The sequence below is a fragment of the Rheinheimera sp. B2H12 genome (genome assembly GCF_059620065.1).
Window position 1 is genome coordinate 4,149,497 of the sequence record NZ_CM184363.1, and the last position, 461,373, is coordinate 4,610,869.

The window sequence follows — 461,373 nt, forward strand, 5'->3', positions numbered from 1 at the left end:
GCGCACCAGCCAGCAACTCCACCAGCCAGTGTTGGTATTGCCGGATCCGCCAGCGACCTCCGACAGCCACTGTCTCGCCCAGATAGGGGCTGCTCTGACTGACTTGCTGATGGTAGGCGGCAGGATCCAAAGTACTGCTGCGTAACTTCAAACCAGCATCGCCCAAGTCGCGCCAGACCAGCTCAACCGCCCATTGCGGACTGAACTGATAACCGGCGCCCAGTGCCAGACTCAGGTCGCGTTTATCCAGCATCAGTAACTCGCCACTGGCTAACTCAGCCTGTAATGCCGCGGTGCTGCGCTGCGCCTGGCTCTGCCCTATCTCTGCAACAGCATACCAGTTCGCTTGCGAGCTCAGGGGTAATAACGCCAGTAACCAACTGCGGCGACAGCGGCGCAGCAGCGCCAGTGGCAACAACAGCGCCAGCCACCAGCCAGAGCTGGCACCGCCTTTGGCCTTGTTAATCACCATCACTTCCTGATACGCCTGCAAACTCACTGTCACTTTGCCACTGCTGCGGGCACCATAACTGTCTTCTACCAGATAAGTCAGCGTATCAGTGCCGGCAAATCCCGCTTTTGGCTGATAACGGATAGTGCTGCCATTCACCACTGCGGCAGTTCCTTGAGTGGCTGTGACACTCAAAAGCTTCAAGCTATCACCGTCCGGATCCGTGTCATTTTTCAAAACATCCAGAATGATGGCGGTTCTGTCATCGGTGGCAGCCTGATCGTCGACGGTCAGCGGCGCTTTATTGGGTTGCACTGTCACTGTCACTTCACTGCTGGCTGTCCCTCCTTTGCCATCTGTCACACTGTAAATCACCGTATCCTGACCAAAGAAGCCTGCGGCCGGCGTATATTGCAACTTCTGACTGGTCAGGATCTGTACCTGACCAAACTGACTGCTGGCCTGACTGATCGTCAATAGATCGCTGTCGGCATCTGTGTCATTTTGCAGCACATCAATCTCCACCGCAAAACCGGTTCTGGTGCTGGCCGTATCCGCCTTGGCTTCCGGCAAGCTATTGCTGGTCAATTGCACCGCAACGCCACCCGGATCGACAATCGCATTGTTGGCAATCCCATCGGCATCATTTGGCCCCCCATCTGTCAGGGTGATTTGCACACACCAATCCCCTTCGGTCAGCCCTGGTGTCCAGTCTGTGGCGCCTGGTGGCGGACAGAAACCACGTTCACCTTGGCTACTGGAAATGAAGTTGTTGTCATCACTGACAAAGTCAGTCCAGCCGCGGTCGCTATAGAATTTACGATACACGGCATTGGCAGGCACCGGCCTTTGTTGTGGTAACACCAACTGATAAGTCTGACCCGCCAGCGGTAAGCCATAAGCGATAAAGTCAAACACGCCCCCGACATTTAACGCACTTGGGTCGGTATCCAACTCATCCAGCTCCAGTTGCAGACCACCGGAGTCAGCGACTGCAGATACCTGACCACGACGCAGACAAATACCAGCTTCACCTTCAGCCAGGAAACGCACTTGCTGAGAACCAATTTCAGGCACAACGTTACAGTCGCTGATCGCATCCAGATAATCGGCAATACCATCGCCATCACTGTCGGCAAAACCTTCTTCATCGTCCGGGATCAAGTCGCCATCAGTGTCCACTTTGCTCAGTACCGGTAAGCCTGGCTGCACCAGAATATAGACCTCCGCTGTTTGACTCAGCGCCGGAGTGCCATTATCAGTCACCGTCAGTTGCACCGGATAGACTCCAGGCGCCTGGCTTGCTGCTGCAAAACGCAGTTGCTGACCGTCAATACTGACATCCGTCAGTTGACCTGTGCTCCAGCTCAGTTGTAACTGATCCTGTGGATTGGCATCTGACACAGTGGCAGTCACTGTCACCTGGCCTTGATCTTGCGCCACCGTCAAGCGGTTTTCATTTTGCTGACGCACCGCGATCGCGGCTTGCGGCGCTACATTCTGCTCACTAATGGTCAGTACTGTTACAGCTTTGGCACCGCGATTGAGGCTAGCATCCAGCTCGATGACAATAGTTTCACTGCCTTCGTTCTGATTATCCGGATAAATCTGCAGCGGCAGTTCGATCATGCTGCCACTTTGCAGCACCACTTCACCCGATACCAAATCATGGTCCTGACCGTTACTGCTTCCAGACACTGTATAAGGGATCGTCAGCGGATAAACCGGCGCCGGACCATTGAGCAAGATCTGCACTTTGGTCGAGCTGCCTTCCGTCACTGTGGCATCTTTACTCAAAGACACCAACGGATTCACTTTCACCTTCTGCGCTTTAGTGACAGACAAACCTGCACTATCGGTCGCCTGCCAGTAAGCTAAGTGTTCGCCCGGCGCAAAGAAGGTGGTACCGGTCAATAAGGAAACAGGCAATGGCTGGCCACGGCTATCTACTGCGGTCGCAACTCCCAGTGCCACGCGGGTGAACAGTGCAGTGGCATTGACCTCAATATCGGCCGGTAATGTCAGCACTGGTAACTCAGCTTCGGTGGAACCAGTGATCAGCACTTTCACTTGGGCACTGGCACGACCTTTTTGGCCGTCGGTGATGGTATAACGCAGGTTAATTTCACCGATGTAGCGCGCCGGTGCCTGCAACTGCAAGCCGTTGGCCGTGCTGGTGACAGACCCGACACTGCTGCTGGCGCCATCAATCAACAAACTATCCCCATCCGGATCTGAGTCATTGGCCAGCACATTCAGGCTGTAACTGTCAGTGTTGCTTCTGACCAGACTAAACTGATCCGCCACTGCCAATGGCAGATCATTGACTGCATTGATGGTCAGCCGCACTGTCGCAGGCTCTGAACTCAGCGCTTGATCGCTGGCGATATAACGGAAGCTGTCGGTGCCATGAAAATCTTTTAATGGCATATACCGCAGCGCCGTGCCTTCAATCAGCAACGAACCATGCTCAGGGACCTGCACAATTTCCAGACTGAGCTCGTTATTTTCAGCATCACTTAATTGCGGTTGGATCAACAGGCTTTCATCTTCATTCAGGCTCAGATCCGCATCTGCCGCCACTGGCGCCGTATTATCGGTCAGTACCTGCAACTCAAAAGCCGGCAATGTAGCCGTCAGTATTTCATCACTGACACTGATAGTCACAGCTGCAGTGACGCCAATGTCGCTGCGCAGCGGCGTGCCACTGAGCCGGCCTGTGGTCGGGTCAAATTGCGCCCATGCCGGTTTATTACTGATACTGAAAGTCAGACTATCGTTGTCCGGATCTGTAGCGACCGGCACAAAGCTATAAGCACTGTTGGCAATCACAGTCAAAGCAGGCACACCAGAGAGCAATGGCACATCGTTGACATTACTGACGCTGAGACTAAAGGCCGGTAACGAAACTATGGCTGTGCCATCGCTGACGCTCAGCACAATATTGTTGTAATTGCCGACATCGCTATTGCCTGGGGTACCACTGAGCTCGCCGGTTTGCGTATTGAACGTCAGCCAGGCCGGTTTATTGCTAATGCTGTAGCTAAGGGTGGTATTGGCATCGACATCCACTACTGTGGGGATGAAGCTATAGAGCGCCCCTTGCGCCACTGTGGTTGGCGCACTGCCGCTGATCACCGGTGCATCATTGACATTCGTCACAGTGAGACTAAAGGCCGGTAACGACACCGTCTCGATACCATCACTAACGCTGAGGATAATATTGCTGTAATCCCCGACATCGCTGTTGCCAGGTGTACCGCTCAGCTCACCGGTTTGCGCATTGAACGTCAGCCAGGCCGGTTTATTACTGATGCTGTAACTCAGCGTGGTATTGGCATCGACATCCAGCACTGTCGGGGTGAAGCTATACAGCACCCCTTGCGCTATTGTGGTTGGGGCACTGCCACTGATCACCGGTGCATCATTGACATTCGTTACACTGAGACTAAAGGCCGGTAACGACACCGTTTCCACACCATCGCTGACGCTCAGCACAATATTGCTGTAATTGCCGACATCACTGTTGCCTGGTGTACCACTGAGCTCGCCGGTTTGTGGATTCAATGTCAGCCAGGCCGGTTTATTGCTCATGCTGTAACTCAGCGTGGTGTTGACATCAACATCGACGACGGTCGGGGTGAAGCTATACAGCACCCCTTGCGCCACTGTGGTTGGCGCACTACCGCTGATCACCGGCGCATCATTGACGTTACTGACATTGATACTAAAGGCCGGTAACGACACCGTTGCAACACCATCACTGACGCTCAGGATAATATTGCTGTAATCCCCGACCTCGCCATTGCCCGGCGTGCCACTCAGCTCACCAGTTTGTGCATTCAGCGTCAGCCAGGCCGGTTTGTTGCTGATGCTGTAGCTCAGCGTGGTATTGACATCCACATCCAGCACTGTGGGGGTAAAGCTATACAGCACGCCCTGTGCTACTGTGGTCGGTGCACTGCCGCTGATCACCGGCGCATCATTGACATTACTGACATTGATACTAAAGGCCGGTAACGACACCGTTTCAACACCATCACTGACGCTCAGGATAATATTGCTGTAATCCCCGACATCGCTGTTGCCCGGCGTGCCACTGAGCTCGCCAGTTTGCGCATTCAGCGTCAGCCAAGCCGGTTTATTGCTGATGCTAAAATTGAAGCTGCTATTGGCATCCACATCCACCACTGTAGGGGTAAAGCTATAAAGCACACCCTGTGCCACTGTGGTTGGCGCGCTGCCGCTGATCACCGGCGCATCATTGACGTTACTGACATTGATACTAAAGGCCGGTAACGACACCGTCTCAATACCATCACTAACACTCAGGATAATATTGCTGTAATCCCCGACATCGCTGTTGCCAGGGGTACCGCTCAGTTCACCGGTTTGCGCATTCAGCGTCAGCCAAGCCGGTTTATTGCTAATACTGTAACTCAGCGTGGTATTGGCATCCACATCCACCACTGTGGGTGAAAAGCTGTAGAGCCCCCCTTGCGCTACTGTGGTTGGGGCACTGCCGCTGATCACCGGTGCATCGTTGACATTACTGACATGAATACTAAAGGCCGGTAACGACACCATCTCAATACCATCACTGACGCTCAGGATAATATTGCTGTAATCACCGACATCGCCATTGCCCGGTGTACCACTGAGCTCGCCGGTTTGTGCATTCAGGGTCAGCCAGGCTGGTTTATTGCTGATGCTATAACTGAAGCTGCTATTGGCATCGACATCCTGCACTGTGGGGGTGAAGCTATAGAGTACCCCTTGTGCCACTGTGGTTGGCGCACTGCCGCTGATCACTGGTGCATCGTTGACATTACTGACATTAATGCTAAAGGCAGGTAGCGATACAGTGGCAACCCCATCGCTGACACTCAGGACGATATTGCTGTAATCACCGACCTCGCTATTGCCTGGTGTACCGCTCAGTTCACCGGTTTGCGCATTGAACGTCAGCCAGGCCGGTTTATTGCTGATACTGAAAATTAACGGATCCCCATCAATGTCGCTGGCGCTGGCACTAAAGCTAAATAACACCCCTTGCGCCACAGTGCTGGCGGCACTGCCACTGATGGCCGGTGCCGAATTATTCACCGCCAGCCAATCCGAACTGGCAGCGATACTGCCACCCTGACCATCATTGGCGGTCACAATTACTTTCAGATACTGATGGGCATCAGCACTGCTGATGGTGTAAGTACTGGCGGTCGCATTGGTGATCAGCGTCAGGCCCTGGCCATTGGCATCCAAAGCCCGGTACCACTGGTAACTATAGGTCAGACTGTCAGCATCGGCATCGCTGAAAGTGCCGGTATTGCTGCTGAGCGTGCCATTGACCAGTGACAACCCCGTCAACACCGGCGCCGTAACACTTAAAGGCGCACTATTTTGCACCAAAGCCCAGCCTGAAGCGGCTGTGGTGCTGCTGTTGCCCTGCCCATCATCCACAGTGACCACCAGTTGAATAAACTGATGGGCATCCGCACTGGTCAGGGTGTAACTGCTGGCGGTGGCCTGACTGATAGGGCTGGCTGCGCTGCCATTGGCATCTGTGGCCCGGTACCACTGATAACTGTAACTCAGGCTATCATTTTCGCCATCAGTCCAACTGCCTGTGCTGCCACTAAGCATGCCACTGACCACAGCAGAACCTGTCACCACCGGCAACCCGGTATTGACCGGTGCGGCGTTATAACTGACAGTAAAACTAGCCAGACTGGCATTGGCGGCAACAAAATTACCGGCCACATCTGCCACCTGCGAAGCCTGCAAACTGATGCTGTAACTACCAGCGTCGGTTTGGTCCCAACTGCCGCCAGGCGGCGTCATGGCATAGGTCACCACATTACCACTGCTGCTGCTGACACTGGCGCTGGCCTGATAACTGTTAGGTCCTGTCACCACAATATCACTGCCATCAATGGAGCTGCTGTCAACCCCTGAACTGTTATCGCTGTAACTGACGGTAAAGCTGTAACTGCTTTGCCCATCCTGCAGCGCTGTCACGCCACTGGCGCTGGCACTGGCGGTTGGCACCACAGTATCAATCAACACTTCCAACGCGGCAGCAGTGCCGGATAAGTTACCCGCTTCATCCACGGCCACTGCAGTAAGCTGATGCACACCGTCGGTCAGTTGACTGCTGGTGATCCCCCAGGCACCACAATCAAGCAGGTTGGTGGTCCCCACCTGAATATTACCAGCCCGATATAAATTGACCTGTGTCACGCCGCTGATGCTGGTTTTACCGAGCACTGTTGGCGTGTTGTCATTGGTTTTGCGATCACTGCTGCTGACCCCACAATCGGAGGCAAGCTCCAGTCCTAAATCAAAAGGCGTCAGCGGTGCTTCATTATCAAGCTGGTAACTTTGGGCGCCACCAATAAACTGGCCGCCAGTTGGCGTTTGCATCGCATTGCCGGCGTTATCGCTGATGCTATAACCCACCACCAGCTGTAAAGCGACAAAACCGGTGTAACTGGCAAAATCGCCACCACTGGCGTGCACCAGCCACTGAGCATTATCAGTGCTGCTGACATTGCTGATGGTGGCGGTACTGGTCGTGAACAACTGAAAATCAGCGGCAGTGAGGCCGCTGACCGCTTCACTAAAGGTCACCAGCCAACTGACTGTGTCCGCGTTGGTGACTTCGGCAGTGGGATTTGATCTGACCACACTCAGAATGCTGGGCCTGGTGCCATCGATTCTGTCAGCATTTTGGCTGATTGCGGTATCAAACAAAGCGGAACTATTGTCCAGGCTGTCTTTGAGTAACAGGCTGACCGCCAAATCTGTGCCAGCTGCAATATCGGTACCGGCGGTGACGGTAAAACTGGCCGTGTAAGTGCTGTCATTCACTTTCGTCAGGCCACTCAGCGTGAACCCAGCAACAGTTCCGGACGTTAGGCTGTAACTATCGCTATCTGCAGCAACTGTGATGGTCACAGTGACCTGATCACCAATTTTCAGCGGAGTATTCGGCATTGAGACCGCCGTGATCACCGGCCCCGTGTTATCCAGCACAAAACTATCTTCATTACTGCCGCCGACACTGGTATCAGTCAACGCATTCTGGGCGCTGTCCTGAATATTATGCCCAGCCGCCAGTGCCAGCGTCACTGTGCCAGTGACACTGGCCAGGTCACCGCCTGAAACAGTCACCTCATAGACAGAACCGCTGACAGCTGTGACGGCAGACACCACTGCGCTGCTACCGCTGATGGTAAAATCATCAGCACTGACCTGGGTGACGTTCTCACTGAAGGTAATACGCCACACCAGGCTGTCACTGGCGGTGGTTGCTGTTGCCGGTGACTGGCGCACAAGGCTGCTGATGGTCGGCGCCGTGACATCGGCTGCGCTTTGTAAAAAAGTCAAATCATCCAATACCCCCCAGAAATAAGGGTAGATGGTGGTTGGATCTATCGGATCGTAATAGCGCATCCTGACTTCATCCACTTCATCAAACTCACTGTTCAGTAATATCCGCGCAGGGCCCAATAAGCTGATAGCGACAATTTGTTCGGCAACTTTCACCTCGTCACGAAAGCCCAGAATACTCAGTTGCGCATAATAAGGAGCGCCATTCAGGATGCCGTCATCCCAGATCGCAAAACTGTCAAAATCAAAATTGCCACCATTGGCACTGGCAAAGGCTATCGAAGCTGGCGAGGTGTAATTTGAAATGACCCTGATACTATCCACGCCACCGTATTGCTGATCATTCCAGACAAAACCATGCACGCCATCCGTGCTGCCATCCACCGTAGTCAGATCACCAAGACTGGTGGTTAGCGGATCATTAGTGGCAATAAAGTTGATACTGCCAAGCGCCCCTGCGGTAATAGCAAAAGTACCGGCCCCTGTGGCCGGACTATCACTGTCTTTGTCTAATCCGACAGGTTGAGTGTTAAAATCGGCGCTAATCAGGGTTTTATCAGTCACTCTGATGGTAAAAGAGGCGGCTGCCGAATTCAGCGCACCGACATTGCCATCGGCATCGATCAACCTGGCAACTAACACTCTGTCAGCGCTGACCAAACTACTGCTATTAAAAGTAACAGCCGCTAACGCGGTCTGGTAATTGGCGATGCTGGCGGTGCCACTGAGCGTTAACAGTCCGTTGTTACTGTCATAACTGCCCGTGATCCCAAGCTGATTGGTGAAACTCAACACATCGCCACTCAGGTGGTTCTGCAACTGCAACTGAGCCCCTTCAATATTGCCATCACCATCAATATCGCTGATCAGCGCTTGCTGCAGCGGCGTCATCACAGCACCACCGACCATAAAATAGCCGGCATGCTGCGCCAGCGTGACCACAGGTGCCAGTTCAACTGGCATCACCTGCATGTTGTAGGTCGGCAAGCTATCACCAGCGGTATTGAAGTTGGTTAACTCCGACACTGTATTGTCAGTCAACTCAAGTTTTGCCAGCTCGCGGCCATTGCCCAAATTAATATTAAAATACAGATCGCCATCATAACCAACCAGCGAACTCACTGTAGTGGTGGCTGGACTAAAAGTGGTCAGCACCGAAACATTACCGGTCGAGTTATAGCGAATAATTTCCCGATTGGTGGTCGTCACCACCGACTGAAAATACAGCTTATTGTCCAGCACCAGCAGATCTGCCGGCTGGTTCGAGTTGGATGCCAGCGGCGGATTATATTCCACAGTGACATTGTTGCTGCTGTCGACCGAATACAAGCGGCCATCCAGAAAATCATAGGAGACAGAAAAGAATAACTTATTGTCAAATAAGGTAAAAAAACTGATGGTTGAAGAACCATTATTATTGCCAGAGGGGGTTAACTCGGCCACTTTGGCCACTGAACCACCGGCGCTGTCGGTATAACGATATAACTCGGTATCCAACACGGCATTGGCAGGCGACGCACTCAAATACAGATAATTGTTATAGCTTTTCATCAATCTTGGCGTCGCGGCACCAGTGGCAAAACCAGGCGCTTCGGTAATGGTCGAGCCATCCCAGTAAAACAGTTTGGAAGGATCGTTGATGGTATTCGTGTAAGAACCGCCAAAATAAAGTTTGTCGTTGTAGACTTCAACAGCGGTTGAATTGACATAATTCAGCGCGGCAGAAATCTTCGTCACGCTTTGATCCTGCGGGTTATAACGCCACAAATGATAATTTGTGCCGCTATCGTCCGTCGCAGTAAAATACAGACTGCCCTGATAAGGTGTGAAACTTTGCAGGCGCGGTTCGACCAGTGAATCCAGTTGCGCTAACACTGTCAAACTGCTGCCATCAAAATAACCAAAACCACCGGCACCATTGGCTGGTGAGAAAAAACCAAACAATTTATTATCAAACAGATAGGTTTGGCCTTTTGGACCAGCGGCACCAAATTTATTCGCCGCCATCACTAAGCCTGCGCTGTTACGGGCACTGTTGTAACCATAGAGCTGATGGATGCCAGCCGCAGTGTTGCTGGCGGCAAACACCAATGAACCGGCAGGCGCTGTGTTCACCACATTATTGGTCACGGCAAAGTTAGTGAAACCCGGCGACTGATTGCCGGAGTAATCATACACTTCAGAATTGGCCGGCAAGCTGATGGTGACGGTCTGGCCTGCGGTAATGGCAGGTGAGACAGTGAAGGTAAAAGTGCTGTCATAGTCAAAATCGCCAGCACTGATGGTCAGCGGATTGCCATCCACTTTAATCACAAATTCGTTGTAGCTGCCGTAGTAGTCGGTGGTTTCATCAAACACCAGCGTGACGGTCTGGCCATCCGCCGATGTCGCCGCACTGCTTGGGGCTGGTGCCGTGGTATCTGGCATGGTGCAAGTGACCGCGATATCAATAGTGGCACCATCGGCGTAATACACATGCTGGTAACTGTTCAGCGGTGATGTATCACAGCCGATGGCTTGCGCTGAATCATCATGATAAGCCACCACAGTGTAATAACCTGCAGTCAGCGTGGTTCTGGACTGGGTGCCGTTCGCAGTAAACTGCGGAGTATAAGCATTGGTTCTGGTGTTTAGATGGTCTGTTGTATCAGATCGCATTAATAACACCAGCAGATGCGAATTTTTGCCCGGATTTCTCACCTGGAAAGCCGAAAAATCATTCAGGGTAATATTGGCAGTGACAGCTGCCAGGCTTATTGGGCTGAATAACAAACCGAAAAAAACCAACCCCAATCTGAAAACAAACCACCATGGACTCATCTGTGTCAGCATACAAAAACTCCGTCGGACTGGTAACTCAGTGAAATAAGCTATTTTCCTTCATGAGGTCATCATCCGGCACCACACTTTAAAAACCCAATTCCGCCAGACTTAACGCCTCGCTGAAGACCACAGTGCCAGCCCCTGCTTTATATTAATTTGGGGACAAAACACAGTGCGCTGTTCGTTTAAAGTGCGGGGATTTGCCAAATAACCTAGGGCCGGACTGTCCCTCGTTCAGCCTGTATATCTAAACTCCGAAATTTCATACAAATTTGGATGGATCTGCTGTTCTTGCTATTTGTCTGAAGTATAGATTGATTCTCAAAATTACCTATTTTTGTAAGATAATTTTTCTGCAGGACGATAAATTCCCGGAAATATCGGCATCTGCCCGCTGTGGAGCCCCCCTGGGCGCGGCCCGAACATCTTGCGTCACACTGTTGATTTTGCCAGACTGCAACACTGTTTAGCGTCAGTGATGTTTTGATGTCTCTTATCATTCAGCAGTTCCGACTTAAGCGCGGTCAGCGACCGTTATTTGCCGATTATTGCTTAGAGTTTCAGCAGCAGCGTAATTGCCTGCTGGCGCCCAATGGCGCTGGTAAATCCAGTTTGCTGGCGGCTATTGCAGGTTTGCTGCCACACCAGGGCGGCGATATTTTTTGGCATCAGCGGCGTTTAACCCAAGCAGATCGGGCTGTGGCGCTAGCTTCCGACAGTGTGCCACTGCCAGATTTTCTGACTGGCCGCGCTTTATTGCAGTTACAGCAACAGATGTGGCAATTGCCGGCGCCGACAGCGTTGCTGGCGGATTTTGATTTTTTACCGCAACTGGATTGTCTGATCGCCGATTTATCCGCCGGAAACCGGAAAAAACTGACGCTGATTGCCGCCTTGATGCGTCAAGCTGAGTTGTTGTTGCTGGATGAGCCTAATATTGCGCTGGATGAACAGGCCCAACAAGCTTTATGGCATTATGTCGATCAATATCCGGGCATGATCATCGCCGCCAGCCATGATGGCGACTTATTCCAGCAACATCAGTTTAGCTTGGTGCCCCTGCATGCGATTTAATGCCTATCTGCAATTTCGCTGCGGCTGTCTGCATTATGAACTGCAATTGCTGTGGCAACAGTTGCAACAGCTCTTGCTTGGCGCCATGCTGATATTAGGTCCGGCCATCCCGGCCCTGCTGATGATGTTATTGCTCGCTTATGGCCTGTTTTACCGCGCGGATTTGCCGGCATCCCAGGCCATTTTATTAGGCTGGGCCTTGCTTTGTGCCCAAAGTCTGTTGCTGTGGTTATATCGTGATGCTTTGTTAGGGCGACGTTATCAGCTGTTTCTGGCCAGTTTGGCCATGCCACGTGCAGCAAGGTTGCTGGTCGATCAACTGCTGTTATTGCTTTGCCATCCTCTACTATGGTTGCATTTGCTGATTATCGGCAGTGCCAATTTCAGTCAGTGGCAGCAAGTCTGGCCCCAGCTTGGCTTTGCCGCACTGCAATATGCTTTTGCCGTCGCACTGCTGTATCGTGGTGTGGCACTGTTATGGCTGTTAGTGCTGAGTCTGCCGTTGTTATGGCTACCCACATTAGCACTGGCCCTGCTGGGTTGGAGCTTGTTGCTCGCTCTGCTGTGCTGCTGGCCACTGGACTGGTCTTTGCAGCGCAACAGTACCGCAGCACGGCCTTCGTTAATTCAGGCGCAGGCAACCAGCGTACCTCCATCACACCGGCCACAATGGATGCCTGCGGCATTGCAATTCTGGTGGCAGCAAACAGCACAACAACCGGCGGCTCTCCTCAGCCGCTTGTTATTGATGGCATTAGTGCTGGCACTGGGACAGGTCAGCCAAACCGAAAGACCGGATCTGGCCCCCTGGATTGGGTTGCTGGCAGCAGCCTTTTTAGTGCTGAACAGCGCAGGCTGGCAAGTCAGTCAATCGCATTTTTGTCAGCACTATGCGCTGTTTCTGGCCCAATTTCCGCCGCAGCTACGCCAGCTACAGTATGCCGGTCCGCTGTTACTGCTGCTGCTGTCTATTGCCGCCAGCAGCTTTTGTTTTGCTGATGCACTGCCAGTACAGGTGTTCTTGCCTATGGCAGTGCTGAGTTTTGCCGCTGCTTGCAGGCGACCCAATTGGCTGGTGCCAGTCTGGGTTGTCGGCACGCTACTTTCCGGGCTCTGGCTGAGTCATTGACGCTGAGATGACCGCAATTGCCGGGTTGCGACAACGCAAACGGCAGCAGCCATGTCAGGCCAGCTCAATTAACGTTCAATACAGGGTCTGGTACCGATGCTGAGTAAATGAATGGTATTTTCCGACTCAATATCCGGAACCGCCGTTTTACCAACCAGACCGATATATTTAGTCCCATTCAGTATTCTGCGCGCATAGTTGTAATGACCGTGCAGGCTGGTCGAATTACACCCCAGATAAATCGCCCAGTTTGTACCAATATCCCGCATCACCACCAGATTACCGCCGCTATATTGCTCAAATCCAGAGCTGCGGTCCGGCAAAACAGCAAAGGTTTCACCTAAGCGCTGGAACAGGAATCCAACGTTATAGTTGTGATTGGTTGGTCTGAGCACTTGGCGGCTATAAGCTCCAGCCGGAGTAATTTTATAGACCACATGTTCACGGCTGCCCAGCACCGGACTATAGTGGGAGGAATCGACCGCCAGCACAACCACACTGCCATCAGCTTGCACATCCAAATCCTGCAGATAGATAAAAGGTTTGCCAGAGGCAACGGAATTATAGATTTGAGTCGGCGCAGCTTGCGGGTTCACAGGCAAACTGACCACCTGACCCTGAATATTCTTCCATTGGCAGCCACCATCATCACTGTACATATAATACAGATTACTCCTTAAATCCGGGTGCGAAGCGCCATATTCGGTATATTGACTCCCTGGTATGGTTGGATGGTCAAAAGTGACCTCACCGGCACGATGAAAGTTATGCACCACATGCAGTCTGTTATTTTTATAAAGGGATATCGCGTAACCGCCGGCATCAAATAATCTGGCTCCGGCGGCACTGTGACAAGACGGGTTGTAGACGCTTGGATGACGGACCTTTGGCCCATTTAATTCCCCGGCATATTGGGTAAATATCTGCACCTGTTGACCGGCAATTTGCCACGGCTGCAGATAAGCCCTGTTATGACCAGCCCCTAACAGATGACTGGCTGTGGGTAAGGTATAAGGGGTCACCGATTTCCAAATCAGGCCTTGCATACTGGGAGCTGGATCATTGTTACGCGCTGACTGATAGACATAAACATAACCGGCATCATCAATCGATAAAGTCACATTCTGGTGCGGGTCCCGACTGGCCATCTCAGTACGTAATATCTGCACACTGGTCTGAGCCGTACTTCCCCTCAGTACCGCAACCCCAACCTGCATCGTCCCTGCCGGGCCATCCTGCGCAAAGGTATAATACACATCACCATTTCGCTCTATCGCCATCGGGGTATGGTTGGCAGTATAAGTGGCAAAACCACCACTATATTTTGGAATGCCGTTAAACTTTTGTGCCAGCGCATACCAGATCCCTTTGACCGGGGTTGGTGTCTGGTTGAGTATCATTTGAGTATTAGCTGCCATCAGCGTCGTGCTGGTCAGCACAGCCATGGCGGATAAAGTCAGAGACAGAGCAATCTTACGCAAAATAACCTCCTGTAATTCATCAGATAGCACTATGCTACTTAGTCACCCTAACGGATGCACCAGCCAGAAAATAAATAGAAAAAATATAAATTAATAATAAAAAACCAATGATATTAACATTTAATAATATCTTTGCTGCAGCAAACTTGCCTGACGACTCCGCCTGCAGGACAATAGCTAACTGAAACAGACTCTGGACACCCCTTATGATCGACTTTAACGATGCTGGAGACTGGGCCTGGTGTGATAACCAGTTTGCCGCCATTGAATCTTATGTCACCGCACAACAAATCCCGCATGGGGTGATTTGCGACAGCCCGGAATGGTTTACCGCGCCTTATGTTGGCCTTTGGGCAGTGGAAGATCCGGCCGATCCGGGTTTTGTCGGTTATTGGGTCCTGGCGGGTGACAGCACGGGAGTCCAACCACAGCCCGTGCCTTTTGACCATCTGAGCGCCGCCGATTTGACCGAACCACGTGAGGTACTGGCGGCATTTGCCAGTCGCTGGCGCACACTTGCGGCTGCCGCGGCGAAAGGACAACGCTGGCAAGGCAGTCCAGCCGTACCGGGTGAATTGGCGATGGCAGCAAAACAATTGGCGCGCCAAGCACAATTGCTGGCGCTGTGGGCCGCAGATGACGAACTGTGGGATAGTGAGGAATAAACCACAGCAGCCAAACCACCACAGCAGACCGCCCCTGTCTGCGACGCACAACGCCATCCATTCTCTGTCAGATGGACAGAGCAAGCCGGTCAGCGCATGCGCCGGTTTTGTTTTTACTCTCATCAAAAATTTATCAGCTTTTCCCTGCTGCAAATTGCTGGTTGCTTTCTATACTTTGGGCGTCATGTAGCCGGCCAGGCCGGGTGCTGACCTTTGCACGGATCAGGCAGCGCGTGCGCCAGCACGCCGCCAATGCAACTTGCTTCCGGATTGACGTCTGTTGGTAATCGGCTGAAGCAACACTTTGTTCATACGAGGAATCCAACATGAGTTATGCCAACCGCATTTTAGGCAGTATCCCTTATGGCACGTTGATCGGCGCTCCAATGACTGCAGCTGTGCAGGCACAGGCGCTGGCCGCTCAATCTTCAATTGATTTTATCCGCTCGGTCGGTTTTACCGGCAACAGCGATAATGAAGAATTTGGCGACGTGCGGATGGTGGTGTTTAAGTACAAAAGACGCAGTAATGAAAATACGCTGGAAGATGTCACCCTGACAGTACCGATCCTGACCATAGTGCCGATCCCCTATTTACGGATCGACGATATGACCATCGACTTTACCAGTAAAATTACCGAAGAAATGGTCAGGGAACAAAAACGTGATAGCTCAGTGGACACCAATGCTGAACTCACAGTCGGTTATAAAAGCTTTTTGTCGCCGGTGAAGGTCGATTTTAAAGCCTCGGTTTCCACCAAACACTCCTCTTCCTCTGCCAGCAGTAATAGATACAAAACTGAACACACCATCAATATCAATGTCCGGGCAGTGCAGGATGATATTCCGGGTGGTATGGGCCGGATGCTGGAAATTTTTGAATCCGCCATTGAGCAACAATCTGCTTAAGCTGAACGTTAACAACCAGCGGCAGCTTCCGGCTGCCGCCGCATGGAGCCCGTTATGGCCGAATTACAACAAGTGATTAAGACCATTATGCTGGACTTGCTGGACGCCCGGCAACAAGCCCAGCGTCTGAGCCGTGACATTGGCGAGCAACAGTTGAAGGATCCGATCCTGAGTCTGATGCCGGTGCCTGGTATCCGGATTGATGCCATTGATTTAAATCTAAAATTTGTGGTGCAAACTGACGAAAGCGATAACAGTGCCAGCCCGGAATTCAGCAAACAGCGCCAGACCACGATCACGGAACTGAGCAGTAAAACCGCGACGGCTTTGCTCAGCGATCCACAACTGAAAAAGCTGCTGCCGGCAGCACCGCCGGAACTGAGCAAAACGCTCCAGCAACAATTGCGCAGCAGTATTGATGAAAAAACCTTCCGGCTACAAAGCGACACCCTAAGCAAAAGTCTGGCCAGCAGTCTGGCTCCCCACCTGCAAAACAAACTCAACCCCGACAAACTGATCAGCGGTCAGTTAGCTTTGTTAGAAAAGGAGCTGCAGCAACAGGCAGCCAGGCAGTTACCGCCAGCAGGCAGTAAGTTACTGGTCGACAGCACAACACTGAGCAAAGTGAACGCTGATCATATCTCCAGTGTCAGCCTGAAATTATCACTGGATGACTATGAATGGAAATCAATGGATGAACAGGACCGGCTGACGCCAGTGCGCTGATAAAGGAAATTTTATGAGACAAATACATGATTTTTCAGGGATCCTTGCAGCCCATGTCCGGGCACTCATTGAAGCTGAAGCAGAAAGCGCCGCCACTACTGCCGAATTTATCCAGCAGGTTGGTTTTGAACAGGACAGTAAAAATCCGAACCGGCGTCAGGTGCGGATGATGAGTTTTCAGTTGCCAAGGCGCAATAACGAAGGAGGCGTCAGCTTACATCAGATTGAGATCCCGTTGCTGTCACTATTGCCAGTGCCGCTGTTAACCATTGAAAAAGCTGAGCTGAATTTTGATCTGACCATTGAAGATATTATTCAGACCGACAACAGCAAAGATCCGAACTCAGTCGCGCCGAAAAAAAGCCCGCGTTTGCTCACTTCAATTGCCCGTAAAACGCCAGTCAAAGCAGACCAAAGCACGGGGAGCAATAAAAGTAATGTTGATCTGACGGTAAAAATCACCTTAAGCCAGGGCGATTTCCCGCTCGGACTGGAAAAACTATTACAACTGGCCGATTTAAGTAGTCTGGACCAGTTAGTCGATAAAAAAGCCTGATGGCCACAGGCCTGGAGTCGATGTTATGCCTATAGCCCCTGGATTTCCCTGTCCGCAATGTCAGCACCAGATCCCTGTCAGCCTGCCGGATCTGCTGAGCCGTCAGGCTTTACAATGTCCATTCTGCGGTTTGCAACTGCAACTGGTGGCGGAACAAAGCAGCGCGGCGCTGGAACTGGCCAGCACCGCGCTGAACCAAATCCAGCACACCGGGCAGAACTGGCAACAACAACATGCCGCAGTGCTCACCCCGACCCCGACCCGACACAGCCGCCGCGCCAGAACAAGTAGGCGCGGCAATTCAGCAACAAAAACAAGGAGCAATTCAGATGACAACGAGCAGCACTAGCAGCGCCTATCATCCGGCACAGCATCCTACTTTACGCCGTTTTGCCCAGGGTGAAGCCGTCGCGCGTTTACAGCGCCGGTTAGCCGCTCACCTGCCCAACTTGCCTGCCAGCACTTTTGTCGATGCTCAGTTTGGTCCTGAGACTGAAAAGCAGTTGAAAAAATTTCAGCAACAAGCCGGTTTGCAAGTGGATGGCGTGGCCGGCGAACGCAGCTGGCGTGCATTGTTAGCAGCCCCAGGTCAGACCGCGACACCGCAGAGCGCCAGCAACACAGATCGGGCTGTGGCAGCAGCGCAGCCCGGCACTGAACTCAATCAGCTCCAGCGTTGCCTGAAACGGCTTGGCCATCAATATCTGGATGATGGTCAAGCATTTCATCTGAATCTGGTTGGTATTCGCAGTCCGTCAGCCCATATCGACAGCTTTGACGATGAGCTCTGGCTCAGTTACCGCGACGAACAACAACAACCACGATTTCACCGTTTTGCCCTGACCACAGATCCAGGTAAAACCTATACCCAGCAGCAACTGCTTAACCCTGCCGGGGCGGCCATTTTACAACCAGGTCAGTATCTGAATGTGTATCAGATCGGTCGCCATAACAATAAATATCAGGCGCTTTGTCAGTTAGGCGGGGAAGTTCGGGTCTGGCGCGATGCCAATCGCGATGCTGTGCTGGACCGGGGTGGTAAAACCTATCAGGGCTATTTTGGTATTAATATCCACCGCGCCAGCAGTAGTGCTTCGAGTAAAGTCGGCGCTTATTCGGCCGGTTGCCAGGTGCTGCAAAAAGCCAGCGATTTTGACTTGCTGATGGCGCTGGCGAATAAATCCCGTCAACTGCGCGGCAACCATTTTAGTTACACCTTGCTTAATCAGACTGATTTATAGCGGCATCAACCAGTTGTTGCCCGCTCGTCAGTTGGGGTAAGCTTTGGATCAGCAGCTGTAATAAAGGCTCCTGTTGCCGCTCCGGCCGGTAGCCAAAGTGCAACTGCACTTGTTGCAGCGCGGGTCCGAGCAACACTACTTCGCCACTGGCACAGGCCTGTTGCGCTGTGCCTGCATGCAATAAACCAATCCCCACGCCACTGGCGATTAAAGTGCGGGTCACATGCTCCTGATCGACCTGGATCAGTTTGCGTGGCCGAAACTGCTGCTGCTCAAACACTTGTTCGGCGGTATAGCCGCAACAGCTGGTCGGCGCCGGGCAAATCCAGGGCAGAGTCGCCAGTTGCTGCCATTGCGCGCTACTCAGCATTGCGGTAGTCAGCGGCAATTCGATCCCGCTTTGCTGCCAGGCTGCCGGCGCCGCCAGAAAAATACCGAACTGCTGCAACACAATACTCTGTAACTGTGAAGTCGCAGGCAGCGGCAGTGGCGCAAACTCGGTATAAAAACCGGCATCAAGACTGCCATCCGCAATTTGCTCAGCGATTTCCAGCGTAGAGCCATAACGCAATACGATCTCTAGCTCAGGCGCACTATCGCTCAGTTGGCTCAGTAACTGCCCCAACAGCTGCGCGCTGGGACTGCGGTTTGAACCCAGTCGCAACGTCGCGGGCAATTCAGCCTTCAGCCGGCGCGCATCAGCCAATAGCTGCCGCTGTAATTGCAACATCTGTTCGGCTTGCCCCAGCAGTGCCAGTGCTGACGGCGTCAACTGCATGCCCTTAGCATTGCGTTCGAATAACCGCAGCCCCAACTGTTCTTCCAACCCCTTAATATGCGCACTGACCGCCGGCTGACTCAGGTATAACAATGCAGCCGCTTTGGTAATGCTGCCGTGTTTAGCGACGGTGACAAAGGTTTTTAACTGATAAATTTCCATCACAGTCCTCACATTCAACAGGCAAAGGCGGCCGCGTGGCCGCCCCTTTATTTAAGCAAAAGGCCACAACCAGCCGCTGAGGTAGATGCCAACACCAAACATCAGATGATTCGCCAGACTTCTTAGCCTGGCCCGCCACGGACTTGCAGTGTTCGCGGCGGCAATGCCGAGGCCAAAAGCCGGTTGCATCAGCAAAAATGGCAATAACACAGTGCTGCCGCCCAACCACAAGGCTGGGCCGATTTCAGGCTGACGTAACCATTGGCCTTGTTGCCACCATAACAAAGGCAACACAAAACTGATACCTATCAGATAATGCAGCAGCCAACCGAGCACACATTCGGCCTGTTGTGGTGCTGCTTTGCTGATGCTCTGGTGGCAGAACTGACCCTTTGGCATCAGACTGAACCAACGACCGACCAAACAATAATTTGGCGCCGGCACCGCGAACAGCCTTGTGAGCAACCAACTCCAGCAGTCCAGCACTAAAGTTGCACCTATGCCAAGCCACAGTGCCGCCAGTAATAATTCCGTCAAGCTCATGGCTGCTCCGCTGCCGTCGGTTGCTGCATCAATGCATTGGTTAGTCGCCCGACGATCGGATTGAGCAGCACAATCACCACAAAAGCCAGTGGAAAAGCCAGACTCCAGGCTGCCAACCATTGCTGAAAAAACAGCGCAGACCAACCGAGGTTGAAGCTGGTCACTAACGCTGACATCAATAACGACATCAGGCACGACATCAGTAAACTAAACACATAAGGCCGATATTTCATTGCAAACATCTTTTTTCTCCACAGTAGGACAGTCAGAGGTTTTAGTCTGACGCAGTAGTTGCATGGAGGCTAATTGCAAATTTAACGGTCAGCCCTCAGCTTTACTGAGGTCCTGTTCCGGCTGATGGTGCTGCTGGTTGTGATTGGTACTGGTATGAGCAGACTAGCGGCAGTTTGCATTTCAATCTAAAACGATTAAGCTTGAATTTTAACCAGCAGGAGCAACCAAGCTTTGGCCAACTTTAGTCACTTTTGCCGCAATGCCCCGCTCTGCCTGTTATTGATGTGCTACAGCCAGACACTGTCAGCCAACACGCCAGAACCTGAGTTATATCAGGAGCAATACCGGCCCCAACTGCATTTCAGTCCGGCCCGGCAATGGATGAACGATCCCAATGGGCTGGTCTATTTCGATGGCGAATATCATCTGTTTTATCAGTATCACCCCTATAGCAATGTCTGGGGCCCAATGCACTGGGGTCATGCCGTCAGCCGGAATTTATTGCATTGGCAGGAATTCGCACCAGCTTTATACCCGGATCAACTGGGCACCATTTTTTCCGGCAGCATCGTGATTGATCACCACAATAGCAGCGGCCTCGGGCAACAAGGCATCGCACCTATGGTGGCCATTTTTACCTATCATGACCAAATGGCGGCCAACAGCGGCAGTCAGAATTTTCAAAGTCAGGGACTGGCCTATAGCCTGGACCGTGGCCGCAGCTGGCAGAAATACCACGCCAATCCAGTGCTCGCCAATCCGGGCAAGCTGGATTTTCGTGATCCCAAAATCAGCTGGCACGCCGCCAGCAAACGCTGGATCATGACACTCGCAGTGAAAAATCAGCTGAGCTTTTACAGCTCCAGCAATTTATTGCAATGGCAACATCTCAGTGATTTTGGCACTGAACTACAGCTAGGAGGTGTGTGGGAATGCCCGGACCTGTTGCCAATGACGATTGCTGGCAGCAACAACCGCAAATATGTGTTGCTGGCCAGTATCAATCCAGGTGCCCCCAATGGGGGCTCTGGCACTTTTTATCTGGTCGGTCAGTTTGACGGCCAGCAATTTCTGCCGGACCGCCAGCCCAATGGCGAGCTACAACTGCAGTGGCTGGATTATGGCACCGACAATTATGCCGGTGTCACTTTTGCCAATCTGCCGGCCGGACGGTCCGATCCGCTGCTGATTGGCTGGATGAGCAACTGGAACTACGCCACCACAGTGCCAACGCAACGCTGGCGAAGTAGTATGACGCTGCCGCGCCAGCTGCAACTACAGCAAATTGGCAGTAAGGTGTTGCTCACCTCAACCCCGCTGGCAGAATTGCAAAGCCATCAGCAGTTAGTCCAGGAATGGCCAGGCCGCACTTTGGCAGCCGGCGCGGTCTGGCAACAACAATGGCCGTTACAACCCGGTGACAGCAGCAGACTGCAACTGGAATTGCAGCCTGCTACCGCCGGAAAATTCACGCTGCAACTTGGCAATGGTAAGCAGCAACTGCAGTTACGCTTTGACTTGGCCAAGCGGCAACTGATCCTCGATCGTTCGGCAGCGGGCGAAGTCAGTTTCAGTAATACGTTCGCCGCCTTGCAACAAGCGCCGCTTTTTCTGCCAGCGACGGCAGCCAGCCTGAAGTTAGATCTGATCCTGGATCAAAGCTCGCTGGAGCTTTTTATCAACGATGGCAGCACAGTGCTGACCAGTCTGTTTTTCCCAAGCTCAACTTTTCGGCAGTTCAGCCTGCACACAGAACAAGCGCTGAGGATCAAAAGCGGCCAGGTTTACCGGTTGCCCTCGGTGTGGCCAAAGGCTGCAGCAGTGACGCCTTTACAGCCATAGCAGCATCAGCCAGTTCTTCATCCTCAAAACAAAGGCCGCTATAAAGCGGCCTTGCTTGTAACAAGAGTCAGCGTCAGAACTGATAGCGTAACAATAGCTGCCAGTGACTGACAGCGTTCGGCGCTAGGTCCAACTGCTGCACCGCCACCCCCAGTTGCCAGTCGGCTGCTAACTGATAATTCAGCTGCAGACCGTAAAACAGATCTGTGCCTTCGGCTGTGGTTTTTTTCACGCTGTCTCCCATCTGACTGCGGATACTGCTATCCCAGCGCATCAGCCCGACTGGAAGTTCCAGTTGGAAACTGTCGTTTTGCCACAAGGTCCAGCGTGCTGCCAGCGTCCAGCCATCGACCAGCACCGGACTGACCGCTTTGACCAATTCATGGTATTGCGCCGGTGTCAGACTGTCACTTTTGATATTGACGCCGGCTTTACCCAAGTCAAGGTAACCCAGTTCCAGCCCCAGCCGCGGCAGCAACTGATAACCAAGATTCAGGCTGTACGACTGGCTCTTTTTATCAAAATCCAGCAACACCCCGGCTGGTGCCTGCGTTGCCAGCCGGCTTTCGACCACATCGGCCCGGCTCAGCCCAACACCAGCCTGGCCATACCAATCACTAGCTGCCTGGCTGGCTGGTGCCAGCAACACCAAGGCGCTGGCCAGCAGCCGTTGTTTGCGCCGCAACACCACAGCTGCCGCTAATCCCAGTACCAGCCACAGCGTCAGACTGCCGCCGCTCGACTTGTTGCTAATCATCACATCCACATAAGCCTGCACTGTAACTTTGACCTCGGCACTGGCTTCGCCACCCACACCATCCTGTACGGTATAGCGGATGGTATCGACGCCGTTAAAACCACGTTTTGGCGTATACAGCAGCTTTTGGTCAGCACTAATAGTCACAGTGCCTTGCACCGCAGTGGCTGCACTGATAGTCAACCGCTGGCCATCATCGTCTTTATCGTTGGCAAGCACCGCAATGCTGATCGCGGTTTTATCATCCGTCGACGCCGTATCGTTCAACGCCACCGGCGCCGTATTGGCAACCACGCTGATGCTCAGTTCAGCACTGGCAGTACCGCCTTTGCCGTCGGTGACACTGTAAACCAGCACATCAGTGCCGATAAAATCTGCATTGGGCAGATAACTCAGCTGTTGATCCGCCAACACTGTCACCACACCAAAACCGGCCACCGCCTGACTAACCGTCAAGGCATCTCCATCTGCATCACTATCATTGGCTAATACATTCACCACCACAGCAACATCGCCGAAGGTGCTGGCTGCATCGGCCTTCGCGACCGGCAGTTGATTGCCATCCAGTGCCACAGCCACCCCACCCGGGTCGACAATAGCCCCGTTGGCGATACCATCGGCATCATTCGGTCCACCATCCTGCACTGTCACTTGCACACACCAGTGCCCTTCGGTTAAACCGGCACTCCAGCTGGCATCACCCGGCGGTGGACAATAACCACGTTCGCCCTGGCTACTGGCCACCGAGTTACGGCTATTGCTGACAAAATCGACCCAACCCGTCATCTCAGAGAACTTGCGATACACCGCATTGGCCGGCACCGGTAACCGTTGTGGTAACACCAGGCTGTAACTTTGACCCTGCTCTGGCAAGCCATAAGCAATAAAGTCAAAGATCCCGCCGATATTGACGGCAGCCGTATCCGTATTCACCGCGTCTTTACTGATTTGCAGACCCCCGGCATCGGTTGTCGCAGCGATAGTACCCAGACGTAAACAAACGCCCGGATCCCCTTCAGCGACAAACTCGGTTTGACCCAGCAATTCAGTTGGCATCACGTTACATTCACTTAACGCATCCAGATAATCCGGAATACCATCATTATCGCTATCAGCAAAACCTTCCTGTTCGTCCGGGATTAAATCACCATCGGAATCGGCAGTTGTGAGTGTCGGTAAGGCCGGCCGGATCACCACAAAGACCCGGTTGCTGGCCGAAAGTGTGGGCGTGCCATTGTCAGTGGCGGTATAGCTGATTTCATACAAGCCTGGCGCTTGTTCAGCCGGATCAAACCGCAGTTCGCTGGTCGTGCTGGTGACATTGGTCAGTTTTTCAACACGCCACTCACCGCTGACTTGATCATTGCTATTAGCATCCGTCACAGTGGCATTGATCGTAACTTCACCCGCATCCTGACTCACCGTCAGCCGGTTTTCGCCTTGTTGCTGCACAGCCAACGCCACCACAGGCGCAATATTGCTATCACTAATCACAATCCGGCTACTGCGCTGACTACCACGGTTGAGGCTATCATCCAGCGTCACCATGATATCTTCATTGCCTTCAACCTGACTGTCTTCCAGCACAGTAAAGCGCAGTTGCGTACTGGTACCGCTGCTAATTTCAGCCACACCAGCCACCAGGGTATGGTCGTTGCCATCGGCACTGCCCGTGACGGTATAAGGCACCTGCACCGGATACACTGGCGCCGGTCCATTGAGGATAATATCGACCACCACCTCATTGCCTTCGCTGACCAGCTGATCTTTGCTCAGCGACACCAGCGGACTGACATTCACTTTCTGCGCTTTGGTGGCGGTATTGCCCGCCGCATCCGTCGCTTGCCAGTACACCAGATGGGCGCCTGGCGCAAAGAACAAGCTACCATTGATCAAGCTCACCCGCAGCCGCCGGCCGTTACTATCCACAGCAGTGGCTGTGCCTAGCGGCACCCGGGTAAACAAGGCCGTGGCATTGGTGTTGATATCCGCTGGCACTGTGATCACCGGCAAGTTGTTCGCATCGCCACCTGTAATAATCAGACTGACCTCAGCCTTGGCCCGGCCGCCCTTCCCATCAATCAGGGTATAACTCAGGCTGACTGGTCCAACGTACAACTCAGGCACGGTCAAGGTTAAGCCCTGAGCATTCAATACCACAGTGCCAACACTGCTGGAGGCGCCGTCAATCGTCAGCGTATCGCCATCCACATCCGAGTCATTCGCCAGCACATTGAGTCCATACTGATGATTGGCGCTACGTGCCAAGGTATAGCTGTCATTGACTGCCACTGGCGCATCATTGACTGGCGTCACCTGGAAGCTGATGCTGGCAGGTTCAGACGCGGCGACCGCATCCTTCGCCACATAGCTCAGGCTATCGGTGCCTTGGTAATCTGCCGCAGGTGTGTACACCAGGGTATTGCCTGACAGTGTGGCCGTGCCATGTTCAGGCTGACTGACAATGTCAAAACTCAGTACATCGGCATCCTGATCTTCCCCGATGAGCGTCAAGGTCACCGAACTATCTTCTGCCAGCGTCACTTCCCTGCCAGTCACCACCGGCACATCGTTGACGTTGTTGACAGTAAGAGTAAAGGCGGGCAGTGCCGCCGAGAATTCGCCATCACTGACACTGATCACAATACCTGTGGTGACACCGACATCAGCGTTCGCCGGAGTACCGGTTAAGGCCCCGGTGGCAGCATTGAACGTTGCCCAGCCTGGTTTATTGACAATACTAAAAGTTAGCGTTGTGCCGGTATCTGCATCTGTCGCGGTTGGCGTGAAGCTATACAGACTATCTTCCTGCACTGAGGTCTGTGCAGTCCCGCTAATGTCCGGGCTGACATTGTAACGTTTCAGCACAGTGGCAGTGGCCGCAGCGCCGGTATTGCCAACGCTATCCATCAGAGTCACATTCAGCTGCAAGGTGCCTTCAGCCAGCGCACTGACATTGATACCACCCACCTGCTGATTGGCAGCAGTAATCAGTGCAGTCCCGGTCACAGTGTTGCTGCCATCAGAAATCACATAGTTGTAGCTTGCACCCACTTCAGCACCAGCGAAGACAAAACTCAGTGCATTGTGGTTGCTGGCATCAATCCGGTTTTGCTGAATTGCCACGCTATAACCAGACGGTGGTAATAAATCAATTGTCAGTTCATTGCTGGATACATCAGTACCGACATTGCCTTGGGTATCGGTCGCGCTGACCGCCACCTCGTAGACACCATGCGCCAGCGCTGCCAGTTGATTATCCGCCAGGGTCCAGCCACCATTGCCGTTATTGACCGGCACATAGCTATTGCCGCCTACGACCAGGCTTAACACCGCGGTCGTGTCATCGACAGTCCCTGTCAGCGCTGGCGTCGAGTCGGCAGTTGCCAGCGTACTGACGGTCACCACAGGCGCCACAGCATCCTGAGTGATAGTAGCGACATCCACAGCCCCAGAGACGTTTCCTGCTTTGTCTTTGACAATTATCACAAAGTTATTCTCAGCATCCTGCGTTAATGCTGCACTTAGCGACCAACTACCGCTTGTTTCTGCACCAACGAGCCCAGTTGCCAACACCGTATTGTTATCCGGCACTCCGTTATTGTCGGCATCCGCGAACAACTCGACACTAACCCCATCTTCGGCATGACTACCGCTGATTAATTGCGTGCTGGTATTCACTGCAATGGCGCTCACCGGCGTGGTGATCACCGCAACCGCAGGCGCAATAGAGTCTTCAGTAATGGTCGGCACATCCACAGCCGGTGACAAATTACCCGCGGCATCTTCTGCCACCACCACAAAGTTGTGGGCGGAATCAGCCGTTAATGGCTGCAACAGCGTCCAGTTGCCATCTGCATCCACCACTACAGTTGCCAGCTCAGTGCCATCGGCACTGCCATCATTGCCTGTGTCATTGTATAAATGAATTTTCAGGCCAATTTCAGCATGGGTACCGCTAATTTGATAATTCGGCGCGTTGACAAACAACGCTTGCGCCGGATCTGTCACCACCGCCAGCACCGGCGCTGTGGTATCTACCTGAGCCGCACTGTTCTGAACGCCACTGAAGTTCAGGTTGGCGGCATTGTTGCCGGTATCTTTGATGCTGGCACCGTTTTGCAGTGACAAGCCATTGCTGGCAACAGCGACCCCAGTGCTGCTGGTATTTTCACCCGGCTGCACTGTATAGCTAAAGGTTAACACGCCGGCGTTATTGCCGGTCAGCACTGCCTGACGGCTGACGCCACCAATCTCAATGCTCAGACTGTAATCTGCGTTCGTCCCCGATAACACCAGGTTTTCACTAAAGGTCAGGCTAAAGCTGATGCTGCTGCCGGCTTTATAATCCCCGTCAACAATGCTCAGCGTATTAAGCTGCGGAATTTCGGCATCTTTTGCCACCGTGGCTATCGCCACCGGATTGTTACTGTTACCGGCGGCATCGGTCAGCAACAGACTGGCCGTTAACTGCCCATCGTTTAAGCCGCTGACATTCAGACCACTGATTTGTTGATTGGCAGCGGATACCACAAAAGAATCCTGCACCGGACTGCCGCCATTGTTACTGCTGATGCTGTATTCGGCCGTGGCGCCCACTTCAGCACCACTGAGGCTGAAACTAACCGCCGCCTGATTGGCATCTGTCACTGAAGCTTGATCAAAGGCAAAACCACCAAGCGCTGGTGCCGTGATATCAATCACCACCGCCAGTGGTGCTGAGTCGACACTCTGGTTGCCAGCGATATCTGTGGCTATCGCCACCAGGTTGTGATTTCCAGCCGTTAAGCCAGTCACAGCCAAGCTGTAAGCACCATTATTATCCGCCGCGACTGAGGTTAAGCCGCCATCCAGACTTGAACGGATCCTGACACTGGCACCGTTTTCTACCGCACCTGAGCCACCTTGCAGGCTGATATTCTGCAATTTAGTCAGATTATCAGTCGTGCTGCTACCGCTATCTGAGGCTTCGGCTAAATCCGGTGCTGCGGGTTGAGACGGCGCTGTGGTATCAATGGTGATAGCTAAGGCCCCTGATGGCGCCAGTGCTGGGTTACCGGCCGAGTCTGTCGCCGTTGCCGTGATGGCATAACTGCCATCCACCAAGGCTGAACCACCAGCGATAGTCAAACTCCATACACCGCTGCCATTGGCCTGCACTGTGCCCAGACTGGTCGCGCCAGCAAACACTTCTACCGTGCTGTTTGCTTCCGCTGTACCACTGAAGGTCGGTGTAGTGACGTTGGTGATGTTATCGCTATTGCTGGAACCACTGTCAGCCGCAGCAACTAAATCTGGCTGTGCAGGTGCCGCTGGCGCTTCCGTATCGACCGCATAGTTATTGGAGGTGGTGCTGCCAGTGCCGCTATTACCAGACGTATCTGCTAGGCCGCTATTGTCTAATGTCAGCACATTACTGGCAGCCGTGGCGCTGGCCACTGGCGTCAGGGTGGCAGTCCAGGTGATGCCACCATCACTGCTGCTCAGGGCGGATAAACTGCCATTGTCGACACTCACATCCGCGACAGTAAAACCAGTCACAGCTTCACTGAAACTGAAGGTCACTGTCGTCGTTTCGCCGATACGCAGCGCTGTATCCGCCACCACTATGGTCGCTGTCGGTCTGGCCGTATCAATACTGTAATTATTGGAGTCTGTTGTCCCTGTACCCGCATTACCAGCCAAATCTGCCACGCCGCTATTATTTAGCGTAATCAGATTGCTGGTATCGGTCATATCGGCTGTTGGCGTAAAAGTCGCTGTCCAGCTGATGCCACCATCACCACTGCTGACGGCAGTTAAAGTGCCATTGGCTATCGTCAGATCGGCATTGGTAAAACCGGTCACTGCTTCACTGAAATTAAAGGTCACCAGCGAGGTTTCGCCTGCAGTCAATGAAATCTCAGCCACCACTATTGAGGCGGTTGGCCGGACAGAATCTATCGCATAGTTATGCGAATCCGTGGTACCAGTACCAGCATTACCTGCTGCATCCGTCACCCCCGTGTTATCCAGGGTAATCACATTGCTGGCATCAGTGATATTGGCGTTTGGCGTCAAGGTCGCGGTCCAGGTGATACCACCGTTGCTGCTACTGACTGCGCTTAAAGTACCGTTTGCTATCGTGAGATCCGCATTGGTAAAACCTGTCACTGCTTCGCTGAAAGTAAAGGTTACCGCAGAGGTTTCACCGATAGCTAAAGAACGATCAGCCAGCACTATGCTGGCTGTTGGCCTTGCTGTCTCTATGCTGTAATTGGCAGAGTTGCTAGAACCTACACCGGCGACGCCGGAAACCACGCCAATGACGCCTGTATTGTCGACACTGAGCAAATTCGTCGCTGCTTCAACATTGACAGCGGGTGTAAAGGTCGCAGTCCAGGTCAAACCACCATCGTTACTGCTCAGGCCGCTTAAACTGCCATTTGCCACACTGATATCATCACTGGTAAAGCCAGTAACGGCCTCCGTAAATGTCACAGTCACTAATGAGGTTTCGCCAGCCACTAAAGCCGTATCGCTTAGGGTGACACTGGCCACTGGCCCTTGTGTCTGCACATTAAACAGATTTGATAACACCAGCCCCGAACCGGCATTGCCGGCTAAATCTCTGATAGCTCCGGCATTAAATCCCATCTGGTTGCCGTTACTGAGGGTATTGCCCGGCGGTGTCAACAAACCAGTCCAGGTTTTTCCGCCATCGGCTGAACTTAGCGTGCCGAGGGAGCCGATGCTCAAACTCATACTAGCACTACTGAAATTAGTCACTTCTTCGCTAAACGTAATCGTCACTAACGAGGTTTCACCAGCAGTAAGCGTGGTATCGGCGATCACTATAGTCGCCGTTGGCCGGACTAAATCTATGACAAAATTGCTCGAATTAGTGGTGCCAGTACCGGCATTCCCTGCTACATCCGTCACACCCGTGTTATCCAGGGTAATCAGGTTGGTGGTGTCCGTCGTACTGGCGGTTGGCGTAAATGTCGCTGTCCAAGTGATGCCGTTACTACTGCTGACACTACTCAAAGTACCGTTGTCTATCGTGAGATCCGCATTGCTAAAACCTGTCACAGCTTCGCTGAAGGTAAAAGTCACCGCAGTGGTTTCACCTATCGTCAGAGAATTATCTGCCAGCACTATGCTGGCTGTTGGCCTTGCTGTCTCTATGCTGTAATTGGCAGAGTTGCTTGCACCCACACCAGCGATGCCGGAAACCACACCAATGACGCCTGTATTGTCGACACTGAGCAAATTCGTCGCTACTTCAACATTGACAGTGGGTGTAAAGGTCGCAGTCCAGGTCAAACCACCATCGTTACTGCTCAGCCCGCTTAAACTGCCATTTGCCACACTGATATCATCACTGGTAAAACCGGTAACGGCTTCTGTAAATGTCACAGTCACTAATGAGGTTTCGCCAGCCAATAAAGCCGTATCGCTTAGGGTGACACTGGCCGCTGGTCCTTGTGTCTGCACATTAAACAGATTTGATAACACCAGCCCCGAACCGGCATTGCCGGCTAAATCTCTGATAGCTCCAGCATTAAACCCCATCTGGTTGCCGTTACTGAGGGTATTGCCCGGCGGTGTCAGCAAACCAGTCCAGGTTTTTCCACCATCGGCTGAACTTAGCGTGCCGAGGGAGCCGATGCTCAAACTCATACTAGCACTGCTGAAATTAGTCACTTCTTCGCTAAACGTAATCGTCACTAACGAGGTTTCACCAGCAGTAAGCGTGGTATCGGCGATCACTATAGTCGCCGTTGGCCGAACTAAATCTATGACAAAGTTGCTCGAATTAGTGGTGCCAGTACCGGCATTACCTGCTACATCCGTCACACCCGTGTTATCCAGGGTAATCAGGTTGGTGGTGTCAGTCGTACTGGCGGTTGGCCTAAATGTCGCTGTCCAGCTGATGCCGTTACTACTGCTGACACTACTCAAAGTACCGTTGTCTGTCGTCAAATCCGCATTGGTAAAACCTGTCACTGCTTCGCTGAAGGTAAAAGTCACCGCAGTGGTTTCACCTATAGTCAGAGAATTATCTGCCAGCACTATGGTGGCTGTAGGACGCACTGTATCTATGGTGTAATTGTTCGAGTCTGTAGTGCCGACACCAGGATTACCAGCCAGATCGGCAACACCGGCTTTATTCAGCGTAATAAAATTGCTGGTATCAGTCATATCGACGGTTGGCGTCAAAGTTGCCGTCCAGGTGGTGCCACCATCCACGCTGCTGACGTTGCTTAATGTACCATTGGCTATGGTCAGATCGGCATTAGTAAAACCAGTGACAGTTTCACTAAAAGTGAAAGTCACCAGCGAGGTTTCGCCAATCCGTAGCGCGGTATCCGCCACGACTATCGTAACAGTTGGCGGATTGGTGTCGCCCCCTCCGCCACCTCCTAAGCATTGATTATATAAAGCCTCGCACTCAGCAAAGGTATTCCCCTCGACAACTTTAGTTCTATAGTTCAAACCACAAGGAGTCCCACTCGGATGAAGAGTGAGATAAGAAGCCGAGTCGCTAGCATTGGGGCAACTTACGTAACTCGCATTTGGAGGAAAGTCGCTTGAGAACTCTTTTCTAAAACTTAATCTGTCACCGGAGCCCGAAGCCTGCTTCAATTGCCCAACTTTAAATAAGCCCTGTGCTTTTAGTTGCGCCAACAGCTCAGTGGCTGGCTCTACCACCTGTTGCTGCTCTGCCTGCTGCGGCTGACCAAAAGCGGCAAAAGGATTGCTTTGTTGCTCAGTGCTGCGGCTCTGGCTGGACGCCTGAGGCGCTGCTATCACTGTGCGTTTTTGCATAGCGCGGGACACTGAACTGCTGCGCACTGAAGCCTGCACAGGTTGCGCCAACAGTAAGGCTGGCCACAAGGCTTTAAGACCTGCTTTGAGGGCTAAGGTATGGGGTTTGGACTTCATGGGTACATCCTTGGATTAATCACTGTCTGTGTTTCATTCTGTTGCGGCCAGAGGCGGAAAACAGAAGTGGTTGCGCATGCGGGGGTGTTCAGGCTCAATCAGCTCCGGAAAACTGCAATTGGGCAATACCGCCACATCATAAATCTGGTCCACATTTCCGGTGAACTTAAGATTGGCGATGGTTTCGGAGCTGTCAAGGTCAAATAACCAGATACCGGAATAAGTTTCGGTATATTTTTCAGCCAAAGGAGCGGGGACTGTCACATCGCTTTGCCGCACCTTTGACAAACCTAATATTAAAATGGGGCCATAAAAGTCCATGCCCCTGGTAAAACCTGGCACTTCAGCCAACACTGTATTCTGGCCTGTCGCTGGATCATAACAACACAACTGGCCTTCACCTGAGTTACAGTAATACACTTTGCCGCGGTAATAACGCGGCGAATGTGGCATGGCCAGGCCCCGCAGCAAAATTTTGTTTTGCTGCACATCTATTAAAGTGCCGTCTAATTTATTGCCTTTGCGCCATAAATCAAGTTTGTTGAAAGTAGAAAAGGTTGTGACATAAGCAGGTTTGCCGTCTTTTAATGTCATGCCATTTAAATGGCAGCGATCTTCTGGCACTAACTCAGAAATAAAATAGGGCTTCCAGCGTGGAATAAAACTGGCATCAGGGCTTAAAGTGCATAAACAGGAAAAACTGGCGTTCACAGCCCACAAGCCTTCTGTTCCCCAATCGATGTCATGAATATTGATCATGCCCGTGTAATGCGCGCTGCGGGCTATAAAGCAGCTATCTACCCGTTCATCTAAGGGTGCCATCAACTGCTCGTCAAACGCTGCAAGTTGTTGTTGCTGCACTTTCATTTGCGCTTGTTGCTCGGCACTGAGTTGTTGTTCTTCCACACCTTCCGCCAGCTCAGGGGCAACTGCTTTGGGTTCTGCTGCAGCAGGCGTTTTCGGTTTTATTCGGGGGGCGGTAATATCTTGCTCTATCGGCACTAACGGCTGTTTAATTTGCTGCAGCAAACCATCTTCGCGCTGAAATTTAATCACCTGGGTAAAGGTGCCCAGTGTCAGGCTGTTCTCTGTAACACTCAAGCCCATAGGGCGAGGAAAGCTTTTGTAGTTTATATCCAACCGCTCGCCATCACTGCGAACCAGCATTAAACGGCCTGCCTGATAAGAGGTAAAGGCCAAAGCTATGTTCAGTTGCTTGAGTAAAGCAGGCAAATTAGCACTGTATTCAGCGTTGTAATCCATCACCTGATACAGGTCCTGAGGCTGGTCCTTGGTTGCGTTTTCATTTTCAAGCATGACGACATTCCATTATTCAGGAAAACATGAGGATTTTTTTTTCATAATCCCACAATTTTAGTTATGCCGTATACAGTTAGCGCTTTTAATTCATCGCGATAGTTCCCGCAGTTTTTTCTGTAAAGTGATTAAATCCGGTTTTTGATTCTGCTTAAGCAAACCTAACAACTGACCACTGACATAGGCAGCAGCAGCCGAAGTGCCATTAAATCTCTGTCCCACTTGTGTTGGAAAGTGCAACTGATGTGTTCCTGGAGCCATTAAGTCGACGCATGGTCCATAGTTAGAAGCGACCATTAAACGTTGTGCAGAATCCAATGCGGCCACAATAATTGCGGCAGGCAGTTGGCTAAATGCATTATCTTTACATGCATCCAGCCGATTATTGCCTGCAGCAAACACCAAATAAGGTTGCTCTTGTTCAGACCAGTCGTGTAGCAAATCAAATAAAGGTTCAGGTAAAAAAGCCAATATCCAACTGCTGTTGACTAGATCCGCTTGCATCATTCGGGCGACAGCAAAAGCCAATACGATATCCGAAGTCCAGCTTGATACCTGCCGAATGCTGATAAGCTCAATAGGCTGCTGTGCCTTTGGGTCTAAGCCACCAGACTGCGCCACTAAGCTCAGTACTTTGTCGCCATGTTTATCTTGTGCTGTTTTAGGGCTGGCGTCGGCAAGTTTTAGGTCTGCGTCATACTGCACAAGTTGGCGAAAACCACTCTGGTCCACGACATGCGGTGAAAAACCATCATCGATCACTGCGAATCTGATTGGGCGTTGCGGTTTTTGCGCTGTCTCTGGGGTGAGCGTCTGGTATTCTGACAGGTCTGACGCCAACTCGGCTTTTTGCCGCTGTTGCTGCAGATCTGGCTGAGCATAGAGCACGCCTTTTTGCTGCTGCAATAACAATAGCAAGGCCGGTAATTCGTGCTCCGAAGTCAGATGCACCAACCACAATACTGTGTTATCCAGCACCGCCAGTTGCTGTACCTGCTGTATCGCAGGGTGCAAACCTTGAATCGATGCAGCAGTCATCACTGGTTCAGTTTTCAGGATCAGTCTGTTCGTGAGTTCGATCGCAAGTCGCTGTCCTTGATGACTAAAGCTATAGCCTTGTGCTGCCGGCTGAAGCAGTAAGTTCTGCCCAAAATGCAAAAACTGAATCGGGTCTTTCGCTGTCGCAGTAAAAGACAGCAACAAAAAGAGCCAACCTGACTGAATAAGCCTTTTGACTGCGGAAATGAAACAATTTTCACTATCAGCCAGTTTCCGGTCATAAATCATCAATTATCTATATCCAGAAGCTGACGACAGCTAAAAATACCCATATGCCTCAGACGTTAATCTGCCTGACAAAGCCAATACTTTTACATACCGGCTTTCAATTTTGGCTTCTTTTTCATCCTAAACCTGAATAGCCATTTAAACATAAACAAAAGTTCAGCACAAAAATAGTCGCCTGATATTACAAAATTCAGCAAGCCGCCGATTTTGGGGGTTGCAAAGACTTATGGTGTAGGGCGACTGTGGCTTAGCATGGTTATTTATACTCAATGCGGGCGATATTTTGGGCTGTATTTAGCGACAGCGCTGAACACACACACCGCATTGAGTTTTTTCAAGCAAGGCTCTATTCGTTCACACAGAGCTGTGATTGCCCACCCTATCTGGACAAGCGCTTTAGCGCCGGCGCAACAACAACAGCATAGCGGGTAACCATAACCAAAAAACTGCCGGTGCCGGCACTGTCGAAGCCGGTCGCCAGACCGCCCAGGTGAATGCCGGAAATTGATTTAACTGCAGCGCTGGGGCTAAAAATGTCTGGTCCAGAATTTCATCGTCAAAACTATCCACCACATAGTTAATAAAAGAATGCGCCACCACTGTATTGCCGTTTAGATACATCGGCGTCAGTACCGAACATTCGGTGACATCGCTGCAGCCTTCAGTCAATTCAGGAAAACTGTCAAAGCGGCCCAGCGCCGGTATATCCCGAAATACCTGTTCCATCAGCGCAGTGCTGGCCAGCCGGTTTTTATTCAGATCATTGCCAAAGATAAAATCTGACGCCTCGTCACAACCTGCAAACAACAACTGACAGGTTCCATCCAGAAATTCGACGTCATAACTGAGTCCATCCACCACCACCCCTTTGGCGGCAGTGAGCTTTTGACTGGCGGCATCAATCACCAGGATCGGGCCTGCCAGTAACGGTGCCGAAAACAGCAGACTCACGAGCATGGTGAGTACAACACGGGTTATATCCTTCATTAGGTATTTCTCCATTATTCAGTTGCAGCGACCTATTCGCTGAAACCGGCACAAAGCAAAGATGACGCCAAAATTTAGCTGCGCAAAAACAACTGACGATTCAATCTGATAGCCAGATTGCTGTGCTACAGTCAAAGCAGGGTGTAAAAATTACCGACGTTTTAATACTTGGACTAGAGCAGCGTAGCTGCGCTTGCCTTCTTACCTGCCATCCACCTGGCCTGCATCATTCAGATTGGCAGATTTGCTGCCTGACCGCGAGCCTGCGCGCCCACGTCTGAGCTGCTGAAAAATTAGTCTCATTTGTTGCAAGTGTCTCATTTGTCCTATATAGTCAGCAACAGAATCGGTGCATTGTCAGTCCGGGTCATCGCGCCCAACAGTGCATCTGCTCTATACAGCAAGATGGCAAGCCCTGGCATTGCGCCAGCCTTGACAGATTAAAGTTCGGTGATCATCAGAGTGCACTGTTATGAAACTACAGAATATCAAGATCGGACCCCGTTTAATCACAGGTTTTGCTTTTGTCGGTTTGCTGCTGCTGCTGCAAAGCTTATTTGCACTGTCGACCATGTCGGGCATGCATAAAATCAGTGTCAGCATAGAAAAAAACACAATTCCCAGCCTGGAAAATCTCGCCGAACTGAATCTGAATGTGATGAATTTAAGAGGCTTGACGCTGCGTATCCTGATTACTGAAACTGCCGCCGATGCACAGTCCATTCGCGATGACTTAGCCAACATAGAACAGAGTGTGGCGCGCATTCGCCAGCAGTATGAACCGCTGATTTCCATCCAGGGTGAACAGGCGCTCTACCAGGATTTCAGCAACAGCTATTTGCACTACAACACATTAAAAAGCCAATTACTGCAGTTAGTGGCACAACAACAACTGCCTGCTGCCAAACATCTGGCGAACACCGAACTGGCGAACACTGCCAACAACATGGCCAAAGCCTTGATTGCGCTGACGGCACTGAATAAAACCTTTGCCACCGAGCAGGCGAGCCAGTCCGAACAACATTACCAGCAAGGCTGGGCTGCAGTGGTTGCAGTGGTACTGGTCAGTTTGCTGGCTGCAGCCATAGCGGCATTTATGATCAGCCGCAGCATCACCAGACCGGTACAGCAGGCGCTGCAACTGGCCAATAGCATTGCTGGTGGTGATTTAACCCGACGTATTGAAGTCACAGGCCGAGACGAGGTGGCGGCACTTGCCACCGCCCTTGGCAGCATGCAACAACAACTGCATGACACCATTGCATTAATTGCCAATTCATCAACCCAACTGGCTTCTGCCGCAGAAGAACTGAATTCTGTCACCGAAGATGCCGCCCGCGGCATCCAGCAACAAAATGATGAAATCCAGCAAGCTGCTACTGCCATCACACAAATGAGCAGTGCAGTAGATGAAGTCGCCAAAACAGCGCTGGCGACTTCCGAAGCCTCAGGTGCTTCAGCGCAAAGCACTCAGCTTGGCAAACAACAAGTGGTGCAAACCGTCGCCGCCATCGCCGAAATTGATCGCGATGTGCAAACCAGTGCTGAACTGGTCGGCGAACTGGCACTGCAATCACAGGACATTGGCAAGGTGCTGGATGTGATCCGGGCTATTGCCGAACAAACCAATTTATTGGCACTGAATGCCGCCATTGAAGCAGCCAGAGCTGGTGATGCCGGCCGTGGTTTTGCGGTGGTCGCCGATGAAGTCAGGGCACTGGCCCATCGTACCCAACTATCGACCAAAGAAATTGAAACTATGGTCGCGAAAATCCGCCAGGGCACCAGTGCAGCAGTAACGTCGATGCAGCACAGCAAAGAAAAATCGCTGCAGGCGCTGCAGCAGGCCCATCTAGCCGGTACTGCACTGGAAACCATAGCGCAGGAAATAAGCCGCATCAGCGATAGCAATCATATCGTCGCCAGTGCAGCGGAACAACAATCCAAGGTCTCACGCGAAATTGACCGTAATATCGTCAACATCAGCGATTTAGCCACTCAAACTGCGGCCGGAGCCAGCCAGACCAGCGCTGCAGCGCATTCACTGTCGAAGCTGGCGGTTGATCTAAATACGCTGGTGGTTCGTTTCATCGTGTAACATAGCGCTAATGTAGTAAATAATAAAACAAAAAGGCATCTGGCATGTTTAAGCATTTTTTCCGCTCGGCCGCAATCCAGCAACAGACTGAATCTTTCGCCAATAGCATGGAAGCTTTGTTTTATCAGGCAGTACAACAACAAATTCCGCTGATTGAATTCAGCCCGCAAGGCGATATTTTACAAGCCAATGCGTTATTTTTGCAGGCGGTTGGTTATAGCAGTGCTGAATTGATCGGCAACCATCACCGCTTATTCTGCCCGCCAGCTTATGCCCGCAGCCGTGAGTATCAGCAATTCTGGCAACAACTGGCGATGGGTGTACCGCAAGCCGGTACCTTTTTGCGCCAGCAGAAAAATGGCGCAGCGCTGTGGCTGGAAGCGACTTATTTTCCGGTCCGTCAGCAAGGTCAGGTGGTGCGGGTGCTGAAATTCGCCACCGACGTCACCGCCAAAACCCTGCAACTGCAGGAACAACAAGCCATTCTGACGGCACTGGACAGCTCACAGGCGGTGATCGAGTTTTTACCGGATGGCACTATTCTCAAAGCCAACAGCAATTTTTTGCAGACCGTCGGTTACAGTGCCAGCCAAATTGTTGGTCAGCACCATCGCATGTTCTGTAAAGCTGATTTTTATCAGCAACATGCTGATTTTTGGCCACAACTGGCCAAGGGCCAGTTTAAACGTGGTTTATTTGAACGGCTGGATGCGCGTGGTCAGGCCATCTGGCTGGAAGCGACCTACAACCCAATCCGCGATGAACAAGGCCAGGTGGTGAAGGTGATTAAATTTGCCAGCAATGTCACAGCCCATATTCAACAAGCCCAGGCGGTAGAACAAGGCGCTGCACTGGCACTGACATCCTCAGAGCACACGGTAAGATTGGCGGCAGACAGCAAAAATTTACTGCAATCTGCCGTGCAAAATTCCGGCGCTATCGCCACTGAAGTCAATCAGTCGTTTGCGCAAATTACCCAGTTGACCGAAGAATCCAAGCAAATATCCGCCATTGTCACTACTATCCGGGCTATTGCCGATCAGACCAATTTGCTGGCACTGAATGCTGCCATTGAAGCGGCCCGTGCCGGTGAACAAGGCCGTGGTTTTGCCGTGGTGGCGGATGAAGTGCGCAGCCTGGCAGCACGCACCAGCAGCTCCACCCAGGAGATCCAACAAGTGGTCAGTCGCAATACCAGCTTAACCCAGGCCGCGATGCAAGGCATGACCAACGCCAGCAGTCTGGCCAGTCAGGGCTTGACGCTGGTGCAACAGGCATTTCAGTCGCAAGAACAGATCCAGACCGTTGCGCATCAGGCCAGCGACACCATCGCCAAATTAACCAGTCAGGGTCATGCCGCCGGGTATTAACTAAGGCCAATCACACAATTTGCAACAGTAAAAAGCACCTGCAACGGCAGACGCCTTTAGAAGGAATGCTACATATTCCCACTAAAGGCCTTGCATGACATGAATATGCAACAATAAATGTCTTAGCTATCTCAATGGCTTCGATTACTTGTAAATGTACTCGAGCTTTTGACGATACAAAAACTTTTTAACCTTACCAAGGTTAGTTGCGAAACTTCGTCTGGTTACAGCTATTTTTTAGCGGATGTCTGCCAGGGCAGCTGTTAATTTTTTTTGTACAGACCAATTAACGCATTATCAGATTCACCATCAGAGCAGCGAATATCCCCGCTCACTTTGTTCTCAAGCACCAGCAGATAAATATCATTTTGCTGACCGCCTTGTTTGGCGATTAAAGCTGGCCCTAATAAATGGGACTGCGGCTGATAAATAATAACAGGCTCCATATCACGTCCCCGCCAATCCCGATATGCAACTTCAAATGCATTATTATCAATAGCATAAACATCTGTGACCACACCTTCGCAAGTAAACACCACAGCTTGCGACATACTGGAAAACAGGCAAAATAAAGCGCCTGCGCCAAGGGTTAAGAAATTCATTTTCATTTGTCACTCCCAGATTAAATGATTGTTGTCATCGACCCCGTTTTGGGCCCAACCAAATGCTATCGGAATTGACTTGAAAGAAAATGAATGAATCATTAAAGTTTAGTTAAAGTATTTTACACAAAAACCTTACCTGAGCTATCTAAAAAAACCATCAGATATCGACAACTCCCACATCGCTTATTACCTATTGCATATCGCTTATTAATAGTGCAGAACGACCATCACAGCAAATGGCGGCCAGCTGTCAGGTCAACACACAATTGGCCGGTACTGCCGGTGCCGGCCCAACAGCTTCGCCGAGCATTTCGCGAAGCGCTGACTCAATCATTTCAGTCATCGCATCCAGGGCTAAATCATAGGGTTCTGTGCCAAAAGGATCCTGCAACTCTTCCGCCAGCGCTTCCAGCGCCAAAAAGGTATAAGCGACAAAAGCTACAATCAATGGCGTCATCAGGCCGAGCGTACTGACCAGCCCCAGCGGCAGTAAAAAACAATAACAATACACAGTGCGATGTAAAATCACCGAATAAGCAAAAGGCACTGGCGTGCCGGCAATCCGCTCACAGCCGCCTAAACAGGCATTTAGTCTGGACAATTGCTGATCCATGGCAGCAAATAACATACTATCGAGTTGCTGCTGACGTCGCATTTGACCCAACTGCTGTCCAAGCTCCAGCACCACCAGCGCTGGCTTAAAACGCCCCGCCGTGACCCGGGCTGCAGCGGCTGGACTGAGCAATTGTTGCAGCGCCGCAGTGCAATCGGTCTGTCGCAATTGCCCCCGCAGCGCATGCACAAATGCAATCAAGCCATAAACAAATTGCTGGCGCTGTAGCTGACTGACATCCACAGCGGTCAACTGCTGCCGGGTCAAAGTCCGGCTTTCATTGAGCACTGCGCCCCAGAGTTTACGTGCTTCCCAAAACCGGTCGTAACTGACCGAATTACGAAAGCTGAGGAAAATTGCCAGCGCAATGCCTAATAAGGTAAAAGGCAGTGGCGTCAGATCAGGCACCAAGGCCGGATAAAACCACTTTGCCGCCAGCACCAGCACGGCCAGCGCAATAATGGTAAAAAGTTGCGGTAAAATACGCGTCAGCACTGAACCGCGCCAGACAAACAACATACGAAACCAGTGTAATTTAGCGCGGATAATCATGGCGTCAGACTCAGCTCTGATGGCAGGCAAAAAACAGCGGCTATGATAAAAGCTGCTGCCGCCAATGCCCAGTGCTGTCACGCACCGCTGCGACCAACAGCGTAAAATCGCCACAGAATGAACTTTTTTTGCCGACACCCAGCTAGCTTTCTCGCCTGCCAACACCACACTAAGACGTCATTAATCTGCCATACAGCTGTCACATTCAGCCCCTATGCTGTGCACAAATTCCACAGATCAGTATCCCGCTGGTCGTAAATACTCAGGGTTTGACAGTATGAGGCTTTTAAAATTAGTCCCGCAGGCCATGCTTGCTTCCTCACTGGCAGTCGTCATGCCTGCCATGGCGCAACAACAACAGGCGCTGGAGCCTGTGGTGAAAGAAGCGGCCAAAATCAACAGTTCTGCTGCCGCATCGCAGCAGAAAATTGATCAGATGACCGACAAAATTGACAGCAAACTGCAGCAGTTTCAGACCATCCAAAAGGAAATTGATGGCCTGAAAGTGTACAACGATCAGATGCGCAAGCAAATGTCGAACCTGGATCAGGAAGTGGCGGATCTGAATGCAGCGATCAATAACGTCAGCGTGATTGAGCGTCAAATCACGCCACTGATGATCCGGATGATTGAAGGCCTGAAACAGTTTGTGGCGCTGGATGTGCCTTTTCTGGCTGAAGAGCGGCAAAAGCGCTTAGCCGAGCTGGAAAGCCTGATGGACAGATCAGATATCGCTTCGTCAGAAAAATTCCGCCGCGTGATGGAAGCCTACCAGATTGAAATGGACTACGGCCGCACGCTGGAAGCTTACAGTGGTTTACATGAAGTAGCAGGCCAACAGCGTGATGTGGACTTCCTGCGGGTCGGTCGTACTGCGCTGATTTTTGCCACCCGCGATGGCAGCGAACTCGGTATTTGGCACAAACAAAGCCGGCAATGGCAACCGCTGCCTGACAGCTACCGCGCCGAAGTAAGCAAAGGCCTGCGGATGGCGAAAAAACAACTGGCCCCTGACCTGTTATCTCTGCCGGTCGCTTTGACTGAAGTAAGTGAGTAATCCGATGAAATTGATCACCAAACTACTGACCACTACCCTGCTGGCTTGCTGCACACTGACATCTGCGATGGCGCAGGAAACCAAAGCCCAACCGCTGAATCTGGATCAGTTGTTAAAGCAACTGGAACAAGGTCAGGTTGCACAGAACCAGGATAACCAAAAACGCGAGCAGGAATTTATCAGCAAAGTGGCTGAGCAGGATCAGATGCTGCAACAAGCGACGACTGAACGGAATCGTCAACTGCAACTAAGTGAAAGTCTGGAACAACAATTCCAGCAAAATGAAGTCAAGCTGACTGAGTTAAATCAGGCGCTGGAAACCCGGATGGGCTCATTAAAAGAGTTGTTTGGCGTACTGCAGCAAGTCTCTGGCGATACCAAAGGTAAATTCCAAAACTCAGTGGTATCAGCCCAGTTACCAGGCCGCACTGAATTTTTAGACCAACTGGCACAGTCAATGGGCTCTAGTTCCAAACTGGCTTCGATTGAAGAAATTGAACGGGTCTGGTTTGAGATCCAGCGCGAAATGACCGAATCCGGCAAAGTGGTCAAGTTCAGCACTGACGTGGTTGAAGCCGGTGGCCAGAAAGTGGCAAAAGAAGTAGTCCGCGTCGGCAGTTTTGCTCTGGTCGCTGATGGTAAATATCTGGAAATGAATCCAGTCACCGGCACTGTCGCTGAACTGTTACGCCAGCCAGCCAGCCGTTATGCGGATGGCATCAACGCGCTGCAACAATCCAAGGGCGACATCGTTGAGTTCGGCCTGGATCCAACCGGTGGTTCCATCCTGAGTCTGTTAGTGCAGGCACCAAACTTCGAAGAGCGGTTGGATCAAGGTGGTCTGGTTGGTTACATCATTATGGCGGTAGGTGCTGTTGGTCTGTTACTGGCGCTGGAACGTCTGATTAGCCTGACGCTGATTAAGTTACGGGTAGACCGTCAGTTGAAATCATCTGAAGTGCGCAATGACAACCCACTGGGCCGTCTGCTGCAAGTGCGGGCACAGTTCCCGAATGCTGATACTGAAACACTGGAACTGAAACTGACCGAAGCCATTCTGGGTGAAGTACCAAAACTGGGCCGCAACCTGACCATTATCAAGATCATTTCAGTCGTCGCACCGCTGATGGGCCTGCTGGGTACGGTAACCGGTATGATCGTGACCTTCCAGGCCATTACGCTGTTTGGTACCGGTGACCCGAAACTGATGGCGGGTGGTATCTCCACCGCATTGGTCACCACAGTGCAAGGTCTGGTGGTGGCAATTCCGATGACATTGCTGTACGCCATGCTCAACACCCGCAGCAAGAATATTGTTTACATCCTGCAGGAACAGGCCTCTGGTGTGATTGCTGAGCGCGCTGAGCGGAGCTGAATCTCATGATGGAAATATTTCAGGCAATTCGTGATTTTACCGAAACCGGCGGCAACGTGCTGCTGGTGATCGGCCTGCTGATCTTCGTGATGTGGCTGCTGATCCTGGAACGCGCGCTGTACATCTTTGTCGGGCACAAAGCCTACAAACAACAAAGTGTGGCGGCCTGGCTGGCCAGAACGGATCGGGCTTCCTGGAATGCTGAACAAATCCGTCAGGCGATGATTTCGCGGGTCAGCCTTAAGCTCAATGGCAGTATCCCGATTATTCAGGCACTGGTGGCGTTATGCCCGCTGATGGGTCTGATGGGTACTGTCACCGGCATGATTGAAGTCTTTGATGTAATGGCGATTTCTGGTTCTGGTAATGCCCGCTCTATGGCGTCTGGGGTGTCCAAAGCGACCATCCCGACGATGGCTGGCATGGTCGGCGCTTTATCCGGAGTGTTCGCCTCAACCTGGCTGACCCGGATTTGCAAAACCGAAAAAGCCCATCTGGAAAGTGAAATGACGCTGCAGCACTAAGCTGCAGCCCCTGAATACAGTGCAAGTGCGGCGTCAGCCGCCTCTACAAGAGAATATTATGAAACAGCATTTTCAGAATCTGGTCGATGAAGAAGAAGTTGCCATCGACTTAACCCCGATGTTAGACGTGGTCTTTATCATGCTGATTTTCTTTATCGTCACCGCCTCTTTTGTCAAAGAAGCCGGTATCGACGTCAACAGACCTGAAGCCTCGACTGCGGTGAATAAAGATCGCGCCAATATCCTGGTCGCCATCAGCGACACCAATGAAATCTGGATCAATAAACGCCGGGTTGATGAACGTGCCGTACAAGCCAACATCGAACGGCTGTATGCCGAAAACCCACAAGGCAGTGTGGTGATCCAGGCCGATAAAAAAGCCACCACTGAGACCCTGATTAAAGTGATGGACGCCTCCCGCGCCGCTGGCGTGTTTGATGTGTCGATCGCAACCCAGGAATAATCAGCCAGGCTCTGGTTTGGCTGATGCCAGCAGAGCTGTTTTATATTGAGAGCAAACGCATGAGCAACGCAACTTTACAGGCACCAGGTTCGGCTTCAGCAGCTGGCCGGCTGCTAATCGCGCTGACCTTATCCGCTGTGGTGACGCTGGGGCTGTTTTTTCTGATGCAGTCGCTGATTGTCAACAGTGGCACGGCGCTGACCGATGCGCCAGTCGGCTCTGTGCTGGATTTTGTCCGGGTAAAAGAAGAAGAACAAGTCGAGCGCAAAGAACGTAAACCGGAAAAACCACCAAAACCAGAAACACCACCCCCACAAATGCAACAACCGCAACTGGATGCAGCGACACCCAATGCTGAAGGTGCAGCCGCCATGGACTTCTCGGCCGATGTCAGTTCTGACCTGACGTTGGAAGGAGGCTTAGCGTTGGAAGGCGGTGATGGTGAGTATCTGCCGATTGTCAAAGTCGCGCCTGTGTATCCAAGACGTGCGTTGCAACGTGGTATCGAAGGTTTTGTCATTGTGCAGTTTGTTGTAACTAAAACTGGCACTGTGCGTGATCCGGTGGTGGTTAAAGCCAACCCGGCCGGCATCTTTGAACAAGCTGCGATGGATGCGGCACTGAAATTTAAATACAAACCGCGGGTTGTGAATGGCGAAGCCACTGAAGTCGCCGGGGTGCAAAACCGCATCACATTCCAGATGGAAGGTAAGGGGGAATAAATGCTGAAGAAAAAATCACTCAGCAGCCTGCTGGCACTGAGCCTGTATGGTTGCAGCACTTTGATGTTCGCAGGTCTGAGCCCGCTGACGATGCTGAAGGCCCAGGCGGCAGAACCAACCACAACCAGTGCGAACACTCGCAAAACCCCTGCCCTGCGCGCCAAAGTCTATGAACAGCTGGCACGGGCCCAGGCCTTAGCCGACGCAGGTAAGACCGACGAAGCTTTGGCAGCGCTGGATAAAGTGCGCGATAAAAGCAGTTCGATGAACAGCTATGAACTGGCGATGATGCACAATTTCTACGGTTTTATTGCTTACAACGCCGAGCAGTACGATAAAGCCATCAAAGCTTTTGAGCAGGTGGTGGCTCAGGATGGCATCCCGGAGACGCTGGAACTGTCGACGTTATTTAGTCTGGCGCAACTGCATATGATGCAGGGCAACTATGACAAAACGCTAACCTTTATCGACCGCTGGGAAAAACTGAATAAAGCGCCGGTGAAAGCCAGCACCTTTTTATTAAAAGCGCAGGCGATGTATCAGTTAAAAGATTATCAACGTGCCTCTGGTTTTATTAATCAGGCGGTAGCGATGGTCGAGCAGGAAGGCAAAGTGCCGGAAGAAAACTGGCTGGTGTTGCAACGCGCGGTCTATTACGAGCTGAAACAACCGACACAAGTGACTGCCGTGTTGGAAAAAATGGTCCAGCATTACAATCAGGGCAAGTATTGGATCCAGCTTGGCGGCATGTACGGCGAAATTGGCGAAGAGAAGAAGCAACTGGCCGTACTGGAAGCTGCTTATCAGCAAGGTTTTATCAGCACTGGTGCCGACTTGTACAACCTGGCTCAACTGTATTATTACCACCAGGCGCCGGTCAAAGGTGCCCGTCTGATGGAACAGGCGATGACGAAAAAACTGCTGGCGGCGGATTTACGTAACCTGAAGTTTACTGCCAACTGCTGGACACTGGCGAAGGAAGATGACAAAGCGATTCCGATGCTGCTGGCCGCCAGTAAATTAAGCGAGGATGGTGAATTAGATGCGCAACTGGCCCAGCTGTATCTGAACCGCTCTGAGTTTGATAAAGCCATTGAACTGGCAGAAAAAGCGTTGCAAAAAGGCAAGTTACGTAATCCTGGTGTCACGCATCTGGTGATGGGCATGGCCTACTTTAACCTGCAAAACTTTAATGATGCGCTGAGCCAACTGGCCAAAGCCGAACAGTTTGACGGTGCCAAACGGATGGCCCAGCAATGGACACGTTACGTTGAAGCCGAAAAAACCGGTCAGCAAAAATTGCAGGCCGCACTCTCGTCTTAACGATAACAACCAGACTCAGTGAGCAGCATCTTTGCTGAGTCTGGCTTCACTACCTCAGTCTTTAATCCGCCAGCTCAACACCAACTGCAATAATGCCGGTAAAAAGGTCAGACTGAGCCAGGTTGCGCACACTAAGCCAGATAACACCACCACCCCAATACCACGATACAATTCACTGCCCTCACCCGGTATCAGCACCAGCGGTAACAAGCCAAAGATGGTGGTCGCCGTCGTCATCATAATTGGCCGGTAGCGACTGGCCACGGCCAGCTGGATCGCAGCTGCCACCGGCTGTCCGGCCTGCAATTGTTGCCGGCATTGCTCGACAATCAAAATCGGGTTATTCACCACAGTGCCGAGTAAAATTAAAAAACCCAGCATGGTGATCATATCCAGCGGCTGCTGCACTGCTGCAACACCAACCAGCGGTAAGCCACTGCCAAGCTGATTAAATAGCACCAGTCCCAAGACACCGCCGGCCAGTCCAAGCGGGATTGTCAGCAGCACCAGCAAGGGGTAACCCCAGTGGTTAAAAATGGCCACCAGTAATAGATAGATCAGCAACACTGCGATGATAAAATTCTGCCAAAGCGCCTGCTGTGTGGCTGCCAGTTGATCAGCCGCGCCGGAAATATCTATCTGCACACCCGCAGGCAACATGCCTTGTTGTTGTAATTTCGGCAGCAATTGTTGCCGCACCTGCGCCACTGCAGTTTCCAGCGCCAGGCTGCGCGGTGGAATAATATACAAAGTCACAGTACGGCGACCATCAACCCGGCGGATACTGTCACTGTCCTGTTGCTCCTGCAATGCCGCCAGCGCCTGCAAAGGCATCACATGACCGGCAGGCGTGACCAGCGGCAGTTGTCCGATACTGGCCAGATCCGGCTGAGTCCCCTGCTGACCATAGAGAAAAATATCCACTTTGCGATCATCCAGAATAAACTCGTCAACAAAAGCACCGTCTGTCAGCGCCGACACCGCATAACCAAATTCAGCGGCGTTATAACCCTGCTCCGCTAACCGGCTCCAATGCGGCCGAAGTTGCCACAAGGGTTGCTCCAACGCCAGCGCTGCCGGTTCTGAATACAGCTGTGGCTCGGCAAATAACTGCTCTGCCAGTTGGTAAGCCGCTTTGGCTGTTTGATAAATTTGCTTTAAATCACTGCCGGAGATATCAAGCGCCACAGCTCTGGAGCCGCCATCATTACTGGAAATAATAGAACCACGGGCCGAATAAGCCTGCATGGCCGGATAACGCTGAAATAATGCCACCAGCGCGTCCATCATCGGCTGTAAATCCTGATAACGCACAGGCTCACTCAGTACACTGATAGCACCGGGTGCCACATCCAGACTGTAATATTTCAGCGCTGGCACAGAGCGCTCGCCACGCTCAAACAACTGTGGATCGGCATTGACCTGTGCCGATAACAGCGGTCGTAACTCGGCGGCAATCAACTCCATTTCCGCCAGGTTATATCCAGCCGGTGCCACCATCGAGGTAAAGGCTTTTGGCTCTTCGCCTTCTGGCAGATATTCCGCCGGTGGCAACCAGTACCAGGCCAGCCCTAACATCAACACTGCAGAAACGACCACTGTCGCCAGCGGCCAGATGGTGCTGGCTGGCATCGCACTGAGCCAGGTTTGCAACCAACGGGGCGGCAACTGCTCTGGCGAGGCGGTGGTGGCTGGCGACAATCTCGCGGGCTTCAATCTCGCAACTGCGGCCGGTAACACAAAAACCGCGACCAGCATCGAAGCCACAATAGCGGCAGCTATGGCAATGGCGATATCGGAATACAACTGACCTGCTTCCTGTTCAATCAACAGCACAGGTACAAACACCAGCACTGTGGTCAGGGTCGACGCCAGCACAGCCGGCCAGACGTCATACACTCCCCGGATCGCCGCCGCCATCCGGTCCAGACCACGCCGGCGGGCCTGATCAATACTTTCCAGCACCACAATACTGTTATCCACTGTCATGCCAATTGCAAAAGCAATGCCCGCCAGTGAAATCACATTAATAGTACGGCCAAATAACATCAGCGCCGCCAAGGCCGCCAGCGTACAAAGCGGGATCCCCATCACGCCGACCAGCGTGATGCGGCTACTGCGCAAAAATAAATACAGCACCAGGGTGGCCAGCGCAGCACCAAACATTAAATTCACCCAGGCGTTTTGCACCGACGCCTGCACATAACGCACATCATCGCCATACAGCTCCAACTGCAGCCCCTGGCTCGCCAGCAGGTGCTGATTCAGCTCTGCCACCAGCGGCAGCATCTGTTGTTTAATGGCTATCACATTCGACCCGGCTTCACGCCGCACTGACAACGTCAAAGTACGACCGGTTTCGCTGTAAGACAATTCACGATTTTCGGCGTGATCCAAACTCACTGTGGCCACATCCTGCAGGCGGATTTCGGTCTGGTCCTGTCGTTTTAGGATCAACTGCTGCAGTTGGCTCAAGTCTTCAAACCGCCCTTTCATCCTGAGCAAATAACGTTTTTTACCACTGTCGATATCGCCACCGGACGCATCACGGTTGCGCTCCCGAATGGCCTGCCGCACTTGCTGTAAACTGATGCCACGCTGGGCCAGCCGGGCTGGATCCAGTTGGATCTGAATTTGCCGCTCCGGCACCCCACTGACATTCACCGCTGACACGCCCGGCACTTTCTCCAGCCGTGGCCGGATTTGTTCTTCGGCAAAATCACGCAGCATATCCATATCCAGTTGCAATGGATCGCGCTGCAGTGGCATCAGCCGGAAATACATAAAGGCATTATCGGAATAAGAACTGCTGTACAATCTGGGTTGATCGACGTTTTCCGGATAGGCTGGCACCTGACTGAGCGCATTGCTGACCCGGATCAGCGCATCACTGATCGAAACATGCTGCGGAAACTGCAGATCAATCCAGCCAGTGCCACTGTCGGCGCCGGATAGCATCTTTTGCAGGTTTGGCAACCGGCGCAAATAACGTTCTTGCTCTAATAAAATTTCCGCTTCGATATCCTGCGGCGTGGCGCCAGGCCAGCCGGTCACCACCGAAATGGTGCGGACATCCAGATCCGGGATCATTTGCACCGGAATGCGAAAAGACACTGCCAGCGCCAGAATAGTGGTGATCAATACCGTTACCAGCACTAAGGTCCCGCGCTGCACCGCCTGCGCAATCATTATTGTGCTCCTGTCGGCGTTGGAGCCTCGCCAGTAGTCACCAGCACCACCGGCTGCTGATGTTGCAGTTGCTCATTCCCCCGCACCACAATATGGGCAGCTACCGGCAATGACGGCAGAATTTCCACCCCTGCGGCCGTGCTGCGACCGGGTTGTACTTTATGCCGCAGTGCCTGATTGTTTTCGACAACAAACACACTGGCACTGCCATCCGGATGCCTGACCAGTGCATCGGCCGGCACCAGACTGCCCTGCTGCTGAGTTGGCAGATATAACATCGCCTGGGCTGAAGTACCGGCCTGCACCACTGCAGCTGGGTCGGTAAAAGCCAGTCTTAATAAAAAGCTACGGGCGCTGGCATCACTGACCGGTACCAAGGCAGCAATCTGCCCGGCTAAGGTCAGATCGGGCTGCATATCGGTTGTGATCTCGATGCGGCTGGCGGCGGCCACCTGACTGAATTTCTCCTGCGGGACCTGCACTTCCAGCCACAGTTTTTTCGGTTCAATCAGCTCCAGCACTGCTTGCCCCGGTTGTAGCCATTCGCCACTTTCACACCAGCGTGTTTTAATTACACCGGCAAAAGGTGCTCGCAACAGATGTTGGCGCAGTAGCACTTGCTGCTCTGCCAGTTGCGCTTTTGCCAAAGCAAGCTCAGCTTGCGCCCGTTGTAAGCCGGACTGCCGCTCTGCCACTGCTGTCAGCGGAAACAGCTGCTGTGAACTCAGTTGCCGGGCTTCTGTCACTAACCGCTGTTGCTCTGCCGCTGCCGCCGTCGCCACTTGCACTGCAGCTTCAGCCTGCGCCAGTTGCTGCCGGCTCAGTGCATCATCCAGTTGCAATAATGGCTGACCTGCTTGTACTGTGGCGCCGGCATCCACCAAGACTGTGGCCACTAAACCGCCGGTTGCCACCGATAATCGGGCCTGACGCACCGCCTTGACAGTCCCACTGAGCTGTAAAGGTTCCGTTAACCGTTGCTGCTGTAACTGCACCACCTGCACCGGCACCGCCGGTTCGGCCGACCAGGCCGGCGCAGCCAGGCAACAACCCAAGCCCATCGCACCAGACAATAACCGGCCAGACAATAACCGGCCAGACCACAGCGCACAGGTGCGCCCAACAACATTTTCCAGCCCCTTCACAGCCACTCCCTGTTCAGTCAAACCAACCAAAACAATCCTCCCAATGCAGCCAGCGCCAGCAGTGACATCAGCCCGGCTGCCGCTTTAAACCAGCCTGGCCGGAAATTCAGCAGTAACACCAGCAGAAAAATACTGAGCCCGGCGGCCCCCAGATACAGCAAACTGCCGTAACCGGCCTGCATCTGTACCGCCAGCCCAAGACTCAGCAGACTCAGCAGCCAGCCCGTCCACTGCAGCCGGTCACTTTGTACCTCCGTTGGCCGCTGCCCAATCACATCGCGGTAATGACTGAATTTGGCCAGCGCAAAAGCACTGAAGCTTAAATAACATAACGCCAGGATCAACAGATTGCTCATTTGGCCAGCTCCTGCAGTGGCGGCCGCACCCGCTGCGCTTGGCGCTGAGCACCACTCTGAGGGCTCGCCAACTGGCTTAAACCACGCGCCAGCAGCAGAAACAACAGCGCAAACAGCAGGCAAGTTAATTCAAGCCCGGCCAAGGCCCATTGCCCTTGTTGCAGATAACTAAACAAGCTGTGATCTGTGGTCAGCGCATTCAGCAGCGGTACCCCAGCCAAGGCTGCAGCAACCAGCATGCTGCCAAAGCGCCAGCTTTGTTGATCACGCCGCCAGCACGCCAGCAGTAACAACGCCAGCCAGCACAGGAAAAAGATGTGGATTTCCCACTGCGCCCGGCCCGGCAAATCCACTGGTAATAAACGGTTGGCATAAAAATAACCGGCGCTGGCCAGGGGTAAGCCCAGCACTGTGCCCAGATTTAATGTTTCGACCAACCGCAAACCAAACGAAGCGGGTTGCTTTAAGCGTTCACGGATGCGTTTAGCCCACATCATGCAACCCGAAGCGATCATCACACAGCCGGCGACACCACAGAAAAAGTACAACCAGCGCAGCAGCGGTTGTGCCAGCCGGCCGGTATGCAGCGCTGTCATGCTGTCAAAAAAAGTTTCACTGGCACTGAGCTCAACCGGGCTTTGCGCCATCAAAGCTGCGGTCTGGCCATTGAACAGAAAACGCAGTTGCTGGTCCCGCACCGCAGTGCCATTGCTGGCACTAAATAACAGGGTCGCCGTGCTGTCATACGGATGTTCCACCGTCACCCGACTGATGCGGATATCTGGCTTTTGCTGCTGGATTTGTTGCAACATCAGGCTGATATCTGCCATCGCGACTTTTTGGCCGGTGGCTTCCACATGCTGCTGGGTCGGATCAATTTGCTGATAAAACTTGCTGAAATCACCATCAAACGTCGTCAGCATCGCATAAGGAAAATACATAAAAATCAAAGTGATAATACCGGTATAGGTGATCATCAGATGAAAAGGTAACGCCAGCACTGAACTGACATTATGCAAATCCAGGCAGCTGCGGCTGCCTTTATTGGCGCGAAAACTGAACAAATCAGCGAAAATGCGTTTGTGGATCACCACACCGGAGATCAGCGCAATCAACATAAACAAACTGGCAAAACCGACCAGCCAGCGCGCCGTCAGTACATCCAGATAATGCAGGTCAAAATGCAGCCGGTAGAAAAAGTCACCGCCGCGGGTTTGGCGCTGACCGTCAATTTTTTCCATAGTGGCTGGATCATAATAATCGTGCTGGAACCTGTCGCGTCGCGACAAACCTGGCTCTGTTTTTTCATAACTCAGTCCGAGCAAAGGTGTGCGTTCATCCGGCAGCTCGATAAACCAATGACCAGAGGCTGGCGCTTGTTGCGCTAGCTTCGCCACCCCCTGTTCAATCAACTGATATTGCTGAGCTTGCAACCCGACAGCCGTTGACGGCTTCACCTGATGAAAAGCCGGTTCCATCCATAAACTGATTTCCGGCCGGAAAAAGCTCAAGGTACCGGCAAAAAAAATCAGCAACAATAACCAGCACACTGTTAGTCCAACCCAGGTATGTAACCAGGTCATGGAACGAAAAAATGTCTCTTTCATAACCAACCTTTTAACAACAGCAACAATAAGCTAAGCCCGGCGCTAGGGGCCAACATGCCAAGCCAGGCGGTGCGCAGTTTTTTCACCCAAAACACCCATAAAAAAGCCAGTGCATAAAACAACACCGACAAGGCCAGTGTCAGTAACACGGCATCGGTCAGGCGCAGCGGTAGCAACAACGGCAAGACCGCGGTCAATGCCGCTGTTAACAAATAACCGCCCAGCACCGCAGCACTAAACCGGCTCAATACATCCAGCCGATAGCGCAGCTCCGGGCTTTGCCACCAGCAGTGCGATAGCTTAGGTTGGGTTGAAGGGATCATCTTGTCTTCCTGCCAGCAACTGAAACGAGTGAAATCACAAACTTATCAAGGCTGCAGATGATACAACACTCACGCCTAAAAGGTAATCATTATCATTTGCAAATCATCTCATTTTGCCGGCAGTCAGCGTGACCTGGCCATTGGTTGCAATCTGTTACATTTTCATAGCGTCAATCCTGACGGCGACTTTGTTATTCTGCGGTAACAATAAATAAGACAAGGTTGTTTCATATGTTAAGCATCAGCGTGCAGCAGGTTGAAAAATCCTATGGCAACGTCAAGGCAGTGCAAAACCTCAGTTTTACGCTGCAGGCAGGACAGATTTTTGCTTTGCTTGGGCCAAATGGTGCCGGTAAATCCTCGTTAATTCGCATGCTGGTCGGCCTGACCAGACCTGACAGTGGTGAAATTCGCGTACACTGGCAACAGCAAGAGTTCAGCAGTTTGCCGGAAGGCTGTTTTGGTTATCTGCCGGAAGACCGCGGTTTATATCTGGATAAATCTGTCACGGACAACCTGAGCTATATTGGCCGGCTACGTGGCCTGACCACAACTCAGATCCAACAGCAACTGGATTATTGGCTGACCAGGCTCGATTTGCTGGATAAACGCAAAGACAATCTGAATAAACTATCCAAAGGCAATCAGCAAAAAGTGCAGCTCATTAGTTGCTTGTTGCATCAACCGGCGCTATTGATCCTGGATGAGCCTTTTTCCGGCTTAGATCCGATTAATCAGGAACATGTGCTGACCATACTGCAAGAACTCAGGGCGCAAGGCTGCACGGTCTTATTAAGTGCTCATCAGATGGCACTGATAGAGCGGCTGGCTGATCAAATGCTGTTATTAAACAAAGGTCAGGTGGTGGCCCAGGGCAATTTAGCGCAAGTGCGCCAGCAACTGGCGCCGCAGCAACAATATCAACTCAGTTTCAGCCAGGCTGTGAGCATTGAAGCACTCTGCCGCTGTCAAAGCATTAGCGCCCTGCAGGCGCTTTCTGCGCAGCAAGTGCAACTGACATTGGCGGCGGGGGTAACCTTACAACAACTGCTCAATGACATCAGTCCGCTCGGCACTTTAACCGATATCAGCAAACAGCAAGCCAGCCTGCACGAACTCTATCTGAATGCCGTGGCGCAGCATAATCAACAACCACAACAGGGAGCTGGCGGATGAAAATCTGGACTATCGCCTTATTTGAATTTAAACGTTATTTCAAATGGAAGCAGGAACTGATTGGCCTTGGCCTGATGGCACTGATTTTTATCCTGACCAGCTTATGGCCGGTGCTGAAAAATGCGCTGGATAAAGATTATCAGGTGGCGGTGGTGACCAGTGCCGCCAAATTGCCACAGCTGCCAGGTTTTCAATTTCAACAGCTGGAACTGGCGCATCAGGCTGATGCAGTCAAAGGCTTAGGTGAAGTCTGGCATGCCGTGGTGCTGGCCGATGCCACCAGCCTGCAAGTGACTTACCATGAAAAAGCCAGTTGGCAAGCCCGCCTCAACACTAGCCTGCAAAGCTGGCAGCAACAACAACAAATCACCGCGCTGCCGCTGACTGCGGAGCAAAAAACCTTGATTAGTCGGTTGCCGCAGATCAAACAAAACTTTATCAATGCCGACAGCGGCGCCAAAGATGACAAAGGCCAGCAAATGGTGAGTGGTGGTTTATTGTTTTTACTGTCGATTGGTATTTTTTCCGGCTTTGGGTTTATGTTTACCGCCATTACCACTGAAAAACAAAATCGCGTCACCGAACAGTTACTGACGCTGTTAACACCACAACAATGGATTGACGGCAAAATTCTTGGTATTTCACTGTTTTGCTTAAAGAGTATGTTAACCAGCGGCTTATTATTTTTTCTGGTGCTGCAGGCAGTACGTTTTGCCGGCGACAAAGCCCCCCTCAGCATTCAGATGACGCCGTTTGAAATTGGCAGTGCCTTGTTGTATGTCGGGCTGGGCTTGTTGCTGGTCAATAGTTTTATGGCTGGTTTTGCTGCCACTATTGACGATCCGAACCATTCCAGCCGCAGCATTGTGATGTTTTTACCCTCGGTGCCGCTGGCGCTGGCTTTTAGTGTGATGGATAACGCCGAAGGCATGATGATGCAAATTCTCAGCATTTTCCCGCTGACGTCCTTTGCCGCCATGCCGCTGCGGATGGCCAACGCTGAAGTGCCGCTCTGGCAATGGAGTTTGTCAGTTTTACTGCTGCTAGCCGCGCTATTCTGGCTAAAAAGCGCTGCCAGTCGCGTTTTTGCGCTCGGGATCCGGATGTATGGCAAAGAACCATCCTGGTCCGATATTTTTGCCGCTTTTGCTGGTCGTAAAGTTTAAGGACGGCTTTATTGCCATCAACGTCACCTGAAGGTGGCGTTGATGGCAGCAGGCTTAACTCAGAAAAATAATCTTCAGCACAAACAACAAGGTTAACAACCAGATACTCAGACTCACTTCACGATGTTTGCCACACATGGCTTTGGTCAGGGTGTAAGTGATAAACGCCAGCGCAATACCATGTGCAATCGAAAAGGTCAGCGGCGTCAGTAACAACACCACAGTGACAGGCGCTGCTTCGGTAATATCGTGCCAGTCGATCTCCTGCAGATTAAACAACATCAGCACCGCGACATAAAAAATGGCACCTGTGGTGGCATACACCGGTACCATAGCCGCTAAAGGCGCAATAAAAATACAGAGTGCAAACAGCACCCCCACCACCACAGCTGTCAAGCCAGTGCGGCCGCCAGCGGCCACCCCGGCGGCGCTTTCCACATAGCTGGTGGTGGTTGAAGTACCAAGCGCTGCACCAGCCACAGCCGCCAGACTGTCGGCTGCTAAAGCGCCACCCAGCCGTTCGACATTGCCATCTTGATCAGCCAGACCGGCTTTTTGCGTCACCGCCAGCAAAGTGCCGGAATTATCAAAAATATCGACAAATAACAGCGCAAAAATCACACTGATAAAAGCGGCATCAAATGCCGCCACAATATCCATTTGCAAGAAAGTCGGCGCCAATGAAGGTGGTGCTGACACTAAGCCCTGATACACCGTATCCCCCCGCAGCACCGCCACTGCAGTCAGCGTCAACACAACCACCAGCACAGCGCCCTGAAAACCACGGGCACTGAGCGCTGCGATCAGGAAAAAACCAACAATGGATAGCAGCGGTGTGGCGCTGGTTAAATCACCAAGGGTCACTAAAGTGGCAGGATGCGCCACAATAATGCCAGCGTTTTTCAGCGCTATCATCGCCAGAAAAGCGCCAATACCAGTGGCGATGCCCAGCTTCAGCGTGCGTGGGATCACCTGAATAATCCACTCCCGCACTTTAAACAGACTGAGCAATAAAAACAGCACACCCGCAATAAAGACGGCCCCCAGCGCCGTCTGCCAGCTATGCCCCATCCCGAGCACAATGCCATAGGTGAAAAATGCATTCAGTCCCATCCCAGGCGCCAGCGCTATCGGGTAATTGGCAATGACCCCCATCAGGATGGAGCCAACAGCAGCCGCCAGACAAGTGGCAACAAACACGGCACCTTTATCCATGCCAGCCTCAGCCAGCATCGCCGGATTGACAAAAATGATATAAGCCATGGTAAAAAAGGTGGTCAGGCCCGCCAGCATTTCGCGCCGCACATTACTGCCATGTGCTTTGAGTTGAAACAGTTTTTCCAGCATAGATCCATCCTCAGACGGGGGTTGTTGTCATACCTTTATTGGCCTGCAGTTACAGCGGCGGTAAATCTGTCATCGGCCAACGCGGTGTCACGCCAATCGTCAGATCCTGCTGCTGACCTGCCGCCAGCCGTTGATAACCGGCCAGCGCAATCATGGCGCCATTATCTGTGCAGAACTCTTTGCGCGGGTAATAGACCTGACCTTTCATCTTTTGCAGTAACTGCTCCAGTTGCAGGCGTAACGAGGTATTAGCACTGACGCCACCAGCCACCACCAGCCGTTTCAGACCGGTTTCATTCAGCGCACGCTGGCATTTAAACACCAGGGTATCGACCACTGCCTGTTGAAATGAGGCGGCGATATCGGCCTGCACCTGCGGACCTTTGCCTTCTGCAGCTATCACATTGGCAGCTGCAGTTTTTAACCCACTGAAACTAAAATCCAGTCCGGGTCTGTCGGTCATCGGCCGCGGAAATTTGTACTTTTTAGCATCGCCAGAGGTGGCGAGCTTCGCCAATAAAGGCCCACCCGGATAATCCAGTCCCATCAGTTTGGCGGTTTTATCAAAGGCTTCACCGGCGGCATCATCCACCGATTCACCGAGTAACTGATATTGACCAATGCCATCAACCCGCACCAACTGTGTATGACCACCCGAGACCAGCAAGGCGATAAAAGGAAATTGCGGCGGATCGGCTTCCAGCATAGGAGCCAGCAAGTGGCCTTCCATATGATGCACCGCCAGCGCTGGTTTGCCCCAGGCAAAAGCCAGACTGCGGCCAATGGCAGCACCAACCAGCAAGGCACCCGCCAGTCCTGGCCCGGCAGTATAAGCCACGCCATCAATACTATCGGCGGTGCAACCTGCTTCCGCCAGCGCCTGCTGGATTAACGGCAAGGTTTTACGGATATGATCACGGGATGCCAGTTCCGGCACCACACCGCCATATTCGGCATGAATGGCAATCTGACTGTACAGGACATGACTCAGCAGCCCCTTCTGACCATCATAAATAGCAATTCCGGTCTCATCACAGGATGTTTCGATGCCTAAAACCCGCATTTTCTTACCTCAAGAGTCACAGCCAAGCCGCGAATTGTAACGGGATCTGTGCGCCAGAGCCAGCAAAGCATATAATTGCTTTACTTTAGTGCCGGCTTTTGAGTAAAATGCCGCACCAAATTTAAACGTATTGGTTAGCCGCTGACCAGAACGCGGTGTCCAGATTAACCGAGGTGAGATTTTAATGCCTGTAGTGAAAGTAAAAGAAAACGAACCATTTGACGTGGCTTTACGTCGTTTCAAACGCTCTTGCGAAAAAGCTGGCGTTTTAGCTGACGTACGCGCGAAAGAATTCTTCGAGAAGCCGACTTGGGTTCGTAAACGTAAGAAAGCTGCTGCTGTTAAGCGCCACATGAAAAAGCTTTCTCGCGAAAACGCACGTCGCATCAAGCTTTACTAAGTTAGGTTCCGGACTATGGCTCTGTTAGAGCAGCTTCAGGAAGCACAAAAAGACGCAATGCGGTCGAAAGATAAATTGCGTCTTAATACTATTCGGATGGCTTTGGCGGAAGTGAAACAACGTCAAATCGATCTGCAGTTGCAACCTGACGATGCCAATATTCTTGCGGTGCTGACCAAGATGTCAAAGCAACGTAAAGAATCAGCCGCTCAGTATACTGCCGGTGGCAGAACTGATTTAGCTGACATTGAGCTGTCCGAAATCACGATCATTGAACAGTTTTTACCGCAAGCCTTAACACAGGCTGAGCTTGATGATTTGCTGTCAGAAGCAATCACCGCCACAGGCGCAAGTTCAATGCAGGACATGGCCAAGGTCATGACATGGTTAAAACCTCAGGTTCAGGGCCGCACAGATATGGGCGCGCTGAGTGGGCTGGTTAAAGCTCGTCTGAACTGAACGCTGAATATCCGGTAATGGCTGTTAAACTGCACACCGTGCCTTAGCGCACGGTTTGTCTTTTTCTGCAATAAGCATTTTATAGCAAAGGAAAAAGGTGGCAGGACAAATACCCAGACCCTTTATCGACGACCTGTTGGCGCGTACCGATATTGTTGAGTTGATAGACTTACGGGTCCCGCTGAAAAAAGCCGGTAAAAATTACTCGGCATGCTGCCCTTTTCATAACGAAAAATCACCTTCTTTTACGGTGAGTGCTGACAAACAGTTTTACCATTGTTTTGGTTGTGGCGCTCACGGCAATGCCATCAGTTTTATGATGGCGTTTGAACAGCTCGAATTTGTTGAAGCCATTGAAGAACTGGCCAAACTGCATCATCTGGACGTGCCGCGCGAAGCTGGCTACAAGCCTTATATTCAGGGCAGCGCCGATGATTACAGCCAGATGCAAAAAGCGGCACAAATTTATCAGCAACAGCTGAACAGTCAGCCACAGGCTGCCGCTTATCTGCAAAAACGCGGTTTATCGGCGGCAACCATTGCCAGTTATGGCATAGGTTATGCGCCTGACAGCTGGGATTTGTTGTTAAAACAGCTTGGCAATAGCAGACCAGCCCGCGACCAGTTATTTGAACTGAAGCTGATCAACCGCAACGACAGTGGCCGCGAGTATGATTTTTTCCGCGATCGGATTATGTTTCCGATCCGCGACAAACGCGGCAGAGTGATTGGCTTTGGTGGCCGCGTGCTGGGTGAAGGTACACCTAAATACCTGAATTCACCGGAAACCCGGTTATTCCATAAAGGTCGTGAACTTTATGGTTTGTATGAAGCCAGACAACAACAGGAACGGCTGGAACGTTTGCTGGTGGTCGAAGGCTATATGGATGTAGTGGCACTGGCTGAACAAGGGATTTCCTTTGCCGTTGCCTGCCTTGGTACGGCCACCACAGCTGATCATATGCAAACCATGTTCAGATTTTGCAGCAAAGTGATTTGTTGTTATGACGGTGACAGAGCTGGTCGGGATGCCGCCTGGCGTGCGCTGCAAAGTGCACTGCCGCATTTAAAAGACGGTGTCGAACTGAATTTTGTGTTTTTACCAGACGGGGAAGATCCGGACTCACTGGTACAAAAAGAAGGTAAAACCGACTTTCTGCAACGGCTGGATCAGGCGATGCCGCTCAGTCATTACCTGTTTGAGCATCTGCTCAAAGAACATGATGTGTCCGGTGACGGCGGTAAATCGGCGCTCTGGGTCAAAGCCAATGAAATGATTGGTCAGATCCCCAGTGAGTTTTATCGCGAAACACTCAGCGAACGGCTGAGTCAACTGGTCGGCCGTAGCCGTGAAAACGTCAAAACCGCCAGCAGTAAACGCAGCCAGCCGGTCACAGTGCAAGGCAGCAAAATTACCCCGATGCGGCGGGCTGTGGCCTTGTTGTTGCAGAATCCAGCGTTGGCCAAAGTGATGCCTTACGCGCCTGAACTGGCGCAGGCCAATTTACCAGGCGCAGCTTTGTTGCTGGCCATTCAGCAACATCTGCTGGAAAAACCCGGGCTGACCACAGCTCAGCTGCTGGAATACTGGCGGCAGTTACCGGAGTACAACATTCTGAGTAAATTAGCGTTATGGGACCATCAGGTTGCTGACGAACAATTAACTCAGGAGTTTTTAGATACGTTTCGTTCGATCGAAGACCAATATTTACAACAGCGCCTTGAATCCTTACAACGCAAGGACCAATTAAGTAAATTATCCGTCGCCGAAAGACACGAATACGCCATGCTGTTGAAAGCTTTCAAGAGCAAATGACTGCGGATGAGATGACTGCGCTGGCTAGAAAAGCTGCGCTTTGTTATACTCGTTCATTCGCATTTTTGAAATTTAACATATTTGGGTGGAAGAGCAGCCTCTATGGAGCATAATCCTCAGTCGCAATTAAAACTCCTTATCTTAAAAGGTAAAGAGCAAGGTTATTTAACTTTTGCCGAAGTAAACGATCACCTTCCACAAGATATCATCGACTCGGATCAGATCGAAGATATCATCCGCATGATTAATGACATGGGTATCCAGGTGTTCGAAACCGCACCAGATGCCGATGACCTGATTATGTCCGACGCAGCGCCGGACGAAGATGCCGCGGAAGAAGCCGCGCAGGCGCTGGTCAGTGTGGACAAAGAACTGGGCCGCACCACAGATCCGGTCCGGATGTATATGCGCGAAATGGGCACAGTGGAACTGTTGACCCGTGAAGGCGAAATTGACATCGCTAAGCGTATCGAAGAAGGCATCAATCAGGTTCAGACCTCAGTGGCTGAATACCCTGAAGCCATCACTTACCTGCTGGAACAGTGGGATAAATTCGAAGCAGAAGAAATCCGCTTAAGCGATATCGTGTCGGCTTTTATCGATCCGAACGAAATCGACGATGTCGCGCCTTCAGCCACCCATATTGGTTCTGACGTGCCGGAAGAAGAACTGGCCGATGAAGATGCCGATTTGACCGGCGACGAAGACGACGAAGACAGCGATGAAGAAGCGGATACAGGTCCGGATCCTGAACTGGCCAAAATCAAATTCGGTGAACTGCGTACCCAGTATGAAGTAACCCGGTTGTCTATCACGCAAAATGGCCGTGAACACGCCACCACCAAAACAGAAATTGAAAAACTTTCTGAGGTGTTCCGTTGTTTCCGCTTAGTGCCAAAACAATTTGACCGCTTAGTCAAAAACATGCGTGAAATGATGGATCGCGTCCGCGTGCAAGAACGCATCGTGATGAAAAACTGCGTTGAATACGCCAAAATGCCAAAGAAAAACTTCTTGAAAGCATTTACTGGCAATGAAAACAGCAGTGCCTGGATTGACGCTGAGATCGCCGCCAACAAGCCATATTCGCCAAAACTGGCTGAATTGCGCGAAGAGCTGGTGCGTTCGACTGATAAGTTGCGCAAAATCGAAGAAGAAACCGGTCTGTCGATCTTTAAAATTAAAGATATCAACCGCCGGATGTCGATTGGTGAAGCCAAAGCCCGCCGTGCCAAAAAAGAGATGGTGGAAGCCAACTTACGTCTGGTGATCTCGATTGCAAAAAAATACACCAACCGTGGTTTGCAATTCCTTGATTTAATTCAGGAAGGCAATATCGGTCTGATGAAAGCTGTCGATAAATTCGAATACCGTCGTGGTTATAAGTTTTCAACTTATGCCACCTGGTGGATCCGTCAGGCCATCACCCGTTCCATCGCCGACCAGGCGCGCACCATCCGTATTCCGGTGCATATGATTGAAACCATCAACAAGCTGAACCGGATTTCCCGGCAGATGCTGCAGGAGATGGGGCGTGAACCGTCGCCGGAAGAACTATCTGAGCGGATGGGCATGCCGGAAGATAAGATCCGCAAAGTGCTGAAAATCGCCAAAGAACCTATTTCGATGGAAACACCGATTGGTGACGACGAAGATTCGCATCTGGGCGATTTTATCGAAGACAGCGGTTCAGAATCACCGCTGGATTCGGCCACGATGGAAAGCTTAAAAGCAGCCACCAACGAAGTGCTGGCAGGCCTGACCGCCCGTGAAGCCAAGGTACTGCGGATGCGTTTTGGTATCGACATGAACACCGACCATACGCTGGAAGAAGTGGGTAAACAATTCGACGTGACGCGCGAGCGGATCCGTCAGATTGAAGCCAAAGCGCTGCGTAAGCTGCGCCACCCTTCCCGTTCAGAAGTATTAAAAAGCTTCCTGGACGAGTAGTCGCAGCCTGTAGACAACAAAAAAGCGCCGATAGGCGCTTTTTTGTTGTCTGTGCGTTACTGCCAATGCTACAGCGAGCTGTTAACTGCAGGCTTTTATCGGCTGTTGCCAGGATGTTGCGACCAGCTTTTTACTGCACGAGCCTAAACCGCTGAAAAAACCAGCAATCGACTTACCAGAAGCCACAACAACAAGTGACAACGGCGTAAAAAATTCATATACTGCCAGCGTTTTATCGTCAGGCAGTTCTGCCCGGCATCAGACAAGGCCCTATAGCTCAGTTGGTTAGAGCATCCGACTCATAATCGGCAGGTCCCTGGTTCAAGTCCAGGTGGGGCCACCATTTTTCAAGCACTTACGTTACGTCTTCTACTTCACTTTAACTCTGTGCTATTTATTTCGTCACTCTGCAGCATCAAATCATGCATGCTGCTGGCAACGGATTTATCTGCAGCTTTTCCATTCTATCGGGACTGCAGCGGCTTTCCAGCAAGCCCCCTCATTGATTCAATGCTAACAATCTGAAAACAAAGGCAGTTGATGGCTTTTACCTTTAAATTTATCTAGCTATGTTGCAATAATCGGTTTTTTATCTTGCAGGATTTTTGATGAAACCGACTCTTTTGCTAACACCACTGGCATTGTCGTTGCTGTGGTTGCCGCTGCTGACCATTGCAGCGACTGACACTGGCTATCAATTGCCGCTGCAGGCAATGGCTGAATTGGTGGATGCGCCGCGCCAGCCGCAGGCACTGGTATCACCGGATAAACAGTATGTGCTGTTTGCCAGCAGCCCGACCGTGCAGACGCTGGCCGATGTGGCCAAAGCTGAACTGAAACTGGCCGGCACCCGTATTAACCCGGCCAATCACACCCCCAGCCGGGCCTGGCCATTGCAGCAGTTGCGGCTGAAGCATTTGACCAGCCTGGCCGAAATCAGCCTGCCATTGCCGGCGCGGAATTTACATCAGCCGCAGTGGTCACCGGATGCCGCTAAAATTGCCGTGCTGGTGGAAGAAAGTGACGCCTTATATCCCTATATTTATGAGCTTAAAAGCAAAAAGCTGACCCGGCTTAGTGTGGCAGTGAATGCGGCTTTGGGTTTACAGTATCAATGGTCTGGTCAAAGTGATGCTTTATTGTTGCCAACTGTGCTGCCGGCACCACAGACACAAGCCCTCAATCAGAACAGTGCAATCAAACCTGCGATCCAGCAAAGCAGTGGCCAGAAAGCCGCAGTCCGCACTTATCAGGACTTGCTGCAAAACAGCGCCGACGAAGCAAGTTTTAGCCGCTATACCACAGCCCAACTGCAGTTAGTGCCAATCACAGCGGACAAGTCCAGCAGCGGCCGCTTGCTGGGCCAACCAGGCATGTTCACCAAATTTAGCTTGTCGCCGGACGGTCAATGGCTGCTGGTGAAAAAGTTACAGCAGCCGTTTTCATATCAGGTGCCTTATAACGCCTTTCCAACCAGCGTTGAAGTTTGGGACTTAAATGGCAAGTTGCTGAAAAAACTAGCGCAAATTCCGCTACAGGATAAATTGCCACCCGGCTTTGATGCCGTGATCACCGGACCCAGAGAGCACAGCTGGCGAGCTGATGCGCCAGCGACTGTGGTTTATGCCGAGGCGCAGGATGGCGGCGATATGGCTGCCAAAGTGCAGATCCATGACAAAGTATACAGCTGGCCCGCACCTTTTAACGCAGCGCCACAGCAACTGCTGGCATTGCAGATGCGTTATCAGGGCATTTACTGGGGCAACGAGCAACTGGCGTTATCGGTAGAAATGCGTTTTGCCGATCGGATGCTGCAAATCAGCCGTTTTGCGCCAGCCCAGGCAGCAAAAGGCACAACTGTGTTTAAGCTGCGATCTTATAATGATGCTTATCAGGATCCGGGCACGCCGCTGCTAAAAATCGGCAGTTACGGCACCGAAGTGCTAGATGTCCGCGCCGGTGACAGTATTTTACTCAGTGGTGCCGGAGCCTCACCGCAAGGCAACCGGCCATTTTTAGATCAATATTCCTTCCAGACCGGCCAGACCGAGCGGTTATGGCAATCGGCCGAGCAATGGTATGACCGCTTGATCGCGGTGCTGGATCAGGATCTGCAACAATTGCTGATCCTGCGCGAAGCTCCGACTGTGCAACCCAACTTTCAACGGCTGAATCGTCGCGATGGTACTATCACCGCGGTCTCTGATTTCCCGCATCCAACCCCCTCATTTGCCAAAGTGCAGAAACAGCTGGTGAAATATCAGCGTAATGACGGCGTGGAGCTCAGCGGGAATCTCTATCTGCCAGCCGATTATGACGCCAGCAAAGGCCCGCTGCCAGTGCTGATCTGGGCTTATCCGCGCGAATTTAAAGATGCTGCCACCGCCGGTCAGTTAAAAGAATCCCCCTTTCAATTTAATCGCATCAGCTTCCAGGGACCCTTGCCACATCTGGCGCAGGGTTTTGCCGTGTTTGATGACGCGAAAATGCCGATTATCGGCACTGCCGACCAACTGCCTAATGATAGCTTCCGCAGTCAGCTGATTGCCGGTGCGCAAGCTGCGGTGGATAAACTGGTCAGCATGGGGATTGCCGATCCGAAACGGGTCGCGGTGGGTGGCCACTCTTATGGCGCTTTTATGACGGCTAATCTGTTAGCGCACTCTGACATCTTTGCCGCTGGTATTGCCCGCTCCGGTGCTTATAACCGCAGTCTGACCCCTTTTGGTTTCCAGGGTGAAGAACGCAATTTCTGGCAGGCGCAGCAGGTATATCAGCAGATGTCGCCGTTTAACTATGCCGATCAAATCAATGAACCGCTGTTAATCATCCACGGTGCCGAAGACAATAACTCCGGTACTTTCCCCATCCAGTCGCAGCGGTTATATGCGGCGCTGGCTGGTTTGGGTGGTCAGGCCCGCTTAGTGATGCTACCGCATGAGCAACATGGTTACCGTGCCCGCGAATCTATTTTGCATATGCTGTGGGAACAGCAGCAATGGCTGGAACAGCATGTAAAAAACCGGCCTTAAACTCATTAAATAAAAAGGGCTGAACTCTGTTCAGCCCTTTTTATTTTGCGCCTTGACGATTTCAAACACCAGCAACCACCACTGCACTGCCCTTTTCGTCAACCATCATGACCTTCAGTTGCAGTATCAGCCCGACAAAGTTGTGGCGGCTAAACAGCGGCCCTCTCCACGGCTATTTCGCCAGCCTGCTGCAGTCGCGCTCAGGCTGTTTTTGTTACTTTTTAACAAAAAAAGCAATAGAGTCTGTCTCTTTCTTTTAGCTTTTTCACGCATAAATGCATTTTTTTTCACCACAATATGTTTAATTAAAAAAAATCATGGTACAAAGTAACATCAGGGCTTGGCATATTGGGTGGTAATGAAAGCTTTGAGCAGGAACAGCAGCGCCAAGTGTTATTGCTGGATCAGCAAAACATCACTGCCGGCTAATCAATCAAAACAAAAACAACAGAGACTTAAACAATGCCAGAATCACATAGCTCTCATGATCATCGTCACAACACGCCAAGGGCCAGACTTGCTCTGGCTGTTTCTGCAGCACTGCTGGGCCTGCATCCAGGCTGGCTGGCTGCACAAGATTTGCCGCAAAATGACAGCGGTGTCATTGACCAGACCGATGCCTCACAGGTTGAAGTGATTGAGGTCAAAGGCATCCGTGGCAGCATCATGTCGGCGCAGGACCTGAAACGTTATGCCGACACCGTCAAAGACGTCATTACCGCGACCGATATTGGCGCCTTGCCGGATAAATCCGTCACTGAAGCGCTGCAAAGGGTACCTGGCGTTACTATTGAACGTTTTGCATCTTCGGACGACCCGAAACATTATGCCGATGAGGGCACCGGGGTATTAGTCCGTGGCCTGGACCGGGTGCGCTCGGAAGTGAATGGCCGCGGTGCCTTTAGCGCCAATCCAGCCGGCGGTTTAAGTTATGAAGATTTCCCGGCTGAGTTATTAGGCTCAGTCGAAGTAGTAAAAAATCAGACCGCCGATCTGATTTCAGGCGGTATTGCCGGCACCGTCAATCTGGTCACCCGTAAACCTTTTGACACTGATAAACGGCTGATTGCCTTTAGCAGCAAAGCCAACTATGGCGATTTCCGTGATGAAATCACGCCATCATTTTCCGGCTTATTCGCTGACAACTGGCAAAGCAAAGCCGGTAAATTCGGTTTTCTGCTCGCGGCTTCTAAATCAGAATATCAATCCCGCGGTGACGGTATTGGTTTAGGTAATTTTCATTCCCGCGGCAGTGCCTTTATTCCGGTGCTGGATCCATGGGGTGGGCTGCTGGATGTAGACCCGAAATCACCGTTAGAAGGCCCTGCCCTGCCTGGTCAGCCTGTTGGCTCGGTCTGGCATGTGCCAGCTGCTATCCATCTCAGTACTGCTGATAACGATCGAAAACGCACCGGTTTTACCAGTTCTTTGCAATGGGCCAATCTCGATGAAACTGTGATCGCTACCCTGGAACATATCAATTCCGAGGCGTCCTTGGTGTGGAATGAACGGCAAATGGGTCAGGCGGCACAGGGTTTTAAAAGTTATATGGGCTTTTCCCAAAACTGGAAAGGCGATGAAGCGAACAATCACCCGCTGACCACCGACAATAACGGTTATGTCAGCTCGGGGATTGCCTTAGGTGCCAGTGCTGAAACGCCATTCTTTTACCGCAGTCGCTGGAACTACAATGAAAATACCGTACAGGACAGCTCACTGAATCTGAAGATTAAAGCCACAGATAAACTGCAGCTGGAGTTTGATTATCAGCATATTGATTCAGAAAAAGTGGTGCATAACTACAGCATGTCAGGCCAGACCCGCGGTTTGAGTGTCGGCACTGTGTCGCCTTATTTCCTCGATATGCGGGGCGAACGCCCGACCGTACAATTCCTCAGTGATAACATTCAAACGCCGGGCTGGTCGCCTAAACCTGAGTGGGACGGCCCGGTACCTAATTTATTCCTCGGTAGCGGGATGGAACAGGAAGAACACAACACCGCCAAAGCAGATAGCTTTAAACTGAATGCCAGTTACCAGCTCGATGGCACCTTCACCAGTGTTAAAACCGGTTTATACCATACCAAAAAAGATTTAACTGTGCGTGACACTGCCTATGAAGGCTGGACAGCCATTGGTACGCCGTGGAATCAAAAGGATCGCAATGCGGCCGCAGCAGTGAATCGGCCGGAGTTATTTGAGCAAGTTGATTTCTCAGATTATTACCATGGCAATGTCCTGCTTGGTAACGTCAACAACTTTTATTTCCCGAAAATGGATCTGGTGAAAAATTTTGCCCAGTCCTTACGCCAGGGTTGTAAAGATGGCTGGCATAACGCCACCAGCAGCGCCGCCAATAATGGTGTTTGTACCGGTGTTTATGTGCCTTATGCCGACAAACCGAACCGGGTCGAAGGACCTTATGCCGCCCACAACATCAGTTCCTCAGAAGAAAAACGGACTGAATTCTATCTGCGTACTGATTTTGAACTACCAGAGCTGGACATCCCGCTCAAAGGGAATGTTGGCTTGCGTTATGTCAGCTATCAACTGGCCTCGACCGGCGCCTTTGTGCAGCCATTAGCAGCCAAACGTGGGGCGGCCGGTACATCACTGAATACCGTGATGCAAAAACCTGAATATAAACGTTATTACGATCTGGCTGCCGGTCAATCTGAACTCAGTACCGTCGATGGTACCGACTACAACACAGTGTTACCCAGTCTGAACCTGAGTTTTGAACTGGCAGATGATTTGGTGACCCGTGTTGGTGCTTCCAAGGGCTTATATTATCCAAGCCTGGTCGATGCCCGTAATATCAGTCTGCTTGATCTGGATTTTACCCGTCGGTTAAAAAACCCTGGCATGGATCAGGATGAAGTGAACAACCCGGTGGTGGCGCTGGACAACATCGAAGTGACTGCATTAGCCGGTAATCCTTATCTGGAACCAGAAGAGTCAATCAATCTGGATGTCACGGCCGAGTGGTATTTTGCCGATGGCGGTTTTGTTAACCTGGGTCTGTTCCATAAAAAACTCGATAACATTATCCGCAACCGGCAATTTGATATGGCGGTGACTTATGGCAGCGAAAAATATGACGTTTCGGCCTACGGCCCTGCCAACACAGGTTCTGGCACTATTCGCGGCCTGGAGTTTTCATACTCGCAGTTTTACGACATGCTGCCAGGATTATGGCGGGGTTTAGGTTTGCAATTTAACTATACCTACATTGATCAAAGTGGGCTGGAAGATCCGAACCAAATCGCCAAGGGCACGCTGGGCTTTAAGGAAGACGGCAGCCGTATTGAAGACAATCGCAATACTTTCCGTGTATTCAGTGGTTTACCTTTGCAAGGTTATTCCGATCGCAATATGAATATCGTCGGTATGTATGAATACGAAGCGGTGTCTTTCCGACTGGCGTATACCTGGCGCTCTGAGTATTTACTGACCCTGCGGGAGTCGGAAGAATTTGCCCCTGCCTTTGCTAAAGCGGCGGGTATGCTGGATGCCAGCCTGTATTACAGCATTAACGACAACTGGAAAGTTGGGATTGAAGGCAGCAACTTGCTGAACACAGAAACCAGAACCCAGTATCAGATGAATCAGGCAGGAGACAAAACGGATGCACTGAGCTTTATTACAGACCGCCGTTATGCCCTGAGTGTGCGCGCTACCTTCTGATTTGGGCGCCGACATTCTGGCATAGATCGGATCCCAGTCGTCGCTGGGGTCTGGTCTATGCCCCCCTTCGACGACAAACTGGCCATCCTGACTTGCCAGCCGCCAGCACACTGGTTACCATAGCCGCAATCTTTTCTGCATTCGGGCTGTTATGCCGTTACGCCAACTGAAATTATGGGTGCTTCTATTGCTGATGCTCAGCCATGCCGTCGCGTCTTGCGATAGTCTGGTCGTGCATTTGCCTGCCGAAGCCCATCCGCTCAGTCTGGCCGTCGACAGTTGTCATACCGATGCTGCAACCGCCGACAGCGCGGATCATCATTATCATGCCAATCCGGCCAGTCACCAGAGCGGAGACAGCGGCGAGCAACAGCCGCATTCTGTCCATGCCCATGTCAGTTGTTTTGTGCCTTACCAAGCTCCGGTTGCTGCTATTGCGGCCCCAGCCGCAGTCATCGTCAACGCTGCGCGAAATTTACCAAGCCTGACGCTGGCTCCGCCGGTACCACCGCCAACCTTAGTTAGTTGAGTTGATGTTTTAGTGCTGTCGCCTGTGGCGGCAGTGTCAACTTTACGATCCTAAGGAAGAATTCTGATGTTAAGCCATTTGATGGCTGGCGATGGCCGTTTTGTCGGCCAGTCGCGGCCCCGTTATATCCGGCTGGCACTGACCAGTTGGCTGCTGCTGCAAAGCAGTACCACGCTGGCGACAACTACGCCACCAGCCTTATTGTCACTGCAGGATGCCCTCAACCGCACCCTGCAATACAGCCCACAACTGCAGCAGCAACCACTGGCAGTGCGCCAGCAAGCACTGCTCAGATTGCAGGCTGCCGCCACGCCAGTGCCCGAACTGACGCTGAGCGCCGAAAATATCAGCGGCAGCAGCAGTCAAAGCCGTGGTCTGCAACAAGGCGAATACAGTCTAGCTTTCAGCCAGTTACTGGAAGATAGCGCCAAACAACAGGCCAGGCTGCAGCTGAATACTGCCGGCAGCCATTTACTGCAACAACAGCAGCGCCAACAGCAACTGACAGTGCTGGCAGACACAGTCCGGGCTTATCAGCAACTGCAACGACTGCAATTACTGACCCGCTGGACTGAGCATCGCCGCCAGACTGAACAACAAATCCTGCAGATAGCCAAACAACGTCAGGCGGCAGCATTAATGCTGGCAGCGGAAGTCAGTCGTTTACAGCTGCGTTTGCTACAAACCGAGTTGCAGCAACAACAACTGACTGCAGCCACTTTACAAGCCAAAGCTGAGTTGGCGGCGTTATGGGGTGCCAGCGCCGATTTCGACCAGGTTGAACCTTTACCGGCCGCTTTGCCGCAATTACCGGACTGGACACTGTTGCAACAACAATTGCAACAAGCACCGCAGTTGCAAAGCTGGTTATCGGTTGTCCGGCTGGCCCAGGCAGAGATCCGGCTGGCACAAGTCAATCAGCAGAACGACTGGCGACTGGGAATTGGGCTGAAACGAGACCAAGCCACTCAGGATACCTCATTGCAACTGTCATTATCGCTGCCACTGGGAGTGAGCCAACCGCAACAACTGGCGCTGAGTCAGTTACAGGCCGAGCAACAGCAACTCAGTCAGCAATTGGATCAACAGCAGTTGCAACTGCGCCTGCAATGGCATTACCAACAACTCCAGCAACAAGCCAGCCAGCTGCAGCAACTGCAACAACAGTTGCTGCCGCAGGCGCAACTGCTGGTTCGCCAGAGTCAACAAGCCTGGCAACAAGGTGTACTCAGCACCGCCGATTGGCTCAGTAACAGACAAGAATTGCTACAAACCGAGCTGGAACAAATTGAGCTGCGCGCCGCCTTCGCCAGCCGGTTGCTGGAACTGCAGTTACTGACAGGTCAGCCGCTGCTGCAACAAGCCAGCCATCCGTTCACCACCAGAGCCCCTAGTCAGCGCTACCGGGCTTTACCCGCCAGTATGCAGGCCGCTTCAGACCAGACTTCAACAGGACATCAGCCATGAACCAACCCTTTTTGCTATTTTTATTGTTTTGCTTTTTGACCAACAGTTGTTGGGCAACAGTTTCATCACAACCAGCGCAGACGCAACTGGTTGCCGCCACCACTGAGCTGGAGCAAGAGAACGAGCATGAACATGAACACGGCGATGAAACCAGCCCGCCTGACAGCGAAGGCCATCAGGAAAAGCTGCAACTGAGCCCACAACAAATCAGCAATGCCGGTTTAGTGCTCAGTACGGCCGGGCCAGCGTTGCTACAGCAGAAGCTGCCGTTGTTTGGGGTACTGAGTATTCCAAGCAATAAACAGTACCGCTTGAATGCCCCTTATGTTGGCTTAATTGAACAAGTACTGGTGGAAGTGGGCGACCAAGTCAGTGCTGGCCAACCACTTGCCAGAGTTCGCAACAGCAATACCCTGCAAAGTTATCCGCTACTGGCGCCTGCCAGTGGGGTCATCAGTCAGCGCTGGCTCAATCCGGGCGATCTGGCCAGCAGTCCGCTGCTGGAAATCAGCGACGATAGCCAACTCTGGTTTGACATGTCGGTGTTTCCAACCGACGCCAGTCAATTGCGACTGGAGCAACCACTGCAACTGCAGGATCTGGATCAACCGCAAGCTGCCACAGTACAAACGCAGGTAAATTATATCGCGCCACAGCTCAGCATGGGCCATATCACCCGGGCCCGTGCCACTTTGCCCAGTACCGGGCTACCGAAACATTGGCGTGCCGGCATGCATTTGCAGGCCTGGCTGACAGTGGCGCAGCAAGAGGTGGCCGTGGCAGTACCGCAATCGGCATTACAGCAATTAGCAGGTAAAACCGTGCTCTTTGTGCAGCAAGGTCAGGAGTTTATTGCCACTGAGGTTGAACTGGGTCTGGTCGCGCCGCCTTTGGTGGAAATCCGTCATGGTTTGGCTGCTGGCAGTCGTTATGTCAGCCAGCAAAGTTTTGTCCTTAAAGCCGAACTGGGTAAAGCCAGTGCTGGCCATAGCCATTAATACCGGGAGCAGAAGATGATCAACTGGTTATTACAAAAGGCAATTGACCGGCCCGGCCTGATATTGTTGCTGACCTTGTTACTGGCGGGGATTGGCAGCTGGCAAGCCACGCAACTGCCGGTCGATGCAGTGCCTGATATTACCAATGTGCAGGTCCAACTGAATACCGCTGCGCCAGGTTTTTCGCCGCTGGAAACTGAACAACGGATCAGTACATTGATTGAAACCGGCATGGCCGGTCTGCCGCAGTTGGAATACAGCCGCTCTTTGTCCAGGTACGCTTTGTCACAGGTGACGCTGGTGTTTACCGACGGTACTGACTTGTACTGGGCCAGGCAACAAGTCAGCGAACGCTTACAAACCTTACGCACTCAGTTACCGGCAGGTGTGGAGACTGAGTTGGGGCCTTTAACTTCGGGGCTTGGCGAAATTCTGGCATATCGGCTGCAAGCTGAGCCAGGGGCACGTAAAGCCGATGGTTCCTTGTATTCAGCCCAGGATTTACGCACCTTACAAGATTGGACGGTGCGGCCACAATTGTTACAAGTGCCTGGTGTCACCGAAGTGAATACCATGGGAGGTTTAGTGCTGGAATATCAGGTCGCGCCGGATCCGGCCAGACTGATGGCACTGAAGATCACGCTTAGCGAGCTTGCTACGGCACTGGAGCGCAATAACAGCAATATTGGTGCCGGTTATATTGAGCGCAATGGGGAACAATGGTTGATCCGCTCACCGGGCCAGCTTAGTTCAGGGCAGGATATTGCCGAACTTATTATCGCTAAACGGGATCTGGGGCCGGTGCGGGTAAAAGATGTTGCCACAGTCCAACTGGGTAGTGCCCTGCGAACAGGGGCCGCCACCCAAAATGGTGCAGAAGTGGTGCTCGGCACTGTGATGATGCTGCAAGGCGCCAATAGTCGCACTGTCGCCTTGGCCGTCGCAGCAAAGCTCAACGCCATCCGGCTGCCAACTGGCGTCAGTGCTGATATCAGCTACAACAGAACCGGATTGGTGGATGCCACCATCGCCACTGTCAGCAAAAACCTGCTGGAAGGCGCGGTGTTGGTGATCGTGATCCTGCTGCTGTTTTTGCGGCAGTTAAAAGCGGCGTTGATCACAGCCGCCGTGATCCCGCTGAGTATGCTGTTTGCCATCAGCGGCATGGCCGCCAATAAAGTCAGTGCCAATCTGATGAGCCTTGGCGCTATTGATTTTGGTTTGATGGTTGATTGCGCAGTCATCGTGGTCGAAAACTGCTTAAAACGACTGGCACAAGCACAACAGCAGCAGGGGCGCTTGTTAACCTTTGACGAGCGACGGCAACTGGTGCTGGCTGCCAGCCGGGAAGTCTTGACCCCGGCCTGGTCTGGGGTGCTGATTATTATGCTGGTCTATCTGCCGCTGTTTGCGCTCAGTGGCGTTGAAGGCAAAATGTTCCATCCAATGGCATTTACCGTGATGACAGCACTGGCTGGCGCTATGCTACTGGCGTTCAGTTTTGTGCCTGCCGCTTTGGTCTGGTGGCTACGCGGTCCGGTGTCAGAACAACCAGGCTGGTTATTTAGCCGGTTACAACACGGCTATCAACCCTTGCTCCGGCGGATTTTACGAAAGCCCGCGCCATGGTTGACGCTGGCACTGCTGCTGCTTGGCGCTAGCGCTGTGCTCGGCAGCCGGCTTGGGACTGAATTTATGCCGCAGTTGGATGAAGGTGACGTTGCTTTACACGCCATGCGGATCACCGGCACCAGTCTTAGTCAGTCGGTGCTAATGCAACAGCAACTGGAAAAAGCACTACTGCAACAACCGGAAGTATTGCGGGTATTTTCAAAAATAGGCACTCCGGAAATAGCGACAGATCCAATGCCGCCGAATGTCGCAGACACTTTTGTTATCCTCAAAGCCAGAGCCGATTGGCCGGAACCAGCCAAAAGTAAAACTGCGCTGGTGCAGGAAATGCGTCAGCGCCTCAGTGCCTTTCCCGGTAATAATTATGAGTTTACTCAGCCGATCGAAATGCGCTTTAACGAATTGATCGCCGGTGTCAGAGCGGATGTAGCAATCCGGCTTTACGGTGATGATCTGCCCACTTTGACCGAACTTGGCCAACAACTTTTGCAGATAGTCAGCAAAGTGCCAGGAGCCGCCGATGCCAGACTGGAACAACAGGATGGTCTGCCGTTATTATCGATCGAACCTGAACGCGAACATTTGGCCTTGCTTGGGCTTGATGTCGCAGCGCTGCAACAACTGCTACAGACCGCCGTTGGTGGTCAGCAACTGGGATTGATTTATCAAGGCGATCAAAGATTTGCTTTGATGCTGCGGCTACCGGAATCGTTACGGCAGGATCCTACGGCGCTCGGCCGGATCCCGATCGCTTTACCGACAGAGCAAAGCGGCAATAATACCGGGCAAGAGCTGAATTATGTCCCCTTAGCCGATATTGCCACCTTGCGTGAATCAACAGGTCCCAGTCAGATCAATCGATATCAGGGCAAGCGCCATCTGGTGATAAGCGCCAATATCGAAGAGCGGGATTTGGGCTCCTTTGTCGCTGAATTACAGCAACAAATGGCACAAGTCACACTACCTGCCGGTTATTGGCTGGATTATGCCGGCAGTTATCAGCAGTTAGTTTCAGCACAACAGCGACTGCAACTGGTGATCCCCTTAACCTTATTGCTAATTTTTTTGCTGTTATATCAAGCGTTAAATTCAGTCTGGCAAGCAATGCTGGTGTTGCTGGTGATCCCTTTTGCGCTGGCTGGTGGTGTACTGGCGTTATGGCTGCGAGAAATGCCACTGTCGATTTCAGCACTGGTTGGTTTTATTGCCTTGTCCGGTATCGCGGTACTGAATGGGATTGTGCTGTTAAGCGCGGTGGCCACCTTGCGGGCACAGGGAATGGCGCTCTATCAGGCAGTGTGGCAAGGCGCCCAGCAACGACTCAGACCTGTGCTGATGACAGCCTTAGTCGCTAGCCTTGGTTTTGTGCCGATGGCCTTTAACCTGGGGATTGGCGCTGAAGTGCAACGCCCACTGGCGACAGTGGTGATTGGTGGCATTCTGTCAGCCACCATGCTGACATTACTGGTATTGCCGGCGCTCTATCTGCTGCTGGCCAGTAAAATGAAGTTCAGCCAGCGTTAACTGCGTTTCAGCCACGACGGATACATATCGGCGTGGCTGAGCCCGGATCACAGTCTGGTGCGGCAGCACAGTACTGCTGCCGCACCCCATGTTCAGATCAGAATCTGACTTTCACGCCCAGCGTATAACTGCGCCCCACGCCATCATAAATCAGCGTCCCCTGGTTAATACCCGGCAGATACTGTGGTTTTTTATCACCAATATTATCAACATTCAGATAACCAAGGATGTCATCGCTGACGCTATAGCTGGCAAACAGATTATGTCTGGCATAGGTCGCCACTTTGTTATCAAACCAGGCTGGATAGGCATCGGCGGCAGTATTGATTTTACTGAACGTGGTGCTGCCAGCATAGTTGATGGTCCAGCCAATACTGTATTGATCAGTGCGATAAGCCGCTCGCAGTAAGCCACGCAGATGCGGATAACGTGGTGTCCCTGCGTCATTGGCGGCCTCTGTTGCCACAGCTGGGTTCTGCCAGAATTCACGTTTATCCAGATAGGTCAGCACCAGACTGGTTTCCAGACTACCAGTATCCAGTGGCAGGGCATAACTCAGATCCAAATCGGTGCCGTTGGCAACAAATTTGGAAGCGTTAATATTTTGCACCGACACCAGATTGATATTGCCATCGGCTAACCGACTGACTGCACCACAGAATTCAGCATCCAGACTGCTGCCATCGACACAGTTGCTCAGCACATCACTGGCAGCAAAACTGGTGATGGCGTCTTCTATTTCGATGTTCCAGTAGTCCAGAGCGATATTCAGCCGCTCCAGCGGTGTCCACACCAGCCCCAGCGTATAGGTAGTGGCTTCTTCCGGTTTTAATTGTTCATTGCCGCGCGTCTGTACTTTTCGGGTCCCAAAAGAGGCTTCGGATTTAAAGCCGTCTTTAATCCCTAACGCTTTGCAATTTGCCAGCCGGTTGGCTGGATTGCGGCCCTGATTGATACTGCCGACATCACAGGGATCGGTCATCCGGGTACCGCTGATCGAATCTGGTGCAAATAATTCGGCAATATTAGGCGCCCGCACTGCCAGTGAATAAGTACCACGGCTGCGCACAGTTTCAGTCAGCGCCCAGTTCAGCGCAACTTTATAAGTTGCATCGGTACCAGTCACACTATGGTTCGATAGCCGGCCTGCCACTTCCAGTTCCAGGTTATGCAGCAGAAACTGATCATTCAGCAATGGTACTATCATTTCGCCAAACACTTCCTTGACGTCATAATGACCTTTGGTTGGTTTGACGTAACTGTTTTCCGGCGGTGTGCGGCCAACGCGGCTACCAACCAGACCTGCACCAACACCATCAGCACCAATGGCCTGAGCGAGCAGATCCGGCGTATTTTCTGAGGTTTCTCTGCGATACTCCAGACCGGCAGCAAAAGCAACAATCCCGGCGTCAAATTCGGCCACATCGCCACTGACGCTGAAAGAGGCCAGCGATTGGGTCATTTTTTCGGTATTCAGTAAGTCGATGCCAGCATAAGCGTAAGCTTCAGCAGATGCCTGATTAAAGATGGGATTCCAGGCGACACAATCAGCTTTACCACTGCGACACACCGCTTTACCTGCTACATCCGTGGTTGCATCCAGCGCCTCATAATAGCGGCTCATCAACACATCCTGGCTTTGCAGTTTTGCATCCACCACTCCATGCTGCAGATAAGTGTCATAACTATAATCCCCGAGTAAACCTTTACTGCCCAGCGTCAGTTGCATGGTTTCACGAGTGTTATCATTGCGCAGTGGCCTGCCAACAACGGCCAGTGCGGCCACTTTCTGGTTGCGGGCCACCATCAAGGTTTTCAGTTCAGCGGGTAGGAACGGATTATCCAGTTTCAGTGCAATTAACGGCCCAAAATTATCATCATGAAACACAGTTGCCTGGCCGGCAGCACCAGCTTCGACCTTGCCATACTTACTGTCCAGATACAGCGAGTGCAAGTCACTCAACTGATAACTTCCACTCAGATTCAGCAGGTAACGCGTACTTGGGGTAATCATCGAGTTCATTTCAGCGGTGCGGAAGCCATCGCCGCCATCACATGGTACAGTCAAACAGTTGCTGCCCGCAATAAATGGCCGGAATCGACCGTCCTGCCGATCAATGGTAAAGGTGTCATAACCCAGCGCAAAAGGATCACCAGCAAAGGTCGGCGGCAAAGGATTGCTAATAATGTCAAATGGTTGCCCTGGTAATACCCATTTGTCATTTGGTAAATAAATCAGGCCCTCCCGGCTGAGAGCCTGAAAGCGCTGGTCCTGATGCCAAGTGTGGTCGATGACACCATCGCCTGGCTTCGCGCCAGGTAAGGCTGCAAATGTCGGCGTGGCATTGGCATAATCGCGGGCAGACATCGGCAACTCATCCCGATCTGAATAGTTCAGGTGTAAGGTCAGGTTTGCTTTATCATTGGCAAAATTGTCACCCAGTGTCAGCCGTAAATCTTGTTTTTTAGCATCGTTTTTACTGCTCTGACCGGCCGATGCATCAACTTCGACCCCGGTAAAGTTATTTTTCATAATGAAATTGACCACACCCGTAACGGCATCGGCACCATAAATCGCCGAAGCCCCTCCTGTCACAATTTCCACTCGTTCGACCAATGACGCCGGGATCATACTTAAATCTACTGCCGACTCCGCAGAGGACCCAGGCACATGGCGGCGGCCATTCACCAGCACCAGCGTCCGGACTGTACCCAAACCACGTAAATTGGCTTGTTCCAGACCTGCTTTATCTTTTTGTCCGCCATTGCTATCGCTGGATGAAACGGCACCAATACCACCAGCCAGCGCCGGTAACTGATGCATCAGATCGCCGATATTTTTGGCTCCGGACATTTCGATCATAGCACTGTCAACAATGGTGGTTGGTGTGCTCATTTGTGCACTGGAACGATTGATCCTCGACCCCGTAACAGAAATGGTTTCAATTGGCTCTGCCTGCGGCTTTGTTGTCGCTTGCGCCATGACAGCGGACGCGGCGAATAACTGAGCTAATGTAACTGCAACTATGGTTTTTTTATGATTCATGCTTTTCCCTCGACTGCTATTTCTTATGGACTCAGCGTTGTGCCGCAAAACACTTACATCTGAGATAAATCCAGATTAATTGAAATCAGAGCAGTCGGGTATTTTTATGTTACTTAATAATTAAGACATGAAAATATTTTGTACCCTAGTTGACGATATTCTAAGCACTAACTGTCAAAAAATCATGCCAGTGTTTGTCGTAATGGCTGGCGTATTGCTGCAATTTCTTGGATTAAAATCATTTTTAAACAAATAGAATCAATATGTTAAAAACAACAACTCAGCACAGATCCAGCGACCTTCGCCAGGTTCGCACGTGTAAACAATTTGATTCAATACAGGTGATATAAATTTACATTTAAGTGGCTTTTACGCTGCATTTTTTTCTGCCAGCAGCTGCTCATGCTACAGGTAGCACAGGCAATATAGCGAAATACTCAGCTCAACTGGGGGTGAACTTGACGCAGAGCGGCAGTCCAACAGTGGATGGCTGAGTCACGGTAAATCAAAAAGCCTGGGGAATTTGGAGCCTTGATGCCCTTCACAGAGCGAAGGATTGCTCAGCCAGCACAAGAATCACGATAAATAAAACTGCCACCGTATTCACCTGAACTCAATCCGATAGAGCAAGTATGGAGCTGGCTACGTCAACACCACATAGCCAATCGTTGTTTTGAGAGCTACGAAGCGATTGTGGATGCCTGTAGCGATGCCTGGAATGACTTTATCAGCGATAAAGTACGGGTGAGCAAGCTGTGCTCAAGAAACTGGGCGGTACTGAACAGACTTTAAGATGGAATGGTATTATACCATTCCATCTAATTTTCTGTTCTAATTGAGCTATTAGCATCAATACGGCATTCGCATGATGGATCTTACTCCTGAAGACTTACTGAAGCGCTCTCGAGCCGAAAAAAATGCCCGCAAGCGTATGCGCTTGCTGGCGCTGTCTCTGTTTCTTCAATGTAAAAACCGTACATCAGTTGCTGAGCAGCTTAAAATCAGTCGCACCAGTGTGAATACTTGGGTGAGCAACTACCTTGCTTCTGGCCTCGAGGGTTTAGAAGCACGTAAAGCAAAAGGACGTACGCCATTTTTGACTGCCCAGCAGCAAAAACAATTGGGCGACTTTATTACATGCCAAAGCCAGAATGAACATGGTGGCAGGCTGACCGGTGAAAAAATCCTCAACTATATCAAAGCCGAGTTTGGTGTACATTATCACCATAACGCCATTTATAAGTTACTGAAACAACTTGGATTTAGCTGGATAACCAGTCGCTCGCGGCACCCGAAGCAACAACAAGGCGTCCAGGACGCATATATAAAACTTCCAATTGGAAACGATCCTTAACATTCCTGGCACGGTGCGGCTGGAAGATGTCGATGTCTGGTTCCAGGATGAAGCTCGTATCGGCCAGCAGAATACAACCACGCGCTTATGGGCTAGCACAGGCTCTCGGCCACGTGCGGTTAAACAGCAGCAATTTGAATACGCTCATCTTTTCGGCGCCATCTGCCCGGCCAATGGCGCAACAGAAGCATTGATAGTTCCTTTTCTGAGTAAAGAGGTGATGAAAATGCACTTAGCGCAAATTTCAGCCACAACAGCCAAGGGCCGCTATGCAGTGGTCGTGATGGATGGCGCGGGTTGGCATACTGATGATATTGCAGATGATTTTCATAACCTGTCGATATTAAAACTGCCACCGTATTCACCTGAACTCAATCCGATAGAGCAAGTATGGAGCTGGCTACGTCAACACCACATAGCCAATCGTTGTTTCGAGAGCTACGAAGCGATTGTGGATGCCTGTAGCGATGCCTGGAATGACTTTATCAGCGATAAAGTACGGGTGAGCAAGATGTGCTCAAGAAACTGGGCGGTACTGAACAGACTTTAAGATGGAATGGTATAAAAAAAGCCTAGCGAGTTTGGGAGCCTTCATGCCCTTCGCAGAGCTCAGGGCGTTCAATCGGCAAAAAGCCAAATTGTTGGCTTTTTGAAACCCCGATTTCACTGTACTACCTCGCATGGGAATGCCAAGCTCGACCAATATTCCGCCTAGATCCCATAAAGCAAAAAGGCCCAGTCGTTAGACTGGGCCTTTTTGGCTTTATGAGGAGCCTTCATGCCCTTCGCAGAGCTCAGGGCCGTTCAGCCCGGACAACGCCAAATGGTTGGCGTTGTCTGTTTCGGGCTTCACTGTACTACTCTCCAAGTACTCCAGCGCCAGAATCACGATAAATAAAAAAGCCCCAGTCTTTCGACTGGGGCTTTTTCATTTATTGGGAGCCTGGCGGTGTACTACTCTCGCATGGCATCTGCCACACTACCATCGTCGCAGCTGCGTTTCACTTCTGAGTTCGGAATGGATTCAGGTGGTTCCACAGCGCTATTGCCACCAGGCAAAAACTGTTTAGCTTCTTTAACTTAGACAAGCTTTGATTTTTAATCTTTGATAGTAGCTCAGCACAATCTCACTTCAAAACAACTTGGGCGTTGTATGGTTAAGCCTCTCGGGCAATTAGTATGAGTTAGCTTAACGTATCACTACGCTTCCACACCTCACCTATCAACGTTGTGGTCTCCAACAACCCTTATGTGTACTCAAGGTACAAGGGATGACTCATCTCTTGGCCGGCTTCCCGCTTAGATGCTTTCAGCGGTTATCCGTTCCGAACGTAGCTACCGGGCAGTGCCATTGGCATGACAACCCGAACACCAGCGGTTCGTTCACTCCGGTCCTCTCGTACTAGGAGCAACTCCAATCAATCATCCAACGCCCACGGCAGATAGGGACCGAACTGTCTCACGACGTTCTAAACCCAGCTCGCGTACCACTTTAAATGGCGAACAGCCATACCCTTGGGACCGACTTCAGCCCCAGGATGTGATGAGCCGACATCGAGGTGCCAAACACCGCCGTCGATATGAACTCTTGGGCGGTATCAGCCTGTTATCCCCGGAGTACCTTTTATCCGTTGAGCGATGGCCCTTCCATACAGAACCACCGGATCACTAAGACCTACTTTCGTACCTGCTCGACGTGTCTGTCTCGCAGTTAAGCTGGCTTCTGCCTTTGCACTAACCGTACGATGTCCGACCGTACTTAGCCAACCTTCGTGCTCCTCCGTTACTCTTTAGGAGGAGACCGCCCCAGTCAAACTACCCACCAGACACTGTCCGCAACCCCGATTAGGGGCCCACGTTAGAACATCAAACATGCAAGGGTGGTATTTCAAGGACGGCTCCATCGTGACTAGCGTCACAACTTCAAAGCCTCCCACCTATCCTACACATACAGGGTCAATGTTCAGTGCCAAGCTATAGTAAAGGTTCACGGGGTCTTTCCGTCTAGCCGCGGGTATACGGCATCTTCACCGCAATTTCAATTTCACTGAGTCTCTGGTGGAGACAGCCTGGCCATCATTACACCATTCGTGCAGGTCGGAACTTACCCGACAAGGAATTTCGCTACCTTAGGACCGTTATAGTTACGGCCGCCGTTTACCGGGGCTTCGATCAAGAGCTTCGCTTGCGCTAACCCCATCAATTAACCTTCCGGCACCGGGCAGGTGTCACACCCTATACGTCCTCTCTCGAGTTTGCAGAGTGCTGTGTTTTTAATAAACAGTTGCAGCCAGCTGGTCACTGCGACTCTCAGATGCTTACGGAGCAAGTCCTTCACACCCAAGAGCGTACCTTCTCCCGAAGTTACGGTACTATTTTGCCTAGTTCCTTCACCAGAGTTCTCTCAAGCGCCTTGGTATTCTCTACCTGACCACCTGTGTCGGTTTCGAGTACGGTCGACAAGTACCTGAAGCTTAGAGGCTTTTCCTGGAAGCGTGGCATCAACAGCTTCACCACCTTAGTGGCTCGTCTCGTATCTCAGTCTTAGGCGTCCGGATTTTCCTAAACACCCAACCTACATACTTTCACATGGACTACCAACGCCATGCCTGCCTAGCCTTCTCCGTCCCCCCATCGCAGTACTGTCGGTACGGGAATATTAACCCGTTTCCCATCGACTACGGCTTTCGCCCTCGCCTTAGGGGCCGACTTACCCTACCCTGATTAGCATGGGATAGGAACCCTTGGTCTTCCGGCGGGGAAGTTTTTCACTCCCCTTATCGTTACTTATGTCAGCATTCGCACTTCTGATACCTCCAGCATCCTTCACAAGACACCTTCTACGGCTTACAGAACGCTCCTCTACCACTTGCACATAGTGCAAGTCCACAGCTTCGGTGCATGGTTTAGCCCCGTTACATCTTCCGCGCAGACCGACTCGACTAGTGAGCTATTACGCTTTCTTTAAAGGGTGGCTGCTTCTAAGCCAACCTCCTAGCTGTCTATGCCTTTCCACATCGTTTTCCACTTAACCATGACTTTGGGACCTTAGCTGGTGGTCTGGGTTGTTTCCCTTTTCACGGCGGACGTTAGCACCCGTCGTGTGTCTCCCGAGTAGTACTCATTGGTATTCGGAGTTTGCAAAGGGTTGGTAAGTCGGGATGACCCCCTAGCCTTAACAGTGCTCTACCCCCAATGGTATTCGCTCGAGGCGCTACCTAAATAGCTTTCGAGGAGAACCAGATATCTCCGAGCTTGATTAGCCTTTCACTCCGACCCACAAGTCATCCCCTAATTTTTCAACATTAGTGGGTTCGGTCCTCCAGTTAGTGTTACCCAACCTTCAACCTGCTCATGGGTAGATTGCCCGGTTTCGGGTCTACACCCTGCAACTATTCGCCCAGTTAAGACTCGGTTTCCCTACGGCTCCCCTATTCGGTTAACCTCGCTACAGAATGTAAGTCGCTGACCCATTATACAAAAGGTACGCAGTCACCCCACAAAGGAGGCTCCCACTGCTTGTACGTACACGGTTTCAGGTTCTATTTCACTCCCCTAACAGGGGTTCTTTTCGCCTTTCCCTCACGGTACTGGTTCACTATCGGTCAGTCAGGAGTATTTAGCCTTGGAGGATGGTCCCCCCATATTCAAACAGGATGTCTCGTGTCCCGTCCTACTCGTTTTCACTGATGAAGACTTTTCGTGTACGGGGCTATCACCCTGTATCGCGGCACTTTCCAGAGCCTTCCACTAATTCTTCACCAACTTAAGGGCTAGCCCCCTTTCGCTCGCCGCTACTAAGGGGATCTCGGTTGATTTCTTTTCCTCGGGGTACTTAGATGTTTCAGTTCTCCCGGTTCGCCTCGTATGACTATGTATTCATCATACGATACCAGATAAATCTGGTGGGTTTCCCCATTCGGACATCTGTGAGTCTAACGTCTCTTACCGACTTCTCACAGCTTTTCGCAGGTTAGCACGTCCTTCATCGCCTCTGACTGCCAAGGCATCCACCGTGTACGCTTAGTCACTTAACCATACAACCCCAAATTGTCTTGGAAATCGTAAGTTTGTGCTTAAGGTTCACAATAAAATTGTTGACCTTTATTTTTACTACTATCAGCTTGCCTAATTGTTAAAGAGCATTTTGAGATAAACTCAAATCAAACCACACCAACAAGTGCGCTTTGATTTGAATTTTGCGAGCAATTAATCAGGTATTCTTTAGAATCTTCTAAGGAATGGTGGAGTTAAGCGGGATCGAACCGCTGACCTCCTGCGTGCAAGGCAGGCGCTCTCCCAGCTGAGCTATAACCCCAAATATAAAATTTGGTTGGTCTGAGTAGACTCGAACTACCGACCTCACCCTTATCAGGGGTGCGCTCTAACCACCTGAGCTACAGACCAATTCTAACTTGCCTGTTCGTCTTATTGCTGCGTTGCATTCTTTGCTCACTCAGTCATGTACTACAGTACACTCCTTCGCTCGCTCAGCCTGCGCCTTGCACTAAGCCAAACATTCTTCGTTATAAGCCTGATGGCCTCTAACTGTTTTGCTCTATCTCTGCAATCAATCATCTGTGTGGACACTTCGAAACATCAGTTCGCTATAGGTAAGGAGGTGATCCAACCCCAGGTTCCCCTAGGGTTACCTTGTTACGACTTCACCCCAGTCATGAATCACAAAGTGGTAAGCGCCCTCCCGAAGGTTAAGCTACCTACTTCTTTTGCAACCCACTCCCATGGTGTGACGGGCGGTGTGTACAAGGCCCGGGAACGTATTCACCGCAACATTCTGATTTGCGATTACTAGCGATTCCGACTTCACGCAGTCGAGTTGCAGACTGCGATCCGGACTACGATACGCTTTAAGAGATCCGCTCACTGTCGCCAGCTTGCCTCCCTCTGTACGTACCATTGTAGCACGTGTGTAGCCCTACTCGTAAGGGCCATGATGACTTGACGTCGTCCCCACCTTCCTCCGGTTTATCACCGGCAGTCTCCCTAGAGTTCCCACCATTACGTGCTGGCAACTAAGGATAAGGGTTGCGCTCGTTGCGGGACTTAACCCAACATTTCACAACACGAGCTGACGACAGCCATGCAGCACCTGTCTTAGCGTTCCCGAAGGCACAATCGTATCTCTACAATCTTCGCTAGATGTCAAGAGTAGGTAAGGTTCTTCGCGTTGCGTCGAATTAAACCACATGCTCCACCGCTTGTGCGGGCCCCCGTCAATTCATTTGAGTTTTAATCTTGCGACCGTACTCCCCAGGCGGTCTACTTAGTGCGTTAGCTGCGCTACTCACAGTACAAGACCACGAACAGCTAGTAGACATCGTTTACGGCGTGGACTACCAGGGTATCTAATCCTGTTTGCTCCCCACGCTTTCGCACCTGAGCGTCAGTATCGTGCCAGGGGGCCGCCTTCGCCACTGGTATTCCTCCAAATCTCTACGCATTTCACCGCTACACTTGGAATTCTACCCCCCTCTCACGTACTCTAGTTGGCCAGTTTCAAATGCAATTCCCAGGTTGAGCCCGGGGCTTTCACATCTGACTTAACCAACCGCCTGCGTGCGCTTTACGCCCAGTAATTCCGATTAACGCTTGCACCCTCTGTATTACCGCGGCTGCTGGCACAGAGTTAGCCGGTGCTTCTTCTGCGAGTAACGTCAAAGTTAGCCGCTATTAACGACCAACCCTTCCTCCTCGCTGAAAGTGCTTTACAACCCGAAGGCCTTCTTCACACACGCGGCATGGCTGGATCAGGCTTGCGCCCATTGTCCAATATTCCCCACTGCTGCCTCCCGTAGGAGTCTGGACCGTGTCTCAGTTCCAGTGTGGCTGATCATCCTCTCAAACCAGCTAGGGATCGTCGCCTTGGTGAGCCATTACCTCACCAACTAGCTAATCCCACGTAGGCGCATCCGACAGCATGTGGCCCGAAGGTCCCACACTTTGGTCCGTAGACATTATGCGGTATTAACAGTCGTTTCCAACTGGTATCCCCCTCTGTCGGGTAGCTTCCTACGCATTACTCACCCGTCCGCCGCTAGGTCCGAAAACCCCGCTCGACTTGCATGTGTTAGGCCTGCCGCCAGCGTTCAATCTGAGCCATGATCAAACTCTTCAATTAAAAGTTTTTTCGCTACCTAAGTAGCTGCTCAGTATTACTGACTAAATATTTTACTATCTGGTCACTCATACTCAGTTAATTCGTTTTGCGAATCTCATGAATCGAGTGCCCACACAGATGATTGATTGCTAATTGTTAAAGAGCGTGTCGTTTTACTTAACGACGAAAGCCGTTGATATTCAACCACTTTCAGAATCTTTGGCGTTTGACTTTTTCGTTTTCGAATCCGTCGTCGCTGTCGATGAGGCGCATTATAGAGACTTCCAAACAGACCACAAGATCTTTTTGACAGAAAGATGATCGTTCGGACATATTTTGCACAAAACACGCTTTTTTGCTGAATTAATCAACAAAAATAAGCTGTTCAAGCCGGTTTTAATCGGGCTGATGCTGTTCCACAGCGGTTTGAGTATGACAGGCTGCAGCAATATCTGGTTTAAACCAGAGTTCTGCTCTGCTAAGAGGGGTGGCAACCGGCAATAACGGATTGTGTAACTCAAGTATCTGCCGTCGCCCCAAACAGGAGCTCGCCAGTGCACTGGCAAAAAAACGCTGAAACAGGGCTTCAAACTCGCCACTCTTGATAAGTGCATTTAAACCAGCCTCCAATTGCTCGGCCAATTGTTTATTATCTTTATGCAGAAAGAAGTATAAAGCGGTTGGATAATGCAATACGACATCAGGTTCGACCTGAAATAGGGTGGCTTGCTTCGACTGCTCCTGCCAGATTTCCAGCACTGAGCGCGGGAATGCATCACCACGATGTTTCGCCAGCATGGCAAATAACGACTGATACTGGCTGGAGGTCAGCACTTTCAGCTCATTCTTTTGTAAAATAGTGGTATCAGGCCAATCATGACCCTGTAACAGTGTTAGATGCTGCAAACCACGCAAGTCATGTAATTTGGGTAATGGTAAGGGTCGGTGTTTGGCAATCAACAATAACCGCCAGCCATACAAGCCTTTATCAATCGGGATCCGGACCGGTAACAGCTGCTGTTCGCGCTCTATACTGGTCATACTCCAGAACACATCGACTTCTTGCGCAGCGGCAATGGCTTTTAATGAACGCTGTTGCACCATACCGGTACTGGCTCGTTGCAAATCGACTTGCACGCCGACTTTGGCAAAAGCCGCCTTTAATAGTTCCAGCGGATATTGTTGCGTCGGATCATCTGACTGAATTGATTGGCCGTAAATCAACCGGACAGGCTCAGCCGTTGTTGCGGCGGGTAACCACAACAGCAATAAAAGCAGCCTGCAGGTACGGCCATATCGACGACGCTCAAGTTGCCACCACGTCAAACCCTGACTCCCCTGTCCCTGCTCCATCTGAACTTGACTATAGCAGAGCAGTCCGCGGCACTTCATGTTTTCCGGTACAAATTTCAGCCATACCAGCCCATCTGGATCAACAAAGTGGCCACTTCAGTCCGGCTTTGCGTTATTTCACCAGCGGGCAAAGTTGAATCACTCTCAAATAGCTTGAAAATTCAGCAGCAAGAACTTAGAATGATCGTTCATTCTATATTTTGGAGTTTATTATGCTGCGACCAGCACCTCGTTACAGCCTGCGTCGGCTCGTTTTAATACCGGCCCTGTTATCCTCATTACTTGTGCTGACCGCTTGTGGCCAGTCTACAGCGCAGACAGCACCAGCAGCTGTTGCTGTTGAAGTCGGTGTCGTCACGCTCGGCACCCAGGACGTAACATTGCACACCGAATTACCAGGACGGACAGTGGCTTTTCAGACTGCTGAAATCCGGCCACAGGTCGGCGGCATCATTCTTCAACGCCAGTTCACTGAAGGTGGTGCCGTCAACGCTGGGGATGCGCTGTATCAAATAGATCCGGCCAGTTTTGCCGCGACAGTACAAAGTGCCAAAGCCAGTGTCGCCAAAGCCGAAGCCGACTTGCAGCAAGCCAAAGCGAAAGCCAGCCGTTATCAGCAATTAATTCAACAACGACTGGTCAGTCAGCAGGATTTTGACGAAATACAGGCCAACTTCCAGCAACGTCAGGCTGAAGTCGCCGCCGCCAAAGCCCAGTTAACCAGTGCGCAAATTCAGCTCGATTACAGCAGCATCAAAGCACCGATCAGCGGCCAGATCAGCAAATCCAGTGTCACCGCCGGTGCGCTGGTCAGTGCCGGTCAAGCTACAGCGCTGGCGACTATTGCGCAGCTTGACCCTATTTATGTCGAAGTCACCCAATCCAGTGCTGAATTACTGAAATTGAAAAAATCTTTAGCCAGCGGCGCTTTAGGCCAGGGCAGCACCAACGTGAGCTTAACACTGGAAGATGGCAGCCAGTATCCGCTGCCAGGTCAGTTGCAATTTGCCGAAGTCACAGTCGATGCCAGTACCGGGTCTGTGGTATTAAGAGCCCAATTTGCCAACCCACAGCATTTATTACTGCCTGGTATGTATGTACGCGCCACTATTGATAGCGCGGTTAAATCTGCGGCGGTGTTAGCACCACAACGTGGCATTAGTCGCAACGCCAAAGGTGAAGCGACGGCGATGGTGGTTAATAAAGAAGGTGTGGCTGAATTACGACTGGTCAATGCCAGTCGTACCGTCGGCGATCAGTGGTTGATTGAAGCCGGTCTGAATGCCGGAGAGCAACTGATTGTCGAAGGTTTACAAAAAATCCGCCCGGGCAGCCCGGTTAAAGCAGTACCTTTTCAACCGGCAACGACCCCTGCAGCCCAGGTTGCCAGCAAAAACGGAGCTTAAGTCATGAGCCGATTTTTTATCGACAGGCCGATTTTTGCCTGGGTCATTGCCCTGGTGATCATGCTGGCCGGGGTGCTGGCCATTTCTGCCTTACCCGTAGCGCAATACCCATCTATCGCACCACCTGCTATCAGTATCACCGCCAGTTATCCAGGTGCTTCGGCCCGGACGCTGGAAGATAGTGTGACCCAAATTATTGAACAGAAGATGAAAGGTTTAGATGGCCTGCTTTATATGTCATCGACCAGTGAATCCAGCGGCAGTGCCACTTTGACACTGACCTTCAGCGCTGATACCAATCCGGACATTGCTCAGGTGCAAGTACAGAACAAACTGGCCCTGGCGACACCGTTATTACCACAGGAAGTCCAGCGTCAGGGCGTACAAGTCGCCAAATCGGCGCGTAACTTTTTGCTGGTGATGGGCTTTGTGTCGGAAGATGGCAGTATGAGCAATATTGACATCGGCGATTATGTCACTGCCAATGTGCAGGACGTGCTGGCCCGGGTCGATGGTGTCGGTGAAGTCCAGATGTTTGGTACTCAATATGCGATGCGCATTTGGCTGGATCCGGCCAAACTGGCCAATTACAAATTGCAACCTGCCGATATCAACAATGCCATCCTGGCGCAAAATGCCCAAATTTCAGCAGGTCAGCTGGGCGGTTTACCTGCCATCAGCGGCCAGCAGATGAATGCTTCTGTTACAGCGCAAAGCCGGCTGCAAACGCCGGAACAATTTGGCAATATTCTGCTGCGGATCAATAGTGATGGCTCAGTGGTACGACTGGCCGATGTAGCCCGGATTGAGCTTGGCGGTGAAACTTATGAAGTCTCTGCCCGCTACAATGGTAAACCGGCCATTGGTCTTGGCATTAAACTGGCGAGCGGAGCCAACGCACTGGATACTGCCGATGGTGTCAAAGCCGCTATTGCCGAGATGCAGCCTTATTTCCCAACCGGTTTACAGGCCGTGGTGCCTTTTGATACCACCCCATTTGTCAAAATCTCGATTGAAAAAGTGGTCAAAACCCTGCTTGAAGCGGTACTGCTGGTTTTCCTGGTGATGTATCTGTTCTTACAGAATTTCCGCGCCACGCTGATCCCAACGATTGCAGTGCCGGTGGTGTTGCTCGGTACTTTTGCCGTGTTATCTGCTTTTGGTTATTCCATTAATACCCTGACCATGTTTGCCATGGTACTGGCCATCGGCTTGCTGGTGGATGATGCTATTGTGGTGGTCGAAAACGTCGAGCGGGTGATGACGGAAGAAGGCTTGTCGCCCAAAGAAGCGACCCGCAAATCGATGGATGAAATCACCGGTGCTTTGGTCGGTATTGCGCTGGTGCTATCGGCGGTCTTTGTGCCAATGGCGTTTTTTGGCGGCTCAACCGGGGTGATTTACCGCCAGTTTTCCATCACGCTGGTTTCTGCCATGGCACTCTCAGTGCTGGTGGCGCTCATTCTGACACCGGCGTTATGTGCGACCTTACTAAAACCTTCCGGCCATCAGGGCGGCGGCGTGCTGGCTCGGTTCTTCAGTGGCTTTAACCGCGGTTTTGATCGCAGCAACAACGCCACCCAGTCGCTGGCCAGACGGATGGTACAACAGCCAAAACGTTATTTACTGGTCTACAGCTTAATTGTGGGTGGTCTGGTGCTGCTGATGCTGCGGTTACCTTCGGCCTTTTTACCGGATGAAGACCAAGGCATATTGTTTAACCAGATTGTGTTACCAGCCGGTGCCACCAGTGAGCGGACCCTGGAAGTGGTGAAACAGGTAGAACAGCATTTCCTGGAAGATCAGAAAGAAGCGGTGAAATCTGTGTTTTCGGTGTCAGGCTTCAGTTTTGCCGGCCGTGGCCAGAATGCCGCTATTGGTTTTGTGAACCTGAAACACTGGGATGAACGGCAAAGACCGGATCTGACCGTCAAAGCAGTCAGTGGTAAAGCAATGGCAAGGTTTAGTCAGATTAAAGATGCCATGGTGTTCGCCTTTGCGCCGCCTGCAGTAGTTGAACTCGGTACAGCCAATGGCTTTAACCTGTTTTTGCAAGACCGCAGCAACTTAGGTCACGAAGGTTTGCTGGCCGCCCGCAATCAACTGCTGGGGATGGCAGCGCAGGATAAACGCCTGATGGCGGTCAGGCCTAACGGTCAGGAAGATACCCCAGAGCTGAAACTGAACATTGATTTGGCCAAAGCCGGTGCGCTTGGCGTCAGTCAGGCCGATATCAACCAGACAGTACAAACCGGCTGGGGTGCCAGCTATGTCAATGACTTTATCGACAAAGGCCGGGTGAAAAAAGTCTTTGTACAAGGTGACGCCAGCAGCCGGATGGTGCCGGAAGATCTGCAACAATGGTATGTCCGCAATCAGCAAGGTGAGATGGTGCCGTTTTCAGCCTTTGCCAGCGCGCACTGGAGTTATGCTTCACCGAGACTGGAGCGTTATAACGGCATGCCTGCCATGGAAATTCAGGGCATGGCGGCACCAGGCTTCAGCACCGGCGAAGCCATGTTGATCATGGAACAACTGATCAAACAGCTACCAGCCGGGGTTGGTTTTGAATGGACGGGCATGTCTTATCAGGAACGGATGACGGGTGATCAGGCGCCGATGTTGTATGCGCTGTCGTTGCTGGTGGTATTCCTCTGCCTGGCGGCCTTATATGAAAGCTGGTCAGTGCCCGCCGCTGTGATGGCGGTAGTCCCGCTGGGTATTTTTGGTGCCCTGGTGGCTTCAACCTTGCTGGGATTATCCAACGACATCTACTTCCAGGTCGGTTTATTGACCACCATGGGTCTGGCGGCGAAAAACGCCATTTTAATTGTCGAATTTGCCAAAGGCCGGCTGGAACAAGGGATGAACCTGGCAGATGCAGCCATTGAAGCGGTCCGGCTGCGGTTAAGACCGATTTTAATGACCTCGCTCGCCTTTATTTTTGGCGTATTACCACTGGCCATTGCCTCGGGCGCGGGCTCAGGGGCACAAAATGCACTTGGCAGCAGCGTGATTGGCGGTATGATTGCGTCCGCCGTGCTGGCGGTGCTGTTTGTACCGTTATTTTATGTGTTGATTGGCAAAATATTTGTCCAGGTCAATCCCACCGACGGCAATCGCTGAACACTGTTCCCGTAACATCAGCCGGCAAGGGAGCTGCCGGCTTCGGAGTTTGTGATGACAATACTTAAAGCAAAAAAACATCAGGATCCAATCCAGGCTGAAGCGCGGCGGCAACAAGTATTGCAGGCTGCAGCAGATTGTTTTCGTCGCCGTGGTTATCATGGCGCCGGCATGGCGGAAATATCCAAAACCGCCGGCATGAGTCCGGGGCATATTTATAATTATTTCGCCAGTAAAGAAGCCATTATTGAGGCGATCATCGCCCAGAATATGGCGGAAATGTTTTCCCTGATCGAAGGTTTTGCCAATGCCGAAGGCCAGGTGGTCGATGCCATGGTTGACGGCGCAGCACACGGCATTGATAAAAATCTGGCGCCGGCCTACGCCGCGCTGCAATTGGAAATGTTATCGGAAGCCGCCCGCAACGATAAAGTAGCAGCACTGTTGCGCCATGTTGATGCCACTGCGCGCAGCCAGCTTAGTGCCCTACTGACCGGTGAGCAAGGCAGTATGCAGCATTTAGCTGCCGACGAAGTCGCTGCCCGCATTGAGTTATTATGCGCCGTTTTTAATGGTTTTCTGGTCAGGGCGGTTTTACACCCCCAGCTCGATCAGGGTCAGTTATTGCGCATGCTGCAACCCTGGCTCAGACAATTACTGGCCCCCTAGCGCAACCAGTCGCCCAGGCAAACCCCTGACTGCAGCGTTATTGCTGCAGTAATTCCAGTTGCAAGCGCTGCGTGCCGGTCAGCTCACCTTGCTCGGAGAATACCGCCAATTGTTGCCATATCTGACCCAAGTCCAGTTCGCGGTAACTGCTTAGTTTTAACTGCGTCATCAGTTCGGCCAGTAACAGTGCAGCCGCTGCAGATGGCTGCCACTGTAATGCCAGATAAGCCATTTTCAATGCCCGATACCACAATTTTTGCTGCTGATATCGACCAGCCCACCGCAAATATTCAGCAGCCACCTGTGACGCTTGTGGATTGGCCAAGCGAAATAACTGCTGATGAAAAAAACCTACCCCCAGCCGCTCTGGCGCCATCGGCATCTGCATAATCCGCAGATCCGCCTGCCACAACAGCTGATTGGCGGACGCTGGCTGTTGCAGCTGCAAAAAAATATAAGCCAACAGCACACACTGAAACACATCTAACTGGTCGCTATGCTGTTGCATCAGGTTTAAATCTGCCGTCCAGTCATCCAACTCGGGTGTGATGGTAACGACAATGGCTAAATCCACCAAAGTTGCAAAACGTTTAAAATCGACAGCACCCTGTTGCCAAGCTAATTTGTTGGCCAGCTCGCGCGCCGTCACAGCCAATTGCGGCCGTGATGGCAGGCTTGATTCAGCGTCCACCGGCAGCAGCGTCTGCACCAGCGCCAGACCAATCCAGGTGATCAGCAATAAATTTTGCTGATAATGATCACCTCTGGCACGGTTCAGTTTATCTTGCAGATAGGCCGCTGCGGTTTGATAATCCTGATGCTGGAACATTAAAATGGCCGACAGGTTCATTTCATGCGGCGTCAGTTCAGCACCTTTGGCCACGAAAAACAGCTGCTGTGGCACCTGACCTTGCTCTGCATCAGCCTGCATCCGCCAGCGATACAGATCGAGCTGGCGCGGTAACCAGTGTTTATCCTGCATTTGTTGCAACAATTGCTGCACTGTATTGGTTTTACCGAGTAAATAGGCCAACTCCAGCCGGATCTCCAACGCCGTCAGTTCAGCTTTGATCCGGCCTGACAATTGCCAGGCCTCCTGGGCATAACCCCAGTCCAGTAAAATTCTGCTTTGCACGATCCGAATAGTATCCCGGCTGGCCTTGGGCATCTTGCCTGCTTGTAACCGCAATAATTGCCGCAGTTTTAACCAGCAGGGTTTTTCCGCCAGTGCCTGTAGTAAAGGTTTGACGTGCTCTTGCAATAACAAGGTTTCGCGCAGTTGTTGCAACAGTATTTTCAGCGACACCGGTTTGGCGATGACCCGGGTTGGTAATAACCGGCCAGGTAATTCAGCTTGCGCTGCTTGCACCTGATTGGTAATAAACACCACCTGAGTCCATGGTGTCAGCCGTTGCTGCCGCATTAAATGCCGTAATAAATCAGGTCCACGCAGTTGATCACCCAGGTCATAGCCCAAGATCAGTAAACCAGCATCCACCACTGGATATTGTTTTAGCAAAGCCTGACCGTTGGCCAGACAGTCCACCTGTCTGACACCGGCATGACGAAACAAATTTTTCAGAATGTGTCTGCTGCCGACTTCGTCTTCGACCACAACCACTTTGAGCTGGCCAGGCTGCACCAAAGATTTACCTTGTTACTGCGGATATTGATATCTGCTCAGCATAGGCTATTTCTGTCAAAGCGTGTAACAAGGCTAATCAAGTGCCAAATAAAGCAGCCAACCGCGGTCGAAGTCTGAGCGCTAGCCGGTAACCCAACTCCAGCAGAATGGCAAAACCGGGGATCCGGCCTAAGCTTGCCAGCCAACGCCAGCCGGGTAAGGCTTGCCATAACCGGATAAAAGCTCTGGCACCGTGCCAGATCTGCTGTTGTTCATCTACCAGATGAAAACGGCGCAGCGCGTCACAACGATTCAGCTGCGCCGGTAAAGGTTGCTCAATGGTCAGATCCAGCCACTGGATTGGCTCCAGCGCTGTTAACTGGCGATAATAGGCAATTTCACGCCGGCAAAGCGGACAACCGCCATCGTATAATACCGTCAGCATACTGGTTTCCTCTGTTTACAGCACATGGCTTAAACGTCAGCCAGAGGACAATGGATCTGCCGCTGCTGCGGCATTATTCACGGCTTGCTTTATTCGGTACTCGCTTTATTCAGTCCTTGCTGGCTGAGCCGGCGCAGTGGCAGCATCAGCCGCCACGACGGGCCATGACCAGCGGTAAATATCGCCTTGTTGTTCAGTCGCGCCGACCCACCAGATGGCAGACGGCGTGTATTGATATTGATGAATAAAACCTTTGCTGACCGGCATTAATAGCTTGCTGGCACTGGCCTGAATATCAGTCTGGCCAGTTGTACGGCTGAGCCTGATTTGCATAATGCCCTGCCCCGGCTGGAAATAACTGATGTCATCCCCCGTCAATTGCCAGTTCAGCCAGTTGATCCGGTCAAACGCCGCTAACAGCAGTTGTTCGGCGGCAGCTGGGTTGGTTAAATCCAATTGGAACAAACCATCCTGATGATATTTACTGTACAGCAACTGGTTTTGATAGACATAACCACTGTAGCCGCCTTGCCTGGTTAATTGCGTCAGTGCGCTCTCGTGCCTGGGCTGGCTGGTGATCGCAGGGCTGGTCAGTGCAGGACATTGTGCTGTCGCAGCAGTTGCCGGTGGCTGCAAAGGTTGCGGCAATTGATAACGCCACAGCTGCCAATCGCCACTGCGCTCACTGCTGAAAATGAGTTGTTGTTGCTGCCAGTTGACCACGCCAACCTGATACTCAGGACCCAGTAACTGCCAGCAACTGGCCGTATTGAGCTGTAACAGATATAACGCACCTTGCTGACTAAACGCCAGATAGTTGCCATCATCCGAGCGACTGAGCCGGACAAAGCCAGCCGGTGGTGGCAACTCAGCCAATAATGCCGGCGCTTTATCGGCCTGACGGCGCCAGATTTGATGCCGACCATGTCGGGTCGACAAAAACACCAAGTCCTGTTGCCAGACGCGTGGCATCAGTTCCAGCCTGGCACTGCTTAACTCTAATTCGGCTTTCCCCGCTGCAGTCACTGGCAGAGACTGACGCCAAATCTGACTGCGTTGCTGCACACTGCTCAACCACAGTTCAGGCCCGGCCGCCACCAGTCCCAGCACAGTGCCCGGCACCGTCAACTGCGGACTATAACTGTGACTCTGTGGCGGCCAACGACATAACAACAGGCTGATGCCATCCGGACAGTCAAACCAGAGGGCTTGGCCGGCATCAAAGACCAGACTGGTCGCGGCCACCGGCAAGGCTTGTTGCCTGAGCAGCGTCAGTTGCGGTAACTGGTACCAGAGGATCTGTCGTTGTTGCTGCTGTAAATAACGCAGCACGGCCAATTGCTGACCATCGGCTGACAGCGCCAGTGCAATATCACTCTGTCCGGCCTCAGGTAAGGTTAGTTGTTGTAACTGGCGGGTGGCGAGCTGATACCGATAGATTTGATAAGGCTGGCTTTTATCCTGCCGCATGCGAAAAAAAACCGCCTGACCATCCGGCTGCCACTGCAACTGTAGCTGGCTGTCAGCCGGGTAAGCCAGCAGCGCCTGCGCGGCTTTAGCGTCGGATGTGACAGAACGCAACCATAACTGACAGGATGGCCGGGCGCCGTCCTGCTGACAGCCCTGATACAAAACTTGCTGCGCATCCGGACTCAGCACCGCCTGTGGCACCTGTTGCTGACTAAATTGCAGTTGCTGGCGCTGTCCTGTGCGCTGTTGTAACCACCAGGCAGATAACGCCGACTGGCTTTGCTGCAGATACAAAAACTGCTTGCCATCCGCACTGACACTGAGCTGATATTCCAGCCCATCTTCGGCCGTCATCGACTGTAAAGCGGGCATCACCAAGGGTGTCTCTGCTGGCCGGTCGGTCTGCTCAGTGGTGAGCAGCCAGCCAGTCAGCGCAGCAGCCGCTAATAACGCAGTGACCAGCCAAGCTTGATGCCGTGGGCTTGGTTGCTGCGGCACTGGCTGTTCTGCAGCCACAGTGGGCTGCAAGCTGGCAGACTCCACTGCTGCGAGTGCCTGAACTGGCACTATCAGCCGATAACCCACTTTGGCCAGAGTTTCCAGATAAGGCTGGCTTGGATCCAACTCAGCAAAAGCTTTACGCAGTAATGAACTGGCGCGATGAATAGCACTGTCACTAACGACCCGGCCTTGCCAGACTTGCTGCAACATTTGCTGGTGATCTAACAACTGATGCTCAGCGGCCAGCAACGCCTGTAACAGCAGAAAAACTTTCGGCTCCAGATAAACCTGCTGTTCAGCACGACATAACAACCGTTGTTGCGGTAAAAACACCACAGCTCCGAGCTGCCAGCCTGATTCAGTCGACATGTGATCTTGATCCTGCGCTGTTGCCTGATGCGCTACTTGTGATTGGGAATGGCTATTTTGCCCCTTTCGCGGCCGGTTAGAACCAGCCTCAGCATTTCATCAGGAAATAATCAGCCATTGTGAGCTGCTAATTTTGTTGCTGCAGCCTAGCATGCTCTGTATCACAGCAACAACAGGACGACAGGACCAAGTGACAGTAAATAGATTCAACTTCAAGGCGCTGCTGCTGGCTGGCAGCTGTTTACTCAGCTGCAGCCCAGGGCATGCCGCAGCGGGGAGTACCGCAACCCACGGCAGCACCTTTGCTGCAACCAGCACCAGCTTGCCGCCTTTTAGTCGCCGGGTGGAAAGCCAGGGGCAGTTTTTTCATGTGCGAACAATGCAACCTGCATCAGCAGATCAACCCAGTACGCAACCTGTGTTAATCCTGCTATCTGGCCCCAACCAGAATTATCATGCCGACAGCGCCTGGTTTGCCTTATTGCAACCTTTGCTGGCGCAGCATTATCAGGTCCATGCCATAGACCGGCTTGGCAATGGCTTCAGTGATGACAGCACCGATCTGTCGTACCGGCGTTTTGCCGATGATTTAGCCCAGTTGCTCCCCAAACTGACTCAACAGCCGATGATCATCATCAGTTTTGCCAGCGGCAGTATCAGCAGTCAGTTGTTGTATCAACGCCATCGACAGCAACTTAACCTCAAAGCGATGATTTGGCTGGATCCAGATGTGGCGACCACAGCAACAGTCGCCTTATATCAAGGTTATCCGGTTGACTGGTATCAGCAAAACCTGACGGCCTTATTACCAAAACTGGCCGCAGGCAGCTGGCAGCAGCGCACCGCTGATAAACTGGCAGCCGAACGACAACAAGTACAAGCTTTAGTACCAGCGCATTATCAGACATTGATGGATTGGGACTATTTTACTGCCGTCTTAGCGCAACGGCAGTCAGTGGTGCGACAACAGGCCAGAGCCCGCGAAATTGCCGCTTATGCGGCGGATTTGCAACTCTATCTGCAACAACCGCTGATCAAGACAGTGCCGGTCACTGTGATTGACAGCGATTTTGAAACGGCCGAAGCGGCGGTTGATCCGGCCGAACAGGAAAAATTACTGCACTTCCAGCAACAAAGTACCGCCTGGAATCGCCAGGTCGCTGCCGTTTCTGGCGGCCAGTACATCGCAACCGGCCAGTCGCAACACCTGCTGATGTTGCAACAGCCTGAACTGGTGCTGCAGGCGGTGCAAGCACTGGCCAAACCCCATTAGACGCAGTCTAGGGTCAAGCTCAGACGCTAGAGGTTTGCTTGGCCTGGCGTAATGCCAGAATAGCGGCACCCCGTTCGCCACTGGCTGCGCCAAATTCGGCGCGCCGGATGGCTGGCACTTTAGCGCCGCTGAATAAATGCCGGCTGATAGCTGCCGGCAACGCCTGGACTATTTCATCAATGTCAGATAAACCGCCGCCGAGGATCAGCACATCCGGATCATAAGCCAGCACCTGGCTGGCCATGGCTGAGCCGAGTGCATCCATATAACAAGCAAAGGTCTGTCGCGCCGCGGGCTCCCCCTGGCGCAACGCCGTCAGCCACTGGTAGGTGCTTTGCTGTTGCTGACTGAAATGCTGGTACAACCTCGCCAGTCCAGTACCGGAAATATAAGTTTCAGCACAACCTGCCAGACCACAGCCGCACTCAAACAACGGCAATTGATACTGCTGCAATACCCGGCCGGCAATACACTGATGACCAAATTCCCCCGCCAGTTGCTGCCGGCCCTGATACAGCTGACCATCCACACATAAACCGCCGCCGGCGCCAGTGCCGAGAATGGCGCCAAACACCCGCCGCAAACCCCGACCCGCCCCTAACATCGCTTCTGATAACACAAATAACCGGCAGTCATTGCCGATGGCAACTGGTCTTTGCAGCAACGCGACCAAATCGGTTTCCACCTGTTGCCGGTTCAGGCAAGCGACATTGGAAGAAATCACCAGGCCCTGGTTTTCCACCACGCCGGGTAACGCAATGCCGACCGGAGCTTGCTGTCCGAAATGTTGATCCGCCAACAGCACCTGCTGCTGCACTGCCTGTAAAAACTGCACATAATCGGCGGTCGGGGTGGCCACACGCCAGCGCTCCAATAACTCAAACTCATCAGTGAACACAGCAATTTCTATTTTGGTGCCACCAATATCCAGACCGTACAACATGCTCAGTCACCTCTGTCTGGCTGCAGCTGACTGGCAGCAGCCGCAAATGGATAAATATGGACTCCCTGCACCACCCGATTCACTTCGCCACCCGGGCAAGGATTATCTGGTGAGATGCCCAGTTGTAACGCTTTATAAAAGGCCAGCGTCTGCGCAAATACAATGTAAGGCAGCGCCTGCCATACATCCTGTTGCGGTGCGCCTTTTGGTAACTGCAACAGCGTGGTCAATAATGCTTTGTTGTCTTGTTGCAGTTCATGCCACAAATCAACCTCATAGCGCCGGGTGTAGGGATCGGCCGAAGGCAACAGCAGCAGTTGGGTGCTGGCATCCACCAGTGACTTGGGGCCATGCCGAAAACCCAACGGGCTTTCGAAACAACTGAGCACCTGGCCAGCGGTCAGTTCCAGATATTTCAGCGCAGCTTCCTGCGCAATACCTTTCAGGCAACCGGATCCGAGAAACACCATTCGTTGACAAGGTTGCTCCGCCAGTTGCCGCAACGGCCGTACATCCGCTAACAACGCCTGAGTCGCCTCGATGGCGGCTTGTAATTCTGCCTCATCCGGTGACAACAACAATAACGTACTGAGCAACATGCCGGTAAAACTGCTGGTCATGGCAAAACTGCGATCATGACAAGCTTCAGGTAATAACCACAATTTGCTATTGGCTTGTTGCTGCGCCAATTGCGCCAGTTGCCCCTTGGCATTGCAACTAATCACCAGATGATAACACTGTGGGATCAATTGTTCTGCCAGTTGTACTGCTGCCACACTTTCCGGGCTATTACCAGAACGGCCATAACTGATTAATAACGTAGGTAGCGCCGCAGATAGGTATTGCGCCGGATTACTGACAATATCGGTGGTGCTGATGGCTTCAATCCGTTGACTGGCAACCCTGCTGTTTTGTAGTAAATGCGGCAACAACGTCTGGCCAATATAAGCCGAAGTACCGGCGCCGGTCAGAATGATCCTAAGCTGTGGTATCGCCAATAATGACCGCAGCCAATCCTGCAGCTGTGGTTGTTGCGACTGGGTGGCCAGTTGGCGCCAAATAGCCGGTTGCTGGGCAATTTCGGCGGCAGTCCAGACTGCACCTTGTTGCTGTAACTGGGATTGACTCAATGCTGGAAATGACAAAGATGATGATGTTGCTGACACTGGAAACTCCTGCAGAAAAACTCCGACTCCAAGTTACGACTGACACGCCGCGGCGTAACGCTGCAACACCTGAGCTATTTTGTGCTGGATCAGCAGCAAAGGTGAGGCGGTCAAATGACCATTCAGTACAGCTTCGTATTGCACCGGCAAAAACTGACTCAATAATGGCAACGGGATCGAGACTTGCTGCAGGTTCTGACACAAAGTGGCCACAGCTATCGCTAGTTCAGGTTGCTGCCAGTAATAGCGGATCCTGTCACTGTAACTGAAACTTCTGAGCAACTGTTGCTGCTGAAAATCGCCCGGATAAAAACCTTGCCAACTACCCGGCTGTTGCAGCATCAGCCGCTCCGATACTGCCCGCAGATGCGAGCGCAGCTCCACCGGGATCAGTTGTTCTTCAATCAGACTGAGGGCAAATAAAGCTTCCCGCAGCGCAAAAGTCAGTTGGGGACCCACTTTTAAAATAGCAAAGTGTTGCTGGATCAATTGCCGGTACACGGCGGCTGGCTGGAAATCGGTGGAATGGGCTTCATACACCAAATTTGGATAATCACGAATAAACTCAGAAAGTGGCTGCGTTTGGGCCGGCTGATATAAATGCACCTGGCTGTTATCGAACTCGACACCGGGTTGCACCACCACAGCGATCACCCGCTGCCAGACCTCAGCGTCAAGCCCAAGACTGGCAAAAGCCTGCCGGTGCGCAGTTAGAGTTTGCGCCACATCAGCCACAGCCGTCACAGTCAGTTCTGCATCCAACGCCGACACGCCACCTGGTGCCGGCACTTCAGTACCAATCACATAACAAAGTTCAGCTTTGCCAAAGCTATCGTGGGCGCTTTGTTCTGCCACCTGACACAAACGCGCGGCGCGCTGTGCGATCAGCACATCCGACAGCGGTAGGCTGTCATCGGCACAGGCCATGCTGGTATCTAAATGAATTTTTTGAAAACCTGCCGCCACAAAAACCCGGATCAATTGCTCCGCTTCAGCCATCGCAGCGGCGGCTGGCAGATGTTTCCAGCACACTGGGCCTAAATGATCACCACCAAACAACAACTGACTGCGTTGCACACCGGCCTCAACCGCCAGCTCTTCAACAAATTTAATAAAATCAGCAGGTAACATACCGGTATAACCGCCATACTGATTCACCTGATTGGCGGTGGCTTCAATTAACAGCAGACTCTGATCCTGCTTTGCCTGCGCCAGTGCGGCGGTTAACACCAGCGGGTGCGCCGAACAAACCGAATAAATACCACTACCTTTATCTTGTTTATTGGCGCGGATTAACGCGAGCAAAGCTTCCATAAGTCTCCTTTAACTGATGATATGCACCTGCACCCCCATCCGGGTCAGTTCATCAACATACCCGGCCGGGATCCCGGCATCTGTTACTAAGGTATGCACCTGATTGGCACCGCAAATCAGGTGAAAACCCCGACGTTCAAATTTGGATGAATCTGTCACCACAATGATCTGGTGCGCCACTTCACACATCAGCCGGTTCAGGGTGGCCTCAGCTTCAAAATGGGTGGATAAACCGGTCCGCAAGTCAAAACCGTCCACCCCGAGGATCACTTTGTCGAACTGATAATGTTTCAGCGCTTGTTCTGCCTGCGAGCCGTAAAACGACATCGACTTTTTCCGCAGCAAACCACCCGTCATCATCACATCAACTTTTTCAAAAGCCGCCAGTTCGGCCGCGATGTTCAGACCATTGGTCATCACAATCAGATTTTTATGCTCAGCCAGATTGGCAGCAACTTCTTCGGTGGTGGTGCCTGAATCCAGAATGATGCGTTCATCATCTTTAATCAGACTGGCCGCCGCCCGGCCCAGCTTCTGCTTTAAATCAGAATGCTTTTGCCGTTTTTCTTTTAATGACAACTCCCGACTGAGCTCATCATTGACCATGGCGCCACCGCGGGAACGCACCACCAGTCTTTTACTGTCCAGACTGGCTAAGTCACTGCGGATGGTCACTTCAGATACGCCAAACCGCTGTGATAATTCAGCCACTGAGACTTTGCCCTGTAGCTGCGTCAGCCGGACAATCTCCTGCTGCCGTTCAATGGTATTTAAATTCTCCACTTATGCTCCCTGCCCTGCCGGGCATCTTGAGTTGTACCTTACCAGCAAATTTGGAACTTTCAATAGCTTTCGAAACATAAAAATCAAAAGCAAAGCTTGCAAACAGCGGCCTGAAAATTAAATAAAACAGAAAGTAAAACCAATAAACCAATGAAATAAAACACAAAAAAATCAAAGTTAACATTTGACCCTAATTTTACTCATAAGTTTCAGTTTGCTTTGACCAAAATAAAAGCGCAAAAACATCTAAATAAAAAGCAAATTAAACTTGCGAAAACTTTCAATTAGACGGTATAACTTTAGTTCGAAGGTTTTGATTGCTGAAAAATAACCAACAGCTGGCCAATATAGGCTTATTCTGCCAGTTTACGCCAGCTAAGCGTAACTACGATATCAGCAATCCGGAATTTCATAAGAAAAAATAACAGACCGGAGGGGAGCATGTCAGATCGTAAATTTAACCGTCACCAGTTGGGGATCTTGGTACTGCTGGCGATGAGCGGCCAGCAAAGCGCTTTTGCCCAGCAAACTGCCAGCAGCAACCAAGCCAGTGCTGATGAGCAGGTCGAAAAATTAGAAGTCAAAGGCATTCGCAGCAGTATCAAAGAATCCTTGTTCTTAAAACAAAATGCCACCAGTGTGGTGGATGTGGTGGTGGCTGAAGATATTGGCAAGTTCCCGGATGAAAACCTGGCTGAAGCCTTACAGCGCATTCCGGGCATTACCATCACCCGCAATGGCGGTGAAGGTCAGAACATTCTGGTGCGTGGTATGGGTTCAGGCTACAACGTGACGACCTTAAATGGGCGTAAACTGGCCTCCGAAAACTCCGGCCGTGATTTTAACTACGATACCATTGCTTCTGAACTGGTGAATGTGCTGGCGGTGTATAAATCACCGGAGGCACGCTTGCTGGAAGGCGGTATTGGCGCCGTGGTCGACGTGCAAACCCGAAAGCCACTGGAGTTAGGTGGTTTTACCCTGACAGGCTCGGCCAAGGGCATTTATGAATCCCGAACCAAAGATGTCCACCCGCACGCCTCTATGCTGGTGGGCGATGTGTTTCAGGATGGCAGTTTAGGCGTGTTGTTATCGGCCGCCTATTCGAAAAAAACCTTACGCAATGACACTTACTCTGCTGCTGGCTTTTACGACAAAGCCGAAGGAGTAACAGACGAAGCCACTGTGGCTATTGATCAGAATAAAGATGGGGTCATTAGTGAGCAAGAACGCTTCCCATCAAAAATTCCCGGTTACATGTATTACGCTAACGAGCAGGATGTCAGGCAGCGCCTGGGCACCACCTTGGCGGTCCAATGGCAACCCAATGACAGCTTTGAGCTGCTGACCGATGCCTTATACAGCCGTTATAACACCGATGGCGCTAAATATCAGATTGGCTTTGTCAACTATGACGAATCCTGGACGCCGGGCACGCCAGTGTTTACCAATCCAAAGTTTGGTGAAGATGGCCGGGTGGTGTCCATGCAGCAACTGAATAACCCCATGGTTGAACTGCTGAACTTGTCCACCCCACGCAAAACGGATACCTGGATGCTGGGCACCAATGCCAAATGGCAAATCAACACCGAATGGCAGTTAATGTTTGATGTCGCGCATTCCGCCGCCAAAGAAGGTAATAGCGGCGACAACAGATTTATGGTGGCGCGCGGTTTTGTTGACTCCATCAGTATTGATTACAGCCAGGGCAATAAGCTGCCTGACGTGGTACTGGCACCTGGTTTAACAGAGTCGCAGAATTATGGCGCTCACTACAGCCGTAATACCGGCACAGGCGTTGAAGATAAGATTAATGATGCCAAGCTGCAGTTTAAATTTACTCCGGAAAAATCCTTGTTCAGCCAGATTGAAGGTGGCGTGCATTATGTCAAACAAAGCAAATCTCAGACCGCCTTCGAATCAACCAATCCCAGCATGTTCAGCCGTGGTGGCCATTATCTGACCACCAATAAATTTGCCTTCGACAACAGTACTGTGTTTAAACAAGGTGAATTTGAACTGTTTAAAATTCCACAGAATGTGTTCCGCCAAGCTAATTTTGATAATTTCCTCGATGGCGAAAATGGTGTCCACCCGCAGCCATGGCCGAGCTTCGATTACGATGCGCTGTTGGGCTACTACCGTTCGCTGAACGCCGATGCCGCCAATAAATATATAGTGCCGAGCGTACAACAGTCTGGCGCTTTTACCATTGAAGAAGCGGTAACTTCGGCTTTTGTCCAGTTCCGGATTGAACAGGAACTGGCCGGACTGCCTTATATGCTGGACTTTGGCTTGCGTGGCAGTAAAACCGAAGTCGCCAGTTTAGGTTTTCTGCAGGATCTGGCGTCGATTAAACTGGACGACAAAGGTCAGCCGATCGGCAACGCCTGGCGCGTCACCCGGCCTGTCACCTTTGAAGGCGATTACAGTAAAGTGCTGCCGAGCCTGAACTTTAAACTGAATTTGCAGGATGATCTGATCTTCCGCTTCTCGGCCGCCAAAGTAATGAGCCGGCCAGCACTGGATTACCTGAAACCCTGGATTGCGGTCAACTTTAATACGCTCAAAGAAGGCCTCCCCACCATGGCAATGGGCAATCCTGCCCTGCCACCGGAGCTGGCCAATCAGGCCGATATCACACTGGAATGGTATCTGGCGGACAGCAGTCAGCTGAGCGGGGGTCTGTTTGTGAAAGATATTCAGTCCTTTATTGAAAGAGACAGCACCCCGGGTCAGGCCTATGGCGGCAAGTACCATGTCGATATGCCCACTTCAGGTCAATATGGTGCCATGGTACGCGGTGCCGAAATCGCCTGGCAACAATCGATGGAACACTGGCTGCCAGCACCTTTTGACGGCCTGGGTATCCAACTGAACTATACCTATGTTGACAGTGAATATGATGATCCGAAGCGTAAGTCTTTGCCCTTTAAAGATATGTCGAAAAACTCTTACAATGCGGTGGTCTATTACGAGAAAGATGGTTTACAGGCTCGGCTGGCCTATAACTGGCGTAGCAAGTTCCTGCAGGATCCGGAAGCCTGGGGTGGCGCAGGCTGGATCAGTGACTATGGTCAGTTAGACGCCAGCCTGAGCTATGACCTGAATGAACATCTGACCTTCTTTACTGAAGCCTCTAACCTGAGTAATGAAAGATACTGGGGTTATATCAAACAGCCGGATCAGGTCAGTTGGCTGGAGCGTTTTGGTACCCAGCTGGCGCTGGGGGTGCGTGGCACTTTCTGATCTGGCAGCTCAGACTGCAAGCGGCATAACATGATGGGGTCGCATCCAACCGCACCCCATCGGCCAATCGACACCGGGGCCTTGACAGGTTGCCCGGTGATTTTTTTCAGTGAGAAGAGGTTACAACATGGGTGTTCGTTTTTCGCAAGCGGTGTTGGCACTGGCCATCAGCCAGCTTTTTTCCAGCCCTGGCTATGCCGCGGCGGTTGGCAATCTGCAACAGCTCAACAGCAGTCAAAACCAGCTGCAAATCCAGACTGACAACCAGATGCAGTTGCAGATTGAACTGCTCAAACCCGATGTATTCCGGCTGCAGGCATCCGATAGCAGCACCTTTAGCCCGGCCGGTGATAAAGCAGCCCCTATTGTGCTGCCACACAACTACCCAGCGGTGCAGTATCAGCTCACCGATCAGGGCGACCATCAATTGCTGCAAACCAGCGCCCTGGCGCTGCGGATTTATAAAAAACCACTGACGTTGTCTTTGTATAAAGCAGACAATAAAACACTGTTATTTAAAGAATTGCAGCCGGTCGAAATTTCGAAAACCAATAGCTTCCAGACGCTGAGCAGCAGCCCGGAAGAACGTTTTTTTGGTGGCGGTCAACAAAATGGTGCCTTTGAATTTAAAGGCAAAACCATGGAAATCTCTTATTCCGGCGGTTGGGAAGAAGGCGACAGACCAAGTCCGGCACCGTTTTTTATGTCGTCCAAAGGTTATGGCGTGCTCAGAAACAGCTGGGCCAATGGCAGTTATGATTTTCGTTCCAACGACTACATCAGCCTGAGTCATCAGGAGCAGCGCTTTGACAGCTATTATTTTGTCGGGGAAAGTATTCACCAAGTGCTGGCCAGCTACACCGAGCTGACTGGCCGGGCCAGGCTGATACCGCGCTGGGCTTTTGAGTATGGCGATGCCGATTGCTACAACGATGGCGATAATGTGAAAAAACCCGGCACAGTGCCGCCAGGCTGGAGCGATGGCCCGACCGGCACCACGCCGGATGTGATAAACAGCGTGGCGAAAAAGTACCGTGAACATGATATGCCAGGCGGCTGGATTTTACCCAATGACGGCTATGGCTGTGGTTACACCGATTTACCAAAAGTGGTGGCTGGGCTGGCTAAATATGGCTTTCGCACCGGTCTCTGGACTGAAAATGGCGTCGATAAAATTGCCTGGGAAGTCGGCACTGCCGGTTCCCGCGCGCAAAAACTGGATGTAGCCTGGACAGGTCAGGGTTATCAGTTTGCGCTGGATGCCAATAAAGCGGCCGCTGACGGTATTTTAAATAACTCAGATTCCAGGCCGTTTTTATGGACTGTGATGGGCTGGGCCGGTATTCAGCGTTATGCCGTGACCTGGACCGGCGATCAATCCGCCAGCTGGGATTATATCCGCTGGCATATTCCAACGCTGATTGGTTCGGGCTTATCCGGTCAGGCTTACGCCACCGGCGATGTTGACGCTATATTTGGCGGCAGCCCGGAAACTTTTACCCGCGATTTACAATGGAAAGCCTTTACCCCGGTGCTGATGGGGATGTCGGGCTGGGCCAATGCGGCGCGTAAACATCCGTGGTGGTATGACGAACCTTACCGCAGTATCAACCGCGATTACCTGAAGCTGAAAATGCGGCTGACGCCTTATATGTACAGCACCGCCTATCAGGCCGAACAAACCGGTGCGCCGATAGTGCGGGGTTTGATGTGGGATTATCCGCAAGATCCGACCGCTTTTACCGAAGCGCATAAATACCAGTTCCTGCTCGGCAAAGACCTGCTGGTGGCCCCCGTGTACCAGTCGATGGCAGCCAGTAAAGGCTGGCGGAAAAATGTCTATCTGCCGCAAGGGCAATGGATTGATTACTGGGATGGCCGGGTGGTGAATGCGCCGGCTAAAGGCCAGTTACTGGATTATCAGGTCAATTTAGCCACCATCCCGCTGTTTGTCCGTGCTGGAGCCATTATCCCGATGTACCCAGTAGCGCTTTATGATGGTGAAAAGCCTAAAGATGTGCTGACGCTGGATATTTATCCTTATGGCGACAGCAGTTACAGTATGTATGAAGATGATGGCAATAGCCGGCAATACCAGCAGGGCCAATTCAGTACCCAGCAGTTTGTGGTAAAAGCTCCCACAGACAGCGCCGGTGATATCAGCGTTCATATCGCTCCGGTGCAGGGCGACTATCAGGGCCAGCAACAGCAGCGGGTCTATCAGTTGCAACTGCACAGCAGAGTCAAGCCTGAAGCCATCACTCTGGACGGCAACAAGCTGCCAGAACTGGCAGATGCCAGCGCTTTTGCCAAAGCCAGCCAGGGCTGGTATTTCAGTGCCGAAAAATACGGTCTGATCTATGCCAAGAGCGGCAACACCTCGATTCGGCAGGCGCTGCAATTTGCAGTACAAATCAATCCGGCCCTGGCTCTTGCCAGCACGGCGGGTTATCCAACAGCGCCGGACCTTGGCAACGCCATTGCCGCCGACAGCTTATTGGTGCTGAACAGGCCGGCAGAAGAGTCAGGTCATGTGCTGGAAAATGCTTTTGACGACAACCCAACCACCTGGTTCAGAACCAAACGCGATCAGGCGCTGAAAACCGGCGCCCATGAGTTTACGTTGGCACTTGGCGAGCGGCGGATGGTGAACGGTTTTGAAATTGCCCCCCGTAATGATCAGCACTGGAAATATGGTCAGGTACGGGATTTTGAAGTCTATATCGCCGATAACAATGGTGAATGGGGTGCTGCGGTTTATCGCGGTCAACTGGCACAAAAGCAGCAGCTGCAAAAAGTTGAATTTCCGGCCAAAGCTGGCACCTTGTTCCGTTTTCGGGTGTTAAGCACCCAGGATCAAGCCGCTGACGGTACGGCGCTGGATCCGATGGTGACAGCGGCCGATCCAACCTCGGCGCCAACAGTGGCCAAAGCCTTTAACGCGCTGCTGCCCAAAGTGGTGACACCAATCACCATTTCGGAATTTCGCGTGCTGCAACAGCCATTGCCAGAGAAGCCCAGACAACAGCTGTATTTGTCGGACGTCAAAGCCAGGCTGAGTCAGAACAGTCTGGGCCCGGTCGAGCTCAATAGTGCCAATGGCGGTCGCAGTGCCAAAGATGGTGGACCGCTGCAAATGAACGGGCTGAAATTCCGTCAGGGCTTAGGGGTCGCTGGCCAAAGCCGGCTGGATTACGCTTTGAGCGGCCATTGGCAGTTATTCCGCGCCGATGTCGGCATTGATGACAGCTGCCGTCAGCATGGCAGTGTGCAGTTCCAGATCTATGGCGATGATCAGCTGTTGTTTGATTCCGGCACGCTGCAGGCACCAGCCGTGGTGAAACCCGAATTGGATATCCGCGGTATCAAACTGTTGAGCTTGCGCACAGTCGCTGGCAACAACAAGGTCTGCGCCAACTGGGCCAATGCAACACTGCTTGGTTTCGCTGGGGATCAGGCCGGTCAGTAACAGCCGAAGACGGCGGCGCTGCAAGCGCCGCCGTCATCTTTAAGGTAAATACCCCAGCCGGACTATTTCCAGTTGGCGGTGCTGCAACGGGTCCTGTAATTTACATAAGTTGCCAGTACCCGTCATGTCATAACTGCAAGCTGCGGGTGTCAGTGCAGTTTTTAGCTCAGCAATCAAAGCATCTGACCAGGCCACGGCAGCATAACGCGACTGCTGCAATTGAATAAGCCGCGATACCACCAAGGGTGCCGCCCAAGAACTTTGTTGGCTACATAATGCCTGGTAGCTTAGCCCCAGCAACGAAGGTGTTTTATAGCTAAACTGACCGGGCTGACATGAAGACCCCAAGCCGCTGAACGAGAAGTTCACCAACACATCAATCACCGCCAGTGAATTTTGCTGATAGTCAGGTACTGTCGGCACCACGCCAGTCGGCTTGCCAGTTGGATCCAGCGCACTGCGACTAGTGCCGGTATTAAAAAACCCCGCTCTTAACCGGTGTGGCAGTACCAGCGCATCCAATGGCTGCTGCTCGGGCTGAAAATTAGCCGTTGCCGCTTGCACTCCCAACAGTTTTGGGCTGTGAAACAGCATCTGATAAAACGGCTGATAAGCCAATAACAACCCAGATTGCTGCTCGCTGCTGAGTGGCGCTGCACAAAGGCGCTTGATGGATACCGCCACAGTGCGCGGCAAATCAAAGCCCCCCGACCAATTGAGGTATTCGACATCCTGCGCCTGGATCACTTGCTGATAAAACTGCTGACTGGCTTGTTCAATCCGCTGACGAAAAGCCGCTGCATCGCCTTTACAAAAATCATCCCTAAATAACATCGCAAAATCAGGAGTTTGTGCAACCACCAACTCAGCTTGCGGATTATGCTCTGCCAGATAACTCAGGGCCACCGAACCATGACCGGTATAAGGCTGCGCCAGATTGGGATTGAGTTGTGCGATGCGTTGCTCCAGTACCGACCATTGCTGGGCAGGCACAAAACCTGGGCCATTTTTCTCCCGATGCAACTGCCTTAAACGCTGATACAAAGTCGGCAGATATTTCGGAACTGTCACAGTGATGGCTTTAGCCACAGGTTCTGCTTGCTCATTCCAGTGCCAGACCGATTTAAGCCGATGCCGATAAGTCAGAGTACTGAGTAAATCCATGCCATCGGTATCCAGCACTAACACTGTCTGTTGCGGCAACAAATAGTCGGGTTCAAACTTACCTTCGGCAAAACTCAAGCTCACGGTGTCGCAATCACTGGAAGGGCATTGGATCGACTGCAACCAACTTTGCTGTTGTTGCAACCAATCTGATACATGCTGATCCCAGCCAACTACTGGTGGTGGTGGTGGCGGTGGCGGTGGCGGTGGCGGTGATGGCGACGTGGTGGAGTCCCCACCACCACAGCCATACAAGCTGATATTGAGCAGTACGACTGCCAGCATCTGTTTGTTCAATAGCGTCATGGTTACATCCTTGTATCACTGTGCCTGTAAAGCAGTCTGAACAACCACATTCAATGACACAATAGCAACAAACAATTAATCACAAAAAAATCAACTCTGGCTGCCTGCTCAGCTCACCGGCCATTAGTGACAAGGTCGCAACTGGCAACAATCAAATGAACTTGGGTATTGCAGTTGTTCGCTCACTGCGACATTTTGTCGCAGTCACTGGTATGTCTGCCTGGACGGCATTACTCTTGGCCGTTTGATTTGATGAGGTGCAATTTTCTGTGTTAAAGCAACTGCGTTCCCAGCGCTTCTGGCGTACCTTACATCTGTGGCTGAGTCTGTTGTTATCGTTACAAATTATCGCCTGGTTTGGCAGTGGATTATTGATGGCATGGCTGCCGATTGACCAGGTCCGTGGCAGTCATCTGACCACCGAGCTTGCCAGTGCCGATTGGCGTCAGATCCAGCTCAGTCCGGCCCAGGCGCTGGCAAAGCTGCAAGCTGAAACCGCCGATGCAGCTGTATCACCTTCTGCCAGCCCGGCCCAACTGAGTCTGACCCAACGTGGCTCGCAGCCGGTCTATCAATGGCAGTCTGGCCAGCACATTTATTATCTGGATGCCCACAGCGGTCAGTTGTTGTCCCCCCTGACAGCGACAGAAGCCCGCTTATTGGCATTGAAGCGTTACCATGGCGATGCTAAGTTACCCCAGGCTGAGCTGTTGCAACACATTCCGGCCGAGGCGCGTGGTTTGACTGCGCCAGTCTGGCAACTGCGGTTTGAGGATCAGGAAAATACTGTGTTTTATCTGCATGCCAGCACCGGCCAGCTGTTAAAAGTTCGCACCGATCGCTGGCGGTTATTTGATTTTGTCTGGATGTTGCACATTATGGATTATCAAGAACGCGAGGACTTTAACCACGGCTTATTAATTGCCAGTTCGGCTTTGGCGTTGCTGTTCAGTATCAGTGGCGTGGTGCTGCTGTGCTTTTCCCGCAAAAGGCTGCGGCCGGGCAGATGATGAAATCACTGTTATACTTGCAGCCAGGCAGCAGATAAGTGCGCAACCCGGGAGCAACAAGATGGACCACAGTTATCATTCACTGAGTCAGTTATTTGCCCAGTTAGGCTTACCCCATGATGATCCCAGCATCGAGCAGTTTATCAGCCGGCATAAAATTCCGGCTGAGCTGCCACTGGCGCAGGCCAGTTGTTGGCAGCCGGCTCAGGCGGCGTTTTTACGCGAAGCACTGCAACAGGATGCGGACTGGATTGATGCCATTGATCATTTAAATCAAAGGATGCGCTGACAGCAATGCAGCCGAGGCTGATCAGTTGACGACAATTTGATACAAAGGTAACTGTTGCAGTCGCCGGTCTATTTCCTGCACCATCTGACGATAAATAGCCGAATCAATCGACTGATAAGTTTGTTCAAACAGGTGCTGAGGAATGCCTTCCGGTAATCTGGCTTTGCTTGGAAACAACTCAGCTTCAGTGCGATCCTGCGCAAAAAACTGCTGTAATGCTGTTGCTGATGCCGGGGTCGCTGTCGCAATACGGGCAAACTGCATCCCCGCCCGATCGGCCAGTAAGTCAACAAAACTAAAACCACTGCCGCCTTTGACTGAATCCAATAATTCTTTGGCCTCACCGACAGAACCACTGACGGATGAAGTGGTGAGCAACTGGATCGCCGCTGAATACAAAAAATGCTGTTGCAAGTCCGGTCTTCTGGCCAAAGTGACCCGTGGCGGTTTGACACCGGCGGGCCTTTTTACTTCATTTACCAGCATCTGTAAGTTTTTACCACCAAGTAACTGCGCCATAGCCAGTAACACCGCCTGGTTTTCCTGCTGGGCCCGTTTCAAGTCATCCGGATAAATGGCGGTGCGATCTTTGGCCTGTCGGAATAACAACTGTAAATATTCCACTAAACTGGCATCTGGTTTGCCGACAGCGAATTCGCTGGCAATCCGATAATAAAACTCGATATCTGCGCGTTGCTGCTCAGAGCTGAACAACTGTCGGTAAGCGGATAAACCAGATTCTTTCAGTTGCTGTAAACTCCAGCCGGGTGGTTTTGCCAGCTCAACTTTTACCGCATCCTGCTCAAACTGGACAGAACGGACCATCGCCAGTAATTGCGCGCCCTGGCCCTGCCCCCAAACCTGATCAGCCACCCAGCCGACTGCCATCAGCGCCATGCCACCGGGCAAACTGAGACGACCAAGCCGTACTTGTTCGATTTGCAGTTGCCCACTGGACGGCAGGATCAGCATACTGGCATTCAGATAATAGGTGCCGAATGGCGAAGTCAGTGGCATGGTTAATAAGGTTGTCAAGCCCACAGTGCTGACTTCAGAGCGGCCATGAAAACCAGGCCAGGTCCGGCTGGCAAGCCGGAAGGCTGAGTTCAATTCTTCGGTATTGGCTGCAAACACCCACTGTGGGCTGCTTTGATCCCGAATACTCTGATTCAGATTGCTCAGCAATTGTTTACTGTGGCGGACTGATTCAGCATTCAGTTGGCCTTGGGCTGTTAATAATGGCTGCTTGTCCAGCAACAACCACAGCACCAGACCGCAGACTGTGACCAGCACTAACAGCAACGTAATTAATTGCCGGAATAAATGATGCACCGCCTGCATAACAACCTGAGGTCCAAAATCGCTGAAAAGCTTATCTTACCAGAAGCCATCTGCAGTGCAGCAAGCTTTTCACCGAATCAGACAGAATGAGTGCAAAATGAAAGTGTGCTGCTGTGACAGAGTACGACCGATTTTTTTGAAAGAATGCTGAACTTCAGGTAGTTTATTTTCAAGAAGCCCAATCACTTGGGCAAAGATGTGGTTACAGCAACCAGCAGACCCAGTGCACAGCCGTAACCAACACCGACTTTTTCCAGTTACAGGTATTGTTATGTCTGCAGGTTTCACACCACCACTGTGGTCAGGTTTTTATCGGTCGGTGCTGGCCATGTTACTGTTATGCTGTGAATCGCTCAGTGCCCAGACGCTTGCGGCTAACCCGGAACATCCCCTGGAACAGCAACTGGAACAATATCTGCAACTAAGCACGCAACAGCCGGCGCAAGCGGCACAACTGTTACAGCAACTGGAACAACAAGCTGGTGCCGATACCCCGTTGCGACTGCAAGTCAGGCTGATGATTTATCGTGCCGGCGAACTGGCACTGCAACAGCAGTTTAATGCTGCCGAGCAAAAACTGGCACAACTGCTGGAGATTGCGAACAACACTGAAGATGCCGATATCAAAGCGGAAGTCATGGCAGAGCATCTGCAACAGTATTGGGACCGCAGTGACATCAGCAAAGCGATCAGCTTTTTGGCTCCCACTGAAGAGTTTGCCGCCAAAGCCAGTCAAAGTCGGGTGCGTTATTTTGCCTACCATACCGCAGGTCGTTTTCAGCTGTGGCAAGGCCGTTTTGCCGAAGCGCTGAATTCGTTTTATCAGGCGCAGGAAAGTATCAGGTTAGACCCAAGCCCCAGAACCCCGTTTCGACAGATGTTTCTGACCAGCACCATTGCACAGTTGCAGGGTAACTTACGCAATTACGATGCAGCTCTTGCCACCATCAGTAGCAGCATTGACCAGGCACTGGAAAATCCGGCCTTACAAAGTTATTTACCAGGCTTTTATATGCAACAAGCATTTACTCTGGTAGAAAAACAGCAACTGGATGAAGCCATTATCGCCAACCAAAAAGGTCTGGAATGGGCGGCAAAACGCAAAGACTATGACACTGAGGCGACAATCCGCAACAACCTGGGCGACATTTACCTCAGGCAGCGCAAACCCGATCTGGCAGAGCCGCATTTTCAACATTTTCTGCGGTTGAGCGAACAACATCAGCATTTACCAAGTCAGGCCCTGGCCAAGTTTAATTTAGGTTACGTGAAAGTATTACAAGGTAACAGCCATGAAGGCTTACAGCAGATGCGCCGGATGCTGGAGGAACAAAAAAATATTGCCTCCCAGACTGAAGTGCTTGGTTATTTAGAAGAAATGGCCGACGCCAGTCGTTTTGCCGGAGATTTTCAGTCTGAAGCCGATTTATTACGCCAATATAATGAGTTATCAAAACAACTGTTTCAGACCGAACGGGACAAACAACTGAATCAGTTGCAAGAAGAGTTTTCCGCCAAACAGAAAAACCGTGAAATAGCGACACTGACCCAACAAAACCAGCTCAAAGCAGTCGAGATCCAAAAACGCCAGCTACAACAACATGTCACACAACTGATTGGGGTGGTGGTGCTGCTGGTGTCGTTATTGCTTTATCTGTTATATCGTAAAGTCCGTTCGGCCAATTTAAAACTCAAAGCGGTGAATGACCAACTGGCTTATCAGTCACAACATGATGTACTGACCGGGTTACTGAACCGGCGCTGTCTGTTGGAACTGATGGAGAAACGTCAGTTCAGCCAGGACAGACGCAACCAGATGGCCGAACAAACGGATGCATTTATCCTGTTGGATGTCGATTTTTTTAAACATGTGAATGATCATTACGGCCACGCTGCCGGCGATGCTGTGCTGGTTGAAATCGCCCGTCGTCTGAAGGCCCTGACCAGGAACGAAGATTTGGTGTTGCGCTGGGGCGGTGAAGAGTTTCTGATCATGCTGCGCCGGGTAGATATGACAGCCACCACTTTATTCACCCAGCGGGTACTGGATGACATCGCAGCCCGTCCGGTCAATGTTGCCGATCAACAGATCAACATCACAGTGTCGGCCGGATTTTTAACTTATCCTTTTGCCGGCCAGGATGAAGCCAGCTTAGGTTGGAGTAAAACGCTGCAGTTAGCTGATATGGCGCTCTATCTGAGCAAAGTGCATGGCCGCAATCGTGGTTATGGCCTGGTACAACTTAATCAACCTTACGCTGACGTGGCGCGGCAACTGGAAACAGATTTATCGCAGGCGATAGAACAAGGTCAGGTCGAGGTTGTGCTGGTACAAGGCCCGGCGAACGATAAAAACAGCTGATGAAAGTCCGGCACGGAGGCAGCGCGATGCAAGGCGCAAACCCAGCTATACTGATGACCTAGTCTGCCATAACGATGAGATGACGAAGATGAGCGCTTCCACTTTGTTTAGCGCACTGGCCACAGCCCAGTGTGGTGCTATTCATACCGATGGCCGTTTGATCCTGACAGAGCAAGCCCTGAGCTTTGAACCTTTTCAGCATAGTCTGGCGACGGCACCTTACCATTGGCCGCGCTCGGCGATCAGTAGTGCCAGCCTGTGCCAGTTAAAAGGCGGCGGTTTTATCCCGTTAGGTGCACCCGGCATTCGTATCACACTGGCCAACCAGAGCAGTTATCAGTTTATTCTGGCCAATCCTGAGCACTGGTGTGAACTATTGATGACGGCAACACACTAGAGCACCGAATATTTGCCGCCTTGCTTGCCCACCGCCGGCAACAATACAACGGACACAGCAGCATGGATATGTTTCGTTTGCTACAGCTTGATCATATCGTGTTACGGATCAGTGATATGGCGGCGGCGCTGCATTTCTATCAGCAAATATTGGGCTGTTCGCTGGAAAAAGTGCAACCTGAACTTGGTTTATATCAACTCAGAGCTGGTCAGCAACTGATTGATTTAGTGCAGATAAAGCACCAACTTGCCGCCGAGCAACAGAATCTGGCGCATTTTTGTCTGCGGATTGAACCTTACATGCCAGACATGTTATTGGCTTATTTTAACGGTTTGGCAATACCAGTATCCGGCAGTGAATTACGCTTTGGCGCCGATGGTTATGGCTGGTCCTGTTATGTCACAGATCCGGCTGGCAACATCATTGAATTAAAAGGCCCGCCACAAGCTGCAGCAGACCCTTGAGGATCGACAGTCTATCGCAACGATGGCCATCCCTTGTTGGACATCGCAAACAATAGCGCTAGTCCCAGTTCAACACCACTTTGCCCGACTGACCTGAGCACATAATGTCAAAGCCTTGCTGGAAATCCGCCACTGGCATTTCATGGGTGATGATTGGGGATAAATCCAGCCCGGATTGGATCAGACTGGCCATTTTGTACCAGGTCTCAAACATTTCCCGGCCATAAATACCTTTAATCACCAGGCCTTTAAAAATGACTTTGTTCCAGTCTACCGCCATATCTGATGGCGGAATACCGAGCATAGCAATTTTGCCACCATGATTCATGGTATCCAGCATTAAACGAAAAGCGGAAGGTACACCTGACATCTCCAGACCGACATCAAACCCTTCCGTCATACCAAGCTCGTTCATCACGGTTTTTAAATCTTCTTTGCTGACGTCCACAGCGCGGGTTGCGCCCATTTTTTTCGCCAGCTCCAGCCGGAATGGGTTTACATCTGTGATCACCACATGGCGGGCACCGACATGACGTGCTACAGCAGCCGCCATAATACCAATAGGACCGGCACCGCTAATCAGCACGTCTTCACCCACTAAATCAAACGACAGTGCCGTGTGGACAGCGTTGCCAAACGGGTCAAAAATTGACGCTATGCTATCCGGGATATTGTCCGGAATTTTAAACACGTTAAAAGCCGGGATCACCAGATATTCGGCAAAACTGCCCTGACGATTCACGCCGACACCAATAGTATTACGGCATAAATGCACCCGGCCAGCACGGCAATTACGGCAATGACCACAAACTAAATGGCCTTCACCCGATACCCGGTCACCCAGCACAAAACCGCGCACTTCCGAACCCATGCCGACCACTTCGCCGACATATTCATGACCCACCACCATGCCATGCGGAATGGTATTTTGCGCCCACTCATCCCACTTATAGATATGCACATCAGTGCCACAAATGGCGGTTTTTTTAATTTTAATCAGCACATCGTTGGGGCCAACTTCCGGCATTGGCACTTCAGTTTGCCAGATGCCTGGTTCTGCTTTTAATTTTGCTAAAGCTTTCATGTGGTTACCTCAGGAAATTACACCCATGTCTTTACCAGTACGGATAAAAGCAGCAATAGCTTTATCCAGTTGTTCTTTGCTATGCGCGGCAGAAATCTGCGTTCTGATCCGGGCCTGGCCTTTTGGCACCACCGGGAATGAAAAGCCGACCACATAAATGCCCTGCTCCAGCATGCGACGAGCAAACTCAGCAGCAACTTTGGCATCGCCCAGCATCACCGGGATAATGGCATGATCTTTACCCGCCAGCGTGAAACCGGCCGCCATCATTTGGGCGCGGAAATAGGCAGCGTTATCCCACAGCTTAGCCCGTAATTCATCCCCCCGCGCCAGCATCTCCAGCACTTTAATTGATGCCGTGACAATAGATGGCGCCAGACTGTTGGAAAACAGATAAGGCCGTGAACGCTGTCTGAGCCATTCAATAACCTCTTTTTTACCTGAAGTGTAACCACCAGATGCCCCACCCAGGGCTTTACCTAAAGTACCGGTGATAATATCGACCCGCTCTAACACATCACAATATTCGTGGGTGCCACGGCCATTTTTGCCAACAAAACCAACGGCATGACTGTCATCGACCATCACCAGCGCGTTGTATTTATCAGCTAAATCACAGATAGATTTTAAGTCAGCAATCACACCATCCATGGAAAACACCCCATCGGTGGCAATCAATTTATAACGGGCGCCATCCGCGTCAGCCTGCTGCAACTGTGCTTCTAATTCGGCCATATTGTTGTTGGCATAACGATAGCGCTTGGCTTTACATAACCGCACTCCATCAATGATCGAAGCGTGGTTTAGCGCATCAGAAATAACGGCATCTTCAGCACCTAAAATGGTTTCAAATAAACCACCATTGGCGTCAAAGCAACTGGAGTACAAAATTGTCGCTTCGGTCCCTAAGAATTCACTGATTTTCTGTTCGAGTTGTTGGTGAATATCTTGAGTGCCGCAAATAAAGCGCACAGACGCCACACCAAAACCGTGACTGTCGAGACCTTGTTGGGCCGCTTTAATCAACTCTGGCGAATTAGCCAGACCTAAATAATTGTTCGCACAAAAGTTAAGGACTTGCTGGCCGCCAACAGTCACGTCGGAAAATTGTTGAGAGGTGATAATACGCTCGGCTTTGTATAAACCTTCAGCTTTAACATCATCGATTTGTTGCTGAATGTGAGTAAGGAAAGAGTTAGTACGCATGAGCCCTCCTGTAGGGGGTTAAGGCTATTTGTTAAAAGCGTCGCCATTGTAATAGTGAAAGCTTATGAAAGCAGCGTTTTTTTGCTGCGATGGGCAAATTCAGCCAATGGTCGGAGCTGCGTCGCTGTCAGGCCGCGACAGGGTCGCTTTAGCTCAGGACCGGCTGGCCAGCCAGCGCCTGATAATGCTGCTGTAGTTTATCAATCCGTGGTAAAGCCTGGGCTGTGGCATAGGGTTTAAATAACAACAGTATTTTGAGCACCCCTTGATACGCCTGCTGCTGATCGATAGCCGCATGGGGCGCCTGGGTTTTTAAATAGCTGATCCAGAAGGTCACCACCAGTTTAATGGTGTGAGCAAAATTGGCAATATCCTGCTCGTCAATCTTGATCACTTCGGCTGCTTTGAGCGCCTGCAACACAGAGACGACTTTAGTTTGCACGCCTTTTTGCACCAACAGATAATCTTGTTGCAATGCGGCATCGCGGGCCAGAATATCCGGCAAATTGGCGTAGAAAAAGTGAAAGCGCCACATCAGCTCAAATACCGCATCCAGATATTGCGCCAGCGCATCCAATGCTTCTGACGGCCGGCTTGGCGGCTGGATCCGTTGATCCAGCAATTTGGCGTATTCCTTAAAAATATGCCGGACAATATCTTCTTTGTTACGAAAATGGTAATACAGATTACCCGGACTGATCCCCAGATGCGCAGCAATATGATTGGTAGTGATCTGACGCTCACCTTGCTGATTAAACAGTTCTATACTGGCTTGTAAAATTTTATCTTTTGTTCTGAGCTTTTTGTCCATATCCAGCATGGGCTTATTCTTATGATGAGTTATTTTGGTATAGTAACGCCAAATAGATCAAAAACTCTAGAGTTTGCCGTTATGGCACAGGCAACGTAGCAAGGAAAATATATAACCATATGAAAACTATTGCAATTTACCCTGGAACTTTTGATCCCCTGACCAATGGCCATGCCGATTTAGTGATCCGGGCCGCCCGGATCTTTGATCAAGTCATAGTCGCTGTGGCCGCCAATCCCAGCAAACAACCGATGTTTAGTCTGTCAGAACGGGTTGAGCTGGCAAACCAGGCATTTAGCGATCATAGCAATGTGCGGGTACAAGGCTTCTCCGGCCTACTGGCAGAGTTTGCCAAAGCGCAGCAGGCACAAATTTTATTACGTGGCGTCAGGGCTGTGGCGGACTTCGAATACGAATTCCAACTCGCCAGTATGAACCGGCAACTGAATCCGGATCTGGATAGCCTGTTTATGACACCGTCAGAAAAAAATACCTTTATTTCCTCGACCTTGGTGAAAGAAGTAGCCAAGCATGGCGGTGATGTGTCACGTTTTGTGCCAGCGCATGTCGAAGCTGCGCTGTTGCATAAACTTGGTTTGGTGCGCTCGCAAAACCAGTTGACGGGATCCGTAGTGCCAGCAGCAAAAGCCTAACTGCCGTTGACGGATTTGAAGAGGTTGGCATGCAGATGAGGCATTTATCAGCGTTCATTCATTGTGGCGTCAAGCTGTCAATCTGCTTGCCGCTGTTGCTAAGTGCTAATGTGACACAAGCAAAAGACGCTGGTTTGCATCAGCCTGCATTGACTGAAATCCGTATTCAACGTCCGCCGGCTGCTGACGATGTGGCACAAAGTTATTATGTTGGTTTGTTGCAAAAAGCGCTGCAGAAAGGCGCTCGTGGCCGGCCAGTTCCCAACATCGTTGCTGTGCATATCATGGAGCAAGGCCGCGCCAACAGGGAGTTATTAAAGGGCAATTTGATCGACTTATTCTGGGTCGGTACTGCGCTGGACAAAGAACAGCAACTCAGGGCCATTCGGATCCCGCTGGAACGGGGCCTGACAGGATTTCGCAAATTTACCATTGTAAAACAGCGCCAGGCTGAGTTTGATCGTTTGCAGGGGCTGATGCAACTGCAGCGGCTGACGGCGTGCCAGGGGAGCCACTGGCCAGATACCGAAATTTTGCAGGCTGCGCAGTTGCCTGTGATGGCTTCACCGGTGTTTGATAATTTATTCCCACAACTGGTCGCTGGTCGTTGCGATTATTTTCCACGCGGCGTCCACGAAGGCGAGGCTGAAATCCGCCAACGCAGCGCACAATTGCCAGCACTGAGCCGCTATCAGGACATCATGCTGCATTACCCATTTGCTGTGTATTTTTTTACCACCAAACAGCATGAAGTGCTGGCGCAATGGCTGGAACAGGGCTTAGAAACGATGATTGATGATGGTGAGTTACTGACCTATATGCAGCAACATCCATTTACCGCCAAAGTATTTCCACTGACTGCAGAAAACGCCAGTCGCTGGATTGAACTGCAGAATCCATTATTACCGGCAGACACCAACTACCAGAACCGCCGTTACTGGTTTGTGCCGGCCGATTTTACTCAGCCGGCTGTCACGCCTTAAAGCTTGATAAAAATTTGCCGCCGGTACAACCAATAAGACAACAGCCAGAATAACAGCACATGCGCCACGGCAAACAGCAAAGACGCCAGTTTGTCAGGCATCAGCGCTGCCAGCAATTCAAAAGCATATTGATAAGCCGACATCAGCTGACCGTCCTGTTGCCAGACCAACAAACTGCCAAGCACCACAGCCCAAATCCAGGATAGCATATAGATAAATAATGGATTGGTGCCATAGATCCGCAATGGCTCCGCCAGGTGACTGGCACCACGGATATCAATCAGCCAGACCATCAGCGCCAGCAACCATACCAGTAAGCCGCCACTGAACAACACGTAACTACCGGTCCATAATGCTTTATTGATAGGCCAGCTCAGGCTGAGCAAGAGCGCCAGCACCACCAGCACCGCACCTGTTGCCCACAACCAGCGCACACCGGCGGCAGGTTTACGCAACGATAATTCCGCCGCAATCCAATAACCCAGCAACAGATTAACGATAGCAGGCAGCGTACTGAGCAAGCCTTCCGGGTCAAATGCCATGCCAAAGCCCTGATACAGGTGGGCTGCGCCAAAAATCATCAGGTCCAGTTGCCGTACCACATTATGTTCGACACTGTATGGATCTGCGCTCTGTTGTAACAAGCCCCAATAGCCGCACAGCAGCAACAACGCCAGCAAGGGCAACTGCCGCCGGATCCGCCGCTGCCGTTGTTCCGCATCGACCTTCTGCCCCAGCGAGCCTAACAGCAAAATCAGTACAGCAGCCAGGCCATAACATAAAGCGATGCGCTGTAGCACCCCCATGATGCGTAAAGTGGCCAAATCGTGCAGCCAGAACCAGTTCAGCAGCAAGCCACACAAAAACATCAACGCCGTTCTTTTGCCAATTTTCAGTAACCAAGCAGTATCCAGAGTTGCCTGCTTCAGCGCAAAAAACATCGCAGCACCGACCACAAACAAAAACCCCGGAAAGACCAGATCTGCAAAGGTAAAACCATGCCAGGGCGCATGTAACAATGGGCTGTAAACGGCAGACCAGGATCCAGGGGTATTCACCAGGATCATTAGCGCGATCGCCAGACCCCTGAGCGCGTCGAGCGCCTGAAAACGAACAGCTTTTGACATACAAACTCCGCAATAACACAACGACACAGCACAGTGAGCTGATCCAGCCATGACATAGCACAACGCCAGCACAAGGCTGGCGTTGGCTGGCGGTAACAGCTACATTACCACTTGGTCATTTTATGACCCTTCAGCGCATAAAACAGGATGAAGCCGTAACAAGGCAGCATCACCAGGTAAGCGCCTTGTTGGCCAAGCGCGGTGCCACTGAGCAGACCCCAACTGAGCGGACCAAAAGCGCCACCGGCAATGCCCATAATCAATAACGCTGAACCAATACTGGTTAAGGCACCAAGTCCAGATAACGCCAATGGCCAGACCGCTGGCCAGACCATGGCATTGGCCAGACCCAGCAGCGCAATAAACAACAGTGTATCCGGTAACGCTACGCCGCCAAAAGGCACCAGCAGCGTATTGGCAATGCTATAAGACTGCGCATCACCAAAAGCAATCACCAGCGACAGCATCAGCCCCAGCACTGCCGATATGACCAGCGCATGTTGCTGCGAGATAAAACGCGGGATCAACACAATCCCCAGAATATAACCCAGCACCATACAACTCATCGTGTACGAGGTCATGACTGTGTATCTTTCCACCCCAAGCGACAACGCGAACAAGCCAATAGTATCACCGGCAATGACTTCCACCGCCACATAGACAAACAGTGCGACCACGCCCAGTACCAGCGATGGTTTCGCCAGCACCGCTTTTAACTGAGCCCGACCTCTGGTGCTGGTATCTTCTTTGGCCAGTTCAGGTAATGGTGAAAATTTCACTGCCAGCGCGAGCAAGCCTAAAAATGCCGCCAGGCCCATATAGGGAAAGACCAGACTGGCGGCCATCTCATCAATCTGCACTTGCGTCAGCACTGCATCTGCCGGTGTGCTGAAACCACTGACGATCAGCGCGGTAAACACCATAGGCGCCACCACTCCAGCAGATTTATTCAGGATCCCCATAATACTGATCCTGACTGCGGCGGTTTCCTCTGGCCCAATTTTTACCACATATGGATTGACTGCGGTTTGTAACAACGTCTGACCAGTACCAATGACCAGTTGCGCCAGCAAAAACAGCACAAAAGTCTGAGTCTGCGCCGCCGGAATATACAGCAAGCCAGCCAGCATCATCACCGCCATACCAATCGCCATGCCATTTTTATAACCAACCCGTCGGATCAGCCAGGCTGAAGGCAGTGCGGTAAAGGTCACGGCAATATAAAAAGAAAACAGCACCAAGGACGCCTGAAACGGGCTGAGCTGTAACATCTGTTTTAGATAGGGCATCAGTGAGCCATTGAGCCAGGTAGCAAAACCCAGAATAAAAAACAGCATCGCCACTATCACCATTGGCATGGTGTTGCGGCTAACCTTGCTGGTTGCGACTGTCATTTCCATAATTCCTTCCTGTTGATTTAATTATTATTGTGTCGAAAACATTTGTTAAATCAGACTTAAATAAAACTTTGTCCTGCCAGCCAGCATTGCACCACTTGCCCTTGCGGATCCAGCAATACCAAATCGGCGGTAGCACCAGCCACGATTTGACCGCGCTGGTGGCTGATCCCTAAAAATTGTGCCGGATACAAAGACGCCATCCGCAGCGCTTCCGCTTCCGTCACGCCCAACTGCGTGATGGCATATTGCACAGCGCCTGCCATATCAAGCACAGAACCCGCTAACTGACCACTTTCAGCGGTCAGTTTATTGCCGTCGCGGCGCACCTTACCATCAAAAAAGTCAAACTCAGTCTCGCTGGTACCCACGGGCGACATGGCATCGGTCACGATCAGCATCTTGCCACGTGGTTTGGCCGCAATCGCTAACCGGGCGGCAGTTGGGTGCACATGATGGCCATCCAGAATGATGCCACACCAGGTAGCAGTATCGGCCAATGCCACACCAACCATACCGGGTTCGCGCGATGTCAGTGGCGACATTGCGTTGTACAAATGAGTAAATCCGCTGGCTCCGGCCGCAATAGCAGCTTCAACTGTGGCACCATCGGCATTGGAATGACCCAAACAGACAATCACGCCTGCCGCCACCAAATCCCGGATTTGGTCTGGGCTGATATTTTCCGGCGCCACTGTAACCAGTTTTATGCCAAGATCTGTCCGGCGATAAATTGCCATTTCTGCTGCTGACAATTGCCGGATATGCTGGACCGGATGCACCCCTTTTTTCGGCACCGACAAATGCGGCCCTTCAAAATGTACACCCAACACACCGGGTTCTTGCCGGGCAATGGCACTGGCAATCACATCCGCGGTTTGTTGCATAATGGCGACAGAATCAGTGATCACCGTCGGTAATAAGGCGGTACTACCAAAGCCAGCATGCGCTTTAACCATAGTCCGCAGTGTTTGCAGTGTCGGCGCTGTATTAAATAGCGCCCCACCGCCACCATTCACCTGCACATCAATAAAGCCAGGCACCAGGCTGTAAGGTAACACTGTGGACGGTTCGGCAGGGCTCAGTTGCTGGATCCGCCCCTCTGCAATAGTCAATTGCACATTGTGTTGCCAATTTTCGCCATCAAACAACCGGGCGACTGAAATCTGTTGTTGCATCCGCAAAAAATCCTGAAAGTTGACTAGCAGCAAAACTTATATTCATAAGCATTCGAAACCACAAATTACACTTTTCAAAAGAATTTGAAAAGCTAGTTGGCGGTTTTAAACTGTTTTCGTCACTTTATTTAAGCCCGGTGGCGCATCAGGATTGACACCCCGGCTGCGCGCCACAGCTTCCACATCCAGATAAAACCGCTGTAGCACCAGTAATGGCAATACCCGTGGATGACTGGTCAGTCCGCCATGATTTAAATGCACCAGACTGGCGCCCCGACTATGCACTTCCTGAATTTGTGCTTTGTGGGCGGCAAATGCTTCATCGGCCACACTGACATCGATAATGGCAAACTGGTCTTTCACCAAAGTCACAGGGCCATGCAAAAATTCGGCACTGGAAAAAGCTTCAGCATGAATACCGCAGACTTCTTTTAACTTCAGCGCAATTTCGCGGGCAATTGCATAACCCGGGCCACGGCCTAACACAACACCATGTTTCACATCTGCCACCAGTTCAGGTGTCAGTTGAGCAGGTAATTGTTGCGCCTGCAATAAGGCTTCCGGCAACGCTGCCACGGCCGCTTCTAATTCAGCATTGCCAGACCAAACCGAGACCAGTTGTAATAAAGCGCTCAGCGTTGCCAGATAACTTTTCGTTGCCGCCACCGCTTTCTCCGGACCGACAAATAATGGCACCACGTAATCTGCCTGTGCTGCCAGCGGCGAGCTGGTGTCATTGACCAGCGCAACCACCATAGCGCCAGCTTTTTTCGCCATCTCTACCTGGGCCAGAATATCCGGGCTACGGCCTGACTGCGAAATACACAGCACCAACGCGTCGGTGAGTTGCAGTTGTTTGTTATAGACACTAGCAATGGAAGGTGCTGCGGCGACGACCGGCAATCCTACTTCAATTTCAATCAGATATTTGGCAAATACACCGGCATGGTCGGAAGAGCCACGGCCAACCATATAGACATATTTTGGCGCGCGTTGTTGGATCTGCGCCACAATAGTAGCAATCATGTCACGGTTGGCGGCTAACTGTTCACGGATACGAGCCGGCGCTTCAGCGGCTTCTTGCGCCATAATAGTGGAGGTCATGTTCTGTTACTCACTTCTTTGGTTAACGGTGGCCACTTGGGCTGAATGATAGAAAGCATGTTGCTGCCTGGCATACCAGACAGCACCAAATTCTGGTGCAGCCTGCGCCGGTGTCAGTCGTTGCTGCAATAGCGGATCTAAATAAGGCACCAGCTTATAAGCCAAACCACCAATCATCGAAAATCTTGGAGGTTGTAACTCAAACAGCTTATGGGCGATTTGATTAATAAAAGCGGCGCCTTGTTGCACAACCTGTAAGGCCACCGCATCGCCCTGTTCAGCAGCAGTAAACACCAGCGGCGCATAACGGGCGAAAATGGTTGGCGTCGCATGCATAAAATGGTTCACCAGATCCAAAGTGGCGCTGACCCCAACTGCTTCAGCCAGCAACTCCGTCATTAAGGTGGCTGGCGCCAGTTGATCTTTTGCCAGCAACACATGATGCAGCAGTTGCATGCCAAACCAGGCACCGCTGCCATTATCTCCGTATGGGAAACCGTGACCACCGATATCCAGAATTTTGCCTTTCACATCGGCCAGGCCACAGGACCCGGTACCAGCAATAATCACGGCACCTTCGCCGCCATTATGCGCTCCGATACAAGCAATATGCAGATCACTGGTCAAATGAAATTCGGCAAACGGATGCTGCCAGCTGGAAAATAACTGATAATAATGCGGCATATTTACGCCAGCCAAACCCGCGCCCACAATCAACTGACTGATAGCGGCAGCAGGCAAGCCCGCAGCCTGTAATGCTTGTGTGGTGGCCGTCAAAATCGATTCAGTGGCCACAGACATGCCACGTAACGGATTGGCCGGCCCACCCAACCCCTCGCCTAATAGCCGGTTATCTGCGGTGACCAGCACGACCCGGCATTTGCTGCCGCCGCCGTCAATCCCAAGAAATAAAGGCCCCTGCAGCCCTGAACTTATACTCATCCGCCACCCTCGTTGCATCACCGGCACTATCGACTCAATGTTATAATTTTTATCTTGCGGAAGCCCGCTGAAAAAATGTACATTAGGAAATTGACAGCGTTGTCATTTTTTCAGTTCAGCATATAATAATTTTGACAAATAACAAGACCCTTGTTTAAAAATCAAACTGAAATTTGTAATAAAACAACGTTAGCAAAAAAATAACCGACTGACTTCAGTGGTTTAACCTGGCAATTTCTTTAAAGTGTTGCTGGTCAAACAAGATGAAATCAGCACAACCAGCGTTGTTGCGGTGCTGTCACCAACCAATCCGGCTGGCCACTCTGTCTGTCATACCAGTGGCTTTGTGCTCTGGTGTTGACCGATAGCAACGGCCAGCCTTGTTGGAAGGTACAGTCACCAATAGCAATGGGCGCACTCTTTCGCAACAGGGGAAATCAGCATGCATAAAAAACTACTTCAGCTCAGCGTGACGCTGGCTGTACTGCAGAGTGCACCAGCATTGGCGCAAAACTTTCAGCAACAAACGCAGTTACAAGCATTTGCCACTGACAGCAGTCTGCAATTTGCCGTTGAAAGCAACTTTATGCCAGCCATGGGTTATCAGGGCCGGCTCAAATTGTCGAATCAGTCTACTGTGGCGCTGGCCGCTGGCAAAGGCAACTGGCAGATCTATCTGCATTCAGTTCGCTTGCTGCAACCGACCGAACAAGCCGGGTTAAAACTGGAACATGTGCAAGGCGATTTACACCGGTTAACCCCCACTGCCGCTTTTGCCGGTTTAGCGAAAGGTCAGCAAGTTGAGCTGCGCTATCAAGGCTCTTCTGCTGTGGTCAGTTATACCGATTTTATGCCAAGAGCATTTATCGTGGCCGGCAAGTTGCAACCCGAAATATTCCGTAATACCGATACCGAGCAACTGAGCCAGTTCGTGGCGTCATTTAACAAACCAGCGCAATTATTGCGGTATAACCAGCCCAAAGCGGATTTATTTCCGGTCGCCACTGCCGCCAGTCGTTATCAGGACAATCTGCTGCTGAGCAAAAATCCGTTGCCGGAAAATCTGCAGGATCAAATCATTCCAACGCCAAAACAACTGAGTTATGGCCGCGGTCGTACCGAAATAAACAACGATTGGAACATTGTTTATCAGGGCCGGTTAAGCAGTGAAGCCAGTTATTTACAACAGCAACTGCAACAGGCTGGGCTCACCCTGACCAGCAAAAGTGGTGTCACTGAACAACATCAGCAAAAGATTGTGTTGCTGGTGGATAGCACACTGCAAAGTGCAGAGCGTTATCAGTTGAATATTAATGCCGACAGCATTTTGATCCGTGGCGCCGACAACGCCGGGGTGTTTTATGGCTTGCAGTCATTGCTGAGTTTATTCCCGGCACAGTTGCAGACCGCTGCCGTCAGCCTGCCGCGTTTAACCGTCGATGACCAGCCGCGCTTTAGCTGGCGTGGCATGCATTATGATATGGGCCGTAATTTCCACGGCAAAGCGGTGACGCTGCGCCTCATCGAACAAATGGGGCGTTATAAACTGAATAAACTGCATCTGCACCTGAGCGAAGATGAAGGCTGGCGGCTGGAAATCCCGGGTTTACCTGAACTGACCGACATCGGCGCCCAGCGCTGTTTTGATTTAACCGAACAACAATGTCTGCTGACCCAACTTGGCACTGGCCCGCATAAATCCGGCTCGGGGAACGGCTATTACAGCAAAGAAGATTTTGTCGAAATTCTGAAGTTTGCCGCCGCCCGCCACATCGAAGTGATCCCGGAAATTGATATGCCAGGCCACGCCAGAGCCGCCATAAAATCGATGGAAGCCCGTTACCAGAAACTGAAAAAACAGGGCGATGAAGCTGCCGCAAGGCAGTATTTACTCAGTGATCCGGCCGATCAGTCCCGTTATATCACAGTTCAGAATTACACCGATAACTCGGTCAACGTCTGTCTGGATTCCAGTTACGCCTTTATTGATAAAGTGGTGTACGAATTACAGCAAATGTATCGTCAGGCCGGGCTGAAACTCAATACCTATCATATGGGTGGCGATGAAGTTGGCGTCGGCTCCTGGGCCGGCTCGCCAGCCTGTCAGGCTTTGTTTGCCAAAGGTTTACCGGCGGTTGCAGGTGTCGCCGATTTAAAACCTTATTTCGTCAGCCGGATGTCCGCGCTGCTCAGTAGCCGCGAACTGTCGCTGGCTGGCTGGGAAGACGGCCTGATGTATGATCCGGTCAACACCTTTAACCGCAACCAGTTTGCCAATAAAAACGTCATCGCCAATGTCTGGGATAACATCTGGGAATTTGGCGTCGCCGATCGGGCTTACCGGCTGGCGAATAACGGTTATCAGGTGGTGTTATCCCACGGCACTCATCTGTATTTTGACCATCCTTATGAAACCCATCCGGAGGAGCGTGGTTATTACTGGGCGACCCGTTTTACCGATGCCCGTCGCGTGTTCAGCTATATGCCGGATGATGTCTATGCCAACGCTGATACCACCCGCTCCGGCGAAGTGATCTCTGATTTGGAAGCTTTGGTAGGCCGTGCTTTACCGGCACTGGAAAAACCGGAAAACATTCTGGGGATCCAGGGGCAGGTCTGGTCCGAAACCATCCGTACGGCTGAGCAACTGGAACAAATGGTATACCCAAGATTATTGCCGCTGGCAGAACGTGCCTGGCATAAAGCGCATTGGGAAGGTGCCCAACCTGATGTCAGCCGCCGGGAAGCGCAATGGCAACAGTTTGCGACTTTACTCAGTCAACGAGAATTACCGAAACTGGCCAAAGCCGGCGTCCAGTTCTATTTGCCACCACCAGGAGCGGTGTTGCAGGATGGCGAATTAACAGCCAATGTTGCTTATCCGGGCTTGCGCATCGAATATAGTCTGGATCAGGGCCAAAGCTGGCTTAGTTATCCGGCTGAGGGTGTGAAAGTGCAGGTTTCGGGTCTGTCCGGTGGCAAAGTTCTGCTGCGGACCAAAGGTCCGGCCGGTAATACCAGCCGGGTGACCAGCACTGATTAACGGGTGACACGACCACTATCTCAGCTTTGTCATCCGCAAAGCTGAGATAGAAGGCCAGCAGAGGCTTGGTTGTTTGCCGTGCCAATGGCAGCAATTTTATCCTCAGCGCGACTGGTAGCCAGCCAATATTTGTTCCATCACAGTGGTCGCTCGGATTGCCTTGGTACCGGTGGAGGGATGTTCGATATCGCCAGTCAGATGTGCGGCGATATTGGCAGCATGATACTGCTGAATATGCTTCGGGTTGGCGATGCTGAGTTGTTCTTCGCCGCTGGCAGTGATCAACCGCAGCGGTTGCTCGTCAAACACCGAAAAACAAATTTTGCCAAGCTTACCAATGATTTCTACCTGATCGCGCCGTTCAAAAGCAGCAAAATTCCAGTATCCGGCGCCAGTCGCCTGACTACCATCCGCTTGGGCTGCAAACAACCAGTGGGCAGTCACCGCATCTTCGGCCGGGTATAACCCTTGCTGATTCACTGCAGTACCTTGCACTGCACTGATATCCCCTAACAAATACATCAGCAGATCCAGGCCATGGCTGGCTAAATCAACAAAATAACCGCCCCCCGCCAGCACAGGATCAAGCCGCCAATTCGGCTGACCATCGGCATCGGCCGGATTCAGCGTCCGGCTAAAATTCCATTGCACATGCCGCACCGGACCAATTCGACCTTGTTGCAACCATTGCTGCACCTGGCGAAATCTGGGTAAGGAGCGACGGTAATAAGCAACAAATAACGGCAAGTTAGCCGCCTGAAAAGCATCAATCATCTGCTGACATTGTAAAGTATTGAGTGCCATCGGTTTTTCTACGCAGCAAATTTTACCGGCAGCCGCAACTTTTAACGCGTACGCCAGATGGCTGTCTGGCGGCGTGGCAATATAAATGGCATCAATGGCTGGATCATCAATCAGCGCCTGCGCATCGGTCGTCCAGCGGGCAATCTGATGACGGGCAGCATAATCAGCGGCTTTGGCAGCATCACGTCGCATTACCATGTCGACCACAAAGCCTTCAGTCTGCTGATACGCGGGCCCGCTTTTGACTTCAGTGACAGCACCACAGCCAATAATGCCCCAGCGGATCACAGGTGCAGCATTCATATTCACTCCTTTGTTAACAAGGTTTCATGCTGGTTTGGCTCCAGACTCCGACCTGCAGGCCAGCACTTGGCCACAGAAAATAACAGAAAACAGCGGATAAAGGCAGCAAGCCAAATCGCACAACTGTCACCAGCTATTGCCGCCATCCATCGGGTTCAGATGGATGCGCCAGACGTCGTTGCCGGGTAGATAAAAAAACAGGACACTGTGAAACACAGTATCCTGCAAAAGACCCTTGGATTAAGGATTGGCAAATAAAACACAACGTCCCTGTTAACTGGTCAGTCTCAGGCACCAACTACAATACGCTGAGTCTGAGCGGGCAACCTATGCACAAAGCCAGTAATCCTTATGCATAGTTGCAGCAAATCGACAGCCAGGACGGGTTCGTCACCAAGCCCGCATTGATATGTTGCTTGCACCCTGTACAGAATACTAACAATTAATGACAACGCTGTCACTAGCCAAACACAGATTTTATCCGCTGTTTTTTTGTGCTGCGCTGAACGCAACTGCAAGAGTTTTTTATTGTTACAAGAATGGTTCTCAGTATGTTGTCAAGCACGTCATGCTGATGATTTGCCTATTGACTCAATTGCCACAGCAGCCATCTTTTTGTTGACTTCACTGTACTGAAGCGCCCTTTCGCAGGTGCGCAATTGCTGAACAATTTCTTGCCAGTTGCGGTGGCATCACTGCGCGATGGCAGCGCCAGGTTGCTGTGGCAACATTTCAAATTCACAACCATATTGCTGCAGTCTGCCGCCTAACTCGACATCTTCACCACCCAACTGCAAAACCACTCAGCAAATCCGCCGCACTGACGAAACACCTCAATCCAGCAAGAAACATGCCCAGAGCAGCAGCGCTCTCGCCGCAATGATCAGCGAGCTATGTTGTAAAATTACTTAAGTAACGCAGTTTCAGGTAAATTTTCGACAATGTAATTTTTTTATTAAATAACCAAAAGATTTTCATTCGGATTCGTAAAAAATTCTGCATAACAATGAAATTAAAGTAGTTTTACATGGAGGTTTGCAGTGAGCAGAAGCTTCAAAACTGGTATTTCGGTAGTAATTCCAACCTACAACCGTCGTGATTTGATCAAAAAAACTTTACAGCAACTTTGCCAACAAACACTGGCTTCGCAGCTGTTCGAAGTCATAGTGGCGGATGATGGTTCAACGGATAACAGTAAAGAGGTGATTCTGTCTTTCCAGCACCTTATAGCGCTTAAATATGTGTATCAGCCGGATCGCGGTTTTAGAGTTGCACAGGCACGAAATCTGGCGTTGAAACAGGCCGAGTTCGAGTGCGTACTTTTTATTGACGCAGGCGTATTAATCGCCGCAGATTGCCTGGAGCAGCATTTTCAGGCTCATCAGCGACAACAAGCTGAAGTCTTCATCGGTTTTTGTTATGGTTTTCAGGAATATCCACCCGTCAGTCAGCAACAAAAACAGGCCCTGTTTGACCAACCCGATGTGTTTGCGGATGTAACCCAGCTGCAGCCTTATATAGATTGTCGGCAACCCTACTTCGCCAGTCGCAATTTTAGCTGCAAAGGTTTGCGCGAACCCTGGTTACTGTTTTGGACCTGTCATGCCTCCTGTCGGACTGCCCAACTGTTTCAGATTGGCGGTTTTGACGAGCACTTTACCAGTTGGGGTGGCGAAGATGTTGAACTGGCACTGCGTCTGCAACAAGTTGGAGCCAGATTTGAAGTGCTGCCAACGGCTCATGCGATCCATTACCCGCACGATAAAGATGCCGAAGCAACCAGCAAGAGTTCCAGTCAGAACATCCGGTATATCCACCAAAAACATTGCACTCTGGCAACTTATCTATTGTTACAGGAAGTGCACTGGCAGCAAATCCTGCAGATCTGCACGCAGCCTGAAGTAGCCCCCGGCAATTACTTGCTTTGTCAGTCATAAAGCAACTCATCAACATCACTTTTGATCCCTGCATTTAATTTTATGGAGTAGTCGTAATGTCTGACCACGTCAAAGCCACAGCTTGCAACAAAAATGACATCGCTGTCATTGGTATGTCCTGCCGACTACCGGGCGCAGTTGCGTCCCCAGCACAACTGCACCAGTTTTTGCTCGCTGGTGGGAATGGCATTACTGATATCCCGCCGGAACGCTGGGATATATCGGCATTTTATTCTGCCGACCGCGATGCCCCGGGCAAAATGTATGTCCGCCGCGGCGGCTTCCTGCAAAATTTAACTGGCTTTGATGCCGCTTTTTTTGGCATTTCCCCCAAAGAGGCGCCCTATATCGACCCACAACATCGCTGGTTACTGGAAACCAGTTATGAGGCATTACAAGATGCCGGTTTGGATGTATTAGCGCTAAAAGGCTCGGACACTTCAGTGTATATCGGCCAGTTTATGCATGATTTTGAACAGATCCAGTTGGATGCACTGGCGCATGACAATATTTCTTCCCATTCTTCCACCGGTTCTTCGATGACCCTGACGGCGAACCGCATTTCCTACAGTTTCGATTTTAAAGGTGCGAGTCTGACGCTGGATACTGCTTGTTCATCATCACTGGTGGCGCTGGATTTGGCTTGTAAAAGTATTCTGAATGGCGACAGCCAACTGGCACTGGCCGGTGGCGTCAATCTGTTATTAAGGCCGGAACTAACGGTGTCGATTTGCAAAGCATCGATGTTGTCACCCGATGGTTATTGCAAAAGCTTTGATGCTTCTGCCAACGGTTATGTCCGCAGTGAAGGGGTGGCCGTGGTGGTGCTGAAACGGCTCGCTGACGCAATCAGCGATGGAGACAAAATACAGGCCGTGATCAAAGCCAGTGGCGTCAACCAGGATGGCCAGACCAGCGGGATCACAGTCCCAAATGGCAAAGCACAACAGGCTTTACTGGAGAAAACCCTGGCACAGGCCGGTTTGAGCGGCGCCGATATCGATTATGCCGAAGCGCATGGCACTGGCACTGCAGTTGGCGATCCGATTGAAGTGAATGCGCTGGGTCAGGCATTAGGCCGGGCTGGTGGTCGCTCGAAGGATAGGCCCTGTCTGATCGGTTCAGTGAAAAGCAATATTGGCCATACGGAACCCACTGCAGGTTTAGCCGGCTTGATTAAAACCATTCAGGCCATGAACGATGGCATGATCCCTGCCAATTTGCATTGCCAGCAATTGAACCCGGCGATCCAGCCAGAGTTGCTGAATATCCAGATTGTCACAACCAATACCGCTTGGCCGTCTCAGCCAGGTCAGCCACGGCGGGCTGTGGTCAATTCTTTTGGTTTTGGTGGCACCAACGCCAATGTTGTATTGGAGCAAGCCCCAGAGCAAGTGTTTGCCAGCGCGCCAGTTCAGCCTATGCTGCAGCTTTATCTGACGGCACGGCAGGAGTCGGCGTTGCCAGCACTCTGTCAGGCTTATCTGCAGCGACTGGAAACCGTCAGTGCCGAACAACTGGCGGACTTTTGTGTCAATAGCGCCCGACGCCGCAGCCACTACCGCCATCGACTGGTGGTCTGTGGGTATAATAAACAGGAACTGCAACAAGGGCTGGCTGCGGCATTGCAGCAAAGCCCTCATCCTGCGCTGGTGAAAGGCCAAAGTCGCTGGCACAGCAAGGAGCCTGTGGCCTTGGTATTTTCTGGCATGGGCACGACCTGGCCGGGGATGGCGCGCCAGCTCTATCAGCATGAACCGGTATTCCGCCACGAAATTGACCGGGTCGAACAGGCGTTATTCCCACTAACCGGCTGGTCACTGACGGCGGTTATGTTTGCGACCGAGCAACCAGAACTGATTATGGAAACAGAATACGCCCAACCGGCAATATTTGCTGTCCAGATAGGTCTGGTTGCCCTGTTACAACAGCGTGGCGTCCGGGCCGCTGCCATGACAGGACATAGCGCCGGTGAAGTGGCGGCCAGCTATTGTGCGGGCTTATACAGTTTCGCTGATGCCATCCAGATCTTGTATCACCGCAGTCATTTGCAACAACAAACATCAGGCCTGGGTACGATGTTAGCGGTCGCCATGTCCGAAGCTGAAGCCAATGCTTTATGTCAGCAGTACAGCGGCCTGATTTCAATTGCAGCCATTAACAGTGCACAAGCGATCACCTTGTCAGGAGATAGTGAAATCTTAGCGCAAATTGCTGTCACTCTTGATCAACAAGGCCAGTTTGCCCGGTTACTACCGGTTGCTGTGCCATATCACAGCCCAGTGATGGACAGACTGACGGCACCACTACTCGACGCACTGGCAGGACTGACGCCTCAGGCTCCACATACGGCATTGTATTCCACGGTCACCACAGCCCAGGCGGTCTGGCAAGAATGGCAAGCCGGCTATTGGGTGAAAAACGTCCGCGATCCGGTGTATTTCAGTCAGACCATTCGCAATATTCTCAATGACGGTATCAGTTGCTTTATCGAAGTTTCACCACACACAGTGCTCAGTCACGCCATCCGGGAAATTGCTGGCAGCGAAGAATGTCAGATCATCCCTCTGCAAAAACGCAATGAAGACAGCTTGTTGCGGTTTAACTGCGGCATAGCAGAATTATATTGTGCCGGCCTCACAACTCCGCACCAGCAACAGCTGGCTTCGGATCCGGGGGTCAGTTTGCCTGGTCAGCCATGGCAGCATCAGCCTTACTGGATAGAGCAAGCCGAAGTGCAGCAGGCTCGTATTTTCAACAAGCTGCCACAAGACGCTTTTTACCCGGAAAGCTTCCCACTGCTGGGTTGTCAGCTCATCAGTCAGCAACAGGTCTGGCAGCATAAAATCAATCTGCAACAGCACAGTTATTTACGCGGCCATCAAATCCATGGCGATTTGGTCTATCCGGGCGCAGCTTATATTGAAGCCGGCTGCCAATTGATACAACAACAGCAATCCTGGCCAATATGGATACAACACATTGAATTTAATAAGGCTTTATATCTGGGTGACTCTACACAAAAATTGGAAACCCGCTATGATCCGGACAGTCGGCACATCCGGATTTTTGCCCTGCATAACACAGAATGGCAGTTACACAGCCAGATGCATGTGCAGACGGGACACCACACGCCGCTTGCTGCCGTGATAGATTTAGCGACGTTAAAACAGCAGGCCAACCGGCACTGGCAAGCTGATGAATTTTACCAGCACTGTCATCAATTAGGCATGCAATATCAGCATCAGTTTCAAACCGTTCGCCAGATCTGGCAACGGGATAACCAGATCCTGGCAGAGTTGCAACTGCATCAACCCACTGACGATATGCTGATGCCACCAACCTTACTGGATGGCGTATTCCAGAGCTTCTTTTGCACTGTGCAGCAGGCTTACCTGCCTGTTGGGATCGGTGAAATTATTCTGTTCCGGCCCCTGCCGTCTCACTGCTACAGCCTGATGCAGGTTGTTTACGATCAGACCGGGCAGCCCTGTGGAGAAATCAGTATTATCGACGATGCTGGGGTGCAACTGGCACAACTTCGCCGTATCCGGCTGACCGCATACCATGCCGACAGGGTACAACAGCAACCTGAGCTGAGTTATCGTTATCAGTGGCAAGCGGTGACGGACTTGGCACTGAGCAGCGCCGAACCGCTGGCCAGTCTGTTGTTGCACCATGGCACCGCAGCTGAGCTGCAGCTTCTCAAGGCATTGCAACAAAGCGGTGCTGAAATCAACGCGATCAATATGGCAACGGCACAGGCCAGCGCGGCCGCCACTGTACTGCAGCCTTATGTAAGTTCGACCCAGCGTTTAATTTTCAGCCAACTGGGTAACACAGTATTGCCACCTGAACACAGCATAGGCGTTACTGCTTTATCGGCCATCTTCGTCCCCACAGTGCAGTGGTTGCAGGCGATCCAACAGTTAGCCTGGACCAGTGTGCCGGAACTGTTGTTACTGACGACGCAGGCCTGGCAACTGGCAGAAAACGCCGAAGTACAACCTGTCCAAACCGCCTGGTGGGGCCTGGGTCGGGTGTTTGCTGCGGAAAATCCGCAATTTCGCAGCAGTTTACTCGATGTTGCCGATTGCTCTGCCGCTGCGATACCGGCATTGGCACAGCTGCTGCAACAACCACTGCCGGCTGCTGAACTGGCATGGCAACAGGGACAACTCTACAGCCACCACCTGGAGGTGTTTAGGCCTCAAACGGTACAACAGGACAAGTTACTGTTGTTACCGGCCACAACGGCCACTGTGCCTTACCGCTATCAACCAGTGGCCGATCGCTGGCTGGCAATCCAATGTCCTGCGCAGACAGAGCCGCAATCACTGCAAGTCAGTCGCATCGGTGGCCGCGGCGCAGCATTGACAGCGCACAACGGTCGTTTATTGTATCTGGCTTCTGATCCGCAGGCTCAGCCACATCTGGTCATCGCCAGTGCCGGCATTTGCAGTCAGTTGCCTGCTCAACAATTACAGTGTGCCCTCAGCGCAACACAACTATGTACAGTGCAACAACAATTTGCTGCCATCCAGACGGCACTGCAACTGGTCGCTCCTGTCATCCAACAACAGCCAGCCCATCTGCTGTTTTATGCTCCGGGCTCAGCCGGTGAACTGGTTGCGCTGCATTATGCCGCCAGCATAGTGCCACATGTCACAGTCATCACGAACACAGATCTGCCAACTGGACAACTGCCCGCTCACTGCTGTGTCCTGCCCATGGATCAGATAATGCCGGCCAGCGTTGACTTGCTGATTTGTGGGGCGGGCAGCAGTCTGCCATCATCACTCTTGCTGGCTGTCCAGCCAGAAGGCGCCATCTTGCATAACAGCGGGTTGTCCTTGCCTGCCAATGCAGTCAGCGTATTACACCCGTCCTTGCAGCCATTAAAAGCATTGGACAGTAACCACTATTGCAGCTTGATCGCGGACTTAATACAAAGACTGCAAACCCAGCACGCAGATGACACAGCCAATAATATCAGTCCAATCTCAGCAGATCTGCCACCAGCGCAACTGCCACGCAGCTTACAGCTGCAGCAGGATTATCAACTCTGTTTGGGCGACACCGGCCCGCTTTATCAGCAGTTGCCAGCCGAAACCAATTATCGCGCAGGCAGTTACTTAATTACTGGCGGACAGGGCGGCATCGGGCTGGCAGTCGTCGATTTTCTGCTGCAACAACAGGCTGCCGTTATCTTCGTCAGTGGCCGTGGCGAGATCCAGCCGGCACTGGCCAGCAGAATAGCCCAGGCGGCACCAGGCCAAATTCGCTATCTGCAGGCTGATATCAGTCAATCAGCTCAAGTCAGCACCATGTTCCAGCAGATCCAGCAACAACAACTGCCGCTACGCGGGGTTTATCATTCGGCCGGAGTGCTGGCAGATACCCTGTTTGACCAGTTGGATGAACCACGATTATTGCAAGTTCTGGCCCCCAAAGTGCTCGGCAGCTGGCATCTGCATCTGGCCACCCGCCATCTGGCGCTGGATTTCTTTATCTGCTTTTCTTCGATAGCTGCGGTACTGGGCTGGCCCGGCCAGGCGAACTATGCCATGGCCAATGCCTTTATGGATGGCTTATGCAACTGGCGTCGGCAACAAGGCTTGCCAGCGCTGTCCATTAACTGGGGGCCATGGGCTGAAGCCGGGATGGCAGCCGGTTTGGCGCAGCAGGAATTAACCCGGATGGCGCAAGCCGGAATGACACCATTGCAGACCGCCACTGCCATTCAGCAGCTGCATGCTGTCAGCCAGATTGCCACTGCACAAGTGGGTATTTTTGCACAGAACTGGGATCAACTGAGCACATTTGTGCCGACACCGAGTAAAACCCCGGTTTATCAAACACTGCTCAGCCACCCCCAGCAGACCCAAGAGCAGGATATCTGCCTGCAACTAAGTCAGGCCAGCACTGAAGAACGTCAGCTCATCCTGCAGCAACAAATTGCGCAAGGCCTGGCGACGGTATTAGGGATGACGGACAGCAGTGGACTGGATCCCGACTGTAGCGTCTTTGATTTTGGCCTGAATTCGCTGATGGCGATGGAACTGAAAAACCGCTTACAACCTTTATCTGCAGTGCAACTGCCAGCTTCACTGGTGATGAAACACAACACCATCCGCAAACTAACTAGCTTCATCAATGATTTATACCTGAATGCGCTGCAAAGTCTGGATACGGTGTCAGCTGAGCAACAGATTAAGGTGAGCTTATGAGCATCGAAGCACTGATCCAGGATTGCCGGTTGCAAGGCATTTCACTGACGCTGGGCCCGGATGATCAACTGGATTTACACGCCAAAACCACGCCAGCGGCCGCATTGCTTAGCAGATTAAAACAGCATAAACCGCAGTTGATCCGCTATCTGCAGGAACTGAAAATTGTCCAACTGGAACAAGCACTGGCCGAGCCAGTGCCGAAACTGGACCCATGGCAACAAGCTGTACTGTCGTTCCAGCAAGAACGAATGTGGCTGCTGGAACAACTGCAAGCGGGTGCGACTGAATACAATCTGAGCCGCGCTTTTCTGCTGCAAGGTTCGCTGCACCATACAGCTTTGGCGCAGGCACTGACTTATCTGGCTCATTTTCACCCGATATTTCGGACCCGTTACCACCTGCACCACGACTTACCCAGCCAGCAGTTGGCTGAGCACAGCCATTTTCAGTTACGTCAGCTGGATTTGTCGATGGCAGGTGCCGACCAACAGCAACAATGCCAGCGCTTGTTGCAAACTGAAGCTGAACAGCCATTTATGCTTGGCGTAGATAGTTGCTTTCGAGCCTTATTAATCCGACTGGCTGCGGATCAGTATATCTTCAGTATCACCTTGCACCACATCAGTGCTGATGGCTGGTCGGTTGCCATCCTTTGCCAGCAAATAACTGAATTATATCGACAATTTATCAACGGGCAATGCCCCCAATTGACACCGCCCTCCTGCGATTATGCTGATTTTGCCAGTTGGCAACGGCAGCGGCTTAGCACAGAGCGGGTGGCCCCCTTGGTGCGCCGCTGGCAGCAACGACTGGCTGATGCGATACCCAATCTGACCTTTCCGCCCGATCAGCCAAGATCACAGCAGCCAGATCGGCAAGCAGCAGTATTCCAGCAACAATTTTCGACCGAACAATGGCGACACATCAGCGAGTTTGCCCGTCGCTGTGCAGTCTCCCCTTTTGTGGTGCTGTATAGTGCTTTTAGTCTGCTGTTGGCGCGTTATAGTGGCTGTGACGATGTATTAACCGGCACTACCCTGGCGAACCGGGACCACCCACAATTGCAAACGCTGGTTGGTTATGTTGCGAACACTGTCGTGCTACGCAGCCGGATCGATCCACTGCAAAATTTCCGCCAGTTACTGACTCAGGCGAGCGAAGTGGTCAGCAGCGCTTTTAGTGACGGTCACCTGCCTTTTGAGCAGTTACTGGACCACCTGGCAGTGACCAGACAACAGCATCAACCGCCGTTGTTTAATGTGATGCTGGTACTGCATAACATGAAACCAGTGTTACCGGAACTGGCGCACATCGCTATCACGCCAGTAGCACAGCAGTACCGGCAAGCCCGTTATGATCTGGCGCTGGATATCTGGCAGCAAGCCGATCATCTGCAGTTGGAATGGGAATATGCGACTGCCTTGTATCAACCAGAGCGCATCGCTCAGATCGCCAGCGATTTTCAGTATTTGCTGCAGCAACTGCTTAAGCACGATCAGCAGCCATTGGCCACAATACCTCTGCTTGATGCGACTGCGGTTGCTCAGTACCAGCGCAACTGGCAGGGACCACAGGCCGCTGTTTTTGCGCAAGGAAGTGTTGTGAGCCAGTGTTTAAGCCAAGCTCTGCGCGCACCTCAACAGATTGCAATCCAGGCTGGCGACATCCGGCTGAGTTATCAGGAGTTGGCACAACAAGTCAACAATTATGCCGCCGCACTGGCAGCTTTGTTACCACAGCCTGGTCAAATTATCGGCGTTTATTGTCAGCGCCATGCCCAGTTGCCTATCCTTTTGCTGGCCATCTGGCAAAGTGGCCATGCCTACCTGCCACTGGACCCGGCCTACCCGACGGCCAGGCTGGCGCATATGGTCAACGATAGTCAGGCAGCGCTGTTATTAACTGACGACGATTTGTTGGCGCAAGCGGCATTACTGACGTCGAAGGTGCTGAGTTGGTGTCAGTTATCACAGCTGCCAAAAGCAGCATGCCCGGCAATCAATGCTGACGCTCTGGCTTATGTTATCTACACTTCAGGTTCAACCGGACTGCCAAAAGGGGTCCAACTTAGCCAGGCTGCAGTGGCGAATTTCTTACAAGCCATGGCCAGTCGATTACAGCTCACAGCGACCGATCATTTGCTGGCCGTCACGTCGATTTCTTTTGATATTCATGTGTTAGAACTGTTTTTACCTTTATTATCAGGTGCCCGTTTAACCCTGGCTTCGCAGGATCCACAGCAATTGCTGCGCTTGCTGCAACAGGATGTCAGCATAATGCAGGCCACCCCGACCAGTTGGCAAATGCTGCGCGATTTTGGCTGGCAGCCGGCGGCAGATTTACAAGTGTTGTCAGGCGGAGAAGCACTCCACGCCGCATTACTGGCTTTTTTTCTGCAGCATCAGGTGCGGATCTGGAATATGTACGGCCCGACGGAAACCTGTGTCTGGTCTGCAATGGCTCTTTTAACACCAGACAGCCAAATCCATCTTGGTCAACCTATTGACAATACAGGATTATATCTGCTGGATCGGCACCAGCAATTAGTGCCGGCGGGGGTTTGCGGCGAACTTGCTATCACGGGTGCCGGCCTGGCAATCGGCTATCTGAATCAGCCCGCCCTGACAGCAAAGAAATTTATTCAGTTGCAACTGCCAGGGCAGCAACAATGCCGCGCTTATCTGACGGGTGATTTAGCGAGAATCGATGCTCAGGGCAAGCTGTGTTACCTCGGCCGCGCTGACAACCAAATTAAATTACATGGTCACCGCATCGAAACCGGCGAAATTGAAAACTTATTGTGCGAAATGGCAATGGTCAGTGCCGCCGCAGTGTTGTTTAATGCTGCCGAGCAACGGCTGTATGCTTTCGTCCAGACAGCGGCGGCTGGATCCGCAGAGTTGCCGGCACAACTGCTGCACTATTTGCAACAACGGCTGCCTGCATTTATGCTGCCTGCTCAGATCCAACTGCTGGCTGCATTTCCGCAGACACCGAACGGCAAAACCGACAGAAAGGTACTGCAACAACTGCTCAGTCAGTTGCCTGCACCTGCAGTTGCATCAAATCATGATCTGAGCGCCTATCCGGCAGTTTTAGTCGGGTTGTGGCAAGAACAACTGGGATTAACCCAGTTTGATCCCAGTCAGTCATTTTTTGCCCTGGGTGGGAACTCCATTCGTTTTGTCACCCTTATTGCCAAGTTAAAACAACAGACTGGGCTGGATTTGCCCATCCGTCAGTTGCTGGCCGATCCATCCCTGAGCAACCTCGCCGCCGCCCTGCACAATGCGGAGGCTGACGTCAGGGTGGAGCTGACCCTGGCTGCGGATCTGCCACAACAGCCCAACTGGCAGCATGCGCCTATTGCAGTGCCAAGCCTGCCGAACAGACGCAGTCTGCTGCAACGTGGCGGCAGTCAGCACTTTTGGGTCGTCAATCAGACGATAGTGCTGGAAGATCCTGCGCAGAACATCAGTTTTGCCCTGATCTGTCAGACGATCCAGACCCTGTGCGCTCATCACCCGGCACTGCGCAGCCGTTTCAGCGCTGACTTCAACACGGAACAGATCGTCGACCTGCGCACTTTATTCAGTGCTGAGCTTTGTTTTGATCTATCTGGCAGCGACAGTCTGGCTACAGCGGAACAGGTGCTGCGGCAAACCCTGGCCCAGATGGCTGGCAGTCCGCAACTGTTCCGGTTGTTTTATCTGCGGCAGCAGCAACAGGTATTGCTGGTGCTGAGTTTGCATCATGCAATTTTTGATGGTTTTAGCATGGAGGTGCTGGCCAGAAACTTTCAGCAGGTGCTGGCCGCCAGACTGGCGCAGCAAAACAGCGTTTGGTTAGCCGCTGATCCTTATCTGCAATTTGTTCAGCAGTATCAAGATTATTTCAGCAATCTGGACAGTACGCAGCTACAAAACTCGGCTGAACTGCAATTCTGGCTCAGCCTTGGCCGGATCCCGGTTCGCCGGTTATTCAGTGAATCTGCGATCCTGCGTGCCAATATTCCTCGCCATCACCGCAACCAGAGCCGGTTCCTGGCGCCAGCCCTGACCGAGCGCTTGCAAGCGGTCGCGGCGGCCCGGCAACTGCCTGAAGACTGTCTGCATACAGGCGCCCTGGTGCATGCACTGGCGCGGGTCTTTGCGCTGGATGCCGTCAGCCTGGAACTGTCCAACTTTAACCGGCTGCAGAGTTTTATTCATTGTCCGACGGATGGCATCTTTGGCTATCTGGTATCGCCTGTGCCGCTGGTGATCAACGCCACCGACAGCCAGCATAGTCTGAGTGCTGCCACAGCCTGCCAGCGCTTTTTGCAACAAGCCCCCCATCATGGGGTGGGTTATGCCGGCTTACGGCAGTACTGCCAGGATCCGCTGATCCAGCAACAACTGGCCACCCTGCCAACGCCGGAATTTATTTTTAACTTCCAGGCACAACTGAACCGCCAGCAACATACCGGGATGTCAACTACAGCGACAGATCCGGCACTGGAACAACTGCGGCAGTCGATCCCCCTAGTACTGACAGATGCCGACATGAGCAGTGCGCACGCCATCTACATTTCGACGTCTTATGAACAGCAACAACAACAAGTATTTGTGGGTTACAGCGGGCAGTTATTCAGTGAGCCGCAAATCACCCAGCTAATTGACCACTATCTGAAAAATCTGGAGGAAATGCTTCAATGAAAAAAACCTTATTCGCACTGCTGTTGAGCTGCAGCCTGCCACTGCTGGCCAGCCCGCAAGCGTATTTTGCTGCCGATGGTTATCAGCAGCAGGATTTTTATGCGCAGACGCTGCAATTGCCTGCGCCAGCATACACAGCATTGGTGCAACTGGAACAACAGCTGCGACAGCAGCAACAACAGCGGCAGACAGCGCAGTTGTTCAGCATCGCCTATCTGGAACAGAGTCAGCAGACGCCAGTGATTATGTTAAACGCCTTGTTCCATTTGCAACAATCGTTGCTGGCAACACGCGGCAATCCGGCTGAGCAACTGGAACACAGTATCCTAGCACTGTATTTTCTGGAGCGCGCGATACAACTGGGAGAAACAAGTGCCTGGTTGCAACATAGCCGCCAGCAGTTGGCGCGTTTACTCAATCAGCGTTTGCATTATCAGCAGTTGCATGCCAGCGAAACTTCGTCTGCGCATCGTTTTTTTCATGATGCATTTAATCGCAATCCACAGCATGCGGCGCTGGCCACTCGCAAACTGACTGAATACTTTTTAGTCGACCCCGCCAATGTGATGACACTCACCCTGCTGTCGGCCGCTCAGCTCTGGTTGGGTGGTGAAGCTGCAGCAGACGATCCGTCCACCCATCAGCATTTTGTGCTGGCCGCCTTTTACAGCAGCCGGGCTATTTTACTCGCCGAGGAATTGGAAAAAGCGGCTGTGGCAACACCAGCGCAGGTCAAACCAATGCGACTGGCGTCCATTCTGGGGAGTTGGTCTTATTTACCTCGCCGCTGGCTCAGTCAGCTGCATCAACAGCCGACTGGCAACGAGGTTCTGGAAACAGAACAACAGCAATGGTTTGGCATTAATCCAGGCTTTCATTCGGTTGTGATGGCCTCAAGCTATTTCGCCGAGCCTGCGAACTTTATGCGCGGTTTTGCTTATTTAATGCAAGGCATGCAGCAGTGTAATCAGAACATAAACTTCCACAGTTGCAATGATCATCCGAGATTTTCATTTAACCGGCTGGTGTTTGTGCAAAATGTCATCGATTACGCGATCAAAGCTGGCGACTTTAACACTGCCGGTATGTTACTGAATGCCAGATACTGGCCAGACTTTCATTTTGACGAGTGGACCTCTGGCCATCAGCAGTGGGCGCTGCGTGAAACCAACATGGCTGAATTACATCACAGCTGGAACACGCCACAGCGCAGTGATGACGCCGATTATGCAATCAACCGGCAAAGACGATGGGGGCTGGATACGATGACCTGTCAGACCTGCCACCAGCAGCAACAACGGCAGTGGAGCGACGAACAGCAACAGGCACAACCGCAGCCTTCGGTCGCAATTTTACCCTACTGGCCAGCGATCAGCACAGGCTGGATTGGCAGCAAACCAGCGGTCAATTGCAGCAAGATCCCGCTCTGGCGCAGCAACATGGTGTATCGCCAGGATGATAGGGTGATCTATCAGCATGCGATATACCAGGCAAAATGGTGGACCCAAGCCGAAAAACCGGTGCGCTCAGTCCAATATGATGTCTGGAATTTTGTCGATTTCTGCCAGCAAGGCAGTGTGCGCTAACCTACAGGAACCCATAACATGACTATGTTGCAGCAACCGGCGCTGATGTCGCACTGGCTTGGCACTTTACTGGCGCAAATCGGCAGTTATTTTACCTTAATTGCCTTACCCTGGCTGGTGTTGAGCAGTCAGCACAACAATGCTTTCAGTTTAGCGCTGGTGATGGCTTGTTATGGTATCCCGCACAGTCTGTTGCTGTTGTTAGGCGGTGCTCTGACGGACAGGTACGGACCAGCACGACTGATCCTGTATAGCCGGGCAGCTTTTGTGCTCTTGATGTTACTGTTTGCGGCTGCGTTATGGCTGGGACTGGCGTCACTGCCACTGATATGTCTGTTTGCGTTGTCCGTGGGATGTTGCTCTGCCCTCGGCATTCCGGCAAGTCAGTCTATTTTACCGGCGCTGGTACCGACCGGGCAGTTATTAAGCGCAAATGCCAGCATGATGGCAACTGGCTTTGTCGCGCAGGCGGCAGGGCCGGTGCTGATTGGTGCTTTGATAGGCTGGTTTGCCAGTCAATTCAGCTCCCCCGGCGACTCACAACCCTGGCAATATCTGACACTCGCTTTTGCTGCCGATGCAGCACTGGTCGCACTGAGCCTCTGTTTTGCCTGGCACACCGCTCACTATTTACCACAGCATCAGACGCCAGCTAGCCGTGCCGGTCTGTGGCGGCAATTACAACAAAGCCTGGCGTATTGCTGGCAGCATCCGAATTTAAGAGTGATCTTATCTTACTTGTTACTGCTGTCATTATTGCTCTATGGTCCACTGCTCACGTTAATCCCGCTGCTGGCAAAAATCCAGCTGGCACTGGATGCTCAGGGCATGGCTCTGCTGTATGGCTGCCAGGGGTTGGGGACTTTAACCGGTGCTTTGCTGGTGCTACAACTGAAACCAACTATGCCCAAACTTGGACTCTATATTCTGCTGCTGGATTTAGCCGCCGCCATCAGTTTTTGCCTGCTCGGTTATAGTCATTCTGCCATCCTGAGTGGCGCCTTATTACTGCTGATTGGCATTACAGCCGGTTTTGTCATGGTCGCTGGCACCACCTGGTTTCAGCTGCATATCCCGTTTAATCAAATAGGTACCGTGTTAGGGCTGGTGATGTTTGCCATCCACGGTCTGGTCCCGCTGGCGTCCTTGTATACCGGGAGCCTGGCCAGTATATGGCCCTTGTCAACGCTGACACAGATCTGCGGCAGTCTGGTGATACTGATTTGCATTACAGGCCTGCTGACACCAACCATTCGTCAGATGGGGAAAATCCATGTCACACCCTGAGCCGGTATTACTGACCACAGTGTCAGGCCGAACGACACAACCGCAATTACGTTGCATCTGCTTTCCTTACGCCGGGGGCAATCGCAGCAGTTTTATCCGGTTCGCGGCGTTAGTTCCCCATTGGCTGGAAGTCGTGGTACTGGATTTGCCGGGTCGTGCTGAACGGCAGGCAGAACCTGCTTTTCGGCAACTGACACCGATCATGCAGCTGTTACTCGCACAATATCAGCGCTTAACGCCACTGCCGACCTTGTTCTACGGCCATAGTTTTGGTGCCAGAATGGGTTATGAATTCCTGCATTGTCTGCAAAACGCAGGTTTACCCTTACCGCAATTGATGGTGGCTGCGGCCGCCCGAGCCCCCCATTTAACCACGCTGACCGAGCGCTATAGTGAATTATCGGATGCAGAATTTATCCGGCATCTGGCAAAACTCGGGGATGGTACCAAGGGCTGGTTCGACGATCCTGAACTGCTCAGCCAAGTGTTACCGGCATTAAGGGCCGACTTTTGCATGGTCGACGACTATCAGCCAACCATCCGGGCCCCGTTGCCCGTTCGAGGCCTCGCCCTGTCCGCAGAACGGGATCCGGCGGTTTCCGCCGAGCAAAGTCAGGGTTGGGAAATGTATTTTACTGAATTTAATCAACAGGTGCTGCCGCAGCGCGGTCACTTTTTTATCGACACTCACCCGGAAGAGGTTGCCGCACTGCTGCTGCCAAGCTTGCGGCAAATGCGTCGTGGTACCGGAGAATTACATGCCCAGATTTATTAATTTTGTGCTGACTCAGCCAGAACCAAGTCCACAGCAGTCAGCGCTGGCAGAGCCACTGTCCCAACTAAGCCAGCAAGGCGTCCACTTTGCCGGACCACCACAATTACTGGGTTGTCCGCGCGTGGTTTATACAGAAATTTATGACAATGATGCGCAGTTAGAACCACAGCAAGCACTGAAAATATCTGCCTTTCGTGAACGGATCCGTTTCGGCCAAAATGCCTATCTGGATTCCAGTTCTGCCGCAGCCTTCCCGAATGATGTGGTCAAACTGACCCTGATTAAAAGGCCTGGTTTACCTGCCGGCCAGATCCAGATTGGTGATAACTGCTGTCTGCAGGGCACTGCGATTGTGGCCTATCAATCCGTCCAGATTGGCGATTACGCCTTATTTGGACCTCAGGTGGTGATTATGGATTGTGATGGCCACAGTTTATACCAACGCAACAGCAACACTGAAGTTGCCGAGCTTATCGTCAAGCCGGTCACTATCGGTCATCATGTCTGGATTGGTTACGGTTGTATTATTCTCAAAGGGGTCAGTATCGGCGACGGCGCTGTGATAGGGGCTGGCAGTGTTGTCAGTTGCGATGTACCGCCTTATACCCTGTACGCTGGCAATCCGGCGGTGTTTCGCCGCCACCTGGATAAAAACGACGTGGACAGATGACTGCCAGTCCGGGGTGGACGGCACCTTTGCAGCAGCCATGGCACTGGATTGAACACTCATACAGTGCCAGCGAAATGCTGCATTCATCGTTTTATTCCATCGGGTCGCCAGTCGCATTGATTATTGACTGACACATTGCGCCGCACTGATCGCCAAGCTCTGACACACTTGTTCCTGTGGTACGTTCAAGGTACCAAACCAACTGGTACGGATGGCTGGCCAGCGCCCTATGGTTGCGACTGCTTCAGTCGGCTGTGTCACGGTATTTATTTCTTCAGTGGTCCAACTACGTTGCTGCCGCTGATGACAAGCCTGGCAGGTGATGGTATCCGGTCCCCACTGCCGTTTTTGCAGCAGAAAATTGGTTGGATCATCCGTCGGATCATCGTTCTGATAAAGTGCCACGCGCTCGGCCAGTTCAGTTTCACGTTGCTGCCAGGCCTGTTGGCCCAAGGTCCATTGCTCAAAGTGAAAAATTGGCGCGTATTTGCCATACAACATTTGTTGCGCCTGCTCTGGTCGGCCAGCTTTTAACTGAAAATCGACCCCACTTAACCAGAAGCTGGCCATATTAAAGGAAAAATAAGGCCCATCGCCACAGGCACGATTGGCACGAATATCCATACAACCATTCACCCCGGATTGCCAGGCGGCCAGTCCTTCACTGAACAATTGCTGATCATTAAACAGCACCAGCCCAAGCGTAATACTGTGGAAAGGGGCATTATGCGCCAGCCATTCCCGATGCTCCTGATGCAGCGCATTGACGACATCCTGCTGCTGGTGTAATTGCGCCAGCCACAGCCGAGCCGGAATTGCCAACCCGCCCAGGATTGGAGCCAGCCGGAAACGACTGGCTGCAACCGGGTCTTGCTGCCAGGCTTGTTCCATGCTTTTCGCCTGCTGCAAGGCACGCACACCAAAATGACTGGCCAGAATAAAATGATTCAGCACCAGCGGATCATCCACGGCAGCTTCACCGCCACGCCAGATCGACAATGCCAGCAGATAAGTGCTGGTCAGCACGTTATCTGGATCATCCACCACCGCCTGCAATAACTGAGCGCTGACATCAGCACGCAACTCAGGCTGCAGATTAAAAGTCTGAATAAACGCCTGATGCACAGCCCCTGCCATCGCATGTTGCGCTTTTTTACTGCGCAACAACGGTGTACTGACAGCTATCGCCAGTTGCAAACCATGAGCTGCCCAGGCATTGTCCCCGTCCTGCAACAAGCGCCGGAAAAAATACTGCGATAATATACTGTGTCGCAGCGCTGCCCCCGCTTGCTGTCGCGGCAAACCAAGTGCCTGATGTAAATGATATACCGCCAGATATTGCGCAATAGCAGCGACGCCGGGTTGTTGTAAATACAGTCGCAACATCGCCAGTTCAGCCGCCGGCGCAGATTGCTCTGTCAGCTGCGCCGCAACGGCCGGCGGTATGGCAAAATCTGAGGTTGCCACACTGGCAGCCGGTAGTCGGCTGCACGTCAGCAATAACAGCAGACAGGCCGGGAACATCGTTATTTTATTCATCTTGTTTCACCTCAGCTTGCTGGCAACTGCGCTCTGATACCAGACTTGATTGACAAAATTCAGCGGCGGTTGCCGCTGGCATGAACACAGTGGCGGTCCAGCTCGTGGTCATTTTTGGCCAGTGACCGATGGTCGCCACTTGCTCGGAAGGTAATGTCAGCACGTTTTTTTCTGCGACAGTCCAGTAGCGTTGTTGCTGTTGATGGCAAGACTGGCAATTGATGGTGTCCGGCCCCCAGCGATGACGGTTTAACAGGAAATTGGTTGGATCGTCACCCGGATCATTGTTTTGATACTGCGCCGCCAGTTGTTCCAGTTGTTGTTCGCGCAATAACCAGGCCTGCTGACCCAGAGTCCAGTGTTCAAACTGGAAAAATGGCGCATAACGGGCCTGTAGCATGCCTCTGGCACGTTCGGTCTGCCCTGCTTTTAGATAAAAATCCACGCCACTGAGCCAGTAACTGACCATATTAAACGAGAAATATGGACTATCACCGCAAGCACGGTTGGCGCTGACATCGGCACAGGACCAGATGCCGCTTTCCCAGGCAGCGAGCGCTTCGCCATACAAGGCCGGTTCGTTAAATAACATCAGACTGACGCTGGCGCTATGAAATGGCGCATTGTGCGCTAACCAGGCCCGATGTTCCTCATTCAATAAGGTTTTAGCCTGTTGATCCTGATGCAGACTGGCCAGCCAAAGCCGGGCCGGTACTGTCCAGCCTCCCAGAATCGGTGCCAGCCGGAATCTGGCGTTGTCTGCAGGATGAGCAAGCCAGGCCAATTCCATTTGTTCGGCCATCCGCACTGTCCGGCTGGAGAAATAACTGGCCAGGACAAAGTGGTATAAAATGGCTGGATCCGCCGCCGCCGCTTCACCGCCAGCCCATAAATTGACGGCGGTCAGATAGGCGTTGGATAAGGTATTATCCGGTGCCTGGATGACGGCATGCAACAAAGCCGCTAACGCTTGTGGTCTGGCACTGACATTTTCGGTAAAAGCCTGCAAAAACTGCTGATGGGCAGCCCCGGCACTGCTAAACGCGGGCCGCACCGATTGCAGCAGACGCTCGCTGATCGGTGCAGCCAGACTCAGGCCATGTTGTGCCCAGGACGGTTCCAAATCCAGCACTGCAGAACGGCTAAAAAAATACTGTGCCAGAATACTGTGCCACAACGCGGCGACAGGCTGACGCTGCTGCGTGCCCATGGCCTGATGCAGGTGGAACACCGCCAGATACTGCGCCAGCGCAAGATTGTCCGGCTCATCCAGATACCGGGTTAACACAGCCGCCTCCACCAGCGGCACAGGTGCCGCTGAGGCTGCCGCCGGTAATTCAGCCGCCTCCACCAGCGGCACAGGTGCCGCTGAGGCTGCCGCCGGTAATTCAGCCGCGGCGTTGCGCGCCCCTGGCCATGGTGGTGTTGCCATCTCAGTCTGGCGCGATAACGCCAGCCGGCTGCTCTGCCGCGCAGGCTCTGCCGTGATAGGGTATTGCCGCAATAAATCCCGCAATTCGGCCCGAAACGCGGCCAGCTCAATCGCGTCTGCCGGTTGTTGCACCATGACCTGGTGTTGCACCATGGCCGCTTGCCCTGGTAAGGCAACCGTTGACCAGCCCAGACTCAGGGCTATGGCTACTAAGGTTTTGTTTGTCATCATATTGTTCCTTCTGCTGCCGCTCGCAGCAACTGCTGCTGTAGTTGTTGTAATATTTGCTGCACCCTGGCCTGATCATATTCGTCGCGCCAATACGACAAACTCAGCCGGATCTCAGCACCTACCGCCATGGCTTTCAGGTGCAGGCTGTAACTGTGTTCCTGTTCCACTACCAGTGTGGCGCTGTCGCCACAATCTTCCGCCGCCAGTTGCCACCAGTTTTCCGCCCGGCCCTGATAATTAGCCAAATCAAAATTGATCAGCACTTTGGGTTGTCTGCTACTGTCAAATCCGGCGTGATCGCCCGCCAGATAATGTAAAGCTTTTAAACCAATTCCAGCGTTTGGCGCAGCCCGGCGCAATGCAGCACAAGACTGCACCGCAGCACTGGCCAAGGCTTTGCCATCCCAATGCAGGTAAACTGAACCGTACTCAGAGATCTGGCCAAACAGGTCGGGGATTTCCACTTCAGGAAACAGCTGATGCCGACCATGTAACACCAGATCAACCCACAGGCAGTGACTGTGGCTGAGCGGCGACAGCGCCTGCCCCAGCGCATAACAGCCAAGGTCTGTCATCTCGACCTGATGACGCTGACAGAACTTTTGCAGTTGCTGCACCAGCGGTTCAGTCAGCCACATCACCTCTGCGGTTAAATCGCTGGCAGTCCGCTGAGCATTGCGCTGCACTGTAGGTGGCAACACAAATTCGGCCGCCAACTGCAGTTGCCGCCGCCAGTACGGCAGTTGGGCCGGTAATTCATTAGCCACAAAATGCGCGATCCGCTGATGCCAGTCCTGCAAGCGGTAACTTTGATGCGGTAACACCACCTCCGCTTGCTGGAAACGCAACCGGTAAATCCGTTCAAAATCTTCCAGTAACACCGCCAGCGCCCGACCATCTGCAATAAAGTGATGAAAACAGATGAATAAACGATAAGGCTCGGACTCAGCCAGTTTGAAACAGGCCAGCCGGTACAACGGTTGTTCTAAGCTGAAACTGAAACTTTGTTGCAACGTCTGACAGACTTGCCGTAGTGCCTGCCTCGCATCTGCTGCTGTCAACTGGCTGAAATCGTGATAATCAGGACTAAACAGCGCTGGCATTGGCGCAATTTGTTGTTGCCAGTCCGGAGCTCCAGACAGTCGAACGCGACAACCATCATGTCGGCACCATAACATCTGCAGACTGTCAGTCAGCACTTGCCAATCAAAGTGGGCCGCGTCGATCTGTAACAAGCCGGCAATATTAAAATGACTGGACTGACCCTGCCTGATCATATTGGCAACAGTTGCTGTCAGACCGATCTCACCGCTCCAGTGCGAGTCCAGATGGACCCAAGGTTCAGCCGGCGACCAGTACAATACACCGGCAGGCGGAGCGACAGGCGCTGCCACAGCCTGCGCCAGTTGCTCTGCCAGATAAGCCGTTAGCAGGTGAATTGTCGGATATTTCATCACCAGCGTGGCCGGTAATTTCAATCCGGTCAGTTGTTGCAATTTGTTTTTAAAATCAAGCGCCATCAGCGAGTTCAGCCCAAACTCAAACATGCTGCGGCTTGCATCCGGCGTTTCATCGCTGGCCAGTCCCAGTACTTCTGCCAGCACAGACCCGACCTGAACTGTGAGTATGCTGTGCCGCTGGACTGTGCTGGCTTGCTGATAAAGACTGAGGAAACAACTGTCGTTGCTGGCTTGCTGCTCTGGCACTAATGCGCTGAATAAAGTCCGAACCTGTTGACTGCCATAAACTTGCGGCAAGGCCCGCCAATCCAGCCTGAAAATGCCAGCCTGACTGATCTGATATTGCAACAGCAATTGCATCAGCCGCACCGAATCTGCATTGTTCATTGCGGTCATGCCTGCTTTTTCCATCCGGCGCTGATCCTGCAGCGTCAATTCCGCCGCCATCCCGGCTTCAGCCCATGGACCCCAGTTGATGCTAAGTCCGGGTAAGCCCTGAACTCGGCGCATTTGCATCAGTTGATCCATAAAACTGTTTGCCGCAGCATAATTGGCCTGACCGGCCCAGCCCACCACAGCAGCAATCGAAGAGAAACACACCATAAAATCTAGTGGCAGTGCCAGGCTATGCTGATGCAATAACCAACTGCCCTGCACTTTGGCTGCCAGCACTGTGGCAAATTTCGCTGTATCCTGCTGTTGTAACGTACCGTCTGACAGCACCCCGGCGGCATGAAAAATACCTGCCAGCGGTTTAAAATCAGCGTTCAGTTGCTCGAACAAGGCGGCAACTGTGGTGGCATCTGCGATATCACCCTGGAAACAATGCACCCGGATCCCCGCACTGGCCAGACTGGCAAAACGTTGAACCAGGGCCGGCGCTGGTGGCCGCCGACTGGTGAGTACCAGCTCGGTGGCACCTTGTGCTAATAACCAGTCCAGCATCGCCAGACCCAGACCGCCCAGACCACCGCTGATTAAATAACTGCGATCTGATCGCACCAGCGGTTGCGATGGCAGTTGCACCTGACTGAGCAGCGGCAATTCCAGTTGCAGCAACGGATGGCGGCTACTGCCGGGATTGTGCAAGATTGAATCGAGCGGCGGGCAAGCCTGCGCCGGTAACAACGGCAAGTCGCCACTGGCCAACAGTTGCAGCAGCTCGGGCAAGGTCTGCCCGCACTGAGTAATAGCCCGTGACAGCACCGCTGCACTGCTGACGTTATGCAGTGATAACTGGGCCAGAGCAGCCTGCTGTAATGTTGCGCTATCAGCCTGAGTATCAAGCAGCACTAACGGACTGAGCGGTGCCAGCAAGGGCAGCAGCAACGCCAGCTCAGTGGCTTGCCCCTGACTGACTATCGCATCCGGCAGCGTCCCGCTGCTTTGTAGCTGCTGTCGCAGTTGAAAAACAGCACTGGCTGTCATCAGCGGTAAATCCAGCGACTGACAGTGCGCCCGCCAGTCAACCGACTGACACTGCACCAGCAGATGGATCTGGCGGCTTCTGGCCAGCAGCAATAACGCCAGACCGACTTCATCCTGCAACTGATGGATCAATAAAGTTTGACCGGGTGCCAGTTGCAACTTGTGTCGCAGCAGATCGTCAGCCAGCAGATAAGCCGTCAGGCTGGGCAGTAATAACGGCTGTTGTATCAGCGTAGCCGGAATTGACCACTGCTGACAGGACGTTGCCGGCTGCCAGCTTGCCAGTACATTCTGGCATGCCAGCAGTACTCCAGCGCCTGTGGCATCGACTCCCTGCGCCAGCTGCGGTAATAGCCTTTGCTCTGCCCGACAAAATTGCCGGAAGTGCTGGCTTGCCAGCACGGTTTTTTCCAGTCGGAAACTATGCTCAGCTAACGGCTGAGATTGCAGTTGCAATAACTGTCCAGCCTGACTTTGTGCTGGCTGCAACTGATAATGACCAGGTTCCGTCTGCTGCCAGCTTCTTTCCTGCTGTCGCAACAATTCGGCAGAGGTCAGCGCCTGATAACGCTGTTGGTATAGCTGGCCTTGCCGAATCGCCAATTCCTGTTCTGGCGCCCCCTGCTGACAGAGTGCCGCAGCCAGTTGCCAGTCTGCCGCTGTTGGCTGGGCAGGCAGATCAAGCAGCGCCAGTTGATGACCCGCTTGTTCTGTCTGCCAGACCCTGGTAAAACCCCAAACGGCCGCCTGCACCGGATCAGATGAACTATCCACCAGTTCCGGCCATAAACTGGCCGCCGCCGTGGTCAGTACCAGACACTGTAACCGCTGGTCCAGTACCGCACTCTGTTGCGCCAGCGTTAATAATGGCAGCAACAGGTCCATGCACTGCTGCTGCACCGCTGCGGCAGAGAGCTCAGCATGCAGTACAGTGGCCGGCAACTGCACCACTAGTCGGCAATTGGCATGCTGCTGCAACCTGGCCAGCAAGCTATCCGCCTGCAGTAACACTGACCAGGGTAACAGCTCAATCTGGCAATCCGGCAGTGCTGCCAGCGCAGCAGCCAGTAAAGCCGGTTCAGCACTGCACAATAATATCTGACTGCTGCCGCTGACAGCTGGCTGCCAGTGACTGCGTTGCCAACAGAACTGATACAAATCTGACCAGGCTGATGATGCTTGCGGCAGCTCAGTGCGACTGGCCTTCAGCTCAACACCCAATAACTCAACCAGCACCCCACCGGCCGGATCCAGCAAATATAAATCACCATGGATCTGCTGTGCATCGGCAAAACGGGTATGGAGATAAGCATAAAAATGTGCACCGGGTGACTGATAAAAATTCAACTGGCCGATCGCAACCGGCAAATAACCAGCTTCAATGGTACAGAACAAGGTTTGAAAGGCACTATCGAGTGCTATCGGATGCAATAAGTACCCGGTCGCAGCCTGCTGCACCGGTAAACGTATCTCAGCCAGCGCATCACCACCATCGGACCAGGCCTGATGGACCCCCTGAAAACTCTGTTGATAATCTAATCCAAGCCGCTGACAATGCTGATAAAACTCTTCGGCCTGCCAGTGTCGCTGCAGCCGGGCTTGCAAAGCAGCCAGTGCCATCACCGCTGGCGCATCACCGCTGCCAGACTGTAAGCGCCCGGCACTGAATAACTGCCATGGTTGTTCTGGTAACTGGCTCCAGATCTGATAACTGCCGCTGTCCGCGTCCAACCGGGTTTCAAACTGGCATTGCTGCGCCGCCGGTAAAAACAATGCCCGGAAAAACTCAACCTGCGTCAGCGCAATCTGCGTATAGCCAAGCTGATGCCGCGCCAGCGCCAGCGCCGTTTCGACATAAGCAGCCCCCGGATAAACCACTTGTCCTTCCACCTGATGATCGGCCAGATAGGCAGGTTCGACCGGACTTAATTGCTGTTGCCATAAAATCTGGCTGCCAGCAACACTGGCTCCCAGCAGTGGGTGCTGTGGCTTCCCGGCAGCAGAGCCGGATTGCAAATTATACAAACGCGCCTGTTGCACTGCTGGCGCTTCATGCCAGTAACTTTGTTGCTGCCAGGCATAATTAGGTAAAGAATAGATGGCCTTGGCAGCTGGATATAAAGCTGCGGCAGGTAATTCAGCACCGCCCAGATAAAGTTGCACCAGTAATTGCTGCAGCAGTGCTGCACCATCCTGATCCCGCTTTAACGTACTGCAGATCAACGTCGGTGCCGTGACATTTTTCTGGATGGAACTGGCCAGTACACTATGTGGGGCAACCTCAATAAAGCACTGCCAGCCATCCTGCTCAATCTGCTGGATCGCCTGTTGAAATAATACCGGTTCTCTGACATTGTCAGGCCAATACTCTGCCCCCCACTCAGCAGTCGTGCTGAGCGCGCCGGTCACGGTAGAATACAGCGGGATCTGTGGCTCTTGTACCTGAATCCCCTGCAATGCCTGCCAAAGTGGCTGTTTCAGTGGATCCATTAACGGGCTGTGATAAGGCACTGCGACATTCAAAAAACGGGCAAATAAGCCTTGCTGCTCCAGTTGTCCCGCAATAGTCGCCAGGGCAGATGCATCCCCTGAGAGCGTAATCGCCTCTGCACTGTTGACTGCTGCGATGGCCACCAGTTGCTGGTAGGGTGCCAGATACGGTTCGAGTTCTGCTAAGGACAAGCCAACCGCGAGCATTCTGCCGCTTCCTTCGGTGCTGTATTGCAATTGACTACGGTGATAAATCACCCGGATCGCATCATCAAAACTTAAGGCTCCAGCCACATAAGCTGCCGCCACCTCACCTGCACTGTGACCGACAATACATCCTGGCTGCAGCCCCCAGGCTTGTAAAGTTGCCGCCAGTGCCGCCTGGATCGCAAAAATAGCTGGCTGCGCCCGATCAGTGCGATGGATCAGTTCGGCATCGTCTTGCTGTAACAATGTATCCAGTAATGACCAGCCGCTGTATTGCTGCAGCGCCTGATCAATTCGCTGCAACGTCTGGCGAAACACGGCGTTGTGCTGGTATAAATCGCGCCCCATGCCGGGCCAGGTAGTGCCCATCCCGGAAAAAACCCAACAAGCGGATGGGTAACGGGTTGTACTTTCACCAAGCTGCACAGCGGTATTGGCGGTACCTGCCGCCACATCAGCCAGGACAGCAGCGGCAGTGGCCGCGGTCGCGCTGACACAGAGCCGATAGCGGAAATGTTCACGCAGCTTCAAGCTGCTGTAACAAATATCCAGATAAGCCTTGTCATCCGGCGCCACTGCCAGCAGATAATCCGCCATACGGCCGGCTTGTTGTTTCAGGCCTTGCCGACTCTGACTGCTCAGGCATAACAAAGGCCTAGTCAGTTCTGTATGGCCAACCTGTGTCACGGCCACATCCAACGCCTGCTCTAGCACCACATTTGCGTTGGTACCGCCAAAACCAAATGAATTGACCAGCGCCCGGCGCGGTTCACCAGGCTGATCCGGCCAAGGCATCTGTTGTTGCGCCAGCCGGACTTTTAACAACTCTAGAGCAATTGCCGGGTTCACCTGCTGTAGATGCAAATTGGCCGGGATCAGACCAGCGCGCATCGCCATCACGGTTTTGATCACACCGGCCACTCCAGCCGCTGCTTCGGTATGACCGATGTTGCTTTTCACCGAGCCGATCACACATTGCTGCTCTGGCAACTCGCGACCGCCAAAAACTGCGGCCAGCGCATTCACTTCAATTGGATCGCCGACCGCAGTGCCAGTGCCATGCGCTTCTACATACTGAATTTGTGCTGCTGTTAAACCAGCACGCTGTAATGACTGCCGCACCAATCGCTGTTGAGCGCTGCCATTTGGTACTGTGATCCCATTGGTCTGACCGTCCTGATTCACGCCCGTAGCTTTGATCACAGCCAGTACTGGATCGCCATCCGCTCTGGCCTGCGCCAGATCCTTCAGCAGTAATAATCCCACGCCCTCGCTGCGGACATAACCATTGGCGCTGGCATCAAAAGATTTACAGCGCCCGTCCGGCGATAGCATGGATGCCTTGCAAATCGCCATGGTCAGTTCAGGCCTCAGCAGAATATTCACCCCACCAGCTACTGCCATCTGGCAATCGCCGGATTGGAGTGCCTTCACAGCCAGATCAAGCGCCACTAACGATGATGAGCAGGCAGTATCCAATGTGACACTGGGGCCATGCCAGTCAAAACAGTAGGATAAACGGTTTGCCGTCAGAGTCATCGACGGTCCGGTGGCGGAGTGAGATGTCATCAGTGTTTTGGCGGCGGAGTCCAGTTGCAGCTGTTCATAGTCATGCATAAACTGGCCAATAAATACTGCGGTGTCCGAACCACGCAACTGCTGAGCACTCAGGCCGGCGTTTTGCAGTAACTCATAATTCAGTTCCAGTAACCAGCGGTGCTGGGGATCAATATGCGGGGCTTCTTTGGGTGAGATGCCAAAAAAAACCGGATCAAACTGAGCAATATTTGTTAAAAAACCGCCTCTGTTGACATACATCTTACCGTCACGGTTTTTATCGGCATCAAAATAGGCGGCTTTATCCCAGCGGTCGGCAGGTATATCGCTAATGCCATCACCCTGCGCCAGTAAAAACTGATAAAACTGTTCAGGCGTCTGGTTCTCGCCCGGATAGCGGCAGGCCATGGCAATGATGGCTATATCGTTGTGTCGTGCTGTTGTCATGTTACACCTGTAGGAAAAGCAAAACTGGCGCACTGGCGCCGGAAAACACGGATATCAGCTGCATTGAAGTTCTGCTGGCTGCGTGGCTAACAAGCGGGCAATCTCGAGCCAGCTATGCTGACGCAGTAATGCAACCCCGGGATCGGCGTGTTTTTGGCAGATATATTCAATATTGCCTCTGGCATCCTGTTGTTTTTTAGCGGGATCTTTAAAATGCGGGTAATGCAGCGACCATTGCTCCGGCAACAGTTCAAACCGGCTGCCGTGCTGAAACAGCCGAATGCCAAACTCAACATCTTCGCCGCCCCAACTTTGAAACCATTCGTCAAAGCCACCCAGTTGACGAAATACTCTGGTCCGGCAAGAAACATGGCCAGTCCAGAACACAACCCAGGGATAGCGAAGCGCCGCCAATTCAAACTGCAGTGACTGCAGATAGTCATACCGGCAATCAGCGAGCGCCGGATAACGCGGTAATTGCTGAAATAAGTCAGTCAGACTGAAAGCATCCACCAGCTGTAACAACAACTCAGGGTAATCCAGACTGAATTCATTGACGCCATAAGACAAACCAATCAGCGCCAAATCAGCATGCTGCTGATGGCGCTGATAATGCTGGTTCAGCATATCGGGGGCGGCGATCATGCCGGCATCAAAAAACAGCAATAAATGAAAACGAGCCAGGCTAGCCCCCAGATTGCGGGCTTTACTTACTCTGAAGCCAGCATCTTCCTGATAAATATAACGAATATTGAGTAATTGCTGATAACTGGCGACCAGTTGCTCGGTTCCATCAGTGGAACCGTCGTCTGCCACTATGACTTCAAACCGGTTGGCGGCAAACTGTTGCTGGCAAAGTGAATCTAAGGTTCGTCGCAAGTTATCACGATAATTGTAAGTTGGCACGACCACGGAGATCCCATCGAAGATTCCATCGAAGACCCCATCGAAGATTTTATCTTTGATCTCATCAAGGCTCCCATCATCAAGATGCAGCATGTTTTTTCCTTTTTATAAACATAAATTCAGTATGATCTGAATCAATGCTATGAAATAAAAGGTGATAAAAACCTTACATAGTCATCTTAAAAAAATGATATAAATTTGATATGAGCAAAAATAGCAGAATAAGGCAGGAGTGATATGATAAAACACTATTCAACAAGCAAAAACAAAACGAACAATACCCAACACAAAAAACGAAGTCAACCATATAAAACCCAGGCTGCATCTAGCATGTAAAAAAAGCCAACAGATAGCCACACAATTAGCGCCCCCTAATAAAGAAACAATGATAGCCGCAACAAGACTGGCTTTAAAAAATGATAAAACAACTGATAAATATGACTTAATTTAATCTAAGCCTCAACCACAATAACAGTAACTGACCACATAAAAACCAACAATAATTATACTTTAATGGCATGACCAAACCATGCCTCAGGCTATGCCTCCCCATCAACCACAGCGAAAACACCAAAGAGAGCAGCAGGCTCGAGAAAACATACAATAAAAAAACAATCACGACGCCAGAAAATGAATCTGGCCTGCATGACACCAAAACAATAATTAAGGCATGAGAAATAAGAAATAAGGAATAAGGAATAAGGAATAAGGAATAAGGAATAAGGAATAAGGAATAAAACAATAACCCTATTGACGTCGCATGAAAACAGGGTTACTTCATCAGATAGTCGCTAAGCCAAACTGGCGGATTTTATTAATCAAAGCACGGTGCTGCGGTAATTGTTGACTCATCAGCTGGGTGGTCTGGGCTACTTGCTGAAATAATTGCCTGGCCTTGACTTGCTCAACAAAAGCACTGCGATTAGCAGACACATCAGTGTTAAATTTTAAGCCGTATAACACAAACAAATAACTATCCAGCACAAAAGGCTCAAAAGCATAGTCAAAGTCATAACGGGTGGGCAGATGATGCCGCCAATGTTGCAATTTATCCTGTAATGAAGTTGGGATCGTCCGTGGATCACAATTATCCCGCCAGTATGCAGTGTCGCGACGCTGACTGATACAGTAATGTAACTTAATAAAATCAATACTTTTGTCCCAGCGCAGCCGGAACGTCTGATTAAACTGACGGGCGACGTAAGGTAAATCAGTTTTATAGCGTGGGAACTGCTCAGCAATCATATTGGCAGCAGCTTCAATCAAAAAAATAGCGGACGCTTCCAGCGGTTCAATAAAAGCGGCCGACATGCCGACAGCCACACAATTATGCCGCCAGAACTCAGTGCGATAGCCTAGATTTAACGGTATTTTGCGGGCTTCCAGTTGTGCAGCTGCCGGACCAATATAATCGCGTAAACATTGTTCCGCCTGATCCAGACTGCTGTGCTGGCTGGAAAAGACATAACCAACACCCCGCCGTTGTTGCAAACCGATATCCCAGGTCCAGCCGGCTGCATGGGCGGTGGCAATGGTATGACTGGCAATAGGGCTGTCAGGATCCGGATAAGGCACTTGCATCGCCAGCGCCGTATCATTCAGGATCACATCATGCACTGATTTCCAGCCAACCTGCAGCGTTTGTCCCAGCAACAAGGCGCGGGAACCGGAACAATCAATAAATAAATCACCGACAATTTCGCCGGCACTGTCGGTCTGTACACTGGCAATAGCCCCGTCAGCAGATTGCTTCACAGCACTGACATTGGCACTGACAAAACGCACCCCCAGCTTACTGACACAGTGCTGACGTAAAAAATCAGCAAATTTGCCAGCATTCAGATGATACGAATAATTTTGCAATGCTTCGTACGCTGGCGTGGTGATTTTTTTCGGCGCCAGCCCTAACTGACAAATTCGGCTCTGGCTGGCCACTGCCAGATCATAAGGCAAGTCGGACAGACCCTGTAACCAGTAAGGTGCCAGGTTAAAGTTATAAGCGGAATGAAACACCGCACTGAGCGGATGAAAATAACTGTGCCGGCCAACAACGGCCGGATCATCATACCAATTGACAAACTCGGCCCCTTGTTTAAAGGTGGCATCACATTGGCGGATAAACTCGGCTTCATCAATGCCAATGGTTTGCAAAGTGGTCCGCATGGTTGGCCAGGTGCCTTCACCGACACCAATGATCGGGATATCCGGTGACTCCACCAGCGTCACCTGCACTGCATCAGCGGCCACTGAATTCAGTTTTTTCGCCAGTAAGGCTGCCGTCAACCAGCCGGCAGTACCGCCACCGACAATAACAACCTGTTCAATCGTTTGCGAAATAGTCATCATGCAACCTGCGTCTGTAATCTGGCAATCAGTACATCAACCCGACTTAATGATGCCAGTGCAGCATAGATTGCTGGCAAATATCCCTGTTGACGCAGCCACAAAAAATCAGCATCTGACAAACGGGCCAGTTGCTGACCATTGATCAGGTAGCAGCCAGTCACATCAAAAGCACCAGCCGGTCCCTGCACCGTCAGGGTCTGTGACTGTAGCAAGGACAATTTCAGCAGCGTTGCAATAAAAGCCTGTGTTGGTTCCAGTTCGGCCTGCCATTCGATCGCCAACTGACTCAGTTGCTGCAGATAAGGGCTGGCTTGCTGTTGCGAAAACAACGGCAGGCCGATGCTCTCACTCAGTTGCGGATGTGGTTGTTCCACCGCAATGGCATAACCGCCTTTGCGCTGCGCGACCGCCAATAACGGCTGATGCCACATCACTTTAGGCTCATAATCAAACCAGTTGTCGCCATCGGTGCATAAATTCTGCCCCGGCGTTAACCCGGTCAGCACACAACTGCGGAACACCCCCGTATCAGCATCTTTGATAAACACCAGCGGCAGACTGGCACCGGCAGCAACAAACTCACTGAGCACCACCGGCAAACAGTGTCGTTGCTGATTGACCTGATACCGGGCCTGATGCTGATGTTTTAACTGCTGATGCAAAGTTGCATCTAAAAATACCAGAGCTGCCATCTTGCGTCCTTAAATCTGCTGAAAACCGTATTGATGAATTTTTTCCAGCAGCTCACGTTGTGCTGGTAATTGCTGGCGCAACAATGCTGTCGCCTGCTGGACACGCATAAAACATTCACGGGCCTGTGCCTGCTGCCCGAAACGGTGTTGATCGGGCAACTGTTGCGCAAACCCCATGCCGTACAGGACATACTGATAACTTTCCATCGGGAATGGCTCATAGACATGGGCAAAATCATAAGCACTGACCGGCTGTTGCTGCCAGAACAACAACTGTTGCTGCAAACTGTCCGGGATCACCGAGTTCTGCCGGTTATCCTGCCAGAATTCCCCCTGGCGTTTTGATAACACGTAATGCATCTTGATAAAATCTATCGTCTTTTTCCAGCGGAAACCGAAAGACTGATTAAACTTCTGTTCTGCTTGTGGCAAGGCAGTTTTAAAGGTAGGTAATTGATCTGCCAGCATATTGGCAGCAGCCTCCACCAAAAAAATGGCGGATGCTTCTAAGGGTTCGACAAAGGCGGCTGATAAACCAATCGCAACACAGTTTTTATGCCAGAACTTGTTACGGTAGCCTACTCGCATCGACAACCGCCGGGCAGTCAACCCTTCCGCGGCAGGACCTATGTAGTCGCGTAAGGTTTGTTCTGCGGCATCATGTGACTGATGCTGACTGGAATAGACATGGCCGACGCCACGGCGATTGGTCAGACCAATATCCCAAATCCAGCCAGCTTGCTGCGCGGTTGAATGGGTACAGGCATTAATTGGCGCATCAGCAGCAGGATAAGGCACCTGGATAGTGACCGCATGATCGGTTAACAGAATATCTGACACCGGCGTAAAACCTATACCCAGAGCTTCTCCCAGCAACATACTTTGAAAACCACTGCAATCAACAAAAAAATCAGCCTGCAGCTCACGACCATCAGCGGTAACCACTGCTGCGATAGCGCCATCCGGGCTGAGTTTGACCTGGCTGACATGGGCACTGATATGGTTCACGCCTAATTTTGCGGTGGCATGTTGCTGCAAAAAAACGGAAAACTTCCCTGCATCCAGATGGTACGAATAATTCAGAATACCTTCATAAGGTTTTGAGGTGATTTTTTTCGGTGCCAGACCCGCCTGGGCTATCACAGCCTGGGCACTTACGGCCTCGGCATAAGGCACTGTCCCGGCCAGACCTGATAACCAATAGGGCGCCAGATTAAAATCGGTCGGGTCATACAACGAGGTAAATAAATGATGATAATGGTTGGGCGTTTGATCCTGTTGCCAGTTGATAAAACAAGTGCCTTGCTTAAACGTCGCCTGACAGTTGATTAAAAACTCGGCTTCATTGATCCCAAGCTTTTGTAAAGTCCGCCGCATGGTCGGCCAGGTGCCTTCACCCACACCAATAATCGGCACATCCGGTGATTCTACCAGCGTGACCTGAATGGCTCCGGGTTGTTGACTGCCAAAAGTACGGGCCAGATTCGCGGCCGTTAACCAGCCGGCAGTGCCACCACCGACCACAAGCACAGAACGGATAAGCTGTTCAGACATAACACACCTCAGCAAGCCCGGCAGCAAAACCAGACTTTATACGACCTGATTGCGGGTAACAACGTTACTTTGATCGCAACAGATAAAGAAGGAAGGTAATACCTTCCTTCTTTATCAATTTTCTAACTGCTGCTATCGGCTTAGAACCGGTAAGAAGCTTTCACCGTGAAACGACGACCGTTTTCAGTGATAACCCGGATTGTTTCCATCCCAGTGCTGTGGCGCTGATAAGTGATTTCGTTGCCAAGGTTCACACCTTCCAGCGATACATCCAGATTTTCTGTGGCATGCACCACCACTGAAGCATCCAGGAATGACTGACCATCGAATACGTCACTACCGTTCCCCAGCGCTGTACCTTCGGCATTAAACTCTGAACGGGTGGTATAAGCTAACCGGGTGGTGAACCACTCGTGCTCGTAATAACCGGTCAGGTTGTACGAGGTGCGTGATGAACCTGGCAGGCGGATTTTCACACCGCTGTCTGTTTCGCCGGAAGCATCTACATAAGTAGCGTTGGCTAACACACCAAAACCATTACCAAAGTTGGTTTGCCACTGGAATTCCATCCCTTTGATTTTACCGCCTTTACCCTGATCCGGGATCGACACTTCATACAGACCTGGAACTGGCGCAGTCGTCAGGTTCTCAAACACATTTTTTGAGCTGATGAAAGAAGCAATGTCTTTGTTAAACAGCGACATTGACAGTAAAGATGAAGGGTTGTAGTACCACTCCAGACCTACATCCATTTGATTGGCGCGGAACGGATCTAATGCGGGGTTGCCACGAGATGCCTGTAAACGACCACTTTCTGGTGGCGTTTCAGGTAAACCACGGTAGCCTGGTGTCAACTGACTATAGCCGGCACGTGTCATCACTTTGGCTGCTGAAGTCCGCAGAATTAAGTCATCTGCCAGGTCAATCGACAAGTTGAAACTTGGCAGGAAATCGCCGTAGTTACCATCAAAAGACTCAATAGCAGTGCGCAGACCGTTATAAGCCAGACCTTCAGATTCAGTACTGACATAACGGACACCGATGTTACCGCGGTAGCCTTCACCAGAGAAATTACCCTGCGTATAAGCAGCAAAAACGTCTTCTTTGATCACACCATAGTTAGCTTTACTTTCGGCCCATGCAGTGGCGTTTTTATACAGGAAATCCGAATACTTTTTGCCGTCAATCTTGACGTAAGAAGTCATGGAACCTGGTGCCATCACATTGCCAAAGTCATCCAGCGTACCATCGGAGAAATCAGCTGCAGATACAGTACCGAGCAACAGCACGTTACCCTTGGCGTCGGTTGCAAACGAAGCGTCAAAACGACGGTTGCTGAACTCATGTGAACGGACTTTGATACCTGCATCAATGCTGGTAAAAATACCGGCATCAATTTCTTTATTCAGGTCCAGTTGGGCGTAAGTTTCTTTATCTTCCAGCACTGAACGTCTTAATTCAAGACCTTGCAGTTTTTGCCAGGCAGCATTGGTTGGACTCACACCTTTGGGTGCAATCAACATCCGATCCGACAGATCCATATCCACGTCGACGGAAATACCGTTGTTACCGTTAATTGGTAAGCCCCACAAACCGTTGGCATTACCACCATCACCACCGTCGGCAGAAGTCGTCCCAATCACACCCGTCACTTTAAAGCCATCGCCTTTAAAGCTGGTGGTTAAATCCAGCACATCACTGGTCATCTTGGCTGCACGAGTGTTGGTATCCTGGGCAAACCAGGCGCCTTTATTGACCGTGCCTTTTAATGGCAGTGGCACTTTTCTATCACCAGCAGGAGGAACCAGACGTGAACCCGCAGTATTGGTCATACTGGCAGCATCGGCACCAATCACCAGGAAGTTCTGGTTGGTATTGGCAGCATCTAATTCAGTACGGAAACCATGTAACGTCATTTCAAGTTGTTCTGTCACCACAAACTGTGCTGTGATATCAAAAGCCTGACGTTCACGATCCTGGTCAAAACCAGCCACACCAGCTGCAGACCAGCCTTCTTCCCAGTAGTTTTCAGCTTTACGGCCACGACCGATAGTTTCCAGCGTAGAAACCATTGCCAGCACACCAAAGCTTTCGTTGTCGTTTTTCCAACTGCCTAACACAGAAGCGCCGTAACCATTGTCATCAGCCAGTGAGTTGGTATTGCCTTCAACTGAAGCATACACAGTACCCGCATCCAGCTCTAAAGGTTTGCGCGTCCGCAGAATAACAGTACCACCGACACCACCTTCATCCAGCGAAGCGACTGGCGACTTGTAAACTTCCAGACCTTTGATCATTTCTGATGGCATCAGGTCCATGTTAAAGCTGCGACGGTTGGCACCTTGTGAGAACCAGGCGGTAGAAGCAACAAACTGGCCATTCATCTGGACCTGGGTCAATGTCGGGTCAACACCACGAATTGACACTTCAGCACCTTCACCAACAAAACCACGGTTGATCGATACACCGGCAATCCGCTGCAGTGATTCAGCAATGTTTTTATCCGGGAACTTACCGATATCTTCCGCAGATACGGCATCAACAACTGCATCGGCAAAACGCTTGGTATTCATTGCACTTTCCAGTGAACGACGGATACCACGAACTTCCATGACTTCAACTTGTTTTTCAGCAGCTGTCTGCTGCGTAGCAGATTGCGTTTGCGCAGTTTGCTGAGCCAGTGCTGGCATTGCAAAAGCTGCAGCACCAACCACTAAACCTAACTTTACTGCCAGTGCACATTTATTCATTTTATTGTGCGACATGAGCTTCTCCCATTCCTGATTATTTTTATCTTGTGTGTGTTGTTTTCGTCTTGCGATGACAGCGTTGTCATTAAAAATCAACATACACAAAATATTTCTGATTTGCAAATGCCCGCAGTTGAAAATTTAGCCGCTTTTTTAGTACCGAATATGGAATTTTTTTTAATGGTTAAGTTTTTCCTGATATATTTTTGCCGCTAAAAAAATAAAAATTAAACACAATTAATTGATAATTAAGAATTAATTATTCTCACCTCTGTTTGAAAGGTACTGGCTAGCAATTTTTTAATAAAGAAACAATTGCCGTTTAGACAAAAAAGATGTATCCCTTAACTTAAAATTTCTTACAAATTGACCATCGCTGTCATTTGTTGTCTCAGCTGATGCAAAAAGCCAAGTAACACAAGAAAAATCCTGCCACTGATGCGCGGGACAATTGTCATATTTTTAGGGTCACAGCATGAAAGTAACCATTAATGACGTCGCTGAAATGGCGGGCGTTTCGATTAAGACAGTGTCCAGAGTGATGAATAATGAACCCTCAGTCAAAAAGGCAACTTTCGATAAGGTCGCGGCAGCGATCAGCCAGCTGAATTATCAGCCTAATGCGGCCGCACGTAATCTGGCCAGCGCACGCTCTTATAGTATTGGTTATATCTATGACAACCCAAACGCCTACTATGTTATTGATATGCAGAAAGGTTTATTGGAGGCTTGCCGCAAACATGGTTATGAATTGCTGATCCATCCCACCAATGCCAAATCCAAAGATATTGTGCAGGAAGTGATAGAGTTGGTGCAGCATGCCAGACTGGCGGGTCTGGTGCTGACCCCGCCCTTTTCAGAAATGCCGGAAATTGCCGAAGCACTGGAAAGCATCGGGGTAGATTTTGTCCGGATCATTTCCGGTTCGACCCCTTCGCCAAAACTGACCAACTGTGTGTTGGTGGATGACTTTACCGCCGCTTTTAAAATTACCAATCACCTGCTCGAGCTTGGCCACACTGAGATTGCATTTTTATGCGGTGACGAAGAGCACAGCTCCAGCGGCGAGCGACTGGCAGGTTTTCAGGCCGCTCTGACCAAACGGCATATTCAGGCCAACAGCAAATTTATTGTGGCAGGCAGCTATTCTTTTGAATCCGGGGTGAAAGGCGCTAAATATCTGCTGGACTTACCGCAACCGCCAACGGCTATTTTTGCCTGTAACGATGAAATCGCCGCTGGCGCTTTGTTCAGTGCCAGGCTGGCCAATATTGAGATCCCGCAGCAACTGTCGATTGTCGGTTTTGAAAACAGTCCGTTTTCCCGTCAGACCTGGCCGCCATTAACCACGGCCCATCAGCCAAACAGTACTATTGCGCTGCAAGCGGCAGAATTGTTATTCCGCCATGCCAGACCAGGCAACAGAACGACCCACAATGACCAACAACCGGTTTTTATTCCGGAATTGCTGGTACGGGAATCAACCGGTACTTGTCCAATTTAATCTGGTCATGCTTGTAAACAAAAACGCCGCATCGAGCGGCGTTTTTTTCGTTGCCAGTCTGCACTGACTAAGGGGCGACAGCCTGCATTAAAATAGCAGCCAGATAACCACCATAAGTGCCAAGTGCATACCCCAATACTGCAAGCAGGACGCCAACAGGCGCTAACGCCGGATGGAACGCTGCTGCAACCACTGGTGCTGAAGCTGCACCGCCAATATTGGCCTGGCTGCCAACCGCCATAAAAAACACCGGCGCTTTTAACAGTTTTAGCATGCCAAACATCAGTAAGCCATGGAATGAAATCCAAACCAGACCTGCCAGGAACATAACCGGATAGTCCATCACTGCGGTGACATCCATGTGCATGCCAATAGTCGCAACCAGCACGTACACCAGCACTGAACCCAGTTTTGAAGCACCGACCGATTCCAACTCACGGGCTTTGGTGAATGACAACAGTAAACCGAATGTCGTTGCCAGCACCACGATCCAGAAGAAGCTACTGGTCAGACTATACATCGCCAATTGCGGCGCATGGGTCTTCACAAAAGGAACGATATAATCTGACAACCAATGAGCCAAACCGGCCAGACCAAAACCAACGGCCAGTAACTTGATTAAATCGGCTGTGGATGGGTTACGTGAGTTCTCCGCCTGATACTTTTCAATTTTGTCTTTCAGACTTTCCAGTGCTGTCGTATCTGCGCCGTTAGCCATATCAATACGTTTGGCATTCGCCGCCATCCACAACAAAATCGCCATCCAGCAGTTGGCGACCAATACATCCACCGTAATCATCACTGAAAAAATACTGCCACTCGGTTGAAAGACTTCTTTCATCGCAGCTTGGTTAGCACTGCCGCCAATCCAACTGCCAGCGATAGTCGCCATCCCACGCCAGGTGGCATCAGCCCCTTCACCGCCCATTTGTTCCGGAAAGAATGTCCCGACAGCGGCCAGTGCAATAGGCCCACCCAGTACCACACCAGTAGTACCAGTTAGAAACAAAATCAACGCCTTAGGGCCAAGGCCGACAATAGCTTTGAAATCGATGCTCAAGGTAAATAAAATCAGGCAGACCGGAAGTAAATAGCTCGAGGCCATACCATATAATTGAGATTTACTTCCATCGACAATACCAAAAGTATTGAGCAGCGAAGGTAAGAAATAACACAACAACACCGAAGGCACATAACGATAAAATTTCTGCCAGCCAGGGTGAGCGCTATGACTGGTATGAAACACAAAACCAAGGATCAGCGCCAGTAAGCCCAGCACGACCGCATCATTGGTAATTAAAGCAGCAGATTCTTGCATTAAGAGTCCCCAAAAGTTTGACGTAATCTTCGTGCTGTTTAAGCTCGTGATAACAGCGAGTGTGATATACAGCTCAGTTAAACTGATTTAATTCCGCCAACCGGCAAATCATACAATCTTCCTTGAGTCGCCATGCTGTGGAATACGAAGATGATGTATTTTCTATTTTTCGCAAAATAGCATAGTTATTGGCTTTGGAAAATGCAAAGCCGGCAGAATGCCAATCTGACGCTTTATTTTTCGGCTAACTGACAAAATACATGGCTAAATCAGCCAAATAATGCAGACGTCCTGCCATCTGAGTTGCCTGATGTTGTTTTTTCCAACAGTGGCAATTGCCCGATTGCGACTGATTTAATGCCTCAATAAAACAGTTTCCTCTGATGCGACTTTGTTTTATGGTGTCAATTCTGGTCGCTAAGGGGGTTCAGATGTCCGCCTGGAATCACACACTACAGCAACATAGTCCCTGGTTTGCCGCCTTAACTCAGGTGCAGCAGCAACAACTGCTGGCAGGGGCCAAAATGATCCAACTCGCCCAGGGCTGCCGCTTATTTGCCCGCGGTGACAGCTTCGATGGCATTTACGTGGTGCTCGGCGGGGCGGTGCTGATCTCCGGTTTACATGCTGGTGGCAAAGAAGCGCTGCTGACGATCGTCAACTGCGGCGATTGGTTTGGTGAAATTGCGTTATTTGACCAGCAAAGCCGGACTCATGATGCCATTGCCAGCTGTGCGACCACCTTATTTCATTTACCTGCGCCTTTTCTGCAAACATTACTGGCCCAACAGCCATGCTGGTGGCAATTGTTTGGCCGGCTGTTGACCGAAAAAGTCCGCTTGGTGTTTCGCGCAATGGAAGATATCAGCCTGCAACCGGCGAAGGTACGTTTGGCGCGCCGGTTATTAATGTTATGTCGCTTACAGGGTCAGCAACCTCAGTATCAAATTCTGATCCAGCAGGAGCAATTGGGTCAGTTATTATCGTTATCCCGCCAAACCACCAATCAGTTGTTACAACAATTAGCGCAGCAAGGCGTGGTGAAGCTGGCTTATGCCAGTATTGAAGTGACAGATCCAGAGTTATTACAACAACTGGCTGCCTCAGACTAAAACTGGCGGGCGGCTGGTCTCAACTGAGCTGCTGCTATATCCACAGAACCGGGGTTAAATGTCAGCCAGTTGACAGAGTTATGCTCCGTGAAGGTGCAGAGTAAGCTATCAGTCACTCAGCAGTGGAGCTTACGATGAAAACTCTGGCCGAACATTTAATTCAGTACAGCCATTACCACAGAGTTAAACAAAACATCCTGACCCATTTTGCCGGGATTCCGCTTATCCTGATTGCTTTGCTCAGTTTATTATCAGTGCCACTGTTTCAGCAGTCGCAGCTAACACCCGCCTTGATGCTTTGGTTAGTCAGCTCAGTATTTTATTGCAGGCTGGATTGGCGTTTTGGTCTGACGATGTTACTACTCCACGGACTCTGTCTGGCTCTGGCACAGCAATTGGCGCAGTTAGCTACAGCGGCCTGGTTAGGCTGGTCGGTCGCTCTATTCATGTTCGGCTGGCTGCTGCAGTTTATTGGCCATTATTTTGAAGGACGCAAACCGGCTTTTGTCGATGACATCACAGGTTTGCTGATTGGACCTTTGTTCGTCGTCGCTGAACTGGCTTTTAAACTCGGATTACGACCAGAGTTGGCGGCCCAAATTATCGCAGCTGCGGGTCCGGAGCGGTCATGGCGGCAGTAAGCACGACCACCAGCTAGGCTCATGGTCTGGTCGTGCCTTTACTCTTCGCTGGCTGAGCGGAATTTCAGCTGTACGCCTTTGATAAAGTTGCGCAATACCTGATCCTGACAGGCGCGGTAATGGTGATGATCCGGCCGGCGGAAAAAAGCGCTCAATTCATGTTTGCTCAAACGGAAATCGGCCAGCTGCAATAAAGCCAGAATGTCGTCGTCTTTCAAATCCAGCGCAATTTTTAATTTGCGAAACACAATATTGTGATTCAGTTTGCTTTCCGCTTCTGGTTGCGGACCTTCTTTACGACCACGTTTTTCGATAATCAAGCCATTCAGAAACTGCGCTAAGGCCAGATCAGTGATAGCAACAAAAGCGGTATCATCATCTTTTTTCAACCAGTCGCTAACCTCAGCCCGGCTCACTTCAAGCCCGCTATGCGCAAAAATCTTGATCATGGTGCTGTCATTAAAATCAAAAGCGTAACGCAGGCGACGTAAAATCTGGTTATTGGTCACAACATATTCCTACAGGCGGTTTGCCGCCAGACAATCAACTAAACCCAAAACAATGGCTACTTTAGCAGATCTGACGGCAAAAAGCCGCAGTCGCAGCGGACCAACGCCGTGTTATAGTCGAGTTTTCAGCTTGCTTGGATCCACCTGTGAATTCCATCGCCGTATTTATCGACGTGCAAAATATTTATTACACCTGCCGGCAGAGTTATGGCCGGCAATTTAATTACCGGCTGTTATGGCAGCAACTGACAACCCTTGGCAACATCAAATACGCCAGAGCTTATGCCATTGAAGCTGTTGATGATCAACAACATAAGTTTCAGGACGCACTGCGTCATATCGGTTTTGAAGTGAAATTAAAACCCTATATTCAGCGCCGGGATGGCAGCAGTAAAGCTGACTGGGACGTTGGGATAACCATTGATGTGTTGACGCTGGCCAGTGAAGTTGACCAATTAGTGCTGCTGTCCGGTGACGGCGATTTTGCTTTGTTGCTTGATGCGGTGCGGCAAAGAACCACTTGCCGCAGCCTGGTCTATGGCGTGCCAGCGTTAACGGCGCATGCACTGATCAACAGTGCCGACGAATTCAGGCCCATTTTGCCTGAACTGTTACGTTAATCCTGCCACCACCAATTGGTTCCGCCCTTGTTGTTTCGCCAGATACAAGGCCTGGTCGGCGCGTTGAAACAATTGGTTATATTGTTCACCCGGTTGCCACTCGGCCACCCCAAAGCTGGCGGTTAAAGGCATGTCATCGGCAATCCGCTGTGACTGCAACTGCGTCAGGATCCGGCTGGCAATAGCACGACTTTCGGCCAGCCTTGTGTCCGGCAATAACACCACAAATTCATCACCACCATAACGTGCCAATACATCGGTTGGCCGCAACGACTGCTGGGCTATCAGGCATAACTGCTGTAATGCCAGATCACCGGTCTGATGGCCATAACTGTCGTTGATTTTTTTCAGTAAATCGATATCAAACACGATCAGCGACAAGGGTAATTGCTGATGCTGACTGCGTAACAATGCCATTTTTGCTTGCTGTTCCAGCAACTCGCGATTAGCGACCTGAGTGACAGCATCGGTAAAAGCCACTTGCTGCAAGCGTTGGTTGTCAGCAATCAGCGTCGGTAAGGTCAAACCAAACAGCGTATTGGCAGCCAGCACATTCAGCGCAAACTGGTAAACCATCACATGATCCATCAGGGCAAATACATGCACCCAGAGCGCAATAAAAAAACTGCTGAGAGTCAGACCTAGCAAGTTAACCAGCACCGACTCAGTACAAGCCAGCCACATATGCGGGATCACCAAAAAAAACACCACAAAAGCGCTATATCTGGATTCTGTCACTGCCGCCAGCCACATCATCAAGGTCAGCAAGGCGATATTCAGCAACAGTTTCAGCCAACTGTACCGGCTGATTTGTTGCTGGATGCCAACAAATTCGGTCAGACGATACAACAAACCAGGCTTCAACTGGCTAGCCAACAGACAGAACAGCGGCGTCATCACCAGCACACCCGCCATATCACCAATCCAGAAAGGTAACCAGGTTTGACTGATATCCGCGACCGGTAACATCTGGCAAAACACCAACTGTGCGATCACCGCGACAGCCGCTAATAAGGTGGTCAGGCAGCCAATCAGTAAAAATGCGATGGTTAGTTTTGGTAGCTGTAACTTGGGTTGTTGTACCAGATGGCGTAATAACAACGCGCCAGCGGCGTAAGGTGTAATATGCGCCACCGCAAATAACAAGCCCGCTTGCAAGGTTTGCCAGCCGTTCAGCGGTAATTGATAATGTTGTACTGTCCAACTGGTGACGGTGACGGCCACCAGCACTAAGGCCGGCACAGCCGCGAAGCCAAGCAATAACAAAGCGGCAAAAGTTAAACCTGCGGCGGGGAACCAGACACTGGCATGATGGGTATATTCAACCAGATAACCGGCTTGCCACACCGCTAACCAAAGCAAAAACAAACAGAGTTGCTGACGCCAGCCACCTGTTGCCACCAGAGTCAGATACTGCGCCAGATACTGCGCCAGTGTGCGGGCGCAGTTTGAAGGTGGTTGTTTTGTCATACCAGCAGAAACCCATCACTGCGTCATCAAGGTTGATCAGTATCACGATAGACGCTTTACTGCATGCAAAATCAGCAGTGAGCATACCAGTTTTGCCAGCACTGGCGAATATTTTGGCAGCGCCTTGACAAAAAAAAAACGCCAGTGCAACTGCACTGACACCGGCGTCTGATTACATCTGTTTCGACTATAGGGTAAAGCGCGCCACTGCCTGATTCAGCTGACCAGACAACGCCTTCAGATCATGCGCCACTTTACTGCTATGGCCGGTCGCTTCGGTATTTTGTGCCGACATCGTTGCAATACGCTCGATATGACCCGCCACCTCCTGGCTGGCGGCATTCTGCTCGCTCAGATTCAGCGAGATTTGCTCTATCACTGTCAGCACTTGCTGGAAACTGCGCTGAATTTCAGTGATGGCGGTACCGGCCTGGGCCGCCAGTTCTACCCCTTGGTTGACCTGGGTCACACCGCTGCCCATTTGACCTACGGCATCTGAAGTACCGGATAAAATCAGTCCAATCATGGTAGAAATTTCACTGGTCGATTGCGTGGTCCTCTGTGCCAACATCCGGACTTCGTCGGCGACCACGGCAAAACCGCGACCTTGTTCGCCGGCCCGTGCCGCTTCAATAGCCGCATTCAGGGCCAGCAGATTGGTCTGATCGGCAATGCCTTTGATGACACTGACAATACTGGAAATTTGTTCCGACTGTTTCCCCAACTCTTCAATGCGGTTGGAGGCAGACCTGACGACTTGGGCAATCCGTTCCATACTGCTGACGGTATTACTGATCACCTGACTGCTTTGCTCGGCCTGCCGGCCTGAATCACTGGCAATTTGCCGCGCTTCTGCTGAACTGCCTGAGACATGATTGATACTCACACTGAGTTCTTCCACTGCAGCGGCAATAGAAGAGGAAGCCCGTGATTGCTCGTTGGCGGAAGCATTCAGTTGCTCGGCTGTAGCGGCGACCACAGCACTGGCACTGCCGAGTTCACCAGAGGCCTGTTTGATATCCCCTAATAACTGCCGTAACTGATCTTGCATCACATCAATACCAGCCAGCAACTCACTGATTTCATCACCACCACTGCTATCAATCCGATTATTCAGCCGGCCTGATGCCACTGCAGAGACTAAATTTTTCGCCGTGTTCAGCCGGTTTTGCAAGGTATTTTTCAGGTAGATGGCCATCACTACGGACACGACTAATACCGCCAGTCCACCCAGTAGCAGACTGGCAAACGCCATAGTGCGGGCCGAAGCCACTGAAGCTGTGCGTTCTGCCAGCAAGCTGCGCTCTGTTTCAATAAAACGGCTCAGTTCCAACCGGATAGTATCCATAAACACTTTACCTTTACCACTTCGCACCGAAGCCAGCACCTCGCTGATTTTGGCTGGCTCACCCTCCGCCGCACGCATTTGGGCAATTTCCGGTTCGATCACCTGACTGAGCCAGTTTTGCATCTGCTGTTCGATTTTATGCAGCACCGCCTGTTGAGCCGGATTATCCTGAGTTAATTGCAGTAATTTCGCCAGATCCTCAGCCGCGCCTTTTTTGCCGATATGGTATGGCTGCAAAAAGTCCTCGCTGCCCGTGACAATGAAACCCCGCTCGGCTGTTTCAATGTTTAAAAGATCTTCCGCCAGCGTATTGGCTGTACGGATCACATTAAAGGTGTGGTCATTCAGCGCCACCGCCTGTTGCATATTTTGCATCTGAGTCAGCGATATCAGTGTTGAAATTACCACTAGCGTGACAATTACCACAAAAGCAGAAACCAGTTTTTTGATTAACGTCATGCCAGATCCTTATTTGCAGGCCACAGGTTAAATTCAAGTCAGAGCAGATAATGACCAGCCAAGTCATAGGCTTGGCTGCGACACCTCAGTAGCCAGCTTAGTACAACAACAGCCAATGTCTAACATCAGGCTGGCACATTCGATACATCTACAGCAGCAAAGCATAGTTGGATCAGTTTTTTTATCTGTTCTGCTCCCTCAAGTCAGCACCAGATGCTGCCACTCGTATCCCCGATCAGGCTATGGCATAATTGCCAGATGGTTTTTTATCTGCGCTGCAATCTATGCTGAAAATGGTTTTGCCTTTGCTTTGTGCACTGCCCTGTCTGGCGTTAGCTGCCAGCGATATCGCTGGCCAGCCCATCACGCCATTGCAGTTTTGTTACGAAGATAAAGCTTTACCGCCTTATTATCTGGGCAATAATGCCACCATTCCTGAAGGCAGGCCTGGTGCCAGCATCGAACATTTACGCCGGCTCAGCGCCGCTATCCCCAATCTGCAACTACAGCTGACGCGTTTACCATGGAAACGTTGTCTGGCAGCGTTAGAGGCAGGTCAGGTCGATGCGGTCATCGCGAGTTTCCAGCCTGAGCGGTTGGCGATAGCTCAGTACCCGATGCAAGGCCAACAACCGGATCCAGAGCGCGGCTTTGGCGCCCATCAGACTTGTCTGGTCAGCCGGCAGGATGCGCGCTGGCATTGGGATGGCGCGCGCTTTTATGGTGTAGATGAGTTGATTGTGGCCAGACCGCTGGGTTATGCGCCACTGAAAAGTCCAAGCCAGCAAAAAATGACTATGCATTACACGTTATCCGGCACTATGGATCTGGCGTTGCTGGCCAAAGGACGTATCCATGCCGTCACGACCTTATGCCAGATTGCTGGTCAAGCAAGCGCTTCAGCAGCAATCACGGCAAAAGGTTTAAAAGTGTTACAACCGCCGCTTTACAGCAATACCGGTTATCTGGTGTTTAGCAAACAGTTTTACCAGCGTCAGCCACAAGTGGCCGCCGCTTTATGGCAACAGTTGGCGATAGACAAAGGCACAGATATTTATTTGCGTTATCTGGCCGAATAACAGCTCAAACGCCGGCCCGGGCAAACAGCACCAGGTCCGCCAGATCGGGTCTGATGCCAATAGTTTCACCCAACTGATGCTGATGATGACTAGGGGCCAGACAACTGAGGCGCTGGCCCGCCAATTCCAACTGATACAACATATGGGCACCACGAAAAGCCCGGTTCAGCACCCTTGCCTGCAAGGGGCTGGCCGGATCCGGTACAATATCATCCGGCCGGATCAGCACATCGACCAAAGAACCAACAGCAAAACTATGCAGCTCAGTACTGAACACACCAAGACAAGTGTTCACCTGGCCTGTGGCCAGCACCTGACCTGCCACTAAATCACCCTGACCAATAAAATCGGCCACAAACCGATTGGCAGGTTGATGATACAACTGATAAGGGCTACCCCACTGCTGCAACATGCCGTGTGACATCACGCCAATCCAGTCAGCCATGGCAAAGGCTTCATGCTGGTCATGGGTCACCATCACAGCGGTGATCTGTAACTGACGTAAAATAGCCCGGATATCCCGTGCCAGACTATCGCGTAAATCGGCGTCCAAGCCGGAGAAAGGCTCATCCAGCAGCAAGAGTCTGGGAGCCGGCGCCAGCGCTCTGGCCAATGCCACCCGTTGTTGCTGGCCACCAGATAACTGATGAATATACCGATCGCCCATCCCCGCCAGGCCAACCAGTTGTAGCATCTGCTGCACTTTTTGCTGCCGGGCTGATTTTGACTGCCGGAACAGACCAAAAGCGATATTCTCTGCCACAGTTAAGTGCGGAAATAACGCATAATCCTGAAACACCACGCCAACCTGCCGTTGTTCGGCTGGCAACAACCAACCAGGCTGACTGACCAGACTGCCATCCAGCAACACCTGACCAGCCGCCACAGCTTCAAAGCCAGCGATAGCCCTCAAGATACTGGTTTTGCCAGAACCTGACGGGCCAACCAGACAACCAATTTCGGCTTTTTGCAGACTAAAACTGACATCTTTCACCACCAGACAAGATTGATAAGCGACGGCAATTTGGTGCAAGGTTAACATCAGCAACTTCTCCGTTCTGAGCGGTCCAATGCCCGCGCCAGCAGCATGACAGGCCCCAGGCTAATCAGCACTATGGTCAGCGCCGGCAATGCAGCGTCTGCCAGCCGCTCATCAGAGGCCAGTTCAAAACTGCGCACCGCCAGCGTATTAAAATTAAAAGGTCTGAGTAGCAAAGTGGCGGGTAATTCTTTCAGCACATCGACAAACACCAATAATAAAGCCGTCAGCACTGAAGCACGCAACAACGGCAGATGGACCCGCCATAACACCAGTCGGCCGGATAACCCCAGCGAGCGGGCAGCCTGATCCATACTGGGTTTTATCTGCCCCAGGCCAGCTTCAATTCCCTGCAGCGCCACCGCTAAAAACCGCACTGTATAGGCCAGTAATAAGGCAAATAAAGTCCCGGATAATAATAAACCGCTGCGCAGACCAAACTGCTGCTCCAGCCACAGATCCAGTTGATTATCCAGATAGCCCAGCGGCCACATCACACCAATGGCAATCACAGTGCCTGGCACCGCATAGCCCATGCCGGCCAGGCGGATCAGCAGTTGTGACGGCCATTGTTTATAAAGTCTTAAGCCATAGGCCAGCAACAGGGCCACCGCCACCACCAGCACTGCTGCCATGATCGCCAAGCTGAAACTATGCCATAACAACTGTAAATAAACCGGGCTCAACAGTTGCTGCCAGTCTTGTAAGGCCCAGCTCAGTAATACCGCGGCAGGCCATAAAAAACCCAAGGTCAGCGGCAACAACGCCAGCAGCAGCGCCAGCACGGCTTTGCCGCCACGCAATTGCCGTCCTGCCACCGCCTGATGCGCCTGCCCCTGATAAAAAAAGTGCAGTTGACGACGCGAGGCCAACTCCAGATAAATCAGCACCAATACCAGCGAACAGAGCAGCGCCGCTAACTGAGCCGCGCCGCTTTGTTGGCCCATGCCAAACCAGGTGCGGAAAATGCCCGTGGTCAGGGTCGGCACGCCAAAATATTGCACGGTACCGTAATCGGCAAAAGCTTCCATCATCGCCAGCGCCATACCGGTCACCAGCGCCGGTCTGGCCATAGGTAAAGTGACTTTGAAAAAATGCTGACGCCGCGACAGGCCGAGACTCAAACTGGCTTCGGCCAGCCGTGCCGACTGGGCAGCAAAGGCTGTGCGCGCCAGTAAATAAACATAAGGGTACAACACCAGTGACAGCAACAAGATAGCGCCGCCTAAGGAGCGAATTTGCGGGAAATAATAATCGCCATAACGCCAGCCAAAGCTGTCACGTAAGGCGGTTTGCAACGGACCGGCAAAATCCAGCATGCCGGTATAGGTATAAGCAATGATATAAGCCGGCATCGCCAGCGGCAGCAACACCAACCATTGCAGCAGATCGCGGCCAGGAAAGCGGTAAAACACCAGCAACCAGGCCAGACTGGTGCCAATCAGCAAAGCACCGACGCCGACCCCGGCCGCCAGCAATAACGAATTTTGCAGATAATCGGCCAGCACTGTGCTGCGCAGATGCTGCCACAGCGGCCAATCAGGCTGCAACCAGCTGCTAAATACCACCAGCAACGGCAATAATAACAACAAAGCCAGCGCCAACACCGGTAGCTGTGGCAACCAGGCGCGCCAGCGCTCAGCACGCAATAGCAGTGATTTCTGCCGATCCAGCACAACCGGCTCCGACAGCTTCATAGCGCAACAGGCCAGCTGATTAGCTGACCTGTGACCACAACAACAACTCTCAATCCAGCCCCACCTTGGTAGCGGGACTCTGCGTTTTTATTTCCAACCGGCTTTATCCATCAATTGCAATGCCTGGGCGTTCAGTTCGCCTAATTTGACCAGCGGCAGCTGCTCAGCTTTAAATGCACCAAAGCTTTTGAGCACAGCGCTTTGACTGACCGATTTTAACACTGGATATTCATGGTTGGTACTGGCATACCAGTTTTGTGCTTCCGGTTGCACCATATATTCGATAAGTTGCTGTGCCTGCGCTTTATTTTTGGCGTATTTGGCCACTGCGGCACCAGAAATATTGATATGAGCCCCCCGATCAGCCTGATTTGGCCAGAACACTTTGACTTGTTTAGCGGCAGGTGCATCTTTGGCATCATCAAACATGCCGGCTAAATAATAGGTATTGGCGATGGCGATATCACAAACGCCAGCTGCCGCCGCTTTAATTTGGTCGCGATCGCCACCTTTCGGCGGCTGGGCGAAATTGGCCACTAAACCTTTGGCAAATTGCAGCGTTTTTTCTTCGCCGATGCTGGCAATCATGGCCGCAATCATCGACTGGTTATAAATATTGTCAGAAGAACGGATACAAATCCGACCGCGCCATTTCGGCTCTGCCAGCGCTTCCAGCGTGGATAACTCGGCCGGATCCACTTTACCTGGTACATACACAATAGGCCGCGCCCGCACTGTCAAACCAAACCAATGCGCCGCTGGGTCGCGCAAGTGCGCCGGAATACTGTCATCAAGCAGCTTGGATTGGATGGGTTGCAATAAGTCTTGTTGCTGCGCCCGGTATAACCGGCCAACATCGGTACTGATGAGCACGTCGGCCGGGCTGTTACGGCCTTCACTCGCCATCCGGCTAATCAGTTCATCCGGTTTGCCGGTGATTAGATTGACTTTGATACCAGTGCTGGCGGTAAATTTATCCAGCACTGGTTTGATCAGTTCTTCCTGACGGGCGGAATACACATTCACTTCGCTGGCCTGTGCCAGGGTGCTGCAACCAGCCAGCAGCAGCGCTACTGCCGGTCGGCTGAATAAAGTACGGATCATCAAAGTTTCCTCTTGCTGAAAGTGAAATAAATGTCAGATGACGGCAAGGCGCTTGTCATAGTGGCAGCGCCTTGCTGTTGCAAGTATACATAAACAAGAATAATTCTCAACAAAACTACGATAACCGCGCCAAATCAACGCCAGACAGGGGGTAACAGGTTGCCAGCTGACAGACGCTTGGCCTATGCTAACGCCAGTTTTGCTTGTTTTTGGATGATTTACTATGAAATTACTGTTTTCGATCAGTTTGTTAGCTGCTTTTTTCGCTCCGCTGAGCCTGGCGGCTGAAAAACTGACAGCCCCCATGCTCTGGCAAGTGGCCCGACCCAGTGGTTTACAGGTATCTCCGGATGGTCAGCGTGCCGTATTTAGTCTGACCCGCTACGATCTGAGCAGCGACAAAGGCAATGCCGACATTCAACTGCTGGAACTGGCGTCCGGTAAACAAATCACACTCACCAGCCATAGCGCCAGTGATACCCATCCGATCTGGAGTCCGGATGGTCGCCGTATCGCATTTTTATCCAAGCGGGACCAGCAACATCCGCAATTGTATGTGATGCCGGTGTTTGGCGGCGAAGCCAAAGCCATCACCAAATTACCGGTCGCTGTCACTGCTCCGCATTGGTTTAATGACGGTAAAAAATTGCTGTTTGTGGCCAAGGTGCCTGCCGGCTTTAATGGTGATTTTGCTGCTCTGGCACAAGCCCAACAACAAAAAGCGGCAGCCAAAGGCAGTGACAATATCAGTGCCAAAGTCAGTGAAAACCGGGTTTATCGCTTTTGGGACCAATGGTTGACTGACAATTGGTACCCGCAGTTTTTCAGTGTTGACATCGACAGCGGCGAAATCCGCTCGCTGACCCCGAACTGGCAACGCTGGTTCAGCCTGGATGGGGCTGCTGAATACGATTTGTCGCCGGATGATAAAACCATTGCCGTCAGTGCTGTCACCAGCCCTGCCCCCTACCAGCAATTAAACCGGGATATTTTGCTGGTAGATACCGATGGCAGTGGCAGTTTTGTCAATATCACTGCAGCCAATAAGGCCGACGACAGCAAACCGTTGTTTAGCCCGGATGGCAGAACCCTGGTGTATGGCGCGCAAAAACGGTTGGACTTTACTGACGATGCGGTTCGGCTGATGAACTTTAACCTGGCGAAAAAAACCGCCAGCCCGCTGGCCGCCAATGTCGATTTATCCGCCGCCCAATGGCATTTTTCCAAAGACAGTAAAATGTTGTACTTCACTGCGGCCGATAAAGCGCGCGAATCGGTGTTTTCAGTGCCAGTGCAGGGTGGCGCGGTGAAACAAGTGTTGCGCCAGGGCAGCAACGAGCAATTCCAGGTTGCCAATGCCCAGCAATTTGTGTTGGTGCAACATGGCATCAGTCAGTTGCCGGAAGTGTTTTTACTGGATAATCAAAGCCGCACCCTGAAACAAGTCAGCCAGTTTAACCAACAGCTGCAACAACAGGTGCAATGGGGCAAAGTTGAAGAAGCCTCTTTTGCCGGCGCCGATGGCAAGCCCATCCAGATGTTTATTGTGTATCCACCCAATTTTAATCCCAGCCAGCGTTGGCCTTTGCTGAATCTGCTGCATGGCGGCCCGCACAGTTATTTTGGTGACAGTTTCAGTTATCGCTGGAATCCGCAGGTGTTTGCCGCCGCCGGTTATGTCACTATTTTGCCAAACTTTCATGGTTCGACCGGCTTTGGTGAGGCTTTTACCGCCTCTATCCATGGCGATCATGCCAGTAAACCTTTCTTCGACTCGGAAGCGGCGGTCGATTACATGGTGTCACGCGGTTTTATCGATGAAAGCAGGGTGGCCGCTGCCGGTGGCAGTTATGGCGGTTATCTGGTGAACTGGATAGCAGGTCATAGCAGCAAATATAAAGCGCTGATTTCACACGCTGGTGTTTACAACCTGCTGAGTCAGTTCGCCTCCGACAGCACCCTGCACCGGCCTGCCGCTTACGGTGGCTCGCCCTGGCAAGACAAGGATAAACTACAGCAGGTGAATCCGGCGATGTTTGCCGAAAACTTCAGTATCCCGATGCTGGTCACGCATGGTGAGCTGGACTACCGGGTGCCGGTAACGCAAGGGCTGGAACTCTATGGAGTCCTCAAGGGCAAAAATATCGAAGCGCGATTGGTGTATTTCCCGGATGAAAACCATTGGATCCTAAAACCAAACAATGCCATTTTCTGGTATCAGGAATTTATCGATTGGCTGAACCGTCATCTGGGCGCCAGCCCAGACGCTTAACACCACAGCTGGCAGCGTGCTGACGAATAGCACGCCCTGCCTTGCTTCACAGGACCTTCTATGCTGCAGCAGTATCAACAGCAAGTCGAGCAAGGGCTCTTGCAATTCGACCCGGTACAATGGTTTTGTTTGCAACAACTGGCAACTCTGGCCGGACAATTGCACATGACCCAGCCATCAGCAGTTGCAGCACAACGTGGCATTTATCTGCATGGCCCTGTGGGTCGCGGCAAAACCATGCTGATGGACAGTTTTTATCAGCATTTAGCCACGAAGCGCAAAATTCGGCTGCATTTTCATCACTTTATGGCTCGCGTGCATCAGGAATTATACCAACTGAATGGCCAGCCGGAACCGCTGCGTCAGATTGCCGCCCAATGGGCACGGCAGTATCAGGTGCTCTGTTTTGATGAGTTTTTTGTCACGGATATTGGTGATGCCATGCTGCTGGGCACCTTATGGCGCGAGCTGTTTACCTTGGGTGTCGTGCTGGTCACCACCTCCAATGCGCCGCCGGATGAGCTGTACCGCAATGGCCTGCAGCGCAGCCGATTTTTACCCACCATTGCGTTATTACAACAGCATTGTCAGGTGTTGCCGCTTGATCATGGGCTGGATTACCGCCGCTTAAGCGCTGCCGATTTTCGTTATTATCAGTTAACCTCGACCGACCCGCACAGCCTGCGCTGGTTGCAGCAACAAACCGAGCAACTGACAGGCCCGCTGCAGTTCATCAGCGAATTGCGCCTGCTGCAAAGAACTGTGCCTTGTTTATGGCGCAATGAACGTGCTATCGGTTTTGATTTTATGGCCTTATGCTCGGGCCCGCGCAGTCAGCTCGATTATATGGCGCTGACCAGCGACTATCGGCTGATTGCCGTTGCCAATGTACCGCAATTTACCCGCGTCTCGGACACTGCTATTTTGCATGGGGTGGAAGAAAATTATCAGCGTGAAGCGCAGGAACTGTTTGTCAGCAAACTCGACAACGAAGCGCGCCGTTTTATCGCATTAGTGGACGAATGTTACGATCGCCGCTGTTTATTACTGCTGACCGCGCAAGTACCGGTGGCTGAACTCTACCAGGCCAGCCAGCTAAGTTTTGCTTTTGAACGCACTGTATCAAGGTTGTACGAGATGCAGAGCTGGCAACTGGACGCTGTGAGCTCGTGATGCAGCACCTGATGCATGAGACCCTGCGGTACTGCAGGCTGGCGGTGTTGGCTTTGGTTGCCAATCCAGGTTAGCTGCTGCCGCTATCGGGGATTGATTCTGATTTTAATAGGATTTTTTGTATGAAACTCTGGTTTAGGTTCCTACTGCTGGCGAGCTGCTGGCAACTGAGTGGCGCTGCCACCGCCTCCTCTGAACTCAAAGCCGCCACTTTAACGCTGGCCGTTGATCAGGCGCCTGTCTGCGCAAGTTTCTTGACGGTGATGCAACAGCGTTACGCCTCGAAATTACCATTTCGCGACAGACAACAGTTACAACCCGCCGTGACTGAAGACATCCGCCTTGAGCCGATGCAATCCCCCAGGCCTGTGCTGACTTTCCAGCAAGATATCTCAGATCCAGCCTGGCAATGGCTACAGTGGACGCCTTTATTACAGCGCGCCGCCTTTTTTAATGGCGCGCTGGGTTTCAGCGACCACAATACCTTGTTAATGTCACCGCAAGCGCCAGCGGAAGTGGCAGACCGCTTGCTGTTAAGGATCAATATGCTGGGCTGGCGCGGACCTTTCGCCGAATATTTTCTGCTACCTCCTGAGCAAGCACAAGTTTTACTGCAGCCTGAGCTTATTGAGGATGAACTCAGCGCATTTTTACAGCCTTATCGGCTGGCTGTGGAAAATCAGCCGGCCGGCATGTTAGCAAGCCCGAATAATTTGTTTTTATTTCAACAACATTTGTACTACCTAGGGAGTGAACAGACAGTTTGGCGGCTTTGGCCGCAGCCACAGCAAGTGTGCAAAATTGCTCAAACCAAGTTGCCGGATCTGGCAGCTGTGCGTGCTTTGCATCTGGTGGTGATGGATACTTATGTCACCGCTGGTGAAAATCAGCACCATGGCAGCATGGGCTTTCGACCGCCAATAGGCGACGGCGTCTGGTATCAGTTGTTGACCAGACCCTGGTTACTCAAACCAATCACCGCCAACTGTCAGGACTCAGCCTGTATTGGCACTACAGCAGTGGCGCAATGGCTGCAGTATTTTGGCGCAGCGGATGCCTGGAGCCAGCGTGAAGCCAATGCTTTGCGCGAATTGATGCTGTTGGCTGCCCCGGCACTGAGCAATTTCTACCGCCAGCAGTTTAGGCTGTCTGCCGAAGTGGCAGCACAACTGGCAGCGCGGGCACTGCAGAATTACCTGTATCAGGCCAGTGGTAACAAAAACCTGCCGCCTGAGCTGGCCGTCAGTCCTTGTGGCGAGGATGGAGCAGCCAACAACATCGCGCCTCCTTGTGCCTGGCAAGCAGATTACCCGCTCGACCAACTGGACAAACTGCCACCAGCGGCACTGCAGCAACTGCTGACCACAAAAAACTGGTATGGCAAAACGGCCTTGATGTGGGCGGCGCATTTCAACGATTACGATGCGATAGTGCAATTGCTGGCATTCAACACTCAGCTCAATGACCAGACCTCAGTGCAATCTCAGTGGCAACAACTGCAGCAAGACCAGCGCAGCGCACTGATGTATGCAGCCGAAAATGGCTCTGCTGCCACCATCGCCTTACTGCTAAATGCCGGAGCTGATGCCACAGCAAAAGATAGCGCTGGCCATGATTTAGCATTTTATCTAAATAAAAACAGAAGTTTACAGTTGTCTGGTTTAGGAGATTCGTCACTGGCGCAATTACAGAAACACAAAGCCCCGGCAGCAACTTTCTCTTGTACTGATGTGAAACGCGCTCATGAGCAACAATTGTGTGCCTCGGCTGGGCTTAGAATTTACGATACAGAATTAACTTTACGCTACCAGGCCCTTCAGCACACCGCGATAGCGCCGGACTTAAAACAGCAGCAACGACAATGGCTGAAAAACTTATGGACAGCGTGTAAGCGCACCGACAACACAGAGCAGTTGACCTGTTATAAAACACAGTACCGGGCGCGGATCCGGATGCTGGACATGCTCCTCTCACAGCTGCAACCTCAACTGGGTGCTGACGCCAGGGCAATCGCCTACTAGCGTATAAAGAATCTAAAAATCAATCATTTGAAAGTTGGATCTCAGAGTGATGTCAGCCGGGCTCTGAGAAGTCCTTGAGCCGGCGCGCAGCATTGCCTACAATAGCGCTCTTTTTTCTTCAACACAGATCAACAGCATGAACGATACTACAGCTCGCCCGGCCTTACCGGATCGCCTTTGCGTCCATCCTCGCAGCCCATTCTATGCGGCGGAAATTTTCGAATTTGACATTGGCATCCGCCTCAATGGCAAAGAACGGTTTGATGTCGAAGAATATTGCATCAGCGAAGGCTGGGTCAGAGTACCAGCTGGCAAAGCGGTTGATCGCCGTGGCCAAGCGTTGTTAATCACCATCAAAGGTACAGTCGAAGCTTTTTATCGTTAAGTTTGCTACCCGGCCTGCTGCTTTGGTTGGCAGCAGGCGTAAGCTGAGCAGCAACAAGCTGTTCGCATTCATCGACCGCGGTACTCCCCAAGTCACCCCAACCTCCACGATGATTTTCAAACCGGCCAATTGGCAGCATGGCTCACAACACAGATCCCGCTGTACACGCCCCTCTCGACAACAAGTAAAAGCAAAGTTACACTAGTTACAATTTTTAACATAATTCCCTAAAAGGATTTTCATGGACACTCAAACTAACCATGCGGCGCAGGCTCGCAGCGGTCGTATCCACTTTAGTGGGCGCGGCAGCGAATTTTTTGGCATCTGGATTGTGAATATTTTGCTCAGTATTCTGACGCTTGGTATTTACAGCGCATGGGCAAAGGTCAGAACCATGCAGTATTTTTATGGCCATACCCAAATTGATGGCCATGCTTTCCGTTATCTGGCGACCCCGATGCAAATTCTGAAAGGCCGTTTGCTGGCGGTCGGGCTATTTTTAGTGATTTCACTGCTGACCAATCTGTTCCCGTTAGTGGCCATTATCGCCGCCATTGCCTTTTTATTTATCATGCCTTGGCTGCTGATCATGAGCGTGCGCTTTAACCTGCGGATGACCAGTTACCGCAATGTCCGCTTTGGTTTTCAGGGTGGCTATGGTGATGCGATGATTAATTTTATGCTGTTGCCATTTCTTAGTATTTTCACCTTATACCTGGCGTTGCCATGGGTATTAAAACGGCTGGATCAGTATGTATTTGGCAATATCAGTTATGGCGGTAAAACCTTTGTCGTCAACACCAGCACCAGCAGTTATTACCGGGCCGCGCTGATGGCGTTACTGGTGTGTGTTGGCTTAGTGGGGTTAGCGATTGTGATTGCCGTGGCCCTGCAATTCAACGCACAGGATAACGATCTGAAAGCGGCGCCTTGGTTGTTTGTGCCCTTGATGCTGGCTTATCTGGCATTATTAACCCTGACAGGTGCTGTCTATCAAGCCATCATCCGCAATCATTTATTTAATGCCACCACTTTACCTGAACTGGCCAGTTTCAAATCTGATGTACCAGTACTGAAGTTATTTCTGGTCAGCCTGACCAACCTGTTATTGATTGCCGTTTCACTTGGTTTAGCTTATCCCTTCGCGAAAATCCGCATCAGCCGACTACTCGCTGCACATACCGAAGTGACAGTCCAGCCGGCGCTGGATCAACTGCGGGATCAACTGGCTGCTGAATCTTCCGCCTTTGCCGATGATGCCGCAGGTTTGTATGACGCCGACTTTTCGTTAACCTGATATGCAGCCAGTCGCAGGGACTTTTTATTTTGCCGCCAGCAGCCAGTGCTGTGCGGCGCAGCTGCAGATCACGGCCAGCGTATTGCAGATTTATCAGTCCGCCGATCAACAGCTGGTGTGGCAAGGCACTGACTTCAGTCAGGGTGCCGATTTGCCTGGCCTGGCACAAGAACTGCGGTTTAGTGATGGCAGTTATTTTATTCCGGCCGACCTCAGTTTCAGGCTCAGCCGGCGGCTGCTCGCAACACAAAACGCCAGTCTGGCCACCCGATTGGAACAGCATAAAGGTGTGATTCTGTTGTCGGTGCTGTTGGTGCCACTGCTGTTGTGGTGGCTGACCATGGTGGGGATGCCAAAACTGGCTGTCGCGCTGCTGCCGTGGCTACCGCAAGCGGCAGTGCAGGCGGTTGATAAACAAACGCTGCAACTGTTGGATCAAACCCTGTTAGATCCATCCAAACTGCCAGCGCAGGAGCAACAACAATGGCAACAACAATGGGTGCAGGCGATGCAAGCGTTACCGGCCAATGCCAGAGTCAAGGTGGATATCCAGTTTCGTGATGCCGCCAAACTGGGGCCCAATGCTTTTGCGTTACCGGCTGGTACGCTGGTATTTACCGACCAGTTGGTGCAATTATTGCGCGATAAACCTGATGCTTTACTGGCGGTATTTCTGCATGAAGCCGGCCATGTCCGTCACCAGCATGGCTTGACCTTACTGGTCCAATCAACGGCAACCACTGTAATGTTTGCCATCTTATTCAGCGACTTGGAAGGTCTGACTGAAACTCTGCTCGGCACCGGCAGTAGTTTGTTGCAACATAGCTTCTCACGCCAAATGGAAAGTCAGGCCGACGATTTTGCCACCAGTCAGTTATTGCTGCTAGGCAAAGCGACCACAGGTTTTATCGACGCCATGCAAGCTATCCAGCAAGCGGCAGCCGGTCAGGATGCTGAGACCATCGAAAGCTGGACTCGCTATCTCAGCAGCCACCCCAGCAGCAGTGAACGGATTGAGCAAGCGAAAGCAAAACAGCAGCCAACAAGCAAATAGCATTCAAGGCTTAACGCTCAACCGCTGCTGATGCGCGCTAAAGTCCGGTACTGCGCGCTGATAAGCCTGCTGTAACAAAGTGGAATGCACAATAAAATCTGCGGTGGCGCTATTACAGGCCACCGGGATATTCCAGACCACTGCAAGTCGGATCAGGGCTTTGACATCCGGATCATGCGGTTGTGATGACAGTGGATCCCAGAAAAAAATCAACCAATCAATTTTTTGCTCGGCGATCAGGGCGCCAATTTGTTGATCGCCGCCTAAGGGACCACTGGCAAAACAGTGGACCGGCTGCGCCAATGCGCAACTGAGCAAACGGCCTGTGGTGCCGGTGGCGTATAAGGTTTTATCTTGGAAAAAGCCGGCATGTCGCTCCACCCATTGGATCAGTTCGGCTTTTTTTCCATCATGGGCCACCAGTGCTATTGATTTCATTCAGTATCCCTCTTTTGGCTGCGACAATAAGTTCGGATGGCAGAAGGTAGCAATCCAGCCACGGCAGCATAAGATCGATTCGTGCGCAGCGCACCAAAAAAAAGCCCGGCAAAGCCGGGCAAACAACCAAGGTCCACGTAAAACTCAGTTATTGGTTCACGATGCGTTTCATCGCCGTCATGTAACCACGTAATTTTTTACCCACGATTTCCACCGGGTGCTGGCGGATAGCCTCATTGACTGCAATCAAGCGGATATTATCCACGCCAGTGTGAGCGGCATTGAGTCCGCGGCCAAGCAATTCTGGACTGATGGTATTGACCAGTTCGCGCAGCAGTGGCACTGCAGCGTTGGCAAACAGGTAGTTACCATATTCAGCGGTATCGCTAATCACCACATTCATTTCATACAAGCGTTTGCGCGCAATGGTATTGGCGATCAGCGGTGTTTCATGTAATGACTCATAATAAGCTGATTCTTCGACAATACCGGCTTCCACCATGGTTTCAAACGCCAGTTCTACCCCAGCTTTCACCATCGCCACCAATAATAGTGCGCGGTCAAAATAATCTTGTTCGGCAATCTGTTCGGCTGAAACTGGCGCATTTTCAAAGCCACTTTGTCGGGTTTCTTCCCGCCAGCCTAACAGCTGTTGGTCGTCATTGGCCCAGTCTGCCATCATGGTGGCTGAGAACTGACCCGAAATAATGTCATCCATATGCTTGGCAAACAGCGGTCTTAACAGACCTTTTAACTGCTCAGCCAACTCAAAGGTTTTGATTTTGGCCGGATTTGACAGTCGGTCCATCATGTTGGTGATGCCACCGTGCTTCAGCGCTTCGGTGATAGTTTCCCAACCGTATTGGATCAATTTGGCGGCATAACCTGCTTCATAACCATCAGCCACTAATTTGTCATAAGCTAAAATAGCGCCGGTTTGTAACATGCCACACAAAATGGTTTGTTCACCCATTAAATCTGATTTCACTTCAGCGACAAAACTTGATTCCAACACGCCAGCACGGTCACCACCTGTCGCCGAAGCATAAGCTTTGGCAATCGCCAGACCACGGCCTTGCGGGTCGTTTTCCGGATGCACTGCAATCAGGGTTGGCACGCCAAAACCACGTTTATATTCTTCCCGCACCTCAGTGCCCGGACATTTCGGCGCCACCATAATCACCGTGATATCAGGCCGGATTTGGGTGCCTTCTTCGACAATATTAAAGCCATGCGAATAAGCCAAGGTCGCACCTTGTTTCATCAAAGGCATCACAGCGTTCACCACAGAGGTATGCTGCTTATCCGGCGTCAGGTTTAACACTAAATCAGCGGTTGGGATCAACTGCTCATAAGTCCCCACCACAAAACCATTCTGGCTGGCCTGAACAAAAGATTTGCGTTGCTGCGCAATGGCATCAGCCCGCAATGCATAAGAGATATCCAGCCCGGAATCACGCATATTCAGGCCCTGATTTAAGCCTTGCGCACCACAACCGACAATGACAACTTTCCAGCCTTGCAGTAAGGTACAACCGTCAGCAAATTCTTCTTTTTGCATGAAACGGCATTTGCCCAGCTGGGTTAACTGCTGACGCAGATTCAGTGTGTTGAAATAATTTGCCATAATGCTGTACCTGAATAAGTTAGTTGCCGGTGGCTGAGGTCGCAACACGACCGTCCAAGCTCTGGGCCGAACAACGCGTGTGGCTGCGTTGTTTTGATGGACAGAGCATAGGCCAGTGTTCATGTTGCGTGAAGTGATATATTATCAAGACAGCATTTCATTTTTTGCAATATTGATTGCGGCATTGGGGCTAAGCCTAGCCCCAACTAGCCAACAGACACAGGATTTTTGATGGATATTCGCAGCGCCCAGCTGTTTTTGCATCTAGCCAGCAGCTTAAATTTCAGTAAAACCAGCGAGCAGTTGTATGTCAGTCCCTCGACTTTGACCCGGATCATTCAGCGGATGGAAGAAGACTTAGGGGTGCAATTATTCAGCCGGGACAATCGTTCGGTCCGACTGACGCCAGCAGGCAGTCGCTTTGTGCAGTTTGTGAAGAAATATCTGGAAGACTGGCATCAGCTCCAGGTCGATTTGGCGCTGACCAGTACTGAACTGCAAGGCCAATTGCGGCTGTTTTGTACCGTCACCGCCAGTTATAGCCATTTACCCGCCATTCTGGATAAATTCCGGCTGTTGTGCCCCAAGGCGGAAATCCAACTGACCACCGGTGATGCCGCCGCCGCCCTGGAAAAAGTCCGGCAGGATGAAGCCGATGTGGCATTGGCAGTCTATCCGCCGAACCTACCATTGAATATTGCCTTCAGTCGCATCGCCCAACTGCCATTACAATTAATAGCACCGGTGATCCCATGTAAAACCAATGACTTATTGGCGCAAAACCCGATACCCTGGCAAGAGATCCCGATGATAGTCCCAGATCATGGTCCGGCCCGCAGCCGCTTGGATCAATGGCTGAAACACGCCGGCATCACCCCGAGTATCGTCGCCAAAGTCGAAGGACATGAAGCCATGGTCAGTATGGTCGCGCTTGGCACCGGCGTTGCCATAGCTCCAGATGCCGTGGTGGTGCACAGCCCGGTAAGGGATCGGGTACGGGCGTTGTCGCTGGATTATCAGTTTGAGCCTTTTGAACTGGGTATTTGTATGCAGTCCAAGCGTTTGCACGAACCGCTGATGCGGACTTTCTGGCAAGTGGCATCGGGTTGAACCTGAATGATGGGGCTAGGTCTGGCGCCGTGTCTTGTTCCAACAGGAACAATAGGGTCAGCGTGAGGACCTGCCCCCTTAGTTCAAACTTATTTAATCACCCGCAAATGCGAGGTCTTTTTGTCGCCTGCCGGCTTGGTCGCTTCGGTCTTGGCAGATTCAGTCGCAACGTTTCCAGCTACTGTTGGCTCAGGTGCTGCGGTATCAGCCACCAGTCCCAGTGCCGGCGCTGCCGGTTCATCCTCAAGTTCTAATTCCGCCAGGTCTTCCGCGGTCAGCTCTTCATCCTCTTCTTCGGCGGTAAACATAGTGCCGGCACCGTTTTCACGGGCATAAATCGCCAGTACGGCGCGCTGCGGAATATTCAGTGCAAAAGGACTGCCGCCAAAGCGGGCATTAAAAGTGACCGCATCATTGCCAAGCACTAAATTACCCACAGCTGACGGGTTAATATTCAGCACAATCTGGCCATTCTGCACATGTTGTAACGGCACCCGCACACCAGGCAGGGTGGCGTCTACCACCAGATAAGGGGTTAGATTGTTATCGACAATCCATTCATAAAAGGCTCTTAACAAATAAGGCCGGTTTGGGGTCATTTTCATCATGCTGTTACCTGCTATAGCTGCTGCCGCGACGGATATCCCGTTCGGCTTCGGTCAGCGACTGTTGGAAGCCGTCACGTTCAAACAACCGGATCATATAATTTTTCAGCTCTTTACTGCCAGGGCCTGACAACTCAATACCCAACAGCGGTAAACGCCATAATAACGCCGCCATATAACAATCGAGGAAACTGTATTCTTCACTCATAAAATAAGCGGTTTCCTGAAATAACGGCGCTATCGATAATAAACTTTCGCGTAAATCACGTCTGGCCTCGGCGGCATCATCAGTGTCTTGCAGAATTTTTTCTGCCATGCCGTACCAGTCATGTTTGATCCGATACAACATCAAGCGGGTTTTTCCCCGTTCAACCGGATAAACCGGTAATAACGGTGGATGCGGGAATCGTTCGTCCAGATACTCCATAATGATATCGGCCTGGTATAACGCCAGGTCCCGATCGAGCAAGGTTGGCAAGGAGCCATATGGATTTACTTCGTACACATCTTCCGGCAAATTATCCCGGCTGACCAGCAGAATATCGGCACTAATCCCTTTTTCTGCCAGTACCATTCTGACCTGATGGCTGTACATATCGTTGGCAGCCGTAAACAACGTCATCGCAGCACGTCTGTTGGCAGATATTGCCATGAATTCCTCCGGATAATTTGAAACGGCAAAGGGGCCCACAGGCCCCTTCACGAATAGTCAGTCACTGACTCAGTGGACGTCTTTCCAGTATTCTTTCTTCAGCAGGAAAGCCAGCACGAAGAAGATTAATAAGAAAATCATCACTTTAATCCCAAGACTGCGGGATTCCAGTTTAGAAGGTTCACCGGTATATTCCAGGTAATTCACCAGATCTGCCACAGCGCGGTCATACTCTTCCGGGCTCAGCTCACCTGATTCATCCGCCACAATACCGACGTACACTTCTTTCGATTCCCCATCAACCAGGCGGGTTTCATACTTCTTGCTTGGCACACCCTGTAGTTCCTGCAGCACGTGCGGCATACCGACCAGCGGGAACACTTCGTTGTTGACGCCAAAAGGACGGCTTGGGTCGACGTAGAAGGAACGCAGATAGGTATAGATCCAGTCCGGACCCCGTACCCGTGCCACGTTGGTTAAATCTGGTGGTGGAGCACCAAACCAGCGTGCCAAATCAGCTTTTGGTGCCGAGTTTTTAATAAAGTCACCGACTTTATTGGCGGTAAAAGCCAGTTCTTGCATACCCACTTCATCTGGAATACCCAAATCACGGAAAGTCCGTGAATAACGTTGGTATTCCATCTGGTGACAGCCCAGACAGTAGTTCTGGAACATCTTGGCGCCACGCTGCAGCGACTCTTTGTCGTGCAGGTCAATCGGCGCTTTGTCCAGATGTACCACGTGCCCTCCTGCTGCCAACGCAGCAGAAGAAGCTACCAGAGCCAGTACTGAGAATAACTGTTTCAGCATTATGATAACCTCACAGGCAGTGGCTTGGTTTTTTCATTTTTACTGTATAACCACAGCAAACCAAAGAACGCGAAATAAGTGAAAGAGAAAATTTGTGCCAGCAGCGTGTAAGTTGGCGTCGCAGGTAACACACCGAGCACCCCCAGCACCACGAAGCTGATACAGAAGTTCACCAGGTTCCATTTGTGAAAGTTGCTGCGGTAACGAACTGAACGAACCGGACAACGATCTAACCATGGCAATAACGCCAGGAAAATAATCGCCAGGAACATAAAGATAGCGCCAAATAACTGATCAGGCACAGCCCGTAAAATGGCATAGAACGGCGTAAAGTACCAAACCGGAGCAATGTGATCAGGTGTTTTCATCGGGTTAGCCGGTTCAAAGTTTGGTGGCTCTAAGAAGAAACCACCACCTTCTGGTGCGAAGAAAATCACCGCACAGAACACCAACAGGAAACCGACCACACCAACAATATCCTTCACCGTGTAATAAGGGTGGAAAGGAATGGCATCGACGATAATTTTCTTACCGCCTTTGGTGAAATACTCATGGAAAGTAAATTTATCCGACACGTTATTTTCAATCTTGCTGCCATCATTTGGCCGCTTCACATCAATACCGTCCGGGTTATTTGAGCCCACTTCGTGCAGAGCAATAATATGCAGGAACACTAAGATCACCAGCACTAATGGCAGTGCAATCACGTGTAAAGCAAAGAAACGGTTTAAGGTGGCGCCAGAAATAACATAGTCACCCCGGATCCACAGCGTTAAATCATCACCAATGCCCGGAATAACACCGAAAATAGAGATAATAACCTGAGCACCCCAGAATGACATTTGGCCCCATGGCAGTAAATAACCCATGAAAGCTTCAGCCATCAGCACCAGGAAAATCAACATCCCGAAGATCCACAGTAATTCGCGTGGTTTCTGGTAAGAACCGTACATCATGCCGCGCAGCATGTGCAGGTAAACAACGACGAAGAAGGCAGATGCACCGGTACTGTGCATATAACGCAGCAGCCAGCCGTAGTCGACGTCACGCATAATGTATTCAACTGAGGCAAAAGCGCGTTCAGCAGAAGGTTCGAAGTTCATGGTTAACCAGATGCCTGTAACAATCTGGTTGACCAGTACTAACATCGCCAGCGAACCGAAGAAGTACCAGAAGTTGAAGTTTTTTGGCGCCGGGTACTGCATGACGTGGAGGTTCATTTTCTCCATAAACGGCATGCGGTATTCGATCCAGCTCATCAGATTTTTAAACATCAGGCAGTCCCCTCGTCAGCACCGATCAATAACATAGTGTCATTATCGGTAAACATATATGGTGGGATCATCAGGTTTTTCGGGGCCGGCACGCCAGAGAACACCCGACCAGCCATATCATAGGTTGAACCATGGCATGGACAGAAGAAACCTGAAGGTAAACCTTCAACATGGGCATCAAAATCACTGAGTTTATAGGTTGGAGAACATCCGAGGTGAGTACAGATCCCCACGGCCACAAAAATCTCCGGTTTAATAGACCGATGCTGATTTTTGGCGTAAGCCGGTTGTTGTTCTTCGTCAGATGCCGGGTCACGCAATTGACCTTCAACTTTGGCAAGCTGTTCTAACATCTCAGGCGTACGTTTTACGACCCAAACCGGTTTGCCACGCCATTCTACCCGAATTAACTGACCTGGCTCGAGTTTGCTGATATTGGCGGTCACAGCTGCACCAGCTTGTTTGGCCTTCTCACTCGGATTCCAGGACGCAATAAAGGGAACAGCAGCTCCAACAGCACCAACGCCACCTACCACTGAGGTTGCGATAGTGAGGAAGCGACGGCGACCATGATCGACTGGCGCATTGCTCATCCACTCATCTCCACGTTTACGCTTAATTTGTGACCAATTTAAGCGGCTGAATTACAGCGATTATTATAAGTTGAAAAATACGGCGGATCATAATGAAAAGCCCTGCCTGATACAAGGATTTAGGCAGATTCTCTTGGGTTCTCAGGAGTATTTTTTTGGCTTTTGTTTGATCCGGCACAAGTCGGTGCCGCCGGGGTCAGATTTTTACAAAATACTAACGCCATGACACCGAGTTGCGTTCTTTATACGCAGAAACTATAGCAGTAGCTTATAAAAAACGCTTGTTACTGATCGCGTCACTGTCAAGCAAAATAACCAGCAGCGGGCGCTGTCAGCTAAAAAACACAAAGGCCGCTAGGCGGCCTTTGTTAACTGTCAAATCAGCAGCTTATTTCTTTTTCGCTTTTGGATTTGGCAAGTCAGTGATTGAACCTTCGTAAATTTCAGCCGCTAAGCCGATGGATTCATTCAGTGTCGGGTGAGCATGGATAGTCAGCGCGATATCTTCGGCATCAGCGCCCATTTCTACCGCTAAACAGATTTCACCCAGCATTTCACCGGCATTGATACCAACAATAGCGCCACCCAGAATACGGTGGGTTTCTTTGTCGAAAATCAGCTTGGTGAAACCTTCAGTCCGGGCTGAAGCGATAGCACGACCAGAAGCGGCCCACGGGAAAGTTGCAGTATCAACAGCGATACCTTTTTCCTTGGCTTCTTTCTCCGTCAGACCCACCCAGGCCATTTCCGGATCTGTGTAAGCCACAGATGGAATGCAACGTGGGTCGAAGAAGTGTTTCAGACCAGAGATAACTTCAGCCGCCACATGACCTTCATGCACAGCTTTGTGTGCCAGCATTGGCTGACCAATCACATCACCGATAGCAAAAATATGCGGCACGTTGGTCCGTAATTGTTTGTCAACATTGATAAAACCACGTTCATCAACATTGACACCTGCTTTGGTTGCATCCAGCAGATTGCCGTTTGGACGACGACCAACTGCCACTAAAATTTTGTCAAAACGAACCGGTGCAGCTGGGGCGTTTTTGCCTTCAAAGGTCACATACAGACCATCCGCTTTGGCTTCAACAGCCACCACTTTGGTCGACAGCATGATGTTAAAATTGTCTTTGTTGTACTTGGTGTACACTTTGACCAGGTCAGTATCGGCTGCTGGCACTAACTGATCAGCAAACTCAACCACTGATACTTTAGAACCCAGTGCACGATACACAGTCCCCATTTCCAAACCGATGATACCGCCGCCTAACACCAGCATTTCACCAGGGATGTCTTTTAATTCCAGTGCGCCGGTTGAATCGATGATGCGTGGATCATCTTTTGGCATAAATGGCAGCGCGACTGGCTCAGAACCGGCAGCGATAATGGCTTGATCAAAAGTAATAGTGGTATCGCCAACCTGCAGGGTGTTGGCACCGGTGAATTTACCGTAGCCAGTAACCACTTTCACTTTGCGCATTTTTGACATGCCCGCCAGACCATTGGTCAGCTGGCCAACCACTTTGTCTTTCCAGGCGCGGATCTTATCCAGATCAATTTGTGGTGTACCAAAAGTCACACCGTGAGAAGCCATGTCGCGGGCATCATCAATCACTTTGGCAACATGTAATAAAGCTTTGGACGGGATACAGCCAACATTTAAACAAACACCACCAAGTGTGCTGCGTGCTTCAACTAAAGTGACTTCCAGACCTAAGTCAGCTGCACGGAAAGCAGCAGAGTATCCACCAGGGCCTGCGCCCAACACCACAACTTGCGTTTTGATTTCGTTGCTCATCGTTGTACCTTTTTATCTTTTGCTCAGATAGCCGTCTAAAACAGGCGGCCAGGAAATAAAGTGGCGGAATTTTATCACCCTGCCTGAAAGATGTCCCGTAACTTTTCAGCTCAAACATCAGGCTGGTCATGAAAACGGCCAGCCTTACAGGCAAAGTGCGACCAATCACATAATGATTTGGCGGATATCCGCTAAATAAGATGCCAGCGTCGCAGTAAAGCGTGCTGCCAGCGCACCATCGATCACGCGGTGATCATAGGACACTGACAACGGCACCATCAGCCGCGGCTCAAACTCTTTACCATTCCATTTTGGTTTGATGTCAGATTTTGACACGCCCAGAATGGCCACTTCAGGCGCGTTGACGATTGGCGTAAAGGCCGTACCGCCAATACCACCCAGGCTGGAAATGGTGAAACACCCACCTTGCATATCCGCTGCTGTCAGCTTGCCTTCACGCGCTTTGACAGAAATCTCCTGCAACTCGCGCGACAGTTCGATAATGCCTTTTTTATTGACATCACGCACCACCGGCACCACCAGGCCATTCGGTGTATCCACCGCAATGCCTAAGTGCACGTATTTCTTCAGGATGAGGCTGGCACCATCGTCTGACAGTGAGCTGTTAAAGGTTGGGAATTCTTCCAGTGCCTTGGCCACCGCTTTCATGATAAAGACCAATGGGGTGTACTTGACGCCCATTTTCTTTTTGTCCGCCAGCGCATTTTGTTCTTTGCGGAATTCTTCCAAGCTGGTGATATCCGCTTCATCAAACTGCGTCACATGCGGAATGCGCACCCAATTCCGATGTAAGTTGGCGCCAGAGAGTTTCTGAATACGAGACAGTGGTTTTTCTTCCACCGCACCGAACTTGCTGAAATCTACTTTTGGCCACGGGATCAGATCAAAACCAACACTGTTACCGCTGCTACTAACCGCACCTTTACCGGCGGCGACCTGCGCAATAATGTTTTTCACGTAGTTTTGCACGTCTTCGCGCTGGACCCGGCCTTTGCGGGCTGTGCCAGTGACTTTTGACAAATCAACGCCAAATTCGCGCGCTAAGCGACGAACGACAGGTGAGGCGTGGGCGTAAGCCTGATTCTCAACAAAACCTGTGTTTGCTGGCGCAGCGGCTGGTGTTGCTGCAGCTACGGCAACTGGAGCTACCGGCGCAGTGGTCACAGCAACAGCAGCAGGTGCCGCAGCGGCCACTGGCGCCACTGCAGCGGCAGGAGCTGGTGCTGCAGCCCCAGTGCTAAACACAAACACCAGCGAACCGGTTGATACTTTGTCGCCGACTTTGACTTTAATTTCGGCTACAGTCCCGGCAAAAGGTGCCGGCACTTCCATCGCGGCTTTATCGCCTTCGACGTTCAGCAGCGATTGGTCCGCTTTGACCACATCGCCGACCTTGACCATGATTTCAGTGACTTCAACCGCATCACCACCGATATCCGGCACTTTCACGTCCTGCAAAGTGGCGACAGCCGGGGCGGCAGGCGCAGCAACGGCCGCGACCGGCGCCACTGCTGCAGCTGCTATAACGGGCGCTGCAGTTTCAGCCGCACCGGCAAATACCATAATCAGCGAACCGGTTTTGACTTTATCACCGGCTTTGACCCGCACTTCCTGCACCACACCGGCTTGCGGGGCTGGTACTTCCATCGCGGCTTTATCACCTTCCACACTTAACAAGGACTGATCCAGCGTTACGGTATCACCGGCTTTGACCAGAACTTCTGTCACTTCAACTTCATCTGCACCAATATCTGGTACGAAAATTTCAATGCTCATTACAAATCCTCTTAGGCGAACAGCGGGTTTGGCTTGTTGGTGTCAATGCCAAAACGAACGATGGCATCGCTGACCAGCTGCTTGTCAATTTCACCTTGTTTCGCCAGCTCACGTAACGATGCCAGCACGATATAACCGGCGTTCACTTCAAAGTGACGACGCAGATTTTCGCGGCTGTCAGAGCGGCCGAAACCATCAGTGCCCAGTACCTTGTAAGATACTGCCGGGACAAAAGCCCGTACCTGTTCAGCGTAGTTTTTAATGTAATCAGTTGCAGCAATCACTGGTGCCTGGCCCAATACAGTGGCCAGATACGGTACTTTTTCCGCATCGTTCGGGTGCAGCATATTGTGACGCTCACAATCCTGGCCATCGCGTGCCAATTCGTTAAAGGACGTCACAGAGAACACGTCAGAGCCAATGCCATATTCTTCACTGAGGATTTCAGCGGCACGGCGCACTTCATTCAGGATGGTGCCTGAACCCAGTAACTGCACTTTGGCTTTGTTGCCCACCAGCGTTTCCAGCTTGTAAATACCACGGCGGATACCTTCTTCGGCACCTTGTGGCATCGCCGGGTGATGATAGTTTTCGTTCATCACTGTGATGTAGTAATAGAGGTTCTCCTGCGCCGGGCCGTACATCCGACGGATACCGTCCTGGATAATTACAGCCAATTCATAGGCATAGGTTGGGTCGTACGAAATACAGTTCGGGACTGTACCGGCCAGAATATGGCTGTGACCGTCTTCGTGTTGTAAACCTTCACCGTTTAAGGTGGTGCGACCCGCAGTGGCGCCTAACAGGAAACCACGGGCTTGCTGATCACCGGCCAACCAGGCCATATCACCGACGCGCTGAAAGCCAAACATCGAATAATAAATGTAGAACGGGATCATCGGCAGATCGTTGGTGCTGTAAGACGTTGCCGCCGCCACCCAGGATGCCATCGCGCCCAGTTCGTTAATACCTTCCTGCAACACCTGACCTGAAGTTTCTTCTTTATAATAAGAAACAATAGCGCGGTCTTCCGGCGTGTAAGTCTGACCATGCGGGTTATAGATACCGATTTGACGGAACAAACCTTCCATCCCGAAGGTACGGGCTTCATCGGCAATAATTGGCACAATTTGCTGACCGATATTGGCATCTTTTAACAGGATATTCAGACCACGGACAAAAGCCATGGTGGTTGAAATTTCCCGTTTTTGTTCTTCCAGTAAACCTTCAAAGGCCGGTAATTCTGGCAGCGTCAGGGCTTTGGTGAAGTTCGGTAACCGCACTGGGGTATAGCCATTCAGTGCCGCACGACGGGCATGCAGATACTGATGTTCTGCTGAACCTTCCGGCAGTTGAATATATGGCAGCGACTGTACATCGTCTTCGCTGATATAGTCTTCCAGACTCAGGCGCTTGCGAATTTGCAGCACATGGGTCATGTCCATTTTCTTCACCTGGTGGGCAATGTTTTTGCCTTCAGCTGCTTCACCCATACCATAACCTTTGATGGTTTTGGCCAGGATCACGGTTGGACGACCTTTGGTCTCTTGCGCCGCTTTAAATGCTGCGTACAGTTTGGAAGGTTCATGACCGCCACGTTTTAACGCGAAAATTTCTTCATCCGTCATATCGGCAACCAGGGCCGCTGTTTCCGGGTAACGACCGAAGAAGTGCTGACGCACGTAAGCGCCATCTTTGGCTTTATAGGTCTGATAGTCACCGTCGACCGTTTCGTTCATCAGCTCCAGCAGCTTGCCAGTGGTATCTTTGGCCAGCAACTTGTCCCAGCCACTGCCCCACACCACTTTAATCACATTCCAGCCAGCGCCACGGAACAGACCTTCCAGTTCCTGAATGATTTTACCATTGCCCATCACCGGGCCATCTAACCGCTGCAGGTTACAGTTGACCAGGAAACATAGGTTATCCAGTTTTTCCCGCGCCGCAAACGACAGCGAACCACGGCTTTCTGGCTCGTCCATCTCACCATCACCGAGGAAAGCATAAACGCGTTGTTGGCTGGTATCTTTCAGACCACGACCATTTAAGTACTTGAGGAAACGGGCCTGATAAATAGAGGTGATTGGGCCTAACCCCATCGACACTGTCGGGAATTGCCAGAATTCCGGCATCAGTTTTGGATGCGGGTAAGAAGATAAACCTTCGCCACCGACTTCCTGACGGAAATTATCGAGCTGATCGGCAGTTAACCGGCCTTCGACAAAAGCACGGGCATAAATACCTGGCGAGATATGGCCTTGATAATACACTAAATCGCCGCCGTCTTTTTCGTTTGGTGCGCGGAAGAAGTGGTTAAAACAAGTTTCATAAAATGCGGCAGAAGACTGGTAAGACGCCATATGGCCGCCCAATTCCAGTTCTTTTTTCGATGCCCGCAGCACGATCATGATGGCATTCCAGCGGATGATCGAACGAATGCGTTTTTCCAGATTCACATCGCCCGGATAAGCGGGTTCCTGCTGTGGCGGAATAGTATTGATATAGTTGGTGGTGATACCGGTTGGCATGGCCACACCGTCCAGCCGGGCTTGTTCCAGCACCTGTTCTAACAGAAACTGCGCACGTTCCACGCCTTCAGTACGAACTACAGATTCAAGGGCTTCTAACCATTCTTTGGTTTCGAGCGCGTCGATGTCAATTTTACTGACTTCAGACATATCAAGTTTCCTTTATTCCGGACCTGCCAGCAGCAGGTTGTTATTGTATGAAAAGTAAGCTAGCTCAAGTCAGTTCGTTTGTGAACGACGCAGCGAGCGTGCAAGGCGTGAGCGTTCCCGGTCGGCTTCCAGCAAAGCCTCTTCGATATAGGCTAAGTGGCTGTTACTGGCTTGCCGGGCTTGTTCCGGTTCACCATTGATCACCGCTTCCATTAACCGTTGCCGATGTGAATTCAGCTGACTCACGATTCCGTCTTTTTGCCGCAGAACTTCAAGGTTGAGTTTGATGTTCTGCTCCACCAGCGGTGTTAAACCGCGTACCAGATGCAGCAACACCACATTATGCGATGCTGCTGCCACTGCTAAATATAAACTGCCGACTGCCCGGGCTTCTGCATCCAGATCCTGTTGCTGCTGGGCGGCGCAGATATCGTCATACTTCTGTTTAATTTGTGCAAAATCGGTGCTGGTGCCACGTAAGGCAGCGTAATAAGCACAAATACCTTCCAGCGCATGCCGGAACTCCAGTAAATCAAATTGTGACTCCGGATGACGGCCAATCAGCTCAAACAGCGGATCAGTGAGACCACCCACCAGATTGTCACAAACATAAGTGCCACCGCCTTGTTTGCGGCTGACCAAACCTTTGGCTTCCATTTTTTGCAAAGCTTCGCGCAGACTGGGTCTGGATACATCAAACTGCTCCGCCAGTTCGCGCTCGGTCGGTAATTTCTGACCAGGTGCAAAAGTGCCTTCCAGCAGCATATGCTCCAACTGCTCGACAATACGGTCCGATAATTTGGCAGGTTTGATTTTCAGTGTATTCATCCGCGTCCCGCTGATTCAGTCCGGCAGCACACTAATAGCGTGCTCGTTCGCTTGTGGTTGGAGGCTGGCAATCTTTCGCGTGCACCGGCCCCTGCCATCAGGTAAATTGGTAAGACCAATTTACAGTAAGCGGCCATAAGGTAACAGAAAGCGTAGTTGAAGTAAATTCAACAGCACAGGAATAGCGCAGCACACTGCTAAATAGCTAGAGTTATAACTCTAAAATTAGCGAAAAATGCCAACGCCACCCAATTGGTCAGACCAATAGCTGGCGCTGCGATTGACAGCCCGGCTTCGCTTGCTGCCCGCATGGCAACAGCGAAAGCCGAACGAGAGTGGATCAGGACAATAAACCGCTTAAGGTCAGAACTGCGACTAAGGCTAAGAAAAACAGGATATTACGTTTTGCTAACTGCACCAGACTGCAACTTTCATCACTGCCATTGGTTTGCTCAACCGCTAAAGGCTCGGCAGCTTGTGCCACCTCAGTCAGCACCTGTTCTGCTGGCGTAGTCAGATCGGCGGCATAACTTAATAATGTGGCGGAGGCTTTAGAAAAATGACCAACGAGGGCAAAACCAACGCCAAATAACCGTGCTGGCAGCCAGTCCGCTAAATGCGATAAATCCTGTGCCACAGTGCGCAGATATTGCTCAGCCTGTGACTGAGCTGCCGGCACCTGTTCTGGCTCTGCCGTTGCTGGTTCAGCATCGCCCAATGGCACTGCTTGGGGCGCCTGCTGGCTGCTACTGGCTGCAGCTGTAGCAACTGGCGTTTCAGTCTCAGCCAGTACTGTCGTGGTTGCCGCCGCTGTTTCCGGCAGATAACTGGCAGGTTCGGCCAACTGACGCAAAGTAGCGTAAGCAATAGCGCCAAAAGCACCTAACAGCGCAAACCAGAACAACACCGCCGCATAATATTTAAAATTCAGCCAGACCAGCAACTGGCCATGGGTCAGCTCGGTTGAACTGACACCTGCTTGCTGCCGGATTTGCTGCATCACCAGAAAAGCGGCTTGTTGATCACCACGCGCCTGAGCATTCAGATACTGTTTATACAGTTGACGGTAATGCCAACAGCCGATGCAAACCAGTAACACCAGGGTATTCACCACCAGTGTCAGCAACCAGAAATCAGCCAGCGCCAGCACCACTGTGACCAGCAATGCCGGCAATAACCACCATAAAAATACGCCGTAGGCATGCTGCTGTAAGATCGCCAGCACACCCCGCTCTGACAACCGCAGATAAGGCCGGACATAACTTAACCACTGCCAGGGCTGGCTCCGCACCGCCAGTCGTTCAATGATCAATGCAATCAACATACATATCAGGGTCATCCGCTTATCTCCTTGCTGCTGCCGCTATTTTGCTGGGCAGACTTCAATCGTTGGGCCAGGGCACTGCGAAAAGCAACCCAGTCAAATGCCGGGCCGGGATCCGTCTTGCGTCCGGGCGCGATGTCACTATGACCGGCAATATCACCGGCCGCTAAGGTTGGAAACTGCTGATACAGCAACTGACAGAGTTCAAGCAGCGACTGATATTGCGCCTCGGTATAAGGTTCATCATCAGTCCCTTCCAGTTCAATACCAATGGAAAAATCGTTACATTTATCGCGGCCGCGCCATAGACTGAGGCCAGCATGCCAGGCTCTGGCGGTAAAAGGTACATATTGCCAGATGCGGCCATCACGGAAGATGACACAGTGCGCGGACACCCGCACATCTTTTAATCTGGCAAAATAAGGATGAACATTGCAATCGAGCTGGCCGGCAAAAAAATCATCAATATAAGGCGTACCGTACTGACCTGGCGGCAAACTGATATTGTGGATCACCAACAACTCAATGTCACAACCCTCAGGCCGCTGATCCCAATGCTGGCAGGGCCGGCGGGTGATCGGCAGCGTTGAGCTGTCCGCCTGTTCGGCGATTAAATGAGCTTCAGACTGTTTTTGCAATTCAGTGCCACGCTGTTTATGCTATGACCCTATTGTCAGCGCTGAGTGAACTGAATGCAAGCACCTGATCCTTCTGTGAATGATCCAAGCAAAAAACTGGGCAAAAGTTTTGCGCTGATTGCCTGGCTGTTGGTTATGGCACTGGTCTATTTGTTTTTTGCCGAAGCGATAGAGCAGAAACTTAATCCGAACCAGCAACTGCGCAGCAGCCGTGACGCCAGCGGTCATGCCAGGGTCACGCTGACCCGCAATGCCAAAGGTCATTATGTCGGCATTTTACAGCTCAATGGTCAGCCGGTGCAGTTTTTGCTCGATACCGGCGCAACTCAGGTCGCAGTGTCAGCCCAGGTCGCCCAGCGCACTGGCATGAAAAAAGGTCAGGCGCATCAGGTGTCCACCGCCAATGGCATCACCACGGCTTACCAAAGCGAAATCACTGAACTCAGGCTGGGTGATATTGTGTTTTACAATTTACCCGCCAGCATAGTGCCCAATTTACCAGGCTCGGAAATATTGCTAGGAATGAGTGCGCTAAAACATTTAGAATTCGCCCAACAAGCTAATCAACTGCAACTGGTACAAAAGAATCCATGATGACAGCTCAACACCCCGAAGTCCCGCTGAGTCAGCAGGAACGTCTGCAACAGGAAATTCGCCGTGGCGTCAGCCATGCGCTGGCAGAAGACTTAGGTTATCTGCCCTTGTTACAGGGCGATATCACCGCCTCCTTAATCCCTGAACAACAACAAGCGATCGCGACTATTATCACCCGGGAAGATTGTGTGATTTGTGGTGTCGATTGGGTCGAAGAAGTGTTTCAGCAATTGTCCGAGCAAGTGGTGTTGCAATGGCATGTCAAAGACGGTGACGAAGTTAAAGCCAATACCCTGCTGGTTGAAATCAGTGGCCCGGCACGGATTTTACTGACCGGTGAACGCACTGCACTGAACTTTCTGCAAACCTTAAGTGGCACGGCCACGACGACAGCACGTTATGTCGCCTTATTGGCTGGTAGCAAAACCCGGTTACTGGATACCCGCAAAACCCTGCCTGGCATGCGTTTGGCACAAAAGTATGCGGTCAGCTGTGGTGGCGGTAAAAATCACCGCATTGGTCTGTATGATGCGTTTTTAATTAAAGAGAATCATATTGCCGCCGCCGGTGGTATCACGCCTGCGGTGCAGGCAGCGCGGCAAAACTTTCCGGGTAAACCGGTTGAAGTAGAAGTGGAAGATCTGACCGAGCTGGAACAGGCGCTGAAGGCGCAGGCTGATATTATTATGCTGGATAACTTTCATATCGCCGATATTCAGCAAGCCGTGCAGCTCAACCAGGGCCGCGCCAAACTGGAAGTCTCGGGCAATATCACCAGCGAGGCACTGAAAGCACTCAGCAGCACCGGGGTAGATTTTATCTCCAGCGGTGCTTTAACCAAAAACGTGCAGGCCATTGATTTATCGATGCGACTGCGGACACTGTAAGTCGGGTCTTGGTCGGAGGCCAATTCGCAGCGCCCTTTTTGCTGCCGGATTGGCTTTGACAGTTAGAGCAGTCTCGACATCTGGCGCCTAACATGACGGCAGAATATGCTGACATAACATGGCGGCACAATAGACCAGGCCGAACTCAGCACCAATCTATCGGTCGGATTGAGCACGATGTGCGACACGGCGCTAAGCGTCGGGGCAGTCCGACCAGCATCACAGAGAAAGCTTGCTGTAAGGCATGTTGCACTGCCACGTCGAGTTGGACATTGGACTCAATGCCGTGAGCAACCTTAGCAAGAGCCCGCGACTTTTTCTCGACGACACCGGCTGCACCAACTTTCGGTTACTTTCGAAACCATCAACTGCCGTGGTGGGCAGTTTTTAACGCACAGCCCAGGCAAAATCACTGCGGACCTGGGTTATTTTTTGTCACAGTTGAACACCGCATGCCGCTTAATCGTGCCTGGATTGCCACTTTGTGCCGGGCTAAAACAACGGACGCAGTAAAAATTTGTCTGTATCGCAACATTGCCATCAACACAAGATCTGCGGCTGTTTCAGCGATTTTTACCAACTCTTAGCCATCTTAGCGGCTAGCGTCCTTGAGACTGTGGTCACGAAAGCAAGCAGCAGCTCAGCAGTCTTAGTCACACCAGATGGCAGCATAGTGCAGAAATAAAGTAACTATATTGTTTCCTACATTAGATAAAGCAAAATAATAATAGCAATATCATACTGATATATGAATTTTATTCTTTAATATCATTAAAAGTCTGGTTGCCATTATTTTCGATAGCTATTGTTTGAAAAAAAGCGAAAATTAAAAATTATTGATATAAATCAAATGGATAATTAAAAATGAAATAATTATTTACAAATCAGTATATTTCTCTTGCGTCTGCTAAAAAAATAGCCAGAATAGAAATCAGCCCCCCGGGTTCATATCACAAATGGAGAAGTAACATGAAACGTAATCAAGGCTTTACTTTAATTGAATTAATGATCGTCGTAGCAATTATCGGTATTCTTGCTGCTGTAGCATTACCGGCTTATTCAAAGTATCAGGCAAGTTCAAAATTAACAGCTGGCTTAGCTGAAATCTCTGCCGGTAAAACCGCATTTGAAACATCGATGAATAATGGTGTCGCTGTAACCACTGAAGGTATCGGCTTAAAGACTACTACAGGTAATTGTGCAATAGAGGCAGAAGGGGATGCAGGTGCTGGTACTGGCACCATCGTGTGTACAATCGCAAATGCCCCTGCTGCAGTTAACGGCAAAAAAATCACCTTAACTCGCGCTGCTGATGGCGGTTGGTCATGCACAACTGATGCTGCCGCTGAATACGCACCTAAAACATGCCCACCAGCAGGCACAGGTACCTAATCATTTAATAACCATCGAATTTAATAAGCAGGAGCTCGCTCCTGCTTATCTTTAATGTTTTATCTGCATGGATCCGCAGTTTGATGTTGCCACATTTACTCCCTCGCCATCGCCAACACTGGTATTTGTGCTGCTGTTTACTCTGTTACCTGCTCATTCTGACTGCGCCTGCGTTACAGTTACTCTATCTGCAACAGCCTGCTGCCACTGAGATTCTGGCCATCAGCCTGGCCGCTTGTTTATTCCTGATTGCTGTCATGCCATTACGCTGGTTTTTTCTGTTGCTGTTACCCTGGCTGTGGCTGGCGCCACTGGAATCTATTCATCTGTATTTGTACGGTAAAGTCAGTGATCTGCATTTGATTGGGATCGCCGCGGACACCAGTCTGGCCGAAGCCGGCTGGTTTTTAAATAAATGGGGTTGGCAATTACTGTTGCTCTGGAGCGCTGGTATCTTGCTGGCGCTGGTTGGATCGCAGTTGGCAAAACAGCTGCAATACCGCATCAGGGTCAAAATCCGCCTGCTACTGGCATTACCAATGACTGTCACTCTGCTGCTGCACATCCTGATTAACCACAGTACCGGCATGCTGACCTCATCAGATGCTGACACCAATTTCAGGCCGCATCTGAGCCAGGCTTTTAGTAGCATCCAGCAAAGTTTCCTGCCAGGATCACTGCTCAGGTTATATGACTATCAACAACAACGGCAGTTATTGCAGCACTACCGGCAACAGCTGCAAAGTTTCAGCTTTGAAGCCAAACGCAAAACCGACGACCAAGCCGAAGTCTATCTATTAGTGCTGGGAGAAACCAGCCGGATGCAGAATTTGCAGCTCAACGGCTATGCCAGACCGACCACCCCCAGACTGAGTCAACAAGCCGGACTGGTGAGTCTGAGTAATGTTGTTAGTCCCTGGTCCTGGACCCGAATGGCCGTGCCCACTATTGTCACCCGCAAGCCCGCCAGCAACAGCCAACTGTATTTTGCCGAGCCTTCGCTGTTGACGCTGTTTAAACAAGCTGGTTTTCAGACGTACTGGTTTTCAGTGCAAAGCCCGGTCGGTTTTCATGACAGTCCGGTGTCGCTCTATGCGCTGGAAGCGGACCACTACAAATTTATCAATCCGACCGATTATCAAAGCCAGGGCGCTTATGACGGCGAGCTGTTACCTCTGCTGCAACAAGCCTTAGCCAATCCGGGTCAGAAGAAGTTCATTGTGCTGCATACCCTAGGCAGTCATTATCGCTACAGCGACCGCTATCCAACTGAATTTGAAGTGTTTCAGCCCTCCATTCGGCACAGCCACCTGGGATTACATGATCGCCAGGCGCGTGAGCTACTGGTCAATAGTTATGATAATTCGATTCTTTACTTAGATTATGTGGCCGATCAAATCATCCGGCAATTACAACAAACCGGCGTGATCAGTGCGATGTGGTATATCTCCGATCACGGCGAAGTGTTGTTTGATCAAGACTGTCCGCTGTCAGGCCATGGTCATCACAGCGCTTATGATCACCGCCCCGCCAGCTTTGTCTGGCTGTCGCCGCAATTGCAGCAACGTCAACCTGAAGCCTGGCAACAGTTGCAACAGCATAGCGCTGCCGCCCTGACCAGCAGCAATGTGTTTGATTCATTGGCGGCCCTGGCGCAAATTGAGTTCCCTTCTGCCAGAGCCGAACTGAATATTTTTGCCCATACCTGGCAACCACAACCCAGACCACTGATGAATGGTGCAGACTTTGATCGAAGCCCAACAGATGCTTTGTGTCAGCAACGATTAAAGCCGCCGGCGACTCGGCCACCTCAGGTGACTTTGCCATGAAAAAAACCAGCCAGACACTGATCTCTGGCAAAGTGCGATTATTGTCAGCGCTATTTTTTATTTCCGGTCTGGCGGCACTGCTTTATCAAACCTGCTGGCAACGTTTGCTGTTCTTGATCCTGGGTTCCAACATTGAAGCTGTCACTGTGGTGGTATCGGTTTTTATGCTCGGGCTTGGACTTGGCGCAATCGCAGGCGGCTGGCTGGCAGATCGATACAGCCATAAAACCCTGACGTTATTTTTAGCGCTGGAAAGTGGCATTGGCGTCTTTGGTTTCTGCAGTCCGACCTTACTGGGATGGCTGGAACAACGGATGGTGAGCCAACCATTATGGCAAGCAGCAGTGCTGACTTTTCTGCTGCTGCTGTTGCCTACCATGTTGATGGGGGCAACCTTGCCGCTGCTGGTCAGTGATGCCGCCCGCCGTTTTGGCAATATCGGTGCCGCTACCGGTCAAATGTATGCCGTCAATACGCTCGGGGCAGCCTTGGGCGCGTTAATATCTGCCCAATGGCTATTCCAGTCAATGGGGCTACAAATGGCGATTTATCTGGCAGCCAGTCTGAATTTACTGGTGGTGCTGCTGGCCTGGCAGCAACTGAGAGGACGTTATGCCGAATAGCAGTTGGCCACTCTGGCTGGCGTTTGCCAGCGGTTTTTTCAGTCTCAGTCAACAAATTCTCTGGGTGCGTTTACTTGGCTTTTTTAACTATGGTAAACCTGAAGTATTCAGCGCTATTCTGGCGGCTTTTTTAGCAGGGATCGCGGCCGGAGCTTGGCTTGGGCGCTGGTGCTGTCTGCGGCAATGGCCTTTGTATCCACTCACGGCGGCGCTGTTGCTGCTGATGGGATTGTCCGATCTGCTATTGCCAGAATTGTTTGCCAGCATCTATCGTTCGCCTTTGAGTAATCCACTGTTCTACTTAATTATTTTCTGCACTGCTGCAGCTAAAGCCGTCATTTTTCCGTTGGCGCATCATTTGTTTACCCAAAGCAACTCTGCCAAGCTGGGGCGTTCTTTAGCAAAAATTTATTTCAGCAATATTGCTGGCTCTTTTCTCGGACCGCTGTTGACTGGCTTTGTGTTGCTGGATCTCTGGTCTGCTATGACCATATACCGTTTAACCGGTTTGCTGGAACTGCTGCTGGGCGCCTTGGTGCTGAGCTGGTTATGGCCAAGCCGCTGGCTGGCACGACTGGCGGTGGTACCATTAATGCTGCTGGCTATTTTAATGTTACAACATGGCAGTCAGTTGCAGCAGGTGCTGCAAGACGAGCTGTTACCGCCAGTCAATTTTCTCACCGAAAACCGGCAGGGTATTATTCATACCAGACAGGATACTGCACTGGGCGATCTGGTGTTTGGCGGTAATCTTTATGATGGCCGTATCAATGTCAGACTGGATCCTAATTCCAACAAGATTGACCGGGTATTTCTGGCAGCAGCATTACATCCTCAACCTGAACGGGTGTTGATGATCGGACTGAGCGGTGGGTCCTGGGTCAGAGTGATTGCGGCACTGGACACGGTCAAAACACTGGATGTTGTTGAATTAAATCCGGCTTATCTGACGCTGATTGCGCAGCATCAGACTGTCAGCAGCATCTTAACCAATGCCAAAGTCCAGATCCATATCGCCGATGGCCGCAAATGGTTACAACAACAGCACAACCAGCGCTACGATTTAATTATTATGAACAACACATTTCACTGGCGGGCTTACTCCAGTAATCTGCTTTCAGCCCAAATGATGGCCTTGTTGCAACGTCGGTTGGCGCCTGGTGGCTTACTGGCCTTTAATGCAACCGGTTCTGCCAACGCGCACTGGACTGCAGCGCAGCAATTTCATTACAGCTACCGTTGGTCAAACTTTATTTATGCTTCGAATGATGATTTTAAAGTGACGCCTGAGCAGATCGCCGCTCGCCTGATGCGTCGCTATCGGCCGGATAACTGGTCGGCGGAGCAACTACAATATCCACAATTGCAGAAGTTGTTTTCACAACATCAATTTATTGATATACAACAGGAAGCACAAATACAACAACGAAAATTGCAACTGATCACAGATGATAATATGCTGCCTGAGTATCAGCCGGAACATTGATGCAACTTGAGCTGTTGGCCAGCGTTGGCAAACAGCAAACTTGTGGCCAGGTCTGACTGATAAAGCTGATTGCAATTTTTCCGTTGCCAGCAGGCAACGGGTCGCTTGATGTGGCAGCACCATAGATACCGGCTGTGGCAAGGTAAAAGGATAGAACATGGCAGTGAACGCTCAATCCATCTTATTAAGACGCCTGACCCAAGCCGGGCTGATTGATGCTGCGCGTTTAAGCAAACTATTGGCAGAAAAAAATAGTCAGTACCAGAGTGTCGCCGACTTGCTGATCAGTGAAAAACTGATCACAGCGCAGGCGCTGGCCCAAGCGGCTGGTGCTTTTACCATGCACAGCGTGCTGGATCTAGATTATTTTGATGCCGATTATATTCCTGAACAGGAAAAAAATGAAAAGCTGGTGCGTAAGCATCATGTGTTGCCGATTTTTAAACGTCATCGCACCTTGTTTCTGGCGGTGGTTGATCCTACCGATATGCAACCAGTGGAAGATTTTGAATTCAGCACCGGCTTGCATGCCGAGCTGGTGGTAGTGGAGTTTGATAAGCTCCACAAATTGATCGACAAAGTGTTTGATCATAAAGCCGGTGACAGTTTCAGCGAAACCGACTGGGATCTGTCGGCGCTGGGTTTAACGGATAAAGAAGACGAAGACGGTATTGGCGCTGAAGCCGAAGATCAGCCGATTATCACCTTTATTAACAAAATGCTGCACGACGCCATCCGCAAAGGCGCTTCAGATTTGCATTTTGAACCTTATGAAAAAAGCTACCGCATCCGCTTTCGAATTGATGGTATTTTGCACGAAGTAGCCTCACCGCCGGTGGCCTTGTCCAGTCGCTTATCGGCCCGGCTCAAAGTAATGTCGAGACTTGATATTGCCGAAAAACGGGTGCCACAAGATGGCCGGATCAAACTGAAGTTATCGCAGAAAAAATCCATCGATTTTCGCGTCAGTAGTTTGCCGACCTTATGGGGCGAAAAAATCGTGATGCGGATCCTCGATTCCGACAGCGCCATGCTCGGCATCGATATCCTTGGTTATGAAGCTGAACAAAAACAACTTTATCTCAATGCGCTAGCGCAACCGCAAGGCATGATACTGGTGACGGGGCCGACCGGTAGCGGCAAAACAGTGTCGCTGTATACCGGCTTAAATATTCTGAATACCGAACAAACCAATATTTCTACTGCAGAAGATCCGGTTGAAATTAACTTGCCCGGCATCAATCAGGTTCAGGTCAATCCCAAAGCCGGCCTGACCTTCCCGATGGCACTGAAATCCTTTTTACGGCAGGATCCGGATGTGATCATGGTCGGGGAAATCCGTGATTTGGAAACTGCTGAGATTGCGATTAAAGCCGCACAAACCGGTCACCTGGTGCTCAGTACCCTGCACACCAACTCAGCGCCGGAAACCCTGACTCGCCTGCTGAATATGGGCGTACCCGCTTATAACGTCGCCAGCTCGGTCAGTTTAATTATCGCGCAGCGGCTGGCCAGACGTTTATGCCATCATTGTAAAGCGCCGGAGCTGTTACCTGAGACCGAGTTGTTGCGACAAGGCTTCCGGCCAGAACAATTGGCTGGATTAAAACTCTTTAAGCCAATCGGTTGCGATTATTGCACCGGTGGCTACAAAGGCCGGGTCGGTATTTACGAAGTGATGCCAATTACCGCGGCTATTGCGCAAAAAATCATGCAGGGCGCCAACTCCTTGGATATCGCCAAACAAGCCCAGCAGGAAAATATCAATAATTTACGGCAATCCGGTTTATTAAAAGCGGCGTCAGGCTTAACCAGTCTGGCCGAAGTGAACCGGGTCACCAATGGCTAAGTCTAGACTGTGACCGACCTGCAGCGCGCAACCAGGGATCAACAATGGCAACACCGGCAAAAATAAAAGAACTGGATACCTATGAATGGCGGGGTCTGAACCGACGCGGCAAAAAAACCGAAGGCGAACTGCGCGCCAATTCTATTCATGAAGCCAAAGCCTTACTGCGCCAGCAAGGCATCACACCATCCTCGGTCAAGCGCAAAGCCCATTCCTTGTTTGGCGGCGATGCCAAAATTACTGCGGCCGATATCGCGGTACTCACCCGACAGATAGCGACCATGTTATCTGCCGGGGTACCCTTGGTGCAGTCTATTGATTTAATTGCCAATGGTGCCGATAAAAAATCGCTGCGGACCCTGATGCAAAAAGTTTCACTGAAAGTACAAAGTGGCATTCCGTTGTCTGAAGTGCTGCGTGAGCATCCGAAACATTTTGATGAGCTGTATTGTGATTTAGTCAAGTCCGGCGAGCAATCCGGCGCCTTAGACCGCATTTTTGACCGGGTTGCCACTTACAAAGAAAAAGCTGAAGCGCTGAAATCAAAAATCAAAAAAGCGATGTTTTATCCGATTGCCGTCACAGTAGTGGCGCTGGTAGTGACTTCAATTTTGCTGATTTTTGTGGTGCCTTCTTTTGCCGAGATTTTTGCCGGCTTTGGGGCTGAATTGCCGGCTTTTACCCAGTTGGTGATCCATATTTCCGAGTGGATGCAACAATATTGGTGGCTGGTGCTGGCTGCCATTATCGCTGCAGTGTACAGCTTTAAAAAAGGGTATCGCCACAATTTAAAATTCAAAACAGCTGCCGATGCGATGGCATTAAAACTGCCCGTGATGGGGATGATTATCAACAAAGCGGCAGTGGCAAGGTACGCCCGCACCTTGTCGACCACCTTTGCGGCCGGGGTGCCTTTAATTGAAGCACTGGAATCTGCCGCGGGCGCTGCCGGTAATGAAATTTATAAGAATGCCATTTTAGAAGTCCGGGCTGATGTTGCCGCCGGTGGCCAGATGTTCAGCTCGATGAAAACCACCCGGCAATTTCCGGAAATGGTGGTGCAGATGGTGTCTATTGGTGAAGAGTCAGGTTCGCTGGATGATATGCTAGCGCGAGTGGCCAATATTTATGAGCAGGAAGTCGATGATGCGGTCGATGGCCTGACGGCATTACTGGAGCCAATCATTATGGCAGTACTTGGGGTGTTAATCGGGGGCTTGATTGTGGCAATGTATCTGCCAATTTTCCAGTTAGGATCGGTGATCAAATAATGCAGGCATTTATCCAGAGCTGCGAACTTATCGTGGCCTATTTTCAGTCTTCGCTGGTGGCTTATCTGCTGCTGGTATTTGTGTTTAGCCTTTGTGTTGGCAGTTTTCTGAATGTGGTGATTTATCGGTTACCAAAAATGATGGAGCGCAGCTGGCAACAGGAGTATCAGCAATATTTTCAGCCCAATGCAGTACTGCCGGCAACGGCGCCCTTTAATCTGGCGGTGCCACGTTCACGCTGCCCGCATTGTCAGCAGCAACTGACTGCGCTGGACAATATTCCGCTGTTCAGTTACCTGAGTCTGGCTGGTAAATGCCGGTATTGCGCTGCCCCCATCAGCCGGCGTTATCCGCTGGTAGAACTGGGTACTGCGCTGTTATCGGTGCTGGTCGCCTGGCAAACCGGTGCCACTACGCTTGGTTTGTTGTATTTGCTGGTCACCTGGGCGCTGGTGGCGCTCAGTGCCATTGATATCGATACCATGTTGCTGCCGGATCAAATCACCTTGCCGCTGCTGTGGCTGGCTTTGCTGGCCGCGGTGGCGGGCATCAGTGCCGTCTCTGCCGAAACGGCACTGATTGGCGCGGCTTGTGGTTATCTGGCGCTTTGGTCAGTGTTCTGGGGCTTTAAACTGCTGACCGGTAAAGATGGCATGGGCTATGGCGATTTTAAACTGCTGGCGCTATTTGGCGCTTTGCTCGGCTGGCAGCAATTACCACTGATTATTTTATTGTCCTCCCTGGTCGGCGCCGTCATTGGTTCTGTGTTATTGACCCTGCAAGGGCGCAGTAAATCCACTGCCATTCCGTTTGGCCCTTATATTGCGGCTGCCGGCTGGATTGCTATGTTATGGGGTCAGGACATCACCCAATGGTATTTAGCCATGGTGCTGGTATGAGTGCTTTTATTGTCGGCTTGACTGGGGGTATTGGCAGCGGTAAAACCACAGTGGCCAATCTCTTTGCTGAGCATGGTATTGTGCTGGTTGATGCCGATATCGTGGCACGCCAAGTAGTGGCGCCTGGCCAACCGGCACTTGCCGCCATCGCAGCCCATTTTGGCCACCAGATCTTGACCGCTGACGGCCAGTTAAACCGGCCGGCACTGCGATCGCTGGTGTTCAGTGACCCCAGCGCCAAAGCCTGGCTGGATCAATTACTGCATCCGCTGATTAGGCAACAGCTGTTACTACAGCTGCAACAGGCCCAGTCGCCTTATGTGCTGCTGGTGGCCCCCCTGCTGATCGAAAATGGCTTGACCGCTGTGGTTGACCAGCTGTTAGTGGTTGATGTCGACCCACAACTGCAACTGCAACGCACAGTGCAACGTGATCAGGTCAGCAGCCAGCAGGTCGCAGCCATCATGGCCAGTCAGTGTCAACGTGCAGAGCGGCTGCAACAGGCTGACCAGATAATCAGCAATGAAAGCGATGTTGCTGCTTTAAGCAACAAAGTTGCCAGCCTGCACCAATTATATTTGGCTATGGCGGCAGAAAAACTAGCCAAATCGCCAACTTAAGGTTATGTTAACTGTTGGCCCGAAGTGTGGCCGCTCGCATTTCCGGTGAAGCCTGGCATGACAGAATTGATCTACGAACATCCGCTGAATGAAAAAGTCCGGACTTATCTGCGGGTCGAGTATCTGTTTGCCCAATTAAACACCCAACTGGCGCTGGCCAATGAATCGCAACAGCTGGGTTTTTTCACTTCACTGTTTGCTTTAATTGAAGTGCTGGACCGGAATGACATCAGGCCTGATCTGATCAAAGATGTTGAACGCTGTGAATCGGCGCTGGTGAACTGGTCGCGCCATCCATCCGTCTCTGATGACAGTCTGCAGCAGATGTTGCAACAGGCCGTGCGGTTACAAAGTGAGTTGATCCGCGGTGCTAAATTTGCCAATGTGCTGAAAGAAGACAAATTTTTAGGCCCACTTCGGCAAAGATTTTTTATCCCTGGCGGCACCTGTTATTTTGACCTGCCACAACTTCAGTTCTGGTACACCCAACCACTCGAGGTCCGGCAAAAAGCTGCTGAAGAGTGGATTGGTCAGTTACAACTGGTAGAACGGGCGATCGCTTTTGTGTTGACCTTTATCCGCGAGCGCGGTCAATTTCAGCCGGTACTGGCTGACAATGGCTATTTCCAGAGTAATACCGAACAGTTTGAATTGCTCAGGCTGCGTTATCCACTGCATTATGGCTGTTATCCAACCATCAGCGGCAACAAATACCGCTATGCCATCCGCTTTATGCAATTGTGTGACACTCAGGGCCGCGCCACCACAGCCCAAACCATAGGTTTCGAACTGGCTTGTTGCTAAGCCTGCGCTTTCCACTGCCCATCCGTCCGGCAGTTGGCGTATAATGGCATTTTACCGCCTTTATCGGAATGACCAGCCATGAGCCAATTAAAAGTCCAGTGTCCAACCTGCCGTGTTGACGTGATCTGGCACGCCGAATCTGCTTTCAGACCTTTTTGCAGCGATCGCTGCCGCCTGATTGATTTAGGTGAATGGGCCAGTGAAAGCCGCCGGATCCCGGATACCAGGCCACTGGAAGCTGGCATTGGTGATGCCGATCTGCTGGCCATTGACGAAGCCCTAATGGCCTCGGAAAACGATTTTTTTAAAGAATAAAGCCGGGGTTACTCCGGTGTTTGCGCCGGACAGAGCCGTTCGGTATGAGGTAACTGGCTACTGAATTGCTCAGCAGCGGGGGCTGGCGGCGGTGCTTGCCAGTTCAGACCAATTTTGTGCACCAGTTGCTGTGCCATCTGCTGCACATTCAGCACCTTCAATTGCGCTAATAATGCCTGTAACTGCGCATCCGTCATCGAACTGCCCTGGCCAGTTAAGCGCTGCCGGATCACTTCCAATATTTGCAAAAATAACCGGTACTCACTGGCCCCGGCCTTTTGGACTTGCTGCGCGATACTTGGATAAAAACGCTGGTAACGTACCCAGTCTTCAATCGTCACCAGCACATTCAATAAATTGATACCAGCCCGGCTTTGTGACTGCAACTGTTGCAAGTGGGCATAACGGAATGTCGCTTGTCGCAGTGCTGCAATTGCAGGCTCATGCTGGCCTAGTCGCCAATGCAGATTCCCCATATTGTTATTAAACATCGGCAGCAAAGTGACAAATTCATACTGTTCGGCCAACGCCAGGCCTTGTTGGTAAAAAGCCATGGCTGCGGCATAATCGCCACGAAAGGATTCAACTGCACCAAGATTCAATAGCAACTTGGCACGGGTTAACGGCGGATTGGCAAATTTATCGGCGCATAAAAACCAGTGTCTGGCGGCAGTGCGATGCTGCTGCTGATAGGCGACATAACCTGCTGTCATCGCGATGTCGGCAGCAACAATCCCCTGCGGCACCAATTGATCTGCCAGTGCCAGACTGTGCCAGGCGGCTGGCCACTGCTGCTGGGCGGCATAAGCGCGTGCAGCCAGCAAATGCCAGTCTCGCTGATACCAAGCCGGCGTTTGGCCAAGCTGTGCGCTCAGTTGTTGATAATTCTGACTGACGGTAGCGGGCTGATTGGCGAGCAAAGTCTGGCTGAGCTGATACAAACCAGCGCCAGGCGGTTCTGCAGCAGATAAGCTCAAAGCCAAGCCGGCACTACACCAAAGCAGACTGCGACTCTTCAACATCAACACCCCAGACTCGCTCTCAAGTTGTATGCACCTGTTCCAGCCGTACTGAAGTTTAGCAAATAGCCACTTTATTGCTGATAAAGTGCGATCACTTGCTGCAAAATCGGTTGGTTGGCGTCCGGGAACTGATAATTGCTCAGTTGCTGGTAAGGAACCCAAGCCACTTGCTGACCTTCACGACCGACTGCGTTGCCGCTAAATTCGTCTACACACCAGACATCCAGCAACACGGTTTTCTCCGGATAAGCATACTCCAACTGCAACAAAGGGCTGGCAGCCAATACCGTCAGCCCAACTTCTTCCTGTAATTCCCGATCCAGCGCCTGCAATACCGTTTCACCTGATTCCACTTTACCGCCAGGGAATTCCCATTTTCCGCCCTGGTGCAATGCATCAGGCCTTTTGCTGATAAAAATTTCCTCACCACGGCGGATCACGCCGACCGCAACATGAACTATCTTGCTGTTCGTTTTCACCGATAACCTCTGTGTGCATTGCATGATTGATGATCTATAACCCTAAAGTTTGCCCAGCGCGCCGTGGCCGGCGCCCCATAAAAAAAGCAGAGCGAACTCTGCTTTTTTCTATGGCGAAGCTGAGATAAAGCTTAACTAACCTGAACTCGGGTTAACTAAGTTTACCGTGGCATTGCTTGTATTTTTTGCCGGAACCACAAGGACAAGGATCGTTACGACCAATCTTATCAGCATCACGGAACACCGGGCCCGCTGGCTTTTCTGGCACTTCCCCACCGATATGTTCGGCTTCTTCGTGCTGGAATTCCATTGTCACGGCATCGGCTTTACGACGTTGTTCTTCAACAGCTTCAACATCCTCAGGAGCACGGATTTGCACCCGGCATAACACCCCAATCACGTCCAGTTTTAACTGATCCAGCATATTGGAAAACAGTTCAAAAGCTTCGCGCTTGTATTCCTGCTTCGGATTTTTCTGCGCATAACCACGCAGGTTAATGCCCTGACGTAAGTGATCCATCGCCGCCAGATGTTCTTTCCAGTGGGTATCCAGACTCTGCAGCATCACCGCTTTTTCGAAATGACGCAGCACAGGCGCGCCGACCATTTCTTCTTTGAGCTGATAAGCTTTTTCGACCACTTCAAGAATTTGTGCTTTTAGTTTCTCTTCAAACAGTTTTTTGTCGTCGGCCAGCCACTGGGCAATTGGCATCTCGATGGCAAAGTCTGAGCGCATCCGCGCTTCCAGACCTGGAATATCCCACATTTCATCTAATGACTGTGGTGGAATGTACTGATCTAAGATAGAACTCACCACATCTTGGCGCACGGCATTGATGGTTTCTGAAATATCTTCACTGGCCAGCAACTCATTGCGCTGCTCATACACCACTTTACGCTGGTCGTTGGCGACATCGTCAAATTCAAGCAGTTGCTTACGAATATCAAAGTTGCGCGCTTCTACTTTACGCTGGGCGTTTTCAATGGCACGGCTCACCAGTGGATGCTCAATGGCTTCACCTGGTTCCATGCCGAGTTTACGCATCATGCCAGCCATCCGCTCGGAAGCGAAAATCCGCATTAACGCATCATCGAGTGCCAGATAAAAACGGCTTGAACCGGCATCACCCTGACGACCAGCACGACCGCGTAACTGGTTGTCAATCCGACGCGATTCATGCCGCTCGGTACCAATGATATGTAAACCACCTGACGCAATGACTGCATCATGCCGTTGCTGCCACTCAGTTTTAATGGCTTCAATCTGCGCTTCGGTTGGGTCTTGCAGCTTGGCTACTTCTGATTGCCAGTTACCACCCAGCACAATGTCAGTCCCACGACCAGCCATGTTGGTGGCGATAGTGACAGTACCAGGCCGGCCCGCTTCAGCAATAATCTGCGCTTCATTGGCGTGGAACTTGGCGTTCAGCACCTGATGCGGGATCTTGGCCTGATGTAATAAGCTGGATAAATATTCTGAGCTTTCAATCGACGCAGTACCCACCAGCACCGGACGGGCGGCACTACGGGTTGCTTCGATATCTTTGATAATAGCCTGATACTTATCTTCGGCCGTCAGATACACCAGATCCGGCATATCTTTACGCACCATAGGGCGGTTGGTTGGTACCACAATGGTTTCCAGCGCGTAAATTTGCTGGAATTCAAAAGCTTCAGTATCGGCGGTACCGGTCATACCGGCCAGTTTTTCATATAAACGGAAATAGTTCTGGAACGTAATAGAGGCCAGCGTCTGGTTTTCGTTTTGAATGCGCACACCTTCTTTCGCTTCAATCGCCTGGTGCAAACCTTCCGACCAGCGACGGCCTTCCATAGTCCGGCCTGTGTGCTCATCAACGATGACAATTTGATTGTCTTTAATCACATAATCAACGTCTTTCTTAAACAGGTTGTGCGCGCGCAACGCTGCATAGACATGGTGCAGCAAGGTGATGTTACTGGCGGAGAACAAAGATTCGCCTTGTTGCATCATGCCGCGTTCTAATAGAATTTCTTCTACCCGGATCTGACCACGTTCGGTTAAATAAATCTGTTTGGCTTTTTCATCAATGGTGAAATGGCCATCCCCCATTTCACCTTCTTCATCTTCTTTTTCCTGCCGTTGCAGCATCGGCACCACAGTATTGATTTGGCGGTACAGCTCTGAGCTGTCTTCGGCCTGACCAGAAATGATCAGCGGCGTACGGGCCTCATCGATCAGGATGGAGTCAACTTCATCGATAATGGCAAAAGCTAAATCACGTTGTACCCGCTCCGCCATGCTAAAGGCCATATTGTCGCGCAGGTAATCAAAGCCAAATTCGTTATTGGTACCATAAGTGATATCAGCAGCATAAGCCTGCTGTTTCTCTTCATGCCCCATGCCCGGCACGTTGACGCCAACCGTCAGACCCAGGAAGGCAAACAGAGGGGCGTTGGTCGCAGCGTCCCGTTTGGCCAGATAATCGTTGACGGTAATCACATGCACAGCTTTGCCGCTCAACGCATTGAGATAAGCCGGCAAGGTCGCAGTCAGGGTTTTACCTTCACCGGTACGCATTTCGGAAATTTTGCCCTGATGCAATACAATACCGCCCAGCAATTGCACATCAAAATGACGCATGCCAAACACTCTTTTACTGGCTTCACGGGCAGTGGCAAAAGCTTCTGGCAGGATATCGTCTAAACTGGCACCGTCTTGCACCCGCTGTTTAAATTCGGCGGTTTTGGCCGCTAACTGCTGATCGGTCAGCGCAGCAAACTGGCTTTCCAGGCTGTTGATCTGATCAACGGTTTTGCGGAGTTTTTTCAGGTAACGATCGTTGCGACTACCAACCAACTTGGTAAAAAGTTTTCCAAACATTGTCCAAATACCACTTTATTGTTGAGACTGGCGTGCAGTCCTGGCATAGCCATTTAATTTTGTTGTCCGACGGTTTACAAACAACATCGGGTCTATTTGCTGACCATCTTTTAATACTTCGTAATGCACATGGGGTCCGGTCGAACGACCGGTATTGCCTAATGTCGCAACTTGCTGGCCTTTACTGACCAACTGACCAATTTCTGTGTTCACCGCTTTGGCATGGGCATAACGGCTGCGATAGCCATCCGCATGTTCAATTTCGACCATCAGGCCATAACCAAAACGCTCGCCGGCCCAGGTCACGATGCCACCCGCAGTTGCCAGCACAGGTTCACCCTCTTTGCCGGCAAAATCGACGCCGCGATGGACTGCCGGCCGGCCGGAGAATGGGTCATTACGGACGCCAAAACCAGATGACAGATAACCACTGCTGACCGGTCGGCCAGACAACTGACTGTTGCTACCGATATTGTGATTCAGGTCCAAAGATTCAAGGAGGGCAAAGCGGGTTTGTTCAGATTGTAGGTTACGTTCCAGGTCGGTCAGTTGCAACAATACATGGTTCAGTTCAGCCAGACTGATTTCGGTGGAACTTTGCGAAGGACCGCCCATAGCCGGCACTTCGTGTAAATTAAATTCATCCGCCGACAAGTTGGCCGCATCTATCAGACGTTCTCCCACCATATTCAAGCGGTTGACCTGGGCCTGCAGCGAGGCGACTTTTGCCGTCAACGCGGCGATTTGATGCTCAGCTTTTTGCCGGATCGCGGTAATTTCCGCCGCCTCGGCCGCGCGTTCTGCTATTAATGGCTCCATACCAGCTTTGGCATCTGTCCATAACCGGCCGAAGGCTGCGCCTAAACCTATGGCAATACAAAATAATAACACCGCACTGACCAACCATTGCCGGGGCGTAGCACCAAAGCTATGCGGGCGATGTTGATCGCGGTAAAAAACTGTTAAACTCATGGGACCTCAGTTTCTGATTTTATTCGTTATGGCCCGCTATTCACGCAAACCTGTCGACGTTTCTGCTTTGCTGCAACAAAACACTTTGTTGCAAGGACCGCAGCAAACGGAAATAGTGCGTCAACTTAATACCGAATTAATCCAAATCCTGCAACTGGAAAAACCATATTTCTGCAGAGTGGCGCGTTTACAGGCAGGTCGGGCGCAAATTTTATGCAGCTCCGCCGCTTGGGCAACCCGGATTAAAATGCAAAGAGAAGCCATTCTAGCCAATTTCCGGCAAAAAATCTTGCCTGATTTAGCAGGCCTGGATATCGATATCAGTCCGAACACCGATCTGAGTTACCAGCAAGCCAATCCCGTGGCGAGCCCGCCGGCCAATCGGCAAATTTCAGAGCAGGCCGGGGCCTATTTGCTGGCTGCCGCCGAAGGTTCAGATCCGGCGTTAGCCGCCATTCTGAAGCGGCTGGCCGCCTTAGCCAACAAGACTTCAGATTAACCAACAAAAGCTAAAAAAAAACCTCACAATGTGAGGTTTTTCCTAATCTGCAGCTGACTGCCAACTGTTACGCCAGTTGGGGAGCCAAAAAAGAGATCGGTTGTTGGGCTGGTCGTTCAAAGGTGACAAATTCCCAGTTTTCCTGATTGGCCAGTACTGCACACAGCAGTTGGTTATTCAGGGCATGGCCGGTTTTGTACGCTTTAAATTCGCCCAGGATGCTGTAACCGGCCATGTATAAATCGCCGATTGCATCCAGAATTTTATGTTTGATAAATTCGTCGTCGTAACGCAGGCCGTCCTGATTCAACACGCGGAATTCATCCAATACCACTGCGTTATCGAAGCTGCCACCCAACGCCAGATTGTTGGCTCGCAGATATTCGATATCCTGCAGGAAACCAAAGGTCCGGGCCCGGCTGATGTCTTTAATAAAACCGGCCGCGGAGAAATCAAGTTTCATCCGTTGTTTGGTTTCAGAAATCACCGGGTGGTCAAAATCAATGGCAAAATCAATGCGAAAACCATGGTGTGGCTTGAATTCAGCCCACTTATCACCATCCTCTACCCGCACGGTTTGCTTGATGCGGATAAATTTTTTCGCCAGTTTTTGCTCGCTGATGCCAGCTTCCAATAACAGGTAAACAAATGGATTGGCACTACCGTCCATGATCGGGATCTCGGCAGCATCCACTTCAACCACCAGATTGTCGATGCCAAGACCCGCGACTGCTGCCATCAAATGTTCTGTTGTAGACAGGCGCACGCCAGCCGGATTAATTAAACAGGTACACATCACAGTATCACCGACCAGTTCAGGTGATACTTTAAAATCAACTATCGGATCCAGATCCACACGACGGAACACAATCCCCGTGTTGTCAGGCGCAGGCCGGAGAGTCAGCGTAACCTTCTCGCCCTTGTGCAGACCAACTCCGACAGAGCTGATTGATTTTGCAATAGTACGTTGTTTAATCATCATTTTTCGTCCTGTTCAAAAACTGAACAAACCCAAACGGCCGCGAAGCATAGCATATGTTCAGCGAAATGCCAATCGTCTGCCTATCCATCGCCAGGTCAAGCCCAGCATTAGCCGACTGTTAATCCGCTTGTTTGCGTAAAAAAGCCGGAATATCAAAGATATCAATATTGGCTTTATTATCCGCTTGCGGCTTCGTTTGCACGCTTTCTGCCGGCGCCATCGCTGGCATGGCATCACGCATTTCACGCGCCGCATTGCCTGCATTGCCGTAAACAGTACCGGCATTACCATAAACGCTGGCTGAATGGCTTTGATACTGAGCACGCACTGGCTCCGCAGCACGATGATGACCATGCACCAGGCTGATATCCGGCTTACGCTCAGAACCAATACCGGTCGCAACCACAGTCACCCGCAGTTCATCCGACATGTCAGGATCAATCACAGCCCCCACCACTACAGTGGCGTTTTCTGAAGCAAATGCTTTGACGGCATTACCGACAATTTCGAATTCTTCAATCGTCAGATCCAGACCCGCTGTGATATTGACCAGAATACCTTTGGCGCCAGATAAATCGATATCTTCCAGTAATGGGCTGGAAATCGCCTGCTCTGCCGCTTCTTCTGCCCGATCCGGACCTGAAGCACGGCCAGTCCCCATCATGGCTGTGCCCATTTCTGACATCACAGTACGTACGTCAGCAAAGTCGACGTTGATCAAGCCCGGACGCGTAATCAGTTCGGCAATCCCTTGCACAGCCCCTAATAACACGTTGTTAGCCGCTTTAAATGCATCCAAAAGGCTGGTGCCTTTGCCTAATACTTTTAATAATTTATCGTTTGGAATGGTGATCAGCGAGTCAACATGCTTTGACAACTCACCGATGCCTTCATCGGCATAATTTGAACGCTTTTTGCCTTCAAACGGGAATGGTTTGGTGACCACTGCCACCGTCAGAATGCCCAGTTCTCTGGCTACCTGAGCCACAATTGGCGCCGCGCCTGTACCAGTACCGCCACCCATACCGGCAGCGATAAACACCATATCAGCACCCATAATGGTCTTTTTGATGGTGTCACGGTCTTCTTCGGCCGAGCGACGACCCACTTCCGGATTGGCTCCGGCCCCCAGACCTTTAGTGACATTGGCACCTAACTGTAAGGTGACATTGGCAGAAGAATTACGCAGCGCCTGCGCATCGGTATTGGCTGCGATAAACTCGACGCCTTCGATGTTGTTCGCCACCATAAACTCGACCGCATTACCGCCGCCACCACCAACACCAATCACTTTAATGACAGCTTCTTCGCTGTGGTTTTCCATTAATTCAAACATAGCTCTCTCTCCGTTTGGGTACGCTTAAAACTCGCCTTTAAACCAGCTGGTCACTTTGCGTAACAAGCCACCGACTGATTCCCGTGCTGCGCCAGCTTTTTTCTGCTGCTGCCGCACATCTTTGCCATACAGTAACAGGCCGACCACGCTGGCATAGGCCGGGTCCTGCACGTATTCAGACAAACCTTTTACTTTGGCCGGATAACCAAGCCGAACCGGCATCTGGAAGATATCTTCAGCAAATTCAATTGCCCCTTCCATTTTTGCGGTCCCGCCAGTCAGCACCACGCCTGCGGCGATCTGCTCTTCCAGCCCACTGGCGCGGATTTCTTCCAGCACCAGTTCAAATAATTCCTGATAACGAGGTTCCACCACTTCTGCCAGCGTATGCCGTGACATACTGCGGGCTGGCCGGCCACCGACACTCGGCACCTCAATATTTTCTTCTTTACCGACCATGCTGCGCAGCGCACAGGCGTACTGAATTTTAATGTCTTCAGCATGACCAATCGGGGTGCGGAAGATTTTGGCAATATCGCTGGTCACCTGATTACCAGCCACCGGGATCACCGCGGTATGCCGCAAGGCGCCATTGGTATAAATCGAAATATCAATAGTGCCGCCGCCCATATCAACCACACAGACGCCTAATTCTTTTTCATCTTCGGTCAGCACGGCATAGCTTGACGCCAGCGAGCTGAATATCAGCTGATCAACCTGTAAACCACAGCGCTCGACACATTTTTCTATGTTCTTCGCCATATCGTTGGCACAAGTGATGATGTGCGCTTTCGCTTCCATCCGCACGCCAGACATGCCAATCGGGCTTTTAATGCCTTCTTGCATATCGACTGAGAATTCCTGTGGCAACACATGCAACAAACGGCGCTCGGCAGAAATGGGCACAGATTTGGCGGCATGGATCACATTAGCAACATCTTCCGCCGTGACTTCGGTATCATTAATCGGCACCATGCCACTTTCATTCTGGCAACGGATATGTTTGCCGGTAATGCCAAGGTAGACCGAAGAAACCCGGCAATCAGCCATCAGTTCAGCTTCATCAATGGCCCGTTGTACCGCTTGCACCACCAGATTTAAGTCGTTGACGCCACCTTTATCCATGCCACGGGCAATATGAGTACCAACACCAACAATACTGAGCTGGTCATCAGCGGTAATTTCGCCTACCAGCGCTTTAATCTGAGACGTACCGATATCTAAACCAACAATTAGATCCCGATCCAACGACTTGGTCATGCTTTTCTCTTTTCTGGTTGCACCGGTGCAGGCGCGAATCGTACCGCCAACCCGGTGTCATACCGTAAGTCGACCTGTTCGATCGCTTCGGCTTTATGTTTACTGATAGAAGGGTACAGATCGATAAAACGCTGCACCCGCTTTAACGTATCTTCCCGCCCGAGTTTTAATTCAATGCCATTACTCAGTGTGAGTTGCCAGGCAAAACGTGGTGATACCGACAAACTGCTGGCCTGAAACTGGTGCAAAGCCAATAAGCTCTGCACCTGACTGAACATGGTCAGGGCATCCTGCTCGCTGCCGCTGGGGCCTGCCAGTTGTGGTAACGGTTCCTTCAGCTGCGTGAGTGGTGCTTTAAACACTTCACCTTTTTTATTCAGCAGGAATTCTGAGTTCCACACTGCGACCGGGCTATGCTCTGTCACAACCACCACCAAAGTACCAGGCCATTGTTTGCGCACGGCGACCTGATAAACCCAGGGTTGTTGTTGCAGGTACTGCTGCACCTGATCAACGTTCACATGAAAAAAGTTACCGACAAACTGTTGCTGTAACTGCTGATGCAACTGCGCTGGCTGGATGTGGCCAAAATCGCCAAACACCCGCACCTGACGGATCGGCGCATTTTGCTGATCCTGCACCCATTGCACCACTTTGCTACCAAACCAGACCACCAGACTGAGCGAAAACAGAAAAAACAGCACCCCACCGACAAAAGCCGGCGTGAAAGGGGTTTTCTGTTTACTGCGCACTATGGTCATCAGTTGCTGTGTTCCTGTCAGTGAGCGGTCACGCCAGCTTTGAGCTGACTAATTTGTAACTGTTGTGCTGCCAGTTGCTTGGCCAGTGCACCAATATTGCCGGCGCCCTGCGTCAGCAGCACATCACCATCTTGCAATACATCGGCCAGCGCCTGCGCTAAATCTGCTGGTTGCGCCACATAAATCGGGTCCAGTTGCCCCCTTGCTCTGATGCTGCGACACAAGCTGCGGCTGTCAGCCCCAGCAATAGGCGCTTCACCGGCACTGTAGACTTCCAGCAACAACAAAGTGTCGACCGACGACAACACCTGGGCAAAATCTTCGTATAAATCGCGCGTTCTGGTATAACGATGCGGCTGATACGCCATCACCAAACGCCGTTCTGGCCAGGCATTACGGGCAGCAGCCACTGTCGCCGCCACTTCAGTCGGATGGTGGCCATAATCATCAACCAGCAGCACTTTACCGCGGCCGGTGTCAAACTCACCATATTGCTGAAAACGACGGCCAATGCCTTCAAATTTGGCAAAAGCACTGAGCACCGCCGCTTCACTGATGCCTTCATCAGTGGCAATCGCAAAAGCTGCGGTCGCGTTTAAGGCATTATGCCGGCCAGCCAGATTCAGCTGTACCGGGCGGCTCTGACCTGCCGGATCTGTGATGACAAATTTGGTTTGGGTACCGAGCTGACTAAAATCGCTGATGCGGTAATCGGCATCGGCGCTAAAACCATAGGTCAGCACAGTGCGGCCAATGGTCGGGATCAATTCACGCACCACTGGATCATCAATACAGACCACCACCACGCCATAAAACGGCAGGTTATGGCAAAATTCCAGATAGGTGCTTTTCATTTTTTCAAAATCGCCCTGATAGGTTTCCATATGATCAGGTTCGATATTGGTAATAATGGCGGCCATCGGCTGCAAGTGCAGGAAAGAAGCATCGCTTTCATCAGCTTCAGCAATCAGATAACGACCCGCGCCTAACTTGGCGTTGGTGCCGGCAGAATTCAGCAAACCACCAATCACAAAAGTCGGATCTGCCCCTGCTTCGGCAAAAATCGAAGCGACCAAACTGGTGGTAGTGGTTTTGCCGTGGGTACCGGCAATGGCAATACCGTGCCGGAACCGCATCAGCTCGGCCAGCATTTGGGCACGTCGCACCACAGGGATGCGTTGTTCCAGTGCCGCAGCTATTTCCGGGTTCTCGGCTTTAATGGCACTGGAGACCACCACCACACTGGCCCCTTTAATATTGTCGGCCTGATGGCCAAAACAAATATCAGCACCCAGTGCTGTTAAACGGTCCACCACTGGATTAGGCCCCAGATCAGAGCCAGAGACTTTGTAACCTTCATTCAGCAGTACCTCGGCGATACCGCCCATACCAGCACCGCCAATACCAACAAAGTGGATCCGCTCCACCCGGCGCATGGCGATTTTTTCCTGCGGTCTGGTTATTGTATTCATGTTATTTCAACCCTGTCATATGTCGACAAACTGCCACAACCTGTTCAGCTGCGTCGTCGATGGCACAAGCGCGTGCCCGTTGTGCCATGTCTGCCAGTGGCTTTTTATCAAGCAGCCAGCTTTGCAGCAGCGACACTAAATTTAAATTGTTCAAATCCGCCTGCGGCCATAACAACGCCGCTTGTTGTTGTACCAACCAGTTAGCATTGGCAGTCTGGTGATCATCGATGGCAGAAGGTAACGGCACAAAGATGGCCGCCACCCCAACACAGGCAATTTCACTGACAGTCAAAGCGCCGGCCCGGCAAATGACCAGATCGGCCCAGCGATAAGCGGCCGCCATATCATCAATAAAAGCTGTTGCTTCAATGGTTAAGCTGGCTGGTGCGCCAGTGTAACTTTGTTGCACTTGCGTTAACATCGCACTACCGGTCTGATGCCTGACCTGAACAGGCCCGCAAGCCGCGACCTGCTTCAGTTGCGCTGGTAAAACCTCGTTCAGCGCCTTAGCGCCTAAACTACCACCGACGATCAAAATATTTAAGCCTTTACTGAAATTATTCTCAGTTTTTAGCCCAATTAAGCTGCTGCGTACCGGATTTCCCAACACTTGCCGCTTTGGATGACCGACAAAGGCGGTCGGGAAAGCCACCAGTACCCGCTGTGCCAATTTTGCTAACAATTTGTTAGTAGTGCCGGCCACTGCATTTTGTTCATGGATCAGCAGCGGAATTTTTTGCAGCCAGGCGGCAAATCCACCCGGACCACTGGCATAACCGCCAAAACCGAGCACCAGTTGCGGCTGTAATTGTCTGAGCAGTTGCCGCGCCTGACTGATAGAGCGCCACAACATCCAGGGCGCTTGCAACAAGGACTGCAGCCCTTTACCGCGCAAACCGGCCACCTGAATGGGGTGGAACTGCCAACCAAAACCCGGCACTAAGCGCGCTTCCATCCGATCGGCAGTGCCCAGCCAGTGAATAGTCCAGCCTTCAGCCGCCAGTAAAGTCGCCACCGCCTGCGCCGGAAAAATATGACCGCCGGTGCCACCTGCCATAATTAAGGCAATTTTTGCTGGCTTGCTCATCAGGCTGCACTCCCACGAATGGCATGTTTACCTTTGAGCCGCACTTCAAAATCAATTCTCAGCACTATCGCGGCAGCAATCAGCATAATGATCAGGCTACTACCGCCAGAGCTGATAAAAGGCAGCGTCAGACCTTTCGTTGGCAGCACGCCGGTTGCCACACCAACGTTAACGAAGGTTTGACAACCAATCCAAATCGCCAGCGCATAAGCCAGGAAGCCATGAAAACTTAAGCCTTTTTGCAAAGCTCTTTTACCTATCCATAACGCGCGTACCAGCAGTAAAAACAGCAAGCCCATCACAGCACAGACGCCAAATAAACCAGCTTCTTCGGCGATCACCGCCAGAATAAAGTCGGTATGCGCTTCCGGCAGATATTCCAGTTTTTGCACCGAATTCCCCAGACCCTGGCCAAACCAACTGCCACGGCCAAAAGCCATCAAAGACTGCGTCAACTGATAACCGCTGCCAAAAGGATCAGCCCAGGGATCCAAAAAGGAGGTCACCCGCCGCCAGCGGTATTCGCTGTACACAATCAGCACGGCGATTGACATCAGACCGGTAAAAATCAGCCCGAAAAACTGCCATAACTTGGCGCCAGCCAGAAATAGCAGCACCACGCTGGTACCAAACATCACGATCACTGTGCCTAAATCCGGCTGCATCAGCAGTAACACCGCAAACACAAACAGAATCACCAAAGGCTTTAAAAAGCCTTTTAAATTTTCCCGCACTTCATCATGCCGCCGCACCAGATAACTGGATAAATAGACAAAAAAGAATAACTTAGCCGGTTCCGCTGTCTGGATGCCGATGGGCCCCAGATAGAGCCAACGGGTACTGCCGTTGACGTTACGACCGACCGCTAGCACCGCGACTAAGCCGAGTAAACCAAACACCAGTAATAATAAATTGGTGTTATGCCACCATTGAATAGGCACATTCAGCACGGCAAAAGCCAGACTTAGGCCAATCAGCACATACACCAGGTGCCGGACGCTGTAATGCAGCGGATTGCCAAACAACCGCTCAGCCACTGGCACTGAAGCACTGGTCACCATGACAAAACCGATACATAGCAGTAGGACCATTAAACAAAAAAAGAATCTGTCATAACTGACGCCATCTTCGGCCTGCCACCAATGCTGCAGATCATCGCCGATTTGCTGGCACCAGTTTTGCGGTATTTGCCACAGTTGCTTCATGCCAGCACCTGCAGCACAGCCGCAGCAAACAGGTCGCCGCGCTGCTCATAATTTTTAAACATATCCAGACTGGCGCAAGCAGGTGATAACAACACCAAATCGCCGCTTTGCACTTGCTTTGCAGCCACCGCAACGGCGGCAGTCAGATCGGCGACTTCGATAGCGCCAGGCACTAAGGCTGCAATCGCAGGACCGTCTTTACCCAGCGTAATCAGCAGATCTACCTGCTGGCGTAAGACACCGCCTAATTCGGTAAAATCAGCGCCTTTGCCATCACCGCCAGCGATCAGAATTAATTTGCCGCGTACTTCAGCGCGTAAGCCGGCAATCGCAGCCAGCGTAGCGCCGACATTGGTCGCCTTTGAATCATTGATCCAGCGCACACCGTTTTTAGCGGCGACTAAAGCACAGCGGTGCGGCAGACTCTGGTAACTTTGCAGCGCCTGAATTAAACCGGCCCGACTGGCACCTGCGGCTAAGGCCACTGCAGCAGCGGCCAGCGCATTAAACTGGTTATGCTGACCGACCAGGGTCATTTGCGCCACTGGCAGCAACGGCTCACCAGCCACCACTAACCAGCTTTCGCCGGCCTGTTCAAGCAAGCCATATTGCGTCGGCTCGGCATTGGCAGCCGTCAGTTGCTGCAGGCTAATGGCAATATCGGCTGGCCCAAGCTGTGCAGGCTGCGTCAGCGCATCAGCGGCGTTATACACCGCAAGCGCTGCATGCTGAAAAATCCGCTGTTTGGCAGCGGTGTAAGCCGCCATGGTGCCGTGCCGGTCCAAATGATCTTCGGTTACATTCAGATTACAAGCCGCCACTAACTCCAGCTCAGAGGTGGTTTCTAACTGAAAACTGGACAGCTCCAGCACATAAACTTCAGTATCCGTCTGCTCTAATGCATCCAGCACAGGTAAACCTATATTGCCGGCAGCTAAGGCTTTGAACCCACTGCAACTAAGCATATGACTGACTAAGGTGGTGACTGTCGATTTGCCATTAGAACCAGTGATGCCCACCGCAGGTCGCTGATTGCATAACGCAAACAGCTCGACATCGCCAATCAGCCGGGTGCCTTGGGCTTCAGCAAAACGGATAGCCGGATGACGGGTATCCAGCCCCGGGCTCACCAACACAATATCCATCCTTGCCAGCCGGTTGGCATCGAGTTCACCTAAATAGATACCGTCGACTTTTTCCGGCGCAATCTGCTCCAGACCACTGACTTTGAGCCGGGTATCCATCAAGGTTGGCTTCACCCCTTGTTTCAGCAAAAAACGCACCGTGGCCAGACCCGACAGGCCTAGTCCCAACACCGCTACTTTTTTGCCCTGAAACAATTTAGTCATCATGCTTTCCGCTTTTCCAGTCCTAACGCAGCTTCAGGGTCGCCAGACCAATCAGCACAAAAATGATCGATAAAATCCAGAATCTGACAATCACCCGCGGCTCTGGCCAGCCTTTTAATTCGTAGTGATGGTGGATGGGGGCCATCCGAAAAATCCGCTGACCACGCAATTTATAAGAACCCACCTGCAGGATCACCGACATGGTTTCGATGACAAAAATACCGCCCATGATAATCAGCACAATTTCTTGGCGCACCAGCACTGCAATGACGCCCAGAATGGCACCCAACGCCAGCGAACCGACATCCCCCATAAAGACCTGCGCCGGGTAAGTGTTAAACCACAAAAAGCCAAGCCCGGCACCGACAATACTGGCACAGACCACCACCAGTTCTGAGGTTAATGGCAAGTGCGGAATATGCAGATAATTGGCGAACACCACGTTGCCACTGACATAAGCAATCACGGCAAAGGCCATTGCCACCATAATGGTTGGCACTATCGCCAGACCATCCAGCCCGTCGGTTAAATTGACAGCGTTACTAAACCCCACCATGACAAAATAAGTGGTGACCAGGAAAAACAGCCCCAATTGCGGCAGCACATCTTTGATAAAAGGCAGCACCAGACTGGTTTCAGCTGGCCGGTCAGAAGTGGCATACAAGAAAAAGGCGGTAATAATGGCAAATACCGATTGCCAGAAGTATTTCCAGCGCGCAATCAGACCTTTTGGATCTTTGCGGATCACTTTGCGGTAGTCGTCAATAAAGCCGATCCAGCCGTAGCTGACCAGCACAAACAGCACCACCCAGACATATTTATTTGATAAATCAGCCCATAGCAAAGTACTGATAGCAATAGAGCCTAAAATCAGCAAGCCACCCATAGTAGGTGTGCCTTTTTTAGAGAAATGACTCTCCGGGCCATCGTTCCGCACTGTCTGGCCAATTTGCAACCGTTGCAGCGCTGCAATCAGTTTTGGTCCAAAGTACAGACTCAGCAGTAAAGCCGTCAGGATCCCGAGGATAGATCTGAAGGTTAAGTAACTGAATACGTTAAACGCATTGATGTATTGAGTTAAAAACTCGGCTAACCAGACTAACATGCACCTGTCTCCTGCTGACATCTTTCTAGCAAGTCCTGCACAACCAACTCCATCCGGGCACTGCGTGAACCTTTCACCAGAATGGAAACCTCTGCCTCAAGCTGTAAAAAGGGCAGTAATTTTGCGACCAATTGTTGCCTGGAGCTGAAATGCGCGCCTTGGGCATGGAATAACGCACTGGCGTTCTGCGATAACACACCCAGCGTGAACAAGTGGTTAATGCCAAGCGACAGCGCATGCTGGCCGACTTCTTCGTGGTACAAACGGGCATCCGGGCCTAATTCACCCATATCACCCAGCACCAGAATACGAATACCGCCATATGAGGCTAATAAATCGGTGGCGGCTTTAGCGGATTCAGAATTAGCGTTGTAAGTGTCATCAATAATCCGCAATAACGCTTTTGGCTGATGCACATTGATCCGGCCTTTCACTGGTTTCATCTGCGACAATCCCAGTTGTACATCCGCCAGACTGGCACCCATCGCCAGCGTTGCAGCAGCAGCGGCCAGCGCATTACTGACATTGTGCTTACCCGGTAACGTCAGTTGAATAAACCGCTGCCCATAAGGAGTGCACATGGTAAAACCTGCACAACCTTGCTCATCCAGCGCAATAGCTTCGGCATAATAATCGGCTTGCTGCGTCATGCTGAACGTATGCACCTGCAGATGAGACAGCCGCTGCAACCAGTAGCTGTGAAACTCGCTATCAAGCGGCACTATCGCCAGACCATCGGCCGAAAGTCCGGTGTAAATTTCGCCTTTGGCGCGAGCCACACCGAATAAATCGCCAAAACCTTCCAAATGGGCGGCTGCCACATTGGTAATCATCGCTACTTTGGGTTTGACCAAGGACGTGGTATAAGCGATTTCACCCAAGTGGTTGGCACCTAGTTCCATCACAGCATACTGATGCTCCGGTGTTAACCTGAGCAGCGTCAGCGGCACACCGATTTCATTATTAAAATTACCCGCGGTCGCCAGCACATTACCAATGCGCGACATAATAGCCGCCATCATTTCTTTGACTGTGGTTTTACCCACGCTGCCGGTCACCGCGACTGCCGGTACTTGCAGGCGTTGTTTCACCAGCGCCCCTAGCTGGCCTAATGCCAGTTTGGTATCAGCCACCACCAGTTGTGGCACCGTCACCGCAAGTTGTTGCTCTGTCACCACCGCCACAGCGCCTTTGGCAACTACATCTGCGACAAACTGATGGGCATCAAAATTCGGCCCTTTGAGCGCAATAAATAAATCACCGGCTTGGATAACACGGCTGTCAGTGCTGACACTTTGGATCTCCAGGTCGGCACCTATTAGTCTGGCTTCAGTGGCCAGCGCAATTTCACTCAGTCTGAGGCTGATCATCGGCACATCTCCGCCAATAAGCTGTCAATAAATTTACGTTCGTCATAGTCCCGCACCACCTGACCAATGATCTGGTAGGGTTCATGGCCTTTGCCAGCCACTAAAATCATGTCATCGGGCTGGGCTTCAATCAGCGCCAGTTTGATGGCGGATTCACGATCCGGTTCGATTTGGAAATGATCGCTGCTGGCAAAACCAGCCACTATGTCCTGACAAATATCCAGCACGTCTTCGGTGCGCGGATTGTCAGCCGTGATAATCACATGATCGGCATATTGCTCTGCCACCCGCCCCATCAGCGGTCTTTTGCCTTTATCGCGATCGCCACCACAACCAAACACACACCATAAATGGCCGCGGCATTGTTGCCGTAGCGCCACTAAACTTTGTTCCAGCGCGTCCGGGGTGTGGGCATAATCCACCACCACCGACACCTCGTCCGGGAATTGCCATTGCTCCATCCGGCCAGGCACTGCCAGTAAACGAGGTAAGGCCTGCACCAGCTCTGGCAGGTCATGACCGCAGAGCAACATGGCGCCCATCGCAGCCAGCACATTCTGCACATTAAATTCAGCCAGCAACGGGATATGCAATTGGAAATGACCCAGGTGACTATGCAAAGTGCAACGGAAACCATGGCCATCCGCCTGCAGATTGTCATAACCGAGGAAACGGCTAAAGCCCTGACAATCGGCGAGCCGGCCATAGGCCAGCACCGGCAATTCGGTTTGCGCTGCCAGAGTTTTGCCAAAAGCATCTGACACATTAATCACCGCAGCATCGGCATAGGTTTTGCTGAACAGCAATGCTTTCGCGGCGCCATAAGCCTGCATAGTGCCGTGGTAATCCAGATGATCCCGAGTTAAATTGGTAAACACCGCCACCGCAAAATTTAACCCCGCCACCCGCTGCTGGATCAGGGCATGCGACGAGACTTCCATCGCCACCCGCTGACAGCCGCGCTGAAATAACTCGGCAAAAATGCGGTGTAAATCCACCAGATGTGGCGTGGTATTTTGCAGCGGTTTAAAAGCCGGAAATTCGCCATAGCCTAAAGTGCCAATCACAGCGCCAGCTTCGTCTAACAAGCGGGTCAACTGATTGACAAAAATCGCGCTGCTGGACTTGCCATTGGTGCCGGTAATAGCCACCAGCTGCATTTGCCGATCCGCTTGCCGATAATAAGTGCTGAGCAGTTGCGGCAGCAGCGGCATCAAATCCGGCCACAACAACAGTCTCGGATCGCGCGCCAGATCAGCTTGTCCGGCCGTCAGTTCATTGGTCAGTACCAGCGCGGCACCTTGCGCCAGTGCATCAGCAATATATTGATTGCCATGGCTGGACACGCCCGGCAATGCCAGGAAAATATCACCTTTATTCAATTGCTTAGTGCTGATGCATAACTGCGCATCCGGCAAAATTTCTGCGCGGTTCTCTAACGCACAAAGCGACTGCCCTTCGACAGTCGCTTTAAACGGGGATAACCACTGTTGTAGTCGGTTAACCTGCATCTGGACCTCCGGCCACTTTTGAGATGCGACTATCATTGCCATCCGGTGGTAAGTTCAGCAGTTGCATGGCTGCCCCCATCACCGCACTAAACACAGGTGCAGCCACTTCACCACCGCCGTAATAATCTCCGCTTGGTTCATTGATGATCACCACACAGGCCAGTCGCGGCTGTGAAATCGGTCCAATACCAGCAAATGAGCCAATATAGTCATCGCCATAACCACCAGAAATGGCTTTTTTCGCCGTACCTGTTTTACCACCTACGCGGTAACCCGGCACTTTGGCGCGGGTTGCGGTGCCACGTTTTTCGGTGACGGCTTCCAGCATTTCGACCATGGCATCAGCGTTATGTTCGGCAATGACCCGGACGCCCGGTGGTGGATTGTCGGTTTTCAGAATGGTCAGCGGCCGCACAGTACCACCATTGCCAATAGCGGCATAAATCCGTGCCAATTGTACCGCTGTCACCGACAAACCATAACCAAACGACAAGGTAGCCCGTTCAAACTCTGACCAGCGGGCCCTTTCACGCAACTGACCGGCGCTTTCACCAAGCAGACCTAAGCCGGTGTCCTGACCCAGCCCCATGTTGTAATACATGTTCAGCATATCTTCGTGTGGCATGTTCAGCGCGAGCCTCGTCACCCCAATGTTACTGGAACGACGAATAATACCGGTTAAATCCAGATCACCATTACCGGTGACATCAGTCACCCGGCCACCGCCTACCCGAATGGGTCCATGCCCGGTCGGAATAATGGTATTCATATCAGCAGTACCATTTTCCAGCGCTGCCAGCACCGGCAACGGCTTCACGGTGGAGCCAGGCTCAAAAGTATCGGTAATAGCGCGGTTACGAAAACGATGCACCGCCACGCCTTTACGATTGTTCGGGTTAAAAGAAGGACTATTCACCATCGCCAGCACTTCACCGGTATGCACGTCGACCAACACCACAGAACCTGAGGCTGCGCCAAAGGTCAGTACAGCTTTTTTCAGCTCGCGATAAGCCACCGCCTGAATACGCTGATCAATACTAAGCTGTAAATTCCGCGATGCGGTGGCGTCGGTTTGTTCCAATACTTCAATTTCGCGGCCTTTGGCATCTTTACGGATCACCTTGCGACCCGCTTCGCCTTTGAGCAGGGCATTAAACTGCCGCTCGACCCCTTCAACGCCTTTATCATCGACGTTGGTAAAACCGAGGATATGCGCCGTCACTTCACCTGCCGGGTAATAACGACGTGATTCCTGTTTGAAATAAATGCCGGGGACTTTTAATTTACGGATGTAATCGACAGTGGCCGGGCTGGCATGGCGCTGCAAATAGACATAACGTTTTTTCGGATCTGTGGCAATTTTATCTGTCAGTAGTTGTGGGCTGATCCTTAGCATATCTGCCAGCGCATGCCAGCGGCGGGTATCCCCCTTGGCATTGGCTTGCATCACCACTTTAGAATCAGCATAAATAGATTCAACCGGCACACTGACCGCCAGTTCCTCGCCATGCCGATCGAGGATCATACCGCGCATCACTTCGTCAGATTTGACCCGCAATGAGCGTAAGTCGCCCTGCTCCACCAGCATGTCAGGGTCAACTACCTGCAAATAAGCCGCTCTGGCCACCAAACCAAAAAAAATCACCGACAGTGTCAGTACGACAAAAGCAAAACGCCAGCTAATCACCGTCGGGTGTTTGCGCTGTTTGGCTTGCTTGACTGTTCTCACCGGTCTTTTCATGGTTGATCCACCACTATATCCTGCTCACCTGTTGGTCGAACCATCTGGAGTTGCTTCTGCGCAATCTCCTCAACCCGGCTGTGTTCAGACAAAGCCCGTTGTTCTACCAGTAAATTGCGCCATTCCATTTCCAGCGCGTCACGTTGTTGGAATAATTTGTCCTGACTGATGGTCAGTTGCCGATTCATATGGGTAAACTCAACCACAGCCAAGGCCGAACCAATACACAAAATCAGCAACAGGATCACCAATTTATGATTGGCAATATCCTTTAAAATCAGCTGATTAAGCTTAATGCTACTCATGGCTGTTTTTCTCAGCAATCCGCAGCACCGCACTGCGCGAGCGTGGGTTTTGCGCCAGCTCAGCCTCAGACGGCATCACGGCTTTACCAATCAGCTTCAGCGGTAAATGTCTTTTTAATTGCGCTTCCGTCAGCGGCAACCCTTTAGGCACTGCCGGTGGCTTGCTGTGCTGGCGCATAAATTGTTTCACCAGCCGGTCTTCCAGTGAATGGAAGCTGATCACCGCCAGTCTGCCACCCGGCTTTAGTGCCAGCAGCGCAGCATCCAGCGCAGTTTTGACCTGCTCCAGTTCGCTGTTGATATAAATCCGGATCGCCTGAAAACTGCGGGTGGCCGGATGTTTTTTCTCTTTAAAACTTTTTGGTACCGTCGAGGCAATCAAGGCGGCCAGTTGGCTGGTGCGGGTCAGTGGTGCCGCATCACGGCTGTCGACGATAGCGTTAGCAATTTTCCAGGCGAATTTCTCTTCGCCATATTCGCGCAGCACAAAAGTGATATGTTCGACATCCGCTTTGGCCAGCCAGTCAGCGGCAGAAATACCGGAAGTCGGGTCCATCCGCATATCCAGCGGACCATCCCGCATAAAACTGAAACCACGCTCGGCGTCATCCAGTTGTGGTGATGACACCCCTAAGTCCAATAAAATGCCATCCAGTTGGCCACTGATCTGTTGCTCTGCCGCCACTGTGGCTAATTCGGCAAAGGCACAATGACTGATATGAAAACGGCTATCAGCGGCAAATTCAGCCGCAGCGGCGATGGCCTGCGGATCGCGATCGATGGCAAATAACCGGCCTTGGGCATTTAACTGACTGAGGATCACCCGGCTGTGGCCGCCGCGACCAAAAGTCCCGTCCAGATAAATGCCGTCTGGTCTGATATTCAGACCATCAATGGTTTCCTGCAACAGGACTGAAATATGTGCTTGTGACGTCATTACAATGCAAGGTCCTGTAAACGTTCAGAAAGTTCGGCTTCGCCAGTCGCGGCCATTTGTTGTTCTACTGCCATATCCTCGGCGACACGCTGATGCCAGGTCTGTTCGTCCCAGATCTCAAATTTATTCAACTGGCCAACCAAGCGCAGATTTTTGCTCAGATGCGCATGTTCTCTTAAGGTCGCCGGCAATAAGATGCGACCGTTTTTATCCATTTCGCAGTCGGTGGCATGGCCCAGTAACAACCGTTTCAGCCGTTGTTCCTGCGGCACAAAGTTCGATAGCTTTTGCAGTTTTTCTTCGATTTCTTCCCACTCTGCCAGCGGGTACAACATCAGACAGGGATCTTTGTGATCAATGGTGCAGATCAGCTGGCCGCCGGCATCAGACAACAGGCTATCGCGGTAACGCGTTGGCAGCGTCAACCGGCCTTTGTCATCCAGGCTTAAAGCAAATGATCCACGAAACATGTTGATCCCATCTTGTTGGCATTTGAGCAGGTGAAGATCCACTTTCACCCACGAATCTCCACAATGCTACAGTTTAGGGCGCATAAAAGCGCCTTGTCAAGGTAAAACCCCACTTAGCACCTTGTTTAAAACTCAAGAATGACGCGGCTTAGCGCCAGATCACTGAAAAAAGTGGGAAAAAGTGGGAGAGATGCCAAATCCTGGTAGCAGTAGGTTATGCGTAACTAATTTTCACAAACTGAACTGACGCTGACTCACAGCCGTTGATCGGACTAAAAAATACCGATCCTGGCCGTTTTGACCAGCATAGTGGCGTAAAAACCAGCAGAGAGTGTTGTTTTAACCGCCATGCACTACGCCAAAACGGCAATAGTGCAGCAAACCGCGGATCCAGTCAGCTCGCCTTGAGCGCTGAGCCTGAGCAGCGCCCAATGAACTCAATAATGATCAATAACAGCATGATACTGATGGTTAGCAAGCACTCACAAATCTAACCAATAAAAACAATTCTCAATTGCATTAGTTGGCGAATTTGGTAAACTAGCACCTTTTACAGCCGGAGGACGTCAGGTGTCGTCAACTGCTCTTGTACTGACCTTGGTGGTGTTACTTAGTCTTTATCTTTGCTATGGGATCATCGATGGCCTGCAACGTCGGTGGCAACAGCGCCAGCAGCAACGGCGATTACCGCTGGTGGTCAGCCGGATCCGACGCCAGCAGGATATGCTGAAAATTTGGTTGCGCCACGCTGAGGATCTGCAGCTCCCCCCAGCCAGGGCCGGTCAGCATATTTTGTTGTTTGGGCAGGATCTGCAGGGTAAAGCGGTCAGCCGGGCTTATTCACTGGTACAGGATAATCAGCAGCGGCAGTATTATTTGCTGGCAATTAAAGCCGAAGCCAATGGCCGTTTCAGTCAAGCCTTGTGGCAGACCCTGCAGATTGGGGATCAACTGCAAAGCAGTTATCCAAAAGGTCATTTTATACTGCGTCATGACTGGCGACATAGTTGCAAGCAGTGGCTACCGACGCTGTTACGGCCGCGCTGGCTGCGTGGCCGGCCGCTGGTGCTGGTGGGCGGTGGTATTGGCATCACGCCGATGCTGGCAATGGCGCAGCAGGCGATACGGCAGCAACGCCCGGTCTGGTTATGCTATCAAGCCAGAACTGCGCAGGATCTGTTATGGCATCGTTATTTACAGCGACTGCCCGGCCTGCATTATCGGCCCATTCTGAGTCAGCCTGCGCCAGACTGGCAAGGCGGACGTGGCCGCATCACGGCGCGTCAGTTGATAGCCCTGGCAGGACTCAAAGCAGACTACTATCTCTGCGCCAATGCCGATATGGTGCAGAGTCTGGAGCAGGAACTGCGTCAGGCCGGCGTGCAGCGTTGTTATCATGAATTATTCAGCGCCGCCCACAGCAAAAACAGCTTCGCGCTGCAATTGGGTAAGCTCCAGGCCGATAGTCTGGGCCATAGTTCAGTACTGGATGCGTTGCTGGCAGCAGGAGTCCCAGTGCCTTATGATTGCCGCGGTGGTTCCTGTGGTCAGTGCCGGCTGAAACTGTTGTCAGGCCAATGTCAGACGGTGCTACAACCCGAATTTGAACTGGCGGCAGATGAAATTTTATCTTGTTGTATGCAGGCTCAATCGCCACTACAACTGGCATTTTGCCAGCCAGAATCAATAGCAGAGGATGCTGAAGTGACCACAGCCCAACAGCAGCCACATTATCGCGATGACGTTAGCAAGTTCCCCCAAAGTAACCCGACCACTTAAATTCAAGCACTTCGATATATTTTGTCTGAAAATCACAGGCTAAAAACAACAAAGCCCCGTCAGCAAGCTGACGGGGCTGGAATAAGGTGTGAGCCAGCCGTTAAGCCGGGTTCTGTGCTCTGTTGCCAGAGTGACAATCATTCCTCTAGGACATACGTCGCCATATGCCTCAAGCAACCTACCCGCCCCCAACGCGGGCCGCGCCAATGGGGGCCTATTTGGTCTTGCTCCGGGTGGAGTTTACCGTGCCACGAACTGTTACCAGTCGCGCGGTGCGCTCTTACCGCACCCTTTCACCCTTACCTGATCCCGCTTACGCGGGCCATCGGCGGTTTGCTCTCTGTTGCACTGGTCGTAGGCTCACGCCCCCCAGGCGTTACCTGGCACCCTGCCCTGTGGAGCCCGGACTTTCCTCCCCCTGTTTGTACAGGCAGCGATTGTCTTGGCCAACTCACGGCGCGCATTATACGCCAATTTGGCGCTGAGGCCAGTAAAAGCTGTGATGCAGTTCAAGGCTGGACGCCATCATCGCTAGCAAGCCCCGCCAGTTTTAAAAAATCAGCTTTTGACCAACCAACAGATTTTGCCAGCAACTTACCTTGCGGATTAAACCGCAGTAAAGTCGGTTTGAACCATGCATCAAATAAATCAGGCTGAAAACCTGAGGTAGCCTGATACACCTGCAAACTGGGCAGATACGCCATTTGCGGTAGTCCGGCCGGGGTTATAACCATTAAATCAATGTTGGCGGCCGCCAACTTGTGCGGATCAAAACGACTCAGTTGTAAGATGGCCTGCTCACAAGCACGACAACCCGGAGTAAACACCAGCACCAGCGTGTCGCGCCTTAACAAACTGACAAAACTGACGGTTTGCTGCTGATGCTGATGTTTAATCATAAAATCAGCCGCCACTTTTTGGTGTAATTGCTGATTGGCCAGCCATTGTGTTCCCAGCCGCAACCAATCTACTAACTGTAATTTCAACTCCTGCCGGTACAATACCGCAGCCTGCAACAACATCAGGCATAACAGCAGACCTGCATGCGTGAGTAGCCAATCCCAGACCTTCTGGGCAGCCGGTAATGCAAATGCAGAATCATTCATCAGGCAATCTCCAGCACCAACTTAAAGTTAAATCAGAGGTATTGTTACCAATTGTCCACTTCAAACTGACGGCAATTGAGTTGCTGACAGCGCTCAATTTCAATGCTGACCAGATAAAAAATATGCCACTGACAACATACAAAACATTGCCTGGCTTGCAGTTGCAACCAAGGCCGCGCCAGCAGTATCAGCAAAATACCCGCAGCCAGCAATAACTTGACCATCGCCATCCATTTCATGTGGACCCCCCTGACACCCCACCAGCCCAACGAAGTCACTGGACTGGCGGTTAATGTTAGATGGATTCAAAGTTTAAAAATGATATCAATGTAACAAAGATGTGATAGTAGGGGTTTGGTATGAAATTGCCGAACATCGGCACAAATATAACCAGCCACTTCCGCTGGCAGCGAACACCTGAATCTTGCCTAAACTTCAGCTTCAGCCCAACTCAGTCCCAGTTTGTATAAAGCGTTTTTCTTTTCAGCATGAATTTCAGCAGTCAAGGCTGCCGCTTTTTTTAACGGTAATTCCGTCAGTAACAACTTCAGCGTTTGTTGTGCTGCGGCGGAGATTTGTTCCTCCACCGCTATTTTCGGCGCTATCATCAGCACCATTTCGCCCTGGCAACGCAGCGGATCTTCCTCCAGCCACGCCGTAATTTCGGCAGCAGTCCCATGTACAAAATGCTCGAAAGTCTTGGTCAGTTCTTTGGCAAGCACTAACTCACGCTCAGCCCCAAATACCAGCACCAGATCCGCCAGCGTATCTTTAATCCGACGGGCGGTTTCGTAACAGATTAAGGTGCCGACACCAGCCGGGATGGCGGTCAGCTGATTTTGCCGCTGCTGACTTTTGGCGGCCAGAAAACCAATAAAATGAAACTTATCGGTTGGCAGACCGGCACCACAAAGCGCAGCAATCAAAGCGCAAGGACCAGGAATGGGCACGATGCGAACCCCGGCATCCCGGCACAACCTGACTAGACTATAGCCGGGATCAGAAATCAGTGGCGTGCCGGCATCTGAAATTAAGGCGACATCTTCGCCAGCGTGTAATTTTTGCAATAAGCTGGCCGCCCGCTGTTTTTCATTGTGATCATGTAATGAAATAAAACGCGCCGAAATATGGAAATGACTTAGTAACTTACCACTGTGTCGGGTATCTTCTGCCGCCACCCAACTGACAGCGCGTAACACCTGCAACGCACGCTGACTGATATCGTCCAGATTGCCGATCGGCGTGGCCACGATAAATAAAGAACCGGCAGGGTTCAGAATGGAGGTTGCTTGCATAATGTGGCTCCAGGGCAGCGTAAAGCAAAAAATCTGCGAATAAAAGTTCATCAAATCTGCCAGCAGCAAGAGTGCCGCGGGATGATTCGGTGCCGGAAATGGTATAAGATGATGCCATTCGTCGGCTATTGTAACTGTGCATTGTGAAATCCAGCAAATTAACGCTTTGGCTGAGCCTGAGTTCAGCTTTCTTTTTAGTCAGTTGCAGCCAGACGCCTGCACCAGTACAACCGGTCGTGACGGCGCCACAGCCGCAACCCGAAGTGGTGGCTGAACCCGATGCGGAAGCCTTCAAACTGGAAACATTGCCGGTTGAAGCTCAGGTGACACCACTGCCACTGGAACCGGCCACAAGTCAGGATCCACAGTTGCTGCAACAACGACAACTATTGGCTGAGGCCAGAACTTTATTGCAAAACAACAGTAACCCGGCGCGGGCATTAGCCATTAGTTACCATCTGCGCAATAGCACTGACCTGAGTATCCGCAGTGAAAATTTACTGCCTCTGCTGCACGGTTATTTGCTCAATCAGCAATATCAGGCCGTTGAACAGTTACTAAAGCAAACCCGGCTGACCGATGTGCCGACAGCAGATCAGACACAATTTAGCACCCTCGCGGCAAGTTATTATCAACAGCAACAACAACTGGTCCAAGCGGTCATCTGGTTACTGACCCAGGATGAACTGGCCGGCAACACTGCCGCAGATCCAGCAATGCAACAGCTATTGTGGCAACATCTGATCCAGTTAAGTCCAGAAGAAATCATCCAGCTAACCCAACAAGCCCGGCCCAGAGCCCAGGCTTGGCTGGAGTTATTACAAACGGCACTGGCTTTTAATGGCGATCAGCCTGCCATGCAGCAAGCCTTACAGGACTGGCAAAGCCGCCATCCTGGCATGCCGGCACTGACAGATTTACCGGCTGCCATCACCTTGCTTGCACAAACCCAGCCCTACCAACCGAAAAGAATTGGGGTGATCTTACCTTTATCTGGCCCCTTGAAAGCACTGGGCGAATCGGTACAGCTTGGTTTAATTACCGCGGGCACTGGCACTGATCGCAGTCTGACTTTTATCGACAGCCAACAAGATGGCCATGCCATTTACCAGGCATTACAACAAGCGAGCGTTGATTTTGTCATTGGACCGCTGTTGCGTGAAGATGTAGATAAAGTCCAGGCACTGCCAAACTGGCCTTGGCCAACGTTATTTTTAAACAGTAAACCGCAGGATAAACCTGTGGTCGCTGAACAGTTTTATTTTGCATTAAGTGCCGAAGACGAAGCCTTACAAATGGTGCAGTTGTTCCGACAAAAACAGTATCAGCATCCGGTGCTCATTCATGCGGTGAATCCGATTGGACAGCGCATGGCGCAACAATTCCGTGACCAATGGCAACAACAAACCGGCAAAGTGGTTGAGGCCTACAGTTACAGTTCACAAGATGAACTGCGGCAACTGATTAATACCTTCTTAGAAACTGCCGCCAGTACCGAAAGGGTCAAAGAGCTGGAAAAACTCAGCGGTCGCAATGTCAAAGCCGAAATGCACAGTCGGCTTGATGTCGATGCCATTTATCTGCTGGCCGATCCGGCTCAGACCCGGTTATTTAAGCCATTTATTGATGTCACTGTCAGCCCAACTGCACCGGCGTTACCTGTGTATGCCAGTTCACGCAGTCATAGTTTGGCCATCGATCGCACCGATATCCGCGACTTGAGTGGACTGACGCTGACCGAGATGCCCTGGTTACTGCCGATCAAGCCGAAACCAGCGTTAAGAGCTGAATACGAACAACTTTTTGCCGAGCAGGATGAAACCCAGCAACGACTGTTTGCGATGGGACATGATGCGATGCAACTGGTGAACCGGTTAAAACAACAGCAACAATTTCCAGCCTTGGTTTTTCATGGTCTGACCGGTCATTTACGCCTGACCGAACAGCAAGTGATTCAGCGTCAGTTAACGCTGGCACAGTATCGTCGGGGCAAGCTGGATATTTTGCAAACCCCGTCAGCCCCCTGAGCATGACAGGCCCAGCCGAAACCGGCGCCATATTTGAGTCACTGGCGCTGCAATACCTGCAGCAACAGGGACTCAGTCTGGTCATACGAAATTTTAGCTGCCGCTATGGTGAAATTGATTTAATTTGCCGCAGCGCAGAGCACTGGGTGTTTGTTGAAGTGAAATACCGACAACACCACAACTTTGGCGGCGCCGCCGCTGCAGTGACGGTGCAAAAACAACAAAAACTGGCCAGAACTGCCAGCTACTTTTTACAGCAGCAACGCAGTCAGGCTCCCTGTCGGTTTGATGTCGTCGCAATTTCCGGCGAAGCGCCATACCGGATTGAGTGGATCCAAAACGCATTTTAATAAATTAATCAGGAACTTGGCGCATGCAAGAACATATCCGGCAGCTGTTTACCGAAAACATTCAGACCATGATCGCAACAGGCGAAGCGCTTGCAGCACCTATTGAAAGCGCGGCCCTGACCATAGTCCATGCACTGATCAATGACCGTAAAGTGTTGTGTTGTGGCGAAGGCGCGGCGCAGGCGCTGGCCAGTCATTTTTCCCAGTTGTTGCTGGATCAGTTTGAAACTGAACGCCCTTGCCTGCCGGCATTGGCGTTACAAACCGAATTATCGGGCCTGCAAAATGCCCATGCCCAACCTCAGGAGCATTTAGCCCGTCAGGTCAGAGCCTTGGGACAAGACGGTGATATTTTGCTGGTGCTGTCGCTGACGGGTGATGAAGCCAGCCTGATTAAAGCAGTAGAAGCTGCGCTGACCAAAGATATGACAGTGGTCGCTTTGACGGTCGACAACAATGGCGAATTGTCAGGCTTACTGGGCAATACCGATGTTGAACTCAGAGTGCCGGCTCACCGCGCCGCCAGAGTATTTGAGTGTTATGTATTTTTATTGCATTGTGTCTGTGAACTGATCGACAGCACGTTATTTCCACAACAAGACGATCTGTAATCAAGGAGAATCCGATGTCTGATATCAAACCTGTGATCAAACTGGCTGCAGTGCTCAGTCTTACGTTGTTATTACAAGCCTGTGCCGCTGCAGTTGTGGCTGGTGGGGCTCAAGCCGTTACTTCAGCCTCCGATCGCCGCACCCTGGGCTCGCAAATTGACGACAACAGTATTGTTGTCAAAGCCGAACGGGCACTGGAAGCAAACAAGACCTTGACTGAACGCGCCCATATCAATGTCAATAGCTACAATGGTGTACTGCTATTAACCGGGCAAGCACCTGATCAACAATGGATTGAACTGGCCGGCCAACTGGTGCAACCCATCCAGGGGGTACGGGAAGTGCAAAACCAAATCCGCATTGGCAACCCGATTTCCTTTACCACCCGCAGTCGTGATAGTTGGATCACCACCCGGGTGAAAAGTTTATTGATCGCCGATAAACAAATCAGCGCACTGAATATTAAAGTGGTGACTGAGAGTGGTGAAGTCTTTCTGATGGGGCTGGTCAACAGCACCGAAGCTGACAAAGCGGTTGAAATTGCCCGCCACGTCAATGGCGTTTCCCGTGTCATCAAAGCCTTTGAAACCAACTACAACTAAGCTCAGTCTCCCCACACTGGCAGCGACCGCTGCGGTCACTGCCAGTGCCCTTCCCATTTCTGAAACACCTTGATTTAGCGCATAAAATGTGTTGAATACCAATTGCATTTGCTCCACTGCTTGGCAATACTCAGACCGCCGCTTGTATCCCTGCGACAATTTTCAGCATAAAAATAACAACTGGGTTTTGCCCAGCAATGGCGACAGGGACAATGGCAATTCTGGCTGGATCCGATGCATCGGCTACCTGGCTTGCGTTATCAGTATCAGGACTGGCTGCTGGAACTGGCCGCCGATAAAACCTCGCTAGATCAAATCACAGAGTTCAGGCTGAACTTAGCAATCCCATTATGGTTTTAACCGCCAACCAAGTTAAAACCAGGTCCAGTTCAGCCGGACACTGACCACCAGATTATTGCCCCAGTCCGGCTCACTATGCCGGACCCACTGCAACACCGGTTGCAACTGTACTTGCTCCAGCCACTGATGCTGCCAGTAAATTTCAGCCAGCCACTCAGCTTGCTGCTGCGGTACCAGCACCTTACTGGCCATCAGCCCCAACTGATCTCGGTCAAACTGCCGCACAGCCCCTAGCATCTGATGCTGCCGGCTGACATCAACATAGTCCCGTAAACCAGACCAAACCGCCAGCAGTGACCAATCTGCCGATAGCTGATACTGATAATTCAGATACCAGCCCGAAATCGCTTTAATCTGGCCGTCCGCTAAATGTTCCCAATCGCCATTATGCCGCCAGTAGCCCACAGTACTGCGACTGTTCGCCGTCAGATAGCGGCTTTCGGCCAGATAAAACTGCTCGGCAAAATTTAAATGATCACGACCGGCAAAGACGCCGCCCATCCATTGCCAGCCTTGTTCAGGCTCGTAAAACACACTACAGGACATGGCGGGATCATAATAGGTTGGCAGTGCAATGGCGGTGGGGGTAATCCCGAGCGGTGGTGAAATAAAACCGCCTGCGACCGGCACAAAAGCAAATTCCAGATTGGCATCGACCTGACCGCATTTCAGTCGGGTTTGCGGGTTAAACTGATATTGCAGATATAATTCGTACAGCTTACTAAAAGGTTCAGCGTCAATATTAGAGATACCCTGCAGGTTTTGCGTCAGTGTTTCGCCATTATCACCGCGTGCCATTTTCAGGTTGCCATTGAGGCTCCAGTGACTATCCACACTGAAGCCAAAGTCGTAGGTCAGTAATACCCGATGGGCCTGCCTTGGCTCATCAGCTTCAGCTGTTGACCTGTCAGCGGCAGAAGTCAGCACACTATGGTCTGAGAGCCAATTGATGCTATGCGAAAATGTTTCCGCTGCTTCGGTTTGTTGTGCCTGTAATGGCGTCACCATCAATGGCATCACGATGGCGACAGCAGCCGATAAAGAATTTAACGCTGTAGTTTCGGGCATGGCAACATGACCTGAAGAAGAAGTCTGATAGGTATAGGAAGCCAGTTGAACGCTGTCAAATCTGGCGCTAAGTCGCTCAAACCACAACAGAGATTTATCGCTACACCTTGAACTCAGCGGCAATCTCAACTAGCTTTTCAGGCACATCTCCCTTAAGGATCGAGTTTATGACCATCAGGAACAGCGTCAATGCCATCGCGGCCGCCATTTTTTTACTGGTGTTGTTTCTGGTCGGAACCTCGGTCAAAGTCAGTGCAGACTTGACCAAATTACTGAACTTTGTCACGGGCCCAGCCTGGGACACTGCGGATGGCGCTATGGAAGGCACCATTGGTCTGCAACAACAGGTTATTGCCATCAATGCACTGCATTACGAACCAGCCAAAGCCGCCGAACATCAGCAATTATTACAACAGGGCATTGCGATGGCGGATGAGGCGCTGGGTCGGATGATGGCAGCTAAACTGATTCAGAGCGCTTCGCTATCCCAGTTAGAGCAACTGAAAAATCAGTTTCAACAGATCCGCAATGACATTGTCAACAGTCCGGCAGATCCGGCGCTGATACGCCAATTTAGCCAGCTGAGTCAGCAGTTACTCACTTTTCTCAGCAAATTAGAAGAAGAAGGTGACAGCACAGTCGAGCAGCAGTTTGCACTACGGCAACAATTAGAGCACTGGTCGTTCTGGATGAATATGCTTGGCATGCTGTTTGGCTGTGTCATTTGCCTGGCAGTATTCTGGTTTGCCCGCCACGCTATTTTGAAACCGCTGGATGAGGTCAACCAGAATCTGCTGGAACTGGCACAAGGCAAAGGGGATTTAACCTCCCGGCTTAACCCGAAGCGGAACAATGAATTCAGCCAGTTAGCGCAATCATTTAACAGCTTTGTCGCCAATCTGCAGCAGTTGATGCAGCAGCTTAAACACAGCAATACGGCTTTGGTTGACAATAGCAGTCATATTTTTCGGGCTATTGACAGCGTGGTGCAAAGTGGCGATGTGCAGCAGAAAGAAACCACTGTAGTCGCCACTGCAATTGAAGAAATGACCTATGTGCTGGCACAGTTGGCCGAGCATGCGGCGTCAGCCAATCACAATGCCAAAGAGTCTGAACAGGCCATGCAGCAAGGCGTGCTGGCCGTGAAAGAAGCGGAACAAGCCATCAGCAGAGTGCATCATAGAGTCGCGGATGCTAACAGCCAGCTCACTACAGTCCAGCAGGACAGTCAGGGCATTACCAAAATGCTGGAAATTATTCGCAGTATCGCCGAACAAACTAACCTGCTGGCATTAAATGCCGCCATCGAAGCGGCCAGAGCCGGCGAATCCGGCCGCGGTTTTGCCGTGGTGGCGGACGAAGTACGTAGTCTGGCTTCCAGAACTCAGGCATCCACCGTAGAAATAGAACAGAATATCAGTAAGTTAGTTTCTGGTTTACATCAAACAGCCCAGTTGATGGAACAAGTGCATCAGGAAAGTAATCAGGTCACTACCAAAGCTCAGGTGGCACTGGACATGATGGCGCGGACCAGTGCTCAGATTGCTCAGATGCATACCCTGAATGACCAGGTCGAACACGCTTCCACTGAACAAGGACAAGCCATTACCGATGTCAGTCACAGCATGAACCAAATCCGGCTGCACGGTGAAGAAACCAACCGTCAGGGCAGCAATGCGATGCAAAGCCTGCAACAGTTGCAGCATCATGTCAGCACAGTCAGTACTCAGTTGGTGCAATTCAGGACCTGAGTTCTGTTCGCGGACCGCTCTGACTAAAGACAGCCAGTACGGATTTGATTACAATGCGGCTTTGCTTTTGACCGGTGCGGATATCCTTTGATCGATCTTTTACCCAGTACGTTAAAACAGTACTTTGGCTACAGCGAATTCCGCGCTGGCCAAGCTGAAGTCATCACTGCAGCGCTGCAGGGGCAGGACAGTTTTGTACTGATGCCAACCGGTGGTGGCAAGTCGATTTGTTATCAGTTACCTGCCCTGCTGCTGCCTTATGTCACAGTGGTGGTGTCGCCCTTGATGTCACTGATGAAAGATCAGGTCGATGGTTTGCAGGCGATGGGAATAGCCGCTGATTTTATCAATAGCAGCCTGAGCCGTGAGCAGGTGCTGGAGGTCTTTCGCAAATTACGTCAGCAGCAAATCAAGTTATTGTACGTGGCGCCGGAACGTTTGTTACAACCGCAATTTTTAAGTCGGCTCAGCGAAGTCGGCGTCAGTTTATTTGCCATCGATGAAGCCCACTGCGTGTCGCAATGGGGGCATGATTTCCGGCCGGATTACATCGCGCTCGCCCAACTAAAACAACATTTCCCGCAGGTCCCGCTGATGGCACTGACTGCCACTGCCGATCCGGCCACCCAGCAGGATATCCGCCAGCAGTTGCGACTGGTCAATCCGCTGACCAGCATCAGTAGTTTTGACCGGCCGAATATTCGTTATACAGTGCAGGAAAAGTTCCGCCCGTTTGAACAATTGGTGGCGTTGCTGAAACAACAGGAAAATCAAAGTGGTATTGTCTATTGTTCATCCCGTAAAAAAGTCGATGAACTCTATGGCCAACTAAAGAACAAAGGTTTTGCCGTCGGCGCCTATCATGCCGGTCTGACGAATGAAGCGCGCAGTCAGGTGCAGGATGCTTTTAAACGCGATCATCTGCAACTGATTGTTGCCACAGTCGCTTTCGGCATGGGTGTCAATAAACCCAATATCCGTTTTGTGGTGCATTTTGACCTGCCCCGCACCATTGAAGCTTATTATCAGGAAACCGGTCGTGCTGGCCGGGATGGCGTTGCCGCCGAAGCTGTGATGCTGGTTGATCCGGCAGATATCGGTCGGATGCGCAATTGGATCCAAACTGAAGAAAATCAAGCCAGAACAGAAGTGACGTTACAAAGGTTTAATGCGATGGCGGCTTTTGCCCAAGCCCAAACCTGCCGCCGGCTGGTGTTGCTGAATTATTTTGGCGAAGCCAGCCAGGAAGCCTGTGGCAACTGTGATATCTGCCTGGATCCGCCTACCCGCTTTGACGGCACTGTACTGGCACAAAAAGCCTTATCCTGCGTCTACCGGGTCGGTCAGAATTTTGGCATGCATCATGTGATTGATGTGCTGCGTGGCAGCCAGAATCAGCGCATTCTGGAACTGGGTCAGGATAAACTGTCCACTTATGGCATCGGCAAAGAACAAAGTCATGACTATTGGTTGTCGATCCTGCGGCAACTGATCCATCATGGCTTATTACAACAGGATATTACCGCGCACTCGGTGTTGAAACTACTGCCAGCGGCCCGCCCAGTGCTCAGAGGTGAACAAGCGCTGCAACTGGCCGTGCCAAGACTCACCTCCAGCAAAGGCCAGAGCAAATCCAGCCCGAAAGAAAGCAAACAACTGCAAAAACAGGATTATGATCGGGTACTGTTTAGCAAACTGCGCGCCTTACGCAAACAAATTGCCGAACAAAGTGATGTCGCGCCTTTTGTGGTGTTCAGTGACGCCAGCCTGATTGCAATGTCGCAACAACTGCCGCAAAGCCACACTGAATTCCTGGCGATCAGTGGCGTCGGTCAGACCAAGTTAAGCCGTTATGGTGATGATTTCCTGGATTTAATTGCTGAATATCTGGATCAATCAGCCTGATGCTACAGCCCCCATCTGCCTGCAACCAAGGACAGCAGAGCATGCAATTTTCAGTCGAACTCCGACAGCAGTCACAACTGACACAATTGTGGCTGCTGCCAGACCAAGATCTGTACCCGGTATTACCGGATCAGCAACAGTTATTGCCGCTGGTCAGTGCCTGGCTTGGCAGTTTTTCCGCGCTGAGTCAGCTGCAAACGGCGCAGGGAACCGACTGGTTGCAATGGCGATTTTGCTTTGCTGACCAACCTTTTATGTTGCAATTTGAACACTACACTGAGAGTTTCTGGGTAGAAGCTGACACCAGCTCAGCAGTTATGCTACTGTCAGAACTGGCCAGTTGTCTGCAGCAACAACCCAGCAAAGATCAACACTGCAGGTGATGTTATTCAGGGAGGTACCGGTGGTGTGGTTCAGGTTTTTATTGCTGTGCTGTGGTTTTTGGTCGCTGTCAGTACAGGCCTTTCACGCCGATGTGTTCAGTTTTGATGACAAACTGCAACAAAAAGCCTTATTCCCGCATTTGTATTATCAAATCACACCACGTGATGTCAGTGTCGATGCCATGGTGTTTGAACCAGAGCGCCACCATGCATTTCGCGTCGTCACCAAACCTAATCAGGTATTCCTGCCCGGCCAACAGACCGTCTGGTTATTCAGCCGGTTACATTACCGCGGTATTAACAATATTGAGTTGATCCTGGATTACAATTTTCCAGCGGCGGACCTGGTCGAATTTTACAGTTATGACCGGCAAACGCATGAAGTCCGTAAACTCAACCGCAGTGGCAGTCATTTTCCTTTTAGCGAACGCCAGATCCAGAGCCGCAGTTATGCGGTCGCACTGCAGTTTAAACCGGATCAGGAAATGGATATTCTGCTTAAAGTGCAGGATAAAGCACTGGTACAAACTGGCGTCAGCCTCAATCAAACCAGCCTGTATTATCAGCAGCAACTGACCAGCAATGTATTTGACGGTGTGCTGCTTGGGATCCTGCTGTTGATGGCTGCCTACAACTTATTGTTGCATTTCAATATTAAAGAAAGCGTTTACCTGTATTTTGCCGGCTTTTTTGCCAGCTTTGCGCTGGTGACCGCTATTCTGAACGGCGCCGCTTTTGCGCTGTTATGGCCAGAACATCCGGAAACCAATCCGGCAATTTTTTATGTCGCGGTCGGTGCCATGCTGGCCTTTCTCAGTCTGGCCAGCCAAAAGATGCTAGGCGAAGATGCCAAGCCAGGCTGGTTGTGGCTACAGCTGGCAGCAGCAGGTTTGTTGTTATTCAGCCCACTGTACAGCGGGCAGCAATTACAACTTAAATTATTACTGGCAGTACTGGCACTGGTGATGCTCAGCAACTTAGTCCGTGTGGCGCTATATGCTTTGAGCGGCCAACCCAGAGCCCGAACTTTTGCCTTAAGCTGGTTGTTATTTTTTACCGCTTGTCTGGTACTGGTGCTGACTCAATTTGGCTATCTGGCCAATGAGCGGCTTTGGCAGTACCTGTTGCTGGCCTCTATCATCGGCAGTATGGCACTGATGAGTTTTAGCCTGGCCCGGCGTATTCAGCAGATCAATGAACAAAGCATGCAAGCCAATCAGCAGGCACTGCAATCACTGCAACAATATTACGATATCTACCATAATGCGGTTGAAGGCATGTTTACCACCACCCTCAGTGGACAGTTAATTGCAGCGAATCAATCACTGTTGCAGATCCTGGGTTATCAGGATGCGTCGCAAATGGAAATGGATGTGCGGCATTATGGCATGGCAAAATATTATGCCAATCCGGACGATCGGACCCACCTGGTGCGGCAACTGCAACATGCCAATAATCAAAGTTTTGAACTCAGAGCACTGAAAGCAGATGGTACCCCGTTCTGGGCACTGATGTCAGCCCGACTGGCCAGGGACAGCAGCGGTGAAGCTTTTATTCATGGTTCTGTCATTGATATTACCGAACAGAAAATCAACCATGAACAGCTGGCTTATCTGGCCTCCCATGATCCGTTAACTGGCTTGTATAACCGTCACCATTTTGTCCAACTGACCCAGCAAGCCTGGCACAGATGTCAGTTAGAACAGGCCAGCAGCACTATTTTATATATCGATATTGATCAGTTTAAGCTGGTGAACAGCACCTGTAATCATAGTGCCGGCGATGCGTTACTGAAACAAATCAGCGAGCAACTGAAACGGGCGCTTGGACAAAATGGCCAGTTGGCCCGGCTCGGAGGGGATGAATTTGCCGTGTTATTGCCGGGTAAAAATGCACAACAAGCTTTTAGCATCGCCTACAGTCTGCTGGATGTGGTGAAAGAATTCCGTTTTTTCTGGCAGGACAGTTTATTCAGTATCAGCGTTAGTATTGGCATGAACGAAATCAGCCGACAGGATTTGTCAGGCGAACAAAGTATCAAAAAAGCCGACTCCGCTTGTTTTGTCGCCAAGGAAAAAGGCCGTAACCGTATCCATCAGTTCCACCCGGATGATCAGGAATTACAAAAACAACAAGCCGAGATCCAATGGGTGCAAATCCTGCAAAAAGCGTTATTGCATGACAGCTTTATGTTGTATATGCAGCCGATCCAGGCGGTCACTGAACGTGATACTGTGCTGAATTACGAGTTGCTGCTCAGGCTCAGGGGCGAAGATAATCTGGTCATTGCACCTGGTAGTTTTTTAACCTCGGCTGAGCGTTATGGCTTAATGCCGCATATTGACCGCTGGGTGATCCGCAATTATTTCCGCTGGCTGGCGCAACATCCGCAACATTTAACACTGCTGGGGCACTGTAATATCAATTTATCCGGCGCTTCGCTGGTGGATCCACAATTTAAATCTGACGTGCTGGCTTTATTTGAGGAATACCAAATTCCGGCGCGGCATATTTGTTTTGAAATCACCGAAAGTATGGCAATCCTCAATCTGCAAAATACGCTGGACTTTATCCATCATTTCCGTGGCCTGGGCTGTCATTTTGCGCTGGACGATTTTGGCAGTGGCTTTTCTTCTTATGGTTACCTGAAAAATTTCCCGGTTGATTTTATAAAAATTGACGGCAATTTTGTCCGTGATCTGCTGACCGATAAATTTGACCGCGCTATCGTCAATTCCATTCACGATGTGGCTGCGGCGCTTGGCATTAAGACAGTAGCAGAATACGTTGAAAGTACAGAGATTTTATTGGAACTACGCAAAATGGGCGTCGACTATGCGCAAGGTTATGGCATTGCCAAACCCAAGCCATTGAGCGACTTGCTCTGAGCTGCAGGCAAAGCCTGGCCGCTGTGCCCGGACGCGTTGCCAGCTTCTTTAGCGCGGGGGCTTGCTGCTGACAATCACAACTCAGTACAATACACGCCCCATTTGAGGTAGTCAGTTATGCAGCGTCTGAAACAGTTATCTTTGCAGGTCGAAACGGTGTTTGCCGACATCGGTCAAAGTTATGCCCAGTACCAGCGGGATCGCGGTTTGTTTTGTCGCAGCGGCTGTGGTGAATGTTGCCTGCATCCGGGTATTGAAGCCACAGTGCTGGAAATGTTACCGCTGGCTTATAGTTTAATCGAGCAAAATGAGGCAGAACGCACGCTGGACGCTTTGGCTGAACAGCAGCAAGATGGCTGCTTTTTCTATCAGCGCCATTCTGCTGACGGCAAAATGGGCCAATGTAGTGTGTACCATAAGCGCCCTGGCATCTGCCGTCTATTCGGTGCCGCCGGTTATAACGGCCGCGAAGGCGAAGTGCAGCTGTCGGTGTGCAAAAATATCAAAGCCGACCATCCGATCGCTTATGCCGATACCCTGATTGCACTGGAATCCGACCCACCGCCGATGATCCGCAACGGTAAAGAACAAATCCGCCAAATTGACTACGAACTAGGGGGGATCAACTACCCCATCAACGAAGCCATGCGCCAGGCACTGGAAAAAGTGCTGTTTGAACAGTATTACGCTGGTATTGCTGACGCCGAATGAGTCCATGCTGCTGTCGGGAGCCCGTGCCGGGTCTGGCAGCATTTATATCAAAAAAATCGGTAACCGCTGACGTCCGATGCTCTATGAAAGGAAGCAAATTCAATAGCTTGGAATGTTCGGTCGGACTCACCACGACCTGCGGCATTGTCGCAGGGCAGTCCACCGCCTGCGATGAACAAAGATGACGTCCACAGCCGTCGGACAGCCCGAACGCTTGGCGTCCAACGCTGGCGTCCAACACTTGTATACAATTAAATCTTTCGGCAGCGGCTGCATTCACAGCGCACACTAATCACTATAACCAGTCTGCAGCAAGCCATAACGCTCAATTTTTTTCAGCAAACCTTGTCTGGACAAGCCCAGCGCTTTAGCTGCCTGACTGCGATTGCCATGGTGTTGTTCCAATGCATTGATCAGTAGGCTGATTTCCAATGATTTCACCTGTTCATCCAAAGAAAAGCCAAGCACAGGCGCCATCATCGCGAGCGGTGCATCCTCAGCAGCCCCCCCTTCATCCAGGTGCAACAGCTGAATATCTGCCAGCGTGACCTGACCTTGCTGGGCGATGGCGACCACACTTTCCAGGGTGTTTTTCAACTCCCGTACATTGCCAGGCCATGACCGTTGTAAAAACCACTGCATCGCCTGCGCCGTTAACTGGGGCTTTTGCGGCAATTTCTGCAAAAAATGCTGTAATAACAGCGGGATATCCTCCCGGCGCTCATCCAGTGCCGGCGTTTCCAGCGTGATACCTTTAATCCGGTAATATAAATCTTCCCGAAACTTGCCTTGCTTGACCAGCTCAGGGAGCACTGCATTGGTTGCAGCAACCAACCGCACATCAATACGTTTTTGTTCGCGTCCACCGACCGGATAAAAAGTGCCTTCCTGCAGCACGCGCAGCATTTTGACCTGCATCGGCAGTGGCATCTCACCGATTTCATCTAAAAACAAAGTGCCGCCATTGGCCATACTGAGCAAACCCTGCCGGTCCCGGTCGGCACCGGTAAACGCACCTTTGACATAACCAAACAACTCGCTCTCCAGCAACTCAGCTGGAATAGCGCCGCAATGTACCGAAATAAATGGCCCTTTCGCGCGCAAACTTAACTGATGTAAGGCACGAGAAATCACTTCTTTCCCTGTACCTGAAGGACCGGTCACCAGCACCCGGACTTCAGTTGGCGCGATGCGCTGCACTAAGGTGCGGATATTTTCCATTTGCCGCGACACCCCAATCAGTCCCTGCACTGCGGATTGTTGTTGGGTGCGCTGTTTCAGTTGATTAAGTTCGAGTTCCAGTTGATGTTTACTAATCGCCCTTTTCACCACCACCGCTAATAAATCGGGATCGACAGGTTTGGCAATAAAATCCCAGGCACCGGCGGCAATCGCTTGTAACGCCAGTTCGCGCTCGGCATGGCCGGTCAGAATAATCACCGGCTGAGCCGCAAATTCTGGCAGCGCCGCCAGCGTGGCACTGGGTTCAAAGGCAGGCGGTAATGACAAATCCAGCAGCATCAAATCAAAAGGCTGTTGCGCCAGCAGTTGCCGGGCCTGGGTTAAATCGGCGGCAGAGCTGACCTGATAACCCTGCGCCGTTAAAAAACGTTCGGCCAGCAGCCGGTAAGCTGGCTCATCATCCACCAGTAAAATTTTTGCGATATCAAAACGTTCCAGCGTCATCCAACCACTCCTGCCGTCGCTTGTGCCGGCAACCAAATTTCAAAACTAACAGGCCAACCCAAATCGCTGCGATGGCAGATCCAACCCTGATGGGCACTGATAATACGTTGGACTATTGCCAGCCCCAGTCCGCTGCCGCCGGCTCTTTTACTGACAAAAGGCCGGAACAAAGTATCCAGCAAACTGGCATCCAGCGCCGGGCCATTGTTATGTAAACGGATCAACACACCGGCACGGCCGCCATCCAGCTGCGACCTTGCTTCAATCAACAACTCGCCATCCGGCTGATTGCGTAAAAATGCCAGGGCGTTATCCAGTAAATTGATCAGCACCTGCTGCAAGCGGTGAGGATCGGCGGCACAACTTAACTCAGGCGACAGTTGCAAGCTGACTTTCACCTGTTGCCAGTCAAACTGCGGCAATAAACTTTGCAACTGCGTCTGTAGCAGTAAGGGTTGCGGCTGGATCTGTAACTTGCCGGCATACACCAGCATATCGGCGATCAGCCGATCCGCCCGTTTCAGCTGACTTTGAATATGACCGCGTAATTCGGCATCGACCCCGGCCGATGCCATCGAAATAATATTTAATGGGTTACGCAGTTCATGCGCCATCGCTGCCGCCAGCGCCCCCAGTTCCACCAGATGTTGCTGACTGAGGCGCTGCTTCTCAGCCGCCGCCAGTGCTAAGGCCCGTTGCAGACTGGCACAACTGCTTTGCAATAAGGAGCCAAATACTTCAGAAGTTAACCGCATTGAAGGTGTTAATTCTTCTTGTCCTTGCAATTGCAACTGCCAATCCGGAGCTACAAACTGACAGCGCAATTGTACCTGCGCCTGAGGACTGCCAGCTTTGGCCAACAATTGCCCCTGCGAGCTGATTTCAATCCACAGTGACTGCTGCAAAGGTTGCTGCAATAAGCACAAGGCTTGTTGACTCAATTGCTGCCAGTCGGCGGCTTGTGACAATTGTTGTTGCCATTGACTGACCATCGGCTGATTCAGTTGCACTCCTGGATAAATCAACCGCTCCGCCAGCCGACTGGCTGGTTGATAACAGGCGGCCGCCAACAGCAACAATAAGCTGGAATAAAGCCATAATTGCCAGCCTGGCACAGCTGCCAATGCCGGCATGCCAAATTGACCAAACAATACGCTGATCAGCGCCATTAATAATAACAATAACAAGGCCATCACCAGCATCAGCAGTGCACGGCTGGCAAAAGCATTCACCGCCAGCATCTGGTAACGCACCACACTGTACACCAGCAATAACAGATAACCGGGCAGCAGTAGCATCGGATAGGGATACCAATCCAGCCCGATGGAAGGAAATACAAAGCTGCTGGCCAGTAACAACCCCAGCGCTGCCGTCATGCTGATAGCCGCGATAGAACGGCGTTTATTGCCCTGATGTTGCCGCCAGCCGCACCACAACACCCAGTGCGCCAGTACGCCAAGCGCCACAGTGTAAGCCAGATTGACCCAACCAAAGCGCTGAAACAGGAAAAACTGCGGTAATTGGGCGGCAGGCTGCACTGTTGCTGACGAAGTTCCCCAACTGAGCAGTACCACCAAAATACTGGTCAGAAACAACCAGGGTACGGCGTTTTTCAGCCGTTGCAATAACAAGGAACTTCGTTGATCAACTACAAAATGCAGGGCAAATTGCAGATAAAATGTCGGCATCAGCGGGTTGGCTAAAATGAATGCTTTGCCAAGTAACGGGAACTGATGCAACAGTGCCAGATGGCCAAAACTCCATAACGCCAGCATCAGGCAAAAACCAGCCAGCGCTGTCAGCAAGGGTCTGAATCTGGCATGCCACCATAACCAGATCGCGGTGGTATTAGCGCAAAATGCCGTCAGCACCAGGATCCATTCAAAAACTAACGCCAGACTCATCAGGGATACTCCGTCACAGTGTCAATGAGGTTGACACTCTATTGCGGCGAGAGCGTAAAGCAAGTTCACAGCTCTGGCAAGAGTCAAAGAAAAAATTGATACAGATCAAACAAATGCAAAAAATTATCAAACTGGCCTGATTCTGGCAATCAACTGTTGAGTTGTATCTTTTGTGTTGTGGAGTGTCAGATGAATATGTCGTTGTTATTACTCGAATTCGCCTGTGGTGCTTTGTTATGTAGCCTGTTATTAATCCCCGGCCTGGCAGCCCGCTTCAGCCGTAGTGCAGGCTACGAAGCTGGCACTATTTCAACTGCCACAGAGCTCGGCAATAACCAGCCGGCGGCTGTCCGCCAGCCAGGCGGAGGTCGTTAAGATGGAACTGGACAGTGCGCAGCTTTCGGCGGTGTTATCAAGGATCCAATTTGCTTTCACCGTCAGTTTTCACATTATTTTTCCGTCTATTACCATAGGTCTGGCCACCCTGATCGCTTTGTGGGAAGGCCTGTGGCTCAGAACAGGGAATCCGGTCTATCTGCAACTGGCCAAATTCTGGATTAAACCTTTTGCTATCACTTTTGGCATGGGGGTGGTTTCGGGCATTGTGTTGTCTTATGAATTTGGTACCAACTTCTCCAAATTTTCTGAAATCACCGGCGCTGTGCTGGGACCATTGATGGCCTATGAAGTGTTAACCGCCTTTTTCCTGGAAGCTGGTTTTCTTGGGGTCATGTTATTTGGCTGGCAACGCGTCAGCGCTAAATTGCACTATTTTGCCACCTGTACTGTGGCTGTTGGCACCTGGATCTCAGCGTTTTGGATTATCGCCGCTAACAGCTGGATGCAAACGCCAACCGGCCATCGCATCGTGGATGGTAAATTTGAAGTGGTCAGTTGGTTTGAAGTGATATTTAATCCATCCATGCCGTACCGGCTATCCCATATGCTGCTGGCCACCTTACTGACGGCCACTTTTGTCGTGATGGCGACTTCGGCCTGGTATCTGCTGAAGCAACAACATCAGGCTTTTGCCCGCAAAGGTTTGTCACTGACGCTGTGGCTGGCGCTGGTGCTGGCCCCACTGCAGGCAGTCGTTGGCGATTTTCACGGCTTGAATGTAAAAGAGCATCAGCCGATCAAACTGGCCGCGATGGAAGGGATTTGGCCAGCGCGTGAAAGCAATGTGCCCTTGTTATTATTCGCCTGGCCTGATCAAAAAGCCGAAAAAAACCATTTTGAAGTGGCGGTACCTGGACTGGCCAGCTTGATCCTGACCCATCAATGGGATGGAGCTTTAACCGGTCTGAAATCAGTTCCGGCCAGCGACAGGCCTAATGTGCCGCTGGTGTTTTTCTCGTTCCGGGTGATGGTCGGCTTGGGCATGCTAATGATCGGCGTTGCTATGCTGGGTTTATTGCTGCGCTGGCGCGGCACTTTGTATCAAAGTCGCTGGTTTTTGCGGATTTGTAGTTTGCTGGCGCCCAGTGGCGTGATCGCGGTGCTGGCTGGCTGGTACGTGGTAGAAGTCGGCCGCCAGCCCTGGCTGGTGCAAGGATTGGTCAGAACCATGGATGTGGTGTCCCCCCTACCGGCAGAACGGGTGATGCTGTCCCTGAGTTTGTTTGTGCTCACTTACAGTTTGCTGTTTGGGGTCTATCTGTATTTTTTCCGTAAACTGATTAAAAAAGGCCCGCCGGCACTGGATGAGCTGCAACAACTGCAAATTGGCGTGAAAGCTTCAGGGTATGCAGTGTCTTTTAACAAAGCGCTGGCCGAACCCGGTCAGAGCCATGGTCAGGGAGCCTAAGCATGGATATCAGTCTGTTCTATTTCTTGTTACTTGGTTTTGCCATTCTGATGTATGTGGTGCTGGATGGCTTTGATTTGGGTATTGGCATCTTATATCCCTGGTTTGCTTCGGATGCAGAACATGATCATCTGATGCGCTCAGTCGCCCATGTCTGGGATGGCAACGAAACCTGGCTGGTATTTGGTGGCGTGATTTTATTTGGCGCCTTCCCCGCCGCCTATGCGTTGTTGCTGTCCAGTTTGTATTTGCCCATCATGCTGATGCTGATTGGCTTGATTTTCCGTGGCGTCGCTTTTGAATACCGTTTTAAATCCCATAGCTCCAGAATTTGGTGGAGCCGGGCTTTTTCACTGGGTTCGACCTTGGCCGCCTGTTGTCAGGGTCTGATGTTGGGTGCACTGGTGCAAGGCTTACCGGCCGATGCGGTGGCAGGTAACAGTCTGGCGCTGTTCACGCCTTTTAGTCTCTTTACTGCGCTGGCGGTTCCGGCCGGTTATGCCTTGCTCGGTTGTACTTATCTGGTGATGAAAAGCCGCGGCGCTATTCAGCATAAAGCGGCGCAGCGCGGCCGAACCCTGGTGTGGCTGGTGATGGCGGCCATGGCTCTGGTCAGTCTGCTGACACTGCTGCAAAGCGAACAAATTATGCAGCGCTGGCTCGGCGGCTGGCACGCATTGGCGCTGTTACCTCTGCCATTATTAGCGATAGTCGCAGCGCGGCTGTTATATCGCGATCTTGGCAGGGTCCGCAAAAGTCACCATCAGGCTATTAGGGTCATAGAAAAACATGAAGACCGGCCGTTCTGGTTAGCCGTCAGCTTGTTTGTATTGGCTTTTGCCGGTCTGGTGGTCAGCCTGTTCCCGGATTTATTGCCAGGGCAACTAAGTTACCAAAGCGCGGTCGCCCCCGCAGCCAGTTTGTGGTTTATGTTGCCAGGGGTGCTGATTTTTGTGCCATTAATCCTGGCTTATACCTTATGGGGTTACCGCATTTTTGCCGGTAAAGTAGAAGACTTTGAACAAGGCTATTGACCATGAGCAAGCAAACACCAATATCAGCCAAAAAACGGAGCACCGGGTTGAATGGCATCTATCGCAAATTCAGTGCCAGCCACCAGCAACAGCTGCAACCCTGGCAATGGTTTGTGCTGCTCTATCTGCTTGGCTTCAGTAGTTTGTTATTACTGGTTTTTTTGCTGAAGATGCTGATTAAAACCTTATAAATCAAATATCAGGCTGGTTAGATACAGAAAAAACCAGCCTGACTATTTCAGTTACTTTGCGCTGGATCAGGCTTTCGCTGTCAAGGCAGCTTGACTTTCAGCGCATTTTTTATTCGATACTGTACTTGCATTTTGAAAAGGGCCACTGCTATAGTCTGTCCATGGCTGTGCTGTACCGCCTTTTCAGGATTGCATAAATGCGTTGGTTTAACTTTGTCACACTGTTGATTTACCTCAGCGTTTTGATGGCTTCGCCAGTCAAAGCTGTGGTTGCCAGTAAAGTTGATGTCCTGCATTCAGGTGCTTTCAGCCAGAAAGCGCTCATCGCTTTCAGTCATGAAGCTACCTGTACTGAAAAAAATCAAAGCTTAGACGATACGCCGGTTTATCTGGCTCAACTGCGCATTCCGACCACTGTTGCTGCAGCAGTTGTTGTGGTTGAACCTGTCAGTCACTATACCACCCTTACTGCCATTCATCAGGCACGAGCCCCACCACTGTCATAAGTTACCCTGCAATTTAAATTCAATCTGACCTATGTTGGGCCTTCGGCCCGGTTTAAAGCTGAATTCAATGGCGCTTTGATGCTATTGTCTGCGAGGATTTATGAAAAATTTAACTGTGTATACGCTGGAACAAGTCGATCACTTAATTCAACCAGCTGAGTTTCTGGATGCCACCCTGAAATCCCCAGCCCTAAGCGTATTGCATGATTTTCGGCTCAATCATCCGATGTTGATTGATGCCGACACCCGCGCTTTTGATACCGAAGAAATGATGCGGCATGAACGTAGCTGGTTAAAGCTGGTGGTTGATAGCCAACAGGAAATGGTCGGCATTTTAAGCCATGAGCATTTCAGCAGTCAGAGCCTGATGCAGCACGTTAGTAAAAGCGTGAAAGCAAAAGATTTACTGGTGTCTGATCTGATGCGGCCACGCAGCGAAATTATGGCACTGTCTTACCAGCAAATTCAGCACTGTACGGTAGGTGATGTGTTGAACACCTTACAAAAAGCCGGTGAAGCCTATTGTATGGTGATCGATCGGGACAACCACCAAATCCGCGGCATGATTTCAGCCCGTGATATCACCAACAGACTCCATATTGCGCCGGTGCAAATCGAAAAATCGCCCGCCCTGGTGAATTTGTTCGACCGGCAATATGCCTGATCGTTTTGGTTATTGCAGCGAACAACCAGCTTGAAGTAAAACCGTTAACATGGCCGCAATACCACAATATTGACGACATTGCAGCAAGCAGGAACCAGCAGGAATAAATACCGAGTTCTGCACAATAAGGTCTGTCCGTTGCAGCTGGCAGGCCTTGTTTTTCCAACATAGCCTGCTGCCTGACTTGGTCGGCTTCCGCGCTGCTGTTGCCAATTATACTGTAGTGAAAGCGTGCATTAGCAGCTCTTATCACAGTGTTTACCGCGCTCTGCACCACAGGGTCTGTCAGTTGCAGCTGGCAGGCCCTGTTTTTAACACAGTCTGACGCCTAAGTTTTAGTCGGCATCAGCGCAGCTGTTATTACGCAGCTGTTATCAAATAATACTGTGGTGAAAGCGTGCGTTAGCAGCTCTTATCACAGTGTTTACCGCGCTCTGCACCACAGGGTCTGTCAGTTGCAGCTGGCAGGCCCTGTTTCTTTATCACGATAGTTTATTAAAACAGCACGACTTGCTTAATACAGCATTGCTGTGGTTATTTAGTAACAACTATCGTCCTGCATTCGACCGAGTAAACCCCGTAGATATTCAATGCCGTTGTCAGCGGATAACGCCACCAGCGGACTTTGCCCCATGGTATAAGCGTTACTGCTGGTTAACCACTCTGCGAACAACTGATCAGAACCAAAACATGCAAGCCCTTGTTGATAAAACTGTTCTGCCTGCTGTGGGTCCAAAGCATGCGAACGTATTAATCGAAGAGCATTTTCAGACACTGTCGCCATAAGTTTCACTCCATTGCACCGGGCCTTTAACTATAGTCGAACTAAGGCTGATACTCTGAAAAAAGCAAGTGCTCAGAGCAGTGCCGGTCATATCTGGAGTCTTCAGTGTGCCGTACCACGACAAAGACCCTTGATGCAGCAACATACAGTGCTTGCGCCAGGCAGCCAGGTTGGCTCGTCTATCCCGGTGTAAAAAAACGCCACAGAAAATGTGGCGTTTTTTATGGTGTAAGCTCGTTCTGGTTAACGGCGACGTTTGAACCTGAACAACAGTAAAGATGCCAACATGACAACGCTGAATGCGCTAGCTGGCTCAGCCACTGCGCGCGGGGCAAATGGATCTCTTGCCCATAAACTGACATTAGAAATATCAGCCGTATTACCACCGTTATTGACTAACTTCCCAGTCAAATCAAAACTGCCAGCAAACTCATATTTGGTTTCACCTGCCAGAATTGGATCAATACCAAGATTGCTAATGCTGAATGAATAGGCTAAAAATCCGGTTGCACCTTTAAACACCACAGCGACCTGATCAAAAAAAGTACCACCTAATAATGCCAACAACTTTTCTGGCTGAGTGCTTGGTGGTGTAAATTTCCAGCGACCTTTGCTGATCCCGATACAGCCGGTATAGCTGACACCATCATCCACAGAGCAGGTAAATAAATCATTGACAAAGGTATAAGGATCTGAAAAATCAGGAATAACAGCGCCTACAAAACCAGCACCATCATCTTTGCCCATATAGACCCAACCTGGATCTACGGCGCCTGCTCCTTGTAAATCCTGCAAATCGCTATTGTCGATAAAGGCGCCTGGCTGACCTGGCCAGAAAGATGAAGTCTGATTAAACCAGCCATCGTTCAGATAACCACGGTTCACAGTGGGCAAATCCATCCCGCTGTTATTGCCAGCATGCAGACCATAACATGCATCGGCATTAAAGGGGCTTGCCAGGGTGGTGCCGCTATCCACGCCATCCAATACCCGGATAAAATCCAGTTTCATATCAGTAATAGCACAATCGGGAGTCGAAGCCGTTGTGGTAATAGGCTTAGCCTGTACTGCTTGAGACGACAATACCCAAGCGGTGGTGAATAACACTAAGGACACAAATTTTTTGCTCATAGCACCTCATTAATTCAACGCTGCTAATACAGCATAAGTTATGCCATCAGATAAAATCAGAAACTTCAACCTGTTAACAATCAGACTTGCTCAATGCGTAAAAATAACTGACATATGATTGTAAAAATTAGATGAAATCCTCCATCTCAAAAAAATCATTAGCAAAACACATTGTTTACTTTATTTTTTTCTGTCGTGACCAAACTGTGTTTGCAACCAAGCTGATGAACTATGACGCCAACCCATCCCCAACATCAGTCCACTAACCACCAGACAGTGGCTGAATAATCCACAGTTGGTCATCTGCCGCTAGCTGTTGCTGCCTGAGTTGTGACCAACTGCAGGGCTGTTGATTTAACAACAGATACAAGGCTGGATGGAGCTGTTCTCCAAGCCATAATGTTTGCTGTAACGGCAGACTGTGTTGTCCCAGTTGCCGTAGCAGTTGCTCTAAAGATTGTGCTGGCGGCAGCGCTACCGGATGCATTGGTAGATAAGCTTGTAAAGTAATCGGAAAATAAATCAGTGCCATTAAAAAAGCTCCTTGTGGTTAGCGGTCTGCATTGCCGGGCCTGATAGCAACTGGGCTGCAACAGCCCTAGTTAGCCAGGCTCAAAGCTTAGCCGACACCTTGGTGTCAGTACTGATGCTTTCAAGCGCCTGTCGCAGCGCCGTGACATCCGACAGTTGATTAAAGGGCCCAAAACTTACCCGTACTGCACCGCCAAACTGATCAACAGTCCCCAACCACTGATGCGCCAGCGGGGCACAATGCAAACCCGCCCGCACTGCAATACCAAAACTGCTATCGAGTAATGCGGCCAGAGTTTCGGCGTCCCAACCGGCCAGATTAAATAACACAATACCGCTGCCCGGTTGCAAAGGGCCATACAAGGTACAAGCCGGCAACTGTGCCAGTTGTTGATAGAGCTGTTGCTGCAACCAGCCAATGTGCTGATAATTCTGCCGCAGTCTGCCCGGAGCCAACAGCCAGTCCAATGCGGGTTCCAGCAACAACATACCATGCAGATTCGGTGTGCCGATTTCCGCCCAGTGTGGAAAACTTTGTGGGCCCAATCTGGATCTTGAATCCTGACCACTGCCACCAAATCGACTGCCATACAAGGGAAGCTGCTGCAATCGCGGTCCCAGCCAGATAAAACCCAGACCGGTCGGCCCGGCTAACCCTTTATGCGCCGGAAATACCAGTGCATCAGCGGCCAACTGCTGCACATCCACCGGCAGATGGCCAACGCTTTGCGCACCATCAATAATGCGGTAAAGCTGCAAGGGCCCGGAGTGAATCTCAGTGGTCGGCAGGTTTTGGATAGTCCCTGTGGTATTGGCAACATGCGCCATAGTCAGCAACACTGTGGCATGCTGCTGCACCAATAATGGAGACAGCCCTGCTAACCAGTCGATTTGCCAGTCCGCGCCTGCCGGCTGGCACAGCCTCAGCGGGATCTGGTGTTGCTCCGACAGCCAGGCTAATGGCCGCAGTACACTATTGTGTTCCAACACTGAAGTTAATAAATGCTGCGGCCGCAACTGTCGCACCAGCGCCTGCAATAGCATATTCATGGCATCGCTGCAGTTGTAGCACAAGGCAATATGCTCAGGGCTCTGGGCATTGATCAAGGTGGCGATTTTTGTTTTCACCCGCCAAATCAGCGCCGCAGACTGCCGTGCCGCCTGATGACCGCTGCGAAAAGGATTGCCCAATGGTTGCTGCAGTAGCTCTGCAGCCTGCGCCGCTACGATGGCGGGCTTAGGATAAGAGGTGGCGGCATTATCCAGATAAATCATGGTTGTAACCCCCCGAGTACACTGCCGAGTAACTGCTGAGCCTGCTGCTCGTCAGTACAATCAGCGACCACCATGCGGCCGTCCTGAAATAACGTCAGCACATATTGCTGTTGCGCCAGCGGCCAAGCCAGTTCCAGATGGCAGGCAGAACTGCGCCGGACCCTTCCAGCGAAAAGGCCTGCCAGCCTGAGGAGTGTCTGGCGGTTTAATGCCGCGTGGTAAAGCTGGATTGCAGAGCGACCACACAGTAATTGACTGGTCTGGCTATGTAACTGATGTAACAGTGGAAACTGCCATTGCTGGCAGGTTGGACAGTCAGGCCGGATGGGCACTGCGACTATGAACTGCTGCTGTTGCCACAGATCAAAGAAAACCCATTGCGACTGGCAAGCCGCCAGTTGCCCAGTGATCACTTTGATAGTCAGGGTAAATTGCATGGCAGCGGTTTGCAGAATACTGCTGGCCAAAACCCCTGTACTGGCACAGGTCGCTTCAGTGTCAGGCTTATGCTGTGATAACATCAGGCAACTGAGACAGGCGGTATGCCCCGGGATCACCGGCATAACACAACCTTCAGTTGCCACTGCGGCACCATAGATATAGGGTATCTGTCTGGCTATCGCTATTTCATTGAGTAAAAACCGACAAGCAAAATTATCACTGCCGTCCAGCAAGACAGTTACAGTATCAAACAGTTGCGGTTGTTGCCGCACGAACTCGGCATTCAGCTCAGCAACCAATGCCGTCAGCTCAACTTCAGCATTCAGACTGCGTAACATCTGACAGGCAGCCAATGCCTTGGGCATTTTTTCAGCGGCATGCGCTTCGGTAAACAGGCATTGCCGCTGTAAATTAGACAACTCGACCCAGTCCCGATCCAGCAAGGTCAAGCGGCCTACCCCGGCCCGGCAGCACAATTCGGCCAATTGACAACCCAAAGCGCCAACCCCAACAATGCAGATATGGGCCTGACGGATTTTTGCCATACCCGCAGCGCCAATCCAACTTAACCGGCGTTGCCGGCTGTATCTGTCGTCATCTTCTGTCATCGCTGACTGACTCCTGATATAACTGCAGCAACTGCTGCTGCCCCAACTGCCGTAGCTGTGTTTGGCCCAAATGCAGTTGCATGCGGCCTGCTTTCATCACCGCAAACTGATCGGCGATCTGCTGGGTTCGAAACAGATCATGAGTGGCCATCAGAATGGCAGCCCCCTCGTCACTGAGCTGCCGAATCACACTGAGCACCTGAGCTGCCGCAGTCGGATCCAAACCTGATAAGGGTTCATCCAGAAAAATGGCGCTGGCACGCCTTACCAAGCAAATCGCCAAACCAGTTTTTTGTCGCATGCCCTTACTGAAACTGCCAAGCCGCTGATGATGGAAACTGCGTTCTAAGCCGCAACGCTCCAGCGCCTGCTGACACATGGCTGCCGTCAAAGTGCCGGCAACTGCCAGACCCGCAAAAAACTGTACATTCTGGCAAGCACTGAAATTGTCGTATAACCGCACATTCTCCGATAAAAATGCCAATCGCTGTTTCGCCAGCAAGGGTTGTCGATTGGCATCAATGCCACAAATCAGCGCCTGACCTGAGACGGGCAGCTGAAAATTCAGAAACATATTCATCGTGGTGGTTTTACCGGCGCCGTTGGCACCGAATAAACAAAACACTTCCCCAGCCTGGATCTGGAAACTGAGTTGCTGTACGGCAAAACGTTCTGAGTCATAACTTTTACTTAAGGCGATAGCTTCAATCATTTTGCACCTACCGGATCCTGACTTTACGGCCGACATAAAGGATCAGCGCCACCACCAGCGTAAACAGCAACAACATCAACAGCATGGGCAGCACACTGAAATCGTTCTGTACCACCACCCTCAGCAGTTTATCTTCCACTACCAAGGGACGACCGACACTGAAGGCTTCGGTTTTGAGCCGAAATTCATAATCCCCGCCGGTTGCCGCAACACTGTTGCGGATTTGCACAATTATTTTTTGTTCCTGACCAACCTCAAGCTGCGAAATCAATGCCGGGGTAAAACTCAATTCCCAGCCGAGCGGTCGCTCGGCGCTGAAACTGATATTGTTGACAGCACTGGAACCATGATTTTTCAGGTAAAAGTCGAAACTGGTTGCCCCACCAGCTTTGATTTGATGCTGCAAAGCCGCCATATTCAGTTGCAATAAGCCCTTGCCTCTGCTGATTAAGCTCAGTTCAGTCATCGCGATCGGTAATTGTTGTAACTGCTTAGTGGTCGGCTTTGATGGCAGTGCCTGCAGCAGCGGATGTCGCTGAGTATCATAAGCCACCAGTTGAAATGCCACTGGCTGATCCAACTGAAACCCCTGCAAAGGTTTTTCCGGTAACTCAAGTCGCAGCAATAATTTTTTGCTGTTTTCACCGGTCGAAAACCTCAGTTGTGACACTTTGGTTTTACTGTCAGGTTGAATAAAACTGTAATGAACGCCTGCCGGTAACTGATAAAGTGCCAGCTGAAAGGTGCGGGTATCTTGGCCGTTGCGACGCAGTTCAAACGGATAATCGACGCTGGTACCCAAATCGCCTTCCTGAATAATCTGACTGGCCAGTAATTCAACATTAGCGCCACTGAATTGCTGCTCAGTAAAGACGGCGATGGTCTGCTCCAGTCCGCGATAACTGAAATGCACACTAATCCGCTCCGGATCGGATAACAGCTGAAACCGCAGTTCACGGACTTCATCATAAGCCAGTCGTTCAATCCGCTGCTCATAAGGTAATGCAATCACCACGGCGCTTTGCCCGATGGCATAAAGCCCGTCACCGGGCGTTTGCGGGCTGACCTCACGCACTGAGACAAAAATATTATCCAGGCTGCGTTTGAGTAACTGCTCAGGGACCACCGCTTGTTGCGCAAAAGATTGCAACAGTTGCTGCTGATAGGGATCCAGAATTAAGGTTGCATTGCGGATCCGAAGCTGCAGGAACTGCTGTCCTGCGGCATCGCGGCTGCGCACTGCTTTCTCGACCGCCAGCTTTGGCTGGGCATTCAGCAGCTCCAACAAGGCCTGCTGAAACGCAATTTCAGCCAGATCAGCATCCGCTTGCGCCTGGGTGACATCAATTTGCCCGGTGCCACCGCGCTGATATAACAAGGTGGTTCGTTCCAGACGGCTACGCGCTAACTTCAGTTGCACATGCCGTTGTTTTAACTGTAATAACTGTTGTTGCTCTGTCCCTGCCGATGACTGGGCATATCCTGACCAGCTCAGCCAGCTAAACAAAAACAGACTGCAGCAGCTTAATATTCTGTTCATGGCGGCTCCTCACGTCAGTTGATAACGTAAAAAACGGTCATAACACAGCAGGATCCCGCCCGTCAGATACAACAGCAACACTGTCACATCAGCAAATAAAGGAGGCAAATCAGTCGCCAGCGTCGCCGTTTTGAATTCCAGCTCTGGCATACCGGTCAGATCAAGTCCGGCAGTCACTGCGGGGGCCCGGCCTTCCAGTTGCAACTTGCGTTCTTCCATCATTTTCTGGCTAACGTAGGTTTGGAAGTCATGCCGGTAAGATTTCACTTGCTCCAGAAAATGCTGCTGCCGGCTCATATCGGTCTGTGTCAGCACCAAGACAATATTTTCAAAAGCAGCTGTCGGCGATAGTCTGGCCAGCCACAATGTCAGTTGGATCCGCTGTTGCTGTCGAGCTCGGTAATCTTCATCCAGCCGGCTTTTGTAGCGCTGCGCCTGCTGTTGCAATTCTGCATTGATCTGCCCGGCAATATCGGCTGGTACCAGGCTATGTTCAGGATGTTGTAGCAACCATTGCTGCAGACTATGCTCACTATCGCGATACCATTGCCGGTCGATCTCACCTTTTTGCCGCTCGATTTCATAAGTTGCAGGCACCGCAGTGACAAGGTTCGCGATAAATAAACTCAGTCGCGGAATTACCCACACAGCGAGCAACCAACACAGCACCAGCCATAAAAATGCATCTGAGCTCCGCTGTACCAGGCAGGAAAACAACAGCCCAAGCACGACAAAGATACTGAGATACAACAGCGAGCTGGCAAGCAATAATCCGATCCGCAGCCAGTGCTCTGCCTGCCATTGCATTTGTCCTGACATGAGCATGAGCATGATGCCGAGCATCACCGGGATCAATAATGGCAGTAACAGTGACAACAAAGCACCAGCCAGTTTGGCGTGCAGCACAGTACTGCGCGGCACCGGGTTGGCCAATAACAACTTCAATGTGCCTTTTTCAGCTTCGCCATTAATCAGATCAAAGGTCAGCATCAAAGCAAAGAGCGCCACTATTGCCTTGATCACAAACAAAAAATCCAAACTGCTAAATTGGGCATAAATAGGTTCTGCACTGTATCTACTGTCTTGCAGTTTGGGCTCATGGAAAATCGACACCACAGTGTTACTGCCACTCGCCTCTTCCACACCTTTGGCAAATGGAAACAGCAACGCAGGTTGCCGGTACACTTTAAACATGCCCCAGACCCCGAGCGCCTGATAACTCACCTGCTGACTGGCGGTCTCTTTCATCTGTGCAACCGAAAGATCATGGTGTTGTCTGGCATGCTGATAATCAGCCATTCCAATCATTAAACTCAGGATCACCAGCACGCTGCACATCAGAAAAATCAGCAGAAAACGGGCCGAAGCCAGATTGTCAAAAATCTCTTTTTTTAGCAGATGTACAAACATAAGTGTCCTTCCTGTTCAAAACAGTGCCAGATCGTCCAAGGCCAACTGAAAAGGCATCACGCCACCATCCAGATGAAAACCAATGCCGCGGATTTTGGCTGGATCCCAATTGACTTGCTGACCCCAACCCGCTTGCTTTAATTGGTCAAAGCGCACTTCAAATTGTTGCCAGTTCGCACCGGGGCTAAACTCATGGCTGTACTCGTTAAAATCAGTGACTGAACTGAGCAGTAGTTGCAATCGGTACACTTTGCCATCGCCCCTGGCGCGAAATTTAATGCCTTGGGCTCGGGCTAATCCTTTGATCTCACGGCTGTGCTGCCACAACATTTGCACACCGGCATAAGGATAAAAAAAGCCTGCTGCCAGCTTGCCACGCATTTGCAGGTAACTATTACTGCCTTCCTGCTCAATCTGATAACTGGCCTCAGAATTCCCTCTGGCGACCTGATCGCTGTAAGCTTGCCACTTTGCGGTTGAACTCGCTGCAGGCCCGGACGGCTGAAAATCGGTCAAGATTGTGGCTTGTGCCTGCATTCCTGCCAGCACAACACCAAAAGTAAAACCAACACTCAGATAGATATTTTTCATGGTGCACTCTCCTGTAGTAACAAATGAAACGCTGAACTCAGCGGAGTTTCTTCCAGCATGGCTAGCTGAGCCAGTAGTTGCATCAGTTGTTGGACATCACGGGCACTGAGCTCATGCTGTTGTAACCATTGCAAAACAGCCTGGTTATTGCTGAAACCTTTTTGCGCTGTCCAAAGACCAAATTGTTGTTGGATGCGGACGGTTTCAGCAGTGGGTAACACCACACCTGCCTGCAGACAAAAACTCAGCAACTTTGCCAACAACTGACAAGAACCGGGCTGTCGTGGCACTGCAAACTGGTGTTGTAATTGCTGTAAAAACACCGTCGGTTCCGGCGCAGGCTGGCGGGCTATGCTTTGTGTTTGCTGCGCCAGCGCGATGGCGGCCAGCGCATCCAGGTGTTTGATCTGAGCTGTGGGTTGTTGCAACAACTGCAGCAAATCAACTGCACTATGTTGTTCAAGCTGCTGCGATCGCAATAATGCTTCGCAACGTTGCAAAGTACGACGCGGATAAAATTCGGTTTTTAATGCCTGAATCAACCAACTTAAGGCACTATGTTGCGGCGCACTCAGCCACTCGGTCGTCAGTAAATACCGCAGATTCACCAACGGTAGCGATAAATGCTGATAATCAAGGGCTGCATCTGCATGCAGCAACGCCACTTCATCATCATCCGTCAGTTGACCACTATGATATTGCTGGTAGACCCAACCAACGCCTTCCATACCTTCAGCGGTTAATTCTGCAGCCCGCAGGGCTCCGATACTGGCAGCGCCAATGACCCGACAACCCTGACTGAGCGCCAGCATAATTTCTTTGTGCCACACCGCCGGTACCTGGGAGAAATAACCATCCAGCAGCACCAGAGTCGCGGGCCCTGCTGCAGCCAACCGGCAGACATCGCCCAATTGCACTGGTGCCCGCACTTGTGCCACAGCGCAACATTGGCTGATACAAGCAGCGCTAATGGAGGGTCCCGCAAAAACCACGATTGGATTCATAGCAGTGGCTCCTGCTGTTGCAGATAATAACGCTTGGTCATACCCAGATTTTGCAAACCCGGCACCAGTAGCCGGATCACAGGTATCTGCAACTCACTGTCGGTTAAATCGAGACCGTAGACTGGCTGCTGATAAAACTGTTCAACCCGTCTGACCGACGCCAGCCAGTTGGCTTGCTGATTATCTTTGGCTGGAGCCGGACCGACATAAGCAACTGCGTGCCGATGATGGTTCCAAAGCTGAGCCTGAAATTCCGACTGACGACAAAGTTGGTACTGGGGATAATCGAGATCATCACGCGAACCTGTGATCAGGGTCAGCCGGCTTTGCACGGCTTCCAACACGGCACTTTGTATGGCCAGTGCCAGATCAGGCTGGCAGCCATAGCCGGTAAATAAGCCGCTGGCCGCACTCTGCCCATCCGGTTGCGCGATTAACAACACGGCAACACAAGGCCAGACGGCTGCGGCAGACAAATCCCACAGCAGCACTTTGAGCTGCAATTGCGCGCAACGCTGTAATAAAACCTGCAGTTTCGGTTCAGCACTCTCTGTCAATTGCACTGCAGGTTGAAATAAACCGTGCTGTAACCACCAGTGCTGCACATGATGCCGCTCGACCACTTCTGTTAAAGCATGCAGTCCAGCCTGCTCCAAACTGCAGCCTGCTGCCAGACCATTACTGCTGCGCATAAAAATAGGCGGTTGCTGCCAGTCAAAAGTGAAATCAGTACTGACACAATCTAGCGGTGCCCAAGCCTGTTGGCCTGTGCTTAGCCGGGTCATTTCGATCAGTTGGGTTGGACTTTGTACCAATGGCAAACGGGTTGGCCGATGCGGAAAATGTGCCAGCGGCAACACCAACAACCCTTCATCTTTAGCTTGCAGCATAGAACCTGCAAATACCGGCCGGCGGATACGTTCAGCGTGCCAGCTTTCCAGCGACTCCATCAGCGCTGAAATTTTCGCTTGCTGCCCAGAAAAACCTTTGCCCTGTGAAGTGGATATGCCACGGGAATTTGGCCGTACCGCCAGACAAACAGCTACGCCCAATTGATCTAACCCGGAGACATCAGCTAACCGACTAATCCCAACGCGTGGCAATAAACCAAGCAGGTACTGCCAATCAAGGTCGGGTTGACTGCCGTCTGCGCCAGAATAGAGTCGCGCGCTGGCAGCCACAGTGGCGATGGTTGTCATCATGACCACTCCCTGCTGGCAATACTGCTGGCATAGCCTGCTCTACACAGCGCAAACAAAGCCAACACCGCTGCCAGTAATAACAGTTGATAACCCCATGCCGGCAAGGAGACCCAGCTGAACCAGCGCTGGATAGACTCCCAGTTTGCCGCCAGATTGATGCCAATCAGCAACAATGGAAAAGGTAACCAAATGGCCTTGTTTGAACTGAATAATAAAGCACAGCCAAGGAACAGATGATTATTCAGCAACTGCAACAACCACAGCGTTAATAGCATTGGGCTGATGGCCAAAACATGCTCTGTCTGCCACAGGCAATAAAGCAGCAAAGCACCAAACACCAAGACAAAATTGAGCGTGGTTAGCAGCAAATTCAACAAAAATTTCTGCGCTACTATTTGAACTGGTGTCAGCGGTAATGCCAGCAGAAATGCCATACTGCGGCTGGATTCTTCGCTGGCGACAGAACGAAAACTAAACACAAAACCGCCCACCAAACTGATGCCAAAAGCCAGCGACAGGATTAAGGCAGGGCTCGCCGCCTTTAGCTGCAACAGCAAGGAACACACTGCTGCCAGTTCGAAAAACACCAAGGGCAATAACTCAATGCCATACTGGCGCAGATCTTTATACAACAGAGGCATATACACCTCCCCGCATCCGTTGCTTTATTCTTCGCTCCTGCAGTACCTGGCCTGCTGCCACTACAGCCCGACCTTTGCATAAATCACTGATGGCATCCGGTTGATGGCTGCAATAAATCAGCGCGGTGCCATGCTGCATTTTTTGCTGCAGATAGCCGGCAATGAGGGCGCGACCCGGGCTATCAACCTGCGCAATAATTTCATCGAGCAACAACACGCTAGCCTGACTACCGGCCGCTAACAGCAGATTCAGCTTGGCCGCCATCCCCGCCGATAACTGGCGGACTTGTTTGTCACCAGCTACATGCAACTGACTTTGCAAAGACTCCACTTCCGACTGCTGCCATAGCGGATAAAAGCGACGGCAAAAATCCAGCACTTTGTTCACAGTGAAATGTGGGTAAGCATGACAATATTGGCTGATATACAACACTTGCTGTTTATAGCCGATTGGATCCAAACGATTACAAAGCTGATTGACCATCAGCGTGGTTGTTTGTGCCGGATAGATGCCCGCAACACACTTTAAAAAAGTTGATTTACCGGCGCCATTTGCGCCTTGTAACCAGCAACCTTCACCCTGAGGTAATTTGAAATCAGCCGCTTGTAGCTGAAAATCACCAAGCTTAAACTCTAACTCTGTTAGCTTCAGCATCATCACTCCTCAGACACAATAGGGTTGCACCGGGTAAAATAACGTTGAAAAATCCGCCGATAGAAATGACCAAGCGATAGCAGGAAGAACAGGGACAGCAGCAATACCAAGCCATCAGCCAGCCAACCAAGCTCAGCCAGCCAATGGGTCATCGCTAAATAAGTTGCCCTCAACGCCAGAGCGACCATCAAAGCGGAACCGAGTGAAAACAGCAGATAAACCAGTTGCAAGCGCCGCTCTGGCATAAAGTTCAGGCGGAATTTTTGTCTGATCCCTGGCAACATCGACAAACAGAAAGCTGCAGCATGAGTGCGTAAATTCGGTGCTTCCAGCCAATCAGATAACACCCAATAGCCATCCAATCGCAATAAAGGCAGGATATTCAGGCAAATCCGGCTGCTGGCGACGATAAAAAATAAAAAAGCGATCTGTGCGCCGAGACTGTTCACTGGCAACAACAACCAGAGCCATATCGCCAGCAGCGTCAGTATCGCTTCGACATAAACCCCGGCGAGTGCAACTTTGATCCGGCGCCACTTTGCCGGGAATAACCAAGCATCGCTGACATCAACGTATGCCACCAATTGGCCAAAATACAGCGCCAATCCTAGGGGCCCAACTTTGCCACCGTAACGCTGACAACAATAAGCGTGCCCCAACTCATGGCAACAGGTTGACAGCCATAACAAGGCATACAGCCACAACCAGTTCTGAAACAGGCCAAACAAATAAAATTGCGACCAGAAATGCGAACTGTGGTGCCATAGCTGCCAGCCTGCCAGCAGATACCCAAACAACAATAACCCCCAAACCAGCTTGTTAAACAGTAACTGATAGAGTGGCCGCACCAGCACAAGCAACCAGTTTGGATCAAGCTGAACCAATCGGATAAATAACCAATCCCGTTGATACCAGCGTGCTGGCTTTTGCGCAGTGCTGAGCTCTGACTGCTGCAGTAAACTGTGGGCTTGTGCCTGCTGCAAAATGGTCAGTAACATCCCTTGCTGTTGCAGCGGATAAGACTGGACAAAATGTCTGGCCGACATGCGGCTGGGTATTTGTTGTAATAGGTGTAATACCGCCAGCGTGCACTGAAACACTTTGCCACTGTGTTGATCTTTCAGCACGGCAACCTGCAACTGCTGCTGATGACGGATCTGGATCTGCAGCGATGGTTTTAACGGGCCAATTTCAAAATCTGTCACGTCCATCATTCACCTCGGTAGCACCAGCTATCATCAGGAAAAGGGATGCGGAAATGGGTTCATCTGAGCCACCGCCAAAGGTTGCTGGAAATAACCCAATCGTACTGGAACTTCAAACAAACGCCGGTGGGCAAAAGGCAAGTAACGATGATCCGGATTGACCGGCACCAGCTCAGGGATCAGTACTTTCCAACTCTGTACCCCCAGAGCCGCCACGTCACGTGGCGCCAGATCCACAGCCACTATCTCAGACACCAGCGGCTGCAGCTGCCGTAAACAATGCAACAATTGTTGGGCGCTGTTCTGACCGGCAATCGCATGCTGCGGCCCCCTGAAACTGCAATGCTCTGACTGCCAGATAAAACTCAGTTGCTGCTGCATCAGCGGACAGATATAAGCCATGCCATGCCAGGGAAAATCTGTCACATCAGAAAAGTCTGATTTTGGCCGCCAATAGCCATCCCCTTGCTCAGCCAGATGGACCCGGATCCGTTCATAATCAGAGACAGCCTCACAGAAGGCTTTACTTGCTGCACAGTCAAAATCGGTTTTGGCCGCCAGGCCAACAGTGGTCAGCGGAAAGCCATATGCCTGGGATCGCAGCACTGCCAGAACAGTTGGAATGCCACAATCATTGGTGATATCAATCAGATGAACTTCAGCATCACAATGCGACAAACTTTGTTTGATCAACTGCAGCGCCGGACTATCCGCAGGCAATTGCAACTTTGGCATCGACAGGCGATTTAGCCACATCACCATCAATGCATCCCGTTCAACGACTTCAAGTACACCTGCTAACAAGGCATCGGTCTGCTGCCAGGCGGCAGCCATCCCGGTGGATGTCGACACACCAAGGCATTCTTGCCGATCGACCGGCTGATAAGGCAGGTAGACCTGACATGCTGGCACATAACGACTTTCGCCGTTCAGCAGTGATCTGCCGCTGCACCAATAGATCTCACTGTCACTGGTCAACGGAGCAAAAGGCCAATCCGGCAGCTGATATTGCCAGGGAGCAAACAATGGCAACCGTTCCGCCGCTAAAAATTGTGGACTAAAGGCTTTGCTGCGGATCAGTTGGCGGTAATCAACAAAGGCGGCGCTGTACCGCTCCAGCCCCTCGAACAATACTTTGGTCAGTCCTTGCTGACGACTAGCCGACGACCCGCCCGGACCGCTGATATCACCACAGCCTGGCAGCACCGCATAATGAGGTACTTTACCAATCGGATGGCGTAACTGAATTTGCCCTGCGGTCGCCGGAATAAAATGAACCGATTTCAACAAGCCGGTTTTCGGCGATAACACTTGCCTGGCAAGTTGTAATACCGCCTCAGTGCTGTCAGGATTTGGCATAACCCTGCTCCGGTTTCTGACCTAACAAAAATCCAATCAGCACAGGTTCGTCCAGCGGATTCACCTGGAGTAATTTCGCCAATTGGTCATCATAAAAACCACCCAAAGCACAACTACCCAGACCAAAACTGGTCGTTGTCAGGTACAGGTTTTGTAATAACGCACCGGTATCATTGAGTAAAAAGCGATAACCACGTTGCTGGTACTTCACCAGTGTTCTTTTCCAAACCCCCGTGATCACAAAAACTACAGCAGCATGCCGGATCAGATCCTGATAACTGCTGCAGGCCAGTAATTCAGTCAATAAATCACCGGTGCGTAACAGATGGAGCGCATGATCAGGCATAAAATAGTGATAGAGCCCGGGCGTCAAACCTTCGACATTCAATACCAGCGGGTAAATCTCCAACGGGTATAAGCTGCCGGCAGAAATCGCCGCCCGTAAATAAATATTGTCGCCGGTTTTGGTATGTAGTACCCGGGTCGCACCGTAGCTGTATTGCAAAATGGCACTGAGCTGCTTCAGTGTCACTGCGCCCGCTGGCTGAAAACTGCTGGCGTAAGAACTTAAAGATGCACGTTGTAAAATGGCCTCCGTCAGCGATATCTCGCCCAAAGGTGCTGTTCTATCCAGCATAATTTTTTCTGCCGCCGGATAATGTTTCCAGGCTCTGGCCATCATACGCACCAGTCCGACATCCTGCGTAATCTGTTGTACCCTTTGACTGATATTGGCAACTGTGGTCGGATTTAATTTGGAATACTCATGAAAAACCTCTGTAATTTCATAATCATCCGCATCAAACACGTCGGTCAGCGCATAAGTCACATAGTCGATATCTTCCATTCTCATACCAAAGTCACCTGCTTTAAGGGAAAGGATGGGGTACCGGATTAAATTGTCCGGCCGGTAACGCGGGCCAACCCAATTTGGCTGGCACCTGCTCGAAACGTGGACAGCCAAAATAAGGTAAGCCGTGAACGGCGTAGAGGCTGGCAGTGCCCGGCACAAAGACTTTATTGACCACCAGGCCAGTCTCACGAATATCAGCAGTGGTTAAATCGACGGCAACCACATCAAAACCTTCTGCCGCGACCGCATCCAGACAGAACTGCAAGCCAGTTGCGCTAGACATGGCCGGCGTTGAAAAATCCGGCCGGCTGATGTGGCAACTGTCGAGCAAAAATGCCAGATGCGTCAGCATCTCGGGTTCACAAAACAGCCGAACATGATCTTCAAAATCGCGCACATTGCGAAAATCGCTTTCGGGTCGCCAATCAGGCTTGGTGAGCAATAAATTTTGGGCCCAAATCAAACCTTGTGCGGCCTCCTGCCAGGCTTTGATCACGGCTTCACGATAAAGCGGTCTGGTAGCGGCGCCAACACAACAATAGGGGCCACGGTCAGTTTGACCTTGCGCGATACAAAGCACAGTCGGGATTTTGATATCTAACGTCAGATCAAATAGATGAAATTGCAGCCCCGGGCAGGCAAAATAACGCTGATAAATCTGACAAAGCTCTGGATCTGCGCTGATATCCAGCTTGGGTACACTCAGCATTTTTGACCAGCAGATAATAAATGCATCCCGCTCTATCACTTCGCACAACCCGCTGAGCAGCGCCGCCGCCAGTTCACTGTGGCAGGCCTGGCCACTGGAGACCGCCAGCGCAAACAGATCCGGCTGCCGCTGCACGTCAAGGTGATTAAAATAAGGGATATAGGTCAAACATGCCGGCAGATATCTTGGCTGTTGCTGCAACAGAGAATAGCCTTCAACCCAGTGCATCAGACTCGCCGGTTGCCAGCGCGGCAAAGGAAAATTCACATCCTGCAGTTGCCGCTGACTGAACAGGCAAAATGCATCCATGCCAATCGCTTGCTCACCCAGTTCATCACGACTGCTATAAATCAGTTGTTGATGCTGATACACGGCACAACAATAACGCTCTACACACTCGCCAATGGCCCCCAACATGGCTTCGTGCCAGTCAAACCCAACGGCACCGGTATGGCCGACCATTTCACCGCGGTTGTAGGTCCGGATTGAATTAATCACCGACGCAGCGCTGTAAATTCTTGGCATACCTGGCGCATTTAACAGTCGCCGGTTCACGCCGACCACCGCATAAGGTCCAAGCAGCTGTTGTTCGGCGCGCTGCAACACCTGTTGTGCTGTGACTGTCATCGCTACCCCCAGATCCGTTCAGGACAACGTTCGGTGAATTCACTACAATGCGGGCAACGTGGGATCTTCAGCACCGGGTGGCTTTGACTGGTGAATGTCGCCAAATGTATCGTCAGCAATTTACCAACAGAGATCGCACTAAAGTCATCACTTAATAATTTCATCGCTTCAAGCACCGCATAATTTGCCAGCAACTCAGCAAAAGGTGGCAGCACACCAAAGTCTGGCAGTTGCTCCAGCCGATTAAAAGACTCGGCAAAAGCATCGTAATATTCCAGATGCGCTAAATTGGCGCGTAACCGGTATTCAAAACATTTGTAACAGGCACTCTGGCCAGGGATCACCGCTGGACCGAGCTGCAATTCTTTCTGCTCAAGCACTGCCAGCGGCAACCAGCACACTGCTTCGAGTAAGACCGCCTGATTCAATTCACTGAACATAGTGTTAAAAATGATCGGCTTGCTATATGCAGTAATCACTAGGTCATAATCCTGAACTAACTGACGCCAACTGAGGACTGAATCAGGCAGCTGTTCGATCGGCAGAATATTGGTTGTTAGTGCCGGACTCAGTTGGCGGCGGACGGCCGCTGCCGGATGGCTGCCAACATCAGCCTCAGTCAGATAACGACTGTGCGCCAAATCGGTCTCAGTCACAGCACTGGCCAGCACGCTAATTTGACCCAGCATTAAACTGTGAAGGCCAAGTGCCAGCGGGATCAGCAGCTCCGGTTGACCACATAACAACACCCGGCTTTGCTGTAATTGCGTTAAAGTTCGCCAGGCCGATTGGTTCTGATTGGCAAAAAATCGCGATAAAGCCTGTCGCTTGGCCGCTGGCAGCTGTTGCAAAGCCGCCGGGCAAGGTTCAACCTGCTCCAGCAATTCTTTTTGTTGCAACATGACAAAGATGCCATACAATTCAGCAGCTTGTTCTTGTGTCGCCAACTGGTTGGAAATGTCTGTACTGGTGAAACTACCGTCCAGCAAAACCAGCACCTTGGGCAAGAGTTGCCGCACGAATTCACCCCGCAATAACAAGGTTTTCTGTTGTGCCCGAATTTGCACCGCGTCAGCGCTATGCCAAATCTGGAAGTGATCGATCAGTTTCAACTTGGGTTCCATCTCAGCTCCTTCAGCAAAAAAATTGGCCGATATTTGGTGTCGCTGATATCAGCGTTTGTTTACTCTGATATCAGCGACAGCCATCAGAACAGAATGATGCAACTACAAGAGCTGCAGTTACAGCTGCAGGTACAAGCGCAGGCTCCATGTGCGGCAAAACTGGTCCGTTCTTCCAGCTCTTCGATCTGCAATAAATTAGTGTCTTCCAACTGACTGCTCAGGCACTGCGGTAACAGGTTTTGATCGTTCATACGGGTTCCTTAAAATCTGATGATGCAACTACAGGACGTACAGTCGCAGCTGCAACTACAGCCACAGTCTCCGACAGCAACCATCACCTGACGTTGTTCCAGTTCTTCAATCTGCAGATCAGCGGGCAAAAACAGCGTTTGCTGTTGTTGCTCAATGATGTGCTCCAGCCTTGCTAAATAGGGTTGAAAGTGAGATTTCATCGTCATTCGCTCCTGTGGTATGACACAGCCGGTGTTACTGCAGCAAAGCCCAGCATCTGAGTTACCGCGCCTCATCAGACCGCTGAGCAACAACCTCACTGCCGCATCAGGCTGAGTCGTCAATGACAGGACCGCCGGCCCGCCGCTGCCCTGTAGACCGTCACCTCAGCCAGAGGTACGCTCAGTCAGCAGTTGGCCGCTCTGCAATATGCCGCCCAACATCCAGCAGCCTGTTGAAGATAGAACAAGACAAAAAAACAGCAAATAAATAACATTGATATTTATAATTTACTTATTATTAACTTTTGATATACTTGTATTTGAAAGAAAAATATTTAGAAAAAATATCTTGGCTGTTGGCGAGATCAGGCAACTGTGGGGGGATATTGGGAAATTTTGCCGACAAAAAATGCGCACCGCTGGTTGGGTGACAACCAGCGGCCCTTCTCACCTTCATTTACAAATAACGGATCCAGGCGGCGGCACTGCGTTTTTTCAACCCGGCGAACCAGCGTGTCGGCCAATACAACAGCAGTGCCAGTAACAGCGTGATCAGCCACACCTCAGCAATACCAGCCACTCCATAGAGCTGGCCCTGATTAGGTCCAAGCCACCACAGCAAACATTGATAGAGCAGCAGTAAGACATACAGATGCAGCAGATAAAAAAACATCGGTGCCGCGCCAAAGTTGGCCAGTACAGTCTGGCATATCACAGGTAGTGGAGTTTCAAACCAGCGTAGTAACAAAAACATCAAGCCGAGGGTTAACAATAAAAAATTCAACGACGGCGGATACTTGGTGAAATTCAGCAGATCCATCACACTGAGTAACATCCCAGCTTGCGGTTGCCAGGGCAAGGTTTCACCATAGAGATTGGCACCGCGCAACCACAACAGCAGTAACAAAGCGCCAACGCCAAGCCGGATTAACCAACGCTGACGTTGCTGTGGCGACAGGCTGGGATGGTACAAGGGGCCAGCCAGATAACCCAACAGGATCACACCAATCCAGGGTAACACCGGATAACTGACTTTAATCGCTGGCCAACCAACACTGGCAGCAGCTTCAACCGTCAGCAGATAGTTGCGGTCGTGCAATAAATTCCAGGCAGTATAGCCCCACTCACCCGGCTGAAAACTGATAGGTGTCAGCAGGTTATGCCCAAACACCAAACCAAAACCAAGCACAGCTAACACCCAACGTGGTAAGGAGGACAACAAGGCCAGCGCCAGCATACTCAAGCCAATGGCCCAAATCACCTGCAGCCAGAGGGTATGATAACTTCCCATCCAGGCAAAGTTGACCAGTGTCAGCTCCAGCGCAATTAAAAACAGACCGCGTTTGACTAAAAAGCTGCGCAGTGACCGTGGTTCGCCAGCCCGTTGCTGTTGATACAACCAGGCAGATAAACCGGTCAGGAACACAAACACCGGCGCGCACAAATGCGCCGCCAGCCGGCTGAAAAATAGCCCGGCGCTGGTGCTGGATAAATCCATCGGATCGGACACTTGCAGGTGCAGCAACAGCCGCTCCCGCACATGGTCCAGCAGCATAATCAGCATCACCAGGCCTCGCATCATATCGATGCTATAGATGCGCTGCCGGATAGCGACTGCTGCTAATGACGTCCCTGGCGCTGTGAACTCAGAAGTCATAACGGACACTGACCTTCAGACTGCGGGGCTCACCGGGTACAGACCACAAGGCGGAATATGAGCTTTGTACATAATGCCGATCCAACAGATTATCGACCACAGCTTCGAACTGCCAATGCTCGCTGACTTCTGCGCTGGCAAACAAGGTCCACAGGGACATGACCGGTAACTGATAAGCCGGATCTACTGAATCCCCCAACCGCTGGCTGCTATACCTTAACCGCCCGCCCAACTGCACCGGCAGCTGCGCGATCTGCCATTGCTGCTGCAAAGTCAGACTAAGGGTATGCTGAGGCACATTCACCAAGCGACTGCCCGCAGGTAATAAAATACCCCAGTCTAAATTGACGGCAGCCGTGGTGGTGCGGGTATCCAGATAACTGTAGGACAACAACGCCTGCAATTGATCGGTCAACATGCTATTCAGATCGAGTTCCAGGCCCTGACTACGGGCCTTGCCCAAAGTGGCAGAGAAACCAACATTCACTGGATCTGAGGTCAGAATATTCGATTTGTCGGCATCAAACAGCGCCAAAGTGCCACTGACCCCAGCCAAGCGGAATTTAGCGCCAACCTCTTTTGACTGACTTTGTTCTGGTGCAAAAGCCCGACCATAAAAGTCTGTGCCACTTAAAGGTAAAAAACCTTCTGAAAAACTACCATAGAAACTCAGTTGATCATTCAGCAGATACACCAGGCCAGCCCGTGGTGAGAGTTGTTGATCGTCATTGCGCGCCAGACTATTTTTTAAGCGCTCATGAATATCCTGCTGATACTGATCAAAACGCAGCCCCAGCAATAACCGCCAGTTGGCCGCTAACTCCAGTTGATCCTGCAGATAAACCCCAAATGCCTGTTGCGACTCTTCATTTTGGTACAACACACTGAGCGCGCCCGGTACTGCCACCCCATACTGCGGGGCCTGGATATTCAGCGCATAACTGCCCTTAGGGCCACGATAGCGCTGCAACTCGGTATAAAGCTGATAATCATAAGCATCGGCGCCTAACAACAAATGATGTGGCATGCCAAACAACTGCAGCTTGCCACTGAATTCAACACGCGCCATCCGATCATCAGATTGATAATCACGATAACGCCGTTGCCGGGTTAAGGTCAGGCCATCGCTGAACACCGATTGTCTGGCCTGTGCCAACTCCGCATCTGAGGAAAAACCATGCAAATCCGAAGTCCGCACTGCCAGGCCAGTGTTAAAATTCCAGGCAGCGTTCAGTTGACGTTGATAGGTGAGTTGATGACCCAGCGCACTGATCCGGGTCGGTCCATCAGCAGGCTCTCCCAGATAACGACTGCGTGGCACTGTGTTAAAATCACCATTTAACACCAGAAATCCACGGTCAAATAATTGATCTTGTTGCAGATATTCAAACTCGTACAACAACGAACTGTCCGCATCCAATTGCCATAACAAGGACGGGGTCAACACTTGTTTATCGCTGCTGACCTCATCGCGGAAACTGCCATAATCCTGCAGCGCGCCGCTGAGCCGAAACGCTAGGTCGGGAGACAGGGCATCGGTGTAATCCGCTTCCAATCGATGCTGCGCAAAGCTACCTGTGCTCAGTTTCAGATAACCTTCCCGCTCAAACTGCGGTTTGCGCGTCAGAATATTAATAGTACCACCAGGCTCGGAACGCCCATACAGCGCCGAACCCGGACCTTTCAGGATTTCCACGGCCGCCACATTGGACAGATCGCGGTGACCGCTAAAACCACGACCAGCACTAAAGCCATTGATCAGATAACCAGATGGCATATTTTCATTACCGGGAAAACCGCGCAGCGAAAAACTATCCCACAAGCCACCGCCATTATTTTGCCGGGCAATACTGGCAGAAAAATCCAGGGCATCCTGAAAACGGGTCAGGGCCAAATCCTGTAACAAAGTGGTCTCTATGGTCTGGATCGCCTGTGGCAATTCGGCAGCCGGTACATCGCCGCGATAAGCCTGATGATAAGTCACACGAATTTTTTCGATATCAGCACTATCAGCAACAAAAGCTGCTGAAGCAGCCGCCTGCGCCAGCATCGGCGTCAAACAGAGCAACAGCGCAAGTTTGGTAGAAAGGAACAACAGTTTCACTGGGCTATCCTGCAATCATTTTGTGATACTATAACATATCTTAAAGCATTCAGAATAGCGCCGCAGTCCGGGCAGGTTTCAAATATGGAATAACAATAGGCTTTTACTCGTCTGGCGTCTGGCAGGTAAACACCAGATGTTTGCGCATATCTTTGAGCACAATGCCGCGTTTGAGCAGTAACGCGCTAAGTTTTTTCTGCCAGACCAGCAGTTGGGGCTGCGCCAGTGCTAACACATCCTCATCGCTAAATTGTAATCTGACCAGCAAAGACTGCGGAAAAGCTTCATATTCCAGGCTAAACCAGCCCTGCACCACACCGGCGAGCGTCGCTTGGGCTTGTTGTTCCAACTGGGTCACAGCAGCCAATACCGCTGCTTGTTGTTTTAATTGCACGACTGAAAGCTTTTTCATGGGTCACTCTATTGGCAAAAGGCGGTAAAGTTTGCCCTGAAAGGCGCGATTTGACAATCAATGACCATCAAAGCATCTGGCCTTAACGACCATGCCAACCGCCAAACCATAGCCGCTGACTTTGTTATGCCGTGACAACGGCTTGGCAGTTTTTTGTTGTGAGCTTGCAACTGGCTGATGTAACAGCAGTTCGCTAAGTGAGGCCAAAAGCTCAGTGGGTACGAAAAGCGGATTTAGAAATGCCTTATTTTGTGAAAATGAAAGGTCCGTTTTGTTACTGTTTGAATGCATTAACAGGCAAATGTGCGATTGTTCTCAACTTTAGAGCAAATCATTTCTCTACTGTAACCTTTTGGCTGGATATGTACCCGAGCCGCGAACCAGTTTGAAGCCGATGATGGCACCATCATCACTTGTTTCAAAATGTATCGTCATGTCTTGTGCTGTGGTGAAAAATGTAGTTTTCGATGTAGGGAAAAGTTCCATGCGCTTAGCGCCGAACAATTCGCTTTGGAAGTAGAGACGCTCTCCTTCGGCAACGACATGAGCAGGCAAGTCCAGCAACTGATAGTCTCCTGCTAGCTGTCGGTTCATCGCAGTATCACCTGGCAGCGAAGCTTTCTCTAACACCTGAAATTCAGGCCAGCCGTACTCTGCAGCAATGCTGCATAGGATCTCGTCGATGAGTGCCGCACCGTTCTGGCTGTTGGTCATTATCACAGCACCTTGACCAGACCGGGTGTAACCATAAAGCTGCGCGCGATACCCTTCAGTACCGCCACTATGACTAAAACTGGTACGATCGCCTAAGTCTTCAACGAAAAAGCCCAAACCATACTCACCCAAACCACGCTTTAACAGCAGCGAAGCACTATTGCGTGCAAGGATTTTAGAGGACTCACCTTCGGTAGCCTTTTGGACTTCAAGTATCACTTGCGCCAAGTCGCTGGGCGTACTCCACAAGCCAGCCGCGGCGGATTCTGGATAAATGTGCCATCCACCTGCGACGGCTTTGCCTGCTTCGTCATATCCTGTAGCTGCCTGTTGGCGCCAATTGAGGGGTAATGATGTGGCGAATGTGCTCTGGTTCATCCCGAGCGGCTTAAGCACCTCTGCTTTCATCAATTGCTCGAACGGCTGTCTACTTGCTTCGGTCATCATCAATTGAATGATGCTGTAACCTCCCCCCGAATAGCGCCATGTGGTTCCTGGCATCAGATCAACCCGGACTGGCTCGGAGTGTGCGGGGGGAACACCATTGAGAATCTCTACCAAGCTAGGTAAAGCCTGCCCCGGCGCATACCCCAGAAATCCATGCACAGTCGTTCCGGCGCTATGATTGAGCAGCATACGCAAACTGATCGCTGTCTCACGGGTGAACTCGTTTGGTGGGATCTTCCAGGAAACTAACTGGCGATTCGCATCCCGGTCTAACGAAAGTTTGCCTTGCTCGACCAGACGCATGGCTCCCATGGCGCTGAGCGCTTTGCTAACCGAACCAGCCTAGAACAGTGTGGTGGTGGCCGCAGTCCTGTGGTTGGCGATATCAGCCATGCCGTAGGCTTTTGCCCATTCGACCCGACCTTGATTTATCAGGGCAATACTCACTGCGGGAACTTGATGATAGGCCATGCGATCCATCAGGTTCATCTGCTGATCCGCAGAACCTCTCACCAGGATCCGGGTAGAGAGTCCCTGCTCGACTTTGTTGATCCGTGCTTGCAGCGCAGCTGTAGCAGCGTCGGCTGCAGCTGACGGCAATACAGCTTGAACTGGCGCGAAAAATCCACATAACAGGAATATCGAGCCACAAAGTAGTGAGTATCGCTTTATCATAATTCCTGTTTAGCAATGGCTAATTTAAGCAATGACGCCCAATTCTTGATGAGAGGTGATGCATATTTCGGATAAATCCGATCAGCCATTTCGGTTGAATCCGATCGCCTATTTCGGTTTACTCCGATCACTTTTAGCTATTTTCCGCAATCGCTGCGCAGAATGCCGAAATACCGTTCTTTTTCTAATTACATCAACTGCTAAGCTCATCCTAACCTTAACGCATTTCGCAGAAGCTGACCATGACTAAAAAGAGAACAGATATGAGCAAACTGAAAGACATGCTGAGACTTCGAACCAAGCGCAGCCCCGATTGCTATCACAGATCTCAGATAGTGACTAACTTTTAGACTCCATTATGCCTGCTAAAATGATGAAAGTTTAATCAAGCTGAGATGCACGAAATGAAATTGAGTTACTTATCGATGCTCGTTGCCAGCGGTTTTTTATTCGGCTGCAAATCTGCTGGCGCTGGTGAAGATACAGAAAAGACCGCTATTGATGCAAGACATTCGGCTGTGGCCTTCACCAACGCCATTATTTATCAACATCAAACCGCTGACACACTGGTGATTAAAGAGGGCCGGATTGCTTTTATTGGTCAAGTTGACGCTGCGCAAAAACAATTTCCACATCTGCACCAGTGGCAGGATTTAGAAGGGGCATTCATCGGTCCAGGTTTTATTGATAACCATAACCATGTGTTTGAAGCTGATGCTGAAATTGGCGGCGATTGTGATCTGTCTGCTGCGCAAAGTATCCGGGGTTATGAGCAAGTGCTGCTGCAATGCAAGCGCGAATTGCCCCTCGAATCCGAAGCATGGTTGATGGGCTATGGCCATGAGCTGGCTCAACTGCTGACGCTGACAGATGAATCGCCATTAGCCATGCTCGACCGCCTGTTCCCAAGCAATCCGGTGGTGATCATGGAACAAACGTCACATTCGATGTGGGTGAACAGTAAGGCATTACAACTGGCTGGGATCAATGACAAATCTGCCGACCCGCAAGGTGGCCGTATCGTGCGTGAAACCGATGGCAGTCTGAGCGGAATTTTGTTGGATAATGCCGGCGATCGTTTGTTTGAAATCGCCTGGAATCAGCAACCGGATTTAGCACAAGCGCACCAGCGCGGGCTGCTGAGCGGACTGCGCCAATTGGCTGAAAATGGCATTACCACTGTCGGCGATGGACGACTGTATTGGAAGCGTGGCTGGCTAGCGACTTGGCAACAGCTGGAAAAACAACAGCAGTTAACGGCGCGTGTCAGTGTTCGCCCCTGGATTTATCCGGCCGATCCAGTGGCGCCGCAGCTGGAATTTTTCCGCAAAGTGTATCAACCGGATCCAACGCGATTGCTGCTGATCAATCAGGTCAAGCTATATAGCGATGGTTTGGTGCAAAATGGCACCGCTCGTTTACTGCAGCCCTATCGCCAAACCATCAATCCCGATCTGCCGACAGGTTTAGATTACATCGCGCCGGATCAAATGAAATGGTGGTTAATCGAACTGGATAAAATTGGCTATGGCGCTCACATCCACGCCATCGGTGATGGTGGCACCCGCAATGTACTTGATGCCGTTGCCTATGCCCGGCAAGAAGGTTCAACCCAGTTATATGGCTTAACCCATCTTGAATTAGTGCAAGCGGATGATTTCAGTCGATTTAAACAATTATCTGTTGATGCAGATATGCAAATTGGCAATGAAGCTACTTTGCATGCCGACCATCATTGGGCTGACAGCTGGTTAGGTCAGCAGCGGGCTGCGCAGTTAATGCCGGTGAAAAAAATGCTTGCGGCCGGAGCCAACTTCACCCTCAGTAGCGACTGGAATGTCAACGCGTTAAATCCACTGCTCAGCATCGCCAATGCGATGGAGTTAACAGGCCAGGCTTTTCCAGATGTGGATACCGCGATTGCCGCCTACACCATCAATGCGGCACAAGCGTTAGGTGTTGCCGAGCAAACGGGCTCGCTCACAGTCGGTAAAGCTGCCGATCTGGTGGTGCTGGATCAGGATATCAGCCGGGCTAAACCGGCTAAAATTCGCCAGACGAAGTTCTTGTTGACCCTGCTCAACGGGAAGGTGGTGTACCAGAGTCCAGATTATTAAGCGTCTGACAAACCAAACCTAACCAACAGCTGATCATGGTGTTGTGCTGGCTGCCAAGCGGCCAGCGTAATTCCAGCCGACGGCGCATGGTCGACAACTCAGTACTCACCTGCAACAACGCCAATCGCCCCTGCTGAATGCCAGCTGCCACCATCAAGGCGGGGAGTAAGGCCACACAATCTGTTTTTAACAGCACAGCTTCGAGCGATGCAAAGTCCGCAATCTGACTAGAGTGGCCACTGTAACCACTTTCATCGGCAGATTGCTGATAATCCTCTGCCCAAATTAACTCGCGAAATGGCGCTAAGTCTGCAACAGCAATGCTGGGCTTTGCGGCGAGCGGATGGTTCGAACGCACCACAAACACTTCATCATAATAACCCACCCGGCAATAATCATAACTGCTGTTATGTAATTCGATACTTTCGTGTAACAGCACCACATCAAAAAGACCATTGGTCAGGCCTTGCGCTAACACTGCTTCACTATGGCTACTGATGCGGACCTGAACCTGCGGTTGCTGCTGCATAAAACCAACAATGGCATCGGTTAACAGTTGTTGTGGTATATGGGGCGCGACACCGACCCCCAGCACCAGTTGCTTATATTGCTGTAAAGCCTGCGCAGCCGCTTGTAAACGGTTTGATTGCGCCACTGTGTGCTGAGCCAGGGGTAATAACGTCTGGCCATCGGCACTTAACTGCAAGCTGTTGCCAGTGCGAGTAAATAACGTCAAATTCAGCTCGGCCTCCAAGTCGGCAATCCAACCACTTAATTGCGATTGGCGTTTACCCAAGACCCTGGCCGCCGCAGAAATTGAGCCTAATTCAGCACTGAGCACAAAAGCTTGCAGGTAATGGAGCGACAACGTATTAAGTGATTGCATGGCCTTAACCTGGATGACAATTTATTGATGTTTAGCACACTGCGCCCAGTGAGCAATATCTGGCACAGAGATAATGGAGCAATTGCAATAAATATAGCTAACAGAGTTGCTTTAATTTTCACGCCAATAGCGGTAAGCCAAGTTCTTTAAGAAACGCATTGTGTTTGTCTCGTGCGTCCTTAATAGTTTGTTCCAGCGTGACTAACTCGGCATTGACAGCTTGCAGGTCAATTTCATCCTCTGCTACCGCCGTGCTGATGTAACGGGAAATATTCAAATTAAAATCGTTCTTTTCGATTTCAGCCATCTCTACCCGACGTGAATAACGACTCTCTTCCTTGCGGTGTTGGTAGGTCTCGATGATCTTGGCAATGTGCGCTTCTGTCAGTTGATTCTGCCGTTTACCCTTTTCAAAGTGCTCGGCGGCATTGATGAACAGTACGTCATCGGGCTTTTTACATTTCTTAAGCACCAAAATGCACACCGGGATACCTGTGGAATAGAACAGGTTGGCAGGCAAGCCGATAACTGTGTCGATGTGGCCGTCTTTCAGCAGTTTGGTGCGAATGCGCTCCTCAGCACCACCACGGAACAGCACGCCATGCGGCAAAATAATCGCCATCACGCCTTCGTCTTTGAGGAAGTGGAAACCATGCAGTAAGAAGGCGAAATCGGCGGCCGATTTAGGCGCTAAGCCGTAATTTTTAAAACGCACATCGTCGCCCATCGCTTCGGTGGGTTCCCAGCGATAGCTGAAAGGCGGGTTGGCCACAATGGCGTCAAAGCTCGGCTTCTTGGCTGGGTTTAATTCACGCAGAATGTCCCAGTCGTTTAACAGCGTATCGCCATGGTAGATCTCGAACTCGGTATCCTTTACCCCGTGCAACAACATGTTCATCCGCGCCAGGTTATAGGTAGTGATGTTCTTTTCCTGGCCGTAAATTTTGCCAATACCATGTGGTCCCATGCGTTTGCGCACGTTGAGCAGTAGCGAGCCAGAGCCAGAGGCGAAGTCGAGCACACTGGCCAGGCGCTCTTTTTTGCCGGTGGCGGGTTCCTGGCTATCCAGGGTAACAATGGTCGATAAGATGTCCGAAATTTGCTGCGGGGTGTAAAACTCGCCCGCCTTCTTGCCGGAGCCAGCGGCAAACTGGCCAATCAGATATTCGTAGGCATCACCCAGTGCGTCGATGTCGGTGGAGAACTCGTTCAGACCTTTGGCTATCTCCGCGATGATGCGGCACAAGGTCGCGTTGCGGTCTTCGTACTTGCGACCAAGTTTGTCTGAGCCCAGGTTAATTTCCGAAAACAGACCATTAAAAGTGCTCTCGAAGGATTCGTTTTCAATGTATTTAAAACCCGCCTGCAAGGTGCTGAGCAATTCGCCATTCTGGGTTCTGGCAAGGTTGGCGATGCTGTTCCACAGGTGCGCAGGTTGAATGACGTAATGCACTTTACGGCGCATTTGTTTTTCAAACTCGGTGATGTCATCAGGGTTGTTGGCATACCACAGTGCCAGCGGTACACGGCGGTCGTCAGCGTCAAGCGTAGGGTAGTCTTTTCCCAGTTCCTTTTTAGCAGCCGTCTCGTAATTATCCGAGAGGTAACGCAGGAACAAAAAGGACAGCATGTAGTCGCGAAAATCGTCTGCGTTCATTGCGCCGCGCAGGGTGTCGGCGATGGCCCAGAGGGTTTTACCTAGTTTGGTGTCGTTCATTTTTTAAGGCGTCTCTTAATCTTGTTTTCAAGGGCATGCAATTCAGCTTCGTCTTGCGCGTCTGCTGCCAATACTTCTTGCTGTTTCCGTTGTTGGTCGTAGTCGAGATAAAGCGCGCTGGTGGTGCTCTCCATCTGTGCGTGGCTGATGCCACCCGCATGAGCGAGTAACGGAAAACCGTTGGAGCTGATGATCTGGCCCACACTCTCTTTCCAGAAGCTCATTCGAATCTCCTGGCGGCTTTTGGCGCGTAGTTCGGCGGTTTCCAGAAAGATCACCACCAGCCGGTTCAGGGTGTCGATTTCATCTTCAGTCAGATAGTTCTTCGCCACGAAGATATCCGTTTTGCGCACCTTGTCGCCCTGCCAGACGCGCAGACCGAAATGCGGATCAGCAGGATTCGCCCGTGCCGTAATCAGTTCGGCGGCCGTGTTTTGTGTGACGGCATAGATAAGCAGGTTTTGCACCGTGGCAAAAAACAGCTGCGTGGCTTTGTCGCTTTTGTCGTAGTCGCTGGCTAGGGCAAAGAGGTCGCGTACCTTTTGGTAAAAGCGCTTTTCAGAGGCTCGTATGTCGCGAATGCGCGCCAGCATCTCATCGAAATAATCCGGGCGGCCATCCGGGTTCTTCAGCCGCTCGTCGTCCATCACAAAGCCCTTGGTCAGATACTCCTTCAGTACCGTGCTGGCCCAGCGCCGGAACTGCACGCCGCGCTTTGAACGCACGCGGTAGCCCACGGCCAGGATGGCATCAAGGTTGTAGAGTGTAACTGGACGCTGCACCTGCCGGCTGCCCTCGGTTTGAACTGTCAAGGATTCCTTGACAGTTGCCGCCATGTCCAGTTCCCCATCCTCGAAGATGTTCTTTAAATGCAGGGAGATATTCTGCTTGGTGGCATCAAAGAGTTCAGCCATCTCAAGCTGGGTCAGCCAAACTGTGTGCTCCTGCGCCCGCAGTTTGATTTGGCTTTTGCCGTCTTCGGTGGTGTAGAGGATCAGGTCGTTCATAATGTTGATGCGCCCTCGGATTCTGATGTCGTTATGGGCGATGGTGTGCTTGGGAACAGCGTCGGGTTAAATGGATAGCGGTTGATGAAACTATGCAGGATTTCCCTGAAGTAGCCTTTGTTTTCTTCCAGCATTTCTTGAGGTTCATACAAGGAATAGTTGCCATGGCTCAGGATGTTGACGAGGCGCGTGTGCAAGACACCGTCTTCATCGTCGGCACCTTGTTTGATGCACGCGGAAAAGTTTTCATAGCCGTGAAAGCTAGCCGTTTTTTCAAGAATCGAACGCAGCATATTAAAATGGTGCGTGTACAGCCTGCCGGATTGTTCTGCCTCGTATAGGGCCGCAAGGGTGGCAACATGATGGAAAAAAGGGGTGTCGCCTGTCTCGCGGACAACGTAACTACCTGGCTGTTTGTCTTGGCTTAGGAAATATCGCTTAGCCCGTTTTAGTTCATTGCATAACACGTTAAAAAACAGAGTGTGATGCGTTGATATCACCGTCTTGAGGTGGCTGTCTTCCTTCTTGAGCAGTTGAGCTAAATGGTTTGCCACGGTGATTGCGTTGTGCTCATCCAGTGAAGAAATAGGGTCGTCGATGTAAATGTATTTGACCCATTTGTAAGCTTCGATACCGTCCATTGCGAGCTGCACCACGGCAAGAAAAAAACACCAAATGAAAATGTTTTCCTCGCCGCGTGAGACTTTAATATGTGTTTCAGTTTTGGTCCGTTCCTCAGTCTGAGGTTCTGCATTCTCAACATAAGCGGGATTAGGAACTTTTCGGGAGAAGATGACCTCCCATTTTTCGGTGTCAATTCGGAAATCAAAGTCTGTGTAACGACTGAGAAAGGGACGAATACGGGTATCCATCTCGAGTTCCCAGAGTGAAGTAATAAAGCGAGACTCTGGATTGATCTTCAGTTTTCTCTCACGATCTTCTTTGAGGTCGTTGTCCCATGAGAATAGGTCTTCGGTAAAAGCATTGAAATACAGGGTGTCGGGTTCATCCTCGACTTTGCCGAGCTCCTTGAAAGTGGAGGAAAGACGCGTTTTTCCTGTCCCATTGTAGGCATATAGGAGAATGAACTTCTTCGTGGTGAGTTCCTGACGGAGATGAGCCGCCAAATCCGTCAAATTGGCAAATGGTGGAATGCTCATCCTTCAACTTCCTCTACCGACGGGAAAAGCTGCTGCATCAGTCCTTTTTTGTGAGCCTTGAGAGCTTCGAGCTTATCACTTTCGGCTTTGATCAGGACATCGATGGAGGAAAGACAGGTTGATATTTTGCGCTGCTCAGAAGCTGCGGGGACAAGCACACGCTGAGCCTTCAATATACTTCCGGTGATGAGAGGCTGTCCTGAACCAAAAATTAGCTTATTGATGTTAATATTCCCGAGGTAATGGAAGATATAGTCGATTGTTGCCGCTGGCTTGAGAGCGATGACGAGGGTGTTATCGGTCACGCCATACTGACCGCTGGCCTTTGTTAAATGCCCAGCATTAGCACCTACTCGCGCAACGAGAATGTGAGGTGTGTCATAACTGGCTTTGGACGTTTTGCCAATGACACCTGTTGAACCATAAAGATCACATACTCCGTCAGAATCCCTCACATCTTTACCAGAAGAAACGCTAAAACATAGATCCCCGAGGGTGACATTCTCCCACTCCCCGGCGTTTTGGAATTCGGGGAAGCGGAGGCGGGGTTGGGTTTCGCCTTCGCGGGGGAAAAGCTGTTGCATCAGCCCTTTTTTATGGGTCTTGAGCGCGACCAGTTTCCGGGCTTGGGCGGCCATCAGCTCGTCCACGGAGCTCAGACACTCGGCGATTTTTTGTTGTTCGGCGATTTTAGGGTAAGGGATCGGGATCTTATCGAGCATTGCCTTGTTTAACTTTGGCTGAGCCATCCCAGTGATGAAATCGTCCAACTTGATTGAGTTCAGATAGACCTCCACAAACTTCTGTGTGCAGGAATTCTCGAATTTCAATACGTGGGCGTGGTTGTTGACCCAAGTCTTCCCTGAGATGGGAAATGCAATTGGATAAATCCTCGCAACCAAATTAGCGCCGTCTTCTGAAACGCAGAGCAAGTCTTCATCAAAGATAAATCCTTCAACGTAATCGACGATTCCAGACGCCCCGTAATATGGGATATCCCCCGCTTCTCTGTCACTTGACGTAATTGGTCGGCGCCGGTTATCGAGATTCTGTGCAGCCTTACCAAGAGGCCTCACCTCCCACACATCCTTCCCGCGAAACTCCGGAAAGCGCAGCTTCGGCACCAACGAAGTTTTGCCGTCTTTCTTCGTGGAGGTGTTTTTCGTTGTATTACTCATACGCACTAAGTCCTGAAATATCGCGGCCTTGGGCGCGTTTGGTGAGTAGTGGGTACAGATCTGCCATTAGCGCAAGTTCGGCCTGGGTGCGAGCTTTCCAGCCGAGATCCAGCGGCGCCATCAGGTCGCTGAGTTGATCGCCGTCGAAAATCATCCGTTGCAAGATGCCATCGACAAAGCTTTGCAGGGCGGCGGTTTCCAGGCCGTGCTTGCTGGCTATATCTGCCAGTTCGGCGGCATCTTTTCTGGTCTTAAAGCGGATGTAGCCGTCGCGAATGGCTTGTTCGCTTAAACCTTCGCCTGCTTTGAGGGTGGCGATATAGGCAGCGATGTCCTCGCGCTCGTTGATAAACTTGGCATCGGACTGAATAAGCGCAATAAGCTGCTCGCGGCTCATCGTCGATTTGCCGGGGCCTTTGGCTGAAAACTTAGTGATCAGACCCATGATATAGTCATAATCAATCAGCGAGGAAGCAAACAGCACAAACTCGAAATCGAGCTGATCCACGTTGCTCGGCTCGGGTTTGTTGCTGCCTTTGCCCTGTTGGGCCTGTTGTTTCAGCCGCTGCGCGGTTTCCAGATAGGCACCACGAAAGCCAAGCAGGTTTTCCTTCGGGATAATCTGTTCGATAGCGGCGGCGTTATCCTCGGTTAAGTCGGTGTATTGGTCGAGCTGGGTTTTCAGCCGTTGCACTTCCTTGAAGTGGTTAATAAAAGCGGCGCGGGCTTCGTCGCCCTTCAGGTTGTGCACGGCCTCGGGGGCTGTATCTAAACCCTGGGACTTCATAAAAGCGTCAAGCTTTTGCACGGCGGCATCCAGTTTTTCGATCACCACCGGGGCTTTATCTACCAGCCAGATTTCACGGGCCTGCTCGCCGGCGCTTTCGCCGGAGAACAGCGCGATGGCGGCATCGACGTTATCCTGCTGCTGACGGAAATCGAGGATGTTGCCGAATGGTTTTGTGCCGTTAGGCTTCTTATCCTCGGCCTGAATACTGTTAAGCACGCGATTGGTACGCGAGAAGGCCTGAATTAAGCCGTGATGCTTCAGGTTTTTGTCCACATAAAGCGTATTCAGGTATTTGGAGTCAAAACCAGTGAGCAGCATGTCGACCACAATGGTGATATCGATTTTCTGCGTATGCGGATGGTCGCTATTGGGCCATTGCTGGTCTTTGATGCGCTTTTGTACATCCTGATAGTACAGATCGAACTCGCTGATGCTGTGGTTGGTACCGTAGCGGCTGTTGTAGTCAGCCAGGATGGCTTTCAGCGCCGCTTTTTTCTGCTCTGGTTCAACGGCGTTGTTTTCTTTTTCCGTCGGCAAGTCTTCCTGGATTTGCTTCACATCGGCATCGCCCTCAGCGGGCGGCGAAAACACGCAAGCGATGTTCAGCGGCTGAAAGTCTGGATCGGCGGCCTGCTTTTCAGCCTGCACGGCCTTGAACAGAGCATGGTATTCAATGGCGTCGTTGATGGATGAAGTGGCAAGCACGGCATTAAAACGGCGCTGGGCGGTAGCGGCGTCGTGCTTGGCCAGAATGGCCTCGATCACGGCACGTTTGGCGATGGCCTCGCCGGGCTTGGCTAGCGTTTTGCCTGCCTCGACCTTGGGCTTGAAGTAATCGACATGGAAACGCAACACGTTGCCGTCTTCAATGGCGTGGGTAATGGTGTAGGCATGCAGTTGCTGCTGGAACAGATCTTCGGTGGTCATCATGGAAGCCACCTCGCCATCGATCATAACCCGACTGGCATTACCGTTTTTTCCGCCAAAGATGGGGGTACCGGTAAAGCCAAACAGCTGGGCCTTGGGGAAGAACTCTTTGATCGCCTTATGGTTCTCGCCAAACTGAGAGCGGTGGCATTCATCGAAGATAAAGACAATACGTTTGTCGCGCAGCGGCTCTAGCTGCTCTTTGTAGGTGGCTTGGCCGCTTTTGGCGCGCAGCTGGTTGCGCTTGCTGTTTTCATCCAGCGCCAGGCCAAGCTTTTGAATGGTGGTCACAATCACCTTGTCGGCGTAATCGTCTGACAGCAGGCGACGCACCAGCGCGGCAGTGTTGGTATTTTCCTCGACGCAGCCTTGCTGAAATTTGTTGAATTCCTCGCGGGTTTGCCGGTCGAGGTCTTTGCGATCGACCACAAACAGGCATTTCTCAATGTCGGGGTTGTCTTTGAGCAGCGTCGAGGCCTTGAAAGAGGTCAGCGTTTTGCCGCTGCCGGTGGTATGCCAAATGTAACCATTGCCGCAGTTCTGGTGGATGCTGTCGACGATCTGCTTCACCGCATACACCTGATACGGCCGCATCATCATCAACTTTTGCTCGCTGGCGATCAGCACCATATAGCGGCTAATGGTCTGGCCGAGGGTGCATTTAACCAGGAAGGTTTCAGCAAAACTATCGAGGTGGGTGATCTTGTTGTTCTTCTCATCAGCAAACTGATAAATGGGCAAAAAGCGCTCGTCAGCATTAAAGGCAAAGTGACGGGCGTTGTTGTTGGCGAAATACCAGGTGTTGGTGCGGTTGCTAACGATAAAGAGCTGCAGGAAGCACAGCAACGTTCTGCTGTAGCCATTGCCTGGGTCGTTCTTATACTCAACAATTTGTTCCATGGCACGGCGTGGACTGATGGTGAGGGTTTTCAACTCAATCTGTACGCAGGGTACCCCGTTGATCAGCAAGATAACATCGTAACGATGGTGGCTGTAATCGGAGTTGATGCGCAGCTGGTTAATCACCTCAAAGGTGTTTTTGCACCAGTCTTTAATGTTGACCAAGGTGTAGTTCAGTGGCGTGCCGTCGTCACGGGTGAAACTGTTGCGCTCGCGTAAGGTGCGTGCGGCGGTGAACACATCAGGGGTGACGATCTCTTCGAGCAAACGTGAGAATTCGCTATCGGTAAGCCGCACGCGGTTGAGGGCCTCAAATTTTTCACGAAAGTTCTGCTCCAACGTGGCGCGGTCGCGGATGTCTTTACGGTATTCGTATTTGAGGCTTTCAAGTTTGCCGATGAAGCCGTATTCGATGCTGTCTTCTCGCACGCAGGAACTCGGGTTTACAGAGGGCTGGCTGTACGAGCCCTTATGCTCTGGCGATGAGTCGATGACGCTTTGCTCGATTTTTTTTGGGGTCATGTAAATATCCAGTAATAACCAGACCTTGCAACAACTAAGCATACTCAAAAAATCACTTAGCAATGTTCTCGGCAAAGGTACTGTTTTTATGCAGTTAATTTAACGTATTCAGAAACAAAGAGGTAGATGTGGTTAGCCTGTAATGTACTGGCCTGGACAACAAATAGCAGCGGTCAGCTAACATTGGCTACATCGTTGTCATCTAAACACTGAGCCTCAGCATCAACACGAAATGAATACTGCAAGCTTTTATAGCTTTTTCACCATGCGGCAAAATCTCGAAATTTTCGACAGCTATTCATTCTTTTACCCCAACAAAATCCGCTTTCAGTGAAAAACAACAATTCAAAAAAGTCAGAACCATCGTCAACAACTACCGCAAAGTGACTATTCAAAAAAATCTATTTGGTTAACTTCAAAACGGCTTGCATCTAAGCTGGCGTGTTACGAACTGCCCAAGCTTGACGTGTAATAGTTTTTTAATAAAAATCTTATTTTTTAATACCCGAAAACATCAACAATACTGCCCCGCCACCCAGCCGCTGGACCAGGCCCATTGGAAGTTGTAGCCGCCTAACCAGCCGGTGACGTCTACTACTTCGCCGATAAAATATAAGCCGGGTTGTTTAGTTGCCGCCATGGTTTTGGACGACAGTTCTTTGGTGTCGACGCCGCCTAGCGTGACTTCGGCGGTGCGGTAGCCTTCGGTGCCGTTTGGTTTGAACACAAAGTGGTGCAATAGATCAGCGATGCGCTGGCTGCTTTTGGCGTTGAGGGCTTTCAGTGGCTGATTGGTCAATAGGTTCTGTGCCAGTAACTTTTCCACCAGCCGTTTGGGTAATAACCGCGCCAGGGCCGTTTTTAATTCCTGCTCCGGGTGTTTTTGCTGCGCATCCTGCAGAAACTCCAGCACCGACTGGCCCGGCGACAAGTTGACAGTGACGGCATCGCCCGGTTGCCAGAACGACGAAATCTGTAAAATGGCCGGACCGCTTAAACCGCGGTGGGTAAATAGCATATCTTCGGCAAACTGGCTGTCATTGGCCTCTGCGGTCACCGGCAAGGATACCCCGCTGATTTCTTCGTACAAGGCTTTATCATCCGGTTGCCAGGTCAGTGGCACCAGTCCGGCGCGGACCGGTAACACCTGCAGGCCGAATTGTTCTGCCAGTTGAAAACCAAAAGCACTGGCGCCTAAATTCGGCAAACTTAGACCGCCGCTGGCGACCACTAAACTCTGACAACTGCGGCTGATGCCGCTGGTCTGCAGCAGATAACGTTCAGCCTGGAAGCTGACTGCACTGATGTCTTGTTGCAACGCAATCTGCACGCCGGCTTTATCACATTCCTGCTGCAGCATATCGACGATATCTTTGGCGCTGTTGTCACAAAACAGCTGGCCCAGCGTCTTTTCATGGTAGGGAATACCATATTGCTGCACCAGCGCGATAAAATCCCACTGGGTATAACGGCTTAAAGCAGATTTACAGAAGTGCTTGTTTTGCGAGAGGAAATTAGCCGGACTTGCATAAATATTGGTGAAATTGCAACGGCCACCACCCGACATTAAAATTTTCCGGCCTATCCGCTTGCCATTATCCAGCACCAGGGTTTTGCGGCCACGTTTGGCGGCTTCAATGGCACAAAATAAACCGGCAGCACCAGCGCCAATCACAATTACATCCCAGTTTTGGGTTGGATTTGACATCATTCTTCTCTTTCAAGTCATGGCAAGCTGCGGTGACAACCGCAGCCTGTATCAGTCCAGCAAAGCCGGACTCATGGTATAAGGTGTGGGCGGAGCTGACTGCTGATAACCGTCCAGCAAGGCTTGCCAGTCCGGCAATTGCCAGTGAAAAGGCCGTTGTTGCTGCTGCGCCAGCGCCAATTCTTTTTTCAGCGAACGTTGCAGCCGGTCCAGCATACTTTGTTGCCACAACTGACCAGCACGAAAACCGCATTTATCAAAATCAATCAGCCAAAATTGCCCGGCTGGGTCCAGCAGAATATTGTGGCAGTTTAAATCGGAATGATACAACTGCGCCTGATGGAAACAGCGGATCAACTGCCCGACCTGTTGCCACTGCGTCGCGGTTAATGCCTGCTGACCCAACAACCTGGCTAAGTCCATGCTGCCATCGACCAGTTGCAACAGAATATCGGCGCTATAACCAAAACCGCAACCAAAACCGCGCCGACGATATAACGCCGCCACTGGCGCCGGTACCGGCAAGCCTAATTGCCGTAACTGCTGCAATAACCGAAATTCCGCCATGGCACGGCTACGCGCCAGCGGCACTGGCCAGAACCAGTCTTTATTCACCTTGCCGACCAAACCACCGCGATAATAATGCCGCAGCACCCAGCGTTGTTGTTGCGCCTGCACAAACCAGACAATATTGCGGCCGCTGGATTGTCCAATCACGGCATCACAGTCCAGCCAGCTTTGCGGCTGAAAAAATGCCGGATCGGCGCTGGAAAAGCCGCCAGCCTGCACCAGCGCCGGGTCATACCACAGTTCAGTGCTGGCATGGCGTAATTGTAAACAACGGCCTTGTTCAGTCGGCAGCAGTTGTGCAATGCTCTGCAGTAAACGGCGGCAAGCGCCGCCATGCTGACGGTAAATGGCGGCGCCCAATGCAGCCTGTTGTTGCCTTTGCGCTGGATCAGCCAGTAATTGCAGCAGCACTTTGGCCAGACTCTGACTGTCGTCGACAAAACGCACTGCGCCTTCGCGTTGCATTTGCTTAAAAATAGCCGCGAAATTAAACACATGGCGCCCAGATATCACAGCTTTGTGCACACTCATCGGTTCCAGCGGATTATGACCGCCGCGTTCAATCAGCGAACCTCCGACAAAGACCACATCTGCCAGTTGATACCACAGCATCAATTCACCCATGCTGTCCCCCAGTAACACCTGAGTGTCAGGCAGCACGGGTTCGGCCTGACTGCGTCTGACCAGGCGCAAACCCGCGTGTCGGATCAAGCTGTCCACAGCAGCAAACCGGTCCGGATGACGGGGCACCAGCACCAGCAAGGTATCAGGTTGTTGCAGCAGCACCTGGCGAAAGGCCGCCAGCAACTGTTCATCTTCACCGGCATGGGTACTGCCAGCCACCCACACGGGTCTGTTGCCCCATTGGTTTTTGAACGCCAGCGCTTGTTGTGCCAGGCTGGCATCCAGGGTTAAATCAAATTTCAGATTGCCGCTGCGTTGCAGCTGTAGCGCTGGTACCCATTGCTGCACCCCATCCGGCACTGAGCCAGCCCCAACCAAGGCCCGAAAGCGTCTTAAAGTGGCCGCATCCTGACAACCTATAAAACTGAGCTGACGTAACATCGGCTGGATTAAAGCAGCAAAACGGCGATAACCCCGGGCCGAGCGCGCCGATAACCTGGCATTGACCAGCATCACCGGTACTGCGGCAGCATGCGCCTGGCGGATTAAATTCGGCCACAATTCGGTTTCGAGTAAAATCAGCAATTGCGGGGCTACTTTACGCAATAACCGGCGATTTGCGCCTGGGGTGTCAAAAGGTAAATAACAATGAAAGATGCGCTGGCCAAAAGCGGCCTGCAACCGGGCTGAGCCGGTTGGCGTGGTACAAGTCACCGTCAGTGGCAGGTCCGGATATTGGCTGAGCAGTTGTTCAATCAGTGGCGTCGCGGCAATCACTTCACCGACCGAAACCGCATGCAATAAGATACCGCCAGCCTGATCCGGCGGCACTTGCTGGTAACAAAACCGCTCGGCAAAGCGCTGCCGGTAAGCCACATCGGCCCTGCTGCGCCAGATAAAAAATAGCAACATCGGGAATCTGAGCAGGTAAATCAGCAGGTTATATAAAAATAAACTCAATGTCGGCAACGGCATCTTCTTTCGGACAAGCACGGAGATAGCTCCGATCATACTGTGGTCCCCACCATTATGCCAGCCATCATATTCTTTCAGACAATCAAAGATAACGCCGAACATCCTGTGGCCCCGCCTTTATGCCAGCGGTCAGGTCAGCTATACTGCCGGCTTCGATTTTGCCAGCAGAGAACATGCAGCTATGAGCACCCAGGCCCGGATCCTGATGATCCCCGTCTCCAGCCCGCAGGGCATTGGCGAATATATGCGCTCTTTAATCATTGCCGAAGCGTTACAGCAGCAATGGCCTGGGCTGGATATTCAGTTTGTATTGAATAAACATGCGCCAGTCGCCAGCAGTTGCCCGTTTCCGGTCCATCTGCTGAATAAATCCGCCACCAAAGAAAAAGCCGCCGTCAATGATCTGCTGTTACAACTGCAGCCGGATCTGGTGATTTTTGATTGCTCTGGCCGCGCATCCCAAGCCAGACAAGCGAAAAAGCTTGGCGCTAAAGTAGTCTTTATCAGCCAGCATAAAAAGAAGCGCGCCAAAGGTTTTGCCTTGGGCAGATTACCGGCGCTGGACGCGCACTGGATCACCCAATTTAAATTTGTCGATGGTGATTTAACCGCATTAGAAAGATTTAAGCTGCGGTTATTTAAAAAAGCCGCCCCCTTGTTCACTGGCCCTATTTTCAGCAAGCCGCAACCTGAACTGCCGGTTGCTTTTGCCGATCTCAGCGGCAAAGCCTTTAGCGTCTGGGCGGCCGGTGGCGGTGGCCATCTGGTCGATGGTAAAAGTGCCACCGAACAGTTTTATCTGGCAGCGCAACAGCTGGCGAGCGCAGCATTACCGGCAGTGCTGGTCACCGGCACCAACTTTAACGCCGACTTGCCAGCCACCGACTATGTGCGGGTGGTGAAAGCCTTGCCCAATGCTGAACTGATGACCTTATTACAACAGGCCAGTCTGGTGGTCAGTGGCGGCGGTGATATGATGGGTCAGGCCATAGTGCTTGGCAAAAATACCGTGGCAGTGCCGGTGGCCAAAGATCAGCCGGATCGGGTACTGGCCTGTGCCGCCGAAGGCCTGATTTATCCTGCGACTTTAGCCACAGCTGATATAGTGGCACAATGTCAGAAAGCGTTACGGATGCCGCTGGCGTCTGTCTATTCATCCGAACCCGGCTTGCAGCTTGTGCTGGCCGATATTGCAAGGTTGCTGGCATTGCCGGTACCTGCCGCGTCTGAAGGAATTTTTTGATGAGTCAAACAGCCAGTTTTTTAGCCGCCCTTGCCCGTCATCGTGCGGTTTTTGCCACTGTTGAACAATATGCCGACCAGTCACAACAACTGTTGGATGCCGTGCTGGCTTGTCTGAAAGCCGGTGGCAAAGTGGTGTGGATGGGCAACGGTGGTTCTGCCGCTGACAGCCAGCATTTAGCCGCTGAATTTATGGTGCGATATAAAGCCGAACGTGGCCCGCTGGCGTCTATTGCGCTGACTACAGACACCTCAATTTTAACGGCGCACGCCAACGACTATCACTTTGATACTGTGTTTGCCCGTCAGGTGCAGGGTTTAGTGCGGCCACAAGATGTGGTAATTGGCCTGACAACATCAGGCAAAAGCCCGAATATCAACCTGGCGCTGCAAGCCGCCAATGAGATTGGCGCTTTTACCGTAGCCCTGACCGGTCGTGACGGCGGTCTGGTGAAAGACATTGCAAAGCTGCCGATTATCGTCAATTTTGCTGAAACCGCCCGCATCCAGGAAGTGCATATGTTTATTGGCCACTGGTTATGTGAAGCGCTGGATCTGGAACTAGGCGCATGATTGATATCACCAAATTAAATCAGCTGGGCCAGGCCCGGGTGCTGGTGGTCGGCGATGTGATGCTGGACCGTTACTTTCAGGGCGACTCGCAGCGGATTTCGCCGGAAGCGCCGGTGCCTGTGGTCAAGATCAGCAAAATTGAAGACAAAGCCGGTGGCGCCGCCAACGTGGCGCGTAATATCGCCCACCTGGATGCCAAAGTTGGTTTGCTGGGGCTGATTGGCGATGACGCTGAAGGCGATAGCCTCTGCACTATTTTGCAACAGGACGGCATTTATTCCGCCCTGCTGAAACAACAGCAACTGCCGACTATCGCAAAAATGCGGGTGATTTCACGCCATCAGCAAGTGGTGCGGCTGGATGTGGAACAAAATTTCAGCCTGGCCCATAGCGAGGCTCTGGCCGACCAGGTCGAAGCTTTATTACCAGATTATGAGTTTGTGCTGGTCAGCGACTACAACAAAGGCTCGTTAGCTGCGGTTGGTCGTATCATCCAAAGTGCCAAGGCTGCCGGTAAATATGTGCTGGTCGACCCGAAACAAGCCGATCTGTCGGTGTATCGCGGCGCCGATATTCTGACGCCGAATTTATCCGAATTCCGCCTGGCCGGTGGTGATGCCAGCAGTGACGAAACCATGCTGAGTTCAGCCCGCGCCATGCTGAGCCGTTGTGGCATTGCCGCCATGCTGCTGACCCGCTCTGAGCAAGGTATGACGCTGATCACTGCCACTGAACATCATCATTTCCCGGCGCAGGTGCTGGAAGTCAGTGATGTCACCGGTGCCGGTGATACCGTGATTGCCACCCTGGCAGTGATGTTAGGGGCTGGTATGGCGCTGCCGCAGGCGGTCGAAATGGCCAATCTGGCAGCCGGTATCGTGGTCGGTAAACTCGGCGCTGCCACTGTTTCGCCAGCCGAGCTGGCCGCTAAACTGAATAAGCATTTGTTTTCGCAAGGTGATGTCTATCAGACGCCTTTTGATAAAGTGCTGCAGCATATCCAGTTCGCCCGCCAAAACGGCGAACGTATTGTCTTTACCAATGGCTGTTTTGATATTTTACATGCTGGCCATGTCCGTTATCTGGCGCAGGCCAAAGCGCTCGGTGACCGCCTGGTGGTTGGGCTCAATAGCGATGCGTCCATTTCCCGCTTAAAAGGCGCCAGCCGGCCGGTTAATCCGCTGTCGGAACGCGCCACTGTGCTGGCCAGCCTGGCAAGTGTCGATTGGGTGCTGCCGTTTGGTGATGATCTGAGCGAACAAGACAGGCCCCTGGCGCTGATTTTACAAGTGAAACCAGATGTGCTGGTCAAAGGCGGTGATTACAGCATCGATACTATCGTGGGTGCGTCAGAAGTGCTGGCAGCCGGTGGCGACGTCAAAGTACTGCAATTTGTCGATGGCTGCTCGACCAGCGCCATCATCAAAAAAATTCAGGGATAACCGATTTTGACCGAGCTGAGTTCAATTTGTATTTTACGGCTGTCCGCCATTGGCGATGTTTGTCATGCCGTGGCGGCAGTGCAGGCTATTCAGCGCCATTATCCCAATGCCCGGATCAGCTGGATCGTCGGCAAAGTGGAAGCCATGTTGCTGCAAGGCTTACCCGGCGTCGAGCTGGTGGTGTTTGATAAAAAGCTGGGGCTGAAAGCTTATGCTGATTTAGCCCACAAGCTACAGGGCCGGCAATTTGATGTGCTGCTGCATATGCAGGTGGCGCTGCGGGCCAATCTGGCCAGTTTAGTCATCAAGGCCAAACGTAAAATTGGTTTTGACTGGAGCCGGGCTAAAGAGCTGCACGCGCTTTTTATGCGCGAGCGCATCGCACCACAAGCACAACCCCATGTGCTGGATGGTTTTGCCGGTTTTGCCCGCCATCTGGGAGTGCCCTTTTTAACTGAACCAGGCGATAAACCGCAGTGGCAGATGCCGCTCAGTCAGGCTGATATCGATTTTGCCAATGCACAGTTGGCGCCCTTTAAGGCGCAGGGTGTGCAGCGTTTTCTGGTGATTTGTCCGGCCGCCTCCAAGGCTGAACGCAACTGGCTGCCAGTGCGCTACGCCGCAGTGGCAGATTACGCCAGCAATCTGGGGTTTCAGGTGCTGCTGTGCGGTGGCCCGACCCCACTGGAGCGACAGCTCAGAGACGACATTCTGCAAAGCGCGCAGTGCCCTATCGTCGATTTAGTCGGTAAAACCAGTCTGAAGCAGCTCTTGGCTTTGTTACAGGCCGCCACTGTAGTGATTGCGCCTGATACAGGCCCGGCCCATATGGCGGTGACTGTTGGCACGCCGGTGATTGGTCTGTATGGCCACAGCAATCCTGAACGCACCGGTCCTTATCTGTACCGGCATTACGTGGTCGAAACCTACCATGCTGAACTACAACGTCAGGCCGGTAAGACCGCCGCTGAAGTGAAATTTGGCAGGCGCGTTAAAGGCGAACACATTATGGCGCAGATCAGCGTCGAAGCCGTCACCAGCATGCTGGAGAAAGTGATAGTCGAGGAACAATTAGCATGACCCGCTGTGAAGTTTGTGAACAACCGATAAACACCGCAGTTGAAGGCGTCCATCAGCATGGTGATGCGACAGCGCTGCGTAAAGCCGTGTTTCTGGATCGGGATGGGGTGATTAATATCGACCACGGTTATTTGTATCAACCGGAACAATTTGATTTTATTGATGGTGTGTTTGATGCCTGCCGCCATTTGCAGCAACTGGGCTATTTACTGATTGTCGTCACCAACCAATCGGGCATTGGCCGTGGTTATTACACTGAACATCAATTTGCCTTGCTGACCAGTTGGATGAAACAACAATTTGCCGCCGAGGGCGTGAAAATTGATGGCGTCTATTATTGCCCGCATCATGCACAAAAAGGTCAGAGTCCGTACAATATTGCCTGTGACTGCCGTAAACCTGAGCCGGGGATGTTATTGCAAGCGATGCGGGAATATCAGATCGATCCGGCGCAAAGTCTGATGCTGGGCGACAAAGCTGCCGATATGCAGGCCGCCGCTGCGGCTGGCGTGCAGCGCAAAGTATTGGTGTTATCCGGTCAGTCCTTATCGGCAGAGGAACAACAATCAGCGGATGAAATCTGGCCTTCGATTGCGACTGCTTTAACCGCAGTGAGCGCTTAGCATTTAACCCTTTATAAAGCCGCGCTTCGCACTCAAGCGCTGTCCTTCATGTTCAAGCTGGCTGCAATGACAATCGCCATCGCAGCTGGCATGCGGTTAATCCGTCCTTTTATTCGGTTTAGCCGCTTTCATTTCTTCGCAGTTGCCAATGATCGGCAACATCCTCAGCACTTTCATTTCAGGGTCAATCAGCACTTTGTCGCTGCTTTGCAGCGGTAAAGTCACTGGCCCCTGACTGAAATCCAGCAGCTTACTCACCCCATTGATTTGCACCGGTACTGGCATCGGGAATGGCAGCTTGGCTGGGGTGCGCCAACTGAGCGTCAGGCCTTGCGCTGTGCGCTGCTCCACCAGCTCTGGTAAGGCCGCTTGCTTGAGGTAAACATCAAATAACCACTGATAATCTTTGCCGGTTAAGCGGTTGACGATCTGGATAAAATCATTGGTATTGCGATAACGCGGCGTCAGCGGATAAGGCAGTTTGTGGGTGTCATTGGTGCCGTACAGCAATTCGCGGGTCGCCTGCCAGAATAAATCTTCGCCAATCAACCAGCGCAGGCTGTGTAGCACCCAGCCGCCTTTGCCATAAATATCCGGATTAAAGGCTTGATCAGAGGTCACCACCCCATCGCGCACCACAGGATCACAATTGAGTAACCCCAGATAAGCTTTATACATCTGATAGTTGTAGGCGGCAGGCCCAAGTTTATCCAGCGCATAAGCCGGCTGCATATACAGACCAAAACCTTCATGCAACCAGGCATCATTCAGTTTCTCATGCGTCATCAGGTTGCCAAACCATTCATGCGCCAGCTCATGTTGTAATAACCAGTCAAAACCATGCGGATCGCGGCTATAGTTTTTGCCATAAGCATTGACGGTCTGATGCTCCATGCCCAGATGGGGGGTTTCCACTAACCCCATTTTCTGGTTGCCCCACGGAAATGGCCCTAATTTACGTTCAAAAAACTCCAGTTGATGCACCACATCATCGCGGATCAAAGCTCTGGCTTTGTCGGCATTGGCTTTTAGCGCCCAGAATTCTATCGGATAGCTGCTGCCATTAATGCCCTGATAATTCTGCACAATACGTTCAAAAGGACCAATATTCAGCGCAATATTGTAGTCGCTGGCAGGCACCGACAATAACCAGTCGTATTGCCGTTTATTGCCTGCGACCGGCGTAATTTGTTGCAATACGCCATTGGTGACAGCCGCCAGTGAATTGGGCACTGTCAGCCGAATGCGCATACTGTCGGCTTTATCGCTGAAATGATCCTTACAAGGCCAGAACAAATCGCAGCCTTCGCCCTGCACTGCAGTGGCAATCCAGGGTTGTCCATCCGGTGTTTTACTCCAGACTGAACCACCGGCCCAAGGCGCATTTTTCGCCACATGGGGTTTGCCCCGATAGTGCACTGCCACTTTCACTTTACTGCCAACCGCTTTTTCACTGCCCAGTGCGATGGTCAGAATGCCACCGTCCCGTTGGTAACCGGCATCCTGGCCATCGACTGTGATGCGATCAATGCTAAAACGGCTGTCGAGTTTTAACTCGGCGGCCGAGGTGCTCTGCAGCACGGTAAATTCGGTCAGGCCCATCCCCTGGATCGCTTGCTCTGCCGGCAGAATTTCCAGATCTAGCTGGTAATAAGTGACATCAGTGCGCTGCGCCAGCGCTGATAATGGCTGACCGGTATCGCCAATCAACGGATCTAACGGCACTGTGGTACTACAGGCACTGAGCATAGCGCCAGCGACGATGCCAGCAACAGCGGATAACTTCATAAAAACTCCAGACAGAGATGATGAACAAATAGTCAGAATTATCATGCCATGAAAGCCTGGCGACTGAACTGTCAGCTATCCGACTGACAGTGCTGTTGGTCGCTTGTCACTGGTGCCGCTTTCGCATTCGGACTAATTTCATTGCTCATTCTGTGTTGTAACACTGGGGTATTTTGTGCCAAAAACCACCATTCTTTTGCTGCTAAGCGGCTTAGGCGCGCTCAGTATCGTGCCGTCCGTGTATAGCTATGACCGGGTGACAGGTCATGATTTTGCCAGTCGTTCTGAAGTGATAGCCCCCAAAGCCATGGCGGCCACCAGCCAACCGCTGGCCACCCAAATTGCGCTGGATGTGATGAAAAAAGGCGGCAACGCCATTGATGCCGCTATTGCTGCCAATGCCGCGCTGGGTTTGATGGAACCAACCGGCAATGGCATAGGTGGCGATTTGTACGCTATGGTCTGGTCGGCCCGGGATAAAAAACTCTATGGCCTCAATGGCGCAGGCCGCTCGCCCAAGGGGCTCACGCTGCGCCAAATGCAGGCTGCAGTGAAAAAATTGGACCGCAGCGATATTCCGCCTTATGGCATGCTGCCGATCAGTGTGCCCGGTGCTGTCGACGGCTGGTTTAGCCTGCATCAGAAATTCGGCAAACTGCCGATGGCAGACCTTCTGGCGCCCACTATTGCGTATGCCGAACAAGGTTTTCCGGTCTCAGAGCTGATCGCCTATTACTGGGCGCTGTCAGTCCCCAAGCTGTCGCCGCAACCAGGTGATTTTGTTGGTACTTTTACCATCAATGGCAAGGCTCCGGCCAAGGGCGACATCTTTAAAAATCCGGCCCTGGCCAATACTTTAAAACTGTTGGCGACAGAAGGCCGGGATGCCTTTTATCAGGGCGTGATTGCCCGCCAGATTGATGCTTTCATGCAAAAGAAAGGCGGTTATCTGCGCTATGAAGATTTCGCCAGCCACCAATCGGAATGGGTTGAGCCGGTTTCAGTCAATTACCGTGGTTATGATGTTTGGGAACTGCCACCCAATGGTCAGGGTATTGCCGCCCTGCAAATGTTGCAAATTCTGAAAAATTTTGATTTAGCCGCCATGGGTTTTAATAGCACGGCCAGCCTGCATACGCTGATTGAAGCCAAAAAACTGGCGTTTGAAGACAGAGCCAAATTTTATGCCGACCCGGCTTTTGCCAAGATCCCTGTGCAAGGTCTGATCTCGGAAGCCTATGGCAAAGAGCGGGCTAAACTCATTACCGATCGGGCAGCGCAGCGGGTCGACGCTGGCAACCCGCACCTGTATCAGGGGGATACCATTTATCTGACCACGGCCGATCAAGACGGCAATATGGTGTCGCTGATCCAATCCAACTACCGGGGGATGGGATCAGGCGTCGTCGTGCCCGGGCTGGGTTTTGGTTTCCAGGACCGCGGCCAGATGTTTTCCCTCGATGACAAACATGCCAATGTTTATGCCCCTGGCAAACGGGCCTTTAATACCATCATTCCGGCGTTTATCACCAAAGATGGCCAGCCATTTCTCAGTTTTGGCGTGATGGGTGGGGCGATGCAACCGCAGGGCCATGTGCAGATTATTGTCAATATGCTCGATTATGGCATGAATATTCAGGAAGCTGGTGACGCGGCGCGCTGGCAGCACCTGGGCAATACCGAACCGACGGATGGCACACAAATGTACCTGAAAAATGGCGGTTATACCGAAGTAGAACGGGGTGTGCCTTATCAGACCATTCAGCAACTGCAGCAAAAAGGTCATGATATCCGTTATGGGCTGGGTGGTTATGGTGGCTATCAGGCGATTAAAAAGGATTGGCTGCGGGGGGTTTATTATGGCGCCTCTGAATCACGCAAAGATGGTCAGGCAGCGGGTTTTTAGTCATATCCGACAACTAGTTAATCAGACAACCACGGCGCAGTCTCACTGCGCTGTGGTTGTCGGCAGAAAAATTAATCCTGACCAATCCGGGCTTTGATATCGTTGATCAAGGAAGATTGTCCAAGGTTATTGCTATTGGCCCAGGCTTCCAGATCTTCGGCCACTAATGCCTTGGCTGACATCTGTTTGACATAAAAAGAACCGACTTCATAAGCGTCACTACGCATGGCGAATTTAATCAGCGAATCGCCGTTACATTGTACTTTGTCGTAAATCTTGCGCACGTTAATTTTGTTATCAGACAGCAATTTACGGATCCGATTTTTATCATCCGCTTTGGTGTATTCACATAAAGATGTTGCCCACTGCTCTTCGGCCATCACTGCCGGTGAACCAGCAGTCAGTACCAGAGCCACAGCAATGGAAGACATCAAAGCAATTTTCTTTTTCATAATAACCTCATAGGGAGCTGTTGATTGAACCTAAACTGGGCCAGGGCAATGTCGCCCTGACGACAAACTAAGTTAAGCCAAGTATTAGCGTTAATCAGACGAAGGCAAGGTCAGACCCGAAGATTTCGCGATAAATTGATTTGAATGATTAAATTTAGTTCAGACTGAGTATTAAAACTAAGCAGCCAGACTCGTCAGGTCAGCCTGTCGCAACGAACACGACAGAGTATGCGGCGCTACCAGCCACAGCAGCCCGCACCTGTATCACAACTAAACAAAAATAAAATGCATTTTGTGTTACAAATGCTATCATTTTGCAGCATTACGCCGTTAGTTGCGATCTGGTACAAGCTCAGTCTTGGCCATAATCAACCTATAATCTGGAGAATACTGGATGAAATTGCTCATCGCCATCGGCCTGGCACTCTGTTGCTGGACCCAGACTGCCACAGCAGCTTACACCTCAGATACTGGAAAAATTACCATTCTGTTTACTGATGGAGGTAATAATCTGGCAGTCCAGTTTGATAACGCCTTCCCGAATGCCAAAAGTTCCGGCCAGTGCCCAACTGCCAATGGTTTTGCCGGGATTATTGGTGACTACCCGCTGATGAAATCGACCTTGCTGGCTGCCAAAGCCGCCAACCAGACTGTCACGCTCACTATTGATGGTTGTGAAGCTAGCGGGAACTGGTACAAAATCATCAATGTGTATGTGCAGTAAACCAACAGGCACTGCAGAAGCCTCCCCGCAGTCATTCCGCTTGCGTAGTCGGGATGACTGTGGTCCCTGCTTAACGTGTTAACTCAAACTTATGCAGTAAGGCGGCCAGCTGCGCCGCCAATTGCGTCAGTTGCTGATTGACCCCATGGTTTTGCTGGGCATGCTGACGGGTCTCGGCGGATAAACCGGCGATCCGTACGATGCGACGGGAAATATCCTCCCCGACTGTCGATTGCTCAGATGCGGCCAGCACGATCTGGCGGTTATGATCGGAAATAGTGCTAAGCTGATCGGCAATTTTTTGCAATAACACCGCACTGCCACGGGTTTGTTCGACAGCACTGTCGCTGAGCTGCCGGCTCTGACTCATCGCCGTCATGGCATTTTTTGAGCCTTGTTGCAGCCGCTCGATCATCTGCTGAATTTGGGCGGTACTTTGTTGCGATCGAAAGGCCAGTTGCCGCACTTCGTCGGCAACCACGGCAAAACCACGGCCTTGTTCACCGGCTCGCGCCGCTTCGATGGCAGCATTGAGCGCCAGTAAATTGGTTTGTTCGGCAATGGACCGAATCACTTCCAGCACAGAGGCAATCTGCACCACATCGCCATCCAGGTTCTGCACCACCTGATGCGCTTGATCAATATCCCGCGCCAGATCATCAATAGTGGCCACCACTGCCGCCATCACTTGCGTCGCCTGCTTCCCTTCACTGTCAGCACTCTGTGTGGCCGCGACCGCTTCTTCGGCACTACTGAGCACAGAATGGGCGGATTGGGTCAGTTGATGGGTAGCAGCCGCCACCAGCTCTGTTTCCTGCTGTTGCGAACTGACCAGTGTATCCACTTGATGTGAACGTTGGTCAGCTTCGCCCGCAGTGGTACTGAGCTGACGGACCGCCTGTTCACAACTATCGACCATCTGAAACAGGGCATTTTGCATCTGGGCCATCGCGTCATCAATGCTGTCGCGGTATTTACTCTGTTGCTGGCGCTGGCTCAGCTTACCATCTGCCACCGCCAGCGCAAAACTGCGCACTGTGGCCGGTTCATCCCCGATCAACTGGTATAAATTGCGGGTAAACTGGAACAACACCCCAATGGCCACAGCGGCCAGCACTAAACAGATCGCCAGCTCCCAACCTGCGGTCCGCCAGAAACGTTCATCCACTTCAGCGTGACTGATACCGGTGCCGACAAACCAACCCCAACGTGGACTCTGTCTGGCAATAGACGTCAGGTCTACCACCTTGCCATCGCGCTCTGAATCCCAGTCGTATTCAGCCACCTGACCTGGCGTTTTAGCCACCGCTTTGCGCAAAATATCACCGACACTGTGACCTGATGCATCTTTAAATTCATCAAAACTGGTACCATGCAGCTGCGGATCCAGCGGCGTCGCAACAAAGATCATCTTGTCGTCAGCCACATAGACATATTCATTCTCTTTATATAGGTTATTCCGCAGTACCCGGATGGCCATGGCCTTAGCCTGCTCATCGCTCACCACACCATCCGCCGCCATTTTTTCAAATTCAGTCAGCACACTGTATGCACTGAGAAAAAGTTGTTCGATGCGGGCTTTATTGTCGCTCATCGATGCCATTCTGCTGCCTGATAAGCCGACCAGCACCATCACCAATAAGGCCAGCAATATCACACCGGCAGTAAGTTTAACTTGTTGTTCTAATTTCATCTCGACTCCGTCACTGCAACAATCTGCGCTGAGCCTGAACTGAAACTTCATGACAACGCTGTCATAATCAGGCCGAAGCTCCTTTCTAACAAAAAAATTGACTTTGATATAGTTCTTTCGGATAAAAAAACAACAAATAAACTGTTTTTATATTGGCAGGAGGCTTACAAGGAAAACTGCGGGGATGGTCGGATCCAGGCTTTTGATGAAAAAACACCTGAGGTCAGCAGCACGACTTGCTGACCTCAGGTTCAAGCAAATCACAGATCGACAACTAACGGGCTGCCTGCCAGTCAATCACGGCTTGTAACAGCACTTCGGCTTTGGTCTGCTCAAAGGTTTTTGGCGCGTCGACTTGCAGCAATTGCACCACACCGTCTTCAACGATCATGGCATAACGCATCGAACGCACACCGCCAAACTCGCCGCTGTCGACACTCAGACCACAAGCGCTGGCAAAACTGGCGGCACCATCAGCCAGCAGCAATAAATCACCTGCTTGTTGCTGTTTAGCCCAGGCGTCCATCACATAAGCATCATTGACCGAAGTACAAATAATACGGTCGACCCCTTGCTGAAAAAACTGCTCAGCCAGCGCAATATAACCGGGTAAATGGGCAGCGCTGCAGGTTGGGGTAAAAGCGCCTGGCAGACCAAATAACACCACAGTTTCGCCACTGAAAATTTCTTTGCTGGTCAAAGAGACCACACCATTATCGGTCAGCCGCTGAAAACTGACCTCCGGTAATTTTTCCCCGATTTGAATCATCTGTCACTCCTGTTTTAGGTTAGATGGCTGCTTTCACATAGACATCGAACCTGTTGTTTTTACCTTCAATACTCATCGTTGGCTGCTGACCGGCCAGATAACTGGCATAACCAGGCCTTTTGACCACCACCCGTTTTTGTGCCAGGGCATAAGCCTGCGCCCAGAGTGCATCGGCATCGGTATCGGCCCCCACCACCTCATGAAAAGCCCGCATTTCTTTTTTCACCAGCGCCGATTTCTCCCGGGCCGGAAACATCGGATCCAGATACACCACATCTGGCGCCGTCAGTTGACTGAGCGCCTGCGCCGCAGGTTGAAACTGCAATTGCATCCTTTGTGGTAACCAGCTTTGTAACTGAGGATCCAGTGCCGCCCGTCGCAAGCCATCCCACAGTAAAGCTGCAACCATCGGATGCCGCTCCACTAAGGTCATCTGAGCCCCCAGACTGGCCAGTACCAGCGCATCCCGCCCAAGTCCGGCCGTTGCATCGATGACACTGAGGCCGGCTTTTTTACTCAGGCCAACCGCTTTGGCAATCCCTTCATTTTTACCACCACCAAACTTTCGCCGGTAGGTAGCGGCTCCGCTGGCAAAGTCGACCAAAATATCACTTTGTTTTTCCAGCGCCGGATGTTTCAACACCAGTTGCTGTTGTTGCCAGCTTAAATGCCAGCCATCGGGTTGCACACAGAGCTGCAAACCAAACTGTTGCACCAGTTGTTGTTCTAGTTCTGCCGGCAAACCGGAGTTTGCTAACAATGGGTAACAGCAGTCGCTGTCAGGGTGCAGTGGACTGTTCATCAGATGACTTCACCTGCACTCATTTGCAGTCCGGCATAATTGTCCCCCATGCCAAACGCAATGATCTGACTGATCTGCTGCAGCGGCAGACCGGATTGTTGCTGCCACTGGTTAAACTGGGCCTGAATTTTCTGCAGACTGGTTTTGCTGGTTAAGCCGCCCTCAATCACCTGATAAGCACGCAAATATGCTTCCACATCCTGCGACAATAAAAAGGTATCTTTGCCCATGGCCCTGAGCGTATAAGGGCCGGTATTGCCACCCAGCCGAGCGCCGGAGTTTTTTAATAGCTGCCATAAACCGATGATATCCTGACTTGGCCACTGCGCCACCAGCGCACTAAAACTGCCATGCTGACGGGATAATTCGTCAATCATCATGGCATTGTGCCGGATCGTCAGCACTTTATTCAGATTGCGGATAATGCGTGGGTCTTGCGCTTTGGCGGCCAACATTTCATCCGGCATCAACAGAATTTTTTCGATGGCAAAATCAAAAAACACCTCACAAAAGCCTGGCCATTTTTGTTCGACCACCCGCCAGACAAAACCACTCTGAAAGATTTTTTTGGTCATGGCACTCAGCCAGTCGGCATCCTGATAAGCCAATAATTGTGCAGTACCATAGGGTTGCCCCAGCAGTTGTTGCAGCTGTTGTTCGCCGCCTTTGCGTGCCAACGCACGCTGATAAATCCGGTCGAAGTGTTCAACCTGTGCCATTGCGAGTTCCGTGAATAAAAGCAAGCGTGACTGCCGGGCAGTTGACGCCTTGCTGCGAAAAATAATCGGCGTTATTGGGTGATGTCGCCGTCAGCCTGGGCTTCAACTGCCTGACAAACACCGGACAGCAGTGTGATAGCGGGTTCAGCAATCACCTGGCAGGTCGACATCAACCCCAGCCGTTCTGACTCAGCCTGGCTAAGGGCATTATAGCGGCTGACTTTTTGCAATAACGTCGCTTCGTCCAGTCCAAGCACTGAATACACCAGATACGAATTCGGCCCACCACAAGATCGGTAGCCAATGCCCACTTTACGACACTGAGCCAGTTCAGTGGCCTCGGCCTTGCCAACCATCTGCTGGATGTCCTGATATAACTGACGAAGTTCAGCGCTGGCATTCTGACTATTCATACTCCCTCCGTTGTTGCTCGTGGTGGCCGGACTTGCTGCCTCGGCATCTAGCGCTGGCGGCGGTTCTGTGGCAGGCTGACAAGCCGCCACAGTTGTCGTCAGTAGTAAAGCACAAGCCATTGAACTCAGCGTTTTTGTCATCACCCTTACTCCAATCAAACAAAGTCAGAAATAGCCAGCAGCCTAAGCTGCGACCTGGATGCCCATATGCCGTAATAATGCCTGATTTGACGGCTCACGCCCACGGAAAGCTTTAAACAGCTCCATAGGTTCAGCACTACCACCCCGTTCTAAAATACAGTGCAGGAAATCGGCGCCAGTCTGGGCATTAAATACCCCTTCTTCTTCAAACCGACCAAAAGCATCGGCGGATAACACTTCGGCCCACAGATAACTGTAATAACCTGCACTGTAACCACCGGCAAAAATATGACTGAAGCTATGCTGGAAGCGGTTAAAACTTGGCGGGATCAACACAGAAACTTCGGCCCGCACCTGATCCAGCACTTGTTGCACCCGGCCGCCCAGCGCTGGCTGGTAACCGGCATGCAGGCGGAAATCAAACAGCGCCAACTCGAGTTGGCGAACTAAAAACAGTGCCGACTGGAAGTTTTTCGCCGCCAGCATTTTATCCAGTAAATCCTGTGGTAAAGCGGCGCCAGTTTCATAATGGCCGGAAATAATGGCCAAAGCTTCCGGTGCCCAACACCAATTTTCCATAAACTGACTCGGCAGCTCCACCGCATCCCAGGGTACGCCGTTAATACCGGCGACGGCACTGGCATCAACCTTGGTCAGCATATGATGCAGACCATGACCAAATTCATGGAATAAAGTAATGACTTCATCATGGGTAAACAGAGCAGGTTTGCCAGCCAGCGGCTTATTAAAATTGCAGGTCAGATAAGCCACTGGCCGCTGCAGACTGCCATCGGCTTTGACCCGGCGGCCCTGACAGTCATCCATCCAGGCGCCACCGCGTTTTTTTGCTCTGGCATATAAATCCAGATAAAAACTACCCCGCAATTCACCAGTGGCATCATGGATATCATAAAACTTCACATCCGGATGCCAGACATCCACCCCGCTGCGCTGACTGACCACGACGCCAAATACTTTCTGCAGCACACTGAACAAACCAGCGACGACGGTTGGCTCCGGGAAATAAGGCCGTAACAGTTCATCAGAAATAGCGTATTTCGCCATTTTCAGCTTTTCAGAGTAATAACCAACATCCCAGGCCTGCAACTGATCTGAACCAGTCAGTTCGGCGGCAAATGCTGTTAGCTCGGCTAAATCTTGCTGTGCCTGCGGTTTAGCTCTTTGCGCTAAGTCAGTCAGAAAATCCAGCACCTGAGCCGGACTTTCCGCCATTTTAGTCGCCAGCGACTCTTCGGCAGCATTGTTAAAATCCAGCAATAGCGCTAACTCATGTTTCAGCGCCAGCGTTTCTTCAATCACTGCACTGTTATCAAACTGGCCGGCGGTAGGTCCTTGCTCAGAAGCTCGGGTGCAATAGGCCTGATACATTTCTTGTCGAAGCGCCGCGTCATCGGCATATGTCAGCACTGCCGAATAACTTGGAAATTCCAGCGTAAAAACCCAGCCGGTTAAATCCCGGCTTTGCGCCGCTTCAGCAGCGGCCAGTTGATCATCTGGCGGGATCCCGGCCAGTAAGCTTGCATCGGTAATATGCTTAAACCAGCTTTGGGTGGCATCCAGCGTGTTGTTAGAAAAAGTCGAGCTCAAATCTGACAACCGGCTTTGGATCTCGCCATAACGTTGCTTTTTTTGCTCCGACAAACCAATTCCGGACAATTTAAAATCACGTAAAGTATTTTGAATTACTTTTTGCTGAGCGGCCGTCAGGTTGGCATATTCAGCGCTTTGACTCAGTGTCAGGTAAGCCTGATATAAACCTTCGTGCTGACCAAGCCAGGTACTGTGATCTGACAATAAGGGTAAACAACTTTCGTATGCTTCGCGTAATTCAGCAGAAGACAGCACCGAATTGAGATGAGATACCGGCGACCAGAGCCGGCTTAAATGATCGGCACTTTCTTCGGTGCTGGTCTCCAGACTGTGCCAACTGACAGGAGTCACCGCCACTGCAGCGTCCACTGCTTGCCGACAAGCTACCAGCGCAGCTTCCACCGCAGGCTTGATCATTGGTGGGGTTATCGAAGAGAAAGGTGGTAAACCAGTAAAACTGGCCAGTAGATTGGGCATAATGAACTCCGAAAGGGTCAGGACCTGACATCAATCTGCTGGATGTTGGGGCCGAATTATTTTTTCTCAAGCAATAGAGCGCACACCAGATGAAAAAGTTCAGGACGACGCCGTTGCCCGGTCAGCAGCGGTGCCGGTATTTGCCAGCCAACTGCGCAATTGCGGCAACGGCATAGGCCGGGCAATAAAATAGCCCTGCACCGCATCTACATTGTGTAACATCAGAAAGTCATATTGTTGTTGCGATTCCACCCCTTCGCAAATCACCCGCATTGCCATGCTCTTGGCCAACCGGATAGTCGCAGCCAACACCATCTCCCGCTGGGTGCCAAGCATCTTCAGCAGCGTCATATCAATTTTTATTTCATGCACCTTCAGCGCCGCCAGCTTGGTTAACATTGATTGCCCGGCGCCAAAATCATCCATTACCAACAAAGCACCGCTTTTGTGCAGCAGCGCCAGCGATTGACCGGCAGCAACTGAATCGCGTTGCAACGCACTTTCGGTCAATTCAAATTTCACCTTCTGTCCGCTTGGGTACTGCTGTTCATTTTTCAAAATACTGCTAATGAGCCGGTGGTGTTCCAAATCGCAGCCAGACAGGTTAAAAGCAATTTGCAACTGCTGGCCTTGTTGCAGCAGCAGATCCTGCGTTTGCCGTACCTGCAGATAGACCCAGCGGGTCAGACTGTGGATCAAGCCGGTCTCTTCCGCCAGCGGAATAAACACTGCCGGCGATACGGCACCATGGCTGGGATGCTGCCAACGCAGCAACGCTTCCAATGCCACAATGCGCTGACTCGACAGATCCTGTACCGGCTGGAAATATAAATGCAGTTGTTTGAGCGCCACGGCTCTGGCTAAATCGGTGATCAGTGCCAACCGCTGTCGGCTTTGTGCCGCCAGTTGTGGCTGGTAGCTTAGATAACCTTGCGCCTGATCAACACAGTTTAATGCCAGTAAGCCATGTGCCAGCAAATCTTCCGCATCAGTCGCCAGAGCTGCATCGACGGCAACTGATGCAAAACGTGGTTTAAAATCAGGTGCTAAGCTATCTAAACTCAGTTTTTGCGCCAACAAAGTGCGGATTTTACTGAACACAGCGATAAAATCGTCACTTTGTAACAATAACGCCAACCGGGCGGGACTCAGTGCATACAAAGTTTGGTAAGGTGCAGCTCCCAGACTCACCACTGCCGGACTATGCTGCTGACACAAGGTATGTAATTCCAGCAGATATGGCAGCAATAACTCGCTGGTTTTATGTCGGCCCAATACCGCTTCTAACTGATCAAATTGCTGAAACTCAATCAGCAACAACCGATACTTGACTTGCGGTTGCGCTAACTGAGCAGTCAATAATTCCATCAGCGCCAGCCTTGAACCCAATTGATAAAAAGGCGCTATCCGGCTACGCAGCAATTCCTGCTGCTGTAATGCCGCCAGTTGCTGATTGCGATGTAACAATTGCTGCTGCACCCGGCTCAGACTTAGCTTTTTCAGATACAACTGCGTGAACAGACCACTCACTAACAGCATTGCCGCTACTGTGGCGCAAAGCGCTGCGGGCATCAACCCGAGCGGCGGTAAAGTCGCCAGACTGACAGGCCACAGCAGACAAACTGCGGCAGCAAGCAACAATGCTAATGGCAACAACACCACTAAGGTCCGGCTCGGTTGCTGACGCAGTTGCCGTGCACCTGCCAGCATTGCAGCCATCATCGTCAGTAACAGCAGATATCCGCCACTATCACTGAACTGGTGTTGCCAGCCCGCCGCCGGTAACCATAACCACCAGACTAAAGCACAGCTCCAAACCACTGCCAGAGCTTGCAGAGTCAGTAAACACTTGTCGGTAAAGCTATGTTCCTTTAGTTGCAAATAACCCCTGAGCAAACCACAACTACTAAACCCCAGTATTGGTACGGCCAATGCTATCCAATTGTTCATGCCTGGATTGGTTGGCCACAACCACTGAAATCCTGTACCGGTCCGATCCAGCACCAAACCCAATAACGCCAGCAGCAGTATCGTCACCCAGCCGTACCAGGCCCTGGCCGTCACCAAGCCGAGCAAGGCCGCCAGCAAAGCCGCGAATAACAACAGACCGCACAGCAAGGCCAGCCCCAGTTGCAGCTGTTGTTGCCAGCGGAGATCCTGCGGTTGGTAACTCAGCGTCAACTGCAACGGCTGCGGATCGCGCAGATACAACAGCAACTGGCAAGAAGTGTCACCGCAAGGGCTCGCCAGTGGCAACAGCCAGTTGGCAGCCAGCACAGGTCGGCTGGCAAAAGGGCGACTGTCGCCGGTCTGCCACTGTTGCAACAACTGACCCTGGCCATCAAACTGGTAAAACTGCAGCTCATCAAGCCAGGAAGGGGCAATATGTAACAGATAATCGGCTTGTGGTTGCAACGCCAATTTTAACCAGACCCCATCCGCCGCCGCATGCCGGATAGGTTGATGGTGAATGTAAGGCTGCCAACGCTCAGCGGGTTGTTGCAGCGCCTGGGCCGCAGTTTGCACTGCCGGGTCTTGCAACTGCCAGATTTGCCATGCCCTGGGCTGTGGTTCTGCGCTGCTAAAGACCTGCAGTCCAGCCCAGCACAGCGCCAGTACCACAGCGCACCACAGACCAATACCAAGTTTCCACAGTGGCTGGCGCAACCAGACTCGCAATTTAGCCAAAAAGGCAGACTCAGTGACCATCTGATCGCAACTTCAGCTCACAGCAGTTCATCTTACGCACGCGGCTCCAACAGTTTTTCCAGACAAATCACTTGGGAACTGTACCTGTATTTGCCATAACCGCCACATTTTTTAAAGCTTTTATGCAGAAAAAAATTCACCGCTTTACTATTGATAATACGAACCGCCGCCAGCACGCTGTTAAAATCCTGCTGCCGGGCATAGTGTTCCAGATAAGTTAACACCGCACTGCCAACACCAGGCGCTGTTGAGTACATCCGACGGATCTCAGCCCGTTGCCCGTCTTCCCGTCTTAGCAAGCCACAACCAACGGCTTTGCCGTCATGCCAGGCCACTACAGCCACTAACAGATCCGTGCCTGCCAGGCCACTGGCCAATTCATCCTGCCCTGTTTTACCAAGCGCATCAGATAAAGCACAAAACAACTCCAGCAAGGCCGGATTGGACAACTGCACTTCGGTCATACTGTACATAAATTCCCTCTTTATTGATGGCTTGGATGATTTGGCAATGGACCATTGTCAATATCTGTAGTGTGCTCTGCTTCAGCTGCTATTCCGGTCAACCGGGACAACACTTGAGTCAGCGGAGCAACCAGATGTTGATGCTTTGGATGCAAATAATGGTAGGCGGGCATCACTTCCAACGGCTCTGCCGCCATAAAAACCTTTTCTAACCTCAGCTCACTGAGCATAGCCTCTGCTTCAGCTTTTGGTAATACCGCCAGTTGATTTCTGCCCAGTGCCAGTCGTTGCAGCGCCTGACCCATAGATAACACCTCGAATTGCTCTTGTACCTGATGCTGTTGCAACCGCAGTTCCACGCTGGTCATCCCCTGCAAGAACATCACTTGATAAGGCCGTAAGTCTTGCCAGCTTTGGATCCTGAGTATCGGATCACTGCTGAACACCCGCAATTCCAACTGATAAATGGGGACCGGGACTTTTATTAACTTCGGGTTTAGCTTGGCAAAACTCTGAGCAGCAACCAAAGTCGCATCGACCAGTACACCCCGATTGAGTTCCAATGTCGCTCTATCTATCGGCATCAAATCCAGTCGCATCTCCAGACCCAACTGCCGGTATGCCTGCTGCAGCATCAGCACAGTGGGGTGATCCGGCTTGATCTGTAAAATAGTCACCACCCGAATCACAGGGGCAGCTTGCACCAACAGGCTACAGAGCATTAAAAAACAGCCAAAGCACAACAGCCTGACCTTCATCTGCTTGTCCCGCCAACCAGTTCATGTCGACCAGTATGGTTGAATTTTGCGTCACATGGTTACGATTGCCGACGATTTAACGCGCCTGAGCCGCTTTCTGCTGAAAAAGCTGGTGACAGCAGGCTTTGGTTTGGCATACTCGGCTAGTTTTGCTGTGATATCACAGCTCCTCTTTACCCTTAAAGGAATAGATAATATGAAAAAAACTATGATGGCGACTGCAGTCGCCGCAGTGCTGGCGCTGTCCGCCTGTACTGATAACAAAGCGCCAGCTCAGGCAGAACAAACGGCTCAGCCTGCGGCAACAACAACGGAGTCAGCCCCTGCTGTGACCGCCACAAACCCATTATTGACGCCAAGTCCGCTGCAATACCATGCGCCTGAATTCGACAAAATTAAAGTTGAACATTATCAGCCTGCAATGGAACAAGGTATTGCCGAACATGCCGCTGAAATTGAAAAAATTGCCAATCACCCTGATGCTGCCACTTTCGAAAATACCATTGTGGCCATGGAGCAAAGTGGTGATTTATTAAAGCGCGCCAGCTCAGTGTTTTACAACATGACCGGCACAATCAGCAATGATGAAATTCTGAAAATTCAAACCGCGATGTCACCAAAACTGGCGGCACACAGCGATAATATCAATTTAAATCCAACTCTGTTCGCCAGGGTGAAAGCGATTTACGACAACCGCGCCAACCTGAATCTGGATGCAGAAGCTGTGCGGCTGGTTGAGGTTTATTACGATCGTTTTGTCCGTGCCGGCGCCTTACTGACGGAAGAACAAAAAACCAAAATCCGTGCATTAAATGAAGAAAACTCTAAGCTGACCAATAACTTTGGACAGAACCTGCTGAAGATCACCAAAGAAATCGCGATTTTTGTCGACAGCAAAGAGCAGCTGGCTGGCATGTCTGATGCAGAAATTCAAGCTGCAGCCGAAGGCGCGAAAGCAGCCGGCAAAGAAGGCAAGTTTATCATTGAACTGACCAACACCACCCGTCAGCCGGTGCTGGCCGTGCTGGAAAACCGCGAACTGCGCAAACAGATCTGGGAAGCTTCCGCTTACCGTGGTACCAAAGGTGAAACCGACAACCGGCCACTGGTGGCCCGGTTAGCGCAAATCCGTGCTGAGCGCGCCAAACTGTTAGGTTTTGACAGCTGGGCTGATTATCAGTTAGAAACTGCCATGGCGAAAAAACCACAGGCCGTGATGGATATGTTAGGCAGCATGGTGCCGGCCGTGGTTGCCAACACTAAACTGGAAGCCGCAGCCATTCAGGAAATGATTAAATCCACTGGCGGTGATTTTGAACTGCAGCCATGGGACTGGGAGTTCTACGCCGAGAAAGTGCGTAAAGCCAAATACGACCTGGATGAAAACGAAGTTAAACAATACTTCGAATTTAACCGCGTACTGCATGACGGCGTGTTCTACACCATGAACAAACTGTTTGGCATCAGCTTCAAAAAACGCGCTGATTTACCGGTGTACCACCCGGATGTTGAAGCTTATGAAGTCTTTGATGCCGATGGTTCCAGCATTGCAATTTTCTACGCTGACTATTTTGCCCGCGAAGGCAAACGTGGTGGTGCCTGGATGAGCTCTTTTGTTGATCAAAGCGGCTTAAACGGCACTAAACCAGTGGTCGTCAACGTGATGAACATTCCAAAAGGTCCGGCTGGCGAACCTACCCTGGTCAGCTATGACAATGTTACGACTATGTTCCATGAACTGGGCCATGGTCTGCACGGTATTTTCTCCAACGTGAAATATCCAACGCTGGCAGGTACTTCAGTATCGCGTGACTTCGTTGAATTCCCGTCAACCTTCCAGGAAGACTGGGCAGCTTATCCGGAAGTCATCGCCAACTACGCCAAACACTACAAAACTGGCGAAGCTATCCCGGCTGAACTGCTGGCGAAAATCATGAAATCCCGCAGCTTCAACCAGGGTTTTGATACACTGGAATATTTATCTGCCGCTTTAGTGGATATGGAATGGCATGCGTTAAAAGCCGATGCGCCTTTACAAGACGTCGAAAAATTTGAAGCTGCCGCACTGAAAAAACACGGTGTTGATATTGCCGCAGTGCCACCACGTTACAAGTCGACTTATTTCAGCCACTCAATGGGCGGCGGTTATTCAGCCAGCTACTACGCTTACATGTGGTCGGAAATTCTGGCAGCAGACGCCTTTGCCTATGTACAAACGCAAGGGGGGTTGAAACTGGAAAATGGTCAGAACTACCGTAAGCATATCCTGTCTGTTGGTAACACCTTACCACCGATGGATGCTTACAAAAACTTCCGTGGTCAGGAACCAACCACAGATGCACTGTTAATCCGTCGTGGTTTAAAAACCAACGTGCAATAACCTGCAGGGTCAACCGGTATCAATGATCGGTTGACCAAGACCCCAGCCAGGTGGTGGTTGATAGCACGCAAAAACAACAATGCCGCTCTAGAGCGGCATTGTTTTTATTTGCACATGGCTAAACACCCAGCTTAAGCGGCATCGACCATGGCGGCATGCAGCTTTTTCATGGCATTTTTTTCCAGCTGACGCACCCGCTCTGCCGACACCTGATAGCGGTCAGCCAGCTCTTGTAAAGTCAGCTTCTGCTGATCCAGCCAGCGGGCACGGATAATGTCCTGGCTGCGCTCATCCAGCGTGCGTACTGCTGCTTGTAAACGTTCGACCGCAGCACCTTCAGATTGATCTTCTTCAAAATTATTCGCCAAATCAGAAGATTTATCCTGCAGATAAAACACCGGGGCATTATAAGCGCTTTCTTCGTCATCATCCTGCGCATCAAATGGCATATCGTGATTACTCATCCGCGATTCCATTTCCCGCACTTCGTATTCAGGCACGCCTAAAGACTCAGCCACGTTTTTCACTTCTTCCTGGCTGAACCAGCCGAGGTTTTTCTTCGACTTTCTCAGATTAAAGAACAACTTGCGCTGTGCTTTGGTGGTTGCCACTTTCACAATACGCCAGTTCTTTAACACAAATTCATGAATTTCGGCTTTGATCCAATGCACGGCAAAAGACACTAAACGCACGCCGACGGTTGGATCAAAACGCTTTACCGCTTTCATCAGGCCGATATTGCCTTCCTGTACTAAGTCACCAATAGGTAAGCCATAGCCGGAGTAACTGCGGGCAATATGCACCACAAAACGTAAATGCGACATAATCAGCTGACGGGCTGCTTCCAGATCACCGTGCTGTTGTAACCGTTCAGCTAAAGCTCTTTCCTCTTCTGCTGACAACATCTGAATGCTGCTGACGGCATGGGTATAAGCTTCAAGGCTTCCGCTGGCGGCTACAGATAAAGTCGTGAGTTGGGCTGCTTTGGTCATTCAAAAATGCTCCTGCTCGGTATCAAAGTGAAACCATATTAGCACTCTTTGACGGAGAGTGCTAAGGTAAGTTCCGCCGTTTTTAAGACCTGAATATTATAAAAACTTCTTTTTCATAATATCAAAGCATAAAGTGTCAGAAAAAATTACGATATGCTCAAAGTCGAAGTCAGGACATCCGAGCAACTTACTTTCTTCGGTTCTTCGCCTTAATCCTGAAGCTGTGGGAGAAGTAGTATGTATTGTTATATGGCGCGACAACCCATTCTGGATGCCAGTAAAAATCTGGTTGGGTATGAACTGCTGTTTCGCGACGGTGTTGCCAACAGTTTTCCGGATATCAATGCCGACGAAGCAACGTCTAAATTGATCACCGAACACCATCTACTGATGGGAGTAGAAAAAATTACCGGCGGTCATCAGGCCTTTATTAACTTTTCGGCCGATACCCTGATCCACCATTTCCCGACCTCGATCGATGCAAAAAGTATGGTGATTGAGATCCTGGAGACTGTGCCCATCAGCAGTGAATTGCTGACCGCCTGCCGTGAATTACACCGAATGGGGTACAGACTGGCACTGGACGATCATGATTTTGAAGCCAAGTGGGATATTTTTCTGCCCTACATCAGCATTATCAAAGTGGATGTCCGGCAATTTAATCTGCTGCAAATCAGTAAGTACATCTCAAGGATCCGCCACCATCCGGTAACGTTACTGGCCGAAAAAGTCGAAACGGCCGACGAATTCGAAAAATTGCGCCAGTTAGGCTTCCAGTTATTTCAGGGCTATTTTTTCGCCCGACCGGAAATGCTGAAACACAAAAAAATCGCCAGTAGTAAATTAAATCTGTTACTGCTGATTGCCGAAGCCAGTAACCATGAGCTGAATTTTGAAAAGCTGTCGTCTATTGTCGAACGCGATCTGGGGCTGTCGTATAAATTGCTGCGCTTTGTTAACAGCGCCAGTTTTGCCAGAGACAAACCGATAGGCTCACTGAAACACGCCATGATTTATATGGGTGAAGCTGAACTGAAAAAGTTTATTGCCTTGTTAGCATTGGCCAATCTGAGTGAAGACAATGGCAGTGAACTGCTGAAAATGTCGATTGTCCGGGCCAGATTCTGTGATCAACTGGCCGAACTGAACCAGGACACCACCAATCCTCCATCGGCCTTTCTGACTGGTTTGTTTTCGCTGGTTGATGCGTTACTGGAACAGCCACTGGCCCCCTTGTTGGATGATTTGCCGATATTACCGGCAATCAAACAAGCCTTGTTATTACAAGCAGGTCAGCTTGGCCAGTATCTGGAATTAGCAAAAGCTTTTGAACAAGCCGACTGGCTGCTGCAACAACAGCTGAGTCAGCAGGTGTTACGTCAGCCACAGGATCTGAGTCCCATCTACCTGCAGGCAGTGACCTGGGCTGAAGGTTTATTGCAGGGGTAACAAGGCCGGATCGTCAAAATATGCATATATCCTGGCTGGTCAGGCTGGTGAAACAAATGCTGGCAGTCGATGGCATCTGCAACTCCTTGGATAAATCGTTGGAACAAAGCGCAAATGACCGCAGCACTCAACGCTGATAATGTTGTTTGTGCAATTTAATCACTTCACTGAGCATACCGACCCAATAAGGGTCAAATTTACTGCCAGCACCACTGTTGATGTCCAGTAACGCCCGCATCAGGGCTCTTTTGCGTTGCTCCGGACTGTCGCCATCGTTGGCCTTGTTATCAAACTCGTCGGCGATCAGCAGCAGTTTGGCCCCTTCACTCAGATCCGGACCATCCAAGCCATCCGGAAAACCACTACCGTCATGATGTTCATGATGTTGCCAGATCATCGCAGCTGCGTCTTGCCAGCGTGGACTGCTGGCCACCAGACTAGCGCCCATTTCGGCATGACGTTGCCACACGCTCAGTTGGGTCGGATCGGCCAGCCCCTGTGCATCCAGCATTTTCAGTGGCAGAAACGACATACCTAGATCATGTAACATCACCGCGACCGCCAATTGCACAGTGTCTACTTTTTTACCGGCCAACCGATTCATTTCCAACGCCAGAAATAACTGTCGGGCCGTCCGGCCCTGCCAGCGCGGATGACGTTGCTCCAGTGCCGGGATCAATTGAATAAAAAACTCCAAATCTGCATCCATCCGGATACCATAATGCTGCAACAAACGACGGCAGGCGGCAATGGCAGAAGACTCCCCTGTTTCCACGACAAGGCTGGCGGTGGTCGTCACCGCATCAGGCAATCTTTCTTCAGTGATGACCAGCCCTTGCGGATGCGCTGGATCCAACAAATGCAGCACCTGCCGGATCCGGACATCCCGTGAACGTTCATCGGCACTGGTCAGGCCGCTCAGGCGCTGGCAAATTTGCTGCATACTGGCCGGACTGAGCGGTTTAGCTTCTTGGGCGATACTGACTTCGACCCACTGCTGGGTGAGATCCATCGTCAGTTGGATCACATCGCAAAGCGCACTATCATAAGCCATGTGGCCTTTGCGGATATCATCCAGTACATCTTCCAAACTTTGCAGTAACGGGATTAATGAAAATAAGCCGATAAAGCCAAGGTTGCCTTTGATGGTGTGCACCACCCGAAAAATACCATGCAGCAACTCAGGTTGTTGTGGATGCTGCTCCAGTTCAATCAGCGTGCTTTCACATTGTTCGTAGGCGTCGCGAAAATCTTCAAAAAAATCATCGACGCAATCACGTTGTAATTCATCAGGGCGATTCAGATTCAGCTGGCTCATTGCATTCGCTCACAGGTTAGCTGGGAAGTTCACAGACAGTACCACAAAACAGCAGTGTAGACAGCAGCTGTCAGGCTGTATAGCCCAGGCTGCTAACCAAGCCAGGCAGGTGCAATGTTGGCGGCCTAACTTGCGGCTCCGCAGTGATTGTCATTCTCAGGCTAATCATGGCTGCTGTGCGGAGAAAGAGCACACTTAAGGTAGGCATGATGAAACCAGCAATGGTTTGAATGGAACTTTCAACGCAACGATGCGACAGTTTGCCGAAGCGGCAGTCCTCACAGACAGTCGACTATTGAGGAAGTGATTGAATACAGGATAAAACCGCTGCCATTGCGTCCGCTTACTCCTTTAACTGAATAAAGCCGTAAGCGGTTAAACCACGAATGTTTTTTTGCTTTAATCTTTCGGCAACGGCAGCCTGATAATCTTCCATATACAGATGAAGATTATCCTGAAATTCTTCATCCATTTTGCTGCGTTGCCAATAATGCGCAACGCCCTGCATGTCGTATGCCTGCAAACAAAGCTGATGCGAGCGCCTTTCCATCTCAGTGGCCACTTCTTTTTCCACAGCCGCAACCACGTCATTTTTACTACTCAAGGCACGGTAAACAAAAAAACCGTAACCGAGTAATAACAACATGAAAATAAATAAGCCAGTCAGCATTTGGCTATTCCTCTTTTTGCGTAAATAAAGCCTGTGACCGACCAAATAAGCACTGCACCAATGGCTGCAAGATTGAACGCCGGAATGCCAAATTTATACACTTCAGCCAGCAAATTGCTTTCCAGCAGCACACGGTCGGTAAAACGGGCAAACTGTAACAACGAATTCATTAATAAACTTAAACAGAGGAACTGACTGATTTTTTCCACTGTCCAATCAAACTTATGGTGGATGTGCCAAATCAGTGCCAGGGTGCCAATTTGCAGCAGCATCCAACATGGATACCAAATCACCCAAATCACTTGCGCATAGGTCGACTCCAGTGCAATCAATAACGGCACTATCCGATCCTGAATCATGTTGGAAATCACCCAGATCAGCACTGTTAAGCGGGCCGATTTTAGCGCAGGCCAAGTCAGAGAAAGCAGTAATGCGAGGATGCACAATACCCATAAATACTCAGCCACTTCAAAAATAAAAGAATCCAAACTGCACCTCTTCTGATCACCTGGGACTTTTGTTCAATCCAAGTCGGAGCCAGCTATCGGCGGGTGAGGCCGCTCAGTGCCCCAACCTCCACCTAGCGTAGTCGACATCTGCGCTTCCACCGATATACTTGCGACATCGGAGGCTCCAGCAGCGACAGTCAGCAACTCTCGCCCTGATAACACTGTTGTCGTTCCTGCTGACGCTGACACTTCAGCACCATCTGGCTGAAAAAACGCATCATTGCGTTGCATTCCACTCTCCAGGTTATGTTAATAGATCTAGCGACAAATGTACCTGTAAAGTTAAGGTAAAAAACTGACAAACATTTGATATCTGGTTTTATAAAAAACCGCCAGCCAATACGCCAGCGCGACGGCGGCAACTAAACCACAGCCAACCGCCATTGGTCGGTTCTGGCAGCCGGTCAGCAAACCGCTGGTGTATGGTAGCAACAGGATTTCCAGCTCAGAGGACTTTGCATGCCAGCGTCTCATCAACCCTATATCAGCCGCCTGTTTCCGGTCAGCCCAAACGCCACTCAATTGCCTTTGACTGCGGCCTTCAAGCGGTGCCTGCCAGTGATAGCTTTGCTCTGCTTAACGCTGCTAACGCCACCAGCCTTGGCTGAGAAGACAGATCAAAGTGCTAACCACAGCAGCGCGGAGCCGTCACTGCGTTTGATCAGTTACAATATCCGTTGTGGTTATTGTGAACCTGTTGGCAGCCCGCATCACTGGGATACCCGTAAATTTTTACTGTCGCATCAGTTAAAGCTACTACAACCGGATCTGATTGCATTGCAGGAAGCAGAGCATTTTCAAATCACCGAGCTGAGTCGATTATTACCGGAATATCGCTGGTATGGTGTGGGACGGGATGATGGCAAGCAGCAGGGGGAAGCGACCGCGGTCTTGTATCGCCACAGTAAGCTGGCGTTATTGCAGGCGCAGACCTTATGGCTGTCACCCACACCGCAGCAAGTGTCGAATGGCTGGGGTGCACAACTGAACCGCACCCTGACCCTGACGCGTTTTCGCCAGTTAGCAGCGACAATCTCAGATCCCGGCACCGCCCACAAGGACCGGGAATTTTACCTGCTGAATACTCATTTTGATCATCAAAGTGATGAATCCCGCCGCCAGAGTGCAGCGCTGATCCTGCGTCAGGCTGCGCAGTTACCTGCCTCACTGCCGCTGTTGTTGGCGGGTGATTTGAATCTCACCTCACAACATCCGGCTTATCAGTTGCTGAACAGCCAGTTGCAGGATGCCGCGGCTTCGCAGCCAAAAGATCAGCACAATCTCAGTACTTTTAATGGCTTTGGCCAGGATAATGCCAAAGGTGTTGGCAAAATTGATTTTGTCTTTGTACGCGGTCCGCTCAAGGTCGAACGGCACTGGATTGAACAACGGCGTGATCAGGGTTTGTTTCCATCCGATCACGATCCGGTGATTGTCGATTTTCAACTGACTCAGCCATAACCACAAACCGACAGACCAGATGCAACCTCGCATAAGGTCTGCCGTCATCACTTAAGGCGCAGCGTCACAGGCCAGATCGGCCGTCGCAGTCGCAGGCGCATAACGGATGTTCGCCAGGGTCAGCTCAGCACTCGCGCTCTGGCCAGCGGTATGTAAAATAAACGGCTGCGTCAGATGATTCTGCGCCGCGCCTTTATCGGCAAAACAACGTAAATCCAGCACCAGTTTATGAAATTGCTGGCTGGCTTTACCCGCCAGTATCGGCGTCAGATCAATCTCAGCACCACAGCCTGAAGCACAACCTAAGCCCAACCATAACGGAGCTGTGGGCACTGCAGCAAATTTCACATCCAGCACCAGCTGACCATAACCACTGCCATCCAGCGGCGTTTGCGCCTGCAACAACAATTTGGCATTGGAACCAGCAGCCCAGCGCAGTTGTAAGGCATCTTCCTGTTTTTGCCAGTTCACAGCGGTCAGCGTCAGGCTGCCATCCGGACTTTGGGCTTTATTACCACTGACTTCAGTGGCGCCGGTTGCATCCTGTAACAACAGACTAAAACCAGCCGCAGCCCGGCGTTCAAATAAACTCAGACTGTCATTGTGTAACTGCAGCGCTGCGGTTTGTTCCGACAGCGTATCCGGCAGTTCAGTGGCATCCCGTTGTTGCTGGCGATAACTCAGGCCATAACCCAGCGCAAATAACGGATCGTAGCCGGCATCGCCCTGATTCAGTGGCTCAGAATCAGGCCGTTGTGGCCAGGAGAATGGCAGCTTCCCGCTAAAATCATGCTGAATACTGCCATCCGGCCGCCGGAATAACAGCTCCGCCACCGCCTGACCGGCAGTGCCCGGCAACCAGGCCGCCACAAAAGCATCAGAGCGGTTCAGCTCCGGGTTCACCCACAGCGGCCGACCGGATAAAAACACTGTCACCACCGGAATGCCATCCTGTTTCAGCCGCTGCAACAGCTGCTGATCGGTATTTTTGCCAGCCTGATAATCCAGACTTTTCACATCACCATCAAATTCGGCATAGGGATTTTCGCCAATCACCACAATAGCGACATCAGGTTTTTGCTGATAATGGCCATCCACCGCCAGACTGACTTCACCGCCGGCAGCACTGACCTGGCGGGCAATACCGGCATAAATGGACTGGCCATGCGGGAAGTCACTGTTTTGATTGCCAGTGCCCTGCCAGCTTAAGGTCCAGCCGCCGCTTTGTTTACCGATATTATCGGCGCCATCGCCCGCCACCAGCACCCGCTGTTTCGGTGCTAATGGCAACAACTGCCGGTTATTTTTCAGCAGCACCAGCGAGGCCCGAACCGCCTGTGCCGCCAATGCCTGATGTTCGGCCTGGCCAATAATCTGCTGCTTGCCAGCCAGTGCAGCTTCAGCCGGAGCACCGCGATCAAATAAACCACTGCGGATCTTCACCCGCAAAATGCGCCGTACCGCATCATCCAGCCGCTGCGGATTGATAGTGCTATCCTGCACTTGCACCAGCATGGTCTGATACAACAATTTCCAGTCTTCCGGTACCATCAGAATATCAACACCGGCATTAAAAGCGGCAGCGCAGTTGTGATTACTGCAACCAGGTAGCTGGCCATGTCCATTCCAGTCACCGACCACAATGCCGTCAAAACCCAGCCGGCCTTTCAGGACTTCGGTCAGCAGGTAATGATGACCATGCATTTTCTCGCCCTGCCAGCTGTTAAAAGACGCCATCACTGTCTGCACGCCAGCTTGCAGGGTACTGAAATAGCCCTTGGCATGCCATTTCACCAGCTCAGCTTCGGTCAGTTCATTATTGCCCTGATCTTTGCCATGCAAAGTGCCGCCATCACCGAGGTAATGTTTGGCGGTGGCCAGTAGCTGACCCGGTGCCAGCATCGAGCTGCCGACGTTGCCCTGAATACCCCGCACCAGGGCGGCACCCAGTTGCTGCACTATGGTGGGATCTTCAGAGTAACTTTCATAACTGCGACCCCAGCGATCATCCCGCGCCACCGCCACAGTCGGTGCGAACATCCAGTTGATACCGGTCGCAGCCACTTCACGCGCCGTGGCTGCGCCTATCGCCTGCACCAGTTGCGGATCATTGGCGGCGCCCAGACCGATATTGTGTGGAAATATGGTCGCGCCATAGACATTGTTATGGCCATGCACCGCATCTGTGCCCCATAAAGGCGGAATACTGCTGCCATCCAGACTGGCATCGACTGCCGCCAAATAATATTGCTGTGCAAGTGCCAGCCAGTCTGCGGCTGTGGCCTGTTTGTTATTTTGTGGATAAGCGCCACCGCCATTTAAAAAAGAACCAAAGCCATACTGTCGCATCTCAGCCGGTGTCAGCCAGCGGATATCCGGCTGGATCACCTGGGCTACTTTTTGTGCCGTCGTCATTGCAGCCAGTAGATCACTGATCCGTTGCTCTAATGCTGCATCCACCCCGAGTGGCGGTTTGATGCTGGGCCATAAGGTCAGATCGCGCGACGCTTTTGCTGCAACAGGGCTGGCCTGCCCGGCAGATGCGGCCTGAGTTTGCTCTAAGGTCTGAGCGGTCGCCTGCTTAGGTGTGGCTGGCTGACCACAACTGGCCAGCAGGGCGGCCATGATCAACAGTGCCAATGGTTTGGGCGCTGGCAACTGCCAGCGCTGGTTTTTCGAGTGTGACATCAGAATTCCTTTTAAAAACAATAAAATATACCGCTAAATCGCAGTGCGACGGTTCAGTCCGCTGCTAATAGCAAGGTCAGCACACTTTGCGCCGGAATGCGGTAACTGAAGGTGGTAGCAGCTTGCTGGCCTGCCGTTGGCACCAGATTAAAACTCTGGCTGCTGCTGGTTTGATTCAGCACCAGCAAAGCACGTTGGCCATCCGGTCGTAAAAACGCCACTGTCTGTAGCGGAGCCGGCTGACTGGCAGCGATCCGGTACGACCCCGCTGGCACGGCTTTACCGGCATGGGCAATGACGTAATAAGCCACGTTGCGCTGCACCTGATCGCCAGTGATAGTCAAAGCGCCCAGACATTGATAACAGCCGCCCTTGGTGTAAGGCTGGTTCTGAGCATCCGCCGCCAGATTCCACTCCAGTACATTGCGGGCAAAGTTACGGCTGGCACCAATTAATAACTGCTCGACATGCCACAGCAAAGTGCCGCCAAAGTCGGATTTAGCGCCCACCCATTGTTCGGTAAAATAAATATGTTTATCCGGATGGGCTGCTTTTAATTTGGCCAGTTCGTTGATACTGCCGTTGTATAAATGAAAGGCGGTGCCATCAATAAAAGCTTTGGCGGCGGCGTCATTCAACACCGCCAGCGGATATTCGACGTGATCCGGGTTGTGGTCATAAATAATAATTTTGCTCTGGATGCCGGCGGCTTTAAAGGCAGGGCCCAAATGCTGTTTCACAAAAGCAGCCTGATCCCAGGCGTGCATCAGCAAACTGGGATTGTTGCGATCATTCAGTGGCTCGTTCTGCACTGTTACCGCATCAATCCGGATGCCATGCTGCTGCATACCTTTAATGTATTTCACAAAATAATTGGCATACACCGGATAATACTGCTCCAGTAATTCACCGCCGACTGTGCTCTGATTGGTTTTCATCCAGGCCGGTGGTGACCAGGGACTGGCCAGAATTTTTAAGCCAGGCTGCAATTGTAAAATCTCTTTTAGCAGCGGAATAAGGTAGGCCTCATCCCGCTTCAGGCTAAAACTTTGCAGACTGACGTCAGTTTGGCCGGCTGGCAGATCGGCATAACTAAAGGGATCCGGATCCAGATCTGAAGCGCCGAGACTAACCCGTAAATAACTGACCCCTATACTGCCCGCAGCAAGCGCGGCCTGGTCAGTGCTGAATAACTCGCGTAATAAACTGCCGCGCGCCGCTTCAGACATCTGCATCAGATGAATAGCACTGCCACCGGTCAGAGTGTAGCCAAAGCCATCCATCTGCTGATAACGCTCGCTGCTATCGAGCTGGATCTGCGGCGCATCCGCTTGATAGGCTTGCAGTACTGTTGCTGATTCTGTCTGCAATAACTGTTGCTGATCGGCGCTGGTCAGCCACAGCGCCAGTGGTTTTGCCGCCGCCACGCCATTGCTGTTGACTGCCGCTGACGCTGGCTGCGCCGCCAGCGCCAGCGCCAGCGCCAAAACCAGCGCTACAGGGCACCAGTATTGCCATAACCTCTGCATAAATTTACCTTGTTGGTTCAGCGCGCGCTGTTATCGCGCATTAAAGTGGACAAAAACGCCTGCTGTGTCGGCATCAACTCAACACAATGGGCAATCACACTGGCGGTCGATTGTAAAAACTCCGTCAGTTCTGCCGTTGATTTCAATTCGGTCAGCGGATCATAGCTTCGGGGCCACAAACCCTGCCCCAGCAAGACCTGCACCCAGCTGTCTTCGCGGAATAACTCGTCGGCCACCCGATGCACCCGGCCATGACTTTGGAAAATCTGCAATTTTTGCTGCAGACTGTCCGGTAGCTGCATTTGCTGACAATAACGCCAGAATTCGCTGTCATCGCGCCGCGTCACCGCATAATGCGCGATGATAAAATCGCGGATCCGGCACATTTCTTCGTCCGCTTGCAGGTTGTAGTGATCAATATTGCTTTGGGCAAAACTGCGATCCGGAAACAGACTGATCAGCCGGGTAATGGCAGTTTGCACCAGGTGCAGACTGGTCGATTCCAGCGGTTCGAGAAAACCACTGGCCAGACCTATGGCGACACAATTGCCTTGCCACATTTTTTTGCGTTTACCGGTACGAAAGCGGATCAAACGGGCATCAGCCAGGGCGGGGGTCGGCAACTGAGTCAACAAGGTATCGAGCGCCTGCTGCTCGCTGCCAAAGGCCGACGCAAACACCAGACCATTGCCGGTGCGGTGCTGCAACGGGATCCGCCACTGCCAGCCAAAAGCATGGGCGGTCGAGCGGGTAAAAGGCGGTAGCCTGTCCATCACGGCAGAAGGCACAGCCCAGGCCCGATCGGCAGGCAGCCAATGACTCCAGTCGTCAAAGCCGGTCTGCAAGGTCTGTTCAATCAGCAAAGCCTTTAAGCCGGAGCAATCGAGAAATAAATCCCCTTGCACTCGCCTGCCGTCAGCCAGCACCAGACTGTCGATATGACCAGACACAGCATGACGCGTGACTTCGGTGATGGTGCCTTCCAGCCGCTCGACGCCACGGCTTTCACTGTGGCGGCGTAACATGGCGGCATATAAACCGGCATCAAAGTGATAGGCATAGGCAATTTCAGCCAAAGGTGACTTCGGCTTACTGCTATCGGCCGGCATAAATTTATACTGCTCGGCCATTTTGGCGGCGACACAATACTGTTCAAACGGCAATACCTGACCCAGCGCACGCGCGCGCAACCAATATTGATAAAAACTCAGCCATTCCCATTGCCGGCCCAGCGCACCAAAGGCATGAAAATACTGCTCATCACGCTGACCCCAGTTGGCAAATTCAATGCCCAGTTTAAAGGTGGCTTTGGTGTCGCGGATAAAATCCGCTTCAGCAATGCCACACAACTGGTTAAAGACTTTGATCGCCGGGATGGTGGCCTCACCGACGCCGACAGTGCCAATATCCGCCGATTCCACCAGCACAATGTGGAACTGGCGGCCGGTTAAACTCGACAACAACGCCGCGCTCATCCAGCCGGAGGAACCACCGCCGACAATGACAATCCTGTTGATTGCTTCAACCATGCCGCCGCTCCGCTGTTACAGCTTATAACTCACGCCAAACAAGAATTGGCGGCCATATTCTTCATACACTTCCGGGAAATAACCGCCGCCTTTGGTCAGGGTATTTAACCTGGTGGTGTAAGGTGAATTGTTCAGGTTATTGACCTGCAACAACAGGGTCAGACCATCGAACTGACCAGCAAACTGGCTGTCGTCAAAGCTGTAGCTCAGCTGCGCATCAACCTGTTTATCCGCTAGCACCTCGGTGTAACCACGGGTGGCGAATAACTGTACCACTTCACCACGGAATTCCGAGCGATAGCGCTGACTGAGACGGGCAGAGAAATTGTCGTTTTCATAATAAAAGGTCAAATCACGCACCCGATCTGACAAACCCGGTAATTTGCTTTTCGAATTTGGTCCATCCGGCGCAATACTGGAGTCGGTCCAGGACTGACTGCCGATAAAGCCAAAACCGGCCAGCGTCGGCGTCAACAAAGCACCATCCAGCGATAACGTCAGCTCAGCACCTTTGATAGTACCGCCTTTGCCATTAGCTGGCCGGCTCATATTACCGATATTGCTAATCGGCACCACGGTCGAATTGTTCGGTGCATTCGAGAAGTCAAAATCAAAGTTTTGCGTGTAGATATAACTGTCGAGCTTTTTATGAAACAGACCGGCCGCGATATAGCTGGTGCCTTCGAAATAAGCTTCATAAGTTAAATCCAGTGCTTTGGCGCGCCATGGTTCCAGCTCCGGGTTACCACTGCTACCGCTCCAACGCCGTGAATCCACCCCGACCCCAGCGGTGATATTGGCGCGCATTTCGTCCATCCGCGGTCTGGCCATAGTTTTACTGGCGCTAAAACGCAGGAATTGGTCGTCAAACACTTCCAAACCCAGGTTCAGTGCTGGCAGCACATCGTTGTAATCAGCGCCTTTCTCCACCGATTGTAAGGTGGATGGCACATTTGGTTTGTAATCGCTGGCCAGGAAACCACTGGATGTTTGTTTGGTTTTGACTAACTGAGTGCCGACATTGCCTTTTAACGGTAAACCGAACAGCTCAGTGTCCAGATTCAGCCGCAGATAGCTGGTCAGCACGTCTTCATCCACGCCCCAGGCTTTGTTCCAGCGGTTGGTATCCAGAATCGGTTTGATGTCGTAATAACGCGCCACTGTTGGCATGATCTGATAAGAAATCACCCCAGGAATACCGGCAAACGCCAGCGAGGTTGGTTTCACCAGTAAAGACGAGTCGATCGCCACCGGCGCTCTGTTGTTTTTCAGGAATAAATCGTTGTCATCAACCACTTTGTCTTTGCTGCGTTCGGTGTAGTTCACCCCGACATCCACTGAGCTGAACAGGCTACCGAATCCAGTATCAGTCAAATCATAATTGCCGGTCAGGTTGATGGCGCGAATGCTTTCTTTGACATTCGGGAAACGGATGGCACCGTCATGACCCCAGCCGCCCCAAGGCGCCGGATCGCTCAGCACCACTTTGCTGACATCGGTGTAATCGGTGGCTGGGGTATAAGTCGGGAAACCTAGCGGTTTTAAATCAAACCCAATCTGCTCAAAGGCTCCAGCCGGACTTAAACCCGCATAGGTTTCCAGCACCTGCTCTTCGCGCTCAGATCCTGAGTAGGACAGATCCAGACTGCTGCTCCACTTGTCACCACTGAATTTGGTATTCCAGCCCAGCGCTTTAAGTTCATCGTCTCTGGTGTTGTTGTCATTGCGCAGCACCGGCCGCAGATTGGTTGCAACGCCACTTTGCACCACCTGGGTGCCACCAAATTCAGCAAATTTAGGGTTAAGGAACTGCATGCCGTCACCGGTGAACTGATTGGTAAACCACATCATGCCGCGCATGATTTCGTCTTGTTCAAACTTGGAGTAATAAGTATCCACAATGCTGTGCAGCTGATCATTTGGCTTGTATTCGAACACTGCCAACACGCCATCCCGCACCTGACTGCGTGACACTGCGGTCACTTCCTGCCCAACCAGACCCAGCGCTTTATCATTCTCAGTGCCGGCCAACGCATTATCAACGTTGTTCCATTCCCAGGCTTTGTAGTGTTTAACCTGAGTGGGTGTATCCATATGGGCAAAACCAACAGCGACGCCTATAGTATCGTCAGCAAACTGGTCAATATAAGAAGCCGAACCACGCCAGCCATTGCCGGAAATTTCGCTATTGAGTTGGTCAAAAGAGTTTTTTTCGCCGCGCAGGTTAAACATCAGCGTTTGTTCACCATGCGCTAAAGGCCGGATAGTGCGCATATCGACAGTGCCGGAGAGGCCCATCCCAGCGATAGCAACGTCCGAGCTTTTATACACCACGGCGCCATTAATCAGTTCAGACGGATATTGGTCGTATTCCACCGCACGGTTATCACCGGCACTGGCTTGCTGGCGACCATTTAAAGTGGTAGTCGAGAAATCAGGCGCCAGACCACGAATCGAAATGACCTGCACCCGACCATTCACCCGCTGACCGGCCAGGCCCGGTAATCGGGTCAGTGATTCGGCGATACTGGAATCGGGCAATTTACCAATGTCTTCGGCCGAAATGGCTTCAACAATCGAACTCTCATTGCGTTTAATTTCAATCGACGATTCCATACTACGACGCAGGCCCGATACGCTGATCCGTTCAATCGGCTCTTCGGTTGCTGTGGTGGCTGTTGCCGTTTTGGTGCTGTTGACGACCGGACTGGTCTGCTGGTCAGCGACTGCCGCCAATGGCAGTAAACTGGCACCGATGGCTAAGCCAAACAACTGTTGTATGCTGAGACTTAGTTTAGTTTTTTGCATGCTGTAGTCATCCTTATCCTGTTGATTGCTGGGATGGCAACCTGATTATTGTTATGGGTATTGCTGGTCAAACCGACTGTGCTGCCCGCCCCGACTGAGAGCGGCATGATGACAGTAAAAGCCCGGCCGCCTGTTGTCGTTTGAAACAGGTCGTACGTGGCAAAAAAGTGGTTTATTGCAGGTTTGAATAAAAACGAACCTGGTGCAATTAAATTTAACCAAATGATTTATAATAATTTTTTAGATTATTTCTTGCCTGGCACCGTTGAAAAAAATTTCACTGTCAGTGGCATTTTTTTCAACGGTCAGCCGCACCTTTTGTATATGCTGCCATGCCGCCCTACCGTGGCCGGCAGATTTAGATCGGTGATTTTACTTGCTGAGCTGTTATCGCCACAGGCATAGTAACAGTTGGGATCAAGGCTAACCCATGCCACTCTGGCTCCGCCGTACCTTTAATTGCTGCAGCTGATGTAATAGATGGATACTGTACTTTTTAATTTTCACGACGTGCTGATGCTGCTGACGGCATTTCAGTGCCTGCTGTTTGCCCTGTTGCTAACGGCCACCAAAAACCACAACCAACTCAGTAACCTGCTGCTGGTTGGCTTTTTATTGTGCCATTTTTTTATCCCACTGCATGAGTTGATGTTCTGGGGTAAACAATTTCGAATCTGGCTGCTGGAACTGTCGCCGAATGGCTTTTTCCTGTTCAGCCATGCCTATTTTCTCGATGGCCCGCTGATTTACTTTTTTGTCCGGGCTTTGTTGTATAAAGATTTTCGTTTGAAAGCTGCGCATAGCTGGCATTTATTGCCGCTGGCTATTTATGCCGGTCATATGCTGCACAGTTTTTATCTGCAGGACCATGCCACCAAAAGCTGGCTGATTGAAAGCCAGCATATTGCTTACTCCTCGCCGCATTTATATTTTGAAGCCTTAGGCAGGTTTTTACGGATTGGTTATGTGCTGTGGTGTTTCAGCCTGGTGCTGAATTACCGCCGTCAATTGCAGCAGGAACATGCCAATCTGCGCACCAGTGAAGTGGTCTGGCTAAAACTGATGCTGGTATCCTTCCTGATTATTTTTGGCTGGGATGGCGCTTTGCTTAGCATCAAGTTGTATGGTCTGTTGACCAACAACTTTAATCTGGAATTGCTGAATGTGGTCGGACTGAGCAGTTATTATCTGAATTTCACTGCGATTAATATTCTGATTTTCTTAAGATTCACCTCGTTTTCGGCAGTACCGGCTGTGCATGAAACGCCGATGTTTGAAGCCAAAGAAGAAAAATTGCATGGCGTTGATCAGCAGATCATGCGTCAGTTGGAACAACTGATGACAGCGCAGCACTTTTATGCCAATCCGGATATCACGCTGGAAAAACTGGCCGAAGCCGCCGGTTACCCGGCGAAAAAAGTGTCGCTGACCATCAAACAGGGTTTTCAACTGAATTTTTATGAATACATCAACAGCCATCGCATCAAAGCAGCCAAACTGCTGCTAGCCGATCACAGTGCCCAGGCCAAATCTATTACCGACATTTATTTCGCCGTCGGCTTTAACAGCAAATCGGTATTTAATACTTTTTTTAAACGGCTGGAAGGCATGACTCCCAGCCAGTTCCGCGACCAGCATCACAAGGCGGCTAGCTAGTCCGGCTGCGCTGCTGGCTTTGACAAACGAAGGGCTAATCTGAACTGGCCGCCAGGCTGGCTCTTGGCAACGCCACTCCATGCACGATCACTTGCTCAATACTGTCCCAGTTGCGGCTATGTTGCAGCGGGTTTTCTTTTAATAACAACAGGTTTGCGACTTTCCCCTTGCTGACAGTGCCAAAATCATGCTCCAGTTTCAGCCAGCGGGCATTATTAATAGTGGCTGCTTCAAAAATAGCCTGCAATGAAATGCCAGCCGCAGCCATGGCCTGAATTTCCAGATAAGTGCCATAGCCGGGTTGATGGGCATAAGTTGGCGACGACGGGGTATCACTGGCCAGCAGCAGCGGATGCCCAAGCTGATGCAGATAAAACGCCGCACTGGCACCGCGCCGACTGCCGGTGTTAAAAGCCGCAGCCGCAACACTGGCCGGCGCATCGCCAAAATCCTGCTGCAGCTCTTGCCGGAACCACTGCGCCTGTGGCGTCTGATACCAACGCAACAAAGCAGCCGGCACGACTTTGGCCAGTTGCGGATCGGTTAAGGTGGCAGGTTCAAACAAAGCCCCCATCCGCTCCAGCACCTGGATAGTCGGCTGATAAGCAATACCAGCCTGATGTACCTGCTGCAAATGCGTTTGAATGGCCGCCGGTAACTGACCACTCTCAATCGCCTGTTGCCGCACTTCAGCACTCAGACCACTCCAGTTCCACAAACCATGCGCCAGCACATCGGGTGACGCTTGCAGCGCCAGTTGCTGCATATCATAGGCATTGGCATGCGCCACCAGCGGCAACTGGCTGGCATTGGCCGCTTGTCGCAGCCGGCGCAGACTATCCTGGCTATACACCGGCAAGTGGTCAGCATCGCCAAAACCATTTTCGACAAAGATTTTCAGGCAATGGGCGCCACTTTGCTTAATTCTGCCGACCACAGCTTCCGGCGTATGCTGCTGACTGTGTTGGGCTGTTCGATGTGCATGCTGCGCCGCATGTTCGACAATAAAATCCGGTTGCAGCTGTGCAAGCTGCGCTTTGGGAATGTGATGGATAGGATAACCACCCTGTACTGGCACTCCTCCACAACGGAACAAGTCGGGTTTAACCGGTTGCGCCTGAAAATCGGCAACCCCGTTCACAGTATTGGCCAGGTCCAGCACTTGAGTCACGCCAAAATATAAATAACTACGCGGCTGTTGCTGGCTAAATGCGCGGGTCAGTGCCGCGGCATTGTCATCGGTTGGCCGCAGCCCTGGCGGGTTACTCAGATGGACATGACTGTCCATCAAACCCGGCGTCAGGAAACGACCGCGCCCATCCAGCCGCGGCCCGCGAAAATCAGCCCGAATATTGCGGGCCTCAGTGCTGCTATTGGCCAGTACACTGACAATACGACCAGCACGCACCAGCACCTGTTGCGCAGGCAGTGGCGCGGCCAGCTCCGGCGATAACAAGGTGACCTGTTCAATCAACAGATCAGCTTGCTGCGTCGCAGTTGGCTTTGACTGTGGCTGCGTCGCAGCCGACAACGGCAACGAATACAACAAGTTTGACAACAACAGGAACGACAGCAGACACTGCTGGTTACGACGACGCTGCCAAGTGGTTTTGACAGTCAAAAAACGCGGATGACATAACATCATAGGACTCCAGTAAATGCACAATAAACCCTAAATCGAGGCTGCTGATGTTGTCCTATGCTTGGATGTAAAGCCTGAAGCCTTACTGAAGTTTTTCTGAAGATTTATTTATTCAATATATTTCAATATCTTAAAGAACTGTGCACTAAAAGCACCAAACAAGGATTAACACGTTGACCACTGATACCCAGACACATGGCTGGCAACTGGCAGATTGGCGGATAGAGCCGGACAGTCATCGGCTCTATCCGCTTGCAACTGACTCCAGGCTGGTCACTGGCCAGCCACTGCAACTGGAACCCAGAGTGATGGCCGCTTTAGTGCTGTTGCTGCAGGCGGGTGATCGAACTTTAACGGATGCCCAGTTGCTGCAAGGCGTCTGGCCAGGATTAGTGGTATCGGATGCTTCGTTATATAAAGTGGTGGCAGAGCTGCGTAAAGCACTGGGTGATCAGCAAAAACCTTATCGGCTGATTGAACGGGTGCACGGTAAAGGTTATCGTCTGCTGCAAACGGCAGTGCGCTGTGAGCCGGAACATCCCACCAGCCACAGCGGCGAAATGACCGCTACGACAGCCCTGCCAGACCTATCGCCTCCGCCAAATATTGGCAGCTATCGAGGGCTGCAGCGTCGCTTGGTGGTCATCCTTGGTGCTGCCGCGCTGTGCTTGTTCGCTCTGTTTGTGCTCTGGTGGTCCTTTGCCCCGACGTTCACCCCGTCAGGCCTTCTGACTGCGACCAAGCCAACTGCCACTGCCGCCAATCAGGCACAACTGCCGCCGGCAACGGGTTTTTCCTGGTCACAATGGCAACAATACCAACAAGCACAATGGCTGGTGCAGCAAACCAAAGCCACCGACATAGCGCAAGGGGTTGAGCTATTGCAACAACTGCTGCCACAACAACAACAGTATTCGCCGCTGCTGGTCGAACTCTGTAACAGCTACCATGGGCTGCATATATACAGTGACTGGCCTTTGGCTAAAGTGCTGGCGCTGTGTGAACCCTTGTTACGGCAGGCATTACAGCTGCAACCGGATTCAGCCCTGGCACTGGCCAGTTTTGGTGCCTTGTTGTTATCGCAGGATAAGCTGGCGGCCGCCGGCCGTTATCTGGATCAGGCACTGGCGCTGGACGCAGACAACCCCCAGGCACTGTTGTGGCGCGCGACTTTGCACCGCAAGCAGGATCAATACCCACAGGCGATAGCGTTACTGCAACAAGCGATCCGGCTGGATCCGCTGTCTGGCTCGCTGAAACGGCATTATGCCTACAGCCTGATTGGCAATGGCATGCTGAGCGAAGCTCGGGCCCAGTTTCAACAGGCGTTATTACTGGAGGCGGATTATTCAGATCGGGCGCTGGATGAACTGGAAATGCTGCCGCTGACCGCAGCCCGGGCTATGGCTTTTTTACAATGGGCGCAGCGTTTTCCGGATCGGTTGCAACAACCGGGCCGACTGGTCAATCTTGCGCTGATCCAGCTGAGTTTGCAGCAATTTGACAGCGCCGAACAAACGCTGGAACAAGCCAATGTCAGCTATCCGTCTCATCATTTTGTACTGCTGGCGCGGGCCATGCTGATGCAGGCCAGACGCGAACCGGCCAGTGCCAGACGCTTATTACAACAACGCGCCGCCAGCCGGCCTGACCATGCCATGTTTCAGCTGCAGGCGTTACTGCTGCCGGATGATGTGGCGCCAACCCGTCTGGCTGCGGATTTCCTGCGGTTATATCCGGCTTTTGCCAGCGATAGTGCCGCTGCCGTCAACCAGGCACTGGCCAACAAACAACAGGTGCTGGTGCTGTATTGGTTACTTACGCAAAGCCCGGCGGTACGCCAGCAATGGCAAACTGAGATCCTTCGTTTTGTCGATGCCCAAACCGAAGCCGATAGCCTGAACCTGCAACTGCTGTGCGCTGCTGGCTTAACTGAAGATGCCAACCAACTGGCGCGGCAGTTGTTACAGGAGGACTGGCTGCCATCACCGCATGATAACTATTATCTGGCCGAACAACATCCACTGTGGCGGCAACTGGCACCAGATATATTTGCCGGCATCAGAAAACAGCGCCAACGGGTACTACAAGCCAGTCAAACATCTGACTAATCAGCGGCAAAAAATTTCTGCATCCGCCAATTGATTGATGCGAATCAACATCGACCGTCGCATCATCAGCTACATTAGACACTGGTTTTTCCAATGATCCTGCCAGGAGACGGTTTATGGATATCGTCGATCTATCGCGTTTGCAGTTTGCCTTTACCGCTATGTACCACTTTTTATTTGTTCCGCTCACCCTCGGGATGACCTTTATTCTGGCCATCATGGAGTCAGTCTATGTGATGACTGGTAAAGAGATTTACCGTGACATGACCAAGTTCTGGGGCAAATTATTTGGCATTAACTTCGCACTGGGTGTCACCACTGGCCTGGCGATGGAATTCCAGTTTGGCACCAACTGGTCTTATTATTCGCATTATGTTGGCGACATCTTTGGCGCGCCGCTGGCGATTGAAGGCCTGATGGCATTTTTCCTCGAATCGACCTTGGTCGGTTTGTTCTTTTTTGGCTGGGATCGCCTGTCCAAAGTGCAACACTTAGCTGTCACCTGGCTGGTGGCTCTGGGCTCGAATTTATCGGCGCTGTGGATTTTAATCGCCAATGGCTGGATGCAAAACCCGGTCGGCGCTGAATTTAACTACACCACCATGCGGATGGAGATGACCAGCTTCTCTGAAGTCATTTTTAACCCGGTGGCACAGGTCAAATTTGTCCATACCGTTTCAGCCGGTTATGTCACTGGCGCCATGTTTGTACTGGCCATTTCGGCCTGGTATATGCTCAAAGGCCGCGATTTAGCCTTTGCCCGCCGTAGTTTTGCCATTGCCGCCGCTTTTGGTCTGGCAGCATCCCTCTCCGTGATAGTGCTGGGCGATGAATCCGGTTATGAACTGGGTGATGTGCAAAAAGTGAAACTGGCGGCAGTAGAAGCAGAATGGGATACCCATCCGGCACCAGCGTCATTTACCATTGTAGGTGTACCTAATAGCGACACGCAAACCACAGATTACGCGCTGAAAGTGCCTTATGCGCTGGGTCTGATTGCCACCCGTTCACTGGATAAACAGGTGCTGGGGTTAAAAGACTTAAAAGAAATGCACCGTCACCGTATCGTCAACGGTATGGAAGCTTACCGTTTATTGCTGTTATTGCGCGGTGGTGATAGCTCCGAAGCCACCAAAACGGCCTTTGAAGCGGTGAAAAAAGACTTAGGTTATGGTCTGTTACTGACCGCTTATACCGACAATCCAGCCAACGCTACGCCGGCACAAATTCAGCAAGCGGTGGATAACTCTATTCCTCAGGTGGCGCCGATGTTCTGGGCCTTCCGCATCATGGTGGCTGCTGGTTTTATCATGTTACTGGTGTTTGCGCTGGCGTTCTGGTTTAGCGCGAAACGGTTGGAGCAAAAACCACGCTGGTTCTTAAAGCTGGCAGTACTGAGCCTGCCACTGCCATGGATCGCCTGTGAAGCCGGTTGGTTTGTCGCTGAATATGGTCGCCAGCCCTGGGCAGTCGGTGAAGTGTTACCCACTCACTTAGCGGCCTCGGCGCTGACGGCGGGTCAGATCTGGACCAGTCTGGCGCTGATCAGTGCCTTGTACACAGTGTTTTTAGTGATTGAAATCTGGTTAATGCAGCATTTTGCCCGCAAAGGCCCATCGGCTTTGCATACAGGTAAATATGATCTGGAAAACGGCAAAGCGCAGGAGGTGTAACATGGATTACGAATTTTTAAGATTTATCTGGTGGTTATTGATTGGTGTGCTTTTTATCGGTTTTACCGTCACCGACGGTTTTGATATGGGCGTCGGCGCTTTACTCAAAGTGGTGGGCGCCAATGATGAGCAGCGCCGGGTGATGATTAACAGTATTGCGCCGCACTGGGATGGTAATCAGGTCTGGTTGATCACGGCCGGTGGTGCTTTATTTGCCGCCTGGCCACCGGTTTATGCCACCGCTTTCAGTGGTTTTTATCTGGCCATGATGCTGACCTTAGCTGCGCTGTTTTTACGGCCTATCGGTTTTGACTATCGTTCCAAACTGGATAACGCCAACTGGCGCAGCAACTGGGACTGGGCGCTGACGGCAGGTTCTGCCATACCGCCGGTGATCTTTGGCGTGGCCTTTGGTAATTTGCTGCAAGGGGTGCCCTTTCATTTTGACGAGTTACTGCGAATTCATTACACCGGCTCCTTTTTTGCCCTGCTCAATCCGTTTGCCTTGCTGGTCGGTGTGTTGAGCCTGCTGATGTTTGTCAGTCAGGGCGCAGCGTATCTGCAAATGAAAACTGAAGGTGAAGTGCTGGCCAGAAGCCGCGCTGTCGGCATGATCAGCGGTTTTGGCGCGGCATTGTTATTTGTGCTGGCCGGTGTCTGGTTAAAATCCGGTATTGATGGTTATGTGGTGACCAGTGTGCTGGATCATAATGCGATTAATAACGCGGTTAGTAAAACCGTCGAAGTCAGAGCCGATGCCTGGTTCAGTAACTATGCTGCTTATCCACTGCTATGGCTGGCGCCAGGCCTGGGTATCGCCGCTTTTGCGCTGTCGGGTGTTTGCAGCAAATTTGGTAAAGGTGCACTGGCTTTTATTCTGACATCCTTGGGTCAGGCCGGTGTGATCCTGACCTCTGGCATCGCGATGTTTCCGTTTGTCATGCCATCAAGTTCCAATCCGAACCACAGCCTGACGTTATGGGATGCGACATCCAGCGAACTGACGTTAAAAATCATGTTTATTGTGGCCTGTATTTTTGTGCCTTTGGTGCTGGCTTATACCATCTGGAGTTATGTCAAAATGTTTGGCAGGCTGAATGAGCAGCATATCCGTAACAACCCACACGGCTTATATTAACCCGCTGAAGGAGCAATTTATGTGGTATTTCGCCTGGATTTTAGGAGTGTTACTGGCCTGTTCTTTTGGCATCATTAATGCCATGTGGCTGGAACTGAATGGCTATGCCGGAGAAGAGTCTGAGTCAGGTCAATCTTGAGGTAACCGCAGCGCAACCGACCGCCGCCAGCCGGCGGCCTGTTGCAGCCAAAGGCAGTGCTGACCGTCGTCAGCCGGCCTTGTTGCAACAATGGTTACAGCCTTATCGCCGCAGGCTGAGCCTGGCCGCTTTATTGGCCGGGTGCAGCGTCCCGTTGCTGATTGCGCAGTGCTGGTATTTTGCCAGCATTGCCAGCCAGCTGTTGGCGCAACAAGCGCCAGCGTTCAATGACTGGCTTTGGTTTGCCGCGCTGTTTCTGCTGCGGCAACTTTGTCTGTCTGGCAAAGAATTACTGGCTCAACAGGTCAGTCGCCGGCTGCGCAGCGACATCCGTCAACAACTGCTGGCCAACACTGCCGCTTTGGGACCCGCCCGGCAACAGTTTGGCGCCGACGGTGCATTATCGGCCTTGCTGACCGAGCAAGTGGATGCGTTAGATGGTTATATCAGCCGCTACCGGCCACAGCTGGTCCAAGTGGTGCTGGCGCCCTTAGCCATTGCCGCGGCAGTGGCTTATCACAGTTTATTTGCCGCGCTGTTACTGCTGCTGACCGCGCCTTTAGTCCCGCTTTTTATGGTGCTGGTGGGCCGGGAAGCCAGCAAAGCCAGTCAGCAACAGCTCAATGTTCTCAGTCGGATGAGTGGCCGGCTGTATGATTTTCTGCTGGGGTTACCGCTGTTAAAACGCCTCAATGCCACAGAAGTCGCCACTGCCCATCTGCAAGGCGCGGCTGAGCAATACCAGCGCAGCACCATGCGGGTATTGCGACTGGCATTTTTATCCACTGCGGTGCTGGAGTTGTTTACGTCAGTGGCCATTGCGTTAGTGGCGCTCTATCTGGGGCTGGGTTTGCTCGGGGAACTGCCCTGGTTAAAGCAGCAAGTGCCAGTGTTTTATCAAAGCGCATTATTTATTTTATTGCTGGCGCCGGAGTTTTATCAGCCGTTGCGTCAGCTTGGCAACGACTACCACGCCAAAGCCCAGGCTACGGCGGCCAGTTTGAATCTGACGCCACTGGCGCAGGCCAGCACTTTGACCACAAACAGCAGTGAGAGCAAAAGCTTGCCACAGCTGCAACAGCAACTGGGTTTGCAACAGATCCAGGTGGGCTCAGCCCTGGCACCGCGGCTCGCTTTTGACGGGTTAACGCTGCAACAGGGTCAGCGTTATTTGATCAAAGGCGAAAGCGGCAGCGGCAAATCAACCTTACTGCAACTGCTGGCAGGTTTTGCGCCCTATAGCGGTCAGCTCTGGCTGGATCAACAACCTCTGACCCCGACGCAACTACCGCTATTACGCCAGCAGATTGCTTATCTGACGCAACAGGCTGAATTACAGGCGGGCACTATAGCCGACAATCTGCGGCTGGCCAAAGCCGACGCCAGCACCAGTGAAATGCAAAGTGTGCTCGAACAAACCGGACTGTGGGATTTTTTAGCCCGGCAGCAGGGCTTGGACTATCTGCTGGCAGAAAGCGGCCGTGGTTTATCCGGCGGTCAGCAACAGCGGCTGGCGCTGGCGCGCTTGTTGTTACAACCTAAAAGGATCTGGTTGCTGGATGAGCCGGTGGCAGAGCTTGATCATGCCAGTGCCTGCGATATCGCCGAGCTGCTAGAGCAGTTATCGCGCGGCAAACTACTGTTAGTAGCCAGCCACCAGTGGTCAATGTTTGATTGGTTGGATCAAGTGATAGAACTGAGCGCAGGCCGGCTGATAGCGCTACAACCCTTGGCTTTGTTGCGGGCAGAGGAAAGTGATGCAAAAAATTAAGCCCACCTCAGGCTTACAACTACGGCAGTTATGGCTGTCGCACCGGCTTGGCTGGAGCCTGAGTTTTCTGCTTGGTGCTGTGACTTTAATTGCCACTGTGGCATTACTGGCCTATTCCGGCTGGTTTATCAGTGCGGCGGCGCTGGCGGGCATCGCGGCCATTCAGGCCGGCAGTTTTAATTATATGCGCCCCGGTGCCGTGATCCGTTTTCTGGCGATCAGCCGCACCGCTGGCCGTTATGCCGAGCGACTGCAATCTCACCATACCGTATTATCATTGCTGAAAACACTGCGGCTGCACAGTTTTGCCAGTCTCAGCGCCCAGTCGACACTGCGGTTGTCGTTATTAACCAGGCCCGGCAGTGCCGATCAATTGCAGCGGTTGCTGGCAGATATTGAACTGCTGGATCAGTTTCCGCTCAAAGTAATTTTGCCCTGGAGCTGGGCCACCCTGGCTGCTTTGTTGTATTTGCTGGCGGTGCAATTACTGGCTCCGGCCTTACTACCGGCGGCGGCCTTGTTGTTGCTGGCCCAACTACTGCTATGGCCGTTATTGCTGCAACAACTGGGGATCCGGCTGGCACGACGCGAAGTCGCGGCGCAAAGCCAGCGCCGGCAACTGTTATTGGGCAGTTTACAGCTGCTGACCACTTTGCTGATGTTTGGCCGCTGGTCAGCGCAGCAACAACAACTGCAACAGCAAGACCGCCACATCGAGCAACTACAACGACAATTACAGCTGACAATGCTGCTGGCTCAGCTGGGTAGTCAACTGTTGCTGCTGACAGGTCTGATCTGGCTCGGCAGTCAGGCCACGCCGACTGTGTTGCAAGGAGAGTTGCCCTCTGCCGTGCTGGTCGCATTGTTGCTGGGCTGGCTTGGGCTGGGCGAAGTGTTTGCACCCTTAGCTCAGTTGCAAACCGCGCTGGGTTATAGTCTGGCGGCACGGGATCGGGTCGATCAGTTGTTATTGCCAACCAGCCCTACGACAGCGGTGACGACTGTTTTGACCAATGCGCCGCTCGACGGAACTGTTTTATCAGCCCTTTGCCGCTTCAGCCTGCAGCAACTGCGCATCGGCTTTGCTACACCTTTAGCTGCTATTAAGCCCCAAAACCGCAGCTTTGCCGCTGGGGATGTGATCCTACTGCAGGCCCCCTCCGGCGCCGGTAAAAGTTGTCTGTTACAAACCCTGGCTGGTGATCTGGCGGCACACGGCGGCGACCTGTCATTTAATGATATCCCGTTACAGCAATGGCCTGCGCAGCAGCGTCATCAGTTGATTGGCTACTTACCGCAAAAACCGCAGTTATTTCAGCTATCTGTTGCCGCCGAACTGCGGTTGGCCGATCCGGCCGCCACCGATGAACAACTGTGGCAAGTGCTGCAACTGGTTGGTCTGGAAGGCTGGTTACAGAAGCAGCCGCAAGGGCTGCGGACTTTGTTGGGGCAATATGGCGTTGGCTTATCCGGCGGTGAGCTACGCCGCTTTGCCCTGGCGCGGCAATTATTGCAACGCAACCCGATATTATTACTGGACGAGCCTTTTGCCGGGCTGGATCAAGCCAATGCCGATCAGCTACTGAGCAATTTGGTCAATTGGCAACAAGCTGGCATTTTGCTGATCGCCAGTCATCAGCAACAGCAACATCCGGCATTTAACCAATGTTGGCAGTTAATCAGCAGTTAGCTGCCAGCTCGGCAATTCAGGCCACCTACCTATCGTCACCACAATTCAAGCCACCCACCTATCGTCACCACAATTCAGGCCACCCACCCATTGAGTCCCATTCAGGGTTCCGCTGGTGTGTTCTATGGATATGTTGAATTATTCCACAGAACAATAGTAGTATTTATCATATAAATGATATATTTTTAAGTCAGCTTTATTTCTGCAAAGAGGTTGCGATGAAAGTTGTGGTTACAGGTGGCACCGGTTTTATCGGCAGCCATACCTGCCTGGCATTACATCAGGCAGGCATTGAACCGGTATTGCTCGACAATCTGAGTAATTCCAGCAGCAAGGTGTTAGATCAGTTAGCAAAAATTTCCGGCCAGCGTTTTCGTTTTATCGAAGGTGATATTGCTGATGCGCAGTTGATGCAGCAGTTACTGCAACAACATCAGCCACAAGCGGTGCTGCATTTTGCTGCGCTGAAAGCCGTGGGGGAATCGACCCGGCAACCGCTGCGTTATTATCAGAACAATGTCGCAGCGACCCTGAGCATGCTGCAAAGTATGCAGCATTGTGGTGTGAAACAATTGGTGTTCAGCTCTTCAGCCACTGTCTATGGTGATCCTGACTATTTACCCATTGATGAACAGCACCCGATCCGCGCCACCAGTCCTTATGGCTGGAGCAAAGTCATGGTTGAGCAGCTATTACAGGATCTGGTGCAGGCCGATCCGGCCTGGCTAGCCATCACCTTACGTTATTTTAATCCGGTTGGGGCTCACCCCAGTGGCCTGCTCGGCGAAAGTCCAACCGGCATCCCGAATAATCTGCTGCCTTATATCGCGCAAACTGCCGTCGGCAAACGACCTTTTGTCAGCGTGTATGGTGCCGATTATGCCACCAAAGATGGCACTGGCGTGCGCGATTACATCCATGTGATGGATTTAGCGCATGGTCATGTCGCAGCTTTATTAAAACTGCAACAGCAACAGGGCTTTCACGCTTTTAATCTTGGCACGGGCCAGGGTTATTCAGTGCTGGACATGCTGCATGCTTTTGCCGCTGCCGCCGGTAAAGAGATCCCTTATCAGCTCGTGGCACGGCGGCCGGGTGATATCGCCAGCAGCTATGCCGATGCCAGCAAAGCGCAACGTGACCTAAACTGGCAAACGCTGGCTGATTTAACCGATATGACCCGCGACACCTGGCGCTGGCAACAAAATTATCCCGCAGGTCTGGAGGAAGCATGAGTCAGCCTGAACGTCCACATCGCCGGAAAAATCCACTGACAGGTCGCTGGGTGCTGGTGTCACCCCATCGCAATAACAGGCCCTGGCTCGGCGCCACCGAGCCTGCTGCGGCCGAAACCTTACCTGTGCATGATGCCGGTTGTCCGCTGTGCCCGGGTAATGTCCGCGCCAATGGCGAAGAAAATCCGCACTATGGCTATACCCATGTATTTACCAATGATTTTGGCGCCATTCTGCCAGCAAAGGTGCCGGCAAAACCAACAGCAGTCGACGCCTGTCAGGAAGCAGAACAGACCGATCCGTTGTTTCAGAGCCAGCTCGCTGATGGCGAATGCCGGGTGATTTGTTTCTCGCCACGGCATGATAAGACCCTACCGGAACTGAGCCACACTGAGCTGCTGGCCGTGGTGCAATGCTGGCAGCAGCATTATCTGGACTTAGCCAGCCACTACAGTTGTGTGCAGGTATTTGAAAATAAAGGTGCCATTATGGGCTGTTCGCAGCCGCATCCGCATGGACAAATCTGGGCCCATCCTTACTTATCCACCGAAATCGAGCAGGAAGATCAGCAGCAACTGACCTACTGGCAGCAACATGGTCGTGCTTTACTGGCTGATTATGTCGCAGCAGAGCGGCGCGATGGCCGCCGGCTGGTGTTTGAAAATCAGCATTGGTTAGTGGTGGTGCCCTATTGGGCCGCCTGGCCTTTTGAAACCCTGGTATTGGCCAAAGATGATCTACAACATCTGGGGCAACTGAATGACCACCAGGCCCGCGCGCTGGCCGAAGCCCTGCAAGTACTGACCTGCAAATACGACAATATTTTCCAGTGCAGTTTTCCTTATTCAATGGGTTGGCACAATGCGCCGGCAGGTCGCGATCCGATGCCGGCCGCAGGCGAAGCACACTGGCGGTTGCATGGCCATTTTTATCCACCGCTGTTACGTTCCGCCAGCGTGAAAAAACATATGGTGGGTTATGAAATGCTGGCTGAAAGCCAGCGCGATATCAGCCCGGAAACTGCGGCCGCCATTTTACAGGCCGCCAGCACGACTCACTACAAGCAAGGACTTTCTGATGACCAATGATCAACTGCTGCAACACTTTGCGGCCATGTATCAAGCCAGTGCCAACGGCATTGCGAGCGCACCGGGCCGGGTCAACCTGATAGGCGAACATACCGATTACAATCAAGGCTTTGTGTTGCCTTGTTCGCTGAATTTCCGTACCAAAGTACTGTTTCGCGCCAGAACTGATCGGCAACTGGTGGTCCATTCGCTGAATTATCCGGGCGAACACGATTCTTTTGCCTTGGATAAACCGGTGCCAGCCGGTCCATCCCAGTGGGGTAACTATGTACGGGCCATGGCTTTTGTGCTGCAACGCGCCGGCCATCAATTACCTGGCGCCGACTTACTGATTTACAGTGACGTGCCGCAAGGGGCTGGCTTATCCTCCTCGGCGGCACTGGAAGTGGCGGTGGGAGGGATGTTTAGTCAACTAGCCAATCTGCAGCTGAATCCGGAACAAATCGCCTTGTTTGGTCAGCAAGCCGAAAACGATTTTATGGACTGTCAATGCGGCATTATGGATCAGTTGATTTCAGCCAAGGGCCAACCCGGACAAGCGCTGATGATTGACTGTCAGGACTTAAGCAGCACGGCAGTGCCGGTACCAGCCGGACTGGCGCTGGTGATTATTAATTCTAATTACCCGCGTAAACTGGTGGATAGTGAATACAATCAGCGGCGGCAGGACTGCGAACAAGCCGCAGTTAAAATGGCAGTGCCAAGTCTGCGGCACGCCACGCTGGCGCTGCTGAACGCTCATCAGTCCGTGCTGACTGAGACTGAATTTAAGCGCGCCCGTCATGTCATCAGCGAAAACAGCCGGGTATTGGCGGCCGTCACCGCCTTACAGCAACAGGATATGGCCGCGTTACGCCAGTTGATGGCCGCCTCGCACCAATCCTTGCAACAGGATTTCGCGGTGACTGTGCCAGCCACTGACGGTCTGGTGGAGATTTGTCAGACGGCACTCGGTGAGCAGGCGGCAGCCCGCATGACCGGCGGCGGTTTTGGCGGCGCTATTGTCTGTTTATGCCCGACCGATGCCGTTGAGGTACTGACCAGCGCAGTACAAGCGCACTACCAACCGCGTTTTGGCTTACAGGCAGATATCTATGTTTGTCAGGCAGGTACAGGGTTAGCCGTTGAATTGCTCTGAGCACATGACTTGAAACACCACAGGCGCTGCGACTGAAAAGGACTGGCGCCAGCAACCACAGACCGGACTGAAGTCCGGCGTTACACGACCAGGGGAGAATCAAATGCCATCAAAAGCACGTTGTTACCTGCTGACACTCACCAGTACCTTGGCGCTCGCTAGTTTGTCGACCGCAGCCACTGAATCGGTGAGCGCCGAACAACTCTATCCAGCACTATCTGCTGAAGTGTTACCGGCACTGTCGGCGCGGGGCAGTTATCCGGTTGGGGTCAGCACCTTGACCATCACCAATCCGGCTCAGTTGGATCTAAATACACAAAGCTTAAAGGACAGACAGCTACGACTGGAAGTCTGGTACCCGGCACGTCAAGCGGCGGCCCTGACCAGCTATCAGAACCAGAGCCGCAGTGGCGTACCCTTTAGTCTCCAGGCCAATGCCAGCCGCGACAGCGCCATCGACCAAAGTGCCAGGTTTCCGTTGGTGGTGCTCTCCCATGGCTACACCGGTTACCGCACCATCATGTTTTACCTCGGCGAACATCTGGCTTCCCATGGTTATATTGTGGCAGCCATCGATCACACCGACTCCACCAATGCCGAAGTGGATATGAAAACAGCCCCTTTTGCCGGTTTTGTCAGTACCTTATTAAATCGCTCACGCGACCAGCAGTTTGTGTTATCCCATTTACGCAGCAGCAACACCTTTTTGCAGTCGCAACTGGATGGCACTAAAGCCGCAGTGATTGGCTATTCGATGGGTGGTTTTGGCGCCGTCAATACAGTCGGCGGTTGTTACGCCTTTTCGGGGGCCACTACAGCGGCTTTTACCGGCAGCAAAGATGAAAAACAAATCGCGCAGTTGCAAAAGTTACTCAATACCTGTGCCGGTGGCCAGGCAGCAGCAGAAGTCAAAGTCGATCCGGCCTGGAAAGCAGCGATCGCGCTCGCGCCCTGGGGCGGCCAACATCAATTGTTTGAGCCGCAATCATTACAACGGATCAAGGTACCCATGCTGTATATTGCCGGCGATCAGGATGATATTTCCGGTTACGATGGCATCCGCTGGTTGTTCCAACATAGCGGCAGTCAAGATAAATATCTGCTGACTTATCAGCAGGCCCGTCACAATATTGCGCCGCATCCGGCACCACAGGCCGCCAGCAGCACTGAACTGGACCTGGGTCATTATTATGAACCAGCCTGGTCCAGCCGCACCCTGAATGAAATCAATAAACATTTTGCGCTGGCGATGCTGGATTGCCATGTCAAAGCGGTTGCCAGTCAGTGCCGTTATCTGCAGTTGCCTGCCAGCCCGAACAGCAAAGATACCGCTGGCAAAGAGCTTGGTTTTACCGGCTTTGCCCCGCGTTATGCCACTGGCCTGTTATGGCAACAAGGCAATGGTCGTTGATAACCAGGACTCAGCACAGTGGCAATGCGGTTCGACCACGCCCTGCACGCCGCTTAACTGGTAAATAAACAGGTGACCCGCCTGGGGTTGTGCGGCCAATTGACTGGCCGTCAGCCCCAGCCTGGAGCTGGTCACGGCCAGCAAATCTAACCGGGGGCCACACAAGGCGACACTGGATGGCTGTGACACCGGCAGGCTCAAGGCTAAATCAATGCTGCCATCGGGCGCATAACGCACCACTTGACCGGCGCCCCAGTGGGCATTCCATAAATAGCCTTGTGCATCAATGGCTGAACCATCCGGATGGGCATTATCCGGGGTCTGGGCAAACAGTTGAGGCTGGCTGAGGTTACCGCTGTCGGGGCAAAACTGGTATTGCAGAATTTGATGTTTCGGTGAATCGGCATGGTACATCCGGCGACCGTCCAGACTCCAGCATAAACCATTCGAAATCGTCAGGCCCTGTAATCTTGGGATGGCACTGCCATTGGCCGCCAACTGATACAAACGGGCACTTTGCCGGGCAAAGCGCTCATCTTCCACCATAGTGCCAGCCCAGAACCGGCCTTGCCGATCAACCCGGCCATCGTTAAAACGCAAGCCACTGTTGGCTGACTCCGGCAGCGGTTTATCCAGCCACTGCATAGCGCCGGTCTGAAAGTTATATAAGGCAAAACCACAAGCAAAGGCTACCACCAGTTGATAAGGTCCGCCGTCCTGTAAAAAAGCAAAACTGCCTACCCGATGCGGCAAGGCAAAAGTTTCCAGTACCGCAGTTTGCAGTGCGTAACGTTGTAACAGCGCGCCTTCGATATCAATCCAATACAAAGCTTGTTGTGCCTGATGCCAGAGCACATTTTCACCTAAGATATTGCCTGCTGGAACGACAGCGAACAGCCCACTGACTTTTGTCCTGCTCACACCTGAATTCCTGTTTACCTATTGCCGCAGCAGCTTAACAAGAAATAAAGTTATCTTCATGCTTTAATAACGGCAAGACGACCAAATCCGCCACAGACACGACTATTGACTGCGATGCCCGCTGTGCTGTGACTGATTTTTTTTGCAAATTTCAGTTGCCAAGATCACGCTTTAACGGCAATCTGGTCATATTTATATGATAAATAACGAAGACCTAAAATGACATCATATCTACTCTCGATTGATCAGGGCACGACCAGTTCCAGAGCTATCCTGTTTTCCCTGGATGGCAAACCGCAGGCCTGTGCCCATGAAGAATTCACTCAGCATTACCCGGCGAATGGCTGGGTTGAGCATGACCCGGCCGATCTGTGGCAGACAGTGTTACGCACTTGCCGCCAGGTCATAGCCCAACAACAGATCAGTGCCAGCCAGATAGTGGCAATTGGCATAACCAATCAACGCGAAACCACCCTGGTCTGGGACAGAGCGACCGGTGAACCGCTGTATCAGGCCATTGTCTGGCAAGACAGGCGCACCACCGCCTATTGTGAAGCATTACATAGCGAGGCGGTCAGTCAGCTCATCGCCGACAAAACCGGTTTATTGCTGGATCCGTATTTTTCTGCCAGTAAAATTGGCTGGATCCTTGATCATGTGCCCGGCGCCCGCGAACGCGCCTGCCGTGGTGAACTGGCTTTTGGCACTGTCGATAGCTATTTATTATGGCAACTCACCGGCGGTCAGGTCCACCGCACTGATGCCACCAATGCCTCGCGCACTATGCTGTTTAACATCCATCAGCAATGTTGGGATGAAGAATTATTGCAGTTGTTTAATATTCCGGCCGCGCTGTTACCGGAAGTGATGGACAGCGCCGCCGACTTTGGCCGCTGTTTGCCCGAATGGTTCGGGGCTTCAATCCCGGTGTGCGGCATTGCCGGCGATCAACAAGCCGCGTTGTTTGGTCATGCCTGTTTTGAACAAGGCATGGCAAAAAGCACTTATGGCACCGGTTGTTTCCTGATGCTGAACACCGGTGATACGGCGTTAAAATCCAATAATAGATTGTTGACCACTGTGGCTTACCGGCTCAATGGCAAGGTCACTTATGCCATCGAAGGCAGTATTTTTATGGCAGGCGCCACCATGCAATGGATTGTCGAAGGGCTGAAACTGCTGCGCCATGCCGGCGAAAGTGAAGCCATGGTACAGGATGTGCCGCTGGATCATGGTGTGTTTCTGGTGCCGTCTTTTACCGGCTTGGGTGCGCCTTATTGGGATCCGAATGCCCGTGGTGCCATTCTTGGTTTAACCCGCGATTCCGGCATCAGCACTATAGTGGCAGCTGCGCTGCAGTCTGTTGGTTACCAGACCAAGGATTTACAAAAAGCGATGGAACGCGATGGCCTCAGACCCAAGGTGCTGCGGGTTGATGGCGGTATGGTGAAAAACAACTGGGTGCTGAGTTTTCTGGCCGATATTCTTGGTGCTGTGGTCGAGCGGCCGCAGATTATCGAAACCACTGCGCTTGGGGTAGCTTATCTCGCCGGGTTACAGGCCGGCGTCTTTGCCTCAACCGCCGAATTGGCAACGCTGTGGCACTGCGAACGGCGTTTTGAGCCAAGTATCAGTGTGGAACAACGGAATCAGTTGTACTGTAAATGGCAGCATGCAGTGGCCCAGGTCCGACTCTAACCAGCCTCATCCAGCTGCCAACCAAAATCGTCCCCCAGCAGTTGACAAGGCTGCTGGGTCGATGTTGGCTGGGCGTAATGGGCTGATAAGTGTGAGAAAAAACTCACTGTTCAGACCAATTGCCGCTTGTTTTTTGCCTGATCTAGCCATTATCATGAGATATATATTATTTGTATGATAATTAAGGTGGGACAGATGAGCGCGACAGAAGCAGAAATTGATCTGCTGGTGATCGGGGGTGGCATCAATGGCACCGGTATTGCTGCCGATGCCGCGGGTCGGGGCTTAGCCGTCTGGTTATGTGAGCAGCAGGATCTGGCAGCAGCCACTTCATCCAATAGCAGTAAACTGATCCACGGTGGTTTACGTTATCTGGAACATTATGAATTCCGTCTGGTGCGGGAAGCGCTGGCAGAGCGGGAAGTGCTGTTAAAAAATGCGCCACACATTATGTGGCCACTGTTATTCCGGTTGCCGCATCAACCGCATTTAAGACCGGCCTGGCTCATCCGGTTGGGGTTGTTTTTATACGACAACCTGGCGAAACGGTTAACCTTACCGGCCTCGCGCGGTATCAAGTTTGGTGCTGACAGTCCGTTACAAGGGCAAATCAGCCGCGGTTTTGAATATGCCGATGGCTGGGTTGATGATGCCAGACTGGTAGTGCTGAACGCCATAGCTGCCCATCAGCATGCTGCCCGTATTCTGACCCGGACCCGTTGTGTTGCCGCCCGCCGGATGCAGGACCACTGGCTGGTCACGCTGCAACCCCAAGCCCTGGCCGGACAAGTGACGCCACCCGTCATCATGCTGAAGGCCAAAGCCATCGTGAATGCGGGCGGCCCCTGGGTGGCCCAGTTATTCAGTGACGCCCTGACGGAAAAAAGCCCACAACAGATCCGGCTGGTGAAAGGCAGTCATATTGTGGTGCCCAAGCTGCACGATCAGCCCCATGCCTACATGCTGCAAAATCAGGATCAGCGGATTGTGTTTGTCATTCCTTATGAGCAGCACTTCTCATTAATTGGCACCACAGATGTCGAATATGAAGGTGATCCGGCAGCTGTTGCCATCAGCCCGGCTGAAATTGATTATTTACTGCAGATCAGTAACAGTTATTTCAAACGCCAGCTTAGCCGCAGCGACATCGTCCATAGTTTTTCCGGTGTCAGGCCGCTATTAGATGATGAGTCTGTCAATGCACAGGCCGTTACCCGCGACTACAAACTGGAGCTCAGTGCTGTGGAACAACAGCTGCCTTTGTTATCGGTGTTTGGTGGCAAAATTACCACTTACCGCAAACTGGCTGAAGCTGCCGTCGACCGGTTGGCGCCGTTTTTTCCGGCGATGACCGCACGCTGGACTGCCGACACACCTCTGCCTGGTGGTGATTTTGCCAACAGCCAAAGCCTGGCGCAACAACTGCAATTACAGTATCCCTGGCTGCCGCTGGCCATCCGGCAAAGATATCTGCGCAGTTACGGCAGTCGCAGCCATTTATTGCTGTTAAGGGCACAAAGTGTGGCTGATTTAGGTGAACATTTTGGCGCAGGCTTATACCAGGCCGAAGTGGATTATCTGTGTCAGTATGAATGGGCATTGCAGGCCGAGGATATTCTGTGGCGGCGCAGCAAACTGGGTTTACAACTGGAGGTGGCTCAGCAGCAAAGACTGCAGCAATATCTGCAAGCAACAACGCAACAACAACAACCTCCAGCGCGGCAATTGGCTTAGGCTATCGCTGGCAGGGTGCAGGCAGTTGCACTCACTTTTATTGCCAAGGATCCGGTTTTGATGCTCCCAATGCGGCGTTAATCCGGCATCAGTTGTTGCGCCAGCGCGACTCGGGCAAAACCGGCCAAAGTCGCGGCGGTGACATCAATCGACACAGTATCAATCGCCATGCTGGTCAGCGCCTGGCTAAAACACTGCCGCAACATCGGATTGCCAATCAGCACCACTTCCGGCGGAAATTGCCACTCTAATGCCTGCATGGCCGCTTTGATATCACTGCCAATCAACAGCCCGGATAAATAAGCCCGGCCTTCAGTGGCCGAGTCTCCGGCAAATAACTGGCGGGAACGCACACTAAACAAGGTATGCAATAAATCGGGCTGCTGCTGGTGCAGACTGTAGGCAGCGCCAAGAGAAAAACTATGCCAGCAAAACGGCTCCGTCTGCGGCAGTTTGGGCAACAACACGCTCTGATGGCACAATAAATCAAACAATTCACCGGTCAGCGCTGTTTTGAAATATTCAATCACGCCATCTCTGAGCAGCACCCATTTGGTATGAGTGCCGGGTAAACATAACAAATGCTCGCCTTGCTCATATTCAGGATACATCTGGCATAAACCAAGAATTTGCAGCTCTTCACCGCGCATGGCATCAAATTGCTGACCGGGTAAACGGCAACTTAAACCCGGCATGATGCTGATTTGATAATGATCGCAAGCGAGCGGCTGCGGATGTTGCAGAATTTGTTCTGGCCGGATTGGGCAGGCCAGATAAGCCGTTTCCAGCCAGCCAATACTGGAACCAATCTGGCCAGCCAGATAGACGGGTAACGGACCATATTGCGTCAGCCAGGGACTAATCAACGTCAGTAAAGTCGATTTAAAATCAGTCTGGACTTTTTTCACGCCAGGCCCGGTCAGACTGCCCAGCACTGTCACTTCACCACTGCGACTGAGTTGACAACAATAAGCCCGCAGATGACTGGTGCCCCAATCGACCGCAATATAACAGCACAAAACCGGCTCCTGCTGCCGCAATCAAACTCTCCCGCCGTCAATACAAATAGCCTGACCTGTGATCAACGCACTTTGGTCGGACGCCAGAAACAGTGCCAGATTAGCCACATCCTGCGGCTTGATAAATTGTTTTAATGCAGCCGCTGCCAGCCATTTTTCCTGCTCGTCCGGCGTGAACCAACTGGCCAGTTGACGTTCAGTCGCAACCCAACCTGGTAAAATCGCATTGACTCTGATGCCATCGGCACCAAAGTCTTTGGCCAGCGCTTTGGTCAAACCAATCAAGCCGGCTTTGGCGGTGACATAACCGGCCATTTCCGGCTGACCAGACAACGCATTAATAGAACTAAAATTGATGATGCAACCTTGCTGCTGCGCACGCATCAGCAAAAAAGCGGTCTGAGCGGCAAAAAAGGCCGGGTCCAGATTCACCTGCATACATTGTTGCCAATCACTCACTGACACCTCAGGACTGGGCTGGCGTCTGTCATTAGCAACATTATTAATCAGCACATCCAGCCCGCCCAGAGCCGCCGCTGCATCCTGTAAGGCCTGCTGCAATAACGCCGGTTTAGTCACATCCACAGCCCGGAACCATAGAGGTTCAGCACATTGCGCTTGCAACGCTTCGGCCGCAGCAGTATCAATATCAATAAAAGCCACTTTGGCCTGTTGGGCGGCAAAACTACGCACCATGGCAGCACCAATACCAGTAGCGCCGCCGGTAATAAACACAACTTTCTGTTTCAGGCTGGGATAGAACGTGGCTGCAGTCACCTGAATGTCTCCGGTTTTATCTGATTTAATCATTGTGCCTGTACAAAGGAGCCGAAAATACAACAACGATGAAAATAAAAAATATGTTTTAAAAATAATAAATTGACTACAATAACAATAAAAATAATGGCCAAAAAGCCAACAGTCAGAAAAAGTTATATCATATCTGCAGGTATTTTAATATGATATATTATGTTAACGAAAATTCAGGGATAGCTGCAGATGAAGACTGAACCAAGACAGAATTTAACCCATCAACTGACGCATGATTTGGGTTTAGCCATAGTGCAGGGGGTTTATCCAGTTGGCACAGGTTTACCTTCAGAAGCAGATCTTTGTATTGAATATGATGTCAGTCGCAGCTCAACCCGCGAAGCAGTAAAAATGTTATCGGCCAAAGGGCTTATTTCATCAAGGCCCAAACAAGGCATCCGGGTATTACCAGAAAGCAGCTGGAATATGTTTGATACGGATGTATTAAAGTGGATCCTCAGCAGCAAACCTTCGCTGGCATTGCTGAAAGAATTTACCCAGGTGCGGGTAGCGCTGGAACCCCAAGCCGCCGCGCTGGCTTCAGTGACAGCCACTTATCAACAATTGGAAGCCATTGAAAAAGCCCTGGCACGGATGGTCGAAGCTGAACAAGGACTGGATGACCCACTGGAAGCCGATATCGCCTTTCACACTAGTATTCTGGCGGCCAGCAATAACAGATTTTTTCTGCAACTCACTGAATTTATTAGTACGGCTCTGCGGGTCAGTATTCGCTACACCAATAGGATCAAAGGGGTACCTGGCGCAGACGTGCAAAAACACGCTGACATTCTGCACACCATTAAATCACGCAATCCGGAACGGGCGAAAAAAGCGGTCGAAACCATTCTGGACGAAGCACTGGAACTGATTGAATCTAAACTGGAATAAATGGCCATCAGCTTAAGCGCTGACGGCTATTTCGGATGCGCTGGCTTAGACAGCCTGCAGTTCAAACACCAGTGCAGTTTGTGGATGGGTGATTGGCATTTGCAAACCAAACTGCATCAGGGCTTCGCCTGTCATCACTGCGCCTTCAATTTTACTCAGCACTGAGGCTGAATATTCTTTCAGTTGCAACGGCCACAGCAGGCTGATGCGATAGGACTGCTGCGGCAATAAGCCAACAAAACGATATCTGGGCGGCATAGTCCGGGCAGTTTCCGTCACACTGTTATAAGCAAACAGGGCTTTGTGCTTTTCAGGCGCCACCAAACCAAAATTGAGGCTATAACCATCCGGATCTAACCGGTACAAGTCGGCATTGTGGATAAATTCACGCTGCGACTTATGCAAAGCAATGGCGGCTTTCAGGGCCTGGCTTTCAGCCGTGGTTAATTCGCGCGGATCCATTTCAATGCCCATATGACCGAACATGGCGACCGCTGCGCGCATTTCCAGGCTGATCCGACGGCCGGTAATATGGCAATCTCGTGGCCCGACATGTGCTCCCATCACATCCGATGGGAAAAAGAACGAACAACCACGCTGAATTTGCAATCTGTCTAAGGCATCGTTGGAATCCGAGGTCCAGACGCGGTCGGTATGGGCCAGCGCACCATAGTCAACTCTGGCACCGCCAGAGGAACAACTTTCAATTTCCAGGCCGGGATGTGCTGCTTTGAGTTTATCCACCAGCGCATACCAGGCCAGTGTTTGCTGGTGCACTGCCGGCTGACCGATACCGTTGCCCGGATGATTCAGATCACGGTTGATATCCCATTTGATATAAGCAATCTGCGGGTACTGCCGCAAAATCGCATCAATGGCAGCAAACAAATACTGACTGACTTCAGGCCGGCTCAGATCCAGCACCAGTTGATTGCGAAAGCGCAGTTGCTGATTATTGGCGGTACTGAGCACCCAATCCGGATGCGCCCGATACAGATCACTGTCGGGATTGACCATTTCCGGTTCAAACCAGAGGCCAAATTCCATCCCCAGCGCATTGACATGACTGATCAGCGGCGTCAGTCCTTCAGGATAAATACTGTGATCGACAGTCCAGTCCCCCAGCCCGGCATAATCGCCACGCCGGCCTTTAAACCAGCCGTCGTCCAGCACAAAACGTTCGACCCCAAGTTCTGCCACTACCTCAGCCAGTTGCTTTAAGGTTGCTACATCATGGTTAAAATAGATGCCTTCCCAGGTGTTGTAATGCACAGGCCGTGGTTTTTGCCGTTGCGCCTTGCTTAATAGCTGTTGCCGGACAAAACGGTGGAAATTACGCGACAAGGCACTAAAGCCATCTGCTGCATAAGAGGCATATAAAGTTGGACTCTGGTAACCTTGCCCCGGCTGCAAAGCCAGCTCGCCAGGTAACAATAGTTCACCCATCTGCAGGTAACTGCGGCCATCGGCCAGTAATTCCAGCCGGGTGCGGTGATTGCCGGACCAGCCTAAATGAAAACCATAACACTCACCCTGCTGCTCGCCAGTGTGCGGACTGTGCAGCAACAGCGCCGGGAAATTATCATGGGAGGTTTTGCCTTTGCGGTTTTCACGCAAAAAACTGCCTAGAAATAAATCAATATCACGACGCTGGAATTCATTCGACCAACGTCCTTCAAAACTGGTTAACCGGGTCAGGTGATCCGGTAATTGCAGCGTCGGTGCAGCACACCAATGCACTTGCATCTGATGTGCCGACAGGTTACGCACTGCAGTCCAGGCTGCGAGCACATCAGTGGCCGGGTCCAGCGTCAAATGATGCGTCAGTTCAATGCCACGCAGGCTATCAAGACTCACAAGTTCGACACTGTGCTCAGATAACCGGCGCACCTCGGTCAGCTGTGGCCCGACCGACCAGGCCAACTGCTGATCAGATAGTTCCAGACCCGGCGCACCGGTAAAACCTTCGGCATTGAGCGGCGACAATGACACTGGTGCTTCCAACACCGGCGAACATTTTGCTTCCTGCCGGCTGGCCAAGATTGACAACATTTCGCCTTGCGTCTGTGCAGACAAGCGGACACCAAAATACAACAGCGCCGGCGTCCGCTGCCGGCAATCTAGGATCAAAGTTAACTTAGCACTATGTAAACTAATAAAAGCTTCAGGACTCGTCATGCAGCAACATCTCCACGGCAACCGCCGTATCTAAATTTCAGAAATTTCAGGACAGCCACCTTTTAAAACCCAATTCAGGACAGCCACCTTTCAGCAATAATTGATGGCTGTCCTGTTTCTCAACTGTAGTCCTGTTTCTCAACTGCAACTCAAGGTGTTGCGAAAACAGTGGTTAGTAAACAGGCATAGGATTAGACAGTCACCACAAATAATAATAGTATATATCATACAAATTAACGTTGCGTCCAGCTGGTCTGGCTGGAGCGTCATTCATCGCCGTTCAGCAGGTTGTTGGCGGCAACAAGGAGCAAAACATGTTAGGTGTATGTTATTACCCGGAGCATTGGCCGGAAGCGATGTGGGCGACTGATGCCAAAGAAATGGCTGAACTTGGCCTGAAATATGTGCGGATCGGCGAGTTTGCCTGGTCGCGGCTAGAATCTGCCCCTGGTGTTTTTCATTTTGACTGGCTGGACCGTGCCATTCAGACACTGGCCGACGCGGGTTTACAGGTGATCATGTGTACCCCGACAGCCACACCACCCAAGTGGTTGATTGATTTATATCCGGATATTCTGCCGGTTGATATTAAAACCGGTCACAGCCGTGGTTTTGGCTCACGCCGGCATTATGATTTTTCCAGTGAAAACTATCGCCGGGAAGCGATGCGGATCTCGACAGTGCTGGCGCAGCGTTATGGTCTACATCCAGCAATTTGTGGCTGGCAGACCGACAATGAAATCGCCTGTCATGATACCACCCACAGTGGTTCCGCCAATGCCAGAACAGCGTTCCAACACTGGTGCCAACAGACTTATGGCGATATCGACCGCCTAAACACCGCCTGGGGCAATGTGTTCTGGTCGATGGAATATCAGAATTTCAGCCAAATCGAATTACCCATCCTGGCTGTCACTGAAACCAGTCCATCGCATCAGCTGGCTTACCGGCGTTTCAGCTCGGATCAAGTGGTCAAATTTCACGATGAAATGATCGCGATTTTGCGCCAATATGCGCCAGGTCAGTTTATCACCCACAACTTTATTCCGATGCACGATACGCAGACGGACAACTTCGCGCTGGCGAAAAATCTTGATTTTGTCAGTTATGACAACTATCCGCTTGGCCGCACCGATCTGTTTTTTGCCAATGCGCCAGCCAACGAATTTAAACGTTTTATGCGCACCGGCCATCCGGATTTTTCCAGTTATGCTTTTGACCAGAGCCGTGGTATCAGTCAAAGTGGTTTTTGGGTGATGGAGCAACAACCTGGCCCGGTGAACTGGGCACGGCATAACCCCAGACCAGAAGCGGGTATGGTTCGGCTTTGGACCTGGCAAGCCTTTGCGCATGGTGCTGATACTGTCTGTTACTTCCGTTGGCGTCAGGTACCTTTTGCCCAGGAACAAATGCATGCCGGCATTAAACGTAACGATAACTCCCCTGCCAGCGCTTATGCCGAAATAGCCAAAGTTCGCGACGAATTAGCCTTAGTATCTGATTTAACAACACAACAAGTGCAGGCTAAAGTTGCCATCGTCATGACCACAGAAAATCAGTGGGTCACTGAAATTGAACGTCAGGGTGACAGTTTTAATCAGCACAGAGTTGAGTTCAGCTGGTACAGCGCACTGCGCCAGTTAGGCTTGGCCGTTGATTTTATCTCGCCGGACAGTGAGTTAACGGGTTATCAATTGGTGGTGGCGCCTTGTTTGCCAATCGTCAGCCAGGCTTTTGTTGATCGCTGTAAAGCGAGTCAGGCCCTGTTGGTGTTTGGTCCGCGTTCAGGCGCAAAAACGGCTGAATTGTCACTGGTGCCACAACTAGGTCCAGGTTTGTTGCAGCAATTAGTGCCGGTTAAAGTGCTGAGTACTGAAACCATCAGACCGGATTGTTACGAAAGCCTGCACTTTACCGATGCCAGCGCTGCGTCAGCCCAGTATCAAAGTACCAGTTGGCGCGAAGAGTTGGCAGTGCCGGCTGATGTGACAGTACTGGCGCGTTACCATGATCAAAGTCCGGCGGTGGTGCAACATGGCAATTGCTGTTATGTCGCGACCTTAACCTGTCAGTCCTTCCTGCTGGAGCTTTTTGCCAAGCTCGCCACTGCACAACAAATCCCGCTGTTGCGTCTCAACGACGACCTGCGTGTGGTGCAACGTGGCGCGCTGCAATTTGTCTTTAACTATGGCAGTGGCAGCCATAGTTTCGATGCGCCGGCAGGTGCCAGCTTCCTGATCGGTTGCAGCCAGCTCGCGCCATTTGATGTGGCCGTCCTGCAACTCGCCACAACCAATGGCTGATTGAGCCCTGACAGGTAGCCTGTATCAGCTAGCCTGTACCAGCCAGCCTGTCCCTACCGCCAGGCCGTACCCATAAAAAAGCCGCAGATTTTGACTGCGGCTTTTTGGTTGATGGCTTGCTCAGACCTGCTTTATGGCTGTCTCAGAACTGCTTAGCGAAGCGGCTCAGCGACTTTCTGGTAGTGGCTCTAACCGGCCTGACCAGGCCGTCTGTTTACCGAAAGCGAACTTATTCAACAATAAGGCAAAGGCAACACAGCTGAACAAGGTCACTGGCATCAGATGGATATAATGCCAACTGGAATAGAAAGGAGAAAAACTGAAGGTCAGCGAACCATACAGCAAGACGCCAAACAACACAGCCGCAATAGCAGCACGGGCATCAACATTTTTAAACAATAAACCGACAATAAAAATCGACAGGATCGGCATGCTAAGCAGACCATTCAGTTGCTGCAGCAAATTAATAATACTGTCTGCTTGTTGATAGACCGGCACCAGGATCAGCGTCAACAACGTCAGCGCCACAGTGACAAAACCACTGAGTTTAATCACATCCGGATTTTTCTTTACATAAGCCTCGTGAATATCACAGACATACAAAGCAGTCGCCGAATTGAGCAGACTGTTATAGGTCGACAATACGGCCGCCGCCATCGCCGCGGCAAAAATACCACTGAGCCAGCCTGGCATCAGGTCGCCCACGATGCGGCCATAAGCACTATCCCCAATGTCGCCATATAACTTGTAAGACACTATACCTGGCACCACCACAATAGCCGGCACCACCACAATACGAATAATCGCCGCCGCATACACGCCTTTTTGCGCTTCTTTCACACTGGGTGCCGCCATCGCCCGCTGAGTGATCGTCTGATTGGTGCCCCAATAATACATCTGAATAAAAATCATCCCGGTCAGCAGCGTTGGCCATGGCAAGGGTGAATTTTCATCGCCAATCAGCGTCAGCCGTTCGGCCGGGATGCCGGAGAAATCAAAATTAATCGCCACCAGCGCCAGGATCACCACCAATACCGCCATGCCCAGTACTAGCACGCCATTGTAAGTGTCAGAAACCGCGACAGCCCGCAAGCCACCAAAAAAGGCATAGACAGCGCCAACCAGAGCAAAAATGGTGGCGATATACATCAAAGGGATATCCACTTTGAACATGGTTTGCATCAATAAGGCACCGGAGTAAATCACCGCCGGCATATAAATCAGGGCGTTGCCGAGGAAAAATAACCCACCAATCACAGCACGGATATGTTTGTTGTGATAACGTTTTTCCAGCAATTCAGTGGTGGTGGTGCAGTTATAACGGTAGTACACCGGAATAAACACTTTGGCCAGAATAATCAGCCCTAACACAGCGGCTAACTCCCACCAGACCAATAATGCCATCTGGTTACCATTCATCCCAACCAGTTGATCGGTACTTAAATTGGTCAAGGTGATCGACCCTGCGACAAAAATCCAGCTCAGGCCACCGCCGGCCAAAAAATACTCTTTGTTCTGGTTCTGTTGTTGCCGATTCTGACCGCGGCATTTCAGATAGGTTAACCAACCGATGAGGGCGGTCACCAGGGTAAATACAATAAACTGGAGCTGATTATCGGACATAGCAAAAATAACCTCTAAAAAAATTTACAAAAATGCTGCTGAAACCTCAGGCGGCAATAACAGACCGGCTAAGCTCCAACCGGACGCTTTTCACGCCAGGCAACTCAGGCCGCTGGTTATGCCGGCGGATCAAGCCATTTAACTGATAAATCGACATCAAGATGCCATGTAATAACGCCAGATAACCTTGTTGCTGTAATTGGCTAAGTTGCTCCAGGCTCAGACTTTGCAGCTTGTCTTCATCGACAGTAGCCAGACCCTGAATGGTTTGCAGGCTGCCGTCCTGCATCTGCAACACCAAATCCACAGCTTTGAGTAACTGCCACTGCACTAAAGTGCGGCAAAATTGGTAAGTCAGAAAATCCTGCTGTACATCCGCGCCGAGCAGCGCGCGTTGCCGGCTCAGATACAAGGTAGGTTGGCCGTTGCCGTCAAATAAAGCATCGCCTAAAGGCACAGCCGGGTCTGTCGCTGCTGCTGTATCGAAGGTCTGTGGCGCAGCACACAATGCTGTTAAATCAACGCCTAAACGTTGTTCAGCCACTGCCGGGCCGCCGAGCGAAAATAACGGATAAGTCTGCAAACACATCGGCAGATAGAGCGCTTGCCACTGCGCCTGTTGCACCCATAAATTCTGACCTGGCACAAAACTGCACAAAGCTGACACCAGATACTGTCCATTGCTGGCTCGGCTGAAAAAAACCGGCAGATCACAAAGAACCCGACCTATTTCATGCGCCCGCAGATTCAATAAATGTTGCCGGGCAGCATAACTGCCAGCCGCAGTCGCAGGCACGATCAGCTGTTGCACTGTGGCTGGATTTAATTCGGTGATGTCCATGCTTAACCTCGGGTTCCGGCCAGCCACTGCTCGATGTAAGCGCGGTGTGGCGGTAGACTTTGTAACAGTTGCGCCGTCAGTTGCTGATTACGGCGCAGAATTTGGCTGGCTTGCTGCTGTTGCTGGTACAAATAAGACTGCGGGGAAAAATCCGGTTTAAAGCCCATGCCATACAACACATATTGATAACTGGCGGCCGGGAACAACTCCAGAGCGCTCGGAAAGTCTGCAATCACCGGGCCGCGATGACGCCACAACGCCAGATCTTCCTGTAAAGAAGATGGCCAACTGGCAACATCCAGATGAGCTTGCCAATAAGGCTCTGGCCTTTGCGTCAACATATAATGTAGTTTCAGAAAATCTAAAATACGTTGCCAGCGATAGTCCATTTGCTGATTAAAACGTTTCGCCACCAGCGGCATCAAACTGCGATCTGCCGGCAAGTTGTCAGCGACAAAACGGGCTGAGATTTCCACCAGCATAATGGCGGTAGCTTCCAGCGGCTCGACAAAACCGGCTGCCATGCCAATAGCCACACAGTTATGCTGCCAGAATTTCTGCCGGTAACCACTTTGATAACTGATTTTGCGGGCACTCACCCCCTCAGCTGCCGGTCCAAGATAACGTCGCAGATTGTGCTCAGCTTCATCATCGCTGAGAAACCGGCTGGCGTAGACATGACCCACACCACGGCGGTGCGTCAGACCAATATCCCAAATCCAGCCAGCATTTTGCGCTGTGGCAATGGTATGACATGCAACAGGCGCATCTGGCGTAGCATATGGCACTTGCATCGCCAGTGCACTGTCATTAAATAAAAGGTGATCAACAGGTTGGAACGGTACCTGCAAAGCCTGCCCCAATAACAAGGATGCAAAACCAGTGCAATCAACATACAAGTCTGCCCTCAGCGGCAAGCTTTGTCCGCTGAGCTGTAACCCGGCAATACTGCCATCGGCAGCCAGCATCACCTGTTGCACTGTGGCAACAAGGTGCTGTACGCCCAACTTCGTTTTGCAGTGTTGTTTCAGTAAATCGGCAAAAGCACCGGCATCCAGATGATATGCATAATTACACTGGCCCTGGTATTCGCTGTCCGCCAAAGTTCGGGGCGCCAGTCCGGCTTCACAAATCTGCTGTTGAAAATTGCAGCTTTGGGCGTACTGACTGATATCGTCAACATAAGGCGCTAAATCAAGCCGGCCGTAACCCAGCGGTAAGGTAAAAGGATGGTAATAAAAATCGCCGTTGCCATGCACCCAGTCAACAAATTTGCCGCCTTGTTTAAACACGGCATGACAGGCACTAAATAAATCCTGCTCTTTTAAACCAATTTGTTGCAAGGTATTTTTCATCGTCGGCCAGGTCCCTTCGCCGACGCCGACACTGGCAATATCGGCTGATTCAACCAGTATCACCCGCAGCCCGTCCGGCTGCTGACTTTGATGCTGTGCCGCAATGACTGCCGCCGCTAACCAGCCGGCAGTACCGCCGCCCACAATGACCACTGTTTTCACTGCCTGTGTCATGGTTCTGCTCACGTATAATAAAAATATGCTGCTAGAAGGTAACACTTCAGCGATGCTGACAACAGGGTGGTTTCGACCGACCTGAATGTCGTATCTGAATCAAATCATGCAGATACCTGACCTCGTTAAGTGTTGCTGCCATCAGGGTTGTCGGTACAACCCTGCCAGTGGTGGCGCTGATGATGATCAGCACCACCACTGGTTTCAGTGCTTAAAATGAACCACGCACACCGACAGCATAACGGGAACCGTTATCTTCAATCGAGTAGATCTGATTACCAAAACGACCGGTTTGGACCAGTTCCTCTTCAGTAATGTTGATGCCTTCAATGAAGATAGTCAGGTAGTCGTTATAGTCGTAACTGGCGCTGATATCCCACTGACCAAAGGTCTTGGTATTAATAGGCTCACCGTTAAAACCGTTATCCAGCGCACGCAGGAAACCTTCTCTGTTATTAAAGGCAATCCGGGCCTGCCAGACATCCTGTTCATAGAACAACACCAGGTTTTGTGAATCGCCTAAACCTTCCAGCGCAAAACTCTGGGTGCTGTCTGCTGTGACATTCAGGTCGCTATCAACCACGGTAGCATTGGCTGTCACGCCAAAACCGTTGTCAAACATGTGGGTTAACGCCACTTCATAACCGGTGATACGGGCTGTTTCACCATTTTGTGGCCGGCTGACGGTGTACACTTCAGAACTGCCATTCAGTTCATTGGTGGTGCCCACGACCGGATTGGCGCAGAGGGCCGAATTGGTCAGGCTACAACCAAAAGCAGGACCGGTTCTGTCCGTCATGTTGTAAGTTTCACTGCCAGTCAGCGTGATAATAAAATCTTCCACTTCCTTGTTAAAGACGGCAAAACTAAACAGGTTGGCATCGTTGTAATACCATTCGTACGACAGATCCCAGTTTTGCGCCTGGAATGGCTTCAACGCAGGGTTACCGCCGCTGGCACTGAGGTTTTGCCGGCGTGGTTCGTTAAAGGTGGTGGCTGGCGACATCTGTGACATGGTCGGGCGCGTGATCGTATCGTAACTGGCAAAACGCAACACCATGTCATCGGCAATGCCGAGTTTGATATTCAGCGTTGGCAACAGATTGGCGTAGCTGGTGCCTTGGGTGATATCTGTGGCCGGACCAAACACACTGGCGAATAAAGTGGCGTCTGTGGTTGGGATCAAGTCAGTGACAAAACTCTGTACTGCAGCCACATCCACATTAGTACTGGCATAACGGGCGCCCATATTCACAGTCAGTGGCATATCCGCCAGATCGTATTGCAGGGTAAAATCCATATACAAACTGGTGATGTCTTCGTTGATGGTGTAACGGTTATTCCGCAGCGTCGGGTTAATGGCAAAACCATTATCGGCCAGATATTTCACCATCAGATCGCCATCATACGAATAAAACGTATTGATAAGGCCTGGGAAGAAGTTCTTGGCGGTAAATGGCTGGAAGTTAATCGCATCCAGCGGCGCAGCTTTACCATAACCACAGAAAGTACAAGGCGAGTCGTATTTCTGGAAGCTGGATTTTTCCCGTTCCTGCCGGTAAATACCAAAGTTGGCTTTTTCAAATACAGTATGATCTGGCAGATATTCAAAGTCGGCTTTGAACTCATTAATTTCATCCAGATTACTGAACTGATTACCTTTTTCATTGACGTGCATCCGGGCACGATTCGCATCCGGCAAGGAACCTCCGACAAAACCATCATGGGCGACTGTCGGAATAGCGCCTGTGGCATCAAAGGTATAGTTGTTGATCATCCCCACCACGTTAAAACGGTCACGGCCGGCACGGTCGTTTTCCGCAGAAGTGGTTGAAGCGTCAAACTCAGCGGTCAGCTTGTCATTAATTTTCCATTCCACGTTCAAACCAAAAGCATCATTACTGATATCACGGGAATTACGGGTGTGGGAAACGAAGTCTGTCGCTGGATTACCACTGCCCTGATGCAAGCCAATTTCCTGCGTGAACTTTAATAAAGTGCCGGTTGCCGGGTCAATCTGGCCACTGCCAACCCGGTCCGATTCAAACCAGGAGGCTAAATCTGTCACTTGTGAATCGACTTCAAACTTGGAGACTAAGCCATCCAGGGTGATGGTGACATCTTCGGATGGTGCATACTGTAAGACCAGACTAGCATTGGTGCGGTCACGCTCTTGCTGATCAATAATCTGATCCCAGTTGCGCGGAATATAAGCATTACTGAACAACACGCCATCCCGGGCGTTTGACACCGTTTGGCCACCCATCCAGCCAGCGGTCGCGATTTGGTTAATTTGTACCTTACGTTGCTGATGGCTGACTGCCAGCAGCACGCCAAAAGTATCATCGTTAAAGGTGTTGCTGACTAACAAAGATGCTGCCGGAGAAATTTCTTCGGACAAACTTTCGTACATGCCTTTGACAGAACCGACAATCCGTAAATCATCAAAATCAAAAGGCCGGGCTGTGGTGACATTGACAGTACCACCGATACCACCTTCCTGCAGTTTCGAAGAAGTGGATTTAAACACTTCAGCACCGGTGATTTGGTCAGCGGCCAGCACATCGAAGTTAAACTCACGACCAGCACTTTCAGTGGCAAACTGACGACCATTCACCAATACAGTGTTAAATTGCGGGCCAAAACCACGAATGGTTACCGCCTGGCCTTCACCACCACTGCGATCAATCGACACACCGGTGATGCGCTGCAGCGATTCAGCCACGTTTAAATCCGGAAATTTACCCAGATCTTCGGCGTTGATACCATCTGACACCATAGAAGAGTTCTTTTTCCCTTCCATCGCAGATTTCAGGCTGCTGCGGATACCACGAACCGCGATCACTTCAATTTGTGGTTCTGCGGCTTGCTGTGCCGCCGTCTGTACTTGCTGAGGCAAATCCCCTGCCACTGCAGTGCCTGTTGCCAGCACAGCAGCGACCGCCAGGCTCAGTGCACTACGTTTGGCGAAGGATTGACCTTCAGACCAGCCGGAAGTTACGTTCTTTGTTTTTGTCATCTTACAACACCCCTGTCTTTTGTTGTTTTATTGCCATTGCTTTTTATTAAGCTTATTTATCTTATAAATACTTCAATTATGACTAAAGTTCAACCTTTTTAGCCGCGCAAAGGCCAAACAATGTTGAAAAAAGCAGCATTTTGTCGCTGCAAAGGTCAAACTGGACAACCTAGAATTCAGGACAGCCATCAAATCCAGTTGCCATTACATCGGCACAAAATCCATACAAACCGGCACTAGCGCCCTGCTCGATTGGTTGCAGTCCTGAAAATCAGCCCCCTCAATTCAGGACAGCTACCAAATCCTGTTGCTATAACATTGACACAAACCCACTAAAACAGGTGCGGACTCACAGTCTTGATGGGTGGATGTCCTGAAATCCAACACTGAAAATCAGCCCCCTCAATTCAGGACAGCCACCAAATCCTGTTGCTATAACATTGACACAAACCCACTAAAACAGGTGCGGACTCACAGTCTTGATGGGTGGATGTCCTGAAATCCAACATCAGCCCCAGACAACAGGAAAAACTATATCTTATTGAATTTATAAATTATTTCTTGTTTATATTGCAGCCCTTTGGTCAATACCACTGAAGGGAACTCGGGCTGATTAGGTGCATCTGGCCAATACTGTGCTTCAAGACATAAGGCCTGACGTCGCTGATGAGGTGCCGTCAAAAAGTTTCCGCTATAAAATTGCAAACCTGGTAATGTGCTGAAGACCTCTAATTGCACGCCACTGGCTGGGGCAAATAATCGAGCCACCAAGCGAGCTTCACTTTCAGTCTCAGCCCCAACATCATCGCCACGAACAAAACAGTGATCAAAACCCGATGCCTGCATTAATTGAGGGTCTTGTTGTTGCAGAGCCTCTGCCAGCAATCTTGGCTGACTGAAGTCAAAAGCAGTACTGGCCACCGGCCTGATCTCACCGGTGGGGATCCCTAGCGCATCAATTGGCAAATAATGATCAGCGGCCAGCCACAATAGATGCGCTGTAATATCAGCACTGCCATCGAGATTGAAATAACAATGGTTGGTCAGACTGAGGATGGTGTCCTGATCCGATATAGCTCGAAATGTCAGTACTAGCTGACCCTGCTGTACACTGAGAGTCTGCCAGATTTGCAAAAATCCCGGATAACCGCCTTCGCCATCCGCAGACTCACAATACATCTCTACCGATTGCATATCTGCAGCTAACACCCGCCAGACTTTGCCAGACAAACCAAATTGACCACCATGTAAATGATGAGGTGGCGTATTACAGTCAAGCTGCACGGTTTTACCTGCCAACTGAAACTGCCCTTTGGCAATTCGATTGGCATAACGACCGACGGTCGCACCAAGATAACCAATGTTTTGCCAATAATGCCTTAAATCAGGCTGCTGTAAGGTCAATTGCTGACCGTTCAGGCTGATACCAGCGACGGTAGCTCCCAGTGTCAGCACCTCGACCCTCAGTCCAGCGCCATCATCCAATCGCAACAGTTGCACATCTTCCGCCGCCGTCATCATCTTTTTTCTCTCCGCTAACAATTAATACTATTAATCATACAAAATGACATATTTGTCAATCCTCCGGCAGAACCTGTCTGCTGTTGATAGCAATGGCTGTGGTGGGAACAGATTTAGTCTTTACGCCAAGGCATTACATCGCTTTTGCCTTTGCGGCCAGTGCAGGCTGCTTTAGGGTACGACTTCACTCAGCGGATTTGCGACAGCACTGAGTGGAACGACTCCGGCATGCTGTGCGAGCATGGCCGTTTTAACTACGCTCTCCGAACGCCACGCCAGGCTTATCGGGACAAGTTTTATCCAAGGAAAAAATAATAATGCATAAGCTCCTAAGTCTGAGTGCTGCATTCTGTCTGTTGGCAGCATGTAGCAATTCACCAACCCCCAGTCAGCCGGCAATAACCAGTCCAGAGCCAGCCAAAAGTAGCTTGTCACTGGAACGGATTTACCAACAACACGAGTTCAAAACTGCACCTGTACCTCAAATCCGCTGGCTAAAACAGCAGCAGGCCTATACGGTGTTAGAAGATCCGAAACAAAAAACGGCACAAACCACGGATAAATCAAATAAAAAAGCGAAAGTCAGTGGTCATGATATTGTGCGTTATCAAGCAAAAGACGGCAGTCGTGACATTTTGGTGACTGCCAGCGAGTTAACCCCGGCGGGCGCCAAAACGCCGCTAAGCATTGAGGATTATCAGTGGTCAGATGATCAACAAAAACTGCTGATTTTTACCAACAGCGTCAAAGTCTGGCGCAATAATACCCGCGGTGACTATTGGATTTTTGATTTAACTAGTCGTACTTTACAAGCGGTTGGCGGCAGCAGTATTGACCCGAAACAACTGATGTTTGCCAAGTTCTCCCCAGACAGCCAACAACTGGCTTATGTTTATAAAAATAACATCTATGTGCAGAAAATCGGCGCTAAAGCAGTCCGCCAACTGACCTTTGATGGCAACAGCAGCTTGGTCAATGGCGCTACCGACTGGGTCTACGAAGAAGAGTTTATGCTGGCAGACGGCTTTCGCTGGAGCCCTGATAGTCAGCATCTGGCGTATTGGCAATTTGATACCAGCAATGCCAAAGTTTTTACCATGATTAACAACACGGACGCATTGTATCCAACGCTACAACAGTTTCCTTATCCAAAAGTTGGGGAGAAAAATGCATGGGTCAATGTTGCAGTGGTGAATGTCAACACAGCGAAAAATACCTGGATTGATTTAGGTCCAAAGCAGCGAGATGATTATGTGCCACAACTGGCCTGGACGCCGGCAGGCAATGAATTATTGATCCAACAGGTTGATAGGCCACAGCAGCAGAACAAAGTGCTGCTGGCGAATATTCATAGTGGTAAAACCCGACAACTGATGCTGGAAAGTGACAAAGCGTTTCTTGATCAAATTTATGAAGTGGAATGGCTGGATAATCAACAAAATTTCCTTTGGATCAGTGAGCGTGATGGCTGGCGTCATCTGTACTTAGCATCGTTAGATGGCAAGCAACTGTTGGATTTGACCCCGGGCGCTTATGATCTGACGTCCGTGGTGCATGTTGATAAAACCAATGGCTGGGTTTATTACCTGGCAGCTCAGGTCAATCAGGGTGAAACCGAGTTGTATCGTACCTCTTGGCGCCAGCCAGGAATGGTTGAAAGAATCACACCATCCACGATGCGCGGTCAACACTCTTACCAGATTTCAGCCGACGGCTTATGGGCCATCCACCGATTCTCAAATCAATCCACCCCACCGCAGACCGCGCTGATTGCGTTGCCAGATCATCGTGTACAGAAAATGATGGTTAAAAATGAACAACTTGCTGAAAAACTCAAGCAATTGCAATTAAGCCCACTGGAGTTTTTCCAGGTCAAGGCTTCAGACGGCTTGGTGTTGGACGGCTGGCTGATTAAACCTACCAATTTTGATGCTGACAAAAAATACCCAATCATTTTTTATGTCTATGGGGAGGCTTGGGGGCAAACCGTGAGTAATAGTTGGTCTGGCAGTCAGGGGCTGTGGCATCAATTACTTGCACAACAAGGCTTTATCGTAGCTTCTATCGATAACCGCGGCACCAGAGCACCTAAAGGCAGAGACTGGCGTAAATCAATTTATAAGCTGGCCGGTGTGGCATCATCGAAAGATCAATCAGATGCATTGTTAGCTATGCAACAAAAGTATCCATTTATTGATGCTCAGAGGGTTGGTATTTATGGTCATTCCGGGGGGGGGTCAAGCACTTTAAATATGTTATTCCGCTATCCACAACAATATCACGTTGGAATCGCGAGCGCGCCCGTGGCCGATATTCGGCTGTATGACACTATCTATCAGGAAAGATACAGTGGTTTATTAGTGGGTAATGAACAGGCCTATGCACAAAGTGCCCCGCTCACCCATGCCAAAAATTTGCAAGGCAAACTGCTGCTGATCCATGGAACTGGCGATGACAATGTTCATTACCAAGGCACGGAGCGATTGATTAACGAACTGATTAAACATAACAAAGCTTTTGATATGCTGATTTATCCAAATCGCAGCCACGGCTTGTACGAAGGCCAGGGAACCACTTTGCATCTGCAAAGCTCGATGCTTCGCTATTTCAAAACGCATCTACAAACCACAAAATAACATAGTCAGCCTTGACCGGTGTCTCAGCACACCGGTCAACAACCAGGCCAGACCTATGTCAGCAGTCCATTTTACTCTGTCACGATGCTTGCCCTCTTTTGCGACTACCTCATTACCGCAACGCAGGCTGATAGCGCTAATTGAAGCCATCCACTCATCAGTAGCGCTAATTGCGCTAATTGAGGCCATCCACTCATCAGTAGTAGCGCTAATTGAGGCCATCCACTCATCAGTAGTGCGCTAATTGAGGCCATCCACTCATCAGTAGTAGCGCTAATTGAGGCCATCCACTCATCAGTAGCAAAGCGACTAAGACTATTGAATCATTAGTGCTCCCCATTTCATCGTTTACACCGCAATAGACAGATAACTTCAATTAAAATAAACTTGAAATTAACTTTAAATAAACTAAATTAAAACAATTGAACTTACCGGGAGGGCAACCATGCCCAGAGCACGTAAACAACAAATTGCATTGAGCCAAACAAGTTACTACCACTTGGTCAGTCGCTGTGTCCGACGCGCCTTTTTATGTGGTATCACAGATACTTACAACTTCGAACATCGCCGCGAATGGATGACAGAGCGCTTGGCTCTGCTCACGCAGATGTTCGCTATTGACATCGCCGCCTATGCCCTGATGACCAACCACTATCATCTTGTTGTCCGGGTCGATACAGTTAAGGCCAAATGCTGGAGCAAACTAGAGGTTTTGCAGCATTGGCAGATGCTTTTTCATTTACCTGCACTGGTTGAACGTGAACTCGCCGGGCAACTCAATAGCGAGACTGAAAGACAAGTTGTTGATTCAATAATTGAAAAATATCGCGACCGGCTCTGCGATATCAGTTGGTTTATGCGATGCCTGAATGAGCACATTGCCAGGCTAGCCAATGCTGAAGACGAATGCACCGGCCGGTTTTGGGAAGGACGCTTTAAATGTCAGGCACTGCTGGGAGAAAAAGCGCTACTCAGCGTAATGGCGTATGTTGATCTGAACCCGATGCGCGCAAAAATCGTTGGATCCCCCCAAGCTTCAGACTATACCAGTATCCAAAATCGGCTCGGTAACGCTGTTCGAGGTATCTTTCATGGCAAGTTACTGCCTTTTTCTGATGATACCGATACAGAATACAGCCAAGAACATATCCCCTACCGTTTTGCCGATTATCTTGAACTTCTTACCTGGACTGGCCAGTTAATCCATGCTGAAGCCAGCGTAGGTATTCAGCCACAAATTCCAATCACACTCATTAACTTAGGTATTTCACCCAATCAATGGCTACATAATTGCAGAAAATTGGAAGAACTTTTTCATTTTGCCATTGGACCTTCCAAGGCGGTTAAGCAATTGTGTCAGGCGTTTGGTCAACACTGGTTTCAAGGCCAAGTTGCGTGCCGACGATGCTTTGGCTAACAAAGTAAACTTTGCCTGTAAAACATATATCAGCAGACCAAAAACAACCATGACCTAAATATAGGTGCTGCTATATTTAATCTTGTTTTTTTCACAAAGAAAACAATGTAATCCCATCTGGATTTAACTCTCGCTCGAAACAAAAAGCTTAACCTCAAACACATCTGCTATTAGACAGCATCATTTTTATGATTTTTGCATATCGTGGATGGCCTCATATAGTTTGTGATGAATGGCATTTATTGGGTGGCCTTAATGGTGGGGCTACATCAAATTGCAACATCGTGCCATTAAGATTCAGTTGAAGTTGAACTGCAGATGTTGTCTTTTCAGGCTAAAACGTGGTCACACCACTGCTCTGCTCCACATGTAATTATTTTTGTGACCTGGCGTGCCCCAAGTGACAATGTAAACGGAACGTCGATGAACAGACGAAATTTTTTAGCAATAGGTAGCAAAATACTGTTGCCAACGGCTTTGCTACCAGCCCCGTTATTACAGGCTCAAATCCAGACCACTTCCTCAACCATTAATCCACCGAACTTTCCGCTTGGCTTCAGCAGTGGAGATGTCACAGCTGACGGCGCTGTGATTTGGAGTAAAACGGATCAATCTGCGTTGATGAGGGTCGAAGTGAGTCTCACCGCAGATTTTAGCAAGCCACAACGTTTCGATGGCGATAGCGCATTGGCGGAACAGGATTATAATGCCAAAACCATACTCTATGGTTTAACGCCAGGAAAACGCTGGTTTTATCGCGTCATCTTTGAAAGTCTACAGCAGCCGGGCTTATTTGGGATCAGTGAGACAGGCCAGTTTAAAACAGCACCAATAACAGCAGTCCCAATTCGGTTTTGCTGGTCAGGTGATACTGCCGGCCAAGGTTATGGCATAGATCCGGCACATGGTGGCATGCAAACCTACCGCGCAATGTTGCAGCAACAACCTGACTTTATGGTGCATTGTGGTGATCTGATTTATGCCGATGGCCCAATTTTGCCAAAACACCCACAAAGTACAATGCCTTGGAACAACCTCATCCCGGCCCCATACCGCAGTATCAATCAGGTTGCACAACAACTGGCCGATTTCCGTTGTCGTTATTATTACAATTTCCTCGATCCCCAAGTGCGGGCTTTTCATCAACAAGTGCCTGTGTACCAGCAATGGGACGATCATGAAGTCATTAATAATTGGTATCCGGGTCAACAACTGGCAGATGAGCGCTATCAGGAAAAAAGTGTCTCGTTATTGGCCGAACGTGCCAAGACTGCTTTATTTCAATGCAACCCGATCCGGCAACAACCACATGACAGCCGGCAAATTTACCGCCATTTTAGCTATGGTCCGCTGTTGGAACTCTTTATCATCGATAAACGCAGCTACCGTGGGCCAAATTCACTCAATCGCCAGAGCACCGAATCGGCTGAAACCGATTTTCTCGGGCCTGCTCAGCTCGAATGGCTGCAACTGGCATTGAAAGCATCGACTGCGACCTGGAAAATTATTGCCAGTGATATGCCTATTGGCCTCAGAGTCACCAATAAAGACAGCGAGATTGCCGAAAACATGGCTAATGGCGATGGTGCACCGGCCGGCCGTGAACTGGAGTTTTGCCGTTTACTGCAGTTTCTTCAGCAACAGCAGATCCGCAATGTGCATTTTATTACTGCCGATGTGCATTATGCGGCGTCACATTATTATCAGCCGGAACGTGCTGTTTTTAAAGATTTCCAGCCATTCTGGGAGTTTGTCAGCGGCCCCTTACATGCGGGTACTTTCGGTCCCGGCAAACTGGACAATACCTTTGGTCCTGAGGTGCGTTTTGTCGGCATTCCGGCGGATATGCCACAGAATTCACCACCAAGTGCCGGTTTTCAGTTTTTTGGTCAAATGGATATTGAGCCGGTCAGTCAGGTTCTTACTGTCAGCCACCGTAACCGGCAAGGTGAGTTGTTGTGGCAACATCAACTACAGCCAGAAATCTAACTATAGGAGTGCAGGTCATTTCAGGCCAATGACGTATCGTCACGCCCGTTCCCGACCGCAAGGCTGTACCGTCCGTCCATGGACATGCAGCCTTGCCCGTTCCCGACCGCAAGGCTGTACCGTCCGTCCATGGACATGCAGCCTTGCCCGTTCCCGACCGCAAGGCTGTACCGTCCGTCCATGGACATGCAGCCTTGCTTGTTCCCGACCGCAAGGCTGTACCGTCCGTCCATGGACATAAAAAATGGCCACGATGCTATGCATGGTGGCTATATCACAAAATCTGCGTTTTTTCTGTCAGTGTCAGCTATAGGCCGTTTGTTTTGCTGCCAGCAGCACCTCTTTGCACTAAGCCGCCAACCGGACTTCAGCCAACTCAGGCTGGCTGAGATCTGCCGTTGCTAATATCGCAACTCTCAGCACTTTGCGCTTGCAGTGCTACGATGTCGGAGGCATCTATCGACTGCGGGTGACTCACTAACAAGTGTTCCTGAGTCGCCACGACCAGTGCGACAGTTGCGTCGCCAGTCACATTAGTGGTCGTTCGGATCATATCAACCACCCGATCAATAGCTGCAATAAATGCGATCCCTTCCAACGGCAACCCCACCACAGTTAATGTCACAGTTAACATCACCAACGCAGTACCCGGCACACCGGCCGTGCCTAAGGATGCAACTGTTGCAGTACCGGCAATCAATAAATAATCCGTCAATTGCAGTGGAATACCGTACAAGTTTGCGATAAAAATCGCCGCAATCGCCGGATAAATACCACCACAACCATCCATATTGATGGTTGACCCTAGTGGTAAAACAAAACTGGCATACTCCTTTGACACTTTTAAATCTTCAGTCACTACTTTATAGCTGACCGGTAAGGTGCCATAACTACTGGCGGTGCTGAACGCCACCAGCTGTATTGGAAAAATAGTGCGGAAAAATTGCCAAACCGACATCCGGGTGAATAATTTAACCAAAGTGCCGTAAGTCAGCAGCATATGCAGCAGACACCCCAGATAAATCGCCAGAATAAATTTTCCAAGCGGCAGCAAAGTCGCCAAGCCATATTGCCCAACCACCCAGGCAATCAAACCAAACACACCTATTGGGGTCAGTTTTAACACCAGCCTGGTCAGTTCAAACATCACTTCAGCACCAGCATGAATCACTTTTTTAATAGGTTCGGCTTTGTCAGCGGCGGCATTGATGGCAATGGCGAATAACACTGCAAAAACGATTATTTGCAGCACATTACCGGCAGCAAAAGCGCTGATAATATTAGTCGGGATTAAATCTGTCAGTACCTGTGCCACCGGTGGAATTTCTTTGGCAGTGACGGTCGCCTGCGCCAAGGCTGGATTGGCCTCAAACTGAAACAAGCTACCGACCAACAGCCCCAAGCCACTGGCAATCATCGCTGTCAGTAAGAATAAACCGACAGTTTTAACTGCCAGCCGGCCCAGTTTTTTGCCGGAGCCCAAAGCAGTAATGCCTTGCACTAAGGCAAAAAAGACTAATGGCACCACCAGCATTTTGATGGCATTTAAAAATAACGTCCCCAGCGGTTTTAAAACCACTGCATCCTGGCCAAGCCAGACACCTGCCAGCACGCCAAGTGCTAATGCCAGTAACACCTGTTGCCATAAACTAAGTTTAAATAATTTTGTCATTGCCCATTCACCTGACTTTTGCAGGCTTGCCATTATAGGAACGTAATTAAACCTGACAATTCAGTGTTGGACTAACATATGCCAAAACAGCTGGACCTAGCTGCACAAGCCACCTAAACCCAGTTCATTCAATTCAGGACAGCCCCCCTCACAGACATGCAGGCATATCACAAAACTTTCGACTTAAATACTGCGCCAGATCAATAGTTGACACACAAACAACTGGGATAATCCGCGCCATTTTTTCCAGCTCGCGATGAGGTTCTCTGTGAATAAGTCACATCATGCTGCCGAAATGTCGCCAGCAGCAATTTTCCGGCCCGAATTACTGTCACCGGCCGGTACTTTAAAAGCGATGCGTTTTGCCTTTGCTTATGGTGCTGATGCCGTCTACGCCGGGATGCCCAGATACAGCTTGCGGGTGCGCAATAACGAATTTGATTTGCCAACTTTGGCCATCGGCATTGCCGAAGCCCACGCACTGGGTAAAAAGTTTTATTGTGTCCTTAATAGTGCGCCGCACAACGCCAAACTGGACACCTTACTGGAAGATATTCGGGCCGTAGTCGCGCTGGCGCCTGATGCCTTTATTGTGTCGGATCCTGGGGTTATTTTTCTGCTGCAACAACATTTTCCGGCCTTGGAGCTGCATTTGTCAGTGCAAGCCAATACCCTGAACTGGGCTGCGGTGCAATTCTGGCAACTGCAAGGCATCCGGCGGGTGATTCTGTCACGCGAACTGGCGCTGGAAGAAATAGAACAGATCAGGCAACAAGTACCGGCAATGGAGCTAGAGGTTTTTGTCCATGGCGCTTTGTGTATGGCCTATTCCGGCCGTTGTTTATTATCCGGTTATATGGATAAACGCGATCCCAACCAAGGCACTTGTACCAATGCCTGTCGCTGGCCTTATCAGGTCACCCCAGCCACCGAGAATGCGGTTGGCCAATTTGTGCCCGCGAGCTTACATGCCAGCCAGCCACGGGATGAAGTCATTTTGTTAACCGACCCGCAAAAGCCAGGCGAAATGATGCCTGCCTTTGAAGATGAGCATGGCACTTATATTATGAATTCGAAAGATTTACGCGCCGTGCAGCATGTCGATCGTCTGACCAGAGCGCAGGTACATTCGCTGAAAATTGAAGGCCGCACTAAATCATTTTATTACGCCGCCCGCACCGCTCAAATTTACCGTCGGGCTATTGATGATGCCATCGCAGGCCAGCCTTTTAATCCAGAACTACTGACCGAATTGGATGGTTTAGCCTCCCGCGGTTATACCGAAGGTTTTTTACGCCGCCATATACCGATTGCAGAACTGCAAAACTACCAGAAAAGTGCCTCCGGCAGTGATCTGCAGCAATTCGTTGGTGAAGTAGATGGCTGGGTCACGGCTAGCCCAACCGGGCAACCGGCACGGGTGTGGATCGAAGTGAAAAATCAATTTGCCGTCGGTGATAGTCTGTTATTGATGTCGCCGCAGGGTAATCAGCAACTTCGGCTGTCAGCACTTTGGGATAAATATGGCGTTGCCATCCAGCGTGCCCCTGGTGCCGGACATCGGGTGCAGTTGGAACTACCCGTCGGAATGCAAAGTGATTTTGTTTTACTGATCAGAGATTTACCAGTTGAAGAAACCACAACAACCCAGGGTTGCGCTTGATGACTTTGTTGATTACCGAAGATTGTATCAATTGTGATATGTGTGGTCCGGAGTGCCCGAATCAGGCCATCAGTTTAACGCTGATGGCCAGTGGCAACAAAATCTATCAGATCAATCCAGAGTTATGCACAGAGTGCGAAGGTTTTTATCCGCAGCCAACCTGTGTTGCGGTCTGCCCGATCGACTGTGTCATTGCTGCAAAGGCTTAGAATTTGGTCATCAGGTTCAGACTAAATCCGACAAACTCCAGGCCTGCAACCTTGGATTTCTCCACTTCCAGCGTCAGTGCATAATCCTGGCTAATAGAGTAACCAAGCCCGGCACCATACAAAGCGTCTTCACCACTGGATTTAAGCCGGTTGCTGCTCAGTGGCGTGATACTGCTGTCGGTTCTTTTATTGTCCCAAGCCAATAAACCCGTTTGCGCCCGGACAAACCAATCGTCGGCAAAGGAATAGCTCAGCACCAGCTTGGCATCCAGTGCCTTGGTTTGAAAATCGCTTTGCGCCAACAAGGCATTGTTAGCGCTATTTTTCAGCACAAAGTCGCCATCTGCCAGTTGCTGTGCGCCTATTTCCACGCCGATCCAACGATTAAACTGATAACCGGTAAATAAACGGTAACCAACATTTTTGCCTTCGGCCTCTAGGCGGTTTTTCAGCAACAAATCATCATAGACATGGGTCTGCACTGCAGCACCATAATAGACAAACCCATCCAGCAACTGCGCTTGCGCATTGCAAGACAGCGCTGCAGCAGCCGCCAACCCCAGCATCCTTTTCATCTTCCCGACACCTTTTATCATCAACTTCACAATCATGACCCGCGACATCAGCCGCGGCCAACCACTGGCTCAGTTCAACTGGCTATTAATGACCAGCAATCTGCATCTGATTGATCAGCACTGAACCAGTTAACACACCACCACGCTTGTCGACATCATTGCCGATGGCGGCAATATCAAAAAACATCTCTTTGAGATTACCGGCAATGGTAATTTCCGCCACCGGGTACTGAATTTGGCCGTTTTCTATCCAGAAACCAGCAGCGCCACGCGAATAGTCACCAGTGACGCCATTCACGCCTTGCCCCATCAGTTCAGTAACCAGTAGCCCTGTGCCCATATCCCGCAGCAATTGTGCTAAATCGGCATCGCCATGGCTGACCAGCCAGTTATGAATGCCACCGGCATGGCCTGAACTTGGCAACCCCAGTTTGCGGCCGGAATAACTGGTCGTCAGGTACTGGTTCAGTACGCCATCGGTAATGATTTGCCGATCGGAGGTTTTCACCCCTTCGCTGTCAAACGGACTACTGGCCAGGCCACGCACCAGATGCGGCAATTCAATAATATTGACCTTGGATGACAACACAGGCTGACCCACTTTATCCAGTAAAAAGCTGGACTTACGATAAATGGCGCCACCGCTAATGGCAGAGACTAAATGTCCGAACAAACTACTGGCAATATCGGCGCGGAAAATAACCGGCACTTTTTGCGTGCCTAACTTACGGCAGTTCAGTCGGTTGACAGTTTCCAGTGCCGCTTCCCGGCCAATGTCGGCCGCAGCGCGCAATTGGCTTAACTCGCGGCTGACGGTGTAACTGTAATCCCGCTGCATATCCTCGCCAGCCTCGCCAATCACTGAACAGCTCAGACTGTGCCGGCTGCTCGGATAACCAACCAACTGGCCATGGCTATTGCCATACACTTTTAAGCCCTGGTGGGACGAAAAGGACGCGCCATCAGAATTGGTAATGCGGCTGTCAGTGGCAAAAGCTGCCTCTTCCGCCGCCACACAATAGGCAATGGCTTCGGCAGTACTGACTTCGGCCGGATGGAATAAATCCAAATCCGGCGGTGAGAATTCCAGCGCGTCACGGTCAGCAATGCCGGCGCATGGATCTTCGGAAGTGTAACGGGCAATATCGATCGCCGCTTCAACAGTGCGCTTCAGCGCTGCCGGGCTCAAATCTGCCGTCGAGGCCGAGCCTTTACGCTGGCCGACATAAATGCTGATGCCAAGACCACCATCCTGATTAAATTCCACAGTTTCCACTTCGCCGTGCCGGGTTTCCACGCTGAGGCCGCGGGTACGGTTCATTGAAGCTTCAGCACTACTGGCGCCCAGTGCTTTGGCATGCGCCAGCACCTGGCTGACGGCGGCTTTTACTTCATCAATTTCTTGCCAGATGGTTGGTTTAGGTGCAGTCATCACGTCACTTTTATCAGTTGCAGCAAATATTTGCCAAGCTTACCACAGCATCTGCCGAACAGGATGCGCGAAGCGCGACGAGCACGGGCTTTTTTGATATACTTGCCGCAATTTTCCGATGGAATTACCAACGAATGGCAGATATTACCGATTTTACCCATGGCGATGATTGGGATCGCGAAGAAGGCAAAAGTAAAACGCAAATTAAAAAAGAGATGCAGGCATTGCAGGAATTGGGCGAAGAGCTGGTGTCATTAAGCGCCGCCAACCGCGCCAAATTACCGCTGGATGCTGAATTGCTTGATGCCTTACAACTGGCTGACAAACTGAGCAAAAAGCACGAAGCTTTGCGCCGTCATATCCAGTTTATTGGCCGTTTAATGCGGACTCGTGATTTAGAACCGTTACAACGCGGTTTGGCCATTATCCGCAATACCAATCAGGCAGCGACCCGTAAATTCCATTTAGTGGAAGACTGGCGCGATAAACTGATTGCCAATAACGACACCCTGACTGAATTTGTCGCAGCTTATCCGACAGTGGACGTGCAACAATTACGTACCCTGATCCGCAATGCGAAAAAAGAACAGGAAAAAAATCAGCCGCCAAAAGCTTTTCGTGAGCTGTTTCAACTGATTAAACCTTTTATCCTGGAAGAATAACTTTTAAAAGCACTGCGCTGTGGCTGTTGTTATCGCACAACGACGGCCGCAGGCCAGTGCCGCAGTACCGGCTTTTTATGCGGTGGTTCAATACCGCAAAAATAGCCGTTTTGATGGCGATGCGGCTGCTGTTTTGGCAGTTTCCGCCACAGCTTTGAACCGGCAGATGACAGACAGGTGAAATTCGCTGTCTGGGCTGCTTTTTTTTCGGGCAAATCAGAATAAAATCCTGTATATTGTCGCCCTATTTTCAAACCCTAGCTTATTGAGATTACTATGTCAGCAGATTTATCCTTATATAGAAACATTGGTATCTTCGCCCACGTTGATGCCGGCAAAACCACGACTACCGAGCGTATCCTGAAACTGACCGGTAAAATCCACAAGCTGGGCGAAGTTCACGAAGGTGAATCAACCACAGACTTCATGGAACAGGAAGCTGAGCGTGGTATTACTATCCAGTCAGCTGCTGTCAGCTGCTACTGGAAAGGTCACCGTTTCAACGTCATCGATACCCCGGGCCACGTTGACTTCACCGTTGAAGTTTACCGTTCTCTGAAAGTTCTGGACGGTGGTATCGGTGTATTCTGTGGTTCAGGCGGTGTTGAACCTCAGTCTGAAACTAACTGGCGTTATGCCAACGATGCGAAAGTATCGCGTCTGATCTTCGTCAACAAGTTAGACCGTATCGGTGCTGACTTCATCCGCGTTACTGAACAAGTTAAAAAAGTCTTAGGCGCTCAGCCACTGATCATGGTGCTGCCAATCGGCCGTGAAGACACTTTCACTGGTGTGGTTGACCTGCTGACAGAAAAAGCTTACGTGTGGGATGATTCTGGTCTGCCAGAAAACTACACAGTCACAGATATCCCTGCCGATATGCTGGACGACGTTGCTATGTACCGCGAGCAGTTAATTGAAACTGCCGTAGAACAAGACGACGACCTGTTAATGGCTTATATGGAAGGTGAAGTTCCTTCAATCGAAGATATCAAACGTTGTATCCGTAAAGGTACCCGTGACCTGGCCTTCTTCCCAACTTTCTGTGGTTCTGCCTTCAAAAACAAAGGCATGCAGTTAGTTCTGGACGGTGTTGTTGATTATTTACCATCACCAACTGAAGTAAACCCACAGCCACTGACTGACGAAGAAGGTGCTGAAACTGGCCAATTCGCGATCGTTTCTGCTGACGAGCCATTCCGCGCGCTGGCTTTCAAAATCATGGACGACCGTTTCGGCGCCCTGACTTTTATCCGTATTTACTCTGGTGTACTGAACAAAGGCGATACCGTGCTGAACTCTTTCACCGGTAAATCAGAACGTATCGGCCGTATGGTTGAGATGCACGCCAATGACCGTACTGACCTGACCACAGCTCAGGCCGGTGACATCATCGCGTTGGTGGGTCTGAAAAACAACACCCAAACTGGTCACACCCTGTGTGATCCAAAAGCACCATGTACGTTAGAACCAATGGTATTCCCAGAGCCGGTAATCTCTATCTCTGTGACGCCAAAAGATAAAGGTTCTGTTGAGAAGATGGGTATCGCTATCGGTAAGATGGTGGCTGAAGATCCAACTTTCCGCGTTGAAACCGATCCGGATTCAGGCGAAACCATCCTCAAAGGTATGGGTGAACTGCACTTAGATATCAAAGTAGACATCCTGAAGCGTACTTACGGTGTTGAGTTAGTGGTTGGCCAGCCGCAGGTTGCTTACCGCGAAACTATTACCCGTGAAGTTGAAGACAGCTACACCCACAAGAAACAATCTGGTGGTTCAGGTCAATACGGTAAAATCGACTACCGCATTCGTCCGGGCGAGCAAAACTCTGGCTTCAAGTTCATCTCTTCGACTGTGGGTGGTAGCGTTCCAAAAGAATTCATGCCAGCCATCGAGAAAGGTTTTGCTTCAATGATGAGCACTGGTACCTTAGCAGGCTTCCCGGTGTTAGACGTTGAAGTTGAAGTATTCGACGGTGCTTTCCACGCAGTTGACTCTTCAGCCATCGCGTTCGAAATCGCTGCGAAAGGCGCTTTCCGTCAGTCAGTACCAAAAGCTGGCGCGCAACTGCTTGAGCCAATCATGAAAGTTGACGTGTTCACGCCTGAAGATCACGTCGGTGATGTGATCGGTGACTTAAACCGTCGTCGTGGCATGATCTCTGGTCAGGAAGCTGGTGTGACTGGCGTTCGGATCAAAGCTGACGTGCCACTGTCTGAGATGTTTGGTTATATCTCTACCCTGCGGACAATGACGTCAGGTCGTGGTCAGTTCTCTATGGAGTTCTCACACTACTCACCATGTCCGTCTAACGTCTCTGACGCTGTGATCCAGAAAGAAAAAGAAAAGAAAGCCGCTGCTGCTAAAAACTAAGGTTTAAGCCGTTGCGACAAGCCCCGCCAGCGCAAGCTGCGGGGCTTTTTTTATCGCTTTGAAACCCAGCTTTGACTTACAGCTGGCGACAAGACGAAGATTCAGCTGCGCTGCCAGCGCCAATATCGAAATTCAGTATGATTGGCATAAAACACAGCCTTGCAGCAACAGCCTGCAGTTGCGGCAAACTGATAAAATCGTTCAGCCCTGATGCCCTGACCGAAAAACTTTGTTTGACGTCTGGCGCTGAAAACGTTAAAAAGTCGGCCTCTTACCGGAACCTGTGGCACTGTGCCTGGTCTGACCTACAGCCAATAGCCCGTTTCGGCAACATTTTGATCTGTGCGCAATACATCAAAGCCGCATGCCGACTCTCCAGCATGCCGCCAGTGCACTTGCAGGCTTGAGGCTTGCCCAGTAGAGGAACCGCAGTAGATGCAAGAAATGCTTATGGCTATCTGGCAGCAGGATTTTGACCAACTCCTTCAAATGGGCAAAGTGGATTTGTTGATCGGCTGTTTATTGCTGATTTTATTTCTGGAATCCGCTTTTGTGTTTTTACCACTGCCAGGCGATAGTCTGGTGTTACTGGCCGGCGGCTTATTAGCCACTGGTGTGATAGCGCCGGAAGTGGTGTATCTGTATATTCCACTGGCCGCCGGTATCGGTAGCATGGTGGCTTATTGGCAGGGCCATGCGCTGGCGCATACCCGCTTTATGCACCATATCGAGCGGATGGTGCCAAATGACAGCCTGCCACGGGCCACCCGGTTACTGGAACGGCATGGCCTGCTGGCGATGTTTTCTTCCCGTTTTATTCCTTTTGTCCGGGTGCTGACGCCGATGCTGATGGGCATGACGCGTTTACCGCTGCGTAAAGTGCTGATGATGAGTCTGGTCAGTGCTTTTTGCTGGTCTGTGGTGCTCGGCATGCTGAGCAGTCTGTTGATGAAAATGCCGTTCTTGCAGCAATATCATCAAATGCTTGGCAAAGCCCTGCTGCTCATTTCGTTGCTGTTATTTGTGCTGGCAGTGTTTGCCATCCTGTATCGGTTATTGCGGCGCAATAAAGTGGCGACCGGCGAATAAACTGCTATGGAGGGCAATAGTAACAGATCCTGCGTTGGCAGAGTGCTGTCTTGTGATGAGACGCTACAACAAACGTAACCAGCGCAGATCTTCCACGCCATTGTACTTAGCACATTGGCCTGTGCCCGACACTACCACAGGCCAACGAGATGCTTTTGCACTTAAAATCAGCGAAAGCAACTCTTTGCCACCAGGTTCAGACGTGTCAAACACAAAATGATAATTTGCATTATCTCGGCAACTGGGCTGGTCGCTGACAGTCCCCTCCATTGTGAAAAACATTTTATTTCCATACAACGGACCTGATTCAATCTGTTTTATTATACCCTGACCAGTACCTGCAATCGCCGATTGCATAACAAATAACAAAGGAATATATATCAATTTTTTCATTACGAAATTCCGTTTTGTTGAAGACTAAAAACCAGACTAGACCATGTTGACCTTATTATGGTGCAGCCACAATTCAAATGTCTATGAGGTGCAGTTTGCCTTGCAGATAGAGCACCGCCTGGCCTGACACCAACACCCGCTCATCCTTCAGCGCACAGCGCAGCTCACCACCGCGTTTTGAAGCTTGCCAGGCCAACAGTTCAGTTTTACCAAGCGCAGCCGCCCAGTATGGCGTTAAAGCGGCGTGGATAGAACCTGTCACCGGATCTTCTTCACCGCCATTGGCTGGCCAGAAATAACGACTGACAAAATCAAAGTTACCGTCGGCAACACCGGTGCCAGGGGCTGTTACCACCACATCCCATGGCCCTAACTGTTTTAACAGGGCAAAATCCGGTGTCAGTTGCTGCACTGTGGCGGCCTCTGCAAACACCACCAACCAGGCTTGGGCACTGCGTAATATCTCGATGGGCGCCGGTAGTTCGGGTTTGGTCAGCAAACCTTGTAATAACGCCGCCGGCACTGCGTCTACCGCCAAGGCTGGCCGCTGTGGAAAACTCATCTGTAACCAGTTTTGCTGCTGGCAAACCGTTAAATCGCCGACTGCTGTGGTACTGAATTGAATACTGGTTAACGCTGGCTGGCGCCGAAATAACACAAAAGCAGCCGCCAGCGTGGCATGGCCACAAAAATCAATTTCGGTCAGCGGTGAAAACCAGCGGATAAAAAAATGCCCGGGCTGCAACTCAACCACAAAAGCGGTTTCTGACAGGTTATTTTCCTGCGCAATATTCAGCAACAGCGCATCATCAAGCCAGCTGGTTAAAGGCACCACCGCCGCCGCATTGCCCCGAAACTGCCGGTTGCTAAAAGCGTCGACCTGATAAATATCCAGTTGCATGAAGTGCCTCCGTTTCAATTTTGGGATTGCTGAGCGATTAACTGCCGTCGCAGCTCAGAGCGCAGAGCGTCTTGTTGCGCTAAATCGGCATTTACCGCACTACCATCGCCACTCTGTGGCTGCCAGATCACCAGCGACACATCAAACTGCGGATAATACAACAAGGTCAGCATATAACCAGGCAGATAACCGCCGTGACTATATTCCAGCAGGCCATCCTGCTGCAAAATCTGGATCCCCAGACCATAATGCAAGCCACCCCAGCGATGTCCGGTCCGTTCGGGTCCTGGGGTTACCAGTTGGGTTAATTGTGCCTGCGGCAGCACAGAGCCCTGATATAAACATTGTTGCCAGCGGATTAAATCGGCAGCGTGGCTGACCATGCCACCGGCGGCAACATTCTCCAGCGGAAATTGATTGGCATCGACAGTCTGCCATTGCCCATGCTGCAGCCACTGGCCCTGTACCAGCCGTGGCGCAGTGCTGACCGGCCTGTGACTGTCAGGCGCAAAACTGCCACTCATCTGACAACGCTGAAACAGCCGCTCAGTCTGCACGGCAAAAGGTTCGGCATAAATAGCTTCCAGCAACTTCGCCAGCCACTGATAATTCTGATTGTTGTAGCTGAATCTGCGGCCAGGTTGAACTGCAGGCTGCGCCCCCAGGCCCGAGGTATGATTCAGTAACTGCCGGACCGTAATATCACCCAGTTGACTGGCGTGGCCGGGCAGCACAGTGGCCACCGGCTGCTCCAGTTGCAACCGCTGTTGCGCTATAGCCTGCAGCACCAGCACTGCGGTGATCTGTTTACTGATGGAGGCAACCGGTAACTGATGTTGCGCCGTCAGCGCTGCTGCCGGATGATAACCATAACTCCACAGCAAACGATCGCTCTGTGCCAGTACAGCAACCCCAGTCAGCCGTGGCGTGACTTTGGGTTGCAGCACCTGTTGCAGCAGTTTACTGTCAGGATGGAAGGCCGCCTTCAGATGGGTTTGTGCCGATGCGACAGGCTGCTGCGCTATCATCAGCATCAGACCAAGCAGCAACCGCGGCATGACAACGACTGCAGCAGCAAACTCACGCAATCCTTTTATGATCGACATCGCACCATCCTTTGTGGTTTGTGCATTTCGCCTGGCCAGCATCAGGTGCTGACCCATAAACTTGACCGGTCTGTGATCAGAGCGAACAGCTGTGGCTTAAATCAGCCGTTTGACCACCAAATCAGCGCCAATACCTTTGAGTTTACTCAGCAGTTTTTTCACCTGTTCCGGATAGTCCCGTAACATTTCAATCTGGCTAAAATGCTGAATTTGTTGGGTGTTGGCAAAAATATGTTGCTGCTCTTGTTGTAACTGCGGTTGTAATTGGCCAAGCTCATCCTGCACCAGCACGGCATTCTCAAAATCCAGCGCAAAAGCCCGTGGATTCAGGTTATGTCCGGTAAATAAATGGCGCTGACCATCCACACTCAGGCCCTTCAAATGGAAGCTATTATCCTGATGCCGCCATAACCGCAGCTCCAGCAAACCGGCATCAATAAACTTCTGATTATTTTTCACAAACTTGCGCAAAATAGTTTCGTACAGATACGGCAAACCGCCGATGCGGCTGAATTTCTGCCCCGGAGGAATATAAAAATCATTGGCGGTTTTATCACCGACCACGATAGTCACTTTCACTCCCCGCTTCAGACACTTGCGTAATGCTTTAGCCAGTACCGGCGGCGGATTAAAATAGGGGGTGTAAATCAGCACTTCACGTTCAGCCAGTCCCAGCAACGCCAGAATGCTTTTATTCAGCTGATTGTTCAGCCGACCCAGCCCCATCAGTAGCGATGCCGTTAAGGCAGAGCCTTGCGGCTGATCCGGCAATGGATAACGACCATTGCGGGCATGTTTTAGCCAGTTGCGATGACCCGCTTTATAAGCGTGCGCAATATCAGCTTCCGCCGCTAACAGATTTTGCACCACGGTTAAATCACCCAGCACCAGTTGTTGGCCAGCGACAAAAGCATCGGCCAAGGCCTGATTATCAATTTGCAGATAACGATCGGCCCGATAGCGCTGTTGTTCGGCCAAATAAATGTTATTGAGCGAAGCTCCGCTATAAAACAGCGAGTCATCAAACACAAAACCTTTTAAATGCAGCACACCGAATAACTCACGCTTTTTCACCGGCACGCCATAAATCTCGATCGGCAGCGGGTAATCCGCTGCTACAGCCCGGTAAAAATCGGCATTGGTGCGGCCGCCACTCTGACCTATCAGACCGCGACGGGCGCGGTGAAAATCGACATAAATCCGCACATCGAGCGACGGGTTCTGCTGTTTGGCAGTAAACAATGCCCGCAAAATTTGCTCGCCGGCTTCGTCAGCTTGTAAATACAAGGCGGTGATCAGAATGCGTTTTTTTGCTTGTGCGATCAGTTGCAACAACTGTTGTTTATAGTCAGTGGCATGGCAAAACAGCTGCACAGCATCAGCCTGGATGGCTGTTGCCGGCAACGCGGCCAGACGGCGTTTATTCAACAAATTTTGCAGCATAAAAAATGTCAGTTCTCGTTAAACCGGGCGCACCCCGGCTCGCAGGCAAGCTGCGAATGGACTTTCATAGCGGGCTATTATGCTTTAAATGTGCCGATGTGGCAAAAAGCAAGCTCAGCTTAGGCGAGGTTCAGCGTAAAAGCGCCCGTTCAACAACACAGCGCTGCGGCTGGCACTGCCTGCATCACACAGGCAGTGCCGCCACAATTAAGCAGTACCACCCACCGTCATACCATCCAGTTTCAGCGTTGGCTGGCCGACACCTACCGGCACGCTCTGGCCTTGTTTACCACAAACACCGACACCGGTATCCAGTTTTAAGTCGTTGCCAACCATCGAAACCTGCTGCATCGCTTCCGGGCCATTGCCAATCAAGGTAGCGCCTTTAATTGGCGTGGTAATTTTACCATCTTCAATCAGATAGGCTTCTGAAGCGGAAAACACAAACTTGCCGCTGGTGATATCCACCTGACCGCCGCCAAAGTTAGGCGCATAAATGCCTTTTTTCACCGAAGCGATAATTTCTTCCGGCGTATAATCGCCAGCCAGCATATAGGTATTGGTCATCCGTGGCATCGGCAAATGGGCAAATGATTCACGCCGGCCATTGCCGGTCGGAGCCACATTCATCAACATGGCATTGTGCTTATCCTGAATATACCCCTTGAGGATACCTTTTTCGATCAGCACATTATGCTGACTGACAGTGCCTTCATCATCGATATTTAATGAACCACGGCGGTGTGCCAGAGTGCCATCATCGACGATAGTACATTGGGTGGAAGCCACTTGCTCACCAATCCGGCCAGAGAAGGTAGATGCGCCTTTACGATTAAAGTCACCTTCCAGGCCATGACCGACCGCTTCATGCAACAAGACACCAGGCCAGCCGGCACCTAACACCACTGGCATCATGCCGGCAGGTGCATCCACAGCAACAAGGTTCACTTGCGCCTGCCGGACAGCTTCGCGGGCATATCCCATCCAGCGCGCTTCGCCATTAAGCAGTTCACTGAAATAACTGTAATCGGTTCTGGCACCGCCACCGGCACCACCCCGTTCACGCCGGCCATTGTCGTTGAGCAGTACTGAGCAGTTTAAACGCACCAGCGGCCGGATATCGGCGGCATAAGTACCGTCACTGGCTGCCACCAGCACTTCTTCATAGACACCGGACAAACTGACCATCACTTGCTCAGCTCTGGCATCCAGACTGCGGATAAATGCTTCAATCTGATGTAATAACGCGACTTTTTCGGTGTTACCCAGACTCTGAATAGGTTCAATCGGCAGATAAATCTGGCTGTTACCGGTTCTGGCAAAGGCTTGCACCTGACCCTGCTGACCGGCGGCAGCAATACCACGCGCCGCTTGTGCCGCCTGTTTCAGCGCAGTCGCTGAAATATCATCGGCATAAGCAAAACCGGTTTTTTCACCGCTGATAGCCCGCACGCCTACACCACGTTCAATATTAAATGAGCCGTCTTTGACCAGACCATCTTCCAGCACCCAGGATTCATGCACACTGGACTGGAAATATAAATCGGCATAATCCAGCTGATGCGAGAATAAATATCCCAGCGTTTGGTTTAAATCGGCACTGCTAAGGTCGCTGGCGTGGATCAGATTTTGTTCAACGCTGCTGATGATGGCTGTATTGCTCATAAAAACTCACTTTTAAATCTGTTGTGTTGCCGGATTGGCATCTGTTGCCGCAGCCTGGCCAGTTCTGCCAGGTCGACATCAGCATAAATAATGCCGGGGGCGGTGCCGGCATCGGCCAGCACTTGTCCCCAGGGATCAATAATTAAACTATGGCCGTAAGTCTGGCGGCCATTGGCATGGGTACCGGTTTGCGCCGGGGCCAGCAAATAACTCTGACATTCAATAGCTCTGGCTCTGAGCAGTGTATGCCAATGTGCAGCGCCCGTCACTGTGGTAAAAGCCGACGGCAGCGTCAGAAGCTGACAGCCGGCGGCGGCATAGCACTGAAACAAACCGGCAAAACGCACATCATAACAAATTGCCATCCCCAGTTTCAGGCCGGGTAACTCGATCACCACCGCCTTATCGCCCGCTTTGGTCTGGGCTGATTCGAGATAACGACCGGTGTTGTCTTGGATCGCAGCATCGAATAAATGGATCTTCTGATAAGACGTCAGTAATTGTCCTGTTGGCGCATACAATAGACTACTGGCGGCGAAACGCTTAGGATCAGCTGTCGCAGTCGGAAAAGTGCCACACAGCAGATAAATATGAAATTCTCTAGCCAGTGCTGCCAGTTGTTGCTGCCAGTCACCCACACCCAAGGGTTCCATCAACGCCAGATTGGCACCTTCAGGGCCGGCAAAACACAAAGCGCCTTCTGGTAACGCCACCAGTTGTGGTTGTTGGGTCGGCGGTAAGGTCGCGAGCAAAGCTCTGATTTGCGCCAGGTTTACAGCAGGATCAGCAGCAGCTGTCCACTGTAGCGCGACCAGACGCCAGGGCAAAGCGTGCTCAGTATTCAGTTCAGTTGGCATCAGTGCCTCGTTGCTGCGGTTCCACAGGTTTATCGACGGGTACCGGCTGCGCCGAAGGCTCTGACATCGGCTTGGCTTCCGGCATCGGCCGATCCGGTCGAAACGGCAGCACAGGCGTCAGCGGTTGTGTGGATGATTCTGTTGGCAATTGTGCAGGCAACACAGTTGGCGGTGCCGGTGTTTTCGCCCTTAATTCAGCTGGCAGCGGTACTTTTTTACTGTCACGTTTCACTTCAGTCACCAGCGGATTGGCCAAATCGCCGGTCACGGTAAAGTTAATTTTTGAAATCACTTCGGCCGACTGGAACACTTCATCCAGCGCCAATGCCGCTACACCTGATACCGGGTTCACCATCCAGGCCAGGATCACCGGAATGCTGGAGGTCACTTTGGGTGAAAAGCTCATCTGGTAATCCAGTTGCCGTGCAACTAAATCAGCATAACCTTGCATTTGAATATCGCCGGCCACGCCAATCACCTGGGTATCGGCGGTATGAGACACCCCTTGTTCTATCGTCATAGTGCCGGTCATTTTGCTGAAGAAAAAGCCTTTGGCAAAGACATCCCGAAAATCCAATCGCAGCTTGCGCACCAGCGAATCCAGACTCAACAATGAGAATATCCTGGCACCACCGTCACTGACCTCAGATAACGAACCTTCCCCCAGTTGCCATTGCACAGCACCATCCAGCGTGCGGCGATTAAACTGAAAAGGAGCGCCTTGCCAGCTTAATCCGGTGAAACTCACATCTGCCGGGCTGCCACTCAGACTGCTGCTGACCTCATAGTCATGCAACAACGAACCCAGCGCCGGACTGCGCAGTTCACCGTCAAAGCTGCTGCGACCTAAGTCAGTCTCAGTGTCACCCCGCTGATACTGACCACGGATCTGCCAACGATGGCGCTGATAGTCGGTATTGAGTTCAGTTAACTGCCACTGCTGACCATCACTTGCGCTTTTCAGACTGACCTGACCCAGCTGGAAGTTGCCGATGCGACAACGCTGACACTGCAGATCCAGCGGCGGTAAATCCACCAGCCAGGGCATAGGTTGCAAGGCAGCAAAAGCTTGTGCTTCCAGCGCCGCATAATCGGGTTTATCTGCGGCAGCAGGATCCAGCAGCAACTGCGCCTGCAACTCAGCTTCGGCTAAGTCTTTGGCGGCCTGATTGGCGAACATCAGTTCCAGATGCTCAATCTGGCCGCGGATGCCTTGTTGTGCTAATTGATAACCCAATTGCAGACTGGCTTTGGTTTCTGCAGCTGTCAGATCCAACTGCCAATGGTCTGCCGCTGGAGTTAATTTCAGCCGGGTCTGATGCAAAAACACATCATCAAATAAATGCAGTTCAGCAATCCGGCCATGCACCACTTGCAACGGCGGCATCAGCTTGGCCGACGCTGCGGTGTCCTCTGTGGTCACCACGTCAGCGGCATTGACATGTTGCCGGATCAACTGCAGCCAGGGTAAAAATTCGGCTTTGGGTAAATCCAGTTCAATCTGAAACCCCGGACTCAACTGTGCCGTAGCCTGGCCCAGACTCAGCAGCACCTGACTAAACTGCGCGCTGTCTTGCTGATAACGTGCCAGCAACCTTAATTGATCACCGTATTTGAGCTGTACATCAGCGCCCAGTTGATCGCCGTTCACTTCTGCCAACAAAGTGGCACCATCGGCCGCGGTTTTACCATAAGGGGCTGGCAGAGCCAGCTTGGCGGCGGCTAAATCGACCAGCAGTTTTGACTGATAGACAAAACCTTGCTCCGGCAGTTGCAACGCCAGTTGCCAGTCAAAACTGCTATTGCCCTCGCCATATTGAGCCCAGTCCGGTACCACCAGTGCCAGCAATTGATCGGCGCCGGCTTCGCCACTGGCACTGAGCTCTAACTGGTATGCCGTCTGTTGTTGCTGACCTGCTAACCTGGCTTGCAGCCACAGACCATGGCTTTGCAACCAGAGTTGCTGGCTGCTGATTTGATCATTGTGGAAACTGAGCCGACCTTGTAACTGCTCAGCCGTCAGCGCAGGTTGCCGCACTGCCAGCCTCGAACTATAAAAATCAACATCGCCGGTCGCCAGCACACCTGGCGTTTTTAGCCCGATCTGCAATTTCACCTGGGCTCCCACCAGGCCGGTGACGCCAAGATAATCAAGGGTTTCGCCGACTGAACCACTCAGCGGTGACGCCAACATCAGCGCCGTCACTTGCTCGGCTCTGGCCTGAGTTTGAATATCCACCCACAAATCATTGGCCTGGAATAAATCCGGGATACTGACTTTAACGCCTTCGCCAACTGGCACCTCAAACAATTGCCCTTGCCGGCTACTGATCAGCATACTGGCATTGTCGAATAACAGCTCGACACTGAGTTGTTGCAGCGCTGGCCAATGCAAATCAAAAGCAAATTCGGCCGCTTCCACCTGCGCCAGCGCCTGAAATTTACCTTGGCCAGCGGCATAAGGAAAATCAGCAAAATCGCCATGCCACAGCACCCTTGCGGTCGGTATCTCGCCACTGACCAGCGCTGGCACCAGATAATTAATCACGGAAGCAGGCATATGCCGCTGCGGGAAATAATGTTGCGCTTGTGCCACTTTGACACCGCGTAATTCAGCCAGCAAACTCATGCCGGGTTTATCCCCCAGCCAGAGTTGCATTTGGGCATCTAATTGCAGCTCTGGCTGGCGCAGACTGAACAAAGGCAGTTGCAGTTGCCATTGGCCTTGTTGCTCAACAGCTTCCAGCCGAAGTTGCAAACTTTGATAAGGGGTGTCACGGTTAAAAGCATCTGTCCAGCGCAGCAAACCATCCTGACCTTGCACATCCAGCCGGACATAATCGCGACTGGCACTGAAATGACCATAGAGCCCAGCTACACCAGGACTGTCGGCCACCGGTGCCGCCGTCAAATCAATAAAATCGCCGCTGACAAACCAGTCTTTGTCATCCAGTTGCAAAGCCAATTGGGTCAGACGACCGTCCAACTGATATTGCAGTAGTTGGGATAAACCAGCAACATCGGCCGAAAATAACTGCGCCAACGGCAATAACACCGCCAGTTGCAGTTGTTGTAGCGAACCCCGATAGCTGCCCTGGGTTCTGGCCAATTGCAGTTGAAAATCATGCCAGCTGTGCTGATTGCTGAGTATTTGTAACGCAGAGGAAGCCAGTTGCCAGCCGTCCGGCGTCGGCTGCCACAGCAGTTGACCATTGCCAATTTGCAGTTGCTGCGGTTTGCCATCATGCTGCCAGACCAGCCGGTTTTGGCCTGGTACCAGCTGTAACCGGGTTAACACCCCTTGCCGGATATCGCCCCAGGCCTGCACATTGATACTGGCGCTGGTCAACTTTTTGCTTTGCGGTAATAACTGTTCAAACCAGGGCAACACATCCAGTTCACTACTGGACAGATAGAGCTGACCATTACTGGCCGCCAGGGTATCGCCATGCAAATCCAGAATAAAACCACTGGTATTGCTGGTCACGCCGGCAATAGCAATTTCGCCAGAGCCCTGATGGCGACTGCCTTCATTGCGCCAGTGCAGTTGCTTGATAGCAATCACAATATCCGGCGTATATTGACTTTGCAGCGTCAACTCACTATCGACCAGAGTAAAGTTTTTTAGTTGTCGGAACAATAATTGCTCAACGGCACTGAATAAAGGTTCAGTGTCTGCAACTGGAGTGGCAGGATTGGGTTGTAATAACTGCTGACTATTAAGTTTAAATTGCAGGCCACTGAGTTCAAAATGTTCGGCGGTCAGGGTCAGACGGCGCAGACTGCCCCAAAAATCCAATCGCACCCGGGTTTCGTCAATCTGTAACACAGGTAGTTGCTGGCTGTCGGTCACCTGCACTTGCTGCAACAGTAACGCCGGCCCGCCACTTTGCCAGCCGGCACTAAGTTGACCTATCTGGACCTGGGCACCATAACGTTCTGCGATCCACAGCTCAATATCGGTTTTATAACCTTCGGCATAAGGCAGGCCAAATCTCAGCAGGGTCACTACTGTCGCAAGCAACACAATGGACAACGCCAGTAAAGTCCAGCCGTGCCGCAGGCAAGAAAAACAGAGCCGCTTCAGCTTCTGCACTACATCATCACCACATCAAATTGTTCCTGGGTATATTGGGGTTCAATCACCACACTGATTTGTTTGCCAATAAAGACTTCCAGCTCAGCCATGCTATGGTATTCGTCATTGATTAACGCATCCTTAACTGCGGCTGAGGCATACACGGCAAACTTATCGGCCGCATAAGCGCGGTTGACCCGGACTATTTCCCGCAGGATCTCAAAACAAACGGTTTCCACGGTTTTTAAGGTGCCGCGCCCGGCACAGACCGGGCATTCAGTGCACAGCACATGCTCCAGACTTTCGCGGGTGCGCTTGCGCGTCATCTCCACCAGACCCAGCGCGGAAAAACCATGAATATTGGTTTTGGTCTTATCGCGCGCCAAAGCCACATCCAGACTGTGCAACACCCGTTTCTGATGCTCTTCACTTTGCATATCAATAAAATCAATAATGATAATGCCGCCAAGATTACGCAGCCGCAACTGACGGGCAATCGCCTGGGTCGCTTCGATATTGGTGTTAAAGATGGTTTCTTCCAGATTGCGATGACCGACAAAAGCGCCGGTATTCACATCAATGGTGGTCATGGCTTCGGTTTGATCGATGATTAGATAGCCACCACTTTTTAACGGTACTTTGCGATCCAGCGCCCGCTGAATTTCATTTTCGACATCAAATAAATCAAATACTGGCCGCTCGCCCGGATAATATTCCAGCTTCGGCGTCATGGTTGGCACAAATTCTTCGGTAAACGCATGCAGTGCCTGATAGGTCAGTTTGGAATCAACCCGCACTCGCTCCAGGTCGCTGCCAACAAAATCGCGCAAAATCCGAAATGCCAGCGTCAGATCTTCATATAACATCGCTTCTTTACGGTGTTTTTGTTTGCGTTTCTGAATTTTCGCCCACAGTTTTTTTAAAAAGCGCGCATCCTGTTCCAGCTCAATTTCACAAGCGCCTTCGGCGGCAGTGCGGATAATAAAACCACCGTGATCATCATCCAGACAGCGACTGACAATGTCTTTCAGCCGTTGCCTTTCTTCTGCAGTTTCAATCCGTTGTGAGACACCAACATGAGGTGAACCTGGCATAAACACCAGATAACGCGATGGCAGGGTAATGTCCGTGGTTAGTCGCGCGCCTTTAGTGCCAAGCGGATCTTTCACCACCTGCACCAGCAAATACTGACCTTCATGCACCAGTAACCGGATATCCTTCACCGCGCTGACTTTCATTTCCGGATCCTGCACATCACGTTGCACAATATCAGAGGCATGTAAAAAAGCCGCTTTATCCAGACCTATGTCGACAAAAGCGGCTTGCATCCCCGGCAACACCCGGCTGATTTTGCCGATGTAGATATTGCCAACCAGCCCATGTTTGGCCTGGCGTTCGATATGCACTTCCTGTAGCACACCATTTTCAATCAGCGCGACCCTGGTTTCGCTTGGGGTGACGTTCAGTAATAATTCGGCACTCATAAAGCTCCCTGAGCTGCAATCAACTGCTGCAACAGCTGGTCGGTTTCATATAAAGGTAAACCCACCACTGCAAAATAACTGCCTGAAATTTTTGGAATATAACGACTGGCTAAGCCCTGGATGCCATAACCACCGGCTTTATCTGCCGGTTCACCACTCTGCCAGTAGGCCAGCATCTGCGCTTCGGTCAGCGGACTAAACCAGACGTCTGTTTTGATAGTATCACTGAGCAACAATGTCGGTGTCGCCAGCGCTATTGCAGTATAGACCTGATGCTGGCGGCCACTGAGCAACCGCATCATCCGCAGAAAATCTTGCTGATCCACAGGTTTGCCCAGCACCTGACCATCAACGACCACGATAGTATCAGCGCCAAGCACTGGCAGCTTTTGTGCTGTGGTCTGAGCGGCAACACCGGCCTGGGCTTTGGTTTTCGCCAGCCGTAGCACATAATCGGTCGCCAGCTCTTGTGGCCACTGGCTTTCGTCAACATCGACTTTCACCAGGTCAAAATTGATACCTAACTGAGCAAGCAGTTCACGGCGGCGGGGCGAGGCAGAGGCTAAGGCTATTTTGCACATATTCACTGAATTTTAAATTGGCGCCTGGTACGGCGCAAAAACCAAAAAATATAAGGCCAGACAATCATCCCAGTCAGCACTGGCCACAAATAAGCTGCCCGGAAATACACACCGGTCAGAAAATGGCTGCACCAAAAAAGCAGTAAGTGGTACAAGGCCAATAACAAACCTACCAGCAAACTCTGTTGTAGCACAGAAAAATTTCTGATTTTCAGATGGTTAGCTGCCACGATAAAGGCGATCAGCGCATAACCAAAGGCATTTACCCCGAGCACAGTGCCCACCATCACATCAATCAGAAAACCATACACAAAGGCGGTGCCGATACTGGTTCGATGTGGCAGCGCCAGCACCCAATAACACAGCACTAACAAAGGCCAATCCGGCCGGAACAATTTCACCATGGCCGGTAACGGCATCACTGTCAGTAATAACCCCAGCAACAGCGTCAGATGGATCAATAAAAAACGCCAGGAATGTTGCATTAATCTTTCCCTTGCTGCGGCAGTTGCTGGAATTCTTCGACAATTTTGGCATCGGCACTGCTGATACCCCGGTGTGGCCAGACAATCAGCGCATAACGAATGCGATCCAGTTTGGCAAAAGGCTCAGCACTGACCAATAAAAATGGCTGACTGGCATCGCGTTGCACCTTGGTCACCCTGGCTACCGGATAACCTTCCGGGAACACCCCGTCCAGACCTGAGGTCAGCAGGCGATCTCCGACTTCCACATCAGTGCTGTGCGGTAAATGAATGAGCCGTAACGAGTCCGACTGGCCTATCCCTTCAGCGACCACACTCTGACCGGTGCGTTCCACCCGGGCCGACAAGGCATGGGTATTGTCGGCAATCAACAGAGCCCGGCTGGAGGAAGGACCGACGCTGACCACTTGCCCCAGCACCCCTAAATCATCCAAAATCGGCTGTCCGGCAGTAACGCCATCATTGGAACCTTTATTCAGCACGATTTGATGGCTGAACGGATGGCTGTAAACCGCCAGCACTTCGGCAATCAGCCGCTTGCCTTCAGTGACAGAGCCGGCACCGAGCAAAGCACGTAACTTGTCGTTTTCCTGCTGAATAAACTGCAGCCGTTGTAACTGACCATTTTGTAATAGCAAAGTATCTTTTAACCGGCGGTTTTCTTCCAGCAGCTTTTGCTGCGACATAAATTGTTCAGAAGCGCCAAACACCATGTCTTGCGGTAAATTGGCCAGATAAAATAATGGACTGACCGTCGCTGTCAGATAAGAGCGCAACTGCACCGAACTGTCAGTGTAATGATCAAGAGTAATGAGCCCGCAACTGGCCAGCAAGGCGAAAAACAACCTCAGCGGCAAGGACGGGCCCCGATCGAAAAAAGGTTTCATCGGCGTGTACTGGGTTCAGTTAGTCGTAACTGAACACATCGCCGCCGTGCACGTCGATCATTTCCAGCGCTTTACCACCACCCCGGGCGACACAGGTCAGCGGATCTTCGGCCACCACCACCGGAATACCGGTTTCTTCCATCAGTAACCGATCCAGATCACGTAACAAGGCACCACCACCGGTCAGCACCATACCGCGTTCAGAGATATCCGATGCCAGCTCTGGTGGCGATTGCTCCAGGGCAACCATCACTGCAGAAACGATACCTGCCAGCGGTTCCTGTAATGCTTCCAGAATTTCGTTGCTGGTCATGGTAAAGCTGCGCGGCACGCCTTCGGCCAGATTACGGCCACGTACTTCAATTTCCAGAATTTCATCGCTTGGGTAAGCCGAACCAATTTCAGTTTTGATCCGCTCGGCCGTGGCTTCACCAATCAAAATGCCGTAGTTACGACGAATATAGTTGATGATGGCATCATCAAACTTATCCCCACCAATCCGTACTGACGAAGAATACACCACGCCATTTAACGAAATGATGGCGACTTCTGTAGTACCCCCACCGATATCCACCACCATTGAACCGGTCGCTTCTGACACCGGTAAACCGGCACCGATAGCAGCGGCCATAGGTTCATCAATCAGATAAACTTCACGGGCGCCGGCGCCCTGAGCAGATTCACGAATGGCGCGACGTTCTACCTGCGTTGAACCACAAGGTACACACACCAGCACGCGTGGGCTTGGCCGCAGGAAACTGTTGCTGTGCGCCTGTTTAATAAAGTGCTGCAGCATTTTTTCGGTGACGTAAAAGTCGGCGATCACGCCATCTTTCATCGGCCGGATGGCTTTGATATTGCCAGGTGTCCGACCCAGCATACGCTTGGCGGCATGGCCTACCGCAGCCACACTCTTAGGCCCGCCAGCACGTTCCTGCCGGATCGCAACCACAGAAGGCTCATTCAGCACTATGCCTTGATCTTTGACATAAATCAGGGTGTTGGCTGTGCCCAGGTCAATCGAGAGGTCGTTGGAGAATAAACCGCGTAATTTTTTTAACATGAAAAGAATTAATCCTACTTTATGGGGCGCCAACAATAGTCTGGTGTGCCGATGCCGGGTCGGCAGGCAAGTACACATCAGGACAAAAAAGTGCGCATATTTTAAGTAACAATGCGCGAAGAAAATAGCTTTATCTTACACTTTTACAAAATTAAACCAAGCAACAAATCTGCCAGCTCAAAAGCCTGCAACGGACATTTTCGCCAGCTTATTGTTCGCGCTGATAAATTAGTCGATCGTTCCCCCGATAACCACCAATCACCACACTGGCTTTGGCATCTATATCGTCCTCGCCATCGCGTTGTTTTAACCAGGCCGGCAAGGCATATTGCATAGTCCAGCGGCCGCTTTGCGCTTGTGGCAACAACCAAAGACTATGGGTCGCAGTACTGCCCTGCAACAATGATTGACTGTTGCCCGCCGCTTTCCAGTCTGGCATCGCCAGCACACTCAATGCAGCCGGGTCAATCTGACTACAGCTATCCGCAGCAAAGTTGCTGAACCTGCTGCCATCCCAGACTTGCGCCTGCAAACGCAACGGGATCTGCTGATTCTGCGGTCCTTGTGCCGGTTGTAATGCTAATCGGCCATGATAAAACGCCAGTGGCGTTCCCAGTGGCGCGGCATCACAAGCTGCAGTCGCACTACAATCAGCATTGTTGGCGGCATTCATCGTGAGTACAGTGCTGACCAGTTGGCGATTATCCTGCTCTGAGCCAATCCTTACCCCAGCTTGGACCGCCAGAAAAGGCCCATCCGGCATCGTATTGCGACTGAACACTAAACCACTGCGGCCATCAAAGCTCAGTTTGCCTTGTTGCCATTGCAGCGCCGGCTGGCTGACCAACCTGCTGCTCAGTTGCTGCCATTGCTGTGGCGTGACATTTTCCGCCACCAGCTCAGGCACCGCCAAGCCGGTATAACTGGTCGCGCCGCCAGCAAATTGATGATAATTCAGCAGTTGTCTGGCCGGAACCTGCAAACCAGGCTGGTTAATGGCCTGACTCATCGCGTACAAACTAAATTTGAGTGGCAGATTCGGCTGCTGCATATAACTAAATTGACCGTCGCTGCACAGCGGCGACGACTGCACTTCGTCCAGATGAAAAGCGGCCGGATAAAAACGGCCGACATTGCCGCTCGCAGGCGAAGCTGAGACATCACCAGCCGCCAGATAGTTCCCGTCGGCTAATTTTGCCTGTAACTTTATCGTGCCGGCCTCGCGAAAAGCGACCTGAGCGTTCACCACCCGACCGCCCTTGGCTGGCACCGCGACAAAATCGCCATTGACTAACAAGTGCTCAGCGTAATTGACATTAGGCTGGGCTGATGGGTACACCAAACCCGCAAAGGCTAGCTGCATTTTCTCTGGTTGGCTTTCCCGGCCAAAATTCGGTGTCGGTTGGTCCAGACTGTTGCGGGCTTCCAGTTCAACCTGAAACAAGCTGCCAGCGGCGGTAAAACCGGCACCGCTATGGGTTGTACCAGGATTAGCCTGGCCTGACAGGCTACTGACACTGGCCACCACCAGTCGATCCGGTTTGACCACAAGTGTCGCTGGGGTTGCAGTCAGGGTAATAGCGGGATCATTGCCAAGCGCCGATAATTGCAACTGGGCATACAAGGCAATCTGACCAACATCGCTGTAACGAAAGCGCAGTGGTGCCACACCGTTATTATCAAAGGTCAGATTGACATTGGTATAGGCTGGGCTATTACCACTGCCAGCAACTGCAACGCTATAGAAATTACCGCGCTCAGTGGCAATACAACTGCCGGGATTAAGGCAACGAAACGCCAGCCCGACTTCCCTGATCCCTTTCACTCTGGCCTGACAGGCGCCTGTTTCCGGGTTGGTCTGAATGGCTTTAACCCGTCCGGTGTAATCGGTCCCGGCCACTTGATGTGGCCAGGCGGAACTACCATCAGCGGCGGTAATTTTCAGCGCTGTGGCGGCAAAATCCAGGCTGCAATTGCTGACTTGACCGCCGTTTTTACACACCAGGGCTGAAGTAGCCGCCGGACTGGCAGCGGTGATACCAAGTACTGTGCTACCTGCACTGGTTTTACGCAGCGCATTACTGGCCTGACCATAACTGAAATACAAAGTGCCGCTTGCCCAACTGGCATTGTTGCTCGCACTCAGACTGACACTGGCCTCGCCCTGATACAGGCTGCTGCAAGCTTGATCGACACAGGCACGCAGACTGACAGTCTCAGCTTCACAGGTCAGCGCCGGGCTTTGAAAACTCAGTTCATAATGATGCACAGTCGGCGCTGGCGGCTGTGCCTGACAAGCTTCCGGCGGCACCGCCTGAAAATGGCAGCGGCCATAGACCTTACTGCCGGAGCTGATATTGACCTTACCCCAGGTTTGTCCTTCCACCGCAATCGCATCGCCATATAACACCGAGTTATTACTGAGCGAAATATCGCCACTTTCACTTTTCACTTCCACTTTATTGCTGGCATTGCCAAGCGTACTGCCAGATAAAGACACAGTACTGGCGCCTTTGATACTGCCACTACTCATGCTGACATTGCTCAAGCTGATTGGATTTTTAGCTTTTTGCAACAGATGGCCGGCCATGGTGCCACCGCTCAGGCTGATACCGGATTGCGCGGTCAGATCGCCGTTCAGTTGGCTATTGCTGCTGGTGATGGTGCCACTGTTACTGGTGATGGCACCACTGATGCTGGCATTGGTGATCGTCACTTTGGCATGAGCCCAAACCGTCCCCACCACTTCAGCGCCGTTGATGATAATTTCGTTATTATTGCTGGTGATATTGCCGACAGCGCGGCCACCAATCAGACTGATATCACCACCAGTGCTGATATTGCCAATCGAACGCAGCTGCGTCAGCGTCAGATGTGAGCTGCTTGCAACAATATTGCCATACAGCTCTGAGCTGGTGCCGCTAACCACAATGGCACCATAATCGGCCTGCAAATTCACCCGGATCGTCAGGCTGCCAACCAGATTATTTTGCAAACTAAAGCCATTGCTGGCCACCAGTGTCAAATTTTGCGCCGGCAGAAAACTGCTGTTGGCAACAAAAGAGATTTTACCATTGCCGCTACAAGTCCAGACCGAGGCGGTTTTACTCCAACTGGTATCACACAGCGGATCCACCGCCAGGCTGACAAAGCTTTGCAGCAAGCACCATAGCAGCAGCGGATGTATCACCTTCATAGACCAGCCTCCAGCGTGACAGTTCTGCTGCTGATCAACTCACCGCTGCCGCAAGTGGCAGTGCTGGTTAACCGAAAACTCTGGCTGCCATCGACACTGACTTGCTGACAACTCAGAGTGGTCGTACAGCCCTGCCAGTCATCCTGGCTCCAACTGCGGCTGGTGGTGACGACAGCACAACTTGCCGCAGTGCTACCAAGCGGAAATAACTGCACCAGCGCCAGTTCTAACTGACTTTTGGCCAGCGCATAACAGCGTTGGCCCTGCACCTGATACACCAGCGCGCTGCTGCTTTGCTGACGAAACTGTAATAACACCAACACCAGCAAAGCACCGATCACAATCAGCCAGAGCGCCATGGTTAAAGCGCTGCCTTGCTGGCGTTGTCTGGTGCCAAAGCCGCAAACGGCAACAAGAGGTTTAAGGCACATTATCCACCTGCACCAGATGATTAAAAATCAGCAGCGCATCGGGCTCATTTGGCGCATGCAACTGCAATAAAATCCGCACAAAACTGTTGCTGTGAAACCCAGCGCTGACTAAATTAAACACCGGCTCGGTTGGCAACGGATTGCGGATATCCGCCGCCAGCAACTGACTTTGCGCCAGGTTCAGGCCAGCGCCCGGCACCGGTTGCACTGCTTGTAAGCCATAGCCCTGATAACGGCGCAGTTGCTGATCTTCAATACAAAAGCTCACCACGTCTTGCAACAGATAAAAACGCCGCGCCACCGAAGCGCGGCCAAAACTATGCGTTTGCGCCAGCGCCACAGTAAAGGTTGCGGCCTGGTTATCACCATCGTCCAGCAGCGGCACCACCGCCAGCTGCACTTTCTGGCTGGATGGCTGATAAATATCGGCCGCCGACTCCGGCTGGACCAACAACCACTGACCGCCACTGAACTGCAACTGTGGATCCAGGGACAACAGCCGTAACTGACTGGCACTGTCCGGCGCCAGCGGTAATTCACGATAACGGCCGCTGCCCTGATAACGCACTAATTCCAGACACTCGTAATCATTGCCCAGCCGATGCCGCAGGCTATTGGGCACGGCGGCGCGGATCTCGCGGCTTAACCTTTCCAGCACAAAACGGCTTTGTCCCAATAATTGTTCACGACTGCTTTGTTCAACGTAGAGACTGGCCATATTACTGAGCAATTGGCTGGTACCAAGCCCGACGATGCCGAGTAACACCAGCACTAATACCAGCTCGAATAAGGTAAAGCCCTGACTGCGCATCACCAGTTGCCTTTTAAACTGCTAAACAGCAAGGCGGTGCCATCCGGCGCCGTCACCGTCAGACTGATTTTTTTTACCAGCCGGTTATTGGCAAAACCATAATCAGTACCGGCATAACTCAGCTCAACCGCCAACTGATAACCGCTGTAACTGTCGGCCATACTCTGGCCCAGCACATCGCTTAAACTGGCACCGCTGGCGCGAAAACAATGGTAGTCATCGACATCATCAAAATCGGCGCGGTCCGCTTCTTCAGTCAGAGCGGTTTGGCCTTCGGCCGGGCAAGCTGGAAAAGCCGCCACACAGGCACTGGCACCGGCTTCATCACAACGCAACAAACTGCCATCGGCAGGGGTGTTGTCATCAAAAGCCCGCCCCTGAATTTCACTTAACATGGCTTGGGCCAGTTCGGCGCTTCGCACCTGCTGCCAGATAGCGCCCGACTGAGTCTGCATCGGTAGCAGCACTGACACCAGCAACGTCAGACTGATCACCAGCACCAGCATGCCAACCACCAGTTCCAACAAAGTAAAACCTGACTGGGAATTCAACTGCGGACGCCCCCTTAGCATGGCTGCAAATACCCGCTGGCATGCAGGCAAATGGACGCCGTCAGACCCCCACCCGTTAAGGTGATTTGACATTGGCTGGCCTGACAAAAGGCAGTGGTTTCGCCCAGAGCATTAAAGCGGATCAGCTGCGGCAAGGCACCAAAGCTGGTGCTGATACTGGTAGTGCTGGCAAACAACAGCTGATTGGTATCATTGGCATCGGCAGCGATTTGGTAACTGGCAGCACAAGGGCCGGCGGGCGTCAGTGCCGCCTGGCTGGCGCTGAGCTGTAAAGTCGGACAACGACTGAGCAGGCCAGCGCTGTCCTGCATACTTTGAATTTGCACCCGGCGCAGCAGCGCCAGTAACTGATCACGCTCCTGCTGCACCTGCAGATCGGCGGTACCAGTCCAGCGGCTGCTGACAGTCACAGCCAGAATCGCCAGTAATAACAACACGGTCACCAGCTCCAGCAAGGTAAAGCCTGCGCTGGTGGGCTGGTGGGGTTTCATTAGCAGCCGTCATCAAGCACGGTATAAGTTGGTTTGGCACCCGCACTGGCGGCTTTACGGTACAGCAGCGCACAACCAGTGCCGTTGGCAGCGATAGCCGTTGAAGTGCTTGGCCGGATCAGCACGTCTGTTTCTGGCACTATGGTCACCCCATCGACCACGGCCGCAACGGCCGCATAAACGGTAAAATCGGGTGCATCCAGCAGTTTGTTAATTTCAGTGACTGTGGCATCAGCATAACCGTAGACAATATTCACCGCCGGGTTGCTTAAGGTCTCGGTAGCGCCTGTTTGTTTATTCTGCAAAATCGCTTTGCTATAAATTTCCGCATTGGCCGATTGTAGTGACGCCTTCACGGCATTTAAGGTACCGGCTTTGGCATCTCCGGCCAGATTTAAAAATTTCGGTGCCGCAGTGACGGCTAAAATGCCCAGGATCACAATCACAATCACCAGCTCAATCAGGGTAAAACCTTGTTGTTTTTTCATGACTACTTCTCTTACTTATTGCTATGACATAGCCGCCAATGGCGGCACTGTTGTACTTAAAAGGCAACATCAACTTTGTTGCTGACCAGGGCTCAGACTTTATTTAAAAACGACGTCACCTGACCATTGGCCGGATTATAACTAAAACCATTATTACCGCTGGTGCTAGTCGGCGCCGCCGCTAAGCCTTTGGTCTGATGATAAAAGCAAAGGTTGGTATCTACTCTGACATAAAACAAATTATTGGTGCTAAAGGTGGTTGCAGCGTTCACTGACCCCTGGAATAAATTCTGGATTAAAAACAGGCAATCGGTATCTAACACTTGAGTTGCCAGGGTGTTGTTGGCTGGATCGCCACTGGGGTAACCCAAAGTCCCATCCACCCCAATATTGACGTTATCATAAACCACTTGAGTTCGGGTGGCGGCCACATTCTCATTCGGCCGGCCCGATACTTCCCACTGCGCTCTGACTAAGCCGACCGCCGAAGCAAAACCACCGGCAGTTCCCTCGACTGAAGCATCTTCCGCCTGGGTAGTGACATTAATAAATCTTGGTAATGCCGTGGCGGCCAATAAGCCGAGAATAATCACCACAATCACCAGTTCAATCAGAGTAAAACCTTGTTGCCGCGCCGACATTGTTTGCATACTATTCTCCGCCAGAGATCGGGCTGAAGCAGACTTCGCCCATGGGTTTATTTCAATCGTTTTTAGCTGTGTTCACACTTGCGCTACGGCAGCATAATCACTTTATCTTGTTCATTAATGACAGTTTTTTGGGTCGCTGCCAAGTGTAGTTTTTAACCGCCGCCATTTTTATAAGCGCTGAGCATATCCCACATCGGGGTAAAGATGCCGAGTGCCAGCACCAACACCATCACCGCCACCACACTGATCAAAATAGGTTCGATTCTGGCGGTTAAACTTTTTAAATCAAAGGCAACTTCGCGTTCATAAAAAAGTGCTACTTCATATAACATATCATCAACCTGACCGGTTTCTTCCCCCACCGCCAGCATCTGCATCACCAGCGGGGTAAATAATTCACTTTGCGCCGACACCCGCACCAGACTTTCACCACGTTCAATATTACGCCGCATCTCGCGGATTTTTTCTGCCATAAAATCGTTATCCACCGCCTCTGCCACCAGGCTCAGTGCCGTGGTCATCGGTACACCGGCTTTAAGCATCAGAGCAAAACTACGGGCATAACGCCCAAGCGTGGCGCGGTTGATAATATCGCCCATCAGCGGTAACCGTAGTTTGAGTTTGCTCCAGCGGTAACTGCCAGTCGGGGTCTGTACATAACGATAGCTAACAATCACCAGACCGACCAATGCCAGCAGCAGGAAAAACCAATAGCGGGTAAAAAAGTTCGAGGTTGCCAGCAACACCTGGGTCGACCAGGGCAATTCGGCATTAAAACGGGCAAACATATCGGCAAACTGGGGGATCACCAGCAGATTCAGGATCACCATCGCGATGACGATGGCAATCAGCACAAAAGTCGGATAACGGGTGGCCTGCTTGATTTGTTTGCGGGTTTCCTGCTCCTGCTCAAAATAAGCAGACAGCTGGGCAAAGGCATCATCCAGCCGGCCGGTATTTTCACCGACATGGACAATACTGACCATCAGCCGGTTGAACACTTTCGGATGGCTGAGCATCGCCTGCGACAAGTTACGGCCTTTTTCCAGTTGATCGGCCAAATCAGACAACACCTTTTGCAACGATTTCGAAGCCGTGCTTTCGGCCAGGCCGCGAATAGCGCGAATAATCGGAATACCGGCTTTCATCAGCGCATACATCTGGCGGGCAAATACAATCAGTTCGGTCAGACCGACACCGGCTTGCCACAGCGGTTGTTGCCACCAGTTGGCACTTTTGGCCGGTAGCGGCTGTAGCTGTAAAATGATCAACGCGCGCCGGCTCAGCACCTCAGCGGCCGCCTGACTGCTGGCGGCTTCCACTTCACCGTTTTGCAAGCGTCCCTGGGCATCGCGGGCGCGATAACGAAAGTTAGCCATGCGGCAACTCTTCCAGATCAATGTATTCCGATACTTTAATCACTTCTTCTAAAGTGCTGATGCCCTGACAGGCATAATCCAGCGCCATATGACCTAAGGTACGGAAATTGCTGTCCTGATACACCAGCCGGGCAAATTCGTCGTTATCGTGGCGACGCAGCGCATCGGCCAGTGGTTTGTTGATCACCAGTAATTCAAACACACCGAGCCGGCCTTTGTAGCCAGTGTAATGGCAAGACTGACAACCGCGGCCATGCCAGAATTGCAGTTGCTCCGGTGCTTTGACATGCTTCAGCCAGGTTTGCTCCAGCTCATCCGGCTGATAAAGTTGTTTGCAATGCGGACAGATCCGCCGGATCAACCGCTGCGCCAGAATGGCCCTGAGTGCGCTGGCCACCAGATAAGGCGCCGCCCCCATATCAATCAGCCGCAAGGTGCTGGACACCGCATCATTGGTGTGTAAGGTCGACAATACCAGGTGGCCGGTTAAAGCGCCGCGCAGCCCCATCTCCGCCGTTTCCTGATCGCGCATTTCGCCGACCATCAGAATATCCGGATCCTGCCGTAAACTGGTGCGCAGTACACTGGCAAAGTCCAGCCCAATTTTATGGTTGATCTGCACCTGATTGACCCGCGCCAGCCGGTATTCGACCGGATCCTCCACCGTAATAATTTTTACCCCAGGCTGATTCAGCTCCGACAACACGCCATACAAAGTGGTGGTTTTGCCCGAGCCTGTTGGTCCTGTCACCAGCACCATGCCATGCGGGCTTTGCATCATCCGCCGCAGTTTCTGCAGCATGGCCGCTGGCATACCGGTCTCTTCCAGCGCCAGCAAACCGGCCGATTGATCCAGCAACCGCATCACCACAGATTCACCATGCTGCACCGGCATACTCGACATCCGCACGTCGATGCTATGGCCTTTGACTTTAATTTGAAAACGACCATCCTGTGGCAGCCGTTTTTCTGAAATATCCAGTCCGGCCATCAGCTTCAGCCGCAGCACCAAAGCCGCTGCAATACCGGTTTCCTGCAGGATGTTTTCCTGTAATACACCATCGACCCGCTGCCGGATGCGCAGCACATGTTCATCAGGTTCAATATGAATATCAGAAGCCCGCACCTGCACCGCATCTTCAAACAACGACTGCAATAACCGCACTATGGTATTGTCTTTATCGTTTTCTGCACTTAATGCCGTAAAATCAATTGCTTCAGTATCTTCGTATTCTTCCTGTAACTGATGGGCAATCGAGGCGATTTCTTTGGTGCGGCGGTACAGATTGTTAAAAGCCTCGATCAGCTGACTTTCCCGCACCACGGCGATCTCAATCAGCTTAGGTTCCAGCAGCGGCGCAATTTGATCCAGAATCGACAAATCGGCTGGATCACTCATGCCAAGTAACACCGATTCACCGCGGTCTTCCAGTACCAGCGCCCGCAACCGGCGGGCATGCACTTCCGGCAATAACTGGGCTGCCCTGGGATCAATCCGGCGCTGGGCTATATCCAGAAAAGACACATTGAGCTGTTGCGCCAGAAACTGCAGCAACTGATCTTCGGTTAAGAACTGCAATTCAATCAGGCTGGCGCCTAATTTACGGCCGGTTTTTTTCTGTTCCAGCAAAGCCCGGCTTAATTGCACTTCACTGATGATGCCTTCATGCACCAGTAAGTCACCCAACCGCATTTTTAATCTGGGTCTTTGCATAAGCTCACTCTGTCTGCGCTAAACGTTGTTGAATAAACTGCCGGCTGGCCGGCGCCAAGCCACCCAGTGCCAAAGCCTGCTGATAAGCCGCTCTGGCTGCGGTAGTTTGCTTTAACTGATCATAGACTAAGCCTAGCCCCAGCCAGGCGCGGGCTGAATCCGGAACCAACTGCGACCACTGCTGATAACTGCCAAGCGCCGCCTGATAATCACCCAGTTGCTGCTGCGCCTGAGCCTGCAAGGGTAAGACATCTGTCTGCAACTCGGTCATCGGTACAGCGCTTAGCAGGGTCAGCACCATGGCCCATTGTTGTTGACGCGCCGCCAGCCGGGCTTGCTGCAGTTGCAGCTGTGCCGACGGGATCTGCCGCGCCCTGGCTTGCGCCAGCAGTTGCTCAAGTTCGGCCCATTGTTGTTGTTGCCACCAAAGCGCTGCCAGTTGTTCATAAGGCAGTGGCCGGTCTGGCGCCAGCTGCAGATATTGTTGCCATAGTGCGGCCGCTTGCAATAATTGTTGGCTGGCCTGGGCCGTTTCCGCTCTTTGCTGCAACTGACTGAGTTGTAACTCCGGGCTGTCCGGTAGTTGTTCGATAGTTAAACTGCTGGCTGCCATGGCAGGCGCTGGCTGCCAGTCAGTTGCTGTCGGCGCAGGGGTTGCTGTCGGCACAGGAGCTGCTGTAAACACAGTGACCGCTGTCGTGACAGCAGATTCAGGCCCCCCCGCCATGGTCGCGCCAGGTTGTGTCCCTACTGACTCAGCAGCGACCGGCTGAGGTACGACCGGCTCAGCTGCGACCGGTCTGGGCGCAGCTGACGGCACCAGCGCAGGCTCAGCAGTGACCGGCGCAGGCTGAACCGGCGTAGTCGCCGCAGGCTCTACCAAGGCTGATGCCGTCACTGCCGGTTCAGACTGCACTGCTAGCACCACAACGGGTTGTGCCACTCTGGTTTCAGCCACCGGCTGCCATAGCCTTTGCAACCAGTGCCAGCTTTGCGTGAATAGCTGCGGCTGCCATTGCAGCAGTAATAATATGACCAACAAAAGTGGTACTAACCAGCGCCAGCCGGCGGCCTTACCCGCTCTGGCAAACACCGGTTGCGCCACGACCGGTTGCTGCGGTTTGCCTTGCTGTTTATCCAGATCCCGTAACATCTGATTAATCACACTCATGGCAATACCACCAGTAACCCCCAGACCAATAATAATAACGCCGAACTGAAGCAGGGCCAAAAATAACCTGACATTTCAACATCTTCAGTATCACGTGCCGCCAGCCACAGTTGATACCAGCCAGCCTGAGCTAAGCCCCGGCCATAGGCCAGTAGCAAGGCTTTATGCGCCAGCATATTGATCAGCCTTGGAATACCGCGGCTGAAATGCCATAACAAAGCGAGTGCAGCCGCCGAGAATAACGGCCGGCTGGCGCCCGCCAGAGCCAGGCGGGTTTGCAGATAAGCCTGGGTTTGCGCCCGGTTTTGCACTGTTAAATCAAAAGAAAAACTGATGCGCTGGCGTAACTGGCGGAATTTGGTTTGCGCCAGCCGCTGATTCAGTTCAGGTTGGGCGAATAACACCACCTGCAATAACTTGCGTTGTTCAGTTTCCAGATTCGTCAGCAAGCGCAACGCTTCCAGCGTTTCATCCGGCAAGGCCTGAGCTTCATCAATCAGCAACACCAGTTGTTTCTGTTGTGAGGCCAGCAATAACAATTGCCGTTGCAGCAGCTGCGCCAGTTGCTGGGCGTCGATATTGGCAGATTGCTTCAGGCCCAGTTCCAGCGCTATCGCCCAGCGTAATTCCGCCGGCGATAAATTCGGATCCGGCAGATAAGCCAGCGCCCAATGCGCCGGTGCTTCCTGTAATAATTTACGGCACAATAAGGTTTTACCTGTCCCCACTTCACCAGTGATTTTAATAAAACCTTCGCCTTGCGCCAAAGCGGTGTGCAACAGCGCCAAGGCTTGTTGATGCGCCGGTAAATCAACATAAAACGCAGTATTGGGCGTTAAGGCAAAAGGCGCCTGTTGTAAGCCAAAATGCGTCAGATAGATCATGGCCGTTGCTGCGCCCAATCCTGCACTTGCTGCGTCGACTGCTGCAACTGTTGCTGCCAGACGCCTTCGGTCACCACTGTTGGTTTGAGCAGGATCACCAGCTCTTTTTTCTTCTCAGTTTTGCTTTTTGACATAAACAAATTGCCCAATAGCGGAATGGATCGCAAGCCAGGCACGCCGCTTTCGGTATCCGTAATCACCGTTTGCATCAGACCGCCAATCACCACAATTTCGCCATTACTGGCTTTAATCACGGTATCAGATTCGCGGATATTACTTTGCGCCAATGGCAACACCACTTTGTCGTTGCTCAACTGAATGGTTTTGGTTTGCTCGGCGGTTTCGGTCACCGATGGGTGAATATGTAAAATCACCTGACCATTCTGGTCAATCTGCGGTGTGACATCGAGCGCAATACCGGAGAAAAACGGCTGCAAGGTAATCGAAGGATTATTCTGAATATCAGTGCCAGCCGTGGTGGTACTGTTGGTGATATTGGTGACAAAATATTCATCCTGCCCCACTTTAATCACGGCTTTCTGGTTGTTAATGGCGGTCACTCTGGGGCTGGACAGCACCTGGGCATCGCCCTGCGTTTCTAACAGACTAATGACGCCAGCAAAATCCGCATTCTGAAAACCGATACTGGTGACGCCGCCCAGCGCAGCGCTGATATTGTTGCCCTGAGTGCCAGCGCTGGTGTTGATTTTCAGTTCGGTATTGCCAATGCTGGCCAGCGCATTTTGCCAGTTGATGCCTTGCTGGAAATCGTCACTGAGGGTGACTTCAATAATCTTGGCTTCGAGGATCACCTGGCGCTGCAGATGCTGCTCTGACTGCGCCAGAAAAGTTTTCACCGCCGCCAATTCAGCCGGCATGGCCCGTACCGTCACTAAACCGGCTTGCGGTGACACTACTACAGCACGGTTATCCTGCTGACCAATAATACCCTGAATGGTTTTTTCTAAATCTTGCCAGAAGTCGGTGGTGCTGCCACTTTGAATGGTACTGCCGTTAAACTGCTGCTGACTCTGCTGGTTATTGGCTTGATTACCGTTCTGGCCAGTCTGGTTATTCTGGTTGCCATTGGTATTGCCTAAGTTGCCATTGCGCTGATTGCCATTGTTATTATTCTGCTGATTATCCTGCGACACACCACCGGAATTAACGGCAATCGAGGATAAGCCAATGCGTTGCAATAACAGATAATTCACCGCAATAGTTTCAGTGCGCAGTTGCGCGGGTAACACCTGATAAATTGAGCCTTGCCGGCGAATATCAAAGCCATAGAGTTGCTGCACCACCTCCATCACTTCTGGCAGGGTTACTTGTTTCAGCTGCAAACTAATCTGGCCACTAATGTCCGGATGCACCACCACGCTGGCCTGGCTATCCGCCACCAGGGAGGCAAAAAACTCGTTCAGTTCAACATTGACGGCCGAGACATTAAAACGTGGCAACAATGGCGCTGCGGGTAGTAGCGGCCGGCTATTGGCAAGCAAATCAGCACTGACGGCGGCCGGTACCTGTAACGACACCGGTAATTGTTGCTGCTTACTCAATTCTGCTGCGGTTTTTTCTGCCGCCATGGATGGCTGTAAGTTCTGACAGCCACTGAGCCAGGGCAACAGCAACGACAGCATTAAAGGAAAAGATCTTGGCATCATGATCACTACTTTATAGTTGTGTTAAATAAATTCAGCACCAACTGGCGCTCCCCCTGGCGCAGGAACACCTGCCTGGCATTGATCTGTTGCACCTGATAACCGTCAATCTCATCGCCAGGCCGGACTAACCGACCATTGATCACGGCGTGAAATCGACTGCCACTGGATTGAATCAGCGTCAGTTTAGGTAAAGCCGGCGCCTGATCCGCAGTTGCAACCGGCGCGAGTGCCATGATTTCCGGTTGGGTTGGATCCGACGCCCGCACCTGCAGCGTTGCGGTCAATGCCAACAGTACAGCCAGACTATAAGCGTAAATAATTTTGTTGTTCACTGACAGTTTCCAGTTCCAGATGTAACTCAGCCAGCGGATAGGCACTGACCTTATATTGCAACTGCCGCCAGTGCAATTGCCACGGTAGCTGTTCAAGCTGTTGTAATAGTTGCTGTAACGGCTGATAACGACCGGCAAACACAAACAGCGTGCGGTGCTGGTACAGCTGGCTGGCGCTGCCGTCGGCGGTACCCGGCAGTTGCAGCGCCTGTGCTGGCTGATTTTCTAACCGCAATAGCTGAACTTGTGGCTGGCTGACCAGCACATCCTGCAGTAATGCCACCATTTGCTCAGGTGCGATATAACGGCCACTGACCTGACGGATCTGCAGGGTCAGTTGCTGTTCATCCGCGCTGGCGCTGGCTAACTGCTGTTTTAATTGCGCGTCCGGATCTTGTTGCAACGCGGTTTCTACTTCACCCAATTGCCGTTGTAATTGGGCTGTGGCAGCCTGTAACTGTTGTTGCTGCAACCGCTGTTGCTGCAATTGTTGCCAGCCAGGTTCCAGCAGATACAGCAGTCCGAGCCACAATAGCAGCAAACTGCTGGCTGCCAGCAGCATATAACGCTCCCGCAATTGCAAACGGCCATAAGCACTGACTGCTTGTTGCCATTGACTGTCCATTATTGACCTCCGGCAGGTTTGATGACGGCGGCTGGATCCGTCAGCGGTGCCACCGACGAAGGTGCGACCGACGAAGGTGCCACCGGCGAAGGTGCGACCGACGAAGGTGCCACCGGCGAAGGTGCGACCTGCAACGGTGCGACCGGCGCAGGCAATAACGGCTGGCTGGCCTCTGGCCTGCCGCCACTTTGTGGCTCTGCCGCTGTCGCGGTGGTCCTAATCACAAAGGTTAACCAGCCTGGCTCAGTTGCCGTCACCTGCGTTGGCGCTGCCGAAGCTGGTGACGCGGCAGCTGTGGGGGTCTGCAGTGGACTGAGCCGTACTGTCGCCAGCGTCAGTCCCTGTAACTGCGGTTGTTGCCCCAGCTGTTGCAACCAGAGTGGCAACAGCTGGCTCTGCCTGACCACACCATGAAATTCTAAACTATCGCCCAGACTGAAGCCCGTCAGCCATAAACCGGCCGGATCAATCTGCGCCAAATGCGCCATCACTGCAGCGTAAGCGGGTGCCTTGGTATTATTCTGTTGCTGCAGATAGGCCAGCAGTTGTTGTTTCTGGCTGATACTTTGCTGCAATTGTGCCGCTTGTCGGCGCAACTCAGCAGATGGCTGACGTTGTGCTAAGGTTTGTTGCAAAATTTCCAGTTGCTGCAAGCTGCTTTGTTGTTCCTGTTGCAGCAAACTTAACTGTTGTTGCTGTTGTTGCTGTTGCCACTGCAACCAGCTCCAGGCACCAGCCAGCAGCAGCGACAACAGCAATAACACCCTGAGCAACAAGGGTAAACTGGCTTGTTCCCGCACCGGTTGCAACACGGTCTGATACAGATTAACTCTGCGCTTCATCAGAGTCCTCCTGCTGCAACAATTCAAGGGCTCCGGCCAATACCGGCCAGTGGCTGGCCAGCTCAGCGGCCGTCAGCCTTGTGGCCGATGCGGCTGAGACGGCAGACAACCAGCGACTAAAATCCACTGACCTTACCTTTGAAAAACCATTGCTGGCAAAATATTGCACTATAGCCGGTAACGTCGCGCTGGCCAGGATAAACAAAATTTCCTTCACCGGCGGTTGTCGCAGCTGACCTTCAAAATAATCCAGTGAACGCTGCACTTCCAATAACAAGCTATCCAGCATGCCTTGTTGCAACTCGGCAAAGTCATAGTGATCCAGCCGGTTAAAACCACGCAGCTTACGGGAAAAAAACACCATGCCCTGTTTGACGATCTGCAGGCTCAGTTCCTGACCAGGCAAATGCGTCAACAGCATCACGGCGCCACTTTGCTCCGGCGCTGCCGACTTGGCAGCAGTGTTCAGCAGATTTCGCGCCAGCCATTCTTCTGGCTGAATATTGATAAGGTTGACACGACGACGCTGTAACGCCTGACAAAGTGGCAACCAGCGACTGCGCGCTGTCAGAACTAACTGAATGCGGGGTTGTTGTTGATTGGGCTGCACCGGCACATCCAGATAATCCAGCAATAGGTCTTCGGCCGGAATATCGCTCAGCTCTCTGACCAGCCAAGGCAGTGCCTGCATCACTTCATTGGCTGCCAGCGCCGGTTTATCCAATTGCACCAGTTGATAAAATTCGCTGGCCAACACCAGACAAAGTGGGGTGGCAGCCGGAATAGCGTCCAGTAATTGCAACACCACTTCGGTCAGTTGACCGTTTGCCGCAGTTTGGCTGTGCCATTGCAACACTTGTTGGCTGGCGGCATCCAATTGCAGCAATTGCACAGTGCCATCCGGCTGTATGTAGACTGCCGCCACTGAGCCGGCGGTCCGGGCTTTGCCAGTTCTGGCGGTTAGGGTTCGGATTAACGCTTTTATCATCATTCTGCCTTGGCAATGTCAGTCGGCTGACTGACGCTAACACTCTGTTGCTGCCGCCGGTTATACTGGCCGGCTCTGGATGGCACCTGGTGTTTTATATGCAAGATCCGTTTTATCAGTTGCACTGGCAACAACTGAGCGTCCCGCAATTGGCGCAACAACAAACCGAAATCTGGCTTTGTCAGTTACAGACCAGGGTGCCCAGCATTGCTGGCAATAAATGGTTAAAACTAAAGTATCACATCCAGCAAATACAACAACATAACAAAACCGGAATTGTCAGTTTTGGCGGTGCATTTTCTAATCATTTGCTGGCTTTAGCTGCGGCAGGTCAATATTTTGGTTTTGCCACTGTCGGGGTAGTCCGCAGCCATCTGGCAGAGCCTGCCAGTCCAACCTTACGCCAATGCCAGGCGCTCGGCATGCAACTGCACTCGGTGGCTCCGGCGCAGTACCGCCTCTATTGCCAGCAAGCCGAGCAGATCGCCCGCATGGCCAATCAACAGGCTTTGCCTACTGCGGGCTGTGACTGGCAACCCAGTCACTGGCCCCCTTGCCACTGGCAACAGAGCTATCCGGATTATCTGCTACTACCAGAAGGCGGCAGCGCTGCACTGGCGATCCCTGGCGTGGCAGAACTGGCACTCCAGCAAACGCCGGCCGGTCCGGCCACTCTATTGGTGAGCGCCAGCGCCAGTGGTGGCACTCTGGCCGGGCTGATTGCTGGCCAAACCACAAGGCAGGCCGCCGGTCAGTCGCCTGCCGCCGTCCTTGGTATCGCGGTGGTGAAGGATGCCAGTTTAGCCGACAAAATCCGCCTGCTACTGCCGCAGACCGAACAGCACTGCGACTGGCAACTGTGGCCGGAACAAAGTGGCAAAGCCTATGGCAAATTCAGCCCGGATACCTTGCAATTTTGTCTGCAACTGGCCAGTCGTCAGCAGATCTATACCGAACCTGTCTATACCGGTAAAGCTTTACACAGCTTAGTGCAATGGGCACAGCAAGGTCGTTTCGCCGCCGGCAGCCGGATTGCATTTTTTCATACCGGCGGTTTACAGGGCCTGGCAGGTCTGGCATGCCGTGGCCTGGTAAGCCCTACCGAACTAAAACAGTTAACGCCGTCAGTTTAACCAGGCTGGTCAACTGGAATAATCCTCGCCAGTGGCTGACTGAAATAATAGCCCTGCGCACCACTGACCCCAAGTTTCTGTAAGGTTTGCCATTCCGCCAGATGCTCCACACCGCTGGCAATGACCCGCACGCCCTTGGCCACATTACCGGCAATCAAACCCCGGACAAACAACTGTTGTTCCAGATGCTGGTCCAGATGCCGCACCACGGACGGATGCAATTTGATGGCTTCCAATGGCAGTTCATCCAGATAGGGACAAGCTTCGATCGATAACCCAACATGATCCACAATCAAACGGAATCCCAACTGATGTAATTGCTCTAACTTAGGTTTGAGCGCCTGATAATGTTTCAGCAAGTGGTATTCATCCAGCTCAAAAGCAAACTGGCCGCTTTTGAGCTGACCACTTTCCAGCAATTGTAATAACCAGGGTTGCCAATCCGGACTTAACAGCGTCTGCACCGATAAATTCACGCTACACAGACTACCGGCGATATTTTCTACCTGACATAACCGCGCCGCTTTCAGCACTACATATTGGTCGATGACCTGACACAAACCACAATTCGCCGCCATCGGTAAAAATATCGCCGCATTGAGTTTATCGCCTTCGCTGCTTTGCAACCTGACCAGCACTTCGTGTTGGATCACATCCCGCTGCTCCCAGGAAAACACCGGCTGAAAACTCAATAACAAGCGTTGTTCATTCAGGGCATTGGTCAATTCAGTGCGCCACCAGACTGAACCTTTAATTTTCGGTTTGGCTGTTTCATAAAAGCCAAAGGCACCATTTGGCCCTTGCAGCTGCGCCGTTTTTAGCGCCATGTCGGCTTCCGCCATCAACTGATACGACTGTTGGCCTTGCTGATAAATGACATAACCCAGATGCAGCACGTCAAAATCCGGATAATCGGCAAAATAGCTCGACCGACTGAGCACTGCCGCCATCCGCTCGCCCATCGCAATGGCTTCTTTTTGCTCCATGCCAGGCAATAGCACGGCAATATCCTGTTCAGCCAATCTTGCCAGCACAGCCTGTGGAAAATGCGCCGTCAGTTGTGTCAGCAGTTCGGCACAACCGGCCAGCCGCTGCAACGCCACTGTGGGTTCAACCGCCGTTTCCGGGTGGGAGATTTGTAATAAAAACAACGCACCTTGCCCGGCTTCATCCGGGTCCTTTAAAAAATGCTGCAGCTTGCTTTCAAAATAAATCCGGTTGCCAATGGCTAAATCATGGTCGATCAGCCCCTGCACTCTGACCAGATGACGGATTTCTTGCTCACGTCTGGCTTGTGCCTGCTGATTTTTACTGATGCGGGCCAATTTCAGACTCAGACTTTCCTGTTGCGCCAAAGGTAAATGCGCATCCAGCATCAACTGGTTCAGGTTGCTTTCCAGTTGTTCGACATCAAGGCCCATCTGCTGCAGTTCAGCCAGCCAACTCCTGCCAAAGGCATAAGGGAGTAACAATAACAGATTCAGCGCACAGGCCAGCACCAGCGCCAGTTGCCAGCGCCAGTCATTGAGCTGGGGTTGTAAAATAACCACCAGTGCCAGCATAAAACCGAGATTCAGCAGCGCCGTCACGGCAACCCAGCGCAAGCCCTGCTGATACTGGCGGATAAAAAGCCCTGTTATCTTCACCATCGCCTCCTTAAGTCCAGTTAACAGTGTTAATGGCAGAGCCGGATTTGTCGAGGCGAGGCGAAAAATTAACTACCGCTTAGGACCCAGCTGCGCGCACCCGTTGCCAGTACGCTTGCAAGTCGGCTTTCACTTCCGGCAATAACAGATACAAGGCCAGAATATTCGGCACCGCCATCAGGAAGATCATCGAATCGATAAAATCAAACACCGCCAGCACATTGGGCACTGCCCCCATCGCCACTACACAACAAATCAACACTTTATACAGGCCGATACTGACGCGGTGTTCACCAAACAGGTAACCCCAGCCTTTCTGGCCATAATAGGCCCAGCTCACCACAGTGGAGTAACCGAACAGCAGCAGCGCGACCATCAACACCAGCGGAAACCAGTCAAACACTGAAGCAAAGGCGGTTGAGGTCAACTGCACGCCATCCAGTCCGGTTTGCAGATAACTGCCGGTGATAATGATTACCAAAGCAGAAATAGTACAAATAACCACAGTATCAATAAAGGGTTCCAACAGTCCGACAAAACCTTCCGACACCGGATCCTTGGTTTTGGCGGCAGAATGAGCAATAGGGGAAGAACCAATACCAGCTTCATTGGAATAAGCAGCGCGGCGAAAACCCTGGATCAGCACGCCAATAAAACCGCCATAAGCCGCTTCCGGCGCAAAAGCACCTTTGACAATGGTCCACAACGCTGCTGGAATATCAGCATAATGCACACCAATAATCACTAGCGCCGCCGTCAGATAAATGCCACACATCAGCGGCACCAGCTTGCTAGTCACTCTGGCAATACTTTTAATGCCACCGACAATCACCAAACCAACCAAAAATGCATAGATAATGCCAAACAGCCAGGCATTGTCAAAACCAGTCACGGTTTTCACCTGCACAAAACCTTGATTCACATGCACAAAACCAGCTGAACCAAAGACACAGGCGACGGCAAAAAAACCAGCCAGGAATTTACCGGTGCGCGGCAGCTGATACTTCTCCAGCGCCGCTTTGATGTAATACATAGGCCCGCCGGAGACAGTGCCATCTGGTTGGATCTGGCGGTATTTCACCGCCAAGGTACATTCGACAAATTTGGTGGTCATACCGAGAAAACCGGCCACTATCATCCAAAAGGTCGCGCCAGGCCCACCTAAGGTAATTGCCACCGCCACCCCGGCAATATTACCGGTGCCGACAGTACCGGATAAGGCTGCCGACAGCGCCTGAAACTGACTGATTTCGCCCTGGTCATCTGGCTTCACATGTTTACCACGTACCAATTGCACCGCATGGCCAAAGCCACGGATATTAATAAAACCGAGGTAACAGGTAAAAATGATAGCGCCACTCATCAACCACAACACAGTGACCGGCACTGCCACGCCTTGTACCTGAAAAGAGTAAAAAACCACACTAGCAAGCGCCGAACTCAGCTGTTCAAACGCCTGTTGAAAACTAAAGTCACTGGACATCTGGATATCTCTGGCTGCAAAAAGCAGCACCTTACCACAGTTTTCAGCGCCTTGACTGTAGCGCAAGTGGCAGAAATTCATCATTTGGTTATAAAACTGGCACCTGTCTGTCATCAGCGCACGCCACCATAGGCATAGTTACAAGGTGTCAGGAGAATGTCTGATGTGCGCTTTTCCACCCCTCTTGCAACCTACCAAAGCCAGACTATTGGCATTGAAGCTGCTTAGTTCGTTGTTACTCGGCAGCTGTCTGTTGAGTTCGATGGCGGCCACGGGCGCAACACCGCCCGATCCTAAAGTCGTGCTGGTCAGCATCGACGGCTTACGCTGGCAGGAAGTGTTTTACGGCGCCGACAGTCAGATTGCCCGTGACAGCCGTTTTGTCCGCGAGCCGAAAAAGCTGCAACCTTTGTTGCAAGGGGCCAGAGCCCGGCAACTGATGCCTTTTTTCCATCAAACTATCGCCAAACAAGGTTTATTGGTGGGCGATCGCCACCGCGGCTCGCTGATGAATGTCAGCAACCCCTGGCATATTTCTTACCCTGGCTACAATGAAATGCTCAGTGGCCGGGCTGATCCAAAACTGCATTCCAACGCCAAAATTGCGAATCCCAATGTGACAGTGCTGGAATGGCTGCACCAACAACCGGCCATGCGTGATCAAGTGGCCGCTTTTGGTTCCTGGGATGTGTTGCCTTATATCCTGAATGTGGCGCGTAGCGGTTTGCCGGTCAATGCTGGTTTTGCCGAAGCCACAGGTCAGCTTAGTCCGAAACTGCAGTTGTTAAACCAGTTACAACGGCAAACGCCGAGTCCCTGGCCTGCGGTGCGGTATGATGTCTTTACTCAGCAGTTTGCGCTGGATTATCTGGCGACCAAAAAACCTAAGTTGTTGTACATCGCTTTTGGTGAAACCGACGATTTCGCCCATGATCAGCGTTATGACCAATATCTGGCCGCCGCTCAGCGCAGCGACAGTTTTATTGCCGAGTTATGGCAACAATTACAAGCTGATCCGTTTTATCGCGACCAGACTACCTTGTTAATTACCACCGATCATGGCCGTGGCGACAGCCCCGCCAACTGGGCTTTTCATGCCGGCGCCCGCAGCCTGCAACAACAGCTCACAGGCTATTTAAAGCCACTGGCTAAACTCAGTCAGGGCATTCAGGGTTCTGATCAGATTTGGCTGGCAGCCTTGGGTCCACAAATTCCGGCACGCGGTCTGGTGAAAACCGACAGCCCCTGGCTACAGAGTCAAGTGGCCAGTACTGTAGCTGAATTACTGGGGTATGATTTCCAGAGTTTCCAATACAATGCCAGCAGTGCCTTGCCGCTCTTGCAGCAGCAAGCACGGCAACTGGCAGCACGCTCAGCCTTGACGCCACTGCAAGCACAACAACGTCAGTTACGCTGATAAATTTCCAGCGGCTGGCCATCCGGATCGGTAAAAAAGGTAAAAGCAGCGCCGGTGTAAGGGTCAATTCGCACCGGCTCAGTGGCAATGCCAAGGCTGTTTAACCAAAGAACTGTTGCAGCCACATCTGCCACAGCAAAACATAAATGTCTTAAACCCTGCGCTTCCGGCTGGCTTGGCCGTGGTGGCGCACCGACAAAAGAAAACAACTCCAGTTGTGAACCATCCGGTAATTGCAAATCCAGTTTATGAGACTGCCGCTCGGCGCGATAATGTTCCGCCAGGATCGGCAACCCCAGCAACTGATGATAAAAATGCTTTGAACGCGGGTAGTCTGAACAAATAATGGCAACATGATGAATGGCTTGCAGCATCCTAACAATCCTGAGCAGAAAAATGCCGATGTTAGCATGAGGCTGCGACCAATCGCAGGGTTAATCAGCATCCACCAGCAATTCGGGATAACGCTGATAAAACTGTTGTAACTGACCATTGTTGCGCAATAATTCAACCCGTTGATCCCATTGCTTTTTCAGCAAGTGGCCACGCTCAGACTTGCTAAAACCAGCATAGACAGGTAATTGCATCAGCGACTGCTGTTGTAACGCCAGTTGCTGCAACAACAATTGCACCGCAGGCACGGCCAGGTCCGCCTGTTCAGCCAGATACAGCTGCAACCGGCCTTTGGATACCATTTCCAGCCCTTGCCGGGCATCCTGCACTTCATAACCTGTCACGCGCAGCCCAAGCGCAGCGCCATAGTTATAGCCCTGATCCCAGCCCAGCCGCAGTTCTGCCAGTTGGGCAGGTGTGAGTTGCAACAAAGGGCCAGGTAAACGAAAACCGGCCTGACTGACCATCATCACCTCGTCGGCATCCATAGGCCGGGCCGACAACAATAAATGCTGACCATCTTCGGCAGTGACCGCCAACACCAGATCGGCCTGTTGTTTTTGTACCAGCGTGATAGCCCGGCTAAATCCGGTTAGCTCCACTTGCAGACTGACGTCTGCCGGCGGCAGGATCAGCCTGACCAGTTCAAAATAACCGCCGGATAAATCGGCATTGGTATAACCCGGCCAGTGTTTACTGACCAAATGCACAGGCTCTGCTGCCTGTAACGGCAACCAACATAACAACCACAGCCATCGCCACATCGAAAAGCTCCATGATCATCACAAGTTGGTTGATGTGGTTAAGCTTAGCTGCAAAGCACAGTTGCGCTGAGAAAAAAAGCAATGTAGCCGACGGATAAAGCAAGTGCCGTATTCGGCAGCAAACGCCGAATACGGTCTTTCGTGCGGTGTTAATTGGCTTTGGCGTAATGTTCGACCTGCCGCCAGACCCGCAGCAAATTACCCGACATGATTTTTTCGATGTCGGCTTCGCTGTAGCCGCGCCGCAATAAACCGGCAATCAAATTCGGATAAGCCGCCACATCTTTTAACCCCTCTGGCAATGAATCACCGACGCCGTCAAAATCAGAGCCGATGCCGACATAATCCACCCCAACCAGCTTAGTGACATAGTCAATGTGGTCAAGGATACTGTCGACATTGGCAAAAGGATAAGGATGTTGTTGCAGATACTGGGCGCGGAAGGCTTCATCCGACACTTTGTCACCGGCAGCGGCACGGGCAGCTTTATATTGCAGCCCCCACTGGTTGGCACGGGACACCACAAAAGAAGAGCCGAAGTTAATCTGGATCACACCGCCATTTTTTGCCAGCGCCTGGATCATCTTGTCGTCCATATTGCGTTCAAAACCCGGTACAAAAGCACGCAACGAGGAGTGCGAGGCAATCACCGGCGTTTTGGTCAGGGCAATGACTTTGTAAAAGGCATCATCGGACACATGCGAAATATCGATCATCATGCCAAGCCGGTTCATTTCCGCCACCACTTGTTCACCAAATGGACTGAGGCCTTTCCAGGGCCGGCGTAAATCATAACTGGAATCGGCAATATGGTTGGATTCGGAATGCGCCAGCGTAATATAACGGATACCACGCTGATAAAAATGCTGTAAATTGCTGAGCTTACCTTCTAAAGGCGTGCCGTTTTCCATACCAAGCGCCAGCGAAATCAGGCCTTTGCCAAAGTGCGTCGCCACATCATCGGCCTGATAGGCCATGGCAAATTTATCCGGTGCCCGGCCAACTAAGGCTTCCATACTGTCAATCAACTGATTGGCCAGCAGATAACCGCCGCCGCTTTTTTCCAGCGAAGATGGAATATAGACCGACATAAAAGGAGCATTCAGACCGCCGGCTTTCGCGCGCGGATAATCAAACTCGCCGCCAGGCGCCGCCACTGAGACATCTTCCCATTTGCTCTGCAAGCGATACGGCACATCAATATGGGTATCGATAATTAACAGTTGTTGCGCCAGTTGCTGTGCCCGCTGCTCAACGCTGAGCGCGCTGCTCGCTGTTGCGGGCGCGACGTTGGCGGTTGACTGCGTCGCGACAGGCGTCTGCTGACAAGCAGTGAGCGTCAGCAGGCTGAGGCTCACCGCCACACTGAGGAAGGCAGGTTGAAACAAAGATGAAGTGCGCATGGCAAGGTTCCTTTTAAACTGGCTGCCGTTATTGCTTGTTCGCAGCAACGGATTTTATGTTGTTGTTTTCACCAGCATATCGCACTTTTCGCCGCAGCAGAGCGCCAGTTCAACCGGTATTTCCTGAAATTGAACTGGTCTTTTTGTGATGTTATTACGTTTTTTGCACCAGTTCCAACCCAAACTCAGTACGCAGTACAGCGGCCACATCAGTGACAACTTCAACTGTGGTCTGGCCCGCACTGCTGCGTTTGAGTTCATTGCCGACCAGCATAGTCCGGCCTGTGGCATGTTGTTGGATCACCAAATACTTCTGCACAAAAATAGTGTCCGGATGGGTCGAGTTCAGATAATTGGCCGGCATAAAATCAATCCACTCGGCCGGATACAAATCAAAACCATATTGGTTGGCCCATTCGCCCTGAATGAGCGCCTGTAACACATACTGACCTGGTGCGGGTTGCAACAAACGGAAACTGTCATAGTCCTGCTGTTGTGGCAGATTGACGCTATCGAGTGCAATTGGCGCCCGCAAACCATAGCTGCCAAAACCCAAATCACAGAGCAAGGTCTGGCCTGCCACTTTCACCAGCAGCGCCATATGGGTTTTAGGTCTTTGCATCGGATAAAACATCGGCCGGCAAAACACAAACTGATAAGAAATGCCGAGCGCCTGCAATGCCATCGCAAACAGCGCATTCACTTCATAACAGTAACCACCACGACGGGCACTGCCAGCACTGCCTACAATTTTATTCACTATATCAGCAGGTTGTAGCGATACAATCTTACCCGCCTGCACATCAAGATTTTCAAAAGGCACAGTGCGTAACTGAGCCACCATCAGCCGGGTGACAGTCTCGACACTGGCAGTGAAGGGACTATCGGTCGCTACGCCAATCCGGCGCAAATAAGCATCTAACTGAAATTCTGGCACTAGCATGGGGTTCTCCGCAGGTTGCACTATTAACTGGTACCAATGTTGGGCAGACAGGCTATTGTCGCTGATTTCAGTCAATCGCGCCAAGCTTGCTGTGGCGGTCAAATCACACCGGATAAATCCTGTCACAGAAAAAGCATTGCCGTGCTGCCGCCACTTTGTAATGATGCTGGCAGTTATCGCAAGGAGTCGGGCTATGTCACAATACCATCAATTCAGCAGCACAGAAGCTGCTGAATTCGCCAATAAATACAGTGATTTATTTGGTGAGCGCAGTAAGCTGACCACCCAGTGTTTTGGTGATAATCATATGAATCTGGTGTTTAGAGTGCAGAATCAAGCCGGCACCAGCCTGATTGTGAAACAAGGTTTACCCTTTGCCCGTGGTCTGAGTGAACGCTGGCCGCTGACGCTGGAACGCCGCCGGATTGAAGCTGAGGCATTAAAATTATTCGCCAAAGCGGCGCCTGAGCTCGTGGTTGAAGTGTTGCATTATGATGCCAGTCAGGCCGCGATATTATTGGAAGATCTGGCGCAATTGGATCTGCTGTCACCTGCGCTGATGCAAGGCCGGCAGTTTCATCAGCTCGGCCGGCAACTGGGTGAATTTCTGGCCAAAATTGCAGTCTCCAACAGCGATTTTATGCTGGCTCTGCCACAACAACGGGCCCGGCAGCAACAATTTCTCAATCCGGAGCCATGGCAAATTACCGAGGATTTATTATTTAACGATCCTTATTGTCACCATGAACGCAACGAAGTTCCAGCAGCGTTGCGGTTGCCAGTACAACAACTGTGGCAGCATGACGCACTGCTGGCACAAGTGGCCAGACTGAAACACCGTTTTCGCACTCAGACCGAGACCCTGGTGCATGGTGATTTCACCTGCGGCAGTGTGTTTGTCGGGAAAACCAGCTTAAAAGTGATTGATGCCGAATTTGCTGGTTTTGGCCCGCATGGTTTTGATCTGGGCATTATGCTGGGCAGTCTGATGCTGCACTATTGTGCCGCTGCTGCGAAATCGGAGCCTGCCGCCAAAGAACAGCAGCAGTATTTGTTTAGCCAAATCAAACAATTGCTACTTTCTTATCAAGAGCTGTTAGTGCAGCAATTGGCGCAATGCCGGGATGTATTACTCAGCAATGCTGAGTTTCAGCAACAATTGCAGCAAGATGCCCTGAAGTTAGCAGTTGGCATGGCAGGCTGTGAAATCATCCGGCGCATCTACGGCGCCTTCCCGGCCGCCTGCCTGCAACAACTTCCGTTGGCGCAGCGTACCCAGGCGCAATTGCAGGCACTGGCACTGGGCCAACGGTTGATTTTGCAACATAGCCACTGTACTGATAGCGCGCAGGTACTGGTTTGGCTGCAGATGGGGGTGGCGTCGTGACCACGACTGGGGTTTTGGTCGTGACCACGACTGGTGTTTTGGTCGTGACCACGACTGGTGTTTTGGTCGTGACCACGACTGGTGTTTTGGTCGTGACCACGACTGGTGTTTTGGTCGTGACCACGACTGGGTTTGTGGGGCCAACCGTAGGTCTGACTCGACCCGCAGCACAGCTGTGAGGCAGTCAGACATTGTGGCCGTGAACACGACTGGTTTTATTAGCTTTGCTGGCTATTTTTTAAAAGCTTTCGCCGTTGGCGAGTTTCTTTCTTTTGCTTCGCCAAAAGAAAGAAACCAAAGAAAAGGCGACCCCGGATCGCTCGAAAGCCCGCAATAAAATCAGCAGTTTGAGGCGCTGGCGCAACTCGGCCGCCGCTAACGTCGGCGACCTCAAACACTCGCCAGCTTAAAACCTCAAACCACTGATTTTAAAGCGGCTCGCTCGAACGGGGAAAAAGCTCACTTTGGGCGAATTTCAGGCATTAACGCTCAAATTTAGTACGGAAAGCAGCGCAACGGGTTGGCGTCGCAACCAGCGCTTTTGGCTGGCGGTAAAATTTATTTGTTAGCCAGGTTGGATAACTATTTTTACTGAATCAAAAAACCAAAGCTCCCAACAACCTTGAAAATACGAAAATGAAAAGTCGGGTGCCCACACTGCATACTCTCCTCTGCCTTCCGATTCTTCAAGCGTAAACCTGCTATTGCTCTGGGGTGGCTCAACTGAAATTTTATGAGCAAGCCCAACAGCAATTTTCAAAGCAACCTTTTGCAAAGTCTCTGGAGCCCATTCAATGTATGGCTTACCTTCAATTTGGCCAAGGGAATTAAAAAGCCTGTAGTGGTCAACTAATTTTGGCCACATCGTTGTAGCCAAGCCAGTACCTGCGCTCGGATTCATTCGGAGCCAAACCACCGTTATAGTGATGTGGCCTGAGCTGGCTGTAATAGCCCAGCATGTAATTCAGTATCTCTCGTTCTGCTTGAGCAAATGAGCTGTAACCTACGGTCGGAACCCATTCTGTCTTTAAGCTTCTGAAGAAGCGCTCCATCGGGCTATTGTCCCAGCAATTACCACGACGACTCATGCTTTGCCGAATTTGAAAGCGCCACAGCAATTGCCGGAACTTGGTACTGGTGTAATGGCTGCCTTGGTCTGAATGGAACATCACTCCTTCAGGCCGACCTCTGGATTCAAACGCATGACTAAGCGCCTTGCCGGTTAATTCACTGTCAGGCGAGAACGACATGGCCCAACCAATTGGTTTTCTTGCAAATAAATCCATCACTACAGCTAAGTAAGCCCAGCGGTTGCCTGTCCAGATGTAGGTCACATCGCCACACCACACCTGATTTGGTTTGGTTACGGCAAACTGGCGCGCCAGCAAGTTTGGGATATCAATCCGTTCACTGCCTGTCTTTTTATATGAATGCGCCGATTGCTGGCAGCTGATAAACCCTAGTTTTTCCATGCATTTAGCCGCCAGGTATCGGCTCATTTTAACACCCTGAGTGCTTGCCATCGTTGCAATGCTGCGAGAGCCTGCGGAGCCATTGCTGGCATCAAACAGCTCACGGACTTTGCTTAGCCGAACAACCTGCTCTGGCTGAATCGCCTTGGGCTTTTTCCAATACTTAAAGCTGCTGCGATGGACTTCAAACACCCGGCACAACTGCGCCACGGCATAACTCTGCTTGAGCTGAGCAATTATCGTGAATTGTTCAGCGAGTCCGACATCAAGAGAGCTGTAGCCTTTTTTAGGATTTCTTTTTCCAGCTCTATCTGTTTGATTCGCTTCTCTAATTCGCGAATTTTAAGTTGGTCTGGCGTCATCGGTGTGGCTTTGGGCGTGATGCCTGAGCGCTCTTCACGCAACTGCCGAACCCATTTATCCATGGTGGATTTACCAACATTCATCGCTGCCGCTGCTTTAGCAACCGAGTAACCTTGGTCGAGCACCAGTTGGGCACATTCCAGACGAAATTCTGGGCTAAAAGTAGGTCTTGTCTTTTTGTTCATCATGTCACCTAATTGCTTACGAGGTATAGCATAACACCTCTAATCAGGTGGCCAAATTCAGTGTGCCACTACAGCCAGCCTTCTTTCGCGGGTCTTTTCTCCATAGAGCGAGTAATTGGACCATCAAATAATTCATCTGCTTCTTCTGTGTGGCACAAAGCACCCACAATCATTAACCTAAAGTATTCTTCGTCATGCGAAGCACCATTATTGCAACGTCTACAAGACTGAACTTTCCATAAGTTGTCTCGATTGATTTGGCGAATTAGACCTTTAGGTGGAACGTGGTCTTTGGTATTCGCGATCTCTCCGCAATAGATACACTTAGTCATTTTTTGCCTAACGCCGCCATAAGCGGTGAGTAATAGCTTGCTAAAATGTGAAGCGAAGCGGAACCGAGCAAGCTGTTACGAATCCGACTTCATGGCCTTGTTAGGCAAATGATGTGAAAGTTTGCCTTGAAACTAACGATCCATCATTATGATTACCAACCATTTTTTGTGTGTTTACATCAAAGTCATTTTGAGTGACTTCATATGCAGAAAAAATATCTCTATCTAATGGGACTGAAGCGTAAGGGTTGTAGTAGATATGTAAACCGTCCAGATGAGACTCTTTATGTTCGCTGGAAGGATAGAGATATGTGTCAGAACCACAAACAAAGTTACCGTTTAGAAACCTCATAGAAAATACATCATGACCTGGCTTTATTGTCTTGTAAGAAGTTCCTAGCATGTCTGGACCTTCTATTTTCATGAACTCGTCAACTCCCATTTGACGGTAGCGAGTTGCACGAACAAAGTTACTTAAACCGGCTTGGGCGACGGCTTTACCAAACATACCCGTAGTTGAAAAAATTACAGCACTTACTTCTTTGTAGTTAGGATTAGTAAAAATACCAAGCTCAATTTTTTGAGCATTACGATTTAATATATGACCTATTTTTTGTCCATTTCCCATAGGCGGTGGTGGATTAATACCATAAAGCACCCTGTTTATCGCCATGTTGTTCTGGGAAAAAGAAAGATGGTTATCAAAAGGAGCAACAGCGATAACAAAAGGGTTACCTTTGACATGATCTAATGAGTGGTATGGATGTTTTTTGTTATTTATACCTACAAATAGATCTCTTTTATCTTTTAATTTACCAGCTAACTTAATCGTCGACTCATCCAAGAAGTCATCGTTACTTAGTCCAGAAGCAGCACTAAGGGATTCATTTAAGTAGTATTCTGGTTTGAGGTTATCTTTATTATTTGAAGTAACGGCCTCAACGTTTACAACACGGCCTGAATTGTGATGCAGATTGAAATCTGGGCTTTCCTTTGAATAATCGATACTCAAACCAAAATCAGTGAATGCTTTGTTCAGGTATAGCTCCCATAAGGACGAATTAAATGATAGCTGGAAATCTTGAATAAACTTTTTCGACTCTTTCTTTCGCTCCATTAAACCAGTTGACCAATTATTGATAACGTCAATAGTTGGTTCATACTCCTTAGATGATACGATTCTTTTAAATAAAGGATGAAGTCGATCTTCTTTTACTGCAAGTTTAAACAAATCCAAAATTTATCCTCGATATTTGCGACAAGCGCTTATTGGCCTAACAGTATTTTTTCAACGGTTTAGAACCCGCAAGTTGCTGTCGTTTTTCATAACCACTGGTGTTTTAAACTATCCGCTTTTTTGTCTGACTTCAACAAGATATAAACATTAGTTGTGACTTTGGGAACTAAAAGAAGGTTTTGCGCCTGCAGGACGCGAAAAAATAACTCATGGTTTGTTTTTACGTCATTTTTTGGTTATGCATTCGGGAATTAAAGCTCCGCCCTTGATGCAAATCTACCTTCACACTACAACGCTTTTGGCCCCGTTTTCGCGAGCCGCTTTAAAATCAATGGTTTGAGGTTTTAAGCTGGCGAGTGTTTGAGGCCGCCGACGCTAGCGGCGGCCGAGTTGCGCCAGCGCCTCAAATCATTGATTTTATTGCGGGCTTTCGAGCGATCCGGGGTCGCCTTTTGTTGGTTACTTATTTTGGCGAAGCAAAATAAGTAACTCGCCGTAGGCGAAAGCTTTTAAAAAAACAGCCAGCAGCAGGCTAATAAAACCAGTCGTTGCCACGGCGAAATCGCCGCCAGTTGCAAGCGAATAAAACCAGTCGTGTACACGGCATCAATGTCTGACTGCCCCAAAGCTTCGCTCTGGGTCGAGTCAGACCTACGGGACGACAACCAAAACACCAGCCGTTGCCACGGCGAAATCGCCGCCAGTTGCAAGCGAATAAAACCAGTCGTGTTCACGGCATCAATGTCTGACTGCCCCAAAGCTGCGCTCCGGGTCGAGTCAGACCTACGAAAACTCCACTCCAGGTCGAGTCAGACCTACGAAAACTCCACTCCAGGTCGAGTCAGACCTACGAAAACTCCACTCCGGGTCGAGTCAGACCTACGAAAACGCCACTCTAGGTCGAGTCAGACCTACGAAAACTCCACTCCAGGTCGGGTCAGACCTACGAAAACTCCGCTCCGGGTCGAGTCAGACCTACGAAACTCCGCTCCGGGTCGGGTCAGACCGAACGTCGCGTCGGCGCGACCACAAAAAACCAGCCGTTACCCCGGCAAAAATGCTATATTAGTGCCCTGTTATAAAACCGCTGTGGTCACTCCAGCTGCGGGATAAACCGCGGCAATTGCTGCAAATCCCGATAACAGAAAAAGCGCATAGACGCTCCCCCACCAGGCAGATCAAAAGGTAATCCATTGATGAAAAGCAAACACAGTCTGTTAACCATACAGATCCAGGCCGCTTTAATGCTGGCAACTGTCGGGCTTTCTCCTGTCGCCATGGCGCAGGAAAGTGACAAAGCCAAACAGGACGATCAACAACTTGAACGTATTATGGTAACAGCACAGAAACGCGTGCAAAGTACCCAGGAAGTGCCAATTTCCGTCGCCACCTTAGGCGGTGAAAAATTGGATGCAATTTTTTCCTCTGGCGATGATATTCAGGCGCTGGCAGTGAAAGTTCCGGGTTTATACGCCGAATCATCCAACGGCCGGGCCGCACCAAGATTTTATATCCGTGGTCTTGGCAACACTGACTTTGATTTGGCTGCTTCCCAGCCAGTGTCAGTGATTATGGACGACGTGGTGATGGAAAACGTGATCCTGAAAAGTTTCCCGTTATTTGACGTGGAACAGGTCGAAGTCATTCGTGGCCCACAAGGCACTTTATTTGGTCGTAATACCACTGCGGGTATTGTCAAATTCAGCACCGCCAAACCACGGCAGGATTTTGATGGCTATACCAAACTGAGCCTGGGCAACTATGGCACCCGTAATCTGGAAGCGGCAGTTGGCTCAGGCCTGACAGACGAGTTGTCCGCCCGGGTGTCGTTGTTATCCCAACATCGGGATCACTACATCAATAACAGCTTCAGCAATGAAAAAGATGTGATGGGTGGTTTTGATGAAACCGCCGGTCGTCTGCAATTTTTATATGAAAAAGACAGCGTCAGCGCCTTGTTAAATGTGCATGGCCGCAAGCTGGATGGCACTTCGTCCATGTTCCGTCGCAATGTCTTTACGCCAGGCAGCAACAAACTTAATGGTAACTACGACCGCGACAATGTGGCCTATGACAGCGGCAATAACTTCCAAAAATACGACAGTTCAGGCGCTTCCTTGAAACTGGATGTTGATCTGAACGAGATGACCTTCACCTCGGTCACGGCGCATGAGCAGGCAGACGGCAATGGCCGCAGCGATGTCGACGGTGGTACAGTGGCAGGCCCAGGTCTGTCGGATCCAAATCTGGCGGTGACTGAAGATCAACTGAACGATTTAAAGCAGTTGACCCAGGAATTCCGCTTAGCCAGCGACAGCAGCGACGCGCTGGAATGGCAAGTGGGTGCTTTTTACTTTGATTCCTCTTTTGGTGTCACCAGTATCGATGGTTTCTTCGGTAACACCCAGGTGTTCCACGACAACCAAAGCTGGGCTGTGTTTGGTCAGAGTACCTATGACCTAAGCTCGAACTGGGATGTCACTGCTGGTATCCGTTATACCCACGATAAAAAATCCTTTTATGTCGGTCAGCAAAATGTCGGCTCACCGGGCTTGGCTGGTGGTTTCCCTCGGGTACAAACTTACGCGCCGATTGAACTGAGCGATGGTCAAATCAGCTGGGAACTGGCGACCAACTACCGTGTGACCGAACAAACCTCGGTTTATGGCCGGTTGGCGAACGGCTTCCGTGCGCAGTCGATCCAAGGCCGCAATGTGGCGTTTGAAGAAGATCCAACCACGGCAGATTCTGAAACTATTCAATCGGTTGAAGTGGGTGCCAAGTCAGATTTACTCGACAACAGCCTGCGCTTAAATGGTGCTGTGTTTTATTACAACATCGATGATATGCAGTTGTCAGCCGTCGGCGGCGCCTTAAACGGTAACTCGTTGATCAACGCTGATAAAGGCACGGGTTACGGTTTTGAAATCGACGCCGACTGGCGGGTGCTGGCGAATCTGACGCTGGGTGGTGGTTTTAGCTACAACCATACTGAACTGAAAGATCCAAACAAAAAAGTGGCTCTGTGCGGTTTGAAAATGTGTACGCCGCTGGATAAAACCGAAACTCTGCCCAATGGCAAGGTACTGGCTTACTTCGACGGCAATCCATTCCCGCAAGCGCCAAAAACTATTCTGACGTTCAATGCCCGTTACGACTATCCGATTAGCAGCGGTGAAATTTATCTGTATACAGACGTCGCAGTGCAAGGCAAAACCAATTTATTCCTGTATGAATCGGTTGAATTCCAGACCGATGACAATATGGAAGCGGGTTTACGCTTAGGTTACCAGAACTATGAAGGGAATTATGAAGTGGCGCTCTATGGCCGCAACATCACTGACGAAGACAACGTCAAAGGCGCGATTGATTTCGCCAACCTGACCGGTTTTGTCAATGAACCTCGGATGATTGGCATCGAGTTTAAGAAAAACTTTTTCTAACTTGGATGACCCAAAGCCTGCTCTCAAAGCGGGCCTTGGCAGTTAACTGATAGGTCTGCCTGGCACCTGCCCGGCAGACCTATTTTTTTGGGCAAAATACAGCACCGTGCGCCGCCTGCCGTTAGCCTTGCCGCGCTTTAAATCTCGGATTGGTTTTACAAATCACATAGGTTTTGCCGCGCCGTTTTACCACCTGACAATCCGGATGCCGGGTTTTGGCTGATTTGAGCGATGATAATACTTTCATTGGCTATCCTTACGGCCGCCCAGCAACTGACCAAATTTTTTGCTGAAATTCGCCACCCGACCTTCGGAGGTGACAGATTTTTGCTTACCGGTATAAAACGGGTGCGAAGCACTCGACACATCCAGCGCCACATAAGGATAAGTGTTGCCATCTGTCCACTGCTGGCTGCGCTCAGTTTGAATGGTTGAACCAACCAAAAAATAACAATCGGCGGATAAATCGTGGAACAGCACCTGACGATAATCCGGGTGAATACCTTGTTGCATCATAAGCTCCTGGTTGCTGATAAAACTGTTTGATTAGTGTGATATTATAACAAAACAGCGTTGCAAACAAGAATTATTATCAACAACAATGTTCCACCCCGAACAGCGCTGGTTAGCCTGCAACCTTTGCTCAGGCTTTCACTGCCGCTATTGCCAATTGATAACGGCGACTGACTTCAGGCCAATGGATCACCTGATAAAAAGCGGCAATATAATCAGGTCTTTTATTCTGATATTTCAGATAATAAGCATGCTCCCACACATCCAACCCCAACAGCGGTATTTGCTGTTGTAGCAATGGACTGTCCTGATTGGCAGAACTGGTCACAGCTAACTGACCATCTGCCTGCAGCACCAGCCAGGCCCAGCCACTGCCAAACCGGCTCAGCGCCGCCTTGGTAAACGCAGCCCGAAAGGCGTCCATATCGCCAAAAGCTTGTTGTATGGCTTGCGCCAGCACGCCATCTGGCTCACCACCGCCTTGCGGTGACATCACAGTCCAGAACAAACTATGGTTATGATGACCACCGCCATGGTCTCGCACCGCTGGCTGTAACTCTGCCGGCAACTGCGCAATACCGCTTAACAGCGCTTCCAGTGGCATATCAGCGTAGACAGTGCCCGCAACAGCATTGTTTAACTGATTGATATAATTCTGATGATGGCGTTGATGGTGAATTTGCATCGTCAGTGCATCAAGATGCGGTTCCAGTTCGGTATAGCCGTAAGGTAACTCTGGTAACACAAAAGGCATAGTCACTCCTGTTAAACACAATGGGCAAGAAAAGGCCTCGGCGACTTAGTGCATCGTTAAGGCCGGTAGCGGTTGTTGTAACAAAGCACGGATGGCCGGATGCTCGCCGTGCTGTTGCAAAAAAGCTTGTAGCTCTAGCCGGCAGCGCTGCAAATGCGGTAACAGCATCGACTGCTGCTGTAGCCCCAACCTGGCAGCACAACTGTGCAGTTGCTGCCAGGCCTGACAGAGTTCAGTGGCAGCAGCCAGCGGTTGTGCCAGCTGCAGATAACAATCGGCCAGGTTGTGTCGGCTAATCACCAGCGCCGCCAGTGCACTGTCCTGCAAAGGTTGTTGCAACAATTGCTCAGCCAGCGTCAGCGCCTGTTGATATAACGGAAAAGCGGCGGCGTTCTGTTCCAGCCGGAAATATTGATTGGCCTGTTGCGTCAGCTGTTGCCAGCGCGCCAGGAGTGGCGAGTCCTGCGCAACCGGTTTTATTTGGGGCGATAAATGTTCGGCAACATCAAATTTCATCAGCCATCCTCAATCTGGTGGTTTCCTGCTGCGAGGCTGCTCAGCAACAAAGCAGCAGCGGCACGCCTGATGCTGGCAAGTTGTGCCAGCACAAAGATGATAACAGTTATCATTTGCAATAAAGTATGCTAGATTTGCCAGTAGGATGCAATTGCAAATAAATATCATTTGCAAAAATCGTTATTACCGGATTGCTGAACCCGCAGGAGGCCATCATGTCTGCAGATTTAAGCCCGTACTGGCGTCACCACAGCCAGTTATGTCGCCAACTCAGCCAGCCTTTCAGCCGCTGGCCGGCAGCGGCAGATCCAGCCGAAACACTGCTGGAATTTATTCAGCTCAGCATGCAACTGGCGAAAGAACTGGCACTGCAACCAAATCTGCTGTTGCAGGAATGGTGTCTGCGGCATTGTCTGTTCAGCCTAGCCCGGTTCAGCCGGCAGTCTGAGTTGGCGCAGCCCAGTCGCCAGCTTTGCCTGGATCATCTGTACCAGCCTTTGTTTGCACTGCAGCACTTTTATCAGCTGTGGGCTGGCGTGCATTGCACGCGCAAACTCTGCCAGTTACAGGCGGAACTGAACCAGATTTTTTATCAGCCAACCTCTGCTCAGCCTGGCCCGACTCGGCCTGGCCATTAAGCCGGCTGGCAGCAGCATGATTATTTTGCGTGTGACAGGAGAGAACAATGCAAACCAGAACCGAACATGACAGTATGGGCGAGCTGCAAGTGCCAATAGACGCGCTCTATCAGGCACAAACCCAGCGCGCAGTGCTGAACTTTGCCATCCGGCCTGAACCCATGGCGCCGGGTTTTCTGCGGGCTTTATTACTGATCAAAAAAGCTGCCGCCAATGCCAATCAGCAACTTCAGCTATTGCCAGCGCCGCTGGCCGGCGCTATTGCTGCCGCCGCCCAGTCCCAACTGACGCAGTTGCATCTCGCGCAATTTCCGGTGCCACTGTATCAGACCGGTTCCGGCACCAGCAGCAATATGAATGTGAATGAAGTGCTGGCCAGCCTGGCCAGTCAGTTGCTGGGCGAAAAAGTCCACCCGAATGATCATGTCAATCTGGGCCAAAGCAGCAATGACACCATTCCAACCGCCATCAGCATTAGTACCGTACTGGCGCTGCGCCAGCAATTGCTGCCAGCCTTAGCACATTTACAGCAGACGCTGAGCTACAAAAGTCAGCAGATAGGTCACCTGGTTAAAACCGGCCGCACCCATCTGATGGATGCGATGCCGGTCACTTTTGCTGATGTGCTGCACAGCTGGCATTCGCAACTGCAGCATGCCGAAAGCCTGTTAAAAGAACAGCTCCCCAGGCTGCAACAACTGGCGCAAGGCGGCACTGCGGTGGGCTCCGGCATCAATGCCCACCCGGATTTTGCCGCCTTGTTTTGTCAGCAACTGCGGCTAGACACAGCAGTCCCCTTTGAGCCGGCGGCAGATTTATTTTTCCGCATCGGCACGCAGGATGTATCCGTTGCCTGCTCCGGAGCCCTGAAAGTCCTGGCAGTGGCGCTGTTAAAAATTGCCAACGATTTACGCTGGATGAACTCAGGCCCGTTGGCCGGGCTGGGTGAAATTGAATTACCAGCGCTACAACCGGGCTCGTCTATTATGCCGGGCAAAGTCAATCCGGTGATCCCGGAAGCGGTGGCGATGGCGGCAGTTCAGGTGATGGGGCTGGACAACGCCATCGGCATTGCTGGCCAGTCCGGTAACTTTGAACTGAATGTAATGCTGCCGCTGATCGGACAAAATCTGTTGCACAGCATCGACTTACTCAGCGACAGCTGCCGCGAGTTGGCCGATAAAGCCATTCGCGGTTTTATAGTGCGCCAGGATGTGATTGCCAAAGCGCTGGCACTCAACCCTATGCTGGTGACAGCGCTCAATCCACTGATTGGCTACGAAAAAGCGGCCATTATTGCCAAGCAAGCTTACCTGCAACAAAGGCCAGTGCTGGAGGTCGCGCTGGAACATACCAGCTACAGCCGCGAACAACTCAGCGCCTGGTTAGATCCAGCGAAGCTGACCGGAGCCGGAGCTGACTAAATCGGGAATGACGCCAGCAGAGCGCAAAGCGAAAGCCCTCAAGGCATTTGCTTTGCCCATGGCGGGTCTTCAACCAGGCGTGTAAGGCCCGGTGCCGGGTAATAATTTAACCAAGGCCCGGCTAATCATACTGGGGAACACTGACAGGTGATCTTCGTCCGCGATTACCTGGCTATGGATGCGCAAGCCATCAGTGTTGCGCTGACGCAGGATGGTTTCGAACTGTTGCATATCCGCCACAATACTGATGGTGCGGGCGTATCTGGCGCCAGCTTTGATCTGCTCATATTCGCCGGCATACAGCTGTACAGTCGCGCTCAGTTTGGCTTGGTTGGCACTTTGCTGTTGCGCCTGTTTTAGCACATAACCCTGATCAAACCACAAGGAGGGGCTGCTTAAAATGTAGCTATCAAAAGTGTCAGGCTGAGTCAGCAACAGCTGCGCGCCTAACAAGCCACCATAAGAATGGCCGACAAAGATTTTCTGTTTCGGATCAACCCGATAATGCTGCAGCACAAAAGGGATCACCTGCTGACGCAGATAGTCAGCATACAAAGCAGCACCGCCATAGGCTTTGGCACCGTAAGATTGACTGTTGGCTGATTTTTTTGCCAACACATTGGTTGGGGTATAGTCCAGACTCCGGCTGTCCGTCGGGCTGTCTTCGCGGGCATAAGACAACCCAACCAGCACAAAATCAGCAATATTCTGACCGCCGGCCCCCAGTCGGTTACGGATACTGCGGATCAGCGGAAATGCATAATTGGCGTCTGTGACAAAGAGCACTGGGTAGCGTGGTTGCTTGTTGGCATTTTTGTCGGTCTGTTGGTCGAGATAACCCGCCGGTAAGTCGACCCAGACTTCATAGTGCCGACCATTACTGCGGGCTGGTAATTGATGCACCACAGTGTTGCTTAAGCTATAAGCTGGCAAGGTTTCTTCTGCCGCCAGCGCCAATGAAAACACAAACAGCGCAAGGGTCAGTAACAGTTTCATGCAGTTTTCCTGCGACATTTGTGCCGCGATCATCAAAGTTGAGCCTAGAGTGCGACAAATGTCACATGTTGGTCAAGCACTTTCTGCGACAAATGTCACAAGGCAGCTAAATACAGCCTTGCTTGTTCCCGACCACAAGGCTGTACCATCCGTCCCTGGATATAAAAAAGGGGCCTTGTGATGTCGGCCCCTGTTGTACTTTTTTACACCAATTGTTTCCGGCACTTAACCCGAATTGCGCATCCCGGCCGCAATACCGGCAATCGTCACCATCAACGCCCGTTTGATATTGTCGTTGACGGTTTCTGGCGCATGCCGTACCCGGTTAAGCAATTCCACCTGCAGAATATGCAGCGGGTCGACATAAGTATTACGCAGCACTATCGACTCACGGATCCAGCTTTCTTTGTCCATAAAATCTTGTGCATCAATCAGTTGCAACAACAGTTTACTGTCGGCCGCCAGTTGATTGCGCAGCGTCACCCCCAGATGACAGAGTTCAGCCGGCACCAGTTTTTCATCATAATAAGCCGCAATGCCGGCATCCGCTTTCAGATAAACCATTTCCAGCATCGACAAGCGGGTGGCGAAAAATGGCCACTGCGCCCGCATCTGGTGGATCATCGCGCTATGTCCCTGTGCCACCGCACTGGCCAGCGCAGCCCCTGCCCCAAGCCAGGCCGGTAACATCAGCCGGTTTTGCGACCAGGCGAAAATCCATGGAATAGCCCTTAAACTCTCAACACCACCATTGGGATTCCGTTTTGGTGGCCGGCTGCCGAGCGGTAATTGCCCCAACTCCAGCTCTGGGGTGGCAGCGCGGAAATAACGGACAAAATCCGGGTGATGCCGCACGATAGCGCGGTAAGCTTCACAAGACTCAATCGCCAGTTGTTGCATCAGCTCACGCCAGGTAGCTTCCGGCACTGGTGGTGGTAATAACACCCCTTCCAGCACCGCAGAGGCATAAAGTGCCAAGGACCGTTGTGCCAGTTGATTCAGGCCAAACTTAAAGCGGATCATTTCGCCTTGTTCAGTGACGCGAAGGCCGCCCGCCAACGAACCCGGTGGCTGCGATAAAATAGCGGCATGGGCCGGACCACCGCCCCGACCTATGGTACCGCCACGGCCATGAAACAGCGTCAGTTGCACTTTGGCTTGCTGACAAATCGCCACTAGGGCTTCCTGCGCACTGTATTGTGCCCAGCCCGCCGCGATAGCACCGGCATCTTTGGCTGAGTCGGAATAACCGATCATCACTTCCTGTTTGCCCTGGATATAACCACGATACCAGTCAATCGCCAGCAGCTTGCTGATACAGTCCGGCGCATTGGTTAAATCGGCCAAGGTTTCAAACAAAGGCGCCACCCGCATCGGGAAAGTGATGCCGGCATCTTTTAATAACAACTGCACCGCCAGCACATCAGACGGCTGACCCGCCATCGAAATCACATAAGTCGACAGCGCTTCAGCCCCATGGCGGGCGATGATATCGCAGGTATCCAGCACTTCCTGCACTTCAGCACTGGGTTGCCAGTTTTTCGAAAATAACGGTCTTTTGCTATTGAGTTCATTCAGTAAAAACGCCTGGCGGGCGCTTTCATCCCACTGGCCATAATCGCCCAGGCCAAGATAGCGGGTAAACTCACTGAACACCTGGGCATGGCGGCCAGATTCCTGCCGTACATCCAGTTTTAATAAGGTCAGACCAAAAGCATAAGCACGCCGGATGGTATCCAGCAGCAAGCCATTGGCAATCACCGCCATTTTGCAATCCAGCAGCGAGTGGTAACACAACAACAAAGGTTCCAGCAACTGACGGTTGTACCACAGCAGGTCGTCCGGACGTTGTAATCGGTCGTGTTTTAACGCTTCCGCCAGCCAGTCCTGGGTGTAACTGAGTTTATTTTTCAGTTGTTTAATGACTTCACGATAAGGCTCAGAAGCGCCATTGGCCGCGTCCTGCAGCGCGGCATTGGCCGGGCTCATCGACAGTTCATGACTCAGGACTTCTAAATCGCGGTTAAACAGATCCGCCGCTTTCCAGCGACTCAGTAACAGCACCTGACGGGTGACGCGGGCGGTGACAAAAGGATTACCATCCCGATCGCCGCCCATCCAGCTGGAGAACTTAATAGGTGCCGCATCCAGCGCCAGACCATGACCCAGCACCGGCTGCAGGGCGGTATCCAGCTCACGCAAAAATTCCGGAATGGCATACCAGAGTGAAGTTTCAATCACGGCAAAACCGGATTTGGCTTCATCGACCGGTGTTGGTCTTTGCTCGCGGATCTCATTGGTATTCCAGGCCTGGGTGATCAGATCGCTCAGCCGCAACTCCACTTTACTGCGCTGCACCTGAGTTAAGTCCAGCTCCAGCTCGGCCAGACAATCGGCAATTTGCGTCAGTTTATAAATCAGCGTGCGCCGGGTCACTTCAGTGGGATGGGCCGTCAGTACCAGTTCAATCGACAAGTCCGCCACCGCCTGGCGGGTTTTACTGACATCGACTTGTTTTTGTTGTAACAAGGTCAGTAATTCGGCCAATGGCTCTGGTTTTTCAATGGCAGACCGACCGGCTTTGCTGATGGTATGGTGTTGTTCTGCCAGATTGGCTAAATTGAGAAACTGGGCAAAAGCGCGGGCCACCGGCAAAATTTCGTCGTCAGTCAGTCCGGCCAGAATTTGTTTCAGTTGTTGCTGCTCGGCGGCTGTGCCTTGCCGTGCCTGTTTTGCCAGTTGGCGGATTTGTTCAATCCGCTCCAGTACCGCCGGTCCCAATTGGTTGCGGACCGTATCTCCCAGTTGTGTGCCGAGCAGGCCTACGTTGGCCCGTAAAGCAGCATATTGCGACATGTCCCATTCCTCTGTTGCTGCCAGCTGTTGCCAGTCTGCCGATGATATAGGCCTTGGCTAAACCGCAGCGCAGCGGTTTGGCCCTGACCATGTTGATTATTTTTACCTCACCCTAGCCTGTTCTGCGTTGGTACTCAACAGTGACAGGTTACAAAATCACCGACAAATAGACTTTTAGCCATCTAAGTGGCTTTTATTTCAGAATTGGCAGCTGTTGACAGTTTTAACGAGCCGCAGGTTGCGTTGCGGCGATAAATTGCAGTAAAGGGCTGCCGAGTTGCTGCTGCACTAATTTCCGGTCCACACCTGGCCGATCCTGACACAAAGACACCCCAAGTGCCTGATGCTGATGCTGACAGCTGTCCAGATAGACAAAGTGACCTTCACCCTGCGTCAACTGAATGCTACGAACTTGCGCCAGCTGACTGGCATAAAAACCGGCATGGGCTGGATAAGGCAGAAAATCATTCTGCACTGAACCGACCACCAGCACCGGCCTGTGGATGCGGGCTAAGCTGGCTGCATCCACCAGGTGCCCCATCGCCGGATCCAGCGCAATCACCCTTTTGACTCTGTCATCCTGAAAATCTTGCGCCGCTGCGATCTGCAGTTTTGCCAGCACGGCCTTGGAGGGTAAATAACCACAGCTGCGATCCAAAGCGGCCGCTTCGGTTTGGCAATACAGCACAGCTTTACTGAGTTCATAACGGGCGCCCACCAACGCCAGCATAGTGGCAGCACCGGAAGAATGACCCACGGCAGTTAAGTTCTGCCAGTTCAATGGCTGGCTGAATAAAGGCGCGGTGGCATCCTGCTGAAGCAGCTCAAGCTGATCCAGCACAAAACGGCTATCCTCTGGCCGCAAGTTAAACTGCAGCACAGTACTGTGGCGGATATGCTCAGGGCCATAAATCCAGGATTCACCATAATGATTCAGGCCCACAGTCACAATGCCCTGCGCCGCCAGCAACTGCCCGATCCAGCGATAGCCTTTGGCTGCGCCCATAGCGCCATGCGAGAACAAAGCGGTCTGGCTGAGATCCGTCGCCGGATGCAAGCACAGTTGCGCCGCCAGTTGTCCCGGCTTGGCCTGACAGTGCTGCCCCAACGGATACCAGACCGTCACTTTTACCGGCCGCTGCCGACTGGCATCAAACCAGTCCAATTCGATGCTCGCCACCGGTAATCTGACTTCTGGTCCTGTGGGCCTTGCCACTGCAGCCAAACTGCAGCAGAGCATCCACAGATAAAAAATCCAAAAAACAGCTAGTCTCATCTTTCACTCCAAGGTTAAAAATTTACTGCCAGTTCAAGCAGCTCAGCCATGGTTGTCAGCATAAAACAGCTGGCGCTGGCAGCACTGTGCCAAAAGTCATGATTGTCGCGCGACCAGATGGCTGCCAGAAAAAAGCAAACAGGTAAAAAAATTTGTCACAACGAAAGCAACTGCCGTGTCTTGGTGTTATCAGCCAATGCTGAGCCACCCTCAACTTCAGGAGCTTGTGATGCAAAGAGTTCGAACTTTTTCTCAATTCGCGCGGCGATTTTTTTGCGGTCAGCAGTCAGGTCAGGCCAGGCAGCGCGCAGTGTTGCTGGCGCTTTATCTCAGTTTGATTTGTTGGCTGGAGCAGACGCAGGCCGCCGCGCCAAGCCTGGACTATGCTCAACAACAGCAGCTTGCCAGCATACCGTCGCCTGTGTTGTTATTAAGCTTGACTCGGGTTTTTGCCAACACCAGTCTTTACTGGCACCTTAATAAGGAAGCTTTATGATGCTGAGTCTGACCGAACAACAATTACTGCCGGATGTCAGCCAAGCCCAAGCTGGCGATCTGGCCGCTTTTAGCCGGCTGATCAACAAATACCGCCAGACAGTGACCGGCATTGCCCTGGCGATAGTGAAAGATTTGGATGCCAGCGAAGAAGTCGCGCAACAAGTGTTTATCCATGTCTGGCAACAATTACAAACCCTGCGCGAACCGGCCAGCTTTTTGCCCTGGCTGCGACAAATCACCCGGTATCGCGCTTATAACTACTTACGGGATCACAAAATCAAGCAAAAAGTCAGTGGTGAAAAGGCTGAACTGTTACTGGCACAATTTGCCGACCCCACCGCCAACGTCGCCGATAATCTGCAAAGAGATGAGCAAAATGCGCTGATCCAGCAACTGATTGACCAACTGCCGGCGGATAGCCGCGAAATTGTGTTGTTGTATTACCGCGAAGAACAGTCCAGCCAGCAAGTGGCGGCCCTGCTTGGGTTATCCGATGCCAATGTGCGGAAAAAACTATCCAGGGTGCGGGAACTGCTGAAAGAACAATTGCTGCGCCGTGTTGGCACAGTGTTGCTGACCACAGCGCCAGGCCTTGGATTTAGCAGCCTGCTGGCCTCGGTGTTGGTCGGCACCAGTCCCTCGGCAGCAGCGGCCACCGCCGCTGCCATCACCAGCCAATCTGCTGCCGGCAGTTCCAGCGCTGGAGTGCTGAGCAAAATCGCCGGGTTGCTTGGTGGTGCCGTGATCGGTGCTTTAGGCGGTGTACTCGCCATGATATGGAGCATGCGCCAGGTATTGCAGCAAACCGACGATCAACAAGAGCGGCAAGCTTTGCTACGGGTCCGTAACCTGACCATCCTGTGGCTGTTGGTTTGTGCTGTGTTGATGACGTTCGGTTATGAGCTCACCACTGGCGCTTGGGCCCCCCTCAGTAGCTTTGTGCTGTTGTTGCTTGGTTTACTGTACTCGATGCGACGGGTTCGCCAAATCACAGCGCCACGTCTGGCCAAAGCAGCGCAAGATCCCAAGGTTGCCCGGCAGCAACAATGGCAAAAGATCCTCTGTCTGCTTGGCACTGCCGCCGGTGTTATCGCCGGTCTTGCTGGTTTAATAATGGGCCTGAGCAACAGCGGCCGCTGGTGATGGCGACTGCGAGCGCTGTCCCTGCGGCCGCATTTCATCTCATCGCAATGCTGAATCAGCTGCCGACCCTTTCAGGGCACCCCCTTTTGGGTGACCCGCTCTGGGTGACCCCGTCAGGACAGGCAGTGTCTGGCCTGACATAGCCGGTTGTGGTAAGGTAGCCGCCATCAACCGCGCTGTTTTTATGCCAGCGACCTGCTGCCAGACCATGCTGAGACCGCTATGAACGACGTATTTCCTATCCATAATCCGGTACTGGTGTTTGCTCTGGTTGCCTCTCTGATCCTGATTGCCCCCGTTGTGATGGCACGCTACCGCCTGCCCGGCATGATTGGTTTGTTGTTCGCCGGCGCACTGCTCGGTCCCAATGCGCTAAATGTACTGGAACGCGATACGTCTTTTGTGTTGTTTGGCACTGTGGGTCTGTTATACATCATGTTTACGGCAGCGCTCGAAATCGATATGGCGGTGCTAAAACGCTATAAAACCCATAGTCTGATCTTTGGTTTATTAACGTTTTGCATTCCGCAGGCCATAGGTACCGGTGTCGGCTTGCTGTTTGGCTTTGACTGGCCGGCAGCCATTTTGCTTGGCAGTATGTTCGCCTCCCACACTTTATTGGCCTATCCAATCGCCAGCCGATTGGGGATATCCCGCGATCAGGCAGTGACGACTGCGGTCGGTGGCACCATTATCACCGACACTTTAGCGCTGCTGGTATTGGCCGTTATTGCCAGCATGACCAAAGGCGAAATGGGTGATAGCTTTTGGTATCAACTGGCTATTTCATTAACCTGTTATGTCCTGATTATTTTGCTTGGCTTACCCAGACTGGCGCGCTGGTTCTTTAAAAATAATGGCAATGACAGTACTGCTGAATTTGTCTTTGTGTTAGCCATGGTATTTTTAACCGCCAGCGCGGCCCCACTGGCGGGAGCAGAGCCTATTGTCGGTGCTTTTCTGGCCGGTCTGGCGTTAAACCGGCTGATCCCACACCACGGCACCTTAATGAACCGGATCCAGTTCACTGGTGAAGCCTTATTTATTCCGTTCTTTTTGTTATCGGTCGGCATGTTGCTGGATTTAAGTATTTTCCTGGCCAGTTTCCGCGCCTGGCTGATTGCCATCGCTATGCTTATCACCATTTTGCTGACCAAATGGCTGGCCGCTGAAGCCACCCGCTGGTTACTCGGCTATAGCAAAGAACAAGCAAAAGTGGTGTATGGTTTAAGTCTGGCGCAGGCCGCTGCAACGCTGGCTGCCACTATTGTTGGCCATGAAATAGGCTTATTTGATGAAGCTGTGGTCAATGGCGCTATTCTGATGATCCTGGTGACTTGTTTTATTGCGCCCTGGCTGGTCGATCGTTTTGGTCGGAAAATGGCACTGGCGGCAGCAGAATGCGATGAGTTACCGCAACAATCGCAACGGATCCTGGTCGCAGTCCATCAGACCGACACGGCCCTGTTGTTACTGGATCTGGCCAAAGCGCTGCGGGATCCGGTGGCAAAACAGCCGGTGCACCCTGTCACTATCGTGGAAGAAAGTCATAACTATGCGCAAAAAAACCGCCAGGCCACCCAGTTACTGGAACAGTGCCAGCGTCATCTGGCGGCTGCTGAAGTGCCAGTACAAGCCATCAGCCGGCTGGATCTGAATGTTGCCGGCGGTTTATTACGCGCCCGACGCGAACTGAACAGTAATCTTTGTTTACTCGGCTGGAGTGAACACACCTCTGCGCCGGAATATCTGTTTGGTTCACTGCAACAACAATTATTGCGGGAGCGCGATTTTATGTTGTGTGTCGCCAGGTTACAGCAACCGCTTAATTTGCATCAACAGCTATTTTTTGCCATTCCGCCCCACGCCGAACATGAGCCTGGTTTTGCCGAATGCCTGCAGTTGACCCGACGACTGGCGCAACAGCTTGGCCTCACATTGCAGTTGATCGCCACCGCCGAACAAAAAAATCTGTTACTGAAAAAGTGCAGCAGCGCTTTTCAACTGACAGCGCCCCCCTATCATCCACTGTCGCATTGGTCGGAACTACCCGCCTTATTGCAGCAATTACAGGCTCAGCAACAGTTGGTGTTGCTGTATGGTGTCCGCAGCGGCGGTATTGCCTGGCAAAAAGCGCTGGAAGATACGCCGCAGTTGCTGGTCAGCGAGTTCAATCGTATGAGTCTGTTATTGCTTTATCCGGCCGAACAACTGGATGACAGCGAGGCAATGCCAGCAAATGCTGCGGCAGAGCCACTCAGTAGCGGCGCTGCATCTTAGGCTTTAAAGTGCCGTCTGTATGGCTTATTTAGCCCGAAAACACAGCCGGAAAGCGCCGAGGTGACCGTACTGAAACGCGATGGTCTGGTCAAAAGGTAAGTCCAGCACACCGGCGTAAGAGCCGGTGATCACTACTTGTCCGGCGCTTAAGCCAATGCCGTGACGGCTTAAGAAATTCACCAGCCAGTACAAACCTGCTCTGGCGTGCTGATTTGGATGTACGGCGGCTTTGCTGATCAGCGTGCCATCGGCCAGCCGCAGTTGCAGTGCAAAAGCACTGTCGCCGCCGGCTGCGAGCAGTAACAGCTCAGGTGCAATGGCAGGCCCCAGATACAAACCCTGATTAAACAAACCATCTGCCAGTTGTTCCAGATAATCAGCTTCACTGTCAGCGCCAAACCGGCTTTGAATGAGTTCCAGTGCCAGATGAGTACTGCCAATAGCCGCATCAATTTCTGCCTCCGTATAAGGCAAAGTTCTGGCCGGCAAATCCTGCCCTAACCGCAAAGCAAGTTCAGGTTCAACCCTGGCCAGCCCGGCTGAAGCAGCCAGTTTTGATGGATAAAGCGCACAGTCGCTGGCCGGAAATTGCGTCAGCTCTGACTGAAACAGCGGGGCCACTATGGTTTTGTCAGCGGTGGGCAACAAACATTTCCAGCCGATCACCGGCACCGCCAGTGCAGTGGCCATCTGCTGTTGTAAAGCAAAAGCGCTGGTCACATCGGTTGGCCTGTCTTCAATGGCCAGCCGTGGACCTGTTTGCCCAAAGCGGCGTCGTTGTGCTAATAATTGCGCTGTTGCTGTCATTGCTAATCCCGATAGAAAAACAGTGCGTTACTTTAGCATAGCCGCCGGTGGGCTGGAACATAGCCAGCAGCGGGCTCAGAGGAGAACATCAGTTGCGATACCAAGGACCACAGAGTTTTGTCCAAACCGCTATCCTCGCGGCCATGTTGAGTCTGACCAGTGGCTGTAGTGCCGAAGCCGATATCGCCGCCGGCCAGCAGCAAGCATTGTCCTGTCAGGCTTGCCATGGTGTTGATGGCATCAGTCTGAGCCCGCAAACGCCCAATCTGGCCGGGCAAAAAGCACTTTATCTGAGTAATCAGTTGCTGGCCTATCGCAGTGGTAGCCGCAAAAATGCCCTGATGTCACCCCTGGCCCAGCCATTGTCCGATCAGGATATTGCCAACCTGGCCGCCTATTATGCCAGTCTGCCCGCAGGCGGAAGCCGCTGATCTGCTTGCTAAATTCCGCAATCAACCCGACGTTTTCCGATTGACATCCGCCAGCGAAGCCAGTACCTTAGCGGCCAATGCGGGCGTCGTATAATGGTAATACCCCAGCTTCCCAAGCTGGTGCCGTGGGTTCGATTCCCATCGCCCGCTCCACTTACTGCACTCCCTGTGCTGCCCCAAAGTTTACTGCCTTGATATTCTGTTACATTTTCCTGCTTGGTGCTTTGCCTCATCAGCGCTAAATTCAGTCAAAATTCATTCAGTCAGCGCCATAGTGGCGCAACTACTCTCACTCAGAAAAGGATCGATGATGAAACTTGCTATGCCACTGTTATTCGCCGCCGCAGCCACTTTATTAGGTGGTTGTGTGATTAAACATGATGCTTCAGACAATCAGGTGTCGAAAGTCGAGACCAACAGCAAGTTAGCCCTGGAACAATGTGGCAAAGGCAATATTCAGGAAGTGAATAAAGAAGGTTTTGTCTGTAAAAAATAATACCGGCTTGCACTCTGGGTTGAACGCCAGCGTTGGACTTGCCGTGTCGCGGCAGTCCGATAAGCACGATACAGCATATTTGCTCTGCCGCAGTCGTTGTATGGGTCACTCGATGACCCATACAACACCACTTTAGTCCCGAATATCGCCAGCTACAAACCAGCTAACGCAAAGCCATTGTGCCCTGGCCTGAACTCTATTACTGCTAAGCCTGCTGAGGTTGCTTTGCTGCTGCAACTAGCCAGCCAGACCATAGCAACATACAACAAAAATAACATCCAGGAACAAACCATAATGAAAAAACTGCTGTTGCCAGCTTTGCTGCTCAGTCCCGCCTTGTCGGCGGCTGATTTGGAGATGGCGAATAAAATCCGCCATGAAGGTTTCCACCAGTCTGAGGTGATGCATATTCTGCAGCATCTGACCGACAATATTGGTCCGCGTTTAACCGCGTCGCCGCAAATGGTGGCCGCCAATCAATGGACGCTGAAACAACTGAATGACTGGGGTCTGAAAAATGGCCAGTTGCATCCGTTTGACTTTGGCCGTGGCTGGAGCAGCGAAAGCGCCAGCATCCAGTTACTGGGGCCACGTCAGCAAAGTCTGCATGGTATTCCGGTGGCCTGGACCCCGGGCACTGCTGGCCAGGTCAGTGGTGAAGTGATGCTGTTTGACGTCGCCACAGAAGCGGATTTAGCCCAATACAGCGGTAAACTGGCCGGTAAAGTGCTGCTGATGGGCGAAGACGTGAAAATTGGTGAGCCGCATACCGTGATTTTTGAACGCCTCAGTGCCCAGACCTTAGGCGAGATGAAAGATTATAAAGTCGGTGCCCGCGCCAGCTACGAGTCTTTTATGACGGCAGCACTGCGTGACAGCCGGATGCAGTCCTATCAATTTAATAAAGCGCTGAATGCGTTTTTGGCCAAAGAAAAAGTGGCTGGGGTGATTTATCGCAGCAGCCGGCAAGGCGGTCTGGTCAGGGTGTTTGGCAAATCACATAAAGTCGGTGAAACCTTCCCGGTGCCAGCGATGATTATCGAACAGGAAGATTACAGCCTGTTATTACGGATGCTGGATCGCAAAGAGCAACCGAAACTGGCGCTGGATATCAAAGCGCAGTTCCATGACGATGATATGAAATCCTACAACACCATCGCCGAAATCCCAGGCACAGATCGCAATGGCGAAGTGGTGATGGTCGGCGCGCACCTCGATTCCTGGCATGCCAGTGACGGTGCTGTTGATAACGGCGCTGGGGTGGCCGTGGCGATGGAAGCGATGCGGATTTTAGCTAAACTGAAGGTCAAGCCAAAACGCACCATCCGGGTCGCGCTCTGGTCCGGGGAAGAGCAAGGTTTATATGGCTCGCGGGCTTATGTGAAAGATTTCCTTGCCAGCCGGCCTGAACCGACAGATCCGGTCGAAAAAGCCTTACCTTCCTATTTATGGTCCAGCCCGGGCTGGCCTATTCAGCCGAAAGCCGGCTACGACAAGTTATCGGTGTATTTTAATATGGACAACGGCAGTGGCCGCTTCCGTGGTATTTATACCGAAGGCAATGTGGCGGCTAAACCGGTATTCACCGACTGGTTTGGTCCTTACAACGATCTGAGCACCGGCACTGTATCACCGTTATCCACCGGCGGTACCGACCACGAGTCCTTTGATGATGTTGGTTTACCGGGCTTCCAGTTTATTCAGGATCCACTGGATTACAGCACCCGCCTGCACCATACCCATATCGATTCGATTGATCATGTGATTGAAGAAGATTTACAGCAAGCCGCCGTCATTATGGCCGGTTTCCTGTATGAAGCCGCGATGAGCGAGCAGAAAATGCCACGCAAACCTATGCCAACGCCAGCTTCGGCCGTGAAACAGCAACGACTGGATCTGGAAGCACAGAAAGAACGCCGCCAGCGTGAACTGGATGGTAAAAAAGCGTTAGAAACCAAAGAACTGTAATAAAATGCCAGCTAGCAGACTAAACTTCGGTAATGTCTGCTAGCTGGTCATTCAGCTTTGGTTGTATTTAATTTGCTAAACCACCTGCTGTAGCACATTGCGCTGCATTATTTGTTCTGCTAGCTGGCTACAAGCGCTGACCAGATAAATTCAATCATGTTTACATCTTATGCTATTAATATTAACTTTTAAAGTTGAGAAATGAACCTTAAATGTTAAGTTAATCCTGTCAGCTGATTAGCGCAGTGCAGCTGTCTGAGTTTCCCTGCACAGGGCCGCTACAAGCGATTAGCTCTTAGGGAGTATCAAGTATCAACAAAGCTAACTTTAGGATGCATTAGATGTTAGACATGAAAACGATATTATCGGTAGCCGTATTATGCCTGGCCAGCACCAGCACGCTCAGCGCTCAGACGCAACAGATCCCGGCTGGTAGTGCGTGTCACTGGGCTTTTGACTCTAAAGTCATGGGTTCTGGAACTGAGATCAAATTTTACAAGCCAGTAGGTCCATGTCAGAATTCAGGCGCATTGTTGTACGTCAACTCTGGCGTCTGGCAATATTGGTAACAGGGCATTTGGTGTCAACTTTGCCGCCCATCCCTGATTGTTCGTCACAATCAGGGATGGCTGCAACGACAACTCCCTAACACCTGATAACGATTGCGACTTTGTTGTTTGACTCTGTACATCGCCTGCCCGGCTTTTGCCGTAGCATGATTTTTGCTGTCAGCCATATCGCACTAACCCATTGCTCAATACAAGCTTCAGCTTTGATTGCGCCTGTGTAACACAAAACTGATGCCGGCGGCTTCACAACATTGCCGCAAAGCGGCAAAGTCAGGATCCGGGCTACAACTGCTATATAAATAATTGATGGTTCTGGTCATGCCAAGCCGGTTTTCCATATCA

The 461,373-nt window shown here is 51.4% G+C and carries 341 protein-coding genes, 4 tRNA genes, 3 rRNA genes, 1 other RNA gene and 2 pseudogenes (2 of these 351 only partly in view); 142 read left to right on the forward strand and 209 right to left on the reverse strand.

Annotated features, from left to right (window positions below):
• Nucleotides 1-10,675 carry the 5' portion of an Ig-like domain-containing protein gene (locus tag AC53GJ_RS17890; RefSeq protein ID WP_496729747.1) on the reverse strand. Its footprint begins 215 nt before the window's first position, so only the first 10,675 of its 10,890 coding nucleotides appear in the window; the start codon lies at nt 10,673-10,675; its stop codon lies off the left edge, out of view.
• Nucleotides 10,676-11,152: 477 nt separating this feature from the next.
• On the opposite strand from AC53GJ_RS17890, the gene AC53GJ_RS17895 reads away from it, so the two are divergent.
• Nucleotides 11,153-11,740 carry an ABC transporter ATP-binding protein gene (locus AC53GJ_RS17895; protein ID WP_496729749.1) on the forward strand — a complete coding sequence of 196 codons (588 nt, stop codon included), beginning with the start codon at nt 11,153-11,155 and terminating at the stop codon, nt 11,738-11,740.
• Nucleotides 11,730-12,869: a DUF6136 family protein gene (locus AC53GJ_RS17900; RefSeq protein ID WP_496729751.1), complete on the forward strand. Its 1,140-nt coding sequence runs from the start codon at nt 11,730-11,732 to the stop codon at nt 12,867-12,869. Before AC53GJ_RS17895 ends, AC53GJ_RS17900 begins: the two co-directional genes overlap by 11 nt.
• A gap of 68 nt (nt 12,870-12,937) precedes the next feature.
• On the opposite strand, the gene AC53GJ_RS17905 is transcribed toward AC53GJ_RS17900, so the two are convergent.
• Nucleotides 12,938-14,350 carry a BNR-4 repeat-containing protein gene (locus tag AC53GJ_RS17905; RefSeq protein ID WP_496729752.1) on the reverse strand — a complete coding sequence of 471 codons (1,413 nt, stop codon included), beginning with the start codon at nt 14,348-14,350 and terminating at the stop codon, nt 12,938-12,940.
• Between the two features lie 206 nt (nt 14,351-14,556).
• Here AC53GJ_RS17905 and AC53GJ_RS17910 point away from each other — a divergent pair, with 206 nt between their 5' ends.
• From AC53GJ_RS17910 to AC53GJ_RS17935, 6 genes are all read left to right on the forward strand, one after another.
• Nucleotides 14,557-15,015, forward strand: coding sequence for a DUF4826 family protein (locus AC53GJ_RS17910; RefSeq protein ID WP_496729754.1), 459 nt, complete (start codon nt 14,557-14,559; stop codon nt 15,013-15,015).
• A 326-nt stretch (nt 15,016-15,341) separates the two neighbouring features.
• Nucleotides 15,342-15,923, forward strand: coding sequence for a DUF2589 domain-containing protein (locus tag AC53GJ_RS17915; protein ID WP_496729756.1), 582 nt, complete (start codon nt 15,342-15,344; stop codon nt 15,921-15,923).
• 54 nt (nt 15,924-15,977) lie between these two features.
• Nucleotides 15,978-16,649, forward strand: coding sequence for a hypothetical protein (locus AC53GJ_RS17920; RefSeq protein WP_496729758.1), 672 nt, complete (start codon nt 15,978-15,980; stop codon nt 16,647-16,649).
• Between the two features lie 13 nt (nt 16,650-16,662).
• Complete coding sequence (locus AC53GJ_RS17925; protein ID WP_496729760.1) at nt 16,663-17,205, forward strand: DUF2589 domain-containing protein; 543 nt, start codon at nt 16,663-16,665, stop codon at nt 17,203-17,205.
• A 25-nt stretch (nt 17,206-17,230) separates the two neighbouring features.
• Complete coding sequence (locus AC53GJ_RS17930) at nt 17,231-17,554, forward strand: hypothetical protein (protein ID WP_496729761.1); 324 nt, start codon at nt 17,231-17,233, stop codon at nt 17,552-17,554.
• Nucleotides 17,535-18,446: a peptidoglycan-binding domain-containing protein gene (locus tag AC53GJ_RS17935; RefSeq protein WP_496729762.1), complete on the forward strand. Its 912-nt coding sequence runs from the start codon at nt 17,535-17,537 to the stop codon at nt 18,444-18,446. Before AC53GJ_RS17930 ends, AC53GJ_RS17935 begins: the two co-directional genes overlap by 20 nt.
• On the opposite strand, the gene AC53GJ_RS17940 is transcribed toward AC53GJ_RS17935, so the two are convergent.
• From AC53GJ_RS17940 to AC53GJ_RS17950, 3 genes are read right to left on the reverse strand one after another with little or no spacing between them, the layout of a single operon-like run.
• On the reverse strand, nt 18,427-19,386 hold the full coding sequence (locus tag AC53GJ_RS17940; protein ID WP_496732818.1) for a LysR family transcriptional regulator: 960 nt from the start codon (nt 19,384-19,386) through the stop codon (nt 18,427-18,429). The two genes, AC53GJ_RS17935 and AC53GJ_RS17940, sit on opposite strands and share 20 nt — an antisense overlap.
• Nucleotides 19,387-19,437: 51 nt before the next feature.
• A complete protein-coding gene (locus AC53GJ_RS17945; protein WP_496729764.1) occupies nt 19,438-19,929 on the reverse strand; it encodes a DUF2938 domain-containing protein in 492 nt (163 codons plus the stop codon).
• Nucleotides 19,926-20,171, reverse strand: a complete 246-nt coding sequence (locus tag AC53GJ_RS17950) for a DUF2798 domain-containing protein (protein WP_496729766.1) — start codon at nt 20,169-20,171, stop codon at nt 19,926-19,928. The genes AC53GJ_RS17945 and AC53GJ_RS17950 overlap by 4 nt, the downstream gene beginning before the upstream one ends.
• A gap of 223 nt (nt 20,172-20,394) precedes the next feature.
• Between AC53GJ_RS17950 and AC53GJ_RS17955 the strand changes: the two genes are divergently transcribed.
• Nucleotides 20,395-22,005, forward strand: a complete 1,611-nt coding sequence (locus tag AC53GJ_RS17955) for a glycoside hydrolase family 32 protein (protein ID WP_496729768.1) — start codon at nt 20,395-20,397, stop codon at nt 22,003-22,005.
• 73 nt (nt 22,006-22,078) lie between these two features.
• Here AC53GJ_RS17955 and AC53GJ_RS17960 read toward each other — a convergent pair whose 3' ends face one another.
• The 4 genes from AC53GJ_RS17960 to AC53GJ_RS17975 form a co-directional block, all read right to left on the reverse strand.
• Nucleotides 22,079-31,690, reverse strand: a complete 9,612-nt coding sequence (locus tag AC53GJ_RS17960; protein ID WP_496729770.1) for an Ig-like domain-containing protein — start codon at nt 31,688-31,690, stop codon at nt 22,079-22,081.
• A 33-nt stretch (nt 31,691-31,723) separates the two neighbouring features.
• Nucleotides 31,724-33,007 carry a TIGR03032 family protein gene (locus tag AC53GJ_RS17965; protein ID WP_496729772.1) on the reverse strand — a complete coding sequence of 428 codons (1,284 nt, stop codon included), beginning with the start codon at nt 33,005-33,007 and terminating at the stop codon, nt 31,724-31,726.
• 90 nt (nt 33,008-33,097) lie between these two features.
• Complete coding sequence (locus AC53GJ_RS17970; RefSeq protein ID WP_496729773.1) at nt 33,098-34,045, reverse strand: S8/S53 family peptidase; 948 nt, start codon at nt 34,043-34,045, stop codon at nt 33,098-33,100.
• 645 nt (nt 34,046-34,690) lie between these two features.
• Nucleotides 34,691-35,281, reverse strand: a complete 591-nt coding sequence (locus AC53GJ_RS17975) for a hypothetical protein (RefSeq protein WP_496729774.1) — start codon at nt 35,279-35,281, stop codon at nt 34,691-34,693.
• A 472-nt stretch (nt 35,282-35,753) separates the two neighbouring features.
• Between AC53GJ_RS17975 and AC53GJ_RS17980 the strand changes: the two genes are divergently transcribed.
• Complete coding sequence (locus AC53GJ_RS17980; protein WP_496729775.1) at nt 35,754-37,379, forward strand: methyl-accepting chemotaxis protein; 1,626 nt, start codon at nt 35,754-35,756, stop codon at nt 37,377-37,379.
• Between the two features lie 44 nt (nt 37,380-37,423).
• A complete protein-coding gene (locus tag AC53GJ_RS17985; RefSeq protein WP_496729776.1) occupies nt 37,424-38,749 on the forward strand; it encodes a methyl-accepting chemotaxis protein in 1,326 nt (441 codons plus the stop codon).
• Between the two features lie 263 nt (nt 38,750-39,012).
• Here AC53GJ_RS17985 and AC53GJ_RS17990 read toward each other — a convergent pair whose 3' ends face one another.
• Nucleotides 39,013-39,300, reverse strand: coding sequence for a hypothetical protein (locus AC53GJ_RS17990; protein WP_496729777.1), 288 nt, complete (start codon nt 39,298-39,300; stop codon nt 39,013-39,015).
• A 304-nt stretch (nt 39,301-39,604) separates the two neighbouring features.
• Nucleotides 39,605-40,600: a bestrophin family protein gene (locus AC53GJ_RS17995; RefSeq protein WP_496729778.1), complete on the reverse strand. Its 996-nt coding sequence runs from the start codon at nt 40,598-40,600 to the stop codon at nt 39,605-39,607.
• Between the two features lie 196 nt (nt 40,601-40,796).
• Between AC53GJ_RS17995 and AC53GJ_RS18000 the strand changes: the two genes are divergently transcribed.
• Genes AC53GJ_RS18000 through AC53GJ_RS18025 form a run of 6 tightly spaced genes read left to right on the forward strand, consistent with a single transcriptional unit; the run spans nt 40,797 to nt 45,983 of the window.
• Complete coding sequence (locus tag AC53GJ_RS18000; protein ID WP_496729779.1) at nt 40,797-41,576, forward strand: DUF3450 domain-containing protein; 780 nt, start codon at nt 40,797-40,799, stop codon at nt 41,574-41,576.
• 4 nt (nt 41,577-41,580) lie between these two features.
• On the forward strand, nt 41,581-42,951 hold the full coding sequence (locus tag AC53GJ_RS18005; protein ID WP_496729780.1) for a MotA/TolQ/ExbB proton channel family protein: 1,371 nt from the start codon (nt 41,581-41,583) through the stop codon (nt 42,949-42,951).
• A gap of 5 nt (nt 42,952-42,956) precedes the next feature.
• Complete coding sequence (locus AC53GJ_RS18010) at nt 42,957-43,475, forward strand: MotA/TolQ/ExbB proton channel family protein (RefSeq protein ID WP_496729781.1); 519 nt, start codon at nt 42,957-42,959, stop codon at nt 43,473-43,475.
• 58 nt (nt 43,476-43,533) lie between these two features.
• Nucleotides 43,534-43,938, forward strand: coding sequence for an ExbD/TolR family protein (locus AC53GJ_RS18015; RefSeq protein ID WP_496729782.1), 405 nt, complete (start codon nt 43,534-43,536; stop codon nt 43,936-43,938).
• 59 nt (nt 43,939-43,997) lie between these two features.
• A complete protein-coding gene (locus AC53GJ_RS18020) occupies nt 43,998-44,660 on the forward strand; it encodes an energy transducer TonB (RefSeq protein WP_496729783.1) in 663 nt (220 codons plus the stop codon).
• Nucleotides 44,661-45,983, forward strand: a complete 1,323-nt coding sequence (locus AC53GJ_RS18025; RefSeq protein ID WP_496729784.1) for a tetratricopeptide repeat protein — start codon at nt 44,661-44,663, stop codon at nt 45,981-45,983. It begins immediately after the preceding gene.
• Between the two features lie 54 nt (nt 45,984-46,037).
• Here AC53GJ_RS18025 and AC53GJ_RS18030 read toward each other — a convergent pair whose 3' ends face one another.
• Genes AC53GJ_RS18030 through AC53GJ_RS18050 form a run of 5 tightly spaced genes read right to left on the reverse strand, consistent with a single transcriptional unit; the run spans nt 46,038 to nt 52,603 of the window.
• A complete protein-coding gene (locus tag AC53GJ_RS18030; RefSeq protein WP_496729785.1) occupies nt 46,038-49,172 on the reverse strand; it encodes an efflux RND transporter permease subunit in 3,135 nt (1,044 codons plus the stop codon).
• A complete protein-coding gene (locus tag AC53GJ_RS18035; RefSeq protein WP_496729786.1) occupies nt 49,172-50,317 on the reverse strand; it encodes an efflux RND transporter periplasmic adaptor subunit in 1,146 nt (381 codons plus the stop codon). Before AC53GJ_RS18035 ends, AC53GJ_RS18030 begins: the two co-directional genes overlap by 1 nt.
• A 17-nt stretch (nt 50,318-50,334) precedes the next feature.
• Entirely contained in the window at nt 50,335-50,673 is a 339-nt protein-coding gene (locus AC53GJ_RS18040) for a DUF3325 domain-containing protein (RefSeq protein WP_496729787.1), read from the reverse strand.
• Entirely contained in the window at nt 50,670-52,280 is a 1,611-nt protein-coding gene (locus tag AC53GJ_RS18045) for a PepSY-associated TM helix domain-containing protein (protein ID WP_496729788.1), read from the reverse strand. The genes AC53GJ_RS18040 and AC53GJ_RS18045 overlap by 4 nt, the downstream gene beginning before the upstream one ends.
• Nucleotides 52,277-52,603 (reverse strand): hypothetical protein, encoded by a 327-nt coding sequence (locus AC53GJ_RS18050; protein WP_496729789.1) that lies wholly within the window; start codon nt 52,601-52,603, stop codon nt 52,277-52,279. The genes AC53GJ_RS18045 and AC53GJ_RS18050 overlap by 4 nt, the downstream gene beginning before the upstream one ends.
• Before the next feature lie 231 nt (nt 52,604-52,834).
• Here AC53GJ_RS18050 and AC53GJ_RS18055 point away from each other — a divergent pair, with 231 nt between their 5' ends.
• A complete protein-coding gene (locus AC53GJ_RS18055; RefSeq protein WP_496729790.1) occupies nt 52,835-53,779 on the forward strand; it encodes an ABC transporter ATP-binding protein in 945 nt (314 codons plus the stop codon).
• Nucleotides 53,776-54,945 carry an ABC transporter permease gene (locus tag AC53GJ_RS18060; protein WP_496729791.1) on the forward strand — a complete coding sequence of 390 codons (1,170 nt, stop codon included), beginning with the start codon at nt 53,776-53,778 and terminating at the stop codon, nt 54,943-54,945. The genes AC53GJ_RS18055 and AC53GJ_RS18060 overlap by 4 nt, the downstream gene beginning before the upstream one ends.
• A 54-nt stretch (nt 54,946-54,999) precedes the next feature.
• Here the strand turns inward: AC53GJ_RS18060 and AC53GJ_RS18065 are convergent, their stop codons facing one another.
• Both AC53GJ_RS18065 and tsaD read right to left on the reverse strand, forming a co-directional pair.
• Nucleotides 55,000-56,292: an NCS2 family permease gene (locus tag AC53GJ_RS18065; RefSeq protein ID WP_496729792.1), complete on the reverse strand. Its 1,293-nt coding sequence runs from the start codon at nt 56,290-56,292 to the stop codon at nt 55,000-55,002.
• 49 nt (nt 56,293-56,341) lie between these two features.
• Nucleotides 56,342-57,355 (reverse strand): tRNA (adenosine(37)-N6)-threonylcarbamoyltransferase complex transferase subunit TsaD, encoded by a 1,014-nt coding sequence (gene tsaD, locus AC53GJ_RS18070; RefSeq protein WP_496729793.1) that lies wholly within the window; start codon nt 57,353-57,355, stop codon nt 56,342-56,344.
• Between the two features lie 184 nt (nt 57,356-57,539).
• Between tsaD and rpsU the strand changes: the two genes are divergently transcribed.
• The 11 genes from rpsU to AC53GJ_RS18125 all read left to right on the forward strand — a co-directional run bounded on the left by rpsU (nt 57,540) and on the right by AC53GJ_RS18125 (nt 74,849).
• Entirely contained in the window at nt 57,540-57,755 is a 216-nt protein-coding gene (gene rpsU, locus AC53GJ_RS18075; RefSeq protein ID WP_031567241.1) for a 30S ribosomal protein S21, read from the forward strand.
• A gap of 15 nt (nt 57,756-57,770) precedes the next feature.
• Nucleotides 57,771-58,214, forward strand: coding sequence for a GatB/YqeY domain-containing protein (locus tag AC53GJ_RS18080; protein WP_496729794.1), 444 nt, complete (start codon nt 57,771-57,773; stop codon nt 58,212-58,214).
• Nucleotides 58,215-58,311: 97 nt separating this feature from the next.
• Nucleotides 58,312-60,030, forward strand: coding sequence for a DNA primase (gene dnaG / locus AC53GJ_RS18085; RefSeq protein WP_496729795.1), 1,719 nt, complete (start codon nt 58,312-58,314; stop codon nt 60,028-60,030).
• 102 nt (nt 60,031-60,132) lie between these two features.
• Nucleotides 60,133-61,980 (forward strand): RNA polymerase sigma factor RpoD, encoded by a 1,848-nt coding sequence (rpoD, locus tag AC53GJ_RS18090; protein ID WP_496729796.1) that lies wholly within the window; start codon nt 60,133-60,135, stop codon nt 61,978-61,980.
• Nucleotides 61,981-62,246: 266 nt separating this feature from the next.
• A tRNA-Ile gene (locus AC53GJ_RS18095) sits at nt 62,247-62,323 on the forward strand.
• A 265-nt stretch (nt 62,324-62,588) separates the two neighbouring features.
• Nucleotides 62,589-65,012, forward strand: coding sequence for an alpha/beta hydrolase family protein (locus tag AC53GJ_RS18100; protein ID WP_496729797.1), 2,424 nt, complete (start codon nt 62,589-62,591; stop codon nt 65,010-65,012).
• Between the two features lie 462 nt (nt 65,013-65,474).
• The gene (locus AC53GJ_RS18105; RefSeq protein ID WP_496729798.1) at nt 65,475-68,699 is read left to right on the forward strand and encodes a TonB-dependent receptor; all 3,225 of its coding nucleotides are present in this window, start codon (nt 65,475-65,477) and stop codon (nt 68,697-68,699) included.
• A 151-nt stretch (nt 68,700-68,850) separates the two neighbouring features.
• Nucleotides 68,851-69,228 (forward strand): hypothetical protein, encoded by a 378-nt coding sequence (locus tag AC53GJ_RS18110; RefSeq protein WP_496729799.1) that lies wholly within the window; start codon nt 68,851-68,853, stop codon nt 69,226-69,228.
• Nucleotides 69,229-69,294: 66 nt separating this feature from the next.
• Entirely contained in the window at nt 69,295-70,695 is a 1,401-nt protein-coding gene (locus AC53GJ_RS18115; protein ID WP_496729800.1) for a TolC family protein, read from the forward strand.
• Nucleotides 70,692-71,693 (forward strand): efflux RND transporter periplasmic adaptor subunit, encoded by a 1,002-nt coding sequence (locus tag AC53GJ_RS18120; RefSeq protein WP_496729801.1) that lies wholly within the window; start codon nt 70,692-70,694, stop codon nt 71,691-71,693. The genes AC53GJ_RS18115 and AC53GJ_RS18120 overlap by 4 nt, the downstream gene beginning before the upstream one ends.
• A 15-nt stretch (nt 71,694-71,708) precedes the next feature.
• A complete protein-coding gene (locus AC53GJ_RS18125) occupies nt 71,709-74,849 on the forward strand; it encodes an efflux RND transporter permease subunit (RefSeq protein WP_496729802.1) in 3,141 nt (1,046 codons plus the stop codon).
• A gap of 97 nt (nt 74,850-74,946) precedes the next feature.
• Here the strand turns inward: AC53GJ_RS18125 and AC53GJ_RS18130 are convergent, their stop codons facing one another.
• Nucleotides 74,947-77,895 (reverse strand): TonB-dependent receptor plug domain-containing protein, encoded by a 2,949-nt coding sequence (locus AC53GJ_RS18130; RefSeq protein ID WP_496729803.1) that lies wholly within the window; start codon nt 77,893-77,895, stop codon nt 74,947-74,949.
• 585 nt (nt 77,896-78,480) lie between these two features.
• On the opposite strand from AC53GJ_RS18130, the pseudogene AC53GJ_RS18135 reads away from it, so the two are divergent.
• Both AC53GJ_RS18135 and AC53GJ_RS18140 read left to right on the forward strand, forming a co-directional pair.
• Nucleotides 78,481-78,687, forward strand: a pseudogene (locus AC53GJ_RS18135) (transposase); the annotation flags it as partial.
• Nucleotides 78,688-78,763: 76 nt separating this feature from the next.
• Nucleotides 78,764-79,799 (forward strand): IS630 family transposase gene (locus AC53GJ_RS18140; RefSeq protein WP_496732747.1). Its coding sequence is split into 2 segments (ribosomal slippage): nt 78,764-79,224 and nt 79,223-79,799, totalling 1,038 coding nucleotides; the frame shifts between segments, so codons are not numbered across the junction.
• 391 nt (nt 79,800-80,190) lie between these two features.
• Here AC53GJ_RS18140 and rrf read toward each other — a convergent pair.
• The 6 genes from rrf to AC53GJ_RS18170 all read right to left on the reverse strand — a co-directional run bounded on the left by rrf (nt 80,191) and on the right by AC53GJ_RS18170 (nt 86,693).
• Nucleotides 80,191-80,305: ribosomal RNA gene (rrf, locus tag AC53GJ_RS18145) — 5S ribosomal RNA — on the reverse strand.
• A 97-nt stretch (nt 80,306-80,402) separates the two neighbouring features.
• Nucleotides 80,403-83,286, reverse strand: a 23S ribosomal RNA gene (locus AC53GJ_RS18150).
• 205 nt (nt 83,287-83,491) lie between these two features.
• Nucleotides 83,492-83,567, reverse strand: a tRNA-Ala gene (locus AC53GJ_RS18155).
• Nucleotides 83,568-83,579: 12 nt separating this feature from the next.
• Nucleotides 83,580-83,656, reverse strand: a tRNA-Ile gene (locus AC53GJ_RS18160).
• A 207-nt stretch (nt 83,657-83,863) separates the two neighbouring features.
• Nucleotides 83,864-85,388 (reverse strand): 16S ribosomal RNA (locus AC53GJ_RS18165).
• Together the 16S, 23S and 5S rRNA genes with 2 tRNA genes alongside form the textbook arrangement of a ribosomal RNA operon.
• Nucleotides 85,389-85,763: 375 nt before the next feature.
• Nucleotides 85,764-86,693, reverse strand: coding sequence for a substrate-binding periplasmic protein (locus tag AC53GJ_RS18170; RefSeq protein ID WP_496729804.1), 930 nt, complete (start codon nt 86,691-86,693; stop codon nt 85,764-85,766).
• A 239-nt stretch (nt 86,694-86,932) separates the two neighbouring features.
• Between AC53GJ_RS18170 and AC53GJ_RS18175 the strand changes: the two genes are divergently transcribed.
• The 3 genes from AC53GJ_RS18175 to AC53GJ_RS18185 are packed head-to-tail and all read left to right on the forward strand — an operon-like array spanning nt 86,933 to nt 91,921.
• Nucleotides 86,933-88,126, forward strand: coding sequence for an efflux RND transporter periplasmic adaptor subunit (locus AC53GJ_RS18175; protein ID WP_496729805.1), 1,194 nt, complete (start codon nt 86,933-86,935; stop codon nt 88,124-88,126).
• Nucleotides 88,127-88,129: 3 nt separating this feature from the next.
• Nucleotides 88,130-91,252 carry an efflux RND transporter permease subunit gene (locus AC53GJ_RS18180; protein WP_496729806.1) on the forward strand — a complete coding sequence of 1,041 codons (3,123 nt, stop codon included), beginning with the start codon at nt 88,130-88,132 and terminating at the stop codon, nt 91,250-91,252.
• 54 nt (nt 91,253-91,306) lie between these two features.
• A complete protein-coding gene (locus AC53GJ_RS18185) occupies nt 91,307-91,921 on the forward strand; it encodes a TetR/AcrR family transcriptional regulator (RefSeq protein ID WP_496729807.1) in 615 nt (204 codons plus the stop codon).
• Nucleotides 91,922-91,958: 37 nt separating this feature from the next.
• Here the strand turns inward: AC53GJ_RS18185 and AC53GJ_RS18190 are convergent, their stop codons facing one another.
• From AC53GJ_RS18190 to AC53GJ_RS18200, 3 genes are all read right to left on the reverse strand, one after another.
• Nucleotides 91,959-93,563, reverse strand: a complete 1,605-nt coding sequence (locus AC53GJ_RS18190) for a response regulator (protein ID WP_496732819.1) — start codon at nt 93,561-93,563, stop codon at nt 91,959-91,961.
• 79 nt (nt 93,564-93,642) lie between these two features.
• On the reverse strand, nt 93,643-93,990 hold the full coding sequence (locus tag AC53GJ_RS18195) for a thiol-disulfide oxidoreductase DCC family protein (RefSeq protein WP_496729808.1): 348 nt from the start codon (nt 93,988-93,990) through the stop codon (nt 93,643-93,645).
• Nucleotides 93,991-94,095: 105 nt separating this feature from the next.
• Complete coding sequence (locus tag AC53GJ_RS18200) at nt 94,096-96,330, reverse strand: winged helix-turn-helix domain-containing protein (protein ID WP_496729809.1); 2,235 nt, start codon at nt 96,328-96,330, stop codon at nt 94,096-94,098.
• 379 nt (nt 96,331-96,709) lie between these two features.
• Here AC53GJ_RS18200 and AC53GJ_RS18205 point away from each other — a divergent pair, with 379 nt between their 5' ends.
• Entirely contained in the window at nt 96,710-97,603 is an 894-nt protein-coding gene (locus tag AC53GJ_RS18205; protein WP_496729810.1) for an alpha/beta fold hydrolase, read from the forward strand.
• A gap of 19 nt (nt 97,604-97,622) precedes the next feature.
• On the opposite strand, the gene AC53GJ_RS18210 is transcribed toward AC53GJ_RS18205, so the two are convergent.
• From AC53GJ_RS18210 to agaR, 4 genes are read right to left on the reverse strand one after another with little or no spacing between them, the layout of a single operon-like run.
• Entirely contained in the window at nt 97,623-98,546 is a 924-nt protein-coding gene (locus AC53GJ_RS18210) for an ROK family protein (protein ID WP_496729811.1), read from the reverse strand.
• 2 nt (nt 98,547-98,548) lie between these two features.
• Nucleotides 98,549-99,712 carry an SIS domain-containing protein gene (locus AC53GJ_RS18215; RefSeq protein ID WP_496729812.1) on the reverse strand — a complete coding sequence of 388 codons (1,164 nt, stop codon included), beginning with the start codon at nt 99,710-99,712 and terminating at the stop codon, nt 98,549-98,551.
• Between the two features lie 33 nt (nt 99,713-99,745).
• A complete protein-coding gene (locus AC53GJ_RS18220; protein ID WP_496729813.1) occupies nt 99,746-101,026 on the reverse strand; it encodes a D-tagatose-bisphosphate aldolase, class II, non-catalytic subunit in 1,281 nt (426 codons plus the stop codon).
• Between the two features lie 9 nt (nt 101,027-101,035).
• Entirely contained in the window at nt 101,036-101,809 is a 774-nt protein-coding gene (gene agaR, locus AC53GJ_RS18225; protein ID WP_496729814.1) for a transcriptional repressor AgaR, read from the reverse strand.
• A gap of 441 nt (nt 101,810-102,250) precedes the next feature.
• Between agaR and AC53GJ_RS18230 the strand changes: the two genes are divergently transcribed.
• Both AC53GJ_RS18230 and AC53GJ_RS18235 read left to right on the forward strand, forming a co-directional pair.
• Nucleotides 102,251-105,058, forward strand: a complete 2,808-nt coding sequence (locus tag AC53GJ_RS18230) for a TonB-dependent receptor (protein ID WP_496729815.1) — start codon at nt 102,251-102,253, stop codon at nt 105,056-105,058.
• A 127-nt stretch (nt 105,059-105,185) separates the two neighbouring features.
• Nucleotides 105,186-108,527 carry an NPCBM/NEW2 domain-containing protein gene (locus tag AC53GJ_RS18235; RefSeq protein ID WP_496729816.1) on the forward strand — a complete coding sequence of 1,114 codons (3,342 nt, stop codon included), beginning with the start codon at nt 105,186-105,188 and terminating at the stop codon, nt 108,525-108,527.
• A 39-nt stretch (nt 108,528-108,566) separates the two neighbouring features.
• Here AC53GJ_RS18235 and AC53GJ_RS18240 read toward each other — a convergent pair whose 3' ends face one another.
• Nucleotides 108,567-109,997: a hypothetical protein gene (locus tag AC53GJ_RS18240; protein WP_496729817.1), complete on the reverse strand. Its 1,431-nt coding sequence runs from the start codon at nt 109,995-109,997 to the stop codon at nt 108,567-108,569.
• Nucleotides 109,998-110,266: 269 nt separating this feature from the next.
• Between AC53GJ_RS18240 and AC53GJ_RS18245 the strand changes: the two genes are divergently transcribed.
• Both AC53GJ_RS18245 and AC53GJ_RS18250 read left to right on the forward strand, forming a co-directional pair.
• Nucleotides 110,267-111,007, forward strand: coding sequence for a PepSY domain-containing protein (locus AC53GJ_RS18245; RefSeq protein WP_496729818.1), 741 nt, complete (start codon nt 110,267-110,269; stop codon nt 111,005-111,007).
• Nucleotides 111,008-111,068: 61 nt separating this feature from the next.
• On the forward strand, nt 111,069-111,296 hold the full coding sequence (locus AC53GJ_RS18250) for a DUF2789 domain-containing protein (protein WP_496729819.1): 228 nt from the start codon (nt 111,069-111,071) through the stop codon (nt 111,294-111,296).
• A gap of 21 nt (nt 111,297-111,317) precedes the next feature.
• Here the strand turns inward: AC53GJ_RS18250 and AC53GJ_RS18255 are convergent, their stop codons facing one another.
• Entirely contained in the window at nt 111,318-112,637 is a 1,320-nt protein-coding gene (locus tag AC53GJ_RS18255) for a hypothetical protein (protein WP_496729820.1), read from the reverse strand.
• Between the two features lie 271 nt (nt 112,638-112,908).
• Here AC53GJ_RS18255 and AC53GJ_RS18260 point away from each other — a divergent pair, with 271 nt between their 5' ends.
• From AC53GJ_RS18260 to AC53GJ_RS18270, 3 genes are all read left to right on the forward strand, one after another.
• On the forward strand, nt 112,909-114,999 hold the full coding sequence (locus tag AC53GJ_RS18260) for a tetratricopeptide repeat-containing diguanylate cyclase (RefSeq protein WP_496729821.1): 2,091 nt from the start codon (nt 112,909-112,911) through the stop codon (nt 114,997-114,999).
• Nucleotides 115,000-115,087: 88 nt separating this feature from the next.
• Entirely contained in the window at nt 115,088-115,396 is a 309-nt protein-coding gene (locus tag AC53GJ_RS18265; protein ID WP_496729822.1) for a hypothetical protein, read from the forward strand.
• A 62-nt stretch (nt 115,397-115,458) separates the two neighbouring features.
• Complete coding sequence (locus AC53GJ_RS18270; protein WP_496729823.1) at nt 115,459-115,860, forward strand: VOC family protein; 402 nt, start codon at nt 115,459-115,461, stop codon at nt 115,858-115,860.
• A gap of 58 nt (nt 115,861-115,918) precedes the next feature.
• Here AC53GJ_RS18270 and tdh read toward each other — a convergent pair whose 3' ends face one another.
• From tdh to AC53GJ_RS18285, 3 genes are all read right to left on the reverse strand, one after another.
• Nucleotides 115,919-116,944: an L-threonine 3-dehydrogenase gene (gene tdh / locus AC53GJ_RS18275; protein ID WP_496729824.1), complete on the reverse strand. Its 1,026-nt coding sequence runs from the start codon at nt 116,942-116,944 to the stop codon at nt 115,919-115,921.
• Nucleotides 116,945-116,953: 9 nt separating this feature from the next.
• Nucleotides 116,954-118,150 carry a glycine C-acetyltransferase gene (locus AC53GJ_RS18280; protein ID WP_496729825.1) on the reverse strand — a complete coding sequence of 399 codons (1,197 nt, stop codon included), beginning with the start codon at nt 118,148-118,150 and terminating at the stop codon, nt 116,954-116,956.
• A 148-nt stretch (nt 118,151-118,298) separates the two neighbouring features.
• Nucleotides 118,299-118,970, reverse strand: a complete 672-nt coding sequence (locus AC53GJ_RS18285) for a TetR/AcrR family transcriptional regulator (protein ID WP_496729826.1) — start codon at nt 118,968-118,970, stop codon at nt 118,299-118,301.
• A 110-nt stretch (nt 118,971-119,080) separates the two neighbouring features.
• Between AC53GJ_RS18285 and coaD the strand changes: the two genes are divergently transcribed.
• Nucleotides 119,081-119,614, forward strand: coding sequence for a pantetheine-phosphate adenylyltransferase (coaD, locus tag AC53GJ_RS18290; RefSeq protein ID WP_496729827.1), 534 nt, complete (start codon nt 119,081-119,083; stop codon nt 119,612-119,614).
• Between the two features lie 110 nt (nt 119,615-119,724).
• Nucleotides 119,725-120,597, forward strand: a complete 873-nt coding sequence (locus AC53GJ_RS18295; protein WP_496729828.1) for a hypothetical protein — start codon at nt 119,725-119,727, stop codon at nt 120,595-120,597.
• Here the strand turns inward: AC53GJ_RS18295 and AC53GJ_RS18300 are convergent.
• From AC53GJ_RS18300 to nagK, 5 genes are all read right to left on the reverse strand, one after another.
• A complete protein-coding gene (locus tag AC53GJ_RS18300; protein WP_496729829.1) occupies nt 120,594-121,724 on the reverse strand; it encodes an acyltransferase family protein in 1,131 nt (376 codons plus the stop codon). The genes AC53GJ_RS18295 and AC53GJ_RS18300 overlap by 4 nt on opposite strands.
• A 104-nt stretch (nt 121,725-121,828) precedes the next feature.
• Nucleotides 121,829-123,124 carry an N-acetylglucosamine MFS transporter NagP gene (nagP, locus tag AC53GJ_RS18305; RefSeq protein WP_496729830.1) on the reverse strand — a complete coding sequence of 432 codons (1,296 nt, stop codon included), beginning with the start codon at nt 123,122-123,124 and terminating at the stop codon, nt 121,829-121,831.
• Between the two features lie 56 nt (nt 123,125-123,180).
• On the reverse strand, nt 123,181-124,299 hold the full coding sequence (gene nagA, locus AC53GJ_RS18310) for an N-acetylglucosamine-6-phosphate deacetylase (protein ID WP_496729831.1): 1,119 nt from the start codon (nt 124,297-124,299) through the stop codon (nt 123,181-123,183).
• 105 nt (nt 124,300-124,404) lie between these two features.
• Nucleotides 124,405-125,403 carry a glucosamine-6-phosphate deaminase NagB-II gene (nagB-II, locus tag AC53GJ_RS18315; protein ID WP_496729832.1) on the reverse strand — a complete coding sequence of 333 codons (999 nt, stop codon included), beginning with the start codon at nt 125,401-125,403 and terminating at the stop codon, nt 124,405-124,407.
• A 6-nt stretch (nt 125,404-125,409) separates the two neighbouring features.
• Nucleotides 125,410-126,345 carry an N-acetylglucosamine kinase gene (gene nagK / locus AC53GJ_RS18320; protein WP_496729833.1) on the reverse strand — a complete coding sequence of 312 codons (936 nt, stop codon included), beginning with the start codon at nt 126,343-126,345 and terminating at the stop codon, nt 125,410-125,412.
• Between the two features lie 442 nt (nt 126,346-126,787).
• On the opposite strand from nagK, the gene AC53GJ_RS18325 reads away from it, so the two are divergent.
• The gene (locus AC53GJ_RS18325) at nt 126,788-129,388 is read left to right on the forward strand and encodes a beta-N-acetylhexosaminidase (protein ID WP_496729834.1); all 2,601 of its coding nucleotides are present in this window, start codon (nt 126,788-126,790) and stop codon (nt 129,386-129,388) included.
• A 102-nt stretch (nt 129,389-129,490) separates the two neighbouring features.
• On the opposite strand, the gene AC53GJ_RS18330 is transcribed toward AC53GJ_RS18325, so the two are convergent.
• Entirely contained in the window at nt 129,491-130,495 is a 1,005-nt protein-coding gene (locus AC53GJ_RS18330; RefSeq protein WP_496729835.1) for a Gfo/Idh/MocA family protein, read from the reverse strand.
• A 1,040-nt stretch (nt 130,496-131,535) separates the two neighbouring features.
• On the opposite strand from AC53GJ_RS18330, the gene AC53GJ_RS18335 reads away from it, so the two are divergent.
• The 7 genes from AC53GJ_RS18335 to AC53GJ_RS18365 are packed head-to-tail and all read left to right on the forward strand — an operon-like array spanning nt 131,536 to nt 147,680.
• Nucleotides 131,536-132,432, forward strand: a complete 897-nt coding sequence (locus tag AC53GJ_RS18335; RefSeq protein ID WP_496729836.1) for a glycosyltransferase — start codon at nt 131,536-131,538, stop codon at nt 132,430-132,432.
• A gap of 56 nt (nt 132,433-132,488) precedes the next feature.
• A complete protein-coding gene (locus AC53GJ_RS18340; RefSeq protein WP_496729837.1) occupies nt 132,489-138,662 on the forward strand; it encodes a type I polyketide synthase in 6,174 nt (2,057 codons plus the stop codon).
• Nucleotides 138,659-143,362, forward strand: a complete 4,704-nt coding sequence (locus AC53GJ_RS18345; RefSeq protein ID WP_496729838.1) for an amino acid adenylation domain-containing protein — start codon at nt 138,659-138,661, stop codon at nt 143,360-143,362. The genes AC53GJ_RS18340 and AC53GJ_RS18345 overlap by 4 nt, the downstream gene beginning before the upstream one ends.
• Nucleotides 143,359-144,948, forward strand: coding sequence for a carbohydrate-binding protein (locus AC53GJ_RS18350; RefSeq protein ID WP_496729839.1), 1,590 nt, complete (start codon nt 143,359-143,361; stop codon nt 144,946-144,948). Before AC53GJ_RS18345 ends, AC53GJ_RS18350 begins: the two co-directional genes overlap by 4 nt.
• A gap of 18 nt (nt 144,949-144,966) precedes the next feature.
• Nucleotides 144,967-146,235, forward strand: a complete 1,269-nt coding sequence (locus AC53GJ_RS18355; RefSeq protein ID WP_496729840.1) for an MFS transporter — start codon at nt 144,967-144,969, stop codon at nt 146,233-146,235.
• Nucleotides 146,222-147,010 (forward strand): thioesterase II family protein, encoded by a 789-nt coding sequence (locus AC53GJ_RS18360; RefSeq protein ID WP_496729841.1) that lies wholly within the window; start codon nt 146,222-146,224, stop codon nt 147,008-147,010. Before AC53GJ_RS18355 ends, AC53GJ_RS18360 begins: the two co-directional genes overlap by 14 nt.
• Nucleotides 146,994-147,680, forward strand: coding sequence for an acyltransferase (locus AC53GJ_RS18365; RefSeq protein WP_496729842.1), 687 nt, complete (start codon nt 146,994-146,996; stop codon nt 147,678-147,680). The genes AC53GJ_RS18360 and AC53GJ_RS18365 overlap by 17 nt, the downstream gene beginning before the upstream one ends.
• A gap of 120 nt (nt 147,681-147,800) precedes the next feature.
• Here AC53GJ_RS18365 and AC53GJ_RS18370 read toward each other — a convergent pair whose 3' ends face one another.
• The 8 genes from AC53GJ_RS18370 to AC53GJ_RS18405 form a co-directional block, all read right to left on the reverse strand.
• A complete protein-coding gene (locus AC53GJ_RS18370; RefSeq protein ID WP_496729843.1) occupies nt 147,801-149,219 on the reverse strand; it encodes a hypothetical protein in 1,419 nt (472 codons plus the stop codon).
• Nucleotides 149,212-150,882 (reverse strand): hypothetical protein, encoded by a 1,671-nt coding sequence (locus tag AC53GJ_RS18375; RefSeq protein WP_496729844.1) that lies wholly within the window; start codon nt 150,880-150,882, stop codon nt 149,212-149,214. Before AC53GJ_RS18375 ends, AC53GJ_RS18370 begins: the two co-directional genes overlap by 8 nt.
• Nucleotides 150,879-158,471, reverse strand: coding sequence for an SDR family NAD(P)-dependent oxidoreductase (locus AC53GJ_RS18380; RefSeq protein ID WP_496729845.1), 7,593 nt, complete (start codon nt 158,469-158,471; stop codon nt 150,879-150,881). Before AC53GJ_RS18380 ends, AC53GJ_RS18375 begins: the two co-directional genes overlap by 4 nt.
• A gap of 54 nt (nt 158,472-158,525) precedes the next feature.
• Nucleotides 158,526-159,470 (reverse strand): glycosyltransferase, encoded by a 945-nt coding sequence (locus tag AC53GJ_RS18385; protein WP_496729846.1) that lies wholly within the window; start codon nt 159,468-159,470, stop codon nt 158,526-158,528.
• A 687-nt stretch (nt 159,471-160,157) separates the two neighbouring features.
• Entirely contained in the window at nt 160,158-161,723 is a 1,566-nt protein-coding gene (locus AC53GJ_RS18390) for a tryptophan halogenase family protein (protein WP_496729847.1), read from the reverse strand.
• On the reverse strand, nt 161,720-162,415 hold the full coding sequence (locus AC53GJ_RS18395) for a SapC family protein (RefSeq protein ID WP_496729848.1): 696 nt from the start codon (nt 162,413-162,415) through the stop codon (nt 161,720-161,722). The genes AC53GJ_RS18390 and AC53GJ_RS18395 overlap by 4 nt, the downstream gene beginning before the upstream one ends.
• 9 nt (nt 162,416-162,424) lie before the next feature.
• A complete protein-coding gene (locus AC53GJ_RS18400) occupies nt 162,425-163,969 on the reverse strand; it encodes a tryptophan halogenase family protein (RefSeq protein WP_496729849.1) in 1,545 nt (514 codons plus the stop codon).
• Between the two features lie 140 nt (nt 163,970-164,109).
• Nucleotides 164,110-166,734 (reverse strand): TonB-dependent receptor, encoded by a 2,625-nt coding sequence (locus AC53GJ_RS18405; RefSeq protein WP_496729850.1) that lies wholly within the window; start codon nt 166,732-166,734, stop codon nt 164,110-164,112.
• 460 nt (nt 166,735-167,194) lie between these two features.
• Here AC53GJ_RS18405 and AC53GJ_RS18410 point away from each other — a divergent pair, with 460 nt between their 5' ends.
• Entirely contained in the window at nt 167,195-168,223 is a 1,029-nt protein-coding gene (locus AC53GJ_RS18410; RefSeq protein WP_496729851.1) for a LacI family DNA-binding transcriptional regulator, read from the forward strand.
• 67 nt (nt 168,224-168,290) lie between these two features.
• Here the strand turns inward: AC53GJ_RS18410 and AC53GJ_RS18415 are convergent, their stop codons facing one another.
• Nucleotides 168,291-169,541 carry a DUF819 family protein gene (locus tag AC53GJ_RS18415; protein ID WP_496729852.1) on the reverse strand — a complete coding sequence of 417 codons (1,251 nt, stop codon included), beginning with the start codon at nt 169,539-169,541 and terminating at the stop codon, nt 168,291-168,293.
• Nucleotides 169,542-169,972: 431 nt separating this feature from the next.
• On the opposite strand from AC53GJ_RS18415, the gene AC53GJ_RS18420 reads away from it, so the two are divergent.
• Both AC53GJ_RS18420 and AC53GJ_RS18425 read left to right on the forward strand, forming a co-directional pair.
• Nucleotides 169,973-170,653 carry a Crp/Fnr family transcriptional regulator gene (locus AC53GJ_RS18420; protein ID WP_496729853.1) on the forward strand — a complete coding sequence of 227 codons (681 nt, stop codon included), beginning with the start codon at nt 169,973-169,975 and terminating at the stop codon, nt 170,651-170,653.
• 134 nt (nt 170,654-170,787) lie between these two features.
• On the forward strand, nt 170,788-171,294 hold the full coding sequence (locus AC53GJ_RS18425) for an Mpo1 family 2-hydroxy fatty acid dioxygenase (protein ID WP_496729854.1): 507 nt from the start codon (nt 170,788-170,790) through the stop codon (nt 171,292-171,294).
• A 38-nt stretch (nt 171,295-171,332) separates the two neighbouring features.
• On the opposite strand, the gene AC53GJ_RS18430 is transcribed toward AC53GJ_RS18425, so the two are convergent.
• Nucleotides 171,333-171,803 (reverse strand): YehS family protein, encoded by a 471-nt coding sequence (locus AC53GJ_RS18430; RefSeq protein ID WP_496729855.1) that lies wholly within the window; start codon nt 171,801-171,803, stop codon nt 171,333-171,335.
• A 146-nt stretch (nt 171,804-171,949) separates the two neighbouring features.
• Here AC53GJ_RS18430 and AC53GJ_RS18435 point away from each other — a divergent pair, with 146 nt between their 5' ends.
• Entirely contained in the window at nt 171,950-172,423 is a 474-nt protein-coding gene (locus AC53GJ_RS18435; protein WP_496729856.1) for a LabA-like NYN domain-containing protein, read from the forward strand.
• Here AC53GJ_RS18435 and AC53GJ_RS18440 read toward each other — a convergent pair.
• The gene (locus tag AC53GJ_RS18440) at nt 172,415-173,893 is read right to left on the reverse strand and encodes a GGDEF domain-containing protein (RefSeq protein WP_496729857.1); all 1,479 of its coding nucleotides are present in this window, start codon (nt 173,891-173,893) and stop codon (nt 172,415-172,417) included. The two genes, AC53GJ_RS18435 and AC53GJ_RS18440, sit on opposite strands and share 9 nt — an antisense overlap.
• Nucleotides 173,894-174,080: 187 nt before the next feature.
• Entirely contained in the window at nt 174,081-175,700 is a 1,620-nt protein-coding gene (locus tag AC53GJ_RS18445) for a methyl-accepting chemotaxis protein (protein ID WP_496729858.1), read from the reverse strand.
• 284 nt (nt 175,701-175,984) lie between these two features.
• Between AC53GJ_RS18445 and AC53GJ_RS18450 the strand changes: the two genes are divergently transcribed.
• The gene (locus AC53GJ_RS18450; protein WP_496729859.1) at nt 175,985-176,779 is read left to right on the forward strand and encodes a transporter substrate-binding domain-containing protein; all 795 of its coding nucleotides are present in this window, start codon (nt 175,985-175,987) and stop codon (nt 176,777-176,779) included.
• Between the two features lie 4 nt (nt 176,780-176,783).
• Here the strand turns inward: AC53GJ_RS18450 and AC53GJ_RS18455 are convergent, their stop codons facing one another.
• From AC53GJ_RS18455 to AC53GJ_RS18465, 3 genes are all read right to left on the reverse strand, one after another.
• On the reverse strand, nt 176,784-177,821 hold the full coding sequence (locus tag AC53GJ_RS18455; protein WP_496729860.1) for an ABC transporter ATP-binding protein: 1,038 nt from the start codon (nt 177,819-177,821) through the stop codon (nt 176,784-176,786).
• Nucleotides 177,821-179,515 (reverse strand): ABC transporter permease, encoded by a 1,695-nt coding sequence (locus AC53GJ_RS18460; protein ID WP_496729861.1) that lies wholly within the window; start codon nt 179,513-179,515, stop codon nt 177,821-177,823. Before AC53GJ_RS18460 ends, AC53GJ_RS18455 begins: the two co-directional genes overlap by 1 nt.
• A gap of 87 nt (nt 179,516-179,602) precedes the next feature.
• Entirely contained in the window at nt 179,603-180,619 is a 1,017-nt protein-coding gene (locus tag AC53GJ_RS18465; RefSeq protein ID WP_496729862.1) for a Fe(3+) ABC transporter substrate-binding protein, read from the reverse strand.
• 223 nt (nt 180,620-180,842) lie between these two features.
• Between AC53GJ_RS18465 and AC53GJ_RS18470 the strand changes: the two genes are divergently transcribed.
• From AC53GJ_RS18470 to AC53GJ_RS18495, 6 genes are all read left to right on the forward strand, one after another.
• Entirely contained in the window at nt 180,843-182,891 is a 2,049-nt protein-coding gene (locus tag AC53GJ_RS18470; RefSeq protein WP_496729863.1) for a S9 family peptidase, read from the forward strand.
• 60 nt (nt 182,892-182,951) lie between these two features.
• Nucleotides 182,952-184,064 (forward strand): cell division protein ZapE, encoded by a 1,113-nt coding sequence (gene zapE / locus AC53GJ_RS18475; protein ID WP_496729864.1) that lies wholly within the window; start codon nt 182,952-182,954, stop codon nt 184,062-184,064.
• 122 nt (nt 184,065-184,186) lie between these two features.
• The gene (locus AC53GJ_RS18480) at nt 184,187-186,085 is read left to right on the forward strand and encodes an ankyrin repeat domain-containing protein (RefSeq protein ID WP_496729865.1); all 1,899 of its coding nucleotides are present in this window, start codon (nt 184,187-184,189) and stop codon (nt 186,083-186,085) included.
• A 136-nt stretch (nt 186,086-186,221) separates the two neighbouring features.
• Nucleotides 186,222-186,470, forward strand: a complete 249-nt coding sequence (locus AC53GJ_RS18485) for a DUF3297 family protein (RefSeq protein ID WP_496729866.1) — start codon at nt 186,222-186,224, stop codon at nt 186,468-186,470.
• A gap of 241 nt (nt 186,471-186,711) precedes the next feature.
• Nucleotides 186,712-187,767 (forward strand): YjgN family protein, encoded by a 1,056-nt coding sequence (locus AC53GJ_RS18490; protein ID WP_496729867.1) that lies wholly within the window; start codon nt 186,712-186,714, stop codon nt 187,765-187,767.
• Between the two features lies 1 nt (nt 187,768).
• Entirely contained in the window at nt 187,769-188,821 is a 1,053-nt protein-coding gene (locus AC53GJ_RS18495) for a M48 family metallopeptidase (RefSeq protein ID WP_496729868.1), read from the forward strand.
• A 3-nt stretch (nt 188,822-188,824) separates the two neighbouring features.
• On the opposite strand, the gene AC53GJ_RS18500 is transcribed toward AC53GJ_RS18495, so the two are convergent.
• A complete protein-coding gene (locus AC53GJ_RS18500; RefSeq protein WP_496729869.1) occupies nt 188,825-189,259 on the reverse strand; it encodes a methylglyoxal synthase in 435 nt (144 codons plus the stop codon).
• A gap of 148 nt (nt 189,260-189,407) precedes the next feature.
• Complete coding sequence (gene ilvC / locus AC53GJ_RS18505; protein WP_496729870.1) at nt 189,408-190,886, reverse strand: ketol-acid reductoisomerase; 1,479 nt, start codon at nt 190,884-190,886, stop codon at nt 189,408-189,410.
• Nucleotides 190,887-191,117: 231 nt separating this feature from the next.
• Here ilvC and ilvY point away from each other — a divergent pair, with 231 nt between their 5' ends.
• Nucleotides 191,118-191,996, forward strand: a complete 879-nt coding sequence (gene ilvY / locus AC53GJ_RS18510; RefSeq protein ID WP_496729871.1) for an HTH-type transcriptional activator IlvY — start codon at nt 191,118-191,120, stop codon at nt 191,994-191,996.
• Nucleotides 191,997-192,085: 89 nt separating this feature from the next.
• On the opposite strand, the gene AC53GJ_RS18515 is transcribed toward ilvY, so the two are convergent.
• The 11 genes from AC53GJ_RS18515 to ampD all read right to left on the reverse strand — a co-directional run bounded on the left by AC53GJ_RS18515 (nt 192,086) and on the right by ampD (nt 204,996).
• Nucleotides 192,086-192,604 (reverse strand): ClpXP protease specificity-enhancing factor, encoded by a 519-nt coding sequence (locus AC53GJ_RS18515; RefSeq protein WP_496729872.1) that lies wholly within the window; start codon nt 192,602-192,604, stop codon nt 192,086-192,088.
• Between the two features lie 4 nt (nt 192,605-192,608).
• Nucleotides 192,609-193,253: a stringent starvation protein SspA gene (gene sspA / locus AC53GJ_RS18520; protein ID WP_496729873.1), complete on the reverse strand. Its 645-nt coding sequence runs from the start codon at nt 193,251-193,253 to the stop codon at nt 192,609-192,611.
• Between the two features lie 69 nt (nt 193,254-193,322).
• Nucleotides 193,323-194,063 (reverse strand): cytochrome c1, encoded by a 741-nt coding sequence (locus tag AC53GJ_RS18525; RefSeq protein WP_496729874.1) that lies wholly within the window; start codon nt 194,061-194,063, stop codon nt 193,323-193,325.
• Complete coding sequence (locus AC53GJ_RS18530; protein WP_496729875.1) at nt 194,063-195,337, reverse strand: cytochrome b; 1,275 nt, start codon at nt 195,335-195,337, stop codon at nt 194,063-194,065. Before AC53GJ_RS18530 ends, AC53GJ_RS18525 begins: the two co-directional genes overlap by 1 nt.
• A complete protein-coding gene (gene petA, locus AC53GJ_RS18535) occupies nt 195,337-195,930 on the reverse strand; it encodes a ubiquinol-cytochrome c reductase iron-sulfur subunit (protein ID WP_496729876.1) in 594 nt (197 codons plus the stop codon). The genes AC53GJ_RS18530 and petA overlap by 1 nt, the downstream gene beginning before the upstream one ends.
• Nucleotides 195,931-196,318: 388 nt before the next feature.
• On the reverse strand, nt 196,319-197,731 hold the full coding sequence (lpdA, locus tag AC53GJ_RS18540; RefSeq protein WP_496729877.1) for a dihydrolipoyl dehydrogenase: 1,413 nt from the start codon (nt 197,729-197,731) through the stop codon (nt 196,319-196,321).
• Nucleotides 197,732-197,896: 165 nt separating this feature from the next.
• Nucleotides 197,897-199,528 carry a pyruvate dehydrogenase complex dihydrolipoyllysine-residue acetyltransferase gene (aceF, locus tag AC53GJ_RS18545; RefSeq protein ID WP_496729878.1) on the reverse strand — a complete coding sequence of 544 codons (1,632 nt, stop codon included), beginning with the start codon at nt 199,526-199,528 and terminating at the stop codon, nt 197,897-197,899.
• A gap of 11 nt (nt 199,529-199,539) precedes the next feature.
• Nucleotides 199,540-202,206: a pyruvate dehydrogenase (acetyl-transferring), homodimeric type gene (gene aceE, locus AC53GJ_RS18550; protein WP_496729879.1), complete on the reverse strand. Its 2,667-nt coding sequence runs from the start codon at nt 202,204-202,206 to the stop codon at nt 199,540-199,542.
• Nucleotides 202,207-202,275: 69 nt separating this feature from the next.
• On the reverse strand, nt 202,276-203,034 hold the full coding sequence (pdhR, locus tag AC53GJ_RS18555; RefSeq protein ID WP_496729880.1) for a pyruvate dehydrogenase complex transcriptional repressor PdhR: 759 nt from the start codon (nt 203,032-203,034) through the stop codon (nt 202,276-202,278).
• 340 nt (nt 203,035-203,374) lie between these two features.
• On the reverse strand, nt 203,375-204,373 hold the full coding sequence (gene ampE / locus AC53GJ_RS18560; RefSeq protein WP_496729881.1) for a regulatory signaling modulator protein AmpE: 999 nt from the start codon (nt 204,371-204,373) through the stop codon (nt 203,375-203,377).
• On the reverse strand, nt 204,370-204,996 hold the full coding sequence (gene ampD, locus AC53GJ_RS18565; RefSeq protein ID WP_496729882.1) for a 1,6-anhydro-N-acetylmuramyl-L-alanine amidase AmpD: 627 nt from the start codon (nt 204,994-204,996) through the stop codon (nt 204,370-204,372). The genes ampE and ampD overlap by 4 nt, the downstream gene beginning before the upstream one ends.
• A gap of 54 nt (nt 204,997-205,050) precedes the next feature.
• Between ampD and AC53GJ_RS18570 the strand changes: the two genes are divergently transcribed.
• The 12 genes from AC53GJ_RS18570 to yacG all read left to right on the forward strand — a co-directional run bounded on the left by AC53GJ_RS18570 (nt 205,051) and on the right by yacG (nt 217,565).
• Nucleotides 205,051-205,590: a retropepsin-like aspartic protease family protein gene (locus AC53GJ_RS18570; RefSeq protein ID WP_496729883.1), complete on the forward strand. Its 540-nt coding sequence runs from the start codon at nt 205,051-205,053 to the stop codon at nt 205,588-205,590.
• Nucleotides 205,587-206,477: a carboxylating nicotinate-nucleotide diphosphorylase gene (gene nadC, locus AC53GJ_RS18575; RefSeq protein WP_496729884.1), complete on the forward strand. Its 891-nt coding sequence runs from the start codon at nt 205,587-205,589 to the stop codon at nt 206,475-206,477. Before AC53GJ_RS18570 ends, nadC begins: the two co-directional genes overlap by 4 nt.
• Nucleotides 206,478-207,446: 969 nt before the next feature.
• The gene (locus AC53GJ_RS18580) at nt 207,447-207,869 is read left to right on the forward strand and encodes a pilin (protein WP_496729885.1); all 423 of its coding nucleotides are present in this window, start codon (nt 207,447-207,449) and stop codon (nt 207,867-207,869) included.
• Nucleotides 207,870-207,952: 83 nt separating this feature from the next.
• On the forward strand, nt 207,953-209,698 hold the full coding sequence (locus tag AC53GJ_RS18585) for a phosphoethanolamine transferase (protein WP_496732820.1): 1,746 nt from the start codon (nt 207,953-207,955) through the stop codon (nt 209,696-209,698).
• Nucleotides 209,695-210,321: a fused MFS/spermidine synthase gene (locus tag AC53GJ_RS18590; protein WP_496729886.1), complete on the forward strand. Its 627-nt coding sequence runs from the start codon at nt 209,695-209,697 to the stop codon at nt 210,319-210,321. Before AC53GJ_RS18585 ends, AC53GJ_RS18590 begins: the two co-directional genes overlap by 4 nt.
• Nucleotides 210,311-211,807, forward strand: coding sequence for a fused MFS/spermidine synthase (locus AC53GJ_RS18595; protein ID WP_496729887.1), 1,497 nt, complete (start codon nt 210,311-210,313; stop codon nt 211,805-211,807). The genes AC53GJ_RS18590 and AC53GJ_RS18595 overlap by 11 nt, the downstream gene beginning before the upstream one ends.
• 157 nt (nt 211,808-211,964) lie before the next feature.
• Complete coding sequence (gene pilB / locus AC53GJ_RS18600; RefSeq protein WP_496729888.1) at nt 211,965-213,656, forward strand: type IV-A pilus assembly ATPase PilB; 1,692 nt, start codon at nt 211,965-211,967, stop codon at nt 213,654-213,656.
• A 44-nt stretch (nt 213,657-213,700) separates the two neighbouring features.
• Nucleotides 213,701-214,927 carry a type II secretion system F family protein gene (locus AC53GJ_RS18605; protein WP_496729889.1) on the forward strand — a complete coding sequence of 409 codons (1,227 nt, stop codon included), beginning with the start codon at nt 213,701-213,703 and terminating at the stop codon, nt 214,925-214,927.
• On the forward strand, nt 214,927-215,826 hold the full coding sequence (locus tag AC53GJ_RS18610; RefSeq protein WP_496729890.1) for a prepilin peptidase: 900 nt from the start codon (nt 214,927-214,929) through the stop codon (nt 215,824-215,826). Before AC53GJ_RS18605 ends, AC53GJ_RS18610 begins: the two co-directional genes overlap by 1 nt.
• Nucleotides 215,799-216,446 (forward strand): dephospho-CoA kinase, encoded by a 648-nt coding sequence (gene coaE, locus AC53GJ_RS18615; RefSeq protein ID WP_496729891.1) that lies wholly within the window; start codon nt 215,799-215,801, stop codon nt 216,444-216,446. Before AC53GJ_RS18610 ends, coaE begins: the two co-directional genes overlap by 28 nt.
• A gap of 57 nt (nt 216,447-216,503) precedes the next feature.
• The gene (zapD, locus tag AC53GJ_RS18620; protein ID WP_496729892.1) at nt 216,504-217,250 is read left to right on the forward strand and encodes a cell division protein ZapD; all 747 of its coding nucleotides are present in this window, start codon (nt 216,504-216,506) and stop codon (nt 217,248-217,250) included.
• 78 nt (nt 217,251-217,328) lie between these two features.
• Nucleotides 217,329-217,565 (forward strand): DNA gyrase inhibitor YacG, encoded by a 237-nt coding sequence (yacG, locus tag AC53GJ_RS18625; RefSeq protein WP_496729893.1) that lies wholly within the window; start codon nt 217,329-217,331, stop codon nt 217,563-217,565.
• Nucleotides 217,566-217,573: 8 nt separating this feature from the next.
• Here yacG and AC53GJ_RS18630 read toward each other — a convergent pair whose 3' ends face one another.
• From AC53GJ_RS18630 to AC53GJ_RS18645, 4 genes are all read right to left on the reverse strand, one after another.
• Nucleotides 217,574-218,587, reverse strand: a complete 1,014-nt coding sequence (locus AC53GJ_RS18630; RefSeq protein WP_496729894.1) for a hypothetical protein — start codon at nt 218,585-218,587, stop codon at nt 217,574-217,576.
• A gap of 71 nt (nt 218,588-218,658) precedes the next feature.
• On the reverse strand, nt 218,659-219,066 hold the full coding sequence (mutT, locus tag AC53GJ_RS18635) for an 8-oxo-dGTP diphosphatase MutT (protein ID WP_496729895.1): 408 nt from the start codon (nt 219,064-219,066) through the stop codon (nt 218,659-218,661).
• A gap of 151 nt (nt 219,067-219,217) precedes the next feature.
• Nucleotides 219,218-221,929 (reverse strand): preprotein translocase subunit SecA, encoded by a 2,712-nt coding sequence (gene secA, locus AC53GJ_RS18640; protein WP_496729896.1) that lies wholly within the window; start codon nt 221,927-221,929, stop codon nt 219,218-219,220.
• A 15-nt stretch (nt 221,930-221,944) separates the two neighbouring features.
• Complete coding sequence (locus AC53GJ_RS18645) at nt 221,945-222,901, reverse strand: M23 family metallopeptidase (protein WP_496729897.1); 957 nt, start codon at nt 222,899-222,901, stop codon at nt 221,945-221,947.
• Between AC53GJ_RS18645 and AC53GJ_RS18650 the strand changes: the two genes are divergently transcribed.
• The gene (locus AC53GJ_RS18650; RefSeq protein WP_496729898.1) at nt 222,900-223,400 is read left to right on the forward strand and encodes a DUF721 domain-containing protein; all 501 of its coding nucleotides are present in this window, start codon (nt 222,900-222,902) and stop codon (nt 223,398-223,400) included. The genes AC53GJ_RS18645 and AC53GJ_RS18650 overlap by 2 nt on opposite strands.
• A gap of 67 nt (nt 223,401-223,467) precedes the next feature.
• Here the strand turns inward: AC53GJ_RS18650 and lpxC are convergent, their stop codons facing one another.
• From lpxC to mraZ, 15 genes are all read right to left on the reverse strand, one after another.
• A complete protein-coding gene (gene lpxC / locus AC53GJ_RS18655) occupies nt 223,468-224,379 on the reverse strand; it encodes a UDP-3-O-acyl-N-acetylglucosamine deacetylase (RefSeq protein WP_496732821.1) in 912 nt (303 codons plus the stop codon).
• Between the two features lie 121 nt (nt 224,380-224,500).
• On the reverse strand, nt 224,501-225,718 hold the full coding sequence (ftsZ, locus tag AC53GJ_RS18660) for a cell division protein FtsZ (RefSeq protein WP_496729899.1): 1,218 nt from the start codon (nt 225,716-225,718) through the stop codon (nt 224,501-224,503).
• 24 nt (nt 225,719-225,742) lie between these two features.
• Nucleotides 225,743-226,978, reverse strand: a complete 1,236-nt coding sequence (ftsA, locus tag AC53GJ_RS18665) for a cell division protein FtsA (protein WP_496729900.1) — start codon at nt 226,976-226,978, stop codon at nt 225,743-225,745.
• The gene (locus AC53GJ_RS18670; RefSeq protein ID WP_496729901.1) at nt 226,975-227,739 is read right to left on the reverse strand and encodes a cell division protein FtsQ/DivIB; all 765 of its coding nucleotides are present in this window, start codon (nt 227,737-227,739) and stop codon (nt 226,975-226,977) included. Before AC53GJ_RS18670 ends, ftsA begins: the two co-directional genes overlap by 4 nt.
• A gap of 17 nt (nt 227,740-227,756) precedes the next feature.
• Nucleotides 227,757-229,211: a UDP-N-acetylmuramate--L-alanine ligase gene (murC, locus tag AC53GJ_RS18675; RefSeq protein WP_496729902.1), complete on the reverse strand. Its 1,455-nt coding sequence runs from the start codon at nt 229,209-229,211 to the stop codon at nt 227,757-227,759.
• A 1-nt stretch (nt 229,212) separates the two neighbouring features.
• The gene (murG, locus tag AC53GJ_RS18680) at nt 229,213-230,298 is read right to left on the reverse strand and encodes an undecaprenyldiphospho-muramoylpentapeptide beta-N-acetylglucosaminyltransferase (protein ID WP_496729903.1); all 1,086 of its coding nucleotides are present in this window, start codon (nt 230,296-230,298) and stop codon (nt 229,213-229,215) included.
• Nucleotides 230,298-231,503, reverse strand: coding sequence for a putative lipid II flippase FtsW (gene ftsW, locus AC53GJ_RS18685; RefSeq protein ID WP_496729904.1), 1,206 nt, complete (start codon nt 231,501-231,503; stop codon nt 230,298-230,300). The genes murG and ftsW overlap by 1 nt, the downstream gene beginning before the upstream one ends.
• Nucleotides 231,500-232,855, reverse strand: a complete 1,356-nt coding sequence (gene murD / locus AC53GJ_RS18690) for a UDP-N-acetylmuramoyl-L-alanine--D-glutamate ligase (RefSeq protein ID WP_496729905.1) — start codon at nt 232,853-232,855, stop codon at nt 231,500-231,502. The genes ftsW and murD overlap by 4 nt, the downstream gene beginning before the upstream one ends.
• A 19-nt stretch (nt 232,856-232,874) precedes the next feature.
• Nucleotides 232,875-233,957, reverse strand: coding sequence for a phospho-N-acetylmuramoyl-pentapeptide-transferase (gene mraY, locus AC53GJ_RS18695; protein ID WP_496729906.1), 1,083 nt, complete (start codon nt 233,955-233,957; stop codon nt 232,875-232,877).
• Nucleotides 233,951-235,327 carry a UDP-N-acetylmuramoyl-tripeptide--D-alanyl-D-alanine ligase gene (locus AC53GJ_RS18700; RefSeq protein ID WP_496729907.1) on the reverse strand — a complete coding sequence of 459 codons (1,377 nt, stop codon included), beginning with the start codon at nt 235,325-235,327 and terminating at the stop codon, nt 233,951-233,953. Before AC53GJ_RS18700 ends, mraY begins: the two co-directional genes overlap by 7 nt.
• Nucleotides 235,324-236,838 (reverse strand): UDP-N-acetylmuramoyl-L-alanyl-D-glutamate--2,6-diaminopimelate ligase, encoded by a 1,515-nt coding sequence (locus AC53GJ_RS18705; protein ID WP_496729908.1) that lies wholly within the window; start codon nt 236,836-236,838, stop codon nt 235,324-235,326. Before AC53GJ_RS18705 ends, AC53GJ_RS18700 begins: the two co-directional genes overlap by 4 nt.
• Complete coding sequence (locus AC53GJ_RS18710; RefSeq protein ID WP_496729909.1) at nt 236,828-238,579, reverse strand: penicillin-binding transpeptidase domain-containing protein; 1,752 nt, start codon at nt 238,577-238,579, stop codon at nt 236,828-236,830. Before AC53GJ_RS18710 ends, AC53GJ_RS18705 begins: the two co-directional genes overlap by 11 nt.
• Nucleotides 238,576-238,884 carry a cell division protein FtsL gene (ftsL, locus tag AC53GJ_RS18715; RefSeq protein WP_496729910.1) on the reverse strand — a complete coding sequence of 103 codons (309 nt, stop codon included), beginning with the start codon at nt 238,882-238,884 and terminating at the stop codon, nt 238,576-238,578. Before ftsL ends, AC53GJ_RS18710 begins: the two co-directional genes overlap by 4 nt.
• A complete protein-coding gene (rsmH, locus tag AC53GJ_RS18720; RefSeq protein ID WP_496729911.1) occupies nt 238,877-239,821 on the reverse strand; it encodes a 16S rRNA (cytosine(1402)-N(4))-methyltransferase RsmH in 945 nt (314 codons plus the stop codon). The genes ftsL and rsmH overlap by 8 nt, the downstream gene beginning before the upstream one ends.
• The gene (gene mraZ, locus AC53GJ_RS18725; RefSeq protein WP_496729912.1) at nt 239,821-240,291 is read right to left on the reverse strand and encodes a division/cell wall cluster transcriptional repressor MraZ; all 471 of its coding nucleotides are present in this window, start codon (nt 240,289-240,291) and stop codon (nt 239,821-239,823) included. The genes rsmH and mraZ overlap by 1 nt, the downstream gene beginning before the upstream one ends.
• A gap of 570 nt (nt 240,292-240,861) precedes the next feature.
• Here mraZ and AC53GJ_RS18730 point away from each other — a divergent pair.
• The gene (locus AC53GJ_RS18730) at nt 240,862-242,070 is read left to right on the forward strand and encodes a 2Fe-2S iron-sulfur cluster-binding protein (protein WP_496729913.1); all 1,209 of its coding nucleotides are present in this window, start codon (nt 240,862-240,864) and stop codon (nt 242,068-242,070) included.
• A gap of 85 nt (nt 242,071-242,155) precedes the next feature.
• Here AC53GJ_RS18730 and rnpB read toward each other — a convergent pair.
• From rnpB to rsmI, 4 genes are all read right to left on the reverse strand, one after another.
• An RNA gene (rnpB, locus tag AC53GJ_RS18735) (RNase P RNA component class A) lies at nt 242,156-242,524 on the reverse strand.
• A gap of 55 nt (nt 242,525-242,579) precedes the next feature.
• Nucleotides 242,580-243,176 (reverse strand): hypothetical protein, encoded by a 597-nt coding sequence (locus AC53GJ_RS18740; protein WP_496729914.1) that lies wholly within the window; start codon nt 243,174-243,176, stop codon nt 242,580-242,582.
• A gap of 44 nt (nt 243,177-243,220) precedes the next feature.
• On the reverse strand, nt 243,221-243,415 hold the full coding sequence (locus AC53GJ_RS18745; protein WP_496729915.1) for a hypothetical protein: 195 nt from the start codon (nt 243,413-243,415) through the stop codon (nt 243,221-243,223).
• 189 nt (nt 243,416-243,604) lie between these two features.
• Nucleotides 243,605-244,471 carry a 16S rRNA (cytidine(1402)-2'-O)-methyltransferase gene (gene rsmI, locus AC53GJ_RS18750; RefSeq protein WP_496729916.1) on the reverse strand — a complete coding sequence of 289 codons (867 nt, stop codon included), beginning with the start codon at nt 244,469-244,471 and terminating at the stop codon, nt 243,605-243,607.
• Between the two features lie 143 nt (nt 244,472-244,614).
• Here rsmI and AC53GJ_RS18755 point away from each other — a divergent pair, with 143 nt between their 5' ends.
• From AC53GJ_RS18755 to AC53GJ_RS18775, 5 genes are all read left to right on the forward strand, one after another.
• The gene (locus AC53GJ_RS18755; protein ID WP_496729917.1) at nt 244,615-246,498 is read left to right on the forward strand and encodes a penicillin-binding protein activator; all 1,884 of its coding nucleotides are present in this window, start codon (nt 244,615-244,617) and stop codon (nt 246,496-246,498) included.
• 2 nt (nt 246,499-246,500) lie between these two features.
• Complete coding sequence (locus AC53GJ_RS18760; RefSeq protein WP_496729918.1) at nt 246,501-246,848, forward strand: YraN family protein; 348 nt, start codon at nt 246,501-246,503, stop codon at nt 246,846-246,848.
• Between the two features lie 23 nt (nt 246,849-246,871).
• Nucleotides 246,872-247,459, forward strand: a complete 588-nt coding sequence (locus AC53GJ_RS18765; RefSeq protein ID WP_496729919.1) for an SIS domain-containing protein — start codon at nt 246,872-246,874, stop codon at nt 247,457-247,459.
• Between the two features lie 14 nt (nt 247,460-247,473).
• Nucleotides 247,474-248,061: a division/outer membrane stress-associated lipid-binding lipoprotein gene (gene dolP / locus AC53GJ_RS18770; protein WP_496729920.1), complete on the forward strand. Its 588-nt coding sequence runs from the start codon at nt 247,474-247,476 to the stop codon at nt 248,059-248,061.
• Between the two features lie 234 nt (nt 248,062-248,295).
• Nucleotides 248,296-248,421 carry a hypothetical protein gene (locus tag AC53GJ_RS18775; protein ID WP_496729921.1) on the forward strand — a complete coding sequence of 42 codons (126 nt, stop codon included), beginning with the start codon at nt 248,296-248,298 and terminating at the stop codon, nt 248,419-248,421.
• Between the two features lie 12 nt (nt 248,422-248,433).
• Here AC53GJ_RS18775 and AC53GJ_RS18780 read toward each other — a convergent pair whose 3' ends face one another.
• Nucleotides 248,434-249,489 carry a hypothetical protein gene (locus AC53GJ_RS18780; protein WP_496729922.1) on the reverse strand — a complete coding sequence of 352 codons (1,056 nt, stop codon included), beginning with the start codon at nt 249,487-249,489 and terminating at the stop codon, nt 248,434-248,436.
• A gap of 167 nt (nt 249,490-249,656) precedes the next feature.
• Between AC53GJ_RS18780 and AC53GJ_RS18785 the strand changes: the two genes are divergently transcribed.
• The 5 genes from AC53GJ_RS18785 (at nt 249,657) to AC53GJ_RS18805 (ending at nt 257,127) form a co-directional block, all read left to right on the forward strand.
• On the forward strand, nt 249,657-251,240 hold the full coding sequence (locus tag AC53GJ_RS18785) for a methyl-accepting chemotaxis protein (protein ID WP_496729923.1): 1,584 nt from the start codon (nt 249,657-249,659) through the stop codon (nt 251,238-251,240).
• 87 nt (nt 251,241-251,327) lie between these two features.
• Entirely contained in the window at nt 251,328-253,145 is a 1,818-nt protein-coding gene (gene recQ, locus AC53GJ_RS18790) for a DNA helicase RecQ (RefSeq protein WP_496729924.1), read from the forward strand.
• Between the two features lie 41 nt (nt 253,146-253,186).
• Nucleotides 253,187-253,528 (forward strand): DUF3630 family protein, encoded by a 342-nt coding sequence (locus tag AC53GJ_RS18795; protein WP_496729925.1) that lies wholly within the window; start codon nt 253,187-253,189, stop codon nt 253,526-253,528.
• Nucleotides 253,529-253,551: 23 nt separating this feature from the next.
• The gene (locus tag AC53GJ_RS18800) at nt 253,552-256,416 is read left to right on the forward strand and encodes an EAL domain-containing protein (protein ID WP_496729926.1); all 2,865 of its coding nucleotides are present in this window, start codon (nt 253,552-253,554) and stop codon (nt 256,414-256,416) included.
• A gap of 117 nt (nt 256,417-256,533) precedes the next feature.
• Nucleotides 256,534-257,127: a YkgJ family cysteine cluster protein gene (locus AC53GJ_RS18805; protein ID WP_496729927.1), complete on the forward strand. Its 594-nt coding sequence runs from the start codon at nt 256,534-256,536 to the stop codon at nt 257,125-257,127.
• Nucleotides 257,128-257,415: 288 nt separating this feature from the next.
• Here AC53GJ_RS18805 and AC53GJ_RS18810 read toward each other — a convergent pair whose 3' ends face one another.
• Both AC53GJ_RS18810 and AC53GJ_RS18815 read right to left on the reverse strand, forming a co-directional pair.
• The gene (locus AC53GJ_RS18810) at nt 257,416-258,813 is read right to left on the reverse strand and encodes a sigma-54-dependent transcriptional regulator (RefSeq protein ID WP_496729928.1); all 1,398 of its coding nucleotides are present in this window, start codon (nt 258,811-258,813) and stop codon (nt 257,416-257,418) included.
• Nucleotides 258,810-260,717 (reverse strand): ATP-binding protein, encoded by a 1,908-nt coding sequence (locus AC53GJ_RS18815; protein ID WP_496729929.1) that lies wholly within the window; start codon nt 260,715-260,717, stop codon nt 258,810-258,812. Before AC53GJ_RS18815 ends, AC53GJ_RS18810 begins: the two co-directional genes overlap by 4 nt.
• 189 nt (nt 260,718-260,906) lie before the next feature.
• Between AC53GJ_RS18815 and AC53GJ_RS18820 the strand changes: the two genes are divergently transcribed.
• From AC53GJ_RS18820 to AC53GJ_RS18845, 6 genes are all read left to right on the forward strand, one after another.
• On the forward strand, nt 260,907-261,092 hold the full coding sequence (locus AC53GJ_RS18820; RefSeq protein WP_496729930.1) for a hypothetical protein: 186 nt from the start codon (nt 260,907-260,909) through the stop codon (nt 261,090-261,092).
• 1 nt (nt 261,093) lies between these two features.
• Nucleotides 261,094-262,524, forward strand: coding sequence for a cytochrome ubiquinol oxidase subunit I (locus AC53GJ_RS18825; RefSeq protein WP_496729931.1), 1,431 nt, complete (start codon nt 261,094-261,096; stop codon nt 262,522-262,524).
• 2 nt (nt 262,525-262,526) lie between these two features.
• Nucleotides 262,527-263,558: a cytochrome d ubiquinol oxidase subunit II gene (gene cydB, locus AC53GJ_RS18830; RefSeq protein WP_496729932.1), complete on the forward strand. Its 1,032-nt coding sequence runs from the start codon at nt 262,527-262,529 to the stop codon at nt 263,556-263,558.
• Nucleotides 263,559-263,560: 2 nt separating this feature from the next.
• A complete protein-coding gene (locus AC53GJ_RS18835) occupies nt 263,561-263,749 on the forward strand; it encodes a hypothetical protein (protein WP_496729933.1) in 189 nt (62 codons plus the stop codon).
• A 197-nt stretch (nt 263,750-263,946) separates the two neighbouring features.
• Nucleotides 263,947-264,255, forward strand: coding sequence for a hypothetical protein (locus AC53GJ_RS18840; protein ID WP_496729934.1), 309 nt, complete (start codon nt 263,947-263,949; stop codon nt 264,253-264,255).
• Nucleotides 264,256-264,355: 100 nt separating this feature from the next.
• Nucleotides 264,356-264,919 (forward strand): CBS domain-containing protein, encoded by a 564-nt coding sequence (locus AC53GJ_RS18845; RefSeq protein ID WP_496729935.1) that lies wholly within the window; start codon nt 264,356-264,358, stop codon nt 264,917-264,919.
• Between the two features lie 538 nt (nt 264,920-265,457).
• Here the strand turns inward: AC53GJ_RS18845 and AC53GJ_RS18850 are convergent.
• From AC53GJ_RS18850 to AC53GJ_RS18970, 25 genes are all read right to left on the reverse strand, one after another.
• Entirely contained in the window at nt 265,458-265,703 is a 246-nt protein-coding gene (locus AC53GJ_RS18850) for a hypothetical protein (RefSeq protein ID WP_496729936.1), read from the reverse strand.
• 243 nt (nt 265,704-265,946) lie between these two features.
• Nucleotides 265,947-266,834 carry a hypothetical protein gene (locus AC53GJ_RS18855; RefSeq protein WP_496729937.1) on the reverse strand — a complete coding sequence of 296 codons (888 nt, stop codon included), beginning with the start codon at nt 266,832-266,834 and terminating at the stop codon, nt 265,947-265,949.
• A 262-nt stretch (nt 266,835-267,096) separates the two neighbouring features.
• Nucleotides 267,097-267,366: a MoaD/ThiS family protein gene (locus AC53GJ_RS18860; RefSeq protein WP_496729938.1), complete on the reverse strand. Its 270-nt coding sequence runs from the start codon at nt 267,364-267,366 to the stop codon at nt 267,097-267,099.
• An 80-nt stretch (nt 267,367-267,446) separates the two neighbouring features.
• The gene (locus AC53GJ_RS18865; protein WP_496729939.1) at nt 267,447-268,640 is read right to left on the reverse strand and encodes an aminotransferase class V-fold PLP-dependent enzyme; all 1,194 of its coding nucleotides are present in this window, start codon (nt 268,638-268,640) and stop codon (nt 267,447-267,449) included.
• Nucleotides 268,637-269,689 (reverse strand): ThiF family adenylyltransferase, encoded by a 1,053-nt coding sequence (locus tag AC53GJ_RS18870; RefSeq protein WP_496729940.1) that lies wholly within the window; start codon nt 269,687-269,689, stop codon nt 268,637-268,639. Before AC53GJ_RS18870 ends, AC53GJ_RS18865 begins: the two co-directional genes overlap by 4 nt.
• The gene (locus tag AC53GJ_RS18875; protein WP_496729941.1) at nt 269,676-270,401 is read right to left on the reverse strand and encodes an ABC transporter ATP-binding protein; all 726 of its coding nucleotides are present in this window, start codon (nt 270,399-270,401) and stop codon (nt 269,676-269,678) included. The genes AC53GJ_RS18870 and AC53GJ_RS18875 overlap by 14 nt, the downstream gene beginning before the upstream one ends.
• 7 nt (nt 270,402-270,408) lie before the next feature.
• On the reverse strand, nt 270,409-271,941 hold the full coding sequence (locus AC53GJ_RS18880; RefSeq protein ID WP_496729942.1) for a COG1470 family protein: 1,533 nt from the start codon (nt 271,939-271,941) through the stop codon (nt 270,409-270,411).
• Nucleotides 271,942-271,950: 9 nt separating this feature from the next.
• Nucleotides 271,951-273,351 carry an ABC transporter permease subunit gene (locus AC53GJ_RS18885; protein WP_496729943.1) on the reverse strand — a complete coding sequence of 467 codons (1,401 nt, stop codon included), beginning with the start codon at nt 273,349-273,351 and terminating at the stop codon, nt 271,951-271,953.
• A gap of 15 nt (nt 273,352-273,366) precedes the next feature.
• Complete coding sequence (locus AC53GJ_RS18890; protein WP_496729944.1) at nt 273,367-273,942, reverse strand: CIA30 family protein; 576 nt, start codon at nt 273,940-273,942, stop codon at nt 273,367-273,369.
• Entirely contained in the window at nt 273,939-274,946 is a 1,008-nt protein-coding gene (locus tag AC53GJ_RS18895) for a TfuA-like protein (protein ID WP_496729945.1), read from the reverse strand. The genes AC53GJ_RS18890 and AC53GJ_RS18895 overlap by 4 nt, the downstream gene beginning before the upstream one ends.
• A complete protein-coding gene (locus tag AC53GJ_RS18900) occupies nt 274,943-276,148 on the reverse strand; it encodes a YcaO-like family protein (protein ID WP_496729946.1) in 1,206 nt (401 codons plus the stop codon). The genes AC53GJ_RS18895 and AC53GJ_RS18900 overlap by 4 nt, the downstream gene beginning before the upstream one ends.
• Nucleotides 276,145-276,789 (reverse strand): hypothetical protein, encoded by a 645-nt coding sequence (locus AC53GJ_RS18905; protein WP_496729947.1) that lies wholly within the window; start codon nt 276,787-276,789, stop codon nt 276,145-276,147. The genes AC53GJ_RS18900 and AC53GJ_RS18905 overlap by 4 nt, the downstream gene beginning before the upstream one ends.
• Nucleotides 276,773-277,447, reverse strand: a complete 675-nt coding sequence (locus AC53GJ_RS18910) for an ABC transporter ATP-binding protein (RefSeq protein WP_496729948.1) — start codon at nt 277,445-277,447, stop codon at nt 276,773-276,775. Before AC53GJ_RS18910 ends, AC53GJ_RS18905 begins: the two co-directional genes overlap by 17 nt.
• A complete protein-coding gene (locus AC53GJ_RS18915; protein WP_496729949.1) occupies nt 277,447-278,649 on the reverse strand; it encodes a zinc metalloprotease in 1,203 nt (400 codons plus the stop codon). Before AC53GJ_RS18915 ends, AC53GJ_RS18910 begins: the two co-directional genes overlap by 1 nt.
• A 33-nt stretch (nt 278,650-278,682) precedes the next feature.
• Nucleotides 278,683-280,008, reverse strand: coding sequence for a YcaO-like family protein (locus AC53GJ_RS18920; protein ID WP_496729950.1), 1,326 nt, complete (start codon nt 280,006-280,008; stop codon nt 278,683-278,685).
• Complete coding sequence (locus AC53GJ_RS18925; protein WP_496729951.1) at nt 279,995-280,861, reverse strand: SagB/ThcOx family dehydrogenase; 867 nt, start codon at nt 280,859-280,861, stop codon at nt 279,995-279,997. The genes AC53GJ_RS18920 and AC53GJ_RS18925 overlap by 14 nt, the downstream gene beginning before the upstream one ends.
• A gap of 16 nt (nt 280,862-280,877) precedes the next feature.
• On the reverse strand, nt 280,878-282,197 hold the full coding sequence (locus AC53GJ_RS18930) for a YcaO-like family protein (RefSeq protein ID WP_496729952.1): 1,320 nt from the start codon (nt 282,195-282,197) through the stop codon (nt 280,878-280,880).
• A 2-nt stretch (nt 282,198-282,199) separates the two neighbouring features.
• On the reverse strand, nt 282,200-283,321 hold the full coding sequence (locus tag AC53GJ_RS18935) for a TOMM precursor leader peptide-binding protein (protein ID WP_496729953.1): 1,122 nt from the start codon (nt 283,319-283,321) through the stop codon (nt 282,200-282,202).
• An 83-nt stretch (nt 283,322-283,404) separates the two neighbouring features.
• Complete coding sequence (locus AC53GJ_RS18940) at nt 283,405-283,572, reverse strand: hypothetical protein (RefSeq protein WP_496729954.1); 168 nt, start codon at nt 283,570-283,572, stop codon at nt 283,405-283,407.
• Nucleotides 283,573-283,581: 9 nt separating this feature from the next.
• Nucleotides 283,582-283,773, reverse strand: a complete 192-nt coding sequence (locus AC53GJ_RS18945; protein WP_496729955.1) for a hypothetical protein — start codon at nt 283,771-283,773, stop codon at nt 283,582-283,584.
• Between the two features lie 457 nt (nt 283,774-284,230).
• Nucleotides 284,231-285,430: an acetyltransferase domain-containing protein gene (locus AC53GJ_RS18950; RefSeq protein ID WP_496729956.1), complete on the reverse strand. Its 1,200-nt coding sequence runs from the start codon at nt 285,428-285,430 to the stop codon at nt 284,231-284,233.
• Nucleotides 285,420-287,534: a TonB-dependent siderophore receptor gene (locus tag AC53GJ_RS18955; protein ID WP_496729957.1), complete on the reverse strand. Its 2,115-nt coding sequence runs from the start codon at nt 287,532-287,534 to the stop codon at nt 285,420-285,422. The genes AC53GJ_RS18950 and AC53GJ_RS18955 overlap by 11 nt, the downstream gene beginning before the upstream one ends.
• Before the next feature lie 103 nt (nt 287,535-287,637).
• On the reverse strand, nt 287,638-287,946 hold the full coding sequence (locus AC53GJ_RS18960) for a hypothetical protein (protein WP_496729958.1): 309 nt from the start codon (nt 287,944-287,946) through the stop codon (nt 287,638-287,640).
• A gap of 339 nt (nt 287,947-288,285) precedes the next feature.
• Nucleotides 288,286-289,410, reverse strand: a complete 1,125-nt coding sequence (locus AC53GJ_RS18965) for a serine hydrolase domain-containing protein (protein ID WP_496729959.1) — start codon at nt 289,408-289,410, stop codon at nt 288,286-288,288.
• Between the two features lie 39 nt (nt 289,411-289,449).
• Nucleotides 289,450-289,596: a hypothetical protein gene (locus AC53GJ_RS18970; protein ID WP_496729960.1), complete on the reverse strand. Its 147-nt coding sequence runs from the start codon at nt 289,594-289,596 to the stop codon at nt 289,450-289,452.
• Nucleotides 289,597-290,186: 590 nt separating this feature from the next.
• Between AC53GJ_RS18970 and AC53GJ_RS18975 the strand changes: the two genes are divergently transcribed.
• Entirely contained in the window at nt 290,187-291,899 is a 1,713-nt protein-coding gene (locus AC53GJ_RS18975; RefSeq protein ID WP_496729961.1) for an amidohydrolase, read from the forward strand.
• On the opposite strand, the gene AC53GJ_RS18980 is transcribed toward AC53GJ_RS18975, so the two are convergent.
• The 8 genes from AC53GJ_RS18980 to waaA form a co-directional block, all read right to left on the reverse strand.
• The gene (locus AC53GJ_RS18980) at nt 291,862-292,785 is read right to left on the reverse strand and encodes a LysR family transcriptional regulator (protein WP_496729962.1); all 924 of its coding nucleotides are present in this window, start codon (nt 292,783-292,785) and stop codon (nt 291,862-291,864) included. The two genes, AC53GJ_RS18975 and AC53GJ_RS18980, sit on opposite strands and share 38 nt — an antisense overlap.
• A gap of 118 nt (nt 292,786-292,903) precedes the next feature.
• Entirely contained in the window at nt 292,904-294,502 is a 1,599-nt protein-coding gene (locus AC53GJ_RS18985; protein ID WP_496729963.1) for a type I restriction-modification system subunit M, read from the reverse strand.
• Nucleotides 294,499-295,509, reverse strand: coding sequence for a virulence RhuM family protein (locus AC53GJ_RS18990; protein WP_496729964.1), 1,011 nt, complete (start codon nt 295,507-295,509; stop codon nt 294,499-294,501). The genes AC53GJ_RS18985 and AC53GJ_RS18990 overlap by 4 nt, the downstream gene beginning before the upstream one ends.
• Complete coding sequence (locus AC53GJ_RS18995) at nt 295,506-296,669, reverse strand: AAA family ATPase (RefSeq protein ID WP_496729965.1); 1,164 nt, start codon at nt 296,667-296,669, stop codon at nt 295,506-295,508. The genes AC53GJ_RS18990 and AC53GJ_RS18995 overlap by 4 nt, the downstream gene beginning before the upstream one ends.
• On the reverse strand, nt 296,666-297,847 hold the full coding sequence (locus tag AC53GJ_RS19000; RefSeq protein WP_496729966.1) for a restriction endonuclease subunit S: 1,182 nt from the start codon (nt 297,845-297,847) through the stop codon (nt 296,666-296,668). Before AC53GJ_RS19000 ends, AC53GJ_RS18995 begins: the two co-directional genes overlap by 4 nt.
• A complete protein-coding gene (locus tag AC53GJ_RS19005; RefSeq protein ID WP_496729967.1) occupies nt 297,840-300,986 on the reverse strand; it encodes a type I restriction endonuclease subunit R in 3,147 nt (1,048 codons plus the stop codon). The genes AC53GJ_RS19000 and AC53GJ_RS19005 overlap by 8 nt, the downstream gene beginning before the upstream one ends.
• 514 nt (nt 300,987-301,500) lie before the next feature.
• Nucleotides 301,501-302,694 (reverse strand): BaiN/RdsA family NAD(P)/FAD-dependent oxidoreductase, encoded by a 1,194-nt coding sequence (locus tag AC53GJ_RS19010; protein WP_496732822.1) that lies wholly within the window; start codon nt 302,692-302,694, stop codon nt 301,501-301,503.
• Between the two features lie 51 nt (nt 302,695-302,745).
• Nucleotides 302,746-304,857 carry a lipid IV(A) 3-deoxy-D-manno-octulosonic acid transferase gene (gene waaA / locus AC53GJ_RS19015; RefSeq protein ID WP_496729968.1) on the reverse strand — a complete coding sequence of 704 codons (2,112 nt, stop codon included), beginning with the start codon at nt 304,855-304,857 and terminating at the stop codon, nt 302,746-302,748.
• Between the two features lie 187 nt (nt 304,858-305,044).
• On the opposite strand from waaA, the gene AC53GJ_RS19020 reads away from it, so the two are divergent.
• From AC53GJ_RS19020 to gmhB, 5 genes are read left to right on the forward strand one after another with little or no spacing between them, the layout of a single operon-like run.
• Nucleotides 305,045-306,106, forward strand: coding sequence for a hypothetical protein (locus tag AC53GJ_RS19020; RefSeq protein WP_496729969.1), 1,062 nt, complete (start codon nt 305,045-305,047; stop codon nt 306,104-306,106).
• The gene (locus tag AC53GJ_RS19025; protein ID WP_496729970.1) at nt 306,106-306,678 is read left to right on the forward strand and encodes a D-sedoheptulose-7-phosphate isomerase; all 573 of its coding nucleotides are present in this window, start codon (nt 306,106-306,108) and stop codon (nt 306,676-306,678) included. Before AC53GJ_RS19020 ends, AC53GJ_RS19025 begins: the two co-directional genes overlap by 1 nt.
• Nucleotides 306,675-308,120, forward strand: a complete 1,446-nt coding sequence (hldE, locus tag AC53GJ_RS19030; RefSeq protein ID WP_496729971.1) for a bifunctional D-glycero-beta-D-manno-heptose-7-phosphate kinase/D-glycero-beta-D-manno-heptose 1-phosphate adenylyltransferase HldE — start codon at nt 306,675-306,677, stop codon at nt 308,118-308,120. The genes AC53GJ_RS19025 and hldE overlap by 4 nt, the downstream gene beginning before the upstream one ends.
• Nucleotides 308,121-308,126: 6 nt before the next feature.
• Entirely contained in the window at nt 308,127-309,200 is a 1,074-nt protein-coding gene (locus AC53GJ_RS19035) for a glycosyltransferase family 9 protein (RefSeq protein WP_496729972.1), read from the forward strand.
• Nucleotides 309,197-309,823 (forward strand): D-glycero-beta-D-manno-heptose 1,7-bisphosphate 7-phosphatase, encoded by a 627-nt coding sequence (gmhB, locus tag AC53GJ_RS19040; protein ID WP_496729973.1) that lies wholly within the window; start codon nt 309,197-309,199, stop codon nt 309,821-309,823. Before AC53GJ_RS19035 ends, gmhB begins: the two co-directional genes overlap by 4 nt.
• Nucleotides 309,824-309,919: 96 nt before the next feature.
• Here gmhB and AC53GJ_RS19045 read toward each other — a convergent pair whose 3' ends face one another.
• Complete coding sequence (locus AC53GJ_RS19045) at nt 309,920-311,611, reverse strand: M1 family metallopeptidase (protein WP_496729974.1); 1,692 nt, start codon at nt 311,609-311,611, stop codon at nt 309,920-309,922.
• A 175-nt stretch (nt 311,612-311,786) separates the two neighbouring features.
• Here AC53GJ_RS19045 and ggt point away from each other — a divergent pair, with 175 nt between their 5' ends.
• Nucleotides 311,787-313,517 (forward strand): gamma-glutamyltransferase, encoded by a 1,731-nt coding sequence (gene ggt, locus AC53GJ_RS19050; RefSeq protein ID WP_496729975.1) that lies wholly within the window; start codon nt 311,787-311,789, stop codon nt 313,515-313,517.
• Between the two features lie 71 nt (nt 313,518-313,588).
• Here the strand turns inward: ggt and AC53GJ_RS19055 are convergent, their stop codons facing one another.
• Nucleotides 313,589-313,969, reverse strand: a complete 381-nt coding sequence (locus AC53GJ_RS19055; RefSeq protein ID WP_496729976.1) for a DUF3718 domain-containing protein — start codon at nt 313,967-313,969, stop codon at nt 313,589-313,591.
• Nucleotides 313,970-314,363: 394 nt separating this feature from the next.
• Between AC53GJ_RS19055 and AC53GJ_RS19060 the strand changes: the two genes are divergently transcribed.
• A complete protein-coding gene (locus AC53GJ_RS19060; protein WP_496729977.1) occupies nt 314,364-314,693 on the forward strand; it encodes a hypothetical protein in 330 nt (109 codons plus the stop codon).
• A gap of 70 nt (nt 314,694-314,763) precedes the next feature.
• Here the strand turns inward: AC53GJ_RS19060 and AC53GJ_RS19065 are convergent, their stop codons facing one another.
• From AC53GJ_RS19065 to AC53GJ_RS19105, 9 genes are all read right to left on the reverse strand, one after another.
• Complete coding sequence (locus AC53GJ_RS19065) at nt 314,764-316,386, reverse strand: methyl-accepting chemotaxis protein (RefSeq protein WP_496729978.1); 1,623 nt, start codon at nt 316,384-316,386, stop codon at nt 314,764-314,766.
• A gap of 274 nt (nt 316,387-316,660) precedes the next feature.
• Nucleotides 316,661-317,155 carry a peroxiredoxin gene (locus AC53GJ_RS19070; protein ID WP_496729979.1) on the reverse strand — a complete coding sequence of 165 codons (495 nt, stop codon included), beginning with the start codon at nt 317,153-317,155 and terminating at the stop codon, nt 316,661-316,663.
• Nucleotides 317,156-317,174: 19 nt separating this feature from the next.
• The gene (locus AC53GJ_RS19075) at nt 317,175-317,957 is read right to left on the reverse strand and encodes a class I SAM-dependent methyltransferase (RefSeq protein WP_496729980.1); all 783 of its coding nucleotides are present in this window, start codon (nt 317,955-317,957) and stop codon (nt 317,175-317,177) included.
• On the reverse strand, nt 317,957-318,676 hold the full coding sequence (locus tag AC53GJ_RS19080) for a DNA-3-methyladenine glycosylase I (RefSeq protein WP_496729981.1): 720 nt from the start codon (nt 318,674-318,676) through the stop codon (nt 317,957-317,959). Before AC53GJ_RS19080 ends, AC53GJ_RS19075 begins: the two co-directional genes overlap by 1 nt.
• Nucleotides 318,677-318,747: 71 nt before the next feature.
• Nucleotides 318,748-319,230, reverse strand: a complete 483-nt coding sequence (locus tag AC53GJ_RS19085; RefSeq protein WP_496729982.1) for a hypothetical protein — start codon at nt 319,228-319,230, stop codon at nt 318,748-318,750.
• A 42-nt stretch (nt 319,231-319,272) separates the two neighbouring features.
• Nucleotides 319,273-321,318, reverse strand: a complete 2,046-nt coding sequence (prlC, locus tag AC53GJ_RS19090) for an oligopeptidase A (RefSeq protein ID WP_496729983.1) — start codon at nt 321,316-321,318, stop codon at nt 319,273-319,275.
• 99 nt (nt 321,319-321,417) lie between these two features.
• Nucleotides 321,418-324,006, reverse strand: a complete 2,589-nt coding sequence (locus tag AC53GJ_RS19095) for an EAL domain-containing protein (RefSeq protein WP_496729984.1) — start codon at nt 324,004-324,006, stop codon at nt 321,418-321,420.
• Between the two features lie 53 nt (nt 324,007-324,059).
• Complete coding sequence (locus tag AC53GJ_RS19100; RefSeq protein WP_496729985.1) at nt 324,060-324,500, reverse strand: GNAT family N-acetyltransferase; 441 nt, start codon at nt 324,498-324,500, stop codon at nt 324,060-324,062.
• Between the two features lie 11 nt (nt 324,501-324,511).
• Nucleotides 324,512-325,249 carry a transporter substrate-binding domain-containing protein gene (locus AC53GJ_RS19105; RefSeq protein ID WP_496729986.1) on the reverse strand — a complete coding sequence of 246 codons (738 nt, stop codon included), beginning with the start codon at nt 325,247-325,249 and terminating at the stop codon, nt 324,512-324,514.
• A 196-nt stretch (nt 325,250-325,445) separates the two neighbouring features.
• Between AC53GJ_RS19105 and AC53GJ_RS19110 the strand changes: the two genes are divergently transcribed.
• A complete protein-coding gene (locus AC53GJ_RS19110) occupies nt 325,446-327,629 on the forward strand; it encodes a M3 family metallopeptidase (protein WP_496729987.1) in 2,184 nt (727 codons plus the stop codon).
• Nucleotides 327,630-327,760: 131 nt separating this feature from the next.
• Here the strand turns inward: AC53GJ_RS19110 and rpoH are convergent, their stop codons facing one another.
• Nucleotides 327,761-328,621 carry an RNA polymerase sigma factor RpoH gene (rpoH, locus tag AC53GJ_RS19115; protein ID WP_496729988.1) on the reverse strand — a complete coding sequence of 287 codons (861 nt, stop codon included), beginning with the start codon at nt 328,619-328,621 and terminating at the stop codon, nt 327,761-327,763.
• A gap of 237 nt (nt 328,622-328,858) precedes the next feature.
• Between rpoH and AC53GJ_RS19120 the strand changes: the two genes are divergently transcribed.
• Nucleotides 328,859-330,070 (forward strand): EAL and HDOD domain-containing protein, encoded by a 1,212-nt coding sequence (locus AC53GJ_RS19120; RefSeq protein WP_496729989.1) that lies wholly within the window; start codon nt 328,859-328,861, stop codon nt 330,068-330,070.
• Nucleotides 330,071-330,197: 127 nt separating this feature from the next.
• Here AC53GJ_RS19120 and AC53GJ_RS19125 read toward each other — a convergent pair whose 3' ends face one another.
• The 3 genes from AC53GJ_RS19125 to AC53GJ_RS19135 form a co-directional block, all read right to left on the reverse strand.
• Nucleotides 330,198-331,388, reverse strand: a complete 1,191-nt coding sequence (locus AC53GJ_RS19125; RefSeq protein ID WP_496729990.1) for an HD-GYP domain-containing protein — start codon at nt 331,386-331,388, stop codon at nt 330,198-330,200.
• Nucleotides 331,389-331,731: 343 nt separating this feature from the next.
• Nucleotides 331,732-332,058 (reverse strand): hypothetical protein, encoded by a 327-nt coding sequence (locus tag AC53GJ_RS19130; protein ID WP_496729991.1) that lies wholly within the window; start codon nt 332,056-332,058, stop codon nt 331,732-331,734.
• Entirely contained in the window at nt 332,052-332,546 is a 495-nt protein-coding gene (locus AC53GJ_RS19135; RefSeq protein WP_496729992.1) for a hypothetical protein, read from the reverse strand. The genes AC53GJ_RS19130 and AC53GJ_RS19135 overlap by 7 nt, the downstream gene beginning before the upstream one ends.
• A 480-nt stretch (nt 332,547-333,026) precedes the next feature.
• On the opposite strand from AC53GJ_RS19135, the gene AC53GJ_RS19140 reads away from it, so the two are divergent.
• A complete protein-coding gene (locus AC53GJ_RS19140) occupies nt 333,027-334,028 on the forward strand; it encodes an endonuclease/exonuclease/phosphatase family protein (protein WP_496729993.1) in 1,002 nt (333 codons plus the stop codon).
• 51 nt (nt 334,029-334,079) lie between these two features.
• On the opposite strand, the gene AC53GJ_RS19145 is transcribed toward AC53GJ_RS19140, so the two are convergent.
• The 4 genes from AC53GJ_RS19145 to AC53GJ_RS19160 are packed head-to-tail and all read right to left on the reverse strand — an operon-like array spanning nt 334,080 to nt 342,582.
• Complete coding sequence (locus AC53GJ_RS19145; protein WP_496729994.1) at nt 334,080-336,716, reverse strand: glycoside hydrolase family 3 protein; 2,637 nt, start codon at nt 336,714-336,716, stop codon at nt 334,080-334,082.
• Nucleotides 336,717-336,769: 53 nt separating this feature from the next.
• A complete protein-coding gene (locus AC53GJ_RS19150) occupies nt 336,770-338,245 on the reverse strand; it encodes a glycoside hydrolase family 30 protein (protein WP_496729995.1) in 1,476 nt (491 codons plus the stop codon).
• A 17-nt stretch (nt 338,246-338,262) separates the two neighbouring features.
• Nucleotides 338,263-339,774: a tryptophan halogenase family protein gene (locus AC53GJ_RS19155; RefSeq protein ID WP_496729996.1), complete on the reverse strand. Its 1,512-nt coding sequence runs from the start codon at nt 339,772-339,774 to the stop codon at nt 338,263-338,265.
• 15 nt (nt 339,775-339,789) lie between these two features.
• A complete protein-coding gene (locus AC53GJ_RS19160; RefSeq protein WP_496729997.1) occupies nt 339,790-342,582 on the reverse strand; it encodes a TonB-dependent receptor in 2,793 nt (930 codons plus the stop codon).
• 156 nt (nt 342,583-342,738) lie between these two features.
• Between AC53GJ_RS19160 and AC53GJ_RS19165 the strand changes: the two genes are divergently transcribed.
• Complete coding sequence (locus AC53GJ_RS19165) at nt 342,739-342,987, forward strand: hypothetical protein (protein ID WP_496729998.1); 249 nt, start codon at nt 342,739-342,741, stop codon at nt 342,985-342,987.
• A gap of 75 nt (nt 342,988-343,062) precedes the next feature.
• Nucleotides 343,063-344,238: an AraC family transcriptional regulator gene (locus AC53GJ_RS19170; RefSeq protein ID WP_496729999.1), complete on the forward strand. Its 1,176-nt coding sequence runs from the start codon at nt 343,063-343,065 to the stop codon at nt 344,236-344,238.
• Between the two features lie 34 nt (nt 344,239-344,272).
• On the opposite strand, the gene AC53GJ_RS19175 is transcribed toward AC53GJ_RS19170, so the two are convergent.
• Entirely contained in the window at nt 344,273-345,883 is a 1,611-nt protein-coding gene (locus AC53GJ_RS19175; RefSeq protein WP_496730000.1) for an amidohydrolase family protein, read from the reverse strand.
• A 170-nt stretch (nt 345,884-346,053) separates the two neighbouring features.
• On the opposite strand from AC53GJ_RS19175, the gene AC53GJ_RS19180 reads away from it, so the two are divergent.
• From AC53GJ_RS19180 to AC53GJ_RS19225, 10 genes are all read left to right on the forward strand, one after another.
• A complete protein-coding gene (locus tag AC53GJ_RS19180; RefSeq protein WP_496730001.1) occupies nt 346,054-347,991 on the forward strand; it encodes a winged helix-turn-helix domain-containing protein in 1,938 nt (645 codons plus the stop codon).
• Nucleotides 347,992-348,107: 116 nt separating this feature from the next.
• Nucleotides 348,108-349,664 carry a cytochrome ubiquinol oxidase subunit I gene (locus tag AC53GJ_RS19185; RefSeq protein WP_496730002.1) on the forward strand — a complete coding sequence of 519 codons (1,557 nt, stop codon included), beginning with the start codon at nt 348,108-348,110 and terminating at the stop codon, nt 349,662-349,664.
• 1 nt (nt 349,665) lies between these two features.
• On the forward strand, nt 349,666-350,802 hold the full coding sequence (gene cydB / locus AC53GJ_RS19190; RefSeq protein ID WP_496730003.1) for a cytochrome d ubiquinol oxidase subunit II: 1,137 nt from the start codon (nt 349,666-349,668) through the stop codon (nt 350,800-350,802).
• Between the two features lie 19 nt (nt 350,803-350,821).
• Nucleotides 350,822-350,941: a cytochrome bd-I oxidase subunit CydX gene (cydX, locus tag AC53GJ_RS19195; RefSeq protein ID WP_496730004.1), complete on the forward strand. Its 120-nt coding sequence runs from the start codon at nt 350,822-350,824 to the stop codon at nt 350,939-350,941.
• On the forward strand, nt 350,901-352,712 hold the full coding sequence (gene cydD, locus AC53GJ_RS19200) for a thiol reductant ABC exporter subunit CydD (protein WP_496730005.1): 1,812 nt from the start codon (nt 350,901-350,903) through the stop codon (nt 352,710-352,712). The genes cydX and cydD overlap by 41 nt, the downstream gene beginning before the upstream one ends.
• Nucleotides 352,699-354,402, forward strand: coding sequence for an amino acid ABC transporter ATP-binding/permease protein (locus tag AC53GJ_RS19205; protein ID WP_496730006.1), 1,704 nt, complete (start codon nt 352,699-352,701; stop codon nt 354,400-354,402). Before cydD ends, AC53GJ_RS19205 begins: the two co-directional genes overlap by 14 nt.
• 218 nt (nt 354,403-354,620) lie before the next feature.
• On the forward strand, nt 354,621-355,637 hold the full coding sequence (galE, locus tag AC53GJ_RS19210) for a UDP-glucose 4-epimerase GalE (protein ID WP_496730007.1): 1,017 nt from the start codon (nt 354,621-354,623) through the stop codon (nt 355,635-355,637).
• Complete coding sequence (locus AC53GJ_RS19215; protein WP_496730008.1) at nt 355,634-356,725, forward strand: UDP-glucose--hexose-1-phosphate uridylyltransferase; 1,092 nt, start codon at nt 355,634-355,636, stop codon at nt 356,723-356,725. Before galE ends, AC53GJ_RS19215 begins: the two co-directional genes overlap by 4 nt.
• Complete coding sequence (gene galK / locus AC53GJ_RS19220) at nt 356,715-357,863, forward strand: galactokinase (RefSeq protein ID WP_496730009.1); 1,149 nt, start codon at nt 356,715-356,717, stop codon at nt 357,861-357,863. The genes AC53GJ_RS19215 and galK overlap by 11 nt, the downstream gene beginning before the upstream one ends.
• A 103-nt stretch (nt 357,864-357,966) precedes the next feature.
• Nucleotides 357,967-359,274: an alpha/beta hydrolase family protein gene (locus AC53GJ_RS19225; protein ID WP_496730010.1), complete on the forward strand. Its 1,308-nt coding sequence runs from the start codon at nt 357,967-357,969 to the stop codon at nt 359,272-359,274.
• On the opposite strand, the gene AC53GJ_RS19230 is transcribed toward AC53GJ_RS19225, so the two are convergent.
• A complete protein-coding gene (locus tag AC53GJ_RS19230; RefSeq protein ID WP_496730011.1) occupies nt 359,248-360,195 on the reverse strand; it encodes an SMP-30/gluconolactonase/LRE family protein in 948 nt (315 codons plus the stop codon). The two genes, AC53GJ_RS19225 and AC53GJ_RS19230, sit on opposite strands and share 27 nt — an antisense overlap.
• A gap of 219 nt (nt 360,196-360,414) precedes the next feature.
• On the opposite strand from AC53GJ_RS19230, the gene glpK reads away from it, so the two are divergent.
• Together glpK and glpD are read left to right on the forward strand one after the other, a co-directional pair.
• Nucleotides 360,415-361,893: a glycerol kinase GlpK gene (gene glpK, locus AC53GJ_RS19235; RefSeq protein WP_496730012.1), complete on the forward strand. Its 1,479-nt coding sequence runs from the start codon at nt 360,415-360,417 to the stop codon at nt 361,891-361,893.
• 195 nt (nt 361,894-362,088) lie between these two features.
• On the forward strand, nt 362,089-363,627 hold the full coding sequence (gene glpD / locus AC53GJ_RS19240) for a glycerol-3-phosphate dehydrogenase (protein ID WP_496730013.1): 1,539 nt from the start codon (nt 362,089-362,091) through the stop codon (nt 363,625-363,627).
• Nucleotides 363,628-363,704: 77 nt separating this feature from the next.
• Here glpD and AC53GJ_RS19245 read toward each other — a convergent pair whose 3' ends face one another.
• On the reverse strand, nt 363,705-364,646 hold the full coding sequence (locus AC53GJ_RS19245; protein WP_496730014.1) for a 2-dehydro-3-deoxygalactonokinase: 942 nt from the start codon (nt 364,644-364,646) through the stop codon (nt 363,705-363,707).
• Between the two features lie 21 nt (nt 364,647-364,667).
• A complete protein-coding gene (locus AC53GJ_RS19250; RefSeq protein ID WP_496730015.1) occupies nt 364,668-365,423 on the reverse strand; it encodes an SDR family NAD(P)-dependent oxidoreductase in 756 nt (251 codons plus the stop codon).
• Nucleotides 365,424-365,645: 222 nt separating this feature from the next.
• Between AC53GJ_RS19250 and AC53GJ_RS19255 the strand changes: the two genes are divergently transcribed.
• Entirely contained in the window at nt 365,646-366,347 is a 702-nt protein-coding gene (locus tag AC53GJ_RS19255) for a FadR/GntR family transcriptional regulator (protein WP_496730016.1), read from the forward strand.
• 45 nt (nt 366,348-366,392) lie between these two features.
• Here AC53GJ_RS19255 and AC53GJ_RS19260 read toward each other — a convergent pair whose 3' ends face one another.
• Complete coding sequence (locus AC53GJ_RS19260) at nt 366,393-368,525, reverse strand: alpha-galactosidase (protein WP_496730017.1); 2,133 nt, start codon at nt 368,523-368,525, stop codon at nt 366,393-366,395.
• A gap of 314 nt (nt 368,526-368,839) precedes the next feature.
• On the opposite strand from AC53GJ_RS19260, the gene AC53GJ_RS19265 reads away from it, so the two are divergent.
• The gene (locus AC53GJ_RS19265; protein ID WP_496730018.1) at nt 368,840-370,828 is read left to right on the forward strand and encodes a beta-galactosidase; all 1,989 of its coding nucleotides are present in this window, start codon (nt 368,840-368,842) and stop codon (nt 370,826-370,828) included.
• Nucleotides 370,829-370,993: 165 nt separating this feature from the next.
• Here AC53GJ_RS19265 and AC53GJ_RS19270 read toward each other — a convergent pair whose 3' ends face one another.
• The 5 genes from AC53GJ_RS19270 to AC53GJ_RS19290 all read right to left on the reverse strand — a co-directional run bounded on the left by AC53GJ_RS19270 (nt 370,994) and on the right by AC53GJ_RS19290 (nt 379,361).
• On the reverse strand, nt 370,994-372,451 hold the full coding sequence (locus tag AC53GJ_RS19270) for an SLC5 family protein (RefSeq protein ID WP_496730019.1): 1,458 nt from the start codon (nt 372,449-372,451) through the stop codon (nt 370,994-370,996).
• A 46-nt stretch (nt 372,452-372,497) separates the two neighbouring features.
• Nucleotides 372,498-373,292, reverse strand: a complete 795-nt coding sequence (locus AC53GJ_RS19275; RefSeq protein ID WP_496730020.1) for a SapC family protein — start codon at nt 373,290-373,292, stop codon at nt 372,498-372,500.
• A 2-nt stretch (nt 373,293-373,294) separates the two neighbouring features.
• The gene (locus tag AC53GJ_RS19280; protein ID WP_496730021.1) at nt 373,295-374,821 is read right to left on the reverse strand and encodes a tryptophan halogenase family protein; all 1,527 of its coding nucleotides are present in this window, start codon (nt 374,819-374,821) and stop codon (nt 373,295-373,297) included.
• A gap of 211 nt (nt 374,822-375,032) precedes the next feature.
• Nucleotides 375,033-377,840, reverse strand: a complete 2,808-nt coding sequence (locus AC53GJ_RS19285; RefSeq protein ID WP_496730022.1) for a TonB-dependent receptor — start codon at nt 377,838-377,840, stop codon at nt 375,033-375,035.
• A 531-nt stretch (nt 377,841-378,371) separates the two neighbouring features.
• Complete coding sequence (locus AC53GJ_RS19290) at nt 378,372-379,361, reverse strand: aldose epimerase family protein (protein WP_496730023.1); 990 nt, start codon at nt 379,359-379,361, stop codon at nt 378,372-378,374.
• Nucleotides 379,362-379,678: 317 nt separating this feature from the next.
• Between AC53GJ_RS19290 and AC53GJ_RS19295 the strand changes: the two genes are divergently transcribed.
• From AC53GJ_RS19295 to AC53GJ_RS19305, 3 genes are all read left to right on the forward strand, one after another.
• A complete protein-coding gene (locus AC53GJ_RS19295) occupies nt 379,679-381,997 on the forward strand; it encodes a S9 family peptidase (RefSeq protein WP_496730024.1) in 2,319 nt (772 codons plus the stop codon).
• Nucleotides 381,998-382,442: 445 nt separating this feature from the next.
• On the forward strand, nt 382,443-383,414 hold the full coding sequence (locus tag AC53GJ_RS19300; protein ID WP_496730025.1) for a transposase: 972 nt from the start codon (nt 382,443-382,445) through the stop codon (nt 383,412-383,414).
• Between the two features lie 423 nt (nt 383,415-383,837).
• Nucleotides 383,838-385,403: an alkaline phosphatase D family protein gene (locus AC53GJ_RS19305; RefSeq protein ID WP_496730026.1), complete on the forward strand. Its 1,566-nt coding sequence runs from the start codon at nt 383,838-383,840 to the stop codon at nt 385,401-385,403.
• A 376-nt stretch (nt 385,404-385,779) separates the two neighbouring features.
• Here the strand turns inward: AC53GJ_RS19305 and AC53GJ_RS19310 are convergent, their stop codons facing one another.
• Complete coding sequence (locus tag AC53GJ_RS19310; RefSeq protein ID WP_496730027.1) at nt 385,780-387,075, reverse strand: dicarboxylate/amino acid:cation symporter; 1,296 nt, start codon at nt 387,073-387,075, stop codon at nt 385,780-385,782.
• A 310-nt stretch (nt 387,076-387,385) separates the two neighbouring features.
• Here AC53GJ_RS19310 and trhP point away from each other — a divergent pair, with 310 nt between their 5' ends.
• Complete coding sequence (gene trhP, locus AC53GJ_RS19315) at nt 387,386-388,738, forward strand: prephenate-dependent tRNA uridine(34) hydroxylase TrhP (RefSeq protein ID WP_496732823.1); 1,353 nt, start codon at nt 387,386-387,388, stop codon at nt 388,736-388,738.
• Nucleotides 388,738-388,929 (forward strand): annotated as a pseudogene (locus AC53GJ_RS19320) (YfhL family 4Fe-4S dicluster ferredoxin); the annotation flags it as partial. The gene trhP and the pseudogene AC53GJ_RS19320, both read left to right, overlap by 1 nt.
• A gap of 14 nt (nt 388,930-388,943) precedes the next feature.
• Here AC53GJ_RS19320 and AC53GJ_RS19325 read toward each other — a convergent pair.
• Together AC53GJ_RS19325 and pmbA are read right to left on the reverse strand one after the other, a co-directional pair.
• Nucleotides 388,944-389,522: an outer membrane beta-barrel protein gene (locus AC53GJ_RS19325; protein ID WP_496730028.1), complete on the reverse strand. Its 579-nt coding sequence runs from the start codon at nt 389,520-389,522 to the stop codon at nt 388,944-388,946.
• Between the two features lie 85 nt (nt 389,523-389,607).
• Nucleotides 389,608-390,954 (reverse strand): metalloprotease PmbA, encoded by a 1,347-nt coding sequence (gene pmbA / locus AC53GJ_RS19330; RefSeq protein ID WP_496730029.1) that lies wholly within the window; start codon nt 390,952-390,954, stop codon nt 389,608-389,610.
• 134 nt (nt 390,955-391,088) lie between these two features.
• On the opposite strand from pmbA, the gene yjgA reads away from it, so the two are divergent.
• The 3 genes from yjgA (at nt 391,089) to AC53GJ_RS19345 (ending at nt 395,081) form a co-directional block, all read left to right on the forward strand.
• A complete protein-coding gene (yjgA, locus tag AC53GJ_RS19335) occupies nt 391,089-391,616 on the forward strand; it encodes a ribosome biogenesis factor YjgA (protein WP_496730030.1) in 528 nt (175 codons plus the stop codon).
• Nucleotides 391,617-391,886: 270 nt separating this feature from the next.
• The gene (gene fusA / locus AC53GJ_RS19340) at nt 391,887-393,992 is read left to right on the forward strand and encodes an elongation factor G (RefSeq protein ID WP_496732824.1); all 2,106 of its coding nucleotides are present in this window, start codon (nt 391,887-391,889) and stop codon (nt 393,990-393,992) included.
• A gap of 435 nt (nt 393,993-394,427) precedes the next feature.
• Complete coding sequence (locus AC53GJ_RS19345; protein ID WP_496730031.1) at nt 394,428-395,081, forward strand: DedA family protein; 654 nt, start codon at nt 394,428-394,430, stop codon at nt 395,079-395,081.
• Between the two features lie 63 nt (nt 395,082-395,144).
• On the opposite strand, the gene AC53GJ_RS19350 is transcribed toward AC53GJ_RS19345, so the two are convergent.
• From AC53GJ_RS19350 to AC53GJ_RS19485, 28 genes are all read right to left on the reverse strand, one after another.
• Entirely contained in the window at nt 395,145-395,474 is a 330-nt protein-coding gene (locus tag AC53GJ_RS19350; RefSeq protein ID WP_496730032.1) for a hypothetical protein, read from the reverse strand.
• 73 nt (nt 395,475-395,547) lie between these two features.
• Nucleotides 395,548-396,375 (reverse strand): PhzF family phenazine biosynthesis protein, encoded by an 828-nt coding sequence (locus tag AC53GJ_RS19355; protein ID WP_496730033.1) that lies wholly within the window; start codon nt 396,373-396,375, stop codon nt 395,548-395,550.
• A gap of 14 nt (nt 396,376-396,389) precedes the next feature.
• Entirely contained in the window at nt 396,390-397,481 is a 1,092-nt protein-coding gene (locus AC53GJ_RS19360; protein WP_496730034.1) for a serine hydrolase domain-containing protein, read from the reverse strand.
• Nucleotides 397,482-397,577: 96 nt separating this feature from the next.
• Complete coding sequence (gene pssA, locus AC53GJ_RS19365; RefSeq protein ID WP_496730035.1) at nt 397,578-398,909, reverse strand: CDP-diacylglycerol--serine O-phosphatidyltransferase; 1,332 nt, start codon at nt 398,907-398,909, stop codon at nt 397,578-397,580.
• Between the two features lie 222 nt (nt 398,910-399,131).
• Nucleotides 399,132-400,571, reverse strand: a complete 1,440-nt coding sequence (gene tldD / locus AC53GJ_RS19370) for a metalloprotease TldD (RefSeq protein ID WP_496732825.1) — start codon at nt 400,569-400,571, stop codon at nt 399,132-399,134.
• A gap of 14 nt (nt 400,572-400,585) precedes the next feature.
• Nucleotides 400,586-401,446 (reverse strand): carbon-nitrogen hydrolase family protein, encoded by an 861-nt coding sequence (locus AC53GJ_RS19375; RefSeq protein WP_496730036.1) that lies wholly within the window; start codon nt 401,444-401,446, stop codon nt 400,586-400,588.
• Nucleotides 401,436-405,542: a YhdP family protein gene (locus tag AC53GJ_RS19380; RefSeq protein ID WP_496730037.1), complete on the reverse strand. Its 4,107-nt coding sequence runs from the start codon at nt 405,540-405,542 to the stop codon at nt 401,436-401,438. Before AC53GJ_RS19380 ends, AC53GJ_RS19375 begins: the two co-directional genes overlap by 11 nt.
• Nucleotides 405,542-407,008, reverse strand: a complete 1,467-nt coding sequence (rng, locus tag AC53GJ_RS19385) for a ribonuclease G (RefSeq protein ID WP_496730038.1) — start codon at nt 407,006-407,008, stop codon at nt 405,542-405,544. The genes AC53GJ_RS19380 and rng overlap by 1 nt, the downstream gene beginning before the upstream one ends.
• Nucleotides 407,005-407,589 (reverse strand): Maf family protein, encoded by a 585-nt coding sequence (locus tag AC53GJ_RS19390; RefSeq protein WP_496730039.1) that lies wholly within the window; start codon nt 407,587-407,589, stop codon nt 407,005-407,007. Before AC53GJ_RS19390 ends, rng begins: the two co-directional genes overlap by 4 nt.
• Before the next feature lie 2 nt (nt 407,590-407,591).
• Nucleotides 407,592-408,074 carry a rod shape-determining protein MreD gene (gene mreD / locus AC53GJ_RS19395; protein WP_496730040.1) on the reverse strand — a complete coding sequence of 161 codons (483 nt, stop codon included), beginning with the start codon at nt 408,072-408,074 and terminating at the stop codon, nt 407,592-407,594.
• Nucleotides 408,074-408,961 (reverse strand): rod shape-determining protein MreC, encoded by an 888-nt coding sequence (gene mreC / locus AC53GJ_RS19400; protein ID WP_496730041.1) that lies wholly within the window; start codon nt 408,959-408,961, stop codon nt 408,074-408,076. The genes mreD and mreC overlap by 1 nt, the downstream gene beginning before the upstream one ends.
• A 19-nt stretch (nt 408,962-408,980) precedes the next feature.
• The gene (locus tag AC53GJ_RS19405; RefSeq protein ID WP_496730042.1) at nt 408,981-410,024 is read right to left on the reverse strand and encodes a rod shape-determining protein; all 1,044 of its coding nucleotides are present in this window, start codon (nt 410,022-410,024) and stop codon (nt 408,981-408,983) included.
• Between the two features lie 208 nt (nt 410,025-410,232).
• On the reverse strand, nt 410,233-413,220 hold the full coding sequence (locus AC53GJ_RS19410) for a DUF6701 domain-containing protein (protein ID WP_496730043.1): 2,988 nt from the start codon (nt 413,218-413,220) through the stop codon (nt 410,233-410,235).
• The gene (locus tag AC53GJ_RS19415) at nt 413,217-413,651 is read right to left on the reverse strand and encodes a hypothetical protein (RefSeq protein WP_496730044.1); all 435 of its coding nucleotides are present in this window, start codon (nt 413,649-413,651) and stop codon (nt 413,217-413,219) included. The genes AC53GJ_RS19410 and AC53GJ_RS19415 overlap by 4 nt, the downstream gene beginning before the upstream one ends.
• Entirely contained in the window at nt 413,641-414,462 is an 822-nt protein-coding gene (locus AC53GJ_RS19420) for a prepilin-type N-terminal cleavage/methylation domain-containing protein (protein WP_496730045.1), read from the reverse strand. Before AC53GJ_RS19420 ends, AC53GJ_RS19415 begins: the two co-directional genes overlap by 11 nt.
• On the reverse strand, nt 414,462-415,013 hold the full coding sequence (locus AC53GJ_RS19425) for a type IV pilus modification PilV family protein (protein ID WP_496730046.1): 552 nt from the start codon (nt 415,011-415,013) through the stop codon (nt 414,462-414,464). The genes AC53GJ_RS19420 and AC53GJ_RS19425 overlap by 1 nt, the downstream gene beginning before the upstream one ends.
• A gap of 14 nt (nt 415,014-415,027) precedes the next feature.
• Nucleotides 415,028-415,525: a prepilin-type N-terminal cleavage/methylation domain-containing protein gene (locus tag AC53GJ_RS19430; protein ID WP_496730047.1), complete on the reverse strand. Its 498-nt coding sequence runs from the start codon at nt 415,523-415,525 to the stop codon at nt 415,028-415,030.
• Nucleotides 415,525-416,013, reverse strand: coding sequence for a type II secretion system protein (locus tag AC53GJ_RS19435; RefSeq protein WP_496730048.1), 489 nt, complete (start codon nt 416,011-416,013; stop codon nt 415,525-415,527). The genes AC53GJ_RS19430 and AC53GJ_RS19435 overlap by 1 nt, the downstream gene beginning before the upstream one ends.
• A 92-nt stretch (nt 416,014-416,105) precedes the next feature.
• Complete coding sequence (locus AC53GJ_RS19440) at nt 416,106-416,663, reverse strand: type II secretion system protein (protein WP_496730049.1); 558 nt, start codon at nt 416,661-416,663, stop codon at nt 416,106-416,108.
• Nucleotides 416,664-416,815: 152 nt separating this feature from the next.
• Nucleotides 416,816-418,042, reverse strand: coding sequence for a type II secretion system F family protein (locus AC53GJ_RS19445; RefSeq protein WP_496730050.1), 1,227 nt, complete (start codon nt 418,040-418,042; stop codon nt 416,816-416,818).
• On the reverse strand, nt 418,035-419,756 hold the full coding sequence (locus AC53GJ_RS19450) for a GspE/PulE family protein (RefSeq protein ID WP_496730051.1): 1,722 nt from the start codon (nt 419,754-419,756) through the stop codon (nt 418,035-418,037). Before AC53GJ_RS19450 ends, AC53GJ_RS19445 begins: the two co-directional genes overlap by 8 nt.
• Nucleotides 419,757-419,760: 4 nt before the next feature.
• Nucleotides 419,761-420,927, reverse strand: a complete 1,167-nt coding sequence (locus AC53GJ_RS19455) for a hypothetical protein (RefSeq protein ID WP_496730052.1) — start codon at nt 420,925-420,927, stop codon at nt 419,761-419,763.
• Nucleotides 420,924-421,811, reverse strand: a complete 888-nt coding sequence (locus tag AC53GJ_RS19460; protein WP_496730053.1) for an ExeA family protein — start codon at nt 421,809-421,811, stop codon at nt 420,924-420,926. Before AC53GJ_RS19460 ends, AC53GJ_RS19455 begins: the two co-directional genes overlap by 4 nt.
• Nucleotides 421,808-423,478 (reverse strand): pilus (MSHA type) biogenesis protein MshL, encoded by a 1,671-nt coding sequence (gene mshL / locus AC53GJ_RS19465; RefSeq protein WP_496730054.1) that lies wholly within the window; start codon nt 423,476-423,478, stop codon nt 421,808-421,810. The genes AC53GJ_RS19460 and mshL overlap by 4 nt, the downstream gene beginning before the upstream one ends.
• A 5-nt stretch (nt 423,479-423,483) precedes the next feature.
• Nucleotides 423,484-423,810, reverse strand: a complete 327-nt coding sequence (locus tag AC53GJ_RS19470; protein ID WP_496730055.1) for a hypothetical protein — start codon at nt 423,808-423,810, stop codon at nt 423,484-423,486.
• Nucleotides 423,782-424,435 (reverse strand): hypothetical protein, encoded by a 654-nt coding sequence (locus tag AC53GJ_RS19475; protein ID WP_496730056.1) that lies wholly within the window; start codon nt 424,433-424,435, stop codon nt 423,782-423,784. Before AC53GJ_RS19475 ends, AC53GJ_RS19470 begins: the two co-directional genes overlap by 29 nt.
• Nucleotides 424,435-425,277, reverse strand: a complete 843-nt coding sequence (locus AC53GJ_RS19480) for a hypothetical protein (RefSeq protein ID WP_496730057.1) — start codon at nt 425,275-425,277, stop codon at nt 424,435-424,437. The genes AC53GJ_RS19475 and AC53GJ_RS19480 overlap by 1 nt, the downstream gene beginning before the upstream one ends.
• Complete coding sequence (locus tag AC53GJ_RS19485) at nt 425,261-426,268, reverse strand: hypothetical protein (protein WP_496730058.1); 1,008 nt, start codon at nt 426,266-426,268, stop codon at nt 425,261-425,263. Before AC53GJ_RS19485 ends, AC53GJ_RS19480 begins: the two co-directional genes overlap by 17 nt.
• A 95-nt stretch (nt 426,269-426,363) precedes the next feature.
• Between AC53GJ_RS19485 and AC53GJ_RS19490 the strand changes: the two genes are divergently transcribed.
• Nucleotides 426,364-427,398, forward strand: coding sequence for a 1-aminocyclopropane-1-carboxylate deaminase/D-cysteine desulfhydrase (locus tag AC53GJ_RS19490; protein WP_496730059.1), 1,035 nt, complete (start codon nt 426,364-426,366; stop codon nt 427,396-427,398).
• Here the strand turns inward: AC53GJ_RS19490 and AC53GJ_RS19495 are convergent.
• Together AC53GJ_RS19495 and AC53GJ_RS19500 are read right to left on the reverse strand one after the other, a co-directional pair.
• On the reverse strand, nt 427,395-429,047 hold the full coding sequence (locus AC53GJ_RS19495) for an EAL domain-containing protein (protein WP_496730060.1): 1,653 nt from the start codon (nt 429,045-429,047) through the stop codon (nt 427,395-427,397). The two genes, AC53GJ_RS19490 and AC53GJ_RS19495, sit on opposite strands and share 4 nt — an antisense overlap.
• A gap of 76 nt (nt 429,048-429,123) precedes the next feature.
• Nucleotides 429,124-430,527: an alanine/glycine:cation symporter family protein gene (locus tag AC53GJ_RS19500; protein ID WP_496730061.1), complete on the reverse strand. Its 1,404-nt coding sequence runs from the start codon at nt 430,525-430,527 to the stop codon at nt 429,124-429,126.
• Nucleotides 430,528-430,690: 163 nt separating this feature from the next.
• Here AC53GJ_RS19500 and AC53GJ_RS19505 point away from each other — a divergent pair, with 163 nt between their 5' ends.
• Nucleotides 430,691-431,944 carry an alkaline phosphatase family protein gene (locus AC53GJ_RS19505; protein ID WP_496730062.1) on the forward strand — a complete coding sequence of 418 codons (1,254 nt, stop codon included), beginning with the start codon at nt 430,691-430,693 and terminating at the stop codon, nt 431,942-431,944.
• On the opposite strand, the gene gloA2 is transcribed toward AC53GJ_RS19505, so the two are convergent.
• The 4 genes from gloA2 to AC53GJ_RS19525 form a co-directional block, all read right to left on the reverse strand.
• On the reverse strand, nt 431,932-432,318 hold the full coding sequence (gene gloA2 / locus AC53GJ_RS19510) for an SMU1112c/YaeR family gloxylase I-like metalloprotein (protein ID WP_496730063.1): 387 nt from the start codon (nt 432,316-432,318) through the stop codon (nt 431,932-431,934). The genes AC53GJ_RS19505 and gloA2 overlap by 13 nt on opposite strands.
• Nucleotides 432,319-432,378: 60 nt before the next feature.
• On the reverse strand, nt 432,379-433,101 hold the full coding sequence (locus tag AC53GJ_RS19515; RefSeq protein WP_496730064.1) for a substrate-binding periplasmic protein: 723 nt from the start codon (nt 433,099-433,101) through the stop codon (nt 432,379-432,381).
• A 149-nt stretch (nt 433,102-433,250) separates the two neighbouring features.
• On the reverse strand, nt 433,251-434,504 hold the full coding sequence (locus AC53GJ_RS19520) for a dipeptidase (RefSeq protein ID WP_496730065.1): 1,254 nt from the start codon (nt 434,502-434,504) through the stop codon (nt 433,251-433,253).
• A gap of 154 nt (nt 434,505-434,658) precedes the next feature.
• Nucleotides 434,659-435,447: an arylamine N-acetyltransferase family protein gene (locus AC53GJ_RS19525; protein ID WP_496730066.1), complete on the reverse strand. Its 789-nt coding sequence runs from the start codon at nt 435,445-435,447 to the stop codon at nt 434,659-434,661.
• Nucleotides 435,448-435,640: 193 nt separating this feature from the next.
• Here AC53GJ_RS19525 and mtnK point away from each other — a divergent pair, with 193 nt between their 5' ends.
• The gene (gene mtnK / locus AC53GJ_RS19530) at nt 435,641-436,834 is read left to right on the forward strand and encodes an S-methyl-5-thioribose kinase (RefSeq protein ID WP_496730067.1); all 1,194 of its coding nucleotides are present in this window, start codon (nt 435,641-435,643) and stop codon (nt 436,832-436,834) included.
• Between the two features lie 565 nt (nt 436,835-437,399).
• Here mtnK and AC53GJ_RS19535 read toward each other — a convergent pair.
• The 4 genes from AC53GJ_RS19535 to AC53GJ_RS19550 form a co-directional block, all read right to left on the reverse strand.
• On the reverse strand, nt 437,400-437,699 hold the full coding sequence (locus AC53GJ_RS19535) for a hypothetical protein (protein ID WP_496730068.1): 300 nt from the start codon (nt 437,697-437,699) through the stop codon (nt 437,400-437,402).
• Nucleotides 437,680-438,854, reverse strand: a protein-coding gene (locus AC53GJ_RS19540; protein WP_496732826.1) for an IS3 family transposase whose coding sequence is annotated in 2 segments (ribosomal slippage) — nt 437,680-438,587 and nt 438,587-438,854 — 1,176 coding nt in all. Because the reading frame shifts where the segments join, the coding sequence is not laid out codon by codon here. The genes AC53GJ_RS19535 and AC53GJ_RS19540 overlap by 20 nt, the downstream gene beginning before the upstream one ends.
• A gap of 432 nt (nt 438,855-439,286) precedes the next feature.
• Nucleotides 439,287-440,423: a hypothetical protein gene (locus tag AC53GJ_RS19545; RefSeq protein WP_496730069.1), complete on the reverse strand. Its 1,137-nt coding sequence runs from the start codon at nt 440,421-440,423 to the stop codon at nt 439,287-439,289.
• A gap of 509 nt (nt 440,424-440,932) precedes the next feature.
• A complete protein-coding gene (locus tag AC53GJ_RS19550) occupies nt 440,933-441,181 on the reverse strand; it encodes a hypothetical protein (RefSeq protein ID WP_496730070.1) in 249 nt (82 codons plus the stop codon).
• A gap of 438 nt (nt 441,182-441,619) precedes the next feature.
• On the opposite strand from AC53GJ_RS19550, the gene AC53GJ_RS19555 reads away from it, so the two are divergent.
• Nucleotides 441,620-443,866 carry a TonB-dependent receptor gene (locus AC53GJ_RS19555; RefSeq protein ID WP_496730071.1) on the forward strand — a complete coding sequence of 749 codons (2,247 nt, stop codon included), beginning with the start codon at nt 441,620-441,622 and terminating at the stop codon, nt 443,864-443,866.
• 121 nt (nt 443,867-443,987) lie between these two features.
• Here AC53GJ_RS19555 and ykgO read toward each other — a convergent pair whose 3' ends face one another.
• From ykgO to AC53GJ_RS19575, 4 genes are all read right to left on the reverse strand, one after another.
• Nucleotides 443,988-444,113 (reverse strand): type B 50S ribosomal protein L36, encoded by a 126-nt coding sequence (ykgO, locus tag AC53GJ_RS19560; protein WP_496730072.1) that lies wholly within the window; start codon nt 444,111-444,113, stop codon nt 443,988-443,990.
• Nucleotides 444,110-444,382 (reverse strand): type B 50S ribosomal protein L31, encoded by a 273-nt coding sequence (locus AC53GJ_RS19565; protein ID WP_496730073.1) that lies wholly within the window; start codon nt 444,380-444,382, stop codon nt 444,110-444,112. The genes ykgO and AC53GJ_RS19565 overlap by 4 nt, the downstream gene beginning before the upstream one ends.
• A 127-nt stretch (nt 444,383-444,509) precedes the next feature.
• Nucleotides 444,510-445,133 (reverse strand): superoxide dismutase, encoded by a 624-nt coding sequence (locus AC53GJ_RS19570; protein ID WP_496730074.1) that lies wholly within the window; start codon nt 445,131-445,133, stop codon nt 444,510-444,512.
• 45 nt (nt 445,134-445,178) lie between these two features.
• A complete protein-coding gene (locus AC53GJ_RS19575; protein ID WP_496730075.1) occupies nt 445,179-445,649 on the reverse strand; it encodes a DUF2753 family protein in 471 nt (156 codons plus the stop codon).
• Nucleotides 445,650-445,864: 215 nt separating this feature from the next.
• Between AC53GJ_RS19575 and AC53GJ_RS19580 the strand changes: the two genes are divergently transcribed.
• Both AC53GJ_RS19580 and AC53GJ_RS19585 read left to right on the forward strand, forming a co-directional pair.
• On the forward strand, nt 445,865-446,287 hold the full coding sequence (locus AC53GJ_RS19580) for a hypothetical protein (RefSeq protein ID WP_496730076.1): 423 nt from the start codon (nt 445,865-445,867) through the stop codon (nt 446,285-446,287).
• Between the two features lie 47 nt (nt 446,288-446,334).
• The gene (locus AC53GJ_RS19585; RefSeq protein ID WP_496730077.1) at nt 446,335-447,711 is read left to right on the forward strand and encodes a class II fumarate hydratase; all 1,377 of its coding nucleotides are present in this window, start codon (nt 446,335-446,337) and stop codon (nt 447,709-447,711) included.
• A gap of 69 nt (nt 447,712-447,780) precedes the next feature.
• On the opposite strand, the gene AC53GJ_RS19590 is transcribed toward AC53GJ_RS19585, so the two are convergent.
• The 3 genes from AC53GJ_RS19590 to AC53GJ_RS19600 all read right to left on the reverse strand — a co-directional run bounded on the left by AC53GJ_RS19590 (nt 447,781) and on the right by AC53GJ_RS19600 (nt 452,839).
• Nucleotides 447,781-448,707, reverse strand: a complete 927-nt coding sequence (locus AC53GJ_RS19590) for an alpha/beta hydrolase (RefSeq protein WP_496730078.1) — start codon at nt 448,705-448,707, stop codon at nt 447,781-447,783.
• A gap of 225 nt (nt 448,708-448,932) precedes the next feature.
• Entirely contained in the window at nt 448,933-451,563 is a 2,631-nt protein-coding gene (ppc, locus tag AC53GJ_RS19595) for a phosphoenolpyruvate carboxylase (protein WP_496730079.1), read from the reverse strand.
• A 223-nt stretch (nt 451,564-451,786) separates the two neighbouring features.
• Nucleotides 451,787-452,839 (reverse strand): alpha/beta hydrolase family protein, encoded by a 1,053-nt coding sequence (locus AC53GJ_RS19600; RefSeq protein ID WP_496730080.1) that lies wholly within the window; start codon nt 452,837-452,839, stop codon nt 451,787-451,789.
• Nucleotides 452,840-453,331: 492 nt separating this feature from the next.
• Between AC53GJ_RS19600 and AC53GJ_RS19605 the strand changes: the two genes are divergently transcribed.
• Nucleotides 453,332-454,480 (forward strand): RNA polymerase sigma factor, encoded by a 1,149-nt coding sequence (locus tag AC53GJ_RS19605; protein ID WP_496730081.1) that lies wholly within the window; start codon nt 453,332-453,334, stop codon nt 454,478-454,480.
• 222 nt (nt 454,481-454,702) lie between these two features.
• Complete coding sequence (locus AC53GJ_RS19610) at nt 454,703-456,760, forward strand: cation:proton antiporter (RefSeq protein ID WP_496730082.1); 2,058 nt, start codon at nt 454,703-454,705, stop codon at nt 456,758-456,760.
• Nucleotides 456,761-456,784: 24 nt separating this feature from the next.
• Here AC53GJ_RS19610 and AC53GJ_RS19615 read toward each other — a convergent pair whose 3' ends face one another.
• Entirely contained in the window at nt 456,785-457,567 is a 783-nt protein-coding gene (locus tag AC53GJ_RS19615; RefSeq protein WP_496730083.1) for a hypothetical protein, read from the reverse strand.
• 92 nt (nt 457,568-457,659) lie between these two features.
• Between AC53GJ_RS19615 and AC53GJ_RS19620 the strand changes: the two genes are divergently transcribed.
• The 4 genes from AC53GJ_RS19620 (at nt 457,660) to AC53GJ_RS19635 (ending at nt 460,462) form a co-directional block, all read left to right on the forward strand.
• The gene (locus AC53GJ_RS19620; protein WP_496730084.1) at nt 457,660-457,998 is read left to right on the forward strand and encodes a c-type cytochrome; all 339 of its coding nucleotides are present in this window, start codon (nt 457,660-457,662) and stop codon (nt 457,996-457,998) included.
• Nucleotides 457,999-458,077: 79 nt separating this feature from the next.
• Nucleotides 458,078-458,151 (forward strand) — tRNA-Gly (locus tag AC53GJ_RS19625).
• Nucleotides 458,152-458,305: 154 nt separating this feature from the next.
• Nucleotides 458,306-458,494, forward strand: coding sequence for a hypothetical protein (locus AC53GJ_RS19630; RefSeq protein ID WP_496730085.1), 189 nt, complete (start codon nt 458,306-458,308; stop codon nt 458,492-458,494).
• Nucleotides 458,495-458,788: 294 nt separating this feature from the next.
• Entirely contained in the window at nt 458,789-460,462 is a 1,674-nt protein-coding gene (locus AC53GJ_RS19635; RefSeq protein ID WP_496730086.1) for a M20/M25/M40 family metallo-hydrolase, read from the forward strand.
• Between the two features lie 766 nt (nt 460,463-461,228).
• Here the strand turns inward: AC53GJ_RS19635 and AC53GJ_RS19640 are convergent.
• Nucleotides 461,229-461,373: the end of a hypothetical protein gene (locus AC53GJ_RS19640; protein ID WP_496730087.1), read on the reverse strand. Its footprint extends 326 nt past the window's final position; the window shows 145 of its 471 coding nt (coding positions 327-471); its start codon lies off the right edge, out of view; its stop codon occupies nt 461,229-461,231.

Coding starts and splice junctions, on each gene's coding strand:
- AC53GJ_RS17895 (WP_496729749.1), top strand. CDS start 11,153: ATGTCTCTTATCATTCAGCAGTTCCGACTTAAGCGCGGTCAGCGACCG.
- AC53GJ_RS17900 (WP_496729751.1), top strand. CDS start 11,730: ATGCGATTTAATGCCTATCTGCAATTTCGCTGCGGCTGTCTGCATTAT.
- AC53GJ_RS17910 (WP_496729754.1), top strand. CDS start 14,557: ATGATCGACTTTAACGATGCTGGAGACTGGGCCTGGTGTGATAACCAG.
- AC53GJ_RS17915 (WP_496729756.1), top strand. CDS start 15,342: ATGAGTTATGCCAACCGCATTTTAGGCAGTATCCCTTATGGCACGTTG.
- AC53GJ_RS17920 (WP_496729758.1), top strand. CDS start 15,978: ATGGCCGAATTACAACAAGTGATTAAGACCATTATGCTGGACTTGCTG.
- AC53GJ_RS17925 (WP_496729760.1), top strand. CDS start 16,663: ATGAGACAAATACATGATTTTTCAGGGATCCTTGCAGCCCATGTCCGG.
- AC53GJ_RS17930 (WP_496729761.1), top strand. CDS start 17,231: ATGCCTATAGCCCCTGGATTTCCCTGTCCGCAATGTCAGCACCAGATC.
- AC53GJ_RS17935 (WP_496729762.1), top strand. CDS start 17,535: ATGACAACGAGCAGCACTAGCAGCGCCTATCATCCGGCACAGCATCCT.
- AC53GJ_RS17940 (WP_496732818.1), bottom strand. CDS start 19,386: ATGGAAATTTATCAGTTAAAAACCTTTGTCACCGTCGCTAAACACGGC.
- AC53GJ_RS17945 (WP_496729764.1), bottom strand. CDS start 19,929: ATGAGCTTGACGGAATTATTACTGGCGGCACTGTGGCTTGGCATAGGT.
- AC53GJ_RS17950 (WP_496729766.1), bottom strand. CDS start 20,171: ATGTTTGCAATGAAATATCGGCCTTATGTGTTTAGTTTACTGATGTCG.
- AC53GJ_RS17960 (WP_496729770.1), bottom strand. CDS start 31,690: ATGAAGTCCAAACCCCATACCTTAGCCCTCAAAGCAGGTCTTAAAGCC.
- AC53GJ_RS17965 (WP_496729772.1), bottom strand. CDS start 33,007: ATGCTTGAAAATGAAAACGCAACCAAGGACCAGCCTCAGGACCTGTAT.
- AC53GJ_RS17970 (WP_496729773.1), bottom strand. CDS start 34,045: ATGACTGCTGCATCGATTCAAGGTTTGCACCCTGCGATACAGCAGGTA.
- AC53GJ_RS17975 (WP_496729774.1), bottom strand. CDS start 35,281: ATGAAGGATATAACCCGTGTTGTACTCACCATGCTCGTGAGTCTGCTG.
- AC53GJ_RS17980 (WP_496729775.1), top strand. CDS start 35,754: ATGAAACTACAGAATATCAAGATCGGACCCCGTTTAATCACAGGTTTT.
- AC53GJ_RS17985 (WP_496729776.1), top strand. CDS start 37,424: ATGTTTAAGCATTTTTTCCGCTCGGCCGCAATCCAGCAACAGACTGAA.
- AC53GJ_RS17990 (WP_496729777.1), bottom strand. CDS start 39,300: ATGTCGCAAGCTGTGGTGTTTACTTGCGAAGGTGTGGTCACAGATGTT.
- AC53GJ_RS18000 (WP_496729779.1), top strand. CDS start 40,797: ATGAGGCTTTTAAAATTAGTCCCGCAGGCCATGCTTGCTTCCTCACTG.
- AC53GJ_RS18005 (WP_496729780.1), top strand. CDS start 41,581: ATGAAATTGATCACCAAACTACTGACCACTACCCTGCTGGCTTGCTGC.
- AC53GJ_RS18010 (WP_496729781.1), top strand. CDS start 42,957: ATGATGGAAATATTTCAGGCAATTCGTGATTTTACCGAAACCGGCGGC.
- AC53GJ_RS18015 (WP_496729782.1), top strand. CDS start 43,534: ATGAAACAGCATTTTCAGAATCTGGTCGATGAAGAAGAAGTTGCCATC.
- AC53GJ_RS18020 (WP_496729783.1), top strand. CDS start 43,998: ATGAGCAACGCAACTTTACAGGCACCAGGTTCGGCTTCAGCAGCTGGC.
- AC53GJ_RS18025 (WP_496729784.1), top strand. CDS start 44,661: ATGCTGAAGAAAAAATCACTCAGCAGCCTGCTGGCACTGAGCCTGTAT.
- AC53GJ_RS18030 (WP_496729785.1), bottom strand. CDS start 49,172: ATGATTGCGCAGGCGGTGCAGCGCGGGACCTTAGTGCTGGTAACGGTA.
- AC53GJ_RS18040 (WP_496729787.1), bottom strand. CDS start 50,673: ATGAGCAATCTGTTGATCCTGGCGTTATGTTATTTAAGCTTCAGTGCT.
- AC53GJ_RS18045 (WP_496729788.1), bottom strand. CDS start 52,280: ATGAAAGAGACATTTTTTCGTTCCATGACCTGGTTACATACCTGGGTT.
- AC53GJ_RS18050 (WP_496729789.1), bottom strand. CDS start 52,603: ATGATCCCTTCAACCCAACCTAAGCTATCGCACTGCTGGTGGCAAAGC.
- AC53GJ_RS18055 (WP_496729790.1), top strand. CDS start 52,835: ATGTTAAGCATCAGCGTGCAGCAGGTTGAAAAATCCTATGGCAACGTC.
- AC53GJ_RS18060 (WP_496729791.1), top strand. CDS start 53,776: ATGAAAATCTGGACTATCGCCTTATTTGAATTTAAACGTTATTTCAAA.
- AC53GJ_RS18065 (WP_496729792.1), bottom strand. CDS start 56,292: ATGCTGGAAAAACTGTTTCAACTCAAAGCACATGGCAGTAATGTGCGG.
- tsaD (WP_496729793.1), bottom strand. CDS start 57,355: ATGCGGGTTTTAGGCATCGAAACATCCTGTGATGAGACCGGAATTGCT.
- rpsU (WP_031567241.1), top strand. CDS start 57,540: ATGCCTGTAGTGAAAGTAAAAGAAAACGAACCATTTGACGTGGCTTTA.
- AC53GJ_RS18080 (WP_496729794.1), top strand. CDS start 57,771: ATGGCTCTGTTAGAGCAGCTTCAGGAAGCACAAAAAGACGCAATGCGG.
- rpoD (WP_496729796.1), top strand. CDS start 60,133: ATGGAGCATAATCCTCAGTCGCAATTAAAACTCCTTATCTTAAAAGGT.
- AC53GJ_RS18100 (WP_496729797.1), top strand. CDS start 62,589: ATGAAACCGACTCTTTTGCTAACACCACTGGCATTGTCGTTGCTGTGG.
- AC53GJ_RS18105 (WP_496729798.1), top strand. CDS start 65,475: ATGCCAGAATCACATAGCTCTCATGATCATCGTCACAACACGCCAAGG.
- AC53GJ_RS18110 (WP_496729799.1), top strand. CDS start 68,851: ATGCCGTTACGCCAACTGAAATTATGGGTGCTTCTATTGCTGATGCTC.
- AC53GJ_RS18115 (WP_496729800.1), top strand. CDS start 69,295: ATGTTAAGCCATTTGATGGCTGGCGATGGCCGTTTTGTCGGCCAGTCG.
- AC53GJ_RS18120 (WP_496729801.1), top strand. CDS start 70,692: ATGAACCAACCCTTTTTGCTATTTTTATTGTTTTGCTTTTTGACCAAC.
- AC53GJ_RS18125 (WP_496729802.1), top strand. CDS start 71,709: ATGATCAACTGGTTATTACAAAAGGCAATTGACCGGCCCGGCCTGATA.
- AC53GJ_RS18130 (WP_496729803.1), bottom strand. CDS start 77,895: ATGAATCATAAAAAAACCATAGTTGCAGTTACATTAGCTCAGTTATTC.
- AC53GJ_RS18175 (WP_496729805.1), top strand. CDS start 86,933: ATGCTGCGACCAGCACCTCGTTACAGCCTGCGTCGGCTCGTTTTAATA.
- AC53GJ_RS18180 (WP_496729806.1), top strand. CDS start 88,130: ATGAGCCGATTTTTTATCGACAGGCCGATTTTTGCCTGGGTCATTGCC.
- AC53GJ_RS18185 (WP_496729807.1), top strand. CDS start 91,307: ATGACAATACTTAAAGCAAAAAAACATCAGGATCCAATCCAGGCTGAA.
- AC53GJ_RS18195 (WP_496729808.1), bottom strand. CDS start 93,990: ATGCTGACGGTATTATACGATGGCGGTTGTCCGCTTTGCCGGCGTGAA.
- AC53GJ_RS18200 (WP_496729809.1), bottom strand. CDS start 96,330: ATGTCGACTGAATCAGGCTGGCAGCTCGGAGCTGTGGTGTTTTTACCG.
- AC53GJ_RS18205 (WP_496729810.1), top strand. CDS start 96,710: ATGCAACCTGCATCAGCAGATCAACCCAGTACGCAACCTGTGTTAATC.
- AC53GJ_RS18210 (WP_496729811.1), bottom strand. CDS start 98,546: ATGTTGTACGGTCTGGATATTGGTGGCACCAAAATAGAAATTGCTGTG.
- AC53GJ_RS18220 (WP_496729813.1), bottom strand. CDS start 101,026: ATGGAAGCTTTGCTCGCGTTAATCCGCGCCAATAAACAAGATAAAGGT.
- AC53GJ_RS18230 (WP_496729815.1), top strand. CDS start 102,251: ATGTCAGATCGTAAATTTAACCGTCACCAGTTGGGGATCTTGGTACTG.
- AC53GJ_RS18235 (WP_496729816.1), top strand. CDS start 105,186: ATGGGTGTTCGTTTTTCGCAAGCGGTGTTGGCACTGGCCATCAGCCAG.
- AC53GJ_RS18240 (WP_496729817.1), bottom strand. CDS start 109,997: ATGACGCTATTGAACAAACAGATGCTGGCAGTCGTACTGCTCAATATC.
- AC53GJ_RS18250 (WP_496729819.1), top strand. CDS start 111,069: ATGGACCACAGTTATCATTCACTGAGTCAGTTATTTGCCCAGTTAGGC.
- AC53GJ_RS18255 (WP_496729820.1), bottom strand. CDS start 112,637: ATGCAGGCGGTGCATCATTTATTCCGGCAATTAATTACGTTGCTGTTA.
- AC53GJ_RS18260 (WP_496729821.1), top strand. CDS start 112,909: ATGTCTGCAGGTTTCACACCACCACTGTGGTCAGGTTTTTATCGGTCG.
- AC53GJ_RS18265 (WP_496729822.1), top strand. CDS start 115,088: ATGAGCGCTTCCACTTTGTTTAGCGCACTGGCCACAGCCCAGTGTGGT.
- AC53GJ_RS18270 (WP_496729823.1), top strand. CDS start 115,459: ATGGATATGTTTCGTTTGCTACAGCTTGATCATATCGTGTTACGGATC.
- tdh (WP_496729824.1), bottom strand. CDS start 116,944: ATGAAAGCTTTAGCAAAATTAAAAGCAGAACCAGGCATCTGGCAAACT.
- AC53GJ_RS18280 (WP_496729825.1), bottom strand. CDS start 118,150: ATGCGTACTAACTCTTTCCTTACTCACATTCAGCAACAAATCGATGAT.
- AC53GJ_RS18285 (WP_496729826.1), bottom strand. CDS start 118,970: ATGCTGGATATGGACAAAAAGCTCAGAACAAAAGATAAAATTTTACAA.
- coaD (WP_496729827.1), top strand. CDS start 119,081: ATGAAAACTATTGCAATTTACCCTGGAACTTTTGATCCCCTGACCAAT.
- AC53GJ_RS18300 (WP_496729829.1), bottom strand. CDS start 121,724: ATGTCAAAAGCTGTTCGTTTTCAGGCGCTCGACGCGCTCAGGGGTCTG.
- nagP (WP_496729830.1), bottom strand. CDS start 123,124: ATGGAAATGACAGTCGCAACCAGCAAGGTTAGCCGCAACACCATGCCA.
- nagA (WP_496729831.1), bottom strand. CDS start 124,299: ATGCAACAACAGATTTCAGTCGCCCGGTTGTTTGATGGCGAAAATTGG.
- nagB-II (WP_496729832.1), bottom strand. CDS start 125,403: ATGACCTCCACTATTATGGCGCAAGAAGCCGCTGAAGCGCCGGCTCGT.
- nagK (WP_496729833.1), bottom strand. CDS start 126,345: ATGAGTATAAGTTCAGGGCTGCAGGGGCCTTTATTTCTTGGGATTGAC.
- AC53GJ_RS18325 (WP_496729834.1), top strand. CDS start 126,788: ATGCATAAAAAACTACTTCAGCTCAGCGTGACGCTGGCTGTACTGCAG.
- AC53GJ_RS18330 (WP_496729835.1), bottom strand. CDS start 130,495: ATGAATGCTGCACCTGTGATCCGCTGGGGCATTATTGGCTGTGGTGCT.
- AC53GJ_RS18340 (WP_496729837.1), top strand. CDS start 132,489: ATGTCTGACCACGTCAAAGCCACAGCTTGCAACAAAAATGACATCGCT.
- AC53GJ_RS18345 (WP_496729838.1), top strand. CDS start 138,659: ATGAGCATCGAAGCACTGATCCAGGATTGCCGGTTGCAAGGCATTTCA.
- AC53GJ_RS18350 (WP_496729839.1), top strand. CDS start 143,359: ATGAAAAAAACCTTATTCGCACTGCTGTTGAGCTGCAGCCTGCCACTG.
- AC53GJ_RS18355 (WP_496729840.1), top strand. CDS start 144,967: ATGACTATGTTGCAGCAACCGGCGCTGATGTCGCACTGGCTTGGCACT.
- AC53GJ_RS18360 (WP_496729841.1), top strand. CDS start 146,222: ATGTCACACCCTGAGCCGGTATTACTGACCACAGTGTCAGGCCGAACG.
- AC53GJ_RS18365 (WP_496729842.1), top strand. CDS start 146,994: ATGCCCAGATTTATTAATTTTGTGCTGACTCAGCCAGAACCAAGTCCA.
- AC53GJ_RS18370 (WP_496729843.1), bottom strand. CDS start 149,219: ATGAATAAAATAACGATGTTCCCGGCCTGTCTGCTGTTATTGCTGACG.
- AC53GJ_RS18375 (WP_496729844.1), bottom strand. CDS start 150,882: ATGATGACAAACAAAACCTTAGTAGCCATAGCCCTGAGTCTGGGCTGG.
- AC53GJ_RS18380 (WP_496729845.1), bottom strand. CDS start 158,471: ATGACAACAGCACGACACAACGATATAGCCATCATTGCCATGGCCTGC.
- AC53GJ_RS18385 (WP_496729846.1), bottom strand. CDS start 159,470: ATGCTGCATCTTGATGATGGGAGCCTTGATGAGATCAAAGATAAAATC.
- AC53GJ_RS18390 (WP_496729847.1), bottom strand. CDS start 161,723: ATGATGACTATTTCGCAAACGATTGAACAGGTTGTTATTGTCGGTGGC.
- AC53GJ_RS18395 (WP_496729848.1), bottom strand. CDS start 162,415: ATGGCAGCTCTGGTATTTTTAGATGCAACTTTGCATCAGCAGTTAAAA.
- AC53GJ_RS18400 (WP_496729849.1), bottom strand. CDS start 163,969: ATGTCTGAACAGCTTATCCGTTCTGTGCTTGTGGTCGGTGGTGGCACT.
- AC53GJ_RS18405 (WP_496729850.1), bottom strand. CDS start 166,734: ATGTCGCACAATAAAATGAATAAATGTGCACTGGCAGTAAAGTTAGGT.
- AC53GJ_RS18410 (WP_496729851.1), top strand. CDS start 167,195: ATGAAAGTAACCATTAATGACGTCGCTGAAATGGCGGGCGTTTCGATT.
- AC53GJ_RS18415 (WP_496729852.1), bottom strand. CDS start 169,541: ATGCAAGAATCTGCTGCTTTAATTACCAATGATGCGGTCGTGCTGGGC.
- AC53GJ_RS18420 (WP_496729853.1), top strand. CDS start 169,973: ATGTCCGCCTGGAATCACACACTACAGCAACATAGTCCCTGGTTTGCC.
- AC53GJ_RS18425 (WP_496729854.1), top strand. CDS start 170,788: ATGAAAACTCTGGCCGAACATTTAATTCAGTACAGCCATTACCACAGA.
- AC53GJ_RS18440 (WP_496729857.1), bottom strand. CDS start 173,893: ATGACAAAACAACCACCTTCAAACTGCGCCCGCACACTGGCGCAGTAT.
- AC53GJ_RS18445 (WP_496729858.1), bottom strand. CDS start 175,700: ATGACGTTAATCAAAAAACTGGTTTCTGCTTTTGTGGTAATTGTCACG.
- AC53GJ_RS18450 (WP_496729859.1), top strand. CDS start 175,985: ATGCTGAAAATGGTTTTGCCTTTGCTTTGTGCACTGCCCTGTCTGGCG.
- AC53GJ_RS18455 (WP_496729860.1), bottom strand. CDS start 177,821: ATGTTAACCTTGCACCAAATTGCCGTCGCTTATCAATCTTGTCTGGTG.
- AC53GJ_RS18460 (WP_496729861.1), bottom strand. CDS start 179,515: ATGAAGCTGTCGGAGCCGGTTGTGCTGGATCGGCAGAAATCACTGCTA.
- AC53GJ_RS18465 (WP_496729862.1), bottom strand. CDS start 180,619: ATGATCCGTACTTTATTCAGCCGACCGGCAGTAGCGCTGCTGCTGGCT.
- AC53GJ_RS18470 (WP_496729863.1), top strand. CDS start 180,843: ATGAAATTACTGTTTTCGATCAGTTTGTTAGCTGCTTTTTTCGCTCCG.
- zapE (WP_496729864.1), top strand. CDS start 182,952: ATGCTGCAGCAGTATCAACAGCAAGTCGAGCAAGGGCTCTTGCAATTC.
- AC53GJ_RS18480 (WP_496729865.1), top strand. CDS start 184,187: ATGAAACTCTGGTTTAGGTTCCTACTGCTGGCGAGCTGCTGGCAACTG.
- AC53GJ_RS18485 (WP_496729866.1), top strand. CDS start 186,222: ATGAACGATACTACAGCTCGCCCGGCCTTACCGGATCGCCTTTGCGTC.
- AC53GJ_RS18490 (WP_496729867.1), top strand. CDS start 186,712: ATGGACACTCAAACTAACCATGCGGCGCAGGCTCGCAGCGGTCGTATC.
- AC53GJ_RS18495 (WP_496729868.1), top strand. CDS start 187,769: ATGCAGCCAGTCGCAGGGACTTTTTATTTTGCCGCCAGCAGCCAGTGC.
- AC53GJ_RS18500 (WP_496729869.1), bottom strand. CDS start 189,259: ATGAAATCAATAGCACTGGTGGCCCATGATGGAAAAAAAGCCGAACTG.
- ilvC (WP_496729870.1), bottom strand. CDS start 190,886: ATGGCAAATTATTTCAACACACTGAATCTGCGTCAGCAGTTAACCCAG.
- ilvY (WP_496729871.1), top strand. CDS start 191,118: ATGGATATTCGCAGCGCCCAGCTGTTTTTGCATCTAGCCAGCAGCTTA.
- AC53GJ_RS18515 (WP_496729872.1), bottom strand. CDS start 192,604: ATGATGAAAATGACCCCAAACCGGCCTTATTTGTTAAGAGCCTTTTAT.
- sspA (WP_496729873.1), bottom strand. CDS start 193,253: ATGGCAATATCTGCCAACAGACGTGCTGCGATGACGTTGTTTACGGCT.
- AC53GJ_RS18525 (WP_496729874.1), bottom strand. CDS start 194,063: ATGCTGAAACAGTTATTCTCAGTACTGGCTCTGGTAGCTTCTTCTGCT.
- AC53GJ_RS18530 (WP_496729875.1), bottom strand. CDS start 195,337: ATGTTTAAAAATCTGATGAGCTGGATCGAATACCGCATGCCGTTTATG.
- petA (WP_496729876.1), bottom strand. CDS start 195,930: ATGAGCAATGCGCCAGTCGATCATGGTCGCCGTCGCTTCCTCACTATC.
- lpdA (WP_496729877.1), bottom strand. CDS start 197,731: ATGAGCAACGAAATCAAAACGCAAGTTGTGGTGTTGGGCGCAGGCCCT.
- aceF (WP_496729878.1), bottom strand. CDS start 199,528: ATGAGCATTGAAATTTTCGTACCAGATATTGGTGCAGATGAAGTTGAA.
- aceE (WP_496729879.1), bottom strand. CDS start 202,206: ATGTCTGAAGTCAGTAAAATTGACATCGACGCGCTCGAAACCAAAGAA.
- pdhR (WP_496729880.1), bottom strand. CDS start 203,034: ATGAATACACTGAAAATCAAACCTGCCAAATTATCGGACCGTATTGTC.
- ampE (WP_496729881.1), bottom strand. CDS start 204,373: ATGACCCTGATATGTATGTTGATTGCATTGATCATTGAACGACTGGCG.
- AC53GJ_RS18570 (WP_496729883.1), top strand. CDS start 205,051: ATGCAAGCACCTGATCCTTCTGTGAATGATCCAAGCAAAAAACTGGGC.
- nadC (WP_496729884.1), top strand. CDS start 205,587: ATGATGACAGCTCAACACCCCGAAGTCCCGCTGAGTCAGCAGGAACGT.
- AC53GJ_RS18580 (WP_496729885.1), top strand. CDS start 207,447: ATGAAACGTAATCAAGGCTTTACTTTAATTGAATTAATGATCGTCGTA.
- AC53GJ_RS18585 (WP_496732820.1), top strand. CDS start 207,953: ATGTTGCCACATTTACTCCCTCGCCATCGCCAACACTGGTATTTGTGC.
- AC53GJ_RS18590 (WP_496729886.1), top strand. CDS start 209,695: ATGAAAAAAACCAGCCAGACACTGATCTCTGGCAAAGTGCGATTATTG.
- AC53GJ_RS18595 (WP_496729887.1), top strand. CDS start 210,311: ATGCCGAATAGCAGTTGGCCACTCTGGCTGGCGTTTGCCAGCGGTTTT.
- pilB (WP_496729888.1), top strand. CDS start 211,965: ATGGCAGTGAACGCTCAATCCATCTTATTAAGACGCCTGACCCAAGCC.
- AC53GJ_RS18605 (WP_496729889.1), top strand. CDS start 213,701: ATGGCAACACCGGCAAAAATAAAAGAACTGGATACCTATGAATGGCGG.
- AC53GJ_RS18610 (WP_496729890.1), top strand. CDS start 214,927: ATGCAGGCATTTATCCAGAGCTGCGAACTTATCGTGGCCTATTTTCAG.
- coaE (WP_496729891.1), top strand. CDS start 215,799: ATGGTATTTAGCCATGGTGCTGGTATGAGTGCTTTTATTGTCGGCTTG.
- zapD (WP_496729892.1), top strand. CDS start 216,504: ATGACAGAATTGATCTACGAACATCCGCTGAATGAAAAAGTCCGGACT.
- yacG (WP_496729893.1), top strand. CDS start 217,329: ATGAGCCAATTAAAAGTCCAGTGTCCAACCTGCCGTGTTGACGTGATC.
- AC53GJ_RS18630 (WP_496729894.1), bottom strand. CDS start 218,587: ATGTTGAAGAGTCGCAGTCTGCTTTGGTGTAGTGCCGGCTTGGCTTTG.
- secA (WP_496729896.1), bottom strand. CDS start 221,929: ATGTTTGGAAAACTTTTTACCAAGTTGGTTGGTAGTCGCAACGATCGT.
- AC53GJ_RS18650 (WP_496729898.1), top strand. CDS start 222,900: ATGGGACCTCAGTTTCTGATTTTATTCGTTATGGCCCGCTATTCACGC.
- AC53GJ_RS18645 (WP_496729897.1), bottom strand. CDS start 222,901: ATGAGTTTAACAGTTTTTTACCGCGATCAACATCGCCCGCATAGCTTT.
- lpxC (WP_496732821.1), bottom strand. CDS start 224,379: ATGATTAAACAACGTACTATTGCAAAATCAATCAGCTCTGTCGGAGTT.
- ftsZ (WP_496729899.1), bottom strand. CDS start 225,718: ATGTTTGAATTAATGGAAAACCACAGCGAAGAAGCTGTCATTAAAGTG.
- ftsA (WP_496729900.1), bottom strand. CDS start 226,978: ATGACCAAGTCGTTGGATCGGGATCTAATTGTTGGTTTAGATATCGGT.
- AC53GJ_RS18670 (WP_496729901.1), bottom strand. CDS start 227,739: ATGACCATAGTGCGCAGTAAACAGAAAACCCCTTTCACGCCGGCTTTT.
- murC (WP_496729902.1), bottom strand. CDS start 229,211: ATGAATACAATAACCAGACCGCAGGAAAAAATCGCCATGCGCCGGGTG.
- murG (WP_496729903.1), bottom strand. CDS start 230,298: ATGAGCAAGCCAGCAAAAATTGCCTTAATTATGGCAGGTGGCACCGGC.
- ftsW (WP_496729904.1), bottom strand. CDS start 231,503: ATGAAGCAACTGTGGCAAATACCGCAAAACTGGTGCCAGCAAATCGGC.
- murD (WP_496729905.1), bottom strand. CDS start 232,855: ATGATGACTAAATTGTTTCAGGGCAAAAAAGTAGCGGTGTTGGGACTA.
- mraY (WP_496729906.1), bottom strand. CDS start 233,957: ATGTTAGTCTGGTTAGCCGAGTTTTTAACTCAATACATCAATGCGTTT.
- AC53GJ_RS18700 (WP_496729907.1), bottom strand. CDS start 235,327: ATGATCAGCCTCAGACTGAGTGAAATTGCGCTGGCCACTGAAGCCAGA.
- AC53GJ_RS18705 (WP_496729908.1), bottom strand. CDS start 236,838: ATGCAGGTTAACCGACTACAACAGTGGTTATCCCCGTTTAAAGCGACT.
- AC53GJ_RS18710 (WP_496729909.1), bottom strand. CDS start 238,579: ATGAAAAGACCGGTGAGAACAGTCAAGCAAGCCAAACAGCGCAAACAC.
- ftsL (WP_496729910.1), bottom strand. CDS start 238,884: ATGAGTAGCATTAAGCTTAATCAGCTGATTTTAAAGGATATTGCCAAT.
- rsmH (WP_496729911.1), bottom strand. CDS start 239,821: ATGACGTCACAAGCACATATTTCAGTCCTGTTGCAGGAAACCATTGAT.
- mraZ (WP_496729912.1), bottom strand. CDS start 240,291: ATGTTTCGTGGATCATTTGCTTTAAGCCTGGATGACAAAGGCCGGTTG.
- AC53GJ_RS18740 (WP_496729914.1), bottom strand. CDS start 243,176: ATGAATGATTCTGCATTTGCATTACCGGCTGCCCAGAAGGTCTGGGAT.
- AC53GJ_RS18745 (WP_496729915.1), bottom strand. CDS start 243,415: ATGAAATGGATGGCGATGGTCAAGTTATTGCTGGCTGCGGGTATTTTG.
- rsmI (WP_496729916.1), bottom strand. CDS start 244,471: ATGCAAGCAACCTCCATTCTGAACCCTGCCGGTTCTTTATTTATCGTG.
- AC53GJ_RS18760 (WP_496729918.1), top strand. CDS start 246,501: ATGACAGGCCCAGCCGAAACCGGCGCCATATTTGAGTCACTGGCGCTG.
- AC53GJ_RS18765 (WP_496729919.1), top strand. CDS start 246,872: ATGCAAGAACATATCCGGCAGCTGTTTACCGAAAACATTCAGACCATG.
- dolP (WP_496729920.1), top strand. CDS start 247,474: ATGTCTGATATCAAACCTGTGATCAAACTGGCTGCAGTGCTCAGTCTT.
- AC53GJ_RS18775 (WP_496729921.1), top strand. CDS start 248,296: ATGCATCGGCTACCTGGCTTGCGTTATCAGTATCAGGACTGGCTGCTG.
- AC53GJ_RS18780 (WP_496729922.1), bottom strand. CDS start 249,489: ATGCCCGAAACTACAGCGTTAAATTCTTTATCGGCTGCTGTCGCCATC.
- AC53GJ_RS18785 (WP_496729923.1), top strand. CDS start 249,657: ATGACCATCAGGAACAGCGTCAATGCCATCGCGGCCGCCATTTTTTTA.
- AC53GJ_RS18795 (WP_496729925.1), top strand. CDS start 253,187: ATGCAATTTTCAGTCGAACTCCGACAGCAGTCACAACTGACACAATTG.
- AC53GJ_RS18805 (WP_496729927.1), top strand. CDS start 256,534: ATGCAGCGTCTGAAACAGTTATCTTTGCAGGTCGAAACGGTGTTTGCC.
- AC53GJ_RS18810 (WP_496729928.1), bottom strand. CDS start 258,813: ATGACGCTGGAACGTTTTGATATCGCAAAAATTTTACTGGTGGATGAT.
- AC53GJ_RS18815 (WP_496729929.1), bottom strand. CDS start 260,717: ATGAGTCTGGCGTTAGTTTTTGAATGGATCCTGGTGCTGACGGCATTT.
- AC53GJ_RS18820 (WP_496729930.1), top strand. CDS start 260,907: ATGAATATGTCGTTGTTATTACTCGAATTCGCCTGTGGTGCTTTGTTA.
- AC53GJ_RS18825 (WP_496729931.1), top strand. CDS start 261,094: ATGGAACTGGACAGTGCGCAGCTTTCGGCGGTGTTATCAAGGATCCAA.
- cydB (WP_496729932.1), top strand. CDS start 262,527: ATGGATATCAGTCTGTTCTATTTCTTGTTACTTGGTTTTGCCATTCTG.
- AC53GJ_RS18835 (WP_496729933.1), top strand. CDS start 263,561: ATGAGCAAGCAAACACCAATATCAGCCAAAAAACGGAGCACCGGGTTG.
- AC53GJ_RS18840 (WP_496729934.1), top strand. CDS start 263,947: ATGCGTTGGTTTAACTTTGTCACACTGTTGATTTACCTCAGCGTTTTG.
- AC53GJ_RS18845 (WP_496729935.1), top strand. CDS start 264,356: ATGAAAAATTTAACTGTGTATACGCTGGAACAAGTCGATCACTTAATT.
- AC53GJ_RS18850 (WP_496729936.1), bottom strand. CDS start 265,703: ATGGCGACAGTGTCTGAAAATGCTCTTCGATTAATACGTTCGCATGCT.
- AC53GJ_RS18855 (WP_496729937.1), bottom strand. CDS start 266,834: ATGAGCAAAAAATTTGTGTCCTTAGTGTTATTCACCACCGCTTGGGTA.
- AC53GJ_RS18860 (WP_496729938.1), bottom strand. CDS start 267,366: ATGGCACTGATTTATTTTCCGATTACTTTACAAGCTTATCTACCAATG.
- AC53GJ_RS18865 (WP_496729939.1), bottom strand. CDS start 268,640: ATGATTTATCTGGATAATGCCGCCACCTCTTATCCTAAGCCCGCCATC.
- AC53GJ_RS18870 (WP_496729940.1), bottom strand. CDS start 269,689: ATGACAGAAGATGACGACAGATACAGCCGGCAACGCCGGTTAAGTTGG.
- AC53GJ_RS18875 (WP_496729941.1), bottom strand. CDS start 270,401: ATGATTGAAGCTATCGCCTTAAGTAAAAGTTATGACTCAGAACGTTTT.
- AC53GJ_RS18880 (WP_496729942.1), bottom strand. CDS start 271,941: ATGAACAGAATATTAAGCTGCTGCAGTCTGTTTTTGTTTAGCTGGCTG.
- AC53GJ_RS18885 (WP_496729943.1), bottom strand. CDS start 273,351: ATGTTTGTACATCTGCTAAAAAAAGAGATTTTTGACAATCTGGCTTCG.
- AC53GJ_RS18890 (WP_496729944.1), bottom strand. CDS start 273,942: ATGAAAAATATCTATCTGAGTGTTGGTTTTACTTTTGGTGTTGTGCTG.
- AC53GJ_RS18895 (WP_496729945.1), bottom strand. CDS start 274,946: ATGAATCCAATCGTGGTTTTTGCGGGACCCTCCATTAGCGCTGCTTGT.
- AC53GJ_RS18900 (WP_496729946.1), bottom strand. CDS start 276,148: ATGATGACAACCATCGCCACTGTGGCTGCCAGCGCGCGACTCTATTCT.
- AC53GJ_RS18905 (WP_496729947.1), bottom strand. CDS start 276,789: ATGCCTCTGTTGTATAAAGATCTGCGCCAGTATGGCATTGAGTTATTG.
- AC53GJ_RS18910 (WP_496729948.1), bottom strand. CDS start 277,447: ATGATGCTGAAGCTAACAGAGTTAGAGTTTAAGCTTGGTGATTTTCAG.
- AC53GJ_RS18920 (WP_496729950.1), bottom strand. CDS start 280,008: ATGCCAAATCCTGACAGCACTGAGGCGGTATTACAACTTGCCAGGCAA.
- AC53GJ_RS18925 (WP_496729951.1), bottom strand. CDS start 280,861: ATGAGAATGGAAGATATCGACTATGTGACTTATGCGCTGACCGACGTG.
- AC53GJ_RS18930 (WP_496729952.1), bottom strand. CDS start 282,197: ATGACAGTCACAGCACAACAGGTGTTGCAGCGCGCCGAACAACAGCTG.
- AC53GJ_RS18935 (WP_496729953.1), bottom strand. CDS start 283,321: ATGGAACCCAAGTTGAAACTGATCGATCACTTCCAGATTTGGCATAGC.
- AC53GJ_RS18940 (WP_496729954.1), bottom strand. CDS start 283,572: ATGAACGATCAAAACCTGTTACCGCAGTGCCTGAGCAGTCAGTTGGAA.
- AC53GJ_RS18945 (WP_496729955.1), bottom strand. CDS start 283,773: ATGAAATCTCACTTTCAACCCTATTTAGCAAGGCTGGAGCACATCATT.
- AC53GJ_RS18950 (WP_496729956.1), bottom strand. CDS start 285,430: ATGACTTCTGAGTTCACAGCGCCAGGGACGTCATTAGCAGCAGTCGCT.
- AC53GJ_RS18960 (WP_496729958.1), bottom strand. CDS start 287,946: ATGAAAAAGCTTTCAGTCGTGCAATTAAAACAACAAGCAGCGGTATTG.
- AC53GJ_RS18965 (WP_496729959.1), bottom strand. CDS start 289,410: ATGCGTCTGGTCGAGCAAGGCAAACTTTCGTTAGACCGGGATGCGAAT.
- AC53GJ_RS18970 (WP_496729960.1), bottom strand. CDS start 289,596: ATGAACCTGATGGATCGCATGGCCTATCATCAAGTTCCCGCAGTGAGT.
- AC53GJ_RS18975 (WP_496729961.1), top strand. CDS start 290,187: ATGAAATTGAGTTACTTATCGATGCTCGTTGCCAGCGGTTTTTTATTC.
- AC53GJ_RS18980 (WP_496729962.1), bottom strand. CDS start 292,785: ATGCAATCACTTAATACGTTGTCGCTCCATTACCTGCAAGCTTTTGTG.
- AC53GJ_RS18985 (WP_496729963.1), bottom strand. CDS start 294,502: ATGAACGACACCAAACTAGGTAAAACCCTCTGGGCCATCGCCGACACC.
- AC53GJ_RS18990 (WP_496729964.1), bottom strand. CDS start 295,509: ATGAACGACCTGATCCTCTACACCACCGAAGACGGCAAAAGCCAAATC.
- AC53GJ_RS18995 (WP_496729965.1), bottom strand. CDS start 296,669: ATGAGCATTCCACCATTTGCCAATTTGACGGATTTGGCGGCTCATCTC.
- AC53GJ_RS19000 (WP_496729966.1), bottom strand. CDS start 297,847: ATGAGTAATACAACGAAAAACACCTCCACGAAGAAAGACGGCAAAACT.
- AC53GJ_RS19005 (WP_496729967.1), bottom strand. CDS start 300,986: ATGACCCCAAAAAAAATCGAGCAAAGCGTCATCGACTCATCGCCAGAG.
- AC53GJ_RS19010 (WP_496732822.1), bottom strand. CDS start 302,694: ATGTCAAATCCAACCCAAAACTGGGATGTAATTGTGATTGGCGCTGGT.
- AC53GJ_RS19020 (WP_496729969.1), top strand. CDS start 305,045: ATGAGCACCCAGGCCCGGATCCTGATGATCCCCGTCTCCAGCCCGCAG.
- AC53GJ_RS19025 (WP_496729970.1), top strand. CDS start 306,106: ATGAGTCAAACAGCCAGTTTTTTAGCCGCCCTTGCCCGTCATCGTGCG.
- hldE (WP_496729971.1), top strand. CDS start 306,675: ATGATTGATATCACCAAATTAAATCAGCTGGGCCAGGCCCGGGTGCTG.
- gmhB (WP_496729973.1), top strand. CDS start 309,197: ATGACCCGCTGTGAAGTTTGTGAACAACCGATAAACACCGCAGTTGAA.
- AC53GJ_RS19045 (WP_496729974.1), bottom strand. CDS start 311,611: ATGAAGTTATCCGCTGTTGCTGGCATCGTCGCTGGCGCTATGCTCAGT.
- AC53GJ_RS19055 (WP_496729976.1), bottom strand. CDS start 313,969: ATGAAAAAGAAAATTGCTTTGATGTCTTCCATTGCTGTGGCTCTGGTA.
- AC53GJ_RS19060 (WP_496729977.1), top strand. CDS start 314,364: ATGAAATTGCTCATCGCCATCGGCCTGGCACTCTGTTGCTGGACCCAG.
- AC53GJ_RS19065 (WP_496729978.1), bottom strand. CDS start 316,386: ATGAAATTAGAACAACAAGTTAAACTTACTGCCGGTGTGATATTGCTG.
- AC53GJ_RS19070 (WP_496729979.1), bottom strand. CDS start 317,155: ATGATTCAAATCGGGGAAAAATTACCGGAGGTCAGTTTTCAGCGGCTG.
- AC53GJ_RS19075 (WP_496729980.1), bottom strand. CDS start 317,957: ATGAACAGTCCACTGCACCCTGACAGCGACTGCTGTTACCCATTGTTA.
- AC53GJ_RS19080 (WP_496729981.1), bottom strand. CDS start 318,676: ATGGCACAGGTTGAACACTTCGACCGGATTTATCAGCGTGCGTTGGCA.
- AC53GJ_RS19085 (WP_496729982.1), bottom strand. CDS start 319,230: ATGACAAAAACGCTGAGTTCAATGGCTTGTGCTTTACTACTGACGACA.
- prlC (WP_496729983.1), bottom strand. CDS start 321,318: ATGCCCAATCTACTGGCCAGTTTTACTGGTTTACCACCTTTCTCTTCG.
- AC53GJ_RS19100 (WP_496729985.1), bottom strand. CDS start 324,500: ATGTACAGTATGACCGAAGTGCAGTTGTCCAATCCGGCCTTGCTGGAG.
- AC53GJ_RS19105 (WP_496729986.1), bottom strand. CDS start 325,249: ATGAAGGTCAGGCTGTTGTGCTTTGGCTGTTTTTTAATGCTCTGTAGC.
- AC53GJ_RS19110 (WP_496729987.1), top strand. CDS start 325,446: ATGAAAAAAACTATGATGGCGACTGCAGTCGCCGCAGTGCTGGCGCTG.
- rpoH (WP_496729988.1), bottom strand. CDS start 328,621: ATGACCAAAGCAGCCCAACTCACGACTTTATCTGTAGCCGCCAGCGGA.
- AC53GJ_RS19120 (WP_496729989.1), top strand. CDS start 328,859: ATGTATTGTTATATGGCGCGACAACCCATTCTGGATGCCAGTAAAAAT.
- AC53GJ_RS19125 (WP_496729990.1), bottom strand. CDS start 331,388: ATGAGCCAGCTGAATCTGAATCGCCCTGATGAATTACAACGTGATTGC.
- AC53GJ_RS19130 (WP_496729991.1), bottom strand. CDS start 332,058: ATGCTGACTGGCTTATTTATTTTCATGTTGTTATTACTCGGTTACGGT.
- AC53GJ_RS19140 (WP_496729993.1), top strand. CDS start 333,027: ATGCCAGCGTCTCATCAACCCTATATCAGCCGCCTGTTTCCGGTCAGC.
- AC53GJ_RS19145 (WP_496729994.1), bottom strand. CDS start 336,716: ATGTCACACTCGAAAAACCAGCGCTGGCAGTTGCCAGCGCCCAAACCA.
- AC53GJ_RS19150 (WP_496729995.1), bottom strand. CDS start 338,245: ATGCAGAGGTTATGGCAATACTGGTGCCCTGTAGCGCTGGTTTTGGCG.
- AC53GJ_RS19155 (WP_496729996.1), bottom strand. CDS start 339,774: ATGGTTGAAGCAATCAACAGGATTGTCATTGTCGGCGGTGGTTCCTCC.
- AC53GJ_RS19160 (WP_496729997.1), bottom strand. CDS start 342,582: ATGCAAAAAACTAAACTAAGTCTCAGCATACAACAGTTGTTTGGCTTA.
- AC53GJ_RS19170 (WP_496729999.1), top strand. CDS start 343,063: ATGGATACTGTACTTTTTAATTTTCACGACGTGCTGATGCTGCTGACG.
- AC53GJ_RS19175 (WP_496730000.1), bottom strand. CDS start 345,883: ATGATGTTATGTCATCCGCGTTTTTTGACTGTCAAAACCACTTGGCAG.
- AC53GJ_RS19185 (WP_496730002.1), top strand. CDS start 348,108: ATGGATATCGTCGATCTATCGCGTTTGCAGTTTGCCTTTACCGCTATG.
- cydB (WP_496730003.1), top strand. CDS start 349,666: ATGGATTACGAATTTTTAAGATTTATCTGGTGGTTATTGATTGGTGTG.
- cydX (WP_496730004.1), top strand. CDS start 350,822: ATGTGGTATTTCGCCTGGATTTTAGGAGTGTTACTGGCCTGTTCTTTT.
- cydD (WP_496730005.1), top strand. CDS start 350,901: ATGGCTATGCCGGAGAAGAGTCTGAGTCAGGTCAATCTTGAGGTAACC.
- AC53GJ_RS19205 (WP_496730006.1), top strand. CDS start 352,699: ATGCAAAAAATTAAGCCCACCTCAGGCTTACAACTACGGCAGTTATGG.
- galE (WP_496730007.1), top strand. CDS start 354,621: ATGAAAGTTGTGGTTACAGGTGGCACCGGTTTTATCGGCAGCCATACC.
- AC53GJ_RS19215 (WP_496730008.1), top strand. CDS start 355,634: ATGAGTCAGCCTGAACGTCCACATCGCCGGAAAAATCCACTGACAGGT.
- galK (WP_496730009.1), top strand. CDS start 356,715: ATGACCAATGATCAACTGCTGCAACACTTTGCGGCCATGTATCAAGCC.
- AC53GJ_RS19225 (WP_496730010.1), top strand. CDS start 357,967: ATGCCATCAAAAGCACGTTGTTACCTGCTGACACTCACCAGTACCTTG.
- glpK (WP_496730012.1), top strand. CDS start 360,415: ATGACATCATATCTACTCTCGATTGATCAGGGCACGACCAGTTCCAGA.
- glpD (WP_496730013.1), top strand. CDS start 362,089: ATGAGCGCGACAGAAGCAGAAATTGATCTGCTGGTGATCGGGGGTGGC.
- AC53GJ_RS19255 (WP_496730016.1), top strand. CDS start 365,646: ATGAAGACTGAACCAAGACAGAATTTAACCCATCAACTGACGCATGAT.
- AC53GJ_RS19260 (WP_496730017.1), bottom strand. CDS start 368,525: ATGACGAGTCCTGAAGCTTTTATTAGTTTACATAGTGCTAAGTTAACT.
- AC53GJ_RS19265 (WP_496730018.1), top strand. CDS start 368,840: ATGTTAGGTGTATGTTATTACCCGGAGCATTGGCCGGAAGCGATGTGG.
- AC53GJ_RS19270 (WP_496730019.1), bottom strand. CDS start 372,451: ATGTCCGATAATCAGCTCCAGTTTATTGTATTTACCCTGGTGACCGCC.
- AC53GJ_RS19275 (WP_496730020.1), bottom strand. CDS start 373,292: ATGGACATCACCGAATTAAATCCAGCCACAGTGCAACAGCTGATCGTG.
- AC53GJ_RS19280 (WP_496730021.1), bottom strand. CDS start 374,821: ATGACACAGGCAGTGAAAACAGTGGTCATTGTGGGCGGCGGTACTGCC.
- AC53GJ_RS19285 (WP_496730022.1), bottom strand. CDS start 377,840: ATGACAAAAACAAAGAACGTAACTTCCGGCTGGTCTGAAGGTCAATCC.
- AC53GJ_RS19290 (WP_496730023.1), bottom strand. CDS start 379,361: ATGATGACGGCGGCGGAAGATGTGCAACTGTTGCGATTGGATGATGGC.
- AC53GJ_RS19295 (WP_496730024.1), top strand. CDS start 379,679: ATGCATAAGCTCCTAAGTCTGAGTGCTGCATTCTGTCTGTTGGCAGCA.
- AC53GJ_RS19300 (WP_496730025.1), top strand. CDS start 382,443: ATGCCCAGAGCACGTAAACAACAAATTGCATTGAGCCAAACAAGTTAC.
- AC53GJ_RS19305 (WP_496730026.1), top strand. CDS start 383,838: ATGAACAGACGAAATTTTTTAGCAATAGGTAGCAAAATACTGTTGCCA.
- AC53GJ_RS19310 (WP_496730027.1), bottom strand. CDS start 387,075: ATGACAAAATTATTTAAACTTAGTTTATGGCAACAGGTGTTACTGGCA.
- AC53GJ_RS19325 (WP_496730028.1), bottom strand. CDS start 389,522: ATGAAAAGGATGCTGGGGTTGGCGGCTGCTGCAGCGCTGTCTTGCAAT.
- pmbA (WP_496730029.1), bottom strand. CDS start 390,954: ATGACTGCACCTAAACCAACCATCTGGCAAGAAATTGATGAAGTAAAA.
- yjgA (WP_496730030.1), top strand. CDS start 391,089: ATGGCAGATATTACCGATTTTACCCATGGCGATGATTGGGATCGCGAA.
- AC53GJ_RS19345 (WP_496730031.1), top strand. CDS start 394,428: ATGCAAGAAATGCTTATGGCTATCTGGCAGCAGGATTTTGACCAACTC.
- AC53GJ_RS19350 (WP_496730032.1), bottom strand. CDS start 395,474: ATGAAAAAATTGATATATATTCCTTTGTTATTTGTTATGCAATCGGCG.
- AC53GJ_RS19355 (WP_496730033.1), bottom strand. CDS start 396,375: ATGCAACTGGATATTTATCAGGTCGACGCTTTTAGCAACCGGCAGTTT.
- AC53GJ_RS19360 (WP_496730034.1), bottom strand. CDS start 397,481: ATGTCGATCATAAAAGGATTGCGTGAGTTTGCTGCTGCAGTCGTTGTC.
- AC53GJ_RS19375 (WP_496730036.1), bottom strand. CDS start 401,446: ATGCCAACTGAACTGAATACTGAGCACGCTTTGCCCTGGCGTCTGGTC.
- rng (WP_496730038.1), bottom strand. CDS start 407,008: ATGAGTGCCGAATTATTACTGAACGTCACCCCAAGCGAAACCAGGGTC.
- AC53GJ_RS19390 (WP_496730039.1), bottom strand. CDS start 407,589: ATGTGCAAAATAGCCTTAGCCTCTGCCTCGCCCCGCCGCCGTGAACTG.
- mreD (WP_496730040.1), bottom strand. CDS start 408,074: ATGCAACATTCCTGGCGTTTTTTATTGATCCATCTGACGCTGTTGCTG.
- mreC (WP_496730041.1), bottom strand. CDS start 408,961: ATGAAACCTTTTTTCGATCGGGGCCCGTCCTTGCCGCTGAGGTTGTTT.
- AC53GJ_RS19405 (WP_496730042.1), bottom strand. CDS start 410,024: ATGTTAAAAAAATTACGCGGTTTATTCTCCAACGACCTCTCGATTGAC.
- AC53GJ_RS19410 (WP_496730043.1), bottom strand. CDS start 413,220: ATGAAGGTGATACATCCGCTGCTGCTATGGTGCTTGCTGCAAAGCTTT.
- AC53GJ_RS19415 (WP_496730044.1), bottom strand. CDS start 413,651: ATGTGCCTTAAACCTCTTGTTGCCGTTTGCGGCTTTGGCACCAGACAA.
- AC53GJ_RS19420 (WP_496730045.1), bottom strand. CDS start 414,462: ATGCGCAGTCAGGGCTTTACCTTATTCGAGCTGGTATTAGTGCTGGTG.
- AC53GJ_RS19430 (WP_496730047.1), bottom strand. CDS start 415,525: ATGAAACCCCACCAGCCCACCAGCGCAGGCTTTACCTTGCTGGAGCTG.
- AC53GJ_RS19435 (WP_496730048.1), bottom strand. CDS start 416,013: ATGAAAAAACAACAAGGTTTTACCCTGATTGAGCTGGTGATTGTGATT.
- AC53GJ_RS19440 (WP_496730049.1), bottom strand. CDS start 416,663: ATGCAAACAATGTCGGCGCGGCAACAAGGTTTTACTCTGATTGAACTG.
- AC53GJ_RS19445 (WP_496730050.1), bottom strand. CDS start 418,042: ATGGCTAACTTTCGTTATCGCGCCCGCGATGCCCAGGGACGCTTGCAA.
- AC53GJ_RS19450 (WP_496730051.1), bottom strand. CDS start 419,756: ATGCAAAGACCCAGATTAAAAATGCGGTTGGGTGACTTACTGGTGCAT.
- AC53GJ_RS19455 (WP_496730052.1), bottom strand. CDS start 420,927: ATGAGTGTGATTAATCAGATGTTACGGGATCTGGATAAACAGCAAGGC.
- AC53GJ_RS19460 (WP_496730053.1), bottom strand. CDS start 421,811: ATGATCTATCTGACGCATTTTGGCTTACAACAGGCGCCTTTTGCCTTA.
- mshL (WP_496730054.1), bottom strand. CDS start 423,478: ATGATGCCAAGATCTTTTCCTTTAATGCTGTCGTTGCTGTTGCCCTGG.
- AC53GJ_RS19475 (WP_496730056.1), bottom strand. CDS start 424,435: ATGGACAGTCAATGGCAACAAGCAGTCAGTGCTTATGGCCGTTTGCAA.
- AC53GJ_RS19480 (WP_496730057.1), bottom strand. CDS start 425,277: ATGAAGCGCAGAGTTAATCTGTATCAGACCGTGTTGCAACCGGTGCGG.
- AC53GJ_RS19485 (WP_496730058.1), bottom strand. CDS start 426,268: ATGATGATAAAAGCGTTAATCCGAACCCTAACCGCCAGAACTGGCAAA.
- AC53GJ_RS19490 (WP_496730059.1), top strand. CDS start 426,364: ATGCAAGATCCGTTTTATCAGTTGCACTGGCAACAACTGAGCGTCCCG.
- AC53GJ_RS19495 (WP_496730060.1), bottom strand. CDS start 429,047: ATGGTGAAGATAACAGGGCTTTTTATCCGCCAGTATCAGCAGGGCTTG.
- AC53GJ_RS19500 (WP_496730061.1), bottom strand. CDS start 430,527: ATGTCCAGTGACTTTAGTTTTCAACAGGCGTTTGAACAGCTGAGTTCG.
- AC53GJ_RS19505 (WP_496730062.1), top strand. CDS start 430,691: ATGTGCGCTTTTCCACCCCTCTTGCAACCTACCAAAGCCAGACTATTG.
- gloA2 (WP_496730063.1), bottom strand. CDS start 432,318: ATGCTGCAAGCCATTCATCATGTTGCCATTATTTGTTCAGACTACCCG.
- AC53GJ_RS19515 (WP_496730064.1), bottom strand. CDS start 433,101: ATGTGGCGATGGCTGTGGTTGTTATGTTGGTTGCCGTTACAGGCAGCA.
- AC53GJ_RS19520 (WP_496730065.1), bottom strand. CDS start 434,504: ATGCGCACTTCATCTTTGTTTCAACCTGCCTTCCTCAGTGTGGCGGTG.
- AC53GJ_RS19525 (WP_496730066.1), bottom strand. CDS start 435,447: ATGCTAGTGCCAGAATTTCAGTTAGATGCTTATTTGCGCCGGATTGGC.
- mtnK (WP_496730067.1), top strand. CDS start 435,641: ATGTCACAATACCATCAATTCAGCAGCACAGAAGCTGCTGAATTCGCC.
- AC53GJ_RS19535 (WP_496730068.1), bottom strand. CDS start 437,699: ATGTGGCCAAAATTAGTTGACCACTACAGGCTTTTTAATTCCCTTGGC.
- AC53GJ_RS19555 (WP_496730071.1), top strand. CDS start 441,620: ATGAAAAGCAAACACAGTCTGTTAACCATACAGATCCAGGCCGCTTTA.
- ykgO (WP_496730072.1), bottom strand. CDS start 444,113: ATGAAAGTATTATCATCGCTCAAATCAGCCAAAACCCGGCATCCGGAT.
- AC53GJ_RS19565 (WP_496730073.1), bottom strand. CDS start 444,382: ATGATGCAACAAGGTATTCACCCGGATTATCGTCAGGTGCTGTTCCAC.
- AC53GJ_RS19570 (WP_496730074.1), bottom strand. CDS start 445,133: ATGCCTTTTGTGTTACCAGAGTTACCTTACGGCTATACCGAACTGGAA.
- AC53GJ_RS19575 (WP_496730075.1), bottom strand. CDS start 445,649: ATGAAATTTGATGTTGCCGAACATTTATCGCCCCAAATAAAACCGGTT.
- AC53GJ_RS19580 (WP_496730076.1), top strand. CDS start 445,865: ATGTCTGCAGATTTAAGCCCGTACTGGCGTCACCACAGCCAGTTATGT.
- AC53GJ_RS19585 (WP_496730077.1), top strand. CDS start 446,335: ATGCAAACCAGAACCGAACATGACAGTATGGGCGAGCTGCAAGTGCCA.
- AC53GJ_RS19590 (WP_496730078.1), bottom strand. CDS start 448,707: ATGAAACTGTTACTGACCCTTGCGCTGTTTGTGTTTTCATTGGCGCTG.
- ppc (WP_496730079.1), bottom strand. CDS start 451,563: ATGTCGCAATATGCTGCTTTACGGGCCAACGTAGGCCTGCTCGGCACA.
- AC53GJ_RS19600 (WP_496730080.1), bottom strand. CDS start 452,839: ATGAGACTAGCTGTTTTTTGGATTTTTTATCTGTGGATGCTCTGCTGC.
- AC53GJ_RS19605 (WP_496730081.1), top strand. CDS start 453,332: ATGATGCTGAGTCTGACCGAACAACAATTACTGCCGGATGTCAGCCAA.
- AC53GJ_RS19610 (WP_496730082.1), top strand. CDS start 454,703: ATGAACGACGTATTTCCTATCCATAATCCGGTACTGGTGTTTGCTCTG.
- AC53GJ_RS19615 (WP_496730083.1), bottom strand. CDS start 457,567: ATGACAGCAACAGCGCAATTATTAGCACAACGACGCCGCTTTGGGCAA.
- AC53GJ_RS19630 (WP_496730085.1), top strand. CDS start 458,306: ATGATGAAACTTGCTATGCCACTGTTATTCGCCGCCGCAGCCACTTTA.
- AC53GJ_RS19635 (WP_496730086.1), top strand. CDS start 458,789: ATGAAAAAACTGCTGTTGCCAGCTTTGCTGCTCAGTCCCGCCTTGTCG.